The organism is Pedobacter frigoris (assembly GCF_032678645.1).
Classification (GTDB): Bacteria; Bacteroidota; Bacteroidia; order Sphingobacteriales; family Sphingobacteriaceae; genus Pedobacter; species Pedobacter frigoris_A.
Genome location: NZ_JAVTSP010000002.1, coordinates 1 through 461,373 on the forward strand (window position 1 = coordinate 1; position 461,373 = coordinate 461,373).

Annotated in this window: 402 protein-coding genes, 6 tRNA genes and 1 pseudogene (1 of these 409 only partly in view); 233 read left to right on the forward strand and 176 right to left on the reverse strand. The window is 40.4% G+C overall.

What is annotated here, in order from left to right; all coding sequences use genetic code 11:
• Positions 1–1,076: 1,076 nt before the first annotated feature.
• The 4 genes from R2Q78_RS06405 to R2Q78_RS06420 are packed head-to-tail and all read left to right on the forward strand — an operon-like array spanning position 1,077 to position 8,012.
• On the forward strand, positions 1,077–2,474 hold the full coding sequence (locus tag R2Q78_RS06405; protein ID WP_316790016.1) for a sugar porter family MFS transporter: 1,398 nt from the start codon (positions 1,077–1,079) through the stop codon (positions 2,472–2,474).
• A 21-nt stretch (positions 2,475–2,495) separates the two neighbouring features.
• Entirely contained in the window at positions 2,496–3,368 is an 873-nt protein-coding gene (locus R2Q78_RS06410; protein WP_316790019.1) for a phytanoyl-CoA dioxygenase family protein, read from the forward strand.
• Positions 3,369–3,408: 40 nt separating this feature from the next.
• Entirely contained in the window at positions 3,409–5,355 is a 1,947-nt protein-coding gene (locus tag R2Q78_RS06415) for a right-handed parallel beta-helix repeat-containing protein (RefSeq protein WP_316790022.1), read from the forward strand.
• Between the two features lie 2 nt (positions 5,356–5,357).
• Positions 5,358–8,012, forward strand: a complete 2,655-nt coding sequence (locus R2Q78_RS06420; RefSeq protein WP_316790023.1) for a glycoside hydrolase family 38 C-terminal domain-containing protein — start codon at positions 5,358–5,360, stop codon at positions 8,010–8,012.
• 65 nt (positions 8,013–8,077) lie between these two features.
• Here R2Q78_RS06420 and R2Q78_RS06425 read toward each other — a convergent pair whose 3' ends face one another.
• The 3 genes from R2Q78_RS06425 to R2Q78_RS06435 form a co-directional block, all read right to left on the reverse strand.
• The gene (locus tag R2Q78_RS06425; RefSeq protein ID WP_316790025.1) at positions 8,078–10,354 is read right to left on the reverse strand and encodes a hypothetical protein; all 2,277 of its coding nucleotides are present in this window, start codon (positions 10,352–10,354) and stop codon (positions 8,078–8,080) included.
• 201 nt (positions 10,355–10,555) lie between these two features.
• The gene (locus tag R2Q78_RS06430; RefSeq protein WP_316790029.1) at positions 10,556–12,415 is read right to left on the reverse strand and encodes a RagB/SusD family nutrient uptake outer membrane protein; all 1,860 of its coding nucleotides are present in this window, start codon (positions 12,413–12,415) and stop codon (positions 10,556–10,558) included.
• A gap of 25 nt (positions 12,416–12,440) precedes the next feature.
• Positions 12,441–15,557, reverse strand: a complete 3,117-nt coding sequence (locus R2Q78_RS06435) for a SusC/RagA family TonB-linked outer membrane protein (RefSeq protein WP_316790031.1) — start codon at positions 15,555–15,557, stop codon at positions 12,441–12,443.
• Positions 15,558–15,776: 219 nt separating this feature from the next.
• On the opposite strand from R2Q78_RS06435, the gene R2Q78_RS06440 reads away from it, so the two are divergent.
• Together R2Q78_RS06440 and R2Q78_RS06445 are read left to right on the forward strand one after the other, a co-directional pair.
• The gene (locus tag R2Q78_RS06440; protein ID WP_316790033.1) at positions 15,777–16,340 is read left to right on the forward strand and encodes a thiamine pyrophosphokinase; all 564 of its coding nucleotides are present in this window, start codon (positions 15,777–15,779) and stop codon (positions 16,338–16,340) included.
• Positions 16,337–16,831, forward strand: coding sequence for a GNAT family N-acetyltransferase (locus R2Q78_RS06445; protein WP_316790035.1), 495 nt, complete (start codon positions 16,337–16,339; stop codon positions 16,829–16,831). Before R2Q78_RS06440 ends, R2Q78_RS06445 begins: the two co-directional genes overlap by 4 nt.
• 2 nt (positions 16,832–16,833) lie before the next feature.
• Here the strand turns inward: R2Q78_RS06445 and R2Q78_RS06450 are convergent, their stop codons facing one another.
• Both R2Q78_RS06450 and R2Q78_RS06455 read right to left on the reverse strand, forming a co-directional pair.
• Positions 16,834–17,784, reverse strand: coding sequence for a M20/M25/M40 family metallo-hydrolase (locus tag R2Q78_RS06450; protein ID WP_316790036.1), 951 nt, complete (start codon positions 17,782–17,784; stop codon positions 16,834–16,836).
• 5 nt (positions 17,785–17,789) lie between these two features.
• Positions 17,790–18,875 carry a DUF4407 domain-containing protein gene (locus R2Q78_RS06455; RefSeq protein ID WP_316790037.1) on the reverse strand — a complete coding sequence of 362 codons (1,086 nt, stop codon included), beginning with the start codon at positions 18,873–18,875 and terminating at the stop codon, positions 17,790–17,792.
• Positions 18,876–19,032: 157 nt separating this feature from the next.
• Here R2Q78_RS06455 and R2Q78_RS06460 point away from each other — a divergent pair, with 157 nt between their 5' ends.
• Complete coding sequence (locus tag R2Q78_RS06460) at positions 19,033–19,350, forward strand: rhodanese-like domain-containing protein (RefSeq protein ID WP_316791562.1); 318 nt, start codon at positions 19,033–19,035, stop codon at positions 19,348–19,350.
• 2 nt (positions 19,351–19,352) lie between these two features.
• On the forward strand, positions 19,353–19,541 hold the full coding sequence (locus tag R2Q78_RS06465) for a DUF6358 family protein (RefSeq protein ID WP_316790040.1): 189 nt from the start codon (positions 19,353–19,355) through the stop codon (positions 19,539–19,541).
• Here the strand turns inward: R2Q78_RS06465 and R2Q78_RS06470 are convergent.
• Complete coding sequence (locus R2Q78_RS06470; RefSeq protein WP_316790042.1) at positions 19,528–20,565, reverse strand: dipeptide epimerase; 1,038 nt, start codon at positions 20,563–20,565, stop codon at positions 19,528–19,530. The two genes, R2Q78_RS06465 and R2Q78_RS06470, sit on opposite strands and share 14 nt — an antisense overlap.
• Positions 20,566–20,644: 79 nt before the next feature.
• Here R2Q78_RS06470 and R2Q78_RS06475 point away from each other — a divergent pair, with 79 nt between their 5' ends.
• A complete protein-coding gene (locus R2Q78_RS06475) occupies positions 20,645–21,613 on the forward strand; it encodes a hypothetical protein (RefSeq protein WP_316790044.1) in 969 nt (322 codons plus the stop codon).
• Here the strand turns inward: R2Q78_RS06475 and R2Q78_RS06480 are convergent.
• The 3 genes from R2Q78_RS06480 to R2Q78_RS06490 are packed head-to-tail and all read right to left on the reverse strand — an operon-like array spanning position 21,610 to position 24,702.
• Positions 21,610–22,227 (reverse strand): rhomboid family intramembrane serine protease, encoded by a 618-nt coding sequence (locus tag R2Q78_RS06480; RefSeq protein ID WP_316790046.1) that lies wholly within the window; start codon positions 22,225–22,227, stop codon positions 21,610–21,612. The two genes, R2Q78_RS06475 and R2Q78_RS06480, sit on opposite strands and share 4 nt — an antisense overlap.
• A gap of 2 nt (positions 22,228–22,229) precedes the next feature.
• The gene (locus R2Q78_RS06485) at positions 22,230–23,972 is read right to left on the reverse strand and encodes a M14 family metallopeptidase (protein ID WP_316790048.1); all 1,743 of its coding nucleotides are present in this window, start codon (positions 23,970–23,972) and stop codon (positions 22,230–22,232) included.
• 16 nt (positions 23,973–23,988) lie between these two features.
• Positions 23,989–24,702: an outer membrane beta-barrel protein gene (locus tag R2Q78_RS06490; protein WP_316790050.1), complete on the reverse strand. Its 714-nt coding sequence runs from the start codon at positions 24,700–24,702 to the stop codon at positions 23,989–23,991.
• Between the two features lie 67 nt (positions 24,703–24,769).
• On the opposite strand from R2Q78_RS06490, the gene pepT reads away from it, so the two are divergent.
• Positions 24,770–26,023 (forward strand): peptidase T, encoded by a 1,254-nt coding sequence (pepT, locus tag R2Q78_RS06495; RefSeq protein WP_316790052.1) that lies wholly within the window; start codon positions 24,770–24,772, stop codon positions 26,021–26,023.
• Positions 26,024–26,050: 27 nt separating this feature from the next.
• On the opposite strand, the gene R2Q78_RS06500 is transcribed toward pepT, so the two are convergent.
• The 17 genes from R2Q78_RS06500 to metG all read right to left on the reverse strand — a co-directional run bounded on the left by R2Q78_RS06500 (position 26,051) and on the right by metG (position 48,101).
• Positions 26,051–26,740, reverse strand: coding sequence for a class I SAM-dependent methyltransferase (locus R2Q78_RS06500; RefSeq protein WP_316790054.1), 690 nt, complete (start codon positions 26,738–26,740; stop codon positions 26,051–26,053).
• Between the two features lie 139 nt (positions 26,741–26,879).
• Entirely contained in the window at positions 26,880–28,280 is a 1,401-nt protein-coding gene (locus tag R2Q78_RS06505; protein WP_316790056.1) for an MBL fold metallo-hydrolase, read from the reverse strand.
• A gap of 6 nt (positions 28,281–28,286) precedes the next feature.
• Positions 28,287–28,493: a YtxH domain-containing protein gene (locus R2Q78_RS06510; protein ID WP_316790057.1), complete on the reverse strand. Its 207-nt coding sequence runs from the start codon at positions 28,491–28,493 to the stop codon at positions 28,287–28,289.
• Between the two features lie 55 nt (positions 28,494–28,548).
• Positions 28,549–31,041, reverse strand: a complete 2,493-nt coding sequence (locus R2Q78_RS06515; protein WP_316790059.1) for an outer membrane beta-barrel protein — start codon at positions 31,039–31,041, stop codon at positions 28,549–28,551.
• 9 nt (positions 31,042–31,050) lie between these two features.
• Entirely contained in the window at positions 31,051–32,175 is a 1,125-nt protein-coding gene (locus R2Q78_RS06520; protein ID WP_316790061.1) for a PepSY-associated TM helix domain-containing protein, read from the reverse strand.
• A gap of 24 nt (positions 32,176–32,199) precedes the next feature.
• Complete coding sequence (locus tag R2Q78_RS06525) at positions 32,200–33,402, reverse strand: DUF4374 domain-containing protein (protein ID WP_316790062.1); 1,203 nt, start codon at positions 33,400–33,402, stop codon at positions 32,200–32,202.
• Positions 33,403–33,435: 33 nt separating this feature from the next.
• Positions 33,436–35,796 carry a TonB-dependent receptor gene (locus tag R2Q78_RS06530; RefSeq protein ID WP_316790063.1) on the reverse strand — a complete coding sequence of 787 codons (2,361 nt, stop codon included), beginning with the start codon at positions 35,794–35,796 and terminating at the stop codon, positions 33,436–33,438.
• A gap of 97 nt (positions 35,797–35,893) precedes the next feature.
• Entirely contained in the window at positions 35,894–37,114 is a 1,221-nt protein-coding gene (locus R2Q78_RS06535) for a hypothetical protein (protein ID WP_316790064.1), read from the reverse strand.
• The gene (locus R2Q78_RS06540) at positions 37,098–37,751 is read right to left on the reverse strand and encodes a hypothetical protein (protein ID WP_316790066.1); all 654 of its coding nucleotides are present in this window, start codon (positions 37,749–37,751) and stop codon (positions 37,098–37,100) included. The genes R2Q78_RS06535 and R2Q78_RS06540 overlap by 17 nt, the downstream gene beginning before the upstream one ends.
• 154 nt (positions 37,752–37,905) lie before the next feature.
• Positions 37,906–38,451 (reverse strand): RNA polymerase sigma-70 factor, encoded by a 546-nt coding sequence (locus tag R2Q78_RS06545; protein WP_316790067.1) that lies wholly within the window; start codon positions 38,449–38,451, stop codon positions 37,906–37,908.
• Between the two features lie 460 nt (positions 38,452–38,911).
• Positions 38,912–39,535, reverse strand: coding sequence for a Crp/Fnr family transcriptional regulator (locus tag R2Q78_RS06550; RefSeq protein ID WP_316790069.1), 624 nt, complete (start codon positions 39,533–39,535; stop codon positions 38,912–38,914).
• A gap of 41 nt (positions 39,536–39,576) precedes the next feature.
• A complete protein-coding gene (locus tag R2Q78_RS06555; RefSeq protein ID WP_316790070.1) occupies positions 39,577–40,542 on the reverse strand; it encodes an NAD(P)-dependent alcohol dehydrogenase in 966 nt (321 codons plus the stop codon).
• A gap of 13 nt (positions 40,543–40,555) precedes the next feature.
• Positions 40,556–42,961, reverse strand: a complete 2,406-nt coding sequence (locus R2Q78_RS06560; RefSeq protein ID WP_316790072.1) for a TonB-dependent receptor — start codon at positions 42,959–42,961, stop codon at positions 40,556–40,558.
• Positions 42,962–43,163: 202 nt separating this feature from the next.
• Positions 43,164–44,048, reverse strand: coding sequence for a hypothetical protein (locus tag R2Q78_RS06565; RefSeq protein WP_316790074.1), 885 nt, complete (start codon positions 44,046–44,048; stop codon positions 43,164–43,166).
• 381 nt (positions 44,049–44,429) lie between these two features.
• On the reverse strand, positions 44,430–45,551 hold the full coding sequence (locus R2Q78_RS06570; RefSeq protein ID WP_316790076.1) for a Fic family protein: 1,122 nt from the start codon (positions 45,549–45,551) through the stop codon (positions 44,430–44,432).
• A 298-nt stretch (positions 45,552–45,849) separates the two neighbouring features.
• Positions 45,850–45,921: transfer RNA gene (locus R2Q78_RS06575), tRNA-Arg, on the reverse strand.
• A gap of 71 nt (positions 45,922–45,992) precedes the next feature.
• Positions 45,993–48,101: a methionine--tRNA ligase gene (metG, locus tag R2Q78_RS06580; RefSeq protein WP_316790078.1), complete on the reverse strand. Its 2,109-nt coding sequence runs from the start codon at positions 48,099–48,101 to the stop codon at positions 45,993–45,995.
• 40 nt (positions 48,102–48,141) lie between these two features.
• On the opposite strand from metG, the gene R2Q78_RS06585 reads away from it, so the two are divergent.
• Positions 48,142–49,014: an LD-carboxypeptidase gene (locus R2Q78_RS06585; protein WP_316790080.1), complete on the forward strand. Its 873-nt coding sequence runs from the start codon at positions 48,142–48,144 to the stop codon at positions 49,012–49,014.
• Positions 49,015–49,030: 16 nt separating this feature from the next.
• A complete protein-coding gene (locus R2Q78_RS06590) occupies positions 49,031–49,957 on the forward strand; it encodes a hypothetical protein (RefSeq protein ID WP_316790083.1) in 927 nt (308 codons plus the stop codon).
• A gap of 63 nt (positions 49,958–50,020) precedes the next feature.
• Here the strand turns inward: R2Q78_RS06590 and R2Q78_RS06595 are convergent, their stop codons facing one another.
• The 3 genes from R2Q78_RS06595 to R2Q78_RS06605 all read right to left on the reverse strand — a co-directional run bounded on the left by R2Q78_RS06595 (position 50,021) and on the right by R2Q78_RS06605 (position 57,457).
• Positions 50,021–51,526 carry a SusD/RagB family nutrient-binding outer membrane lipoprotein gene (locus tag R2Q78_RS06595; protein ID WP_316790085.1) on the reverse strand — a complete coding sequence of 502 codons (1,506 nt, stop codon included), beginning with the start codon at positions 51,524–51,526 and terminating at the stop codon, positions 50,021–50,023.
• 11 nt (positions 51,527–51,537) lie between these two features.
• A complete protein-coding gene (locus R2Q78_RS06600) occupies positions 51,538–54,657 on the reverse strand; it encodes a SusC/RagA family TonB-linked outer membrane protein (RefSeq protein WP_316790087.1) in 3,120 nt (1,039 codons plus the stop codon).
• 322 nt (positions 54,658–54,979) lie between these two features.
• Positions 54,980–57,457: a M14 family metallopeptidase gene (locus R2Q78_RS06605; RefSeq protein WP_316790089.1), complete on the reverse strand. Its 2,478-nt coding sequence runs from the start codon at positions 57,455–57,457 to the stop codon at positions 54,980–54,982.
• A 91-nt stretch (positions 57,458–57,548) separates the two neighbouring features.
• Here R2Q78_RS06605 and R2Q78_RS06610 point away from each other — a divergent pair, with 91 nt between their 5' ends.
• Positions 57,549–58,850, forward strand: a complete 1,302-nt coding sequence (locus tag R2Q78_RS06610; RefSeq protein WP_316790091.1) for a UDP-N-acetylmuramoyl-tripeptide--D-alanyl-D-alanine ligase — start codon at positions 57,549–57,551, stop codon at positions 58,848–58,850.
• Here R2Q78_RS06610 and R2Q78_RS06615 read toward each other — a convergent pair.
• The 3 genes from R2Q78_RS06615 to R2Q78_RS06625 are packed head-to-tail and all read right to left on the reverse strand — an operon-like array spanning position 58,833 to position 61,910.
• Positions 58,833–59,309: a gliding motility lipoprotein GldH gene (locus tag R2Q78_RS06615; RefSeq protein WP_316790094.1), complete on the reverse strand. Its 477-nt coding sequence runs from the start codon at positions 59,307–59,309 to the stop codon at positions 58,833–58,835. The two genes, R2Q78_RS06610 and R2Q78_RS06615, sit on opposite strands and share 18 nt — an antisense overlap.
• Positions 59,296–60,759 carry a regulatory iron-sulfur-containing complex subunit RicT gene (ricT, locus tag R2Q78_RS06620; RefSeq protein WP_316790096.1) on the reverse strand — a complete coding sequence of 488 codons (1,464 nt, stop codon included), beginning with the start codon at positions 60,757–60,759 and terminating at the stop codon, positions 59,296–59,298. Before ricT ends, R2Q78_RS06615 begins: the two co-directional genes overlap by 14 nt.
• Before the next feature lie 2 nt (positions 60,760–60,761).
• Entirely contained in the window at positions 60,762–61,910 is a 1,149-nt protein-coding gene (locus R2Q78_RS06625; RefSeq protein WP_316790098.1) for a hypothetical protein, read from the reverse strand.
• A 339-nt stretch (positions 61,911–62,249) separates the two neighbouring features.
• Here R2Q78_RS06625 and ruvX point away from each other — a divergent pair, with 339 nt between their 5' ends.
• The 9 genes from ruvX (at position 62,250) to R2Q78_RS06670 (ending at position 70,209) form a co-directional block, all read left to right on the forward strand.
• Positions 62,250–62,669, forward strand: coding sequence for a Holliday junction resolvase RuvX (gene ruvX, locus R2Q78_RS06630; protein WP_316790100.1), 420 nt, complete (start codon positions 62,250–62,252; stop codon positions 62,667–62,669).
• Between the two features lie 4 nt (positions 62,670–62,673).
• On the forward strand, positions 62,674–63,309 hold the full coding sequence (locus tag R2Q78_RS06635; RefSeq protein WP_316790102.1) for an O-methyltransferase: 636 nt from the start codon (positions 62,674–62,676) through the stop codon (positions 63,307–63,309).
• Positions 63,310–63,312: 3 nt separating this feature from the next.
• A complete protein-coding gene (locus R2Q78_RS06640) occupies positions 63,313–63,993 on the forward strand; it encodes a glucosaminidase domain-containing protein (protein ID WP_316790104.1) in 681 nt (226 codons plus the stop codon).
• Positions 63,993–64,904, forward strand: coding sequence for a glucosaminidase domain-containing protein (locus R2Q78_RS06645; protein ID WP_316790106.1), 912 nt, complete (start codon positions 63,993–63,995; stop codon positions 64,902–64,904). The genes R2Q78_RS06640 and R2Q78_RS06645 overlap by 1 nt, the downstream gene beginning before the upstream one ends.
• 92 nt (positions 64,905–64,996) lie before the next feature.
• Positions 64,997–65,707 (forward strand): hypothetical protein, encoded by a 711-nt coding sequence (locus R2Q78_RS06650; protein WP_316790108.1) that lies wholly within the window; start codon positions 64,997–64,999, stop codon positions 65,705–65,707.
• Positions 65,704–66,039, forward strand: a complete 336-nt coding sequence (locus R2Q78_RS06655; RefSeq protein WP_316790110.1) for a hypothetical protein — start codon at positions 65,704–65,706, stop codon at positions 66,037–66,039. The genes R2Q78_RS06650 and R2Q78_RS06655 overlap by 4 nt, the downstream gene beginning before the upstream one ends.
• 72 nt (positions 66,040–66,111) lie before the next feature.
• Positions 66,112–67,140 carry a DUF3078 domain-containing protein gene (locus tag R2Q78_RS06660; protein WP_316790112.1) on the forward strand — a complete coding sequence of 343 codons (1,029 nt, stop codon included), beginning with the start codon at positions 66,112–66,114 and terminating at the stop codon, positions 67,138–67,140.
• A gap of 115 nt (positions 67,141–67,255) precedes the next feature.
• Positions 67,256–68,596, forward strand: coding sequence for a signal recognition particle protein (gene ffh, locus R2Q78_RS06665; protein WP_316790114.1), 1,341 nt, complete (start codon positions 67,256–67,258; stop codon positions 68,594–68,596).
• 74 nt (positions 68,597–68,670) lie between these two features.
• Positions 68,671–70,209 carry a YifB family Mg chelatase-like AAA ATPase gene (locus R2Q78_RS06670; protein WP_316790116.1) on the forward strand — a complete coding sequence of 513 codons (1,539 nt, stop codon included), beginning with the start codon at positions 68,671–68,673 and terminating at the stop codon, positions 70,207–70,209.
• A 3-nt stretch (positions 70,210–70,212) separates the two neighbouring features.
• Here R2Q78_RS06670 and R2Q78_RS06675 read toward each other — a convergent pair whose 3' ends face one another.
• The 5 genes from R2Q78_RS06675 to htpG all read right to left on the reverse strand — a co-directional run bounded on the left by R2Q78_RS06675 (position 70,213) and on the right by htpG (position 75,110).
• Positions 70,213–70,476, reverse strand: a complete 264-nt coding sequence (locus R2Q78_RS06675) for a hypothetical protein (protein ID WP_316790118.1) — start codon at positions 70,474–70,476, stop codon at positions 70,213–70,215.
• Positions 70,477–70,513: 37 nt separating this feature from the next.
• Positions 70,514–71,746, reverse strand: a complete 1,233-nt coding sequence (locus R2Q78_RS06680; protein ID WP_316790119.1) for a hypothetical protein — start codon at positions 71,744–71,746, stop codon at positions 70,514–70,516.
• The gene (locus tag R2Q78_RS06685; RefSeq protein ID WP_316790120.1) at positions 71,733–72,302 is read right to left on the reverse strand and encodes an RNA polymerase sigma factor; all 570 of its coding nucleotides are present in this window, start codon (positions 72,300–72,302) and stop codon (positions 71,733–71,735) included. The genes R2Q78_RS06680 and R2Q78_RS06685 overlap by 14 nt, the downstream gene beginning before the upstream one ends.
• A 58-nt stretch (positions 72,303–72,360) precedes the next feature.
• Positions 72,361–73,047 carry a DUF4397 domain-containing protein gene (locus tag R2Q78_RS06690; RefSeq protein WP_316790121.1) on the reverse strand — a complete coding sequence of 229 codons (687 nt, stop codon included), beginning with the start codon at positions 73,045–73,047 and terminating at the stop codon, positions 72,361–72,363.
• Between the two features lie 173 nt (positions 73,048–73,220).
• On the reverse strand, positions 73,221–75,110 hold the full coding sequence (htpG, locus tag R2Q78_RS06695) for a molecular chaperone HtpG (RefSeq protein WP_410478480.1): 1,890 nt from the start codon (positions 75,108–75,110) through the stop codon (positions 73,221–73,223).
• 141 nt (positions 75,111–75,251) lie between these two features.
• On the opposite strand from htpG, the gene R2Q78_RS06700 reads away from it, so the two are divergent.
• From R2Q78_RS06700 to def, 5 genes are all read left to right on the forward strand, one after another.
• Positions 75,252–76,232, forward strand: a complete 981-nt coding sequence (locus R2Q78_RS06700) for a DUF2157 domain-containing protein (RefSeq protein ID WP_316790122.1) — start codon at positions 75,252–75,254, stop codon at positions 76,230–76,232.
• Complete coding sequence (locus R2Q78_RS06705; protein WP_316790124.1) at positions 76,229–77,395, forward strand: hypothetical protein; 1,167 nt, start codon at positions 76,229–76,231, stop codon at positions 77,393–77,395. Before R2Q78_RS06700 ends, R2Q78_RS06705 begins: the two co-directional genes overlap by 4 nt.
• 33 nt (positions 77,396–77,428) lie before the next feature.
• Positions 77,429–77,884, forward strand: a complete 456-nt coding sequence (locus tag R2Q78_RS06710) for a hypothetical protein (protein ID WP_316790126.1) — start codon at positions 77,429–77,431, stop codon at positions 77,882–77,884.
• Positions 77,885–77,919: 35 nt separating this feature from the next.
• A complete protein-coding gene (locus R2Q78_RS06715; RefSeq protein ID WP_316790128.1) occupies positions 77,920–79,149 on the forward strand; it encodes a pitrilysin family protein in 1,230 nt (409 codons plus the stop codon).
• An 85-nt stretch (positions 79,150–79,234) separates the two neighbouring features.
• Entirely contained in the window at positions 79,235–79,789 is a 555-nt protein-coding gene (gene def, locus R2Q78_RS06720; protein WP_316790130.1) for a peptide deformylase, read from the forward strand.
• On the opposite strand, the gene R2Q78_RS06725 is transcribed toward def, so the two are convergent.
• From R2Q78_RS06725 to R2Q78_RS06735, 3 genes are read right to left on the reverse strand one after another with little or no spacing between them, the layout of a single operon-like run.
• The gene (locus R2Q78_RS06725) at positions 79,786–80,427 is read right to left on the reverse strand and encodes a hypothetical protein (RefSeq protein ID WP_316790131.1); all 642 of its coding nucleotides are present in this window, start codon (positions 80,425–80,427) and stop codon (positions 79,786–79,788) included. The genes def and R2Q78_RS06725 overlap by 4 nt on opposite strands.
• A 55-nt stretch (positions 80,428–80,482) precedes the next feature.
• Positions 80,483–80,728 carry a NifU family protein gene (locus R2Q78_RS06730; protein WP_136836724.1) on the reverse strand — a complete coding sequence of 82 codons (246 nt, stop codon included), beginning with the start codon at positions 80,726–80,728 and terminating at the stop codon, positions 80,483–80,485.
• A 34-nt stretch (positions 80,729–80,762) separates the two neighbouring features.
• Positions 80,763–81,839 (reverse strand): Mrp/NBP35 family ATP-binding protein, encoded by a 1,077-nt coding sequence (locus R2Q78_RS06735; RefSeq protein ID WP_316790134.1) that lies wholly within the window; start codon positions 81,837–81,839, stop codon positions 80,763–80,765.
• Between the two features lie 117 nt (positions 81,840–81,956).
• Here R2Q78_RS06735 and R2Q78_RS06740 point away from each other — a divergent pair, with 117 nt between their 5' ends.
• The 3 genes from R2Q78_RS06740 to R2Q78_RS06750 are packed head-to-tail and all read left to right on the forward strand — an operon-like array spanning position 81,957 to position 85,420.
• Positions 81,957–84,143: a biosynthetic peptidoglycan transglycosylase gene (locus tag R2Q78_RS06740; protein ID WP_316790136.1), complete on the forward strand. Its 2,187-nt coding sequence runs from the start codon at positions 81,957–81,959 to the stop codon at positions 84,141–84,143.
• A 9-nt stretch (positions 84,144–84,152) separates the two neighbouring features.
• Positions 84,153–84,710: a hypoxanthine phosphoribosyltransferase gene (hpt, locus tag R2Q78_RS06745; RefSeq protein WP_316790139.1), complete on the forward strand. Its 558-nt coding sequence runs from the start codon at positions 84,153–84,155 to the stop codon at positions 84,708–84,710.
• A 50-nt stretch (positions 84,711–84,760) separates the two neighbouring features.
• Entirely contained in the window at positions 84,761–85,420 is a 660-nt protein-coding gene (locus R2Q78_RS06750) for a phosphatidylserine decarboxylase family protein (RefSeq protein WP_316790140.1), read from the forward strand.
• Positions 85,421–85,486: 66 nt separating this feature from the next.
• Here the strand turns inward: R2Q78_RS06750 and R2Q78_RS06755 are convergent, their stop codons facing one another.
• The 5 genes from R2Q78_RS06755 to R2Q78_RS06775 form a co-directional block, all read right to left on the reverse strand.
• Entirely contained in the window at positions 85,487–86,587 is a 1,101-nt protein-coding gene (locus R2Q78_RS06755; protein WP_316790142.1) for a mechanosensitive ion channel family protein, read from the reverse strand.
• A 2-nt stretch (positions 86,588–86,589) separates the two neighbouring features.
• Positions 86,590–87,816: a Glu/Leu/Phe/Val dehydrogenase dimerization domain-containing protein gene (locus R2Q78_RS06760; protein ID WP_316790144.1), complete on the reverse strand. Its 1,227-nt coding sequence runs from the start codon at positions 87,814–87,816 to the stop codon at positions 86,590–86,592.
• Between the two features lie 269 nt (positions 87,817–88,085).
• The gene (rplS, locus tag R2Q78_RS06765) at positions 88,086–88,433 is read right to left on the reverse strand and encodes a 50S ribosomal protein L19 (RefSeq protein ID WP_131593363.1); all 348 of its coding nucleotides are present in this window, start codon (positions 88,431–88,433) and stop codon (positions 88,086–88,088) included.
• Between the two features lie 130 nt (positions 88,434–88,563).
• Entirely contained in the window at positions 88,564–88,821 is a 258-nt protein-coding gene (locus tag R2Q78_RS06770; RefSeq protein ID WP_316790150.1) for a hypothetical protein, read from the reverse strand.
• 37 nt (positions 88,822–88,858) lie between these two features.
• A complete protein-coding gene (locus R2Q78_RS06775; protein ID WP_316790152.1) occupies positions 88,859–89,182 on the reverse strand; it encodes a hypothetical protein in 324 nt (107 codons plus the stop codon).
• Between the two features lie 126 nt (positions 89,183–89,308).
• Here R2Q78_RS06775 and R2Q78_RS06780 point away from each other — a divergent pair, with 126 nt between their 5' ends.
• A complete protein-coding gene (locus R2Q78_RS06780) occupies positions 89,309–89,662 on the forward strand; it encodes a hypothetical protein (RefSeq protein ID WP_316790154.1) in 354 nt (117 codons plus the stop codon).
• 1 nt (position 89,663) lies between these two features.
• On the opposite strand, the gene trmD is transcribed toward R2Q78_RS06780, so the two are convergent.
• The 3 genes from trmD to R2Q78_RS06795 all read right to left on the reverse strand — a co-directional run bounded on the left by trmD (position 89,664) and on the right by R2Q78_RS06795 (position 91,551).
• A complete protein-coding gene (gene trmD, locus R2Q78_RS06785) occupies positions 89,664–90,341 on the reverse strand; it encodes a tRNA (guanosine(37)-N1)-methyltransferase TrmD (protein WP_316790155.1) in 678 nt (225 codons plus the stop codon).
• A gap of 15 nt (positions 90,342–90,356) precedes the next feature.
• Positions 90,357–90,884, reverse strand: coding sequence for a ribosome maturation factor RimM (gene rimM / locus R2Q78_RS06790; protein ID WP_316790157.1), 528 nt, complete (start codon positions 90,882–90,884; stop codon positions 90,357–90,359).
• An 88-nt stretch (positions 90,885–90,972) separates the two neighbouring features.
• On the reverse strand, positions 90,973–91,551 hold the full coding sequence (locus R2Q78_RS06795) for a 30S ribosomal protein S16 (protein ID WP_316790158.1): 579 nt from the start codon (positions 91,549–91,551) through the stop codon (positions 90,973–90,975).
• Positions 91,552–91,759: 208 nt separating this feature from the next.
• Between R2Q78_RS06795 and R2Q78_RS06800 the strand changes: the two genes are divergently transcribed.
• A complete protein-coding gene (locus tag R2Q78_RS06800) occupies positions 91,760–92,080 on the forward strand; it encodes a YbjQ family protein (RefSeq protein WP_173089651.1) in 321 nt (106 codons plus the stop codon).
• A 29-nt stretch (positions 92,081–92,109) separates the two neighbouring features.
• Here the strand turns inward: R2Q78_RS06800 and pfkA are convergent, their stop codons facing one another.
• From pfkA to R2Q78_RS06815, 3 genes are all read right to left on the reverse strand, one after another.
• Positions 92,110–93,093, reverse strand: coding sequence for a 6-phosphofructokinase (gene pfkA / locus R2Q78_RS06805; protein WP_316790162.1), 984 nt, complete (start codon positions 93,091–93,093; stop codon positions 92,110–92,112).
• Positions 93,094–93,263: 170 nt separating this feature from the next.
• Positions 93,264–93,710 (reverse strand): protein-disulfide reductase DsbD N-terminal domain-containing protein, encoded by a 447-nt coding sequence (locus R2Q78_RS06810; RefSeq protein ID WP_316790165.1) that lies wholly within the window; start codon positions 93,708–93,710, stop codon positions 93,264–93,266.
• Entirely contained in the window at positions 93,707–94,486 is a 780-nt protein-coding gene (locus R2Q78_RS06815) for a biotin--[acetyl-CoA-carboxylase] ligase (RefSeq protein ID WP_316790166.1), read from the reverse strand. Before R2Q78_RS06815 ends, R2Q78_RS06810 begins: the two co-directional genes overlap by 4 nt.
• 41 nt (positions 94,487–94,527) lie before the next feature.
• On the opposite strand from R2Q78_RS06815, the gene rsfS reads away from it, so the two are divergent.
• The 4 genes from rsfS to R2Q78_RS06835 all read left to right on the forward strand — a co-directional run bounded on the left by rsfS (position 94,528) and on the right by R2Q78_RS06835 (position 98,872).
• Positions 94,528–94,902 carry a ribosome silencing factor gene (gene rsfS / locus R2Q78_RS06820; RefSeq protein ID WP_316790168.1) on the forward strand — a complete coding sequence of 125 codons (375 nt, stop codon included), beginning with the start codon at positions 94,528–94,530 and terminating at the stop codon, positions 94,900–94,902.
• Positions 94,903–94,932: 30 nt separating this feature from the next.
• On the forward strand, positions 94,933–97,023 hold the full coding sequence (gene ftsH / locus R2Q78_RS06825) for an ATP-dependent zinc metalloprotease FtsH (protein WP_316790170.1): 2,091 nt from the start codon (positions 94,933–94,935) through the stop codon (positions 97,021–97,023).
• A 56-nt stretch (positions 97,024–97,079) separates the two neighbouring features.
• Entirely contained in the window at positions 97,080–97,724 is a 645-nt protein-coding gene (locus R2Q78_RS06830) for a lactate utilization protein C (protein ID WP_316790172.1), read from the forward strand.
• Between the two features lie 65 nt (positions 97,725–97,789).
• A complete protein-coding gene (locus R2Q78_RS06835; protein ID WP_316790174.1) occupies positions 97,790–98,872 on the forward strand; it encodes a ketoacyl-ACP synthase III in 1,083 nt (360 codons plus the stop codon).
• Positions 98,873–98,874: 2 nt separating this feature from the next.
• On the opposite strand, the gene R2Q78_RS06840 is transcribed toward R2Q78_RS06835, so the two are convergent.
• The 5 genes from R2Q78_RS06840 to R2Q78_RS06860 form a co-directional block, all read right to left on the reverse strand.
• Positions 98,875–100,371 (reverse strand): tetratricopeptide repeat protein, encoded by a 1,497-nt coding sequence (locus R2Q78_RS06840; RefSeq protein WP_316790175.1) that lies wholly within the window; start codon positions 100,369–100,371, stop codon positions 98,875–98,877.
• A 154-nt stretch (positions 100,372–100,525) separates the two neighbouring features.
• On the reverse strand, positions 100,526–101,269 hold the full coding sequence (locus tag R2Q78_RS06845) for a zinc ribbon domain-containing protein (protein WP_316790176.1): 744 nt from the start codon (positions 101,267–101,269) through the stop codon (positions 100,526–100,528).
• Positions 101,269–102,366, reverse strand: a complete 1,098-nt coding sequence (locus R2Q78_RS06850) for a Nif3-like dinuclear metal center hexameric protein (RefSeq protein ID WP_316790177.1) — start codon at positions 102,364–102,366, stop codon at positions 101,269–101,271. Before R2Q78_RS06850 ends, R2Q78_RS06845 begins: the two co-directional genes overlap by 1 nt.
• 20 nt (positions 102,367–102,386) lie before the next feature.
• Positions 102,387–102,746: a TM2 domain-containing protein gene (locus R2Q78_RS06855; protein ID WP_136836746.1), complete on the reverse strand. Its 360-nt coding sequence runs from the start codon at positions 102,744–102,746 to the stop codon at positions 102,387–102,389.
• Entirely contained in the window at positions 102,739–103,083 is a 345-nt protein-coding gene (locus R2Q78_RS06860) for a DUF2752 domain-containing protein (protein WP_316790180.1), read from the reverse strand. The genes R2Q78_RS06855 and R2Q78_RS06860 overlap by 8 nt, the downstream gene beginning before the upstream one ends.
• 68 nt (positions 103,084–103,151) lie before the next feature.
• Between R2Q78_RS06860 and mfd the strand changes: the two genes are divergently transcribed.
• Positions 103,152–106,508 (forward strand): transcription-repair coupling factor, encoded by a 3,357-nt coding sequence (mfd, locus tag R2Q78_RS06865; RefSeq protein WP_316790182.1) that lies wholly within the window; start codon positions 103,152–103,154, stop codon positions 106,506–106,508.
• Positions 106,505–106,720, forward strand: coding sequence for a DUF3820 family protein (locus R2Q78_RS06870; protein ID WP_316790185.1), 216 nt, complete (start codon positions 106,505–106,507; stop codon positions 106,718–106,720). Before mfd ends, R2Q78_RS06870 begins: the two co-directional genes overlap by 4 nt.
• A 59-nt stretch (positions 106,721–106,779) precedes the next feature.
• Here the strand turns inward: R2Q78_RS06870 and ccsB are convergent, their stop codons facing one another.
• From ccsB to R2Q78_RS06885, 3 genes are all read right to left on the reverse strand, one after another.
• Entirely contained in the window at positions 106,780–110,100 is a 3,321-nt protein-coding gene (gene ccsB / locus R2Q78_RS06875) for a c-type cytochrome biogenesis protein CcsB (RefSeq protein ID WP_316790188.1), read from the reverse strand.
• Positions 110,101–110,326: 226 nt separating this feature from the next.
• Complete coding sequence (locus R2Q78_RS06880) at positions 110,327–111,136, reverse strand: phosphatidate cytidylyltransferase (RefSeq protein WP_316790189.1); 810 nt, start codon at positions 111,134–111,136, stop codon at positions 110,327–110,329.
• Positions 111,133–112,026 carry a CPBP family intramembrane glutamic endopeptidase gene (locus tag R2Q78_RS06885; RefSeq protein ID WP_316790191.1) on the reverse strand — a complete coding sequence of 298 codons (894 nt, stop codon included), beginning with the start codon at positions 112,024–112,026 and terminating at the stop codon, positions 111,133–111,135. The genes R2Q78_RS06880 and R2Q78_RS06885 overlap by 4 nt, the downstream gene beginning before the upstream one ends.
• 52 nt (positions 112,027–112,078) lie before the next feature.
• Between R2Q78_RS06885 and dusB the strand changes: the two genes are divergently transcribed.
• Complete coding sequence (dusB, locus tag R2Q78_RS06890) at positions 112,079–113,086, forward strand: tRNA dihydrouridine synthase DusB (protein ID WP_316790193.1); 1,008 nt, start codon at positions 112,079–112,081, stop codon at positions 113,084–113,086.
• 33 nt (positions 113,087–113,119) lie between these two features.
• Positions 113,120–113,506 carry a Co2+/Mg2+ efflux protein ApaG gene (gene apaG, locus R2Q78_RS06895; protein WP_316790195.1) on the forward strand — a complete coding sequence of 129 codons (387 nt, stop codon included), beginning with the start codon at positions 113,120–113,122 and terminating at the stop codon, positions 113,504–113,506.
• Between the two features lie 8 nt (positions 113,507–113,514).
• On the opposite strand, the gene R2Q78_RS06900 is transcribed toward apaG, so the two are convergent.
• A complete protein-coding gene (locus tag R2Q78_RS06900; protein ID WP_316790197.1) occupies positions 113,515–114,210 on the reverse strand; it encodes a zinc metallopeptidase in 696 nt (231 codons plus the stop codon).
• Between the two features lie 228 nt (positions 114,211–114,438).
• Here R2Q78_RS06900 and R2Q78_RS06905 point away from each other — a divergent pair, with 228 nt between their 5' ends.
• On the forward strand, positions 114,439–115,740 hold the full coding sequence (locus R2Q78_RS06905) for a DNA recombination protein RmuC (RefSeq protein WP_316790199.1): 1,302 nt from the start codon (positions 114,439–114,441) through the stop codon (positions 115,738–115,740).
• A 138-nt stretch (positions 115,741–115,878) separates the two neighbouring features.
• Here the strand turns inward: R2Q78_RS06905 and thiL are convergent, their stop codons facing one another.
• Complete coding sequence (thiL, locus tag R2Q78_RS06910) at positions 115,879–116,919, reverse strand: thiamine-phosphate kinase (RefSeq protein WP_316790200.1); 1,041 nt, start codon at positions 116,917–116,919, stop codon at positions 115,879–115,881.
• A gap of 159 nt (positions 116,920–117,078) precedes the next feature.
• Positions 117,079–118,080: pseudogene (nadA, locus tag R2Q78_RS06915) on the reverse strand (quinolinate synthase NadA); the annotation flags it as partial.
• Between the two features lie 488 nt (positions 118,081–118,568).
• On the opposite strand from nadA, the gene nadB reads away from it, so the two are divergent.
• Positions 118,569–120,155 carry an L-aspartate oxidase gene (nadB, locus tag R2Q78_RS06920; RefSeq protein ID WP_316790201.1) on the forward strand — a complete coding sequence of 529 codons (1,587 nt, stop codon included), beginning with the start codon at positions 118,569–118,571 and terminating at the stop codon, positions 120,153–120,155.
• A gap of 4 nt (positions 120,156–120,159) precedes the next feature.
• Positions 120,160–120,669 (forward strand): gamma carbonic anhydrase family protein, encoded by a 510-nt coding sequence (locus tag R2Q78_RS06925; RefSeq protein ID WP_316790203.1) that lies wholly within the window; start codon positions 120,160–120,162, stop codon positions 120,667–120,669.
• Here R2Q78_RS06925 and R2Q78_RS06930 read toward each other — a convergent pair whose 3' ends face one another.
• The 3 genes from R2Q78_RS06930 to R2Q78_RS06940 all read right to left on the reverse strand — a co-directional run bounded on the left by R2Q78_RS06930 (position 120,670) and on the right by R2Q78_RS06940 (position 126,253).
• A complete protein-coding gene (locus R2Q78_RS06930; protein ID WP_316790206.1) occupies positions 120,670–122,298 on the reverse strand; it encodes an Ig-like domain-containing protein in 1,629 nt (542 codons plus the stop codon). It abuts the gene before it with no gap.
• Positions 122,299–122,441: 143 nt separating this feature from the next.
• The gene (gene mnmG / locus R2Q78_RS06935) at positions 122,442–124,304 is read right to left on the reverse strand and encodes a tRNA uridine-5-carboxymethylaminomethyl(34) synthesis enzyme MnmG (protein WP_316790208.1); all 1,863 of its coding nucleotides are present in this window, start codon (positions 124,302–124,304) and stop codon (positions 122,442–122,444) included.
• A gap of 89 nt (positions 124,305–124,393) precedes the next feature.
• Positions 124,394–126,253: an ABC-F family ATP-binding cassette domain-containing protein gene (locus tag R2Q78_RS06940; RefSeq protein WP_316790209.1), complete on the reverse strand. Its 1,860-nt coding sequence runs from the start codon at positions 126,251–126,253 to the stop codon at positions 124,394–124,396.
• Between the two features lie 234 nt (positions 126,254–126,487).
• Between R2Q78_RS06940 and R2Q78_RS06945 the strand changes: the two genes are divergently transcribed.
• Positions 126,488–128,449: an endonuclease/exonuclease/phosphatase family protein gene (locus R2Q78_RS06945; protein ID WP_316790211.1), complete on the forward strand. Its 1,962-nt coding sequence runs from the start codon at positions 126,488–126,490 to the stop codon at positions 128,447–128,449.
• A gap of 33 nt (positions 128,450–128,482) precedes the next feature.
• Here the strand turns inward: R2Q78_RS06945 and ybeY are convergent, their stop codons facing one another.
• Entirely contained in the window at positions 128,483–128,920 is a 438-nt protein-coding gene (ybeY, locus tag R2Q78_RS06950; protein WP_316790213.1) for an rRNA maturation RNase YbeY, read from the reverse strand.
• Between the two features lie 10 nt (positions 128,921–128,930).
• Positions 128,931–132,242: a hypothetical protein gene (locus R2Q78_RS06955; RefSeq protein ID WP_316790215.1), complete on the reverse strand. Its 3,312-nt coding sequence runs from the start codon at positions 132,240–132,242 to the stop codon at positions 128,931–128,933.
• Positions 132,243–132,333: 91 nt separating this feature from the next.
• Between R2Q78_RS06955 and R2Q78_RS06960 the strand changes: the two genes are divergently transcribed.
• A complete protein-coding gene (locus R2Q78_RS06960; RefSeq protein ID WP_316790217.1) occupies positions 132,334–133,134 on the forward strand; it encodes a glycerophosphodiester phosphodiesterase in 801 nt (266 codons plus the stop codon).
• Positions 133,135–133,426: 292 nt separating this feature from the next.
• Here the strand turns inward: R2Q78_RS06960 and R2Q78_RS06965 are convergent, their stop codons facing one another.
• The 3 genes from R2Q78_RS06965 to R2Q78_RS06975 form a co-directional block, all read right to left on the reverse strand.
• A complete protein-coding gene (locus R2Q78_RS06965) occupies positions 133,427–133,618 on the reverse strand; it encodes a cold-shock protein (RefSeq protein WP_090993574.1) in 192 nt (63 codons plus the stop codon).
• Positions 133,619–133,715: 97 nt separating this feature from the next.
• Positions 133,716–134,684 carry a hypothetical protein gene (locus R2Q78_RS06970; protein ID WP_316790218.1) on the reverse strand — a complete coding sequence of 323 codons (969 nt, stop codon included), beginning with the start codon at positions 134,682–134,684 and terminating at the stop codon, positions 133,716–133,718.
• Between the two features lie 61 nt (positions 134,685–134,745).
• Positions 134,746–135,987, reverse strand: coding sequence for an aspartyl protease family protein (locus tag R2Q78_RS06975; protein ID WP_316790220.1), 1,242 nt, complete (start codon positions 135,985–135,987; stop codon positions 134,746–134,748).
• A gap of 41 nt (positions 135,988–136,028) precedes the next feature.
• Here R2Q78_RS06975 and R2Q78_RS06980 point away from each other — a divergent pair, with 41 nt between their 5' ends.
• Complete coding sequence (locus R2Q78_RS06980; RefSeq protein WP_316790221.1) at positions 136,029–137,360, forward strand: D-alanyl-D-alanine carboxypeptidase/D-alanyl-D-alanine-endopeptidase; 1,332 nt, start codon at positions 136,029–136,031, stop codon at positions 137,358–137,360.
• On the opposite strand, the gene R2Q78_RS06985 is transcribed toward R2Q78_RS06980, so the two are convergent.
• The 4 genes from R2Q78_RS06985 to R2Q78_RS07000 all read right to left on the reverse strand — a co-directional run bounded on the left by R2Q78_RS06985 (position 137,361) and on the right by R2Q78_RS07000 (position 141,328).
• The gene (locus R2Q78_RS06985; RefSeq protein ID WP_316790222.1) at positions 137,361–138,059 is read right to left on the reverse strand and encodes a M15 family metallopeptidase; all 699 of its coding nucleotides are present in this window, start codon (positions 138,057–138,059) and stop codon (positions 137,361–137,363) included.
• 7 nt (positions 138,060–138,066) lie between these two features.
• A complete protein-coding gene (locus tag R2Q78_RS06990; protein ID WP_316790224.1) occupies positions 138,067–139,293 on the reverse strand; it encodes an alanine dehydrogenase in 1,227 nt (408 codons plus the stop codon).
• A gap of 62 nt (positions 139,294–139,355) precedes the next feature.
• On the reverse strand, positions 139,356–139,772 hold the full coding sequence (gene tsaE / locus R2Q78_RS06995) for a tRNA (adenosine(37)-N6)-threonylcarbamoyltransferase complex ATPase subunit type 1 TsaE (RefSeq protein ID WP_316790226.1): 417 nt from the start codon (positions 139,770–139,772) through the stop codon (positions 139,356–139,358).
• A 2-nt stretch (positions 139,773–139,774) separates the two neighbouring features.
• On the reverse strand, positions 139,775–141,328 hold the full coding sequence (locus R2Q78_RS07000; RefSeq protein WP_316790228.1) for a bifunctional response regulator/alkaline phosphatase family protein: 1,554 nt from the start codon (positions 141,326–141,328) through the stop codon (positions 139,775–139,777).
• Between the two features lie 105 nt (positions 141,329–141,433).
• On the opposite strand from R2Q78_RS07000, the gene R2Q78_RS07005 reads away from it, so the two are divergent.
• From R2Q78_RS07005 to R2Q78_RS07040, 8 genes are all read left to right on the forward strand, one after another.
• Entirely contained in the window at positions 141,434–142,657 is a 1,224-nt protein-coding gene (locus tag R2Q78_RS07005) for an HD domain-containing protein (RefSeq protein ID WP_316790230.1), read from the forward strand.
• 118 nt (positions 142,658–142,775) lie between these two features.
• Positions 142,776–143,855: a UDP-3-O-(3-hydroxymyristoyl)glucosamine N-acyltransferase gene (gene lpxD, locus R2Q78_RS07010; RefSeq protein WP_316790232.1), complete on the forward strand. Its 1,080-nt coding sequence runs from the start codon at positions 142,776–142,778 to the stop codon at positions 143,853–143,855.
• A complete protein-coding gene (locus R2Q78_RS07015; RefSeq protein ID WP_316790234.1) occupies positions 143,845–145,257 on the forward strand; it encodes a bifunctional UDP-3-O-[3-hydroxymyristoyl] N-acetylglucosamine deacetylase/3-hydroxyacyl-ACP dehydratase in 1,413 nt (470 codons plus the stop codon). Before lpxD ends, R2Q78_RS07015 begins: the two co-directional genes overlap by 11 nt.
• Positions 145,254–146,039 carry an acyl-ACP--UDP-N-acetylglucosamine O-acyltransferase gene (gene lpxA / locus R2Q78_RS07020; RefSeq protein ID WP_048908154.1) on the forward strand — a complete coding sequence of 262 codons (786 nt, stop codon included), beginning with the start codon at positions 145,254–145,256 and terminating at the stop codon, positions 146,037–146,039. Before R2Q78_RS07015 ends, lpxA begins: the two co-directional genes overlap by 4 nt.
• A gap of 6 nt (positions 146,040–146,045) precedes the next feature.
• Positions 146,046–146,660, forward strand: coding sequence for an ABC transporter ATP-binding protein (locus R2Q78_RS07025; protein WP_316790240.1), 615 nt, complete (start codon positions 146,046–146,048; stop codon positions 146,658–146,660).
• A 157-nt stretch (positions 146,661–146,817) separates the two neighbouring features.
• Entirely contained in the window at positions 146,818–147,378 is a 561-nt protein-coding gene (gene efp / locus R2Q78_RS07030; protein WP_136836778.1) for an elongation factor P, read from the forward strand.
• 109 nt (positions 147,379–147,487) lie between these two features.
• The gene (locus R2Q78_RS07035) at positions 147,488–148,048 is read left to right on the forward strand and encodes a 5-formyltetrahydrofolate cyclo-ligase (RefSeq protein WP_316790243.1); all 561 of its coding nucleotides are present in this window, start codon (positions 147,488–147,490) and stop codon (positions 148,046–148,048) included.
• A gap of 82 nt (positions 148,049–148,130) precedes the next feature.
• A complete protein-coding gene (locus tag R2Q78_RS07040) occupies positions 148,131–149,924 on the forward strand; it encodes an OmpA family protein (RefSeq protein ID WP_316790245.1) in 1,794 nt (597 codons plus the stop codon).
• Positions 149,925–149,969: 45 nt separating this feature from the next.
• Here R2Q78_RS07040 and R2Q78_RS07045 read toward each other — a convergent pair whose 3' ends face one another.
• From R2Q78_RS07045 to R2Q78_RS07060, 4 genes are read right to left on the reverse strand one after another with little or no spacing between them, the layout of a single operon-like run.
• Complete coding sequence (locus R2Q78_RS07045) at positions 149,970–150,938, reverse strand: formimidoylglutamase (protein WP_316790246.1); 969 nt, start codon at positions 150,936–150,938, stop codon at positions 149,970–149,972.
• On the reverse strand, positions 150,925–152,181 hold the full coding sequence (gene hutI / locus R2Q78_RS07050; protein WP_316790247.1) for an imidazolonepropionase: 1,257 nt from the start codon (positions 152,179–152,181) through the stop codon (positions 150,925–150,927). Before hutI ends, R2Q78_RS07045 begins: the two co-directional genes overlap by 14 nt.
• Positions 152,181–152,954, reverse strand: a complete 774-nt coding sequence (locus R2Q78_RS07055; RefSeq protein WP_316790249.1) for an exodeoxyribonuclease III — start codon at positions 152,952–152,954, stop codon at positions 152,181–152,183. Before R2Q78_RS07055 ends, hutI begins: the two co-directional genes overlap by 1 nt.
• A 5-nt stretch (positions 152,955–152,959) precedes the next feature.
• Positions 152,960–153,658, reverse strand: coding sequence for a peptidylprolyl isomerase (locus R2Q78_RS07060; protein ID WP_316790251.1), 699 nt, complete (start codon positions 153,656–153,658; stop codon positions 152,960–152,962).
• A gap of 132 nt (positions 153,659–153,790) precedes the next feature.
• On the opposite strand from R2Q78_RS07060, the gene R2Q78_RS07065 reads away from it, so the two are divergent.
• From R2Q78_RS07065 to ygiD, 5 genes are all read left to right on the forward strand, one after another.
• Entirely contained in the window at positions 153,791–154,189 is a 399-nt protein-coding gene (locus tag R2Q78_RS07065; protein WP_316790253.1) for an HYC_CC_PP family protein, read from the forward strand.
• 88 nt (positions 154,190–154,277) lie between these two features.
• A complete protein-coding gene (locus R2Q78_RS07070; RefSeq protein ID WP_316790256.1) occupies positions 154,278–154,814 on the forward strand; it encodes a heavy-metal-associated domain-containing protein in 537 nt (178 codons plus the stop codon).
• Positions 154,815–154,841: 27 nt separating this feature from the next.
• The gene (locus tag R2Q78_RS07075; RefSeq protein WP_316790258.1) at positions 154,842–155,630 is read left to right on the forward strand and encodes a hypothetical protein; all 789 of its coding nucleotides are present in this window, start codon (positions 154,842–154,844) and stop codon (positions 155,628–155,630) included.
• Positions 155,631–155,706: 76 nt separating this feature from the next.
• The gene (locus tag R2Q78_RS07080; protein ID WP_316790261.1) at positions 155,707–156,300 is read left to right on the forward strand and encodes a YceI family protein; all 594 of its coding nucleotides are present in this window, start codon (positions 155,707–155,709) and stop codon (positions 156,298–156,300) included.
• 50 nt (positions 156,301–156,350) lie between these two features.
• Positions 156,351–157,178: a 4,5-DOPA dioxygenase extradiol gene (gene ygiD, locus R2Q78_RS07085; RefSeq protein ID WP_316790263.1), complete on the forward strand. Its 828-nt coding sequence runs from the start codon at positions 156,351–156,353 to the stop codon at positions 157,176–157,178.
• Here the strand turns inward: ygiD and R2Q78_RS07090 are convergent, their stop codons facing one another.
• On the reverse strand, positions 157,179–158,579 hold the full coding sequence (locus R2Q78_RS07090; protein ID WP_316790264.1) for an aldehyde dehydrogenase family protein: 1,401 nt from the start codon (positions 158,577–158,579) through the stop codon (positions 157,179–157,181). It abuts the gene before it with no gap.
• A gap of 118 nt (positions 158,580–158,697) precedes the next feature.
• Between R2Q78_RS07090 and R2Q78_RS07095 the strand changes: the two genes are divergently transcribed.
• The 5 genes from R2Q78_RS07095 to R2Q78_RS07115 all read left to right on the forward strand — a co-directional run bounded on the left by R2Q78_RS07095 (position 158,698) and on the right by R2Q78_RS07115 (position 163,665).
• The gene (locus R2Q78_RS07095) at positions 158,698–159,882 is read left to right on the forward strand and encodes a hypothetical protein (protein WP_316790266.1); all 1,185 of its coding nucleotides are present in this window, start codon (positions 158,698–158,700) and stop codon (positions 159,880–159,882) included.
• Between the two features lie 27 nt (positions 159,883–159,909).
• The gene (locus tag R2Q78_RS07100) at positions 159,910–162,261 is read left to right on the forward strand and encodes a S9 family peptidase (protein ID WP_316790268.1); all 2,352 of its coding nucleotides are present in this window, start codon (positions 159,910–159,912) and stop codon (positions 162,259–162,261) included.
• Between the two features lie 204 nt (positions 162,262–162,465).
• A complete protein-coding gene (locus R2Q78_RS07105; protein WP_316790269.1) occupies positions 162,466–163,098 on the forward strand; it encodes a peroxiredoxin in 633 nt (210 codons plus the stop codon).
• A 10-nt stretch (positions 163,099–163,108) separates the two neighbouring features.
• Positions 163,109–163,417: a thioredoxin family protein gene (locus tag R2Q78_RS07110; RefSeq protein ID WP_316790271.1), complete on the forward strand. Its 309-nt coding sequence runs from the start codon at positions 163,109–163,111 to the stop codon at positions 163,415–163,417.
• Entirely contained in the window at positions 163,417–163,665 is a 249-nt protein-coding gene (locus R2Q78_RS07115; protein ID WP_316790273.1) for a DUF6952 family protein, read from the forward strand. The genes R2Q78_RS07110 and R2Q78_RS07115 overlap by 1 nt, the downstream gene beginning before the upstream one ends.
• Positions 163,666–163,754: 89 nt before the next feature.
• On the opposite strand, the gene R2Q78_RS07120 is transcribed toward R2Q78_RS07115, so the two are convergent.
• The 6 genes from R2Q78_RS07120 to R2Q78_RS07145 form a co-directional block, all read right to left on the reverse strand.
• Positions 163,755–166,343, reverse strand: coding sequence for a phosphoenolpyruvate carboxylase (locus R2Q78_RS07120; protein ID WP_316790275.1), 2,589 nt, complete (start codon positions 166,341–166,343; stop codon positions 163,755–163,757).
• A gap of 239 nt (positions 166,344–166,582) precedes the next feature.
• Positions 166,583–168,130, reverse strand: a complete 1,548-nt coding sequence (locus tag R2Q78_RS07125; protein WP_316790277.1) for a DHA2 family efflux MFS transporter permease subunit — start codon at positions 168,128–168,130, stop codon at positions 166,583–166,585.
• A 3-nt stretch (positions 168,131–168,133) separates the two neighbouring features.
• Positions 168,134–169,177, reverse strand: a complete 1,044-nt coding sequence (locus tag R2Q78_RS07130; protein ID WP_316790280.1) for an HlyD family secretion protein — start codon at positions 169,175–169,177, stop codon at positions 168,134–168,136.
• Positions 169,178–169,197: 20 nt separating this feature from the next.
• Positions 169,198–170,514: a TolC family protein gene (locus R2Q78_RS07135; protein WP_316790282.1), complete on the reverse strand. Its 1,317-nt coding sequence runs from the start codon at positions 170,512–170,514 to the stop codon at positions 169,198–169,200.
• Positions 170,511–171,131 (reverse strand): TetR/AcrR family transcriptional regulator, encoded by a 621-nt coding sequence (locus tag R2Q78_RS07140; RefSeq protein ID WP_316790284.1) that lies wholly within the window; start codon positions 171,129–171,131, stop codon positions 170,511–170,513. Before R2Q78_RS07140 ends, R2Q78_RS07135 begins: the two co-directional genes overlap by 4 nt.
• Positions 171,132–171,396: 265 nt before the next feature.
• A complete protein-coding gene (locus R2Q78_RS07145) occupies positions 171,397–171,750 on the reverse strand; it encodes a DUF6249 domain-containing protein (RefSeq protein ID WP_316790286.1) in 354 nt (117 codons plus the stop codon).
• A gap of 212 nt (positions 171,751–171,962) precedes the next feature.
• On the opposite strand from R2Q78_RS07145, the gene R2Q78_RS07150 reads away from it, so the two are divergent.
• From R2Q78_RS07150 to R2Q78_RS07165, 4 genes are all read left to right on the forward strand, one after another.
• The gene (locus R2Q78_RS07150; RefSeq protein ID WP_316790289.1) at positions 171,963–172,454 is read left to right on the forward strand and encodes a Crp/Fnr family transcriptional regulator; all 492 of its coding nucleotides are present in this window, start codon (positions 171,963–171,965) and stop codon (positions 172,452–172,454) included.
• A gap of 74 nt (positions 172,455–172,528) precedes the next feature.
• Entirely contained in the window at positions 172,529–172,852 is a 324-nt protein-coding gene (locus R2Q78_RS07155; RefSeq protein ID WP_136836801.1) for a DMT family transporter, read from the forward strand.
• Positions 172,853–172,895: 43 nt separating this feature from the next.
• The gene (locus tag R2Q78_RS07160) at positions 172,896–173,495 is read left to right on the forward strand and encodes a sigma-70 family RNA polymerase sigma factor (RefSeq protein ID WP_316790292.1); all 600 of its coding nucleotides are present in this window, start codon (positions 172,896–172,898) and stop codon (positions 173,493–173,495) included.
• Positions 173,492–173,869: a hypothetical protein gene (locus R2Q78_RS07165; RefSeq protein ID WP_316790293.1), complete on the forward strand. Its 378-nt coding sequence runs from the start codon at positions 173,492–173,494 to the stop codon at positions 173,867–173,869. Before R2Q78_RS07160 ends, R2Q78_RS07165 begins: the two co-directional genes overlap by 4 nt.
• On the opposite strand, the gene R2Q78_RS07170 is transcribed toward R2Q78_RS07165, so the two are convergent.
• Both R2Q78_RS07170 and R2Q78_RS07175 read right to left on the reverse strand, forming a co-directional pair.
• Positions 173,852–174,403 carry a DUF2911 domain-containing protein gene (locus R2Q78_RS07170; RefSeq protein ID WP_316790295.1) on the reverse strand — a complete coding sequence of 184 codons (552 nt, stop codon included), beginning with the start codon at positions 174,401–174,403 and terminating at the stop codon, positions 173,852–173,854. The two genes, R2Q78_RS07165 and R2Q78_RS07170, sit on opposite strands and share 18 nt — an antisense overlap.
• Before the next feature lie 35 nt (positions 174,404–174,438).
• A complete protein-coding gene (locus tag R2Q78_RS07175) occupies positions 174,439–174,621 on the reverse strand; it encodes a hypothetical protein (RefSeq protein ID WP_316790296.1) in 183 nt (60 codons plus the stop codon).
• Positions 174,622–175,109: 488 nt separating this feature from the next.
• Here R2Q78_RS07175 and R2Q78_RS07180 point away from each other — a divergent pair, with 488 nt between their 5' ends.
• The gene (locus R2Q78_RS07180; RefSeq protein ID WP_316790297.1) at positions 175,110–176,306 is read left to right on the forward strand and encodes a FecR family protein; all 1,197 of its coding nucleotides are present in this window, start codon (positions 175,110–175,112) and stop codon (positions 176,304–176,306) included.
• 20 nt (positions 176,307–176,326) lie between these two features.
• Here R2Q78_RS07180 and R2Q78_RS07185 read toward each other — a convergent pair whose 3' ends face one another.
• Genes R2Q78_RS07185 through R2Q78_RS07195 form a run of 3 tightly spaced genes read right to left on the reverse strand, consistent with a single transcriptional unit; the run spans position 176,327 to position 178,453 of the window.
• The gene (locus R2Q78_RS07185) at positions 176,327–176,752 is read right to left on the reverse strand and encodes a hotdog fold thioesterase (RefSeq protein WP_316790299.1); all 426 of its coding nucleotides are present in this window, start codon (positions 176,750–176,752) and stop codon (positions 176,327–176,329) included.
• On the reverse strand, positions 176,749–177,252 hold the full coding sequence (locus R2Q78_RS07190; RefSeq protein ID WP_316790301.1) for a DinB family protein: 504 nt from the start codon (positions 177,250–177,252) through the stop codon (positions 176,749–176,751). Before R2Q78_RS07190 ends, R2Q78_RS07185 begins: the two co-directional genes overlap by 4 nt.
• A complete protein-coding gene (locus R2Q78_RS07195) occupies positions 177,230–178,453 on the reverse strand; it encodes a HAMP domain-containing sensor histidine kinase (protein WP_316790304.1) in 1,224 nt (407 codons plus the stop codon). The genes R2Q78_RS07190 and R2Q78_RS07195 overlap by 23 nt, the downstream gene beginning before the upstream one ends.
• A 46-nt stretch (positions 178,454–178,499) precedes the next feature.
• Between R2Q78_RS07195 and gltX the strand changes: the two genes are divergently transcribed.
• The 8 genes from gltX to R2Q78_RS07235 all read left to right on the forward strand — a co-directional run bounded on the left by gltX (position 178,500) and on the right by R2Q78_RS07235 (position 187,928).
• A complete protein-coding gene (gene gltX, locus R2Q78_RS07200) occupies positions 178,500–180,008 on the forward strand; it encodes a glutamate--tRNA ligase (protein WP_316790306.1) in 1,509 nt (502 codons plus the stop codon).
• A gap of 75 nt (positions 180,009–180,083) precedes the next feature.
• Positions 180,084–180,923: a neutral zinc metallopeptidase gene (locus R2Q78_RS07205; protein WP_316790308.1), complete on the forward strand. Its 840-nt coding sequence runs from the start codon at positions 180,084–180,086 to the stop codon at positions 180,921–180,923.
• 141 nt (positions 180,924–181,064) lie between these two features.
• Positions 181,065–182,189, forward strand: a complete 1,125-nt coding sequence (locus R2Q78_RS07210) for a hybrid sensor histidine kinase/response regulator (protein ID WP_316790310.1) — start codon at positions 181,065–181,067, stop codon at positions 182,187–182,189.
• A 14-nt stretch (positions 182,190–182,203) separates the two neighbouring features.
• Positions 182,204–185,788 (forward strand): response regulator, encoded by a 3,585-nt coding sequence (locus R2Q78_RS07215; RefSeq protein WP_316790312.1) that lies wholly within the window; start codon positions 182,204–182,206, stop codon positions 185,786–185,788.
• Positions 185,789–185,791: 3 nt separating this feature from the next.
• On the forward strand, positions 185,792–186,157 hold the full coding sequence (locus R2Q78_RS07220; RefSeq protein WP_316790314.1) for a response regulator: 366 nt from the start codon (positions 185,792–185,794) through the stop codon (positions 186,155–186,157).
• Positions 186,158–186,159: 2 nt separating this feature from the next.
• Positions 186,160–186,984 (forward strand): protein-glutamate O-methyltransferase CheR, encoded by an 825-nt coding sequence (locus R2Q78_RS07225; RefSeq protein ID WP_316790317.1) that lies wholly within the window; start codon positions 186,160–186,162, stop codon positions 186,982–186,984.
• Positions 186,981–187,544, forward strand: coding sequence for a chemotaxis protein CheB (locus R2Q78_RS07230; protein WP_316790318.1), 564 nt, complete (start codon positions 186,981–186,983; stop codon positions 187,542–187,544). Before R2Q78_RS07225 ends, R2Q78_RS07230 begins: the two co-directional genes overlap by 4 nt.
• 15 nt (positions 187,545–187,559) lie before the next feature.
• Positions 187,560–187,928: a response regulator gene (locus R2Q78_RS07235; protein WP_316790320.1), complete on the forward strand. Its 369-nt coding sequence runs from the start codon at positions 187,560–187,562 to the stop codon at positions 187,926–187,928.
• Positions 187,929–187,988: 60 nt separating this feature from the next.
• On the opposite strand, the gene R2Q78_RS07240 is transcribed toward R2Q78_RS07235, so the two are convergent.
• Positions 187,989–189,671: a dipeptidyl-peptidase 3 family protein gene (locus R2Q78_RS07240; protein ID WP_316790322.1), complete on the reverse strand. Its 1,683-nt coding sequence runs from the start codon at positions 189,669–189,671 to the stop codon at positions 187,989–187,991.
• A 120-nt stretch (positions 189,672–189,791) separates the two neighbouring features.
• On the opposite strand from R2Q78_RS07240, the gene R2Q78_RS07245 reads away from it, so the two are divergent.
• Positions 189,792–190,622 (forward strand): N-acetylmuramoyl-L-alanine amidase, encoded by an 831-nt coding sequence (locus R2Q78_RS07245; RefSeq protein ID WP_410478484.1) that lies wholly within the window; start codon positions 189,792–189,794, stop codon positions 190,620–190,622.
• A gap of 25 nt (positions 190,623–190,647) precedes the next feature.
• Here the strand turns inward: R2Q78_RS07245 and R2Q78_RS07250 are convergent, their stop codons facing one another.
• The gene (locus tag R2Q78_RS07250; protein ID WP_316790326.1) at positions 190,648–192,309 is read right to left on the reverse strand and encodes a glutamine--tRNA ligase/YqeY domain fusion protein; all 1,662 of its coding nucleotides are present in this window, start codon (positions 192,307–192,309) and stop codon (positions 190,648–190,650) included.
• 80 nt (positions 192,310–192,389) lie between these two features.
• Here R2Q78_RS07250 and R2Q78_RS07255 point away from each other — a divergent pair, with 80 nt between their 5' ends.
• From R2Q78_RS07255 to R2Q78_RS07295, 9 genes are all read left to right on the forward strand, one after another.
• Positions 192,390–192,809, forward strand: coding sequence for a cobalamin B12-binding domain-containing protein (locus R2Q78_RS07255; RefSeq protein WP_316790328.1), 420 nt, complete (start codon positions 192,390–192,392; stop codon positions 192,807–192,809).
• A gap of 2 nt (positions 192,810–192,811) precedes the next feature.
• On the forward strand, positions 192,812–193,594 hold the full coding sequence (locus tag R2Q78_RS07260) for an enoyl-CoA hydratase/isomerase family protein (RefSeq protein WP_316790330.1): 783 nt from the start codon (positions 192,812–192,814) through the stop codon (positions 193,592–193,594).
• A 184-nt stretch (positions 193,595–193,778) separates the two neighbouring features.
• Positions 193,779–195,179: a sigma-54 dependent transcriptional regulator gene (locus R2Q78_RS07265; RefSeq protein WP_316790332.1), complete on the forward strand. Its 1,401-nt coding sequence runs from the start codon at positions 193,779–193,781 to the stop codon at positions 195,177–195,179.
• 69 nt (positions 195,180–195,248) lie between these two features.
• Complete coding sequence (locus tag R2Q78_RS07270) at positions 195,249–196,814, forward strand: sensor histidine kinase (protein WP_316790334.1); 1,566 nt, start codon at positions 195,249–195,251, stop codon at positions 196,812–196,814.
• A 7-nt stretch (positions 196,815–196,821) separates the two neighbouring features.
• Positions 196,822–198,279 carry an ATP-binding protein gene (locus R2Q78_RS07275; RefSeq protein WP_316790335.1) on the forward strand — a complete coding sequence of 486 codons (1,458 nt, stop codon included), beginning with the start codon at positions 196,822–196,824 and terminating at the stop codon, positions 198,277–198,279.
• 12 nt (positions 198,280–198,291) lie between these two features.
• A complete protein-coding gene (locus R2Q78_RS07280; protein ID WP_316790337.1) occupies positions 198,292–199,344 on the forward strand; it encodes an AI-2E family transporter in 1,053 nt (350 codons plus the stop codon).
• A 52-nt stretch (positions 199,345–199,396) separates the two neighbouring features.
• Positions 199,397–199,663 carry a YtxH domain-containing protein gene (locus R2Q78_RS07285; RefSeq protein ID WP_316790339.1) on the forward strand — a complete coding sequence of 89 codons (267 nt, stop codon included), beginning with the start codon at positions 199,397–199,399 and terminating at the stop codon, positions 199,661–199,663.
• Between the two features lie 23 nt (positions 199,664–199,686).
• Positions 199,687–200,076: a phage holin family protein gene (locus tag R2Q78_RS07290; protein ID WP_316790340.1), complete on the forward strand. Its 390-nt coding sequence runs from the start codon at positions 199,687–199,689 to the stop codon at positions 200,074–200,076.
• Positions 200,048–200,494 carry a hypothetical protein gene (locus tag R2Q78_RS07295; protein WP_316790342.1) on the forward strand — a complete coding sequence of 149 codons (447 nt, stop codon included), beginning with the start codon at positions 200,048–200,050 and terminating at the stop codon, positions 200,492–200,494. Before R2Q78_RS07290 ends, R2Q78_RS07295 begins: the two co-directional genes overlap by 29 nt.
• Positions 200,495–200,540: 46 nt before the next feature.
• Here the strand turns inward: R2Q78_RS07295 and aspS are convergent, their stop codons facing one another.
• Positions 200,541–202,286, reverse strand: a complete 1,746-nt coding sequence (gene aspS / locus R2Q78_RS07300; protein WP_316790346.1) for an aspartate--tRNA ligase — start codon at positions 202,284–202,286, stop codon at positions 200,541–200,543.
• Between the two features lie 147 nt (positions 202,287–202,433).
• On the opposite strand from aspS, the gene R2Q78_RS07305 reads away from it, so the two are divergent.
• The 7 genes from R2Q78_RS07305 to R2Q78_RS07335 all read left to right on the forward strand — a co-directional run bounded on the left by R2Q78_RS07305 (position 202,434) and on the right by R2Q78_RS07335 (position 208,578).
• Positions 202,434–202,988, forward strand: a complete 555-nt coding sequence (locus tag R2Q78_RS07305; RefSeq protein ID WP_316790348.1) for a sigma-70 family RNA polymerase sigma factor — start codon at positions 202,434–202,436, stop codon at positions 202,986–202,988.
• Positions 202,985–203,521: a hypothetical protein gene (locus R2Q78_RS07310; RefSeq protein ID WP_316790350.1), complete on the forward strand. Its 537-nt coding sequence runs from the start codon at positions 202,985–202,987 to the stop codon at positions 203,519–203,521. The genes R2Q78_RS07305 and R2Q78_RS07310 overlap by 4 nt, the downstream gene beginning before the upstream one ends.
• On the forward strand, positions 203,518–204,780 hold the full coding sequence (locus tag R2Q78_RS07315) for a hypothetical protein (RefSeq protein ID WP_316790352.1): 1,263 nt from the start codon (positions 203,518–203,520) through the stop codon (positions 204,778–204,780). The genes R2Q78_RS07310 and R2Q78_RS07315 overlap by 4 nt, the downstream gene beginning before the upstream one ends.
• Before the next feature lie 83 nt (positions 204,781–204,863).
• Entirely contained in the window at positions 204,864–205,655 is a 792-nt protein-coding gene (locus R2Q78_RS07320) for a TerC family protein (protein WP_316790354.1), read from the forward strand.
• 9 nt (positions 205,656–205,664) lie between these two features.
• Positions 205,665–206,720: a nucleoid-associated protein gene (locus tag R2Q78_RS07325; RefSeq protein ID WP_316790356.1), complete on the forward strand. Its 1,056-nt coding sequence runs from the start codon at positions 205,665–205,667 to the stop codon at positions 206,718–206,720.
• Between the two features lie 77 nt (positions 206,721–206,797).
• The gene (locus R2Q78_RS07330) at positions 206,798–208,324 is read left to right on the forward strand and encodes an MFS transporter (RefSeq protein WP_316790358.1); all 1,527 of its coding nucleotides are present in this window, start codon (positions 206,798–206,800) and stop codon (positions 208,322–208,324) included.
• Positions 208,325–208,338: 14 nt separating this feature from the next.
• Positions 208,339–208,578 carry a DUF6814 family protein gene (locus R2Q78_RS07335; RefSeq protein WP_316790360.1) on the forward strand — a complete coding sequence of 80 codons (240 nt, stop codon included), beginning with the start codon at positions 208,339–208,341 and terminating at the stop codon, positions 208,576–208,578.
• A gap of 56 nt (positions 208,579–208,634) precedes the next feature.
• On the opposite strand, the gene R2Q78_RS07340 is transcribed toward R2Q78_RS07335, so the two are convergent.
• On the reverse strand, positions 208,635–209,819 hold the full coding sequence (locus R2Q78_RS07340) for a class I SAM-dependent rRNA methyltransferase (RefSeq protein ID WP_316790362.1): 1,185 nt from the start codon (positions 209,817–209,819) through the stop codon (positions 208,635–208,637).
• 67 nt (positions 209,820–209,886) lie between these two features.
• On the opposite strand from R2Q78_RS07340, the gene R2Q78_RS07345 reads away from it, so the two are divergent.
• The 3 genes from R2Q78_RS07345 to R2Q78_RS07355 all read left to right on the forward strand — a co-directional run bounded on the left by R2Q78_RS07345 (position 209,887) and on the right by R2Q78_RS07355 (position 211,433).
• Positions 209,887–210,222 carry a tRNA-binding protein gene (locus tag R2Q78_RS07345; RefSeq protein WP_316790364.1) on the forward strand — a complete coding sequence of 112 codons (336 nt, stop codon included), beginning with the start codon at positions 209,887–209,889 and terminating at the stop codon, positions 210,220–210,222.
• A 16-nt stretch (positions 210,223–210,238) separates the two neighbouring features.
• On the forward strand, positions 210,239–210,712 hold the full coding sequence (locus tag R2Q78_RS07350) for a nucleoside deaminase (RefSeq protein ID WP_316790365.1): 474 nt from the start codon (positions 210,239–210,241) through the stop codon (positions 210,710–210,712).
• Positions 210,713–210,827: 115 nt separating this feature from the next.
• Entirely contained in the window at positions 210,828–211,433 is a 606-nt protein-coding gene (locus tag R2Q78_RS07355; protein WP_316790367.1) for a superoxide dismutase, read from the forward strand.
• 106 nt (positions 211,434–211,539) lie between these two features.
• Here R2Q78_RS07355 and R2Q78_RS07360 read toward each other — a convergent pair whose 3' ends face one another.
• The 4 genes from R2Q78_RS07360 to R2Q78_RS07375 all read right to left on the reverse strand — a co-directional run bounded on the left by R2Q78_RS07360 (position 211,540) and on the right by R2Q78_RS07375 (position 218,627).
• Complete coding sequence (locus tag R2Q78_RS07360) at positions 211,540–212,238, reverse strand: DUF4998 domain-containing protein (protein WP_316790369.1); 699 nt, start codon at positions 212,236–212,238, stop codon at positions 211,540–211,542.
• A gap of 13 nt (positions 212,239–212,251) precedes the next feature.
• Positions 212,252–213,448 carry a DUF5000 domain-containing lipoprotein gene (locus tag R2Q78_RS07365; RefSeq protein ID WP_316790371.1) on the reverse strand — a complete coding sequence of 399 codons (1,197 nt, stop codon included), beginning with the start codon at positions 213,446–213,448 and terminating at the stop codon, positions 212,252–212,254.
• A gap of 13 nt (positions 213,449–213,461) precedes the next feature.
• On the reverse strand, positions 213,462–215,357 hold the full coding sequence (locus tag R2Q78_RS07370; protein WP_316790373.1) for a RagB/SusD family nutrient uptake outer membrane protein: 1,896 nt from the start codon (positions 215,355–215,357) through the stop codon (positions 213,462–213,464).
• A gap of 96 nt (positions 215,358–215,453) precedes the next feature.
• Positions 215,454–218,627, reverse strand: coding sequence for a TonB-dependent receptor (locus tag R2Q78_RS07375; RefSeq protein ID WP_316790375.1), 3,174 nt, complete (start codon positions 218,625–218,627; stop codon positions 215,454–215,456).
• Positions 218,628–218,862: 235 nt separating this feature from the next.
• On the opposite strand from R2Q78_RS07375, the gene R2Q78_RS07380 reads away from it, so the two are divergent.
• Entirely contained in the window at positions 218,863–219,726 is an 864-nt protein-coding gene (locus R2Q78_RS07380; protein WP_316790376.1) for an AraC family transcriptional regulator, read from the forward strand.
• Between the two features lie 110 nt (positions 219,727–219,836).
• On the opposite strand, the gene R2Q78_RS07385 is transcribed toward R2Q78_RS07380, so the two are convergent.
• The 7 genes from R2Q78_RS07385 to R2Q78_RS07415 form a co-directional block, all read right to left on the reverse strand.
• Positions 219,837–220,583 (reverse strand): porin family protein, encoded by a 747-nt coding sequence (locus R2Q78_RS07385; protein ID WP_316790378.1) that lies wholly within the window; start codon positions 220,581–220,583, stop codon positions 219,837–219,839.
• 96 nt (positions 220,584–220,679) lie between these two features.
• Positions 220,680–222,332 (reverse strand): sodium:solute symporter family protein, encoded by a 1,653-nt coding sequence (locus R2Q78_RS07390; protein ID WP_316790380.1) that lies wholly within the window; start codon positions 222,330–222,332, stop codon positions 220,680–220,682.
• A 23-nt stretch (positions 222,333–222,355) separates the two neighbouring features.
• Entirely contained in the window at positions 222,356–223,231 is an 876-nt protein-coding gene (locus tag R2Q78_RS07395; protein WP_316790383.1) for an SMP-30/gluconolactonase/LRE family protein, read from the reverse strand.
• Positions 223,232–223,378: 147 nt separating this feature from the next.
• Entirely contained in the window at positions 223,379–226,297 is a 2,919-nt protein-coding gene (locus R2Q78_RS07400; protein ID WP_316790385.1) for a glycoside hydrolase family 2 protein, read from the reverse strand.
• 23 nt (positions 226,298–226,320) lie between these two features.
• Positions 226,321–227,010, reverse strand: coding sequence for an RraA family protein (locus R2Q78_RS07405; protein ID WP_316790387.1), 690 nt, complete (start codon positions 227,008–227,010; stop codon positions 226,321–226,323).
• A 145-nt stretch (positions 227,011–227,155) separates the two neighbouring features.
• Entirely contained in the window at positions 227,156–228,088 is a 933-nt protein-coding gene (locus R2Q78_RS07410; protein ID WP_316790389.1) for a hydrogen peroxide-inducible genes activator, read from the reverse strand.
• A 105-nt stretch (positions 228,089–228,193) separates the two neighbouring features.
• Positions 228,194–229,123: a GDP-L-fucose synthase gene (locus tag R2Q78_RS07415; protein ID WP_316790391.1), complete on the reverse strand. Its 930-nt coding sequence runs from the start codon at positions 229,121–229,123 to the stop codon at positions 228,194–228,196.
• Between the two features lie 150 nt (positions 229,124–229,273).
• On the opposite strand from R2Q78_RS07415, the gene trmB reads away from it, so the two are divergent.
• From trmB to R2Q78_RS07435, 4 genes are read left to right on the forward strand one after another with little or no spacing between them, the layout of a single operon-like run.
• Complete coding sequence (gene trmB, locus R2Q78_RS07420; protein ID WP_316790393.1) at positions 229,274–229,924, forward strand: tRNA (guanosine(46)-N7)-methyltransferase TrmB; 651 nt, start codon at positions 229,274–229,276, stop codon at positions 229,922–229,924.
• On the forward strand, positions 229,924–230,250 hold the full coding sequence (locus R2Q78_RS07425) for an MGMT family protein (protein WP_316790395.1): 327 nt from the start codon (positions 229,924–229,926) through the stop codon (positions 230,248–230,250). The genes trmB and R2Q78_RS07425 overlap by 1 nt, the downstream gene beginning before the upstream one ends.
• A 19-nt stretch (positions 230,251–230,269) precedes the next feature.
• Entirely contained in the window at positions 230,270–230,611 is a 342-nt protein-coding gene (locus R2Q78_RS07430) for a carboxymuconolactone decarboxylase family protein (protein WP_316790397.1), read from the forward strand.
• A gap of 6 nt (positions 230,612–230,617) precedes the next feature.
• Positions 230,618–231,178, forward strand: coding sequence for a DNA-3-methyladenine glycosylase I (locus R2Q78_RS07435; protein ID WP_316790398.1), 561 nt, complete (start codon positions 230,618–230,620; stop codon positions 231,176–231,178).
• Positions 231,179–231,180: 2 nt separating this feature from the next.
• Here R2Q78_RS07435 and R2Q78_RS07440 read toward each other — a convergent pair whose 3' ends face one another.
• Positions 231,181–231,867 (reverse strand): hypothetical protein, encoded by a 687-nt coding sequence (locus tag R2Q78_RS07440; protein WP_316790400.1) that lies wholly within the window; start codon positions 231,865–231,867, stop codon positions 231,181–231,183.
• 122 nt (positions 231,868–231,989) lie between these two features.
• Here R2Q78_RS07440 and polA point away from each other — a divergent pair, with 122 nt between their 5' ends.
• Positions 231,990–234,800, forward strand: coding sequence for a DNA polymerase I (gene polA, locus R2Q78_RS07445; protein ID WP_316790402.1), 2,811 nt, complete (start codon positions 231,990–231,992; stop codon positions 234,798–234,800).
• Between the two features lie 17 nt (positions 234,801–234,817).
• On the opposite strand, the gene R2Q78_RS07450 is transcribed toward polA, so the two are convergent.
• From R2Q78_RS07450 to R2Q78_RS07465, 4 genes are all read right to left on the reverse strand, one after another.
• Entirely contained in the window at positions 234,818–235,495 is a 678-nt protein-coding gene (locus tag R2Q78_RS07450; protein WP_316790405.1) for a metal-dependent hydrolase, read from the reverse strand.
• Between the two features lie 9 nt (positions 235,496–235,504).
• Entirely contained in the window at positions 235,505–235,810 is a 306-nt protein-coding gene (locus R2Q78_RS07455) for a YbaB/EbfC family nucleoid-associated protein (protein ID WP_316790406.1), read from the reverse strand.
• Between the two features lie 57 nt (positions 235,811–235,867).
• Positions 235,868–238,249 carry a glycoside hydrolase family 95 protein gene (locus R2Q78_RS07460; RefSeq protein WP_316790409.1) on the reverse strand — a complete coding sequence of 794 codons (2,382 nt, stop codon included), beginning with the start codon at positions 238,247–238,249 and terminating at the stop codon, positions 235,868–235,870.
• Between the two features lie 282 nt (positions 238,250–238,531).
• Complete coding sequence (locus R2Q78_RS07465) at positions 238,532–240,898, reverse strand: glycosyl hydrolase family 95 catalytic domain-containing protein (RefSeq protein ID WP_316790411.1); 2,367 nt, start codon at positions 240,896–240,898, stop codon at positions 238,532–238,534.
• A gap of 260 nt (positions 240,899–241,158) precedes the next feature.
• Between R2Q78_RS07465 and R2Q78_RS07470 the strand changes: the two genes are divergently transcribed.
• Both R2Q78_RS07470 and R2Q78_RS07475 read left to right on the forward strand, forming a co-directional pair.
• Positions 241,159–242,508 carry an alpha-L-fucosidase gene (locus tag R2Q78_RS07470; protein WP_316790413.1) on the forward strand — a complete coding sequence of 450 codons (1,350 nt, stop codon included), beginning with the start codon at positions 241,159–241,161 and terminating at the stop codon, positions 242,506–242,508.
• A 10-nt stretch (positions 242,509–242,518) separates the two neighbouring features.
• Positions 242,519–243,289, forward strand: a complete 771-nt coding sequence (locus R2Q78_RS07475; protein WP_316790414.1) for a phosphatidylinositol-specific phospholipase C/glycerophosphodiester phosphodiesterase family protein — start codon at positions 242,519–242,521, stop codon at positions 243,287–243,289.
• Positions 243,290–243,491: 202 nt separating this feature from the next.
• On the opposite strand, the gene R2Q78_RS07480 is transcribed toward R2Q78_RS07475, so the two are convergent.
• The gene (locus R2Q78_RS07480; protein ID WP_316790415.1) at positions 243,492–243,941 is read right to left on the reverse strand and encodes an SRPBCC family protein; all 450 of its coding nucleotides are present in this window, start codon (positions 243,939–243,941) and stop codon (positions 243,492–243,494) included.
• A 211-nt stretch (positions 243,942–244,152) separates the two neighbouring features.
• Between R2Q78_RS07480 and R2Q78_RS07485 the strand changes: the two genes are divergently transcribed.
• The 3 genes from R2Q78_RS07485 to R2Q78_RS07495 are packed head-to-tail and all read left to right on the forward strand — an operon-like array spanning position 244,153 to position 247,822.
• Positions 244,153–245,319: a TlpA disulfide reductase family protein gene (locus R2Q78_RS07485; RefSeq protein ID WP_316790417.1), complete on the forward strand. Its 1,167-nt coding sequence runs from the start codon at positions 244,153–244,155 to the stop codon at positions 245,317–245,319.
• Positions 245,320–245,375: 56 nt separating this feature from the next.
• Complete coding sequence (locus tag R2Q78_RS07490; RefSeq protein WP_316790419.1) at positions 245,376–247,082, forward strand: sensor histidine kinase; 1,707 nt, start codon at positions 245,376–245,378, stop codon at positions 247,080–247,082.
• Complete coding sequence (locus R2Q78_RS07495; RefSeq protein ID WP_316790422.1) at positions 247,079–247,822, forward strand: LytTR family DNA-binding domain-containing protein; 744 nt, start codon at positions 247,079–247,081, stop codon at positions 247,820–247,822. Before R2Q78_RS07490 ends, R2Q78_RS07495 begins: the two co-directional genes overlap by 4 nt.
• Here the strand turns inward: R2Q78_RS07495 and R2Q78_RS07500 are convergent.
• On the reverse strand, positions 247,817–249,133 hold the full coding sequence (locus R2Q78_RS07500) for a paraquat-inducible protein A (RefSeq protein WP_316790424.1): 1,317 nt from the start codon (positions 249,131–249,133) through the stop codon (positions 247,817–247,819). The genes R2Q78_RS07495 and R2Q78_RS07500 overlap by 6 nt on opposite strands.
• On the reverse strand, positions 249,120–250,439 hold the full coding sequence (locus R2Q78_RS07505; RefSeq protein WP_316790425.1) for a paraquat-inducible protein A: 1,320 nt from the start codon (positions 250,437–250,439) through the stop codon (positions 249,120–249,122). The genes R2Q78_RS07500 and R2Q78_RS07505 overlap by 14 nt, the downstream gene beginning before the upstream one ends.
• Positions 250,440–250,542: 103 nt before the next feature.
• On the opposite strand from R2Q78_RS07505, the gene R2Q78_RS07510 reads away from it, so the two are divergent.
• Positions 250,543–252,408: a PAS domain S-box protein gene (locus R2Q78_RS07510; protein ID WP_316790427.1), complete on the forward strand. Its 1,866-nt coding sequence runs from the start codon at positions 250,543–250,545 to the stop codon at positions 252,406–252,408.
• A 12-nt stretch (positions 252,409–252,420) separates the two neighbouring features.
• Here R2Q78_RS07510 and R2Q78_RS07515 read toward each other — a convergent pair whose 3' ends face one another.
• Positions 252,421–253,569, reverse strand: coding sequence for a M28 family metallopeptidase (locus R2Q78_RS07515; protein WP_316790428.1), 1,149 nt, complete (start codon positions 253,567–253,569; stop codon positions 252,421–252,423).
• 111 nt (positions 253,570–253,680) lie between these two features.
• Between R2Q78_RS07515 and R2Q78_RS07520 the strand changes: the two genes are divergently transcribed.
• The 14 genes from R2Q78_RS07520 to R2Q78_RS07585 all read left to right on the forward strand — a co-directional run bounded on the left by R2Q78_RS07520 (position 253,681) and on the right by R2Q78_RS07585 (position 271,193).
• Positions 253,681–254,883, forward strand: coding sequence for an FAD-dependent oxidoreductase (locus tag R2Q78_RS07520; RefSeq protein ID WP_316790430.1), 1,203 nt, complete (start codon positions 253,681–253,683; stop codon positions 254,881–254,883).
• 341 nt (positions 254,884–255,224) lie between these two features.
• Positions 255,225–255,929 (forward strand): GNAT family N-acetyltransferase, encoded by a 705-nt coding sequence (locus R2Q78_RS07525; RefSeq protein ID WP_316790431.1) that lies wholly within the window; start codon positions 255,225–255,227, stop codon positions 255,927–255,929.
• A gap of 13 nt (positions 255,930–255,942) precedes the next feature.
• Positions 255,943–257,139 (forward strand): argininosuccinate synthase, encoded by a 1,197-nt coding sequence (gene argG / locus R2Q78_RS07530; RefSeq protein ID WP_316790433.1) that lies wholly within the window; start codon positions 255,943–255,945, stop codon positions 257,137–257,139.
• Entirely contained in the window at positions 257,126–258,100 is a 975-nt protein-coding gene (gene argC / locus R2Q78_RS07535; RefSeq protein ID WP_316790434.1) for an N-acetyl-gamma-glutamyl-phosphate reductase, read from the forward strand. The genes argG and argC overlap by 14 nt, the downstream gene beginning before the upstream one ends.
• 65 nt (positions 258,101–258,165) lie before the next feature.
• Entirely contained in the window at positions 258,166–259,299 is a 1,134-nt protein-coding gene (locus tag R2Q78_RS07540) for an aspartate aminotransferase family protein (protein ID WP_316790436.1), read from the forward strand.
• Positions 259,296–260,258, forward strand: a complete 963-nt coding sequence (locus R2Q78_RS07545; protein WP_316790437.1) for an acetylornithine carbamoyltransferase — start codon at positions 259,296–259,298, stop codon at positions 260,256–260,258. The genes R2Q78_RS07540 and R2Q78_RS07545 overlap by 4 nt, the downstream gene beginning before the upstream one ends.
• The gene (gene argB / locus R2Q78_RS07550; protein ID WP_316790439.1) at positions 260,255–261,043 is read left to right on the forward strand and encodes an acetylglutamate kinase; all 789 of its coding nucleotides are present in this window, start codon (positions 260,255–260,257) and stop codon (positions 261,041–261,043) included. Before R2Q78_RS07545 ends, argB begins: the two co-directional genes overlap by 4 nt.
• A gap of 2 nt (positions 261,044–261,045) precedes the next feature.
• On the forward strand, positions 261,046–261,864 hold the full coding sequence (gene proC / locus R2Q78_RS07555; protein ID WP_316790441.1) for a pyrroline-5-carboxylate reductase: 819 nt from the start codon (positions 261,046–261,048) through the stop codon (positions 261,862–261,864).
• 5 nt (positions 261,865–261,869) lie between these two features.
• The gene (locus tag R2Q78_RS07560; RefSeq protein WP_316790443.1) at positions 261,870–262,937 is read left to right on the forward strand and encodes a M20 family metallo-hydrolase; all 1,068 of its coding nucleotides are present in this window, start codon (positions 261,870–261,872) and stop codon (positions 262,935–262,937) included.
• Positions 262,938–263,046: 109 nt separating this feature from the next.
• Positions 263,047–263,640, forward strand: coding sequence for an RNA polymerase sigma-70 factor (locus R2Q78_RS07565; protein ID WP_316790445.1), 594 nt, complete (start codon positions 263,047–263,049; stop codon positions 263,638–263,640).
• Positions 263,641–263,705: 65 nt separating this feature from the next.
• Complete coding sequence (locus R2Q78_RS07570; RefSeq protein WP_316790447.1) at positions 263,706–264,878, forward strand: FecR family protein; 1,173 nt, start codon at positions 263,706–263,708, stop codon at positions 264,876–264,878.
• A gap of 191 nt (positions 264,879–265,069) precedes the next feature.
• Positions 265,070–268,522 (forward strand): SusC/RagA family TonB-linked outer membrane protein, encoded by a 3,453-nt coding sequence (locus R2Q78_RS07575; protein WP_316790449.1) that lies wholly within the window; start codon positions 265,070–265,072, stop codon positions 268,520–268,522.
• 12 nt (positions 268,523–268,534) lie between these two features.
• Positions 268,535–269,983 (forward strand): RagB/SusD family nutrient uptake outer membrane protein, encoded by a 1,449-nt coding sequence (locus tag R2Q78_RS07580; RefSeq protein WP_316790452.1) that lies wholly within the window; start codon positions 268,535–268,537, stop codon positions 269,981–269,983.
• A 25-nt stretch (positions 269,984–270,008) separates the two neighbouring features.
• Entirely contained in the window at positions 270,009–271,193 is a 1,185-nt protein-coding gene (locus R2Q78_RS07585) for a thioredoxin family protein (RefSeq protein WP_316790454.1), read from the forward strand.
• 66 nt (positions 271,194–271,259) lie between these two features.
• Here the strand turns inward: R2Q78_RS07585 and R2Q78_RS07590 are convergent, their stop codons facing one another.
• Positions 271,260–274,160 carry a S9 family peptidase gene (locus R2Q78_RS07590; protein ID WP_316790456.1) on the reverse strand — a complete coding sequence of 967 codons (2,901 nt, stop codon included), beginning with the start codon at positions 274,158–274,160 and terminating at the stop codon, positions 271,260–271,262.
• Between the two features lie 194 nt (positions 274,161–274,354).
• On the opposite strand from R2Q78_RS07590, the gene argH reads away from it, so the two are divergent.
• Positions 274,355–275,686 carry an argininosuccinate lyase gene (gene argH, locus R2Q78_RS07595; RefSeq protein WP_316790458.1) on the forward strand — a complete coding sequence of 444 codons (1,332 nt, stop codon included), beginning with the start codon at positions 274,355–274,357 and terminating at the stop codon, positions 275,684–275,686.
• Positions 275,687–275,704: 18 nt separating this feature from the next.
• Positions 275,705–276,958 carry a pyridoxal phosphate-dependent aminotransferase gene (locus R2Q78_RS07600; RefSeq protein WP_316790460.1) on the forward strand — a complete coding sequence of 418 codons (1,254 nt, stop codon included), beginning with the start codon at positions 275,705–275,707 and terminating at the stop codon, positions 276,956–276,958.
• 36 nt (positions 276,959–276,994) lie between these two features.
• Here R2Q78_RS07600 and R2Q78_RS07605 read toward each other — a convergent pair whose 3' ends face one another.
• Positions 276,995–278,575 (reverse strand): peptide chain release factor 3, encoded by a 1,581-nt coding sequence (locus R2Q78_RS07605; protein WP_316790463.1) that lies wholly within the window; start codon positions 278,573–278,575, stop codon positions 276,995–276,997.
• 109 nt (positions 278,576–278,684) lie between these two features.
• Positions 278,685–279,998 (reverse strand): DUF6600 domain-containing protein, encoded by a 1,314-nt coding sequence (locus tag R2Q78_RS07610; protein WP_316790465.1) that lies wholly within the window; start codon positions 279,996–279,998, stop codon positions 278,685–278,687.
• Between the two features lie 297 nt (positions 279,999–280,295).
• Here R2Q78_RS07610 and R2Q78_RS07615 point away from each other — a divergent pair, with 297 nt between their 5' ends.
• Positions 280,296–281,006: an SAM-dependent methyltransferase gene (locus R2Q78_RS07615; RefSeq protein WP_316790467.1), complete on the forward strand. Its 711-nt coding sequence runs from the start codon at positions 280,296–280,298 to the stop codon at positions 281,004–281,006.
• Here the strand turns inward: R2Q78_RS07615 and nadD are convergent.
• From nadD to R2Q78_RS07630, 3 genes are read right to left on the reverse strand one after another with little or no spacing between them, the layout of a single operon-like run.
• Positions 281,003–281,575, reverse strand: a complete 573-nt coding sequence (gene nadD, locus R2Q78_RS07620) for a nicotinate (nicotinamide) nucleotide adenylyltransferase (protein WP_316790469.1) — start codon at positions 281,573–281,575, stop codon at positions 281,003–281,005. The genes R2Q78_RS07615 and nadD overlap by 4 nt on opposite strands.
• A gap of 12 nt (positions 281,576–281,587) precedes the next feature.
• Complete coding sequence (gene gmk / locus R2Q78_RS07625; RefSeq protein WP_316790471.1) at positions 281,588–282,157, reverse strand: guanylate kinase; 570 nt, start codon at positions 282,155–282,157, stop codon at positions 281,588–281,590.
• A gap of 29 nt (positions 282,158–282,186) precedes the next feature.
• Positions 282,187–283,050: a YicC/YloC family endoribonuclease gene (locus tag R2Q78_RS07630; protein ID WP_316791566.1), complete on the reverse strand. Its 864-nt coding sequence runs from the start codon at positions 283,048–283,050 to the stop codon at positions 282,187–282,189.
• Positions 283,051–283,163: 113 nt separating this feature from the next.
• On the opposite strand from R2Q78_RS07630, the gene R2Q78_RS07635 reads away from it, so the two are divergent.
• A complete protein-coding gene (locus R2Q78_RS07635) occupies positions 283,164–283,874 on the forward strand; it encodes a hypothetical protein (RefSeq protein ID WP_316790473.1) in 711 nt (236 codons plus the stop codon).
• Between the two features lie 6 nt (positions 283,875–283,880).
• Here R2Q78_RS07635 and rnc read toward each other — a convergent pair whose 3' ends face one another.
• From rnc to R2Q78_RS07650, 3 genes are read right to left on the reverse strand one after another with little or no spacing between them, the layout of a single operon-like run.
• Positions 283,881–284,609, reverse strand: a complete 729-nt coding sequence (gene rnc, locus R2Q78_RS07640; protein WP_316790476.1) for a ribonuclease III — start codon at positions 284,607–284,609, stop codon at positions 283,881–283,883.
• Between the two features lie 50 nt (positions 284,610–284,659).
• The gene (gene fabF, locus R2Q78_RS07645; protein WP_316790478.1) at positions 284,660–285,913 is read right to left on the reverse strand and encodes a beta-ketoacyl-ACP synthase II; all 1,254 of its coding nucleotides are present in this window, start codon (positions 285,911–285,913) and stop codon (positions 284,660–284,662) included.
• 28 nt (positions 285,914–285,941) lie between these two features.
• Entirely contained in the window at positions 285,942–286,178 is a 237-nt protein-coding gene (locus R2Q78_RS07650; protein WP_008508386.1) for an acyl carrier protein, read from the reverse strand.
• 159 nt (positions 286,179–286,337) lie between these two features.
• Here R2Q78_RS07650 and R2Q78_RS07655 point away from each other — a divergent pair, with 159 nt between their 5' ends.
• The 3 genes from R2Q78_RS07655 to R2Q78_RS07665 all read left to right on the forward strand — a co-directional run bounded on the left by R2Q78_RS07655 (position 286,338) and on the right by R2Q78_RS07665 (position 288,461).
• A complete protein-coding gene (locus tag R2Q78_RS07655) occupies positions 286,338–286,757 on the forward strand; it encodes an IPExxxVDY family protein (RefSeq protein WP_136836881.1) in 420 nt (139 codons plus the stop codon).
• 138 nt (positions 286,758–286,895) lie between these two features.
• Positions 286,896–288,326 carry a pyruvate kinase gene (gene pyk, locus R2Q78_RS07660; RefSeq protein WP_316790480.1) on the forward strand — a complete coding sequence of 477 codons (1,431 nt, stop codon included), beginning with the start codon at positions 286,896–286,898 and terminating at the stop codon, positions 288,324–288,326.
• A 47-nt stretch (positions 288,327–288,373) separates the two neighbouring features.
• Positions 288,374–288,461: transfer RNA gene (locus R2Q78_RS07665), tRNA-Ser, on the forward strand.
• A gap of 677 nt (positions 288,462–289,138) precedes the next feature.
• Here the strand turns inward: R2Q78_RS07665 and R2Q78_RS07670 are convergent.
• From R2Q78_RS07670 to R2Q78_RS07685, 4 genes are all read right to left on the reverse strand, one after another.
• Complete coding sequence (locus R2Q78_RS07670) at positions 289,139–291,403, reverse strand: excinuclease ABC subunit UvrA (RefSeq protein ID WP_316790481.1); 2,265 nt, start codon at positions 291,401–291,403, stop codon at positions 289,139–289,141.
• A 105-nt stretch (positions 291,404–291,508) separates the two neighbouring features.
• Positions 291,509–292,408, reverse strand: a complete 900-nt coding sequence (locus R2Q78_RS07675; RefSeq protein WP_316790483.1) for a hypothetical protein — start codon at positions 292,406–292,408, stop codon at positions 291,509–291,511.
• 149 nt (positions 292,409–292,557) lie between these two features.
• Complete coding sequence (locus tag R2Q78_RS07680; protein ID WP_316790485.1) at positions 292,558–293,004, reverse strand: DUF1810 domain-containing protein; 447 nt, start codon at positions 293,002–293,004, stop codon at positions 292,558–292,560.
• A 5-nt stretch (positions 293,005–293,009) separates the two neighbouring features.
• Positions 293,010–293,480 (reverse strand): STAS/SEC14 domain-containing protein, encoded by a 471-nt coding sequence (locus R2Q78_RS07685; protein ID WP_316790486.1) that lies wholly within the window; start codon positions 293,478–293,480, stop codon positions 293,010–293,012.
• A 146-nt stretch (positions 293,481–293,626) separates the two neighbouring features.
• Between R2Q78_RS07685 and R2Q78_RS07690 the strand changes: the two genes are divergently transcribed.
• Both R2Q78_RS07690 and R2Q78_RS07695 read left to right on the forward strand, forming a co-directional pair.
• Complete coding sequence (locus R2Q78_RS07690) at positions 293,627–294,478, forward strand: bifunctional helix-turn-helix domain-containing protein/methylated-DNA--[protein]-cysteine S-methyltransferase (RefSeq protein WP_316790488.1); 852 nt, start codon at positions 293,627–293,629, stop codon at positions 294,476–294,478.
• Positions 294,459–295,034 carry an alpha-ketoglutarate-dependent dioxygenase AlkB family protein gene (locus tag R2Q78_RS07695; RefSeq protein ID WP_316790491.1) on the forward strand — a complete coding sequence of 192 codons (576 nt, stop codon included), beginning with the start codon at positions 294,459–294,461 and terminating at the stop codon, positions 295,032–295,034. The genes R2Q78_RS07690 and R2Q78_RS07695 overlap by 20 nt, the downstream gene beginning before the upstream one ends.
• Positions 295,035–295,074: 40 nt before the next feature.
• Here the strand turns inward: R2Q78_RS07695 and R2Q78_RS07700 are convergent, their stop codons facing one another.
• Entirely contained in the window at positions 295,075–295,698 is a 624-nt protein-coding gene (locus R2Q78_RS07700; RefSeq protein WP_316790493.1) for a hypothetical protein, read from the reverse strand.
• 183 nt (positions 295,699–295,881) lie between these two features.
• Between R2Q78_RS07700 and R2Q78_RS07705 the strand changes: the two genes are divergently transcribed.
• The gene (locus R2Q78_RS07705; protein ID WP_316790495.1) at positions 295,882–296,577 is read left to right on the forward strand and encodes a LytTR family DNA-binding domain-containing protein; all 696 of its coding nucleotides are present in this window, start codon (positions 295,882–295,884) and stop codon (positions 296,575–296,577) included.
• Here the strand turns inward: R2Q78_RS07705 and R2Q78_RS07710 are convergent.
• Both R2Q78_RS07710 and glpK read right to left on the reverse strand, forming a co-directional pair.
• Positions 296,574–297,305: an MIP/aquaporin family protein gene (locus tag R2Q78_RS07710; RefSeq protein WP_316790497.1), complete on the reverse strand. Its 732-nt coding sequence runs from the start codon at positions 297,303–297,305 to the stop codon at positions 296,574–296,576. The two genes, R2Q78_RS07705 and R2Q78_RS07710, sit on opposite strands and share 4 nt — an antisense overlap.
• 26 nt (positions 297,306–297,331) lie before the next feature.
• A complete protein-coding gene (gene glpK, locus R2Q78_RS07715) occupies positions 297,332–298,822 on the reverse strand; it encodes a glycerol kinase GlpK (RefSeq protein WP_316790499.1) in 1,491 nt (496 codons plus the stop codon).
• A 308-nt stretch (positions 298,823–299,130) separates the two neighbouring features.
• Between glpK and R2Q78_RS07720 the strand changes: the two genes are divergently transcribed.
• The 4 genes from R2Q78_RS07720 (at position 299,131) to R2Q78_RS07735 (ending at position 302,788) form a co-directional block, all read left to right on the forward strand.
• Entirely contained in the window at positions 299,131–299,745 is a 615-nt protein-coding gene (locus R2Q78_RS07720; protein WP_316790501.1) for a porin family protein, read from the forward strand.
• Between the two features lie 247 nt (positions 299,746–299,992).
• On the forward strand, positions 299,993–300,637 hold the full coding sequence (locus R2Q78_RS07725) for a porin family protein (protein ID WP_316790503.1): 645 nt from the start codon (positions 299,993–299,995) through the stop codon (positions 300,635–300,637).
• A gap of 98 nt (positions 300,638–300,735) precedes the next feature.
• A complete protein-coding gene (locus R2Q78_RS07730) occupies positions 300,736–300,912 on the forward strand; it encodes a hypothetical protein (protein ID WP_316790504.1) in 177 nt (58 codons plus the stop codon).
• Positions 300,913–301,072: 160 nt separating this feature from the next.
• Positions 301,073–302,788 (forward strand): glycoside hydrolase family 3 protein, encoded by a 1,716-nt coding sequence (locus R2Q78_RS07735; RefSeq protein WP_316790506.1) that lies wholly within the window; start codon positions 301,073–301,075, stop codon positions 302,786–302,788.
• Here R2Q78_RS07735 and R2Q78_RS07740 read toward each other — a convergent pair.
• Positions 302,782–303,279, reverse strand: coding sequence for a thioredoxin family protein (locus R2Q78_RS07740; protein WP_316790507.1), 498 nt, complete (start codon positions 303,277–303,279; stop codon positions 302,782–302,784). The two genes, R2Q78_RS07735 and R2Q78_RS07740, sit on opposite strands and share 7 nt — an antisense overlap.
• Positions 303,280–303,331: 52 nt before the next feature.
• Here R2Q78_RS07740 and R2Q78_RS07745 point away from each other — a divergent pair, with 52 nt between their 5' ends.
• From R2Q78_RS07745 to R2Q78_RS07770, 6 genes are all read left to right on the forward strand, one after another.
• Positions 303,332–303,985: a TatD family hydrolase gene (locus tag R2Q78_RS07745; RefSeq protein WP_316790509.1), complete on the forward strand. Its 654-nt coding sequence runs from the start codon at positions 303,332–303,334 to the stop codon at positions 303,983–303,985.
• Complete coding sequence (locus R2Q78_RS07750; protein ID WP_316790511.1) at positions 303,978–304,772, forward strand: tRNA threonylcarbamoyladenosine dehydratase; 795 nt, start codon at positions 303,978–303,980, stop codon at positions 304,770–304,772. The genes R2Q78_RS07745 and R2Q78_RS07750 overlap by 8 nt, the downstream gene beginning before the upstream one ends.
• Before the next feature lie 49 nt (positions 304,773–304,821).
• Entirely contained in the window at positions 304,822–308,049 is a 3,228-nt protein-coding gene (locus R2Q78_RS07755; RefSeq protein WP_316790514.1) for a UvrD-helicase domain-containing protein, read from the forward strand.
• A 2-nt stretch (positions 308,050–308,051) separates the two neighbouring features.
• Positions 308,052–310,973, forward strand: a complete 2,922-nt coding sequence (locus R2Q78_RS07760) for a PD-(D/E)XK nuclease family protein (RefSeq protein ID WP_316790515.1) — start codon at positions 308,052–308,054, stop codon at positions 310,971–310,973.
• A gap of 188 nt (positions 310,974–311,161) precedes the next feature.
• Positions 311,162–312,148, forward strand: a complete 987-nt coding sequence (locus R2Q78_RS07765; protein ID WP_316790517.1) for a pyruvate dehydrogenase complex E1 component subunit beta — start codon at positions 311,162–311,164, stop codon at positions 312,146–312,148.
• A gap of 121 nt (positions 312,149–312,269) precedes the next feature.
• Positions 312,270–314,588, forward strand: coding sequence for a Tex family protein (locus R2Q78_RS07770; RefSeq protein WP_316790519.1), 2,319 nt, complete (start codon positions 312,270–312,272; stop codon positions 314,586–314,588).
• 34 nt (positions 314,589–314,622) lie between these two features.
• On the opposite strand, the gene R2Q78_RS07775 is transcribed toward R2Q78_RS07770, so the two are convergent.
• The 3 genes from R2Q78_RS07775 to R2Q78_RS07785 all read right to left on the reverse strand — a co-directional run bounded on the left by R2Q78_RS07775 (position 314,623) and on the right by R2Q78_RS07785 (position 317,481).
• Positions 314,623–315,840, reverse strand: a complete 1,218-nt coding sequence (locus R2Q78_RS07775; protein WP_316790521.1) for an RtcB family protein — start codon at positions 315,838–315,840, stop codon at positions 314,623–314,625.
• A 63-nt stretch (positions 315,841–315,903) separates the two neighbouring features.
• Positions 315,904–316,998, reverse strand: coding sequence for a slipin family protein (locus tag R2Q78_RS07780; protein ID WP_316790522.1), 1,095 nt, complete (start codon positions 316,996–316,998; stop codon positions 315,904–315,906).
• A 421-nt stretch (positions 316,999–317,419) separates the two neighbouring features.
• Positions 317,420–317,481, reverse strand: a tRNA-Ser gene (locus R2Q78_RS07785).
• A gap of 439 nt (positions 317,482–317,920) precedes the next feature.
• Between R2Q78_RS07785 and R2Q78_RS07790 the strand changes: the two genes are divergently transcribed.
• Positions 317,921–318,937, forward strand: a complete 1,017-nt coding sequence (locus tag R2Q78_RS07790) for a WYL domain-containing protein (RefSeq protein WP_316790524.1) — start codon at positions 317,921–317,923, stop codon at positions 318,935–318,937.
• Between the two features lie 84 nt (positions 318,938–319,021).
• Here R2Q78_RS07790 and R2Q78_RS07795 read toward each other — a convergent pair whose 3' ends face one another.
• Positions 319,022–319,495, reverse strand: a complete 474-nt coding sequence (locus R2Q78_RS07795; protein WP_136836899.1) for an Lrp/AsnC ligand binding domain-containing protein — start codon at positions 319,493–319,495, stop codon at positions 319,022–319,024.
• 154 nt (positions 319,496–319,649) lie between these two features.
• Here R2Q78_RS07795 and R2Q78_RS07800 point away from each other — a divergent pair.
• A tRNA-Asp gene (locus R2Q78_RS07800) sits at positions 319,650–319,757 on the forward strand.
• A 66-nt stretch (positions 319,758–319,823) separates the two neighbouring features.
• A tRNA-Asp gene (locus R2Q78_RS07805) sits at positions 319,824–319,968 on the forward strand.
• 67 nt (positions 319,969–320,035) lie between these two features.
• On the opposite strand, the gene R2Q78_RS07810 is transcribed toward R2Q78_RS07805, so the two are convergent.
• Positions 320,036–321,343 (reverse strand): amidohydrolase family protein, encoded by a 1,308-nt coding sequence (locus tag R2Q78_RS07810; RefSeq protein WP_316790529.1) that lies wholly within the window; start codon positions 321,341–321,343, stop codon positions 320,036–320,038.
• Complete coding sequence (locus R2Q78_RS07815; protein ID WP_316790531.1) at positions 321,336–324,071, reverse strand: amidohydrolase family protein; 2,736 nt, start codon at positions 324,069–324,071, stop codon at positions 321,336–321,338. The genes R2Q78_RS07810 and R2Q78_RS07815 overlap by 8 nt, the downstream gene beginning before the upstream one ends.
• A 97-nt stretch (positions 324,072–324,168) precedes the next feature.
• Between R2Q78_RS07815 and R2Q78_RS07820 the strand changes: the two genes are divergently transcribed.
• Positions 324,169–326,958 carry a hypothetical protein gene (locus tag R2Q78_RS07820; protein ID WP_316790533.1) on the forward strand — a complete coding sequence of 930 codons (2,790 nt, stop codon included), beginning with the start codon at positions 324,169–324,171 and terminating at the stop codon, positions 326,956–326,958.
• On the opposite strand, the gene R2Q78_RS07825 is transcribed toward R2Q78_RS07820, so the two are convergent.
• Both R2Q78_RS07825 and R2Q78_RS07830 read right to left on the reverse strand, forming a co-directional pair.
• Positions 326,959–328,548 carry a TPM domain-containing protein gene (locus tag R2Q78_RS07825; protein WP_316790535.1) on the reverse strand — a complete coding sequence of 530 codons (1,590 nt, stop codon included), beginning with the start codon at positions 328,546–328,548 and terminating at the stop codon, positions 326,959–326,961.
• A 39-nt stretch (positions 328,549–328,587) separates the two neighbouring features.
• Positions 328,588–330,975 carry an ATP-binding protein gene (locus R2Q78_RS07830; protein WP_316790537.1) on the reverse strand — a complete coding sequence of 796 codons (2,388 nt, stop codon included), beginning with the start codon at positions 330,973–330,975 and terminating at the stop codon, positions 328,588–328,590.
• A 526-nt stretch (positions 330,976–331,501) separates the two neighbouring features.
• Here R2Q78_RS07830 and R2Q78_RS07835 point away from each other — a divergent pair.
• A complete protein-coding gene (locus tag R2Q78_RS07835; RefSeq protein WP_316790538.1) occupies positions 331,502–332,398 on the forward strand; it encodes an NAD(P)/FAD-dependent oxidoreductase in 897 nt (298 codons plus the stop codon).
• 10 nt (positions 332,399–332,408) lie between these two features.
• Here the strand turns inward: R2Q78_RS07835 and R2Q78_RS07840 are convergent, their stop codons facing one another.
• On the reverse strand, positions 332,409–333,113 hold the full coding sequence (locus R2Q78_RS07840) for a hypothetical protein (RefSeq protein WP_316790540.1): 705 nt from the start codon (positions 333,111–333,113) through the stop codon (positions 332,409–332,411).
• Positions 333,114–333,195: 82 nt separating this feature from the next.
• On the opposite strand from R2Q78_RS07840, the gene R2Q78_RS07845 reads away from it, so the two are divergent.
• From R2Q78_RS07845 to R2Q78_RS07880, 8 genes are all read left to right on the forward strand, one after another.
• Positions 333,196–333,603 (forward strand): Dabb family protein, encoded by a 408-nt coding sequence (locus R2Q78_RS07845; protein WP_316790542.1) that lies wholly within the window; start codon positions 333,196–333,198, stop codon positions 333,601–333,603.
• Positions 333,604–333,687: 84 nt separating this feature from the next.
• Positions 333,688–334,113 carry a cytochrome B gene (locus R2Q78_RS07850; protein WP_316790545.1) on the forward strand — a complete coding sequence of 142 codons (426 nt, stop codon included), beginning with the start codon at positions 333,688–333,690 and terminating at the stop codon, positions 334,111–334,113.
• Positions 334,114–334,534: 421 nt separating this feature from the next.
• On the forward strand, positions 334,535–335,935 hold the full coding sequence (locus R2Q78_RS07855; RefSeq protein WP_316790547.1) for an anthranilate synthase component I family protein: 1,401 nt from the start codon (positions 334,535–334,537) through the stop codon (positions 335,933–335,935).
• 19 nt (positions 335,936–335,954) lie between these two features.
• Positions 335,955–336,527 carry an aminodeoxychorismate/anthranilate synthase component II gene (locus R2Q78_RS07860; RefSeq protein WP_316791568.1) on the forward strand — a complete coding sequence of 191 codons (573 nt, stop codon included), beginning with the start codon at positions 335,955–335,957 and terminating at the stop codon, positions 336,525–336,527.
• Position 336,528: 1 nt separating this feature from the next.
• On the forward strand, positions 336,529–337,320 hold the full coding sequence (gene trpC, locus R2Q78_RS07865) for an indole-3-glycerol phosphate synthase TrpC (RefSeq protein ID WP_316790550.1): 792 nt from the start codon (positions 336,529–336,531) through the stop codon (positions 337,318–337,320).
• A gap of 22 nt (positions 337,321–337,342) precedes the next feature.
• A complete protein-coding gene (gene hflX, locus R2Q78_RS07870) occupies positions 337,343–338,533 on the forward strand; it encodes a GTPase HflX (RefSeq protein ID WP_316790553.1) in 1,191 nt (396 codons plus the stop codon).
• A gap of 11 nt (positions 338,534–338,544) precedes the next feature.
• Complete coding sequence (rbfA, locus tag R2Q78_RS07875) at positions 338,545–338,919, forward strand: 30S ribosome-binding factor RbfA (protein ID WP_316790555.1); 375 nt, start codon at positions 338,545–338,547, stop codon at positions 338,917–338,919.
• Between the two features lie 17 nt (positions 338,920–338,936).
• Positions 338,937–339,590, forward strand: a complete 654-nt coding sequence (locus R2Q78_RS07880; protein ID WP_316790557.1) for an energy transducer TonB — start codon at positions 338,937–338,939, stop codon at positions 339,588–339,590.
• Here R2Q78_RS07880 and R2Q78_RS07885 read toward each other — a convergent pair.
• Positions 339,587–340,462, reverse strand: coding sequence for a diacylglycerol/lipid kinase family protein (locus R2Q78_RS07885; protein ID WP_316790559.1), 876 nt, complete (start codon positions 340,460–340,462; stop codon positions 339,587–339,589). The two genes, R2Q78_RS07880 and R2Q78_RS07885, sit on opposite strands and share 4 nt — an antisense overlap.
• 52 nt (positions 340,463–340,514) lie before the next feature.
• On the opposite strand from R2Q78_RS07885, the gene R2Q78_RS07890 reads away from it, so the two are divergent.
• Positions 340,515–341,501, forward strand: a complete 987-nt coding sequence (locus tag R2Q78_RS07890; RefSeq protein WP_316790563.1) for an App1 family protein — start codon at positions 340,515–340,517, stop codon at positions 341,499–341,501.
• A gap of 35 nt (positions 341,502–341,536) precedes the next feature.
• A complete protein-coding gene (gene aat, locus R2Q78_RS07895) occupies positions 341,537–342,169 on the forward strand; it encodes a leucyl/phenylalanyl-tRNA--protein transferase (protein ID WP_316790565.1) in 633 nt (210 codons plus the stop codon).
• Here aat and R2Q78_RS07900 read toward each other — a convergent pair.
• Positions 342,166–345,060: a DEAD/DEAH box helicase gene (locus R2Q78_RS07900; protein WP_316790567.1), complete on the reverse strand. Its 2,895-nt coding sequence runs from the start codon at positions 345,058–345,060 to the stop codon at positions 342,166–342,168. The two genes, aat and R2Q78_RS07900, sit on opposite strands and share 4 nt — an antisense overlap.
• Positions 345,061–345,310: 250 nt before the next feature.
• Here R2Q78_RS07900 and R2Q78_RS07905 point away from each other — a divergent pair, with 250 nt between their 5' ends.
• The 8 genes from R2Q78_RS07905 (at position 345,311) to R2Q78_RS07940 (ending at position 352,162) form a co-directional block, all read left to right on the forward strand.
• On the forward strand, positions 345,311–345,877 hold the full coding sequence (locus R2Q78_RS07905) for a GIN domain-containing protein (protein WP_316790569.1): 567 nt from the start codon (positions 345,311–345,313) through the stop codon (positions 345,875–345,877).
• 393 nt (positions 345,878–346,270) lie between these two features.
• Positions 346,271–347,674 carry a tetratricopeptide repeat protein gene (locus R2Q78_RS07910; RefSeq protein WP_316790571.1) on the forward strand — a complete coding sequence of 468 codons (1,404 nt, stop codon included), beginning with the start codon at positions 346,271–346,273 and terminating at the stop codon, positions 347,672–347,674.
• 69 nt (positions 347,675–347,743) lie between these two features.
• Positions 347,744–348,511 (forward strand): phosphosulfolactate synthase, encoded by a 768-nt coding sequence (locus R2Q78_RS07915; RefSeq protein ID WP_316790573.1) that lies wholly within the window; start codon positions 347,744–347,746, stop codon positions 348,509–348,511.
• 25 nt (positions 348,512–348,536) lie between these two features.
• A complete protein-coding gene (gene aroE / locus R2Q78_RS07920; RefSeq protein ID WP_316790575.1) occupies positions 348,537–349,280 on the forward strand; it encodes a shikimate dehydrogenase in 744 nt (247 codons plus the stop codon).
• Position 349,281: 1 nt separating this feature from the next.
• Positions 349,282–349,869, forward strand: coding sequence for a gliding motility lipoprotein GldD (locus tag R2Q78_RS07925; protein WP_316790577.1), 588 nt, complete (start codon positions 349,282–349,284; stop codon positions 349,867–349,869).
• Positions 349,870–349,892: 23 nt separating this feature from the next.
• Entirely contained in the window at positions 349,893–350,531 is a 639-nt protein-coding gene (locus R2Q78_RS07930; RefSeq protein WP_316790578.1) for an MBL fold metallo-hydrolase, read from the forward strand.
• 16 nt (positions 350,532–350,547) lie between these two features.
• Positions 350,548–351,780 carry an ABC transporter permease gene (locus tag R2Q78_RS07935; protein WP_316790580.1) on the forward strand — a complete coding sequence of 411 codons (1,233 nt, stop codon included), beginning with the start codon at positions 350,548–350,550 and terminating at the stop codon, positions 351,778–351,780.
• A 4-nt stretch (positions 351,781–351,784) separates the two neighbouring features.
• Positions 351,785–352,162, forward strand: a complete 378-nt coding sequence (locus R2Q78_RS07940; RefSeq protein ID WP_316790582.1) for a hypothetical protein — start codon at positions 351,785–351,787, stop codon at positions 352,160–352,162.
• Here the strand turns inward: R2Q78_RS07940 and R2Q78_RS07945 are convergent, their stop codons facing one another.
• On the reverse strand, positions 352,163–353,002 hold the full coding sequence (locus R2Q78_RS07945) for a 1,4-dihydroxy-6-naphthoate synthase (protein WP_316790583.1): 840 nt from the start codon (positions 353,000–353,002) through the stop codon (positions 352,163–352,165).
• Positions 353,003–353,036: 34 nt separating this feature from the next.
• Entirely contained in the window at positions 353,037–353,669 is a 633-nt protein-coding gene (mqnB, locus tag R2Q78_RS07950; protein WP_316790585.1) for a futalosine hydrolase, read from the reverse strand.
• Between the two features lie 68 nt (positions 353,670–353,737).
• Here mqnB and R2Q78_RS07955 point away from each other — a divergent pair, with 68 nt between their 5' ends.
• Genes R2Q78_RS07955 through R2Q78_RS07970 form a run of 4 tightly spaced genes read left to right on the forward strand, consistent with a single transcriptional unit; the run spans position 353,738 to position 359,445 of the window.
• Complete coding sequence (locus tag R2Q78_RS07955) at positions 353,738–354,148, forward strand: 6-pyruvoyl trahydropterin synthase family protein (protein WP_316790587.1); 411 nt, start codon at positions 353,738–353,740, stop codon at positions 354,146–354,148.
• 12 nt (positions 354,149–354,160) lie between these two features.
• Positions 354,161–354,790, forward strand: coding sequence for a GTP cyclohydrolase I FolE (folE, locus tag R2Q78_RS07960; protein ID WP_316790589.1), 630 nt, complete (start codon positions 354,161–354,163; stop codon positions 354,788–354,790).
• A gap of 23 nt (positions 354,791–354,813) precedes the next feature.
• Positions 354,814–355,698 carry an ACP S-malonyltransferase gene (fabD, locus tag R2Q78_RS07965; RefSeq protein ID WP_316790591.1) on the forward strand — a complete coding sequence of 295 codons (885 nt, stop codon included), beginning with the start codon at positions 354,814–354,816 and terminating at the stop codon, positions 355,696–355,698.
• 27 nt (positions 355,699–355,725) lie between these two features.
• Complete coding sequence (locus R2Q78_RS07970; RefSeq protein ID WP_316790592.1) at positions 355,726–359,445, forward strand: sensor histidine kinase; 3,720 nt, start codon at positions 355,726–355,728, stop codon at positions 359,443–359,445.
• Here the strand turns inward: R2Q78_RS07970 and R2Q78_RS07975 are convergent.
• The gene (locus R2Q78_RS07975) at positions 359,437–360,345 is read right to left on the reverse strand and encodes a hypothetical protein (protein ID WP_316790594.1); all 909 of its coding nucleotides are present in this window, start codon (positions 360,343–360,345) and stop codon (positions 359,437–359,439) included. The genes R2Q78_RS07970 and R2Q78_RS07975 overlap by 9 nt on opposite strands.
• Before the next feature lie 187 nt (positions 360,346–360,532).
• On the opposite strand from R2Q78_RS07975, the gene R2Q78_RS07980 reads away from it, so the two are divergent.
• A complete protein-coding gene (locus tag R2Q78_RS07980; RefSeq protein ID WP_316791570.1) occupies positions 360,533–362,083 on the forward strand; it encodes a glycoside hydrolase family 10 protein in 1,551 nt (516 codons plus the stop codon).
• A 215-nt stretch (positions 362,084–362,298) separates the two neighbouring features.
• On the opposite strand, the gene R2Q78_RS07985 is transcribed toward R2Q78_RS07980, so the two are convergent.
• The 3 genes from R2Q78_RS07985 to nagB all read right to left on the reverse strand — a co-directional run bounded on the left by R2Q78_RS07985 (position 362,299) and on the right by nagB (position 368,404).
• Positions 362,299–365,160, reverse strand: coding sequence for a M16 family metallopeptidase (locus R2Q78_RS07985; RefSeq protein WP_316790596.1), 2,862 nt, complete (start codon positions 365,158–365,160; stop codon positions 362,299–362,301).
• Positions 365,161–365,269: 109 nt separating this feature from the next.
• Positions 365,270–366,421, reverse strand: a complete 1,152-nt coding sequence (locus tag R2Q78_RS07990) for an acyltransferase family protein (RefSeq protein ID WP_316790598.1) — start codon at positions 366,419–366,421, stop codon at positions 365,270–365,272.
• 63 nt (positions 366,422–366,484) lie between these two features.
• A complete protein-coding gene (gene nagB, locus R2Q78_RS07995; protein ID WP_316790600.1) occupies positions 366,485–368,404 on the reverse strand; it encodes a glucosamine-6-phosphate deaminase in 1,920 nt (639 codons plus the stop codon).
• Positions 368,405–368,867: 463 nt separating this feature from the next.
• Between nagB and R2Q78_RS08000 the strand changes: the two genes are divergently transcribed.
• From R2Q78_RS08000 to R2Q78_RS08010, 3 genes are all read left to right on the forward strand, one after another.
• Positions 368,868–370,064 (forward strand): anhydro-N-acetylmuramic acid kinase, encoded by a 1,197-nt coding sequence (locus tag R2Q78_RS08000; protein WP_316790602.1) that lies wholly within the window; start codon positions 368,868–368,870, stop codon positions 370,062–370,064.
• Positions 370,065–370,155: 91 nt separating this feature from the next.
• Positions 370,156–370,371 carry a hypothetical protein gene (locus R2Q78_RS08005; protein WP_136836943.1) on the forward strand — a complete coding sequence of 72 codons (216 nt, stop codon included), beginning with the start codon at positions 370,156–370,158 and terminating at the stop codon, positions 370,369–370,371.
• 37 nt (positions 370,372–370,408) lie between these two features.
• Positions 370,409–372,115 (forward strand): S41 family peptidase, encoded by a 1,707-nt coding sequence (locus R2Q78_RS08010; protein WP_316790604.1) that lies wholly within the window; start codon positions 370,409–370,411, stop codon positions 372,113–372,115.
• Positions 372,116–372,117: 2 nt separating this feature from the next.
• Here R2Q78_RS08010 and R2Q78_RS08015 read toward each other — a convergent pair whose 3' ends face one another.
• On the reverse strand, positions 372,118–372,447 hold the full coding sequence (locus tag R2Q78_RS08015; protein ID WP_121270245.1) for a 2Fe-2S iron-sulfur cluster-binding protein: 330 nt from the start codon (positions 372,445–372,447) through the stop codon (positions 372,118–372,120).
• Positions 372,448–372,449: 2 nt separating this feature from the next.
• Positions 372,450–373,460 (reverse strand): NAD(P)/FAD-dependent oxidoreductase, encoded by a 1,011-nt coding sequence (locus R2Q78_RS08020; protein WP_136836945.1) that lies wholly within the window; start codon positions 373,458–373,460, stop codon positions 372,450–372,452.
• Positions 373,461–373,588: 128 nt separating this feature from the next.
• On the opposite strand from R2Q78_RS08020, the gene R2Q78_RS08025 reads away from it, so the two are divergent.
• The 3 genes from R2Q78_RS08025 (at position 373,589) to R2Q78_RS08035 (ending at position 375,682) form a co-directional block, all read left to right on the forward strand.
• Positions 373,589–374,338, forward strand: coding sequence for a UDP-2,3-diacylglucosamine diphosphatase (locus tag R2Q78_RS08025; RefSeq protein ID WP_316790612.1), 750 nt, complete (start codon positions 373,589–373,591; stop codon positions 374,336–374,338).
• Between the two features lie 99 nt (positions 374,339–374,437).
• On the forward strand, positions 374,438–375,511 hold the full coding sequence (gene prfA, locus R2Q78_RS08030) for a peptide chain release factor 1 (protein ID WP_316790613.1): 1,074 nt from the start codon (positions 374,438–374,440) through the stop codon (positions 375,509–375,511).
• 97 nt (positions 375,512–375,608) lie between these two features.
• Positions 375,609–375,682, forward strand: a tRNA-Asp gene (locus R2Q78_RS08035).
• Positions 375,683–375,783: 101 nt separating this feature from the next.
• Here R2Q78_RS08035 and R2Q78_RS08040 read toward each other — a convergent pair.
• On the reverse strand, positions 375,784–376,662 hold the full coding sequence (locus tag R2Q78_RS08040; protein ID WP_316790615.1) for a hypothetical protein: 879 nt from the start codon (positions 376,660–376,662) through the stop codon (positions 375,784–375,786).
• Between the two features lie 1,087 nt (positions 376,663–377,749).
• On the opposite strand from R2Q78_RS08040, the gene R2Q78_RS08045 reads away from it, so the two are divergent.
• From R2Q78_RS08045 to R2Q78_RS08100, 12 genes are read left to right on the forward strand one after another with little or no spacing between them, the layout of a single operon-like run.
• Positions 377,750–380,713, forward strand: coding sequence for a SusC/RagA family TonB-linked outer membrane protein (locus R2Q78_RS08045; RefSeq protein ID WP_316790617.1), 2,964 nt, complete (start codon positions 377,750–377,752; stop codon positions 380,711–380,713).
• Positions 380,714–380,729: 16 nt separating this feature from the next.
• A complete protein-coding gene (locus R2Q78_RS08050; RefSeq protein WP_316790619.1) occupies positions 380,730–382,271 on the forward strand; it encodes a RagB/SusD family nutrient uptake outer membrane protein in 1,542 nt (513 codons plus the stop codon).
• Between the two features lie 56 nt (positions 382,272–382,327).
• Entirely contained in the window at positions 382,328–383,002 is a 675-nt protein-coding gene (locus R2Q78_RS08055; protein WP_316790621.1) for a hypothetical protein, read from the forward strand.
• Positions 383,003–383,012: 10 nt separating this feature from the next.
• Positions 383,013–384,044 carry a DUF5007 domain-containing protein gene (locus tag R2Q78_RS08060; RefSeq protein WP_316790623.1) on the forward strand — a complete coding sequence of 344 codons (1,032 nt, stop codon included), beginning with the start codon at positions 383,013–383,015 and terminating at the stop codon, positions 384,042–384,044.
• Between the two features lie 35 nt (positions 384,045–384,079).
• Positions 384,080–387,229 carry a SusC/RagA family TonB-linked outer membrane protein gene (locus R2Q78_RS08065; RefSeq protein WP_316790625.1) on the forward strand — a complete coding sequence of 1,050 codons (3,150 nt, stop codon included), beginning with the start codon at positions 384,080–384,082 and terminating at the stop codon, positions 387,227–387,229.
• Between the two features lie 17 nt (positions 387,230–387,246).
• Entirely contained in the window at positions 387,247–388,755 is a 1,509-nt protein-coding gene (locus tag R2Q78_RS08070; protein WP_316790627.1) for a RagB/SusD family nutrient uptake outer membrane protein, read from the forward strand.
• Positions 388,756–388,780: 25 nt separating this feature from the next.
• Positions 388,781–389,497, forward strand: coding sequence for a fasciclin domain-containing protein (locus R2Q78_RS08075; protein ID WP_316790629.1), 717 nt, complete (start codon positions 388,781–388,783; stop codon positions 389,495–389,497).
• 36 nt (positions 389,498–389,533) lie between these two features.
• Entirely contained in the window at positions 389,534–391,147 is a 1,614-nt protein-coding gene (locus R2Q78_RS08080; RefSeq protein WP_316790631.1) for a DUF5008 domain-containing protein, read from the forward strand.
• 36 nt (positions 391,148–391,183) lie between these two features.
• On the forward strand, positions 391,184–392,893 hold the full coding sequence (locus R2Q78_RS08085; RefSeq protein WP_316790633.1) for a LamG-like jellyroll fold domain-containing protein: 1,710 nt from the start codon (positions 391,184–391,186) through the stop codon (positions 392,891–392,893).
• Between the two features lie 5 nt (positions 392,894–392,898).
• Positions 392,899–394,842 (forward strand): M60 family metallopeptidase, encoded by a 1,944-nt coding sequence (locus R2Q78_RS08090; RefSeq protein WP_316790634.1) that lies wholly within the window; start codon positions 392,899–392,901, stop codon positions 394,840–394,842.
• 22 nt (positions 394,843–394,864) lie between these two features.
• Positions 394,865–396,568, forward strand: a complete 1,704-nt coding sequence (locus tag R2Q78_RS08095; protein ID WP_316790636.1) for an alkaline phosphatase family protein — start codon at positions 394,865–394,867, stop codon at positions 396,566–396,568.
• Positions 396,569–396,593: 25 nt separating this feature from the next.
• Positions 396,594–397,475, forward strand: coding sequence for a discoidin domain-containing protein (locus tag R2Q78_RS08100; protein WP_316790637.1), 882 nt, complete (start codon positions 396,594–396,596; stop codon positions 397,473–397,475).
• A gap of 55 nt (positions 397,476–397,530) precedes the next feature.
• Here R2Q78_RS08100 and R2Q78_RS08105 read toward each other — a convergent pair whose 3' ends face one another.
• Complete coding sequence (locus tag R2Q78_RS08105) at positions 397,531–397,767, reverse strand: helix-turn-helix transcriptional regulator (RefSeq protein WP_316790638.1); 237 nt, start codon at positions 397,765–397,767, stop codon at positions 397,531–397,533.
• 181 nt (positions 397,768–397,948) lie between these two features.
• On the opposite strand from R2Q78_RS08105, the gene R2Q78_RS08110 reads away from it, so the two are divergent.
• Complete coding sequence (locus R2Q78_RS08110; protein ID WP_316790640.1) at positions 397,949–399,163, forward strand: glycoside hydrolase family 88 protein; 1,215 nt, start codon at positions 397,949–397,951, stop codon at positions 399,161–399,163.
• Positions 399,164–399,167: 4 nt separating this feature from the next.
• Positions 399,168–400,430, forward strand: a complete 1,263-nt coding sequence (locus R2Q78_RS08115; protein WP_316790641.1) for a DUF2264 domain-containing protein — start codon at positions 399,168–399,170, stop codon at positions 400,428–400,430.
• 82 nt (positions 400,431–400,512) lie between these two features.
• Here R2Q78_RS08115 and R2Q78_RS08120 read toward each other — a convergent pair whose 3' ends face one another.
• Positions 400,513–400,860 carry a hypothetical protein gene (locus R2Q78_RS08120; RefSeq protein WP_316790642.1) on the reverse strand — a complete coding sequence of 116 codons (348 nt, stop codon included), beginning with the start codon at positions 400,858–400,860 and terminating at the stop codon, positions 400,513–400,515.
• A gap of 127 nt (positions 400,861–400,987) precedes the next feature.
• On the opposite strand from R2Q78_RS08120, the gene R2Q78_RS08125 reads away from it, so the two are divergent.
• Entirely contained in the window at positions 400,988–401,521 is a 534-nt protein-coding gene (locus R2Q78_RS08125) for a biopolymer transporter ExbD (protein ID WP_316790644.1), read from the forward strand.
• A gap of 72 nt (positions 401,522–401,593) precedes the next feature.
• Here R2Q78_RS08125 and metK read toward each other — a convergent pair whose 3' ends face one another.
• Positions 401,594–402,844, reverse strand: coding sequence for a methionine adenosyltransferase (metK, locus tag R2Q78_RS08130; RefSeq protein WP_316790646.1), 1,251 nt, complete (start codon positions 402,842–402,844; stop codon positions 401,594–401,596).
• A gap of 231 nt (positions 402,845–403,075) precedes the next feature.
• On the opposite strand from metK, the gene R2Q78_RS08135 reads away from it, so the two are divergent.
• From R2Q78_RS08135 to R2Q78_RS08280, 30 genes are all read left to right on the forward strand, one after another.
• Complete coding sequence (locus tag R2Q78_RS08135; RefSeq protein WP_316790648.1) at positions 403,076–403,957, forward strand: diacylglycerol kinase family lipid kinase; 882 nt, start codon at positions 403,076–403,078, stop codon at positions 403,955–403,957.
• Positions 403,958–403,979: 22 nt separating this feature from the next.
• Positions 403,980–404,330: a translation initiation factor gene (locus R2Q78_RS08140; protein ID WP_316790649.1), complete on the forward strand. Its 351-nt coding sequence runs from the start codon at positions 403,980–403,982 to the stop codon at positions 404,328–404,330.
• A gap of 146 nt (positions 404,331–404,476) precedes the next feature.
• Entirely contained in the window at positions 404,477–406,081 is a 1,605-nt protein-coding gene (gene pckA, locus R2Q78_RS08145) for a phosphoenolpyruvate carboxykinase (ATP) (protein WP_316790651.1), read from the forward strand.
• Positions 406,082–406,368: 287 nt separating this feature from the next.
• Complete coding sequence (locus tag R2Q78_RS08150; protein ID WP_316790652.1) at positions 406,369–407,211, forward strand: MotA/TolQ/ExbB proton channel family protein; 843 nt, start codon at positions 406,369–406,371, stop codon at positions 407,209–407,211.
• 84 nt (positions 407,212–407,295) lie between these two features.
• Complete coding sequence (locus R2Q78_RS08155; protein WP_316790654.1) at positions 407,296–407,916, forward strand: biopolymer transporter ExbD; 621 nt, start codon at positions 407,296–407,298, stop codon at positions 407,914–407,916.
• 9 nt (positions 407,917–407,925) lie between these two features.
• Positions 407,926–408,459 (forward strand): biopolymer transporter ExbD, encoded by a 534-nt coding sequence (locus R2Q78_RS08160; RefSeq protein WP_316790656.1) that lies wholly within the window; start codon positions 407,926–407,928, stop codon positions 408,457–408,459.
• Positions 408,460–408,482: 23 nt separating this feature from the next.
• Positions 408,483–409,304 (forward strand): TonB family protein, encoded by an 822-nt coding sequence (locus tag R2Q78_RS08165; RefSeq protein WP_316790658.1) that lies wholly within the window; start codon positions 408,483–408,485, stop codon positions 409,302–409,304.
• A gap of 3 nt (positions 409,305–409,307) precedes the next feature.
• Positions 409,308–409,532 carry a hypothetical protein gene (locus tag R2Q78_RS08170; RefSeq protein ID WP_316790660.1) on the forward strand — a complete coding sequence of 75 codons (225 nt, stop codon included), beginning with the start codon at positions 409,308–409,310 and terminating at the stop codon, positions 409,530–409,532.
• Between the two features lies 1 nt (position 409,533).
• Positions 409,534–410,439: a substrate-binding domain-containing protein gene (locus R2Q78_RS08175; protein ID WP_316790662.1), complete on the forward strand. Its 906-nt coding sequence runs from the start codon at positions 409,534–409,536 to the stop codon at positions 410,437–410,439.
• 189 nt (positions 410,440–410,628) lie between these two features.
• Positions 410,629–412,359, forward strand: a complete 1,731-nt coding sequence (locus tag R2Q78_RS08180; protein ID WP_316790664.1) for a hypothetical protein — start codon at positions 410,629–410,631, stop codon at positions 412,357–412,359.
• 78 nt (positions 412,360–412,437) lie between these two features.
• Complete coding sequence (locus R2Q78_RS08185) at positions 412,438–412,809, forward strand: NADH-quinone oxidoreductase subunit A (protein ID WP_316790667.1); 372 nt, start codon at positions 412,438–412,440, stop codon at positions 412,807–412,809.
• A 106-nt stretch (positions 412,810–412,915) separates the two neighbouring features.
• Positions 412,916–413,458: an NADH-quinone oxidoreductase subunit B gene (locus tag R2Q78_RS08190; protein ID WP_136836990.1), complete on the forward strand. Its 543-nt coding sequence runs from the start codon at positions 412,916–412,918 to the stop codon at positions 413,456–413,458.
• Positions 413,458–413,961, forward strand: a complete 504-nt coding sequence (locus R2Q78_RS08195; protein ID WP_316790670.1) for an NADH-quinone oxidoreductase subunit C — start codon at positions 413,458–413,460, stop codon at positions 413,959–413,961. The genes R2Q78_RS08190 and R2Q78_RS08195 overlap by 1 nt, the downstream gene beginning before the upstream one ends.
• A gap of 6 nt (positions 413,962–413,967) precedes the next feature.
• Positions 413,968–415,179, forward strand: coding sequence for an NADH-quinone oxidoreductase subunit D (locus tag R2Q78_RS08200; protein ID WP_316790673.1), 1,212 nt, complete (start codon positions 413,968–413,970; stop codon positions 415,177–415,179).
• Positions 415,172–415,684 carry an NAD(P)H-dependent oxidoreductase subunit E gene (locus R2Q78_RS08205; protein ID WP_316790675.1) on the forward strand — a complete coding sequence of 171 codons (513 nt, stop codon included), beginning with the start codon at positions 415,172–415,174 and terminating at the stop codon, positions 415,682–415,684. Before R2Q78_RS08200 ends, R2Q78_RS08205 begins: the two co-directional genes overlap by 8 nt.
• Positions 415,684–417,051: an NADH-quinone oxidoreductase subunit NuoF gene (nuoF, locus tag R2Q78_RS08210; RefSeq protein ID WP_316790677.1), complete on the forward strand. Its 1,368-nt coding sequence runs from the start codon at positions 415,684–415,686 to the stop codon at positions 417,049–417,051. The genes R2Q78_RS08205 and nuoF overlap by 1 nt, the downstream gene beginning before the upstream one ends.
• A gap of 5 nt (positions 417,052–417,056) precedes the next feature.
• A complete protein-coding gene (locus R2Q78_RS08215) occupies positions 417,057–418,061 on the forward strand; it encodes a 2Fe-2S iron-sulfur cluster-binding protein (RefSeq protein WP_316790680.1) in 1,005 nt (334 codons plus the stop codon).
• Positions 418,061–419,098 carry an NADH-quinone oxidoreductase subunit NuoH gene (nuoH, locus tag R2Q78_RS08220; RefSeq protein ID WP_136836996.1) on the forward strand — a complete coding sequence of 346 codons (1,038 nt, stop codon included), beginning with the start codon at positions 418,061–418,063 and terminating at the stop codon, positions 419,096–419,098. Before R2Q78_RS08215 ends, nuoH begins: the two co-directional genes overlap by 1 nt.
• A 32-nt stretch (positions 419,099–419,130) precedes the next feature.
• The gene (locus R2Q78_RS08225; protein WP_316790683.1) at positions 419,131–419,631 is read left to right on the forward strand and encodes an NADH-quinone oxidoreductase subunit I; all 501 of its coding nucleotides are present in this window, start codon (positions 419,131–419,133) and stop codon (positions 419,629–419,631) included.
• Between the two features lie 21 nt (positions 419,632–419,652).
• Entirely contained in the window at positions 419,653–420,150 is a 498-nt protein-coding gene (locus tag R2Q78_RS08230; RefSeq protein WP_316790686.1) for an NADH-quinone oxidoreductase subunit J, read from the forward strand.
• Positions 420,151–420,158: 8 nt separating this feature from the next.
• On the forward strand, positions 420,159–420,479 hold the full coding sequence (nuoK, locus tag R2Q78_RS08235; RefSeq protein WP_394347590.1) for an NADH-quinone oxidoreductase subunit NuoK: 321 nt from the start codon (positions 420,159–420,161) through the stop codon (positions 420,477–420,479).
• 24 nt (positions 420,480–420,503) lie between these two features.
• On the forward strand, positions 420,504–422,396 hold the full coding sequence (gene nuoL, locus R2Q78_RS08240; protein ID WP_316791572.1) for an NADH-quinone oxidoreductase subunit L: 1,893 nt from the start codon (positions 420,504–420,506) through the stop codon (positions 422,394–422,396).
• Between the two features lie 21 nt (positions 422,397–422,417).
• Positions 422,418–423,884 (forward strand): NADH-quinone oxidoreductase subunit M, encoded by a 1,467-nt coding sequence (locus R2Q78_RS08245; RefSeq protein ID WP_316790688.1) that lies wholly within the window; start codon positions 422,418–422,420, stop codon positions 423,882–423,884.
• Between the two features lie 4 nt (positions 423,885–423,888).
• Positions 423,889–425,262 carry an NADH-quinone oxidoreductase subunit N gene (locus R2Q78_RS08250; protein WP_316790691.1) on the forward strand — a complete coding sequence of 458 codons (1,374 nt, stop codon included), beginning with the start codon at positions 423,889–423,891 and terminating at the stop codon, positions 425,260–425,262.
• A gap of 45 nt (positions 425,263–425,307) precedes the next feature.
• Complete coding sequence (locus tag R2Q78_RS08255; RefSeq protein WP_316790693.1) at positions 425,308–425,967, forward strand: DedA family protein; 660 nt, start codon at positions 425,308–425,310, stop codon at positions 425,965–425,967.
• 4 nt (positions 425,968–425,971) lie between these two features.
• Positions 425,972–426,523, forward strand: coding sequence for an inorganic diphosphatase (locus tag R2Q78_RS08260; RefSeq protein WP_316790696.1), 552 nt, complete (start codon positions 425,972–425,974; stop codon positions 426,521–426,523).
• A gap of 17 nt (positions 426,524–426,540) precedes the next feature.
• Complete coding sequence (locus R2Q78_RS08265) at positions 426,541–427,947, forward strand: hemolysin family protein (protein WP_316790698.1); 1,407 nt, start codon at positions 426,541–426,543, stop codon at positions 427,945–427,947.
• A gap of 11 nt (positions 427,948–427,958) precedes the next feature.
• Positions 427,959–428,663: a 16S rRNA (uracil(1498)-N(3))-methyltransferase gene (locus R2Q78_RS08270; RefSeq protein WP_316790700.1), complete on the forward strand. Its 705-nt coding sequence runs from the start codon at positions 427,959–427,961 to the stop codon at positions 428,661–428,663.
• Positions 428,660–429,316, forward strand: coding sequence for a DUF4159 domain-containing protein (locus tag R2Q78_RS08275; protein WP_316790702.1), 657 nt, complete (start codon positions 428,660–428,662; stop codon positions 429,314–429,316). The genes R2Q78_RS08270 and R2Q78_RS08275 overlap by 4 nt, the downstream gene beginning before the upstream one ends.
• Positions 429,317–429,318: 2 nt before the next feature.
• Positions 429,319–429,816, forward strand: a complete 498-nt coding sequence (locus R2Q78_RS08280) for an acetyl-CoA carboxylase biotin carboxyl carrier protein subunit (RefSeq protein ID WP_316790704.1) — start codon at positions 429,319–429,321, stop codon at positions 429,814–429,816.
• 51 nt (positions 429,817–429,867) lie between these two features.
• Here the strand turns inward: R2Q78_RS08280 and R2Q78_RS08285 are convergent, their stop codons facing one another.
• Positions 429,868–431,484, reverse strand: a complete 1,617-nt coding sequence (locus tag R2Q78_RS08285; protein WP_316790705.1) for an SUMF1/EgtB/PvdO family nonheme iron enzyme — start codon at positions 431,482–431,484, stop codon at positions 429,868–429,870.
• 254 nt (positions 431,485–431,738) lie between these two features.
• On the opposite strand from R2Q78_RS08285, the gene porV reads away from it, so the two are divergent.
• Positions 431,739–432,920 (forward strand): type IX secretion system outer membrane channel protein PorV, encoded by a 1,182-nt coding sequence (porV, locus tag R2Q78_RS08290; RefSeq protein WP_316790706.1) that lies wholly within the window; start codon positions 431,739–431,741, stop codon positions 432,918–432,920.
• 33 nt (positions 432,921–432,953) lie between these two features.
• Positions 432,954–433,433, forward strand: a complete 480-nt coding sequence (ispF, locus tag R2Q78_RS08295) for a 2-C-methyl-D-erythritol 2,4-cyclodiphosphate synthase (protein ID WP_316790708.1) — start codon at positions 432,954–432,956, stop codon at positions 433,431–433,433.
• 309 nt (positions 433,434–433,742) lie between these two features.
• On the opposite strand, the gene R2Q78_RS08300 is transcribed toward ispF, so the two are convergent.
• The 9 genes from R2Q78_RS08300 to R2Q78_RS08340 all read right to left on the reverse strand — a co-directional run bounded on the left by R2Q78_RS08300 (position 433,743) and on the right by R2Q78_RS08340 (position 441,259).
• Positions 433,743–434,621 (reverse strand): pirin family protein, encoded by an 879-nt coding sequence (locus tag R2Q78_RS08300; RefSeq protein WP_316790710.1) that lies wholly within the window; start codon positions 434,619–434,621, stop codon positions 433,743–433,745.
• Between the two features lie 43 nt (positions 434,622–434,664).
• Positions 434,665–435,195 carry a YceI family protein gene (locus R2Q78_RS08305; protein ID WP_316790711.1) on the reverse strand — a complete coding sequence of 177 codons (531 nt, stop codon included), beginning with the start codon at positions 435,193–435,195 and terminating at the stop codon, positions 434,665–434,667.
• 90 nt (positions 435,196–435,285) lie between these two features.
• Entirely contained in the window at positions 435,286–435,876 is a 591-nt protein-coding gene (locus tag R2Q78_RS08310) for a Crp/Fnr family transcriptional regulator (RefSeq protein ID WP_316790713.1), read from the reverse strand.
• An 18-nt stretch (positions 435,877–435,894) separates the two neighbouring features.
• Positions 435,895–436,053 (reverse strand): FeoB-associated Cys-rich membrane protein, encoded by a 159-nt coding sequence (locus tag R2Q78_RS08315; protein ID WP_316790715.1) that lies wholly within the window; start codon positions 436,051–436,053, stop codon positions 435,895–435,897.
• A gap of 49 nt (positions 436,054–436,102) precedes the next feature.
• The gene (locus tag R2Q78_RS08320) at positions 436,103–437,293 is read right to left on the reverse strand and encodes a hypothetical protein (RefSeq protein WP_316790716.1); all 1,191 of its coding nucleotides are present in this window, start codon (positions 437,291–437,293) and stop codon (positions 436,103–436,105) included.
• 2 nt (positions 437,294–437,295) lie between these two features.
• A complete protein-coding gene (locus tag R2Q78_RS08325; RefSeq protein ID WP_316790718.1) occupies positions 437,296–438,141 on the reverse strand; it encodes a glutamine amidotransferase-related protein in 846 nt (281 codons plus the stop codon).
• Positions 438,141–439,244, reverse strand: coding sequence for a carboxylate-amine ligase (locus tag R2Q78_RS08330; protein WP_316790720.1), 1,104 nt, complete (start codon positions 439,242–439,244; stop codon positions 438,141–438,143). Before R2Q78_RS08330 ends, R2Q78_RS08325 begins: the two co-directional genes overlap by 1 nt.
• A 3-nt stretch (positions 439,245–439,247) precedes the next feature.
• Entirely contained in the window at positions 439,248–440,288 is a 1,041-nt protein-coding gene (locus R2Q78_RS08335) for a hypothetical protein (RefSeq protein WP_316790722.1), read from the reverse strand.
• 266 nt (positions 440,289–440,554) lie between these two features.
• Positions 440,555–441,259 (reverse strand): esterase family protein, encoded by a 705-nt coding sequence (locus R2Q78_RS08340; RefSeq protein WP_316790724.1) that lies wholly within the window; start codon positions 441,257–441,259, stop codon positions 440,555–440,557.
• Between the two features lie 290 nt (positions 441,260–441,549).
• On the opposite strand from R2Q78_RS08340, the gene R2Q78_RS08345 reads away from it, so the two are divergent.
• A complete protein-coding gene (locus R2Q78_RS08345) occupies positions 441,550–442,359 on the forward strand; it encodes an alpha/beta hydrolase (RefSeq protein WP_316790726.1) in 810 nt (269 codons plus the stop codon).
• Here the strand turns inward: R2Q78_RS08345 and R2Q78_RS08350 are convergent.
• Entirely contained in the window at positions 442,356–442,532 is a 177-nt protein-coding gene (locus tag R2Q78_RS08350) for a hypothetical protein (RefSeq protein ID WP_316790728.1), read from the reverse strand. The genes R2Q78_RS08345 and R2Q78_RS08350 overlap by 4 nt on opposite strands.
• Positions 442,533–442,907: 375 nt before the next feature.
• Here R2Q78_RS08350 and typA point away from each other — a divergent pair, with 375 nt between their 5' ends.
• Positions 442,908–444,707: a translational GTPase TypA gene (gene typA, locus R2Q78_RS08355; RefSeq protein WP_316790729.1), complete on the forward strand. Its 1,800-nt coding sequence runs from the start codon at positions 442,908–442,910 to the stop codon at positions 444,705–444,707.
• A gap of 112 nt (positions 444,708–444,819) precedes the next feature.
• Complete coding sequence (locus tag R2Q78_RS08360) at positions 444,820–445,536, forward strand: 3-ketoacyl-ACP reductase (RefSeq protein ID WP_316790731.1); 717 nt, start codon at positions 444,820–444,822, stop codon at positions 445,534–445,536.
• A gap of 11 nt (positions 445,537–445,547) precedes the next feature.
• On the opposite strand, the gene R2Q78_RS08365 is transcribed toward R2Q78_RS08360, so the two are convergent.
• The 11 genes from R2Q78_RS08365 to upp all read right to left on the reverse strand — a co-directional run bounded on the left by R2Q78_RS08365 (position 445,548) and on the right by upp (position 454,729).
• Positions 445,548–446,297, reverse strand: a complete 750-nt coding sequence (locus R2Q78_RS08365) for a glycosyltransferase family 2 protein (RefSeq protein WP_316790733.1) — start codon at positions 446,295–446,297, stop codon at positions 445,548–445,550.
• An 18-nt stretch (positions 446,298–446,315) separates the two neighbouring features.
• The gene (locus R2Q78_RS08370) at positions 446,316–447,587 is read right to left on the reverse strand and encodes a glycosyltransferase (RefSeq protein WP_316790735.1); all 1,272 of its coding nucleotides are present in this window, start codon (positions 447,585–447,587) and stop codon (positions 446,316–446,318) included.
• Between the two features lie 40 nt (positions 447,588–447,627).
• The gene (locus R2Q78_RS08375; protein ID WP_316790737.1) at positions 447,628–448,536 is read right to left on the reverse strand and encodes a glycosyltransferase; all 909 of its coding nucleotides are present in this window, start codon (positions 448,534–448,536) and stop codon (positions 447,628–447,630) included.
• A 2-nt stretch (positions 448,537–448,538) separates the two neighbouring features.
• Positions 448,539–449,306: a class I SAM-dependent methyltransferase gene (locus R2Q78_RS08380; RefSeq protein ID WP_316790739.1), complete on the reverse strand. Its 768-nt coding sequence runs from the start codon at positions 449,304–449,306 to the stop codon at positions 448,539–448,541.
• Between the two features lie 20 nt (positions 449,307–449,326).
• The gene (locus R2Q78_RS08385; RefSeq protein WP_316790741.1) at positions 449,327–449,971 is read right to left on the reverse strand and encodes an FkbM family methyltransferase; all 645 of its coding nucleotides are present in this window, start codon (positions 449,969–449,971) and stop codon (positions 449,327–449,329) included.
• Positions 449,972–449,980: 9 nt separating this feature from the next.
• Positions 449,981–450,607, reverse strand: a complete 627-nt coding sequence (locus R2Q78_RS08390) for a hypothetical protein (protein WP_316790743.1) — start codon at positions 450,605–450,607, stop codon at positions 449,981–449,983.
• A gap of 81 nt (positions 450,608–450,688) precedes the next feature.
• Positions 450,689–452,023 carry a flippase gene (locus R2Q78_RS08395; RefSeq protein WP_316790745.1) on the reverse strand — a complete coding sequence of 445 codons (1,335 nt, stop codon included), beginning with the start codon at positions 452,021–452,023 and terminating at the stop codon, positions 450,689–450,691.
• Between the two features lie 18 nt (positions 452,024–452,041).
• Positions 452,042–452,554, reverse strand: a complete 513-nt coding sequence (locus tag R2Q78_RS08400; RefSeq protein ID WP_316790747.1) for a DinB family protein — start codon at positions 452,552–452,554, stop codon at positions 452,042–452,044.
• 4 nt (positions 452,555–452,558) lie between these two features.
• Positions 452,559–453,275 carry a DUF4476 domain-containing protein gene (locus R2Q78_RS08405; RefSeq protein WP_316790749.1) on the reverse strand — a complete coding sequence of 239 codons (717 nt, stop codon included), beginning with the start codon at positions 453,273–453,275 and terminating at the stop codon, positions 452,559–452,561.
• 60 nt (positions 453,276–453,335) lie between these two features.
• On the reverse strand, positions 453,336–454,025 hold the full coding sequence (locus R2Q78_RS08410; RefSeq protein WP_316790751.1) for a YjjG family noncanonical pyrimidine nucleotidase: 690 nt from the start codon (positions 454,023–454,025) through the stop codon (positions 453,336–453,338).
• 59 nt (positions 454,026–454,084) lie between these two features.
• Positions 454,085–454,729 (reverse strand): uracil phosphoribosyltransferase, encoded by a 645-nt coding sequence (gene upp / locus R2Q78_RS08415; RefSeq protein ID WP_316790753.1) that lies wholly within the window; start codon positions 454,727–454,729, stop codon positions 454,085–454,087.
• A 64-nt stretch (positions 454,730–454,793) separates the two neighbouring features.
• Between upp and uvrB the strand changes: the two genes are divergently transcribed.
• The 6 genes from uvrB to R2Q78_RS08445 form a co-directional block, all read left to right on the forward strand.
• Positions 454,794–456,833 carry an excinuclease ABC subunit UvrB gene (gene uvrB / locus R2Q78_RS08420; RefSeq protein ID WP_316790754.1) on the forward strand — a complete coding sequence of 680 codons (2,040 nt, stop codon included), beginning with the start codon at positions 454,794–454,796 and terminating at the stop codon, positions 456,831–456,833.
• Between the two features lie 17 nt (positions 456,834–456,850).
• On the forward strand, positions 456,851–457,051 hold the full coding sequence (locus R2Q78_RS08425; protein WP_136837032.1) for a YwbE family protein: 201 nt from the start codon (positions 456,851–456,853) through the stop codon (positions 457,049–457,051).
• Positions 457,052–457,145: 94 nt separating this feature from the next.
• On the forward strand, positions 457,146–457,397 hold the full coding sequence (locus R2Q78_RS08430) for a DUF4834 family protein (protein WP_316790758.1): 252 nt from the start codon (positions 457,146–457,148) through the stop codon (positions 457,395–457,397).
• 77 nt (positions 457,398–457,474) lie between these two features.
• A complete protein-coding gene (locus R2Q78_RS08435) occupies positions 457,475–459,955 on the forward strand; it encodes a YfhO family protein (RefSeq protein ID WP_316790760.1) in 2,481 nt (826 codons plus the stop codon).
• A gap of 118 nt (positions 459,956–460,073) precedes the next feature.
• Positions 460,074–461,060, forward strand: coding sequence for a TonB family protein (locus tag R2Q78_RS08440; RefSeq protein WP_316790762.1), 987 nt, complete (start codon positions 460,074–460,076; stop codon positions 461,058–461,060).
• Between the two features lie 158 nt (positions 461,061–461,218).
• Positions 461,219–461,373: the start of a UDP-2,3-diacylglucosamine diphosphatase gene (locus R2Q78_RS08445; protein ID WP_316791574.1), read on the forward strand. Its footprint extends 697 nt past the window's final position; only the first 155 of its 852 coding nucleotides appear in the window; the start codon lies at positions 461,219–461,221; its stop codon lies off the right edge, out of view.

A 461,373-nucleotide genomic window follows, 5' to 3' on the forward strand; every position in this document is an offset into this window, starting at 1 on the left:
CTAAACTCCGTTTGGTAACTCCCGTTCTGTTTGGGATTGCAAAGGTAGAAATCTTTTTATTATTGTCAAGCTTTTTTTAAAACTTTTTTTCTTTTTATTTTTCCAAGCTTTTCAAAGCTACATCCACCCAAGCAGACCAAAAACCAAAAGAGACATTTCCTATCTCACAACCTTTCAAATCATCATCCTCTCTAATCCTTTTCAACTTTCTCTCTTCCTCCGAAGCGGGGTGCAAAAGTAGGAAAAAACACCCTCTCTCCAAACAATTCCCAGTATTTATTCGCATAAATTTGTTAATCACCTGTAAAACAAGGAGAAAAATTACTCTATCGGTTTAAGAATCCATTCCTGTAGGTATTGGCCATAATCAAATCGCCACCATCACAACCTATTCAGCATGTCAATTGCAGACATAGGCATTTTCGAAAATGCAAACCACTTATTACCCAAATCCTTTAAAGATGCCCCGATATGATAAACCAGTACCATCAATGATCAAAAACCGATCATGCGCACCTCGTCATCTCGAGGGAAGCATAGCGACGAGAGATCTCTTGTTCAAGCATGGTTCAAGAGATTAGCTAAGTGAGCTCGCCGAAGGGCTCGGCTCCTCAAAACTCGGAATGACGACGTGGATGTTCAGGATGACAAAGTATCTGGCATAAGGCTCAGATAGGACTTAAAAGGGATTGATAAGGGATTTGTAAGGTTAAAGAGTACCTACCCTTACAAGCCGCTTTTAAGCCCCTTATAAAGGGCTTATCAGCTAGGTAGTCGCGTTTAAGAATTTGTCTCGTACTAATATAGCTTAACACCGTGTCTCTTCCCGACTTGTCTTCGCTTTGCGCTTGTATCATCCAGGGTACTGCTCCGTATCATCTAGGGTGTTGCCTCGTTCGTGATCGAACCAACACCCCAGAAGAACCCTAGTTGCACCGGAGCAGAAGCGACCACAAGGCGAACTGATCACAGTGTCTTACCCTATTAGGCTATGAGAAAATACCATCACTATTTGTTAAGAAACCATTATTTGCTTTAATCCGATTTGATGACCTTAGAAAACTAAATATATGCTGATGAAAACAGGTTTAATGGAGTCTAAAGGCAAATCAGTGATGCCGACAACAAAATTTAATGCTTCTTATATTTTCCTGGTAAGTCTTGTATCTGCTTTGGGTGGCTTATTATTTGGATTCGATACGGCAATAATTTCTGGTGCCATCAATTTTATTGGACCCTATTTCAAATTGAGCCAATACACATTAGGCTGGGCAGTTAGCTGCATATTAATTGGTTGTGTAATCGGAGCGGCTATTGCTGGAAAGCTATGTGATGTATGGGGTAGAAAGAAAACATTACTCCTCTGCGGTTTTTTATTCGCAGTTACTGGTATTGGGACAGCCCTAGCTCATTCATTAATAACATTTGTTTTTTTCAGAATAGCTGGAGGCCTGGCTGTGGGAACTGCTGCTATGGCAGCGCCTATGTATATTGCTGAAACGGTACCTGGTGCCTTACGTGGGCGAATGGTATCACTTTATCAGCTTGCAATTGTTCTAGGGATATTACTCGCCTATTTATCTAACTACCTGTTAGCCGATGCCGGCGAAAATAACTGGCGTTGGATGTTTGCTTCGCAGGCCATACCCTCAGTATTGTTCTTTGCTTTTATGTTTATGGTACCCGAATCCCCTAGATGGCTAGTGAAGAAGCATCGAAAAAAAGAGGCAGAGATTGTGCTGACAAAAATCGGAGGAGTCGTTTATGGCAGTATGGAGCTGGCAGCAATTGAAAGGAATTTTCAAGATGAACATAGAGAGAAATTTTCAGATTTATGGCTTCCTGCTTTTCGCCCTCTTTTATGGATGGGGATTATAATTGCCGTTTTCCAACAGATAACAGGCATTAATGCTATTTTATACTATGCCCCTGAAATAATTAAAAAAACAGGTGTCAATAATGAAAATGCGCTGCTTCAAACCATCGGCATAGGAGTAATCATGTTCCTTTTCACGTTTGTATCTATTTGGCTGGTAGACAAGGCAGGCAGAAAAATCTTGTTGCTTACGGGTTGCTTAATCATGACGGTTTCACTTATTGGCGTAGCTGCTTGTTTTTATTTCCAATATTTTGACAACTACCTGGTCTTGTTATTTTTAATGTGCTACATCGCTGGGTTTTCTGCGAGCTTAGGATCGGTAACATGGGTAATCCTCTCTGAAATATTCCCAAACCGTATCAGAGGACTGGCGCTTTCGGTAAGCACCTTACTGCTATGGGTAGCAGATTTTGCCGCCAGCTTTGCATTTCCTATACTGAATGAACAATTTGGTGTGACAGTAACGCTTCTGCTTTTTTCGGTTTTGTGCTTTATCTACTACGTCTATCTCAGATTGAAAATTCCGGAAACTAAAGGTAAATCACTAGAAGAATTAGAGAGGATGCTTGTAAAGCTTCCTAAAAATAACATATAATTTATTTCTAAAAGTAATCTTATGAACAACCCAAATCAATACGTTTTTAATGGGAGTATAACTCCCGAAAATGTTCAGTTTTATGAGGACTATGGATACCTGATTGCTCCCCACATTGTATCAGTTGATGAAATTGAAGAATTAAAAAAGGATACTGTAAAAATATTCAGAGGCAAATACGGCGCCATGGAAGGACTGATTCCGGTTACTGCAGAAGAAAATGATGCCGATGTATTAAAAAAATACGTGGCTATTCATTTCCCTCATAAAATATCTCCTGTTATTAAAAAAAATCTTTCACAAGAAGGAATTGTAAGCGTGTTAGAAAATATAGTAAGTCCCAATGTAAAATGTATGCAAAGCATGCTTTTTGTTAAAGGGCCAGGTAAAGCGGGACAAGCCTGGCATCAGGATGAGTTTTACATTCCTACACGTGATAAGTCACTAATAGGTGTATGGATTGCAATTGATGATGCATCGATTGAAAATGGATGTTTATGGATTATACCAGGCAGTCATAAATCTGGCTACATGATGCCTAGGGTAGATAACTTCAGCGATGAATACGCGGACATTGACACTATTGATGTAACTAGTTATAAAGAAGAAATTATTCCGGTTGAAGTAAAGAGTGGGACTGTTGTGTTCTTTCATGGCTATTTGTTGCACAGTTCTAAGCGCAATAAGACATCCGATAATTTCCGCATGGCATTGGTAAACCATTACATGAGCGCCGAAAGTATGTTGCCATGGGATCAGGATGGAAAGCTTCCTCCAACAGAAGATATGAGAGATATTTTGATGGTGGCAGGTACAGATCCTTATGCCTATAAACCGATAACGGATCTGAATAAACCGTATTTACGCCCCGAAGTACTCATCATAAAAAAATAGGAAAATACAGATAGACTCAATAAACTATTCCAAATAAAAGATGACTAATAAGAGAATAATACCGCTTATATTTTTTGTTGCAATCAGCCTGAATGCTTTTGCGCAAAAAACAACCGCCGGAAAAACCGGCTCAAAAGGCAGGGAGTATCACGTTTCAGTAAATGGCAGTGATACCGATCTGGGAACTATAGAAAACCCTTTTAAAACCATAACAGCAGCAGCTGGCATGGCCATGCCGGGCGATGTGATTACTGTTCATGCCGGTGTATACCGCGAACAGATTACACCTCCGCGCGGAGGAAATTCTGACAATGAACGTATTGTTTACCAGGCTGCAAAAGGAGATAAAGTAGAAATCAAAGGCTCGGAAATAATTAAAGGCTGGCAAAAAGAAAAGAACGACACATGGGTTGTGAAAGTTCCCAATACGCTTTTTGGCAAATTCAACCCGTTTAACGACCTGATTCGTGGCGATTGGTATTGGCCGCCAAAAGGAAGTAAATTTCATACCGGAGCGGTATACCTTAACGGAGATTGGTTGATGGAAGCGCTGACAAAGGAAAATGTAATGAATGTTGCCAAAGAAAAAAACACACTTTGGTGGGCAGAGGTTGATTCCACTACGACCAGGATATGGGCTCAGTTTAAAAATGCAGACCCAAATAAAGAGACCGTAGAAATTAATGTACGTCAAAAAGTGTTTTATCCTGAAAAACCTTTTACAAATTTCATAACCGTTCGCGGTTTTATTATGGAGCATGCAGCTACCAATTGGGCACCGCCAACAGCCGAACAAATGGGCTTAATTGGCACCAATTGGAGCAGGGGCTGGATTATTGAAAATAATACCATTCAATATTCAAAATGTGTCGGTATCGCCCTTGGCAAGTATGGTGATGCTTACGACAATAAAGATACGGAGTCGGCCGAAGGCTATGTAGGTACGATCAACAGGGCCTTGAAGTTTGGATGGAATAAAGGAACCATTGGTGGCCATTTGGTGCGCAACAATACAATTGCTTATTGTGAGCAAACCGGCATTGTGGGCAGTATGGGCTGCGCATTTAGTATTGTAGAGGGGAATACGATTCATGATATCCATGTAAGGAAATTATTTAGCGGAGCCGAAATGGCTGGGATTAAATTTCATGGAGCAGTAGATGTGCAGATTCGTAACAATCAAATTTACCGTACCAATATGGGAGTTTGGCTGGATTGGATGGCCCAGGGCGTTCAGGTGAAAAATAATTTGATGCATGAAAATGGATTAGACATCTTTTTAGAAGTAAACCATGGTCCCATGCTGGTGAGCAATAATATACTACTGTCTAAAACAAATTTGCTCATGAATTCTAGCGGTGCGGCATTTGTCCACAATATTTTTGCGGGCAAAATGGATGTGGTATCGTACGATAGCCGTTTAACACCTCACCAAAAACCACATGCTACTGATGTTATCGCACTGCATGACAACCCTGCAGGTGATATTCAGTTCGTCAATAATTTATTTGTAAATGGTGGTGATGCAGGCCAATATAAAAAGAATATCCTGCCGGTAACTTTTGATGGCAATGTATATGCAAAAGGAGCGAAAAGGGCAATTTCGGGTAATAAACAAAGAAGTTTTGGAGAAATAAGTGCTGAAGCCAAAGAAAAGGTCAAAAATGTCGCGGATAAGGATGCTGAAGAAAAGAATTTTATAGCGGATGATAATTTTGATGCCGCCGCCGGGTTAGTAAAAGAAGGGGATAAAATGTATCTGGAAATTACGTGGGATAAAAATTGGCTGACGCAGCAAAAAAGAAAACTGGCAACAACAGCTTCAATAAAAAAGGCAATCGTTCCTGATTTACCTTTTGAAAATGTGGATGGTTCTGCGCTAAAAATTGATACAGATTATTTGGGCAATAAACGCAATATACTGAACCCCTCACCTGGTGCATTTGAAATTTTAAAAAGTGGAAAACAAAAGATAAGAGTATGGTAAAGATGAAAACAAAATTGATCCTGCTGGCATATTTATCTACTTTATGGAGTGTAAAGGTTGGGGCTCAGGACACGCCTAAGTCTCCCATACCGGTACCGGCTACGCCTTCCAGCTTGCTACCCGGCAAAAAGGCCCCGGCCGTAACAGATATCTGGGTGGTATTTAAAACCCATTGTGATATCGGCTATACCATGTCGGCAGAAGCTGTATTAACAAAGTACAGGGTAGATATGATGGACAATGCGATACGCCTAATCGACGCCGATCGGAAAAAACCAATTGATGAACGATTTAAATGGACCATTGCTGGCTGGCCCATGTGGGGAGATATATTAGGGCCTTTGCAGACCCCTGATCGTAAAGCGAAAGTGGAACTGGCTTTGAGAGAAGGATCAATTAATGTGCATGGCCTGCCATGTACGATTCATACTGATGCTTTTGAAGCAGAAGACTATGTAAGAAGCTTGGTCTTTTCTTCTAATGTAGCCCGCAAGTATGGTCATCCTTTGCCTATCGCCGCAAAAATGACCGATGTACCTGCGCATAGCTGGATGTTGCCTTCTTTACTTTCTAAAGCCGGTATAAAATTTTTACAGATCGGTGCTAATTATTCCGACCGCCCGGTGTTGCTCCCAAAATTGTTCTGGTGGATAGGCTCTGACGGTTCGCGGATACTTTGTAATTATACGCCTCACTATGGCTCGGATGTGAAGCCTCCAAAGGACTGGCCTTCCAAAAACTATTTATCTGTTGTCATGACACATGACAACGAGGGACCGCCATCTCCTAAGGAAATTGAGGATGTGAAAAAACAGGCAGCTGAGATGAAAGGTGTAAAATTGCATTTATCGACTTTAGATGAATATGCACTGGCATTGTTGAAAGAAAATCCTGCTATTCCTGTTGTGCGTGGTGATATGGTTGATCCCTGGATACATGGTGTAATGGCAATGCCAGCCGAAACAAAAACAGCCCGCAACATCCGTCCATTACAAACAGCTCTTGATGTTTTTAATACCAGTTTGCAGGCATGGGGTATCGGCACTGATCCATTAGCTGATCAGTTAGCCGTTGCTTACGAAAATAGTATGCTGTACGGAGAACACACGTGGGGCGCCATGACTCCCGGCTGGGGTTTCTTCTCCATGGATGGAAAGAACAGGGGGACGGAAAGATATTTGTATAACAATGATTTTATTAAAGCCAGGGCGAATGGATATTATAAAAAATTTGAATCAAGCTTTGATGAGCATCGACGCTATATCAATATTACGGATAGTATTGTTTCTACCGGTTTAAATAAACGGTTGGCTTTATTGTCGCAATCGGTAAAAGCAAACACAGGTGACATTATTGTCTATAACACCCTGCCATGGACGAGAAGTGGGGTAGTAGAAGTTGACGGAGAAAAGATCTGGGCTGAGAATATTCCTGCAAGTGGTTATAAGACCATCAAAAAAGGAAAACCCGACCCTGGTGTAGCTGAAACAGAAACCACAACACTCCAGACAAATTATTTTAAGGTCCGGTTCGACACAAAAAGAGGAGGAATTGTTTCGCTTATTGAAAAGGCCAGCGGTAAAGAGATGGTTGCGCAAAACGGGCAGTATGTGCTTGGTCAGTATTTACACGAAGTATTTAGTTATGCGCAAACAATAGATTATTACAATCGGTATTGTACAATGACCAATGCTTCTAATGCAACGATTAAGCCCAATATGCCAAAAGATATCAACTATTCGGCAACCACACCTACAAACTGGAAAATAAAAATAGTGCATTCTCCCGTTGCAGATGTGGTAACCCTGGTCACAAATGAAGCTGCCACAATTGCCCGCTCAATTGCCATAAGATTTACTTTTCCTGCCGCGCAACCCTATGTCGATATTGAATGGAATATTGACGGCAAAATTCCGAACACCATACCTGAAGGAGGCTGGTTATGTTTCCCGTTTAAAGTGAACAATGCAAAATATACAGTTGGCCGTTTAGGCGGGGCAATGGATTTATCGAAAGATCAGTTGGTTGGCGGCAACAGGCATATCTACGGTGTAAATACAGGTACTGCATTGGTTTCGCCTGATCAATCAGGGGTAGGTATTTGTGCGGTAGATGCACCTTTAATGAGTTTTGGTGAGCCGGGTCTCTGGAAGTATAGTTATGACTTCCTGCCAAAAAATGCTGCGGTGTTTGTAAACTTGTACAATAACATGTGGAATACCAATTTCCCTTATTGGACAGAAGGTTCCTGGTCTGAACGTGTACGGATCTGGGGAATCAATCGAAACGAACAGGCCGCCGAAAATATCGCAGTCAAGTCATGGGAAGCACGGATGCCTTTACTGGCAACGACAGCAAGCGGAAAGGGTAAGTTATTGCCATCGGAGAAATCTGGCATTTCTGTTTCCCGTAAGGGGGTTCTGGTAACTGCATTTGGCGCAGATCCTAATGGAAATAAGGGAACATTGCTACGGGTTTGGGAACAAGCCGGCATCAGTTCAACGGTCACTGTGCAATTGCCTCCTGCCTTGAAATTTACTTATGCCATCCCGGTCAACCTTAGGGGTGAAGTAATCGGGAAGAAGGTATTGATTAAACACAACAGCCTCTCGCTATCCCTGCAAAAAAACGGGCCTGTTAGTTTTATGCTGAACTAATTGAACCCTTTAAATAAAAAAGCCTGTCCGAAAAATGAAGTGACAGGCTTTTTTTACGTCATTTATTAATATCCCACAGCTCTTTTTAACTTCACAAATAGTTTTTTGTTCGAACCATCTCTGTTTGTTTTGTATAAATTCCAGTTATTGACATTGACACTTTCCAGATGAAATGATTGCGCAGGGTCTGACAATTGTTCTTTTACCCATTTTGGAAAGGCATTGGCTGCTCTTGCATCTTCCCATGTTCTTATTGCTTTAAAGATCGCATCTTTCTGAGGACAGCTTTCCACATCCTTTTGATTCAGCGTTAGGCTATATGTGGTACCAACTCCTACTGAAATGGCTTGAACGTGTTCATAGTCTTCCACTTTAGAATTGGCTTTGATGGGAAAATTGCCACCCATACCTACAGGGAAAAAATTCGCGTAGGTTACATCTCTGAGGTCTTTCCCCTGACTGGTAGTACTTCCCCATTCTCTTGTATCCACATCATATAGATTTTTTCCTCCTCCAACATTCCAGATACTTTGATAATGCCATGAACCCTCAGATAAAGTCGCACCTGTGAAACGTATATATGGAACACCCAATTGCTTCGCTTTTTCAAACATTTTGCCGAAGAAAAGCTTGGTGGAATAATACCCATGCCCATTATTAAACAAAAACTCCTGTCCATCGAAATCATAGTAGGCAAGACCATTGATTTTACAAACCTCAGCAAAGTGCTCGGCTATTTTATCCTGCAATTGCATATTCGGGATAAGCCCGTCGTAACCATAGTTAACGGTTACCTGAAGTTTATAAATGGTATCTCTGTTCGCATGATTTGACGGGGTGGTCTTCCAGTATCCTCGCTTTACATTCAAAAGACGATATGGTTTTTCTTTCGAAACACCCATATAATGGATCAGTTCCTTCCCAATTTTGATCATATTTAAGTTGGCACAATGACCTTCCCAGCTGGCTACCTCATCAAGATGTGTCGGGTCATCAACAAGAATAACCGTGTCCGTTGCACTAATACTTTTTACCAGCAATCGCTTTTGCTGATAGCACAAACTATCGCTCGGCATTGGGCTGGCATCCATCGTACCCGGCGCCAAAGCATTGGTAATAGGTGTTCTGCCTATAGTAATGCCCTTTTTAGCTGCCAGATCTGAAAATTCCTTATGTGAAAGATTTCCAGTTGTTAGTTTTATCGGCTTTTTCTCAAAATTCTTTCCGTCAATATAGCCGCTATTGCCACGATTGGCTCTTAAAAAACCCTGATCGTATAAACTTATCGTTTTAAAGCCCAGTCTTGATACATAGGATATTATGCTGTCATTTAAATTACCCGCTGTAAGGGCATCAGGAACGAAAGCAGCAGGATCTTTTACCCATTTCCCGTTGATGGTTGGATGAGGGAGCTTTTCGGCCAGAACAATTTTTTGCATTACATTCAATAAAGCTGTGCTATCCGGACTTCCCCATAAGGCTACAGACGATCCGATATAATCTACCGGCAGCGGCTGCACCTGCAAATGGTTTGGTTTATTGGCCTCCATAAGGGGCATTAATGAAAAATAGATTTCTCTTTCAAAAGACCTATCCCTGGACTGATACGCAATAGATATCTGGCCTTTTTTGTCTACCTGGGCTGCATTACCATACATAATTCTGTACCATGGTTCTTTGTGCGCATAAAAAGCAACATCACTGATGCCATTTCCACCCAGGGTAAAAATTTGTCCTTCGTGAAGCTCTTTTGGTAAGGGAAAACGCTTGGCATCGGGCGTATGGATCATGTATTGAAAAGGAGCCGCATCGCCAATGGTTTCGGCCAACCCGCTTATGGTCTTGTCGTTCAGGGCAAGCATGCCAATTGCATAGTTAATTGTTTTGCTGGTATCGCGGGCAACGCCTATGATCTCACCCAATAGGTTGGTAATATTGGTATGGTAGTTCCCCCACTGGATAACGTCAATTCCATTACGCGGCGAAAGCGATTGCAAGGTCAGTTTAAAATACTTTTTATTGGGAACGATACTGATTTTCGCAACTGAACCATTCGGATATTTGAGTGCCATGGTCTGGTTGGTCTGGCTATAGGTCGCACTGGTTGGCTGGTAGTAAACATTCTTTTTACTATCGTATAAACTCATCACCGGCGAGGGCTTATCTGCCGGACTAAATTCTCGGTTGGGCTTAACCGTAATGTTTTTCATACTGGTGATGAAGCCTTTCGTGCTGATCTGGATTTTAAAATAATCGGTGCTGAAATTGTACTGTGCAAAGACCGATGCTGGAATTGCAGTAACAAAAAGGGCGATTACGATGTTAATGAAGTTTAGTTTCATAATGGATTGGCTTTTCAGTTGTGTGTTTTTATCTGAAGTTTATTCCTTATTTAATTTTCTTTATGGATACCTGATACTAAGGTATCAATTCAGTGCATTCTAAAAAAAGAGGGCGTCCAAAAAGGTACGTTCGGGATCCTGAATTTATTTCAGGATCCCGAACGTACCTTTTTGGACAGCCATTAAATCTTCTTCTATAGTTTATTGCAACGGATCAAAAGAACCTCCCCATTCTTTGTTTTGTGGCAATTGAGTAGGTATAATAGAAATCTGCGCCGGATTTAAAGAGTTAAACCAATGATTAAGACTCAGATTATATGCCTGATTAGCTGCCGGTGTTTTATCAAGATTTTCCACAACCACTGCAGAAAATTTAGACCTTACAGAAGCGGTCATGATGTTATCTGTGTTCCCAGGCAGGGCTTCACCTTTATTTAACATTAAGAATAATCCTCTTCTGGTAGTTTGGGCATTCAAAATATCGTAACGTCTCCATCTTCTTAAATCACTAAACCTAAATCCTTCAAAAGCAAGTTCCACCTGACGTTCGTTCATAATTGCCGCACGCAGATCGGGCTGTGAAGTTGCGGTAATACCATATTTTCCGGATGCCCCGGCAGCAATACCTGCACGTTGGCGTATGGAAGATAATGCGGCTATCGCCTCATTGCCATTACCTGTTTCATTTGCCGCTTCGGCAAGGTTTAAAAGCAATTCTGCGTAACGCATCGGCGAGAACCAGCTTTTAGCACCTGCAGCTACACCAACCAGGGCCGCTCTGTCTATAAGGGTATCTAAGCCTTTACGCTGGAAAAATCCTGTAACACCGTTTTCATCGCCATTTTGGACAAGCGGAGAAATACCCTGAAATACAGTACTGTTTTTCTCCGGAAGAACGGCACTAGGTGTTGCGGCTGCTTTCCATGTCCAGGCTTGCCAGTAAGTACGGGATCTTGGAGCGGTCATTCCGATCGTATTTACATCAGGTGTTGGGTACACAGTACCGCCGCACCAGATGGTTGCGTAAAAACGGTCATCACGATTGGTGTAAAAATCTGTTAAAAACTGTTGGTTGTAAGCTGCATTAGACAATTGGTTCTTATCAAATTGCATCGGACTGCCATCACGTTTTGGATAAGCGACCAACAATGGCAATATCGGCTGATCGGTATTGGTGTTTCCGTTTGTAAAGGGAAGGGGTCTTATGGAGTTAAAGTTCATGTAACTGTCAGGGTAGTAGTACTGCCTGGTCATGATGTGCTCTTTGTTCCTCGAATACCAGATTAACTTGTAATTTGAAAACAGTCCAAAACCCGCAGCATCTGCAGCTTGTACAGCAGCTTTGGCAGCATTATAGGCATTTGTCCACCTGGTCTGATCATTTGTAGGATTAAACAACGGACTTGCGTACCATAAAAGCACCCTTGCTTTAAAACCCAATGCCGCAGCGCGGTTAATTCTTCCGTAATCATTGCCCGTGTAATTTGGCGGTAAAGCCGGAGCAGCTTCGTCCAGGTCTTTTATAATTTGCGCAACACATTCAGAGGTTTTACTACGAGCTACTTTCAGCGAACTCAGATCGTTACCATTTTGTGTCTTCAGGATCAATGGCACACCGCCAACTGAACTTACCATTCCCCAGTACGTCCAGGCACGCCAAAATTTGGCCTCAGCAATTAACCTGTTTTTGGTTCCCGAACTGATTACCGATTCCGACACATTTGCCAATTGATCCATAAAATAATTGGTTTTGTCGATCATGGTATAGTTCAGGTTGGTGAAATTTACCGCCACATCGACTATGCCGCGCTGGAAGCTTCCTAAGTTCCCTCCGGAGGCATTAATGCCTTCGTCAGCATTCGCACCGCTTCCAAGCGGCCATCCCGGCATACTACCCCCATATACATCGTTTAAATAAGCCTTAATCAAGACAGAATCTGTCCATACGTTTTGTGGATTTATGGCTCCCGTGTTCTGGTAATCCAATCCTTTTTTACAAGACGACCCCAATAAAATCAGGACGATGTAAAGAATAAATTTATTTCTATTTAAATGTTTCATGTTGATTTCCTTTTAATGTTAAAATTTAGAAAGTTACACTAAGACCAGCATTGTATGATTTAACAATCGGGAAAGATGTACCACCACCCATTTCAGGGTCATAGAATTTCTTATCAAATTTACTGATCACAAAAAGGTTGGATCCTGATAAGTAAAAGCGAATGTTATTTACATACTTTTTATAAAATTTCTGTGGAACATTATAAGCAACGTTCAAGAACTTCAGACGTACAAAACTTGCATCTGCCAGCCAGAAATCACTTCCGCTTGTATTGACTGATCTCACCGCGTCATTTGCGCTGTAACGATACGGCAACCAAGAACCAGTAGGATTTTCCGGAGTCCAAGATTGATCATACCAAGGGCGCCACATCCTGTTCCATTCTACACCTCCGGACAAATCGTTGAAAGATTTTTTGTAGCCAAATGAACCGTTGAAATTAGCATTAATGCTGATGCCTTTCCATTCTGCACTTAAATTCAAGCCGATTGATTTAGCGTTATTGCTGTTGTTTAATACTTGTATGTCATTGTTGTCGATTTTATTATCGCCATTAAAGTCTTTATAAGCAAACTGACCAGGTTTAGGTGCTATGCCATTGAAATTATAGCCAGGATGATCCGCGAGTAAAGCATCAACATCTGCTTGTGATCTAAGCAATTTATCAACCGTGTAACCTGTAATATAATTGGCAGAACGACCAGATTTAAGTCGATCCTGATAATCGTAAGTGATATTTTGATCCCATACTTTGTAACGTGAATCGCCATAAGTGAAAGTAGCACCTACATTATAATTGAATGCGCCAACGCTATTGTTATAGTTCAAAGCCAGATCAATGCCATTTGCTTCCATTTTGCCATAATTTACGGCTGGTAGTGAACGACTAAAAGTTGGAGGAGTGGTTCCTATCCTTTGGCCTAAGACATCAGAAGTAAGGTTGTTCCAATATTCTGCTGTGGCACTAAAATGTTTTAAGAAACTGATATCGATACCAATGTTCCTGTTGCTATATTTTTCCCAGGTAATATTTGGATTTGGAAATGTACCGTACTGTATCCCTGGATTGAGCGAAGGAGATTCGCCAAAAAATGCGCTAGAACCTGCACGGTAACTATCTTCGTATTGCCAGCGGGCAACATTATCATTACCGATTACACCAAAAGAAGCTCTTAATTTTAAAGATTCGATTCCTTTTACATTTCTAAAGAAATTTTCTTTAGAAACTATCCAGGCTGCAGAAGCTGCAGGGAAGAATCCCCAGCGTTTATCTGGTGCAAAAATTACCGAACCATCATAACGAGAGGTAAAAGTGGCGATATATTTACCGTCATAGTCGTATGCAAGTTGTCCGATGAATGATTTACGGCCTGTTGTAACCTCAAAACCATAGGTATTGCTGACACTCTTGGTCGCCGTACCATTTATAACACCAGCCCCGCCGGTAGATGCCCACCATTGGTCGGTTGTATAAATAGGGAAACCATTGATGGCGGCATCAATACCATCACCAGAACGTTCCTGACGCTCATATATAAGAGCCGCATTTACGTGATGTTTGGCAAAAGTCCTATCAAAATTTACCTGAAAGTTCAATTGATCCTCCTGGTTCCATGCTGATAATTTTTCTATATAATTCGAATGCTGAGAAAGAGTTTTAGATACAGTAGGGCCATCTAAATCCCAAATAGCAGGCTCAATCTGCTTCAATTCATAATAGGTAAAAGGATGTGAGTATATTTTTTGATTGGTATTGGTATAGCTTTTAATATAACCAACTTTAGCACTTAATCCTTGTAAAAAAGGAGCTTTATACGTTGCGTTTAAGTTGATAACAGATCTAATGGATTCTCTGTTGCTATAACCAGCCATTCCATTTGCTTCAGCTGGTTTATTGGTAATCCAAAAATAATACGCCGGTAACCCTGCATTGTTAAACGACGGCATATAAGGTTGCCATACCAGAAGTTTAGGAAACATATCTCCCGACCAATCGCCCTGAGGCTCGCTAAATTTATTATTGTTTAAGCTAAAGCCTGCAAAAACCTCTACATCTTCAGTAAGTTTAGCTGTCACATTTGTCCTCACATTGTACTTCTTTTCATTGGTATTCTTGATGAAAGTTTCCTGATTTACAAAAGAACCTCCAACAAAATATTGAAGTCTATCTGTACCTCCCGATGCACTTACATTGTGCGTAGTTATAGAAGGGTCTACATAAACGTCTTTTAGGGCATTAAAACCATAGCCCTTGCCGCCACCAAAATCGGTGTCTTTAAAGTACGCTTTTGCGCCTTCAGTCCACAGATTGTCTGCTGCGCCGGTAATTCTATGATAAATATCCCCCCACTCCATAATATTTGTGAGTTCCATGTTCCTTCCACGAACATCTTTACCAGTATTTACAGAGTAGTTTACAGAAGCTTTTCCTGCTTTGCCACGTTTAGTTGTAACCAACATAACACCACCAGCGGCACGTGCGCCATAAGCAGCAGTTGTTGCTGCGTCTTTCAAGATGGTGATTTCATCAATTTCATTAGGACTTAAATTGTTGAATTCTCCAGCATCAGACGTAACTTTTCCGTCAATTACATATAAAGTAGCCGCACCGTTCACTGGATTTGCTGTTCTAATACGAATCCCAGGCTGTGCTCCAGGGATACCGCTAGGCGTGGAAACATATAATCCGGGCATTCTTCCAGCCAATAAGTTACCCACTGATGTCGTGGGTATTTCAGTTTCCGTTTCCGTAAACTTAACGGTAGCTACCGATCCGCTCAAAAGCTCTTTCTTTTGAGTGGTATAACCCACAACCACAGTTTCATCCAGATCAATAGAGGTAGAGACCATTTCTACCGTCATTCCTTCTTTGGCCGCAATAGTTACCGGCTTGTAGCCGATTGTTGTAATCCTTAGCATTGCGCCGTTAGCTACCGTAATTGTAAACTTACCAGAGCCATCAGTTGTTGCTGTAGATTTAGGTGTTCCCGTAGTGGCGATCGTGGCTCCGGCCAATGGGACTTTTCCGTCTGACTCAACTACTGTTCCCGATATTCTTACCTGCGCAAAAACATAATGGGATTGTAATAACATGAAGACGATTCCGAGCACCCGCAAGTGCATTTGTAAAATTCCTTTCATAGTTTGTTAGTTTATGGTTATATTTGGAGGTATATTCTGTATATACCAATTAAGAATAAATTACCAGAAATCATTTTTCGCAAACCACCACAATCTTATCAAATACCGATGGTTTTTTGCCTGAGTTAAAATCGGCCTTCTTGGCATCTGCAAAGCCTTACCTACAGGAAAATTTTCTTAGCTGACTGATTATAATTCAGGTCTTTTATATTTGCAGGTATGTCGTCACATCATATTGTTAGAGAAAAACAGGAGCCAGCACTTTACATTCATCACCTGGGTGATTTCAATGAAGAATACCTGGGTCAGCTATTGGAATGGAGTCCTACGCTGATTGTCAATGCTGCTGTCTATGAAAAAGTAGTTAGCCTTGGCCTTAAGGTGGATGCCGTGGTTACCACTGCAGATGAGGACTTCTTCCAGGAGAACATCAGGATCATTAAAACCGGGAAAGACGAACTGGATGCGGTACTAGATTTTCTGATCAGCGAAAAATACCCTGCGGTAAATGTTATTGATCTGAAAAGCAATTTACGGGAAATGGGGGATTATGTAGCGACAATCAATATCGTAGTATTTACGGAAACGGAAAAAGCATATGCCATAAAACCCGGATTTAAAATATGGAAGCCCGAGGGCAGTATCTTCAACATTGAGGTAGTTTCTTATTTTGAAACGAGCAACCTGATGCAGAATGAGCACGGGGAGTTTGTAGTAGTTAGTGATGGGTTTGTGGAATTTACCTTTACAACACCTTATTTATTTATAAGTGAAAAGTTATGATCGTCCTAAGGAGAGCCAAAGAAACAGATATTGCGAGTATACAGGATTTAGCCAACCGCACCTGGAGGGTTGCCTATGCTGAATATTTGTCTGTCGAACAGATTGAATACATGCTGGAGAAAATGTATAACACCGGAGAGTTGCTATCCCAATTGCAGCAGGGTCATACTTTTTTAGTAGCACAGGAGGGGGAGGATGATCTTGGCTTTGCCGGATTTTCTTTAATTGATCCTGAAAACAACATTTATAAACTGCATAAACTTTACGTACTTCCGGAGACCCACGGAAAGGGTGTCGGTAAGGTACTCATGAATGAGGTCATCAACTTAATAAAAGACAAAGGCGCAAGAGCGCTGCAGCTCAATGTAAACAGAAATAATAAAGCCGCTGATTTTTATAAAAAGGCCGGCTTTGAAATAAAAGAAACCGTCGACCTTCATATCGGCGACGGTTTCTATATGAATGATTACGTAATGGAGAAATCCCTGTAATCTTATTCTACAAGTCTTGGAATCCTGGTGGGAGCATCTGTACCCTTCACGATAGAGATGGCACTTTTTGCAATAGCTTTAATGGTGGATAGAATATTGTCAGTATCCAGCGTGCTATACTCATCTTTAATCGTATGGTAGAATTTATCTGTATCTATCTGGTCTGTACTTATGGTATGCGCAGGAACTCCCAGTGCAGCTAAAGTTGCATTGTCACTTCTGTAGAAAAGGTTTTGTCTTGGGTATGGATCTGGATGAAAGGTGAACTCGGTACCGGCAAGGTTCTTTTGGAGTATTTTACCAAAATCAGATTTATCAAAGCCTGTAATGAAGGCCGTGTTCTTGCCAAACTTACTTTCTTTACCAATCATCTCAATATTGAACATCGCTACTACATCATCCGGATTTAGCTGTTTTGAAAAGTGCCTGCTTCCAAAGCCACCGATTTCTTCTGCGGTAAAGGCAACGAATATCAGCGTACGTTCATTGTTTTTTAGCTTCTTATAATATTTAGCAAGGGCGATCATGGCTGTAATGCCAGATGCGTCATCATCAGCACCATTGGCTATGCTGTCCTGCCCATCACCTTTTACAATTCCAAGATGATCGTAGTGCCCGGAAAAAACCACCAGCTCAGTCGCCTTTGATTTTCCGGGGATCATTCCCACCACGTTAAACAGTGGTCTTTTGTCTGTTGAATCTTTAAAGAATGTCTGCCTGTAACCATCCGCTCCTTTCAGGGGCTGTAGCCCTATTTCTTTAAACTGCGCTTCTATGAAGGTCGCCGCCCTATCAATCCCGGGGGTAAAAGTTCCTCGGCCTTCCATCTCGTCACTGCTCAGTGTTTTGATCAGGTTGTCAACATATGCTTTGGTAATGATCTTGTTGATGTCCTGAGCAAATGTTTGCTGTGTAATGAGTAATGCAAGTAAGGTATAAAAGATCCTTTTCATAAATATTAACTGTTTCTTATCTGATTTTTTCTTTTTTCTATTGCTGTTGACACCCGCGTATCGTGTACTTCATCAATTACCGTGACCTCGAAGTCCCTGTCCTTATCGGATTCATGAACTTGTGCGGTCTCAATGTTTTCTATAGACTTGTCATATGGCCCCCGGCTGCTCATCAGCTTGACAAATACAGGGAGACATTCAAAGAAAACAAAAAGTAATCCAATAAACGTAATGGCGAGCGAAGTATTTAAATCGCGTTTCCCATCGGAGGTAAAGCTCAATTGTCCAAGTGCCCAGTTCCTGTCGGCAAAGCCGGCAATACTGGTCAGACTATCCAGCTCTTTAGTAGTATATAGCTTCTCGGACATGAGGCCGTCAAACTGCTTCCTGCCGTCGACAAAACTTTCCAGCTTTCTGATTTGGGCAGAAAGGGTATCCAGTTGCTGCTGTCGTTGTTGTAGTTCCACTTCCTTCCTTTTCGCGTAAGGCCCGTAGCCCATAATACCAGAGGTTTCCGTGGTTTTATTTCCAAAGATCTCAAAGTTCAGTTTCTGACGATCGGCCTTAATGCCGGCATCCATAGAATCCCGCTGCGCTTTTGTTTCATTCAGTTTGCCGATCTCAATTTTGTATTTATTATCAAAAGCAGCATTCAGGGTATCGATTTTTGAACGCTGGTTGTTGAGGTAACTTACTTTCAGCCGCTCTTTAATCTCTTTATCAAATATCTTCAGTTCAAGCGGACGGGATATGACAATGCCTATCATGATGGCCAGCAAAATGCGCGGCGTTGCCTGCCACACCTGCTTGGTTGTTGATGCACTTTTATTGATGCTGGACACAATGTACCTGTCCATATTGAAAATCGCAAGACCCCAAATCAGACCAAATAACACCGCAAAAATAACAGCTGTTGCATCTCCCTTAAATACAAAGTACATGGCATATCCGCCTGAGAGCGCAGCAAACAATCCAGTGAAAAATATGGTAGCCCCGATGCCAATATATTTATTGTGCTCTGTGGGATGTTTTTCCAGCGTAGAGATATGCGCACCGGAACAAAACCAAAAGAAACGTGATATAGCGTTCATGATATGATCAAAGTTAATAAAGAATACTATTTAAACGCCCGAGGTATTAAGTTGTTACAGTAAAAAGCTTAAAATGATTGCTTTAAGATAAGGCTGCGGCGGTAAAATTGCTTTTATAGGCAAATTTATCTAAGTTTGAAAAAACTTATAGGACATGATTAAGGAAATAACTGTTGAAGAGCTGAAGGAAAAAATAGACAATAATGAAGATTTTCAGCTGATTGATGTGAGAGAAACATTTGAGTATGAAACTTCAAATCTTGATGGTCTGAATATCCCTTTAGGCGGCATTTTAATTGAAGCAGATCAGATTGCCACAGATAAGCCGGTGATCATTCATTGCAGAAGCGGCAAGAGAAGTGCTGCTGCAGTAATGCAATTGGAACAACAATTGGGATTGACCAATCTATACAACCTTAAAGGCGGGATTCTGGCATGGCAGGAAGCTTTTGATCCAAATATGCCAGTTTACTAAGCATGGGAAAAAAGATAGCACTAAATATTTTTTATAACCTGGGTATTATCGTATCTATCTACGGGTCGGTATGGGCATATAATAATGCCAATTACCCGGTGATCGCACTTTTCGTGGCTACCGCAGCCTTTTTTGTTTATCAGAAAATACAGCTCACCAGAGAAGTACGCAACTCACTCAAGAAGAAGTAAACAGCGTAGCTGGTATTTCTTGTAAACCTAATCCGGGCAGGTCATTCAACTGATACCTGCCCGCATTTATTTCCGGGGCTTTAAAAGGATTGTTTTTGGTAAGCGATGGCCCGTCCAGATCCGACCAGTTACAGAGGGGCGCCAATGCAATTCCCGCCAATGTCGCGCAGGAGGTCTCACTCATACAGCCAATCAGAACCTTCATACCGGATGCGCGTGCTTTGAGAATCATCTGATGCGCTTCGTACATTCCCCCGCTTTTCATCAGCTTAACATTAATGCCATGATAAGCTCCTTTTATGGCATCAATATCTGCAAGCCTTTGTACCGCTTCATCTGCCAATATCGGAATAGGGCTTCTGCCGGTTAGCCAGGCATTTCCTTCAATATCGTTTTTATCCATAGGCTGTTCAATCAATAAAGCTCCCTGATCATGCAGCCAGTAAATCATGTCAATTGCCTGAGCCTTGTCTGCCCAGCCCTGATTGGCATCGATATATAAAGGCAGGTTACTTACGCTCCTGATGGTATTGATCAGTTCTTTATCGTTATCTCTCCCAAGTTTTATTTTGAGCACTTTAAATCCCGAAGCATCAGCCACTTTTTCGCGGATTACTTCCGGTGTATCAATTCCGATGGTATAGGAGGTCAGTGGCATTTTTAGCGGATCCGCGCCATAAATCTGGTAGCAGGGCGTACGGGTGATCTTTCCTTTGATGTCATTTAAAGCGATATCTATGGCTGCTTTTATGGCGGGCTGACCTTTATCTATATCATCCAGGTAAGCAATGATGTCTTCAAAATCAAAAGGATAAATGAACCGTTTCCAGTCTACTTTATTCAAAAAAGCAATAGCCGTTTCTACGGTTTCTCCCATATAAGGCACCATGGAAGCTTCGCCATAGCCATCTATGTTTTCGTAGGTCAACCTGATCAGCATGACCGGTGTACTTGTTCTTGAAAATTTTGCAATGGCAAAAGGATGTTTCAGTTCCAGCTGATATGGGATGTAGGCTAACTGCATTGTAGATGTGCTTTGCTAATGTAAAATAATAGGCGTTGAAGCGAATGTAAAAATAATATGCCTAATATTGTGCCACAGTATGAATAGCACGATATACCAACCCTTTAAAAACTTTGATTTCAAGTACAAAAACTGCTTTTTAAGCGGAGATACCTTTAATACACCTGTCGTAGAAACTACAATATTGCCGCAATGGCTGTTAAAGGTTGCCAATTTTACGGGAGATGAACAGATTAAGTTGCTGGATGAAAGTGTACGTTCTTACAATGCACTGAAAGTGCCCTGCAATACAGAGATACTTACGCATTTTATTGAACCATTGGAAGAGAAGATCGCAGGTGCTTTTGCGGGAGGGTATGCGGAAGTTTCAAAACTGGATCAGAAAGACCTGTTCAACTGGATCGGTAAATTTATGTACAGCCTGATCTATATAGAAATGAATGCCGCAGTTCGCCTTCAGCAGCTGAGTGCCGACGGGGTTAATATGTCGCAGGGCTTAATGCATAAGTTTGGCAACCTGCACACCATGATCCAGGGTATTTATCTGGATGTTGTGTTTGAAGATTTTACCCCCTGGTCGATTGTTGTTGTCCCATTGAAGGAAAAAGATACTCCTTTTAGTTTCAGGGATGAGATCAACACGATGACTTTTTCTATGAAATTAAATGACTTCGGAATCATTGCCTGCCTGCAGGACAATGGTACAAATAAAAAATACCATGGAGAACTCATCAGTCAGATTGAAGGGACGGAATTATCGGCTGAACAATTTGAAGAATTGTGTGCCCGGTTTTATTATTCTGCCTATTTGTTTAACCGCTTGCCTGAATATGCCATCCTTCCGGTAGAGGGTTCTATATATATAGATGCTATGCCGCTTAGGGGCACGTTAAATAAACCGCTGTTCGACCATTGGCAACATAAGACTTACGCTCAGGTGCTGCAAGACTTCTGGAAACCATGGGGACATACGTTATTTGAGATCATCAAAGATCCCACAAAACCAATGAGCTATTTCGAACCGGCATCTTTGCCTGAAACCAATTAACCGATTTTTGCCATTAGCTGGGCCAGGAAATTAGGTATCACTCCTGGAACAATCAATACTGTCACAATTAATCCGGTTAACGCACCAAAAAAGTGCGCATCATGATTGACGTTGTCTCCAGATTGTTTTGAGGCATACACGCAGTAGATCAGGTAAAGGGGGCCAAATACAATTGCCCAGATCGGAATAGGTAATGGCATAATCCTCATAATCGAGAATGGCATCAACAAAATAAAGCTAAACAATACGGCGCTTATCGCTCCGGATGCACCGAGGCTATTGTACCACAGATCATTTTTGTGCTTTATTACAGAAGGGATATCACTCAAGATCAACCCAAAGAAATAAATTACTCCGAATTGCCAGGAGCCTATCATTGATTCCAAAGCAAAGGCAAAGAAATAAAAAGTAAACATATTAAAAATCAGGTGCATCCAATCTGCATGGATCAGTCCGCTTGTGATCAGTGTATATATTTTATGCTTGCGGTAAACACTATAGGGATGCAGCATAAACTTACCATACAATCCATGGTCATTAAAAGCATAAATACTGGTCACGATTGTAAATACAAATATCAGGGAGGCAACGGGCGTGTTAATTAAATATTCCATGCTTATTTAAGCGTTAATTTAGTATCGGTTAGTAATCTGGCAACAGGGTATCTCAAATGCGTCTTTTCGTAATAATCAGAATTTTTATAGACAAATTCAAGCTGGGCATCAGCATTTTTACCCAATTCAGGGTTTTTGGCTTTTGCCTCTTCTAGTTTTTCTCTAAGTCCCGGAGTTTTTTTCAATAACTCTGCTGCCGTATCTTCAAATACATAGGAAGAGAAATGCTCCTTCATTCCCAGAATTCCATCAAAGAAATTCCAGTTAAAAAATGAATCCATTGCCTGAGGTTCCAATGTTTCCACAATGTAGCGATTTACTGGCTGGTTTACATACACCAGATAATCTCCTTCATAAAACTGCAGGCTTTGTTTCACCGGATTTAGCTTTACTGCGGAGTGCAGGTAATGTCCCTCGAAAGGCTTGCTCATCGTTTTGTAATCGGCGATATAATAAGATTCTACATCGATCACTGCGTCCTTCTGCAATTGTGACACTTTGACATTGTTTAATTTTAGAAGCCCGATGACTTTATCCCATGCTTTCGGAATGATGTAGGCAATGGGTTTGTCTACTGTTATAGTAGGCTCAAATTTATTCCACTGCTTAATAAACTTGGTATAAGGTGCATTTCTGTCATAGTATAACCGATCAAGGCCGCTGACTTCGCTGGGCTTATATTTTGCCGCGTAACCTTTGAATTCCAGTTCATCAGAAATCTTATCGTTTAATTTCCACTCTAAGGCAAACTTCTGCTGTTTGGCAGTTTCTTCATCGGCCTTACGTTTGTTTTCGCCTATTAATTTAGCATCACGTACCACAACGTCAATATAGATCTGCAACAATTTGTAGGTGGCGTCCACCCTTTTATCGTAGTCTTTTAACATATGGGTTTCGGGCATGAAGCCGATCGTATTGTGCAATGTGGTATAACCCGTCGAATAACGCGGAGACTCCAGAAACCCGGTAATGCCGGCATCGGGCGTTTCCTCTACAGAGTTTACATAAGGAATCATCTCATAGCCGCTCTTTTTCATCTGGTCATATAAGGATGGTATCATCTTGCTGGTCATGTAGTTAGACAATATCGGATTCAGTTTGTCTTTCTGGGTAGGGATCAGCGTCATTACATATTGGTAGTCTGCTCCGTTACTAGTGTGGGTATCTACAAAAATCTCAGGCTGCCAGGTATTAAAGATTTCCTGAAACGTCCTCGAATTCCTGCTGTCTGTTTTGATAAAGTCTCTGTTAAGGTCGTAATTTTTGCTGTTTCCTCTAAAACCATAGGCAACAGGCCCGTTCTGATTGGCCCTTGAAGTGCCTGTTCTGTTGAAACTCCCGTCTATATTATAAACGGGGATGATGCAGATCACTACATCTTTGGACAAACGATCTGACTTTAACAGATCTCTTGCCAGCATCATGCTCGCATCTATGCCTTCCGGCTCACCGGGATGAATACCATTATTGATCAGCAAAACCCTTTTGTTGGCCTTTCTTATGACCAATGGATCAAAAGTTTTGTCCTTCGACAGCACCAGGACATGTAACGGTTTCCCAAAATCTGTACTTCCGTAACTTAGCAATTTAGCCTGTGGATAGGTTGCCGCGAGTGCCTGATAATGTTTGATCGCCTGCTCATAGGTAGCAGTTTCTTTTTTACCGCTTAACTCATATGGTGTTTGTTGTGCTGAAGTATTCATGGTAATGAAGAAAAATAATAAGAGTAGATAGCTATATTTCATGATTCGAGATTGGAAATCAATATAGTGATTTGGAAGACAGACCGATAAAACCAAAATTGTACCTTAAGCCAATGGAGAAGTAGGTATAAATATCCGGGTTGCCATTTTTAAAGATAATGGGCGAATCGTCGTATCCATCCAGACCTTCACCAAGGGTAACATTTGTCTGGTAGTTTACATTTATACCAAACCTTGGTCTTTGTGCAAAATCAGTAAAGTAAAAATTAATCCCCACATTTAAAGGCACCATCAGGTCATTGGAGGAGTTCTTTCCGGGAAACGCATAGGGATTTCCGGAGTTGACAGTACTGGGCTTTACTTCTACACGATTTACTTTATTGTGCACTATTCCTGCACCGGCTCCTATGTAGAACCACTTTACCGCCTTTGCAAGGCTACTCCTGTCGTAATCGATTAAAGCCCCCAGGTATATTTTCCCATTGATACTTGCGGCCTTATATTTATTGATAAACTCTCTTTCATGGGGATCAGTCTGAACGTCACCTCCCCTGATCTGACCCATTTGTAATTCTCCCCCCAGGCTTAAGAATGGGGTAAAGAAATAATCAGCCGTTCCATAGCCTGCAAAATCATATCCATGCTTTTTCACATCGGTAAAGGATTGCGTTGGTCCATATCCGGCACCGAGGCTCAGCTTGTAGAAATTAGACTGTGCGGTTGCATTTAAACAAAGTAATAAGGAGAGAAATGAAATAAAGGTAATTTTCATTGGTATAAATTAGCTGGAGTGGTCTAAATGATAATCTTATATATAACTTTGTTTTTTTAATATGAGTATGCTAAATTATCAAAATAAAAACAAAACACTTCAAAGCCGTTTTACAAAGTATGTGCAGATAGATACACAATCTGATCCGCTATCGAAAACGATACCATCAACGGCCAAGCAAAAGGATCTTGGAAAAGTATTGGTGGCAGAGCTTTTGGAAATAGGAATTGCTGATGCACATCTTGATGAGTATGGGTATGTATATGCTACTATTCCTTCAAATACAGATAAACAAGTACCTGTGATCTGCTTTTGCTCACATATGGATACTTCGCCTGACTGCAGTGGCAAGGATGTAAAGCCAATTATACATACAAATTATCAGGGACAGGATCTTGTACTACCGGATGATCATGCTATTGTTTTAAAAATGTCTGAACATCCTGATCTTAAAGATCAGATCGGAAATGACATCATCACGGCAAGTGGAACAACTTTGCTTGGTGCGGATAATAAAGCCGGTGTTGCGGAGATCATAGAGGCAGCAGCTTTCCTCGTACAGAATCCGGAAATTAAGCATGGAACAATTAAAATCCTTTTTACCCCCGATGAAGAAATTGGCCGCGGGGTAGACAAAGCTGACCTTAAAAAACTAGGCGCTGATTTCGGCTATACCATAGACGGTGAAACCCTAGGTTCTATAGAAGACGAAACTTTCTCCGCCGATGGCGCCGTTCTTACGATCAATGGTGTAAGCGCTCATCCGGGATTTGCCAAAGGCAAAATGGAAAGTGCCATCAAAATATTATCAGATGTAATTGCAGCATTACCTGCCGACTGTCTTTCCCCGGAATCAACAGAATTAAAAGAAGGTTTTATTCATCCGGTAAGTATCAGCGGGAGTGTAGAACAGGCAGAGGCACGTTTTATCCTTCGCGCGTTTAATGATGAAGAGCTTCAGGCCAATGGAGAGCTGCTGGACGCTACCGTTCAAAATATCATTGAGGATTTCCCTAATTCTACTTACGAATTAAAGATTACTGAACAATACCGCAATATGAAAAAGGTACTGGATCAGTATCCTGATATTGTTGCAAATGGCATAGAGGCTATAAAAAGAGCGGGAATTACTCCAAAGCAGCAAAGTATCAGAGGAGGTACTGATGGCTCACGTCTTTCTTTTATGGGCCTTCCTTGTCCGAATATCTTTGCCGGAGAACACGCTTTTCATGGTAAACAGGAATGGGCCTCTGTTCAGGATATGGAAAAAGCAGTCCAGACCATCGTAAACATTGCTGTAGTCTGGGAAGAGAAAGCATAGAGAATATGATTAAGGTATCTGGTGGGGCTAAGCAATTTGTGTAAGCCTCGCCAGGTATTGATCATTCTCATCTTCAAAAATGATTTCTGTATGCCATCCTTGCTGTTTGGCGATATCTATCAAAGTTTTCTGGTCTACATAGATCCACTTGAACCAGTTCCCTTTCACGCTTTTGTATTCATACCTGAAGCTTACTTCCCCGTAATAACCGTTTAATGGGAAGGCTACTTCCTGGTAGAGGTAAGAAAGATCTGAACTGTCAAACACGAGTTGGCCACCGGGATTTAACAACCCTTTTACATGCTTCAAGAAAGATTTCAGTCCGGGAATCGAACCGGTAAGACCAATGCCGTTCATCATGAACAATAAGGTGTCGTAAGTAGCGGCTTTATAGGTAAGGATATTTCCTTCAATTGCTTGTTTCAGTCCGCGCTGCTTCATAATGGTTACCGCAGCAGCAGAGATGTCCATGCCGGTGACATCAAATCCACGGTTTTGCAAGATCAATGCATGACTGCCTACTCCTGCGCCGACATCCAGTATTTTTCCTTTGCAAAGTTCGAGGGCTTTCAGTTCCATTTCGGGCATTTCATCTTCATCCCTAAAGTAGATATCAACAGGCATCTCCTCTGGTTCATCGTAAGAATTATGTACCCATAGGGTCTCAGCGGGTGGTTTTGTATATTGATCCTTTAAAGCTTCACCGAAAACATCCATGCCGCAAACTTAAAAAAAATTCTAAAACTGTCGCCATGTCGTCATGCTGAAATAAACCACGTAGTGCTCTTGAATACTAAAATCAATAGACACTAATGAAAAATTCAGCCTGACGAAAGCGCTAAACATTACAAAAGTGTTACAGTAGCTCAAATTCCTGGTGATATTGTGGAATCTCTACATGTCTAAATCCGTGATCTGATAAGCGCTGCGCAAAATTTTGCTGAACATCATACTCCCCATGAACTAAAAATAGTTGTTTTACTTTGGGAGCATCCTGACCGTCAAGAAATTGCAACAGATCCTCATAATCTCCATGTGCGCTCATTGATTTGATCGCACGTACTTCTGCCGCTACATCATACTCCTGTCCAAATAACCAAACCCTCTTTTGTCCAGCGATCAATCTGCCGGCCAGGGAACCGGGACTTGCATAGCCTACCATTAAAATGGTATTCTTCCGGTCGCTGATATTGTTTCGGATGTGATGCCTCACTCTTCCGCCTTCGGCCATACCAGATGAAGAGATAATAACACAAGGCTGCTGGTCGCTATTCAATGCTTTGGACTCCTCTACACTTTCAATAAACCTCAACCCTTTAAAACCAAAGATGTCACGGTCGGTTTTCATCACTTCCTTTACACCGTTGTTATAAACCTCAGGATGATCCTTCAGTACCTCTGTCGCTTCCAGAGAAAGTGGACTATCTACATAGTAGGGAATGGCAGGAAGTTTTCCTTTTAGTTCCAGTCCGTTCAATGCATACAGCAACTCCTGTGTACGGCCAACGCTAAATGCAGGAATGATGACTTTCCCTTTTTTTTCTAAACAGGTATGCGATATGACCTGTAGTAACATTTCTTCTATGGGATCAAGGTCAGCATGCAAAGAATCACCATACGTAGATTCCATAATGATATAATCAGCCTGAGGGAAAGTTTGCGGACTTTTCAACAGCAAATCGCCATATCTTCCTACATCACCACTAAAAGTAATGCGGGTCTCCTTTCCGTCTTCATTTATTTTCAGATGAACAGCGGCACTGCCGACAATATGCCCGGCATCTGTAAAGCGTAAGCTTACATTCGGATCAATATTAAAATCCTGCTCATAAGGAATGGTTTTAAACTGGCTAAGGGTTTGAGTTACGTCTTCGTCTGTGTATAGCGGCATCTCCTGATCTTCAACCCGCTTGATTTTTCGGTTTGCATATTCTGCATCCTGCATTTGAATCTTAGCCGAATCCATCAAAAGGATTTTCGCCAGATCTTTTGTAGCCGGAGTACAATATATATCCCCTCTAAAACCTTCTGAAACAAGGCGGGGCAACAATCCGCAATGATCTATGTGGGCATGTGACAGCACAAGATAGTTGACCCTTGAGGGTTCAAACCCAAAATGCTCATTTAAATTGTCTGTCACATCCCCCATTCCCTGAAACAAGCCACAATCCAATAAGATTTGAGTGTCGTTATTTAGCGTAATCAGGTGTTTACTGCCGGTTACAGCGCGCGCTGCACCATGAAAAGCAATCTTCATTCAGTATTAGACCCTTGCTTTAGCTATCGTGTCTTTTACCCTGTCGGTAACATCCGCAAGCTTATCTTTAGAAGAATCTATCAGATCACAGAACCAATCAGCTACCTTATCTTTCATATCTCCGCTTTTATCTGATGACAATATCAATGCTACTGCTGCGCCAAGAGCTGCTCCTGCCAATACACCTGCTATAATTTTCGTTTCTTTCTTCATGATCTTTTTGTTTTATGAAAGATAAACAAAAATGAGGCCTAAATGGTTTTTTGTTTTATCCTCCTCCTTTGACCCTGTCCTGTATGTCCTCACTCCCCATTTTCCTTTCTTTTTTTACCAGATTTTGATTTCCGAAGCGATAAGAGAACGAAAGGATTGCCCTTCTGCTGTCCAGACGGATATGACTGTTCATGTCTATATTACCATAAAGCGTGCTTTCTTTAAACTGCTTGCTCTGAAAGATATCATTGACCATCAGCTTGATACTGCCTTTGTCTTTCATTACCAGTTTTTGTATCCCAGCGGAGATCATGTAATTGCCTTTATATTTAGATATTCCGTATACGGAACCTCCGTTGTAAAGAGCATTTAGTTCCATGGTGTATCCTTTACCTGCTTTAAAATTATTTTGAGAATTGACACTAAAGCTGGTTGCTTTGCTATTGAAATCACCATTTTCTCCGGTGCCTTTATATTCATTGCGGAAAACATTTGCAAAATGTGTCCCTGTCCACCATTCAAAGATAGAAGTGGAAGCCGTAAAGCTAAGGCCATAGTTGACCAGTCGGTTCAGGTTACGGGGCATTTCAAAAGTAGTATTCAAATCGTCAATCTGACCGCTCATCCAGGTCATGACATCAGAGGTCTGGTTGTAAGTAAGGGCCGTTGTATATTTACTTTTGAAACTATGGCTCAACTGAAAGGTATTGATCAGTTCTGGTTTTAAGAAAGGGTTTCCCTGATAGAAGAGCAAAGGATCGCGAAATACCCTAAAAGGGTTGAGGTCGCCATAATCAGGGCGTTCTATTCTGCGGCTGTACGCTGCCTGGAGCTGATGATTTTCTCCCAGTGGTTTATTCAAAAACAAGCTGGGAAACAATTGAAAATAACTGCGTTTGATCAGCGAATCGGTAGTGATCTGGTGCCCGGTGGTATGCGTATATTCTCCTCTCAGACCTGCCTGCAGACTAAATCCTTTAAATTCCTTATTGAAATTTACATAGCCTGCATGGATCTGTTCTTTGTATCGGAAGTGGTTACTGCCGTTGGAATCATATTCCCAGTTCCCGTTATTTAACAGGTCGTATCTTAAGTTATTGTCCGAAGAAGTAAAACTACTCTTTAATCCGGTTTCAAATTTCAGCGTCTTTCCAATAGGATCTGTATAATCCACCTTTGCCAGATATACATCAGTTACTGCCGGTACATAGCCTCTCCGGTTGATGCTCGTTCCAGCCTGCCCCCCAGAAGAAGCAAGTGTTGCTGTATTCAGGTTTAGTCTTGAAGTAAAGCTATTGCTGGCAAAATCAGCATCTGCAGAAAGTTCACGACCTTCTTTCTCAAATTTATGCAGGCAATTGACATTATAGGTCAGGTTCTCCCAGTTTTGTTTGTCGTAATTGGTTGTGGCCATATTGCTCAGCAACATTCCAGTATGATCTACCAAAAGGTTGCTCGTTTTACTGTCATGGGTATATTTTCCGATATTTCCGTTGACCAGGAAACCAATAGAATTGTGGTCATTGAATTCGTAGTCCAGCCCAACCCTGAAGTTATTGGTATGTAGCGGCTCGTTTGTTTTGGTATGCTGGTTAGAAGTCCTGTCGGCCATACCCATAGCGATTCCATTGTCATAAAAGCGCCTTATAAAATCGAGGTATTCCGTTTCTCCACGATACCCATAGTCATAACTGCCGTATAGGTTAAGCTTATTGCTGCGGTAATTGAGGTTGAGACCACTTCCATAACGGGCATTTCTACCTGCACCCCCATTTACAGAAACAGTTCCGTTAAAGCCCGTCGCGATATTTTTCTTCATCAGTATATTGATGATCCCCGCATTACCGGCCGCATCATATTTAGCAGAAGGATTACTCATAATCTCTATTTTTGAAATGGAGGCAGAGTTGGTTCCTTTCAGCAAAGTGCTCAATTCTTTAGGTGAGAGGTACGTTTGTTTCCCATTGATCATCACCATCACTCCCGGTCTTCCTTTTAATGAGATTGCACCATCCTGGTCTACTTTTACTCCAGGGGCTTTTTCCAGCAATTCCAATGCGGTATTTCCTTCCGCCAGTATGCTGTTTTCTACATTGATGATGGTTCTGTCTATGCTTTGCTCGATCAGCCTTTTTTCAGCTTTAATGGTCACAGAACTCAAAGTCTTCATGTCCTCTAAAAGCGTGAGTAATCCAAGATCTATCGCTGAATTTTGAGGTGATACGGTAAATGACTTTGATTGGAAGGCAACAAAGCCCATTGTTGTAATTTTTACCTGGTAACTTCCGTGGGGAACCGCATTAAATTTAAATGTACCCAGTGTATCTGTCATCGTTCCTTTAAATACTTCTCCATTCTGTTTTTGCAATGAAACAGAAGCATAAGGCAGGGAGCCTCCATCGGGTGCTACTACCTTTCCGTTTAATTTTCCATGGCTTTGTGCCCATGCAGAAGAAACAGATATCATAAAAAAGAGACCCAGTAATGAATAAGGCAAAGAGATTCCTGCAACAGGAACTTTCCCTGTTGTTTGAATGGTATTTTTCATAGATAGATATTAAACGGTAATTGATTTTTTCTTTTTTCTCCAGGCTTTTCTCTTTTTGCCCCACCAAATGTAAAAGCCTGTAATTGGCAAGCTGGCACAGATCAGGCTGACCAGAAAGTATGGGATTTTGGTATACATACCGGCAAAGTCACCTACGTGTAGGCCATAATTTGAGCGGTTGATCCATTCTGCGACATGCTCATCACGCAACCGGTTATCAGATCCTGGAAGTACTTCCAGCGTATACTGATCCAGATAAACGTCGCGCCAGGTTCCACGGTACATATCTGTACATACATAGAAGGGCTCCGAAGGCTTTTCAGGCCAGGTAACGATCACCTCCTGCGGATTGTGTTCCGCGAGTTCGTAGACTCCCTTATGGTAAGCCTTGTCCATCTGTATCAGGAGGTTAGTTTTGATATTCGTTGTAGTGTCCGACAAAGCCTTGATCCGCGGTTTTTCCGGGCCAGCACCTGCCAGCCAGTTTACACCGTTATTGAACCAGGCAAAGCTCATCATCAGCGCTGTTGCCGCAATAAGTAAAGCGAGCAGGAGTGAATAAAACCCAAGTACATTGTGCAGGTCGTAGTTAATGCGTTTGAATTTTGCCTTCCACCTGATGGTAAAACTCTGCTCCCGGGTCTTTTTAGTCCATCTTTTAGGCCACCATAAGATCAGACCACTGATGGTAATCACAAAGAAGATCAGTGTGGTCCATCCGGTTACCGCATGCCCGATCTCCCTGGGGAACCAGAAGTAATAATGCCCGTCTTTTACAAATTGAAACAAGTCATCTGTAGGAGCAGTGGCTACCACTTCCGCTGTATAAGGATTGACAAATATGGTAGAATCCATCTCGTGGATCCTGAAATGTGCGGTTCTGTTTTCTCCTTTATACCACACCGACTCGATCTCCCGCCCAGGATAGGCCTTCTCTACAGATTTATACAATACCGAAGGCGGAAGGATCTTGCCTCCGGTACTGTTTTCGGCATGAAGCCAGGTTGAGCTCAGACTTTTGATTTCGTGTTCAAATACCAGGATACATCCGGTAATGCCTAAAACAACAACTCCTATTCCGGATATAATTCCGAACCATAAGTGAAACCAGGCATTGATCTTTTTGAAAGTCATCTAATCCGTCTGAATATATTTTTACTATTTAAGTTTTTCGATGCGAAGGATATAATCTATACCACCAACAAACTCAACTCCTTTGGTTAATTTATCCGTAGCAGGATCGTACTGCCAGATATAATCTCTATCAGCAGCATTCACAGCGATGAAAGCTTTGCCATCTTCTACAATAACTCCGTTTACCATACGCTCACCTTTATCTGCCGGAAGGTCAAGTTTTTTAATGAATGTTCCGTTTCTGGCATCCACTACGCAGAAATAGTGGTCTGTATCTATAGATGTTCCGGCTATACGTGAACGTATAATTGCTTTGCCATTCCCGATGTACCACATTGCCGGTGCTTTTTCATTGTTTGATGCGGCGGAGAAGTTAAAGTAGTAAGTAGGGTCTATTTCAGTTGTTCCGGCTTTGATCCTGTACATCGCTGAAGGCCTGTTGTAATCATAGATATTTACCGGGTCACTGATGAAATAAAGATCGTTGTTCTCGTCCACAAAAGAAGATGGCGCATATACATTAGGTCCGCCAAGACCTGTTGAACGGCTCTCTTCCAAAGATTTCTCTACGCCCATAGTCGCGTAATCAATCACCGCTACAAATGATTTTGCATAGACCGGCATGTTCGGATATTGTGTCCAGTCTGTTGAAGTGAAGGTATATGCTAAAAATAATTTATTGGAGCGGTATTCCGCAAAGCCGATGTTATAAGCACCAAAGCCATTCGCAATTGGGTTTAGGTTAAGCTTCCCTGTTTTAATGGTCATTTTATCTACCTTGATGATCGCATATCTGGCTTCGCCTTTACCATCACCAAAAATTACAAGCGTGTTGTTATCCACCCAGGTGTATGAACTCCAGTTCAGATATGAAAAAGGAATTTCTTTATCAATCAACAGGACGCCATTTTCTACATGATATTTTCCCAGACGGCCACTTCCAGCATTGGCATGGTAGTAAAAGCCATCTCTTTGGATCACATCCTGGGCATATACTTTTCCTGTCATTTCAGCGCCATTACCTTTCAGACTGATGGTGCCGCCTGTCAGTGACGAAATGCTGGAAATATAATATGCAGTGTTTGGCCAGCTGCCTACACAAAGGATTGCTGAATATTTTGTTCCTTCTTCTACGTTTCCTATGTTTCTCTTTTCACATCCGCTAATGGACAACAGCACAAAGGCGATCATCAATATGCTGGCGGGTAAATTAAATAGTCTTTTCATCTTGTATATTTTGTATTTAATCTTTTCTATTAATTATTGAATGAAGTATCTGAATTTAACCGAGAATGCTCTTCCTGGCTTTTGAAGTTTAAAGTTGTCATAAGCGAGGTGGTCTGTTAAATTCCTGCATTCCGCAGAAATGTTGTATCTGCCTTTTTTCATGGAATAACTCAAAGCAGCATTGTGGATAAACTGTGTAGGGATGTCAGATTTTCCATTAGGATTTCCTTTACTCTCCCAGGTCAGGTAAAACCAGTTGATGTATTGTGTAAACCAGTTGAACTGCAGGCGGGTATCTTTTCCAAGCAAATTGTCTTTACCTATTGTAAAATCCGCATTTCCAAACAACCATGGTTGATTAGGGATTTTATTATTGTAAGTACCCTCAACATAATAAGAATCGGTTTGTCCGGCTTTAGTGGTGTTAATGGCATTTTGATATGTCATGTTTAAGGTAACTGAAAGCAACTGGTCATAGCTATATCTCAGCTCCGACTCAAAACCTGTAATACGAACGCTTGACTGGTTTTCATTTTTCAGCACATTTGAACGCAGGTCAGGTACAGGAAATATAAAGTCCTTTGCATTGCGGTAAAAACCTGAGGCTTCAATAAAGAATGAATTCTTGTTGATGTTGAAACTATAGAAAGCACCCAGATTGATATTGTCACTGCTTTCAGGTTTTAGGTCTGGATTGCCCTGAAGATTCAGTCCATCTCCAAACATTTCTTCAGCTTCCTGCAAACGGTAAGCATGCTCATAAGAAGCTTTAATGCCTAAACCAGGAGTTAGTTTATACCTGGAAGCAATCCCGTAACCCATATTGCTTGCGGTTGTGTCCTGCGCTGTCAGGATGCGGTTGATGTATTTAGCCCGGTCCAGTCCCAGATTATAATACTTGGCGAAAAATGTGTTTACCAGTTTTCCCTCCAGAAAGTCCTGCTGATATGCCAAACCTAAAATCTGTTTATTGATTTTACCTGGTAAGCTGTCGCGTTCTACCTGTAAAGCATTATAATTTTTATTCTTCAGGTGATCCAGGGTATAGTTCAGGTTCAGGGAGTGGTTCGGATTGATCACATAACTCAAATTAGCCATTGCATAAGTTCTTGGTCTTTTTATAACCCCGATGGTTTTTATGCCATTACCCATTTCCGTATATCCGCTTTCATTCCATGTACCCCCCCAGTTGTATTTGCCAAAAAGCGTATCTGTAGTTCTGTAGCTGTCTGCAGAGCGTGCTGCAAATGCGCTAAGACTCAACCCTTCGGTAAACAAATTATCTTTTTTATACCGGATCGTAGCACTTTTAGCATAGCTGGTTCTTGTGACATTCCCATATACTGTTTTTTGATCAAAGCCTGTTTGCAAATCCTGATGCGCTTCATTATAGCCTGCACCAATAAATAAAACATCTGCCCATCTTTTGTTGGTGATACCAGCTTCCAGCTGACCAAGAACAGAAAAATAATTATCGTGGAAACGTCTGGCGTCTGCAACAGCATATTCTGCTCCGTTCAAATCAGAGATGTAATTGCCTTCTCTGGTACCGCCAGTGATCACATCCACCCCTTTCATTTTATAATTGTTGTCGGATGAGTTTAAAAACCCACTTGCCTTTACAATAATGCCTGTTTTTTGATCTGTGTACTGACCTGTTAAAGCAGACCTGTTGGTATTAAAAGAGCCATAACTGTGACTTACATCCAGGTAGTTGTTTACCTTCTGACTGGTCACCACGTTTACTGCACCACCCATTGCATCTGCGCCAAGTGTTACAGGAACTACACCCTTATATACTTCAAGACGGTCGGCAAGGTTTACTGGAATATTGTTTAATGACATTGCGCTACCCATTACTTCCATGGGAATTCCGTCGATAAAGAATTTCACCTGTTTACCCGATAAACCATTGATCGAAAACTTGAAGTCAGAACCAAGACCGCCCTGCTCACGGATCCTAACACCGGTACTTCTGTTCAGGATTTGGTTCAAATCAGCAGTTGTATTGGCAAATTTCTTAGCATCAATGGCATTTACTGTAAAGCCAGATTCTTTAGCCTCCTGCACTTTCGTCTTCCTGTTGATGTTCACATCATGCAGCTGATTAGGATCCTTGGTTAAGGTCACATTGATCACCTGATTTTCATTCTCTTTTACCGTTACCTTGATGATAGACTTGATATAGCCCAGGTAAGAAACCACCATATTATATGATCCGGGTTTTATTCCCTTTAGCTCATAATGACCATTATCATCTGTAGAGACACCAATTTTTGTTCCTCTTAACAAAACAGTAGCTCCTGAAATGTTTTCGCTGCCATCTTTAACATGGCCTGAGAGTGTTTGAGTCGTTTGAGCAAAAGCGCCAAATGATATTGCGCTGAATAGCATTAAAAGTAAAGTTTTCCCGTATGACATTTTCTTTAGATTGTACATTTATACTAGTAGGTAGCATAAAGGCACAGTTCCCGAAGGTGGAAAATGAAAATTAATTTAATTTGTCAATTCGCATGATGAAATCTGTATTTCCCGCCAGTTCAAGACCTCTTTTTAAAGCGCCTGTTTTGGTGTTATAAATCCAGATGTAATTCCCTTCAGCAGTAGAGTTTACAGAAATGTAGGCCAGGTCTTTATTCACCAGTACACATTCTCTTCTTGTTCCTTTGTCTAGCGGAAGGTTCAGTCTTTTTATTACGTTTTTGGTCACTACATCTATGAGATAAAATTCAAAGTGAGCCGTACTATAATGATCCCCCAATCCTTTATACAGATCTTTTCGTTCTGCCCGGACAATGGCTTTGCCATTTCCCAGAGACCACATGCCATAAGCATGGTTGTGTACTGCACCTGAAAAGTCAAAGAAATAATTCGGGTCAGTTGTTGATGCACCATCCTTGATCCTCATGATTGCAGTAGGTCGGTCTGGTCTGTTTCCTAAGGCAATACCCGGACAGGTCATGAAGTAATAGTCCTTCTTTTCGTCATTAAAAGAATAAGATTGTACGGTATTTACACCTCCCGGATATGTAGAGCGGATATCCTTAGCCGTTTTTACAGCAATCATCTGCGGAAAGCTTAAAGCGGCAACATAAGTCGTGTCGCTGGTTGTATAGTCAGATGCACTAAGTTGCTGGTGATAGGTATAGCCTACCAGAAGTGTTTTGGCCTTCAATTCCACAAAACCCACCGATATGTTGTCAAACTTTCCTGAAGGTCCAGGTATGTCCATATTACCGGCAGCAATCTGCTCCATGTTTTCGGTATTTAATAACACATATTTTACCTGTTTAAAATCAGGAGTACTCAATCCCGTCAGCAATAATGTGTCATCTCCCAGCCAAAGGTAATTTTCAATAGAGAAATTTTTCAAAGGCATGGCGGCAATTTCATTCAGACTCCTTCCTTCAAGCCTGTGTTTGGCAAAAGAAGCTTCCTTTCTATCCAGGTGATAATAATACCCATTCCTGACCAGTACACTCCTGTCGATTTCCTTTACATTCAACTCCGCGCCTTCCAATTCGGGAAGTATTTTGCCGCTGTCGAGGTTATTTGTTTCCAGAAGGTATTCTTTTCCATCTTTCCCAAGAATGTAGATGGCGTATTTTTTATCTGTTTTGTCACCAAAGGCCACAGGGGTCTGCTTACATGCGGAAAAGCATGAAGTCAATACAAATAGCAAAATTACAATGCTCCTAAATATTGAACTCATTGATGATTTGCTTTTGTAATACTGGAGGAAGGTCCATCAGGTTCTTTTCGCTTACAATGATGATTTTGTCCCTGCCATCTTTTCCTTTTAGAATGATATAGGTTTGTCCACCTTTAAACGTTACTTTCTCTTTACTTCCTTCAAATAATAGTTCAATATCTTGTTTTGGACAGATGAGCATGCTTCCGGCAAGGTCTACCACGCCAGTGAGGTTGTCAATTCTGGCAGAAGTATTAGTTCCGATTGAAATGTCATATATACTCGACTCCAAATGTTTTACGTTTACGGAAGAAGTGTTGTTTACAGAAACCAATTGCCTTGTAGGGGCAGGCTCCTCATGAACGAGCTGATAACCGGCCACTGCCACGATCCCTGCTACCAAAGAAGCTGCAATCGCTCCCGACCAGAATGAACTGTTGAACAAAGTCCTTTTAGGAGGCGCTGTTTGCTGGTCCGTGATTTCAGGGTTAATGTGCGCCCACATTTCGGCTTTGTGATCTGCCTTCTGCTCCCCCAGGGGAAGTTGCAGCGCTTCATCACTATCGCCGGAAAACAGCCATTCTTCAATAAGACTGGCCTCTTCAGCAGTACATTCGTTCCTGTGATATTTCTCTATTAGGTCCTTATCGATTTTCATTTTTTATTCTATGCCGTTCGTCATCCTGAATTATGAAGATAAAAATCAATGAGTACTACTGAATAATTCAGGATGACGATGAACAAACACAATTACAAACTTATATAAAATATAAGTAGCATAACAGTGGATTTTCCGTAAGCCTAAATGAAAATTAATTGGAGTAGCCAGATAAATTTAAGCGCAGCACACTCAGTGCCTTGGTAATGTGGTATTCTACCGCCCGCTCTGAAATGAGTAGCGATGAGGCAATTTCTTTGTTACTAAGCCCTTGTTCACGGCTCATTTTGTAAACCCTTTTGCACTGACACGGTAAGGTGTCGACAAGAATATTTACTTTTTCCTTTAGATTGTTGAATAAAACACGCTCTTCAGTACAGTTTGACGACATAGCGCAGCCTTCAAATTTTGAGCAGATGTGTTTTTGCTGACTTACTTTATTACGGATATATTCAAAAGTCTTGAACTTTGCTGAACGGATCAGATAATTATTTACGTTTTCCAGTTCCAGTTCATGCCGGCGTTCCCAAAGAGATTTAAAAATATCCTGAACCATTTCCCTGGCCGGTTCTATTTCGCGGATATTATTGTAGCACACGGCATAAACTTTTTCCCAATACATATTGTATATCGTCTCGAAGGTATTTTTATCGATACGTATACTACTGCTAACTGCTGATATGTTGGTGTTTTCTCCCAAGGCTATTTTAAATCCGCAGCAAATATATATTATTTAGACTAATTATAAACGATGCACTGAAAAATTAAGCACCCTTCAGATTTTCATCTAAAGGGTGCTTAATAAATATCCATATCTGAAATAGGGTAGTTCACCTCTTTATTATAAGTAACCTACTCCAGGGCAAGGCAGCTAACTGGTCATTAGCGGTAAAATTTCCTGTCACATCATAACGAATCGTTCGCGATGAACTATCCGGTTTTTTGTCAGAATCCTTTTTACAAGAACCAAGAATAGTAAGCGCTGCAATGAATGTGATGGTTAACTTCTTCATAGTAAGATCTTTTAATTGTTATCCTCTGGTTTTTGTATTGATAATAGCTATACATATCATCCATAGACAAACATAAAAGAGAAAAAGACCAAACTTCTTGACTTCAGTTAAGAAATGATTTTGGCAATCAAATGATACTTGGCCAGGCTATGCCTTTGGTGATGCCGATGAACGCAACCGGCCTCTTATCCTGCTTAAAGATTCTGGTTTGACACCTAAATAACTTGCAATATGATAAAGCGGGACAAATTGAAAAAGTTCAGGCTTGGTTTTTATCAGATTTTCATACCGCTCCTCAGGGCTGGAAGAAAGGAAGTTGTTCACTTCTGTTTTGTAATTTGAATATTGTTTTTCGATTTCCATCCTGCACATCGACTCTAATCGGGGGAACCTTAGAAACATCTCCTTTTCAACTTCGAAGGTGAAAATTGAAATGATACATTCAGATACACACTCCCAGCTCACAGCACTTGGAAGCCGATGGGCATTATTTACATCAACAGTAAGGCTATCACCAGCGGTATAAAATTCCACAGTCTTTTCTTCACCATCTTTCAGATAATATTCCCTGATGCATCCTTTAAACAAATGGTATGAGGCTTTGAGGAACTGACCCTCTCTTAAAATAAATTCGCCTTTTTTAACTTTTTTAACGAGAATTTTGTCTGCAAAAAAATCCTTTTCTTCTTGCGTATTGTAATCATTGCTAATTAAAGACTTTCTGAATGCTAATACCTCCTGGTCAAGATCTGTTGTACTACCAAATTTCATCTATTAAAATTAAGATAATTTTGATATAACTCCAATAAAGTTTAGTCGAAAGTAATTACAACATTTCCTTTTTTCTGCCCGCTTTGCACATAATGATACGCTTCTGCGATATCCTCAAATCTATATCTTCGATCTATCAAAGGAACAAATTCTCCGCTCAAAACAAGTTTATTGATAAACAACATGCTACGTTTTGCTGAGTAGGGCACCGGAAACTTCACTTTTTTCCCCAACATAAAGGGAGAGATTAATGCAAGGAAAGGATTTTGCCAATTTTCCCCTAGTTCAGACGATATATATATTCCGTTTGACTTCAGCAGTGGCTTGCATTTTCCAAAACTACTTTTCCCAACTGCATCAAGAACATAATCGAATTGTTCATTAATTGTCGTAAAATCTTCTTTCCGATAATCAATTACCTTTTCTGCACCTTGTGAATTTAATACCTCTACAAATTCCGTTTCACAGGTTACGGTTACGCTTACGTTAAAATGCCTTAAAAATTGTACGGCCGCATTGCCAATAGCTCCAGTTCCCCCATTGATAAGCACTCGATCTCCAGCATTCAACTTAAGATCTTTTAAGAAATAAAAAGCATAGTGAGCTCCCTCCAGGCTGGATGCTGCTTGTTCGAAGGTCACATTTTCGGGTTTTTTAAGTATTGCCTTTTTTGTCGACACCGCTACATATTCAGCATGTGAACTTAAGCCCTGGTCAAAAAAGCCATAGACCTGATCGCAAATTTCAAATTGGTCTACATTGCTACCCTTGTCTACAACTATTCCCGCAAAATCAGTTCCAGTTACCGGGCGAACAGGTTTAAACAAGCCAATAAAAAGCCGTATCGCCCAAGGCTTTCCTGTAAGTACTCCACAATCTGTTCGGTTTACCGTAGTGGCCTTTACCTTCACTAAGATTTCGTCGTCACCCAGCCTTGGCAAAGGTACCCTGGCAATTTCTAATTGATCGGGAGAACAGTAATCATGCCTTATTGCAGCTTTCATCATATCCATAAATTAGTTAAAAATAAACCCTGTACATCAAATTAGGAAACACTCCCCCCTGTTTCATGTAGCCAACAGAGCCCGGTTCTCCCGGATCGTAAAATTCTGTAAGTCGGCCTCTATTATTTGTAAGATTTTCTATATTAAGAAAAATTTCGTGGGTTGCTCTTGGTTTGTTGATCTTATAACTAAAGGACATCGTAATTTGGTATATATCCTGGATGTCATTTTCATAAGCCTTAGTATAATCATAAAATCTATTGTTTACAGGGTCTACAGCCAAATTCCCATCTGTACCCCTTAACAACGGAATTATTTTTTTTCCTCCTCCAAAAAATGCCCTGCTATTGAAGCTGATTGTTTTATTTTGCGCCTTACCAAGTTTTGGGAAATCTTTACCAAAAAGAACATTTACAAGATAGTTTCCATTGAATCGCGTATTGCGCTCGATTCCATCAAGGGCCTTGTAGGTCGAATTATATACCGAAGCATTCAAAAGATAATAGAAATTTTTGCTAAAGAAGCGTTCAACAGTCAATTCAACTCCGTAGTTTTTACCGCTTCCTTTGTTTACCAGGTCAAGGTATTGAAAATCGAGTCCCTCATTAATAGTAGCGAATATATTCTCTTTAGAATTCGCTACGGGCAAGTCATACAGATCTTGATAATACGCTTCCAACTTAACCATCATATTCTTACTAAAACGGTTCTCGTATCCCAGCACGAAATGATGCGCCTTTAATAAATCAAGGTCTTTATTAGGCTCTATATTGCTTCCGTCCGGCAATTTCACCTGGGTGTAATAATGGTGAATACTCTCCATTGTGCTGTGTTTCCCATAGCCTGCACTTAGCGCACTAGTCTTATTGAGTTCCCAATTTAACGAAAACCTTGGTTCGATTGTACTTTTGTTGTTCAGCAAAACATTCATGTTTTGCACACCAAATACAGTAGTCAGCTTTTCATTAAATCTATACCTGAAACTGATGAAATTTCTAATTGTACTGATATTTTCATTGAAATCAACCAATGTCGATCTAACTTTCGTGCTATCTTTGAACATACTTTGATTAAAATTGTAATCGAGCAGCGCATATTTAGCCCCCACCTGCAGTTTAAGCTTCGAATTGAGTTTGTTGTTGTAAGTGATTTCGCCCCTGTATGTCGATCTGATCAATCTGCCATTAAAATTTAGTTGATTACTTTCTGATGTGTCGGCTTTTAAATTCTCGAAAACATCATCATCAATACCTTCGCTCGAGAAAGACAGCCCGGTATTTATATGGCTATTTTTATTGATCGTGAAGGTATGGTTCATGCCTAAATTCGCAAGGTGCGAGCCTTTATTATAGTCTTCACCTATTTTGTTGGGCACAAACCTTCTTCCGGGTGTTTGCCACAAGGCGGGCGATACGTCTTTAAACAGAAAATTACTAAGACCTGCCAGGCCAAAAAAAGAAAACAGTCCAGCCTGTTTAGTAGGCAATACAACTTTAAAAGCAGCATCTTGAAAATTTAATGCCCCGTTTATGCCTTCTACCAGTCCGAGATTGTTTATCAACGAGACAGTAGAGTAGCGATAATTCACTAAAAAGGAACCTTTATAACCTTTTTTAAATGGCCCTTCGAAGGTAAGCTCCGTACCTAATACACCCAGACCGAATGTTGATTCGAATTTTTCGTTATTTCCTTGCCTTAATTTAACATCATACACTCCAGACAATACATCTCCATATTCTGCTGAAAAGGCCCCGGTATAAAAGTCTGAAGTTGCCAACAAGTTATTATTTAACGCACTGATAGAACCACCTACGGCACTTTGATCAGAAAAATGATTGGGATTTGTAATTTGCATACCCTCTAACCGCCATTGAATATATTTGGGAGAGTTACCTCGCACAATAATATCATTGCTCCCGTCCTGAGAACTGGTAACCCCGGCAAAATTAGACAAGATCCTCGATGGGTCATTAAAACCCCCGGCATATCTATTCGTCTGCTCCGGAGAAATCGACCGACCACTTACCAGGGTCATATCATTTAAGGGCTGACCTTTATTTTTATCGAACGTTACAACTACACTCTCCAGGTGAGCAACGGCTTCCTGCATGTTTATATTTAATACGGTCTCCTTACCCGAATTGACAACAATATTCGGAAGGATTATCTTTTCGTAGCCCACATTAGATATCTGTAATGTAACTCTACCGATCTGCATGTGATCAAATCTAAAATTGCCTTCTTTATCTGTTATTGTCGCTTTTAGAGGGCTACTCCCTGCTATTGCAACTGTCGCGCCCGCAATTGGAGACTTGCTGTCCTGATCTGTTATTACTCCCCTTATCGTTTGACTGAAACTTTGGGAAAAGGAATTTGAATAGAAAAACAGTAAAAATAAAACGGTTATTCCTGCTTGCTTCATGAATTTGCTTATTAAAAAGTTGAAGTACAAAACAACTCTTTGTTTTAAACAAACTCCTTGACTTGAGTTAGGAAATAGTCAATTTCTCTAAAAACTGCCAATTTTAGCGAAATACCCAGGCAGGCACACCAACTATGCGGAATATGAAAAGGTAATCCGCATGGAGTTAACCCTTGGATGCAAAACACCAACTCATATTCAGTTAATCAGGTTTATTGAAATTTTTAAATTCAAACTCAATACCTGAAAATGATGAGTTAATGGATCTGGCGTCAAAGGATTTCTTGATAATTAGTTTGATTTTCTCCTTATTCTCTTTAAAAAGCAGATCCATATCCACATCTCCACCCACCACACTAAACTTATCTCCAGGGATATTAAGGCCTTTACTTAATTCCACAGATTTCTTACCGCCATTAGATATAAGATCATTTAAGTAAGCTTTTAAATAAGTAAGAACTTTTTTAGGATTTTGATCTGTTGATATCCCAATAATATGCTTTTGACCGTAGCCGATTCTAGATAAATAAGATCCTTTGGCTTTTATTTCATCAATTTTCACATTAGGACTTAATTGAAAATGATCATCTGTTATCTGATTTAAAGCAAGGTAATAATAAACTGAATTTAGAACTAACGTAATATTTGTCTCATTTGAATTAACAATATCTTTCGGTGCATAAATCTGAAAGCTAATCTCTGGTAAAAAAGACTTGTTCGTATTTCTTACTAAAGCATTAACCGTATTTCTAAATTCACTTAAAACAGAATTATTTAAAACAGTTTCTGTGATTACCAAACCCTTTGAATCGGTTAAGAAAACCTTTGTATTGGCCAAACTTACCCCAACAAATGGATTGAAGGTCTGATCATCAAAACTTTTACTTTCGGTCACAAAACCCAAATAATTAATGTCTGATTGGTCATTAATAATGAAACTATTCGTGTTTTTAATATCAGAAAAAATAACATCTTTAAATGCCTCTGATGTGTCAAGTCCTTCAACAACAGGACTAATGAGAGTATCTGATTTTTTGCATGACAAGACAAATAACAACGGAATAAATAATAAGGAAATTTTACGCATAAATAAGATCGAAATTTAAGATGTCAATTATTGACTGAGCCAGCTATTTGACGGGCGCAATATAGTCAAGTTTTCTTATTAATGGGTTTACAAATCCGTTAAAGGCCTTTCGAACTTATACTGATTTTATTCTTTTATGTAAGAGCATTAATAAATATATAATAAGAGACCTCAGAAAGCCTAAATATACTGGACTTATTGAAACACGTTGATTGAAGCACTAGCAACGCCATTTGAAGTTAGTATTCCTGTTATGACTTGCCGATTTTCCGATCTCAATATTTTATTTAAAAGCCAGTATTCATTTGCTGGCTTTTTCATTTCTTTCCAGCTCTTTCGCGAGCCGATATGAACTGATAAGCACCGATAATGAACCGATAACTAGCCTTCTAAAATGGAAATCAAATCTCCATTGATATAAAAGACTTCTTTTCCTTCTTTTGCAGGCTGCAGAATACCTGCATCAACAAGTTCGGCAAAATATTTAGTAAGGGTAGTCCTGGAAGTAATCCCAAGCAAGTTGCCAATAAACTTAGGCTTAACGTAAGGCTGACTGAAGATCGCCTCGTTAACCTCTTTATTGTACCATCTTATTCGCCCCCTCGCGTGTTCTAGGGTAGCGTCCATTTGGTCTAGAATACTAACAATTAATTGGCTTGTTAATAGCGACGTCTTCTCTATAGCCTCTAACATGTAAAGTACCCAAGGTTTCCAAGATCCTCTTTGAGTTACAATACTCAAATTGTAGTAATATTCGTCCTTATTTGCAATGATGTATTTCGACAAGTATAAAACTGGTTGATCCAATAACCCCTTATGCACTAGATACAACAGATTTAATATACGTCCAGTTCTTCCATTTCCGTCACGAAAAGGATGTATAGCCTCAAATTGATAGTGAGCTATACACATTTTAATCAGGGGGTCAGAAGAATGTTTTTGATCATCATTTAAATACTCTAATAGGTTTTCCATTAATTGTTCAAGAACTCCGGCACCTCTTGGCGGAGTATAAATTATCTCACCTGCACGAAATTCGCTTTGTCCGCGATTGATTACTGTTAATGATTGAGGAGCACGTAAACCGTCTGTAGAATTTTTAATTTTTCTGAAGATTCCAGTAATACACTCCAAGTCTATCGTCGCTTTATCACGAAGCAAATCGTATCCTTGCCATAGTGCCTCTCGATATCTTAGCACCTCTTTCGTACCAACATTAGCAGCACTTTCTTTCACTGAATCAGATACCGCCTTATACAGTTCATCTTCAGTCGTAAAGATATTCTCTATCGCCGTTGATGCTTTCGCCTCTTGCAAAGCTATCGTATTTATCAGCATATAAGGATTTGGCAATCTTTTTATTGTGCTATTCGCCGCAGCAAGTGCCCGAGATGTTGTTACGAGCTTTTTTAGAATTTCTATATCTTCAACTTCGTTAGACGGAGGAAGCAAAGGAAGATCGTTAAAGGGCTTAGTTCTATCGTATGCCATACACGTGTTCATGCTATCATTCCAAACTGGACATGTATACAAATTAAAGCATAAATATGGACATATCACCCAGACGTGTTCATTTTTTTATAAATATTGAACACGTTACACATATGTGTTCAGTTTTAATGTGCAAAATCACTATATGTCCAGATTTTAAAATGCACATTCAAAAACTTTAGTTCAATCCACCACTAAATAAAGAAGCCTCCAGATCTTCATCTAAAGGCTTTCTCTTAAAATCATTTTATCCGATTTAAAATGTTTCGAATAACTTTCCCCTCGTTGTTCCCATGTGGGGGAGATTCTGTGGTCTCGACGGGAATCGAACCCATATCTAAAGTTTAGGAAACTTCTATTCTATCCGTTGAACTACGAAACCAGGGTCTTACCATATAAGACGGTCGCAAATATAATACTTTCCAGTAATTATTCCCCTCTCATACCAAATATCTATTTGATCACACTGCCATTCTGATGACTTTGTACCGGGGCTACAAAAGCCAGCTTACCATCTGCATCCTCAGACATCAGAATCATTCCCTGCGACAAAATACCTTTGATTTCCCTTGGCGCAAGGTTAACAATCAAACTCACCTGCTGACCAATAATAGCCTCGGGCTTATAATATTCTGCGATACCAGATACAACAGTTCTCTGATCAATACCCGTATCTAGAGTCAGCTTAAGCAATTTCTTAGTTTTCTCTACCTTTTCAGCAGCTACGATTGTCGCTACGCGAATATCAATAGCACCAAATTGTTCAAACTGTATGTTATCCTTTGCGGGAGCAGCAGCAGCAGTAGCAGAAATGTTATCCGCTTTACTTTGGTTTAGTTTATCTATCTGTGCCTGAACAGCCTCATCTTCTATCTTTTCGAAAAGCAACACCGGCTCATTCAACTGATGCCCTCTATGCAGCAGGTTCATTTTTCCAGCATCTTCCCATAAATAACCTCCGTAGTTGAGCATCTTCATCAGCTTATCTGCTGTAAAAGGAAGGAAAGGCTCTATCAAGATCTCTATCGTTGCAGCTATTTGTAAACTAATATTTAAGATGGTACGAACACGGTCTTCATCTGTTTTAATCACTTTCCAGGGCTCGGTATCAGCCAGGTATTTATTACCCAGACGGGCAACATTCATCACCTCTGCAAGCGCTTCTCTAAAACGGTAGTTCTCTATAGAGGCGCTAACCTTTGCCGGAAACGCTGCAAGATCATCGATTACCTGCTGGTCTTCAGCTGTAACATTCATGCACATCGGTACCTTTCCACCAAAATATTTATGCGTAAGCACGACAACACGATTGATAAAATTACCCAGTACCGCTACCAGTTCATTGTTGTTCCTTGCCTGAAAATCTTTCCAGGTAAAGTCATTGTCCTTAGTCTCGGGAGCTGTTGCTGTCAAGACATAACGCAGCACATCCTGCTTGTCTCTAAATTCAACCAGGTACTCATTAAGCCATACGGCCCAGTTTTTTGAAGTGGAGATTTTCTGCCCTTCCAGGTTTAAAAACTCATTTGCCGGCACATTATCTGCAAGAATATAATCGCCATGAGCCATCAACATCGCAGGGAAAATAATGCAATGGAAAACAATATTATCTTTTCCTATAAAATGAACCAGTTTCGTATCCTCATCTTTCCAGTATTCTTCCCAGTTTCCCTTCTCAACTTCACCCTGATTGATGTAATATTCCTCAGCTTTTGGATTCCAAACATCTAATCGGGCATATTCAAAAAGCTCTTTAGTTGCCGAGATATAACCAATTGGCGCATCAAACCATACGTATAACACTTTTCCATCCGCACCTTTAACCGGCACCTTAACTCCCCAGTCCAGATCGCGTGTCATTGCCCTTGGCTGCAAACCTGCGTTTAACCAGCTCTGACACTGCCCGTAGACATTGGGTTTCCATTCCTTATGTTGTTCAATGTAAGTTCTTAAACGTTCCTCATATTGATCCAGGGGCAAAAACCAGTTCTTTGTTTCTTTCCTCACCGGAGGCTCGCCAGACAGGGTAGACTTAGGATTGATCAGATCAGTCGCATTTAATGTACTTCCGCAGCTTTCACACTGATCTCCATAAGCGTTCTCATTACCACATTTTGGACACGTTCCAGTAATATACCTGTCTGCCAAAAAGGTTTGTGCCTTCTCATCGTAATATTGCTCAGTTACCTCTTCCGTAAAAACACCCTTTTTATAAAGATTTTCAAAGAAATCAGAAGCAGTTTGATGATGAGTTAATGAAGACGTTCTATGATAAATGTCAAAAGAAACACCAAATTCCTTAAAAGAATCACCAATGATTTTATGGTATTTATCTACTACCACTTGTGGGGTTACACCTTCTTTTTTAGCTTTCAGGGTAATCGGCACCCCATTCTCATCAGATCCGCAAATAAACTTCACATCTCTTTTGTTAGAGCGCAAATACCTCACATAAGTATCAGCAGGAAGGTAAACTCCAGCCAAATGTCCAATATGCACAGGTCCATTTGTATACGGCAATGCAGCCGTTACGGTATATCTTTTTATTTTACTGTTATCCAAAACTATTTTTATTATTTTGTCAAAGATAAGTGTTTTACCGATGATTAAACAGCCGCCATATTTAAAAAAAGGAGATAAAATTGCAATCGTCTGCCCAGCCAGCAGACTGCCAAAGAATATAGACAAAGCAATTTCTGTCTTTAAAGAATGGGGACTTGAAGTTGTCCTGGGCAAAACAGTAACCGCAGAATATAACCAGTTTGCTGGTGACGATGCTTTAAGAACCGATGACCTTCAACAATATCTTGATGACCCTGAAATTAAAGCCATCATTGCAGGTCGTGGTGGTTATGGCATGATCAGAATTATTGACAACCTTGATTTCTCCACATTTAAAAAGAATCCCAAATGGATTGTTGGCTTTAGTGACATCACAGTGCTCTTATCTCACATTTATACCAACTTTGGCATTCAATCCATACACGCACAGATGCCTTATACATTTGACGAGGCAACACCCGAATCATTGGCATCGCTAAAAGCTGCCTTATTTGGGGAAGAAATCAAGTATGATTACCAAACCCACCCCAAAAATCGTCAGGGCAAAATGGAAGGAATTCTGGCAGGAGGCAATCTGACTTTACTGGTGATGATGGTCGGTTCCAACTCAGACATTGATTATACAGACAAAATCCTTTTCATAGAAGATGTAGGTGAACGCCCCGCATCAATAGACCGCATGATGCGCATGCTCAAGCGCTCTGGAAAACTGGCAAAACTGAAAGGCTTAATAGTCGGAGCATTCAATGAACTGCCTGATGAGAAAATTCCTTTCGGACAATCTCCTGAAGAGATCATCTGGGAAACCGTAAAAGAATATGATTATCCTGTATGCTTTAATTTCCCGGTGGGCCATATCAATGACAACAGAACGATGTTAGTTGGTAAAACCTTAAAATTTCAATTTAAATAACCCTACATAATAAATAATGAAAAAGCTCTCTTTTCTGCTGATTATAAATATACTTAGCATCAGCAGTCATGCACAGACCTTCAAAAGCTTTTTGGACAAGCTGGGTAATCGGACAGATTCTGTTCATGCCGTCTTTTACATTCTGCAAAAAATACAACCTGATTCACTATGGAATGTTCAGCAATTTGACTTAAACGATTCACTGGTAATGATTGGAACTTACAAAGACGCTGCGGCTCAGGTTCGCCATGGCCGGTTTGCTTACTTCAGCATACAAAAATACATAAATCCAGAAAAACCTCCTGTTAATACCATTCGGGAATTGGTTTATTTCGACAACAACCTTAAAACGGGGCGCTGGAGCGAATTTGGATATGATGGAAGGCTAGCTGTAGTATCGCATTATTCTAATGATAAACGAAATGGCAAGATCGAGTACTACTTTTTAGATACTCCTGCAGTAAGCATCAAAGGTCAATATATAAACGGATCAAAAGAAGGAAAATGGTATTCATATAATAAGCGGGGAGACACAATTACCATAGAATCCTATAAAAATGATGAAGTGATTGGCCGCTATTTTTCATCGTATTATACATGTTCAGAACCACCTAAGCAATTTTCCGCTCTAGTTGAAAAAAGTGTGATCAATCTCCTAATCGATGGCGTATGGAAAACTACTGTTATTTGCAAAATAAATACAGAAGGCAAGGTCACCTCAGCGGCAATTTCAAGCTCCTCTACTGAACTAGGGTATAAAAAATTGTCTCGTGATGAGGAAGAAAAATTAGAGGCAATTATGTTAAGATCACCTGATTGGAAACCTGCCTATGATAGGAAATTAAAAAAGAATATCGAAGACACGGTATTTGTTCGTCTGACCTCAATAAAAGGTGAGCTGACCTTTTCATACTATAATAGCCCTGCCTTAAATAATCTGTAATAATTTCCAACAAAAAGGCCCGGAATTTACATTCCGGGCCTTTTTGTTGTTTATAAGATAATCTTATTTATCCCACCATACTGGAACAGACATTGCACCAACAGCATTCACAGGAATATCTGAAGGAATATTAGATGCATTGTAAGATCTTTCTGATGAAGGATATGGAAGTCTCAATGGAACAAACGGCAAGTAAGGAGAGATATCTAATGTTCCTCCCGGATAAACTTCGTCGTTTATTGGCAGCACAGGATATCCTGTTCTTCTATAATCATTATACGACTCAAACTGCAGATAATTAGCGATATATTTTTGAGTCATGATGCGATTATACGCAGTAGCTGAAGGTGTAGCCAAAGTTAAAGCATTGGCAGTTAAATATGCCGCCGTCTCTGGAGTAATGGTTCCAACATTATCAACTTCGATACCATAGAACTTCATTGATGCCTTCAAACCGTCTGTATAAGCAGCAATTACCGCTGCATTTACAGTTTTGTTTGCTTTTAAGAATTCTGCTTCTGCTCTCAGGAAAGGAACTTCAGCATAAACCAAAAGGTTTAATTTAGCATTCTGAGCACTGTAGAACGATGCAATCGGCGAATAATTGGCGATGGCTGTAGGAGGAGCATCATTCGTTACACCTACATAAGTACCTGCGTTAGCTCCCGTAGCAACTTTATCTACCTGGAAAGGCAGACGAGGGTCATTGGTAGACTGAAGCAGGTTCAGATAGAAAATAGACGGTTTAGTTGTTAAACTCCATTTACCATCAATCGCATACTGATACCATGGGTTGTCAGAGTTTGCTGATGCATAGTAAGTCATTGTCGGAGCTTCAGCAGCAGTAATTGCACCTGCGTTTAATGCAGCAAGCGTCAAATCAGCCTGAGTAGTTGCACTATATCCCGGAGCATTTGATAACCTCATGTGGAATCTAGCTTTCAATGTACGGGCTAAGTGAACCCATTTGGTCATTACACCACCATAGATGAAATCATCTGTTCCTGGTTGTAATCCAGTTCCCTTAGCACCATCAACGATTGCCTGATCCAAAAGCGTCTGGATTTGTTTGTAAATATCTTCCTGACTATCATATTTTGGTTTTACAACCCCATCGAATCCTTTAAAAGCATCCGAAAAAGGTGCTGAACCAAACGCGTCTGTTACGTACGACATGTTCCAGGCCAATACGATCTTAGCGATAGCTGCATAAGAAGGATTACCATTGGTTTCTGCTTTTTTGATCAATTCTGTAGCAGTACTCATTACATCTGTGTAAGATGAATAGCGCCAGAAATTATCCACGTCATTTTCAGTCAGGTAATAATTTCCTTCGTGAGGTCCGGCAGTTGCATAAGCCGTATATTTTGTCCATAAACTCGACACGCGAACAGGATAACCTCCTGCGATCTCAAAACTAAATGTACCCAGAATTCCTGAAGTCATTAAGTTCTCCGTTACTTTAGTCGGCAAATTGGGATCCTGGTTTACATCCAGAAATTTCTTACAGCCGAACGATGTTGCAAGAAACAGGAATAAAACTGGAACTGCGATATATATTCTTTTCATGATTCTGTTCTTTAAAATTTAACATTAAGTCCAAAAGTTACACCTTTAGTACCCGGAGTTACCGCATGATAAAATCCTTGTGCGTTACCGTTTCCTAACAAACTTCCTTCCGGATCACCAAAACTGAAGTTAGATTTGATCCATAAGTTACGTCCGGTTACAGAGAAACTAACGGCCTCAAAAGGAGTTTTAGCGATAAGAGACTGAGGAAGTGCGTAGCTAAGTGTTACTTCTCTTAGTTTTGCAAAACCACCATCCTCAACTAAAGTTTCGTAAGAAGTAGTATACCAGGTCTGGAAGTAATCCTGATCCTGAAGCACTTTAGTAGTATTAGGAGCACCATCTGAAACTCTCACACCTTCCCATAATTTTGTTGTATTCCTTTGTTCAGTAACTTTTGCAGTACCATAGAATGTTGAATAGTACAAGTCAAAGTTCAGGATGTCTCCACCATGTCTGATATCAAGCAATCCTGATAATGAAAGACCTTTATAAGTAAAAGTACTTCTAAGGCCACCTGTCCAATCCGGAGTTACATTTCCAATCGGACCTAAATCATCAGCGATTGTAGGGAATCCGTCGTCATCAATTAACAATTGACCTGCATCATTTCTTGCAAATCTTGTTCCCCAGATTACACCATACCCAAAATCTTTATCTGCTCTGATTTGCGGGTTTTCAAATCCGGCTAGGAAAATGTTATCCACACCCTCAGCCAAAGATTTCAACTTATACTTGTTTTTAGCGAAATTGAAAGACACGTCCCATGCAAAATCCTGAGTTTTAATCGGTGTTGCAGATACAATCAGCTCGATACCTTTATTAGAGATTTCACCTGCATTTATCGTTCTTTGAACATAGCCGGAAGAAGACGCAATCTCTTGTTGAATAATCTGTTTACGGCTAACCTTATTGTAGAACGATCCGTCAATACTTAATCTATTTTTGAAAAATTTCAATTCCAAACCGACTTCTTGCTCTGTCACAATTTCTGGTTTGATAACATTACTTGCTAATGAATTACTGGTTAAGAAACCATTTGTTCCATTATAAGGAAATGCAATATTTCCCCTTGTACCATCGCTGGGATTAGCCAAACTGTATGTTTGTTGTGTATAGTACGGTTCAGCATCATTACCTGCAAGTGCCACACCTAACCTCAACTTACCGTAAGAGAAGTAATCACTTTTAGGAAGCAATTCTGAAAACACAAAACTTCCTGACACTGAAGGATAGAAGAAAGAATTCTCACCAACCGGCAATGTAGAAGACCAGTCATTTCTAGCCGTTGCATTAATGAATAAATAGTTTTTATAATCAAAAGATACCGATGCATATACACCTAAACTTCTTCTCTTTTCATCATTCTGCAAGGCTTCTGTTGTCTGGGCACTGGTGATGTCATAGAATCCAGGGATACTAAGATCCAATCCCCTAACAGTTCTTCTTGCAAATGTTCTTTGGTTAACGTTGAACCCGACAAATCCGGAAATGTTCATGTCTTCGTTCAGCTTTCTATCAGCATTCAACAATAAATCATTGTTGATCTGACGACGGTTGATCAAAGCATCAAACATCCTTCCTTTCGGTATACTAATCGTACCGATATTCACCTGCTCTTTCTGGTTGTCTGTATAGGTATCTAAACCAACACGATTGGTCAGTTTTAACCATGGTAGAAGGGTTAGCGTGGACTCGTTGGAAACAATAAACCTGTCAACCTTACTCGGCATAGCAATATTATCTAATAACCAGTAAGGGTTATTAAAGCCTGCAGCATTCGTCCATGACCTGTTTCCGGCTAACGCATACTGTTCTTTACTATCAAAACTGATTGGAGCAAAGTTCAATGAGTATAGATAAGAACGTTTGGTATTACCCTCTGGCATTCTGTTGTTGGCAGAATTTGTATAGTTTATAGACGTACTTGAGCTAAAATCCTTAGTCAGCTGACCGGTAAAATTAGCAGTTACGCTATTTCTTTTATATGTATTTGTTGGTACTACACCTTCCTGATTCAGATTGGAATAGGTAAGTATATATGAAGAGTTTTCAGTACCACCACTTAAAGAAACAGAGTTATTCCATACTTTACCTGTTCTGTAAAAAGATTCTCTTGGATCAAGAACTTTAGGCATACCAATCGCGTTGATTACAGCCTGACTTACACTGTCTTTGTGCGGGCCCCAGCTGGCAGAAGACTGAGGAGCTCCACCTGCAGCTTCAGAGTAACCGCCTTGTCCCGGAGGCAAACCATTTTTGTATAAGCCAAGAGATCCCTGTAAGTAAGAACTTTGATATCCCTTGGTAAATGCATCATCCAAAGCTAAGCTTGAAGAGAATGAAACTCTTGGAATTTTGCGCGTAGCATCTTTCTGGCCTCTTTTAGTAGTAATGATAATTACACCATTCGCACCTCTTGAACCATAAAGCGCTGATCCAGCAGCTCCCTTAAGGATATTCACCGTAGCAATAGTATTTGGATCAATATCTACAGCCCTGTTACCTCCTGCTCCATTAAACAACACGTCTTCCGTATTGGCGGAAATCGCTCTGTTCACAGAGTTGTCCATAGGAATACCATCAATAACGAACAATGGCTGATTTTCATTTGTTAGTGAAGTTGTTCCTCTCAAAACAATCCTAGAAGAAGATCCTGCCTGACCGCCAGAGTTATTGATCTGTGCACCCGCTACTTTACCAGCAAGGGCATTTACAATATTCACTTCTCTTGAATTCACGATGTCATCTGCTTTAACGGTCTGAGTAGAATAACCCAACGTTTTCTTCTCTCTGGAAATACCTAAAGCGGTAACAACAACCTCTGAAAGAGATTTGCTATCCGGATCCAAAGAAATATTGATCACATTAGAAGACCCTACAGTCACCGTTTGAGCAACATATCCCAAATAAGAAAAAGTCAATTGTGAACCTGATGGAACAGATAATACGAATTTTCCATCTGCACCTGTTTGGGTGCCATTTTTAGTACCCTGAACTAAAACACTTACGCCTGGAAGAGGAAGTCCGTCATCCTTGCCCGTAACTGTTCCCGTAACTGTTCGATCTTGTGCCATAGCGGTGCCCGCCATAAACAGCAAAATGAACAAACTTTGTACAAGTTTTTTCATAAAAAATAAAATTTAGGTTAGTTAATAATGATCAAATATAACGAATTTGATATGCTTGCATAAGTCTTTTTGGATTGTCGACTTTAAATGACAATTAAATGACAAAATAAAACAGTTCAATATGTAATAAAATCTTGATTTTACAGAATATTATTCCGTAAAAACCAAACGTCACCACCTTTTCATCCGAAAAGACTCGAAATCAATGATCAACACAAAATATTTAACATATTTTAACACTTCTTAGCACAAATATTAACCAAAAAAACATTTGGATTTCGATATTAATTAAGTAGCTGTCAACGTAAGGCCTTCAAAGCAGTTAATTTATTAAGAAAACAACGTTCGCAAACATTTGTTTTCCATTTTCCCAAAAAGATCTGAAAAGAATATTACTGCCAAGGTAAACTGCTGTCCCTTTGCCCACCGATTGCACCCCGAAAAGCATGCCGTTGTCCAGCTTTTTCAACACTGATTTACCAGCAATGCCAGCCATATAACTATTTGATTTCAAAACGCCTATATTCCATTCCTTCGGTAAAGGATCGTATATTTTATCATCGGTTTTAAGTGCGTAATAATATTTCCCCAAACCCGCAGCAAGGGGATGACTGACATCGAGATCTACCTTAAAAATAGCCCCGGGGATGGTGGTTGAAAGATCTTCCTGCCGGCGATCGCCATACCGGCGAAAATTATTAACCTTTAGTTCATTTTTCAATGAGTCTCTAACTTTGACGCTAAAAGGTTTTTTTTCCACAACTGAGGAGATTGCGTCTTCAAAAAGGATTATTTTGCCCCCAATGTTCACCCAACTGGCTAACTTTTCGTTGATATTATCAGCATAGCTTCCGTCAGGTAAAATCAACACATTTATTTTATTGATATCCAGGGTTGGGATGCTTTGCTCCCCAATCATCGTAACAGGATAATGCAGTTCCTGCTCAAAAAAATGCCAGATCTCTCCCACACTTTGAGAGGAAATGCCTGCTCCTGCCACAACAGCAACTTTCGGTATGGTTAAAACGGGATAAACCGCAGACCCAAAGTCTTTTCCACTTTCCACATAACCACTTGAAGCCGTATACACGGCGCATTGCAGGTTCTTTTGAATCCCCGCTATTTTTGCCGACAGGTTCTTTACTGCCTTTTCGTTCTCATTTCTATAGACCAGTAATGAGCCCGGAGAAAATATCACTCCATCCGACTTGAATTCTTCTTCCGCTGTCCTAACCCTTATCCCCGCTTTTTGCAAAGAAATGAGCACCTGAACATCTGATAAAGAGTTCCACGGAAAGATCCAGGCATAAGGTTTATCTACTGTCAAGGGCTTAAAAGTCTCTTTTACAGGGCCAGCATAACTGCCATTAACAACTTCTTTCACACCATATGCTTTTAATCCATATGCATATGGCAGTGCCCAGGCAGTGATATCATAGGTATTCGAATCATTGACTGTGGTCGATGGCTCAAACAAAACATTTGCCAGTACTGCTTTCGGCTGTTGCAGATTGACAACCAGGTCGTTCCTCTCCAGCTTAAAAGCTTCCATTTTCTTGTTTTCATAATTAAAACCCCTCAGTACTTTATCTCCTCCAAAAGAAAACTCGATCCCATTGTCCTTTAAGAGCCTGGCCAGCTTATCAATGCGGCTTATATTCTGTGCCTTCACTACATATGATTTATAAGCGCCGGGAGGATCTGCTATTGAGCGTTGAAAATATAGCCTGAATTCTTCAACCAGCTTACCCGCGTATTGAGAAATGGTTTCCAAAGTGGTGATCCCGCTTCCATAATGATGGTCAATGCGGTCCTTCAGCGTAAGCGTGTCTCCATCTATCGTCGCCACTGCGAGTCCGGCACCAATCCCTCCCTGCTCATAGGTCATGCCGATAGCCCCATTGTACAACGGATAGGTATCACCATATGAAGGGTACAGCAGATCAAATCTTTCTTTGGTAAAATATTGCCAGCCTTGTGCATCAAAATATTTAGCGTTACTCCTGCCTACAATAACCTGAAATTCACGCTGCCATTTTGTGATGTCCTCATGAATGGGTTCTGCTGCCGGGGCAAAGTAATAGGGTTCATTATAATTTTGTTCATGAAAATCTACATGAACCTCGGGCATCCATTGCTGATAAAGGCTCAACCTCTGTTTTGTCTCCACCTGGCTCTGCCATGCCCAGTCGCGGTTCAGGTCGAAATAATAATGGTTGTACCTGCCACTTGGCCAGGGCTCCTGATGTTCTCTTGCCATAGGATTAGGGTTGGGCTTATGGCCGCTGACTTCATTGAAAAAATTCACATAACGTTCTCGTCCATCCGGATTTAAACAGGGATCAATGATCACTACCGTATTCTTCAACCAATCCTGAACATTCTTTGTCTTTCTTTCAACCAGTGTAAACAGCATTTTCATCGCTGTTTCTGTACAACTGGCTTCATTACCATGTACATTATAACTAAGCCATACAATGGCCGGCTGATTTTTCAATACAGATGCCTGTCCTTTGCTCAAGCCCAGGTTATTCTTCCTGATCTCCTCCAGGTTGTCCATGTTTTCCTTCGAAGAGACCACGGCAACCAGCAACTCCCGCTGTTCATATGTCCTGCCATAACTCTGTATGCGAACACCATTATTTTTCCCCAAGTACTTAAAATAGGCCACGACATCATCATGTGCGGTAAACTTTGCCCCCAACTCATAACCCAAAAACTCATCAGGAGATTTCAATTGCGCACCCGCAACATTCAGCATCAGCATGTAAAACAGAAAAGAAAGCAAAAAGCGGCTCATAAATGGGAGTTTAAGTCTACAAAATACTAAAGATTATTTTTTGTTTCTCTTTCATAACGTAATTTTACCCTATCATTTATTCATTTTTAATATGACGGCTATCGATTCTCTGTATCAGCACTACTTAAAACACCGTATTATTTGTACAGATACGAGGAACATTACAGACAATTGTCTGTTCTTTGCCCTTAAGGGGGATAATTTCGATGCCAATACTTTTGCTGAAAAAGCACTGACCAGCGGAGCAGCCTATGCCATCATTGATAACCTGGCCTACAAAACCAGCAACCGATGTATCCTGGTGCCTGATGTATTGAGTACGCTGCAGGAGCTGGCTGCCTATCACCGCTCAAAATTGAACATCCCGGTAATCGGCCTCACAGGAAGCAACGGCAAAACCACGACAAAAGAGCTCATCAACGCGGTTCTTTCTGAAAAATATAAAGCCTTCTCAACTAAAGGAAACCTGAATAATCACATCGGAGTTCCGCTTTCATTACTTTCTCTAACTGAAGAGACTGAAATAGCAGTAATAGAAATGGGCGCCAACCACCAGAAAGAAATTGAATTCCTATGCAGTATGGCCCAGCCTACTCACGGACTCATCACCAATGTCGGTATGGCCCACCTGGATGGCTTTGGTGGATTTGAAGGGGTTAAAAAAGGAAAAGCGGAGCTGTATGCTTATCTCAAACAGCATCAAGGATATGCCTTCATTTACAGGAACAGCCCTTATTTATTGGAGATGAGCGTTGCTGCTGACCTTGACAAGGTCGTTTATTATGGAACAGCGGAAAGCGATTCGATATCAGGAAAATTAGCTAAAACCGACCCGTTTCTTGAAATTTCATGGAACAAAGACGGTTCAGAATACCAAACTACAACCAACCTAACCGGCTCCTATAATTTTGAGAATATAATGGCTGCCATAGCTATAGGGTCATTTTTTGATGTAAGCCCGGAGCAGATCAACAAAGGTCTATCAGGTTATCAACCGAAAAACAACCGCTCGCAGATCACCAAAACAGACAACAACACCGTGATATGTGACTTTTATAATGCCAATCCCAGCAGCATGTCTGCCGCACTCAAAAACATTTCATTGCTGAATGCACCAAAGAAAACAGTGATTATTGGCGATATGTTTGAGCTTGGCAATGAGTCTGCCGAACAGCATAAAATCATTGCCGACGAAGCCACGCAGTTGAATGTAGACACCCTTATCCTGATTGGAAAAGAGTTTTACACGCTAAAAGACAAGCTAAACGCAAACTTTTTTAGTACACCTGCAGAAGCGGCAGATTTTCTGAAAGCAAATGCGATCAAAGACAATCTGGTTCTTTTAAAAGGCTCCAGAGGAATGGCACTTGAACAGTTACTTCCCTTGCTCTGATACCTTTATACCGACGTCACTGATTTCTTTTAAAGGATTATCCCTCATGTTTTGCTCTATTTCCAGCTCATATTTTCCCGGGGCGGCAAACTTATAGTTGGTCAGCAAGGGAAGTGTATAGGTAAACAGATTACCCGAACCGGAGCCGTTCCACTGCCCGTCAGGTTGCGCCAGCCGGTATTCATACCGCTTGGTTTGTTTAGCAGATGCACCACCTTTTATATGAAGCAGGATAAAAATATTCGAATACCTGTAATCTGCTGTATGACGAAGTTTAAAATAAATATTCAGGGGTTTGCTGCTGTCTTTGACATCAACAATAGCCTTCACCTTATTCTCATAACTCCAGTTTCTTGCCGAAAGGCTCATGTTAGTGTCAACATAATTATTGGCATCACAACCACTGATGACAAACGTCAGGACAGCAGAAAAAAACAATAAAAAGTTATATCTCGTCATTTTTAGGCTTATCCTTTGGCTTTTTTCTTCGGTTATTCCTGTTTTTATTTTTACTTGCAGCAGGTTGTCCTGTTGGATTAGCGGCTCCCTCTGCAGCAACAGCCGGAACTCCTCCATTTTCTTTTTTAACGGCATCAGGTCTGGCCTGTTTGTTTTGCGGTCCCTGTTGTTTTGCCTGCTGAGGAGGTTTTGGCCCTTGTGGCCCCTGCTTTTGAGGCGGTCCCTGCTTTGCCGGTTGTCCGGGTTTGGCAGACTGCTGGGGCTTACCTTGTTTATCTCCTTTATTTGGATTATTCCGGTTTTCGTTACCCTTATTCCTGTTGTTATTTCTATTGTTTTTATTCCTTGGCTTATCATCCAGCCTGGTTAAACTGTCCTGGCCAACCACATTTTCATAATCAGGCGTCTTTTCTACAACGGCTACAGGAGTAAGTTCTAATGCCTCTTCCTTTAAGTTGACAGGTTTCTGACCACGTTTGTTCATGGCCATGATCTCTTTTACACGGTCAACTTTCAACGGGATCCAGTCCTCTGTATTCGGATAAGCAAACCACATCACTTTTTTAAAGATGTCTGTCTTTTGATGACGTGCCACCCCTATTTCTGTCTGCAGACTTTCTATACGGTCAGGAATATCTTTCAGGGCATCCAGGTAAGTGTCCAACTCATAATTTAAGCAGCACTTCAGTTTGCCGCACTGACCCGCTAGTTTCAGCGTATTCAGCGAAAGATTCTGATACCTTGCAGCAGCCGTAGAAACCGTTTTAAAATTGGTAAGCCATGTAGAGCAGCACAATTCACGACCGCATGAGCCAATCCCGCCTAACCTACCTGCTTCCTGACGCATCCCGATCTGGCGCATTTCAATCCTGATGCGGAAAGTTTCTGCCATCTTTTTGATCAGTTCACGAAAATCAACCCTGCCTTCTGCAGTATAAAAAAACGTTGCCTTTGTTTTATCACCCTGATAATCCACATCGCTGATTTTCATAGACAAACGCAGGTCCAGTGCCAATGTACGGGCCTTATGCATGGTTTCCCATTCTAAGCCTTTAGCAATTTTCCACTTTTCTACATCAGCTTCAGTAGCTTTACGGTATACCTTTCTGGTCACCTGATCTGCCGTAGTTTTACGGCGTTTCATTTGTATCCTAACCAGTTCCCCTGTTAGAGAAACATGGCCGATGTCGTATCCTCCGGTAGGCCCCTCTACGGCGATCAATTCACCTATTTCCAGATAAATATTGTCGCTGTTCAGGAAAAATTCCTTTCTTGCTCCTTTGAATTTAACTTCAATTACCTGAAAAGGTGTATAATTAGATGGTGTATCTAAATTAGATAACCAATCGTAAACTTCCATTTTTCCGCAGCCACCAGTAAGGCATGAGCCATTACTTTTGCATCCTGCGGGGGCGCAACCGCCTCCTGTAGAACAACTTCCACATCCCATAATTAATTGTATATATATTGAGTCCCCGAAGGGAGCGTTTTAAACTTAATTATTTTTACTAGCTGTAAAGATACATCTAAAAACAGAATTTTAGGGTTCGCATTTCTTTCGATGTGATAATGAGCCTTTTCCAATTCTGAAATGATGGCATCAGCCATGTTTAAATCCAGTACATGCTTCGATAATTTCTTTGCCGTATCCAAAGCCGCACCCGGCAATTTCACCAGTTCTTCAGCTCCGCTGAGCAGCAAACTGCATTCACGAAGGAAGCTGATTCCATATTTCAGGAAGTTCTTCTGGTTTTCTCTTCCCCATCCGGAGATTTGCTCTACAAAGACCGTCAGGTCCAGTACCCTGTTGCCATAGCCCATCCTTAACCATTCTGCAAACTTATCTGCATTTTCATTTTGCGTGTTTGCGGTCAGCTGTTTTGCTTCTATCAGGTTGCCATCGGCCAAAAAGCTATATTCTGTAGCCTGATTTTCCGACAGGCCAAACTCATCCATCAGGTAACTTTCCACCGTTGCATGTGAAAGCTTGGGGATTTTAACAATCTGGGTCCGCGACAATAAAGTAGATAGTATCTGCTCCTGGTTGTTGGCTACAAGGATAAAAAGTGTATTTGCAGGCGGTTCTTCTATGATTTTCAATAAAGAATTGCCTTCCTTATCCAGGTATTCCGGCAACCACATGATCAGTACTTTGGTCTCTCCTTCGAAGGCTTTATAACTTAATTTTTTGATGATATCATGACATTCGGCGATGTTGATGTTTGCCTGTTTATTCTCTGCGCTCAACTTAGAACGCCAGATATCCATGTCAAAATACGGATCTTCAAGCAACATACTTCTCCATTCTTCCAGCACGTCGACCGCAGTCTTTACATCCTTGGAAGCAAAAAATGGATAAGAAAAATGCAGGTCGGGATGGATGTATCTTTCGTATTTACGGCAGGAAGAACATTCACCGCAGCTGTCATCATTCTGTTTATCAAGACAGTTGATGTATTGAGCATAAGCGATTGCAAGAGGGAGCGCACCGCTGCCATCGCACGACAAAAACAACTGGGCATGACTGATCCTGTTCTCCGCAACGGTTTGTACCAGCTGCTGCTTTATACTATCTTGTCCGATGATATTCTTAAACTGCATTTGGTGCAAAATAGTAAAATTTTAAGACTTGTCGGTCGCCCTTATTATTCTGCCGCCTGTTGACATCACATTGCGTGTATACTCCATTCTAATCTAAAGCTACTATTGTGCAAATTCTGTGCGGATGCTAAACGGGTTTGGAGCGGGTTTTAGCCGTACCAAACCCGCTCCAAACCCGTAGCAAATCCGCTTGAAACCCGTAGCTAACTACAACGGATCACAAGAGGGCCTGCTTCTGCCATCAGTCTCTAGTCCCGTATCAGTCCAATACTAGACTACTTCCGAAACCTTTCTTATCTTTGCGCCTTATCATCGGCTTTCTTTAGCCTTTACCAATTTATGAGCAGGATTTTAGCTTTTGATTACGGCACCAAGAGAATCGGAATTGCCGTTACAGACCCAATGCAGATCATCGCGACGGGATTGGACACCATTCATCCGAAGGACATCATGGAGTTTTTAAAAAAGTACCTCGCAAATGAAGAGGTGGAAGCTTTTGTTTTTGGTGATCCGAAACAAATGGACGGCTCGCCCTCTGATTCTGCCCAGCATGTAAAAGGTTTTGCCAGAACATTAAAAAAAAAATATCCGCATATTCCCCAGCACTGGATTGATGAGCGCTTTACCTCGAAACTCGCACATCAGACCATCATGCAAAGCGGGTTAAAAAAACAGGACCGCCAGAACAAGGAAAGAGTAGATACCATATCGGCAACCATAATACTGCAATATTTTATGGAGGAGCACCGTTTAACTTAAAATTATGAGCCTTATCAACGACGATTTACAACAATTACTGCTGAGTTATTGCGAACCGGAAAGTGAGTTATTGCAAAATATAGACAGGGAAACTAATCTTAAGGTACTGATGCCGAGAATGCTTTCCGGACATTATCAGGGCCGTGTGCTGAGCATGCTCAGTAAAATGATCAGTCCGCAGAGGATTCTTGAAATAGGAACTTTTACCGGATATGCGACCATTTGCCTGGCCGAAGGTCTAGCAGAAAATGGATTGCTGTATACCCTTGATATCAACGAGGAGCTGGAAGAAATGGTACGGAGCAATTTTGCGCAATCTGACTATAATGAGCAGATCCGGTACATCTTAGGCGATGCCAATCAAACGCTCAATTCCCTGGACGAAACTTTTGACCTGGTGTTTATAGATGCCGACAAGAAAAACAACGGCACTTATTACGATATGGTTTTTGATCGCGTGAGAAAAGGCGGACTCATCATTGTGGATAATGTGCTATGGAGTGGAAAAGTACTCAACAACAATCCCGACAAAGACACCCGGAATATCACTACATTTAATGATAAAATAGCGGCAGATGATCGTGTGGAAAAATTGATCCTGCCGGTTAGAGATGGTTTATTTATCATCAGAAAAAAATAAAGCATGGTAAAAACGATACTGTCTGCCTGGCTCGGTATAATGTTGCTTTCTTTTGGCACCAAAGCACAAACGACAACAGACTACATTAGTGAATATGCCAGCTATGCACAAACGCTGATGCATGAGTATAAAATACCTGCCAGCGTAATCCTGGCGGTTGCCATTCACGAATCGGCCTCCGGAACGAGTAAGATCGCCCGTTATCTGAACAACCATTTCGGCATTAAAGGCCCCAACAGCAATACAGAAATCCGGTCTTCTTACCGGGATTATCCTACCGTTAACGAGTCTTACGATCACTTTCTGGATTTTCTTAAAAGCCGGGCATCATTCAGTCCGCTTTTTGAAAAATACGATCAGTATGATTATAAAAACTGGGCCAGGGGCATACAGCGCGGCGGGTATGCACACAGCAGAACCTGGGCTTCGCAAATTATCGCGATCATCAAAAGAAATGAGCTTTTCCAGTACGATGAACGGCCTGATGATTATATAGAGACTGTGATACCGGCGGTGAAGTCAACGAAAAAGACGGCATCCTCAAAAAGAAAAACATATACCGTAAAAAGTGGCGACAACCTGAGTACCATTGCCAAAAACAAAGGAACAACTGCTGCTGCTTTAATGAAGAAAAACGGGCTGAAAAGCGCTGCGCTGAAGCCCGGTCAAAAAATAAAAATCTAATGAACAAGAAATTACTTAGCCTTGCAATTATAGCCATACTTTTCTCTGCCTGTAAAACCAAAAAGTACAGCAGAAATAACAAGCAGATAGAAAAAGCAGCCAACAAAGTCAATCCTGATTTTAAATCGCAGACTACGCTGAGCTATATTGCCTCTTTTAAGGATGTAGCGATAGAGGAAATGAACAGGTACGGCATCCCGGCGAGTATTACGCTTGCCCAGGGAATCATTGAATCGGGCAGCGGCAACAGCAGTCTGGCTAGGTATGCAAACAATCATTTTGGCATTAAATGTACCTCCGACTGGAAAGGAAAGGGATATTACAAAGATGACGACAAAGCAGACGATTGTTTCCGGGTATATAAAGATGCGAGAGAATCTTACAAAGACCACTCTGAATTTTTAAAGCGCAAGCGCTATAGCGCATTGTTTGAGCTGGATAAAAATGATTATAAGAACTGGGCTCTTGGATTAAAACAGGCCGGATATGCTACCAATCCCAAATACCCGGACCTGCTGATCAACGTGATCGACAAATATGAGCTTTATCAATATGATCAGGGTGAGTCTGAAAATGAGAAACTGAAGCGTGAAGACAGAGTCTTTACAGAGATCAATGCAAACATTCCTAAGGAACAAAAGAAATTTACACCGGTAGCAACCCCTCCTTCCAAGCAAGTAGTAAAAACTCCGGATACGTTGAGAATCCCGGCACCGGACTTGAATAAAACGCCTGTTGCTGATTCTTCGGCTACGCCTATATTTAAACCGAGTTCTTATACAGTGAAGCAGGGAGACACGCTTTACAACATCTCCAAAAGGTTCAACATTTCTGTCGACGAGCTCAAGTCACTAAATAACATTACGGATACTGGCATCAAAATTGGTCAAAAACTCATCTTAGTTAAATAATGTTAATGTATATTAACCACGTATAGTTATCTTGTAGTTTTGTATCTCCAATGAGATTTTTTAGCCTTGTAATACTCCTTTACTGCTTTTCTTTGAATCTGTTCGCTCAAAGCGGAACAGTACAGGGTTTTGTGGTGGATAAAGATTCCAAGCTGCGCCTTGCTAAAGTTTACATGTACAATGCCAGCAAAGACGAGGGAATATACAACACGCCCAAAGGTGAGTTTGCGTTGAAAGCATCCGTAGGGGATACGCTTTTTGCAATTCTACAGGGATATGCAGTAGATACCCTGGTTTATAAAGGCCAGAAGTCTGTTTATTTTCAATTGAAATCCCTGGGCATCAACCTCCGTGAGGTTTCCATCACCGGAAAAAAAATGACGCCTAAAGAGCAGTTCGACAAGACCTTTAAAGAATATAAATATGCACTGGATAAGGGTAAGGCCAAGGATTTGCTGAATCTCGGTCTGGGAGGAGCCGGTCTGGGGATAGATGCCATATACAACTTACTGAGCAGGGAAGGGAAAAACGCCCGGCGTCTGCAAAAGATCCTGGAGCGCGATTATCGTGAAGCGATTATAGACTATCGTTTCAAACCGGACTACGTGAAAAAAGTTCTACAGATCGGTGATTATGAGGCGGAAGATTTCATGAGCCAGTATCGTCCTTCCTACGAATTTACTTTGTCGGCTTCCGACTATGCCTTTGTCGTATTTCTTAAAAATAGCTATGCGAGCTATAAGCGGAACCCTGAAGCTTTCAGGCTGCCTCCACTGCCCAAGATAAATATTGAAACCTTTTGAGGCCTTTGTTTCTGATATTCCCTAAGCTCCCTGCAAGCGGGATGGCAATATTTCCTTTTATATTGATAAAGGAACGTCGTTTTAAGTTGGATCCGATATTGGTAAATCATGAGCGTATTCATTTCAGACAGCAACTGGAACTGCTTATTCTGCCTTTTTTTCTGCTTTACTTTGTACACTACCTAATCAACCTGCTGCGGTACAAAAATCACTACCTCGCCTATTTTAACATCTGCTTTGAAAGGGAGGCCTATATCCATGACCGAAATCTTGCTTATCTGACTGAAAGAAAGCTGTTTTCCTGGGTTCGTTTTCTTGGGAAAAAAGACTAATTGCCTGTTGCTTTTGTAATTAGTTTACCAATAAACTTTTAATAAGTCACATTTTTGTTTTTCTTTGTAATAATGAAGAGTTTTAATATCTGCCTCTTATTACTGTTTATCTCCTCATCAAGCCTGTTTGCTCAGGAAATTGATACGGTTCCCATCAACACAAAAGGACTGGAGATCAAGCTGAAACGTAGTCCCCTACCGGCAAGGACAGGAGCACTCGTGTTTAAACCGGTGCAAATTGCACCTGTTGTGGTTTCCGAGAAAGTGAATTACTGGAAAACATCGACCTCGATTGGGATTGATGTGAATCAGGGTGCATTTTCAAACAACTGGAAAGGTGGTGGAGTGAATTCCATGGCTGTTGGTGGACTGGTAAACTATAAAGCTGCCTATAGTAAAGACAGTTATAGCTATACCACAGAGTTAAGGATGGAATACGGTAAGATCAAAAACAAAGATCAGTTGCAAAAGAAAACCAAGGACAGGATTTTCTGGGATAATAAGGCCAACCTCCAACTTTCTAAAAGCTGGTTCTTCTTCGGATCTGTGACTTTTGAAACTCAGTTCGACAATGGTTTTGCCTACTACCGGGATAAAGACAACAATGAACAGAAACAACTGATCTCGAAGTTTTTCTCGCCCGGCTATATCACAGAATCTATAGGTTTTGAATACAAACCGGTGAGTTATTTTTCGACGCGTTTAGGTACGGGAACAGCGAAACAAACGTTCATATCCAGTATGGATGACCTCATCGACGCTGAACTCGCAAGAAACCCGACCAGTAAGAAAGCCGACTACTACGGTGTCCCTTCAACCAAAAAATTTAGAAATGAGCTGGCCTTCCAGGTGACCAGTACTTTTGGTGAGAAACAGATTTTCACGAATGTGTTCCTCTATGCCAGGTACAATATGTTTATTCCTTACGACAGGAAATTGGAACACATAGACCACCGCCTTGATGTGACATTAAAATCACGCATAAACAAGTTTATGAACGTGACAATCAATGGAGTAGGGTTGTTTGACAAAGATTCCGACAAGGAAGTACAGGCAAGCCAGAATCTTTCATTAGGATTTGGCTTTACCTTCCCAAGATAAAGCAATATTTAATAGCGGCCGATTTGGCTGATTACTATAAAATATTAGCTTTGCTTTCCCTCAAAATTAATAACTTTGGGGCTCACAAAAATTTGAACACTAAGCATTAAAGAAAATGTTTGAGAATTTACAGGATAAGTTAGACCGTGCATTTAAAGTTTTAAAAGGACAAGGAAGCATTACAGAGATCAACGTGGCCGAAACCATGAAAGAAATCCGTAAGGCTTTACTGGATGCCGACGTAAATTATAAAACAGCAAAAAGTTTTACAGATGAGGTTAAGGAAAAGGCTTTAGGTTTAAATGTACTTACGGCGGTTTCTCCGGGTCAGTTGCTGACCAAGGTGATGAACGATGAGCTTACTGCCCTGATGGGTGGCGAGGTTACGGAGCTTGACCTTAAAAATAATCCTACTATCATATTAATCGCTGGTCTGAACGGTGCGGGTAAAACCACATTTACCGGAAAGCTGGCCAACTTCCTGAAAAGTAAAGGTAAAAAACCTTTGCTGATTGCGGGTGACGTGTACCGTCCGGCGGCGGTAGACCAATTGCAGATCTTAGGAGAGCAGATTGGCATACCTGTATATACCAACAGAGACTCAAAAGATCCGGTAGGCATTGCCATGGAAGGTATTGCTGAGGGTAAAAAACAAAACAATAATGTAATCATTATAGATACGGCAGGTCGTCTGGCTATTGATGAGCAGATGATGAACGAGATCGCTGCCGTAAAAGACAACACTAAACCGCACGAAATCCTGTTTGTTGTTGATGCCATGACCGGGCAGGATGCGGTTAACACAGCAAAAGCATTTAACGACAGGCTGGACTTTACCGGGGTTGTATTGACCAAATTAGATGGTGATACACGTGGTGGTGCGGCTTTGTCTATCAAATCTGTTGTAAACAAGCCGATCAAATTCATTGGTACCGGTGAGAAGATGGATGCCCTGGATGTGTTCTATCCTGAAAGGATGGCTTCACGTATTTTGGGGATGGGTGACGTGGTTTCCCTTGTTGAGCGTGCACAACAGCAGTTCGACGAGAAAGAAGCTGCAGAACTTCAGAAAAAAATCCGCAAGAACAAATTTGACTTCAATGACTTCTATAACCAGATTCAGCAGATCAAGAAAATGGGTAACATGAAGGATCTGATGGGTATGATTCCCGGTGTCGGTAAAATGATGAAAAACGTGGACATTGAGGATGATGCTTTTAAAAGTGTGGAGGCGGTAATCCAGTCGATGACTAAGTTTGAGCGTGAGAACCCGGATAGCATTCAGCAAAGCAGACGTTTGCGTATTGCCAAAGGATCGGGAACTTCTATAGAAGAGGTGACCAAACTGATCAAGCAATTTGAAGACATGCGCAAGGTGATGAAACAATTCTCGAATCCTGCAGCTGCAGCTAAGATGATGAGAAACATGCCTAAAATGCCTCAGGGAAGAATGTAATAAATAAACATTTACTTTTTCAACCACTCTCGTTTTTATCTGCAGAATTTAGCGTGTACCATCACTCTTAATTTATGTTGATTAAAACGTATGGAAGTGCTGTTTTCGGAGTAAATGCACTCACCATAACTATTGAAGTAAGCATCAGCGCAGGAACGAGATACCATATTGTTGGCCTGCCTGATAATGCGATTAAAGAAAGTTTGAGGAGGATAGAAAGTGCGATCCAGTCTGCCGGGCTAAAAATGCCTAGGCAAAAGATTGTCATCAATCTCGCCCCCGCAGATATCCGGAAAGAAGGTTCTTCTTATGATCTCCCTATTGCTATTGGCATTTTGGCGGCTTCAGGGCAACTGGAAGCCGACAAGATCGGAGACTTCTTCATCATGGGCGAACTGTCCTTAGACGGTGGTTTGCAACCCATCAAAGGCGCCCTGCCTATTTCCATACAGGCCAGACAAGCGGGTTTTAAGGGGTTCATTCTGCCAAGGGATAATTCAAGGGAAGCTGCGATTGTAAATGACCTTACTATTTATGGAATGCGTAACCTCAGCGACGTGATTGGCTTTTTCAATGGCACTGAACAACCGGTTCCCGTGATCGTAAATACAAGAGACGAATTCTTCAATAAAGTCAGCAGCTATGCGCATGATTTCTCTGATGTAAAAGGTCAGGAGAACATAAAGCGCGCGCTGGAAATAGCCGCAGCAGGCGGGCATAATTTAATATTGATCGGTCCGCCGGGAGCAGGAAAAACCATGCTGGCGAAAAGACTACCTACTATTCTGCCTCCTTTGAGTCTTCAGGAAGCATTGGAGACCACCAAAATACATTCGGTAGCAGGAAAGCTAAATGCTGCGGATTCATTGATGACAGAAAGGCCATACAGGAGTCCTCACCATACGATTTCAGACATCGCTCTTGTCGGTGGAGGTGCCAATCCGCAGCCCGGAGAAATCTCTCTTGCGCACAATGGTATCCTCTTTCTGGATGAGCTCCCTGAATTTAAACGCAGTGTACTGGAAGTAATGAGGCAGCCGCTGGAGGATAGAAATGTGGTGATCTCCCGCTCGAAGATCAGTGTAGAGTACCCCGCGAGTTTTATGCTTATCGCATCGATGAACCCATGTCCATGCGGATTTTTTAATCATCCGGAAAAAGAGTGTACCTGTGCGCCGGGGGTGGTTCAAAAATACCTCAGCAAAATTTCTGGGCCACTGTTAGACCGGATAGACCTGCATGTTGAGGTAACCCCCGTAGATTTTGACGAGCTTACTTCTGCAATTGAGACAGAGAAAAGCAGTTTCATCAGGGAAAGGGTGATCAGCGCCAGGCAAGTTCAGACAGAAAGGTTTCATGCGGACCAATCTATACATTACAATGCGCAGATGAGTCCAAATATGGTGCGCAACATTTGTAAGATTGAAGAATCCGGACAGGTGTTGATTAAGAATGCGATGGAAAAGCTGGGATTATCTGCCAGGGCATATGACCGGATTCTGAAAGTATCGAGAACCATTGCCGACCTCGCTGGAAGTAAAAATATCGCTTTGGAGCATCTGGCTGAAGCAATACATTACCGGAGTCTCGACCGCAGCAGCTGGTCTGGCTAAAGTTTAATCCTCGTACAGGTCATCCTCCTCCTCTTCTTCCTCTTCAGGGACATAGGTTAGGATGGCTGCGCCTATGCTATTGATTTCATCGTCGGTTTCAAATATTGGAGTTGCTGTTTCTGCATCCAGTTTTAACCATTGGGTATCTGTGTCTTTTTGAATGTGAACGTATTCTTTTCCTTCTTTGAAAATCACATAAGTATCATTTCCTTCGGGAAAGACTGCATAGTCAATATTTCCTATAGTAATGTCGAATGGTTGTTGCATTGTAGTATCTATTTATTTCGGTCTGCAATTTGCAGATTTAAAAATCAAATTTCAACCTTACGCCAGTACCAAGCATTCTTAAATTTTCTTTTGTCACCTCTTTCATCGGCAATTTCATGAAAGGCTCAATGGAGACTGAGTTATTTTTGGAGATTTTTTGCTTGTATCCTATAGAGAAATTATAAAAGCCAAGGTATCTTCCGTTCTTAATTTCAGCTTCGACAGGGGCTTCTTCCACTACTTTTTCGCTTACGGCATACGCTTCAGAACGGGCAGAGCCATCAGCGGCAACATATGAATTCTGAACAATTTTGTCTTCGAGATAAGTATTGTTTCTTTTTTGATCCAATACAGCAAAGGCAGAAACACCAACATTCGCATATACATTCTTGCTCAGGTGGTATTTAATTTCCAATGGGATATCGATACCGATTAGTTTGGCTTCGGTAGACTGTATGTCTTTTGTTTTGGCTATGCCCATTGATACCGGACCAGATATGTCTTTTGATGCTGCCATCTCATTATAGGCAATACCAGAACTCAGAGATATCTTATCTGAAAGCGCATAAGCCATGCTTACACCATATCCCATATGGAGCTTTTTGGTGTTACCAAAAGATGGAGCCACCATAACTCCCATCTCCCATTTTGCATTTCTTTTGCTCAGATCTTTTGGACTATTGTTAGCCGAAGCAATTGCTCCCTGCTTTAAAAAGGGGTCAGCTGAATTATTTTTAGGTTTTACTTGAGTATCGTCCTTTATTGGCCCGGCAGCTACAGGGTCATTGTTTACAGGCTGGTTCACAGGTTTATTAACCGCAAGGGCAGATGCAGGGTCAACGTTAGAGATAGATATAGGGTATGCAGCGGCTGAATTATTTTCCGCTTTAGTTATTGAAACCCGGCTCACTTTTGCAGGCCCGCTAACAATGATGTCTGCTTGCTGTGCTTTCGTTCCTTTAGTCTCGATAGGATTTTCAATTCTTTTTACTGCTGGAGGTATTTTTACAATAGCTGTTGTACCATTCTTTTTCCCCTGTTCATGGTCAGGATTTTTATTTACAAACAAAAACAGTCCGGCGCAGATCAGCAATACTGCAGCAGCACCACTTAAGCTCCAGAGCCACAGTAACGGTCTTTTCCGATCTTCTTCCTTATTAAATTTCTCCCATGCACCGGTAACATAAGCCTCCTCATGTCCGGCAAGACTTTGCCTGATGTGAGCAATCAGCTCATCCTCAGATGGGTCCATATGTTCAGTTGGCTGCATATGTGTTGGTTAAAGTTTTTGAATACAATTCTCTTAATTTATTTTTTGCCCTTGTCAGGTATACCCTGCTTGAGCTTTCTGGTATATTCAACATTTTTGATATCTCATCATGAGAAAATCCCTCGATTTCATACATGTTGAATATTAATTTATGTGTTTCAGGCAATGCCTCCAATAATCTTAAAATATCCTGTACATTGAGTTGGGAAATGGCATTTACATTGGTTAAAGGTTGCTGATCCTCTGAAATATCGTCTACAGAGGTATACACCTTTCTTGTCCTTAAAAAATCTATAGCAGTGCGCGATGAAATTCTTGCAATCCAGCCTTTGAAAGCCCTTTGCAGTTCAGTATTATCCTTTGGAGCATTAAACTGGGCAATGCCCTTAAATATCTTGATAAAGCTGTCATTTACCAGCTCTTCGGAGTCATTCCGGTCATTTACATAACGCAAAATTACGCCCATTAAATAGCCATAAAATGATTTATAGACCATTTCTTTACTCTTATTCTCATTTCTTAAACATCCCGCTATAGCGTCATCAAGTTTAATCATTCCTTCTTACTGCAAGAATAAAGGCCGGTTCATCCAAACAGAACCGGCCCGGGTTGTGCTACAGTTTGTGCTCTGAAACAACAACGCCAATTTTAGTATCATCCGTTGCAGCAACTAAGCCTTTTACCCAGATGGTATAAATTTTACCTGATTCTATTTTAACGTCCGCAATTGATGTTGCCAGTGCACCTCCGGTTGTATTTTTAACATTGAAAGTCACTTTGTCTGCTGCATCAATTGTTTCAAAGGTACTATACTCTTTAAATAACTTGTTAGTAAATAGGTCAGTATCTTTTCCTGCAATACTTAAGTTCAGTGCCGGGGCATCCGGGCTCAAGTTGATAAAACGTACTCTGGCTTTACTTGCGGCAGGTTTTGTAAGGTCATCTTTTACCAATAGGAATTTCACGGCATCAAATTTATCTGCAACAAAAAGAGAATATCCTGTTTGAGGCTCAAATGACAGTTTTTCAGTTAATACACTGGCATCATTGCCTTTTTTCTTGATGGTTACCTGTCTCTCTCCTGAGTATACGTTCAGGTATTCTATTTTATTACCAAATGCAAAATCAGCTTGATTGGCCTTGTTGGTACCAACATAAAAATCCAGTTTTTCAGTTGTTGGTGAAGCATGGTAAACACTTACTCCTGAGATCGGTTGAGGCGTATAATTATCGTCATCTTTTGAACATGATGCAAGTGCCATTGATAGCGTAACGGCGGCAATTAAAGTCTTAATTTTCATGATAATCTTATTTGTACTTTTTTTAAAGGTTATGAAACAATAGGTTAATGGCCATTAACTCTTTTTTCCTTTAAACGACATAAGATTTGAAAACGCTACAACCAAATGCAAATAAAACGGAAAGGGGGCTGATCGTTATACGATCAGCCCCCTTTCCGTGATTTAAGATCTACTTAGATCAACTCAACGCTTCTGCTGACAAATGCGGTAAGTTCCGCTCCTGTCAGCATGCCTTGAGCAAGCAAAGCAAGATCAACTGCTTGTTTTGCCAATAAGGCCTGATCCTCCGATTTATCTGAGGCCAGGATCTTTCCAATCAGCTTATGATTTCCGTTGATCGCTACTTTATAGCTATCGGGCATATTGCCATAAAAGCCCATGCCTCCGCCCATTGCGGCCATGTCTTTCATGCGGCGCATAAACTCATCCATGGTCACAGTAACAGGCAGTTCTTCAGGGTTCAGTCCAACGATCTCTACGCTGTAACCTGGCTTAGTAATCGCTTTTTCAAAGATTTCCTTCACCTGCTTAGACTGATCTTCAGAAAGCACAGATTCATGGTTTTCATCTTTATCGATCAGTTGACTTGCCACGCTTGAATCCACTCGTTTTAACGAGGTTTTTTCCAGTTTTTGCTCCAGCTGACTTACGAAATGATTGTCAATCGGAGAATTCATTAACAATACGTCGTAATCTTTCTTATTGGCCGACTGTATAAAGCTGTCTTGTTTCGCAGGATCATTGGCATAAATATATACCAGCTGTCCATTTTTATCCGTTTGAATATCTTTTACCTTGTCGCGGTATTCGTCCAGCGTATAATGCTCCTCTTTAGTATTGGTAAGCAGGGCGAAATCTTTAGCTTTGTCATAGAATTTCTCTTCACTCACCATTCCATATTTTACAAACAGACCGATGTCAGCCCATTTGTCTTCATAGCTTTTACGGTCTTTGTTAAATAATTCCTGCAATTTATCTGCAACCTTCTTGGTGATGTAGCTGTTGATTTTTTTCACGTTGCTATCAGCCTGAAGGAAACTTCTCGAAACGTTCAACGGGATATCCGGTGAGTCAATCACACCGTGCAATAACATTAAAAACTCCGGCACGATGTCCTTTACCTCATCTGTAATGAAGACCTGGCGTGAGAACAATTTGATTTTGTTACGCTGGAATTCATAATCGTTTTTAAGCTTAGGGAAATATAAAACCCCGGTCAGGTTAAATGGATAATCTACATTCAGATGGATCCAGAATAAAGGATCTTCTGAAAAAGGATATAATTGCTTATAGAATGAAAGATAATCTTCATCTGACAAATCTGCAGGCGCTTTTGTCCAGATGGGGTTGGTGGTATTGATGATGTTATCAACCTCAACGCTTTTGGTTTTAGGTTTTCCTTCTTCATCCTCCCCATCAGGCTCCTGCTCAGTTTTGGTTCCAAACTTAATTGGCACCGGTAAAAATTTACCATATTTATCCAGAATTTCTTCCAGTTTATTTTTTTCCAGGAATTCCTCAGACTCCCCATTGATGTGTAAAATAATATCCGTTCCGCGTGTGGTTTTGTTGCCGGCAGTAATTTCAAATGAAGTACTTCCGTCACATACCCAACGTGCCGGTTCTGCACCATCCTGGTAAGATAATGTCTGGATCTCTACAAGATCAGCCACCATAAAGGCCGAATAAAAGCCCAAACCGAACTTTCCGATGATTTCATTGGCATCTTTGGCATCTTTGAATTTCTCTACAAATTCGCTTGCTCCTGAGAAGGCGACCTGATTGATGTATTTTTTAATCTCCTCTGCAGTCATGCCCAAACCATTGTCGCTAATGGTAATCGTTTTGGCTTCTTTGTCAACCGCAACTTCAACTAATGGATTGCCCAACTCTCCGCTGTATTGTCCAAGTGCCGCAAGGCGTTTAATTTTTTGTACCGCATCAACGGCATTGGAAACGAGCTCTCTTAAAAAGATCTCATTGTCTGAATACAGGAATTTCTTGATGATTGGGAAAATGTTCTCCGTGTGAATGGATATGGTTCCTTTTTCTTCTATGCTCATATGTTAACTCATTTTTAAGTACATAGCCAAGCTATCAATGCCCATTCCAAATTGTTTTTGTTGTCAAATTGACAGACATGCAGATTTCTCCGTCTTCTTTTGTATACTTGAGTTATCCTATGATTAAAACGCAATCCAACTATGAATACGCAATACAGCAAAAGGCTGCTGGATGAAGGCCTCATCACTCCGGAATCTTACGAAAAGATAAGGCAAAAACAGGCAAACCTTTTGTTTTCCGTACACTGGGAGATAAAGACGGTTTTGTACCTTGGTGTAATGCTGCTCAGCACTGGCCTTGGAATTCTGATTTATAAGAACATAGATACCATTGGGCACCAGGTTATCCTGTTGATGATCGCAGCGATTTCTGCCGGATGTTTTTTTTATTGTTTTAAACACAAAAAGCCTTTCAGCAAAGCGCAGGTAAAATCTCCGGGATCGCTTTTTGATTATATTCTGTTATTGGGTTGCCTGAGCTTTTTAAGCTTCCTTGGATATCTACAAGCCCAGTACGGTGTCTTCGGACAGAATTATGGTCTGGCGACTTTTATTCCTATGCTGGTGCTGTTTTATGTCGCTTATGATTACGACCATCTGGGGATTTTGAGTCTGGCGATTACCAACCTTGCTTTGTGGCTGGGCGTGACCGTAACCCCTTTTTACCTGCTTTATAAAAATGATTTCGATAGTGAAAGGCTTATCTATACTTATTTTGGTATCGGTCTCCTGCTAATTGCCGCAGCTCATTTTTCTGAAAAATTTGCCGTTAAAAGACACTTTAGATTTACTTATTTACATTTTGGAGTACATATGGCCTTTATCTCATTGTTATCCGGCTACTTCTACAAATACGAACAGCCCTTTTCAATAGGTTGGCTTTTCACGCTGTTCATCCTTGCCTTTTACTGCTATACAGATGCAATGAAGCATAAATCTTTTTACTTTATCCTCCTGATTGTACTCTATAGCTATATCGCACTGAGTGCGCTGGTGGTACGTGGTTTAATAACCCTGGATAATGAGGGTGCCCTTTATATTACCTTCCTCTATTTTATTGTTTCAGCGATCGGAATGGTGCTGGTATTGATCAACCTCAACAAAAAACTCAAGGCAAAATGATCGCTTATCGTAAAAACTGGCTATATAACTTACTGGTTCAGGAGCAGGTTGAAAAAGAGTACAGATCGGGTAATTTAACTGATGGGGAGCTGAAAAATGTTATGGAAAGGTATCCGGTTGGGTTTTATAGCCCCAATGTTTTTATCCGTGTAGGGCTGTTTCTCTTAACATGTATTATCATTTCTTTTGCATTTGGATTAGTTACCCTGATCCTCATAGATACCAAGCTAATTGTAAAGCCCGGATATTTCCTATTTCTAGGTATCATGGCTTACATTGCACTTGAGTTTGTCATTAAAAACATGAACCACTTTAGATCAGGTGTAGACGATGCCCTGATCTGGATATCTTCAGGATTGATCTTATCTGCCTTTTATCTGTATACAGATGCAGGCAATATGGCGCAGCAGGACCTGGCCATAGCGGGGTTTATGGTTCTTCTTGGTTGCTATTTCAGTCTCCGTTTTGCAGATGTATTAATGACTGCGGCTACATTTCTGTCGTTCATTGCCTTTATATTTATCCTGTGGAACCAGGTTCCGGGATGGGGACTGGCCACAATGCCTTTTTTAATGATGGCGATAACCGCGGGAAGCTATCTGTTGTGTCGCTTGGGCAGGCATAAAGCAGTAACCGTTCATTATTCCAATTGTCTGATGGCGCTGCAGGTACTAAGTTTACTCGTGTTGTACCTGGCGGGAAATTACTTTGTAGTGCAAACACTTGGCAGTGATGTTGCCTCTGAAAAAACGCCAGGGGTTCCTTTCGCTCCTTTCTTCTGGACATGGACCATTGTTATGCCTTTTGTATACATCGGCGCAGGGATTAAAAAGAAGGATGTAATACTACTCAGAACTGGATTGCTTCTGGTGGCCGCAGCAGCATTCACCTTCCGAAACTACTATCACCTAATGCCAATAGAAGCCACGCTGACCCTTGTTGGTGCGGCCTTATTATTGGCTGCTTATGGCATTATGAAGTATTTAAAGACGCCAAAGCATGGTTTTACCTATGAAATCGTTGACGAAGAGAATATAATGGATAAACTGAAAATAGAATCGCTGATTGTCTCTGAAACATTTTCCGGAACAACAGCGCCAGCCGAGGGGACTCGTTTTGGTGGCGGCGATTTTGGCGGCGGTGGTGCCAGCAGCAATTTTTAAATACACATATACACGCTAATTTTATTTTTTTATATGAATGACTCTAAAATAAAAACACTGCAGATTATACACATTGCCTTCTGCATCGCAGTTTTCAACTTCGGCCTTGTTACTTTTTTCCTCGTCAAAGACAGTATGTACCTAAATCTTAAATTAGAGCAGCCAACGCCTTTTTTTCCGCTATTCCCTGTAATTGCTGTGCTCGCCGTCTTTATTGCATCCTTTTTATTTAAAAAGCAGCTTAGCAAGCTAACGGACAGCCCTTCGGTGGATGAAAAAATAACAAAGTACCAAACAGCATTTTTAATCCGTTCGGCCATTTTAGAAGGCGCCGCACTGATGAATACTGTAGCATTTTTAACGACTTCCAATAGCGCATTTTTACTCGCCACGGCAATCCCCTTTTTATTTCTTTTAATAAGCAGGCCGGCAAAACAGCAAATCATCGATGAATTAAACCTGAGCTATCCAGATACTGAAAAATTATAACCGCATGATATTTTTCTGTGTACCTTTGCCCGCTAATGGAATATAACGTTCATACTTTATCAAACGGCATCCGGTTACTTCATGTGCCTTCAGCATCTGCAATATCTCATGCTTGCATCATCGTGAACAGTGGTTCGAGAGATGAAAAGGAGGATCAGGCTGGTCTGGCACATTTTATAGAACACCTGATTTTTAAGCGTACAGAGAAGCGGAACACCAACCAAATCTTAAACAGGCTTGAAAGTGTGGGTGCAGACCTTAATGCCTACACCACCAAAGAGTATACCTGTATTCATGCTTCCTTTCTCAATCCTTACCTGGACCGTACATTAGAGTTGTTCAACGACATCGTTTTTCATTCTATTTTTCCGGAAGATGAAATGGATAAAGAAAAAAGTGTGGTTCTGGATGAAATTGCATCTTATCTCGATCAACCGGAGGAGGCAATCTATGATGACTTTGAAGACCTGGTATTTGAAGGGCATTCCCTTGGAAGAAATATCCTGGGAACTACAGAAAGTGTGCCTGGGATTACAAAAAAAGACATCCGACAATTCATAAAAGACAATTATCATACAGACCGCATTGTTATTGCTGTACTGGGGAACTATGCCCTGAATAAGGTTGTAAAAATAGGAACAAAACACTATTCGGATATCCCAGCCAACCTGTATACTCCTTCAAGAATAGCACCCGAAAAGGCTCCGGTAGTCATAAAGATATTAAATAAGCCCATCCAGCAAGCTCATGCTGTTTTGGGAATGCAGGCATATTCGCTTCATCATCCTTACAAAACCGGGTTGTTACTTTTAAATAATCTGCTTGGCGGCACAGGTATGAGTTCCATCCTGAACCTGCAGATCAGGGAAAAATATGGTATCGCTTATACAATAGAATCCGGATACAGTCCTTTAAGCGATACCGGGATTTTTACACTGTACTTTGGGACGGACAAAGAAAAGATAGATAAAGCATGGTCTTTAATTTTTAAGGAGTTCAAAAAAATCAAAGATCACCCGCTGACTGAAGTGCAACTACAAAAAGCAAAAAATAAGTTTATCGGACAAATTGCCCTGGGCGAAGAAAACCGGATCGGTTTAATTATATCCATGGCAAAGAGTCTGATTGACTACGACAGGATTGACGACTTACAAACTGTTTTCAGTAAAATACAGCAGGTAAGCACTGCTGATATTGCCAATATTGCGAACGAAATGTTAGATGAAAGCAATTTGAGCACCCTAACTTTTTATCCTTTAGGGTAATATTCGTACTTTTGTCCCATGAAACATCATGAGCGGAATAGCATTCATGATTCTTCAGCAACTATTAACAGCATAATTAATTCTGATGAAATTACCAATTGTAGCTTACGGGGACCCGGTTTTGAAGAAAGTATGTACTCCTATTGAAAAGGATTACCCTGACTTACAAGTGCTGATCGCTAATATGTTTGAAACCATGTACCATGCCAGTGGCGTTGGTTTGGCGGCACCTCAAATTGGTCTTCCTATCAGATTATTTATCGTTGACACGGGTGCAGACGATAAAAATCGCTTTAAAAAGGTATTTATCAACGCAGAGATCCTGGAAGAAACGGGAGAATTATGGGCTTTTAATGAAGGTTGCCTCAGCATTCCTGACATCCGTGAAGATGTAATGCGTAAGCCAAATGTGCTGATCAGGTATTACGATGAAAACTGGGAGCTTCATGAAGAAGAAGTAACAGGAATGCCCGCACGTGTGATTCAGCATGAATATGATCACATACAAGGTACGTTATTCACAGACAAACTGAGCCCGCTTCGTAAAACAATGCTGAAAAGCAAGTTGACAGCAATCTCTAAAGGAAATATAAAAGCGGATTATAAGATGCGTTTTCCTAACCAGAGCAGGAAACGTTAATTCTCTGCACTACGGCTCTGATCACCTTTGAAAATATTCTGCATCAGTTTACCCCAGGCAAAAGGGTTTAACAATGGATTGGTCTGCACCATATTCTTGTTCAGCGCCTTATCGTGGTTAAACCTGAAGTTTGTCCCTGAGATCTCTCCTGCATCTCTTGGCAGGGCCTGAATCATCCCTGTGAGGCTCTGTCTGGAAAGGTTTTTTGCAGCGATGGAATAATCATCATCTGCAACTTTCATTGCCATAAAAGCCCTTGTAAATTCTTCTACGGTAGCCCAGGGATACACCCTTACCATAGGCAGGTTTACAATCTCTGATTTCATCTTAATCATAGTCGTAAACTTAGACTCATTGATTGCCGAAGGAATCACAAACACATAGTCCCTATAACCTACAGCAGTGTATAGAATGCTATCTCCTGCATGCGCCGTAAAAGAGAAGAACCCTTTATAATTCGCCGCATACTTCTGATCGTTGTTGTTGAGATTGGTCACAGTTACATAAGGCACAACGTTGCCGCTATCCACATCGGTGATGATTCCCGAAAACTGGATCAATTTCTTCTCTCTGTTTACCTGCTGTGCAAATAATGAAGAAAAGAAAAGAAGCAATATAATGGTTAGCGTATACTTCATTATACAATAATAGCGCTATTTATAACAATTGGCTTGTTAAATTGTGTTAAAAAGCCTATACCGGCTCGGCAAGGTTAACCGCAACAACTGAAGTGATTTCAGGAACAGCTTTCATGATGGCCTGTTCAATACCGGCTTTCATGGTCATAAAGCTCATTTTGCAAGACCCACAATTGCCTAATAATTTTAATTTAACCACTTTGTCTTCCGTAATCTCTTCTATTGCAACGTCGCCACCATCTGCGATTAAATAAGGGCGAATGGTTTCTAATGCTTGCTCAACTTGTTCTGTTAAATTCATTGGTTATATTTTAAAGTATAAAAATAGTAAAAATTTATGACTTAGCAGTTTGCGCGTTACTAATCGCGATCTGCTGTGCTACTTTTCCTGCAATTTGGGTGAAGGCTGCAGATATGATATTGTTTGTATTTAAGGCAATTGGTTCTCCTTTATCTCCCGCCTCTGAAATTCCCTGAACAATTGGGATCTCCCCTAAAAACGGCACATCAAACGAGCTTGCAAGTGCTTTACCTCCGTCCTTTCCAAACAAATAATATTTATTGTCAGGCAACTCTTCCGGCGTAAAGTAAGCCATATTTTCGATGACCCCTAAAACCGGAATATTGATTCCTGGCATTTTAAACATAGCAAGACCCTTTCTAGTATCCGCCAAAGCAACCTGTTGTGGTGTAGTAACAATCACAGCGCCGGTGATGGGAAATCCTTGAGTGATGGTAATATGGATATCTCCTGTTCCCGGAGGAAGGTCTACGATAAGGTAGTCCAATTCACCCCAGTCTGCGTCATTAAATAGTTGCTTTACTGCATTCGATGCCATTGGCCCGCGCCATGGCACAGGTTGGTCAGGATCAGCAAAGAAACCTAGAGAAAGCAATTTTATACCATACTTTTCTATTGGCAAAATCAATGTTTTTCCCTCTTCTGTTTCCCTGGCACTTGGTTTTGCACCTACCAGATCAAACATAGTTGGTACAGAAGGGCCATAAATATCTGCGTCTATAAGTCCTACTTTAGCACCCCCGGCAGCCAGTGAAACAGCAAGATTGCTGGCGACAGTAGACTTGCCAACACCTCCCTTTCCAGAAGATACTAAGATGATATTTCTGATGTCTTTCAGCTGATTGGTATCCATTGGTTTTGTAACTCTTGCCGTAATATTGATCGTTATTTCCGCATCCTGACTCACAAAATGCTTTATCGCATTCAGGCAAGCATTTTTCAACATGTCCTTCATAGGGCATGCAGGGGTAGTTAATTCTAAGGTAAAGCTGATCTGCTGATCGGCTATTTTTAAATCCTTAATCATATTTAAAGTCACCAGATCTTTTTTAAGATCAGGGTCTTCAACATTTCTAAGGGCAGCGAGAACTTGTTCCGGACTAATAATCATTGCCCAAAATTAACAAAACAAGGCCACAATTAATTGACTTTAGGGTTTTTAAGTGTAATTTTAACACGAAATAAACATTTGCTTTTTACGTTTAGCATTAAATATCTAATTTACAGCATGCATCTTCCAAAAGTTAACATCCCTAAAAAATACCTAAAGATTGGAGCGTGGGTTTTAGGGGGCTTTTTTCTGCTTTGTATTGTCCTGGGATCTATCGCTTATACCAAGAGGGAAGCGCTATTGAAAAAAATGATGGCAAAGGCGATTGACAAGGCCGATAAGAGCTATGGTTTAGAGGTAAAAATAGGCGAAGCCAGTTTTAGCGGTCTAAGCACGGTACACATGAAAAACATTTCTGTGGTACCAAAAGACAGGGATACGCTAACCACAATATCTGATATGATTGTCGGCGTAAAGCTGTTTCCTCTTATTTTTGGTGATGTAAAACTTGCCCAGTTGATCCTCAATGACGGAAAAGTAAATGTAGTGTTCAGGGATTCTTTGAGTAACCTGGATTTTATACTTAAACGTAAAAAGAAAGACAATCAGGAAAAGAAAGACAAAGTAGACCTCGCTGATCTTGCACACAATCTGTTGAACCAGGTACTTTATAAAATCCCGGATGACATGGAGGTTAAAAACCTCATGCTAGCCATAAATGATAACGATACGGCTCATTTATCTTTTCTAACAACGACAGCAACCATTGACGGAGGAGATCTGCAGTCTACAATTAAGGTAAATGATACCGCAGCTACATGGCATGTCAATGGCACTGTAAAGCCCGGTAAAAAGCAACTGGATGTTGTGTTATTTGCCGACAATAAAAAGGTTGAGCTAGATTACCTGAACAATAAACTTCACGCAAAATTCAGTTTTGATACCGTTAGAACGGAAATGAAAAATGCAGATTATAGTGGTGATGATTTTAAGATAGAAGGTTCCTGGTCTGTGAAAAATCTGCTTATTAATCACCCTAAAATTGCATCAAACGACATTATTGTGCCTGATGCAAAGATTGATGCGAATATGCTTATAGGACCAAATTATGTCGCATTGGATAGCAGTTCAACTGTATTTTTAAAAAACGCGCAGATTCATCCTTACCTGAAATATACCCTGTCTCCGAATAAAATATATGAAGTTAAGCTGCTTGCACCGGAACAAGATGCACAGGAAGTACTGAATTCCTTTCCTCAGGGTCTATTTGAATCTCTGGAAGGACTTAAAGTAAGTGGAAAAGTTAGATATGACCTTGCCTTTTACCTTGATTCATCACAACCAGATAGCGTTAAGTTTACTTCGGGCCTTACCCCTGCAAATTTTAAGATCCTGAAATGGGGAAAGACAAACCTTCAAAAGATCAACAAGGAATTTGTTTATACTCCGTATGAAAAAGGGAAGCCCGTAAGAAATATTGTCATAGGCCCTTCTAATCCGAACTATACTCCATTATCAGAGGTTTCAAGTAACTTTAAAAATGCCATACTGACGTCCGAAGATCCGTCCTTTTTCTCTCACAAAGGATTTGTGCAGGAGTCCATAAGAAAATCTTTTGCAGTGAACTTTAAAGAGAAGCGTTTTGTACGGGGAGGAAGTACGATCTCTATGCAACTGGTGAAGAATGTCTTCCTGAGCCGACAAAAAACACTTGCCCGTAAAGCGGAAGAGATTTTAATTGTGTGGCTGATAGAGAACAATCACCTGATCAGCAAGAACAGAATGCTGGAAGTGTATTTTAACATCATAGAAATGGGACAGAATGTATACGGAATCGGAGAAGCTACCCGCTACTATTTTGGAAAAAACCCTTATGAATTAAATATTGGAGAAGGCATATTCCTGGCCAACATTGTCCCGAGACCAAAAATTGCGTTATATAAGTTCAGGGGCGACGGAGGCCTTAAAGATTACCTGTACCCTTATTTCAAATACATCGGCAACATCATGGCTAAAAGAGGCCTAACTGGTTCAGATACGAGTGGTTATGGATTTTATAATGTTCATTTACGAGAGGGTCTAAGACAATACTTATTACCTGATTCTACCTCGATTGATACAAATGCTTTTGACAGCGAAGACCCAATGCCTGTTATTGAAACTCAGGATCAGTCTAAAACATTATTTGACCGTCTGTTTGGGGGTGGATCTAAAAAGGATACGCTTTCCAAATCTCCTGTAAAGGTGGACACGGTGAAAAAGACAAGGAAGGAACTTAGGGAAGAGAAAAGAGAACAGCGCAGGAAAGAAAAAGAGCAGGAAAAGTTGCTGGAAGCTCAGAAAAAGGAATCAGCCCAACCCTAATAACGATATATGCACAACATACAGGTAGCCGACAAAGCATTCGAATTGCTTCTTGAAAATGACAACATAGCCAAACGCACGCGCCTGATTGGCATTCAAATCAATTTGGATTATGAAAATCGTTGCCCCATATTTATTGGTGTCTTAAATGGCAGTTTTTTATTCATGGCCGATCTGTTGAAAGAAATCAATATCTCTTGTGAAATTGGGTTCGTCAAAGTTTCATCCTACGAAGGCACAGAGAGCAGCAGAACCATAAAACAAACTTTTGGGTTGCCAGAGGACTTGCATAATCGTGATGTTATTATCGTTGAAGATATCGTTGACACGGGCTTTACGCTCAAATATATCCTTGGCGAGGTCTATAAACAAAATCCCGCATCAGTTAAAGTGTGCTCTCTTTTACTAAAGCCAACGGCACTGCAAACACCAATTGACGAGCTGGAATATGTTGGTTTTGAGATCGCTAACGAATTTGTTGTAGGCTATGGCCTAGACTATGATGGCCTGGGCAGAAACCTGATCGACATCTACAGAGCCAAAACTGTTGGGCCCAACATACCTTAATCCGATATTTTTTTCACAATTTTGCACAAACAAATTATACAATAAAAACAATGACGATACACAAAGAAGGTTATACCACCATCGCATTATCCTTGCTTTTCATATTCTTATTAAATGCAATCATTGAATATAGATTCGCAGACATTTTATGGCTAAAGTGGTTTGTATATATATTTTCCCTTGCTTTATTCATTATCGTACTGCAGTTTTTCAGGAATCCAAGCCGTTCGTTTACCAATGGAGAAAACCTGGTAATCTGTCCTGCCGATGGAAAAGTTGTTGTAATAGAAGAGACAGAAGAAGGAGAATACTTTAAAGACAAAAGACTCCAGGTATCTATATTTATGTCGCCTGTCAACGTCCATATTAACAGAAATCCGATATCTGGAATTGTTAAATTCTTCAAATACCACCCGGGAAAATACCTGGCTGCATGGAATCCTAAATCATCAACTGAAAATGAGCGTACAACAGTGGTTGTTGAACATAAAAACGGCACTCCCGTGTTGTTCAGACAAATTGCGGGCGCGCTTGCAAGACGAATTGTTTGGTATGTGAAAGAAGGAGATGTTGTTGAGCAGGCAAAAGAGTTTGGCTTTATTAAATTTGGTTCAAGAGTAGATATCTTCTTACCGGTAGGTACAAAAATAAACCTTGAACTCAACCAGGTAGTAAAAGGTGGAATCACAGTACTTGCCGAACTCGCATAAAGAATTAAGAAATATTATATAAAAGACCCGCAAATTGTGCGGGTCTTTTTTTTGCTTTGATGTTGGCTAATGCACTGATCGTTGTGTTGGATAAGCAAATCCAGACCTGTATTGCTCTACAATCTCTATGAGCTTAAAATTGATCTCCTCCTTGATTTTGACATACTTTCTGTGCTCCATGTTCACTACAAGATAGATCACTTGTATATTAAGCGCTGAATCGCCAAAATTATCAAATGTGGCATACCCGTCCTTCGTCTCTGGATGTTTGTTTAAAAAGTCTTCAATAGCAGCTAGAATCAACTTTATATCTTCCGACTTTGTTTCATAAGTTAACCCGATAAAGAAATTTACCCTCCTATAATTTCTTAAGGTAACATTCTCCAGCACACCATCAATCATTGCCCTGTTTGGAATTACAATCGTTGTTTTATCCGGACTCACCAACCAGGTGCTCCTGAAGCCCACTTTCTCAATCGTTCCCTCTATTCCATCTACTTTCACCACATCTCCTACAGTAAATGGCTTATCCAGAAATATTGTAAAAGAACCAATAAGGTTCTCCAGGCTCTCTTTCGCGGCCAGAGCAATAGCAATACCTCCAATACCCAGTCCTGTGATTAGTGTAAGTACATTGATTTCAAATACAAACCCCAGCAATACAAAAAAACCAAGAAAGCAAATCAGTGTCTTTGTAAGTTCCTTTAAAAATGGAACCAGCTGATCATCTGCCCTGTTATTTGTTATTGCCGCCTTGTGTTTCAGAACAAAAGCGATAAAATCTATGATTCGTAAAATGATCCAGAAAATGGATAATATGATCAGAAATAAGAAAACTTTATCTAAGCAATCGCCTATAGTAATTTCCACTTTCGATTTCGAGCGGTGCCAAAGCACTATATTGAGCGGGTGACTTAAATTGTTAATGGCCAGATAAATTGTACAGAAAGTAATGAAAGATTCTATAGGCTTCAGCAGCAGAGCCACAAAAGTATCTACTTTAACTTCCTCCGCAAACTTTCTAAATATTTTAAACAAGGCCAAACTAACTAATCTGGATACCAGTCTTTTAAAAAACAATCCCAGCAATATTACCACTACAAAAACGCAGTACTGTTTAACCGTATTACCCCAAAAAATTTGTTTAAAAAACTGCTCGTCCATCATAATTATACCAATTGTTTAAGTGCTATTTCAAATGCTGTTTTAGATAATTGAGTTTTCTCAGAAGACTCATTATGAATTGATTTCATTGCGTTATAAATTACCTGGGAAGCATCTGTAAATATAGCATCATCACTCATCTCTACATTTCTTTGCATCAAATAAGCAAAAACTCTTGCCATTCCACAGTTTGAAATGAAGTCCGGAATGACTGCTACGTGATTATCTGCATGCTCCATGATACTGCCAAAAAAGATCTCTTTATCAGCGAACGGTACATTTGCCCCGCAAGCGATTACTTCCAATCCACCTTCAATCAGTTGGTCCACCTCAATTTGTTTTACCAATCGTGATGCTGCTGCCGGAACAAATATCTCTGCACCGACATTCCAAATTTCTTTATTTGCCTGTTCAAAAGGAATTAAATTCGGGGAAACAAGTGTGTTCCCCGCTCTATTATTAAATAGATCGATGATTTCCTGAGTACTAAATCCTTCTTTATTAATCAATGCGCCGACACGGTCAATGATACCAACCACTTTTACGCCATTTTGTGCCAGATAATAACCGGCGGCGGCAGCCACATTACCCCAGCCCTGAATGATGGCTCTCTTTCCTGTCAGCTCACCTCCCCAGATCTTATAAAAATGTGCGATTGATTCTGCAACACCATATCCGGTAATCATATCCGCAACCTTATACTTTCTTTTAATATCAGGGGTATAGCTCAAATCTTCCAAGACCTTTGAAACTCCATAACGTAATTGTCCAATCTGATGTATACGCTCGTTTTCCCTTGCCTGATAATGACCGTTGATCACACCTTCCTGAGGATGCCACAAGCCGTAATTCTCCGTAATGGGAATCACTTCATGGATTTCATCAATATTCAAATCCCCTCCTGTACCGTAATAGCTTTTTAGTATAGGCATTACAGCCTTATACCACCGGTCAAGTACCTGTTTCTTTCTTGGATCAGCGGGATCAAAATTTATCCCTGACTTTGCACCACCTATCGGCGGACCAGACACGGTAAATTTCACCTCCATGGTTTTTGCCAGGGATTCAACTTCTCTCTTATCAAGGCCTTTCCGCATGCGGGTTCCTCCGCCTGCGGCGCCTCCGCGTAAGGAGTTGATCACTACCCAACCCTCAGCTTCAGACTCTTTATCCTTCCATTCGAATACAATCTCAGGCCTTTTCTCCTCGAATTTTTTTAACAGTTCTTTCATTTATTATTCTATTGTTTTTAAGACAATTTTCACCGGTATACACACATCAAGGCGGTATAATACCTGGTGATTTCGTCTAAATAAGTTAGTTGGCACAAACTTATGTAAATCCAAGGAGCATTCATGAACACAGCTCAAATAATTGTGAAAAGCTACAGAATATATAAAAATCAGCACTACGCGAATGCGGTCTTATGCGTTGAGGTAAAAGCGAACAAAAAAACCTCCCCGATAACATCGGGAAGGCTAATATAGTTTTCCTAAAGAGATTAAACTCTTTTAGATTTGATACGAGCTGCTTTACCAGTTAATTCACGTAGATAGAACAATTTCGATCTGCGCACCTTACCGTGGCTATTAACTTCAATTTTAGCGATGTTTGGAGAGTTGATCGGGAAAATACGTTCAACACCAACACCATTAGACATTTTACGAACAGTAAACGTTTCATTAGCACCAACGCTATTACGTTGCAATACTACACCTTGGTAAATTTGAATACGTTCTTTATTACCTTCGCGAATTTTATAGTGAACACTCACTGTATCTCCTGATTTGAACGCAGGAAACTCATTTTTTGCGATTACCTGCTCTTCAACAAATTTTACTAAATCCATGATTTTAAGCTATTAAGCCGATTTTTTGTTGTTTAAAATCGGACTGCAATATTAGGAATTTTATTTCAGAAATAAAAGTGATTTTTATTTTTTTCCACATTCTTTAATATTTCCACAAAAAATCGTCGCATCATTTCTCTGTATCACCGTCGCGCAGCGGCTCTCTGATCAAAACATCCAGATTTTTGCAATCCACAGAATAGTTCGCCAACTCGCCTATATTTAAGCCGAAAATGCATTCCAGCTTTCTTACCTGACCATAAGGTATATCTGCTTTGTCATTCAATGACAGTTTTCTATAATTATGAAAAGTATTAGAAGCGACCTTCAATCTCTTCGGAATAATTTTTAAAGCTGCCTTATAAGAAACATGGTTTAGTTTTCTCATTTCCTCATCTATTTTGTATTTCCTTTGATTTTCCATACTATCTATCCATCGCACCGCCAGAAAAACGACCCTGTTCCTTATTTAGTAAGTCTTTCAATGCCTTTGACCTTACCATTTTATTTAGCAACTCGCCAGGCTTTAGATCAAATAGTTTTTCAAACATAACCACCTTTTCATGAGGGATATCCTGACGGTCAGCCAGCAGAATATTACGATAATTGTGAAAGGTATTCAGAGAAATTCTCATATACTTAGGAATAAGTCTAACAGCCGATCTGTAATCAGAAATAGGCAGTTTAAGCAGGTACTCATTGATCTTGTACTTCCTCGATGCATTGTCGCTTACAGCTAGTTTGTTCATGCTCTATATTGGTTAAATACTAAAATTTATGTATTTTTATCAAAATTATGTATCGGAACACGTAATTTTTTAAGACAAAAATACTTAAAATTTTAAGCGCAGACCAAACTTATAACTAATTTTTTTATGTTTTTAAAAAATGTAGTCGACGGAATTCTTAAAGAAAAGAACAGACCAATGAGTTGGCTTGCAGATGAGATGGACAAAACCTTTGATGGGTTAAAACTTGGTTTGGTGAGGGGTTCGATAAAATACAACGATCTGATTGCCATGGCAATGATACTAAAGGTCTCTCCTTCAGTATTTTTTGAATCAGAACCCGCACCTTATAAAAACCAGAAGGGAAATGAGACACTAGCGGACACAAAAGAAGAATATAATGACCTTAAAAGCAGTTTAAAAAACTGTAAAGAAATGCTTTCAGCATTGAAAGATCAGCTGAAGGACAAGGAAAAAATCATCTCGCTTTTAAGCAAATAACTCAATCTTCCAATAAGTCAGGTCTACGCGCTTGAGTACGTATTAACGCCTGTTCATGACGCCATTCATTAATTTTTGCCTCATGACCGCTCAACAAAACATCCGGGACTTTGTACCCATTCCAGTCTGCAGGACGTGTATAAACTGGCGCATCCAGCAATTCACCCTGAAAACTATCTGATAAGGCAGATGTTTCATCATTCAATACGCCAGGTATCAATCTTGTAATTGCATCCACCAATACCGCCGCAGGAAGCTCTCCACCGGACAGAACATAATCGCCTATAGAGATCTCCCTGGTCACATAAATATCTCTTATACGCTGATCTATCCCTTTATAGTGACCACAAAGAATCATGATATTCTCTTTACCAGATAATTCGTTAGCTATTGTCTGGTTGAACGTCTCACCATCAGGACTCATAAAAATGATTTCATCGTAATTACGCTCTGCCTTCAAGGCTTCTATGCACTTAGAAAAAGGCGCGATAGACATTACCATACCACTACCGCCACCATACGGATAATCGTCTACACTCTTTTGCTTATTCGTCGCGTAGTCCCTTAGGTTGTGCACGACAATTTCAGCAATACCTTTTTTTTGGGCTCTCTGTAAAATAGAATGAGCAAAAGGGCTTTCTAATAGCCCTGGTAAAACAGTGATGATATCAAAACGCATAAAGCAAAGTTAAAATTAATTAGCAAGGTATATATCCAGCAATCCTTCAGGAAGATCTACAGTAAGGATTTGTTCCTCGTCATCTATTTCGACAATGAAGTCTTCATTTAACGGAAACATAATCTCTGTGTCGTTATATAGGACTGTAGCCACAAACTGCTGAGGATATTCATGAACTTCCAGGATCTCTCCCAATTCTCCCAGCGTTTCGTCAACTGCCATAAATCCTTTTAAATCTGTATAGAAAAAGTCATCTTCATCACGCACAGGCTTTTTGCTCAACGGCAGGTATATCTTCTTTTTTACCAGGGCCTGTGCTTTATCAATATGATCTACGTCATCAAAATAGAAATTTCCGGTATTGTTGTTTTGCAACTTACACGCCGAAACAAAGAACGGCACAAGTTTTCCATTGATATCAGCAAACACCACATCCAACTCCAGTAATTCCGGTTCCTCATATTCAAAGAAGACTTGTAGCTCCCCTTTCAAACCTTTCGTTTTTGTAATGTATCCTATATAAAATGCCTCTTCTATTGTCATGAATTTGATGTATCTCGTTTAATAAAAAAAATAGCGAAGGATCATTTCAATGAAAGATCTTTCGCTATTTCTTAGAATAACAAAAAGTTTATGCTTTTTCTTCTTCGTTGCTTTCTTCAGCAGCAGGAGTTTCTTCAGTTACAGTTTCAGCTACAGGAGCTTCTTCTGTTACTTCTGCTACACCTTCTTCCTCAACTACCTCTTCTACCGGTGCATTTTTAATTGCAAGGGCAGCAGCGCGATCAGCATTTTTCTTAGCTTCAGCAGCTAAAGCAGCTTTTTTAACTTCATCTTTAGATTTAGTCAAGCCGTCTTTTTTACCTTCAATTTTACCGTCTTTAGCGCTCAACCACTCAGCAAATTTAGTTTCTGCCTGTTCTGCTGTTAACGCTCCTTTTTTAACACCACCTTCTAAGTGTTTTTTGTATAAAACACCTTTGTAAGAAAGAATAGCGCGACAAGTATCCGTAGGCTCAGCACCTTTGTTTACCCAGTCTAAAGTTTTATCGAAGTTGATTTCAATAGTAGCAGGATTGGTATTTGGGTTATAAGAACCTAAACGCTCAATAAATTTACCATCTCTTGGTGAACGGGAATCCGCTACCACTACGTGGAAAAAAGGTTTCCCTTTTTTACCGAATCTTTGCAATCTGATTTTAGTTGCCATTTCTTTTTTTAATTTATGTATTCAACATAGTTCCCGGAGCTTCGTGCTTGCGGGGCTGCAAAAATAAGTAAAATACTAATGATTAGCAAGATGCAATATTTTTAATTTCAACATGACCAATTTGTGCCGCTAGAGACTAAAAAACAGATTTGCAGTTTAGCTGTAACATTTATTCATCAATCGCATCAAAATACAAAACCCGATTAAGATGTTAATTACAACAACAAATTCAGTAGAAGGCAAAAAAGTAGTTAAATACATTGGCCTTGTAAGTGGCGAAACCATCATAGGCGCCAATATTTTTAAAGATCTTTTTGCCGGCATACGAGATATCGTTGGCGGACGTTCCGGATCTTATGAACAGGTATTGAGAGAAGGAAAAAATACCGCAATCAATGAAATGCAGCAATATGCCGCCGCAATGGGGGCGAATGCAATCATCGGAGTAGACCTGGATTATGAAACTGTAGGAAGCGGAGGCAGCATGCTGATGGTCGCCGCAACAGGAACTGCAGTTATTATAGAATAAAAAAAGCCAGGATTAAATCCTGGCTTTTTTTACAATGAAAGTATTTCTACCAGTTTTAACCAAACCGGACTTATTTCTTTAGCGTCAATGTGCTTAATGGCATGATCAAAAGGCGTAAAAACAAGTTCCTTATTTACAAGTCCCACCATCACGCCTGTTTTTCCCGCAAGCAGGCCTTCAACAGCGACAACACCTAGTCTACTCGCCAACACCCTGTCCATGCAACTGGGCTTTCCTCCACGCTGAATATGGCCAAGTACCGATACCCTGATGTCATAATTAGGAAATTTATTTTTCAAAACCTCTCCCACGTTAAATGCTCCCCCAACTTCATCTCCTTCGGCTACTATAATTATTTTCGAAGCTTTATCCTTACGTCCGGCTTCAAGCCTAGTGACCAGACCATCCACACCCATATTTGCTTCAGGAATCATAATTGCCTCTGCACCCACGCCAATACCGCTCCTTAATGCAATGAGACCAGAATCCCTGCCCATAACCTCAACAATAAATAGCCTGTCATGAGATTCCGCAGTATCCCGTATTTTATCAACTGCGTTGATTACAGTATTGATTGCAGTATCGTATCCTATTGTAAAATCTGTTCCTTCAAGATCATTATCAATGGTACCCGGCAATCCGATGACAGGGATATCAAATTCATTTGTAAACAAATTAGCTCCTGTAAAGGTCCCGTCTCCACCGATTACGATTAAGGCATCAATACCTTGTTTTTTTAATTGCTCGTAGGCCTGAATTCTTCCTTCTTTTGTTCGGAAACCATCACTCCTTGCTGTCTTTAAAATTGTTCCGCCACGCTGAATGATATTAGCAACAGACTTCCTGTCCATTTCAATAAAATCACCATGGATCAGTCCTTCATATCCTCTTAAAATACCAGTAACCTGCAAATCATAGTAAATTGCCGCCCGAACTACCGCTCTGATAGCAGCATTCATTCCGGGAGCATCGCCTCCAGATGTTAATACACCTATGTTTTTAATCTTGTTCATTATCTTTTCTTACAGGCGAATCAGACAATTTCTGCCTGACAGCCAATATGCTTATATAAATTTTAGTTAAACGATTAAGCCAGATCACAATCCCCGCAGCCCAATATTACATAATATGGATGAGAATTTGGCTATAATGTTTATGATCTCCTGATTATCTCTGTATTAAACTACTTCACGGGTATATTAAAATTCACATCCTCTGCCGGAAGACATTGTGTGTCGTCACACACCATAAAAGTAACCTTTCCCTTAACCGCTGTGGCTGCTTTATTCAGCTTTATCTTCTGTTGGAATACAACCTGATTTTCAAAATAACCGATGTTCATTTTGTAATTCTTATCAAAATACGTGACGGGCTTAGGCTCAGTTGTTTTTCCGTTTAACGTAAAATCCTTAGAGGGGGAAAATGCAAAAACTGTCGGATTCGGGCCGCCAGGGGCCAAATGCTGCGAATAAATGTGCCAACCCTGATCTATCGTTGCTCTAATCTGCACAACCGCCTCAGTTTTACTGATTCGTTTTGCTTTGTAAGCCCAGGTCACCGGTTTAAGTATCTGCGCAGATGCGGCAAATCCAACGATGATCAGTGCAAATAAAATGCTTAATTTTTTCATTGTGTGTTGTTTAAAAATTCTATTTCTTTAAAGTTATAGCTTTTATTCTTTCCTTCAGCCTCAATGATCAATTGTCCCGTCTCTGTTACATCCACGATCCTGCCCATGAAGGCAATTCCCGCCTCGCGATAAGCCGCGTCTTCATTAAATCTATACATCCCCTTCAAGTATTCCGTTAGCAAGGCATTATAATTACCGGACTTCAGTTTGAGGTACTCTGCTTCTATGCTGCTGCAAATCTCTCCCATCAACTCCGTCAGATTAACATCCGCTTGTAAAATTTTTCGCAAAGAAGTTGCCCTTTTTACCTGCTCTGGATTAAAATCCTCTTGATTGACATTGATGCCTATGCCAACAATGCTGCTTTTATAGCAGTTTCCTGAAAGCGTGTTTTCAATCAATATCCCCCCCAGTTTTCTGTCCTCAAAATAAATATCATTGGGCCACTTCACCTTAATTCCCTGTAGCACAATTTGCTGTAAAGCTTTGCGAATGCCTGTACTAACCGCTATATTTAACATAAATTGTTTATTTATGGGGAGAAATACCGGTTTAAAAAAAACACTGAATGTGAGATTCAGACCCGCGGTTGCATGCCAGATGTTTTCCTGTTGTCCTCTGCCTGCAAACTGGTTATCTGCCATAATAACAGTTCCTTCGGGTAGTGGCTCGGATTTTGACACCATCTCCTTCAAAAAGTTATTAGTAGAATCAACCGCTGATAATCTGATAAGATTTTGACCAACAAATAATGTTGAAAAAGTGTTATTTTGCAAGTGTTGATTGTATATTTGTTTATCAAAATTAAAACATTTTAATGGTAAAAAAGAAAATTGTAAACCTTTCTACATACCTCTCAGAAATAGCCGTACATGGCATACAGGAAAAAAAAGGGAACGATATTGTACGCTTAGACTTAAGAGAACTCAACAGTTCCGTTTCTGATTTTTTCATCATTTGTAGTGCGAACTCTGCAACGCAGGTAAAAGCAATTGCAGATAGCGTAGAGGAAGAAATCTATAAGAAAACACAAACCAATCCATGGCGTAAAGAAGGACAGGAAGCCGCAGACTGGATCATTCTTGATTATTTTGATATAGTTGTCCATATATTTAAAACTGAAAAACGCGAATTCTACGGAATTGAAGACCTATGGGGCGATGCCCAGGCTACATCCTACAGAAGCGCGTAATCATTTTCACCTACATTTTTTGATTTAACGATGAAAGAGACCCCAAATACAAAACCAAAGCTGATTAAAAGAATTCCGAATGTCCCCAAGAAACCTCAAAAAGGTTCTAAATTCAATATCTTTTGGGTATACGCCGCTATTATTTTAGGTTTAATACTGCTTCAATTCATGTTTAGCAGTGACAACAGCAAGCCTATTCCTTACCGTGATTTCGAATCTAAAATGCTCTTAACAGGTGATGTTAAAAAACTTGTGGCATTTAAATATGAAGACCTGATTAAAGTTGAAGTCTATATTAAAGATGATAAATTAAAAGAAGCTGCCTATAAACAGTATCAAAACAAAAGTAATTTCGGCTCAAGTAATGGCCCTATTGGTTATTTTACTGCAGGGTCATTTGACGCATTGAATACTTTATTAAAGGATTCTCAAAAAGACATCCCTCCCACACAGCAGGTATTGCCGATTATAGAAACCAGACAAAGCTCGGTGCAGTCCTGGTTCTTAACGATTATACTTCCGGTATTACTATTCATTGCATTCTGGATATTCATCATGCGTCGTATGGGCGGTGGAGCTGGTGGTGGTGGTGGACAGATCTTCAACATTGGCAAGTCCAAGGCGACCCTTTTCGATAAAGAAAGCCAGGTTAATGTGACTTTTAATGATGTTGCAGGTCTTGAAGAAGCCAAACAAGAGGTTATGGAGATCGTCGATTTCCTTAAAAACCCTAAAAAATACACCAACCTTGGAGGTAAAATTCCAAAAGGAGCATTACTTGTTGGTTCTCCTGGTACTGGTAAAACTTTATTAGCCAAAGCCGTTGCCGGCGAGGCGCAAGTACCTTTCTTCTCGCTGTCAGGATCTGATTTCGTAGAGATGTTTGTTGGTGTGGGCGCATCCCGTGTACGTGATTTATTCAAACAGGCAAAAGATAAAGCTCCATGTATCATCTTTATTGATGAGGTTGATGCAATCGGCCGTGCGCGTGGAAAGAACAGCATGATGGGAGGCAATGATGAACGCGAAAACACCCTGAACCAGTTATTGGTTGAAATGGATGGTTTTGGTACAGATTCAGGTATTATCATACTGGCAGCAACCAACCGTCCGGATGTGTTAGATACAGCATTATTGAGACCAGGAAGATTCGACAGACAAATTTCTATTGACAAACCGGATCTTGTAGGTCGTGAACAGATCTTTAAGGTTCACCTTAAACCAATCAAAACCTCATCAGAGGTTGACGCTAAAAAATTATCTGCTCAAACCCCTGGATTTGCAGGTGCTGAAATTGCCAACGTTTGTAACGAAGCCGCGCTAATTGCAGCAAGACGCAACAAAGAAAGCGTAGACATGCAGGACTTCCAGGATGCAGTAGACCGCGTTATTGGTGGTTTAGAGAAGAAAAACAAAATCATCTCTCCTGAAGAGAAAAGAATAGTTGCTTATCATGAAGCAGGTCACGCAATTGCCGGATGGTTCCTTGAGCATGCTGATCCATTGGTTAAAGTGTCGATCGTGCCTCGTGGAGTTGCAGCGCTTGGTTATGCTCAATACTTACCTAAAGAGCAGTTTTTATATACTACTGAGCAGCTGACTGACGGCATGTGTATGACCATGGGTGGACGTGTTGCTGAAGACATTGTATTTGGCAAAATTTCTACAGGTGCACAAAACGATCTTGAGCGAATTACCAAGCTTTCTTATGCGATGGTGACCATTTATGGTATGAACAGTACTATCGGAAATGTTTCATTCCATGATCCTCAAAATGAGTACAATTTCAATAAGCCTTATTCTGAGAAGACATCAGAAATGATCGACAATGAAGTACGTACGCTGATAGCTGATGTATACACCAGAACCAAATCACTACTTACAGAAAAAAGAGACGGCCTAGAGAAGCTTGCTCAAAAACTAATAGAAAAAGAAATTCTGTTTCAGGCAGATCTTGAAGAAATCCTGGGCAAGCGTCCGTTTGATAACCGTACCACTTACGATGAATTTGTGAATGGAACTGGTGATCAAAAACCAGCTGCAGAAGGGTTATTACATGAAGGCGTTGGTGAAACGACAGATCCTTCTACTTCAATCACACCGACCAATACAGAATCTTAATAAACATTTATGGGGCTGTCGCCTGACAAATCAGGCGACAGCAAATCCATTCTCCTATGCAAGAAAATATCTCCTCAAAAGAGTTAATGTTAAAGAAGATAAGGAAAGCCCTTCTTGAAAAAAGAGACAATCCTTATCCAAATCTCGAAGATACCCCACTCTATTCTCCAACAGAAGAAATTCCAGAAGTCCTGTTTGCCGAACAGCTAACTGCTGTTTCGGGTAATTTCATTTATTGTGAAAACGGAATAGAGTTTATCGAGAATATCCTTCAGCTTGCCGATCGTTTCAAGTGGAGAAAAATCTATTGCTGGGAGCCAGAACTACAGGAGCTTCTTGCAGAATATGAATTCCCATTCTATAAAACAGATAAAGACTTTGAACAGGCGGAAGTAGGAATTACCCTATGCGAAGCCCTAGTTGCCCGCAACGGGTCCGTAATGGTCTCCAATCAAAATGCCGCCGGACGTAGATTAAGCATTTTTCCTCATCATCACATTGTGATTGCGAGAACGGGACAAATGGTAATGGATCTTAAAGACGCCTTTAAGTTAATCAAAGACAAATACGGCAGCCAGATTCCTTCAATGATCAGCACCATCACCGGACCGAGCAGAACTGCTGATATTGAAAAAACTTTAGTGCTTGGAGCACACGGACCAAAGGAATTATTCGTATTTTTAGTAGAAGATTTCTCCTAAGATTTTTATTTACCATAAAAATATCCTAGTTTTATACTGTAGACTAAAACAGTCTACGGTTCAAAATGGGCAATAAAACAATTCTACACTCTGTTATCACGGGCACAGGAAGCTATATTCCTGAAAACATCATCTCTGGTGATTTATTCCTCAACTCTACATTTTACGACAATGGCCTTCCTTTAAACAAAGACATGGCCGATGTAATCAGCAAATTTACCGAGATCACTGAGATCGAAGAACGCAGGTATGTAGATTCAGATATGGTAAATAGTGATATAGCTACAATTGCTGCTCAAAAAGCCATTGAAGATGCAGATGTGGATAAAGAAACGCTCGACCACATCATCTGCTGTCACAATTTCGGAGATGTCAAATATGGCAGCAACAGGATGGATATTTTACCTGCACTCGCCGCCAAAGTAAAACAAGCCCTGGGTATTGAAAATCCGGATTGCGTTGCTTACGATATCATTTTTGGTTGTCCAGGATGGGTACAAGGAGCAATACAGGCCAATTACCTCATTCAAAGTGGTGATGCAAAGAAAGTAATGGTGATCGGGGCGGAAACCCTCTCCAGGATCATCGATCCTCATGATCGTGACAGTATGATATTCTCTGATGGGGCTGCAGCCGTTATTTTTGAAGCCAGGGAATCGGAAGAGCATCTTGGTATTATAGCGCATAAAACCCAGACTTTCGCGGTCAACTATGGTTCTCTTCTGGTGATGGGAAAAAGCAACAACCCTGCTGAAACAAATGGCAATGCATACCTCAAGATGAATGGAAGAAAGCTTTACGAATTTGCCGTTACCAATGTACCACAGGTAGTAAAAAAAGCAATAGATAAAGCTGGGATCAGCATCACAGATATCAAAACAGTATTCATCCATCAGGCCAACGGAAAGATGGACAATGCCATCATGAAACGCCTTTTTAAACTTTATGATTTGGATGCCGTGCCTGAAAATCTCGTGCCGATGACCATTTCATGGCTAGGAAACAGTTCCGTGGCGACCATACCGACGCTGCTGGATCTTGTACTAAAAGGTCAGGTAGATGGATTTAAGGTGAACAAGGGTGAATATGCTGTCTTTGCGTCCGTAGGTGCGGGAATGCACATCAATGCATTCGTTTATAGGTTCTGATTCTATTTAATTCTATTCAGACCCGCTTTTGCCTGGGTTTCAATGCTGCTTTCATAATCATGGTTTTTCATTTGGATAGCAACATTATAGGCTTGCCTTGCTTTTGCATAATTCTTCTTGTTTTCATAGATCTTTCCGATCTGCAAGGCAGCGTTGGCAGCAAAGTAATACCTTAGCCCCTTACCCGAATTAATGGCATTTTGATAATCGGATAAAGCTGCGTCTTCTTTATTCAGTTCATCATTTATCCTTCCTCTTCTGTAGTAAAACTCTGTACGGTCTCTTCCTGCACTAAAGCTCTCCTGCTTGACGTCTGAGAGCAGATCAAGAGCCTTAGCATGATAACCTCCATCAAATAATAACCTTGCTTTTAAAAGGCTTTTATTAGGAACAGATTCATTTGCTTCATTGAGCGCCTGTTTATCTTTTTCCTGATAAGCATACCCATTGCTTTTAACTTTCGCCATAAAACCAGAATAAGCACCAGTATCGCCCTTCAATAAAGAAATCCACCCCAAGTGCAGATTAGCATCTTTAATGTAATTAACGCCTTTATTCGTCTGCAAAAATCTCCCAAAGTCAGCAGAAGATGAATAATCCAGTTTATTAAGCTTTGCTGCCCCCTCCAGAAAATCGAGGTATGGAAATGCCTGATAAACTGATCCGGTGGGTCTCCTTTCCAGAATAGATATTGCTTCATCATTATGCCCATTTTTAGATGAGACTAATGCCTGAAGATATGTTTTCAATAAACTTGAATCTGAAATCCTGGCAGTATATTTCATTGTTTTGGAATAGGCCATTGGACTATGGGCAATGTCATTCAATACAAAGGCGTAGTAAAATATCACCTCTTCATAAAAAGGCTCAAATTTAGATGACGGAAGTCCTTCTGCAAGCTTGTCAAGCATGGCTATTCCGCTTTGAAGATTCCCTTTTATTCCAAAGGTAGCCAATGTGCTTTTTAAAATCCCATCAGGCAAATTTCCCAGAAAAGCATTGATGAGCCCCAATCCTTTCGCATTCAATTGAAAAGCAGGAAATTTCTTTTGGTTATCGAGCAATAAGCCATTGGCCTTCTTTATCTCTCTGGCAGCCGTAAAGTACTCCCCGTACCGGCCCCTGATCAGTGCCCACTGTAAATTGATCTCAGCCTGTGCATATAAATAATATGGCGAATTCCTATCCGCCTCTTCTATCAGATCCAGCCGTTTTGATTTGGATTTTTCCAACTGGTCAAACTCCTGCTTGCTCTCACTCGTTAGCAAATAGAAGTAATCTGCATAATTTTCAAGTAATGGGACAATAGCATTATTTGGATTGGCCTTTTTTTCCGCAGCGATGAGCTGCCTGGCAGCACCGATTTTCAGTTCAAATATGTTCTGATAAGCTTTTAAACAATTGGCATTGAAATCAAAATTAGCAAAAAGAGGGAGCGGAAAAACCAAAAAAAAGGCAATCAGAAAATATACTGGTCTCAACGGCGAACTATTACCCATAAATCAAATTATTCGTCAATAAATAAATCATAACGCACACTCTTTTGTATATGTTTTAAGGATTTAATAAAATATTCCTTATTCACTCCTGCAAAATTAAACATAAAAAAAGGCCAGAAACAAGTTCTGACCTTCTATTAATCTTTATGCCTGACTAAGCTGGCTGTTCTTCCTGAGTTAATGCCTCATCAACAAGGATTCTTCCACAGTGCTCACATACAATGATTTTTTTACGCTGACGGATATCCAATTGACGCTGAGGAGGAATTTGGTTGAAACATCCAGAACAAGAATCACGGTCGATAGTTACAACCGCCAATCCGTTATTTGCATTTCCTCTTAATCTCTTATAAGCCACCAAAAGTCTGTCCTCAATTTGAGTCTCTGCCTTTTCTGCTTTTTTATTTAAAGATTGCTCTTCTTTTTCAGTTTCTGCAGTAATCGTTTGAAGTTCACCTTTCTTAATGTCAAGATCTTTTCTTCTTGATTCCAGATCAGCTAATGCTTTTTCGTAGATTTCAGTTTTCTGAGTAATATCAAAACCAAACTCTCTGATCTTTTTCTCACATACTTGAATTTCAAGAGTTTGGATTTCAACCTCTTTAGTTAAAGCATCATATTCACGATTATTTTTTACATCTTTTAATTGAGTCTCGTATTTCTTGATCAAGTTCTGAGCCTCTTTGATCATATTTTTACGTGTTACAATGGCATCTTCGGTATCATCCAATTCGCCTTTGAATTTTTGTATACGTGTTTCAAGACCTGCAACCTCATCCTCTAAGTCAGCTACTTCCATTGGCAATTCACCACGAATCTGACGTATCTTATCAATCTTAGTATGCAGGGTTTGTAATTCGTATAAAGCTTTTAGCTTTTGCTCTACAGTTTGTTCCATTAAATGAAATAATTTATGGGGTTTGTGTTATGCTCCGTTAAACGGATTGCAAAGTTAGGAAATTTTTCTTGAATAATATCTATCAACAAATCAGATGTAAATTGTTCACTTTCAAAGTGTCCGATATCAGCGATCACTATTTTTTCATCCGCATCAAAAAACTCGTGGTATTTGAAATCTGCCGTCACAAAAGCATCGGCTCCCGCAGCTATCGCTTCTTTCAGTAAAAAGCTTCCTGATCCACCACAAACTGCTACTTTTTTTATCTTTCTTGGTAATAACTTCGTATGACGGATCACGCTGGTATCCATACGGTCTTTTACCAGCCTCAAAAAATCCCGGCCATCCATTTCCTCTTCCAACCAGCCAATCATTCCGGCACCTACGGTCTCGAGTTTATTTTCAATCGGATAAATATCATAAGCCACCTCTTCATAAGGATGATGCTCAAATAATGCCAACAATACTTTTCGTTCATCCTGGGCCAGAAAAATCGTCTCTATCCGCAGCTCTTGCTCATGATGTTGTACGCCTTGTTCCCCAACAAACGGGTCGGTACCTTCGCCGGCTTTAAACGTTCCGGTTCCTTCGCCATTGAAACTGCAGTCACTGTAATTTCCTATACTGCCTGCACCTGCTTCAAACAACGCGCCTCTTACAACTGGAGCCAAAGCTGTCGGACAAAATGTCACCAACTTTTTCATCAACCCTTTTTTAGGGCTTAAGATTTTTGTTCCCAGCAATCCAAGACGGTCGCAAATCACACCATTAACGCCGTTCTTTACGTGGTCAAGATTGGTATGGATGGCATATAACGCGATATTGTTTTTTATCGCCTTTAGCACCACCCGTTCCACATAGGTCTTTCCGGTGATCCTTTTAAGTCCTTTAAAAACAATCGGATGATGCGTAATGATCAGATTACATCCATGCGTGATGGCTTCGTCTACAATCGCTTCCGTACAATCCAGTGCAACCAGCGCCCCCTCAATTTCCTGGTTGACATTCCCGATGATCAATCCGGAATTGTCGTAATCTTCCTGGTAATTTGAAGGCGCGTAATCTTCAAGGTGCTTAATCAGTGATGATAATCTCATGCCATAAAAATAAGAAAATCCTATTGGATATTACCCATTTTTACCATCTGCAAACTTTCAAAGACCATACGCTGATTGTATTCAAAAGCCAGTGTCTTATGGTTTACCAGGTCTATTATTGTACCGATAAAACATAGTCCAATAGTAAAGAAATACAAAACCCCCATCCCGATCTGGTTTACCAGAAACCTCGGTAATCCTGGAACAAAAAACCCTAATATACAGTACAATACCATATCATCTGGATTTCTTCTTTTGCTTCCGTAGATCATCAAAAACCCTCTCAGCTGTTGTTCACTAAATCCGGTAGTTGCACTTTGCAAGTACGAATATTCCTGGGGTGTGATACCCGGCAATGTCATAAACGGTGAATCAAACATATCTTTCCTCCTTATAATTTACTTTATTTCCTTTATTCAATTTTATCAAAATCACTATCCTGTACAAAATGATCAGCAGTGCAGGCAGCCCAAACCAGTGATGTGCAAAGCTCTCTCGAAAATTGCCGTGCAGCAACTGGGTGATTGCCCTTCCTATTCCACAACCAGGACACCATTCAAAGCCCATATTTGCCAGCGGACAAAGCGTAAAATGATGCTCATGTCCATGAACCTCCGGATCGGCAACAGCAAGGCATATCAACGCTGTTATCCAAAAAACGAGCTCCAAAGGCATGCGGTTCAGTATCATCATCGACCAGTGCTTCTTCCTGTTCATTTTATTTTAGATTGATTAATACACCGTTTGTTACATTTAAAGCTCATCATAAATATTACATTTGTATTGTGAACATCCGCGACCTGATCAATCAATACAAAACAGATGAGCGCATTGTAGCATTGGCCAAAGCATTAAATGCAGCCAAAGGTAACAAACTTCAGCTAAAAGGCTTGGTTGGTTCCGCCGATGCAACAATTGCAATAGCTACGTATTTCCTGCTCCATAAGCCCATTTTATTCGTCATGCCCGACAGGGAAGAGGCTTCTTATTTCCTTGCCGACCTGGAAAGCATCCTCGACAAGGAGGTCTTGTTATTCCCTTCTTCATTTCGTAAAGCTTTTGAATTTACCCAGGTAGATACAGCAAATGTCCTGGCAAGGGCAGAGGTGCTGAACGAACTCAACCATCATTCTGAATATGGAAAGATCGTTGTAACTTATCCTGAAGCACTTGCTGAAAAGGTGATCAACCGTGAAATGCTCGAAAAAAACACCCTTGAGATCAGCATAGGGGCAAAGCTTGGCATCGACTTCATCAATGAATTCCTGATCGACTATGATTTTGACCGTACCGATTTTGTTTACGAACCCGGACAATTCTCCATCAGGGGCGGTATTGTAGATATTTTTTCTTTCTCACACGACCTGCCATATCGCATCGAATTCTTTGGTGATGAAGTGGAGAGCATCCGCACTTTCGAAATAGAAAGCCAGCTTTCTGTAGATGATGTAAAAACACTGACGATCATTCCCAATGTACAGTCAAAATACCTGACAGAGAATAACATCAGCCTGCTTGATTACATTGAAAAAGATACACAGCTCTGGTTCAAGGATGTTGAATTTACCCTCGATATCGTTAAACGCGGTTATAAAAAAGCTGTTGAGCTCTGGAAAGCACTCCCTGTAAAGGAAAAACAGGAAAACCCGGACTGGATAGACCCGAAATTTGCCTTTACAGATGAGAAATTGATGGCAGATACCTTCCAGGATTTTACACTCACAGAGTTCGGAAAGCAGTTTTTTTATAAAACTGATCATGTTTTCATTTTTGAAACCCGCCCGCAACCCTCATTCAATAAAGATTTTACCCTGCTGATCCACAACTTAAAAGAGAATGAAAAGCAGGGCATCCACAATTTCATTTTCAGCTCATCTACCAAACAAACTGAAAGGCTATATGCAATTCTCGATGACATAGATAAATCAGCCAAATTTATCCCGATCAACATACCTCTGAGGGAAGGCTTCGTAGATGCAGCTCAAAACGTAGCGTTCTATACCGATCATCAGATCTTCGACCGTTTCTACAAATACAAACTAAAAAGGGGATATCAGCGCAGTCAGGCCATCACCCTGAAAGAACTGAGAGACCTGAAACCTGGCGACTTCGTAACCCATATAGACCATGGAATAGGAAAATATGCCGGACTCGAAAAAGTAGAGGTAAATGGCAAAACCCAGGAAATGATCCGTCTGGTATATGCCGATAATGACCTGCTGTATGTGAACATCAATTCCCTGAACCGCATTGCAAAATATAGCGGAAAGGATGGCACAGCGCCTAAAATGAATAAATTAGGCACCGAAGCATGGGACAAACTCAAGAAAACCACTAAAAAAAAAGTTAAGGACATAGCCCGCGACCTCATCAAGCTTTATGCCCTGAGGAAAGCTCAGGTGGGTACTGCTTTTGACCCGGATGGCTATCTCGAAACAGAACTGGAAGCTTCCTTTATTTATGAAGATACGCCGGATCAGGAAAAAGCCACCAGTGATGTAAAAAGGGACATGGAAGCGCCGCACCCTATGGACCGGCTCGTATGTGGAGATGTGGGCTTCGGTAAAACAGAGATTGCCATCCGCGCTGCTTTCAAGGCCGTAGCCAATGGCAAACAGGCAGCAGTCCTGGTGCCAACAACCATCCTTGCCCTTCAGCATTTTAAAACATTTTCAGGCCGTTTAAAAGGCTTTCCATGTAATGTTGACTACATCAACCGCTTCAAGACCAATAAGCAGATTAAAGACACCTTAGCCGCTGTAGCAGACGGCAAGGTAGACATCATTATAGGCACACACCGCTTACTCAGCAAAGACGTAAAGTTCAAGGATCTCGGAATCATGATCATTGATGAGGAGCAGAAGTTTGGGGTAACTTCTAAAGAAAAGCTAAGAGCCTTGAGGGTGAATGTAGATACGCTTACACTCACAGCTACACCTATTCCGCGTACCCTTCATTTCTCCTTAATGGGCGCCCGGGATTTGTCAATCATGAGTACTCCGCCACCAAACAGGCAGGCTGTTAATACAGAACTTCATGTGTTCAATGATAAACTGATCCAGGAATCTGTTCAATATGAACTGGACAGAGGCGGACAGGTTTTCTTCATCCACAACCGGGTAAATGATCTCCCTCAGTTAGGCGGCCTGATCCAAAAGCTGGTTCCAAAAGCTCGCATTGGTATTGCCCACGGGCAACTGGACGGCGATCAGCTGGAAGACGTAATGCTTGATTTCATCAATGGCGAAAAAGATGTGTTAGTGGCCACGACAATTATCGAGGCCGGACTGGATATTCCAAATGCCAATACCATCATCATCAACCATGCCCATATGTTTGGGTTAAGCGATCTCCACCAAATGCGCGGCAGGGTAGGTCGCTCTAATAAAAAAGCATTTTGTTACCTCCTTAGCCCGCCATTGAGTACGCTTACCTCAGAGGCACGCAAACGCCTTAGCGCTATTGAAGAGTTTTCAGACCTTGGAAGCGGTTTTAATATCGCCATGAGGGATTTGGATATCCGGGGCAGCGGAAACCTCTTAGGCGCAGAGCAAAGTGGCTTTATTGCCGAAATAGGGTTTGAGATGTACCATAAGATCCTGGACGAAGCCATTCAGGAGTTAAAAGACGATGAGTTTAAGGACTTATTTAAGAATGAGCCACTGCGCCCTTTTGTCAGCTTTACACAAATAGATACCGATCTGGAGCTATACATACCGGATGATTATGTAACCAACATCACCGAACGGTATAACCTGTATACCGAGCTCTCTAAAATCGAAAATGAAACGGAATTAAAGGTATTCGAGAAGTCTATGAAAGACCGCTTTGGACCGGTGCCTAAGCCAGTAAAAACCATGCTCAATGTGTTGCGTTTACAGTGGGTAGCTAAAAAGCTGGCTTTTGAAAAAATAACCTTCAAAAAAGGTACTTTGAGAGGTTATTTCATCACAGACAAACAATCAGCGTTTTTCGATTCGGTAATGTTCAATAAAATATTGCACTTTGCGCAGGTTCATCCCAGACTTTGCAACTTAAAAGAAGTAAAAGACAGCTTACGGATTGCTTTTGATAACCTCAATTCAATCGACGAAGCAGTAGAAATGCTGGAGATGGTGGTCAATCAAAATCAAAACTCATGAACCCTCAACTATTAAAAGATCTGGTAACGATGCAAATGCCCTTCGGGAAATACAAAGGCCGCATTCTGTGTGACCTCCCTGAATCTTACCTGGTCTGGTTCCATCAGGAAGGCTGGCCTCCTGGCAAACTTGGGGAAATGATTGCCACGCTTTATGAAATTAAGCTCAATGGTCTTGAGTACTTGCTGCAGCCCTTAAAGAAATCGAAATAACCATTTCGTCATCCTAAGTTCCTGGCCAGCATCTTTTATATTCTTGCCGTCATCCTGAATTAAGCCTTCCTCTTCGCATACCTGCGGTACGAGATCACACCAAGCACCGTTACGACAACAACCGTGATGTACACCCATGATGGCACAGGTACCGGATCCCCTGCCGCATAGGAATGCAGCCCGGTCAGGTAATAGTTGACCCCAAAGTACGTCATGATGATGGTAGAAAAACTGATTAGCGAAAGTAAATTAAACAGGTATTTGCTCTTTAGTCCGGGGATCAGCCTTACGTGCAGCACAAAAGCATAAATGATCACGGAGATAAAGGCCCAGGTTTCCTTAGGGTCCCAGCTCCAATACCTGCCCCAGCTTTCATTTGCCCAGATGCCGCCCAGAAACGTGCCGACAGTCAGCAAAAATAACCCTACCGTAAGCGACATTTCGTTTACAATACTCAGTTCCGTAACAGATGCTTTTACCTTTGCGCTGATCTTGTCATTGTCAATGATATACAACACCAATACTACTGTTCCCAATAAGGCACTAAGTCCGAAAAATCCATAACTGGAGGTGATGATCGCTACGTGAATCATTAGCCAATAGGATTTCAATACCGGTACCAGCGGTGTAATTTGTGGATTCATCTGAGATCCCCCATGTGCAAAACCCATCAGGATCACAGCAATCAGACACCCCGCGGCAGGGATAAAGGCATTGGCATTTCTATACATCAGCAAGCCCGATAAAACGCCAATCCAACTAATAAACAAAACAGCCTCATAACCATTGCTCCAGGGCTCATGACCGGAAATATACCACCTTACCCCAAGCCCGACAGCCTGAAGGAAAACTGCAATGGCGATCAGCCCCAGTACAAATGTCACCAGTCTATCCAGCACCTTGCCGTTTTTAAATAATTTGATAAACGCAAGAGATAAGATCATGATGCCTAAAAGCGCATAGGCAATCATCAGGTTTAAAAATAGATTCCAGGAGTTGTACCTGATCTCCCAGGCGATCTTAGCTGGCGATGGAACCACTTGTTTGCCATGCTTCAATTGTAATGATTTTAAATATTCCAGTTTGGATACAGTCGCAGCCCAGTTTCCATTCTGCTGTGCCGCTACAACGCTGCTAAAATAAAGTCCGACAGGGCTTGATATGGCGTCAGTTCCATTTGGGTCAAAAGGCATTGCAATCCAGGTGTTGTTTGCATCTCCGACGACTGGAAGCACCCTTAAGTACTGCCCTTCCAGCAGTTGCTGCATGGCGTAGAGCTTATCGTTCAGTTCCAGGACTTCCTTATCGTAGGTGCCCTGATCTGCAGGTTTTTTCGCAAATGCTTTGAGATAATCGTCTTTTAAAATGAATTCTGCCGACCCGTCTATGCTCAACTTTAATAGGTTGACCATTGAAGTATAGCCATTTGCATCGGCTTGCACTCGTTTTAACAATTCAGGCCCACCTTTACCGCCAACCTTGATCAGCGGAACGTTTACCCAACTAAAAGGCGAAGTAGCTGCCGAAAGGAAGAACTGGTTTGCAGTGAGGTTATAAAACTTATCCTTACGAAACAGCTTTCTCAGCACTTCCAGCGCCATGGTATTTACAGGTTCAATTCGCCCGTCGATATTTTGAACGAGAAGACTTCCGAATTGATCTGCATGATCTTTATCGATGGTTACTGAAGATGCAAATGTCGCTCCGTCAACCGTCCTGGTTTGCAGGACTTTTCTTACATCAGCCTTGTGGTCATGCTCCGGTGCTGCTGCAGGCTCATGATCATGATTGTGTTCCTCTCCGGGCTGATGTACATGCTGACTACCATCCGTTCCGTGCATGTCTATTTTCTGACTGTATGCGGCACCAAAAGGCATAAACAACAGCAGCAACAATACCTTAGCTGATTTAGAAGATTTGGCGATTGCTTTTAGTTGCTCGTTGAGCTTGGAGAAATGAGTACCCTTCCAAAATAGTGTGACAAACATTGCTGTAAATAATAGCGTATAACCCAGATAGGTAATATTGGTTCCCCATGCATCGTGATTTACAGAAAGTATTGTTCCCAGTTCATCCGGATCAAAACTCGCCTGAAAGAAGCGATATCCGGCATGGTCCAGCACATGGTTCATGAATATTTTATAAGGTCTTTCCGGCCCATCATTTTGAATGATCACATCTGATGAATAAGCAGACGGACTGCTGCTACCCGGATACTTTTCCATTTTGAAGTCTACCAGCTTCAGTGAAAAAGGCGCAGGATAAATTTTGGAACCATAAGCCATAGAAATCCTCAGTCCGCCGATTTCGCTTTGGTGCTGGAAATTGGTCATTCCCTTTCCGCCATAAAAAGAAACGGTATCTATTGCTGTAGGCGTGGTCACCTCTACCATCACCAGGTCGGGATCATGTTCATGGATTTTCTTATCGCCTTCAAAATGCATGATGTGCCCTGGAGCAGCTGGTTCTGGCACTACAAATGCCAGGTTTCCATAAGTGTACAGGCTCCTTAAATTAAAAGGCTGAGGCTGATCATTTCCTGCAACTGTTTTACGTTCCTGCGTGGCCATGATCATGTAATTGCCTTCATAGGGCGATGAGATCTGAAAGCTGCCTGAAGTATCATCTATATTGATGGCTCCCTCGGTTTGTTTGTTATAGCTAAATAAAAGGTTTTGTATGAGCTTGACACTTCCTGCCGGGATATATTTATTCACCCTGGCGCCATTCTCCAGGACCACCAAATGAAGTATCTTTTCCCCACCGGCGGTTTTTATCAATGAATCCTGTGCCCTGGAATAAAAGTCTACAACTTTAAATTGCACCCGTTCACCCTGAAAGTCATACTTTTCTGATAACGTTCTTTTAAAGGGTTTAAGATAGCCCGGTATCTGGTTTGAGATCAACGTAACAGGCAGATCATCATAGGCTAGGGCCTGTTCTCCTTTGCCAATCTGCACTTTAAAAAATGTTGCGTCTGATATGATCTGGTTTGTGGACTCTCCCTCCCTGATGGGCATAGAGCCCTCAAAGCTCACATACCTGGTGATACAGCCACCTATAAATATGATGATAAAAGCAAGGTGAAAAACAAGTAAAGGCAATTTTTTGAGCTGGTAAAGTCTGTACCGGCCAATGTTGCCTATGAAATTGATTACCAAGATCAGCATGATCAGCTCAAACCACCAGCAGTTATAGATCAACGCTTTCGCAACGGGTGTACCATAGTCGTTTTCGACAAAGGTGCCCATGGCCATTGAGAATGCGAATAAAAGTAACATGGTCCCCATTAAGCGGGTAGAAAACAGGATTGAGCCTAACTTTTTGATCATAGCCGGCAAAGTTACATTCGCAACGATTCCAAAGAACATATTGCTCATACTAACTTTGTTACTTTCCAAAGAAATGACACAGCAATAACATCTGGCAGGAAAAATAAGCGATCTGGCCTTTACTTTCACTCGCTTCAATTAGACCCTTGCGTCGTATCCCCTTAAGGGTTGCTGCGATTGGAAACGAACCAACCCTTAAGCAAATGTGCAGAAACCCTTAAGCAGAGGCGAACGGAAAGCAAGCATAAATCCTAAACAGCCTCAAATAAAGCTCTTATTTTAATAAAAGATAGAGATAAGTATAAACGACCGGAGCGGCTATTAAAAGTCCGTCAAAACGATCTAAAAAGCCTCCGTGGCCAGGAAGAAAAGTGCCTGAGTCTTTTACATCTAAACTTCTTTTCAGCATCGATTCTACGAGGTCTCCCAAAGTACCAAACCCGACGATCAAAATAGCCATTCCACCAAATATAAGCGGATGGATTTCAGTGAAAAACAAAGAAATCAGGAAAGACACCAGTAAAGTGGTAAAGATTCCGCCGAAGAAACCTTCCCATGATTTTTTGGGTGAGTGGCGCTCGAACAAACGTCTTTTTCCGAATTTCACACCAAAGAGATATTGACCTGTATCGCTTGCCCAAAGCATTAACAGGAAGGACAGCGGCAGATGAAAGTTGTATTCGGCGGCTTGTTGTATGAAGCCAAGTGAATAAAAAAAGCAAAATGGAACAGTGACATACACAAATCCCACAAATGTGTAGGCAATATTGGAGAACGGTATTTTTTCTTTTTTATAGAGTTCACTGACGAATACTGAAAATATCAATGGGACGATCAGCAGCATAAACTTGTTTTCGAACTGCAGCAAATGATAGCCAGCAGTCAGTAAAAAGATAAGTCCGGCGGCAAATAATGCAATATTCCTATGTGGCCGAATACCAGCCGTTTTGATGATCCCAAAGAATTCAAATAAAGCAACCAGACTTAAGATCAAATAGAAAAAAGTAAAAGTATAAGCTCCCAAAAGAATGGAGCCCAACATTACTATAGTAAAAAAGAAAGCGGTTATAGCCCTTGTCTTCATTTTGTAGTTTGCTTTTTAAAATATTGAAATGCCAGAATGCTCAGTACAAAGCTGATCAGATAGCCATACCAGGCAAAATGCATTCCCTCTGCTTCAGACAAAGGTAGGTTGTTTTTTTTCATATACCATGCCGCACATACCGCATATGCGTTGTTTAAGAAATGGCCGAAAATAGCATACCACAAACTTCCGCTCCAGAAATAAATATATCCAAATGCTGCCCCCATTAAAAATCGGGGTAAGAAACCAAAAAACTGTACATGTATTGCGCTGAATATAAAAGCTGAGAACCAAATGGCCACATGAGGATTGTTAAATATTTTAGTAAGTGAACGCTGTATGGCTCCCCTGAACATCAGTTCTTCTGCCACAGCTGGAACAATAGCGATCATGACAATATTTATCACTAAATCCATGATTCCTTTCATGTCCAGCAACAGCAGGGTAATCGCCGCTGTCTCGTCTTCCTTCTGTCTCATCCAGTCTTCCATCCACTTTAAATAACCTGGAAATGTCATTTTTTGATTAATAGCCACCGTCCATTCCAGGAAAGGCATGGATACGATAATGATCAGCAGGACCATCGCAAGCCAGGAAACTTTCGGTGTATCAAAACCGTAAAATGTCTTAATGCTTCCTTTCTCTGTATAAGCCAAAAACAAGGCGGGTATCATAAATATCCCTATTGATGTAGCAATAAGCATGATTCTCATACTGCCTATATAATGCTGATTATCCGAATTCGTCAGGGCTTCCAAACCATATATCCCAATTACTAAAACTGCAGCTATAATGGAAACAAGCAGCAAGCTACCCATCACATAGACTACTAACCTGAGCAGCTGTACCCAGCCACTATTTTCTTCACGTTCCTGAGGGATGAAATCCATTTTTAATTAATTTGTACCTTTGTACTTTGAAATTTGGTTTGAAGATAGAAAAATGTCTGTAAAGATAGGAAATATAGATTTGGGTGAGTTCCCTTTGTTGCTTGCCCCAATGGAAGATGTGAGCGATCCCCCCTTCCGTTTTGTGTGCAAGCAAAGTGGGGTAGACATGATGTATACTGAGTTTATTTCATCAGAAGGACTGATCCGGGATGCTGCGAAAAGCAGGGCAAAACTGGATATATTTGAATATGAACGTCCTATCGGCATCCAGATCTTTGGCAGTGAGATAGATCACATGCGTGAAGCGACTGAAATTGCTACACAGGCTGGTCCTGATCTGATGGACATCAATTACGGTTGCCCGGTTAAACAGGTTGCCTGTAAAGGTGCGGGTTCTGCTTTATTACAGGATATCGACAAGATGGTAAAAATGACGGAAGCCGTGGTAAAAGCCACGCATCTTCCCGTGACCGTTAAAACACGTCTGGGCTGGGATGACAATACCAAAAACGTAGAAGAAGTAGCTGAAAGACTGCAGGATATAGGAATACAGGCCTTAACCATTCATGGCAGAACTAGGGCTCAATTGTATAAAGGCGAGGCTGACTGGACCCTGATCAGGGAAATTAAAAGAAATCCACGTATTAAAATCCCAATTTTTGGAAATGGCGATGTAGACAGTATCCAAAAAGCGGCTGACTGGAGGTTAGAATACGAAATAGATGGTATTATGATCGGCAGGGCTGCAATTGGATATCCATGGATTTTCAGGGAAATCAGGCACTTTTTCAATACAGGAAAAACGCTTGCCGGACCCACCATTCAGGAACGGGTATCGGTATGCCGTACTCATTTTGAGAAATCAATTGCCTGGAAAGGACCAAGGGTAGGTATTTTTGAAATGAGAAGACATTATGCCAATTATTTTAAAGGACTGCCTGACTTTAAACCTTACAGAATGCTGCTGGTCAAAGAAGAGAACATCGATACTATCCATAGTATTCTGGACGAAGTGGCAGACAAATACCGCAACATTGAGCCAGTTGGCGAAATGGCTTGATTTTTGAAAAAACTTTTCTAAATTGGCATTGTAATGGTAACAGCAATCACAAACGGAATAAAAATATCAGTTGAAACAGCTTATCAGGATGATTTTTCAAATCATGATCAGCAGCAATTTACATTTGCGTACCGCATCAATATAGAAAACTTGTCTGATCATGTAATCCAACTGAAAAGACGCCAATGGTTTATATTTGATTCTAATGGTACGCAACGTGAAGTAGAAGGAGAGGGTGTAGTTGGTGTTCAGCCTGTTATAGAGCCAGGATCTTATCATTCTTACGTGTCTGCATGCAATTTATCTACTGACATGGGCAGCATGAGCGGCAATTATTTAATGCAGCGCATGGTAGACAATACCGAATTCATCGTTGAAATTCCAGAATTTGAACTGATCGTTCCTTACCGGTTAAACTAAAATTATTCCTATCCTCTTTGTCTTCCGAATAATATAGAAAGGTAATAAATGAGATTGGTCATCGCACCAAGAGCAGCTACCACATAGGTCATCGCAGCCCACCAGAGGGCATCTTTGGCTTGTGCATGTTCTTCTGTGGTATAAAGTATTCCTTTATTGGCTTTAAGCCATTGTAATGCTCTTTTACTGGCATCAAATTCAACCGGCAGTGTGATGATACTGAAAATGGTAATCAGTGCAAGTCCAGCTACCCCTATAGCCAATACTATAGGATTAAAGGTAAAAGCAATCAGCAAAACACCTATAATCAATACCCATTGTAATAGATTGGATGATATACTTACTACCGGCACCATGCTACTCCTTAGATTTAACCAGGCATAGGAACGGGCCTGCTGAAGGGCATGTCCACATTCATGCGCAGCTACTGCTGCAGCGGCAACACTTCTTCCATAATAGACATCCGTACTTAAATTTACTGTTTTATCAGCAGGATTATAATGATCTGATAATTGCCCGTCGGTGCTCATTACCCTCACATCATATATCCCATTGTCCCGAAGCATTTTCTCCGCCACTTCTTTTCCTGAAAATCCCGAGTTCAATTGCATATGTGCATATTTTGAAAATTTACTTCTAAACCGCCATTGCACAAACATGCTTAACATTAGAACCGGGATGATTAAAATCAAATAAAGTTCCATTTTCGTAGTGTATGTTTTTCATCAATACTCATCGTCATTGTCTTTAACGATTAGATTTTATAAGAATCAAAAAGCGTTCCCGTTTTTCATTAATAAATCATAAAGATTTAAATTATATCTAAGAAGAAAATCATATAACTATTATAGTTACAGTATACTTGTTTGGAGAAAGCAAGACTATGGCTTGTAATATTATGTAAAATGTCTATTTTTGATAAAAATATTAGTATGGAAGCTATAATAATAGGTCTATTGATCATAATTTTAGTAGTGATAATTATTTTCTTTTTCAGGAAGCCGGTTAGCAATTCTGTGGAGCTTTTACAACTTAAAGATGTGGAGCATCAAAAATCTATGGATTACCTGAGAGAAGAAAAACTGAAGCTGGAAGATGAATTGAATGATCTTAGAATAAATTATATCAATGAACACAGTAAAGCCATAAAGGCGGAAGAGACACTATTGGCACAGCGTGAAAAACAAATGGAACAGGATAAATATATTGCTGAATTACAGCAAAAATTTAAAATGGAATTTGAAAACATCGCAAGTAAAGTACTGGATGAAAAAACCCTGAAATTTACTGAACAAAATAAAGCCAATCTGGATGTCATACTGAATCCGCTTAAGGAAAATATCAAAGCTTTTGAAGAGAAAGTAGAAAAAGTATATAAGTCTGAATCTGATGAAAGAAATATACTGAAAGGAGTTATTTCACAATTAATGGATCAAAGTAAACAGATCCAGGAGGATGCAAATAACCTGACTAAAGCACTTAAAGGTGACAGTAAAAAACAGGGCAATTGGGGTGAGGTGATATTAGAAAGAATACTGGAAAGATCGGGTCTTATTAAAGACCGGGAATATAGGATACAGACCAGTTTAAATGCTGCCGAAGGCAATAGGGTACAGCCTGATGTAATCATAGACCTGCCCGATGATAAACATGTGATCATTGATGCTAAAGTATCTCTGGTGGCTTATGAACGGCTGGTTACCGCAGATCAGGATGAAGAACGGGAACTCTATTTAAAACAACACATCATCTCTATCAAAACACATATACAGGGTCTTTCAAGTAAGAATTATCATGATTTATATCAGATAAATTCACCTGATTTTGTATTGCTCTTTATTCCTATCGAGTCTTCATTTGGAATAGCTGTTCAGCAGGATGCTGAATTATTTAACTATGCCTGGGACAGGAAAGTAGTTATCGTAAGTCCATCTACTTTACTGGCTACATTAAGAACTATTGCCAGCATCTGGAAGCAGGAAAGACAGAACAGAAATGTACTGGAAATAGCACGGTTAAGTGGCAGTATGTATGATAAATTTGTTGGCTTTTTAAGTGATATGGAAAGTATCGGTAAAAATATAAAACAAAGCCAGGATGCTTACGACAGGGCCTTAAATAAACTTTCTACAGGAAGCGGAAATCTTTCCAATACTTCAGAAAAGATCAGGAAATTAGGTGCCAAAACGACCAAACAGATTGACACCAAATTTCTTGATACAGAGGAATTGTAATCTTAATTATCGACGTCATATTAACACACTCGTCATCGTTATTCGTCATCTCGAACATAGTGATAGATCTTTTAAACTATGTCTGAACAAGAGATCTCTCGTTATACTCGAGATGACGGCTATAGTAATGCTTAAAAATTACCCCTTAAAAGCATTCCAGCCCTGAGCTTTTAACTCATGTACCACATCCGATTTAGAAACCATTTTACAACCTGAATTCTTATCTGTAATGTGTCCGATAATGCTGATATCTACATCATTCTTCAGCTTAGTATAGTCAGCTTGTTTGATCGTAAATAAAAGCTCATAATCTTCACCACCACTCAAAGCACATATTGTAGGATCAAGTCCCAATTCTCTGGCTGTTTCGTAAGTGGTTGGATCAATAGGAATTTTCTCTTCGTAAAGTGTACAGCCTTTTTCAGATTGTGTGCAGATGTGCAATATTTCTGAAGCCAATCCGTCAGAAACATCAATCATAGCAGTTGGCTTAATGTCCATTTGTGCCAATAAATCTACAATATCCCTTCTTCCTTCAGGTTTTAGCTGACGTTCTATAATATAATCTTTTCCTTCCAGGTCAGGCTGGATATTTGGATTTTCTAAAAATACAAGTTTCTCTCTTTCAAGAATTTGAAGTCCAACATAAGCACCTCCTAAATCTCCGGATACACAGATCAGATCGCCTTCTTCAGCACCATTTCTGTAGCAGATATCTTTTTTTTCAGCATACCCAATACTGGTTACACTAATTACAAGTCCCTGTTTACTGGTGGACGTATCACCTCCAATCAAATCAATATTGAATTTATTACATGCGAGTTCTACACCTTTATAAATTTCTTCAACAGCTTCAAGCGGAAATTTGCTCGACAAGCCGATAGAAACGGTAATCTGAGTAGCAATACCATTCATTGCATAAATATCGCTTAGATTCACTTGTACGGCCTTATAGCCTAAATGAACAAGCGGAACATAAGCCAAATCAAAATGTATTCCTTCCAGTAAAAGATCTGTAGAAATCAGTACTTCTTTATCGTTAAAATTCAATACTGCAGCATCATCGCCAATTCCTTTTATACTACTTTCATGTCTGATTTTAAAGTTATCAGTCAGGTGTTTAATCAGGCCAAATTCCCCTAATTCTGAAATGTCAGTACGTTCTTTATTTTCAAACATAATTTTCTTTTTTTCTAATACTCCAGACAACAATTTTTATCCTTTGTTATTTTCTACTACACGTCATCTCACTCCTCGCCATGTCGTTTCTCGTCATCTCGACGATAGGAGATATCTCTCACTATGTTCGAGATGACGATGGCTTATAAAACTTAAATTTTATAAGCCCAAACTTGCTGAAATCTCCAGCATTCTTTCTATCGGTTTTCTTGCTTCTACAATGATATCTGCAGGTACAGTAACTTCAGGGAGACCATTTTTAATGCACAGATAAAGCTTTTCTAAAGTATTTCTCTTCATATATGGACAATCATTACATGCACAACTGTTGTTTGGAGGTGCAGGAATAAAGGTTTTATCAGGACAAGCTTTTTCCATTTGATGAATAATCCCGCTTTCTGTAGCAACAATGAATTCCTTAGCATCACTGTTGATGGTATATTTCAACAATCCTGTAGTAGATCCTATGTAATCTGCCATTTTTAACACAGCTTCTTCACATTCCGGGTGTGCAATGAATTTAGCATTTGGGTGACGCTCTTTTAATTTGGTTATTTTTTCCCTTGAGAAAATTTCATGCACCATACAAGCCCCATTCCACAATACCAGGTCTCTGCCAGTTTTTTTAGCTACCCAGGCCCCCAGATTTTTATCTGGTCCAAAGATGATTTTAGTATCTTTTGGCAAACTTTCCACAATCTGAACCGCATTTGTAGAAGTACAGACAATATCGCTCAAAGCCTTTAATTCCGCTGTACAGTTTACGTAGGTGATGACAATATGATCAGGATATTTTTCCTTAAATTTCTTAAACAGGTGTGGTGGACAACTATCCGCCAGTGAACAACCTGCTTTTAAATCCGGTAATAAAACCTTTTTTTGTGGAGAAAGTATCTTAGCTGTTTCAGCCATAAAATGGACTCCTGCAAACACAATCACGTCGGCTTCTGTTTTTGCAGCCTCCTGTGACAGACCCAAACTATCACCAATATAATCTGCTATATCCTGAATATCAGGTTCTTGGTAATAGTGAGCAAGTATAATTGCATTCTTTTCCTTTTTTAACTTTTCAATTTCTTCAAAAAGATCAAGCGTTGGATCGATCTTTTCATCTACAAAACCTTTTCTGTTTAATTCCTCTAAGGTATCCATTTTTGTGTTTCTATTTTTTTGAAGCTGCCGTAAAGGTAAGCGCTTTCAACACTTCAATAAATTATAATTATTTAATATAAATAGATTTCTATTGTTTATTAGTGTGTTGGTATTGTTTAAAAATACTTTTTTTTAATGCTTTTATATGAGTTATTAATAATTTACTAACATTAAGATTACATTTTTATTTAAAATATCAGCTGATTTACAACTACATATTAAATGCTTCAAAAACTTATCAATACCAATATGTGTATTGTTAGTGTGTGTGTAAAAAGTTAATAACCGATGCAAAGTTGCTTAAAAATAACTTAAAATATTGTGTCAAATTGCCATTTTACCTTAGCTTTAAACATTCAAAATTATTTGTTCTATTTATATCGACAAGAAGTTAACAATTATACCAACGTTGTTAACAACACTACGGATTTAGTGAATTTTGATGTTTTAGAAGGGTTTTTATAATTTTCATAACAGTTGAGTATCAATAAGAAATAATGAAGAAAGTAGACTTTTTGGTGATAGGATCGGGGATAGCAGGGTTGAGTTTTGCGCTGAAGGCAGCTAAGCATGGCAAGGTGCTCATCGTGACCAAATCTAACGAAGACGAATCTAACACTAAATATGCCCAGGGCGGGGTAGCAGTTGTTGTGGATAAGGATGATTCCTTTGAAAAACATATTGAAGATACACTCATCGCAGGCGACGGATTATGTGATCCTGAAATTGTGGAAATCGTTGTAAAAGAGGGACCTCAGCGTATAGAAGAGATCATTGATTATGGCATCAATTTCGATAAAAATCAGACCGGAGTGTACGATCTGGCTAAGGAGGGCGGACATTCTGAACATCGTGTATTACATTATAAAGATGTAACAGGATACGAAATTGAAAGCGTTTTATTGAAGCAGATTCATCAGAATGAGAACATAGAGATATTAACACATTACTTCTGTCTGGAGTTGATTACTCAACATCATCTTGGTAAACATGTTGATAAGAGTACTGAAGATATCAACTGTTACGGTATATATGCCTTTAACACAGAGCTTAACGATGTGGAAAAGATATTGGCAAATGTGACTATACTTGCTTCTGGCGGGGCCGGACATATTTATTCCAGTACAACTAATCCAGTTATTGCTACGGGCGATGGAATGGCTATGGTATATCGGGCCAAAGGAAAATTGAGAAATATGGAGTTCATTCAGTTCCATCCAACGGCTTTATATCACCCCGGTGAGTATCCTGCTTTTTTAATATCGGAGGCTGTCAGAGGTTTTGGAGGTGTGTTGAGGAGAAAGAATGGCGATGAATTCATGTATGAATATGATAAACGTGGTTCGCTTGCCCCCCGGGATATAGTAGCCAGGGCTATTGATTCAGAGATGAAGAAATCAGGAGAAGATTTCGTTTACCTGGATATCAGAAATAGAAAAAAGGCCGATATTTTATCACATTTTCCTAATATATATGCTAAATGTCTTTCAATAGGAATTGACATGACGAAGGATTTGATACCAGTAACTCCAGCAGCACATTATATGTGTGGTGGAATTATGGTGGACGAATTTGGTAGATCATCCATTAAGAACTTATATGCTTGTGGTGAATGCTCTTCCACAGGGCTTCACGGGGCAAACCGCTTGGCTTCCAATTCATTACTTGAAGCACCTGTTTTTGCACACAGAATTTACCTGGATGCAATAGAGCGGTTTAAGAATAATGTAATTCCTGATGATATTCCCGAATGGAATGATCATGGCGTAACTCAGTCAAATGAAGATATTCTGGTGACTCACAATCTCCGTGAAACTCAGAAATTGATGAGCGATTATGTGGGAATAGTTCGCTCTGATTTTAGATTAGAGCGGGCAATGCGACGTTTGTATTTGTTGCACCAGGAAACGGAAGATTTTTATAAAGCCAACAAGGTCTCTGTAAAGCTTTGTGAGTTGAGAAATGTCATACAGGTAGCCTACATAGTCATTAAATCAGCTATGGCCAGAAAAGAGAGTAGGGGATTGCATTATACAACAGATTATCCTGCTCATGCAGAACAATTAACAGACACTATATTTTAGAGCTATGCCAGTTATTTTACCAGTGAAAGATGTACATCCAAAATGGGATGATAATTGTTTTATAGCTCCAAATGCGACAATTGTGGGTGATGTGACAATGGGCAAAAACTGCTCTGTTTGGTTCAATGCAGTAATCCGAGGAGATGTAAATAGCATCACGATAGGGGATGACAGTAATATTCAGGATGGCGCCGTTATACACGCTACCTATTTGAAGGCGGCTACTGTGATTGGAAACAGGGTTTCTGTAGGGCATAACGCGATAGTACACGGTTGTACCCTAAAAGATCATATTTTAGTCGGCATGGGTGCCATTATCATGGATAATGCTGTTGTGGAGGATTATACGATTATAGCTGCAGGGTCAGTTGTATTGGAAAATACACATTGTGAGAGCGGATACATCTATGCAGGAACTCCCGCTAAAAAAATAAAGCCCATTACTGAAGAGCAAAGGGCTTTATTGAATAAGTTGCCGGATAATTATATCATGTATGCTGACTGGTTCAGGTAATTACTGTTTTGGAATTGTAATGGTTTCATTTCTTTCCCAGTTCGACCTAATAGACAGCTCTTTAGGTTCATTCCAGATTTTTTCTGGCTGGAGTTTTAATCCTATATTTCCTGTATCCCATTTGGCATTTTTATTGGTGTCATAAGTAATCCTGATGAAATACTTTCCGGCTTTATAGTTGTTGAAATTCACTGCTGTATCTTGTCTTACAACGATGGTATTTACCACAATCTTAGTTGCATCAACAATTTCAACTATATAACTTTTATCCTTTTCAGGAACTATTATTTTAACCTTCAATGTGCCATAATCTTCTTTACTTCCGAGCTCAAATACGGTGTTAAACTCTTTATTTTTTGCGTTGAATATCGCTGTAAAGGCTCCCGCGCCAAATTTCATATCATAAGATTTTTTGGCTTTCCAGGGATATTTTATCGTATAGGAGAGGAAGTCGGCACTGTCTTTTAACAGGGTGAAGCCCGTCTTGGGAATAGAGTCTTCCAATAAAGTGATTTTGCTTGCATTGATGCTGTCTATCGGAAAATTGAATGTAAGTTTCAATGGTTTATTGGGGTTAATAGCTTTACCCTCAATGTTGTTTGTTGCGGCCAAAACCCTTGCATATGTCTCTTTTTTACCCCTTGTAAAAGAAGCAGTATCTAGCATTTTTCCTCCATCGCTGATGACAATTTTAGTGGAATCAAAGCTAAGGTCAGTCAGCCATACCTTTAGAGAATCATTGTTTTTACTGAACTTATACCTCTTTGAAACATCAATTGTTTTAGGATCTATGACTGTAACCTCAGGTTTTCTTAGCCGTTGATTGAATGAAAATGTGATACTTCCATCATTATTTAATCGCTTGTCTAAGATCCTGAAATCTGAAGCATCTTCTTTGAATATTTTCATGTTCATACTATCGAGGTTTTTCGTAAGTACGATCGAATCTTTTAGAAAACCGACCTCGTCAGTAGCTTGCTGATAGATTTTATCTCCGCCTTTTTCTTTGATTACATAGAGCCTGTATGTATCTTTTCTAAGGTTATTTAGGCTGTAATTGCCACTGCTATCCGTCAGCGTATAGATGGATGGCCTTGATTTTCCAAAAAGGGTATCTCTGTTTATAGGTAATATAAATGCCAGTGCGTCTAGTTCGGGTTCTCCGGTGAGGGAATTGGTGATGCGTCCTTTTATACTCAGGGAATCCAGTTGTGGGCCTGTGGCAAAAACATATGTAAAGTTTTTCACAGCATTGCCTTCGTTTACATCAGCTATTGCTTTTCCAAAATTTAAGGTATAAGTGGTATTCTTTTCAAGGGTATCAGGAAACGATATTTCAAGTTTTTTTCCTTTGGGTTTTAAAATAGGAGGTTTTGCCATTTCAGGTGAAACGGAAAATTCTTTAAACTCATTTTGTAATTTAAAATATTCATCGAATTCTATGACCACTTTTTTCGCGGTAAAATTCGTAGTCAGATTTTCTGGTTCCATCTTTAAAATCTTAGGCGGCTCTGTATCTCTTGGGCCACCTTGAGGAGTTTGAATACTTGCACATCCCTGAAATAGCAAAATGACAAATAGGAGCGTAGTGAAAAAAGCCAGAATTGATGTGTTGCTGTTTTTAGCCATTTATATGCGTTCTGTTAAATTTTTTTATCTTTATAACGAATAACATTAAAAATATTTAAAAGTGTCTTAAATCGCGTTTAAACACGCTGATTTTATTTATGTGACTTTCTAATCCAAGATATTTAAAATCAGCGGTTTACATGTTATTTACTAATGTGTACCATCAAAACTGATATATCAGAAGGTGAAACGCCCGAAATCCTGGAGGCCTGACCTAAAGTTCTTGGTTTTATCTTTAATAATTTTTCTCTTGCCTCTTTAGAAAGGGAAACGAGTTGAGAATAGTCAAAATTTGGATTGATGTCTTTATCTTCCATTTTCTGCATCTTGTTCACTATTTCCTGTTCTTTTTCAAAATAACTTTCGTATTTGATTTTTATTTCAGCTTGTTCAATAGTTTCTTTATCAAATTTATCTAAAAATTCATTAAAACTGTTGCTAACTGTACGCATGTCATTTATTCCTACCTGAGGCCTGCTCAATAAACTGAAAAGTTTAACACTTTGTGTAAGCGGGCTTGTTCCCAGTTCTTCTAACAAAGAGTTTGCTTCGGATTTATCTATTCCCTGTTTTTTAGCGAATTCAACTATCTGATCAGAGTTTTCAACTTTATCTTTTACAATTTGTAAACGTTCGTCATTGATCAGTCCCAGTTGATGACCAATAGGGGATAAGCGAATATCTGCGTTGTCCTGTCTAAGTAGCAAACGATGTTCAGCTCTTGAAGTGAACATTCGATAAGGTTCTTCAGTACCTTTTGTAACGAGATCATCTATAAGTACACCTATGTAAGATTCTGATCTTTTCATGATCAGCTCATGTTGGTCCGTCACTTTTTGATGTGCATTGATTCCTGCTATAAATCCCTGACTAGCAGCCTCTTCGTAACCGGTAGTCCCATTGATCTGGCCAGCAAAGAAAAGATTGCTAATTAGCTTTGTTTCAAGGGTTAAGGACAATTGGGTAGGTGGAAAATAGTCATATTCAATAGCATATCCCGGTCTGAACATTTTCGCGTTTTCGAACCCAGGTATCTGCGTAAGGGCTTTATATTGTACATCTTCTGGTAAGGACGTAGAAAAGCCGTTTACATAGATCTCACAGGTATTCCAGCCTTCCGGTTCTACGAAGATCTGATGTCTTTCACGTTCAGCAAAGCGGTTGATTTTATCTTCTATGGACGGACAATATCTTGGGCCCAGACCTTTGATACGTCCGGTAAACATAGGGGATTTTTCGAATCCTTCTTTAAGTGTTTCATGAACGGTTGAATTGGTGTAAGTGATCCAGCAGCATCTTTGTTCTTTTGGAAGATCTACATTAGTATAAGAAAATCTGCCTGGGTTTTCATCACCCCATTGTTCTTCCATTAAACTATAGTTTAGTGATCTGCCATCAACGCGGGGTGGGGTACCAGTTTTCATTCTCCCGGCGTCAAAGCCCAATTCCGTGAGCTGTTCCGTCAGTCCTGTTGCTGCCTTTTCCCCGGTACGTCCACCACCAAATTTTTTCTCTCCGATATGGATAAGGCCATTCAAAAATGTTCCGTTGGTGAGCACAACAGACTTTCCTTTGATCTCAATTCCAAGTGAGGTTTTAACGCCAATCACAGTGTTGTTTTTGATCAAAAGGCTACTTACCATTTCCTGCCAGAAGTCTACATTTGGAGTTCTTTCTAAAGCGAGTCTCCATTCTTCAGCAAATCTTTTGCGGTCATTCTGACTTCTCGGGCTCCACATTGCCGGACCTTTTGAAAGATTAAGCATCCTAAATTGCAAAGTAGTTTTGTCGGAGATGATTCCCGAGTATCCGCCCATTGCATCAATTTCTCTTACGATCTGCCCTTTGGCAACACCCCCCATTGCGGGGTTGCAACTCATCTGGGCAAGGGTCTCCATGTTCATCGTGATGAGCAAAACTGAAGAACCTAAATTGGCCGCCGCTGCCGCTGCTTCGCATCCGGCATGTCCGGCACCAACTACAATTACGTCGTATTCTTTAAACATTTTGTCTGTATTTTAAATGTTGTTCCACGTGAAACAAATGCTGGAACCCGTTCTGTTTTTCCAAAAGTTTCACGTGGAACATTATAATTTTACTCTGATAATTCTAACCAGCGTTCCATTGTCGAGTCCATTTCCTTGTTCAATTCTTCAATTGATTTAGTGATCGCTTGTATATCTATATAGTTTGCACTATCAATGGTTAGCAATGATTGTGTTAGTTTTTCTACTTCTGATTCGATCTCCGGCATTCTCGCTTCAAGAGTTTCCAATTCTTTTTGCTCCTTGTAGCTAAGCTTTTTTGCTGTTGAGATCACAGGAGCAGGAGTGGTGTTCTCTTTCTTTTTCTGCTCTGGTTTTTCTTTTGCAGCGTCAAGACTTAATCGGTATTCTGAATAATTTCCATTGTAAATTGTCACCTCCCCATTGCCTTCCATAATGAATAGTTGTTCACTCATTTTGTCTAGCAGGTATCTGTCGTGTGAAACAAGGATCAGCACCCCTGGGAAGTTTTCAAGGAATTCTTCCAAAACGTTTAGCGTGTCAATATCGAGATCATTTGTTGGCTCATCCAATATTAAGAAATTTGGGTTTTGCATTAAAACCTTCATCAGGTGTAACCGTTTCTTTTCTCCTCCGCTCAATTTCTCTACCATGCCATGTTGCTTCTTGGGAGGGAAGAGAAATAAGGTTAGTAGTTGGGATGCAGAAATAGTTTGACCATCCGCCATCTTTATATATTCGGCATCTGATTTCACAATATCGATTACTCTTTCTTTTTCATTGAAAGCTAAGCCGCCTTGTTTGTAGTAGCCGTATACTGTAGTTTCTCCTGTACTGACGTTTCCTTGTTCAGGTTTTAAAAAGCCTGTAATGATATTGAGTAAAGTAGATTTGCCTGTTCCATTTTTACCTGCCAAACCAATTCTGTCAGCTTTTTTAAAAGTATAACTAAAATCAGTTATGATTTTTTTGTCGTCAAATGACTGTCCGATGTGGTCGAGCTCAAGAATTTTATTTCCCTGCCTCGACATTTTCACTTTTAATGTAATGCTTTGGTTGTCAGTTCTTTGTTTGGTTTTGCTGTCCAAGTCGTAAAAAGCGTCAATTCTCGCTTGAGATTTGGTTCCGCGTGCCTGAGGCATACGTCTCATCCACTCTAATTCTTTCTTCAAAAGATTTTTGTTCTTCTGGAAAGTGCTTTCATCTGAGGCCTCTCTTTCTGATTTCTTTTCGAGGAAATAGGCGTAGTTGCCGTTATAGTTATAAATCTTCCCGCGATCCAGTTCCACGATTGTATTACATACATTGTCCAGGAAGTACCTGTCGTGCGTAACCAAAAGAATCGTCTTATTTCCTGAAGTCAATAATTTCTCTAGCCATTCAATCGTATCAATATCCAAATGATTGGTTGGCTCGTCCAGGACATAAATCTCCGGATCTTCTATTAAAAGTTTTGCTAAAGCAATACGTTTCTTTTGTCCGCCCGATAGGGTGGCAATCTTTTGCTGAAGGTGATGAATGCCCATTCTGCTGAGAATGGTTTTAATTTCATGTTCATATTCCCATGCGTTGTGCTCGCTTAACTCTTCGTATAAACGGTTTAATGTTTTTTCATCCGGGTTAGGATCCTCTATTAATTCCTCATATTCTTTGATCAGCTGTTGCTGCTTATTTTCAAGAGAAAAGATAAAGTCACTGATTGAATAGCCATCAGGAAATGAAGGTTCCTGATCCAGAAACCCGATTTTCACAGATTTATTCTTTACGATTTTGCCTTCTAAGGGCGAAAATCTTTCGGCAAGTAATTTTAATAAGGTGCTCTTCCCGGCTCCATTTATACCTACCAGCGCTACGCGCTGACCAGTTTGTATGCCCAGGGTCAAGTTTTTAAAAAGCCATTCATCGTGGTAAGCATGGCCTAAGTTTTCGGCTGCAATTAGTGTGCTCAAAGTCTGTGTTTAACGATATTATATATAAGAAATTACCTGCAAAAGTACGGAATTAATAAAATATAATTTTACCTTCAATGAAGTGTATTTACACTAAACTTAGTGTAGTTCTAGTTAACCTTCGTTGCTTTCTTTATGAATCACCTGAAATTTATAACTTTTCTGTTCATAATAACCTCATTTACAGCAGTTAATGCTCGAGGTCAATCGAATATTCCTGCAACAAAGGGAAATATGGCACTTCATCTGGATGGGGCCGATAATAACCCATGTATCGGAATGAGTATACTTAAACCTGGCTGGACAGTTGAAGCATGGATAAAAGGAAATGATAATCAGTGGAAAGCCATGGAAGTTATCATTGGTGCCGGCGAATACGGAGAGCTTAATGAGGTAGATACTGTGACTATCGGTCTTAAGAATGGCCGGTTATTCAGTGCAAAAGCTAATATCTACAGTTCAAAAGTAATGGATGACAAATGGCATCATGTCGCTTTGACTAATGACGGAAAGCATAGCAGACTATACCTGGATGGAGATCTCGTCGCGACTTCGACAACTTCTTTTTCCATTCTTCCGGGAACTATAGGCGCGTACAATAAAAGCGCTAATACTTTTGGAGGATTGATAGACGAGGTTAGGATCTGGGAAAAGACTTTGCCTGGAGATCTCCTGAAAAAATGGGCTTACAGGCCATTAAACTCAAATCATCCCGATTATAAAAGTCTAAAAGGATATTACAATTTCGATGCGATGAGCGATGATGTATGTCTAAATCTTGTCGGCAAAGGGCATCAGGCGTATCATATGAGGAATACGAGGCTTGATTATAAAGGAAAATTGCCTTTGGCTAAATTGGCGGTTAACGACAACAGCTTATTTAAGTCCGCTGTAAGTAAAGATCAGATATTTAATGCCGTGACTATTCAGAGCGAATGGGATGCAGATCAGGGAAGCGAAAACAACCAGATTTTGAAGCTAAGAATTGCAGTCAATGAAACTGATCAGGCCATTAAACTGACAGCTTTAAAATTGGATTTGTCTGGGACTACTTCTCTCCATGATGTTAAAGGAATTCATGTTTATAATGCCGGGAGCGCTGCCAGAGATGATTCTAGAATACCTTTATTTGAGGGTAACATTATTCCCCGGAAAAATATTATTTTGAAGTCCGAGGGAGCAAAGTCAATTACGCTGAAGAAAGGTATAAATTACCTGCTTGTAACTTTCGATGTTGCTAAAGATGCAATTCCTGGGAATGTCCTGCATGCGAAAATCTCCTCGTTTTCTTTGAATGGAATCAGCCATATCCCGGAAGAAAGCAAGGATTATCAGCCTAAAAAGATTACCGTAAATTCCACCGCGAGTCCCGGCTTCCTTAAAGTTCTTCAATGGAATATCTGGCATGGCGGTGTGCACATGGGAAATAATGGGAGAAATCGTATTAAAGAACTGATCAGAAGCACAAATGCAGATCTGATTACTATGCAGGAAGCCTATGGCTCACAGCAAATGCTGGCAGATTCTTTGGGATTTTTCATGCAAACGCCAACACCTTCCGCTAATTTAGCTCTATTTAGCAGGTATCCGATAGAGAAGCTTCCTTCAAACGACAACTTCAAGGCAAATACAGCTCTTCTGCGGCTTCCAAACAAAAAAGCAGTGTTGGTGTCCGATTGGTGGCTGAGATACGCTTACAGGCCCTCGTATACCGTTGAATATCTAAATAAAGGCCATGATCCAAATAGATGGGTCGAAGAAGACAAACTACTTGGCTATAAAGACGCAATGGCTAACCTGGAGAAAGACATTGAGCCCATATTAAAGAATGAAAATACAGCGGTTATTGTAGGTGGAGATTTTAATTCCGGGAGTCATCTGGACTGGACTATAAAAGCCGCTCCTCTGCACAATGGCTATGGCCCGGTAGCAATGCCAATATCACAATTGATGAGCGAAAGGGGATATACTGACAGTTTCAGGTATTTAAATCCGGATGAGCTCAAGAATCAGGGAGGGACTTTCGCTACGATATTTGGCCACCTTCAAACCTCCAGGATCGATTATATCTACTATAAGGGGAATGGGATTAAGGTGTTATCGTCTAAAATCATTAGATCAGCGCCTGAAATAGACGATGTCTGGCCATCTGATCATGCTGCTGTGCTAACTGTTTTTGATACTTCCCCGAAGTAAAATTGAATCTCTCTTTCTGCTCTTGGCCAGGATTTATTCCGGGCCTTCAACCAAAAGCAGAGCAAGATACTGATCTTCTTTTTCCGTCATCTGTGTTTTTGCTGCTTTACCTTTGTCTTTGTAACCCAAAAGGTGAAGTGTGCCATGGATCATGACACGATGCAGTTCCGTTTCAGGAGTATGCTTGTATGTAGATGCATTTTCTTTAATTCGCTCAATACTGATAAATATATCGCCTGTAATCGTTTTAAGCTCCTCAGAGTTGTCGAAAGTAATCACATCGGTGTAAGTGTCATGATCCAGGTATTCCTGGTTTATACGCAGTAAATACTCGTCAGAGCAAAGAATAAAATTTAATTCATCTAACTTATAACCCTCGGCTGTGATGGTGTCTTTTATCCATTTTTTAAGGACGGTCTTTTTCTTAAGGGTATATTTTACGTCTTCTGTGAAAAAATTAACTACTGGCATGCCTTTGAATTTATTGGGCCGAATTTAGTAATTTAAAGTATTCTGCAATCTTATTTTTATAGTAGTAGTTCAGGTTTGGAGGAAGTTTCTGAAGCCATTCAGTCTCTGATTGCTGCATCTTTTTAAACTTGTCCATCATTTGTTTATAGGAAGGAGGGAAGTCCTTTGCAGCTTTACTTTCTCTTTTTGAATCCTGGTCCTGTTCTCGTTCTGCCTTTTCAGCATCCAGGAGTTTGGTCAGTAATTCTTTCTGACGGTTCATGGTTTCCTGCTGGATCCTTTTATTAACCAGATCATTCTCGGTAGCCTTCATGTCTTCAATCGCCTTATTCAGATCTCCTAGTTTACCTTTACCATCTTTATTGTCTTCCCTGTTGATTTTCTGCAGCGCCTCTCTGATCATTTGTTGCTGCTGCGCCATTTTACCAAATTCCTGGCTCATTTGTCCTTTAGGTACTTTGCCCTGATTTCCACTCTTCTGCATTTGCTGGCGTGCTTTCTGCATGTTATCATTCAACTGTTGCTGCATTTGCTGCAATTGTTTCATGCTCTGCTTTTTGCTCTTTCCCCCTGACGAAGGGTTCTTTGCCATGTTTTGCAGTTGGTCCAGCGCTTCGTTTAACATCAAGGAAAGGTTATTGATCGATGTCATCGCGTATTGCTGGTTTCTGTTTGCAGCAGAAGTCATTCGTTCGCCCAGATTTTCCAATGCTTTATCCATATTGAAATTAATCTTCTGCATTTCTTCATTCACCGTAGTTTCAATCTGTGGAACTCGTTTACTCAAAGAAAACAAACTGTCGGCGATGGTCTTCATGTTGTCCTTAATGCTACGTTGTTTCTGAACGTTTGCAGTGTATAAAGGATCGCTGCTGCTCATATTTTTCAGGTTTAGCATTACCTTTTCCTGATCAAAAGAGGTGTTCAGCAGGTTTTCCAGCAGCTGGCGCAATTCACGTGCATTGAGGTTATTTTCCATTTCTTCCGATTGCTGCTGCATTTCCTTCATTTCCTGGGCGAGTTTCTCCATCTCCTCTCCAGCCTTTTGCTGGTCCTTAGCGGCCTCTTTTTTGTTGTTTTGCTTCAGGTTGTTTTCACTCGACTTTTGCTGCTCTTTGATATTTTCCGCTTGTTTTTCCGGGTTTTTAAAAGAATTTGGCCTTTCCAGGTCTTTGTTTTTTTCATCCAATTTTTCCAGATCCTTTTTCAGATCTTCAAAATCTTCGGATATTTTTTGCTGCTCTTCCTTTTGTTTAGTGGCAGAGGCATCTTTATCTGCTGTTTTTGCTGCCTGTTCCTTTTGCTGCTTAGCCAGCTCTTCCAGTTTATCTATATTTTTTTGAAGATTTTGTTCAAACTCAAGCTGTTTATACAGCTCTAGTATCCGGTCCAGTTCGTTTTTGAGCGACTTATTATCCATCTGCATTTTAGAAAGCTCATTCTGGGTCTGATCCTTATTGTTTTCATCCATCAGATTTTGAAGCTTTTCAAGCAATTCTTTTGTTTTTTCGTCCAGAACATTGTTGAACAGGTCGTCTATCTGCTTTTGTTTCTCGGCCAGTTCATCTTTTATTGCATTATTCTCTTCTTTTTCAAAAGTATTTTTCTTGTTCAACTCCTTGATTTCTTTTACGGCTTCTTCAAGCTGTTTTTGTTTCTCCAGCAATTGCTCTACCTGTTTTTTATCATCAAACGAAAGCTGTTTTTTGTCCAAAAGGGTCTCTCCAAGCTTTTTGCTTTCCTTCTCTACGGTCGAAGCCAATCTGATGGCTTTTTCCATTTTCTGCTTTAATACTGCACTTCCCTGATCCAGTTTTTCCGTGATTTGCCTTTCGGTTGGAACCTCCATTGTTTTGATGTCAGATTTGGTGGTTTTCGGGCCGTTTACGGCATCATTGTCGGCAACCTCAAAGTAGTACTCCAACACCTGCCCGGGTCTAATTGAGGCCTCGTTTAGGTTCCAAAAATAGAAGAAGGTGTTTTCCTGGCTGTTCTTTTTAACAGAGATAGATTTGGCAACGGTGCTTTTTAAGCTGCCGTTCTCCCTGATGTTGTAGCGGAGTTTCAGTGAAGAGAAGCCGTGATCATCAGCAATTGTACCTGAGAAGTAAAGCGCTTTACTGCTTAGAGAGTCGGGAGCTTCCATAACTGAAATAGTTGGGAAGGCATCCTTTATCACCGTTATTTGGTGTTTAAGAGAATCTTTGCTATTGATAAACCTATTTCTCGGAATGATCATATAATCTGCATTTCCCAATATCCTGCTGCTGAAAGAGAAGCTGTTTTCCGCCGCAGAAAGAAGATAAAGTTTACTGGCCAAAATAAAACTAAGCTCAGTGCTATTCTCGGTATTTAAGGTCCAGGTTATGGATGTACCTTCCGGAATCAGTAAATCTCCGGCATTTTGAATGGTTTCATTTTGTTTGTTTAGATATGCCGGATAATTTAACCTGGCTGAGATGTTGACTACAGCGGGTCTGGGTTTTACTTCAATCAGATAGGATGTAGAATTGAATCCTCCGGCTGAGAACTGTATTTTTTTATTCTTTTGGAGGTTTTTAAAAGTATATCTAAACTTTGTTGTGTTCTCCTTCTCCAGCTTATAAGAGTTTGCCCCATCCGAAATGTACACATCCTGAGGGATTTCATCTCCTTTGAGTTTCAGATTTATGGTTACATCGTCGCCCTGTGAGTAAATCAGTTTGCTGTTCAAAAGCTCGAAATCAAAAGGGGCTTTTGGCAGGATTTCTTTGTTATACTGGACGAAACTATTGGTTCCTTCTCTTAGGATCGAGGGGGCAATTATAGCGATAAGTATGATCACTGAAAAAGGGAAAAGCAGGTATTTTATATACTTTTTGTTCTCATTTAAACGAATAGCACTGGTAAAAGGAATTGGCTTTAGCTCCGTTATTTTCTGATCAATCCCGGCAAGGATAAGCAAGCTGTTTTCCGGATTTTGATCTGCCAGGGTCTTTAGCTGGAGAGTATTGATTAATTTGTCTTTGACATTAAAAAAATGGCCTCCAATCAGGTTCGCGGCCTGTTCTATGCTCAGGTTTTTGCCCAGATGAAAATAAGACAGCGCGGGTTTGATGATCCAGAAATAAATGGTAAGCAGTGCCGTAAGTACAAAAGAGAAAAAAAGGACGGTTTTAACACCTACGCTGGGGTTGGTATAGTAAACCAGCAGGAATAATAAAAGGTATAAGGCAAGCAATAAGGCAGCAGAATATATGCTTCCACGCAAAAGTTTATTGAGGTAAAACTTTTGTATAAACTCATTAATCTTTGAAATTAAAAGGTCGTAATTGCTATTCATTAAAATTCTGAATGAGAAATAAAGTTAAAAAATAACTTGAAGAAAACATTTATATATTCTCTAACGCCTATTTTAGTAAAAAGTATTTATCATGAAAGCTTCAATTTTAGCCATTACTTTAATGTCATTGTTTACAAAAGATATCGCAAAGGAGTCCCCAGACATGCCCGCTGGTTCATGGAATAATAACCAGGTCATTGCACACCGGGGAGCCTGGAAAAAGAACAAACTTCCTGAGAACTCAATAGCATCATTGAATGAAGCCATACGTATTGGCTGCTATGGATCTGAGTTTGATGTTCATATGACCCTTGATAGCGTTCTTGTTGTCAATCATGACGCTGATTTTCAGGGGTTGCATATTTCGAAGGTAACTTATCAGGAACTGCTTACAAAGAAGCTATCCAACGGTGAGCGCATTCCCACTTTGGAGAGTTATCTGAAAGCAGGGATTACACAGAAGAGAACCAAATTGATCCTGGAAATAAAACCCTCAAATGTGAGTCAGGAGTGGGATATGGAGTTGACTTCGCGGTCAGTAGCAATGGTTAAAAAGCTCAAGGCTGAAGCCTGGGTGGATTACATCAGTTTTGGATATGACATTTTGCAGAAAGTACTTGCAATAAACCCAAAGGCAAAAGTGGCTTATTTAAAGGGTGATGTTCCTCTTGAAAAACTGAAACAGGATGGGTTTTATGGGGCAGATTACCATTTTAGTGTATACCAAAAAGGGGAATGGTTTTTAAAGGCAAAAGAACTTGGCCTGACTATTAATGCTTGGACGGTAAATGAAGTTACCGATATGGAGTGGCTTTTGAAAAGCAAAATCGAATTCATTACCACTAACGAGCCAGAAGTCCTATTGGAACTCATCCGGGAGAAAAAGAAATAGCTGTAATTATTTTCTCCGGCAAGCCCTGCTGTTCAGGTGCGAACGAGCTCGGCCTTGGGTTGTGGTGCGAGCAGCTTTATAGCAGTATACCTGCAGAGTGAGTCCACGTATTTACAGGGAAAAGGTGGACTCACCCTGGACTCATGGTGCACTCATGGTGGACTCATGGTGGACTCACCTAAGAGCAGGTGCAAACAAGCTCCAACCGAGAGCGCTTTAAAGAATAACTAAAGTTTATGCAAAAAAAAGGGACTACCGAAGTAGTCCCTTGTACAATTTATGTCTTTATAATCTAGATTACTTTAACATTAACCGCGTTCAAGCCTTTTTTTCCGCTCTCAACATCGTATTCAACTTTGTCATTCTCACGGATTTCATCGATAAGGCCTGTTGAATGTACAAAGATTTCGCTATCTCCGTTTGCAGGGATAATGAATCCGAAACCTTTAGTTACATTAAAAAATTTTACTGTTCCTTCTTGCATTGTATTATTTATTAAAAAATTAAGTGTGCAATGTACATATTATTTTTTATTAAAAGACAAATGCTTCATTTTTTGATAAATATAAAAGCAAACGCCATTAGTTATTCGCTTTTTTGCCCACAACAACCAAGTTTATTTCGCTCGAATGAGGCATTCCAAGGGTTGTTCCCGGTATGATTTTTATGAGGTTGCGGAGGTAAATATCTATGATTGATTTTACTATTTTTCTCCGTGATTCTTCCAGTTCGGGTAATGAATTATAGAAGGACACCAGGTGAATATTTCCTTGCCCATCTACTATCACCTTCATGTCATAGGCAAAGTCCTGGTAGGCATTTTTTATCTCTATGCGGTACTTTGGAAACAGGTAATCAAACGCTTCAGTTCTGCCACTGAATTCGTCTATAGTACTTTTCTTTTCTACCTTCAGAAGAGGGCTGGTTGAGATGAATTGAGCAGGTTGCCTTCCGGCAAATGTTTTGCTGGTATCGGTAGGAGCCTGATTTGATTTTTCGGTCAGCATACGGATAAATGCGGTATCTGCTCCATTCGGCTTTTGAAGCTCCGAGGCTGTTGTTTTCAGTACATTTTTAATATACGAGTCTGCATAAAAAATCATATTTACATCCGACTTTACGCCACTGGCAATTTCTTTCCTGTCTACCTGAAGACGCTGGAAAACCAGGCTGTCTTTTGTGACTTTTTTGATTCGGAAGTACTCTTTCGCAAAATTGTATACATCTCCGTGATCATACATGAGAAAGAAAGGTAACATTCTCTTTTTTACAGGACTATAAGCCATTACAGTATCATTGGACTGGAATTCGATGATCCATGAAGGTTCTTGTTGAAACCCTATTTTATCAAATGACAGTCCATTGCTAAAGCGGCGTCTTACTTCCGTATACCTGATGCCGATAATGTGATCAAAGGTTAGCCGCTCTTTGGGTGTTTCTTCTTCGAATTTTTCTTTTGTATTCGCTTTTTTTTCTTTATGATCAGATAGGCAGGAACTTAGTAAAGAGATGAAGCTTATGTAGAGTAATGAATGAAATATTTTTGTCATGTTGTACGGCTGTCTACGGACGGAGTTTGGGCGACCATAATTGAAGGGTAAAACTAAAAATTTATATTCGTTTCTTCAATTTTATCAATTTAATGAGGAGTTCTCCTTTTCTGTTTATCGCCAGATACAGGGTTTTTCCGTTTTCCATTCTCAGAAATTTTGAAACATCGTTTAGCGTCATGGTTCCCACTGTCGTGAAATTTATGGATAGGATCTCATCGTCTACTAAGAGACCGGCTTCAACAGCGGGGGATTCTGGTTCGATTCTGCTGATGAAAAATCTTTTGGTGAGGGCATCATCTACGAATACTTCCAGGCCCGACATATCGTGTTCGAAAGGCCTCTTGAAAGTATAATTTCGCTTCAGGTACATGAAATTGTTGTTGTAATCGAAGGTAATGTTGAAACGGGTGAGGATTTCGGCGCCAAGATTTCCATTTCGGTTTAGAAACAAAGCTTTCGTGGCCGCATTGTCATAGTCTGGATATGAAGAAATAACATCATTCAAAACGAAACTACCTATTCTCAAAGACGGTATCCTTGCAACACTCCCGCTTATTGGGCCGCTGAGGCCTATTCCCAGATTTGCTTTTATAGATACAGGTGGGATTGGAAAGGGTTTTTCGTCGAGAGTCTCCAAAGATATTGCGTGACTTGCACCATTGTCTATCACTACCTTAAGTGATTTGGTGCCGAGTCCGGGTATGTCCATATCAACAGACATGTAAGGCTTGTTATTAAATATTTCTATCGGAATGGCTTCTCCCTCAATTCGTCTTTTGGTTTCTGGCCTGTGAAATTTAAGCCTGCGACCGGTATAATTCAGCTCTACCACGAAGCTATTGAAGAAGTAATAGCCTAATAGTCCATGAATCGGAACTCCCACATAGCTGGATAGTGCGAATACATCCTCTTTCAGGATGGCTGTTGGGATATTTTCGATTTCAGCTTTACCTATTTTGGCATAGATCTCATTGGAAATAAAAGCGTCTATATCAAGGCCTTTACCTAAGCCGTTTATCTTCACCGGACGTAATTTCTTTAGATTTAAGTCTTTGACTATAGATGTATCGGTGATGATTAATGGGCCTACACCCGTGTCGAGGATGAAATTAAAAGGTCCGTTTCCATTGATATATAAGGGTACAATAACGAGGTTTCGAACAAGATTAAAGTTTATAGTTTGGTTTTTTCTGTCTCCGGAAAATTCAAATTGCTGAGCATTGACGTGATTTACGGCCAAAGACAGGGTGATAGCTGAAATGAAAAGGATCTTAAATAAAAAGAAACTAACAGCACGCATAGGGGATTCATTTAAACTAATTTAATAAATTAGTTGTCAGTATGTATAAAGCGGCTACAAAAAATAAATTAAAAGAGGTATTAATTCTCGTTTCTGTATGGGGTTTTATATTGGGCTGTTCTACGGATCGTAAAATTTCGCGAAAGATGGGGCTGTTTTTGAAACAGTCTGAAGTGCTTAAAAAACACCATGTAGGGTTTGCGGTGTACGATTTGAATGGACGAAAGACGATTTATGAAAAAAATGCAGATCAATATTTTATACCTGCTTCTAATACCAAATTGCTCACTTTTTATACAAGTTTAAAAATGCTACAGGATTCTGTTGCAGGAATCAGGTATATAGTTCGTCATGACTCATTGATATTTTGGGGGACGGGAGATCCTTCGTTTTTACAATCCAGGTTAAAGTCAGAAAAAGTGGTGCAATTTTTAAAAGGATCGGATAAAAAGCTGTTTTTTTCGACAGGACGGTATACCGGGGCTCGCTATGGGAAAGGCTGGGCATGGGATGATTATAATGATTATTACCAGTCAGAACTGACAGAACTGCCCATAATGGACAACCTGATCACGCTAGGGAATGAGCAAGGTGTTTTGACGGTAAAGCCAGAGATATTTAAGGATGCGGTGATGCCGGATACACTGCGGAAAGATTCCATTTTTAAGGTGCTCAGGATGCAGAATGAAAATCGTTTCGGGTATCCGGTGAAAGCAGTTCCCCGGAATTATGCACAACAGGTGCCCTATAAAACATCAATTTACCTTACCAAAGCATTGCTGGAAAACCTTCTAGGAAAGCCCGTTGGGTTGTTGTCTATGAAAATTCCCGACAGCAGCAAGGTCATTTACAGTGAGAAGCGAGATTCGATCCTGAAGGAAATGCTGATTCCCAGTGATAATTTTATTGCAGAGCAATTGTTGCTGCTGTGTGCTGATCAGACTGGTCTGCAGATGAATACAGATACGGTAATCGCGCATGCAAAAAGAACATTTTTGCGGAATCTCCCGGATGCGCCGGTATGGGTAGATGGTTCCGGATTGTCAAGATATAACCTGGTTACGCCCAGAGATCTGGTGGTCTTGCTGACAGAGATTTACAGAGCAGCAGGAGATTCAGGTAAGTTATATGGTATGCTTCCGGCAGGAGGAAAGTCCGGGACATTAAAAAATGCATATGCAAAAACAGATCATCCTTTCGTGTTTGGTAAAACAGGTACTTTATCCAACAATTATTGTCAGAGTGGCTATGTCCTGACCAGGAAGAACCGGACTTACGTCTTTTCTTTTATGAACAATAATTTTGTGGCTGCTACGGCAGATGTCAGGAAGGAGATTGAAAAGGTGATTACTTATCTCCATGAGCATTATTGATTATAGCCTTTCAAAGGGAATATCCATTAACGGATATTTTTCCCAGCCTATGAAATCGAAATGCCACCATTCATGAGCGATGACCCTGAAGCCATGTTTTTGCATGATTGAGATCAGCATTTCGCGGTTTTTAATGACATTAGGCGGCAATTGTGAATAGCTAGCCGCTGCGGCAGCCTGAAAGCTATCATAAGGAGTGGGCATTTGAATTTCTTTTCCTGTCTTTAAGTTGATCAATGTGAGGTCGACAGCACAGCCGCGGTTGTGTTTAGATCCTTTTTTCGGATCAGCGACGAAACGCTTGTCGCTCGCTTTTTCATAAAAGGCAATGGTCACGGCGTATGGTCGGTAGGCGTCAAAGATCTTTAACCCATATCCTTTTTTGTTTAATTCGGACTGGATTATTTTTAACTGGTCTGCAACAGGTTTTCTGGCAAATGCACGCGCTTGTTTATACATGACTTCCTTCATAAAATTGTTTTTGGAAGCATATCTTATATCGAGTGCGATATTGGGGATGACTTTCTTGAGTTCAACAAGTCTGTAATTCGGAACTGATTGGTATGAAGCAGAATATTCCTGATATGAGCTGATGATTTTCAGCCCATATGGATTATTGGGGTTTTGCTGAGCAAGGCAAATAAAGCCGTTGAGCAAAAAGAAAAAAGGGAAAGCTATAAAATGAGTGAAGCTTTTCATGGGGCCGTTACTGATTGGCTGCAACCAAAAGTTCAATGTCTTTGAAAGGCAGGTTGAACATGCTGGCCAGATCTTTATTTGTAAGGTGTCCCTGATAAATATAAAGAGCCTCCCTGATTCCGGGCTTATTCCATACTACATTCATCAGGCCTCCCATATCGCCAATGTCTACAAGGATTGGTGAAAAGATATTGGTAAGCGCATAAGAAGCAGTTCTGGGCACTCTTGAAGCGATATTTGGCACACAATAGTGGATGACATCATATTTCCTAAACACAGGGTCTTTATGGTTGGTCACTTTGGAGGTTTCAAAGCAGCCGCCCTGATCGATGCTGACATCTATAACTACGGAGTTTGGTTTCATTCTGCTGACTGTCTCTTCCATGATGATGCAAGGGCTGCGTCCATGTGAAGCTCTAATGGCTCCGATTACGACATCACAGGTAACAATTGCTTTTTCGAGTACAATAGGTTGCATTACCGACGTGAACACTCTGCTTCCAAGGTTGTTTTGCAGGCGTCTGAGGCGATAAATAGAGCTGTCGAACACTTTTACTTCTGCCCCCAGAGATAAGGCCGTTCTGGCTGCGTATTCACCAACAGTGCCCGCACCAAGGATAACAATTTCGGTAGGTGGTACCCCTGTAAATCCACCAAGCATGAGGCCTTTTCCCCCGGTTACATTGCTGAGGTATTCTGCGGCAATAAAGATTGACGTAGCTCCGACAATTTCGCTCATTGCCCGGACTACACTCAGGATGTTGCCCTCATCACGAAGATTTTCAAAACAGAGGGCATTTATTTTTTTATTTAACAGGGCTTTAAGATAGCTTTCTTTCAATCCGCCCATTTGAAGAGCTGATATGAGGGTTTGACCTTTGTGCATAAGGCCTACTTCTTCTATAGTCGGGGGTGCAATTTTTACGAGAATATCAGCATCAAAAACATCCTTTTTGTTAAAAGAAATGATGGCTCCCTGTTCACTGTAGTCATTGTCAGAGAAATTGGCGCCCACTCCGGCCCCGCTTTCAATAATGACTTTATGTCCGTTGTGTACCAGCAATGCAACCGATAAGGGAGTTAGTGCGATTCTATTTTCCTGGAAGGAAATCTCTTTCGGAATGCCAATATACAGGCTATTGTTTCTTTGTTGTGTTTCTGACATTGCCTCCTTAGGCTGTACCAAACCTTTTTGGGCAATAGCGGCCATACCTTCGCGTAATCCTGTAGCCATTTGTTTAAATGATTTTTGCTTGAAATTAAGAAAAATTACGATAAACAGTCAAAAAAAAGACCTTATATTTTTGAAACTGAGAGCATTCGTTCGTTTTCGTTTACGGTAAAAATTTCAACCTTGATGTAGTTCTCCGGCAATAATTCCTGAATTTTCTCCGGCCATTCTATGAAACAGGTATGACCAGAATAGAAATATTCTTCATAACCGATATCATAAGCTTCCTGTATAGATTTGATGCGGTAAAAATCAAAATGATAGATAACCTTTTCGCCTGCTAAATATTCATTTACAATGGAAAAGGTAGGGCTGGATACGGTATCCTGAACACCCAGGGCCCTGGCAATCGCTTTGATAAAGGTGGTTTTCCCGGCGCCCATATCGCCTTCAAATATGAAAAAATTATTATCCCCGGCGAAGCTAAGCAGAGATCGGGCCGCTTCGTCGAGGTCTGATAAACGATTTACTTTTATTTTCATGTCTATCTGGAACTGTATGTCGCTATTGGAATGATCATTTCTTCCAGGGAAATGCCCCCGTGCTGAAAAGTTTCATTATAGTAGTTTACAAATTGGTTATAGTTATTCTGGTACACAAAGTAGCGGTCCTCTTTTGCAAAGATATAGTTTGAACTGATGTTGATCTTCGGCAATTGTGCCTCATGAGGGTTTTTAATCAGAAATACTTCTTTCGCATTGAAATTCAAATTCCTGCCCTGCTTATACCGAAGATTGGTGTTCGTATTCCTGTCGCCGATGACTTTGCTAGGATGTTTTACCCTAATGGTGCCATGGTCTGTTGTGATCACCAGTTTCACGTTTTTCTGTGCGATTTTTTTCAGTAGTTCCATTAAAGGGGAATGCTCAAACCAGGACAGTGTGAGTGACCGGTATGCGGCATCGTCATTTGCCAGCTCGCGGATCATCTGCATGTCCGTACGAGCATGAGAAAGCATATCGACAAAGTTGTATACGATTGCGTTAAACTCATTTTGAAGGAGGTTGTTTACCTGTTCATTGAGGGCCTTTCCATCATCGTAAGTCAGTATTTTATTGTAGCTGAATTTACAATCTTTGCGCAGACTTCTTTTGATCTGATCAGCAAGAAATGCCTCCTCATGCATGTTTTTTCCTCCTTCATCGTCATCATTTTGCCAAAGTCCGGGAAATCTCCTTTCCATTTCAAGAGGCATTAAACCTGAAAAGATGGAATTACGGGCATATTGTGTTGCGGTAGGCAGGATGCTGGAATAGGTATCTTCTTCATCCATGCGGAAATGCTCGGTAATCAATGGATTGATGATCCTCCATTGATCGTAGCGCAGGTTGTCGATGAGAATAAAAAAAACAGGAACATTACTGTTGATCAGGGGAAATACTTTCTTTTTCAATAGTTCATTAGAAAGCAGGGGTGCTTTTCCTTTGCCATTCACCCAGCCCAGGTAATGATCTTCTATGAACTTTGAAAACTGCATATTGGCCTCCGACTTTTGCATGGTCAGAATTTCATGCATTTGCGGGTCGTCGAGCTTTTCAAGTTCTAATTCCCAAAATACCAGTTTCTTGTATACATCAACCCATTCTTCATAGCTTAAGCGGTCATTTAAGGTCATGCCCAGTCTTCTGAAATCCTGCTGATAAGCCATAGATGTTTTTTCACTAACCAGGCGCTTATTGTCGCGTATTTTCTTGATAGTTAAGAGTACTTGCTTAGGGTTGACCGGCTTGATGAGGTAGTCGTCTATTTTAGAACCGATGGCATCTTCCATCAGGTTTTCTTCTTCGCTTTTTGTAATTAAAACAACAGGGACGTCACTTCTTATGTTTTTAATGGCAGTCAATGTTTCCAGTCCGCTCATTCCAGGCATATTCTCGTCAAGGAACACAAGGTCAAAGTGTTCTTTGCCAAAGGCTTCCAAGGCATCGTTACCATTGGTATAGGTAGTTACGTGGTAGCCCTTTTCATTGAGTAGTAATATGTGTGGTTTTAATAAGTTGATCTCATCATCGGCCCATAAAATCTTGGTTTCCTGCATTCTGATTTTTATAAAATGTAAAATAATTTGTCAAAAAAAGGATCTCTCTTTCTAACTATGGATAAAAATAGCAATTTTTGTACCGTATATATTTATTTTTAAGGATTGAACAAAAAGAAAATCATCAATGATCCTGTATATGGCTTCATTAATATTCCATCAGCGATCATATTTGATCTCATCTCGCACCCCTATTTTCAACGGCTAAGGTATATCAAGCAATTGGGAATGACGCACCTCGTATATCCGGGAGCACTTCATACCCGTTTTCATCATGCATTAGGTGCGATGCACCTGATGGGGCTTGCTATAGAAGTGCTAAGGGGGAAAGGGCATAAAATTACAAACGAAGAAGAAGAAGCTGCCACAATTGCCATATTATTGCATGACATCGGCCATGGTCCTTTTTCTCATGCACTGGAGCATTCTCTGGTCAATGGAATCAGGCATGAAGATATTTCTATGTTTATCATGGAAAAGCTAAATAAGGAGTTTGACGGGCGGCTCACACCCGCTATTGATATTTTTAAGGGGAAATACCATAAGCGGTTTTTGGCACAATTGGTTTCAGGACAACTGGATCTTGACAGGATGGACTACCTGAACAGAGATAGTTTTTTTACCGGAGTAAGTGAAGGTGTGATTAGCTTTGACAGGATCATTAAGATGTTTAATGTGTTGGACGACGACCTGGTTATCGAAGAAAAAGGCATTTATTCCATTGAAAACTTTTTAATTGCCAGAAGGTTGATGTACTGGCAGGTTTATTTGCACAAAACCGTTGTTTCAGGAGAGCAGGTTTTGGTGAAAATATTGAAAAGGGCAAAGGAGCTTTCAGCAAAAGGGGCAAGTTTATTTGCCACTCCGGCATTGGAACATTTTCTAACGAACGACATTTCAGAACAGGAATTCTTTTCATCTGAGGAGCACCTTGCGATGTTTGCACTGCTTGATGACCAGGATATTTTTGCTGCAATAAAGGTTTGGAAGACGCATCCGGACAGGATTTTGTCGCAGCTGTGTACCATGTTGACCAACAGGAATTTATATAAAGTAGAAATGAGTAATGAAGCTCCAGACTCAGGGAGGATTGAAATCCTTACAAGAAACGTAATGGACTCATTGAAACTGACCGAGAAGGAAGCGGCCTATTTTGTTTTTACAGATGTAGTGAGAAATCGGGCGTATGATGCCGGGAACAGTAATATAAACGTTCTTTTAAAAAACAATACTACTATAGATATTGTAAAAGCCTCAGATTTATCTAACTTAGAATCTTTAGACAAGACAGTGAAAAAACACATATTATGCTATCCCAGAATTATTTAGCATAATTTAACAAAATAATTAATTTTTAATCCCGTTTTTAGTTTCTTACATCCAAGGGTGTATTAATAACCTAAATAGGTTTATTTGTTCATATCAATTTAACATATAACTTTGTAAAATGCAATTTACTGCCAAGCAGATAAGCGAATTTATAAATGGCACCATTGAGGGCGATGCAGATGCGAAGGTTGAAGAACTCTCCAAAATAGAGAGTGGCCAAGCTGGTTCTTTATGCTTTTTATCAAATCCAAAATATGAAAATTACTTATACTCAACGAATGCTTCAGTTGTAATCGTTGGTCAGGATTTTGTGCCGTCAGAGCCGGTAAAGAGTACGCTTATAAAGGTAGCAGATCCATATAGTGCTTTTTCCGTTTTGCTGGAGAAGTACAATGAGGTTAACCAATTGAATACCCAATCAGGAATAGAGCAGCCTTGTTTTATTCACCCTTCTGCAAAGCTGGGATCAAATGTTTTTGTAGCGGCGTTTTCTTATATCGCTGAAAATGTTGTGATTGGGGACAATACCAAGGTGATGGCACAGGTGTATATTGGTCCGGATTCAAGGATCGGGGATAATTGTGTTTTTTTTCCAGGAGTAAAAATTTATAATAAATCTATTATTGGCGACCGGGTGATGATCCATTCGAACACAGTAATCGGCAGCGATGGTTTTGGATTTGCACCTCAGAAAGACGGGACTTATTCTAAAATAGCGCAGATCGGAAACGTGGTTATAGAAGATGATGTGGAGATTGGTTCAAATACTTCGATTGACAGAGCCACTATGGGTTCGACTTTCATTAGAAAAGGGGTAAAGCTGGACAACCTGATCCAGATTGCACACAATGTGGATGTGGGTGAACATAGTGTGGTTGCGGCTCAGACTGGTATATCCGGAAGCACAAAGCTTGGCGAGAAATCAGTTGTTGGAGGCCAGGTCGGTATTGCCGGACACCTTTCGCTGGCAAAGGGAACACAGATCGGTGCCCAGGCGGGGATTAATTTCAATACATCAGAAGAGAATAAGCAATGGCACGGAAGTCCGGCGCAGCCTCTGAGGGATTGGATGCGGGCATCTGTTATTTTTAAACAATTGCCTGCTGTGGAAAAGAGAATTGCATTTTTAGAGTCGTCTATAAAGCAATTAAAGGCATTAATTGATCAAAACAGTACAATAAATAATAATGAACGTTAAGCAAAAAACTATAAAAAACGAAGTTTCTGTAAAAGGGGTTGGCCTTCATACAGGAGCAAATGTTACGCTCACTTTTTGTCCGGCGCCAGAAAATCACGGCTTTAAATTTCAAAGGATAGATTTGCCGGGCAGTCCGATTGTTGATGCTGATTGCGACAATGTTACTGATACTGCCAGGGGAACTACAATTTCACAAAACGGCGCTAGCATAAGTACCGTGGAGCATGTGATGGCATCTTTGGTGGGAATGGATCTGGACAACGTACTGTTGAAGCTAGATGGCCCTGAAACCCCTATTATGGATGGCAGTGCTATACTGTTCATTGAAGCACTTGAATCTGTAGGGGTACAGCAACAGGAAATTGATAGAGAATATTTTCAAATACCTCATAACATCACCTACGCGGAACCAGACAGGAAAGTAGAAATTGTAGCCATGCCTTTGGATGACTACCGTTTTACTTGCATGATAGATTATAATTCGCCGGTATTGGGAAGCCAGCATGCTGGAATTTCAAGCATTGCGGAGTTTAAAAAGGAAATAGCTTCATGCAGGACATTTTGTTTTTTACATGAATTGGAATACCAGCTTCAGAACAACCTCATTAAAGGAGGTGACCTGAATAATGCAATCGTAATTGTAGATAAAGAAGTAACCAAGGAAGAACTGGATCATCTGGCTTCTATTTTTAACAGAAGCGCGATGGAGGTTGCCCCTCAGGGGATTCTGAACAACATGGAGCTCAGGTACCAAAATGAGCCAGCAAGACATAAATTGTTAGATATGATTGGCGATCTGGCACTTGTAGGGGTTCACCTTAAAGGCCACATCATGGCTGCAAGACCTGGTCATGCGGCAAACGTTGCTTTTGCTAAAAAGATAAAGGCGGCAATTAAAAAAGAGAAGAATAAAAAAATACAGCACGTTTATGACCCTACTGTAAAACCGCTTTACGATGTGGTTCAAATCATGGATATTTTGCCTCACAGACAACCATTTCTATTTATTGATAAGATTCTTGAATTGTCAAAAACGCATGTGGTTGGTGTGAAAAATGTGACCATGAACGAAGAGTTCTTTAAAGGGCACTTCCCGGGGGCCCCGGTTTTTCCTGGAGTAATCCAGATTGAAGCAATGGCCCAAACTGGAGGAGTGCTGGTTTTAAGTACCGTGGCTGATCCAAGAAATTACCTGACATACTTTCTGAAAATCGACAACGTTCGTTTCAGGGCACAGGTTTTGCCGGGAGATACAATTGTTTTCAGGTGTGATTTAATGGAACCAATCAGAAGAGGTATTGCCCAAATGAAAGGTGTTGGAATGGTCTCAGGGAAAGTTGTTGTGGAAGCGGAGATGATGGCACAAATTGTAAAAGTAAAAGATAGCGAAGCAACAGCATGATACAGCCCTTAGCATATATACATCCTCAGGCAAAAATAGCCGATAATGTAGTAATAGAACCATTTGCCGTGATTCACAAAGATGTGGAAATTGGTGAAGGGACCTGGATAGGGTCTAACGTGGTGATTATGGATGGCGCCAGAATTGGTAAAAACTGTCGTGTTTTTCCAGGATCAGTGATTTCAGGAGTGCCCCAGGATTTAAAATTTGCAGGAGAGGTGACCACTGCTGAGATTGGTGACAATACAACGATAAGAGAGTGCGTTACGATCAACAGGGGAACAAAAGATAAATGGAAAACTGTGATTGGGAGCAACTGTCTGATTCAGGCATACTCTCACATTGCACATGACTGTGAAGTCGGAGATTACTGCATCTTTTCTAACAGCACAACGCTGGCAGGGCACATTACCATTGGTAATTATGTGGTTTTGGCAGGGCTTGTAGCAATACATCAATTCGTGAAAGTAGGTGCACATGCTTTTGTAACCGGTGGTTCCCTGGTTCGTAAGGATGTTCCGCCATATGTAAAAGCTGCAAGAGAGCCGCTTTCCTACGCTGGAATCAATTCTGTAGGATTGAGAAGGAGAGGCTTTTCATCAGAAAAAATAAATGAAATCCAGGAAATATACAGGGTCCTTTTTGTAAAACACAATAATGTAACCAAGGCTCTGGATATGATCGAAGCAGAATTTAAACCTACTGAGATCCGTGACGAGATCGTAGATTTTATCAGAAACTCTAACCGGGGTGTAATGAAAGGTTTCGGTTCAGGAAGCTAAACGCTGATGACGATTACTTTAACGAATATTGGGCGGAGATTTAACCAGGAATGGATATTCAGAGGAATAGACTACCAGTTTGAATCGGGCGGCAAGTATGCAATACTTGGTCCTAATGGTTCGGGAAAGTCGACCCTGCTGAGTGTTGTGTTGGGTAATTTATCATCTTCAGAAGGAAAAGTGGTTTATGATCATGGAAAACCAGTTTCGGTGGAGGATATTTATCAATACCTTAGCTTTGCAGCCCCTTATGTTGATCTGATTGAAGAATTCACACTTCAGGAGACGATTGATTTCCATTTTCAATTTAAAGGGCTGTATGACGGGATCAGTAAATCTGATGTGATGGACTTATTGGGTCTGGTTAAGTCTCAGGATAAGGCTTTAAAATACTTTTCCTCCGGAATGAAGCAGCGTACCAAGCTTGCTTTGGCATGTTGTACCGATAGTCCCCTGCTGTTACTTGACGAACCAACTTCGAATCTGGATGTGCAGGGGTTGAGCTGGTACCATGAACTGATGAGGGAATTCAGCAAGAATAAACTGGTAATTGTTGGTTCCAATCAAGAAGTTGAGTATTCCTTTTGTAACCATTTCGTTCGGATAATGGATTATAAATAACTTAAAATTATATTTGCAATATAGCTTAAGCGCCTTATTTGGGGTGTTAAAAGGCATTAAAAAAATATTTTCAAATTACTATTGTATAATTAAAAAATAGTCTTTACCTTTGCGGCACGAAAAAAGGCCGAAAGTTTAGGCACAATTTCAAAGAAAAATGGCAAAAGCATCAGAAGTAAAAAATGGTAATATCCTTCGTTTCAACGGAGAATTGGTACAAGTAGAGGAGTTTCTACACCGTACGCCGGGTAACTTGCGTGCTTTCTACCAAGCCAGGATGAGAAATGTTAAGACCGGTAAATTGGTTGAATACAGATTTCGTGTAGATGAAGATGTAGAGATTTGTCGTGTTGAGACCAACGATTACCAGTATTTGTATGAAGATGGCGACGCACTTGTAGTAATGGATAATACTACTTACGAACAGTTTAACATACCTAAATTATTATTTGGTAAAAGTGTTCGGTTTTTAAAGGAAGGAATGAATGTGATCATCGCTTTTGAAAGTGATGAACCAATTATGGCACAAACGCCTTCACATGTTGAATTAGAAATAACCTATTCGGAGCCTGCAGTAAAAGGCGATACTTCTACAAACGCATTGAAATATGCAACTGTAGAGACAGGAGTAGAGATAAAAGTTCCAATGTTTATCAATCAGGGCGATAAAGTTAAGGTTGATACGCGTACAGGTGACTATATAGAAAGAGTAAAATAAGAATTTTCATAGTTTAGTTTTAGGTTTAGGTTGATTGTGGCTTCGGAGTGGTTCCCGAAGCCATCTTTTTTTACACTAAATTGGGAGATTTGCCTAAGTTTGTGTCCCGATGAATAAAGCAGAAATTCGAAAACAGGCGCTCTTGCAGCGTAAAAGTATGTCGCCAGAAGAGGCATCTGTCTTTAATTTAAAGCTATTGGAGCATTTTAAGAAACTTGGTTTCTCGTCTGTTAAAACCTTACACATTTTTCTTCCTATTGCCGAAAAAAACGAGCCAGATACCTTTTTGTTAATCGATTGGCTAAACCGGGCTCATCCTGAAATTAAAATTATCGTTCCGAGGGCAGATTTTGATACTTTTCTTATGTCCAATTATGTTTACGAAGGAAAAGAAAGACTGGAAAAAAACAGGCATAATATTCTTGAGCCTCAAAAAACAAATCTTCACGAAGGAGCGGTTGATATGGTGATTATTCCTTTACTTGGTTTTGATCTTAAGGGATACAGGGCAGGGTATGGTAAAGGTTTTTATGACCGGTTCCTGAATGGGATTTCTACGGTTAAGGTTGGGCTTAATTTCTTCGCCCCGGTAGACGTTATTGATGATGTTCATGAAAATGACATCATCCTTGATCTGTGCATTACACCAGATAAAATCTATTTTTTCTAATTATTTCATAAAAATAGGGTAACAAAAATCCATGTTGCCTGATATCTCTCCAAACAGTTTCACATAAATGAAAGGAGTGATTATGAAAAAGTTAATATTTACATGGATAATGATGTTGGTGGCCACTTTTAGCTGGGCACAGAAGCCTTCGGATACTTTATCCGGAGAAAGGAACGGCAAATTGCAGGTTACTGCATTTGGCGGATTAAGCATGCCGATGGGTAATTACAAAGGAGATATCGGCAGGGCCAAAAACGGATATCATGCCGGGATGGCCATAGATAAATATTTTAAAGGTAACAAGTGGGGAATTGGAATTGATGCAAGGTTTCTGAACCATGACATCAGGAAATTTGACAGTGTCTTTTTTAGCAATGGATACATTGCAACAAATTATGTAAATCACCCGTCATTTCAGCACATTGGAGTAAGCATTGGCCCTTCTTATAAAGCCGGTTTAGGTAAATTAGATCTGGAAGTATTTTTACGCGGAGGAGTATTGTTTCAGGGTTTTCCAAAATATACGCAGTCTGTCTACATTAACCAGGCTGTAGGGCCTGCATTAAATCTGTTTGATAACTATTATACCAATAATCCAAAACGAATTACAAAGGCATGGATGGGCCTTGGCGGCTTTAGATTGTCGTATAATATAGATGAGAATTGGGCTGTTTTTCTTCAAGGAGACTATCTCAGAACTTTTGGGAAAGACTTTGGAGGAGACTCAAGCGAATTTCATGTTAACGGTTACAAGCAGAAAAAAGCAATTACTTCAGCCGATGTTTTTACTATAAAAGATAACAAAATTACGAACTTAAGTGATTTTTATGAGGAAGTTCCTGTGAGTCAGAAAACTTTTGTTCAGGCTGTTAATGTAGCTGCGGGAATCAGATTTACTTTTGGAAGCAAAAAAAGACAAGCACCAGAGAAAGCAGCACCGGTTAAACAAGCTGTGGCATCTCTGGTTTCAGCCAAAGACATCCTGGTTGTTGTGAAAGATAAACAAACTGGATTGGCCTTAAGTGGTGTTACGGTAACCATCAGCCGGAATGGAAGAGATGAAGTATCTGTCAGCAATTCAAATGGTGAAGCCGAGCGGATAAAATCGGCACAAAGAGGAAGCTATCAGATTACGGCGGTAAAAAATGGAATTGCCGCGATTCCGGTATCCATCAACGACATTGATTTTGACAAATCCGGAGCTTTGATTTACAAAGAAATTTATCATGATGATCCACGATTTACATTGATTGGAGAAACCATTAGCGCTAATAATAATGCAAAACTTCCAGGGATCAGTACCGTGCTAACCAACACCGGAACAGATAAAAATATGAGTCAGATTTCTGATGGTGAAGCGAAATTTGTTTATCAGCTGGATCAGCAATCTGATTACAATGTCGTTGCGAACCAGGCCGGTAAGTTTTCACAAACAGAAGGTGTGAGCACAAAAGGGCTTGACAGAAGTAAAACTCTGTATGTGACATTGAAGCTAGGGATTAGTAACCTGGATGCAGGAGCAATCTTTGTACTTAAAAACATTCATTATGATTTTGATAAATCAGCAATAAGGCCAGATGCAGCCAGAATACTGGATAATCTTTTGAACATCATGATTCAAAATCCAACCCTAAGGATAGAATTGTCCTCACACACAGATAGTAGAGGAAAAGATCAGTATAATATGACGTTGTCTCAAAACAGGGCTCAGGCTGCGGTTAATTACCTCGTGAGTAAAGGAGTAGAGCGAAGCAGGATGGAAGCAAAAGGATATGGGGAAACCAGGTTGCTAAATAATTGCGGAAATGGCGTACAATGTTCTGAAGAAGATCATCAGATGAACAGAAGGACGGAGATTAAGGTGTTAAAATATTAGGATTAGGTTATGGTTAATGCCCCGGACATAAGCCCCGGGGCATTTTTATTTCTGATTTTTTAAAAAGTCTGTAACCAGGTAGGCGATAACCTTAGCCGTCTGTTGAGAGGTTCTGCCATCAGACATGGCGACGGCTCCTTCACAAATGTGCAAATAAGCATACTTTTTGGTTGAAGTCAAGAGGATATCGCGGATCAGATTTAAATTGAATCCAGAAGGAGAGGTTGCACTGGAAAGTACATTTTCTATACTGTCCAGGTCGATTTCCAGTCCCGGGGACTCTAAATTTTCTGTCAGTTCTTTCCAGTATTGGATTTTGAAGTTGGGATTGGTCAATACTTCTTCAAAGAAGATCGTATAAATATCAGGATTGCTGTCGATTTCCCGGAGAATCGCCTCGTTATTGTAATTTTGGTGCAGACCAAAAACGCCATATTTACCCAAATAATTGTCTTTAAATGCATAACTAAACCCATTGCCGCTGTGTCGGCCAGTAGTAGGTCTCAAATCTGCATGAGCATCTATATTGATGACATGAATCGCCTTTTGTTTGGCAAGCGAAGTTCCTTTTATGATGGGGTAGGCATTGTTATGGCCACCTCCGATTACTACAGGAGTTTTTCCGGCAGCTACAATTCGCTCAATTACTTCATATACGACGGTATCGATCTGTTCCACCTTTTGTTGAAGCGCGCCAATTCCAGGTTCCTCCGGGTCATTAAAAATAAAATGCCCCAGGACCAGCAATTCAGAGCCCTGTAAGAAACGATTGCTCTGTATGTTTAAGATGGCCTTCAATGCGGGGAGCCATGCGCTTGAGGCTCCTGCAACGCCGTAATTGGCACGCACACCGATATCCTCCGGTATTCCAACCAGTACGAAAGCGGCGCTTGATGTTTCCAATTCCTCCAGGCTTAAAATGAACTGGACACACTCGCCGAGTTTGGTTTCTCCATCGCGAGGATTTACAAGGGTTTGTATATCCTCCGGGCTGTAAATTTTAAGGCCTTCCATTGTAGACTTTTCCATTTAAGACCACCATTGCTACCTGCGACTGACCAAAGCTATATGGCAGATAAGCCAGCGATGGCATTGGTCTGGTAATCATCAGATTTGCTTTCTTTCCGATTGCGATGCTTCCTGCCTGGTCGCTTATCTGCATTGCGGCAGCACCATTGATGGTTGCAGCGTTAATGGCTTCTTCGGGCAGCATCCTTAGCTTGATGCAGCTAAGGGAGACTACAAAATTCATGTTTCCTGAAGGAGTAGATCCGGGGTTAAAATCTGTGGCCACGGCTACCGGGATACCCGCATTGATGAGTCCTCTGGCATTGGCAAAAGGGATGTTCAGGTAAAAGGAGCAGGACGGTAATAAAGTCGCTATAGTGTTGCTCCCGGATAAACTTTCGATTGCCGCATCATCCGTAACCTCAAGGTGATCGACAGAAACCGCATGATGTTTTACGCCTGTTTCAACAGCGCCGGAAACAGACAGCTGATTGGCATGGATCTTAGGCGGCAAACCGTACCTTGCTCCAGCATCCAAAAGCCTGGAGGTTTCTTCAACCGAGAAGAATCCTTGTTCGCAAAAGACGTCCATGTAATCTGCCAGACCCTCTTCGGCTATTTGTGGGAGCATTTTATCGATGATTAGCCTGATGTATGCTTCATGGTCATTTTTATATTCCTGAGGGAAAGCATGAGCAGCTAAAAATGAGGCTTTTACAGGTATTGGGAATGTCTCTCTGAGTCTTCTGATGACGCGGAGCATCTTTATTTCACTGTCTAAAGAAAGGCCGTATCCGCTTTTTATCTCCACGGCACCTGTGCCCTGTAGTATCATGTCCTGAAGTCTCGCAGAGGCACTTTCAAACAATTGATCTTCGGTTGCCATTTGAAGTTTCCTTGCAGAATTCAGGATACCGCCCCCGGCTGCTGCGATGTCCTCATAGCTTTTTCCCTGGATCTTCATGACAAATTCTTCTTCCCTTGGTGCAGCAAAAACAATGTGTGTATGCGAATCGCACCAGGAAGGTAATACATAACCGCCGTTGGCAGAAACTGTTGGTATGGTATCCGACAGTTCTGAAGGAATGTTTTCCATTGCTCCAAAATCGGCAATTAACCCATCCTTACATAGCAGCCATGCATTTTTGATCGCTGGAAGGTCTGCCATAGCGGCACCTTTTAGCAAAAGCGTTTCTTTGGGGTGAATACCAGCTAGTGAAGCAATATTTATGATTAGAAGTGCAGACATTATTGAGGATTTAATTCTAATAAAACAGGACAATGGTCAGAATGTACGGCATCAGGTAAGATCTTAACATGTTTAAGCCTTTGCAGCATTGGTTGGCTGGCAAGATGATAATCGATTCGCCAGCCCAGGTTCTTGGCTCTTGAATTTGCCCTGAAGCTCCACCAGGTATAATGGTGAGGATCTTTGTTAAAATGCCTGAAAGTATCAATAAAGCCGTTTCCTAAAAACAGTTCCATCCACTCCCTTTCTTCAGGAAGGAAGCCGGAAGAATTGGCATTGGATTTCGGATTGTGAATGTCAATCGCTGTATGGCAGATGTTGTAATCACCTGAAATGATCAGGTTGGGGTATTCCAAACGGAGGCCACCTATATAGGTGTCAAAAAAACGCATGAATTCATACTTTTTAACTTGTCTCTCGTCGCCACTTGAACCGGACGGCATATAGAGGCTCATCAAAGAAAAAGTGTCAAAATCGGCCCTTAAAATACGCCCTTCTTTATCTATCCATTCCTCTCCGCAACCATATTCTACATGATTGGGTTTGATTTTGCTTAAAATGGCGACCCCGCTATAGCCTTTTTTTTCAGCAGGAAACCAATAGTGGTGATATCCTAGCTGTTCGATTAATGCAATAATTTCCGGAATCTGGGAAGGGAGGGCCTTTACTTCCTGTAAACAAATCATATCGGCGTCTGTCGACTGAAGCCAGCCGAAGAAGTTTTTGGTAGAAGCAGAGCGGATGCCGTTAACGTTATAAGAAATGATCTTCATGTCTATTATTTTTTAATCTTTTTATTGAGTTCTTTTTCCAGCTTTTTTGCCTCTCTTCGTTTCAAAACAGAAACTTGCATGCTGATATCGGCAACAGGACGGTCTTTTGAATCTCTTTCCAGAACTGCAATAGCATCTACCATTTCCAGTCCTTTCACTACCTCACCAAATACCGTATAATTTCTGTCGAGATGAGGAGTTCCACCCTGTGTTTTATAAATTTCCCTTTCCCATTGCGGGATTTTGAATTGCAGACGGTTTTTTTCAACTGCATCAAGCTGTTCATCTGTGAATTTTTTGCCCTGAACGATATAGAACTGACTTCCGCTGGATGCTTTTTCAGGATTGTTGTCCCTTGCTGCACCTAAGGCACCTTTTTTATGAAACAAGCTATCCCTGAATTCGGCAGGTACAGTGTATCCTACCGTCCCGTTGCCAAGTTCTTCCCCTGGCCTCGCGTTTTTAGAATCGGGATCTCCACCCTGAATCATGAAATCCTTAATGATCCTATGAAACAAAGTGCCATCGAAAACATGATCTTTTGTCAGCTTTATAAAATTATCCCGGTGTTTTGGTGTTTCATTGTAAAGCTTAATGATGCATTCACCTTTAGCTGTTTTGATCCTTATATATTGATTTTTAGGCTTAGCGGAAAATGCTGAAATGAAACAGCAACACAAGATTAGGGTAAAGAACTTATTCATTTTTACTGATTATTTCGCGCTAAGTTAAGTTAAATATGTTTTTGTTGGCAAGCGGAAGCCTATCAATTATTTTACTTAGCATCAACATGCAAAAGATATTTTATGGGAATTATTTTTCATATTTGCTTAGAAATGAAACTGCAACAAAAAATAGCCATGTGCTTATGTGCCTTTTACCTGATTACTGCAATCGGAATAGGCTTGAACATGCATTTTTGTAGCGGTAAACTTTCTTCTGTCCGTGTATCAAAGCCGGCAAAATGCGGGGCTTGTAAGGGGGAAGAGAAAGCCAGTAAGGCTCATGACTGCTGTAAAGACTCGTCCATAGACGTAAAAGTAAAAGATAGTCATGAAGCGGGATTTAAAGTAAAGCTTCCGCAAGACTTTAGTTTAGAGCTGTTTTTAGGTCATTTAATCAGGAAATCTTTTTCGGAAATTGTTTCTCATATCTATAATAAAGTTGAGAACAAAGCTCCGCCACTCTCCGCAGTACTCTCACTCCACATTTACAATTGCATTTTTAGGAATTAGGCCGGAATAAATTTAACAACCTTTATAGATAGGGTTATCTATAGTGGTTTTTATTTCAAAAATTTATTCATAATTAAAAGCAATTCAAATGAAAACGATCCAATATTTAAGTATATTTTTTATTCTATTTATCTCAGTTAACGCTTCGGCACAGCAAATTTCCACGGCAGAATTACAAGTTACAGGGCTTACCTGCTCTATGTGTTCGCAAGCAACAGAAAAAGCGCTTAGAACCCTGGACTTTGTGGAGGGGGTTAAGCCAGATCTGAACAAGAACATATTTGTGCTGGACTTCAAGGAAAACAAAGGAGTTAACATAGACCAGATCAAGAAGAAAGTGCAGGATGCCGGTTTCTCTGTTGGAAATTTAACTGCAGTTTTTAATTTCAACAACGTTAAAATAGACGATAACGGGCAAACTGTAATAGGTGCAAACGTATACAAGTTTCTTAACGCAAAGAACAAAACACTGAATGGGCCGGTAAAGGCAAGTGTTGTAGATAAAGACTTTATCTCGGGATCGTCATTTAAGAAGAAAGCAGCTCAGTATAAAATGGATACTTACGCTGCAGGTGCTGGGACGGTAAATGGTAAGAAGACAAGAATTTATCATTTAACGATCTAAGCAACTTTTATGAGATTTTTTAATTTAATGGCAGTACTCATATTGTTTATGAGTACTGCCAGATCTCAGGAACTGTATATTTTTACAGAGCCTGCGAGTAATATGCCGTCAAAATCAATTGGGGTCAGGATCACCAATGAAGGCCTCTTTAAGCCTGAGTTTGCCAATAGGCTTATACCTGAAGTTATGATCGGGTTCAACAAAAACCTGATGGTCCATGCACAAGGGTTTATGTCTGATATGGATGGTAAATATAGGGTAGAAGGCGGAAGTTTCTATGCGAAATACCGGTTTCTATCTCTCGATGAGGCGCAGAGCCATTTTAGAGCTGCGGCTTTTGCGCGCGTAAGTACAAGTAAACGACCGACGTATACTGAGGATATCAACCTGGAGGGAGACAATAGCGGATTTCAGGCAGGAGTGATATTTACGCAGCTATTACATAAGCTGGCCCTTTCTGGAACTTTAAGCTATAATAAATCATTTGAGTCTGCGGAAAAGCAATTGGCAGGGATGCCCCAACCGGATCAAATGTTAGGGTACAGCTTGTCTTCGGGATACCTTTTGCTGCCCTTTGTATACAAGGACTATAATCAACCCAATTTTAATCTGTACTTCGAAGTATTGGGAAAAACAAATCCCGATAATGGGAGATCTTATGTGGATCTGGCTCCTGCTGTTCAGGTGATCCTCAACAGCCGCACCAGGATAGATCTCGGGTATCGCTTTGAGCTTGCAGGCAACTTGCCTGGAAGATACAATAGGGGAATGTACCTGGCGAGGGTAGAATTCAATTTTTTCAGTGTATTGAAGTAAAATCATTTCTTATCATAGGTCAACAATTCGCAGTTTGATTGGTTATAGCTTTGTACAATCATTAACTCAAAAAATTATGAAGAAATTATTCTTATTCCTGATTGCGGTGTCAATCAGTGCTGCGACATTCGCACAAACAAAATGGAATGTAGATCCAATGCACTCTTTTGTGAATTTTTCTGTAAAACATATGGGAATCTCATTTGTTGACGGGTCTTTTAAGAAGTTTGATGGTTCGCTTGTTGCTGCTAAGCCAGACCTTACTGATGCAAAAATCGATTTTACGGTTGACGTGAACAGTATCAGTACCAGCGTAGAGATGAGGGACAATCACCTTAAGACAGATGATTTCTTTAATGCAGAAAAATTTCCGACAATGAAGTTCGAAAGTACATCATTTAAAAAAAGACCAACTAAAACGCCGAAGCAGAACACCAATAGTTATATTTTAAGCGGAAAACTAACCATTCGTGATGTAACCAAAGATGTAGTGTTTGCGGTAACTTATGGTGGTACGGCCAAAGATCAACAGGGAAATACCAAAGCTGGTTTTACTGCATTAACAAGTATCAATCGGTTGGATTATAACATTAAATATGATCCTACAGGTACTGGTGTAGCAAAAGACATTCAAATTACTTTAAACCTGGAGTTTACTCAGGCGAAGTAATCATAACGATCAGGCCGCCTGAAAACGGCCTGATTTAATGTAAGTTTACGATGGCCAACCTTTCACAATTTAACAATTTTACCAGAAGCCTGCCTTTGCAGGACACTTTGATGCCTGTTTTGTTTATTGGCCATGGGTCTCCTATGAATGGAATTGAAGACAATGAATTCAGTTTAAAGTGGGCTGCTGTGGCGAAAGATATTCCAACGCCCGCTGCGGTACTCGTAGTTTCCGCACATTGGTTTACAAAAGGGACTTACGTTACAGCTATGGATTTTCCACAAACCATTCATGATTTTGGAGGATTCCCACAGCAGCTTTTTGATGTAGTTTACCCTGCTCCCGGAAATGCGGAGCTGGCCATGGAAACAGCTGGATTGGTACAAAGTACGACGGTCGGACTGGATCATGACTGGGGTTTAGACCATGGGGCCTGGACAGTTGTGAAACACATGTACCCAAATGCGGACATCCCTGTTTTGCAATTGAGTATTGATTACACTAAAGATGCGCGGTATCATTACGAATTGGCTAAAGAAATTTATCAATTGCGCAAAAAAGGCGTTCTGATTCTTGGAAGCGGGAATATGGTTCATAACCTGAGGATGATCAGCTGGCCTATGATCGATGGGGGCGGTTACGACTGGGCACTTCAGATCAGTGATAAGTTTAAAACGTTGATTATGAATAATGATCATAAACCTTTAATGGATTATCAAAGTCTAGGAAAGGAAGCGATGCTGGCGATCCCTACGCCTGAACATTATCTGCCCCTGATGTATACCCTTGGTTTAAAAAATGAAAAGGAAGAAGTTTCCCTATTCAATGATAAAGCTGTCGGAGGATCACTGACAATGACATCAGTAAGGATTGGCTAGTTACATCAACCGCTTCAGCCATCTCAATACCCAGCTTTTCTTTTCATATGGGGGATAGATCAGGTTGGTGACATCAAATCCCGACTGAAATACAACCGCCCTTTCGTGAGAGAAAGTCTTGAAGCCAAACTGCCCGTGGCAGCTTCCAACGCCACTCCCGTTTACCCCGCCAAAAGGAAGTTTTGGATTGGATATGTGGATGAGCACATCATTAACACAGGTTCCCCCTGCGCTGGTTTGTTTGATGATGTGCCGGATATTCTGACTATTTTCACTGAAAATATAGAGCGCCAGAGGTTTGCTTTTTTCATTGATCATGGCAATAGCATCGTCCAGCTGTTTGAAAGGAATTATAGGCAAAACAGGGCCAAATATCTCTTCTTTCATAATTTCTGCATCAGAAGAGAGGTTTGTAATCACAGTAGGATAAATGGTTCTTTCTGACGGCTCGGTGATGCCACCATAAATGATTTCAGCTCCTTTGGCCGATGCATCGTTAATTAAACCCGAAAGACGATTAAAATGACGGTCATTTATGATTTTAGCATATATCGTCGTATCAGGTTTCTGAGTGCCGTTAAAAAACATTCTTTCCACCGCTTCTTTATATTGTTGTATAAAAGGTCGCTGTAAGTCCTCAGGAATAAGTATATAGTCAGGAGCTATACAGGTTTGTCCTGCATTCATTAGTTTGCCCCAGGCTATTTTTTCTGCTGCTTTTTTTAAGTTGGCAGAGGAATCCAGAACAACCGGAGATTTTCCGCCCAGTTCAAGCGTAACTGAAGTTAAGTTTTTTGCCGCGGCTTCCATCACCACTTTTCCAATGGCAGTGCTGCCGGTAAAAAATATATGATCAAACGGAAGGGTCAGCAATGCGGTTGAAACGGATGCATCGCCCTCAAAACAGCTAATTTCATTGTCCTCAAAACAATCCTCTACAATTTTTAATATAATGGCGCTGGTTTCCGGACTTAATTCAGAAGGTTTGAGCATGGCGCAATTTCCTGCTGCAATGGCAGATATAAGTGGGCTCATCATTAGCTGGAATGGGTAATTCCAGGGTGAAATGATGAGACAGACCCCTTTAGGCTCATAATATATCTTGTTTTTTGCAAGAAGGTTGGTGATGGTTTTTCCTACAGACTTTGGCTTCATCCAGCCGTTTAGGTTTTTTATTGCGAAATCAATTTCACCGTAAATAAAAATGAGCTCTGTTACAGCCGCTTCAAAGGTGCATTTTCTCAAATCATTTTGTAATGCTTCATAAATGGCGTCTTCATGTTTTTCAATGCTATCCTTCAATTTTTTTAATTTATTGATTCTTTGCGTTGCATTGCTTGCTCTAAGCGTATATTTATACGCTTGCTGGGCTTTAAAAACAGAATTGATCGTATGCATCATATTTTGAAGCCTTTGCGGCATTTTTGTTAAAATAGGTTAAATAAATTATCCTTTAATGCTTTTACATCCAAAATAGATTCATTTAAAGGATATTGCATAAGTTAAATAAAAATACAAAATGAAAAGGGGATTTTTTATTGTTTTGGTACTTACAGTGTTTAGCTATGTTTCGCAGGCACAAACAACCAAAACTGGGGTTGTCGTAATTGGAAATGGAAACAGTGCTGTTGGGGCGGGAATCCAATCGGCAGTGTCGGGTGTAAAAACAACAGTGATATTGAGCACACAGGATTTTCAGCTTTCCGCGTCGGGCAACAGTCAGGCCTCCGGAATTGAAGGGGAAATATTGAAAAGGATTAAGGGCAATACAGGACAGGTACTGGTCGACTATTCTAAAGTAAGCACTGTAGTTCGTTCATGGACAGACACTTTAAAGAACCTGACTATCATCAGAGGAGCAGGCCTGCTCAAATTAAAAAGATCGGGTAGTGGCTGGAATATTGAACTGACAGGGGGTAAAATCATTAAAGCCGGTGTATTGGTCGACGCAGATAAAACCGGAGCAGTAAGCAGCGCGTTGCAGATACCTAAAGTACCACTGCAATGGAAAGCATTTAATTATGACGATTACTTGTACAGGACCAGTGTTGCGTCGGGTTATGTTATAAGTGGCGGATCTGCAAATTTTCTCTTGATGGACAAATTGCAGTTACCCGGACAGGACAACTTAATTGTTTTAAACCCTGAGCAAGAAAGTTTTGTTGCAGGCCAGGCTGCCGGAGCTACGGCAGCCTATGCCGTGTTTTTTAAGACAAAAACATCCTTGGCTAACCTAAAACTCATCCAGGGGGAGTTACTCAATTATAAACTATCATTGGTGCCATTTGCAGATGTTAATCATGCGGATAGTAACTGGAAAGACATACAGGTAATTGGTCTTTCGGGTTTCCTGAGAGCAGAAATATCAAGTGGGACAGCCTATTTCAGACCAGACCAGGAAGTTCTCTCTGTGGAGATCAAAGAGCCGGTAAAATCCTATTATTACAAAGCTCAGATTTGGTTTGATGACCATAAAGAGGAAAAAATGACGATTAACAATACCTTGAAAATGATATCATATGTTGCCGGACTATCATTAGAAAATACCATTAAGGAGGTAAAAAAGAATTGGAAGAAAGGTTATAACTTTAGCACTGAATATGACGGCGACCGTGTGATTACCAGACGTGAGTTTGCTGTATTGAGCCGGTATCTGAAACCTTTTAACGTCAACTTAGATAAAACCGGCAAAGTTGTACGGTAAAAAATAATTTGAAACAAATTTATACAGATGAAAAAAATTGTTCTCCTGCTGCTATGGCCTGTATGTCTTGCTCATGCCCAGCAAGTAGCCCCGCTTAGCGTAGAAAAAATTATGCGTGACCAAAAGTGGATAGGTGTTTCTCCTTCTAATTATCGCTGGTCGGAAGATAGTAAGACCTTGTTCTTTAACTGGAACCCGGAAAGTAAGGAGAAAGATGAGCTTTATAAGGTCAGTACCGGAAACCTTAAGCCGCAGAAATCTGACGAAAAAGTAATGGAAAAAGCTTTAAGTCCTGGATATACCTACAACAATGATGCTTCGATGGCTTTAGCTGAAAAGGGCGGAGATATTTATCTGTATACATTAAAAAGCGGAAAAGAGCAAAGGCTTACTTATACCACAGACAGAGAGAGCAATGCAAAATTCCTTACCAATGGGAATATTGCCTATCAACAGGGAGATAATCTTTTCGCCCTGAACCTGAAAACCAGTGAGACAGAACAGCTTACCAACTTTACAAGGGGAAAGAAGCCTGGGAAAGCTGAACGCGCGAAAAGCACAGATCAGAATACCTGGTTAAAGAATGACCAGGAGCAACTTTTTGACATCATTAAAAAAAGAAATAAACAGAACGCAGAGCGGAAGGATAGGCCAGGAAAAGATGAAAAAGGGATTGATCCGATTTATACAGAAGACAAATTCCTTACCGGCTTAGAGTTGAGTCCTGACGGAAAGTATGTTTCCTATAGGCTGATGGTCCCTTCAGCAGGAGGTCAAGGGACGATAGTTCCCAATTACGTAACCTCTTCCGGTTATACCGAAGATATGAATACCCGGGCCAAAGTGGGAGAACCATCTTCTCTGTCTGAAAATTATATTTATGATCGTTCAAGAGATACGGTATATAAGTTCAATACGGGACAAATCCCTGGGATCAAAGATTTACCAGATTATGTGAAGGACTATCCTAAGCAACTGGAAGAAAGACGGAAAAAGAACGAAGACCGTAATGTGAGTCTGAGCAATCCAAATTGGAACGAATCAGGAACTATGGCTTTTGTTGTGGCAGAATCCCGGGATAATAAAGATCTGTGGATTTTAAAGCTGGATGCTGCTACGGGGAATTTGAGCCTGATAGACCGGCAAAGAGATGAGGCCTGGATAAGCGGCCCTGGCATCGGCGCGTCAAATATGGGATGGATTAATGACAATCAGATCTATTATCAAAGTGAGGCAAGCGGGTATTCGCATTTGTACACGGCAAATGTGGCTAATGGCCAGAAGAAACAACTGACATCCGGCAAATGGGAAGTACAAGAGCTACAGCTTTCAAAGGATAAGAAGACGTTTTATATTACTGCAAACAAGGATCATCCGGGAATTACCCATTTTTATAAACTAAGTGTGAATGGCGGTGAACTCCAGCAAGTCACCACAATGAAGGGAGGTAACGTAGTTACGCTTTCTCCGGACGAGCAGTGGATTGCGATTAGCTATTCTTACATGAACCAGCCCTGGGAACTATATGTTCAGCAGAATAAACCAGGTGCTAAGGCCGTGAAGGTCACCAATTCTACAACTGCGGAATTCAATTCCTATAAATGGAGAACGCCGGATCTGGTGTCCTTTAAAAACCGATATGGTGCGGATGTAAATGCAAGGGTATATCCAGCAGCTAATCCACATCCAAACCACCCGGCAGTAGTGTTTGTACATGGCGCAGGTTATCTGCAAAATGTTCACTATTGGTGGAGCCAATATTCCAGGGAATATATGTTTAACAACATGCTGGCCGATAATGGCTATACGGTGATTGATATTGATTACACTGCAAGTTCTGGATATGGAAGGGACCACCGTACTGGTATTTACAGGCATATGGGAGGAAAGGATCTGACAGATCAGGTAGACGGTGTAAAGATGTTGGTTGAAAAATATGGTGTGGATCCTAAACATGTGGGATTATACGGCGGTTCTTACGGCGGCTTCATCACGCTGATGGCTTTATTTACCGAGCAAGAAGTTTTTAAAAGTGGGGCGGCCCTTAGATCTGTGACTGACTGGGCGCATTACAACCATGGCTATACTTCAAATATTCTAAATGAGCCGACTACTGATTCACTGGCCTATAAGAAAAGCTCTCCTATTTATTTCGCTGATGGATTGAAAGGTAATTTGCTGATGTGTCATGGAATGGTTGATGTAAATGTACATTTTCAGGATATTGTGCGTTTGTCACAGCGATTGATAGAATTGAAAAAGGACAACTGGGAATTGGCCGTTTATCCTGTTGAAGATCATGGTTTTGTAGAGCCTTCAAGCTGGACTGACGAGTATAAACGGATTTTTAAACTGTTTGAAACAACGCTAAAACAGTGATCGTTAATTGACTGATAAACAAGGTTGCAGATCGCGGTATGCGGACCTGCAGCCCGATAGATGAAAACTCTTCTTGGATTAAACATTATAGATAAAAGCTATTCCTGTATCGACATTAAGTATGCCGGAATAGGTAAGCTCCGTTGCTTTTAAACTTTGCTTGCCGTACCTTTGCGCCAGAAAAAAACAACAAATAATATAATTATGGCAATAGTAGGTAAAAAGTTCCCAAGTGTTAGTATCGATGCAATGTCAGAAATGGGTGATGATTTAAAAATCAACGTATTTGAAGAAGCAGTAAGTAAACAAAGCAAAGTTTTATTGTTCTGGTATCCAAAAGATTTCACTTTTGTATGCCCTACAGAATTACATGCTTTCCAAGCAGCATTGCCTGATTTTGAAAAAAGAAATACAATTGTAATTGGTGCTTCATGCGATACAAATGAAGTTCACTTTGCATGGTTAAATACGCCAAAAGACAATGGTGGTATTGAAGGTGTGACTTATCCTATTTTGGCAGATACACACAGACATTTGTCTAACATCTTAGGTATTGTAGAGCAGGACGTAGCGTACGATGAGGAAGGTAATGAATCATTCTCAGGATCAAATGTTACTTACAGGGCTACTTACTTAATTGATGAGACAGGTAAAGTATTCCATGAAAGTGTAAACGATATGCCGGTAGGTAGAAACGTTAAAGAATATTTGCGTTTAATAGATGCTTATGCTCACGTTCAGAAACATGGCGAAGTTTGCCCTGCTAACTGGGAAGAAGGTAAAGAAGCAATGAGTGCAAACAGAACAGGCGTTGCAGAATACTTAAGCGCTAATTAATCACAAAAACATGGTTTTAGAATTAACAGAAGATAATCTTCAACAATATGTTGCTGAAAACAACAAGGTGATGGTGCAGTATGCAGCATCCTGGTGCGGAAACTGCAGAATAATGAAACCTAAATTCAAGAAACTTGCGGCTGAAAATGAAGATGTCACATTCTTAATTGTGGATGCAGAGAAACTTCCGGATTCGCGCAAGCTGGCAAATGTTGATAATTTACCAACCTTTGCGGCTTTTGAAGGAGGAGCGTTGGTTCACCAGGTTCAGACCAATAAGGCAGAGATTTTAATTGAGTTATTTGATAAAATAAAATAATGAAGATTCCAGTTATCAGACAGCTATTTCAAAATAGCACACCAGAAGATCTTGAAGCAACATTAACTGTTTTAGAGGCCTTCTGTGAGTTCAGAGGTGTAAGTGAAGCGGAAATTGATGTGGCAGGAGAACTGATCACTAACATCTGCGGAGCATTAGAGGTTCATGCCGATGTTAATTCAGGCATAACCGAAAAAGATGCACTAAATGCATTCTCTCAAAAGGTAATGGGTTCAATCGATAGATAGCCTTGATCCTGATGAAATAAAAAGGCGACCACATGTGGTCGCCTTTTTTATAGGATTATATTTCTGAGCTCAGAGATGACGATTGGAGGTTATGCCAGGTTCCTTCCGGCATTTACCACCCCATATACGGTTCTTATTGCCAGTTTCTCATAAGATTGCTTTTCGACTTCAGACAATTCATGCTGAAGCTGTTCCAGGGCGTAGTGCTGGATCAATACAAGCGGCAGCACAATCTTCTCTCTCACCGCAATAGAGCGCTTCTCAACAGGATAATTCTCCATCAGGGTCTCATGGCCTGAGAGCTTTAATAACATAGCCTTAGAAAGCTCGAATTCATCGTGTAGCATTTTCCAGAAATCTCCGTATTCTTTATCGTTGGCAAAGTGAGCGGTTACAGAGAAATCAGATTTACTCATAGACATCATACAGTTGTCAATGATGGTTTTAAAATATCCGGATTCCTGATAGGTTTTTACAATATCATCCCAGTTACCTGCATCTTCCTGAGTTTTCAGGGCAGTGCCCATGCCATAAAAGCCAGGGATATTCTGTTTCAACTGGCTCCATGCAGTCACAAAACTGATTGCTCTCAGGTCTTCCAGTTTCAACTTCTCTCCTGAATTCCTTTTTACTGGCCTGCTGCTAATGGTGATCTTGGACAGTAGGGACAGTGGTGAGAATTTTTCCAGGTAACTTAAGAATAATGGGTGTTTTCGCAGGCTTACAAAAGCATCATAGCTTTGCGCAGCCATTACATCCAGTAGATTTTTGTGCACCGGGTCCAGTAGAATATTGTGTTTCTCTTTCATTCCGGCAGAAATACCCGCATTGATCAATTGTTCTATATTGAATTCAGCACTGTCAATTGAGCCATACTGGGAGCTGATGGTCTGCCCCTGAATAGTGAGCTGAATATTTTTATTTGCGATTTCTTTACCCATGGAAGCATAGAAACGATGTGTTTTACCCCCTCCACGTGAAGGCGGACCTCCACGGCCGTCAAAAAATGCCAGCTGGATGTTGTGCTTATTGGCAGTCTCTGTAAGCGCTACTTTCGCATTAAAAATAGACCAGTTGGCCATCAGGTATCCACCGTCTTTAGTGCTGTCTGAGAAGCCCAGCATAATGTCCTGCTTATTTCCCCTGCTTTCCAGGTGTTTTTTGTAAAATGGATGAGCATAAAGCGTTTCCATTATTTTTGCAGCATCAGCAAGGTCATGAACGGTTTCAAATAAAGGAACAAAGTCCATCGTCAGGTTGTGCTCTTCCCAGCCGTTCCATAAAAACAGTTCCATCAATTGCAGGATATCGCTCGCTTGCTGACAGTTGCTGATGATAAAACGGTGGCAGGCCAGCTCTCCATTGCTTTCCTGTATTTGTTTCACCTCAGCAATGGTCTGCAAGGTGTCGTCTATTAAAGAATCCCGGTCCTCGGTATAGATAACTTTAGCGCTTTTGAATGAAAGTGCTGCAATTTTTTCTTCTTCAGATAAGTCATCGTAGTTTTCCGGAAATAAAGAGATGATGGGCTTGCTTTTTCTACAATAAGCATGAACATCTCTCAGTACCCGGCTATCCTGTCTGATGTCCAGGGAGGCAAAATGACTGCCGTATAGCTCAACTTTCCGGATCAGGTCTGAAGCAAGATCCGCAAACAAGCCATCATGATGATCTATCAAAGTTGTTTTAATCTCTGTTAGCTTCTCAATCAGATCACCAGAGATGTTTTCCATCTCAATATTCGGATCAAAAGCATTCTTGTATAAAACGTCCTGAACAATAGCAATCGGTTCTTCAACACCCCTGAAGGTGATACGGCGTTTCAGGTTCCTGAAATCCCTGTAATAGCATCTATATAAGATCTGGCGCAGCATTTTAGATACCTGTATGGTTGAGTCTGCATGCACATTTGGATTGCCATCCCTGTCTCCGCCCGGCCAAAAACCAAGTTCAATAATCTTTTTAGATTCTATGTTGTAATCATTAAGGCTCTTATCAATTTCAGATTGAATATTTGCTGCCGCGAAGTAAAACACATTTTCAAGATACCAGGCCAGACTTAAAGCCTCATCTACCGGAGTAGGGGATTTTTTATTGAAAAAAGGTGTTTTTCCCAGTTGCTGCAATAGCAGGTGTATGGTTGAAATGTCGTTGATCTTAATGGCGCTGGTCAGGTCAGTAATGATCGACAAAACACTTCCCGGATAAAACTGGGTTGGGTGTGCTGTCAGTACCAGACGCAGCGAAAAATCTTCGATTAGCTTCTCTATTTTTTCAGTAATGACTTTGCTGTCGCTACCTTTTTTCAAGTACCCAAGCAGCGCATTGTGCTCATCATCTGCATTTAGTTTGTTGAATGAGGCATCTTCTACGGCGTCAAAAAGTACCACCTGACGTTCGATGTACTGGATAAACCGAAACAACAGATCAATTACATCCTTGTTGGCGTTGGTCTGCGTGTATTTCTTAAAAAAAGTATTGATGATATGTGAGGGTGTCTCGTGTTTATTTACACCATCTTCACAATATTTTATAAACAATGGCAATAATGTGCCTGTGTCTTTGATCTTGTAGAACGGAAGAGTAAGGAAAAGGCTATTATAGAGTTCGAACCTGGAAACTACTTCATTGTTAAATACGGATTCTCTCTGCCCTTTTACGCGTTGTTTCTGCATCATTTTTTAAGGAAAATTTTGAGCGCTTAAGCTACCAAAAATCATCCAAAAAAAAGACCAATGAACCTATTAATTTAATTTTGATTTTTTCATAAAAATCAATAACTTAGTTCCATAGAGGTTAAACAAATCCTTTTAAACTTATGTGCCGAATCTATTGCAGAAACGCAATAATGAGGTAAATTAATTGTTAATTTTTTGGGGTAAAACAGCCGTTAAGATTTTCTTAACGGCTGTTTTGTTTAATGTAAGTCTGCAGGAACTTCTACATTCTTTTTAAATTTCTGAAGGTAAAGTAGTGGTATAGAACACAACAATACCAATCCCGCTACCCAATAAGCATCGCTATAAGTAAGCAATAGACTTTGTTTGGTTACGGCCCCTTCTATCGCTTTTGCTGCAAGCGTTTTGGCTTCAAGGTAGTTGTATCCCTTAGCCATAAAGTTATGTATAAAGCCATTGAACCGCTCAGTAAACGCCGGGTTATACTCGTTTACATTGACCAGTAAATTGCTGCGGTGGAAGCCCTGACGAACGTGGATTAATGTGGTAAGGGCAGCAATTCCAAATGAACCACCTAATTGCCTCATCATGTTATTTAACCCCGAACCCTGACCAATTTCCGGCCCTTTCAGGTCTTGTATCGCCAGGGTGGTCAGCGGAACGAATAGCAGCGCCATACCAATACCTCTGATGATCAGGGGAAGGAAAAAGTCACTCGTGCCCGACTGTAATGTAGACTTGCTCAGCATGCTGCAGAATACAAAGAAAAGGAACATACCTATTGTGGCCATAAACTGTGCTGGGATGTTTTTCTTTAGCATAATGCCAATAAAAGGCATCATTACGATGGTGAACAGTCCCCCCGGAAATAACAATTCTCCTGTTTGCAGGGGCGAAAAACCCAGCAAATTCTGACAGAAAATCGGGAATACGAATACCGAGCCATACAATCCAAAACCCAATACAAAGGAGGTAAACATCCCGACCGAAAAACTACGGTGGCGCATGATCTTGAAATTCACGATTGGATGGTCTGTAGTGGTTTCCCTCCAGATAAACAACAGTAGCCCTAATACAGATGTAACCGCCAGCGCCGTGATGTATGGAGTTGCAAACCAGTCTTCACTTTCACCTTTTTCCAGTACGGTTTGTAAACTGCCCACAGCCAAAGCCAGCAATATAATTCCCCACCAGTCGACCGGCATTCCCTTACCATCTTTGGGCGTTTCCCTGACGAATGTATACGTACAGTAGGCTGCCAGAATACCGACAGGAATATTCACGTAAAAAATCCATGGCCAGGTACTTACCTCAAGCAGGTACCCGCCAATAGTAGGGCCTACGGTGGGACCTACAACAGCGCCAAGGCCAAACAATGCGGTCGCAATACCAACATCTTCTCTCGGCCATGTTTCAATGAGAATCGCCTGTGCGGTAGAGATTAGACCACCGCCTGCCAGACCCTGTAAAATACGGAATGCGATTAATTCTTCCAGATTTGTTGCATTTCCACATAGGAACGATGCAATGGTGAATAAAATAATGGAAAACAGGAAGTAATTTTTTCGGCCAAAGCGACTGCCAAGCCATCCCGACATGGGGAGGACTATTACGTTGGCAACAGCGTAGCCAGTAGATAGCCAGGCTACATCCTCAAGGGTGGCGCCCAGGTTACCCTGTATCTGTGGGATAGCTACGTTTACAATGGTAGTATCAATCAGCTCCAGAAGCGAAGCTGTGATCACTGTAAATGTAATTACCCACTTTTTTAAACCTTTCTCGGCCATTTTTTAATCTTTTATAGAAACAGAAACTTTAACGCTCATGCCTGGACGAAGCTTAGCCAGAACATCTTTTGGTGCTTTGGTGATCTTTATTTTTACAGGTACTCTCTGTACCACCTTAACGAAGTTCCCCGTAGCATTATCCGGAGGCAAAAGAGAACCTTTGGCTCCTGTAATAGGCGCAAAGTTGTATACTTCGCCCTGAATATCTTCATGAGGATAAGCATCAACTTCTACCTTAACTTTCAATCCGGGAGTAATGTCTTCAAGCTGGGTTTCTTTGAAGTTAGCGGTTACATAAATACTGTTTTCATTTACAATAGAAAATAACGACTGTCCGGCCTGTACCAGTTGTCCTTTCTGAACATTCTTTTTAGAAACAATACCCGTTGCCGGCGCCTTAATCTCGGTATATGACAATTGCAATTTAGCAAAATCTACATCCGATTGGCGCTGTGTAACCCCATTGCTGCTCACCGCAAGTTGAGACTGTGTTGTGCTTACCTGTTTAACTGCAGCTGTATACTGATCTTTAGCGGCGGTAAAAGCAGCTTCTGCACTCTCTTTTTGTGCTTTTGCCTGGTCAAATTGTTGCTGAGTAATAGATCCATCTTTTACAAGGTTTGCATAACGTGCATAATCTTTATTCGCCAGATCGAGTTTTACCCTTGCGGCTTCAATATTTGCTTTGGCAGTACTTGTATTTGCTGCGGTTGCTGCAATTTGTGATTGAGATACGCCTACGCCTGCATTTGCTCCCTGCTGACCAGCCTGGGCCTGTTCAAGCTTTACTTTGTAATCGCTGTCATCCAGTTTTACCAGAACATCACCCTCATGTACCAGGGTATTCTCTTCAAAGCTGATCTGATTTACATAGCCACCTACACGTGCAACTACAGGACTGATGTCGCCATCAATCTGGGCATCATCTGTATCCACGTGTTTGCTGTAATAAATGTATTCTTTAGTGCCAAATATGGCTCCAACTATGATTAAAACGGCTAATATAATTGGTATAACTTTATTCTTTTTTTTCTTTTCAGTTGTCATCGCAGTAATTTGTTATGGTATTATTGAGTAATTTTTCCAGTTGATTTTAGTAATGTATAATAAGCAAGTCCGGCATCTGCTTTCGCAATTTCCAGATTGATCTTGGCCTGGTAAAGCAAAGTTTCTGCATCAATTCTATCAATCGCTGAAGCTACATTGTTCTTATATTTTGAAGCCAGGAGCTTGTCGTTTTCAGTAGCCTGAGCTATAGATGTTTCCAGTACCTGAATCTTGTTTACAGCAAGCTGATAGCTCTGGTAATCTTTATTGATCTCTGTTTTCAAATGATCGGAAAGAATATCTTTCTGGATTACGATATTTTTTTGTTGGATCCTTGCCTCATTGACCTTGTTTTTGTTTGTCCATAAATTGCCGATGTTCCATGAGATATTGGCGCCAAGGGTAACCGGCATGATAAACTGATCTGTTGGAGGGATAAATTTGCCGCTCGGATTGATGTAGTAAAGATTGGCACCTACACCTACGGTGGGCAATGTATTGGCTTTTATCGATTTGATGTTTACATCTGCCACCTTATTCTGCAGATCCAGTTGTCTGAGCTCCTGTCTGTTGGACATTGCCATATCAATATAATTGCTCAGGGCGCCTGCTTGTTTCAATGTGTTGTCAGGTTCTGTGATCTCTATTTGTGTGTTTTCGTTCAAACCCAGCAGAATGTCAAGATTATAATTGATGATTTTCCTGTTGTTTTCAATCTCCATGTCGGTAAGCGACACGTTTGCCTGTTGTAATTGAAACCTTAAAACATCATTTTTAGTCACCACACCCTGTTCAAAAAAGCGTTGTGCCTGTTTTAATTGACTGGCAATAGATTCAAGGTTTTGAGCAATCACCTTTTTACTTTGTAATACTTTAAACAGGGAGTAATAAGTACTGATTACCGCATAGCTGATTTCCTCTTTGTCTTTATCAGCATCCAGACGAGCTACTTCAGTAAGTAAGCGTGTTGATTCTTCAGCATATTTCAATTTTCCGCCTCCGTAGATCAACTCTTCTACCGCAGCCGTACCTACAAAAGCATCGGCACGCTTAGGCAGGTGAATAGGATTTCCTCCGCCTATACTCAATGTATTGGTAGGGATTTCCGCGTGATTGTATAAAAAAGACGCTTTTGCTGTTGGAAGTGCATTGTCTTTCACTGTAGCCAGATTGGCAACTGCCGCATCAATTTTATTCTGAGAAAGTTTAAGATTCTTACTGTTCTCTATTCCAAGAGAGATGGCTTCCGGTAGGCTTAGCTTTCTTTGGTCCTGAGCATAGAGCATCCCCGGAAACAGAAATGCTAAAAAGCTTAATTTAATGATGTTACGTGTCATTTTTGGGGTGTTAAATAAATGATAATTAGGTCTTGCAGGTGATTGATGAGGCGTTCGGTGATGATCTTTCTGTCTGCTTTTTTTTCGATATCGAGTCCTGTGCCCGATGTAATCTTTGATGGAGAGATGGCTACGTTACTGATAGTGCCGGTTATTGTAGCAATCAGCATCCTGACATCTACTTGTCTGAAGCTGCCATCCTCTATGCCATTGGTAATGATGCGTTCTATCAGCAGCATGTTTTCTGCCATGGCATTTTTGATCGTATAAAACATTTCAGGACGCTGGGGAAGAGAAAGTTCCCTGTGCATCATTTTATGGAATGAACGGTTGCAAAGTATTCGTTTTGCATAGCCCTCAACTACCTTTAGCAGTTTTTCCATTCCAGTTAGCTGATCATTATTGATCCTATCCAGTTCATCTTTAAATGCCTGAATGCGGAGTGTCATGATTTCCATGAAAACTCCCTCTTTAGAACCAAAATAGTAATTGATCATGGCCATATTGGCCCCTGCTTCCTTCGCGATCTGTCGTGTAGAAGCTCCCTCATATCCCAATTCCGAGAACAACTTTTCAGCTGCTTCCAGGATATTTGCCCGCTTATCGATTTTTTCCATTTGATTATTTGATGGCACAAAATTAATCAATCGATTGATTAATTTATTAAAATAATGTTAAGTCTTTAGGAATTGACCTGAGATTGACAAAAGTGTCAAACAAGGGAAAGAAACTGGGAATAGGAGGGGAGGGATGTGGCTTTTACAGAATTGGGAGTTACAAATTAAGCGCTCAGTACACCTGAACGCTTAATTTGTAACTCCCAATCACGGTTGTATGGTCTTAATTGGATAACACGTTATCCGGGCGAGGGCTTTATTACTCTTAATCTTTTTGCTGATCAAGCCATTTCTTTTCAACAGCATAAGAGATGATCAAGCCTAAGCCTCCGAAAACGCAAATGAATCCGAAATAGATGGCGACAGCATCCTGTTTCTCGAGGGTCAGGCTCCAAACTGTAAATAACGCAAAGATTAACCCCAATCCCAGTCCAACCAGCAATAGTCCGAATTTTAAGCTGATAAAGGGGGTCGGTGCTGCTGGTCTGGCCTTTTGCATGCCCGGATCCATTCCGCGTTCTATCATCGCCATTTTTTCTTTGTTTGTCATGTATCTTAAGCCAAAAACCAATGCCGTTGTGCAAATAAAAAGTACGACTGATACGATTACTCCTTCCATATTGTTAAATCTTAAATGATAAATAGTCTATTATAGAAACTTGTTCTGTGTACTATGACCACATCAAAAGCGATCAGGTTACATTTTTCAAAAAATATTTGAAAGTCTTCTTTTATCTTTAACTAAATATTAAAAATTTGGAGCAGCTCCTGAAGAAAATAACCAGTGTTTACCCCCTCAAAAACGATAGCCTAAATCAGCTTATAGCAGAGATGAAACCTATTGAGCTTCCTAAACATAAGATTTTAGTGGAGGCAGGTCAGGTTGGGAGGTCTGTTTATTTTATAGAAAAAGGCATTGCCAGGGCTTATTGCGAAGGAAAAGAAAATCAGATTACTTTTTGGTTTGGCCTCGAAGGTGATTTTGTGTTTTCCTATAATAGCTATATCAATGGCCGGCCGGGCTATGAAAGCATTGAGTTGCTGGAAAACAGTTTGCTTTACGAAATCAAGGATAATGTGTTGCAAGCCCTGTTCAGAGAAAATATTGAGCTGGCCAATTGGGGACGAAAACTAGCCGAACTGGAACTCATAAAGCTGGAAGAACGTTATATTGCCCGATTGTTTAAGTCAGCTTCTGAATGCTACCGGGAACTGCTGAATTCTTCTCCCTTATTGATCCGTCGCATCCAGCTGGGCTATATTGCCTCTTATCTGGGAGTGACTCAGGTAACGCTGAGTCGCATCCGCTCAGAAATCCGATAAGCAGATTCATTTTTTAACATTTGTAAAAAAATTCGGGTGTTGATCTGCTTAATTTTGCCGGAAATATTAGAATTATGAGCTGGATTATATTAATTATTGCCGGAATGTTTGAAGTGGGTTTTACTACTTGTTTGAAGTTGTCTAACAACTTCACCAACTTAAAATGGACACTTGGTTTTGCTGCATGTATTACCCTGAGTTTTTATTTTTTGAATAAAGCGACCCAAAGCTTACCTATGGGCACGGCATATGCGGTTTGGACGGGAATCGGCGCTGTTGGTACAGTGATCGTCGGGATTTTATATTTTGATGAGCCTGCCAATTTCTGGAGGATTTTCTTTATCGCAACGCTTATCGGGTCAATCCTCGGACTTAAATTCTTTGCAGGAAGCCATTAAGGTCAGACTTTTATATTCATACTTTTTGTAACCTGCGGCATGCATGGAGCGTCATACCTCAAATATGCAGCAGCAAACAGATGAAGACTTGATAGCCGAAGTGCTGACGGGCAATACCACGGTGTATTCCGAACTGGTAAAGCGCCATCAGCGTTTCGTGTTTACACTAGCCATTCGGTTTGTAAAGAATAGAGAGGATGCAGAAGAAATTGCCCAGGATTGCTTTATAAAAGCCTATCGCGGATTGGGGACGTATAAACAAACCTCCAGGTTTTCTACTTGGCTGTATACAATAACCTATACTACAGCGATGTCTTTTTTGCGTAAGAACAGGATGCAGACCCAATCGATTGACGATGAAGAAAATGCTTTGCAGCTGGAGAACCATGTATCAGAATTTAATACTAATTTGGTAGAACAGAAGTCTGGCCATGTATTTTTGAATATGGCCATAGATATGCTTTCAGCAGAAGATGCCGTAATCATTACGCTGTTTTATAAGGGGGAGCAGAGCCTTGAAGAAATTGGGACGGCGCTGGGTATGACGAGCAATACAGTTAAGGTGAAACTGCACAGGGCAAGGATTAAATTGAAAGAGAAGCTGCAGCTTTTATTAAAGGACGAAGTAAAGGAGTTGATATGAAACTAACAGATGAAAGACTTGATGAATTGTTAAAAGGGATGGAGCTTGATGCGCCCTCTATGTCATTTACAAGAAATGTGATGGAGCAGGCAAAACTTGAAATGCCGCCTGTATCGCTTAAAACAAAAGTAGACAAAAGGATTATTTACAGTATTGCGGCAATTTTTGTGTGCGCTATCACTGCGGCTATTGTTTATATGTTCGCCAACAGTAACCTGGAGCATAACATGCCAGCAATGCAACTGAAATTTAGTTTTGCCATGGAAAAATCGACATATTCATTGCTCCTGAAAGCATTCTTGTTTGCCGATCTTATTATTGCTTTGTTTTATTTTGATAAATTCCTGAGAAGAAATTTAAATTCCTATAGGTAATTCCACCTGTGTGGAATCCCATGCGATAATTAACCGGGCGCCTTTTTCGGCGGGAACAAATGTAATGGCAAGTACTTCCTGTGGTTTTGCCAGTGCTTTAACCGGAACTTCAACCCTCATCACATCTTTCTGTTGATTGTAAGTAAATGCGCCCCATTTATCAAGTTGTTTATTGAAGATAAGCACCCATTTGTCTTTATTTGGGATCGCGAACAGGCTATACGTTCCGGCTTTAATTTTTTTGCCTTCGATAGTCGCCGGCTTATAAAACTTTATTTCTGTAGATTCATTAGCGCCTAGTCTCCAAATTTTGCCATATTGCTCCAACACACCAAAAATTTCGCGGCCTTTTTTTGATGGCCTTGAATAAATGACTTTAATTAAAGGAGCGGAATCATCTTTCGCTTTGGCGACATTTAACGGATAATATACAATATCTGCTGGACTACTGTCAAGAGCAGGGAATTTTACCTCCTGAGCATTGGCCCCAAGAGCTAAAACAGTAAACAATGCAATTAACCTGAATGCCTTCATGATAACGATGATGTTTAAAACTTGTGGCTATATGACTAGTATTCCCGGCCTTTAACGATCCCGTTAAGGAAAATAGCAGAGAAAATGAATCCAAGGATACCACCAAAAACCCACCAGAAAAAGTTTCCTGAAATGCTTACTGCAGTTAAAATCCCAAAAAACAGGCCTAATACGTAATAAACCCAGTCAAAACTGTTGTTTTCTTCTTGTTTTGTCATTGTAAAAATTCTTAATGCGCCAAAGATATTGATTTATTTTATTTGAATGTAATTTATCACCATGTGCTGCAAAATAAATTACTAATGTTGGCAGTGTAAGCAGCTATGAGCTGCTGTTATAACAACTTTTGTATGCTAATCTCTAAGTCTTAGGAAGAGAACTTCCCTTGGACAGTATCGTAACAGAAGGGGGAATGATACGTACCTGCTTCGGAAAAGGGTACCTTTTATCCGAAGCAGGTACGAAACAGATACGAAGCTTTTACGAAAAAGTATGGTAGAAACAGGCCTCTATAGCCCTCTTTGATTTATTGAAGGGCAATCCGTGTAAGAATATGATTTAGTGATGATTAAAGTTCAGGATTTGGTAATTAGAGTCCCACTTTTTTTAATATTATTGTGATACATTTGTTGCGCTCTAAATTGAAGGTATCCAGGATTTTTACATCTGTACTTTAAGATGGATAGAATCTAAAAAAAATAAGTTAGTGAACGAGATTAGATTACATCCAAGATTATTGGTAATAGAAGCCATAACCATGATGCGCAATCATGGTGTAATGGGGTTGCCCCTGTACAAAGACACACGATTTGTAGAACAGGTTAGTTACGAAGAGTTGATTGCATTCTTAGACCATAGAGAAAATGGACAGAATGCTTATTATCATAAACTGAATTTCGATCTGGAAACAGCCTTGATTTCTATTAGAATTGTGCGTTATCGTCGCATAGAAAAATTCAAAAGGATCGGTGCAGTTGCCGCTTTGGTGTTATTAATAGGCATCGGATGGTTGTTTTTTCAAAATAGGTTGTCCTTACAGGATGAATTATCACCTGCTTTGGCTTTAAACGCTAACAAAGAGCTGATCCTGACTTTAGCAGATGGAGAGCAGATTGCGCTTAATGATCAAAATAAAGGAATTGCGGTTAAAGATCATAAACTGGTTTATGAAGACGGTACTGAGATCGAGGGTGCGGTTTTTGGAGACGACCGAACGGAGCTGACTTTGAGTACCCCGCGAGGTAAAACATACCGGGTTACATTGGCCGACGGCACCAGAGTTTGGCTAAATGCCATGTCCGCTATTCATTTTCCTGCTGAATTTGAAGAGGATGAAAGAAATGTAAAGCTGAAAGGTGAAGGGTATTTTGAAGTAGCTAAGATGCGCTCTTCCTCCGGGACAGATGACCACATCCAAAAGATGATTCCTTTTTTTGTGGAGAGTAAAAATCAGAGAATAGAAGTATTGGGTACGCATTTTAATGTAAGCTCGTACGAAGATGAAAAAACGAAAACAACATTACTTGAAGGAAGCGTAAAGGTTCTGCTTTCGAGTGCGAAAGACCTGCCTGGCCGTACCGTGACCCTTAAACCCGGTCAGCAATCCATATTGAATGGTAAAATGCCGATAACCATAAGTACTGTTGACCCTGAAGATGCAGTAAGTTGGATGAAGGGGGAGATGGTCTTTCGTAATGAGCGCTTAAAAGACATCCTGCTCGCTCTCGGCCATTGGTATGACATAGAGGTAATTTATCAGGACAAAGCTGCTGAAGAGCTAATTTTTGGGGGAGCGATAACCAGGGAAGATAATATCGCAGACGCGCTGAAAGTATTTGAGCTTACCGGGGATGTACGATTTAAAGTGAACGGTAAGAAGGTCATTGTGAGTATGGTTGATTAGAGGAACAAGTCGAGCTTAAATTAAGCAGGCTTGTTAATAATGGCAACAGTAAGCCTGCTGACACAGTTCATTTTTCCCTTATCATTGTAGATTTTGATTTCCCAGATGTGGGTTTTTGCACCAATATGCAGCGGCTTACAAATGCCTGTAACCAATCCGCTTTTTACAGGGCGTAAGTGGTTTGCGTTGACTTCTAAGCCTACAGCCAGGTATTTTTCCGGGTCTATGCACATATAAGATGCAACACTGCCCAATGTTTCGGCTAAAACAACTGAAGCTCCCCCGTGCAGAATACCCGCTGGTTGATGTGTCCGTTCGTCTACCGGCATGGTGGCCGTAAGACTGTCTTCTCCTACTTCTGTGAATTTGATGTCTAAAAATGCACCCATGTGGTTTTTAGGGCGATCATTTAACTTTTCAGGTGTAAATTCGGCAAACCAGATCATAAATATCTTTCTTTAATAATTTGGGTATGATGAATGATATGTCCTGCAATTACAAATAATAAAGCCCTCACTGTAATTTGACGTTCCGAGGCGGTGCCGCTGCGGTTGAGTTCTTCCTCACCAAGAGATTTGAAAAGATAAAGATTGGCTTGGCGAAGCAATCCGAATTCGTTAGAAAAACTAAGGAGGCTTCTGTCAGAGAAGTGAGCATTGGCTACATAATCATCCTCTTCAAATCCAGGTAAAGCATGTTGTTCTGCCCTTGCAAAACATGTGAGGCGGTAAACAAGAATGCGCTCAGTATCTATAATATGGCCTATTAATTCTTTAATGGTCCATTTTCCTGGTGCATATGCATAGTCAGCTTTTTCAACTAGGTTATTGATGAAATCTGAAAACTCTGCTGCCTGGCGCTCAAGGATTTCCATAATATCTCCGTCAACCAGTTTGATGTAAGTCTCGCCCCATGCGGGGTACTCATGTGTTTGAGGTCGGTTCATATGTAATGCTGCTTTTTAAAATGATCCGGAAGGTCGTACCTTTTCCAAGTTCAGACTCCTTTACAAAAATTTGTCCGCTATGGTAATTTTCAATAATACGCTTAGTCAATGATAATCCAAGCCCCCATCCGCGCTTACGTGTAGTATATCCGGGTTGAAATACGGCATCAAATTTAGACCGGTTTATTCCTTTTCCTGTATCTGTTACATCAATAAATACTTCTTCCTTGGCGAGGTTTTCAATGATGTTTATGGTGATCTTTCCTTCATTTTCTATTGCATTTGCCGCATTTTTCAGCAGGTTTTCAGTTACCCAGTCGAATAGCGGGACGTTTAGCATCGCACGTACCTGCTCATCGCCAATAATTGAAAAAATGATCTTATCTGAGGTTCTTAGTTTGAAATATTCCACAAAATTGTAGATCACAGTATAAACTACGTGATCCTCAACTATTGGTTTTGAACCGATCTTGGAGAAACGGTCTGTGATCACTTCCAGTCGTTTGATATCATTTTCCATTTCAGCAATGAGGGGGTCTTCTTCCGCATTGAAGCGAGATTTAATGAGCTCTACCCAGGCCATGAGTGAAGATATCGGTGTGCCCAGCTGATGGGCAGTTTCTTTGGCCATACCGACCCATACCTGATCTTGTTCGGCTTTTCTGGCTGAGCTGAATGCTACGTATGCAGTGAGCAGGAATAGGGCAATAACGCCAAGTTGTATATATGGGAAATAACGGAGCTGTGTAAGTGTAGCGGAGTCTTTATGGTAGATATATAATCGTGAACCATCTCCTTCCACTCCTGTGATGGGCGTTGGGGGATGCTGCTCTTTCATTTTTCTTAACTCTCTTTGAAAATAGGGTAGATCATAATTAATGCCTTCTTTTTTTTGAAGGTCGTAGAGAGTTTTTGTCGAATCCAGGTTTCGATAGGTTTGTATTTCGTCTTTTGCATTGGTAACGATAATGGGCAATTTTGTATTTGCCCTGATCAGGTCGATCAATCCGGTGTAGCGGTCGTCATCATACATCACTATCGTTTGTTCAGTTACTTTTACAAATAACTGAAATTGAAGCGCTTCTTCACGTTCCATTTTTTTTACAAAGAAATCACTGTAAAATACGGAAGCGGCGCCAATAATAATGGCAAAGAATAGTAAGAAGAACTTCCAGCGTCGCTTTTTCTCGTAAGGATTCATAGATTATGAAGGCAAATTACAAAAATATATCTTTGCTGCTATTAATATGGAAAAGAAAGTAAGAGTAAGATTTGCCCCCAGCCCAACGGGAGGGCTGCATTTAGGTGGTGTGCGTACCGCTTTGTTTAATTATTTATTTGCCAAAAAGCACAATGGAACGTTTGTATTGCGTGTAGAGGACACAGATCAGACGCGTTTTGTGGAGGGGGCAGAGGAATATATTGCTTCTTGTCTTGAATGGTGTGGAATGACACCGGATGAAAGTCCGCAAAAAGAAGGGGCGTTTGGTCCTTATCGTCAGAGTGAGCGAAAAGCAACCTATAAACAATATGCAGATCAACTGATTGCTGATGGTTATGCTTATTATGCGTTTGATACGCCTGAAGAACTGGAGGCCAAACGCAAGGAGGTGCCGAACTTTACATACGGACAAAATACCAGGTCTGAAATGCGCAATTCACTTACTTTGACTGAAGAAGAAGTCGCTGCCCTTATCGCCGGTAATACACCGTATGTAGTTCGGATAAAAATGCCGAAAGACGAACTCGTTTCTTTTACAGATCTGATCAGAGGGCATGTAAGTTTTGATACCAACCTGGTAGACGATAAAGTTTTGTTAAAAGCCGATGGGATGCCTACTTATCATCTCGCGGTGGTTGCTGATGACAGGGCAATGGAGATTAGCCATATTTTTAGAGGAGAAGAGTGGTTGCCATCTGCACCGATACATATTTTACTTTGGAGGTACCTGGGCTGGGCAGACGAAATGCCTGCGTGGGTACACCTGCCATTGATTTTGAAACCGGATGGTAATGGAAAGCTGAGCAAACGTGATGGAGATAGACTGGGTTTTCCTGTGTATGCGCAAAATTGGACAGACCCTAAAACCGGAGATCTGACCAAGGGCTTTAAAGAACTTGGTTTTATGCCCGAGGCTTTCGTGAACCTGCTTGCAATGCTGGGCTGGAATGACGGCACTGATCAGGAGCTGTTTTCAATGAATGAACTAATTGAGAAATTCTCAGTAGAGCGGATCAGTAAAGCGGGAGCGAAATTTGATTTCGAAAAAGCAAAATGGTACAATCACGAGTGGATAAAAAATACGCCCGCAAATGAATTGCTACCGGGGGTAAAAGCTGCGTTTGCAGAACAAAGTATTGTCCTTAATAATGATGCCTACCTGACCAAAATAATTGACCTGATAAAAGATCGTTGTAACCTGCTTACAGATTTTGTAGCTCAGGCATCATACTTTTTTACTGGTCCGGAAGCATACGATTTACCGGCTGTACAACCAAAATGGACAGTAGAAAAAGCCGCATTTTTTGAAGCCTATGCTCAGCTGTTAACTGAAGGATTATCGTCGGTACAATTGGAAGAAAAGTTTAAAGATCTGGCTGCAACGCATAATTTTAAACCGGGAGAGCTGATGTTGCCTTTTAGAATTATGCTTGTTGGAGGTAAATTTGGGCCAGGGGTATTTGATATCGCGGTAGCCCTCGGCGCTTCTGAAACGGAGCAAAGAATTAAAACGGCGATAGAGGCTTTTGGGTAATGCCGCCTGATTTTGTTTAATTTGGTATAACAATTGCCGCAAAGGTTTTGTTAAACCAAATTAAACAAATTTATTATGCAGTGGTTCGGTAAAGGAAGCGGTAATATTGACGACCGGAGGGGGATGAGCGGAGGCGCAAAACTAGGAGGTGGCGTTGGTATTATCATAATTGTATTAGGCTTATTTTTTGGTAAAGATCTAAGTGGATTAGTTAGTCAGTTGCCAGTTGGGGATGTTTCGCAAACCGAAGGTAAAACCGGGGACCCAACAGATGCAGAAGGTAAATTTGTGGATGGGGTGTTGGAATCGACAAACCAGGTATGGGAGCAGCAATTTCAACAAATGGGCCGAGAATACGAAAAGCCGAAAATGGTATTATTTACCAATATGGTTCAATCTGCCTGCGGAAATGCAAGCTCTGCAGTCGGGCCATTCTACTGTCCAGGTGATCACCAGGTATATATAGATCTTTCATTCTACACCGACCTAAAGGACAGGTTTGGGGCAGCAGGGGACTTTGCGCAGGCCTATGTCATTGCACATGAAGTTGGGCATCACATACAAAACTTATTGGGTATATCAGATAAACTACAGCAGGCTAGAGGGCAGGTGAGCGAAAAGGAATACAATCGCTTATCCGTGAAACTAGAGTTGCAGGCAGATTTTTTTGCAGGCCTATGGGCGCACCACGCACAGAATTTAAAAGACTTTAAACTGGAAGAAGGAGATATTGAAGAGGCTTTAAATGCTGCAAATGCCATTGGGGACGATAAACTGCAGAAGCAGGCTCAGGGAGAAGTTGTACCTGACGCATTTACACATGGTACTTCTGCGCAGCGCATGTATTGGTTTAAAAAGGGATTCGAAACGGGAGATATTAACCAGGGCGATACTTTTAACTCAAACCAATTATAGTTAATCTTATAGTTAGCGCTGTTGCCGGCGTTTTTGCAATTTTTTTAATACGATATGCACATAAGCCTTTGATATTATTCAGAGTTGTATAACTTTATGGCGAAACTACTAGACAAATAGTAAGCCTGTTTATTTTTAATAATGATACTAATTGTAGATGATACCCCCGAGAACCTTATTTCCTTAAAGCGGGTTCTTGAGCGGCACAATTTTGAAGTAGATACAGCATCCTCCGGAGAAGAAGCATTAAAAAAGGTGCTTAAAAATGAATATGTCCTGATTATTCTGGACGTTCAGATGCCTGGCATGGACGGGTTTGAAGTCGCTGAAGCCATTTCTGGCTACAGTAAGGCTAAAGAAACAGCAATTATATTTCTGTCGGCAGTAAATAAGGAGTTAAAATTTATAACAAAAGGATACTCATCAGGAGGGCTCGATTACATCACGAAGCCTGTTGATATGGATATTCTTTTGCTTAAGGTAAAGACTTTTTACCGCATCTATGAGCAGAGCCGTAAGTTAATTGAGATTCAAAAAGCCTTGCTGGATGAGATTGAATTCAGGAAACAGGCCGAACGGAAGAAGGATGAGTTTATCAGTATTGCCAGTCATGAGTTGAAAACACCGCTGACAAGTGTAAAAGGATATATGCAATTGTTGGGAAGAAGTGTGGAAAAGGGAGATATCCCTACCGTTAAAAAGCATTTGGGTAAAGCACAGGTACAACTTGAGAAGCTTAATGAATTGATTGCTGACCTTCTGGACATATCGAAAATCGAAAGTGGTAAATTAAAGTTCAATAAAAAATCTTTTTCCATTGATTGTTTGTTAGATAGTGTGGTAGACATTATTCATCAGTCGAACCCTGAATTTAAAATCATCAGAAATGGTAAAATCGAACGGGAAATATTTGCAGATGAAATGCGGATTGAACAAGTCATCATTAACTTTTTGACGAATGCTATAAAATATTCTCCCGGCACGAATGAGATTCAAATCAATGCCAGCCTTGAGGGAGACAGTGTTTATTTGGGTGTGAGGGATTTCGGCATTGGTATAGAGCCAAAGCTTCATAAAAGTGTGTTTGATAAGTTTTATAGAGTTGAAGAAACGTCTATACATTTCCAGGGCCTTGGAATTGGGCTATACATTTCAGCAGAGATTATCAGAAGACACAAAGGAGAAGTTGGTGTAAAAAGTAAGTTGGGCGAAGGCTCGGAGTTTTATTTCATTTTGCCCCTTAATTCGGGTACAGAGACAGACTAGAAATATCATTTTATATGAAGGAAATATCATTAAGAAATAATTTACGTATCGGATTAGGAATCTCATTACTGATACTTTTTATTACTTCACTGGCATCATATTTAAGTATAAAAAACCTGATTGCCAGCTCAGACATGGTAGCGCATAGCAATCAGGTTATGAACAACCTGGATGGCGTGATTTCGACGTTAAAGGATGCTGAAACGGGTCAGAGAGGTTATTTGCTTAGCGGAGAAGCAGTGTTTTTAGAACCCTACCAGGGAGCAAAAGAAAAGGCTTTGGATATGCTGGGGAATGTGGCGATTGAAACGCAGGACAATCCTTTTCAACAGCAGGATGTTAAAAAACTGCAGGCGATTATCGAGGAAAGATTAAATATCCTGGAAAATACAGTTACTATAAAACGAAGAGGGGGCAATGTAAGCGTAGCTGAATTGCTGAAAGGCAAGGTTTACATGGATAAGGCAAGGGCGCTCATCAAAAAAATGCAGACCGAGGAACGGCGGTTGTTAGAGGAGCGGACAGCCAGCATGAATAAGTTTGCAGGTTATACACCCATTTTGATACTCATCGCTGCGGCGCTTGCGATCCTGATCACCTATTTTTTTTATAGGAGAGTGTCTTTAGACTTTAGTAAACGATTGGCGCTTCAGCGCGAACTTCAGGAGAAGAATGAAGAGATTGATAATAGAATTGAGGTGATCCAGGGCATTGCCGCACAGATTTCTAGTGGTGATTATCAGATCAGGCTGGATGATGAAATGAAAGACGGCCTGGGAAGCCTTGCCGGTTCATTGAATGCTATGGCTGAATCTCTTCAATATTCATTCTCGTTGCTGGCAGATAAGGAATGGCTTCAGTCTGGAATTGCAAACCTGAATGATAAAATGGTTGGAGAGAAAAGTGTAGATGCACTTGCGACCGACATTCTCGAAAATATAATAGAACATACCCATAGCATTGTCGCAGCATTTTATCTGCTTGGTGAAGATAAAAAGCTTTACCTGGAAGGCGGATATTCATTGGCGCCAGATTTTAAGAAACATGTTTTAAACATAGGAGATGGTATAGCGGGGCAGGTGATTAAATCTGGAAAGCAAATTCTAATAAATGACATTCCTGATGGAGAAATGACGATTAGTTATGCAGTAGGAAATACAAAACCAAGAAATATTGCTGCTATTCCTATCTTCAGGAGTAATGAAATTGTCGGGGTCATGGAATTTGGATCCCTAACTCCTTATACACCTTTGCAGCTGGAATTCTTCCATAGCATTTCCAATAACATTGGTATCGCGATACATGTTGCTCAGAATCGCAGGAGACTACAGGAGTTATTAGAAGAAACGCAGGCGCAGGCAGAAGAGCTACAGGCTCAGCATAGTGAGCTGGAAGGATTGAATGCAGAGCTGGAAGCACAGACCCAGAAAATACAAACTTCTGAAGAAGAGTTGAGGGTGCAGCAGGAAGAACTGCTGCAAAGCAACCAGGAGCTTGAAGAAAGGACCAGTCTGCTCGAGGAAAAGAATCAACTGATACAAGAGCGGAATCTCGATATTCAGCAAAAGGCGGAGCAATTGGAGCAAAGCACTAAGTATAAATCAGAGTTTCTTGCAAATATGTCGCATGAACTGCGCACTCCGCTGAATTCTATTTTATTGCTTTCGAAGCTAATGTCGGATAATAAAGAGCTGGACAAAGAATACATCGAATATGCAGAGGTGATCCAGAGTTCCGGACAGGGATTGCTAGGCCTGATTGATGAAATACTCGATCTTTCCAAAATTGAGGCAGGGAAAATGAAACTGGAGTTTGCTGATGTGAATATTAATGAGATCGCCACAGATATGCGCTCATTATTTGCTCCTTTGGCTAATAATAAGGCGCTCCAGCTGATTATTGATGTAGAGGAGCATATGGTGCCTATCAATACCGATAAAATGAGATTGGAGCAGATACTCAAAAATCTATTGTCCAATGCCATTAAGTTTACAGATCAAGGCAAGGTTTCATTGACTGTAAAAAGGGACGAAGCGAAGAAATCGATTCTGTTTAAGGTAACTGATACAGGTATTGGAATTCCTGCGGATAAGCAGGGATTGATATTTGAGGCTTTTCAACAGGCAGATGGATCTACCCGCCGTAAATTCGGTGGAACAGGGTTAGGACTTTCCATCAGCAGGGAGCTGGCTAAACTACTTGGAGGCGAAATTGAACTGACCAGTAAGGAGAATGTGGGAAGTGAATTTACTTTCTCAGTTCCTGTAGACAGAAAAGTTGTAGCAGAACAACTGCCCTTGCAGGATGCGGTCATGACATCAGTTTCCTTTGAACAAACAAAGGAAAGTCTGCCGGAGAGGTTCACGGTGGACCGGATTCCTCAGGATATAGAGGATGACAGAGATAACATTCAGCCGGAAGATAAGGTAATTCTGATCGTGGAAGATGACACCGGTTTTGCTAAGACGCTACTTAGTTTTACAAGGAAAAGAAATTATAAAGGTATTGTCGCAGTAAGAGGGGATGTTGGAATAGAGATGGCAAACCAATATAAGCCTTTGGCGATATTGCTGGATATCCAGCTTCCTGTAAAGGATGGCTGGCAGGTAATGGAAGAATTAAAGTCTAACCCGGAAACAAGACCTATTCCTGTGCATATTATGTCGTCTCTGGAAGTCAAAAAGGAAAGTCTTTTAATGGGAGCTGTTGATTTTATCAATAAGCCTGTTGCACTGGAACATATGCAGCAGATTTTCCAGAAATTGGAACATGCATTGAGCAGGCACCCTAAAAAGGTGTTAATAGTTGAAGAGAATAAACAACATGCAGAAGCATTGAGCTATTTTTTAAGTAACTATAACATCAATACAGAGGTGGTGAACAATGTAAATCAGAGTATTGGTGCCCTGCATAAGAAGGAAGTAGATTGTGTAATCTTAGATATGGGAATACCTGATAAGAATGCCTATGAAACATTGGAGACCATAAAGAAAAGTGACGGTCTGGAGCATCTTCCTATTATTATTTTTACCGGGAAAAATCTTTCTAAAGGAGAAGAAAGCAGGATTAAGCAGTATGCAGACTCTATTGTCGTTAAAACTGCTCATTCCTATCAAAGGATACTGGATGAGGCAGGATTGTTTTTACACCTTGTAGAAGCGAAGGAGACAGACAAGAAGAAACCCGCGTCTGAAAAGCTTGGGGGACTTTATGAGGTGCTGAACAATAAAACGGTATTGATAGCCGATGATGACGTAAGAAACATATTTTCTTTAACCAAAGCTCTGGAACAGCATAAGATGAAAGTGCTGGCTGCTACGGACGGAAAAGAAGCCCTTCAGATACTTCGTGAGAATCCTTTGGTTGATATTGTGCTAATGGATATGATGATGCCGGAGATGGACGGATATGAGAGCACAAAGGAGATTAGAAAGATACCTGCATACAAACAATTGCCGGTTTTGGCTGTTACTGCCAAAGCAATGATGGGCGATAGGGAGAAATGTATTGCCGCAGGGGCATCTGATTACATTTCAAAACCGGTAGATATTGATCAGCTGATATCATTATTGCGTGTTTGGCTTTATGACAAGGTTTAGTATATGACGAGTAAAGTATTAATTATTGATGACGACAACAGGAATATTTTTGCCCTGAAGGCTGTTTTAAAGTCAAAGGGGTATCAATGCTTGTCTGCAACAAGTGCAGAGGATGGAATTGACCTGCTGAAGCAAGATAAGAATGTGGCAGTTGTATTGATGGATATGATGATGCCGGAGATGGATGGTTACCAGGCAATGGCTCAAATGAGCCTGATTCCGGAACTAAAGCACATTCCGGTGATTGCAGTAACAGCACAGGCGATGGTAGGGGATAGAGAAAGATGCCTGAACGCGGGAGCCTCAGGTTATGTGTCTAAGCCAATCAATGTCGATGAATTAACAGGGTTGTTGAAAAAGTATGTTTAAAATTGGAATTATCTGTAATTAGTGATGAACAGGTAGAGATACTTCTTTCAGATCTCCTGGAGCAGTATGGGTATGATTTTACAGGGTATTCAAGGGCGTCTTTGAAAAGACGCATTTCAAGGTTGTACGGTTTGGACAAGGCAGTTAGCTTTGCTGAATTCAGGTACCGCGTAAACAATGATCATATCTATTTTAAAAGATTTGTAGAGCAAATTACAGTTAATGTTACTGAGATGTTCAGAGATCCTTCTTTTTTTAAGACATTAAGAGACGTGGTACTTCCAAAACTTGGCACTTATCCCTTCATCAGGATTTGGCTGGCGGGATGTTCCACAGGAGAAGAAGCGTATTCTATTTCAATTATTTTAAAAGAGCTAAATCTGCTGCATAAGTCTCTGATTTATGCGACAGATCTGAATCCGACCGTATTGGAAAAGGCAGCTCAAAGCATGTTTGCAATGAGCCAAATGAAACAATATTCAGAGAATTACATATTGTCAGGAGGCACGAAGGATTTTTCCAGCTATTATACGGCTAACTATTCCCTGGCAAAATTTGATGATGAATTGAAAAGTAAGATTATATTTTCAACTCATAACCTGGTTTCCGATCATTCCTTTAATGAATTTCAACTTATTTTATGCCGGAATGTATTGATTTATTTTGACAGGGATCTTCAGCACAAGGTCCTTGGTCTTTTTGATGAGAGTTTGGAAGAATTAGGATATCTGGCTCTGGGAACAAAAGAGACTATAAATTTTTCGCAAATCACTAATCGATATAAGCGGTTACAAACAGAGAAAATTTGGCGGAAGGTGGAGATATGAAAAAGTGTGAAGCATTTATAATCGGGGGATCTGCAGGAAGCTTAGAAGTTCTTTTGAGGCTACTTCCAAAGATTGATGCGGAAATACCATTTCCTATAATTATAGTCATTCACAGAAAACATGGTTCGGATTCATTACTCGCCGATTTGCTGTCCAGTCGGACAAAGTTAATCGTAAAAGAGGTAGATGAAAAAGAAAGCATCGTTGCCGGCACGGTCTACATTGCTCCATCGGACTATCATCTGCTTATAGAACGGGACAAGACCTTCTCCTTAGATTATTCAGAAAAAATAAATTATTCACGCCCGGCTATTGATGTGACTTTCCAGACCGCGGCAGAAGTTTATAAAAGTAAATTATATTGTTTATTGCTTTCGGGTTCAAATTCTGATGGTGTGAACGGTTTAAAGAGTGTTCAATTGTGGGGAGGTAAAACCTTAATTCAGGATCCTAAATCGGCACAAGTCGCCTACATGCCAGCTCAGGCTAATCTGCATGTAAAAATAGATCATATATTAGGCATAGAAGATATGGGAGATTTTATAAATTTGCTGGCCTAATTAATATCTGACTGAATGGATAAGAATAAAAGAGTATTTGTATTTGATGATAATCCCGATATTTTGGAGTTGTGCACAATCATATTAGAGGATGCCGGTTATGATATCAAGACTTCATCCACGTCTAATGATATTATAGATCAGGTTTTATCTTTTACACCCGACATTATTTTTATGGACAATTGGTTGCCTGATGTGGGGGGGATTGATGCGACTAAGGAGCTTAAAAGGCATGAGACTTTAAAAAACATCCCTGTTATCTATTTTTCGGCCAATAATGATGTTAAAGCCCTTGCAGAAGAGGCCGGAGCTGACGATTATCTATCCAAGCCTTTTGATATTCAGGAACTTGAGGATATCGTAAGTAAATACGTCTTACTCTAATATTTAAACACAAAAAAGCCGATGTAATTCCTACACCGGCTTTTTTGTGTTTAATGGCAGTTATTTTACGCCAAGGACATCAACTCCCTGTTCGAAAATAACGTCTACAGGAATGCCCTTTTTAGTTAATTTGTCGAGGTCTGACTGTAGCTCTGCCGAAATTACAGCATTTTCTTTCTGTGTTTTCTCAACAGCCGCCTTGTCGCCATTTCCCTGCAAAGTGAGGATAAGCCGGCTTAATTTGTTCATGGAATCTTCAAACTTAAGGAAGTCGACTTTATAAGTTCCATTGTCATTTCTGATGAATGCTCCGTTTTCTTTAAAGAAATTGAAGCATTGCATGTTCGCTTTACCATGCGCACTTGCAGCACCAAACCTTACAGATCTTAAAATTCCAGCCATGTATGTGGTATAAAATTGCTTAATGTCACCTTCAAGTTCTCCTTTTTTAAGCAGGCCTGTAACCATATACAATCCCAGAACATCGGCTTTTCCCTCTTCCAGCCATGAATATTGTTCCTGGAGCGCCTCTTTTACAAAGCCTTTACTAGTTATAGTATTTTTTATTCCGAGTCCGTGCGCTACCTCGTGAAACATAACGTTTGCAAAGAAGGCATCGAAATTAATGTATTGTTGTTGTTCTTTGTCTATCAGTTCATTGGCAATAGGAACAAGGATCTTATCAAATTTAGCCTTCATTGCATTTTTCAATTGAGACCGCCTCGTGCCTTTCTTCTGCTGAATGATTTCGTCGTTAGGAAGGTTTACTGCAATTGTTTTGGATCCTGCATTACAATCGCCCGCATAATAAACCACATCATATGCATTGAGTTCAGAATCTGTGCCCGGTTTTTCTTTTTTATATTTAGCTTCAACAGGCAGGCCTTGTTGTAGTTCAGGGAGCATACTTACATATTTAGCCAGACGTTTGCTCCATACTTTGTCTTTTACCAATACATAAGCTTCATACGAGGCGCGGGCATTAAATAATTTGTCTTCATAGTTCTCGATAGGACCGATGATGATATCCAGATTGTTGGTTTTCATATCTAACCAGGCATAGTCGCTTGCTGTGTAATTGTCGGACACAAGCGCATCTGCACGAAGATTGAGGTATTTTTTAAAGCCTTCGTCCTCTGCCAGTAAAGCTGCTTGTTTTAACAGGCTTGATGCCTTTTGCAATTCTGTAGCAAACAATATGTGATAGGGTATGGAACTTAGTTTTCCTGTACTATCTTTTTTAATCACTGAGTATAGACCATACTTGTCTTTTACATCAGAATTTTTGAGCTCATCTTTGGTCATTCCTGCCGGATAGAATGTTGCGGCATCCGGTTTTGGTCCTATTCCAGAAATGAAGGGCTTATCCCCATTTAATCTGTCCCATGGGCCATAATTGATCCATACGAAGGATTTTGTCTTTTCGTCTTTAATGGAATTGAGCAGACTGTCTCTTTGCGGGTAAGCCTGTTTCCAGAATAGTTCGTCCATTATTTTTGCGGCCTGAATTAACAGAGGCAATATCTTGCGTTCATTGACTGTCAGGTCGTTTATATTTGTGGTTAGTTTTACCGTTTCGTAAATAGCAAGGCGTTCATCCACATATTTTTGAAGACTGTCTTCAGCCAAAGATGTTTTTTTGTTTTGGTTATTGCTATTGCCCTGGGGGTTGGTACAGGAAGCGATTCCGGCAATAATTGAGCATCCAGCAATAAAAAGATTTGCTTTGCTAATGTGTTTCATATGTAAGTTAATTTTATAGGTTATGTAACGTGTATTGAAAATACAAGATTCACATATCGATTTAATTGCGACTAAAATAGTAAAAAATAGTAATTTCACATCTTCTATCTACTCATTATGATGTATCGCAATAAAATTCATATAAATAGCTTTTTTGCATTTATGCTGCTGTGCATGGCTTCCTGTTCGACTGGAAAGTATGCGGCGACCAATAAAATTTATAAAAGCCAGGCTAAGGAATATTCAGAAATTATCAAGTCTATGCCTCCGGTAAATCAGGCAATAACCACATTGCCGCCAGATCAGCAAATGTGGGTAGGATCTATGAATTTTGGTATTCGTAAACCAAATTATGTTGTCCTTCATCATACTGCGCAAACGTCTTCAGATCTTACAATAAAGGTATTTACGCGTAAAAAAGAAGGCGTCAGTTCACACTACCTTATTGGCAGGGACGGAAAGGTAGTTCAATTGGTGAATGATTACCTGAGAGCTAATCATGCAGGAGTAAGTAAATGGGGCAACGAGACAGATTTGAATTCAGCTTCAATTGGGATTGAAATTGATAATACCGGCAGCGAGCCCTTTTCTGATGTACAAATAAATGCATTGATCAGCGTGCTTACCGATCTCAAAAAAAGATATAATATTCCGGTAGCTAACTTTATTGGTCATGCTGATGTGGCGCCGGGCCGCAAAAATGACCCGAAGAACTTTCCCTGGAAAAAGCTTGCAGAAAAAGGCTTTGGACTATGGTATGATAGTGTGTTAAAGATGCCTCCGGTTGATTTTGATGCGGTATCCGCATTACGCATTATTGGGTATGACGTTAAGAATCTAAAAGCAGCGATAGAGGCATTTAAGATTCATTTTGTTCAAACTGACATTAGTCAGGAGCTGACTCCTGCAGACAAATTGATTTTATACAACCTTTATAAGAAGTATATGTAATAAAAAAGGGGCTTAAGCCCCTTTTTTATTTATTGGTTTTTGCCCAGGCATCTTTCAGCCCAACAGTACGGTTAAAGATCAGATTTCCAGGAGTAGAATCTTTGTCTACACAATAATATCCTTTTCTGATGAACTGGTATCTTGAGTCCTTGTCTGCATTTTCAAGATAAGGTTCGATATAAGCATGTTTTATGATCTCCATGCTATTTGGATTGATGTAGTCCTTAAAATCGCCTTCTTCAGCATCAGGTGATTCTACCGTGAAAAGACGGTCATAAATTCTGATTTCTGCATTTTTAGCATGTTTGCTGCTTACCCAGTGGATCGTGCCTTTTACATTAATTCCACTAGTATCCTCGCCGCTTTTTGATTCTGGGATATAAGAACAATATATTTCAGTAATGTTCCCTTGTTCATCTTTTTTGAAATCCTCACATTTAACAATGTAAGCGTGCTTTAGTCTCACCATTGCACCTGGAGCCAGTCTAAACCATTTTTTTGCCGGCTCTTCCATAAAGTCTTCACGTTCAATCCACAATTCATTGCTGAAAGGTATTTCTCTTGTTCCGCCTTTATCTTCCGCTTCTGGATTATTCTCTCCTAACAAAACTTCATCTTTTCCTGTAGGGTAGTTGGAAATGATTAGTTTTATCGGGTCTAATACAGCCATTACTCTATTGGCTGTTTTATTGAGATGTTCACGTACACAGAACTCGAGAAGGCTGAGCTCAATGATATTTTCTCTTTTGGCAATACCTATTCTTTCACAGAATTCACGGATGCTTTCTGGAGTATATCCACGTCTGCGGAGTCCGCTGATGGTGGGCATGCGGGGATCGTCCCAGCCGCTTACGATGCCTTCGTTTACCAGTTGAAGTAACTTACGTTTACTCATAACTGTATACGATAAGTTTAAACGTGCAAATTCATATTGTTTGGAAGGGAATATTTCGAGTTTTTCAATCAGCCAGTCATAAAGTTCACGGTGAGCTACATACTCCAGAGTACAAATGGAATGTGTAATGGTCTCTATGCTGTCACTCTGTCCGTGTGCGAAGTCATACATCGGATAAATACACCATTTATTTCCTGTACGGTGATGTGCTGCATGTTTGATCCTATAAATGATAGGGTCTCTCATTAGCATGTTTGTACTTTGCATATCAATCTTTGCGCGCAATGTACATGCTCCATCTTCGAATTCTCCGTTTTTCATGCGACTGAAAAGGTCGAGATTCTCATCGACACTTCGGCTTCTGTATGGGCTGTCTTTACCGGGCTCAGTAGGTGTGCCTTTTAACGCAGCAATTTCGTCGGCCGTACTGTGGTCTACATATGCCAAATCTTTTTTGATCAGCGTTACAGCGTACTCGTATAATGTATCAAAATAGTCGGAGGTATAAAGTTCATTTTTCCATTGAAATCCAAGCCACTTGATGTCGTTTTGCTGACTGTCAACATATTCTGTTTTTTCAGTTACGGGATTTGTATCGTCAAACCTGAGGTTTGTATACCCTCCGTACTTCTGTGTTAGTCCAAAATTCAAGCATATTGCTTTAGCGTGACCTATGTGCAGGTATCCATTGGGTTCCGGTGGAAAACGAGTAATTAATGTTTCGTATTTTCCGCTATTTAAATCGTTCTCAATGATCTCTTCAATAAAGTTCAATGATCTTTCCTCACTCATAAAAACTGTAAATTTAGTGTCCAAAGTTAACATAAAACCGCTAATTTACTTACATTTACCGCATACTATTAGTATAAATTATGAGCAACACATTAAACAGGCCAATACGTGTTTTGGTGGCGAAGGTTGGGTTGGATGGACATGATCGGGGTGCAAAAGTAATCGCCACATCACTAAGAGATGCAGGCATGGAAGTAATTTATACGGGTTTGCGGCAGACACCTGAAATGGTTGTAAACACTGCTTTGCAGGAAGATGTGGATGCAATAGGCATTTCAATTTTGTCCGGTGCCCATATGACTGTTTTTCCTAAGATCATTGATGTGATGAAACAAAAAGGTTTAAATGATGTATTGCTGACCGGAGGAGGGATTATTCCTGAAACTGATATGAAAAAACTAAAAGAGATAGGGGTAGGCGAATTATTTGCTCCGGGAACCACTATGGTTACCATCGTTGATTATATTAAAAATTGGGTTGCTGAACATAGAAATTTCTAACCATGGTTTATCAAAATATTTTATCGGAAGTAAAAGAAAGGATTCTTTACATTACCATAAATCGCGAAAATAAATTAAATGCACTAAATAAAGCAACCTTGGCAGAACTCGCTCATGCAATCGCTTTTGCGAGCAGTAATGAAGAGGTTAGAGGGGTTCTTTTAACCGGTGCGGGAGAAAAGGCTTTCGTTGCAGGTGCGGACATTTCTGAATTTTCGGATTATAATATTGAGCAGGGAATGCTGCTGGCAAGAGAAGGCCAGGCTAATGTTTTTGATGCTATTGAGAACTGCCCTAAGCCGGTCGTTGCTGCGGTAAATGGATTTGCACTTGGCGGTGGGCTTGAGCTTGCAATGGCATGCCATATGCGTATTGCAAGTGAAAATGCTAAACTTGGGTTGCCGGAAGTTACATTAGGTCTGATACCCGGATATGGTGGCACTCAGCGTTTGACACAGCTTATAGGGAAAGGAAAAGCGATAGAGATGATTGTAACTGCTGATATGATATCCGCGGAGCAGGCGGAAAAAATTGGCCTGGTAAATTATGTTGTTCCCCAGTCGGAATTAATTGGAAAGGCTGAAGAATTACTGAATAAAATTAAACTTAGGGCACCCCTTGCGGTAGCCAGTGCTATAAAAGCCATTAACGCTTCGTTAACAGAAGGGTTAAATGGGTTCAATGTTGAAATTGAGGAATTTGGCAGGTGTTTTGGAACGGCTGACTTTAAAGAAGGGACAGTAGCTTTTTTAGAAAAAAGAAAAGCCAGCTTCGTCGGAAAATAGCTTTTTAAGCTATTTATAAAGCGCTTTTACGCTTGTTAAGAATGGTTTAATTCTCAAATAATTGGAATTCAACAAGGTGTGATAGGTTGTGGAGTGTTTTTCATAAAAGTGTAGAAAATATTTCCCATTATAAAAAAACTAGCTATATTTATTTCACGAATTCGCTCTAACCATAAATCGTGATATGAGAAAAATATTGATTGTTGATGATGAAGTAAACATAGGTTTATTGTTATCTAGATTTTTAACCAGAAATTCATTTAGTGTCTCAACCGCTACAAGTGGTGTGGCGGCTATGGAATATTTGGCGAAAGAAATGTATGATCTTGTTTTGTGTGATTACAGACTGGAAGATACAGATGGAAAGGAAATGCTCATTAAGATCAAAGAAAGTTATCCAAGTACCGGTGTGATCATCATTACTGGTTATTCAGATATAAAATTGGCTGTGGAGCTGATTAAATTAGGCGCTTATGATTATATCACAAAGCCCTTGTATCCTGATGAGATATTAAATACGATCAATAAAGCCATAGAGACTCAAATTGCATTGAATGTTGATCAGAATGAAGCCTCTGTAGAGACACCAAAGCAAAAAATTGTAAAACAGGCGTATAACTCTTCTGAGAACTTTGTAGCAGGCCAGAGTGCAGCTTCCAAAGAACTGTTAAAGCAAATACAATTGGTGGCACCTACGTCGTACAGTGTTATTTTAACAGGCGAAAGCGGTACGGGAAAAGAGTCTGTTGCTAAGGCAATTCACTTAAACAGTCCCCGAAAAGATCGTCCTTTTGTGGCAATGGACTGTGGGTCTCTGACAAAAGAGTTGGCTGGAAGCGAATTTTTTGGTCACGAAAAAGGATCATTCACCGGGGCTCTTTATACTAAGATCGGTCATTTTGAGATGGCGAACGGCGGAACCCTGTTTCTGGATGAGGTAGGTAATCTTTCCTATGAAATACAGGCAGCTCTTTTAAGGACTGTTCAGGAGAGAAAAATCAAAAGAATTGGCAGTACCAAAGAAATAGATCTGGATGTGAGGATTATCGTTGCTACCAATGAGAATCTTGCTAATGCCATTCAGAAAGGTAGATTCAGAGAAGATCTTTACCATAGGTTTAATGAGTTTTCGATAAGTCTGCCTCCTTTAAGCCAACGGGGCAGTGATATTATGGTCTTTGCCAATACCTTTTTAGGTGTGGCAAATCAGGAATTGGGAAGAAATGTACAAAGCTTTTCAGAAGAGGTAGAAGATTGTTTTTTGACCTATAATTGGCCGGGAAATGTAAGAGAGTTGAAGAATGTGGTAAGGCGAGCGACTTTGCTTACGGAGTCTCAGGAGATTCAATTAAAGGCTTTGCCTCTTGAAATTTCTACCTATGCAAAAGCTTCTGCGATAGAAAACTCCATTTCTTCACGTATTGATAGGCCTAGAGATTTGAAGAATGCTGCTTTGGAAGCAGAATATGATGCTATCCTAAAAGTTCTGAGAGAAGTTAATTTTAATAAAACCAAGGCTGCTAAAATCCTGAATATCGATCGAAAAACATTATATAATAAAATGAAAGCTATTAATTTGGAGTAAGTGTTATTTGCTGCCGCTCTTCTTTTTGTAAGTTGCCTGATTCTGGCATTCTGCCTTACCAGGACAATAATGTCAGTCCGTCGCTTAAAAAATGCAATGGAGGACCTGCAAAATAAGAACAAGTCCTTAATTTTAAGAGACGAGCATTTTGCATTAATAGAATTAATTTCACATCTCGGTAGCTGGGAAATATTCATTGGCCAAAAGACCGTGAGCTGGTCTGATGAACTGTATAGGATATATGGGATTGAAGATTTAACTGTGGTTCCGGATGAGGCTTTAAATGAGCGGATTATTGCACCTGAGTACCGGCAGAAAGTGATTAAAGAGCTAAATTTTGCGGTCAGCAATAAGACGACTTTCGCTGTAGAGTATCAAATTATCCAGCCTTCCGGAATGCGAAAATATGTATTGGGACAAGGAAGGTATATTGAAAAGGAGAATAAGCTTATTGGTACTGTACAAGACATAACAGAACTAAAGCAGGCTGTATTGAAACTCAAAATCAATGAGTCGTTGCTGCGTGAGGCTGAAATGGTTTCCCATAGCGGCAGTTGGGAATGGCTTGAAAATAAGGAATTCTTACTGTGGTCTGATGAAATGTATAACATCCATGGATTTTTACCCCATTCTGTTTTCGTAAATGACATATTTTATCAAACTCTTATTCACGAAGATGATTTGAGTCGTGTCTTAGCTGAATTTAAACAAGCGAGAGCAACTAAATCTGCATTTAAATTAAATTATCGAATAGTAAGGCCCTCTGGCGAAATAAGACATGTATTGTCTGCGGCGGAGTATAAGCGGATTGGGTTAAATGAAAATTACGCTTATGTTGGTAATACGCAGGATGTTACCGAATTAAGAGAGGCTCAGGTCCTGCTGGAAGAGAAGATGCTGGCACTTAACCGGTCCAACGAAGATCTGGAACAATTTGCTTATGTTGCTTCACACGATTTGCAAGAGCCGCTTAGAAAAATACAAGCGTTTGGAGAGCGGCTAAAGAATGAGTTTTCCAAAGAACTGGGGATGGATGCGATCGATTATATTGATCGAATGCGCAAAGCCGCAGAAAGGATGCGGGCACTAATTGAAGATTTACTCTCATTTTCCAAAGCAACAAGGGATAAGAGGAATTTTGTGAAGATTGAGCTCAGAGCGGTTGTCGAAAAGACGCTTAAGGAACTGGATTTTATCATAGAATCAAAGGATGCTAAAATTGATTTGTTGCTTGAAGAAGAAGTATTCGGTATTGAAAGTCAGCTCATACAGCTATTCCAGAATCTAATCGCTAATTCTTTGAAATTTACAGCGCCAGGCATCTCTCCTAAAATAAAAATTACCGGGGCTTATCTGCCTGGGAGTGAAATTAATTGGGTGGAGTGCAATCAAAATCAAACTTATTGTGTTGTTGAAGTAACAGATAATGGCATCGGATTCGATGATGAAGACGCCGGTGAAATATTCGATATTTTTCATCGTCTGCATTCGAGGTCTGCCTATGAAGGAACAGGAATAGGGTTGGCGATTTGTAAAAAAATTGCAGATAACCATTCTGGATTTATTTTCGCAAAAGGAATGCGGAATGAAGGGGCAACTTTTAAGGTAATATTGCCAGTAAAACAAACGAATTAATTAAAGCATGAAGCAAGTAAGAGTACTTTTAATCGATGACGACGAGGATGATTATATCCTGACAAAGGGCATATTTAATCATATTTCAGAAAGGTATACCCTTGCATGGGTTGATAACTATGATAAAGGGATCAGCGCACTTAATAAAAAGCAGTTTGATGTCTATCTTGTAGATTACAGGCTTGGAAAAGGGACAGGTATAGACTTGCTTGAAGAAGCTATTAATTCCGGGTGTGAGCAGCCGATCATTATGCTTACTGGTAAGGGCGACATTACAATAGATGAACAAGCAATGAACATTGGCGCTGCAGACTATTTGGTAAAAGATGAAATCGAGCCATCTTTGCTTGATCGCAGTATCAGATACTCTATAAAACAGGCTGGAATTTTGAAGGCATTGAAAGATAGTGAACGGAAGTACAGAGCTATTTTTGAGCAGGCAAATGACCCGATATTGGTGTCTGATGGTCTAGGAACAATACGTGATGTTAATAGCAGCGGGCTCAAATTTTTTGGCTATGAGCGTGAGGAATTTATAAACTTGAAAGACTCCGTAATTTTCAAGAATTCAATGGAAAGAGAGCGGTTTACGGAAATGCTTGAGGCCAACGGTTCCCTAAGTGATTTCGAATGTGAATTGGTTTCAAAGGAAGGAACAGTCTATTATTGCAGCCTGTCTTCTTTTATACAAATGGATTTAGTTAATGTATCTGAAGTTTATCATACTATAATCCGGGATTTGAGCTATCGGAGGCATATAGAAGAAAAATCTGTGAGCTTGGGCAAAATGTACATTTCTGAGCATATTGCAAAAGGACTGGGAGAAGAAATACGTGATCCGCTTTCTACAATTAACCTCGCTTTGGATGAACTTGCGGCTGAAAGTGCCATTGCAAATAACGAGTCGGTTCAAGCTTATCTTGAAATTATAAAAGGAAATTGTGATCGTGTTACTCAATTGATACAAAATTTCATCTCCAGTACAGAAACAAAGAATTTAAATCTTCAGCGCCATCAAATAAAAGAAGTTATAGAAGAATCAGTCGCAGATCTCGAGGATTTGATCTTTGGACATAATATAGAGTTGACAACAGCACTTTCGCATTTGGACACGAAGGTGTTACTGGATAAGCCTAAGATCAAAGAAGCATTGAAAAGTATTATAAAAAATGCGGTTGAGGCTATGCAGACTTACCCAAAGAAAATACATATTACCTGTAGTGTTAATGAAGATATGTATGAAATTGGTGTAGAAGATAATGGTGTAGGAGTTGATCCGCAAAATCAACATAAGATATTCGAACCCTTTTTTACGACTAAAAAACGAGCGAATGGTTTGGGTTTAACGCATGCACAACGTGTCCTGACAACGCATAATGGCAGCTTAGAATTGAAGAGCATTCCAGAGGGCAGTTTGTTCCTCATACACATACCTATATATCACGAAGGCGCCCTGTGGTTTTAAAAAACTATCCCAATGTCACTATTCACATATAAACAAAGGAATAATATTAATTTGCTGATTATAATCGCATTAGGTTGTTTAATCGCATATTCATTACTCGGTATTTTCAGTTCAATACTCAGTACACTTGTGTTGTATACGATACTTCGTCCTGCTTATCTTTATATGACGGATGTGAAAAAGATCAACAAGAGGTTCTCTGCGGTATTACTGCTTTTCGTTTCCATCGTCGTTATTATCTTGCCATTTTACGCTTTAAGTAGTATGGTGATCAATAAAATAGCAGAATTACAGAGTGACCCTTTGTACTTTAAAAACATGCTTTTTAAACTCAAGCACTTAATCCCAATGGGCGGCGATTTGCAAAATATTGTAGAGGACGGACTAAAAAAAGCAGGTGTATGGGCTACGGAGCTTTTCCCTTCGTTGATTTCCGGTGCGTTTAATATTGTCTTAGGGCTACTGATCATGTACTTTTTACTATACTTTATGCTGGTAGAGATGGATAGGTTCGAAGCGGCGCTAGTGAAATATGCGCCGTTCAGATCACAAAATGCAGTACGATTTGCAGAAGAGATGAGAAATACTACATATGCCAATGTTGTTGGTCAGGGGTTTATCGCTCTGGTTCAGGGTTCTCTGCTGGGCTTGTCTTTTTATGTGCTGGGGTATACAGATCCGGTTTTTTGGGGAGTTATTACAACTTTTATATGTTTTGTGCCAGTGTTAGGCCCCCCGGTTATTTTTGCGCCTGCCGCATTGATGCAAATAGCAAACGGTAATAATTTTGAAGGTTGGGCAATGTTGATTTTTGGCTTCGTGGTGATCATTAATATAGATAATGTGCTCCGGTTTATGATTGCAAAACGGGTTGGAAATATTCATCCTATTATAACGGTAATTGGCGTAGTTATTGGTATACCTTTATTTGGAATTTTAGGGTTGGTATTTGGCCCATTGTTATTGTCCTATTTCGTATTATTGATTAAAATATACGAAACAAGCGCTATGGCCTCGGAAAGATTGGAGAGAATTAAAACAATTTCAGATCATGATGAGTTATAATGAAACAGATTGCTGATAAAAACTAATTATTAAAATATAAAATTTAAATGTCATGAACGATAATTCAAAAGTATTAGTAGGTCTTCTGGCCGGTTTAGCTGCAGGTGCAGCATTAGGTTTGTTATTCGCTCCTGATAAAGGAAGTGAAACCAGGGATAAGCTAAGCCAGTCGTTGAAAGATCTTGGTGATTCAATTAAGGACAAAGCAGCAGATGAAATAAATAATCTTGCTAGTTTAAGAGATAAGGTTGTTGATTCTGTAAAGAGCAAACTCCGCCAAACAGAAGAGGAGTTTGTAGATGATGTTGAACACGCTTAATCACTTGTCTAAATCATAAAATAATGCAGGAAGAGAATAAAGAAAAGGGTATTGAAGACCTATATGAAGATGCGAAGGCTTATTTAGATACGAGGGTTGAATACACCCGTCTTTATCTGGTTGAAAAAGTATCTAAAATATTTGCCGATATTGTTACCAATGCAGCAGTAGCAATCTGCTTTATTCTGGCATTTCTCTTTGGTACATTTACCTTAGCGCTTTTTTTATCCGATGTATTAGGAAGCTACACAAGAGGGTTTGGATGCGTAGCGGTTCTTTATATTCTTTTGGCTCTTATTGTATATTATACGAAAGAAAAGTACATAGAGAAAGCGATAATTAACTTCACTATCAAGAACTATTTTAACAAACTGGCAGATAAGGATGATGAAGAGCAAAAGATACAACATTAGAAATCTTGAAGAACTGCATGCAATGGTATGCAGCTTAAAGGCTGAGAATGAGCTACAGGGAGAAGCTTTAGCTAAAGATACTAAAGCGTATCTTAAGCAGTTTACATTTGGAAGCCTTATTAAAAAGTACGCCACTCCTTCTGCTTTTCTAAAAATAGATGATAAATTGAATATTAGTAGCAGTGTGATGTCCCTGGTGCTTCCATTGTTGATGAATAGCACGCTTTTTAGAGGTTCAGGGATCATAACTAAGGCATTGGTAGGCTTAGCCTCTGGAAAAGTTGGTAAGGCTCTTGATGCTGAGCATTTATCAGCTATTTTTAATTCGGTTAAGTCCTGGTTTGGAAAGAAGAAAAAGCATGAAAAAGGTGAAGGGTATGTGGATTATGGAATTCCTCCCGACAGTGAAACCTATTAAAATAAAAAGGCCGTCTGATCAGACGGCCTTTTTATTTAGGCTTTATTTAAACCGTTGTTTTTATTTTCAACTCTAATAGCTGTTTGTCGTCAATAGTTGAAGGACTATCAATCATCACATCACGTCCTGAATTGTTTTTCGGGAATGCAATTACATCACGAATACTGTCCAGACCGGCAAATATTGAACACAGCCTATCAAATCCGAATGCGATACCGCCATGTGGAGGAGCACCAAATTCAAAGGCGTCCATTAAGAATCCAAACTGTTTTTGAGCTTCTTCAGGAGAGAATCCAAGATGTTTGAACATCAGTGCCTGTAAGGTCCTGTCATGGATACGGATTGAACCACCGCCTATTTCAGTACCGTTTACAACCATGTCATAAGCATTAGCTCTTACTTCACCTGGTTTTGTATCCAGCAGGGCAATGTCTTCTGGTTTAGGAGAAGTAAAAGGATGGTGCATTGCATGGTAGCGTTCTGTCTCTTCATCCCATTCTAGTAACGGGAAATCAAGTACCCAAAGAGCACTGAAAGTGTTTTTATCACGTAGTCCTAAGCGGGAGCCCATCTCTAAACGAAGTTCGCTTAATTGTTTGCGTACCTTATCCTGCAGACCCGCCATGATGAGTACTAAATCTCCAGGAGCTGTACTAAACGCATCAGACCATTTCTTTAATTCATCTTCATTGTAGAATTTATCTACAGATGATTTTAAAGAACCATCTTCGTTATGTCTTAAGTAAATCAAGCCTGTTGCCCCAATCTGAGGGCGCTTAATAAAGTCGGTCAGCTCATCAACCTGTTTACGGGTATAGTTTGCACATCCTTTTGCATTGATCCCAATCACCAGTTCTGCATTGTCAAAAACTGGAAAATCTTTACCCTTAACGATGTCATTGAGCTCCACAAATTGCATTTCAAAACGAGTATCAGGTTTATCTGATCCATACAAGCGCATTGCATCAGCATATTGCATTCTTGGAACTTCAGGCAGATCGATTCCCCTGATGTCCTTAAATAAAGTGCGGATTAATCCTTCAAAGGTATTTAATATGTCTTCCTGCTCGATGAATGACATTTCACAATCTATCTGAGTAAACTCAGGTTGCCTGTCGGCACGCAAATCTTCATCCCTAAAACATTTAACGATCTGAAAATACCTGTCGAATCCCGAAACCATCAACAGCTGTTTAAAGGTTTGAGGTGATTGTGGAAGGGCATAAAATTCACCGGCATTCATCCTGCTTGGTACAACAAAGTCACGTGCGCCTTCTGGTGTAGATTTGATTAATACAGGTGTTTCTACTTCTATAAAGTCCAGCCCATCCAGGTATCTGCGTACAGCCTGTGCCATTCTATGGCGTAAAACCATATTGTTGCGTACAGGATTTCTACGTAGATCGAGGTAGCGGTATTTCATGCGGAGATCATCCCCGCCATCAGTTTCATCATCTATTAAAAATGGCGGAAGCTTTGCTGCGTTTAATACTTCAAGAGCCGTGATCTTTAATTCAACTTCCCCGGTAGGCATTTTCAAGTTTTTGTTAGAGCGTTCTACTACAAGACCAGAAGCTTTAATTACGAATTCCCTACCCAGATTACGCGCTGCTTCACATAATTCACGGTTATCATCCATATTGAAAACCAATTGAGTAATTCCATATCTGTCGCGGATGTCAATAAATGTCATCCCTCCTAAATCTCTTGATTTTTGTACCCAACCGCATAGGATTACGTTTTCTCCCAGGTTCTTAATGGTTAAAGCGCCGCAAGTAGTTGTTCTTAGCATTATTAAAATAATTAAGCGGCAAAAATATTGATTTTGAACCACATATTTCAACCTGAGGTGATTTTACTTGGTATAATCAAAAATTATTAAATAGATGATGCAACGTTTCATTTATTACATTGTCATATATAGAGAATAAGAAGAACATTGGAAGCCGTATACATAGACAAACACATCAGCCTTGTAGATGAATGCCGAAAGGGCAATCGCAAGGCACAATTTGAGATATACAAATTGTATGATAAAGCGATGTATAATGCCGCTCTACGGATTGTGGGTGATGAGGCAGAGGCAGAGGATATACTGCAGGAAGCATTTTTAGATGCCTTTACAAGGATAGATAGTTTTAGGGCTGAAACCACTTTCGGCCTATGGCTTAAACAGATTGTAATTAACAAATCAATTAACTACCTCAGGAAACGTAAGGCCGAATTTGTGGGTCTTGATGATATTGATGTTGCCGAAGAAAGTGTTGAGCATGATAAAGAAGACCTGGAATTTAAAGTAAAGGAGGTTAGGGAAGCTATGACAAAGCTACCTGATGGATACAGAGTGGTACTGACCTTGTATTTATTTGAGGGGTATGATCACGAGGAAATAGCGCATATCTTAAAAATATCGGAAAATACTTCTCGGTCGCAATACCTGAGGGCAAAAATTAAACTGAATAGCTTACTAGAAAAAGAAAGGAGCATGAGATGAGCAAAAAAATAGAAGAGTACATTAAGGATAATAAAAAGGCATTCGATATTGGGATACCTTCTAAAGACCTTTGGAATAAGATCGAGGCGGCGCTGGATGAAAGAAGGCCGGAAAAGAAAAAAAAGCACTTGGGGTTGCTGTTTTGCTTAGGTGTAGCGGCATCCCTGATATTGGTAATGACTTTTATTTTCATGTCTACTTATCGTAATTATAAAAAAGAAGTTGAGATAGCAGATGTTAATCTGGGTTATGCAAAAAAAGAAATGAAGTTTGCCAGCCTTATAGAAGAGAAAAAGGACAGTTTGCAGATTTATGCTAAGGATAATCCTGATCTCTATAATAAGTTTAGCAATGATTTACTGGAGCTGAATAAGGACTATATTAAGTTAAAAAAAGAATTGCAACATAGTCCGGATCAAAAACTTGTTGTCAGGGCGATGGTGAGAAACCTTGAAATACAATTGCAGATCATCAACCAGCAATTATCGGTGATCAGTCAGGTGAATGAGTATAAAAAAGAAAATCAGATATGAAAAAGTTGTTGAAAATGATGTTCGTTGCGATGCTGATGGTTAATCTGGCAAATGCACAATCGGTTACCGCATTGAGTTTTCCTGCGCAGGATCAGGTAGCGGTAGTCAGTCATCAGACAATTGATCTGCAAAATCCGACACCTATTTTAATGCAAATTGAAGAGGGGGATCCAATAAAGTCAAAAAAAATAAGTAAGGTTTTCCCTGTGAGTAACGCAGACCGGGTTGTTTTGAACAATCAATATGGTACAATGGAAATTAAAACCTGGGCTAAGAAAGAAGTGAAAATTGACGTAGACATAAAGGTTTATGGCAGTAATGCTTCTGAAGCGCAAGAGTTGATGGATTTGGTTGCTATTGATGTGGTTAAGCGAAATGGTGAGGTGATTCTGGATACAAAACTGACAAATGGTAAGGGAAGAAATGGCAAAAAATGGAGGACGGAAGTGAAGATTAATTACCTTGTTTACATGCCTGAAGGTAATAATCTTGATTTAAGCCATGAATACGGAAATGTAACTTTGGGTGATCTGTCAGGGGCTCTTGATGCCACGATCCAGTATGGAAATTTCACTGCCGGAAATCTAAAGAGCGCAAAAAATAACATTTCGGTAAATTATGGAAGGTCAACTATAGCCAGTATTAACAAGGCAGAAATTGTGCAGCAATATGGTGCAGGAATATCCATAGGAATGGTGGAAACTTTAGATCTGGATGCTTCTTACGCAGCAGTTCAGATTAGCAATATCACAGGAAAAGGCACCATTGTACAACAATATGGCTCGGGGCTTACCATTGGTACTGTTCAGCATCTGGATTTAGATGCCTCATATGCAGCTGTAAATATAGGCGCGATTACAGGGGTTGCCAAAATAGTCCAGCAATACAGCAATTTAAATATTAATACGGCAAACACGATTAATGCCGATGCTCAGTATGCGAACATTACAATCGGGAGTTTGAAGGGGAATGGCACCTTTTCAATGCAATATAATGCTTTAACTGTAGGTGATGTGACCAGTGGATGTAAGTTGCTCGACGTTGATGGGGCTTATCTTAAAACAGCATTAAAGTTCAGTGAAGGATATAATGGAATACTGGATGTTGAGACTTCCAATACATCATTCAAATCCGGAAGTAGAGTACTGGTGAAATCAAACGGAGATGCACAGAGCAAAGTTTATTCAGGTAAAATAGGTTCCGGTGGAAATTCCAGGTTAAAAATTTCCTCTTCTTACGGTTCGATCGCAATTAATTAAGAATTTAAACCAAATGCAGCCGAAGCTTGTTGATGAATTCAGCAAGCTTTTTTTATATCTTAGCGGCAACATAATTTTACCATATGGAATTCTTAAGCAGTCCCGAAGCCTGGATATCACTCTTAACCTTAACCGTTCTCGAGATCGTCTTAGGTATAGACAATATTATTTTTATTTCAATTCTTTCAGGTAAGCTTCCTGAACATCAGCAGAAAAAAGGTCGTCAAGTTGGATTGGCCCTGGCTATGATCACCAGGATTCTATTGCTGCTTTCGCTGACTTGGGTAATGACATTAACAACGCCTTTATTCAATATCGGTTCGTGGTTCGGAGTGAGCAGTCCGGAATGGCTGGACAAGCTGGCCATCTCAGGAAGGGATCTGATTCTGATCATCGGAGGGTTGTTCCTTATCTATAAAAGCACTCATGAAATACATGATAAACTGGAGAGTGAAGAAGAAAAAGAGCAAAAAGGCAAGGTGTATTCTTTTGCCGGAGTAATTGTTCAGATCCTGCTGCTGGATATTGTTTTCTCACTGGATTCCGTTATTACGGCTGTAGGTATGGCTGAACATGTTGAAATCATGATTGCCGCAGTAGTTATCGCTGTAATCATTATGATGGTTTCTGCAAGTGCAATTAGTAATTTTGTAAATAACCACCCAACAGTAAAAATGCTTGCATTGTCATTTTTGCTGCTGATAGGTGTTTCTTTATTGGCGGAGGGTCTTGATCAGCATATTCCTAAAGGATACATCTACTTTGCTATGGCATTCTCGATCCTGGTTGAGATGCTGAATTTAAAGATGAAAAAAAATGCAAAAAAACCACTTGAGCTGAGAAATACTCCGCGCGAAGAGCAAACTGAAAAATAGTTCCTTTAAATGATTTCTTTTTTTGAAGCCTCCCTGGCAGAGCTTTCCATACACAGAATTGGAAATAAATCCCAGGATGAATTTTATGTGTTGTCCGAGCAATCGGTAGCCATCCAGGACAATATGCTTAGCAGTTTATTGCAGCAGTATTTTCTTGGACCTTATGAGAAAGTAAATGAAGTCTACCGGTTTTTTCATCCAAACTCAGACTTAAACCTGAATGAAGTATATCATTTTGTTGCCGAGATATTCGCCAATGGGGAGAAATTTCATGAAAATAGCAAGGAATTGGCAAAATACCTGTACGATGTTTCAGGTCATCCAAAAATAAAATCAGGGGAACTCTATCTTGCCTATTTCGAAAACGTACAGATTGAAGGAGAACTTCATGATGCCATAGGGATTTTTAAGTCTGAGACTAAAGAAACTTATCTAAAAGTATATCCTGAAAAGAGTGGGTTTGCTTTAAGTTATGAGGAAGATGCGATTAACATTAATAAGCTGGATAAAGGCTGCCTGATCTTTAATACAGACAAAAAAGAAGGATTTCGTGTTGCTGTTATTGATCACACCAATAGAAGTGCAGAAGCTGTTTACTGGAAAGACGAGTTCCTGAAACTGAAGATTAGGAATGACAATTTCAATCAGACCAACAATGTACTAGGTGTTTATAAGAACTTTGTGACGGAGAAGCTTGATCAGGATTTTGAAATATCTAAGGCTGATAAAATTGATTTGTTGAATAAGTCGATGAAGTATTTCAAGGAAAAGGAGAGTTTTGACCTCGATGAATTCTCAAATGAGGTCATTGGAAATGCGGAAGGTATAGAGTCGTTTAAAAATTATAAAAAGAGTTATGAGCAAGAGTTCGATGCTCCCATTCCGGATAGTTTTGACATTTCAGGCGCAGCAGTAAAAAAACAGGCGCGTGTTTTTAAAAGTGTGCTTAAGCTTGATAAAAACTTTCATATCTATATTCATGGTGATAAGGAGTTGATAGAGAAAGGCTTTGATGATGATAAGTTCATGAATTATTACAAAGTTTATTTCAAAGAAGAAGAGTAACTTTTAAGAAATTCCATAGCTCAGAATTGAGAATAAATTGTAGCTTTAAAAGTAAGCCAAATATTCCAATTCTATATATGAGCCAGGAACCACAAAAAAGCAGTATTTTTAAAGTAATAGGGGCCTCTTCACTGGGGACCCTGATCGAATGGTATGACTTCTATATTTTCGGAAGTTTAGCGACCATTATTGGGGCTCAGCTTTTTCCTGCTGATGCAGGTGCTTCTGCCTTAATTAATACGCTGGCTATATTCGCCGCTGGATTTATCGTTCGACCTTTTGGAGCGCTTGTTTTTGGAAGATTAGGTGATCTTATTGGCCGGAAGTATACTTTTCTTTTGACATTGGTTTTAATGGGAGGCTCTACTTTTCTCATAGGCCTTATTCCTTCATATTCCAGTATTGGTTATGCTGCACCCATATTGGTGCTGATCCTCAGATTGGTACAAGGACTCGCGCTCGGAGGTGAATATGGCGGTGCCGCTACTTATGTAGCAGAACACGCACCTTCTAACAAGAGAGGATTCTTTACCAGCTGGATACAGACCACCGCAACAGGAGGGTTATTCCTATCCCTTGGTATCATTGTACTTACAAAAAATATAATGGGAGCAGATGATTTCGCAGACTGGGGTTGGAGAATTCCTTTTCTGCTATCTATACTCCTTGTAGGAGTCTCTATTTATATCAGGATGAAAATGCATGAATCTCCAATGTTTACTAAATTGAAGAAGGAAGGTAATATTTCTAAAAATCCTTTAAAAGAAAGCTTCAGCCATAAGGCGAATTTTAAAATGGTATTGCTTGCTTTATTTGGGGCTACGATGGGGCAGGGCGTAATTTGGTATACTGGTCAGTTTTATGCCCAGTCGTTTATAGAAAATACTTGCAAGGTCGACTTTAACGAATCCAGGTATATACTCCTTTGGGGTATTGCTTTTGCTACACCTTTCTTTGTCATATTTGGTTCCTGGAGTGATAAAATTGGCAGGAAATGGATAATGCTTACCGGGATGCTGTTAGGGATTGTTTTTTACAGGCCAATTTATCAGGTTTTTCTGGATGATACAGATGTGAGCCACGTGTCGACTGAACAGGTTCTGAAAAGCGAGCCACCAGTGATCGAACGGGTACCGGCAGGTGCTGCAACTGATGTTTTGTACACAACATCCACACGAATTACACTGAAAAGCGGGATGTCGTACACAAAAGTTCAAACGGCGACCAAATACGAAAATGGTTCACCAGATACGCTGATAACGACCTATAAAGACAAGGTATTGGCTACGCCGGTTTTCTGGAAGTTCGTGGCCCTTATTTTTTTCCAGATCCTGCTGGTGACAATGGTTTACGGACCTATCGCAGCATTTCTGGTAGAGCTATTTCCAACAAAAATCAGATATACGTCCATGTCTCTACCTTACCATGTCGGTAATGGGGTTTTTGGGGGATTGGTGCCTTTTATTGCTACTTTGATTGCAAGTTTTTCAGGATCTACACCACTATCCGGACTTTGGTATCCAATAGGGATTGCCACATTGAGCTTCATCATAGGAGCAGTTTATTTGTCGAACAAAAAGCCTGATCACGGAGAGGCGGAATAATTTAGAAGATTATTATGAACGTACTAAAGAAAGCACTTGGATTACTTTGGATTATACTAGGTCCTGCATCTATCATATTTATGTTTATACAGGCATTTGAAAAGATTGGCTTGGCTCCAGAAGGAGTAGCTAAAACCAATACGGCTCTGCAATGGGGGATTATTCTATTTATTTTCATCCCCATCAGTACCGGTTTGGTCGTATTCGGATATTATGCCTTTAAAGGGGAATACGATAAGCTGCCTGAAGACTAAAGGATTAGATTCGTCATCTCACTGGTAGTAGAGATGACGAAGCATAGAATGGTAGGTTATATAACTCTTAAAAGTAGGCCTTTTAGGTACTCTCCTTCCGGAAAAGAAATACGGATAGGATGATCTTCAGGCTGACAGAATTGTTTGATGATCTGCACTTCTCTACCTGCGTCCAAAGCGGCCCAGGCAATGATTTGCTTAAAAGTTTCCAGGTCTACCGCTCCTGAACAGGAGAATGTCGCTAAAATACCGCCACTTTCCAACAGCAGCATCCCAAGTCTGTTTAAGTCTTTATAGGCACGGGCAGCTCTATCTAAGGCAGATCTTGACGGAGCGTATTTCGGCGGGTCTAATACAATCACATCAAACTTTTTACCTTCTTCTTTAAAGGCCCTCAGTTGTTTGTTTACATCTGATTGTATGCTATTCTGTTTGTCTTTAGAAAAGCCATTTAATTCCAGATTGTGCACTAGGGTTTCAATGGCGAGCGCTGAGCTGTCTACGCTGGTGACATGGGCAGCGCCTTTGTTCAGGCTGTTTAATGAAAATCCTCCACTATAGCAGAAACAATCCAATACCGTTTTGTCTTTGGTATATTCTGCAAGGATGAGCCTGTTTTCACGTTGATCACAATAAAAGCCGGATTTTTGTCCATCTGCGATATTGATATGGTAAGTAATCCCGTTTTCTTTTACTTCAATAAATTCAGGAGGGGCTTCTCCCCATAAAAGGCCTTGAACGGGTTCCAGGTTTTCATGTTTCCGGGCGCCCGCGTCACTCTTGTCAAAGATGCCTTTGGGGTTCAATAGATCCCTAAGAATTGTGATGATGTCCTCTTGTACGGCTTCTATTCCTGCACTCAAGACTTGCAGGGATAAAAAATCAGCATACTTGTCGACGATTAAGCCAGGTAAAAAGTCAGCTTCACTAAATACCAGTCTGCAGGTGTTTGTATTTTCATCCAGGACATGTGAACGGGAGGCGATAGCTTTGCTAAGTTTTTCCTGATACCATTGTTTGTCGATGGTAATGTTTTCATCCCATTCCAGCAAACGAAGTGCAACTCTCGACTGATCGTTGTAATAAGCATAGGCGAGAAATTCTTTATCTGCGGACTTCACTGCTACAATCTCGCCATTTTCGGGCTTCCCTTTAATCTTATCTATCGCACCTGAAAAGATCCATGGGTGGCGCAGGACTGCCGCTTTTTCTTTGCCTTTTTTAAGTATTACATCAATCATGCTGCAAAAGTAGCAGAAAATATAATGGCGGGCATACACGCCAGGTATAAAATTGTAATTTTACCATATGGAAGAGATAGCCTGGAATGATTTTGAAAAGGTTGAATTGCGTGCAGGGACAATAATAGAAGTATTTGACTACCCGGAAGCAAGAAAACCTGCATATAAAGTGAAAGTTGATTTTGGGGATTTGGGTGTAAAAATGAGCAGTGCTCAAATTACAAAACACTATACCAAAGAAGAGCTGACTGGCCGACAAATTATTGGCGTGGTTAATTTTCCGAAAAAGCAAATCGGGAAGTTTATGTCAGAGTTTCTGGTTACTGGCTTTGCTGATGAAAATGGAGATATTGTCTTGTCAGCATTAAATGGCAAAGTACCAAATGGAAGTAAAATGATATAAATACTATCTTTGAGGCATGAGCTTTTATAATTTTTCAGAAGAAGAGAATCCTGCAGCAGAAGATGAGCATTACATGCGTTTGGCATTGCAGGAAGCGCAGAAAGCATACAAGGCAGAAGAGATACCTATTGGAGCTATTGTTGTTTGTAAAGGGCGTATAGTCGGGCGTGGTTATAATTTGACGGAGCAGCTGAATGATGTTACTGCTCATGCTGAAATGCAGGCATTTACGGCTGCAGCGCAGACGCTCGGGGGGAAATACCTAAAAGAATGTACTCTATATGTTACCATAGAGCCTTGTGTAATGTGCGCCGGCGCCAGTTACTGGACACAAATCGGGAAGATCGTGTATGGTGCTGCAGAACCTAAAAGAGGTTTTACAACTAAAGGAGGACAATTACTTCATCCAAAGACAATTTTAAAAGGTGGTGTACTTGCAGATGAATGCGGGGCATTAATGACTCGTTTTTTTGTCAGCAAAAGAGGCTAAACTTTACAAAGTAAAGAACAAAACTTAACCCCTGAATGTTATATTTGCCTTATAGAAGCGAGTGCAGGCTATTTGTACCGTAAGAAATAAATTTTTTAAACTTAAATCATATAATATGGCTTTTGAATTACCTGCGTTACCATACGCAACAGATGCATTAGAACCGCATATCGATAAACAAACTATGGAAATTCACCATGGTAAACATCATCAGGCTTACGTAACCAACTTAAATAAAGCGTTAGAAGGCAAAGCTGAGGCAAGCCAAAGCATTGAAGAAATTGTAAAAAACATCTCTAAATTTCCTCCCGCTGTAAGAAATAACGGTGGCGGTCATTATAACCACTCTTTATTTTGGGAAGTTATAGGTCCAAACAAAGGAGGAGAACCTAAAGGTGAACTTGCAGAAGCAATCAATAAGGCTTTTGGTTCATTTGCAGATTTCAAAACTAAATTTGCTGAGGCAGGAGCAACCCGTTTTGGTTCTGGATGGGCTTGGTTAAGTGTTGGTGCTGATAAAAAATTAGTTGTTTCTTCAACTCCAAATCAGGATAATCCTTTGATGGATATTGCTGAAGTAAAGGGAACTCCAATTTTAGGCATGGACGTATGGGAACACGCTTATTATTTGAAATATCAAAACAGACGCCCTGATTATATTTCTGCTTTCTGGAATGTAGTAAACTGGGATGCTGTAGCTGAGCGTTTCAAAAAAGCTTAACGCTGAATATAAGAATACTTAAAAAAGGCCCTGGATATTTAATCCAGGGCCTTTTGTTTAGCTAATAATAATCCAATTACTTTTTATTTCTGGATTGTGATCAAAATTATCTTCTAAAGGTTTCTATTTTGTTTACATAAAAGATATCAATCGCGTCTTTTGGTTTATAAGCCGTACGGTAGGTAACATCAGTGCCGGTTTTATACTCTTCTATAATAGTTGATGTCCCCTTTGTTCCTGTTACATTTACAGTCTTGACCTCATTAGCAAGATTCGTGTAAGTCACTAAAGTAGAGATGGCGCTGTCATCGATGTCTTGCCAATCGATGGTTAGCCTTTTAAGTGTCGCATTATAGAGGGTAGTGCTTGGATTGAATACCCTGTTTACGATACCAGCAGCATACACATCTCCGTAGATAACACCACTTATATTTATAGGAACAGAAATATTTCCTTTGGCATCAAAAGTCCGGATTTCAAAGTTTATTCCTCCTTCATCCAGGTTGTCTACCAACACTTCAACAAGGTCGACTCCCTGGCTTCGTTTGATTTCCTTTTCGATCATGTTCTGTTTACCATTCCAGTATATTCTATACTTCACAATTTTCGGATCAGAGGTAAACAAACCTCTTACAATTGCTCTTTTGTTGCCCGGCAACACTTTAGCAGAATCCAATATTCCGGGATAAGAAATTTCTTTATCTCCTTGGAATTCCTTTCGATAGTCGTCTGTTTTTGAACAGCTACTCCCAAATATTAGTATACAAACCAATAATGAGAGAGAAGTTAATATATTCGTTTTCATATTCAGATATTTTTTATTTACTACCATAAATTTCTATTTGCGATGCCATTATTGCGAATGTGTTTTCCCAATTACGTAAAGATTTGATTCTTAGGTATCTGTATGCCGGTAATCCTGGTTCAAACTCTGTTTGCCAGCCTGCGAGTGCGGAAGCCAAATCCTCTGCAGTTTCCGTTCCTGAAGGTGATCCCGAAGGCTTTACAACAGACGTAGTGGCAATTTTTGTCCAACTGCTATAGCTTCCATCAGAAGAGGGGCTATTGCTGGCCCAAATTTCGAAATCACGAAGGTTAGCTCTAACATAATACCTATTTGCGCTTTCGGTACGTGGAAAAAATACAAAACGACTTAGAGCTTTAGTGACCCCGAGGTCAATAGTTATGGTTTGGGGTGTAGTAACTCCTTCTAATGTAAAGGCCCTTGGCCAGGAAGCAGTATTGTAATTTCCGTCCCAGAGATAACTCAGGAATGTCCCATAAGCCATAGTCGCATCACCAGGTAAATTATAGGCTGCAAATTTAGATTTGTCGAGCATCCCTTCACTATAAGGCGTAATGTCTGTGTATAAGGTATCTGTATGGTTTGCAAAACGATCCATTACCACGAATCCGTATTTGGTAGAAACTGGCTCTTGCCCTCTTATGGTAGTATTTCCGGCTTGAATCTGTGTATAGATTTTATCCAATGATTTAATAGTTCCATCAGCAGCTTTAATTAAAGGGACTATAATTACAGCTCCTTTGTCTTCATTGGTGAATTTGATATTCGGCCCACCAAAACCCGCGATGATTTTAAGACTCTCGTAAACCCTCTGTATTGCCGATTTTAGCGGCTTGATCTTCACCACTACGGGATCAGAAGCAACTTCGCTTTTTGTAACTGCATAAATGGTAACTTCACGTTCTTCAGTTGAGTTGATGCCGTCAATCAACAATTGGTTGCTATAGTAAGAGCTTACTATTTCTCGTTTTACTCCTGGTCTTATTTCATACATAGCTTTTACATATGATAAGCCTTCAGTTGATGGCAATGCATAAGTTAATAACGCACCGCCGCTTTTGTTTTCTACAGCAACGTTGGTCACCATACCTGGTTTTTCCTTACTGGTTTCAATAGGGCCATTAAGAACATCTCTTTTACAACTGAAAATTGCGATCAATGCAAATAAGAACATGCCGTACTTGCATCTGGTGTTTAATAGTGTTTTCATTTTCCTTAAAGTTTTACCATCCTGGATTTTGTACCAGGTTTTCGTTTACTAATAAATTATTTTCTGTTATAGGCCACAGGTAATCTCTTGGAGCGACGAATCTTTGGTTATAGAAGGTTATCTGTCTGTAATATAGTAAAATAGAAGATTGTGAAACATCCCAGCCCTGCGCATTTCCATTTAATTCCAAACCAGCAGTCTTCCATCTTCTTAAGTCCCAGAACCGGCTTCCTTCCAATGCAAGCTCTATACCTCTTTCCTGGCGAATAATGCTGCGCATGCCATCTTGGGTTGTATATTTAGTCGGATTATTCGAGAAATTTGTCCACGAGTCTTGTATGGTTCTCAAGCCCGATCTTTTTCTGATTCTGTTTAAATATTCGTATACATCTGCAGATGGACCTGAAGCCTCATTTGATGCTTCTGCATATAACAAGTATAAATCGGCAAGACGGAAGTTAGGCCATGGATATCTTTCTGTAGCGACAGCGTTACTAGCGCTCCAAACCCATTTCCAGCTAACTAACTTTTTAGCATAGTAACCGGAAGGTGGTTGCGGAGTACCAGTACTAGCCCCACCTAATCTTGCCTGCATGTTAAAAGTACTTTCGTCACTTCTGTTAGGAGCTGATTCTGCGAACCACATACCTCCATCGAAACATAGTGTTGCATAAAAGCGGTTTTCCCTGTCAAAATTTAATCGGGATGATGTGTATCCCTGCAGATTATTAAACCTTTCAGCTTTTACACCAACCCTTGTTTCAGATCTGTTCGCAAAATTAAGCGTTTTATCCTCGTTGGTTGGTACACCATTGGTGGTGTAAAACATATCCGCCATTTTCATAGTTGCACCTACATCAGCAATAGCTCCGTTACTTGATCCGTAAGAGCCATTGAAGTGTCCTACTGTTACAAACTGCAAGCCCGTGGTGTTGGTGTTGGGATTACCCCAGATGAGCTCAGAATTCTGCCATTTTTGGCTCACTGCATTACGCAGGTTCATCTGATATTTTGTGGTGTCACTAAGCTTGAAAGAAGAAGGTGGGAATTCGTACAATTTGATGCCAGCTAAGTCGCATGCATCGATAGCTTCTTTGCAAGCTTTGGCAGCTCTTTCCCATTTCTTGTCATCTTTCGTTGTACTCACCAATTGTACACCTTGTTTGTCTTTAAAGTTTGTATAATCTAAATTCCCATTGAATAATGGACTGGCCACTAATACCAGGGTCCTTGCTTTCATTGCAAGCGCTGCGGGTTTGGTAATCCTGCCCAACTCGTTGGTTGTGTTTTGTATGATATCAGGCAAATTAGCAGCAGCGAGGTCAAAGTGTTTTACAATAAAATTTGCCACACTGTCTACAGGCATGCGCCTTACCTTTAAGTTTTCAATAGGCTCATCAACTCCTGCACTCTCCTCAATTGTCGGAATAGGGCCATAAGCTCTAAATAAAATATAGTGGTAGTAGGCTTTGAGAAACTCTCCTTCCGAAATCCATCTATTGCGTTCGTCAAGTCCGATATCTGGTACTTTGGTCATGTCTTTCATGTTTGTTATGAAGATATTGCAGTCCCTGATGGCTTTGAACATCGATTTTGCAGTGGATATGCCGTTGCCGCCGTCCCAATAATTGTAATATGGTGCTACGACATTCTGGTTTCCTTTAGGAATATTCGAAGCAGTGCCATCTGATCTGCTAATGAGCGGCGTACACATCTCATCTCCTCCAAGGAAAGCAGGGTTTGAACTGGTATTTCCGTCGTCAGGCAAATAGGAATAGCAGGTAAATAGATATTTCTCTGCTTCTGATCTCAGCGCAAATGCATTTTCTATTCGAGGTAAGTTATCTGGCACAACATCAAGAAAACTCTTTTTACAGGCCAAGCCAAATAACGTTAAGAACAAAATCATCCCGGATAATTTTATATGGACGTTATTTTTACTGGTTTTTTTTGTGTTTATATATTTCTTCATCTTAATCAAATTGAATGTTAAACCTAGATTTGGTTATAAGCCTACTGTTATACCAAAGTTGTAAACTCGTTGCAATGGATAACCGAGTCCATTGCCTCCCATTTCTACGTCCCAAGTTTTGAAACTGCTCATCGTAAAAATATTTAGAGCGCTCACATACACTCTGGCTTTTCCTAACCCGATTTTTCTAGCTAGTTTGTCCGACAAGTTATATCCCAGATCCAATTGCTTTAATCTTAGGAAATCCCCTCTTCTTAACCACCAGCTGGACGCCTGCGTATTATTATTGATAGCAGTACTGCTCAATCTTGGCCAAAATGCATAAGCATCTCTGTTGTCTTCACTCCAATGGTCCTGGGCAATAATATCCAGGAGTCCTGACTCAGCACCTGCTGCTGAAGCAACAAATGGTGAAATTCCGCCGTTAGATCCAGAATTGATGAAGAAAGACGAACGTGTTGCTCCCTGAAAAAAGAAACTAAAATCGAATTGTTTAATCCCAAATGAGCCTCCAAAGCCATAAATGATTTCCGGAGCTGAAGGTAAGCCAATTGGTACTATATCAAGGTTACTGATTATTCCATCATTATTGATGTCACGGTACTTGATATCACCAGCACCATATACGCCAAAGTTTTGTCTTGGAGAGTTTCTTACCTCTGTTTCATCAGTAAATAAACGTTCTGCTACCAAACCGTACAATTGATTGATCGGCTTTCCGGTTCTGTCTAAATGCTGAAGGGAACCCGGGTAATTGGGCTGTTCATTAAATATGACATTGCTGGTAGCATAGGTAAAGGTAGAATACAGTTTTGCCCAATAATTTTTATTGAAATTCTTGTTATAGTTAAATGAGAAATCAATACCCTCGCTGCTGGCCTTAGCGATATTCGCAGATGGTGTTACCTGCAAACCAGATGTGCTTGGGATATTAGTTCTGACTTGTAAAATACTTGAGGTATTTCTTCTGTAAGCCTCTACTACAAAATTGAAATCGTTAAATAAAGACAACTCTAAACCTATATTGGATTGTTCTGAACGCTCCCAGGATATTTGATTATTGGCATATCGGGAAGTACTGATTCCATTTCTGAAATAACCATAATTCTCACCAAACGTGGCGGCATAAGTCCCGGAATTCAAATTCACCTCTGAAAGGTAAAAAAAGCGGTCCGCGTCACTGCCTATCTGGTCGTTACCAATGGTTCCATAACTTCCCCTAAGCTTTAGGTTGGTGATGACCTTGCTTAACGGTTCCATGAATTTTTCTCTGGTTATGATCCATCCGGCACTGATTGCCGGAAAGAAGCCATATCTCTCTCCTGCAGCAAAACGTTCAGAGCCATTGTATCCAAAACTAAAATCAATTAGGTACTTATTTTGGTATGCGTAATTTGCTTGTCCCAAGAAGTTAAGATTCCTTTTTGGCAAAGACAGCTGTAAACTAGAGGCATTGCCATTGGCTGAGGAACGGATAGTAGTGATACCGCGGATACCCACAGTATGGTCATCACTAAAAGTGCGCATATAGTTAACGACCGCTTCCCCATAGATAACAGTGCTTACATTTTTAGCTCCTGGACTATAACTTAGGTATTCAGTTGGCGCGGTGCCAATTTGAGGTTGGCCGGGAGTTGTTTCGTTTAGTAGCGTCAATACATTCGTCCCGCCTACATTTCTCGCCTGATAATAAAAAGGATTGTAGCTTCGCGATAATGTAAAATCAGCGTCACGTTGTGTAAAAGCCATTGCCCTGAATGATAATCCCTGGGTAATTTCGTCAAGATTTTGGTCAATTGTAATTTGAGGGATCAACTGAGCCCTGTCATATTGCTGAAAGCCAGATACAGAAGAAGCGAATGGATTACTATATAAGGCATTCGTTGAGCCAGGAATTAATGTGCTTCCGAACAAGGTATGTTGTGCATAAGGCCTATAGCTTTGAGGATAGAATGCCGGGAATGCAACCGGGTTACTTGAAGAGGCAAGCGAGAATATCCTCGATCCACCGCCAACAGGTGAGTTGATATTGTCAAATGTACCGCGCATACTTACCAGGGCTTTTGTAGTCTTGGTAAAATTGATGGTAATGTTAGATAACAGGGAATAGGTACGAGCCCTGACATTGCTGTTGAAATTGCTGTTCGTCGGCTGCTTTAACAAGCCGTTATTGTCATCATAGGTTAGACTCACATAAAAATTGGCCTTGTCATTTCCTCCGCTAACATCAAGATTTGCCGCAAGATTGTGTGTGTAATCCTTAATCAATACATCAATCCAGTCATTGTTGGGATAAAGAAAAGGGTCCATTCCAGCGGCCGTGTTGTCAATCTTATTGTTGGAATAAGGCTCATTTTGCCTGGTGTTACCGGTATTTTGAAAATCCCTTGTAGTAACAGCTTCGTTGGCTAAACGCATGTAAGTGATGTTATCAGCCAGCTTATACATTTTTGTATTACCTGAGATTCTGTTTTCCACCCTTAAATTGATCATTGTTTTGCCTGATATTCCTTTCTTCGTTGTAACAAGCATTACTCCGTTTGCACCTCTGGAACCATATAATGCAGTAGCAGCAGCGTCCTTAAGCACAGAAAAATTATCAATATTGTCAGGCTGCAATCTTGCTAAGTCTGTAGGTGTACTTTCAATACCGTCAATATAAATCAGGGGATCCTGTTTACCGGTACCAAAAGAGCCTACACCCCTCACAAAGAAGTTTGCATTGTCTTGTCCGGGTTCACCACTTCGCTGGTAGGCAATAACACCCGGAATCCGGCCCGCAAGTGTTGTGGTCAGGTTACTGGTTGGTCCCTTTAGGTCTTTGGCACTGATTGTAGTAACAGACCCGGTCAACGAAGTCTTTTTCGCACTACCATAAGCTACAACCACAACCTCTTCCATTGTGTTTTTCTCATCAGCTTCCATAACGATATCCAGCGTGCTCGCTTCTTTTACGGCAACTTCCTGAGGCTTGTAGCCTACAATAGTGAATCTCAACCTGGCAGTTGATGGATTGGTGACTTCGAGGGTGAAAGTTCCATTGGCATTTGTTACAGTGCCCTGGTTTTGCTGACCAATTATGGTTACAGAGACACCCTCGAGGAGCTCTTGGTCATTGCTCTTGACCGTTCCCTTAATTGTCCTCTTTGTTTGTGCAAAGGAAGTAATGGAAAACAGCATCATTAAAAATAGTAATACTCTCATCATACGGTTTGGTTTTTAAATTAAATTTTAGGATTGTTTGAACGTGAAGAAGATCACGCTAGTCTGTAATTATAGTTTGCATTGGTGGTAACTGTAAGTGGTTTGGTTCAGCAACTAAATTACGCGACTGTTTAGAGTAGCTATACAACTATAATTGTAAAGTCTTAAACTTTTTTACCTTAAAATTTGGTTTTTCACCAGAATTTGAATAATTTAATTTCTAATTAACAATAAATTCATGAAACCAGAATTGATTAGTGTTTCTCCAGCAGGGAGTAAATCGGTTAAAATTAAACAGTTAAATACATCGCGACTCATTGCATCTTTTCACTTTCACGATTTATGTGAACTGGTATGGATTGAAAAAAGTCATGGTAAACGCATTGTGGGTGACCATATTGGTAATTTTGAAGACAACGACCTCGTATTAATGGCTCCTAACCTGCCTCATATCTGGCAAAACGACAAAAGTTATAAAAACAATGAAGAGAATACAGTTAAGTCTATTGTAGTGTATTTTCCCAGTGATCTGTTTATTGCGCTTACTGACGATCAGAGTGTGCTTTCACAGGCTCAGGATTTAATTGATCGGGCGGTAAGGGGACTGACTTTTGGTACAAATACTACTAACGCGGTGAAGCAAGTGTTGCTAAAATTGCCTGATCAAAATGGATTTGACAGGGTAGCATCTATCATCACGATTATACAACTGCTTGCTGTTGCGAAAGACTATGAATTTCTTGCCAGTATTTCGTTTAAAAATGATTATGATTTGAAAGACAGTAACCGAATTAATAAGGTTTATCAATTTCTAATGGAAAACTTTCAACGGGACATTCATTTAAAGGAAGTAGCAGATCTGTGTAATATGACCACCAATTCATTTTGCCGGTTTTTTAAGGGACGGGCGCAGAAATCTCTTAATCAATTCTTAAATGAAATCCGTATCGGACATGCTTGCAAGCTGCTAAGAAATGCGGATTTTTCTATATCAGATGTTTGTTACGCCAGTGGTTATAATAACCTTACCAACTTTAACAAGTTTTTTAAGGAGATTAAAGGAATGAAGCCCTCGGAATATCGGGTACGGCTAAAATCCTAAATATTAATGTAAAAGAACGTTTAGGAAATCGTCATTTTATGTCTAACTGTGTCGCAGTATAACTTTTTTTCCTAAACGCTCAATATCAAATTAATTTATGGGATTGAGTCCTAGAATCTGACACCCAACCCAATGGATAAAGTCAGCATTCTGGTGTTCAGATTGTTCCCATTGTCTGCCTCTGTCATGTTAAAAACAGGGAGGAGAGTATAGCTCGTTCTGAAATCTGCAAATACGGCAGTTCTTTTTTTATTGTGCTCCCCAACTTTGATTCCCGCCAGCAGGCTATTGTTAAAGTGGTTAACGTGATCTAAAGTAGATTTTTCATTATTGTTCCTTCGTCCTCCTCCATCAGGGGATTTTTCATACCTAAGTTTGGTGATATAATTGATTGCGACACCTGGCGCAATTCCTGCGTATGCAGCAAACCATACATTTGACGAAGGCTCATTAAAATCATAGTTTACAGTTAATGGGAATTCGATATAATCTATATTGTAATTGAAATCATTGTAGGCTTGCTGTTCATTACCGTCCTCGTCTATAATCACTACATCATAGTTCTCCTCACGGTATGCCATACCCCGCGAGTTGAAAAGTAGCTCAGCGCCAATGGTAACACGTTTAGCGACGGCCGCATCAGCAGTAAGTCCGCCAAATCCCGATATCCTGACAAAACGGGAGAACTCATTAAAACGGTTTCTTTGAACTGGACCAAAGGGATCGACTGTTTTTGTAAATAGTGATCCGTTGATTCCGGCCTTAATGCCGAACCTCACCTTTTTTTCAAAAGGCTGCTGAGCATGACTATACAGCCCGCAAAAGAGCAGTATGCCTAAAATAGATTTGAGTTTCATAAAGTTTACATTTGTGTGTTCACTAATTTATGAAATATTATCAAGTATTCTCAATTCTACTACTCTGGAGTTTCCGGCACCATAGACTTTTTTATTTTAATAGAAAACGACATTAAAGATTAAGGTGATCACCAATACTATAACACCAAGATAAAGCGGATTAGTATACCAGTTTTTATGAGTTACATCCTGTTTTGGGGTAAGACTGTAAACCAGCCCCACAAGTTCACTTTCCTTTTTCGGTGATGTATATAGACTAATCACCGCCGTGACAATAAAACATACAATGAAAGATATTGCAGCAATAGTAAACGCTTGCCCTGTTGCAGAATAAAAATCAAATAAGTGTGTTATCCATCCACCTTTTTTCTCGGCCACCGATAATCCATGGGTAATTGCTGCAGCCAGGGTTCCTGAAGCCAGGCCCCAGAATGCGCCATGCCCTGTCGTACGCTTCCAAAACATACCAAGAAAAAAGGTGGCAAACAGTGGTGCGTTTACGAAACTGAACACCAGTTGGAGTAAATCCATGATGCTGTTAAATCCTTGTGCCACATAGGCTGTCGCGATGGAAATGAGAATGCCCGCAACAGTTGTAGTCTTCGCAACCAATAGGTAATGTTTGTCAGTAGCGTTTTTCTTAATGTGTGTTTGATAGATATCATAAGTAAACACAGTATTAAAGGCGGTTACATTTCCTGCCATGCCACTCATAAACGATGCAATTAGTGCCGTAATGCCCAGACCAAGCAGACCGCTGGGATACAGTTTTTGTAGCAGGAGGGGCAAAACCATATTGTAATCCTTGTCTCCATTCATATTCAGGGGCAAGTCAAACCCTGTAAATTTGCTTTGCAGCGCCAATAGAATTATACCCGGTAAAATCACTATAGCTGGCATCAGGATTTTCGGGAAAGCAGCCAAAATCGGAGTACGCTGTGCCTCATTTAAGTTGCGGGTGGCCATCGCTCTTTGTACGACCAAAAAATCGGTACACCAATAACCAAAGGCCAGTACAAAGCCCAGACCGAAAACCATACTAAAGGCATCTACTCCCATCGGATTATTTGCCGGATTGCTTAATCCTTTCCAGACATGTAGCTTTGAGTCATCTACATGCCTGATGATTCCCTCAATCCCGCCAATCTTGTCCATTCCTATATAAACAAGAGGAGCTATACCTATTATGATCAGGAAAAATTGTAATACTTCATTATAAATTGCCCCGGTAAGGCCGCCGGAAAAGGTATAAATCAATACAACACCTGCCGCAACCCATATTGAAACATCAAAATTCCACCCAAGAATGGTTTCCATTAGCATAGCTAATGCATATAGCGATACGCCTGAAGAAAACACAGTCATTGCGGCGAAAGTTAAGGCATTGAAAGTTCTTGTTTTCTCATCAAACCTCAATTTCAGATATTCTGGGACACTTCTGGCCTTGCTCCCATAATAAAAAGGCATCATGTAAATACCTAAGAAGATCATCGCTAATGCTGCGCCAAGCCAGTAAAAGTGAGTCGTATATAGACCGTATTTAGCGCCATTGGCCGCCATTCCTAAGACTTCCTGAGCTCCCAGATTGGCCGATATAAAAGCCAGACAGGTGATCCAAAGTGGGATATTATGGCTACTTAATAAAAAATCACTACCGGTTTTTACTTTTTTGCGTAACACCAGGCCGATTCCCATGACAAATACAAAGTATATTGCTATAATGAGATAATCTACTGTTTTAAGTTCCATACGTTTTTATTTGGTTTGTTTTATCATTTTGTAAAAGGCGAAGCGGAGTAACCGGCAACGTCAAGTGTTGCCATGAAGAGTGAGCCGCTATCAGGATAGGTTTCTAGTTGTTCTTGGTTCAGGCCGTCTCTTGCTGTAGTAACGAGTAATTGGTTGCCATTGATTCCTCCAAATGAGCAGGAAGTAACATGAGGAGCATTTACTTTGACTTTTCCAATCAGCTGGCCGGTATCTGGATTATATCGGTTTACACAACCACCGCCCCACATGGCTACCCAAAGCATGCCATCTTTGTCAATACACATTCCATCGGGAAGGGTATTTCTATCTTCAATTGTAATTATTGTGCGTGCATTTGTAATATTCCCAGTCTTCAAATTAAAATCATAGCCTGTAATTTTATAGCAAAATGAATCTATGTAATAAAATGTCTTTTGATCCGCTGACCAGCATAACCCATTAGAAACACTGGTGTTGGTGATTTTTTTTGTCATTTGGCCATTATAACAATATAAATTGCCGGCATTTAACTTTGCTTCTTTGTGCATTGTCCCGAACCAAAGCCTGCCCATCGCATCACAGGCGCCGTCATTACTCCGATTCCCAGTTTGATCAGATCCGAATGATAGAATTGTTTTTGTTTCGCCTGTTTTGAAATCTAATTCTGCAATTTCATCTTCGAGTGCTACAATTAGTAAATCTGAATCAGTTGGCGCTACCATTCCCGGCATTTTTTGTAAAGAGACCGTTCTTATGGTTCCATCTGCTGGGTCTGCCGTTCCTACAGATTTGCCTGTTATATCTACAAATAAAAATTTTTTCCAAGGAGAATGCCATTTGGCCCCCTCGCCTAAACTCAAGTTAGTCTTTGCCAGTATTTCTGCCTTCCAGGTTTGCATATCAGGTTAATTGTATAGTCCTCAGAAGAGGTTTAAGAAGCTCCGCTGAGGAGCTTCTTAAACCTGATAAACTTATTCCAGTCCTGATTAACCTGGAGATTTTGCTCCGGGATGACTGATGAATATTTTTGTTTTTACCTGATTGCATTATTGTGAGGTAAGTTGAAGCGTTATCGCATTTTCAATTGTACTTCCTACTTTTAATGGTTGATCGATTAATGCGGCGTGGCTTCTAAAAAATCTTTCCGCTCCTGCATTGGAATATCCGGCTACCAATGCTTTAGTGACTTGTTTTTCCTGCCAAACCCTGAAGTGTTGTTTGTTATCAGAAGTGGCCTTAAACTCTGAATTGCCATTGGTTAGGGTGGCCAGTTCAAAGTTCATTTTGGTTGAACGGAAATCGTTGGTGCCAATATCATTGCGGTCAAGGCTCCATGGAGTAACCGGTAACTTAGATGGTCCCGCTGGTCCGGATGGTTCATTGGCTGATTTTGCCTCTGCAACACCACGCAAGCGGCCTATATGGTCTTCAGGATAATAATTCCATTGCCCTTTTCTTATCCAGCTTAATTTGTTGAACGTCTCCGGCAGGTCGAATACCAATCCCCACTGTCTTGGGTTGATATCTTTTTTCAAAGTGTATTTGTAACCTATTGACAAATTTCCATCATCACCAAAGTTGTAAGTCATCTTGCCAGAGGCTTCATCATAGCTCTCTTCAATACTTATTGAAAATTCATTGCTTTGAAGATTTAGTGTAACCTTGTTTACAATCCTGTTTTTACACACATCTGTAAAGGGGTCAAAATGCTGACTTTCACCCGTCATTTGTGTTCCACGTCCCTCGCCGGTAAGTGGAAGTACCATCAGCCTGGCTGTATTTGATAATATCTTTTTGCCGTTTCTGCTGATCTGAAGGAATTCTCCGGTGGTGGTATTGAACTGCAACTGAATTTCACCATTGCCAGCAGTTAAAATATCGTTCTTTTGATCGTATTTCCACCGGGCTTTAGAAGATGCGGTAACAGCTGTATGTGAAAGCTGAGGGACTACCTTGAATTGATAGGTATCAATTAATACGCCCCTGGCATCGAATACATTTAGGGTCAGGTCATCAGTGTTGGCCGGTTTATCGTTAAGGTCTATATGAAATTTACCTTGTTTTCCAGCTTCGAGTTGTTCCCTGATGACACCTGTTGCCTTACCAATTTTCCATTCTATTCTGCACTCAGCCAGGTTGGTAAACAGCATACGGTTCTCTACATTAAACGGAATTTGTCCATTTTCCCAGTTGCCCTGAATGTTTATTTTAACCGGTGAATAGATCTTCTTCATATGCCAGTATTCTGGTTTTGGACGTCGCCATCCATCCAATGGTCCCCACGTACCGTAACCGACGGTTTGGCCGTTTGGCAGGAAGAATGTATCATCGATTCCAGCCCAGATTGCTCCTCCTAAAACAGCATCTGTACGGTACATTTTTTCCCACATCGCTTCAAACCCCACTCCCCACACGTCACGCAGACCCGGGTCTGTCACCAGTTCCAAACGGTTATATGCATTAAGGTGAACATACTCATCAAATACTATAGGCCTTTTGTAATTGCGATACTGAGCTGGCCCACCTGGTCCGGGATAGTGATGGTTGGTAATCTCCAGGTCTCCTTCATCAGCATCTGGTCCATATTGACTAAAATTTCTAGGGCGTGTAGGGTCGAATTGTTTTACCAATTTGGCTGTTTCTTTAAAGTATTCTTTATACTTCCCGGACTCGTTACCAATAGACCAAATTAAAACGGAAGGATTAGATCTGAAGTAGTTTACCATATCCAAAGTCTGATCTACCAGAAGTTTTTGGTAAAGGTCGGTTCCAGAGCTTACCGGAGTGTTTTCTGCCCAGCAAAAAGGCGCTTCAACCTCTAAAAACATTCCCAGGCGATTGCATGCGTCTATTAGCTCTTCTGCAGGGGGGTAATGAGATGTGCGAATGTAGTTTACATTGCCTTCACGGAATAGCTTTACGTCTCTTTCCCACATGTTGTCATTTACCGATCTTCCACGCAGGGGCATTGTTTCGTGGTGACAAACACCACGCAGTTTAATGGGTTTGTTGTTAACGTATACGCGGTTTCCTCTTACCTCAATCTGACGGAAGCCTACTTGTTTGGTAATGACATCAGCAATAACGTTACCTTTTAGTATAGAAACCTTTACTGTATAAAGGTTCGGATGCTCGGGATCCCATTTCATTGGCTTATTTACTTCAAAACTGATGTTTTGTTGTAAAAGTCCATTAGGGTTAATGTCCTTATCCACCTTCACCGTTTTTTCTGATATTTTTGTAGTCCCTTCTGCATTAAGAAGTTCAACTTTTAAGGCCAAAGAAGTAGCGGTGCTATTTTGCTCATTTGCTATAATTACATCTGTACTAAGGGTGGCATTTTCGTAATTCTTGTCAAATGCAGATTTTACATCTGCATAGGCAAAATTGATTTCAGGCAGGGCTATCAGATAAACCTTGCGTGAAATTCCACCTAATGGATGTACCGCATATTGTGAGGCACTAGCTAATGAATCAGCTTTGCTTTCCGATTTTACCTTTAACAGCAATTGATTCGTGCCGTTGGTTTTACATCCGGAAGTAATGTCGACTTCAAAAGGGGTGAATCCGCCAAGGTGTGTGGCTATTTTTTTATCGTTCAGCCAAATTTCTGTGTCACTAAAAACAGCATCGAAACGTAACTTTATCCTTTTATTTTTCCAGTCTGCCGGAACTTCAAAGCGTTTAAAGTATCCCGCCGCATTTCCTTTTTTTACGTTGAAGCCCTGCATAACCCATTCACCAGGTACTTGTATGCTCTTATCGCAGGCAGCAGAACTAATATCTTCTGAAAATTGCCAGGTTCCATCTAAGGATATTTTATGAGTTTGTGCAGAGGCCGCCGGAGAAATGCGGTTGATCGTTATATTTCCTTCGGCTGTTCGATACGCTACTTTTTGTATCTGCCCTTTCACAGATAGTGCTACCAGTAGCAGACAGGTGGTTATTTTATAGAAATTTTTCATTTGTGTGTTGTGTTTTTGAATAACTACATGATACCGTATTGGTCAAAAGCGTCTTTTGCACTCATTCCCTCAAGAATTTTTACTTGTACCATTTTTTCTCCACGGGCTTTTTCTATTGCCTTGGTCATTACTTCTACCTCTACCTCTTGCGGTACCACACACACACCATCAATATCACCAACGATAATATCGCCGGGGTTAATTTTTACACCCTCCATTTCAATTGGAATTCTGAAATCAATCACTTTACCACGAGGGGCCTGATCCTGGGCATAATTTCCATAAGAAAAAGAAGGAAAGTTTAACTTTAGAATACCACGTGTATCTCGTGAGTACCCGTTTACGACGGCGCCTGCAGCACCTAGTATTTGAGCCCTTGTACTCATCAGTTCTCCCCAAAGTGCATATGACGGGGATGCCCCAGTACAGATATAGACTTCGTTTTTCTTCAGATCATCCAGGGCTTCCAGCATCAGACCAAAAGGCTTCTGCAGAATAGGATTGTTGCTGGGATAATTCTGACATTCAAGGGTGTCGGCTTCCAATACTGTCATTGCACGGCCAACTACAAACATGTCGGGGTGAAGTGGTTGTAATTTTGGAGGTAAAAACTGGTGCAATAATCCCATTTTGTCCATAATATCACCTATTACGGCAGTATATAGTTCATTGCGTACTATTTCAAAAAGCTCATCGTCGTTATGCCAATTCATAATTTTTGGGTATATCATCTGTGAAGAATCAAAATTCAAAAATTATACGCCATAAAGCCGCATCGAAGTTACCCTTCTTTAAAAGTATTTTACCCTTTTTTGCTTATTTTTAGTAACAAAAATGATAATATAGTTGATTTTATGTTTAGATGCCGACTACATCTTTTTTCTTTTTCTGCTTCATCGTTTTTGGAATGATGGCAAGAATTTCTTCTTTAAGGGCATTTAGCATTCTTTTTTTAATGAAATTTTTATGTGTAGCCAGGCTGATTTCACGAACAGGCTCAGGAGATTTAAAGCTCCTTACTTTGGTCAGTTGCTTATTTGTCAGTTCCGCAAGTGCAAGCTCAGGTAGTAATGTTGCGCCATTATTAATGTCAACCATACGGATGAGTGTTTCTACGCTCCCAGTATTATAAGTAAGTCCCTGAAGACGGTTGTTTTTCGTGGATCTGCAGATATTTAATACCTGTGTACGCATACAATGCCCTTCGTTCAACAGCCAGATGTTTTCATCCTCGAGGTCATCAGCATCTATAGCTTTCTTTTTAAATAGTTTGCTGTTTTTGCTAATGTAGGTGACAAAATTCTCATAGTACAGAGGCATCTCCTCTATTGAGGAATCTGCTAAAGGAGTAGCAAGGATACCGCAATCCAAAACACCCGTTTTTAGGTGGTGTATGATTTCTTCTGTTGTATATTCCCATATCAGGAGTTTTAGTTCAGGGTATTTTTCCATCATTGCTGATATAACCCTTGGAAGCAGGTAAGGAGCTACAGTTGGGATGATGCCGACTTTGAGCTCGCCGACTACATCCTGCTGCTGACTGTTGATAATCTCTTTGATCTTCTGGCTTTCTTGTAAAACCAGTCTTGCCTGCTCTATGATCTGTGCGCCTATTTCTGTTGGAACAATAGGTTGTTTACTTCGGTCAAAAATTTTGACGTTAAGCATTTCTTCCAGCTTTTGTACCTGCATGCTGAGTGTGGGTTGTGTGACAAAACATTTTTCGGCGGCTCCAACAAAGCTTCGATAGGTGTCTACAGCAACAATATATTCCAGTTGTACAAGCGTCATATAGCTAAATTTTATTTTCTTTAGCAAAGATATCAATTTAGCTTATAATGATAAATAAGAATTTCTCTTATTTAGGAGTCAAAAGATGACGTGTCGGGAGGCGGACTAAATATGCTTTTCTAAGAAATCGCGATAAGCTAATTTAATTCCTTCTTCCAATTCAATCTGATGTTTCCAGCCTAAATTATGGAGATTAGATACATCCATCAGTTTGCGGGGAGTTCCATCAGGTTTCGAACTGTCGAAAGTAAGTTCGCCATCAAATCCAGTGATCTTTTTGATGAGTAAAGCAAGGTCTTTAATGCTCAGGTCTTTTCCTGTTCCAACATTTAAAAACCCCGGCTCATTATATTCCTGCATTAAGAAATAACAGGCGTCAGCAAGATCATCGGCAAAAAGAAATTCACGCATAGGAGATCCGGAACCCCAGATCACAACTTCAGTTGCACCATTTACTTTAGCTTCGTGAAACTTACGGATCAGAGCAGGCAGTACATGCGAATTCTGAGGGTGGTAATTGTCGTTGTAGCCGTAGAGGTTGGTAGGCATCACAGAAATGAAGTTACATCCATATTGCGCTCGGTAAGCGTCGGCCATTTTAATGCCGGCAATCTTTGCGATAGCATAAGGTTCATTAGTTTCCTCAAGGAGGCCTGTAAGCAGGTAGTCCTCTTTCAGTGGCTGAGGGGCCATTTTAGGATAGATGCAACTTGAACCCAGAAACATTAATTTTTTAACGTCTGTTTTATAGGCATTATGTATCACATTGTTTTGGATAGATAGGTTCTCATAAAGAAAATCTGCCCTGTATGTATTGTTGGCTACAATTCCTCCAACTTTGGCTGCTGCTAAAAATACGTATGCAGGTTTTTCTGCTGCAAAGAAATCTGTTACATCCTGCTGGTTACGCAGGTCGAGTTCCGATGAAGTTTTGACTAACAAATTGTTATATCCTTCTTTGATGAGTTTACGGTAAATTGCTGATCCAACCATACCGCGGTGACCTGCTACGAATATTTTTGCGCTCTTTTCCACTTGGTTTTTTTATAGGTGCAAAAGTATGAAATCCTTTTGTTATTTGATGTGTTTCTGTTATCCCGACCAGAGGAGAGATGAGGTTGTATAAGAAGGATGATGTAGCGTAAGAAGTTTTGTATAGATTTGTGATTAAAAATCAAATAAGCAGTGGGTAAAGACAAATTAAGAAAATTTGCAGAGATAGATACCTTTCCAAATGTTTATCAGCTTGATGAAGGGAAAGTATTAAAAGGAAAATGGGCAGCAGATCATTTTAAGAATGCCAATCCGGTGGTACTTGAGCTGGCTTGTGGTAAAGGAGAGTATTCCGTAGGTCTTGCAAAGCTTTTTCCGGAGAGAAATTTTATCGGTGTAGACCTTAAAGGCAATCGGATCTGGCGGGGAGCCCGTACCGGGATGGATGAGGGCATCCATAATCTGGCTTTTTTACGGATTCAGATAGAGGATATCATGGATTATTTTGAAGCCGGGGAGATCGATGAAATATGGATTACCTTTCCAGACCCTCAGCCGCAGGATAGCAGAGAAAAAAAGAGACTTACCTTTCCCGCATTTCTCGATCGGTATAAAGTAATGCTGAAAAAGGGAGGTAAAGTAAACCTGAAAACAGACAATGATGGGCTACATGCTTATACTGTAGAAAAGGTCGCCGAACTGGGATTGATCACTCATAAAAAGACCGAGGAACTTTACAAATCTGAATATGCCGATGCGGTACTTTCCATCAAGACACACTACGAAAGAATTTATCTTAAACACGATAAAAATATAAATTACATACAATTCTCTTTTGAATAATGGAACAATCATTCTATGATCAGGTATTTGAACTGGTGAAACTGATCCCAAAAGGAAGGGTGACTTCTTATGGAGCGATAGCCAAAAGTCTTGGCTCTGGAGGATCAGCAAGAATGGTCGGCTATGCAATGAGCAATGCTCACCTGGCAGCATCACCGATACCCGCACATAGAGTGGTAAACAGTACAGGGTTATTGACCGGTAAATTTCATTTTTCAGAGCCAAACCTCATGCAGGAACTACTTGAAAAGGAGGGTATTGTTGTCAAAAATGATAAGGTCCAGAATTTTAAAAAACATTTCTGGGATCCGTTGGTAGAATTGTAGCCAAATAATAGGAAATAATATGGGAAAATTAGTAGAAGAATTTAATGGCTATCGGACTAAAATGAACGATAGGATCATGGAAACTGCAAATACCAATATCAAACGGTTTTTTGCACTCGATACGACTACCTATGCTGACGGTGCACTGAATGTAAAGACCAAGGAGATGCTGGGGCTGGTTGCTTCTATGGTATTGAGGTGTGACGACTGTATCAAGTACCACCTTGAAAAATGCCATAATGAAGGCGTAAGTAACGAAGAGATCAACGAGGTTTTTATGATTGCTAACCTGGTTGGTGGTTCAATCGTGATCCCTCACTACCGTCGTGCAGTTGAATATTGGGATGAACTTAGTCTTTGATGAATTATGGAAAGCTTAATCCGATGTGACTGGTGTGGTTCAGACCCCTTGTATGTAAAATATCATGATGAAGAGTGGGGTAGGCCCGTTTATGATGATAAGATTCTGTTTGAGTTTTTGATTTTAGAAGGTGCACAGGCTGGCTTAAGCTGGATCACCATTCTTAAAAGAAGAGAAGGCTACAGAAATGCTTTTGCCGGATTCGACGCCAAGAAGGTTGCTGCATTTGATGAAAAGGATGTAGAGCGGCTGATGAATGATCCGGGAATCATTAGAAACCGGTTGAAGGTTTTGGCAGCAATCAACAATGCAAAACTCTTTATAAAGATCCAGGAGGAATTCGGATCTTTCTCTGATTACATGTGGGGCTATCTGCCCGATAAAAAACCGATTCAAAATCAGGTAGTCACTATGAAAGACGTACCTGCGCGGACTGACTTATCCGATGCAATTAGCAAGGATATGAAGAAGCGCGGCTTTAAATTCTTTGGAACCACAATTTGTTATGCACATATGCAGGCTACAGGAATGGTGAATGACCATAAACTGAGCTGCCTTAGCAGATAACATTACTTTTTCATTGAATTATAGGCGGCTACAAAAGCCCGGAGTAATTTAGCGTCAAAAGCTTCAGTGGCATTGATGCGCTCTGCAAGATCTTCGTCGTTATTTAATTTTTGCAAAAGGACGGTTTTAATGAGCTGGGTCTTTGCTGCTGTGGCAGCACCCTCAACTGGCAGTTCCTGCATGGGGCCGGTTCCTGGTTTTTCAAGAAAATATGTAACCGGCAATACATTTTTGCCCTGTGTTTCTTCACTGCTGCGTCTGCCGCCACCAAAAGTAATTCCGCCTCCCACACCGCCAAAACCTCCTGTTCCACCTCCTATACTGATATTGGGTCTTACTTTAGCTCTTTTTACTTGTGGCTCTTCTGCAGTTGTGTTGCCGCCAATGGCATATAAATTAACCACACCCTGCTCCACTAGTTTGAAGAAACGATGCTCCATTTTCTTTTTTACCACGATCGGCTTGCTGACATACGTCTCGCCATTCCACACGAATTCTTTAATGTCCTTGGCATTATACTGGGCCAGAGATTCATCATCGTTTTTAAGAATGACACTTGAAAAGTTTGTGCCTTTGATCGTGCCCCTTACAAAATTACCGGGACTGATCATCACTACATCCTGTGCATTCGCCCAAATGCTGCTTAATGTGAGTACAAATAGAATAAGAAGTGTCTTTGTAGATTTCATAATGACCAAATAACGGAAATTATTAGAGTATTAGTACCTTTATCCAAACAACAATAGTTAAACAGATGAAACCATCATCTTGATGATAGCTTCATCACCGAAGAAAAACAGACAATAAACAGATGAAAAAACTTTTCCTTCTTGACGGCATGGCGCTGATTTACAGAGCACATTTTGCATTGAGCAAAAATCCCCGTTTTACATCTACTGGTATCAATACCTCAGCGGTAATGGGTTTTGCCAATACTTTGTTGGAAGTATTAAAAAAGGAAAAGCCTACACATATCGCAGTTGTTTTTGATACCGAGGCTCCTACAGAAAGACATACTGATTTTGAAGCATACAAAGCGCACAGACAGGCCATGCCTGAAGATCTGGCTACGGCTTTGCCTTATGTATGTAAGCTGATTGAAGGCTTTGGCATCCCCGTGATTACTAAAGATGGTTATGAAGCTGATGATATCATCGGTACGCTTGCCAAGGAAGGGGAGCGACAGGGGTTTCAGGTATACTGCATGACTCCTGATAAGGACTTTGCACAATTGGTGTCAGAAAATATCTTTATCTACAAGCCTGCCAGGATGGGCAATGATATGGAGGTGTTGGGGGTGCCAGAAATACTGGCCAAATGGGAAATAGAAAATGTAGAGCAGGTAATTGATATTCTTGGGCTTTGGGGCGATGCCGTAGACAATATTCCGGGTATTCCGGGTGTGGGTGAGAAAACGGCAAAGACGTTGATCAAACAATATGGTTCTGTAGAAAATATCATTGCCAATGCACATGAGCTGAAAGGTAAATTGCGTGAAAACGTAGAAATGTATGCCGAGCAGGGAATGATCTCTAAAAAGCTGGCGACTATACTTTTAAATGTGCCGGTTGAATTTGATGAAAAATCTTTGGAGCTGGAAGAGCCGAGCAGAGAATTACTGGAACCTCTTTTTGCCGAACTCGAATTCAGAACCATTGGAAAACGTGTATTTGGCGAGAGTTTTAGTGTAAATGATGCAAAAGGCGGTGCCGGAATGCAGACAGATCTTTTTGGTAATACGGTAGAACAGCCTGAAAGTAAATCAAAAGTGTTTGTGGCTACACCTGAAATGTTTGACCAGCCTGCTGCAAAAACCATTGAAAATACACCTCACGACTATAAGTTAATTGACACCCCTGAACTGCGTAACGAGCTGATCAGTCTGTTACTTCAACAGGAAAGTATATCTTTTGATACTGAAACTACCGGAACGGATGCTAACCTTGCAGATCTTGTTGGTTTATCTTTCAGTTTTAAACCAGGTGAAGCCTATTATATTCCAGTTCCTGAAAACCGCGAAGCAGCACAATTGATCGTAGACGAATTTAAGGTGGTCTGGGAAAATGAAAATATCGCAAAGGTTGGTCAGAACATCAAGTATGACATGCTGATCCTGATGTGGTACGGCGTTTCTATTAAAGGAAAACTCTTTGATACCATGCTGGCGCATTACCTGATTGATCCGGATACAAGACACAATATGGATGTATTGTCGGAGAATTACCTGAACTATTCTCCGATTTCTATAACTACTCTGATAGGTGCTAAAGGAAAAAATCAAGGTACAATGCGTGATGTACCGGTTGAGAAGGTGGTAGACTATGCTGCTGAAGATGCTGATGTGACTTTGCAATTGGCAAATGCCTTCAGACCAATGCTTACATCGTTAAATGCCGAGCAACTGGCTACTGAAGTAGAAAACCCTTTGATCTATGTGCTGGCTGATATTGAAAAGGAAGGTGTAAGGATAGACATGGACACGCTGATCAATTATTCAAAAGAACTGGAGCTGGATATTAGAAGATTCGAACAGAATGTCTATGACAAATGCGGGATCAAGTTTAACCTGGCCTCACCAAAACAACTGGGAGAGGTTTTGTTTGATAAATTACAGCTGGACCCTAAGGCTAAGAAAACCAAAACCGGACAATACCAGACAGGAGAAGATGTATTGCTGGCACTGGCGAGTAAAAGTGATATCGTGAAAGATATACTTGATTTCCGTCAGCTGCAAAAACTAAAATCTACCTATGTGGATGCGCTGCCATTACTGGTTAACCCTAAGACGGGAAGGGTGCATACCAGTTATAATCAGGCTGTAGCGGCAACCGGAAGATTAAGTTCTAATAATCCGAATTTACAGAACATTCCGATTCGTACTGAACGCGGCAGAGAGGTGAGGAAAGCTTTTATACCAAGAGATGAAAACCACGTTCTGTTGTCTGCGGATTATTCACAGATTGAGTTGAGGATCATTGCTGATATCAGTAAAGAAGAAAATATGCTGGATGCCTTCAATAAAGGCATAGATATTCATACAGCTACAGCGGCAAAGGTATATGGTATCTCTATTGAAGAAGTAGACAGCACCCAGCGTAGAAATGCAAAAGCAGTTAACTTCGGGATTATCTATGGTCAATCTGCATTTGGGTTATCTCAGAACCTGGGAATACCACGTAAGGAAGCTGCTGAAATCATTGAACAATATTTTACGCAATATCCGGGAATTAAGAAATACATGTCTGACACCATGAACTTTGCCAGGGAGAATGGATTTGTAGAGACAATCTTAGGTAGAAGAAGATATCTGAGAGACATCAATTCCGCAAATCAGACAGTAAGAGGATTTGCAGAGCGAAATGCGATCAATGCGCCTATACAAGGCTCTGCTGCAGATATGATCAAGGTAGCAATGATCAATATCCACAAAGACATTAAAGATCGGGGATTACAGTCTAAAATGACCATGCAGGTACATGATGAGTTGGTGTTTGATGTGTTAAAGACCGAAGTAGAGGAGATGAAAGAGATCATTGCACATCGCATGAAGACAGCAATCAAAACTACGGTGCCTATTGAAGTAGAGATTGGAGAAGGACAAACCTGGCTGGCCGCGCATTAACGCAGCCAGCTAAAGCTTTATAACTCAATTGTCTCTCCGATTCCGGGAAGAAACAAGGTTTTATTTTCTCTTTTAAATTTCGCTACTGCATCTGCTGTATCTATCTGAATAGGTGGAAATGTATTGTAATGCACACCGATAACCTTGTTACACTCCAGGTATTTTGTGGCAATAAGGGCATCATCTACATCCATGGTATAGTGCCCGCCTATAGGAAGAATGGCATAATCCAGTTTGTGAAGGTCTGCCAAAAGCTTCATTTCTGTGGTTAATGCAGTATCTCCGGCGTAATAAATAGATTTTCCTTCAAGTTCCAGTACAAATCCTGCGGGGTTTCCTCCATAGCTTTCATCAGGATTAGAGCTGCTGTGTGCAGCCCATACTGTACGTAATGTTCCGAAGTCAAACTTGGCTTTGCCAAAGTTGATGTCAGTCACATTTTTAACTCCTTGTTTTTTGATCCAGGAAGCAACTTCTACCATCGCAATTACCTGTGCACCTGTCTGATTTGCAATCTGCACCAAGTCTGCAACGTGATCTCCATGTCCATGACTTACAAGGATATAATCAGCTTCTATAGCCTTTATATCTACATCTTTCGCCAGTGGATTGTGTGAAATAAAAGGATCAAAAAGAAATTTTTTGCCATCTGCCTCTATAGAAAAGCAGGATTGGCCATAATAGGTGAATTTCATAACTTGTAATTATCCGCCAAACATACCACCAAGACCACCGAGCATGTCTTTTGTTGCCGACTGCATTTCTGCAGCGCTTACCTGATCGGCCTGCGTGAGCGCCTTATTAATCGCTGTCAATAAAAGCTCTTCTAATTCTTCTTTATCTGCCTGTTTGTAAAACTCTTCATCAATCTCCACTGATGTGATTGCTTTATTTGCTGTCGCGGTGATCTTAATAGCTCCGCCTTCCACTTCGCCAAATACGGAAACAGTATCCAGGCGTTTTTTTATTTCATCAGCCTTTTGCTGGGCTGCCATTAATTTATCGAACATATGCTTCGTGTTTATTTTAAAAACGAAATTAAGGCAAATTGGTTTAAAGTAAATGTATTATTTGAAAGACTGTGCGAAATTTAAGGTTTTGCCTGCCGGCACATTAAAATCCAAAATTTGATCGCCGTACTTTATTTTGCATTTGCCTCCTGTCTTATTTTTGATAAAACCAGAGACTATTTTGCCATTTTGCCATTGCAGATCAATAACAAAATTTCCGCGCGCAACCAAACCTTTTATGTGACCATCTTTCCATGCTTTTGGAACAGCCGGCAATAATTCAATAAAATCTTCATGACTCTGCAGCAGCATTTCTGCCATTCCGGCTATGACACCAAAATTTCCATCGATTTGAAACGGAGGACAGGCATCAAACATATTGTAATAAGTGCCTCCTCCTGAATCATATTTTGTATCCACGTCCCCAGTCGGCCGCAAATGATTATTTAAGATGCTCAATGCCCTGTCACCATCGTGTAGACGTGCCCATAATGCAATCTTCCAGGCAAAAGTCCAGCCCACACCACCATCACCTCTGGCTTCCAATGATTTTTTGACAGCGTCGGCCAATTCAGGTGTTTTGTAAACAGTAATTTCATTGCCCGGGTATAGTGCAAAGAGATGTGATAAGTGCCTGTGTTTAGGTTCCGCTTCCTTAAACTCCTCCGCCCACTCCATCAGCCGGCCATCACTTCCAATTTTAGACATCGCAAGGTTGTTTTTCGCATCTGTGAGATGATTTATAAATGCTTTATCCTTAATGTTTAAAATATCAGACGACTGCAAAGTATTGCCAAAGAGATTAAAGATCACCTGCTGGTCGTGCGCAGGGCCCATACTGATCTGAGCTGTAGATCCATCTGGAGCTTTAAAGGAATTTTCCGGAGATGGGGAGGGACCGGAAACCAGTTTTCCAGTTTTTGGGTCTTTTACCAACCAGTCTAAATAAAATTGACTCGCATCCTTCAGCAAAGGATAGATTTTTGCCAGGTAGGCTTTGTCTTTGGTAAATGCATAATGCTCCCATAAGTGCTGCGCTATCCATGCGCCTGCGCCAATGTGCATACCCCAACTGGCGCTTTCGCCAGGCGAGGTGTACCCCCAGACATTGGTAATGGGATGCAGGGCCCAGCCTTTCATCTGGTATTGAGTTGCTGCTGTTTTTTTGCCAGGTACGGAAAGCGAAGAAATCAAATCTATAAGTGGAACATGGGATTCTGAAAGATTGGTTACTTCAGCCGGCCAGTAATTCATCTGCACATTAATATCCGTGTGGTAATCGCCATTCCAAGGCGTCTGTATTTTGTTTGCCCAAATGCCCTGCAGATTAGCAGGCAGACCGCCAGTCCTTGAGGAAGACAACAATAAGTACCTGCCAAACTGAAAATATAGAGGATAGATGGCTTGTTCATTTTTAGTTAAGAAATTTTTCGCCATCAATTCATTCGTCGGCAAGTCATTTGCGCTGGATGCCAGGTTAAAATCAACTCGCCCCATAAAACCTGAAAAGTCTTTAATATGGGATTTCTTTAGGTCGATATATTTTTTTGCAGTTGCCTTTTTAGTTATTGATGCCAATTCTTGTTCGTAACCGGTATTTATGTAGTCCGGATAATGCTGACGGTAATTGGTTTTGGCGGTAATGATAAGGGTTACCGAATTTGCATTTTCTATTTGAAGCTGGTTCCCGTTTTTAAGCAACTTGCCTCCGTTCAACTGTGGGGTTACATAGGTTTTATACTTCATTCCCTCGCCGCCTTTCCCGTTGTCTAGTGTTCCGTACATCAGCAAGCTATTACCCTCTATAGCGGTTGTGAACCGTTCCGGACGATCTAATGTTAACTTGAAGCTGATGGAATTAGATTTATTTGCCGTTAAATGTATAATGATCGCTTTATCCGGATGGCTGGCGAAAACTTCACGGGTAAAGTCAATACCATTCTGGTTAAACCTGGTAGTTGTGATTCCATTAATCAAATCCAGCTCCCTGTAATAGTTTTTATAGCTATCCGATTTGCCAAAGTTGAGACGGAGATCGCCGAGGGTTTGAAAACAACCAAAAGGGACATTGGCACCATTACCATGACCAGACCCTTTACCCTTTGCAATTTGTGTCTTATTGGTCAGTGCCGTTGCTTCTTTATACTTTCCCTGAAATAGCAAGGATCTTATTTCTGACAGGTATTTAGAAGCTTCCGGATTATCATTGTCATCCTGACTGCCGCTCCAAAGAGATAGTTCGTTTAATTGAATGCGGTCCTGGTTAACGTCTCCAAAAACCATAGCACCCAGGTTGCCATTCCCGATAGGAATAGCTTTTAGCCACTCCATATCGTTTACCCAGCCATTGGGATTGTCCTTTATCTGGGAATTGGCGGGAGCTTTAAACCATATCTTATTTTGATAATTGCTTTGAGCTTTTAGATAAGTAAAAGGCATCAGAGTAAAAATCAAGCAGTAACCAAGGCATTTAAGTTTCATTTGCGATTGAAGATCATGTGAGTTCACGACAATAATAATCAATAGTGTAAATCTTTAAAATGGACTAAAACACTTTTGATGTGGACTATAATGGCGTTGATGACATGAATGAATACTCTAGTTACTGAGCTTTCAATTCATAGCGCCAGCGGAAACTTACTGTTTTCGATCGCTGGTAAAAAGCTATCCGACCCAACCAGTCATTTACAATCAGGTGGTATTGGATGTGATCACGCCATACTACAGGATCTTCAAACTATCATGGGAACTACTTCCATATTTCACCGGAATTAATATATAAGTACTTCCGGGTTTGGTCATAAAGCAGTACCTGTCTCCAACTTTGCTGGACGCGATCAACTTACCATTCTCTGTAATCTGGATCACATTCCCTTTCCAGGGATTATCCAGGTAGCATCTGGTACCTTTCTCACTGAATACTTTCAGACCGGAAACCATTTTTCCATCATAATTAGCAGAAACCAGAAATGCTCCCTTTGTCCTCAAGCGCGTAAATTTGGCTGCCGATTTCGGCCAGTTGGGAAATAAATACAAAGTGCTGTCAAGTGTTTGCAACATCATCGAGTTAATGGTTTCGATAAGTGCCGTTTTTTCGGCGCCATGATGTCCATCATTAATCAGGAAATTTGGTTTGGCACGGGAAACCAGCGTTCTCAAATTCTGAATAATCACATCAGGATTAAAGCCCACTCTTGCAGCCATTATAAATCCACTCAATCCCAGTGAGTTCATAGATCCCGAAAAGCCTTTTTGAGAAACTTCATAGTAATCTACAGTATTTCTCGCAATCTGTAAGGTGTCTGGGTTTGAAAGCAAATCTAACACTTCACAAGGGTACACAGGATGCATCTGTATCATATGGTTTGGATAATCCCAGCCGGCCTCATTCTTAGCAAAGACGGGCAATCCTTTGTTCGGGTTTTTAGTGGGCATTACCACCTTATATTTGGGGAGGTGTGAAAGTATATCATTCCACAATGCTCTGCGCTCAGCATCCACATTCAGTAACTTGCTATACTTTAGAAGCAAACTAAAGGTTTGTTCGACAAACCCCAGATCGGAGGGTGGATTCAAATCCCATGAGTCCTCATGTGCACCAGTAGTAATAGAATAACGGTAAGTATTACCATAAGCCTCCTTTTTCATATAGTCTTCGTAGAAATCACCACATTCCCGGATAAAAGGATAAGCACGATTCCTAAGGAAATCCTTGTCGCCGGTATATTCATAATACCAGCTGAAAAGCGGAACATTGAAAGGCGCATTCATGGTTTGCTTCCAATAGTAATTATAAGGGACGCCAATGCCAAGTCCACCTACCAAGAAAACCGCTCCCCTGAATGATTTGCCTGCCAGGGATGGATGCACACTGCCCATATCTGTTTGTGCTCGCCTTTTTCCATCCGGAACAATGGATTCGATGAAATTATAGAAGGGCTTGGCGATCTCTGGCCTGTTTGCAGAAAAGACACTATAGAAACCGGCCTGGCTGTTATAATTCAAATGGATATCGCCATGGTACATCATTGAATCAGACATGTTCCACACCCCATACATCCCACCACAAGCTGGCGAGTGCTCATTATAGGCGGAAGCCAAAAAATAAATGGATGATAAATAATGCCTGTCGAGCAGTTCATCATTGGTTTCTACATAGGATCTGCTCCACATGTCTTTCCACCAGGCAGCTTTGGCTTTTCTCAATCTGGCAACACCACTCACGTCCGCAGATCTTAGAAGGGTATAAGCCGCCGGTAATTTTGCATTATTGGTTTTCCCACCGCCTGAAATATTAGTCAATACATATATAGTTTTAGCATTTGTAAGTACAAAGGAAGAATTAACCTGTGATTTTGAAACAGCTATCAAGGTAGCTGCTGCACCTATGATTCTGGTCGAGATCCCAGCTTTGGAGATCCACCTTGCGCCGGCTGTTTTGGTTTGACGGGTAACTTGTGCTACCTGATTATTGACTTCAGAGGTGGTTGTATAGGGAGCATTGGCACTATCTGCAAATGTTTCCACTGATATGTTTATAGGCGTGTTAGCGGTGGTTGTAAGTTCGGTAACCATCACATTATCATTAACGGCAATCCAGCTTTTCATCTTTACCGGTTGCGCAGTAGCTGTATTCATCCGCAATTCGTTTCCAAGCTGGTCCATCTGGTAATTAAAACCCCGGGTAACTGGAGATTTTACTATGATTTGGACACCGCCGACTGGTAATGCTGCCGGTCCTGTTCCTGCCCAGTCACTCCATCCGTCAGTTACAAAGTCCACCTTTGATATGCGAAAAGTCTGGCTGTTCTCTGACGTGTGGCAAACCACTCCAACATCACCATTTCCCATATAAGGCCCGATTGGGGCATGATTTGACTTGACACTGCTGTAACCAAAAGGTGTATCCCATGTTGCTGTCAGCAAATTCTTTTTCTTTTGAAGGAACAGCGAATCTACTTTAGAGTCATCGATTTTTACAGATTTTTTGCTTTTTAAAACAGCTATCTTATCTCGGCCTGTCTTTAACTCCTGAGAATTAGCTAAAAAGCTCCAGAAAATAAAACAGAAAATAATATTATTCTTCATAAACTCGTTTTTGTGGACGCATAGGAGAAAGGGTTTAATGATCTATTTACTCCGAACTATATTGGTGCTAAAAACAAACATAACACAAAATTTTATCAAAAAATGTAAGCTTCGGAGCGGTACATTTCAAATGCTAAAATTGCTTAATGTTTTGCTTGAAAGAAATAGTTTTTTTATGCCTGACTACCTTATTTTTAATTACTTTTTGCCGCAACGGACTGGTATGCCGACCTTTAGAATAACCCTTATACACGATACAAATGAGACATTTAATATTGACTGCCATCTTATTCTGCCTGAGCGGGACGCTAACGGGACAAGTTACCCTTATAAACCCTCAGACAGATCAAAAGCTGCTCAAGGATTTTCAAAATAGAAAACTTGGGTTGTTTGTACATTGGATGGCCTGCCATACACCCGAGACCGGTGATTCCTGGTCCATAGGCAATGGTACCTCAAAACAGGTCGCAGATTCCATCACATTGGCCTGGAACCCCGTTAACTTTAATCCAAAGGAAATTGTCGATTTTGCCGTTAAGGCGGGATGTAAGTACATTGTTGTGATCTCAAAGCACCATGACGGATTTGCCATCTGGAATAGTCAATTTAGCAATTGGGATCTGGAACGGATTAAATTTAAACGCGATATTTTAAAAGAGCTGGAATCTGAAGCGCATAAAAGAGGTTTGTTGTTTGGGATCTATTATTCAATTGCTGATATTCATTACGCAGGTTGGAAATCGATGCCGGCAGCACCAAACCCTCCGGCCACACCAAAAGGCGGAAAAGAAGCTTTTGTGCAGTTTGTACATAACCAGGTAAAAGAACTGATTAAAAACTATAAACCTGATATCCTGTGGTTCGACGGACATTGGTTAGATCCGCTATGGGGACCAAAGGAAGGAAAAGAACTTTATAACCTGGTGAAAAGTCTAAAGCCCTCAACTTTGAGCACCCGTCTTTCCGTTACCAGGGCGGCTGGAGGAGTGAGAGGAACCGAAACATTCATTGCAGATGGTTCTTCCGGAGATTTTTTCTCCTATGAAGCGAAGACTCAGAATGCGCCGGCTTTTCCCTGGGAAGCCTGTACCAGCGTGAGTTACCCAGTGTATGCCTATGAACCTAAGGCAAAAATGCATACAAAAGAAGAGCTGGTGAATACGTTTAGCAAAGTGCTCTGCGGGAATGGAAATTTTCTTCTGAACATAGGACCAGAGCGCACAGGCGAACTGCCCAAACAGCTTACTGACCGGTTTCTTGAATTTTCCGACTGGGTGAATCAGTATAAAGATGCGGTTTACAATACTTCCGCAGGGCCGTTTAAGCAGGGGGCATGGGGAGGAAGTACCTATAAAGATAACAAGATATATCTGCATTTGCGTAATCCTGCAGCATCCATTAAAATAACCAGCCAACAGCTAAAAGGATATAAACCGGAATCTGTGGTGGATTTAAAGACAGGTAAACCGTTGAAATTGGAAAAGCTGGACGATGGCTATTTGATCAATACCTCTTCGGTTGGAGAGAGTGGCCTTATTCCGGTTATAGCGATAAAACTTAACAGAAAATATATCTTTACGAAGTGGGAAGATCAGTTAGCGGCTATTTAAAATTAAACAAATGAGGATTCTATTTATTTGCTTAGCTATATGGAATACTTCTCTTGTCTTTGCTCAGAAATATGAGGTGAATAAGAATGCACATTCACACAATGATTACATGCAGTCTGCACCCTTCTTTAATGCTTATAACAACCGCTTTGCTTCTATTGAAATAGATGTATTTCTGGTGGGTAAACAGTTGTATGTGGCACACAGTAAAAAGGAGATAGACAGTGCAAAAACAATAGAGAAACTATACCTGGAGCCGTTATTGGCAGAAATTAAGAAAAATGGCGATAAGCCATATAAAGGAGGAGGAAAGCTGCAGTTGATGATTGATTTGAAAACTGCTGGTATGCCTGCGTTAAAGGTATTGGAAGCAAAACTAAAGCCAATCAGAAAATACTTTGATACCAAAAATAATCCCGATGCAGTGCGCCTGGTCTTTAGTGGTTCGCTTCCAACACCACAACAGTTTAAAGATTTTGATGAGATATTCTTTTTTGATGGCAAATCAGGGGTTAATTATACTGCCGATCAGCTGGAACGCATCGCTTTTTTCAGCACGTCCTTTGCACAGTTTTCCAAATGGGATGGCAATGGCAGCATGTTGGCTGCGGAGCAGGCAAAGGCAGTCAAGTTTGTTGACTCTGTTCATAGGGTTGGAAAGCCGGTTCGGTTTTGGGGCAATCCCGATACTAAAGCCTGCTGGAAACTATTTATGAAAATTGGAGTAGATTATCTGAACACAGATTCACCCCAGAAGATGGCTAGGTTTTTAAAAAGATAACCTGAGAAAGCTGTTGCCCTGTATCTGCTATGCGGTCGTATCTTTCAGGGTCTTGGCAGGGTGTTGATTAGGAGTTGACAGGGGGTTGGTTCGGTTATGACCGGAGAAACGCCCTGACAGCACCGTAGTTGTTCTGTATCAATAATGACCGCAGGGCGAATGGATAGCAATTAAAGATCACGCGAGGCGCTATGAGTTGCATCTAAGCGTCTGGTATTTCAGGTTCCACCAATTTAATCAGTTTCTCAAGAGACTCCTGCCAGCCCAAATAACACATTTCTGCTGGTATCATAGGAGGTATACCCTCTTGTAGTACTTTCAATTCCGTACCTACAGATGTTTTTTGAAACCATACAGAAGTCGTCATCACCCCTGGTAGATTCGGATCATCAAATTTGTCTGTATACTTTAGAAGCTCACTAGGTTTTACCTCTACATATTCCCCGCCGAATGAATGTCCGTTACCGGTTGTGAAATTGTGGAAAGACATTCTGAAAGTCCCGCCAACCTTGACGTCCATTTCATGTACGGTACAAAGAAAACCATGAGGAGGCAACCATGAAGCGATCGCTGTAGCTTCGGTAAAGGCACGATATACCTTTTCAGGTGAAGCTTTAATAACTCTGTGCAATGAAACTTTATTCTCTGACATAAAAATAATTTTTTGGTTATTGATTTTGTTGTTATACAAATATGCACGTAAAGGCAGATAATAAACAGGGGGTTATGCGACAATTTACAGTCTGGTTTGCGACAGATGAAATGAGAAAAGCTACCATATTCAAAGAAATAGATGCTGAATTCAGTTATTGATGATAAAGCAATGGTCTTCTTCTTCACTTTTGATCAAAAAACAAACAGAAATGAAGAAAACACTTATATTTTTTTCCATGATCCTATCGGCTTATTGCTGCTCAGGGCAATCCATTGATACCGCGGCTCTCGGGATCCTTCAGAAATCCCATGACAGACTGGCCAGGATAAAATCGCTTAATTATCGGATGACTAAACTCGATACCATGATCAGGGGTGGATGGCCCAGAGTGGTTAGGTCGGAGGTAAACGGGACCATAAGCAAAAACAGAGACTGGCTTATCTATTTTGAGGACCTTTCGGTATGGCTTGTGCGTAATGATACCTTATACAAAAAGAAGTCTCCGCAAGCAACTGCCACTTATACTACCGAGTGGAACAGCCATGATCTCGCCACTTTTAACCCCTATAACATCCTGGGTAAGGAACGACCTCTTCTGAATAAGTACGATGACTCGATCAGGTTTGTCTCCGGGTCTGAAAAGGAAAAGTTTTATGTTATAGATATAGTCCGGAAAAAGATTGATTACGGAACGATTGATATTATCAGCAAGCGATACTACAACCGGTATTGGATCGACAAGAAAAACCTCTTGCCGGTAAGAAGAATGATGTATTCTAAATGGCTGGAAAGTGGAAAAGAGGCAATCGATATCTATGATTTTTCTTTGTCCATCCCTACATCCGATACGGAGGCTTCTGTCACTTCAGCATTTCTATCCGGGCCGGTAAAAAAGGAATTGGATAAAAACAACTATGAAACTTTGAGGATAGGAAGCTTTGCTCCTAAGTTTTCTGCAGTCAATGTAAGGAACGGAAGGCCGGTGTCGCAAGAATTGCTCAAGGGCAAGGTTGTACTGCTGGATTTCTGGTACCTCTCCTGCATGCCATGCAAGGTTCTGATCCCCAAGATCCAGCGGCTGCAGGAGAAATTTAAAAATGAAGATGTCGCCATCGTTGGGATCAATGTGCGTGATACTTCTGCCAAAGAGATCAGGGAATTCTTAAAGGAAAGGAAAATCTTATTTTCGCAATACTATATGGCGGAATCGATGAAGACTGATTACAAGCTATATGCTTTTCCTACTACAATGATTATTGGAAGGGATGGGCAGGTGAAACTGGTAGAAATTGGGGAAGGTGAGGACACGGAGCAAAAGCTAGAACAGGCAATCAGAAAAGAACTGAAATTACAACCTAATTTTAGTGGACGATGAAATATGGGTTTCACATATATTTTTCGATCTTGCCGGCCTTTTCCCGCAATTGTAAAATGTCAAAAAGTAGCATCCTCCTTGTATTGATCTTTATGGCCTGCCAAAGCGTTTCTGGCAGACAAAAGCCAATGGATCATCATATTGGTGCAGGTTTTTCTGACGTCACGTTAAAGAAACGGGTGGCAGGAAAGATCTGCGATAGCTGTAGGGTAGATTTCGCAGTTGATGCCGAACCTGATTTTAGTTATGTAATGACAGGATCAGGGCATACGCCGGAACGGTTTTGTTGTGGGCGAAATGATAACGATCCTGCTTACGGAACATATAGCAGTGCTAAACACCTAATATCAACCGGGCTGATTGGGATAACCTTCCTGCCAAATTTTTTGATGGAAAAAGGAAAGCGGGTTCGATATTTTCGTTCTTATGGAGGAGGGGATTACCGTAAGCTTGAATTTTCTGCAAAACAGAATGGCAAGACGATTAAATCCTGGATTCCGATTCTTGAGCTTGGGGAAGATAAAAATTACTCAATAGGTATGCCCAGCTTCCATGCAGGCACCTTTAACCTTCGCATTAACGACACCGTGGAGGTTACGGTAAGGGCCATTGAAACTAAAAAAATAGTGAAGACCATTACCGTTATCCGTGTAGAAGACAAGGCCAATAATTTCGCGTTTTATGAATTGCCGATGGAGAGTGATGATTTTAGCATCAATTTACAAAACATTCTAAATCTGACTTCGGGTATACCTAAAGTGGAGCAGGGACGTAAATCCAATCTTTTTAAGAAGGACTACGGTACCATCGGCATGTTAAGATTTATTGAACTGGGGAATGACGAACTTCAGTACGCTTTTGAAAAAGAACCTGGTCGATGGAAGTCGATAAAGGGATTGAATGCGGAGAACTCGGCTTATATTGTTCTTGGAAGTGAGATGCCTGCTGGAAAGGCGCAGGATCTCTATCTTAGGTATAGTAGTCAACCTGAGACGATCCATAAGATCACCATCCTCGTTCAGCCTAAGCCATTTCAAGTTTCCTGGGGAAAGGTAGCATTGATTAGTCTACTCTTGTTGATCGCCGGGGGGATATGGTTTTACCTCCTGGACAGGAGGAATAAGAGGAAGCTCGCGAAGATGAAACGTAAGAGCGAGGATACGGAGGCGAGGCTTTTATTGCTGAGCGGACAGCTAAACCCCCATTTTCTCTTCAATTCACTGAATGCGATTCAGGGTGTGTTCAATAGTCGTGACCCTGAGCGAGCAAACGCATACATTGGAAATGTCGCCGGATTTATGCGCAATATAATGAACAACGGTAGGAAAGAATTTATATCCCTGCAGGAAGAATTGCAAATTGAAGAGGATTACCTAATGTTGGAACGGGAAAGAATGCTCTTTTCTTATTTAATAGATGTCTCCGCGGAAATTCAGACCTCAATGATCGATTTTCCGCCCTTACTATTGCAGCCTGTGCTGGAGAACAGTATCCGGCACGCCTTTAACAGGGATATTGTTTCGCCGATGATTCACATCAGGATCTTTAGCGATGGCGGCACACTGTATGTTGATATTGCTGACAATGGAAACACCGGTTGGGACAGTGCCGCGGTAATTGAAGGCCATGGCTTATCTTTAATCAGAAAACGTATGGCTGTATATAACGATAAACTTGAGGCCATGTCCATTGATATGCAGATAAACTATGAGGAAGGAACCGGAACAATGACTAGATTTACGCTTCAAAACTGGCTCTCATGAATAATCTGTCCTGTTTTATCCTGGATGACGAACCAAATGCTGTCGAAACGCTATCCCAGTTGTTGGGCAACTATTGTCCCCATCTGACAATTGCCGGTAGTGCGAATTCAGTAAAACATGCGATGGAATTTCTGAAGGATCATGTTGTTGACATTCTTTTCCTGGACATCAAGATGCAGCAGGAAACCGGATTTGACCTGCTGGAACAGTTGCCGGAGCATAAAGCACATGTTATATTCGTTACTGCACACGACGAATACGGGATACAGGCCATCAAATTTTCTGCGACAGACTATCTGCTAAAGCCAGTGATACCGAGGGACCTGATCGCTGCGGTACACAAAGTTGGTCAGCAGAAAAGTTCGCAGGCCGAGCAACTTGCGATGCTGTTGCAGTCTTATAGGCGCCAGGGGGACAATACACAGAAAAGAATAGCCCTGCCTGATCAGCATGAGATCAGGTATGTGCTGATAGAAAATATCATTTGCTGCGGGGCTGACAATACCTACACCAGTTTTTACATCAAAGGGGAGAAGAACCCGATTGTGGTTTCGAAACCTATTTCTGACTATGAGCAGATCCTCAGCATTTACGGCTTTATCCGGATCCACCAGTCATGGCTGATCAACAGAAACCATATCGACTCTTTTAAAAAGGCGGATGGTGGCTATTTGATTATGGTCAATAAAATGAGTGTACCTGTAAGCAGGCAGCGAAAGCATCTCCTGAGAGAGCTATGACGATTTGTTTGTTTTTTTAATTGTTGTGATGCGCTTCAAGATCAGGGATAATATTGATGCATAAACTACATAGGCCACAAAAATAAAGTATCCGGATTGCAAAGTAGTATTGTTTTGGGTCACTGTGGACAATAACTCCTCCTGTATGTTTAAATTCGAAAGCTGGCTTTTTAGGATTCCGTTTAACCCGATATACGTCATTCCAACACCGACAACCATTACATCAGCCATATCCCATTTTCCTAAATCAAAGGCTAAAAACCGAACCAGCTTGTTTTCAGCATATTTATCTCTTCCCCAGATCAGTATCCCTTTACCGATCATTCGCAGTAGCGGCAGGATCACCACGAACAGGAATATAAGGATACCAACCAATACCGCATCCGGTTTAGGCTCATGGATCAGGGCCAGAATAATGCCATTTATGCTCTTACTCTGAAAAAATAAAACCTGATTGGTAAAAGATAACTTTTCACTGAGCAGTGTAAAGTTAAGCGATTCAATGCGGGCATCTACCTCTATAACCGTCGCGGTAATCCCGACTAGTAAAAGCACTAGTGCAAACAACAGCGACAAGATATAGAGTGTGGTATGCAGCTTCGTGTGGTTCCTCATCAGCCACCACAGACAAAGCGCCAGAAATGCAGAGCCCACCATTGCAATGGTGTAATTGTTAGTTTGTGTACGGATAGCGGTCAGCTGTGCTTTTACGGTCTGCTCAAATGCAGCAGCATTATTCACCTTGTATTTGCGATAAATGTTCCTCGTCACCGTTACACTGGCCGGTTCAGTGTTGTCATAAGTTTGTTTTTCCAGCTGGTCAATTTTACTGCTTATTATACCTTTTAACCTTTTCTGACTTGCAGGCCTGTTGACGCGGTTGACAATGGTGCTGGCAAATGCAGGTACCTGGGCATGGATCTCGTCCGGATCTACGAGCGCATTGAATGCCAGTTTTTTGAGTTTGCCGCCCAGGCTCTTTTGAGGCTTGTTGATCTCTGCAACAGCGGTATTGACAAGCCGGTGCAATTGTTTTTCAACCTTCTCCCGGAGCGCCTGCTTCTGTTCTGTAGTCATGTTAAAATCGTTGATTTTTCCATCTACGATTGAAGCGATCTTTTCCCTCCACTGATCTACGGAGAAAATACCAAAGGTGATGCTATTGGCTACACTGTAATCTTCTTTTAGCCTTTCCCGCTGACTGGAAAGCTGAGATATACGGAAGCCCAAATAAGCTTCTCCGCAGAGCAGCAGACCGATTCCTATGATCAGGAGGATGCCGGCAATACCCGTTTTTCTAGTCGCAGTCATGTGGAGAAATGAATTTTAGTATGGTCGACAAAATAAGCCCGTACAATACGAAACTGATAAAGATGATGAAGCCTGGCTGCAGTGCAGTATTATTGGTGGTAATGACGGTTAAGTCGGCGCTCTTGATGTTCAGGCTTCTCAACTGACTTTCCAGCAAGCCATTCAAGCCAATGTAAACCATCAATATCGCGATAACGATCACATCTGCCATACTCCATTTTCCTGACTGGAAAGCAAAATATTTGATGACCCTGTTCTCGGCAATCCTTTTACCGCTCAGCAGGTGGATACCTGTTGCGCTGAGTTTCATTACAGGGAACAAGATGCTAAAAATCAGGATCAATACCCCGACGAGTACCGAGTCTATAGCTGTTTGTCCTAACAATACACTCACGACATCAAGGATACTCTTGCTTTGGAAAAAGAGTACCTGGTTTTTGAAGGTGACGTGCTCGCCGAGGAGCATAAAATCCAGGGTCTGGATCCGGGCATCCACTTCAATCATTGAGGCGGTCAGACCTACAGCCAGCAGTATAAAAGCAAACATCAGGGACATGATAAAAAGTGTGGCGTGCAGGTCAACCCGTTTTCTGAAAATCCACCAGAGTGATAACACAATAGCAATACAGCCCAGCATGGCAAATGAATAGCTGTAAGTCGCGGTCTTGATGCGGCCGAGTGTTGAGATCAGCACCTTGTTCAATTGGTCAGTTGACGATACACGGTATTTTTCAAACACCTTATCGGTTGCTTTTTTTGTTGCCGCCACCGTGCTGTCCAGGTATTCAGCGCGCTGCAGTGAGTCGAATTTGGACATGGCCATCCTGCTCAGGTGGTTTTTATTTCCCCGGTTGTCCACCTTTGCCAGGATTTTTTCGGCGAATTCAGGCGCCTGAGCCCTGATCTTATCCGTGTTGACGAAAGTTTTAATGGCGAATTTCTTGATTTTTCCACCCAGGGTCTTTTTCGGTTTGTTTACCAGCGCTTCGGCCTTGTCAATTAGTGCGATTACCGTTTGTTCCACCTCCTTTCGGAGTTCTTTCTTTTGTTTTGGGCTTAGGCTAAAATCCCGGATCTGGTGCTCGACAATTCCGGAAACCTTGTCCCGCCACTGTTCTACCGAGAACAATCCAAACGTGATGTTATTGATGTTGGAGTATTCCGTCTTGATTTCTTCCTGTTGCTCTGAAAGCCCATGCAGCCGGAAAGCAAAATACCCTTCCGCACACAATAAAATTGTGAGGCCGAAAATCAGCAGGAGTCTTGAGACAAGCGTTTTCTTCCTTGAGGTAGTGGTTTCGTGCATCGGCGACAGCGGTTCTTAGTTTATCAAGTGATGAACAAACCCCGGTTCGAATTGTTTTTTCATTAAAATCATTTATCTTGTAGGGCATATCAATATGCTGCCCATGTCAGTTCCTAAATCAGCTCAGTCTTCCACAAATCTAAGCAGTGGGTTTTATCAGTTCCTGACTAAAACCAATGATCTGGCCATTATCATAGACCATAATCTGACCATACTGTATAAAAATCCGAAGGCAGCAGTACGAATCAGCGAAAACAAACTCCAAGCGGTAATTTCCTCCGACCACAAAAAGGAATTCGGGCTTTTACTGAATAAAATGATTGTCAAGGACATCGAAACGTGTCAGATCAGGATGCAGTTTACAGATGGCGTATGGTACGAATGCCAGCTGACCAATCTACTGGATGACGAAGAGGTAAAAGGTATTGTATGTATCCTGAAGGAAGATGTCAACAATAACCACCTAGGTGATGAACAACCCGGAACAGAGCATTTCTACCGTACCATCACAGACAATATTCCCGCAATCATTGCATACTGGACCGCAGATCTACGGTGCATGTTTGCCAATAAAGCCTATCTTTCATTTTTTGGTAAAACTGAGACTGAAGTCTACAATTCAAGAATTGATCAACTGTTTACCAGAACACAAATATCAAAACACGAACAATATATGGAGCAGGCCTTGCAGGGTCATGCCCAGAGATTTGAACGGATACTGGAAAGAGAAGGGAAAGAAGACAGCATCATCCTCACCGAATATGTGCCAGATGTGGAAGATGGACATATTATGGGATTTTATACGCTGATCCACGACATTACCGATCTTAAACTGACCGAGCATGAATTGGCATTGAAGAACGAAAGAGAACTATTTAACAGCAAAATCAGCCAGGTGTTTGCTAAAGGAGGAGATTTAAATACCATCCTTTCCGGAGTGCTGAAAAAGCTCGTTGCATATGGTAATTTCTTGGTGGCAGAAGTCTGGATGGTCGGTACCGATACCCAATTTCTATCCCTTGCCGCACATTTTGCACTGACAGATACTGCCGAAAGTTTTTACCACAACAATGAAGGATTTAAAATAAAAAAAGACGGATCAGGGTTTATACGAAGCATTTGGAAAACAGGAAGGGCTAAGCACCTGATCAACCTGGGGCAGCATGAAAGCTTTTTGCGAAAAGATACAGCTCAGGCCGCCGGATTAAAGTCGGCCTACGGGGTGCCAATGATAGACAATGCAGGCCATGTTTTAGGCGTGGTGATGATGGGTATGGATACCAATACCCCACCTGACCAGCGCTTTATACAGCTTGTAGGAAACATCAGCACACATTTGGCAGCAGAAATCATCAGGAAAAAACTTGAACTTGAATTAGAGCAGATATTTAATTATGCTCCCGATGTTATCGCCATTGCAGGCACAGATGGATTTTATAAAAAAGTAAACCCTGCGATGACAATACTGCTTGGTTATTCCGAATCTGAGCTCTTGAGCAAGCCTTTTACCTCATTCATACATGCAGACGATCTGGAGCATACTATTGATGGATTTCAAGATGTAACGGAGGGGAGGGCCGTGCATTATTTTGAAAACAGGCTGATCAAAAAAGATGGAAAACAAATCTGGCTTGCCTGGGATGTTACATCAGCTACCGAAAATGGATTGATATTCTGTGTCGCCAAAGACATAACAGAAAGGAAAATTTATGAGCAGGAGCTGATTACATTAAATCAAAAGCTTGAGCAGCAAAATAAACAACTCCGGGACATTTCCTGGATCCAGTCACATGAGGTAAGAGCGCCAACAGCAAGAATTCTTGGCATCATCAATATTATTGAATCAGATAAGACCTCTTTAAATGATGAACTCAAAGAGCTGCTGACCTTCTTAAAGAGTTCGGCCCTTGAACTGGATGAAGTTATCGCAAAAATCACAGCGTTATCAAGCGCCAAACAACAAAGCTAGCTGGACTGCGGGTTACTCCATCAATGATTTATTAAAAGCTACAAATAATCTGAACAAGTCTTTAAACTCAGTGAGCGGAAGGGTGCTGGCTTTGTCATTGATGTCATGATAGGCATCAATACCTCCCTGGGTATAAATGAAAAATGCCGGAACACCTTTTTCTGCAAAGAAAAAATGGTCGCTATTTGCCGCTTTGCCTCTTGAATTGATTTTGCTCAGGTATTGGTTATCATCGTTGATGCGGTTTAATAAGGCAAATTCCCGCGGGTGACTGGTTGCATTAACCACGGTAATACCGCTTTCTCCCGTTCCAACCATATCCACATTAATGAGGAAACGGATGCTTCCCAGCGGAACGAGGGGGTGCTCTGTAAAGTACTTAGAGCCTACCAATCCTGGTTCTTCTGCCGCAAAGCAAATGAAACCCATGGTGTAGGGCTGAGGATTGGCTGCGTAATATTTGGCCAGACTCAGAAGAAAACTCACACCACTGGCATTGTCATTAGCCCCCGGAAACCAGGTTTCATTTCCCATTCCTCCTAAATGATCATAGTGGGCAGTAATGATCACTATGGAATCAGGCTTTTTTGTTCCTCTGACAACTCCGCAAAGATTAGCAGCCTTAAACTCCGGAATAAATAAATTTTCTATGTCGATGCTATAATTTAAAGGAACGCTGTTGATCGCTTTTTTTGCTATCTGAATGCCTGTGTAATCTGCCTTTTCCTGTGAGGCAGTCCAAGTTAGTTTGTCTTTGAGTTCAAAGAGGACTTTATTTTCCGGGTCCATGAAAGTGACACTGTCGACCTTTTGCAGTTTTCCTATGGCAGTTTCCCCGATGCTTTCCGCAAGGACAATAAAGTCCTGGCCGGGTTTAAGGGCTTTGCCATTAACCATGACATGCATTTTTCCAGGAAAGGTATTGATGGGAACTGTAAATGGCTGCCGGAAATCTTTTCCGTCCATAGGTTTTAGCCCATAGGATTTGAATTCTGAAGCTATGAAGTCGGCTGCTTTGTCCAATCCATTCCTGGTATATCCTCGTCCCCACATGTCCTTAGCGCTCAGTCGTTCTATGGTTTTGTGCGCCGCGGGCAGATTCTGCGATAAAGCCTGCCGCGCAAATAGCAGGCACAAAATGGCCAGGTATTTCTTCATCATCAGCTTAAGTTTAATTTGTGTGTGAAAGTAAATATAACTAATCCCCGTTAAATGCGCTTGTAGTCAAACACATCTGTTGAATATTTGTTATGACAGGATTAAACATAAATTATGGATCTTCGCTCTAATGAGCCGTTTTGGCTGGTAAAAAATGGTATAATTCATGCCTATCCTTCTTTAAGAGAAAATACAGCATGTGAAGTTCTGGTAGTGGGTAGTGGAATTACAGGTTCACTGATGGCCCATGCCTGCATGGAGAAGGGTTATGATACGCTATTGATTGATAAGCGTGAGGTTGGAAATGGAAGCACATCTGCAACAACATCTATGCTGCAATACGAAATTGATGTGCCTTTATATGAGTTGAAAGAAATGATTGGAGAACAGGGGGCGGTGGCCAGTTACCTTGCCTGTAAAGATTCAATTTATAAACTGGAGGAGCTGGTTCGGCAAATTGGCTCCTGTTGTGAATTTGAAAAGAAACAATCGCTTTATTTTGCTGGCAGGGCAAAGGATCTAAAATGGCTTAAAAAAGAATACGAAGCAAGAGTTGGTGCAGGGATAAAAGTGAAGTGGCTGGAGAAACAGAAGATTTACGAGTCTTATGGAATTGTAGCTGAAGGAGGGATACTTTCTGAAGATGGGGCCAGTGTGGATGCATTTTGCCTGGCGCATGACTTGTTGCATTATAATAGCAAAAGAGGGTTACGGGTCTTTGATAAGACCGGGCTGAAAAAAGTAAAGTATGAGAAAGAAGGCATAAATGTGCTGTTGGAAACAGGCGCTGAAATCAAGGCTAAAAAAATCATTTACTGTACTGGGTATGAAACTCAGGCGATGCTTCCAGAGAAAGTTGTGAAGCTGAAAAGTACATATGCCATGATCAGCGAGAAAAATAACCATTACCCGGAGATTTGCAAAAACACCTTATTCTGGAATACTGATGCACCTTACCTGTATATGAGGACGACCGCAGATGGAAGGCTACTGGTAGGTGGAGAGGATGAGGATTTTAAAAATGCAATGCGCAGGGACTTGCTGATAGGACGGAAGCGCGATAAACTGCTGAAAACGCTCAAGAAATACTTGCCGGATACCGAGTTTATTGATGATTTCTGCTGGGCAGGTACTTTTGGAGAAACAAAAGACGGTCTGCCTTATATCGGAGCGCATCCTAAATTTCCCGATAGTTATTTTGTATTGGGCTTTGGTGGCAATGGAATTACATTTTCTGTTTCTGGCATGGATATTATCATGGAAATGATGGAAGGGAAGCCGAATTTGCTTGCCCATTATTTCAGATTTGGCCGTTAAACGGATGTTAAAAATTTATAGCGAAAATGTAAAAAAATTAAAAACGTATTGCACAACTCAATTTTTATTTAAACCTTTGCGCCACAACTCATTTAAATAATTATTATACACAGAAAATGATCAAACACGCAGTGCATAAACTTTCTATTGTTGAAGCAAAGAATATTGCTTCAAGAAGTCTGTTTATTGAACGTTTACAACCCGTGTTTTTTGTGACTACGAACCGGCAAACCTATACGCCGCGGATCTGAGTAAATTCCTTTTACCAGGTCATTTACGAAGAGGATTGCCTCTCAAAAAACAATTAATCAGAACATTTATATTTTTTCGTTATCATATTAATGAATATAAACGATTTTATAGTGCAAGTTGCACTTCCTGAACATCGTGTCTTTGCAGAAGAAATTTGTGAGGAGATGGCAGAGTCTGCCAAAGCACGAGGTACGGGTATCGCAAAACGATCTCCTGATTACGTAGCCGGTAAAATGGCTGATGGTAAAGCAGTGATCGCATTTCATAAAGATGGCTCATGGGCAGGGTTTTGTTATATCGAAACCTGGAGTCATGGACAGTTTGTTGCCAATTCAGGTCTTGTTGTGAGTCCGAAATACCGTAAGGTAGGACTGGCAAATGCCATTAAGCATAAGATTTTTGCACTCTCAAGACAGAAATATCCTAAGGCGAAGATCTTTGGCTTGACCACCGGTCTGGCCGTGATGAAGATCAACTCTGATCTGGGTTATGAGCCTGTTACCTATTCTGAACTTACCCAGGATGAAGAATTCTGGAAGGGTTGTCAGAGTTGTGTGAACTTTGAGATCCTGAAGATGAAGGAGCGTAAAAACTGTATGTGTACAGCTATGCTCTATGATCCTGTGGAGCAAAAGCACGAAGTGGCCAAGAAATTTGCAGAAGAACTTCAGCAAAAACCTAAGTTGTATGAGCGTTTCATGCGCATCAAACAGAGGCTGGTAGTGAAGACTAAGCCACAGAGTAAGAAAGGATTGAAATCCTTGTTTTTATTGTTTACCATTTTATTTAAATAGCTGTTATATTAAGATGAAGAAGAAAGTTGTTTTAGCTTTTAGCGGAGGTTTAGATACCTCATTTTGTTGTATTTACCTTGCTCAGGACCGTGATTTAGAGGTGCATTCTGTAATTGTAAATACCGGTGGTTTTTCTGATGAGGAATTACAGGAAATAGAAAAACGTGCGTACGCCCTGGGTGTAGCTTCTCATGCTGTAGTAGATGAAACCACAAATTATTATGATAGCTGTATTAAATATCTGGTATATGGTAACGTGCTGAAAAATGCTACTTATCCGCTTTCTGTGAGTGCAGAACGTGTAAGCCAGGCGACAGCGATTGCCAATTATGTGAAAAAAATCGGAGCGGATTATGTAGCTCATGGAAGTACAGGTGCGGGTAATGATCAGGTTCGTTTTGACATGATCTTTAACATCATCATTCCTGAAGTAGAGATCATCACGCCGATCAGAGATTTGAAATTGTCCCGCGAGGCAGAAATAGAATATTTAGCCGCTCATGGTGTAGAATATAGTGCTGAAAAAGCAAGATATTCTATCAATAAAGGCTTATGGGGGACATCGGTAGGGGGTAAAGAAACCCTTACTTCTAACGAAACCTTGCCGGAAGAGGCATGGCCTACCCAGGTTTCTGAAACTGCAGCACGTAAACTGGAGCTTACTTTTGAAAAAGGTGAATTGGTAGCCATCGATGGTGAGCGATCAGAGCCGGTAAGGGCAATTCAGAAACTTCAGGCTATTGCACAACCTTATGGTATTGGAAGAGATATCCATGTCGGAGATACCATTATCGGGATCAAAGGTCGTGTTGGATTTGAGGCTGCTGCACCAATTGTGATCATCAAAGCACACCATACACTTGAAAAACACACGTTGACCAAATGGCAGCTTTCATGGAAAGAGCAATTGTCTTCTTTCTATGGCAACTGGCTGCATGAAGGTCAGTTCCATGATCCGATCATGCGTAACATAGAGGCGTTTTTAGCTGATACACAGAAAACCGTAACCGGAAAAGTATTTGTAGAGTTATTACCGTATCGTTTCAACATCATCGGTATAGAATCTGCACATGACCTGATGAGCAACAAGTTTGGCAGTTACGGAGAGATGAACAATGCATGGAGCGGTGAGGATGTAAAGGGTTTCTCTAAGATTTTTGGCAACCAGGTGATGATCTGGCATAAAGTGAACAGTGATGAAAAAAATTAAAGCAGGTATAGTCGGCGGTGCCGGATATACCGGCGGAGAAATGCTTCGTTTGCTGGTAAATCACCCATCGGTTGATATTGTATTTGTAAACAGTAACAGCAATGCCGGGAATTTGATTTCCGATGTGCATACTGACTTGTTTGGGGATACAGATCTGCGTTTTACAGGCGAGCTTTCTTCTGATATTGACGTCTTGTTCTTATGCGTAGGACATGGCGATGCAAAGAAATTTCTGGATGCAAATCTTGTCGCTGATGGCATAAAGATCATTGATCTGAGTCAGGATTTCAGACTGAAAGCAAATGCGGGAACAGAATGGGTGTATGGATTGCCTGAACTGAACAGAGACCGAATTAAACAGTCGGATTTTATTGCTAATCCCGGGTGTTTTGCAACTTGTATTCAGCTCGGATTACTTCCTTTGGCGGCTAAAGGACTGATAAAAGGTGAAGTGCATATTAATGCGACAACCGGATCTACTGGTGCTGGACAGAGTTTGTCGACCACCTCACATTTCAGCTGGAGAAATAATAATCTTTCGGTTTACAAAGCATTTGAACATCAGCATTTAAATGAAATCGGGGAGAGCTTGTCACAACTGACACCTGGATTTGATCAGGTGTTGAATTTTATTCCTCAGAGAGGTGATTTTACAAGAGGTATTTTAGCGGCGATGTACCTGGAAAGCGATCTGAGTGCAGAAGAAGCACAGAGACTTTATGAAAGTTATTATGCTGACCATGTTTTTACTCATGTAAGCAAAAAAAATATTGACTTAAAACAAGTGGTGAATACCAATAAGGGATTGGTGCATGTGGAGAAACATGGAGGTAAGCTGTTTGTGGTAAGTATTATAGATAATTTGTTGAAAGGTGCCAGTGGACAGGCAGTGCAGAACATGAACCTCATGTTTGGATTGCCTGAAAGCGAAGGGCTACGGCTTAAGGCAGCGGCTTTTTAAGCTGCTGCGCTATTTTCCTTTCATCAACGATTATCAATTATTTACACAATAAAAGTTAGTATATCATGAACTTATTCGACGTATACCCATTAAATAATATAGAAATAACAAAAGCATCTGGCAGTAATGTCTGGGATGCTGAAGGACAACAATACCTGGATCTTTACGGTGGTCATGCCGTAATTTCCATAGGCCATACCCACCCTCATTACGTAGCCCGTTTGACGGAGCAGCTAAATAAGGTTGGTTTTTACTCCAATTCTGTTAAAATTCCTTTGCAGGTCCAACTGGCAGAGAAACTTGGACAAGTGTCTGGAAAAGCTGACTATCAGTTGTTTTTGTGTAATTCTGGTGCAGAGGCAAATGAAAATGCGCTAAAACTTGCTTCGTTTTATAATGGCAGAAAAAAAGTGATCGCTTTTAAAGGTGCCTTTCATGGCAGAACTTCTTTGGCAGTTTCTGCAACTGACAACCCAAAAATTATTGCTCCTGTAAACGAAACAGACAATATCATTTTTCTTCCACATAATGATGAAGCGTCGCTAACGCAGGCTTTTGAATCGTACGGTAATGAAATAACTGCGGTAATTATTGAAGGTATACAGGGTGTGGGTGGCATCAAGGAGGCTTCTGTAAGCTTTCTTAAATTGATCCGTTCGTTGTGCGATCAGTACAATGCGGTATATATCGCTGACAGTGTACAGTGTGGTTATGGCAGAACGGGTAAATTCTATTCTCATGACTATGCAGGTGTGGATGCTGATGTATACACGATGGCTAAGGGAATGGGCAATGGTTTCCCTGTAGCAGGGATTTCAATAGCGCCTAAGTTTAAACCTTGGCATGGTATGCTCGGGACTACTTTTGGTGGAAATCATCTGGCTTGTGCAGCTGCGCTTGCTGTCCTGGAAATCATTGAACAGGACAACCTGATGAAAAATGCAGAAGAAGTTGGGACTTACCTCATTACTGAACTTAAAAAAATAGCAGCAGTAAAAGAAGTACGCGGACGTGGTCTGATGATTGGGATAGATCTTCCCGAGGACATGTCGAACGTAAAGAAAGACCTGCTTTTCAAATATAAAATCTTTACAGGAGAGGCAAAGCCTAATGTCATCAGACTTTTGCCTGCTTTAAATTTAACGAAAGATCATGCAGATCAGTTTTTAAATGAATTTAAAAAAGCTTTAAAAGGATGAACCAGTTTACTTCAGTAAATGATGTACAAGACATCAGCCAATTGATTAAAGACGCATTGGCGTTAAAGGAAAGCCCTTATGCGCATCAACACTTAGGGAAGAATAAAACCCTGGGGCTGGTGTTTTTAAATCCAAGCTTGAGAACACGCTTAAGTACTCAAAAAGCTGCGCTTAACCTGGGGATGAATGTGATGGTAATGAACATGGATAAGGAAGGCTGGGCATTGGAAACCCAGGACGGTGTGGTCATGAATGGAACAACCGTAGAGCATATTCGTGAGGCTGCGGCTGTTATGGGGCAGTATTGCGATATTCTGGGACTGCGTTCTTTTCCGAAGCTTGTGAACCGGGAAGAGGATTACAATGAGGATTTCTTCAGCAAATTCATAAAATATTGCAATGTACCCGTGGTGAGTTTAGAAAGCGCAACCCGACATCCTTTGCAAAGTCTGGCTGATCTGATCACCATCAAAGAAACCTGGAAAGGAGCTGCTAAGCCGAAAGTTGTACTTGCCTGGGCCCCGCACATTAAGGCATTGCCGCAGGCCGTTCCCAATTCATTCGCAGAGTGGATGAGCAAGGCGCAATCTTTAGGCATGCTCGATTTCACTATCGCACAACCTAAAGGTTATGAGTTGAGTGAGGAATTTACTCCGGGAGCTCATATTACACATGACCTTGATGAAGCCCTGTCCGGAGCGGATTATATTTATGTAAAAAATTGGTCGAGCTACAAAGAGTATGGAAAAGTATTGACTTATCCTGAAGGTTGGATGCTGAATAATGAGAAACTGAAGGGAACAAATGATGCTAAGGTAATGCACTGCCTTCCGGTACGCAGGGACCTGGAACTGTCTTCTGAAATATTGGACGGACCAAATTCGCTTGTGATACATGAAGCAGGAAACAGGCTATGGGCAGCGCAAGCCGTGCTAAAACAAATGCTGGAGCAGCTATGAACAAACTTAGTATCATCAAAATCGGCGGCAACGTCATAGATAACTCAGAAAAACTGCATCAGTTTTTACTTGATTTTACTGCGCTTCCAGGTGATAAGATCTTGATTCATGGGGGCGGTAAGATCGCTACTGAGCTTGGGACTTCATTGGGCATTGAAGCTAAAATGGTGGACGGCAGACGGATTACCGATATAGAAACATTGCGGATCGTAACCATGGTTTATGCAGGGCTCATCAATAAGAATATGGTGGCTCAGTTGCAGGATAAAGGTTGTAATGCCATCGGCCTGACAGGTGCTGATGGGAATATCATAAAGGCTGTAAAGCGTCCTGTGAAAGAGATTGATTATGGTTTTGTTGGTGATCTCAATGAGACTTCTGTGTCTTCAGAGATGATCGACAACCTTTTGAAAGCAGGACTAGTACCTGTTTTGTGTGCCATTACCCACGATGGGGAGGGGCAGCTTTTGAATACAAATGCAGATACTATTGCCTCTGCGGTAGCTGTGGCGATGTCTGATCAATATGAGACTTCATTGATCTATTGCTTTGAAAAAAAGGGAGTAATGCGTGACATCGATGATGACAATTCGCTTGTAGCTGAAATAAAAATGTCTGAGTTTGAGGGTTTAAAGAATGAAGGTGTTGTTTCCGGAGGAATGATCCCTAAATTGCACAATGCTTTTGAGGCAATAAAAAGTGGAGTTACAGCAGTATATATAGGAAAGGCAGATGAACTGTCATTAATAGATCAACATAATTTTGGAACGAGATTAATCAAATAAACATGAACCAGTTTAAAGGCAGTATTGCCATCTTAGGAAGCGGAAACATAGGTGTATCTTTAGCTAAAGGCCTGATTAAGGCCGACTACGCACAACCCAGTCAGATCACACTTACCCGTCGTAATATATCGAACCTAAGTGTGCTGGCTGAACAGGGTTTTGTGGTTAGTGCAGACAATTCTGCCGTTACTGCAAATGCTGATATCGTGGTACTGGCGGTGCTTCCTCAGCAATTGAACCAGTTGCTGGAGCAAATACGTCCTTCGGTTGATGCAAAAAAGCAGGTATTTATTTCGGTTGCCTCCGGTGTTAGCTGTGCGGATATCAGAAGTAAGCTTGGAGAAGACGTTCAGGTGATCAGGGCGATGCCTAACACTGCGATTGCCATCGGACAATCCATGACCTGTGTGGCTACCGATAGTGCTACAAAGGATAACGTGGAGGAGGTGATCAGAATGTTTGAGACTGTAGGTTCTGTGGTAAAGATCAATGAGGACCTGATGACCTCTGCAACGGCATTATGTGCATGTGGTATCGCTTTTTTCTTAAGGGCAATTAGAGCGGCTTCCCAGGGTGGGGTAGAAATTGGATTTCATGCCGATGAAGCCTTGAAAATGGCTGTTCAGACTGCAAAAGGAGCTGCAGATCTCTTGTTGCAAATGCAATCGCATCCTGAACAGGAGATCGATAAAGTAACATCACCTAAGGGTTGTACGATTGCCGGGCTGAATGAAATGGAGCACAATGGCTTTAGTTCTTCACTGATCAAAGGCATTAAACTTTCGGCAGTAAAAGCCGGGGCATTATATACAAAAGAATAATATTTATGATAGAACAACTGCAAAAGGATAGTTTAGAATTGTTGAAACAATTGATTGCAATCCAGTCATTCAGTAAAGAAGAAGATAGGACCGCAGATAAAATTGAACAATTTTTGCAGCAAAGAAATATAAAAACACACCGTAAGCTTAACAATATCTGGGCTTACAACAAACATTTTGATGCCGCTAAGCCAACATTGCTTTTAAATTCTCATCATGATACCGTAAAACCAAATTCGGGATACACACGCGATCCTTATGACGCTGCTGTAGAAGATGGTAAATTATATGGATTGGGAAGTAATGATGCGGGAGGATGTCTCGTGTCGCTTATAGCGACGTTTCTGTACTTCTATAGTCAGGAGGACTTGAGTTATAACATTTGCCTCGCTACTACAGCTGAGGAAGAAATTTCGGGAAATGACGGATTGGAATGTGTACTGCCGGATCTGGGAGAGCTGGAATTTGCCATTGTTGGAGAGCCCACTCAAATGAATCTCGCGATTGCAGAGAGAGGTTTGCTTGTATTGGATTGTACTTCAACCGGAAAAGCGGGACATGCCGCTAGGGAGGAAGGTGATAATGCAATTTATAAGGCGCTTAAAGATATAGAATGGTTTAGGAATTATCGTTTTTCAAAGGTTTCAGATGTCTTCGGTCCTTTAAAGATGACCGTTACCATCATCAATGCAGGTTCTCAGCATAATGTAGTCCCAGCCACCTGTACATTTACAGTAGACGTACGTGTTACAGATGCTTATACCAACGAGGAGGTGCTAAAGATTATTCGTACAAATGTAGATTGCGACGTAAAACCCCGGTCAATCAGGTTGAAACCCTCTTCTATCGATAAAGAACACCCGCTGGTACAGGCTGGAGTTAAACTGGGTAGAACTACTTATGGATCTCCGACTACCTCTGATCAGGCTTTGCTGAGCATCCCTTCAGTGAAAGTAGGTCCAGGTGATTCTGCGAGGTCTCATATGGCTGATGAATATGTATTTGTAAATGAGATTGCGGAAGGTATAGAATTATACATCGCAATGCTAAAGCCAGTAATAGAAGGTAAATAGTGTCGGGGCTAGTATTGTAATTAAAGCTGATGCTAATGGTTTGAAAATAATTATTTAACATTGGAAACTATTTCCAGGTTAAAAATCTGAGGGGGAAATAGACTGGCGAATGGCAATACAGCAATTATATAATGAGAAATTACTGCTAAAGCAGATCTCTGAAGGAGATGAGCAGGCTTTTGGTGTGTTTTTCTACCATTATCTACCCGTATTGAAGCAGTTTTCATTAAAATTTACAAAATCTGAGCATGCTGCCGAGGAGATCATTCAAGATACTTTTCTGCGGATCTGGCTAAACAGGGAAAAGCTGGAAGGGATAGAAAATGCTAAGGCATATTTGTATAAATATGCATCTAATGAATGCCTGAACTACCTTAGGAAGGAATTGAAAAAGGCCAAGGCGATTGATCAGTTCGCAACAGATTATCCGGAGCAAAGTAATGTGACTATAGAGACCTTAAATCTGAATGAGATCAATGTGATGATCGGAAAAGCCGTGGAAAGCCTGCCTGATCAGAGAAGAAGAATCTTTCAGATGAGCAGAACAGAGGGCATGACCATTCCTGATATTGCTGAAAGCCTGCGGTTATCTCCAAATACAGTAAAAAATGCTTTAGTGATTTCATTAAAATCCGTTAGGGAACACCTGAATAAACATGGAGTAACGCTCTCTGTACTGGCTTACATAGCCTTATTGAAATAAATCATAAATATTTTGAATGAGCGATAGTCCTAAATTGCTTTTGGGGTTTCTTAGTATTGAATCTTATGAAGAACAGAGCTGTTTATTTATTACAACAATTTGAATTGCGAAAGCTTACGCCTTCGGAAACTGATGAGCTTTTAGCCCTGACTACAACTGACGAGGATGGTGTAACTGCTGCTATTGCGGAGATGATGGATGGAGAAGTTACATTAGAGTCCATTGATATTCAGGAATGGGGTCCAATGCTCAACAGTATTGTTGCTGTAGATAAATCCGTGGCTAAGAAAATGAAGAAGATTTTTTTGTTCCGCTGGGCTGCCGCGGCGATTTTTCTGGTTGCCTTGTCTTTAGCGTTGCTTTTTAATCACAATGCTGAGCCGGAGAAAAAGCACGTCCGGTTTGCAAATGATGTAAAGCCAGGAGGTGATAAAGCTGTACTTACACTGGCAGACGGATCGAAAATATCTCTTACGGACGTTAAAACTGGGGCGATTGCCAGTGAGCAGGGCATTGAGATCATTAAAACTAAAGACGGGCAGTTGATTTATAACATTGCTGGGAATTCAAAAGTTGCCCCAGGAACAGTGAATGTCATAACAACTCCTAGAGGAGGGCAGTATCAGCTTATTATGCCTGATGGAACTAAGGTCTGGCTGAATGCAGAAAGCGCTATTGGGTTTTCCCCTGCTATTGCCAGCACACGTTTAAGAGAAGTTGAACTTAGCGGAGAAGCTTATTTTGAAGTAGCAAAGACGCACAGGCCTTTTGTGGTAAAAACGAGCCGACAAACTGTGAAGGTTTTGGGGACCCATTTTAATATCAATAGCTATAAAGATGAGCCAGTGGATCAGACCACCTTATATGAAGGGTCTGTACTTGTTACAGCCAGTAATAAGATGGTTTCGGAACAGCAATTGGATAAAGTATATTTAGTTCCCGGGCAACAATCTGTTGTACGTAATTATGCGCTTATCGTATCGCCCGCGAACATGGAGGAGGCATTGGCTTGGAAGAATGGCAATTTTGTATTTGCAAATGAAAGGATTGAAAGCATCATGCGAAAGATTGCCAGATGGTATGATGTGGAAGTTATATATGAGGGGAAAATAACTGAAAATGACTTTGTAGGAAGTATTTCCCGTTTTAAAAAGGTTTCAGAAGTGTTAAATCTATTGGAGCTTACACAAGGTGTTCACTTTAAAATCGAAGGAAGGAGGATTACTGTTATGCCATAATGATACCTAAACAGTAATCTGAAAAAAGACAAGCCCCGACGGCCATCGGAGCTTGAACATAGTTTGGATTGCTAAAATAATTTGCAGAAAAGAATCTATTATAATAACCAAACCTAACAAATATAATGATATTTTATGATCTATTTGGGGCGGGGCTACGTGCTTGCAGTTCCAAACAAATATTGCGTATAATGAAGCTGACCTTTTTATTAATCACCACTTTATTGGTTCAGATCAGTGCCGCAAGCTTAGCCCAGAAAATTACAATTAACCAGCGGAATATCGCTTTGGATAAGGTTCTGGCGGAGTTGCGAGATCAGAGCGGGTACGACTTTTTGTACACAACCCAAACTCTTAAGGGTACGAAACCTGTTTCTTTAACGTTACAGGGAGCTACCTTGCAGGAAGCATTGGATGCCTGTTTTAAGAACCAGCCGATTACCTATGTGATACAACAAAATACGGTGGTTATACAGCGAAAAACAGAGTTTTTTAAAAATACGTTTATCCCTCCGGTTGATGTAAAAGGAAAGGTGTTGGATGAAAACGGACTTCCTTTAATTGGCGCTACCGTAAAAGTAAAAGGTACTGATAAGGCAACAATCACCAATTCAGATGGGGAATTTGAATTGAAAGGGGTAGATGATCGCGCATTACTGGTGATTTCCTTTATGGGATACAAACAGAAGGAGACTGAAGTAAGTCAGGGCATGCCATCAACAATAAAAATGGAGTTGAATAGCAGTGATCTGGAAGAGGTAGCGGTAATGGTTTCAACTGGATATCAGAAGATCCCAAAAGAACGTGCCACAGGCTCTTTTTCTACTATAACGGCTAAAGATATGGAGGGTAAGCTGCAAACCAGTATTGTTAGTCGCCTGGAAGGACTTGTAGCAGGATTAACTTCTTATAAAGACGCAGTAAATATAAGGGGTGTCTCTACCTTGTTGGGTGGTACAGCGCCTTTGTATGTGGTTGACGGAGCCCCTTTTGAAGGTGCGATTACAGCAATCAATCCTGCCGATGTAGAATCTATAACGGTATTAAAAGACGCAACTGCAGCCTCAATTTATGGGGCAAGATCTGCAAATGGAGTTATTGTCATCACAACTAAAAGTGGTAAGGCGGGCCCGATGAGGATTAACTACGATGGAAGCCTGAAGCTGACACCATTGCCAGACCGTGACTACGCCAATAAGATGAGTAGTGCTGAGTTTGTCGACTTTCAGAGAGAAATGTTCAACTACAGATCCGGAGCATATGCAGCTATAGATCCCAGGAAGTCTATGAATGACGTATACCGTTTGTTATACGAACAAAAGCAGGGCAACCTCACAGAGGCACAACTGCAGACTGCATTGGATGTTTACCGAAATAATGACCGCTATGATCAGGTCATTGATGAATTCCTTAACAAGACTGCTTTGACAAGCCAGCATAATCTTTCTTTTTCGGGAGGAAGTTCTATCTATAAATATAACCTTTCGGGTAATTATTTGGGTACAAATCCTTATGAGCGGGTACAAAGTACGCGTCAGTTGGGTTTTAACCTGAAAAACACCTTTGACCTTACTAAGTGGATGAGAATTGATCTAGGAATACTAGGAACCAACAACAAATCTGATTATGACAACGGTATTTCGGGAATGGCTTTATTAAATACTGGCAGAGCCTCTTATTACATGTTAAGGGATCCTCAGGGAAATCCTGTGAACTGGCTGAATACTAAATCTCAATTTGAAATTGACCGTTTGAATGGGCTGGGATTGATGGACGAGAATTATGCGCCGGTAAATGAGTTAAACAAGCAGCACCTCACTTCCAATAGCAATTATTTGAATATTAATTTCGGGGGAAGCTTCAAAATCTATGACGGACTGAGCCTGGACCTTAGATTTCAGAAGGAGAGGACAGAGAGTTACTCAAAACAATTGTATGATAAAAATGCCTATGCCGTAAAGACACAGATCAACGATGCTACATTTATAAATAAATTGGACGGTGTTATTACCCGGCATATTCCTGTCGGCGGCCAGGTAAATGAAACCAGATCAGACAGGAATTCCCATACGCTGAGGGCACAATTAAATTACAGCAAGCTGTTTGGCGACAGGCACCAGGTTGATGTGATTGCCGGAGCAGAACAACGAAAAGTACTAAGATCAGGAACTAACGTTTACAAATATGGATATGATGATTTTAGCCTTAACTATAAACCGATCAATGAGGATCTGCTTTCTGTTTATATCAAGAATACAGAATCAATCTACGACCAATTTATGCTGAGCAGGGCAGAGTCAGGGTTTACCTACGGTGATGATCGTTACGTATCTTTCTATGGGAATGCATCTTATACTTTTGATAGAAGACTAACGGCGACCGGAAGTATCCGGATGGACCAGTCTAACTTGTTCGGGACCGATCCGAAGTATCAGTATAAGCCGCTTTGGTCGGCCGGACTTCAATATGTCTTGTCGGAAAATAAAATAGAGTGGCTGGATCGCTTGTCCGTGAGAAGTACTTATGGTATCAACGGGAATATTCCAAAATCAGGAGGTCCATACATGATCACACAATCCGACGGTAATAACTATTACACCAAAGAAACACAGGACTACGTTTCTTCTCCACCCAATTCTGGCTTAAGATGGGAAAAAACAAAAGTGACGAATCTGGCAATAGATTTTAGCGTACTGAAAAGAAGACTTTCAGGAACTATAGAATTCTATAATAAATCGACCGAAGACCTACTGGGAACACTTTTATCCGATCCGACAATCGGATGGAGTTCTATTCTGGTAAACTACGGAAGTATGAGGAACAGGGGGATTGAAGTTGCACTGAATAGTGATAACATAAGAACAGGTAATTTTAGGTGGAATACTATTTTGAATTTTGCTTATAACAAAAATGAACTGACAAGACTTGAGAATGGAGACAACACACTGTTTACCTATGTAAGTTCTGGTCAGAACAGGGTAGGAAAGCCGATGAATTCGATTTATAGCATCCGTTATGGTGGTCTGGATAATTTAGGCCGACCAATTGGGTTAAAAGCTGATGGCACAGAAGTAAAAGCTACAGACAAACTGGCGATTTCAGATTTGATCTATGAAGGAACAGCTACGCCTCCTTATTCTGCCTCTTTGCAGAACAATTTTAGTTACAAAGGTTTTGACCTCTATTTTATGTTTATTTATTACGGCGGACACGTGATGAGAGATGTAATGGCTCCATATCTTACGAAATATCCAGAATTGAACTATACGACCAATATGGATAAACAGGCCTTGAATTACTGGAAGAAAGCAGGAGATGAACTTATCCCGGGTATTGCACCAGGCTTTTATGATGGTGTAGGATCGACGGTGACACAGTTGTGGGAGGCAGGAAACCAGCACATCAGAAAGGCAGATTACATCAAATTAAGGGATGTAAATTTAGGCTACAGCCTCAGCAATGACTTTTTAAAAAGGAACTATATCCAACGTGTGCGCTTTATGCTTCAGGTTCAGAACGCATGGAGATGGTCTGCCAACAAGCAGCAGCTGGATCCGGAGGTTTGGAATGGAACCTCGCTTACTCCAACAAGAGGTAATTTGATTCCTCCTACCTATACATTCGGTCTATCCGTTAATTTTTAAATGATCTGAGTAATGAAAAAAATATTGATTTTAACTTTTGCATTGTGTACAATCCTGATGTCGGGTTGTAAAAAATATCTGGATGTAAAGCCCAAAGGATATACTATACCTGAGTTTTATGATGACTATGTGAGGCTTTTAAATAACCAGGCTTTATTCAGGGTTTCATCGGCTTATCCAAACTATCTTACTGATGATGTGCGCGGAGGAGATGATAATGATCAAAACAAAGGAGCGGTTTATACCCGTTACAGTCTTTTTAAGAGAAATCTATTTGAGTTTAAAAATGGTTCTGTATTTGATCAGGGAGAAAGCGATCCTTTTTGGGAGCCTTCATACAGCCATATCTATGTTTACAATACCATCATCAATAATATAGAGAAGGTGCCGAATGGCTCTGAGAGGGAAAAGAAGCAACTGAAAGCAGAAGCGTTGGTTGGACGTGCATTTGAATACCTGACACTTGTAAATGCCTATGCCAGGCACTATGACCCTGCTACTGCTGCGACGGATCTTGGAGTGCCATTGGTTTTGTCCGAAGACATCAATAAGTCCTATAAGCGTAATACAGTTTCAGAGGTCTATACCCAGATAAAAAAAGACCTGGAAGAAGCACTGCCAAATTTGGCAACAACAGTTCCACAGCGTTTTCACCCAATGAAAAGTGTAGCATATGCTTTCCTAAGCAGAATGTATCTTTATATGGGGAATTATAGCGAGGCTCTTGTTAACGTAAAAGAAGCATTGAAGCTGGATAGTTACCTGGAAGATTATAATATCTACACTACGAAAAAGGGTACCTTTGGAAGGGTATGTACGAAGGCCAATGAGAATATTTCTTTTCCTGATGCTCAGAATAATAAGGAGGCAATTTGGATAAGGTTGGGAGCAGCGAGTTCAGGTCAGATTTTTGCGGAAGTATACGCTAGTGATGATTTGCTGAAAACATACCGTGACAATTTACCGACCGGAGCAGTGGATCAGCGGTTAGCATTATTTTATTGCGATGGTAAGGCACAATTTGGATCCAATGTGGTCTTGTTTCCAGGTAAAGTACTCTGGGCGGCCTATACAGAATTCAATACCGGTTTCAGTACTCCAGAACTTTATCTGATTGCGGCGGAATGCGAGGCCCGTGTAGGAACTAAAGAAAAATCTGTTGAATACCTGAATACGCTGCGCAGTAAAAGGATTGTAGGAAATTCAACGGTTTCTGCATCGACAAATGACGAAGCACTGAAAATGGCATTGGATGAACGCAGACGGGAAATGCCGTATCTTGGTACTACAAGGCTAGTGGATTTGAAACGTCTGAATAAAGACCCTCGGTTTGCTAAAACAATCACACATACCCATGGAGCACTTAGCTTTACGCTGCCAGCAAATGACAGCAGATATATATTACCCGTACCTCCTAAAGTCCTGGCTTTAAATCCCGATATTGCTGTTTATGAACGTTAATCAAAATGACCCTATATATAATCCTATGAAATATTTAATTCTGTTTCTTTTTTTAATTACTTCTTTCGGGGCAAGTGCTCAGAAAGAGATTAAATTTAACCAGGTAACCGGTTGGGCTGCAATGAGCCAAAAAGCCGCTGCTGAGCAAAAACTCATCTTCGTTGACTGCTACACTTCCTGGTGTGCGCCATGTAAATGGATGGATAAAAATGTGTTTATTGAGCCCTCTGTGGCTGATTTCTACAATGAAAACTTTATCAATGCAAAGATTGATATGGAAAAAGGTGAAGGAATCGAACTGCGCAAAAAGTACAATGTACAATCGTTTCCTACTTTTCTTTTTGTAAACGATAAAGGAGAGGTTATACATAGAACCGGTTCTAAAATGTCAGTCGCTGAATTTCTTGAAGAGGGAAAAATGGCCGCCGATCCGAAAAGAAACTTTGCTTTTCTCAACAAGAGATATGAAAGTGGGCAAAAGGATTTGCCATTTCTGCTGAATTACTATATGGCTTTGCAAAAATCCGACAGAATGAAAGCTGATAAGATAGGAAGGGACATTACTTCGGTAATCTCTGACGAAGAGCTGGGCTCTGCTTTTGGCTGGAAGGTAATAAATGCACTCGCTCGTACTGAAAAAGACCGTGCAGGAGCATATTTTATGGCTAATCCATCGAAGTTTAATTCCCTCAGTACCCAACAAGAAAGAGATCGGCTCACAGATCGCCTGATCACAAGTACGATGTATGGTTATATGAATGCGAAAGACGAAGCCTCTTTCATGAAAGCACTTTCTCATTTTAAGAACTCAAACCAAATTGAGCGAAAGAAACAGGGAATGATGCTGGAAGCAGATTTTTACCTGGAACAGGGAAAGGTTAATGAGTACAAAAACATCACCGATCTGGGGCTGAAGACATATTTAAAGGACGCAGCAGAGAACCTGAGTTTTCTGGCAAGAAGGGCAGATTACAAAGGGGCATCAAGTCCCGTAATTCTTAATCAGGCTTACCTAATGGCTAAAAGAGCAGTTGAACTGGAGCCAGACGAATATTCTATTCAAAGTACTTTTGCGAAAGTATGCCTGTCCCTGAAAAAGAAGGATGAAGCCTTGCAGGCGGCAAAAAAATCAAGGTCGCTTGCAGACGCTGAGACTTCAAAAATTCAGAAACTGGCTCAGGATTTACTGGACAAGATCGAATTGTTGTAGGATAAGCCTGTTCTAAAAATGAATAAAGCCGGTAGCATTACTAATGCTACCGGCTTTATATTTATGTTATTCTTCTGTTTCAAAAGCCCTTTCATCCAGGTGTTTTTCCATATCTAATCGGTTTACACCTTTAGCCCACCAGTCTGGGGCCGGTTTATCTTTTAGCATGTAATCGAAATATTCCATCATCCTTACAGCGTAATCTTTCCGGTTTGGTAATTTGGCAATGCCATGGTTTTCTCCTCTGTAGGTGATCATGACAACAGGCTTGTTGAGTCTCCTCAAACCGTTGTAATATTCTATACCCTGGGTGTAATCAACAGCGCCATCTTTATCATTGTGCAGCAAAAGTAATGGTGTCTGTACTTTTTTAATGTGATAAACCGGTGAATTGCGTGCAAAGGCATCCCAGTTGTCCCAGTATCCCGGAGTTAGTCTGCCCTGACTGGATTCAAAAATGGCCTGATTGGTGCCGCCACTGTTCCAATAGATCAGACTGTACATACTGATCATGTTGGTAAGAGGGGCTCCGGCTGCTGCGGCTTTAAATATGTTGGTTTGTGTGATCAGGAATGAGGTTTGATATCCACCCCATGAGTGACCATGAATCGCAACCCGCTTTTCATCAACTATTCCTGTCGCTATAGCCGCTTTTACAGCAGGGACTACACAGGCTACAGATGACATTCCAGGATCATTCAGTTTGTATTTAATATCAGGCATCAGTACAGCGTAACCATTGCTGTTGTACATTGCCTTATTGAATCCTCCACCAGGGAATCCAGGCATTGTATAGGCATTTAGCTCATCAGTAAGACGTTCATATATGTAAGTGATGGTCGGGTAGCTTTTTCCTTCCTGATAGTTTGCAGGAAGATACAGTGCAGCCTGAAGAGAATCTCCGTTTGCACTTACGTAGTTGATTAATTTTACACCGGATGACCAGGCATATTTTTCCTGATCAGGAGTATTGTTGGTGATTTGTTTTGCAGCCGAGATTGTGGTTGAACTGGTAACGTAGACCTCAGGTGACTTTTGATTGTTTTGCTTTACATAAGCAAATACTTTTGCATCAGCCGCTTTCGAAAAACCTACATAGCTATTGTCGTCTAAAAACAATGGTTTTAAATTGGTTTTGCCCGCTTCCAGAATTGCGATACCGCTTTTTTTGTTTTCTGTATTGAATATTCCGAAATACTGGTCCTTACTTAGATCTGTTCCCTTCTCATCGGGATAGATCCTGTATTTACTCTGGACAGCAATTTTTTTAGATTTCCAGTTGTCACTAACAGCCGTCACGTTCTTCCCGTCTGCGCTGATTCTCCATAAGTCGTAATTGTCCCTTATGAAGACATATTTAGAGTCTGCAGACCATCCAAAATTAGGAGTAGCAGGCTTTGATACATTGTGGTCATCCAGCTGATCAATAAAAGAAGATTTGATTTTTCCTGTCAGGTTATATTGTTGTTGAGTCGCAAGGTTCATGCTATAGAATACACCGTCGTTATAATAACTGGCCCAGGTTCCGGATGGAGAAACATTTAATCCCCCTCTTCCCGAAGAATAGTATTTTTCAAAAATACGCTTCTTAATTCCTGTTTTAAGATCAATCAGGTAGATGTCGGTATAGCTTTGACCATCCAGATTGCTCATTAGCTCATAACTAGAATTGTCATAACCGATGGCGTATAACTGTTTTGGAGCAACCATCACCGATCTCATGTTACTGTCTGCCAGCTGACTGAATTTTTTATCTGCGATGCGGTAAGCACTCAGGAAGCTATAATTTTTATCACGCATCTCCTGGGTTTGCTGAGCAGATTGCAAACGCTTATCCTGCCAGTTCCAGATGATCATGTCTGGTTTTTCAATATCTGTTTTATTTACAGGAGGAGTAGACGGTTTTATATCAGTCTTGGTTTTTGCCACTGTATCTGCTTTTGCAGGGGTGCCCTTAGCTTTACTCGGGTCTGTTTTTACCTTTGCAACACTATCAGCCTTTTTCTCTTCTTTTTTTTCAAGACTACTGATACCAAAGAAAAGGGTAGACTGGTCATCTGACCAAAAAGGGTTGCTATTTGAACTTACGCCCATATTTTTAGGGAAAGTAGTCTGATCAATTCCTGAGTAAGAGACTTTATTAGGCTTGTTTTCCGTAAGCTTATTGACGCCTATTACTGTAAATACATCTTCCTTATACTTCTCGTTTTTGTTAGACTTTAACAGTGCAAATGCATCCCCTTTCTCATTCCAGTTGATGCCTTTATAACTGGCTTTATCATTTTCAACAGCTGTTGTTAAACCGGTTTTCATATCCCTGATGAAGATCCCATTTCCGTTTTGCCCATTCGCATCAATGATGTAAGCGAGTTTTGTGCCTGCCTTATTGAATGAGAATTCAGAAACGTTTCCGATGTTGTAGCTCGCTTTTGTCGCCAGTTGATACAACAGTATATCTGTGCCTTTTGGAGCATCTTTATCGCGGGAAGCGTTTTCCGGTCCGGCAAACTGGATGACGATCCAATCAGGTGATTCTCCTGAAAAGCTGAAATTTCTTACTTTTTCAAAAGTTGTCTTTTCATTTCCAGGCAGAGAAACCAACATCAGCTTGTCGTAAGTCGGACGCATTGTTTTCCTGGCAGCCTTTGCTTCTGCATCTTTTGGAGAAACCTTAAAAGCCGCAAACTTGGTATCTTTTGTAAAGCTAACACCAGTTGGCGTGGCCCCGATTGGATATTTAAAGCTAGTGGTATCCATAGTTTTACGGATAATCAACTGGAGATCACCTTCCGTTGGTCCATCTGCCCAGGCCATCCATTGACCGTTGGGCGACATAGAATTTGTATTGCTTCTGATGTAATTCCATTTCGATAAATCTTTCCAGCTTAATGCCGGCTTTTGTTGTGCATGGAGGTTTACCGCGAATGGCAATAGCAGTAACAGCAGTGCTGACTTATACTTAATCATGTTGTTTGAATTAATTTTTGCTAAAATATCACATTGCCTTTAAAGTTTCACTCTATAACAAGAATATTATGCAACAATATTGCGTTTGAGTCCCTCGGCTGTGTTTTGATCTTCCTTGCCCGATACTATTACTAATTATTGTATTTTTGCTGAAATACTTTTACCTCATTTCATGAGGATTATACTTGAAATAAATGAAGATCTGGCAAAAAAACGTAAACGTAAATAAGGATATAGAGACTTTCACTGTTGGTAAGGACAGGGAACTGGATTTACAGATGGCGGCTTTCGATGTATTGGGCTCGCTGGCTCATGTAGAGATGCTGGAAAGCATAGGATTACTCGAGGCATCTGAGCTGAAAGATATCCAAAAGGAACTTAAGAATATTTATGCTGAAATAGAGGCAGGTGATTTTACTATTGAGGATACGGTAGAGGATGTACATTCGCAGGTAGAATGGTTGCTGACTCAAAGGATTGGTGATGCCGGTAAAAAGATTCATAGCGGAAGATCACGTAATGACCAGGTGCTGGTTGATCTAAAACTGTTCTTCAGGAACTGTATAGAAGAAATGGTGGGCAATACCTCCGTTTTGTTTGAACAGCTGATTGCATTGAGTAATACGCACAAGGACAAATTGCTTCCAGGTTATACACACCTTCAGATTGCTATGCCATCATCTTTTGGTTTATGGTTTGGCGCTTATGCAGAGAGCCTGGTTGATGATATGGAGATGATGCTGGCGGCATGGAAGGTCTGCAATAAAAATCCATTAGGCTCTGCTGCGGGATATGGCTCTTCATTTCCACTTAACAGAACCATGACGACTGAGCTTTTAGGCTTTGAAAGATTAAACTACAATGTGGTTTATGCCCAAATGGGTAGAGGCAAAACGGAGCGTATTTTGGCACAAGCTATGTCGTCTGTTGCAGCCTCGCTTGCTAAAATGGCAATGGACGTGTGCCTGTTTATCAACCAGAATTTTGGTTTTATCAGCTTTCCTGATGAGTTGACTACGGGTTCCAGCATTATGCCACATAAAAAGAACCCGGATGTATTTGAGCTGATCCGTTCACGCTGTAACAAGATCCAGGCATTGCCGAATGAAATCGCGATGATGATCACTAATCTGCCTTCAGGTTACCATAGAGATTTGCAATTGCTGAAAGAAAACCTTTTTCCTGCGATCACTTCTTTGAACGAATGTCTTGAAATGACAACCTTTATGCTGCAAAATATCAGTATCAAGGATAATATTCTGGCAGATAAAAAATACGCCTATCTTTTTAGCGTTGAAGTAGTAAATGAGCTTGCGCTTAAAGGAACACCTTTCAGGGAAGCCTACAAAATTGTAGGAGAATCCATTGAAAACGGAACATTTGAACCGGGTAAGGAAGTGCATCATACGCATGAAGGTAGTATAGGTAACCTTTGCAATACTGAAATAGAAGGTATGATGAACGAAATACTTTCTCAGTTTAACTTTGAAAAAACAAAAAATGCCATCTTAAAATTGCTGGCCTAATCTCTTTATAGCAACAAAATGAATGTATCAGTATTAGCAAGCACGCTTATCGGCTCGGAAATCATTAAAATAGGTAATGAAGTTAATGATATGAAACGAAAGGGTGCACAAATTGCAAACCTGACCATCGGAGATTTTGATCCTTCAATTTTCCCAATCCCTGAGGCACTTAAAGCAGAAATAGTTGAGGCTTATCATCAAAACCAAACCAATTACCCTCCTGCTGACGGGATATTGGCCTTGAGAGAGACGATAGTTGATGTTTTAAAGGAAAGGTATTCATTGGGTTACAGTATTTCAGATATTTTGGTGGCTGGAGGTTCCCGTCCACTAATTTATGCTACTTACCTGGCTTTAATTGATCCTGGAGATAAGGTCGTTTATCCGGCTCCTTCCTGGAACAACAATCATTACTGCCATCTTTCCTCTGCCAAAGGCATTGCTGTGGAAACGACAGTAGAAAACAATTTTATGCCTACGGCAGCACAATTGAGGCCTCATTTAAAGGGAGCAACGCTGCTTGCACTGTGCTCTCCATTGAACCCGACAGGAACAATGTTTACTCAGGAGCAGCTGGTGGAAATATGTGACCTGGTCATCGAGGAAAATGAGTCGAGGGATGTAGACGAAAAGCCATTGTATATCCTTTATGATCAGATATATTCCTTGCTGACATTTGGAAAAGAACATGTAAACCCTGTAAGCCTTCGTCCGGAATTGAAGGACTATGTGATCTATATAGATGGAATTTCAAAATGCCTGGCCTCAACAGGTGTGCGGGTAGGATGGGCTTTCGGGCCTGAAGGTATCATTAATAAAATGAAGGCCTTGCTGGGACATATCGGAGCCTGGGCGCCAAAGGCCGAACAGGTTGCTGTAGCTAAATATTTTAAAAATTCTGAGCTGGTAGACCAGTTCCTGGATTCTTTTAAAACGCAGGTACAGTTAAGCCTTGATGAATTGTATAACGGATTTCAGCAGCTCAAGAAAGATGGGTTCCATGTTGATGCTGTAATACCAATGGGAGCGATCTACCTTACACTCAAGATAGATTATATCGGAAAAACTACACCGGCAGGAGATGTGCTTAAAAACAGTGCGGATGTAAACTTCTATTTAATCAAAGAAGCTCAGACGGCATTGGTGCCATTTTCGGCATTCGGAAATAAAGAGTCGATGGCATGGTTCAGAGCTTCAGTCGGTGGCTGTTCACTTCAGGATATCAAGGAAATGATCCCAAGGATTGCTGCGGCATTAGCTAAACTATCATAAAAGAAAAGCGGATCAATTTGATCCGCTTTTCTTTTATCACTTGAATTCTGAAGTTTTATGGAATTCAATATCTGGATAATCTCTCATTGTCATATTGATCATGAATTCATTATCGGCCAGGTACACAGGATTCCCGTCCTTATCTTCGCCTATGTGCTGCTGCTTACGCTTTAAGAACTCTTCCAATTTTTTCGAATCCTTAGACGTTACCCAGTTAGAGCGCGTATAGCTCAACATCCTGAAATGGGCTTTTGCGCCATATTCATGCTCCAGACGGAATGCGATTACCTCGAATTGCAAATCACCCACTGCACCGATCACCTTTCGGTTACCCGGCTGCATCACAAACAATTGTGCCACTCCTTCCTCTGTGAGTTGCTGCAGGCCTTTTTCCAGCTGTTTGGTCTTCAGTGGATCTCTGTTCTCTACCTCTTTAAATATCTCAGGAGAAAAGCTTGGAATGCCTTTAAACTGTAATTTCTCTCCTTCAGTAAGCGTGTCGCCGATTTTAAATGTACCGCTATCATAAAGCCCTACAACATCCCCTGGCCAGGCCTCTTCTACAATGCTTTTCTCATTGGCCATAAAGTCCATCGGGTTCGAAAATTTAATTTTCTTATTGTTACGTGTATGGAAGTAGAATTTATTGCGTTCAAATTTCCCCGAACAGATCCTTAAAAACGCAATTCTGTCGCGGTGATTAGGGTCAAGGTTGGCATGGATTTTAAATACAAAGCCAGTAAAGTTTTTTTCTGTCGCCAGCACCTCACGCTCTTCCGCATCCCTGCTTTTCGGACTAGGAGCTATATTTACGAAGGTGTCCAGCAATTCTTTGATCCCGAAGTTATTGATCGCACTGCCGAAAAATACTGGTGCAAGCAATCCTTCCAGATACATCTCTTTATCTACCGCACCATACACACCTTCCACGAGTTCAAGGTCACTTTTTAGACCGTTCAGTTCTTTTTCTTTTAAGAACTTACTCAGGTTCTCATCATTCAGGTCATTGACTTCAATAACTGGATCACTGATCTTCGTTTTGTCTGCTTCGAATAGATTCAGGTGCTTGTTGTAGATGCTATAAACACCTTTAAAAGTGTGTCCCTGACCGATTGGCCATGAAAGTGGGCAAAGACTGATATTCAGCTTGGTCTCAATTTCATCAAGCAGATCAAATGCATCTTTACCTTCACGATCCATTTTATTGATGAAAATGATTACGGGAGTGTTTCGCATGCGGCAGACAGCCATCAGTTTCTCGGTTTGTTCTTCGACTCCTTTTACACAGTCTACGACAAGAATTACACTGTCGACAGCAGAAAGAGTTCTGTAAGTATCCTCAGCAAAGTCCTTGTGTCCGGGTGTATCTAATATATTAATGCGTTTTCCGCTATATTCAAATCCCATTACGGAAGTAGCAACAGAAATACCGCGTTGCTTTTCAATCTCCATAAAATCGGAGGTACTGCTCTGGTTGGCTTTGTTGCGCTTTACCGCGCCAGCAGTATTGATAGCGCCACCAAAAAGCAGGAACTTTTCCGTTAGGGTAGTCTTTCCGGCATCGGGGTGACTAATGATAGCAAATGTTTTTCGTTTTTCTATTTCCGGGTGAATCATAAACAATTAAGCCTGTGCTTGATAAAAGGCTGCAAAGATAAATAAAAAACCGGCTGTTATAGCCGGTTTTCATTTATTGTATCCAATTAAGTATTGAAAGATGGTGACGTTATCCTCGTCCCGATCTCGTAGGTCTTGAAGAAGAACTCTCTCTTCCGCCACCCTGGTTGCCTCTGCTTTCAGCACCGCTGCTTCTCGAAGGTCTGCTTTGTTCCACACGCTGAGGCTGAGACTGTTGCTGTTGCACTGGTCTTTCCTGACGTTGTGGAGCTTGTTGCCTTGGAGCCTCTTGTCTTACCTGAGGTTGCACTTGTCTCGGTTGTTCCTGCCTTGTCTCAGGTTGTGCCTGCCTTACTTCCGGCTGTACTTGTCTTTGCGGACGGCCATTGTTTTGCTGATCAACCGGACGGTTTTCACGCTGTGAAGGAATTGACTGGTTCTGCTGCGGACGATCTCCCCTTGTCTCTCTTGTTGTTTCTCTATCTCTTGAAGGAAGTGTGCCTTGAGTCCTGTCAGGTCTTCCATTGCTGGTGTTTCCTCTAAAATCACCATTATTTGTACCCTGATCTCCTCTTGAAGATCTGTCAGAAGGATTTCTTACCGAACCAGAATTGCCCCCATCACGTTCAGGTCTGGCACTGGCATAGCCCTCACCACGGACTACATTTTTCGGAGCAGCCGCTCTGTCACTATTTCCTCTGCTTGATCTCGGTGGAGAATAGATGTCCAGTTTATTTCCGCTGATTCCGCTTCTGCTTGGTCTGCTCACTCTGTTTACATCATAAACCTGTACCGCCTGTCTCGTATCGCGTCTGATGTCGTCTACTCTAGGGCCGGTATAATAGTTACGTCTGTCTCTTGAATAAACATTGTTGATGATGGTTGTATTGTGAATAATGGTCACATTTCTACGTGAATAATAACGCGGGAAACTATTGTAATAAATATTTCTCTGCGGAACGAACACCCACCAAAGATCCGGAATGTTAAAGTTGACATTAATATGCATACCAGGACCCATAGGTGCCCAGCCATAATAACCACCTCCGGTTCTCCAGCTTACCCATGCCGGTCCCCATACAGTATCTGGAATCCATACCCATTGATTGTACCTGTTGTACACCCATCTTCCATAGTGGAATGGTGCCCAACCCCAGTCGTAGTTTGATACCCATGTATTTCCATACTCTGTCATCGCCCAGCGGCCATTGGTATAATAAGGTCTAAAATCTCCCTGATCAGCATCCGGCCTCCATACGTATCCGTACTGAGGATCCTGAATCCATGTTCCATAAGGGGATAACTCGTCATAAAATGACTGTAAGGAAATATCCTCGTCTTGTGCCATAACCTTTTGAGTGGTCCCGGTTAGAAGGAGCATGAGCCCCAGCACAATAGCCGGTAATTTGATCATGTGTTTCATTTTGTGTGTGTGTTTAATTTACCTAACGCTCTTTATATATCAATTTGAGTTCCAATTCCACTCAAAAGTTTAATGTGTCTAAGAAATATTACATTATGATTATAAGCTATAACGTAATTATATTGGTTTAAGTGCTGAAATGGCAGATATATAATCTGTCTCAGCTTTAAACAATTTACAAATAATATTTCAGCATATTACTTGTTAATCAGTAATAAGATGCTGAAATGATAATAATTCCATAAGCGAGGTACATTCTGATAAATTATTTCTTCTTTTGTACACAAATCAAAATTTATGGAAAAAGGCACTTTATTTCTCATTCCGGTTCCTCTGGCGGATAATGCATCTCAAAAATCTTTTACGGCATTTCTTGGTGATACCATCAATTCTTTGAGTACTTACATTGTAGAGAATGAGAAAACTGCCCGTAAATTTTTAAAAGAAGCCGGGATAAAAATTCCACAAAGCGAGTTGGTGATCCATGATTATGGTAAACATAAGCGCAATGATTCTATGGTTCCTTACTTTAAAGAACTGATGACGGGGAAAGATGTAGGGCTGATGAGTGAAGCAGGATGTCCTGGGGTCGCAGATCCCGGCGCAGAGGTCGTTTTGGAAGCACATAAGCGTGGTATCAAGGTAGTACCTTTGGTAGGACCGAGTTCGATTCTACTGGCGCTTATGGCATCAGGTTTTAATGGACAGAGTTTTACATTTCACGGGTATTTACCTATCGATAAGGTGGAGAGAGGGAAGAGAATTAAAGAATTAGAGCAACTGGCGCAGACAAAGAAACAAACTCAGCTGTTTATTGAAACTCCTTTTAGAAATAACCATTTATTTGAAGACATCCTTAAAAATACTGCTGGTCAGACGTTACTTTGTGTAGCCTGTAACTTAACCGGGGAAGATGAATTTGTAAAAACCATGTCGATCGGACAATGGCGTCAGGAGAGAATAGACCTGCATAAAAAGCCAACTATTTTCCTGTTGTATAGAAACTAACGGTACATGTTTTTACTGTCAATAAACGAAAGCACATTGTCAGGAACAAAATATTGAACGTTTTTGCCTTCCTTTATAGACTTACGGACAAACGTTGACGAAATATCCATTTGTGGGGTTTCAGTGATGATGACTGAAGGGTGGTCTTTCCACTCAGAAAGGTCAACTCCGGGTCTTGGGTATACATAGAGTTGATAATTGTTTAACAGGACCTCGTAATTCTTCCACTTTTTAAATGAAGAGAGGTTATCTGCACCCATAATCAATACAAATTCTTTACCGGGATACTTTTCCTGCAGATAGGCAAGCGTATCTATTGTGTAAGAAGGTTGTGGTAGTCCAAATTCGATGTCGCTAACTTTAATGTGACCAGCATTTTCGGTAGCCAGTCTGGCCATTTCGAGCCTGTCGTACATATTGGTAAGGTTACTCTTATTTTTTAGCGGGTTGTGAGGCGAAACAACCAGCCAAACTTCTTTTAATCCAGTAAAGCTGGCCATGTAATTCGCTATGATTAAATGACCGGTATGGATTGGATTAAAAGAACCAAAGAATAACCCTGTTTTCATATCTGCGATGACTTAGCTCCCAATAAAATCTCCCACAAGTTTTTCAGCCTCTGCACATGCAGTATCGAGATCGAAATTTTTAAGGATTACATCAAATTTACTTGCGTAATTTAGCTCTTTTTCAGCCTTAACGAAACGCTCAGCAAGCTTCTCCTGACTATCTGTGCCACGACCTGTCAAACGCTCTTTTAGCACCTCCAAAGATGGCGGCTGAACAAAAATTGCCAGGGCATCATCTTCATACTTGCGTTTCAGACGTAGTCCGCCTTCCACGTCGATGTCAAAAATTACGTGCTGATCATTGTTCCAGATGCGCTCTATCTCAGATCTTAAAGTACCGTAGAAAGTTCCGTTATACACCTCTTCAAATTCAACGAATTCCTGATGGGCCACTTTATGTAAAAATGCCTCTTTAGAAATGAAGTAATAGTCTTTTTCATTTTGCTCGTCGCCGCGCGATTCGCGGGTTGTAGCGGATATAGAAAAGCTAAGTGATGGGAATTTTTTAAGCAGGTGTTTTACGATGGTGGTTTTTCCCGCTCCGGAAGGTGCCGAAAATATGATGAGTTTACCTTGTTTCATTTGTATGTTCTTGTTGTTCAGCCCGGGGCTTACAAAACATTTAATAATTGTTCTTTAATTTTTTCAAGCTCTTCTTTCATGCCTACAACCAATTGCTGCATTTGCGCATCATTTGCTTTTGCTCCCATTGTATTGATCTCACGACCGATTTCCTGAGAAATGAAACCTAGCTTTTTGCCATTGGCATCTTTATTTTTTAAGGTTTCGATAAAATAATCACAATGGCTTCTTAGGCGGATTTTCTCCTCTGTAATGTCTAGTTTATCAATGTAATAAATCAGTTCTTGCTCTAAACGGTTTTGATCTACGTTTATCTTTCCGGCATTTTCTTCCAGAAACAACAGCAATCTGTTCTTAATCAATGGAATCCTTAATGGCTCTAAAACCTCTATTTCAGAGAAGAACTGAAGAATGTTTTTTATCCTCAACTCTAAGTCGGCTTTTAAAACCTGTCCTTCTGTAATTCTAAACTGATTAAAGCTGTCCAATGCCTTATTGAAAGTTTGATTTAGAATTTCCCAGTCTTTTTCATCAACATCTTCATCGGTATAGCTGATGACATCAGGGAAATTAAGCACAGCCTGTAAGAGATTATTAGAATTTGCACCCAGATTGATATTAATTTCTTCAAGTTGTTTGTAATACTTACTCAAAAGAGCAGCATTGATGGTTGCCCCTTTTAAGTTTTCCTCACTGCGTTCAATATTGATGGAAACATTTACTTTACCGCGTTCGATTTCTTTACTGCAAATGTTGCGCAATAATAATTCCTTGTCTGAAAAGGCACGGGGAAGTTTCAAATTAAGTTCCAGGAACTTACTATTTAAAGATTTAATCTCTACCGCAAACTTTACATTTTCGTGATCAGCAGAGGCCAGGCCGAATCCTGTCATTGATTTTATCATGTGCAAAGATATAATTTATTGCCTTTTCAAACTCATTTAACTTTTTTTAACTTAGGTGAATGGCAAACATTGGTTAAGTTTACAAAAATATTCGGTAGATCATGAGGCCCAATTGTTTATATATTTCCCTAATTATACTGCTTTTTCTTTCTTCAGTCAGCGTTTCTTTTGGCCAGACCTATTTGATTGGCGGTGTGCTTAAAGAGAAGGATGCAAATGTAAGAATAGCTGAAGCGCAAATCATTAACCAGAGAACCGGTCTTTCTGTAAGCAGTAGCGGCCTTGGACTTTTTCAAATCAAGGCAGCCATTGGAGATACGCTTTTAATTATTAAAAGAGAATATTCCGATTTTACAGCAGCTGTGACCACAACAAAGGACATGATCATTTACCTGAGCAGGGATAGAAACCTTAAGGAGGTGAAGATTTACGGACAGTCTAAAAAGGCCGAGTTAGATGATATAAAGAGAGAATACAGAAATAAAGGCTCTTTTTACCAGGGGAAACCTCCCTTTTTGGCATTTATTTTCAAACCTCTGACAGCTGTTTACGAACTGTTTGGACGTACGCCAAGAAATGCAAGGAGATTCGGACGTTATTATGAGAACGAAATGCAGCAAACGCTGATCGATCGCTTTTTTAATGAAGATATCATTCAGCGCAATACCGATCTGAGAGAGAAGGATCTGGAAGATTTTATGTTGAATTACAGGCCTGAATACGAGAATGCAAAAAAATGGGCCGATTACGACGCCTTAAAATACATTAAGGATTCTTATAAAAAGTATACCGATACGTTGAGGAAAAAATAGAGGATGCTAGATAGAAAGCATTTCACAAGCTTTCTCTGCAGCTAGTTTTTCTGCATTCTTCTTGTTGTAGTCGCGGCCTATCCCACAGCTTTCACCTTCTATTACAGCTTGTATCGTAAAGAGTTTAGTGCTTTCACCCTCGCCATTTTGTACCATGTCAAAAGAAATATCCTTACCATGACGCTGGCACCATTCAATCAATTTACTCTTAAAGTTGGTCTCAGTCAGCTCCAGTGTATGGATATCTATATAAGGCTTTACAATTCTTTTTAATAAGAAGTCTTTGGTAAAATTATACCCTTTGTCGAGGTATATGGCGCCAATAAGTGCTTCAAATGCATCACCAAGCATAGAATGGTGCTTAGTTTGTACGTTTACAGTTTTTTGATCGAATACGATCAGCTGATCAAAACCCATTTTTCGGGCCAGTTGATTCAAATTGGCCCTGTTTACAATTTTAGAACGCATTTCCGTTAGAAAGCCTTCTTCCTTATAAGGATAGCTTTTGAACAGCAATTCGGCGATTACTGAGCCCAGGATCGCATCTCCCAGAAATTCTAAACGTTCATTGCTGCTTCGGCTACCATTTTTGAGGATTTTTGCTACAGACCTATGCCTGAACGCCATTTTGTATAAAACGGTATTTCCCGGCACAAAGCCTAAAATATTGTTCAACTTTTTTATAAAGTCTTTATCTGATGACAGGTAAAGCTTATATAGGTCAAGTATTGACATTAATTGTAGCAAAAATTAAAGGGAGGCCGACATAGCCTCCGCAAAGCATTTTATTCTTCGTATTTTTTGAATATCACAGATGCATTATGACCACCAAAGCCGAATGTATTGCTTAGTGCTGCACGGATATTGCGCTTTTCTGCCTTATTGAAAGTGAAGTTTAATTTCGGATCAAAGTCAGGATCATCAGTAAAATGATTAATTGTAGGAGGTACAATATCATTTTTAACAGCCAGGATAGATGCGATTGCCTCAATAGCACCCGCAGCTCCCAATAGGTGACCTGTCATCGATTTTGTGGAACTAATATTCAGTTTGTAAGCATCTTCGCCGAAAAGATCAACGATGGCCTTACTTTCAGAAACATCACCAAGCGGGGTAGAAGTACCGTGAACATTGATGTAATCAATATCTGCAGTAGTTAATCCGGCATCATTAAGGGCGTTTGTCATCACCATTCTGGCACCTAATCCCTGAGGATGCGGAGCAGTAATATGATTGGCATCTGCACTCATTCCGCCGCCTACCAATTCGGCATAAATCTTGGCCCCACGCTTTTTGGCGTGCTCCAGTTCTTCCAAAATGATTGTCCCTGCGCCTTCTCCTGCTACAAAACCATCACGGTCTTTGTCGAAAGGTCTGGATGCAGTTTTAGGATCATCATTACGGGTTGACAGGGCATGCATTGCGTTGAATCCACCAATGCCAGCTTCATTAATAATGGCTTCAGAACCGCCGCTGATGATCACATCGCACATATTCAAACGAATATAGTTGTACGCATCGATCATTGCATTAGTAGAAGAAGCACAAGCAGAAACTGTAGCAAAGTTTGGTCCCCGAAGCCCATATTTTATAGAAATATGACCGGGAACAATGTCAATGATTACTTTTGGAATAAAGAAAGGATTTATGCGTGGAGTTCCATCGCCTAAAAAGAAGCCCTTCATTTCATCCTGAAACGTTTTAAAACCGCCAATACCTGAACCCCAGATAACGCCTACACGGTTGGTGTCCATTTGAGAAAAATCAAAGTTACCATCCTTTACGGCTTCGTCTGTGGATACCAGAGCATATTGAACAAATGGATCTAATTTGCGTGCCTCTTTTTTATCCAGAAAATCTTCCGGATTGAAATTTTTAAGCTCACATGCAAATTTGGTTTTGAATTTTGAGGTATCAAAACCGGTAATAGGGCCGGCGCCGCTCACACCGTTCAACAAACCATCCCAGAACTCAGGAATGGTATTGCCGATAGGAGTGAGCGCACCTAACCCTGTAACTACTACTCTTTTTAATTCCATTTATACGGATTATACGGAGACCGTATTTTTACTTAACGTTTTTCTCTAAGTAAGCAATTGCTTGACCAACTGTACCAATGGTCTCAGCCTGATCATCAGGGATTGCTACATTGAATTCTTTTTCAAACTCCATAATAAGTTCTACTGTATCTAAAGAATCCGCACCCAAGTCGTTAGTGAAAGAAGCTTCCGGGGTAACTTCGCTTTCGTCCACACCTAATTTTTCAACGATAATAGCCTTAACTCTTGAAGCAATATCAGACATAATGATTATAATTTAATGGTTAAATAATTCAGTGCAAAGAAAAATAAATTCTGACACTTTTCAAATGTTTTTATTTCTCTACCAATTTTAATGTTTTTATTTGGAACATTAAAGTAAAATTAGTTTTATAATTTCGTATTCCCGTAAAATTATTCTGTTTTGAACAAAACTTACTTAAAACTATCATTAGACCTGGATTTTGTGTTAATTGCGGTGACAGCATCTTTGAAAGATTACATGCTTTGTCATAAAATCAATACCAGCCTTAATTTTAATTTTGAAAAGATTGATGATCACGAAGTTTACTTTAATATTGATGAAGAGCCACTTGCCTTTTCCAGGTATTATTTCTTTGTCGAGCAAGGGGAAGTCGAATATTATATTCTCAGCAACAGGAATGCCGAAGGGTTTTTAATTCCAGAAATGAATAAGGTTGATTTTTTCATGATCATTCACCAGTACATTGATAAAGAAGATCTCAATTTTATCCTAACCGGATTGAATAAACTATCTGATATACAGGTAGCTGCACAGATTGATCCTTATAAATTGAAATCAAATCAAAATTTGGTAATGTAAATTTTATATAGAAGGTGTATTAAATACACTATATTTGAATTTACAAGACTAGATAAATAACATTAATAATCCGATTGGCATCGGTTTTTTGTGTAAAAAACTTTCATTTTGCCGATCAGTAATAAATTTAAGTAACTAATGAAACCATTTCATTCCAGAACAAAAATCGTGGCCACTTTGGGTCCTGCGTCCGCTAAACCTGAAGTTTTATATAGCATGTTCAATGCGGGATTAGACGTTTGCCGTCTGAATTTCTCACATGGTTCTCAGGCGGATCATCAGGAAGTATTGGATACTATTCGCAGTATCAATGAAAAATACAGCTACAACGTGGGTATTCTAGCCGATTTGCAAGGTCCTAAAATAAGGATTGGTATGGTTAAGGATGGTGGTATACAATTGGTTAACGGAGCGAGAACTGTTATTACTACTCAGAAATGTGTGGGTGATGAAGAACGCATCTATATCACATATGAGGCTTTTCCAAAGGACGTAAAACCTAATGAAATCATTCTTTTGGATGATGGTAAGCTGCAAATGCGTGTCATCGAAACCAACCTTGTAGATGAGGTGGTTTGCGAGGTAGTTCACGGTGGTATTCTTACCTCCAGAAAAGGTGTAAACCTTCCTAATACTAAAGTTTCCATCCCTTCACTAACTCCTGAGGATCGTGAAAACTTAGAATTCGTTCTGAAAAATGATGTAGAATGGATCGGTTTATCTTTCGTGCGTAATGCAGAAGACATCATCGAATTAAAGGATATTATCAAAGCAAGAGGTAAATCAGCACGTGTAATCGCTAAGATTGAAAAACCTGAAGCCATCGCAAATATTGATGAGATCATCGCCGTGTCAGACGGTATCATGGTTGCCCGTGGAGATCTTGGAGTGGAGATGCCAATGGAAGAAGTTCCTTTGCTACAAAAGATGATCGTTCAGAAATGCCGTGCCGCATCTAAGCCGGTAATCGTTGCTACTCAGATGCTGGAAAGTATGATTACTACGCCAAGACCAACACGTGCAGAAGTAAATGACGTGGCAAACTCGGTACTTGACGGAGCAGATGCAGTAATGTTAAGCGGGGAGACCTCAGTAGGAGAGTTTCCGCTAATCGTTATTGAGACCATGCAAAAGATCATTCAAAATATCGAAACCAACAATTATCCATTCCATCCGGAGAAATTCCTTAAGCCAAAAGCCAGTACTTTTCTAAGTGATGCGGTTTGTGATTCAGCATGTTTCTTATCAAAACAAACCAATGCAGTGGGTATCGTTTCTATGACTTTGAGTGGATATACTGCCTTTGAAATTTCAAGTCACAGGCCAAAAGCACATACTTATATCTTTACCAGCAACAAAAGTTTGCTGAACAGTTTAAGCTTATTGTGGGGAGTTCAGGGTTTCTATTACGATAAATTTGAAAGTACTGATGAGACCATTTTGGATGTAAATGAATTGCTGAAATCAAAAAAACTGATTAAAAGTGGAGATGTAATCATCAATACTGCGGCCATTCCAATGGAGCAAAAAGGTAAAACCAACATGCTAAAAATCACAGTTATTGATTAATATTCCTTAGCATTCGAAAATTTTTCTACTTTTGCAATCCGCAAAAAGGAGAGGTGTCCGAGTGGTTGAAGGAGCACGCCTGGAAAGTGTGTATACCTCAAAAGGGTATCGCGGGTTCGAATCCCGCCCTCTCCGCAAATTAAATTAAAGCCCGGCATTGCCGGGCTTTAATTTTTTATGGCCTTCATGTCATCTCGAGCATAGCGAGAGATTTGTTGCTAAGCAATACTGCGCTTTGCCGCAATGGTTATGGTGCAAGTTGAATTTTGTAGTTTTACATTTGCTTTTAATGCTCAAAGAACCATCGCCAATATATCAACAGATGCATTACTGGCATTGCTTTCCAATCAATTCCGCCTGCAATGACGAAATGTATTCCAACTTAATTGCGTCCGCAGTGTGGACGCAATTGGAGACACACGATAGAATTGCCTGAATAGCTCTATTTGCCTTCCTGTTCTTCCGGGAAAATTCGTTGACCAATGTGCCAATAAATGAGTACACGTTTGGTATCGACTGCACGTATCGCTTCGTCACGTGCGGAATGAATAATGGTTTAATATCCGATAGGACAGCAGGGTTTAGCATCATAGTTTTCAATGGTTTTAAATGAATAATCTGGGCAAATCTCATTACGTTTATTTGTAAAAACCACCTATGCAAAACAAATTTATTTTGTTTAAAATATTGGTATACAGTTTATTGTTTTGGATTCTTGAACAGGTTTTGGACGATCATCATGTTATTCTAAATAACGACCGCATTACGGAATTGGTAGTTTTTATCAATTTACAGGCGGTTAGATATGAGGCTCACCGCCCTGTTTTTGAATTCAAATGTTTTCTTAAGTATTGGGCAGTGAACGATGTTTTATCTGCCAGTAATCTTTCAACTGTGCCTTCGAAAATCAATTCACCCCCATATTTTCCCGCCTCCGGACCTATATCGATAATCCAGTCGGCCTGTGAAATGATATCCAGGTTGTGTTCAATAACAATCAATGTATTTCCCTGGTTCACGATCTGGTTGAGTATGGCCATCAATTTTTCGGTATCAGCTGGATGCAGACCAGTGCTGGGCTCGTCCAGCACCAGTATGTTTCCTTTTGTATAGAGTTCTTTGGTTAGTTTTAAACGCTGCCTTTCGCCTCCGGAAAAAGTGCTAAGGCGTTGTCCGATTGTCAGGTAATCCAGGCCTAAAGCCATCAGCAAATTGAAATGCGTGGCAAATGGATGGTCTTTAAAAAAGCTTTTGGCTTCCTCAACGGTCATGCTCATCACTTCTGCAATATTCCTGGTGTTGTATTTATATCCTAAAACCTTAGGATCAAAGCCACTTCCGTTACAAACTTCGCAGGGTTCTTCGGTGTCTTCCATAAATGCCAGGTCAATTTTTTCAACGCCCAGTCCTTTGCAGTTTGGACAGGCACCTTCGCTGTTGCGGCTGAAAAGCTTATTGCTCACTTTGTTTGCCCTGGCAAACAGGTCCCTGATCTCGTCGGAAATGCCCAGATAAGTAGATAGGTTGGCCCTGGAACTTCCGGTGATGGCCGATTGATCTATAATCGTGGCTTCAGGAAACTGGAGGGGAAATACCTTGCTCATTAAAGTGCTTTTCCCTGAGCCAGCCACACCGGTAATTACCGTTAAGAGGTTTACCGGGATGTCAACGCTGATATTTTTGAGGTTAAACAGGTTTGCATTTTTTATGGTAATTTTGGCTGTCTCTTGTCTCGGATTACTGTTGTGCGACCTTGTTTTTGAGAAATACTGGCCGGTTTTTCCTGATGATGAGCTGAGGCCTTTAAACGTGCCTTCGTAAACGATTTCGCCACCACGGGCTCCTGATAAAGGCCCCATATCTACCACATGCCCGGCAATTTTTATCAGATCGGGATCATGCTCTACAATCAGTACGGTGTTCCCTTTTTCTTTGATCTGTGTAATGATCCGTGCAATATTGTCTAAGTCTTTGGCGTGAAGCCCAATACTGGGTTCATCAAATATATACAAGAGGTCCTCCAGGCTGTTGCCTAAATGCTTTACCATCTTGATACGCTGGGATTCGCCTCCTGACAGTGTGTTGGTTGCTCTGTCTAGTGTCAGGTACTGCAGTCCGATGGTAACAACATTTTCCAGTTTTTTACTGAGCTCGCTTAGCACGGTTTCAAATGATTTTGAATGCAGCTTACCTATAAATACTAGCAATTCATCAATGGGAAGGGCTGCACAATCTGCAATGTCTTTACCCTGGATTTTACAGGATAAAATTTTGTTGTTCAGCCTTTTGCCATGACAATCCGGGCATGGGGCAGTGGAGATGATTTTTTGCAGATCCTTTTTTCTCAGGCTGTGCTCTTTAGAATCTTTTCTGATAAAATCTTTCTCCATTCGGGGTAAAATGCCAATATAGTGCATGGTTTTTCCCCAGTCTTTTGCCGGGTTTGGCGGTTTATGCTCGTCAGAATGAAGCAACAGATCCCACTCTTTACTGGTATAGTCTTTTATTTTTTTATTGGCATCAAAGTATCCCGATTTTACATACCTGAGCCAGCGGTACCCGCCCGGCTGAAAAGTAGGGAACAGTACGGCGCCTTCATTTAGGGATTTGTCTTTATCGATCAGCCGGTCTACATTTATGCTTTGCTGGTATCCAAGGCCCTGGCAGGCAGGACACATGCCCTGGGGGTGATTAAATGAGAAAACGTTAGAGTAGCCCACAAAAGGTTTTCCAATTCTGGAAAACAATAGCCGTAAAGAAGCATAAATATCGGTCGCTGTTCCTACGGTGGAACGCGCATTGCCACCCAGGCGTTTTTGGTTTATGATAACCGGAACATTTAAATGCTCTATTTTATCCACATCGGCAACTCCGAAATGCATGAGCCGGTTGCGTACGAAGCTATTTTGTGTTTCGTTGATCTGGCGTTGTGCTTCGGCACCTATGGTTTCAAAAACCAGTGATGATTTACCGGAGCCGGAAACCCCGGTAAATACGGTGATCTGATTTTTAGGAATTTCCAGTGAAATGTTTTTCAGGTTATTTTGGCGGGCACCGAATATCTTTATTGTCTTCATAGCATACTGGGAAAATGGGCGTCAAGTAATTTTCTCGTGGTATTGATCTGTTGATGTTGAAATAACGTTTTGCAGTCCCGAAAGTTTTTCTCGCTCGAGCCGCACTTATTTTTTTTGCCTTAGAAAACCAGAAGACAGGCCCAGCCTCAGATAAGCATACTTATCCTGGTAATAAATATTATAAGGATCTTCTCCGTAGTATCCAGTAGCAGCCATCAAAAAAACATTGTTCATAAAGGGCAAGGCGTAGTGAAAGGAAATCTCCGCATTTAGTCTTTTCTTAAGCGCGCCTAAATGATATCCTGACATGGGATTGATGGCGTAACTGCTTTCTGAGTTCAGACGCCAGTTTTCCTTGCCATCACTGTACTTTCTTAACGAAAAATTGTAAAGCAGCCTGGTAAATCCATAGCTGTGCTCCAACGCGCGTTCATAGCTGAACCACTTGTGCCATTCCAGTCCCGTACTATGACTTAGGATAAATAAATTTTTCGTTGTGCCTCCCGGAATGGTCTTGGAAAAATGATATTTTAAGGTGAGGTAATTGGTGCTGAAGTTGCCATTGTAAGTATTTGTGGTTCCATCCGGATTTATCGCATCTCCGTCCTGTCCATTGGAGTGATGCGTATAACCCAAGGTCATGAATCTGAACTGGCCGGAAGTGCGAGCGAGTCTGACATAAAAAACACCACCTAATTTGAAGCTCGGTGTTCTGACTCCTGCAGAACGCTCATTTCTGACCCTTACCGTAAAATCCGGAATGACACTGAACGCTACAGGGAATTTATCAGTACCCAGAATCATGTAGTTGGTCGTCAGTTTGCCGTTGATCAGATATTTTGAAGGCGCGCCGATCTCTCCGCCCGGAGAAGTGTACGAAAGTTCTGCATTTTCTTTATACCATTGGACGTAATCTGCATTCAATAGTTTTGTATTTTGGCCATACAGCTGCGGGATCAGAAGTACGCTATAGATAAGGGAAGCGAAAACGTATGAAAATCTCATCAAAGGGGTTTAAGACTATAAACGTAAAATCAAGCTCCCCGGTTTAAGTTCCAGCAGGCTTTACTCAGGTGAACGCCCGTGAGATTTTTTGTAAAATCGATAGAAAACAGGCTTCTGCCATAGGTCAGGAAAACCTTCGGCTAATCGTGCTAACTGCCGTAGGCTTGTAGTCCGAGTATACGCTGCGTCCTCTGGTCTTTTTCTCCATCAAAAAACTGATTGATCACTTTCTGGAAAACCGGGTCAGCACCCGGAACTGCTGCAAATAAAGTCATACAGGATCGCAGTTTCAAATCGTCGGGACTGCCAAACATATCTCGTACGGTTAGGTCTGTATGGTTGAGGACCTCTTTGCTAATCGTAATTAATCTGGGACCAAGCACAGGATGAGCATAGTACTTTGTCGCTTCATCCAAATCTTTTATTCCATAATGTTTAGCAGATTCAGAAAATCCAAGCCCCTGTATTTGTGGGAATATATACCACATCCAATGCGTTTTCTTCTTGCCATAGCTGACTTCAGTCAGCGCAGTCTCATAGTCCGTCTCCTGAGCCATGACAAACCTGCCCAGCCCGTGTACATCCGTAGTGTCCATTGCTCTCAAGATTTAATGTTTAGCCAGTCTATGGCAGCCTGAAGGTCATTTAACTCGAATCCTTTTGCTTCGGCAGGACTGACATAACTGAAAATATCCGTGAATTTTTCAACTGCTTTCTGATCGGTTACGATAGCCATCTTTTTCCAGTCTGTGAAATGTTTGATACCGGCTATCAGGTCTTGTATCCAGGCTCCTGCGGTAAAATTCTGGACATCAGTTTCCAGTACCAGCAGGTAATAAATTTCCTTGTAGCGTTCGCTCAGGGATTCCAGTCCGGGCAATAACATATTTTTAAGGTCATCTTTAGTGACCTCACCACTTGCGCGAACTCCAAATACATGTACGGGTAGGTTTTGAATAACAGTCAGCATAATTTCTAGGTATTTCTGTTTAATAACAGGTCTTGGGTGAAATGGTTTTAAAGGTAAGAGGTCTTCTTTATAGCTTAAATTCTTTGCTCTTATAATCTTCAATGACCTTGTTGAGAAAAACTTCGCCCTTTATGCGCAGTTCTTCACAATACAAGTCTGATCCGGAATGAAAATCGTATTTTTAAAACCGCAAGTTTCGGATTTTATGGCGACCAATTCTGCCCGATCTTTGTTGTAAATAAATGATCATGAAAGTTCAGGAAAAAATAAATTATCATCGCATTGCTGAAGCCATCGGTTATATCAGGCAGAACTTTAAACAGCAGCCTAATCTGGATGAGGTCGCAGAGAAAGTTCACTTAAGTCCATTCCATTTTCAAAAGATGTTTACTGAATGGGCTGGTACAACACCAAAAAAGTTTCTTCAATATACGAGTCTTGAGTATGCAAAAAGACTCTTAAAAGAGCAGCAGGCAACTCTTTTCGAAACCGCATACGAGACGGGCTTGTCGGGTACCAGTCGGTTGCATGATCTGTTTGTAAACATAGAAGGAATGACTCCTGCTGAATATAAAAACGGAGGAAAGGATCTTCTGATTAACTATAGTTTTGCAGAAAGTCCCTTTGGTAATCTGATTATTGCAAGTACACCAAAAGGGGTATGCCATATTGCTTTTGAGGAAGACGAAACGACTGCATTAGATAACCTGATCAGAAAATTCCCTAATGCCTCTTTTCATCGACGATTGGATTTAATGCAACAGAACGCGCTTTTTGTGTTTCAAAATGACTGGAGCAAGTTGCCCGAGATAAAACTACACCTAAAAGGGACTGAGTTTCAGTTAAAAGTATGGGAAGCTCTTTTGAAAATCCCAATGGGCAAACTTAGTACTTATGGTGAGATTGCAAAATATATAGAAACACCGAAAGCATCACGGGCTGTTGGTACCGCAATAGGAAGTAACCCCGTGGCTTTTCTAATCCCATGTCATCGTGTGATACAATCTACAGGAGATCTTGGTGGATACATGTGGGGAGTGACCCGAAAAACAGCAATCATAGGATGGGAAGGAGGGAAGTGTGAATCTTTTGCCTTATGATGGTACGGTAAATTATTATGGCCGTATAATGCATGCCGCTACGGCTGACAGGTATCTGGAGATCCTGCTTGCAGAGATCGAATGGAGAAATGATGAAGCTGTTATTTTCGGGAAGCATATTTTTACCAAACGTAAAGTAGCCTGGTATGGAGATCTGGATTTTGAATACACTTACTCTAATCGTACAAAACGTGCATTGCCATGGACAAACACGCTTCTGGAATTAAAAGATATCGCCGAAAAGGCAACGGGAGAGACTTATAATTCTTGTCTGCTTAACCTTTATCACAATGGAGATGAAGGAATGGCCTGGCATAGTGATGGGGAAAAGGACCTGAAAAAGAATGCTGCAATAGGCTCTATGAGTTTTGGTGCCGAACGCAAATTTTTGTTTAAGCATAAAGAGAGTAAGGTAAAGGTTTCAATGGTGCTGTCACATGGTAGCCTGCTTGTCATGAAAGACACCACTCAGACGCATTGGTTGCATAGATTGCCTCCTACCAAAACCGTATCTACACCAAGAGTAAACCTGACATTTAGAACGATTGTAAAATAAAAGAGAGGCTATTGAGCCTCTCTTTAGAAAAATATGAAAATTATTTACTGATTTCGGTCGAAGCTACTGCTTTCCAGCTTCCGAATGCTTTCTTGGCTAGAATTTTGGCCTGTCCGGTTGTAATATTTCCGGCAATGGTCAGGTATGACTTCGAAGGAACAGACATCGCATCATAAAGCGTCTTTACATCATTCAAAGTCAAGGCTGCCAGCGTTTCTTCTGTAAATGTTTCCGGATAGAAGCGATCCCTTGCTTTTACGCTACGGATCAGTTCAGTCTTGTGCTTGTCAAAAAGCTCCGGTTCCATCATAGGTTCCTGTACAGAAACAGATAAAGCCTGCAAAGCCATTTCAAAATCTGAAGTCACGGCATTGATATTGCCTCCTTTTTCAGTAAAGCTAACCTGGTTTGCTTGTGATGCAGCAGTGCTGTTTAGCATTGCAGTTAATATCTCTTTAGCACCTGTTTTGTTAATTTGATCTATAAGATCAGCCTCATAAGTAAAACTGGAAAAGACTTTTGCGGCCCCGTTGTTTTCGGCTACGACTACTGTCAGTCCATTTTTTAATTTAAAGCTCACAGGATCTTTCATGTGTCCTGATTGCGCATTTACAAATTGAGAGAAGAGGATCGTTAATGTTAGTGTTAAAAGGATTTTGTTCATTTTTTATAGGGTTTTAACTTTAATAACATCGCCAAAACTACGCGCTATCTGAACCTAATGGAATGAGTAATAGGCAGAAAGGCATAACTTCCCGACGAATAACGGAAATTTCCTGTTCATTTTGTTCATTTTTAAAATTATTCGTTATTATCTCTATTTTTATTTACTTACACCCTGATCCAAATGAACTGTTTAGTTGTAGATGATGATATTCTTGCCAGGACCTTTTTAAGGCAGTTGATTGGTACAGATCCTTCTCTTGTATTGATTGGGGAATGCGATGATGCAATTCAGGCATATAGAGAGATAATTACAAACCAGATAGATATATTATTTCTGGATATAGAGATGCCGGGCATGACAGGGATTGAGCTGGTGAAAAGCCTGGAAGGAAAAAGGCCAATGATCATTTTTACAACTTCAACCGTCAATTATGCGGCAGAAGCATTCGATCTAAATGTTGTCGACTTTCTGATAAAGCCCATTGTTCCTGTACGTTTTTTACAGTCAGTGGAGAAAGCGAGGGAGATATTGAAAACCAAGAACCTGTCTGTAAGCAATAAGGAAGATGAGTTTGTATTCATCAGAGATTCTAATGTGGTCAGGAGAATTAAAGTTGGTGAAATCTTATATATTGAGGCAATGGGTGACTATGTTAAGATATATATTGAAGGGCATGTGTATAGCATTCATTCGTCTTTAAAATCGGTCGAACAAAAGCTTTCACAGGTTGTGTTCTTAAGAGTGCATCGCTCCTTCATCATTAATGTAAGCAAAATAGATACATTGGAAGGCGGAACGTTAATCATCAACAAGATGCTTGTCCCTGTTTCAGATGCTTATCGTTCCGCCTTAAATAAGCGAATGCAAATTCTTTAAATCTTAATGTAAGAATGCAATAGCGCAGCAAGCGCACAACCGATTAGCGGCCCTGCTACCGGAATCCAGGCATATCCCCAGTTGTTACCACCTTTGCCGGCTATTGGCAATATGGCATGCATAATTCTTGGGCCAAGATCCCTTGCCGGATTAATGGCATAGCCAGTAGTTCCTCCTAATGATAAGCCGATTACCCATACTAAAAAGGTTACGGGTAAGGCACCGATAGAGCCAAGACCGATTGGTGTTTTCTCTGTGCCCATTGCGGCATCAGTGAAATGAAAGATCACAAAGATCAGTACAAAAGTGCCAAGAATCTCGCTGAATAAGTTTGAAATTGTATTTGACATGGCTGGAGCGGTACAAAAAGTAGCCTGTTTTGCTCCCTGATCTGCCGTCCCTTTATAAAAGTCCTTATAAAGAAGCCACACAAGTAGTGAACCTGCCATAGCGCCAATGAATTGCCCTGCAATGTATCCTGGCGCCAATGCCCAACTGAATTTTCCGGCCAAAGCAAGCCCAATTGTAACGGCAGGGTTCAAGTGAGCCCCGCTATACGGTCCGGCAATGACAACGCCTACAAATACGGCAAATGCCCAGGCTGTAGTAATTACCATCCACCCACCGTTATTGCCTTTAGTTCCATTTAAAACTACATTGGCAACAACCCCGTTGCCTAAAAGTATCATAAACATGGTGCCGAGTATTTCGGCTGAAAATGCTGACATCTTATTCTCTTTTATATTGTAAATAATTAATTTTCTACATTAGCCTTGGCTGCTTTTACCGCTCTGTTCCAGCCTTTGATTCTTTCTTCGATATCATCTGCTTTCCCGGGTTTGAAACTGGTGTCTATCTTCCATTGGCCACTAATGTCATCCATATTGCTCCAGTATCCTACTGCTAATCCAGCGAGATAAGCCGCGCCTAAGGCGGTAACTTCTGTGACCTGCGGACGGATTACAGTGGTATCCAGGATGTCGGCCTGAAACTGCATGAGCATATCATTAGCTGTTGCGCCCCCATCTACACGTAGTTCTTTAATGTTCAGGCCTGAATCTGCCTCCATGGCTTTCAGGACTTCCATCGTTTGAAAAGCAATACTTTCTACTGCTGCCCTGGCCAGGTGCGCCTTTGTCGTGCCTCTTGTAATGCCTGTAATGGTTCCCCTTGCATCCTGATTCCAGTGTGGAGCCCCTAAGCCGGCGAAAGCTGGTACCAGGTAAACCCCGCCTGTGTCTTGCACCTGTAACGCAAGCGCCTCCACTTCGGCAGAAGTATTGATGATCCCCAGACCATCCCTCAGCCAGTGTACTACTGCGCCCCCGATGAAGATACTTCCTTCAAGCGCATATTGTACTTTGCCGTTTATTTTCCATGCAATTGTGGTCACAAGATTGTTTTGTGATACAATTGGTTTATCGCCAATATTCATCAACATGAAACACCCGGTGCCATAAGTGTTTTTTACCATCCCTTTTTCGGTACACATCTGTCCAAACAAGGCAGCCTGCTGATCACCTGCAATTCCTGCTATCGGAATTTTTGCGGCAAATACATTTCCTGTTGTTTCTCCGTATACTTCACTCGATGATTTCACTTCAGGGAGGATATTTCTTGGGATGTCAAAAAGCTGTAGCAGTTCTTCATCCCAATCCAGCGTATGGATATTGTAAATCATGGTTCTAGATGCATTGCTCACATCTGTAACGTGCACCCTGCCATCTGTAAGTTTCCAGATGAGCCAGGAGTCTATAGTTCCAAATGCAATATCTCCGGCAGCAACTTTTTCTCTAGCTCCTGACACATTATCAAGGATCCATTTGATCTTTGTCGCAGAAAAATAGGCATCCAGTACAAGGCCGGTTTTTTCCTGTATCTCTTTTGCTTTTCCCTGTGCTTTGAGTTCATCGCAAAATCCGGATGTGCGCCTGTCTTGCCATACTATCGCGTTATATAAAGGTTCTCCTGTTTTCTTATCCCATAACACAGTAGTTTCACGCTGATTTGTAATGCCAATAGCCGCGATATCTGTTGGTGTCAACCCTCCTTTTACTATTGCTTCGGCAGCTACACTTACCTGTGTAGACCATATTTCAGCAGCATTGTGTTCTACCCATCCCGGTTTTGGATAAATTTGTTCAAATTCTTTCTGCGCTATTGAAACAATACTGCCTTCCTTATTAAATACAATTGCCCTTGAACTCGTGGTTCCCTGATCAAAGGATAAAATATATTTGCTCATACCTATATTTGGAATAATGTGTAATTAAACGTAAGTATAAACAATCATTTTCGAAAGTAAAAGGAAACAATGTGAAATATTTAGCTGCTGGGCTAAAAATGTTTTGACACTTCATGATATAGCATATTGTATCAAATTCGATACAATATGTTGTTCCTAACTGTATCTGAAACTGATGGCCTTATTTCAATTTAAAGTGTTGGTTTGTAAGTCCTAAATAAACTTTACTGATGTTTTAGAAAGGTTTTTTAATGTGAGGGTTAATGTTTGGCACATTTCTTTCACCATGGAGTAAAAAACTATAACACATGAAAAAGATTATTATTTTGGCCTTAGGCCTTTTCGCAGCAGGTGCAGCAAATGCACAAAGTCCAATTAGATTGGGCGTTAAAGCAGGTGTAAATCTACCGAACATCATCAAGGATGATGGCAACAACGATTTTAAAACTAAAGTGAACACGGGATTTAATGCTGGTGTTACACTAGATATTAACCTGATTAAAGGATTAGCCTTTACTCCGGAACTTTTATACGCAACAAAAGGGTATAAAGCAGAGACTGCTTTTGGTGATTTTACTCAAACTACCCATTTTATTGATTTGCCAATTCTTGCAAGCATTAACCTTGGAGGAAGCGGGCTGAACCTAGTAGCCGGCCCACAAGTTTCATTTCTAGTATCAACAAAGAATAAATTCGAGAATGGATTTGGAACTGTAGAGCAGGAAATCATTGAGGATAAATCAGAGAGATTCAAAAAGAGTCTTGTAGGTGGATTAATTGGATTCAGATACGATATCAACGACAAGTTTGATATACATGGTCGTTATGCACTTGATTTCCAAAAAAACAACGAGGATGGTACAAAGGAAACTCCTGAATTTAAAAACCAGGTATTTTCTTTAGGTCTTGGTGTTAAGTTCTAAGATATAATCCTAAATTTTAATTGAGAAGCCGCCTAATCAGCGGCTTTTTGTTTTTGTCTTTCATTTAAGACACTTGTCGCTTTCTATATGACTCTGGTTTATCAGGTAGCTTGTTGTTAGTGTAAATCTTATTTAACTAACTGTTTTTTAGTGATTTGTGTTTTTGTTTTACCTTTATTGTGGCGGTGATTTTCAGATGTTTGGCATGGTTATTACACTACAGTCATCAAATTAAAAACAGATAAAGATGAAAAAATTATTCATTATAGGATTAGGATTAACTGTAAGCAGTTTAGCCTTTCAAGCAAAAGCGCAGACATCACAAGCAGCTGCAAATGATAAGATGAGATTCGGTATTCGTGCAGGTGCTAATCTAATGAAAATGGGTAAATTCCAATTTGCTGACCAGTATTATTCGACAGACTCTGAAGTAGGTTTTCAGGCAGGGGTATATGCAGATCTTCCTATGGGTGGGGGCTTCGCATTTCTTCCTGAGGTTTCATTTGTTCAAAAAGGTGCTAAGCTGGAAGCCACAGTAGGGGGTAATACTGGTAAATTTGATGCAACAGTTTCTTATCTGGACATTCCGGTACTGATTGGTTATAAAGCCACGCCGGAATTGACCGTTTTTGCCGGGCCACAGGTTTCATTCCTGCTTTCTCAAAAGTCAACAATAGGAGTTAATAATGATCCTCAGACGGAAACCACGAGCACCGAGAATTTCAGTAAGTCCTTGGCCGGTGGTGCAATAGGTCTTGGATACAGCATTACGCCTAATATCAATATCAACGGAAGATATAGCATGGATTTCCAAAAAGTGCTGAAAGATAATATGAATCAGGATAAACTTAAAAACAGCGGATTCGCATTGTCCCTTGGATATACATTTTAATAAAAACTGTATTGGAGGAAACAAAAATATCTCTGGTTCGTTATTACTTGGAAAACAAGTATTAATCTAATCGTTTTTTAAAATAAAATCATCTGATTATGAAAAATCAACAAGACGTAAAGCATACCGGTAATGAGCAGGGAAAGTCTACTTCTGACCGTATGCATCATAATGTGAAAGAAGATAAGAAACAACAAGGCATAACAAATGGAGGCGGTCAGAGATCTGATCAGACATCCAATAAAGATAATGAGCGGAAACGTGAAAAAAATTGATCCCTTATTGTATACATGAGGATAATATTCCTATTAATCCTGAAAGTGGCCCCAAAAGGGTCACTTTTTTAATGCATTATAAATCTGGACCTCCCCCATGCGCATTACTTTTATCACCATTGATTTTCATTAACTTTGGATTTTAACCAATACATTTAGAATGACCATTAAGCATTATTTAGCAGTTGCCCTGTTTTTTTACACAGCCATATTTACCGGAACCCATGTACAAGCACAGCAAAAGGGATATTTGCAAATATTAGAAGAGCAGAACGAATGGGTAGATTCAGTTTTCAACAAATTGAGCAGGCGTCAGAAAATAGCGCAGATGTTTTTTGTCAGGGCACATACGAATATGGGTAAGGCGTATGAAGATTCTATCGGAGTGGTCATTAAAAAGGAAAGGATCGGAGGTCTCGTGTTTTTTCAGGGTGGCCCGGGTAGACAAGCTGTGCTAACTAACACTTATCAATCTTTAGCGAGAGTTCCCTTACTGATCGCTTCTGACGGAGAGTGGGGATTGGGGATGCGTTTGGACAGCACCATTTCTTATCCTTATCAAATGGCGCTTGGTGCCATTCAAGATAAAGAGTTACTGTATAAAATGGGTTTGGAAGTCGCTAAAGATTATAAACGCATCGGTATGCATATGAACCTTGCACCTGATGTTGATGTAAATAATAACGCACAGAATCCGGTAATTAATTTCAGGTCATTCGGTGAAAATAAGTACAATGTAACGGATAAAGCGGGAGCTTATATGAAGGGGATGCAGGATGGCGGACTACTGGTTAGTCTTAAACATTTTCCCGGTCATGGGGATACTGATGTAGATTCTCATTATGATCTTCCTCAATTGAAATTTACTAAAGCACGTCTTGACAGCCTGGAAATTTATCCCTTTAGAGAACTCATTAAACAAGGTGCAGCTGGAGTGATGATTGCACATATGAATATACCAGCCCTGGATAATACGCCAAATATGCCTTCTACATTATCTAAACCAATTGTGACTGGGATTCTAAAAGAAGAGTTAGGATTTAAAGGGCTGATCATTTCAGACGCAATGGGAATGAAGGGAGTAGTTAAGTACTTCAAGGACGGAGAAGCAGATGTAATGGGTATCATTGCAGGAAATGACATACTCGAGCTTTCTGAGAACAGCGACAGAGCTATCAAGTTAGTTCGCCGGGCAGTAAGACAGGATAGGATCAGCATGGAGAGAATTGATGAAAGTGTGAAAAAAATCCTCGCAGCGAAATATTGGGCCGGTTTAAACCGTAAAGACACTGTTGATGAAAACAATGTACTTCAGGGAGTAACAAGGCCTGAAAGCCTGGCTTTACTTGGGCAATTGGCTGATGCGTCGATGACGATGCTGAGCGGTAAATCCGCTGTCCAAAATCTATCTGCAGATAAGCGTACCGTAATCATCAGCATTGGTACTCCTAACGTAACTGCATTTCAGCGCGAACTTGGCGCCTATTATAAAAATGCCATTTTCTATACATTGGATAAAAACGCTACAGCCAATGAAATTGCAAAGGTTTTAAGGGAGCTTAAAGCATTTGATCAGATCATCATTGGTATTCATGATACCCGTACCCGTCCGGGCAATGGCATGGTTTTAAGCGCCGATCTGAAAATGTTTATCAAGGATATGTCGTTGAGCAATGCTGCTTTTGCACTATTTGCAAACCCTTATAACCTATCGGCATTGCCTGGATTGGAAAATAGCAAAGCTTTGCTGGTGGCTTATCAGAAGGAAGATTTTATGCAACAGGCAGCTGCATCTGTGTTTAAGAACCAATTGATCCCTACAGGTAAACTGCCTGTTACTGTGAATGGGTTTTTTAAATATGGCGACGGTCAGTAGGCATTGTTCTCTGGTTTAATCGCCGCTACTGTCCAGCCTTTGAGGAAGTCCATTACTTTTTTTACACTATGGCCTTTGCCTTCTTCAAGATAGGCAGAATTTTGGATGTGGATTGCCTTGCCATTCCCATCCAGAATTACAAATACAGGAAAGCCAAACCGTCCAGGGTAGCCTAAGCTAGCCAAAACAGCAGCATTTTTATTCTCCTGACTGTAGTTTACCAGTACAGTTTCGTAATTCGAGTTGAGATAAGTCTTTAGTTCCGGAGTTTCTTCTACCAGTTTATGAAATGCAATGCACCAGCCGCACCAGTTGCCACCAACCTGTAAAAACACATGCTTACCTTCCTTTTTTGCTTTAGCAATAGCAGCATCGATATCTGCACGGGCATTTGCCTGAGGATTGTAAAGGTTAACTGCTTGTTTTTTTTCCTGAGCAAATCCTGCTGTAGAGAGGAATATTGCTGTAAATAATATGAGAATCCTTTTCATCTGTATATATTTAATTTTAATGGTGAATTTATAAATTACTTGTCAACTATCTATGCAATTTTTTAATATCCATACACATCATTCCCTGAAGAGCGAAAATGTACTGAGCATTCAAAGCTTTTCACTCACCAATGATTCGCTGGTGTTGCCTCCGGATGACGCGGTATCTGTGGGTCTGCATCCCTGGTATGCTAATATGGAGCGATTTGATGCAGATTTTGAAAGATTGAGTGAGGCAACGCAACGACCAAATGTAAAGATGATCGGCGAGTGTGGCCTGGACAGGTTGAAGGGAGAACCGCTGCCGGATCAGATCCTAATGCTTGAAAAGCAGATTGTTTTGGCTGAACGTGTAAGAAAACCCTTGATCTTACATTGTGTAAGGGCTTTCCCGGAGTTGATGGCTGTTAAAGATAAAATGAAAGTTAACGTTCCGATGATCATACACGGGTTTAATAAGCATGAAGAACTTGGCAGACAGCTATTGGACAAGGGCTTTGTATTGTCTTTTGGGGCGGCTATTTTAAAAGCGGATTCAGGTGCATCGAAATTGATTCAAAGTACTGATAATTTTTTCCTGGAGACAGATGATTCGGATGTTACGATTGAAGAAATCTATGAAGCAGCTGCCAATTTGAAAAAATGTTACGTGGGAGATCTTAAAGCACGTATTTTTGCCGACTGGAAAAAATTAGCATATGTCTGACGTTAGTTGGCTTTCTCGTTCTGCGCTACTCGTAGGCGATGAAGGTATCGCAAAGCTGCAAAGCAAACATGTTTTGGTTATTGGATTGGGTGGAGTAGGTTCTTTTGCTGCCGAGTTCATTTGTCGATCCGGCATAGGGGAAATGACCATTGTTGATGGTGACGTTGTTGATCCTAGTAATCGGAACAGGCAATTGCCGGCGCTGGCAACGAATCATGGCGTAGCCAAGTCGTCAATTATGGAGGAGCGTTTGCTGTCCATCAATCCCGATTTGAAACTCCACGTAGTCAGCGCTTTTCTTACACCTGAGAAGTGCCGTGAATTGCTGGAGAATAAATATGATTATGTGATGGATTGCATTGATAGTGTAATGCCTAAGATCACGTTGTTAAATACGGCGCTTGAAAAAAACCTGCCGATCGTAAGCTCCATGGGCGCAGGGGGTAAGATGGATCCTACAAAGTTACAAGTGACCTATCTGCCGGATACCTATCAGTGTGTATTTGCAAGTTATATTCGCAAGCGTCTGCGCAAAGCGCCGAATACAGAAAAGGTTAAAGCTGTATTCTCAACAGAAGAAACGAACAGGGATTCGCTAATCCTGACTGACGGGAGTAATTTTAAGCGTTCGGCTTACGGTACTGTTTCTTATCTGCCTGCGGCTTTTGGCGGTGTCTGCGCTTCTGTCGTGGTTCGTGATTTACTAGGGCACCCGATAGAAATGGCAGAACGCCCATTGCGGATCAGAAGGAAGGTTGCCGTAAAAAAAAAGAAATCCAAACCCTGATTTTTCAACGTTTTTAGCAATTGGCCTATTATTGTTTTAACTTTAGCTAATGGCCATTAAACCACTCAAAATTCTTCAGGCATCAGCCGGATCAGGAAAAACATTTAGCCTTACTGCGCATTACCTGACACTATTATTGTCAGGCGAAACAAAATACAGGGAGATTCTTGCCGTGACTTTTACCAATAAAGCCACAGAAGAAATGAAGACCAGGATCATGGAGGTTTTGAAAGGCTTTGCCCAGGGAGACCCGTCCAAAAAGATCAATGATTATCGGCAAATTGTCCTGAGGTCACATCCGGATCTGGATCCCGAACTGTTAAAAAGTAAATCAGACAGGATCTACAGAAAAATATTACACGATTACAGCCGGTTCTCGGTAAGTACTATAGATGGATTTGTACAAAAAGTAATACGAGGTTTTGCTTTTGAACTTGGTCTGGATACAGGCTACGGTCTGGAGATGAACTACGATAAAGTAAAAAATGAACTCGCTGAACGTCTTGACAAAGCCCTCGATAAAAATCCTGTCTTGTTACAATGGATTATTGATCTGGCACTCGACAGGATTAACAACAACCTAAGCTGGAACTATAAGCGGGAGTTGATAGAGCTGACCAATGAAATTTTTAAGGAACGTTACCAGCCCTTTGAAAACGCGATAAAAGGTTTGGGTGATGCAGCTGATCTGGATACGCTTTTTAAAGATTATAATAAAGTTACACGTCTGGGAATTGAGACCTTTGAACATTCAATTACCTCGCTTGCAGCCGAAGCTATGGAGCTATTTCATGTGGAAGGTTTAGCTGTAGACGATCTGAAGGGTAAGTCGCGTTCTCCTTTGATGGGGTTGAGTAAAATTATAGAATGTGACTTGAGTAAGGTAAGTAGCCTGGAAAAGCTCGTAGATGAGCCAGAACAATGGTTTCAGAAAGGTGTAGATACTTCGGCCTATTTTGAGTTGAACCCTATTGTTTCCAAATTAGTGACGACTTATAAGACAGGTTTGTCCGGTTACTTGTTGGCGATTGCTTTCAATAAAAACCTGTATTACCTGCGGTTAATGCAGGAGATGGCCGTGTTATTAAAGGAGTACAGGAATGAAAGCCCAAATTTACTGATCAGCGATGCGCAGACCTTACTCAAGGGAATTACCGATGATGCGGATGATAATCCTTCCTTCATCTGGGAGAAAATGGGCAACAGGTTCCGGAATTTCCTGTTCGATGAGTTTCAGGATACCTCCTCGAACCAGTGGGGGAGTTTTAAGTCATTGTTGGCCAATGCATTGGCTTCTCCAGGAGGCAAGCTGACCGACCATTTGATCGTTGGTGATACCAAGCAGTCTATTTACAGGTGGCGCAATGGAGACTGGAATATCCTGCACCAGCAGGCAAAACAAGACGTGAAGATTCACAATGTGGTAGAAGAAAGCCTGGAAGAGAACTATCGCAGTACCAAACATATCATTGAGTTTAATAATAACCTCTTTAAAAAGTTGCCGCAGTTAATACAGGCTCATTTAAATGGGACCATTGCAGAGCAGAACCAGCCGGAGGTTTTAAGCTGGTGGAATGAGCGGCATTTTGACCGGATTGTAACTGATGTATATGCGGAGGCAGAACAAAAGACCACACCGTTTACATTGGAGGGCGGGACGATAAATTTTAATGTCTTAAAAAATGACCCCGAAGGGAATGCCCTCACAAAAGTTAGTTTCAGGACGCAGGCCCTTGAGAACATGGTCGTCGAATTGAAGGAAATGTTCAATGTCAGGAATTTCAAACCTAAGGATATATGTGTATTGGTCAGGTCAAATTCTGAGGCAATTGCTGCGGTAGAAACTTTGATGCAGAATGGCATAGATGTCATTTCGGGCGAAGCTTTATTACTTACCAATAATACCGCGGTAAAACTCATCATCAATACCCTGCAGGTGATGGTAGGATTGGCTGAAAATACCGCCTTGTATAAAGCAAACTGTATTAGTTTATATGCCCAGTCGAGACAACGTACTATTGAGCCCGCCGATTTTTTCTCTCTTAAATTTAAAACACTCGATCAGTTATTCAATCTCTTGCCTTCAGATTTGTGCGAAAATTGGCAAAGCTGGATGCAGCAACCGCTTTCGGCACTACTGGAAAAGATCATTACTGCCTATGGTTTAAATGAAGAGTATAACAACTCACACCTGCCGTACCTGCTTGCTTTGCGTGATCTGGCGGGAAGTTTTGCTTTGCATGGCGAAAGAGGCATTGCAGCCTTCCTGAACTATTGGGAAGAGGAAGGACTGAGAAAAACACTTCCATCTTCGGACAATACAGATGCAGTTCAGGTAATCACTATTCATAAATCAAAAGGACTCGCTTTTAAGGCGGTCATGGTTCCATTTTGTAACTGGGATATCAATGGGAAAACCAATGGGATTTTTTGGGTGCCTGCAGCTGATACTCCTTATCACCATTTGCATAGCATTCCACTAAAGTATAGTAAGGATCTTGGCAGTTCAAGTGTAGCAAAACCCTATTTTGAAGAATTGCTGTATAACAATATGGATGCGCTGAATATGTTGTACGTGGCAACCACACGTGCGAAAGAATACTTATACATCAGTACCATGGGTAAGAAAACCGCTACAATTACAAATATTGGGGATCTGCTCTCCAAAGTTTTTGAAGGTCAGCTTTCTGAAGAAGGTAATTACCAGGTTGATGATGTGGTTCCGGTTCAGCTTGAAAAACAATCACCCCTGAATGAGATTGAACTGGATAATTACCCGGTTTCTAATCGCTTGAGTCAGGTATTTGATGCAAGTTTAAAACGCAGGGAGATTGATCTTCTCACCGGGGAAAGTCCTGGGCGGACCGGTACGATCCTTCATGAGGTTTTGGCAATAGCCAATGATGAAAAACAGGTAGAAGAAGTGTTGCAAAACCTGCTGCTGGAAGGAGTCTTCAAAGCCGCCGAACTCCCTTTCCTAAAAGCTCAGGCGGTTTCGGTTCTGCAGCATAGCGGATTACAGGAGATACTGAAAAGAAGCGAGCAAAGCTTAAATGAGCGGAGTATTATAGATGCCGAAGGAAAAACATACAGACCTGATAAAGTACTTGTCAACGGAGATGAGGTTACTGTGATAGATTATAAATTCACGCAGCAGGAAAGTAATAGCCATATTGCACAGGTGGATCATTACAAGAGTCTGCTTCTTGCTATGGGCTATAAAAAAGTATATACCTATTTGTTTTATGCGTCCAGCGGACAGTTAAAATTAGTGTAGAGATGAATGAGGAGCAAGAAATAAAACCATTTTTAAAAGAAGTTGCCGAAGATCTGGTTGCCAGATTAGGAGATGCTCTTCAGCATACCGCAATTGTATTCAATAACAAAAGACCGGTGGCTTACCTGCAGCATTACCTGGCTAAGGAGATTGGAAAACCATTTTGGAGTCCTTCTTTCTTTACCATCCAGGAGTTTTTTGCACTATCTTCCGAACGGAAGGTTGCAGACTCATTTACCCAATTCTTTACATTACACCAAAAATACAATGAGATCGCCCTGCAAGATGGGGAAGCCGCAGTAGAGCCGGCTAAGTTTTATCCGATAGCAAGGGTGATATTGAGTGATTTTGCACAGATTGACAATGATCTGGTCAATGCCGAAAAGATCTTTGAGCAACTGGAAGAATTTGCAACTATAGATTACCAGTTTGATTACCTGAGTGAAGAGCAGCAGGAGTTTCTGAAAGGATTCTGGAGTTCTTATTCTGAAGGTAAGCATAAAAAGCAGCAAGAGCAGTTTATAAAGATGTGGCAGCGGATGCCAAAACTTTATAACGCTTATCACCAGGGCTTAAAAGAAAAAGGCCTGACAACCATGGGGCAGATCTACCGTCAGCTTGCCGAGGGAAAAGCGGAATTGCCGGGCTTTATGGATCCTTTTCTCAAGAGTAAGCTAGTGTTTGTCGGTTTTAATGCATTGAGCAGAGCAGAAGCAGTTATATTTAAACGCTGGCAGGAGCAAGGTAAAACCTTGTTTTATTTTGATACTGATGCTTATTATCTAAAGGATAACATTCAGGAAGCAGGTCTTTTTTTAAGACGGAATTTTGAAGCCACAGGATTGATCAATGTTTTAAATAACGACAGGGAGTTGATCAGGGCAAACCAGAAAGTCATTGATGTCTATAAAACGCAGGGGCAGGTCGCCCAGGCAAAAATATTAAATACCGCACTACAAAAGGATTACCCATTACTCAAAGAAAGTGATAATGCCGGGAAAATTGCGCTTATCCTTGCAGATGAAAGTTTGCTAATGCCTGTTTTGCAGACCATACCAACACATTACCAGACAGATGGTGGTAATTTGCCAATCAATATTAATGTTACCATGGGCTATCCGCTGGTTGCCTCATCGATATTCGGGCTGGCTGATTTATGGCTGAGCGTACAGGCCCAGCTCATTCAGGGCGAAAAGGAAACGGTCTACCATAGGGAAGTGGAGGCTTTTTTGTCTCATCCGCTTACAGGTATCGATGAAAAGCTACGCAGCAAAATCCAGCAAAAGTTACTTGCTGAACAACTTGCAGAGGTTCCACTCGTCAGACTTCAAAGTCAGAAAGGTTTGTTGGCTATGTTCTTTACTAAAATCGAAAATGGGACAGCTGCAACAAATACTTTACAGGAGATACTAAAAAGGGTTTTCGAACAGCAGTTAGCTGATAAAAGTCTTAGACAAACTGAAGCAGATCTTTTTATAGCCGCGATTAAGGAACTCAATCGCCTGCATGATGCCTTATCTGATTACTTGCCGCGGTTGACCACCTCTAAAGAGCTGTTGTTTGTATTGTCCCTGATTCAAAAGGCTGTACAGGGTATTTCTGTTCCGCTCACCGGAGAGCCTCTTCAGGGGATTCAGGTGATGGGGCTGCTCGAGAGCAGAAGCCTTGATTTTGAACAGATTTATATATTGGGAGTAAACGAAGGGCTTTTGCCTCAGACCAGTGTTTCTCCAAGCTTCATTCCCGATAGTATCCGCAGAGCATACGGTTTGCCAGTACTGGAAAATCAGGATGCCATCTCTGCTTACATGTTTTATCGTCTGCTTCAGCGTTCTAAGAAAGTAAGCATGGTATATAATGCACAGGCAGACGATACCAATACCGGTGAGCCAACCCGGTTTCTGAAGCAGCTGGAATATGAAAGCGGTTATGAGTTTAATTATCTGGAACATAAGCAGAGGATCAGTATTGAGAAAAAGCAACCCGTAGTAATTCCTAAGGATGATAAGGTAATGGCAGTATTGAATAAGTATTTAAATGGAGAGATTGGACTGTCTGCCTCGGCATTGACGACCTATATCAATTGTCCATTGCAGTTTTTTTACCGTTACATAGCTAAAATCGAGGAGCCGAAAGAGATCTCTGAAAACCTGGAAGCCAATTATATCGGTTCAATGTTACATTTTGTACTGGAAACTTTTTACCAGGATTTAAGAAGTACGGATATCAATGTCACGAAGGAGAGGATTGCTGAATACCGTAAAAAAGTGCCTGAATTAGCTGTTAGGGCATTTGCACAGGTAATGTTTGAAAATGAAAATCACCAGGTCCTGCACAATGGTATGCAAAAGGTTGTACTGGCAATAGTTGAGGAGTATGCAAACCTGATATTGGATTATGATGAAAATGAGGCTCCTTTTGAAATCCTTTCCCTGGAGCAGAAAGATCAGGTGTCTTTCGAATTTAAATTAAATGGAGTGGATAAGAAGGTTATGCTTCATGGAATCATAGACCGTATAGATCGTAAGAATGGTGTCACAAGGATCGTTGACTATAAAACAGGCAGTGACATCTTGCGGTATAGTAATCTAGAAGATGTTTTTGATACCAATGGGAATAAACAAAATAAAGCATTGGTGCAAACGCTGTTTTATACCTATGTCTTTGAAAAGGCGAACGGCCATCAGCTGGTTGAGCCTAACTTATATAGCATCAGGAATATGCGAAAGGAAGGAACCTTTTTCATAGAAGGGAGGGATAAAGTGAAGTTAAATGGGGCTTACCTGGAGACCATAAAGGAAGAATTTGTTGGTTTTATGCAGGCAAAACTTGCCGAATTATTCGACGAACAGGTGCCTTTTGTCCGGAGTGAGAATGAAGCTGCTTTTTCCTTCTCTCCATATTTAACTTTGTGTGGATTGTAAATCGCCAAATTATTTTGGCCGATTGCAGGGTTCCAAAGTGTATTTGTAACACTACTTAATAATTAAATTACATTAGCTACATTTCCTGGTGATTAGAAATTGTTTTTCAAAGGCTTCGGAGAGATCGATAAACTTGCATTTGAATGCAATTTTCTCTAAGTTTGCTCCCGTTAATATTTGAATATACAATGAGAGAGATTCAATTTAGAGAAGCTTTGCGTGAAGCTTTAAGCGAAGAAATGCGCAAGAATGAAAACGTCTTTTTAATGGGCGAGGAAGTTGCGCAATACAATGGTGCTTATAAAGTTAGCCAGGGTATGCTTGATGAGTTTGGAGACAAACGTGTAATTGACACACCTATCGCTGAGCTTGGTTTTGCCGGTATCGGTATTGGAGCCGCTATGAACGGATTGATTCCGGTTATAGAATTTATGACCTTCAACTTCTCTTTGGTTGCTATTGATCAAATCATTAACGGAGCAGCAAAAATGCTTTCTATGAGCGGAGGACAGTTTTCTGTACCAATCGTATTCCGTGGACCAACTGGTAATGCTGGTCAGTTGGGAGCTCAGCACTCTCAGAATTTTGAGAACTGGTATGCCAACTGTCCTGGATTAAAAGTAGTAATTCCTTCTACACCTTATGAGGCTAAAGGTTTGCTTAAGCAAGCGATCCTTGATCCGGATCCGGTGATCTTTATGGAGTCTGAGGTAATGTATGGTGATAAAGGAGAGGTACCTGAAGAAGAATATTACCTGCCTATTGGTAAAGCCAATGTGGTAAAAGAAGGTACTGATGTAACCATCGTTACTTTTGGTAAAATGCTTACCCGTGTAGTAAATCCTGCAGTAGAAGAATTGACTAAAGACGGTGTTAGTGTTGAAGTTATTGATTTACGTACTGTGCGTCCTATCGATTATGCAACTATCATCGAGTCAGTTAAGAAAACAAACCGTCTGGTAGTCGTAGAAGAAGCATGGCCTTTGGCTTCAATTTCTTCTGAAATTGCATTTAATGTTCAAAAGAATGCTTTTGACTACTTAGATGCCCCGGTATTGCGCATCACTTGTGCAGATGTACCGCTTCCATATGCTCCTACCCTGATCGCAGCGAGTTTGCCTAATGCAGAGAAAGTAATTAAAGCGGTAAAAGAAGTACTTTACGTAGCTAAATAAAAGGAATAAAAAGACAATAAAATCATAATGAAAATATAATCCCGCTGGTTAATACCCTGCGGGATTTTTTATTTAATTTTGCCCGAATTGTACTTGAAATATCAATCAAATAGAGATTAAAATGAGTAATCACTCGACAATAATTGCTGCTGAACTGGCAGTAGCAGAAAAGCAGGTCATCGCTACTATTGAGTTATTGGATGAAGGGGCAACGGTTCCCTTTATTTCACGTTACCGGAAAGAAATGACCGGCAGTCTGGATGAAGTACAAGTTGCAGCTATCCGCGATCGTTTCCAACAGCTTAGAGAGCTGGATAAACGTAGAGAAGCTATTTTAAAAGCATTGGGTGCATTGGAAAAACTGACCCCAGAACTGGAGGCCCAAATCAATGCAGCAACAAATATTGCAACCATAGAAGATATTTATCTGCCTTATAAACCAAAACGTAAAACCAGAGCTTCTGAGGCTCGTAAGAAAGGCTTGGAGCCCTTAGCTCTTGCCTTACTGGAACAGTCTAAACTTGACCCTGAAACCGAAGCAGATAAATTTTTGAACACGGAGCTGGGGGTGAATTCTACTGATGAGGCTTTGTCTGGTGCAAGGGATATCATTGCTGAGATTGTAAATGAAAATGTTGAGGCAAGGACATCTATGCGTAAATATTTTCAACAGAATGCAGCTTTTAAATCCACTGTTGTAAAAGGCAAGGAAGAGGAAGGGATTAAGTATAAAGATTATTTCGAGTGGAGCGAGCCATTAAAATCAAGTCCTTCTCATCGTGTACTTGCCATTAGAAGAGGAGAAAATGAAGGTGTTCTGAAACTGGAAACCATGCCGGCTGAAGAGGGAGCAATTGAGTTGTTGGAAAGACAGTTCGTCACCGCTAACAATGCAAGCGCTAAACAAGTAAAACTGGCTGTACAGGATAGCTACAAGCGTTTGCTTGGCCCTGCCATGGAAAATGAGATCAGGGGATTCTCTAAAGAAAAGGCGGATGAAGAAGCAATCAGGGTATTCGCAGAAAATGCCAGACAATTGCTATTGGCAGCTCCAATGGGCGAAAAAAATGTACTTGCAATTGATCCGGGATTCCGGACGGGATGTAAGGTGGTTTGCCTGGACAGACAAGGAAAGCTACTGGAAAATACAGCCATCTATCCTCATAATGGGCAGCGGGGAGTTGTAGAGGCTGCTGCTGTAATTAAACAGCTTTGTAATAAACATGAAGTAGAAGCTATTGCAATCGGAAATGGAACTGCAGGTCGTGAAACAGAGGTCTTTGTTAGAGGTCTGGGACTGGATGGTGTATTGATTGTCATGGTCAATGAAAATGGTGCTTCCATTTATTCAGCGTCAGAAGTAGCCAGAGAAGAGTTTCCTACCCATGATATTACAGTAAGGGGAGCGGTGTCTATTGGAAGAAGGTTGATGGATCCATTGGCCGAACTGGTTAAGATTGACCCTAAATCTATTGGCGTGGGACAATATCAGCATGATGTAGACCAGAACAAACTTCAGCAATCATTGGATGATACTGTAATGAGTTGTGTAAATGCTGTAGGGGTGGAGCTGAATACGGCATCTAAACAGGTACTGGCTTACGTATCGGGTCTTGGACCACAATTGGCACAGAATATTGTGAATTACCGTAATGAACATGGCGCTTTTAAAAATAGAGAAAGCCTGAAAAAAGTTCCCCGTTTGGGAGATAAGGCTTTTGAGCAGGCTGCCGGATTTTTAAGGATAAGAAATGCAGAACATGCACTTGACACCAGTGCTGTACACCCTGAGCGTTATGCCTTGGTCAATAAAATGGCAAGAGACCTGAATTGTAGCGTGGCTCAACTGATGAAGGATGCGGAATTGAGGAAACAGATCAAGTTGCAGCAATATGTAAGTGATGAGATCGGGTTGCCGACTCTAAATGACATCATGAATGAGCTCGCCAAGCCAGGCAGGGATCCGCGTGAACAGTTTGAGGTATTCAGCTTTACAGATGGTGTCAATGAAATTGCTGATCTTAAGATTGGCATGAAGCTTCCGGGTATAGTGACCAACATTACCAATTTTGGGGCTTTTGTAGATATAGGCGTTCATCAGGACGGACTGGTACATACCAGTCAGCTATCCGATAAGTTTGTTGCCAATGCAAATGAGGTCGTTAAAGTACATCAGAAGGTAGAGGTCACTGTGGTAGAAGTCGATATAGCGAGAAAACGTATTTCCCTTTCTATGAAGGATGGATCACAAAAGCCTAAGCAAGATAATAAAAACAGGAATGATAAGCAGAGTAAGCCATTTAGAGCGGTTGCCAAACCTGATCAGCATCGAAAACCTTCAAAGCCTCAGTCAAATCAGAAAGGTGGGCAAAAGGAAAAACCGCTGCCTGATGGTGATTTACAGATGAAACTGGAAGCATTGAAAAATATGTTTAAATAGGGAAAAGAGGAGCTGTAAAGGCTCCTCTTTTTTATTAATCCTCGCGACTGCCATCATCGGCCATCCTTACAATTTTAGGCGTAAAGCTCGCAACAATGTCGACTAGGTCTTTTTGTGCGTCCATGACCATATTGATATCTTTATAGGCCATGGGGGCTTCATCTAGCCCCGCTCCGATAAGGATTACGTCGTGGTCTGCCAGTACTTTCAGCATTTCATCTCTGGAAATGTTCTTCACTGCTTTAGAACGACTCATTTGACGTCCTGCTCCATGGGCTGCTGAGTTGATTGAGTTTGTTTCTCCTTTTCCTCTTACCAGAAACCCGGGAGCTGTCATGGAGCCTGGTATAATTCCCATTATGCCCTTCGCTGCTGGCGTAGCCCCTTTTCGATGAACAATTACTTCCTCACCATTAAGGGTCTCTTTCCAGGCAAAATTATGATGGTTCTCTACCTTGGCCAGAACATTTCCTCCTATTGCTTTTGTGAGCTTATCATGAATTACTTCATGGCAGGCAGAAGCATAATCTCCGGCAAGGGTCATCGCCAGCCAGTATTCCTGTCCTGCTTCAGAATTCATGTCCAGATAAGCAAGGTTTGCGGCCTCTTGAGGTAACTTGCAAATCTCTTTCGCGAGTTTGGTGTAATAACCGGCTATTGTAGCCCCGAACCCTCTGGAACCGGAATGTGTCAACAATGCGAGGTACTTCCCTTTGTCAATGCCAAGTGCTTCATCTTTTTTCTCAAATTCAATGATTCCCCATTCCACGAAATGGTTACCTCCGCCCGAGCTTCCCAGTTGGCTATAGGCCTTGTCTTTTAACTGCTTTAATAGCGTTGTAGCATTAAAATCAGCGATGTCCATAATGGCATGGTCTGATTTTTCTTTCCCATGGAAGCCATGGCCTGCGCCAAACTTAGTGTGTGCAATCAATTCCCTTTTATACTTCGCCTCATTTCCGTAAAAATCGCTTTCAGGAATATCGAAGATGGAAAGAGCCATTCTGCAACCAATATCGACACCCACTCCGTATGGGATAATGGCATTACGGGTAGCTAGTACCCCGCCAATCGGCAGGCCATAACCCTGATGCGCATCGGGCATCAAAGCCCCTGCAACCGTCACAGGGAGCTTCATGGCGATGTCCATTTGTTTTCTGGCACCTTCTTCAATATAGGTTTCACCATATCTGGCATATTCATCTGGATGCACTTTCAAAGGAATTTCATTCTCGCTAATGTTTCTTTTCATTTTTTCTTTTTTTAACCCTGCATAGCATACTATGCAGGGGCGTCATTGCTTTGCAAAACCTATTTATTTTACAAAAATTTGTTTCAACTGATCTACAATTTGTCCGCTGCCAGACAGGCTGATGTTGTTGATCTTTTCTGCAATTTTCTCTACATACTCCATTTCTTTTAATTTGTAGAGCATTGCGTTTTCTTCCATCAGTTTTGCTGTATTTAACAAGCTTCTTGTGGATGCAGTTTCTTCCCTCCTGGTGATCAGGTTGGCTTGCGCCCTTTTTTCGGCAACGAGCACCTGGTTCATGATGTCCCTGATGTCGCCAGGTAACACGATGTCCTTCACACCACAATTCAGCAGTTCAATTCCCAGTAGCCTCACTTTTGCCGCTGCAATTGTCATGATGCTTTCAGAGATTTTTTCTTTGTTTTCCATCAATTCATCGAAGGTCATTTTTCCAATAAATTCTCTCAGGCTCAATTGGATGATCACATACATTTGCTTGTCAAACTCTTTGTTCTCCAATAATGCTTTTGTGGCATCTGTTACTTTATATTGTACACTGAAGTTAATTCTCAGCTGGGCTTTGTCTTTAGTCAGGATTTCCTGTCCAACAATTTCCATGGTCAACTGCCTCAAGTCGGTTTTTAATACCTGGATTGTAGCGCTGTTTTTCCAGAAGATATAATTTCCAGGTTCCAGGCCTTTCTCAAATACACCATCTACGATCATTAGTCCGGTTTCATAAGTTTCAACTTTAAAAGCCCTGATGTATGCCAGCATTTGAGATTTTTCCAGCGTATTCTTGTCAATGTTCTCTGTGATCTCATATTTATTCAGGTCGGCAGTTAAAAAGGTATACTTATTTAAGCCTTTCCAGAACGCATATTTTCCTGCAGTCAATACCTGTTTAAAATTGCTGTTTTGGTAAACCAATACAAGTTCTGCATCTTTTACTTCTACTACGGTTACCAGGTTTTCAAAATCTTTATTTAATAGTAAAACGTCTAATTCCACTGAAGCAATGAAGGTTTTCGACATGTCGTACACTTCTATTGTTTCGTTGAAGCCCAGCCAGTGGTTTCCATAGGTTAATACGTTTTTTAATTCCCCTCTTTTGTAAACCAATCCAACAGAATTGGTGTTAATTGTTACTCTTTTCATCTCTGTTTGGTTTTTTTGTTTATAATTATGCCACGTCTATCGTGGACTTTGTTTGTTCGCTTGCTAAGGCAATCAGAAAAACTTCCATTTGCATCATGCGGAAGAAATTTCTTCCCCTGAGCCGACTGTCGCAGTTTCATCCTGAGCATTTGGGCCTTGGATACTATTGTGGTGGAGAGCGTTGGAGCGTTAACACACCATAACTATTCAATGACTTTCGCCTGTTCATGGATAAAGTATCCGCAATCTTAATCAGGTTTGTCTATTTCCTGCATAGCACATTGCAAATTGTCAATGCTGCTTTTGCGCTATCGACCGGAAGTTTTTCCTTGTACCTTTTTGGAGTGGGAAATTTGAAGTATCCCTTCTTTTGCTGTGGATTTTGAGCCCATTGCTTCGCTACCAATTGCGTTTCCTGTTTTGGTCGGAAAGCAGGATTCGAACCTGCACTTGGTTTGTTACTCTAACCACTGAGTTATCCCGGTTCTATCCGGGAGCGGGAGTCGAACCCGCGACACACAAACGTGAGACAATCTTTCCATTTTAAACATCAGAATATTACTGCTCATCAGCTCAATACTATGGGGCCATACAGAAACCCTCAACTGTGGATGTTTATCCTTTCAAACTGTCATCCCCTTGCGGGGATATCTTAAAAGTACTTTTGTACTGTTTATTTCTTCAAAGAACACTTGTCGTTGCCGACGTTACAAAGATGCATGCGCCGTTGCGCGGTATACTTGCGTAGTAAAATAATTTTATTCGGATTATATTTATTGTCTTGATTATCAGAAGTATAAATTTTTATATTCTGGTTTTTAACGTAAATTTCAACTCAATTGCGCATTTCTATTGCGTAATCATTTTGATTTTATAGCTTTATGTTCTGATTTTTAAGATTGATTTTTAGTGATTATGCTGTATGTCCGTAAATAAACTTGCCCTTATCCGTTACAAAACTATTGATGAATGCTTAAAAAACAGGTTCAGAAAATGGACCCTGGATGACATAATTGAACGTGTGGCGCAGATGATTTATGAATATGAAGGAATTACTTCAGGAGTAAGTAAGCGCACAATACAGGCCGATATTCAATTGATGCGCAGTGATAAACTGGGCTACAATGCCCCGATTGCAGTAACCGATAGAAAATTTTACAGCTATAGCGATCCTTCTTACAGTATTACCAAAGTGCCGATCAATAGCGGAGATGTAGAGAAAATGAAAGAGATTGTGGGTATTCTTAAACAGTTTAATGGCTTTAGTTACTTTGATGAAATGAGTGAGATGATTACCAAACTAGAGAACAATCTGTACAAATCGACTCATCCCAATAAGAACTACATACAGTTTGAGGGGAACAAGCAATTGCGCGGATTGGAACATATCAATCCCTTGTATCAGGCAATTCTCCAGAAAAAGGCCCTGCTTATAGAGTACCGGTCATTTAAGGCCCAGCAGCCTAGCCGAAACGTTTATTATCCTTATTTGCTGAAGGAATACCGGAACCGCTGGTTTTTGCTTGTTAAAGCGAGAGGAGGGAAGGCTTTGGTGACCATGGCGCTGGATCGGATTTTAGATTTTCAGGAGCTCAGCAAAGAACCTTTTGTGGAATATACCGGTGTAGATTTCGACCGTTATTTCGATGATTTGTTGGGTGTAACCAAATCAGAGAAAGACAGGGGGCAAAAAGTAGTCCTGAAAGTGGACAGAATAACTGCGCCCTATGTATTGACAAAACCGCTTCACCATAGTCAACAGCTTTTAAGTGAAGATGGGGAAGGGGTGGTCATCAGAATAGATGTAGTGTTAAATTTTGAACTTGAACGAGAAATCCTGGGCTTTGGTGAATGTATGAAAGTGCTTTCTCCTAGACTTCTTGCCTCGAGGATAAAAAAAAGGCTCGTACAGTCTGCCGAACAATATGAAGAGAAATAATAACCTTATTCTCGTACATCAATCAGCTCCTAGTTTATCCACCCTGCTTAAAATAAAAATTACCTTCGAAGAGAACGGTTGTTTTTATAACTCAATCTGTCTTCTGATGCTCTCTTCCAATGAAATCAGAGTTTCTGTTCTTTGTATTCCGGGAACAGCCTGAATCTCTTCATTCAATACATGTCGCAGGTGACTGGTATCTCTACAAATGATCTTGGCAAACATGCTGTAAGCACCTGTGGTATAATGAAGCTCTACTACCTCTTTGATTTTACTCAACTGTGCTACTGCATCTTTATATTGTATTCCTTTTTCCAGATAAATACCAAGAAATGCGGTTACATCGTAGCCTGCTTTTTGAGGGTCGATGATCAGATGGGAACCCTTAATAATGCCCATTTCCTGCAATTTCTTCATGCGTACGTGAATTGTTCCACCTGAAACAATCAGATCTTTTGCAATTTCTGTGTAGGGTTTCGTGGCATCTTGCATCAATTGCTTTAAGATGTCAATATCAAGGTTATCAATTTCTAAATTTTGGCTTTCTTTTTTAAGCATGATTTTGATATTTGTTAACGATAATCAAATTTAATTATAAATATTATAAAAATAAAATTAAATGTTTAAAATATTTGCAACATATTGAGGTTGTCATTACATTTGTATCAAGCAAGTAACAAAAAATATAGTTCTTTAACATTTGCTTATACTCTGTAGGGTGGTGAAATTGGCAGACGCACCTCCTTGTCTCGGTGGTGGAGAATATGGAAAACCCGTAAGGGCTAACTACTCCTTGAAGGTTCGACTCCTTCCCCTACAGCTATTTATCAGTAAGTTAATCAACCTAAACCAAACTTACTGATAAAAAAGATAGTACTTTAAATAATGTTGGGTGGTGAAATTGGCAGACACGCCTTCTTGTCTCGGTGGTGGGGATAAATGGATAAACGCAGTTTATGGGTTGACCACAAATTAATTTTTGAACTGTAGCTAACTACCCCTTGAAGGTTCGACTCCTTCCCCAACAGCCAGTTTTTTTATGAATAATAAGTTAGTTGAAAACGAGTGACCTTGGATGGGGCCACTCTTTTTTTTGTCCTATTTTTTGCCTGCTTCATATTTTTCACTGAATTTTCTATCCAGTTGCTTATGCAGATTGTCCAGATTGATGTCGCGACCCTGGATAAAAGCTTTTTCCACTTTGTTTGTCTTCATATCCAATGCATCTCCGGCTGAAATAAAGAAAGTCGCATCCTTTCCGATCTCAAGACTGCCAGCCGTTTTGTCAATGCCCAGAACTTTAGCGGTGTTTAAAGTGATCGTCTGAAGTGCTTTCTCTTTATCTAGTCCCCACGCGGCCACAGTTCCAGCCATAAAAGGAAGATTTCTTTGCTGCCAGTAACCATCGATACTAACGACCACCGTGATGCCTGCATTTGCTAGTATGCCAGCATTTTTATAAGGCATGTTTACATCATCATCTGAAGAGTTTGGCAGGGCGTGAGGTTGTTTTGCAATGACAGGAATGTTGTTCTCCTTTAAAAAAGGAATAATTAAATAAGCTTCATCCCCGCCAACAATAACCGGAGATACTCCGTGCTTTTTAGCAAAGTTGACTGCCGCAATAATGTCCTTTTGCGCATTTACTGTAATGAACAATTTTTGCTTTCCATCGAACAAATGCTTCATTGCAGCGAGTCTGGCATTTACAACCGCGGGTTTCTCTGTTTCTGCATAGGCCTTTGCTTCTGTAAAAAGCTGTTCGAGTTCATTGATCTGAGCCTGTGTCCTTTCCTGCAAAGCATCCGCAGAAAAAGGGTTTCTGCCACCTGATCCTCTGAATTTAGGCGTCGCAGGCCAATTTAAATGTTGGGCATCATCGGTTCTGATGGCGGCGTCCTCCCAGTTCCACGCATCCAGTTGCACCACAGAAGAGCTTCCCGACATGGTTCCGCCTTGCGGTGTAACCTGGGCCATTAAAATGCCATTACTTCTTAGCGTTGGGGGAACCTTTGAGTCTGTATTATAGGCGATAATAGATCTGATGTGGGTATTGATACTCCCAATCTCTGCGAAATCTAAAGTTGCTTTTACTGATTCAAATTCTGAAAGACCAAGGTTGGTGATGGGGGCAATGAACCCAGGGTAAATATGTTTGTTGTTACCGTCAATCACTGTAGCATCAGTCAGACTTAAGCGTACTAACGTCGCATCTCCAACTCCTATGATCTTCCCCTGATCAAAGATCAGGTATCCGTTTTCTATCGTTTTGCCATTGCCAAGGTGTAGTTTGGCACCCATAATGGCGGTCTTTTTACTTTGAGGTTTTGCAGGTGAGATGTTAGCTTGTGCAAAACAGCTTAATCCAAATGCAGAAGCCAGAAATGTCAATATATACTTATTCATGTGAGTGTGCTCCTTCCAATTCTGTAAGTTCCTGTGAGTAATCCTCCATAGTCTCACAATGGTATAATTTAGGCGTTTCTGCTTGTGGTCGTTGCGTTTTTCCGCCTTTATTTTTACTGTCTAACATCTTTTTGATCAATCTTGCTCGTTCTGTATTTTGTGCCTGCCTAACTTGTGCATCACGATTGATGTCCCAATAAGGTATGCCGTCAACAAAAGTTTGCTCCGCTTTGGCATAGATAGAGAGAGGGTGGTCTGACCATAGCACCACATCCGCGTCCTTTCCTGGTTTAAGGCTGCCGACTTTATCATCTATGTGCAGCATTTTGGCAGGGTTAAGGGTGACAAATTTCAAAGCATCTTCTTCCGGTACTCCACCATATAAGACTGCTTTTCCGGCTTCCTGATTTAATCTGCGTGCCATCTCCGCGTCATCGGAGTTAAATGCCGTGGTGATTCCGATATTGTGCATGATCTTTCCGTTATATGGAATGGCTTCAGCTACTTCTATTTTATATGCCCACCAGTCGGAGAATGTTGAAGCATTGATGCCCCTTGCCTTCATCTTATCTGCCACCTTATAGCCTTCTAAGATGTGCGTGAAAGTGTTGATCTTAAATCCAAGGCTGTCCGCAACATGCATCAGCATATTAATTTCGGATTGTACATAAGAGTGGCAGGTAATGAATCTTTTGTTATCCAGAATTTCAACAATGGCATCCAGTTCCAGGTCACGCCTTACTATATTTCCTTTTTTTGCAAGGGCAATTTTATATTCTTTTGCTCGTGTAAATTCGTCAATGAAAGCTTGTTCTACACCCATTCTGGTAACAGGAAATCTTGCTCCAGTACCAAAATTACTTTGCTTTACGTTCTCTCCCAATGCAAATTTGATAAAGGTATCCCCACCGGTAAATTTCATTTCTTCGGGTAGTTTTCCCCAACGTAATTTGATCATCTGTGCCTGTCCCCCTACAGGATTAGCCGATCCATGGAGGATTTGAGAAGTTGTTACACCACCAGCCAGCTGTCTGTAAATATTTACATCTTCAGAGTTGATAATGTCAGCTATACGAACCTCCGCAGAAGAAGATTGTGCTCCTTCATTAATTCCACCGGTTCCTGCAATGTGAGAATGTTCGTCTATCAATCCGGCGGTGATGTGTTTGCCGGTAGCGTCAATTGTCCTTGCATTTCCGGCATTGAGGTTTTTACCTATAGCCTTAATTTTTCCGTTCTCCAGAAGTACATCGGTATTTTGTAATATACCATCTTTTTCGTTGGTCCATACCGTGCCGTTTTTTAGTAAAATAGTTTCTTGTTTCGGCAAAGAGGCATTGCCAAAGGCCGTGAACGGATAAATTAACGAGCCTTTTACAGCACTTTCTTTTATCGCATCTGCTTTTTTAGCCAGTGGTTTGTTTATACTATCTTTTAGTTCTTTGGTGTTGTTTTTATTTGCGATGAAACGCTTGCCCTGTACCCAGTTCTCTTCAATAATGGTGTTCCTTTTAAACAGGCTATCGGATGTAATGATGAAATTGGCTAGTTTACCCTTTTCGAGCGTGCCGACTTTATCTGATATACCGATCATAGCGGCAGGGATCTCGGTCACCGCCAAAAAGGCCTGTTTTTCAGAGAGACCATTTTCGAGTGCAATCCGGATATTGGTCCAGAAGTCTTTTGGACTATCCAGTCCAAATGTCGTAAGCGCAAATCTGATTCCTGCTTTTTCTAGTGCAGCGGCATTGCCGGGCGACATTTCCCAGGCTTTCATTTGTGCGAGGGTTACATTTCTAGCTTCTACGCTGTCTTCCACGTCATAAGCCTTAACAAAATTCAATGGAATGATCAAACTTGCTCCTGTTGCCTTAACGGCGTCTATTCTCTGGTATTCATCGCCATTTGATTTGATGATGTATTGCTTGCCAAATTCCTTTCCAATTTTATCTACCCTCAGGATGTTCAGCCATCCGTCCGCTTCAAAAATCTGCGGCAGGTTTTGCTGTTTGTTAAATTCTTCCAGGGAAATATTATACTCTTCTTTTTGCTTACCATACCACTGTGCATCGTAATAAGTCTGGCGCAGCAATGCAATTGAACCCATCAATGATGTTGGGTAATCGTTTTGTGAAGTACCTTTATTAAAAGAGTAATTAGCGGCGGATCGTGGGTTTAACATGGTATTGTTTTCGCGTTCATCGCTCAGTGTTACGGCTGTTGATGTTCCCCTTGCAATACCATCACGATTGATGGCATTCACACTTCCAAAACCTGCTTTTCTTAAATCGTCTGCACGCTTGCTATCGGCTGCAAATAATGTATTGGACATGGTTTCTGGTCTTATGGCTTCATTCCAGCCATACGCCCCTTTTTTAGTCGACGTAAATATCGACTGTCTTGCTCCTGCAATTGCACGAGTTGCCTCGGCCAGTCCATAAGAAGTGAAAGGGTCAATCAATGAAGGGTAAATGAACTTCCCTTTTAAGTCTATAGTTACATAGCCTTTGGGAATCGTGATTCCACTGCCTATTGCCTGAATTGTCTGGCCTTTAACCAGCAATGTGCCTTTTACAGCGGGTTGATTGGCGTTCATTACTATATTGGCATTGGTAAAGGCAAATTGCCCCTGTCGAATGTCATATGAGCCATTGACCGGGTAAGTCTGCTGCGCGAATGACAACATCGCCGAAAAAAACAGCAACAGGCTGAGTAATATTTTCTTCATAATTTTAAGTAAGTCTCTAATTTATTAAAAAGTCAGTATTATTTATTGATATATTTAATCCGTAACTCAACAGGGGATCAGCCTCAGCTCTTACTTTATGAAAAAGATAGTCTTAGTTCTGTTTTTTGGCGTATTTACAGTAGGTTTTGCTTTTGCACAAGGCATTTCTACCTCGAAAGGTATTCAAAAAATTACAGAAGCGATAAATTCGAGAAATGATAGTTTGTCAATCGAAAAACTCTATATCCATACAGACAAATCTAATTATGCCGCTGGAGATACTTTGTGGTTTAAGGCCTACCTGCTTAAGGCATCACTTTTAAATTATTCAGATAGAAGCGGGTTATTATATATAGAGATCAGAAGTGATAGCACGGATTATTTACAACGTATTATGGTTCCGGTTTTCAATGGGATATCCTATGGGTCTCTCGTATTAAACGAAGATCTTCCCAGGGGCAATTATACTTTGAGGGGATACACCAGCTGGATGTTGAATTTTGGAGAGAACTATCAGTTTAAAAAAGAACTGTATGTAAGCAATGGACCGGATACAGAATGGCTGATAAGATATCATGCTAAAGTTAAACAAGAATCAGGGAAAGACAATGTTCAGTTGAACTTAAGGATAAATGAGTTTGATAAAGCTCCCGTGGGTTTGAGAGAAATGCAGGTAAGTATTACCAATGGAAAGAAAACCTGGTTCAAAAGTAAAACAGAAACTTCGTTGGAAGGGAATCTTGACCTTAGTTTTGATATACCCGATAAAATTCCACCGAAAGAATTGGCATTGACCATCCAGGATTTGCGCAAGAGCCAGGGGCTAAGAAGTGTAAAGGTTCCCCTGACGCTTAACAGGCCGGAATATATAGACCTGCAGTTTATGCCGGAAGGCGGAGTTCTGGTTGCCAGTCAATCTTCAAAAATTGCTTTCAAAGCTTTAAATGAAGATGGATATGGTGTAAATGTCCGGGGCAAGATATACAACAGTAAGCAGGAAGAAGTAGGGGTTTTTGCTTCTTCACATAAAGGGATGGGAGCTTTCAATTTGAATCCTCAGGCAGGTGAAGCATATTCTGCAAAACTTGAATTTGCGGATGGCAGCTATAAAACTTATTCCTTTCCGGTGGTCGTGCCAAGTGGTATCGCATTGAGTGTCGACAATTTTTTTGACCGCGATTCCTGTGAACTCACTTTAACTCCATCTGAAGACCTGAAAGTCGGAGGGAAGGAATATTATATCATGGGATTATCCGGAAGTATGGTTTGCTGGGCTGCGACAATCAATTTTAAAAAGGGACAAATAAAGACCCGGTTGAACAAGACTATTTTTCCTGGTGGAATTGTACGTTTCGTGCTTACAGATCAAAATATAAAGCCGTTGGCTGAACGGATGATTTACAACCATGTGAATGGCAACCTGAATATTAGTGTTCAAACCGATAAATCAGCATATGTACAGAGGGACAGTATCTCGCTAAAAATTAAAGCGACGGACAAGAATGGCAACCCTGTCTCGGGAAGTTTTTCGATCGCTGTAACTGATGACGCGCAGGTTAAAAAAGACAGTATCGCTAATGACAATATCCTAAGCCGGATGTTTTTATCCTCAGTGCTGAAAGGACATGTTGAAGATCCTGGCTATTATTATAACGGGGTGATAAATGAAGAAAAGTGGAGAAATATGGAATACCTGCTGCTTACTCAAGGCTGGGTGGGGTATGACTGGCAAGAAACTTTGAAGCCGATAAAGCCGATGATCTATGCGTCGGAACAGGAATTTCTTGTAAAAGGGAAGGTGACAAATGCCTTCAATAAGCCGGTGGCTAAATCAGGAATCACACTGCTATCTAAAAAGCCTTTACTTATCATGGATACATTGACGAATGATAAAGGAGACTTTGAGTTCAAAGGGCTTTTTCCTGTTGATACTGCGGCATTCTTCATCAGCGCAAGAAATAAAAATGGCAAGAAATTCAATGTTGGGATTGATATGTATGAATTCAAACCCCCGGTGTTTCCTTCGGTCGCCAGCAGGACTAAACCCTGGTTTGTTAATATAGATACGTTGAACTATGCCGTCCTGAATCAGCAGCTTTCTTTACAAAAAACCTACCGTACCGTTACTGGTAAGAATATGCTTAAAGAAGTTAAAATCATAGCAAAGAAACTGGTGAAGGGTTCAAAAAATCTGAATGGGCCCGGAGGAGCCGATTTGATTATAGATGAGCAAGATATATCGAAAGCAGGTAAAGTAACATTAGGAGATCTCTTAACTAAAAAGCTAAAGGGCTTTCATGAAACAATAAACCGTTCTGGAAAGCCTGTATATAAAGTCAACGGCGAGGCAGTATACCTCATCATGGATGGAATGGATACCAAATTCTTTTTAGCCGAAGGCACAGCTTATGGTGAATATTTAAAGGAATTGTTTGAGTATTATGATGCAGATGAAATTAAAGGCATAGAGGTCATGATCAAAGGGAAAAATATCATGAGTTATGGCTCAAGATTTTTAAATCCGATGTCAGAAAGGCCATGGGATTTCGTGTTTATTGAAGTGACCACCAGGGCAGGGAATGGTCCTCTCTTAAAAAAGGCTATTGGAAATTATGTATACAAGCCAATTCCGTTTACTATTCCCAGAAAGTTTTATGCACCGAGATACCTGCCTGAAAGTATTGCCGATATGTCTGATATCCGTGCTACTGTGCATTGGGATCCCGATATAGTTACTAATAAAGACGGCAATGCTACGATCAAATTCTTTGCAGCCGATAACCCCGGTAATTATACCTTCGTAATTGAAGGGGCTGATTTACAAGGCTCTTTAGGATTCAAAACGAACAAGATCATTATAAAAAAACAAGCTATACAGGTTAAATAACTACCAGCTGCTGCCTGCACCGCCACCTCCTGAAGAACCTCCGCTACTACTGGATGAACTGGAGCTTGAAGACGAACTACTACTACTGCTGCTGGATGAAGATGAAGACGACGAACTGCTGCTCGGTGTAGAGATCTGTGGAATTACATATTCTTTATATTCTTCATGCCTGCAATTTGCGCAAATGTAGTAGGTGCGCCCAAGGCCTTCCCGCGACGTTGTTGCCCTTGATATGGTTTTGTTTCTTGAAAAAGCAACAGTAATGAAATGACATTTTGGGCATTCTGTCGCTTTAGATTTTAAATCCGGGTAGTTCAATATCAATTGCTGATCACAGGTCTTGCAAATCCATACATCGTAGTCTATGGAGCTGATCTCTTCTTCTTTAGCCTGGCCGGTTGAGAGGCTTTTATTGTCCTTGTCCTCGTCCAGTAGTACCATTGGAGTGTGACAGTGATCACAATCGATTCCCGTATATCTCAATTCCTCCAACCGGGCTTCATGGTTTCGCCATAACAATTTTAAAAAAGGATAGGGAAAAAATCTGGTCGTCCACTGTAAAGGGGAAAAAGCATTTCGCCAATCCAGATATTGTTCATGCCGGGTTTTATCTTTCAGGGTATTTGAAAGATACCGCTTAAGTATGAAAAATTGAAGGTGGATGTAAATCAGTAAAAATAGATAAAGCGCCAGCAGCCACCAGAGATTGTACCATAAATTCGGATATTTCAGATTAAAATACGCAGTTAAACCAACTGGCGCTGTAAACAATAAAAAAATCGCCGATATTCTTAAAAGCGTGTTTTTAGTAATGCTTCTTCCTGTAGCCACAACAAAGGCAAAATAAATAGCAATAATTATAAGAGATAGCCAGTTGACCACAGGGTAGCTTCTGCTTTTTTCCATAGACGCTAGTCCCTGAATCGTTTCAGGATTATAATGCGCTGACGGAAGGTCTATTACATTTGGAGCAACGGCCGAGTCAGCTACTGCGGCAGAATCATATACTATCGCAGGTACAGAATCGGCAGCCGGCATTGTCGCATTTGGATCTGATGTTGCGAATGTTTGGTCCGTTCCTCCTTTCAAATGTGCAATCACTGCATCAACTCCGTGTTTTACAGCATTGTTGTAATCATTTTGCCTGGCATAGGGAATCATATGTTCTTGCTGGATCTTGTAACAAGTTACATCCGGCAATACGCCTTCAAGCCCATAGCCGGTTTCAAATTCTATCCTCTTCTGGTCTTCGACAATCAAAATCAGGAGGCCGTTGTTTGTTTCCTTGCTGCCTATTTTCCAGGTGTTGAAAAGTTCATGGGCGATCTCTTTTGGTACCAGATCTCCGATGCTTTTTACAAAGACCACGTCAATATGTGCAAGCCCGGATTGGTCCAGGGGACTCAGTTTGGCATTCAGTTCCGATACTGTTTCTTCGGTTAAGACTTTGTCAGGGTTGCTAACGTAGCTTTCATTGAGTGATTTTGGATCCGGTATATTTACCAGCAGCTGGTCTCTGGTAGGAGATTGTTTGCAGGTTATAAAAAAAAGAGCAAACAAAGAAAGCAGGAGAAGCGGTGACTTTTTCATAGATAGCTACAAGTTACCACTTGTGAGTCAAAATACAATCTATTTTTTAATACTATGTGCCGGAAGATTCAGGTAGTGTAGTACTTTTCTATACAGTTCATCAGGCAGGAAAGGTTTTACCACTATGTTATCAATACCAGATTGTTTTACCTGCTCCTCTATCTCATTCGGCAAATTGGCTGTTAATGCAATAATAGGCAGGGTCACCCCATTTTCCCGCATTTTTGACGAGGCCTCATATCCATCCATTACCGGCATGTGCAAATCCATCAATACAAGATTATGCTTTTCTACATCCAGCATATTTAATGCCTCAAGCCCATTGATGGCGATATCTACATGGGCTCCCCAGCGTTTCAGGAAGTTTTGCGCAACCAGAACATTCATTTCATTGTCCTCGACAAGCAAAATGTTAACCCCTGCAAACGGCTTATCTGCTTCATTAGGGGTTTTATTGTCTTTAATTTGTTGTTCGGTAGTTTTGATGCTCTTTTCAAACGTCTGGATGAAATAGAAGGTAGAGCCCTCGCCCTCCTTACTATTTAAGTGAAGTGAGGAGTGTTGCAGCTCTAAAAGTTTTTTACAAATAGCCAGGCCAAGGCCGGTACCTCCAAAACCTCTTGATGTGGAAGAATCAGCCTGTGTAAACCTTTCAAAGATCAATTTTTGTTTTTCTATGGAGATCCCGATCCCGGTGTCTTTAACCTGGATCTTCAGAGTGATTTTGTTTTCAGTTTGGTCTTTGACGCTAATGTTCACTTCTACATATCCTTCCTTAGTAAATTTTATTGCATTATGTACCAGGTTGGTGATGATCTGTGAAATGCGGGTAGGGTCGCCCAAAAGCTTGTTTTTGAGTGAAGAGTCAATTTTTAGATTTAAATCAATGTTCTTATCATGCGCGGCACTGTGAAGTCCGCTGACAATATTTCTCGCAATGGAAGCGATGTCCATTTCTATGTGCTCAAAAGTTATCTTGCCAGCCTCAATCTTGTTGTAATCGAGGATGTCATTTACAATAGCTAAAAGATTGTTTGCTGAAAAGAGCATCACATCAAGTTCTTTTCGCTGATCTTCCCTGGGATTGTTTTTTAACAATAGATGGCTCATCCCGATCACTGCATTTAAAGGAGTTCTGATTTCATGGCTCATGGTACTCAAAAATTCGCTTTTTGCGATGAGTCCAAGTTCGGCTTCATGTCTGGCTTTTTTTAATGCAAATGATACGCGGTGGGAGAGTACCAGAGACTGCAGAAAGAAGAAGCTTACGTAACAGGCAAAACTTAGCAGTTGCAGTTGAGGAATGATGGACCAATAATGAAGTAATGTAACGGTAAAAATAAACATAAGTGCAATTGTACTTGCCAATGCATAAACCGCCCCCGGTCTGTTTTTTTTATAAGCTTTTATGTAAACATAAGGCACATATATAATGCAAAATATTGTAACAATTAAAAAAGGGTTGACTAGCTGTGTAAAATATAAAGGCGGAAGGATAAGGGAGGTTAAACCGAATGTAAAACATATAAGGCTTAGTGTCGTTACCATTTTATGGTGCACATCCTCCGGGTAGAGATAGCGTGTGTACAGGCCGAAAAGACCAATGCCCCCAAAAAGGCTTAGGTATTCAAGCCTCGCGGTAATGTACCAGCTGGTGTTTGGAATGATAGTGTGAAGGACGTAATTGTCTACACCCATGATCCTGTAACTATAGACTATAGAATATAATGCAAATAATAATGTTGCCTTATCCCTGTTTCCCAATAGATAAAGACCAAGGAAGAAGAGCCCGCCCATAAATAAACAACCTGTAAGCAAAAGGTCAATGGCTTCAGTACGTCGTCTTTCCAGTCCGATTTTAGTTTTTTCACCAATAATCAATGGTTTTTTTACTCCGGCTTTGCTGTGGACAAAGTTCGCGACCTGAAGCACGAAGTTTAAAGTGTCCTTTCCGGGATCTAGGTTTAAAAATTTAATTTCCCAATGGGGTACAAATCCCTCTGCTGTGGTTGTCACTTTCCCATCTGAAAGGGCCATTTTTCCGTTGATGTACAACACATATGCACAGTAAACATCAGGCATTTCCAGGCGAAGTGGGGGAGCATCCTTGCTAAGTAAGATCTGGAGTTTGTATGTGGCATAGCCATAAGAAGGATAGGTTTTTCCTTTTATTTTAGACTCTGTCCAGCGGAAAGGAAAATCAACCAGTTCGGCATTTCCTATTGTTGTGTCCATTGGATTAATCAGCTGGTTCCAATAGAATTCCCACTGTCCGTTAAGCGCTATATTGCTGGTAAATGATTGCCCACGAAGATCTATAACCCCTTTTTTTGCAATAGGGGGATGATTTTTGTCTGCAAATCCATACTGTATAAAGCAACAAAGCAGCAACAGTACACTATATAAGTACCTTTTGATGCTCATCATAAAATAGTCAAGTGCCTGGTAAACAACAGCTGTTTGGTTAATAATGTTTAATTTTTAGTGCTAAGATAATGGAATTTTGAGAAGTTAATATTACCGAGACTAGATGTTGCTTGCTTAAATGTGAAAAAACTTAATTTAAGTGGACTGTTAATGATCTTGAATTACAGGGGACTTAAATGAAGCTACAAACTACTTGCTTCGGGACTGATAGGGGCCAGCTTCGGGGCAGCTTCGCAAAAGGGTACCTGTTTTCCGAAGAAATCCCCTATCAGTTACGTAACAGTCCCCTATCAGTCGACTAGTTGGCCATACGCAGTCTCCATGTTTTTCGAAATTGTCCCATTAAATAAACGGCGCTCCGGATAAGTCGGTCATTCCTTTGTAAGTAATTCTGCATCTTAGTTGCATTTATATGTTTCTGTTTATATTCGCAACTTGATTGCATTTACTTATGGGGCCATTATGTTTTTTCAAATCATACTTGGGATGAATAAAATCTGGTAGCTTTATCACAATTGAAATACAGATGAAAAACGATGTTATTATTATAGGAGGAAGTTATGCAGGTCTTTCTGCTGCCATGTCACTGGGCAGAGCTATTAGGAATGTGGTGATTATTGAGAATGGAAAGCCCTGCAATGCACAGACGCCTTATTCTCATAATTTTTTAACCCGGGATGGAAGTAAACCGGCGGAAATTGCAGCATTGGGCAAAGAGCAGGTGATGAAATATCCTACTGTGCGGTTTGTAACCGGGAAGGCTGTGGCCCTGAATGGAGAAGACCTCAATTTTCAGGTTGTACTGGAAGATGGGCAGGTGTTTTTTAGCAAAAAAATATTATTTGCAACAGGTTTGAAAGACTTGATCCCCGATATAAAAGGTTTTGCAGCGTGCTGGGGCATCTCAGTAATCCACTGTCCTTATTGTCACGGTTATGAATACAAAGGACAGGATACCGGTGTTTTAATGAATGGAGCAGGGGTATTTGAAGTGGCTCGTATGATTAGAAACTGGACAGACAGGCTGAGTGTTTTTACCAACGGCCCCGCTACTCTGGAAATAGATCAACTGAAGAAGTTGTCAGAAATGAATATTCAGGTAGAAGAACGTGAAATAGATAGATTTGATCACCAGAATGGCATATTAGAAAATATTGTGTTTAAAGATGGTTCAGGAACCCGGCTCGATGCACTCTATGCAAGACCTCCCTTCGAACAGCATTGCAGTATTCTAAAGGATTTGGGCTGCAAGATTGCCGGGACTGGACATGTTGAGGTAGATGAATTTCAAAAAAGTAGTATTCCCGGAATTTACGCAGCTGGAGACAGTACGACCTTGATGCGCTCAGTTGCAGCTGCGGTTTATACTGGCAATAAGGCCGGGGCAATGATAAATCATGAATTGGTGGCAGAGGGTCAATAGTGAATATTCTCTATTTGATCCTGCTCCAGATTTCATAGATTTTGTCGCCCTTGCTGCTGAGTCCGCTATGGTGCCAGTCTCCATTTTCAAGTTTGCCGTCGAAGCTCAATGATGCACCTACACGTGTATTGTCTCTGGAGAAAAACTCAATATTTTCAGTGTACTTGCCATCTTTAAAAGTGTAAGTACCACCGCCTGTACCTGAAAATTGCTTTTTAGCCGGATCAATAGCTACCCACTGAAATTTTGTTCCGGTTAGCAGTTTATAAGTCTGACGTGTTCCTGTTTGATGTATCGGAGTTATTTTTCCATCTTGCATCCGCCCTGTTATTCGCCATACGCCGGCTAATGGTGCTGTCCCATTATCGACGCGTTCAAATTCTGCATTTCCTTCTTCTACCTGCAGAGATAGCTGGTCTGAAGAAATAGAGAAAGGTATGCTGAGCGTAGTGCCAATCTTGGTTGAGTCGTTACTATTGAATAAGGATTCAGCTTTCAGGGTTTTATCGTTGATACTATATTTTCCTCCTTCACTCATCAGAAACTTGTTGCCTTCATGTACAGTATGGAAATAGAACCCGTCCTGAAAAAACAGGTGATGAGATTTATCCCCTTCAGATAAATGCCAGGCGCCTGAGATAGATTGCGCATTTAAAGTTAAGATGGTTGAAATTAAGGTGAGAACGGTCAGGATGATTTGTTTTACAAATTTCATAATCAATAGTTTAAATGGATATCCTAGTCAGATAGATTAAAGATATAAAAAAGCAATATCTTTATTGTCTTATCGGTAGATTATGAACAAATCAAATAGAAGAAAGTTTATAGGAACTGCTGCGGCTTTGGGTGTTACAACAGTTGCCGCGGCGATGCCCTCAATTCATATGGAAAAGAAATATCCGCTTGCACATCATGTGTTTTTCTGGCTTAAGAATCCTGATTCAAAAGAAGACAGGGACAAATTAATTGCCGGGATCAAAACATTAAAAAAAATTGAAACGGTTCATGGACTGCATGTAGGTGTTGTCGCGGAAACGGAAAAACGGGATGTCATAGACATGAGCTGGAGCGTTTCTGAACTTATTTTTTTCAGTGACCTCGACGGACAGGCAACTTATCAGACACATCCTTTACATCTGGAATTTGTAAAGAATTGTAGCCATCTCTGGAGCAAAGTCGTGGTTTATGATGCCATGGAAGTTTAGTTTATAATGATTCTAAAAATCATTTACCATTTTCCTTTTTTACTAAAGAGAAAGTAAATAGTTAAGTTTGAAAGAAAAACTCTTATGTATCAGATTTTAAAAAGTGCGCATTCAGGTTGGCGCTACCTGGTTTTAATTTTATTGGTAATCGCGCTAATTCAGGCAATTTCCGGTTGGCTTGGTAAAAAACCATATACTGAGGGTAATAGAAAGATCAACCTGTTTACTTTGATCTTTACACACATTCAGGTATTGATGGGCCTGGTATTGTATTTCGTCAGTCCGGTAGTGAAGGGTCTGGGATACTGGAAAATGGAGCACATCAGTATGATGATTCTGGCTGCAATATTGGTAACGATAGGTAATGCAAAATCCAAAAGAGGAGCCGATGACGTAAGTAAACATAAAACGATTGCCCTGTATTTTGGTTTAGCCCTGCTGGTGATTGTGGCGGCAATTATTCGAATGGTAATGGCTGATCCTTCAAGGTCATTCTTTGGCATTTCATAAAATTCACAAAATTAATTTTGCTTTGTAAGATTTATTTATATTTTTGTGACATATGATTAACAATATACATACTTGGCAATGGCGTAGCACTTCTGAAAAGAGTCTAGTCGCAGTCTTGTGTACCTTATAGTTTATCAACCTAAACCAAACCACATTAAAGCCCGACGTAGACCACACGTTGGGCTTTTTGTTGTTTAAGGTTTTTTTTGGCCCTAACTTCACGTCATCCTGGATTTATTTCAGGATTCCGGAATAGGGAGGGCAACATGAACGTATGGGATCCTGAAATAAATTACCTTCGGTGAGCTCGCTGAAGAGCTCGGTTTGCTTCGCAGCTTCTTTGAGGTCAGGATTTCGGAATAGAAAGATACAAATGCGGATCCTGAAATAAATTCAGGACGAGCAATAAATATATATACTGATGAAATATATAATTAATACAACTTACAAAAAGAGACTTGCGGATACCACAACTCCGGTAAGTATTTATTTGCGGTTGAGAGACGTGTTTCCAAATACAATTTTGCTGGAAAGTTCTGATTACCATAGCAGGGAAAATTCAGTGAGTTATGTATGCGCAGAACCTATTGCAGGAATTACTTTGCAAAATGGGGTACTCTCAACTTATTATCCTGATGGAAAGAAGGAACAGAAAACAGATTTTGTGCTTACTGATGAGATAGAAGCATTTAAGGCATCCTTTCAACCAACCGAGGTTGAGGATAAACGCTACATTTCAAATGGATTGTTTGGCTATTTTACCTGGAATGCCGTTCAGCATTTTGAAGATATTGTGTTCTCATCAACGGCTCCTAAAGATGAAGAGATCCCTTTGATGCAATACCATATCTACAGGTATATCATTGCGATAGATCACTTTAGAAATGAGGTTGCGCTGTTCAAGAACACCTTTAATGGCGATGAAACGGAGGATCTGGAAAAATTAGAGTACATCATTCAGAATAAAAACTTTCCGGAATATAGCTTTAGCTCGACGGGTGAAGAAGAATCTAACCTCACGAATGAAGAGTTCATGGACATGGTGGTTAAGCTTAAAAAGCACATCTTAAGGGGAGATGTTTTTCAAATCGTTCCTTCAAGAGCCTATAAACAAACTTTTCTGGGAGATGAATTCAATGTATACCGTTGTTTAAGGTCTATCAACCCATCTCCTTACCTGTTTTATTTTGATTACGGAAGCTTTAAGCTTTTTGGCTCTTCTCCTGAGGCTCAGATTACCATAAAAAACAAAGAGGCCAGTATTTTTCCAATCGCCGGGACATTTAAGCGGACTGGAAATGATGAGGAAGATGCAGAACAGGCCCGTAAACTCGAGCAGGATCCTAAAGAAAGCGCAGAGCATGTTATGCTGGTAGACCTGGCACGTAATGACCTGAGCAGACATTGCAACCAGGTTCAGGTAAAGTCGTTCAAAGAAGTTCAGTATTATTCACACCTGATTCACCTGGTTTCTAAAGTGAGTGGAAAGCTTCAGGAAGGTGTTTCTGCATTTAAAATTGTAGCGGATACTTATCCGGCCGGAACTTTAAGCGGGGCACCTAAGTACCGGGCAATGCAGCTGATCGACGAGAATGAAGGCCTTGGCAGAAATTTTTATGCGGGGGCACTCGGTTACATGGGCTTTAACGATGAATTTAACCACTGTATCATGATCCGTACTTTTATGAGTAAGAATAATGCTTTGCATTATAGGGCAGGAGCGGGTATTGTGGCCGATTCTGTTCCGGAAAATGAAATGAACGAGGTAAATAATAAAATTGCGGCATTGCGCAGGGCAATTGAAATGGCTACACAGATTTAACATGAATAACGAAAAGAAGATGGAAAAGAAAGTTTTGGTTATAGACAATTACGATTCGTTTACCTATAACCTGGTACATCTGGTAAATGAATTGGGCAGAGATGTTGAAGTGTGGCGTAATGATAAGTTTGAACTGGCCGACGTGGATCAGTTTGATCAGATTTTACTTTCGCCGGGTCCTGGAATACCTGAAGAAGCTGGCTTATTGCTCGATGTTATAAAAACCTATGCTGCAACCAAAAGTATATTTGGTGTATGCCTGGGGCAACAGGCCATAGCGGAGGCATTCGGCGGTAAATTGCTGAACCTGGGAAGGCCAATGCACGGTATTGCCACACCTATAAATGTGCTGGATAAAGAAGAGCTTTTGTTTAAAGATTGTCCGGAGGTCATTAATGTGGGCCGTTACCATTCCTGGGTGGTAGATCATGAAGGTTTGCCGGCTTGCTTTACTGTTACCGCAACAGATAATGCAGAGGAAATTATGGCGCTGAGACATAATGAGTTAAATGTCCGTGGCGTTCAGTTCCATCCGGAGAGTGTACTGACCGATTATGGAAAACAAATGATGAAAAACTGGCTGGAGCATTAATATGAATATTTTAGATAGAATTGTACTTCGCAAAAAAGAAGAGGTCGCTTTGGCTAAGCAGGCTGTTTCTGTAAAAGAGCTGGAAACCGGGTTACATTTTAACAGAAATCCTTATTCTTTTAAGGAATTTTTGCTGGACGAACAACGGACAGGAATCATTGCAGAGTTTAAAAGGCGCTCCCCGTCGAAGGGAATCATTAATGATCAGGTATCAGTGAGAGATGTGACTACAGCATATGCAGCTGCAGGGGCTTCGGCCTTATCAGTGCTAACTGATACGGACTTTTTCGGCGGACATACGCGAGATTTGCTCGAGGCCCGTGCTGCCAATCAAATCCCGGTGCTGAGAAAGGATTTTATGATTGATGAATATCAGATTCTTGAAGCTAAGGCACTGGGGGCAGACATTATTTTGCTGATTGCCGCCATATTGACACCTGCAGAGATTAAGCAATTGGCTGCGGTATCAAAGAGCTTAGGGCTGAATGTGCTTTTAGAGGTTCATAACCAGGAAGAATTGGAACGAAGCATTTGTAATGACCTGGATGCTATCGGCGTAAATAACCGCAATCTTGCTGATTTTACAGTCAATATCCAGACCTCTTTTGATCTTGTGGACCAAATCCCTTCGGAATTTATGAAGATATCTGAAAGTGCAATTAGCGATACCGATACGATTAAACAATTGAAGCAGGTTGGATTCAATGGCTTTCTCATTGGAGAAAACTTTATGAAGACTCCTGATCCCGGACAGGCGATCAGCGCTTTTGTCAGTGAATTGAAGTCGGTATAACTTTTGTATCTTTGTACTTTACATGGGAAAACAGAAATATTACGATACGGCGCTTAAGCAGGAACGTGCAGTACTTGTTGGTGTAATCAGACCCGGAGAAAGGCCTGAAGAAACCAGAGAGTATCTGGATGAGCTGGCTTTTTTAGTAGATACTGCAGGTGGCCTGGTGGAGCATGAGTTTACACAAAAGATGCTCAAACCAGATCGTGCAACCTTTGTGGGTACAGGAAAGCTGGAGGAAATACAGGCTTACGTGAAGTCTGAAGAAATAGATATGGTGGTGTTTGACGATGAGTTGTCGCCATCTCAATTGAGAAATATTGAACGGGAGCTTCAGGTAAAAATCCTCGACCGGAGCAATCTGATCCTTGATATTTTTGCAGGAAGAGCGCAAACAGCTCAGGCAAAAACGCAGGTGGAACTGGCGCAGCTGCAGTATTTGTTGCCCCGCCTTACGCGTTTATGGACTCACTTGGAGCGCCAGAAAGGTGGTATTGGGATGAGAGGACCCGGTGAGACACAAATAGAGAGCGATAGGAGGATGATCCTTGAAAAGATCGCATTGCTGAAAAGCAGGTTAAAACTGATCGATAAGCAGAACGAAACACAACGTAAGAACCGCGGCCAACTGATCCGTGTTGCCCTTGTAGGGTATACCAACGTTGGTAAATCGACCATCATGAACATGCTTTCTAAATCCGAGGTATTTGCGGAGAATAAGCTGTTTGCTACACTGGACACCACAGTTAGGAAAGTGGTGATTGAAAATCTGCCGTTTTTACTTTCAGATACAGTTGGGTTTATCAGAAAACTTCCGCATCATTTGGTAGAGTGCTTTAAATCGACTCTGGATGAGGTGCGGGAAGCGGATGTTTTAATTCATGTTGTGGATGTTTCACATCAGAATTTTGAAGATCAGATCAATGTGGTCAATGAAACATTAAAGGATTTGGGAGCGAGGGACAAAGAAACCATTGTGGTATTCAATAAAATTGATGCCTATGTAGCTCCTAAACCAGATCATGAGGAAGAAGAGCCTGTGCAGCTTACCCTGGAAGATTTCAAGCGCAGCTGGATGGCAAGTAACAATGCACCGGCAATATTTATATCAGCCCTGCACAAAGAGAATTTAGAAGAATTTAAACAATTATTGTATGATAAGGTTATTGCTTTGCATACCGAGCGTTACCCTTACGATAAATTGTTATATTAATTGAAGAAAATATGGAAAGTAAACGTCAGCAGAAATTTGCAGGAGTAATACAGGAAGAATTAGCAGCGATTTTTCAACGTGAGGGTTCTGCCTATCTTCCCAATACATTGGTTACAATTACCAAGGTCCGTGTTTCTTCAGACCTTGCAGTAGCCAAGGTATATCTTAGCTTTTTAAACACCAATAATACATCGTTGTCTGTTGCGGAAGTAAATTCCCACGCCAGTGAAATTCGTTACAAGTTGGGTGCCCGTATCCGTCATCAGGCTAGAGTAGTACCTACGTTGACCTTCTTTTTGGACGATACCAACGAGTATGTTGAGCATATGGATAAGATTTTTGATAAAATATCAAAAGAGCGTAAGGATACGGACGAAGACGTTTAATTTTTGTAAATTAGTATATGAGAAAGATTCTTTTAGTATTATTTCTTTTATACGGATTCACCGTTCAGGCCCAGCCCAAACTTAAAGGTAGTCTCGAGAGCTTTGTAGCGAACAACAAGGTATATCCTCAGTACTCGCTTCAGAATTGCATTCAGGGTACAGTAACCATTAGTTTTAAGTTGAATAAAGAAGGAGAGGTTTACTATTCCAAAATCAGAAATGGGATAGGTACGGACCTGGATGATGAGGCATTAAGACTAATCAGGATGAGCAGCGGAAAATGGATTATGCCAGCCGGGCACGACACTACGGTTTCAATCATTGCTCCTATTAAATTTAGCATAACTTCTGAAGATTGCGGAAACAGGAGCCGTGAGCAAATAGCCCAGGCCATACAAGCTTACAGATCTAATGAAGGTATGACTAGTGCTGTACTTAATTTCTACAAAAATAAAGAGCAGGGAAAAGCCTTTTCACCGGATGAAGAGGCCAAGATTAAAGCTTTAAAAGGCACGCTTGGCTATGACAATGCGTATTTCAATCAGCGCATCGCTGATGGCATGAAAAAGCTGAAACAGAAAGACAAACAAGGAGCCTGTGAGGACTTTTTGTTCGTAAAACATATGGGCTCTGATCTTGCAGATGAAGCGTTAGCCAAATATTGTAATTAAACTATAATAGAGATGGCCGCAGGTATGATCTCGGCCTCTACCTGATTCACCTTACCGACATATTCCCCGTCTACCTGAAAATGAGCTTTGTGTTTGGTTTTGATTTTCAGACTGGTAGTTTGAAACAGCTCAATGTTTTTAGGGTTGAGCGCCATATTTGTAAACCTTAGTTTGAGTATTTCCATTACAGAATACTCCTTTACCAGTACAATTTCAAAAACATCATCATCCAGTTTACCTTCAGGATTGATCTTGACACCTGTTCCGTACATGGTAGCATTTGCAATAACCACCATTGCGGCCTCAGAGCTGATGGTCTTTCCTTTAATATTGAACTCAACGTGCATCTTTCTATGGTTCCAAAGTGCGCTCCAGGCAGCTTTGGTATACCCCCACATGCCTCTATGCTGGAGAGAGCTAAATTTTTTAACGATGTAAGCGTTGAAGCCGATGTCGGCAAGATGGATACAGAGTTCCTTATTTACAGTGACTGCATGGATTTTTTTAGGGCTTCCGTTTACGGCTACGTTAAGTGCTTCATTCGCCTCCGTGGGAATACCCAATTCCTTTGCCATACCGTTGGCTGATCCTGCCGGAATAATGGCAATGGGAGTGGTGGTGCCAATCAGGCATTCCGCGACAAGTTTCAAAGTGCCATCACCACCGACAGCTACTACACGGTCGGCTTTTGCATCATCTATAACTTGTTTTATCTTTTTTAAAGAACAGCTTTTAGTAAGCATATAAATTTCAGCGACATGATTTAAAGGCTCAAAATATTTAACAATGAGCTCCTCAAAATCAATTCCTCCGTTTCCTGAACCTGGGTTTACTATAAATAATAATTTCATCTTCGAGGCCTGCTCTTCCATATATTTGTTTAATACCACAAACAACTTTTGTGTAACTCTGTTTTAATTACTAATGAACAAATCTGTAAGCGTAAAAATATATCATGGCTATGGGCATACCCATAACTTAGTTGTATATGGTCACGTTTTCCGGTTTAAAGCCAAAACAAGGCAGAAGTTCAGCAACAACCTTATTGTAAACATTGTACACCTTTTAAAGCTGTTCATTTTAAAACCTTATCCTTATGTCAAGGTAAGACTTACCTTTAATGGGCAAGAAGTATACCAGAAGACAGAATATGATGGCTTCTTTAAATTTGAGTGGGCTGCAACTGAAAACGTGAGTGCCGGCTGGCATGGCGTTAAGGTAGAGGCTCTGGACGATAAGGGAAAAGTGCTGTCGGTTGGACAGGGGCAAATATTCGTCCCACATATCACGCAATATGCTTTTATATCTGATATAGACGACACGATTATGGTTTCTCATTCAGCAACCATAGGCAGGAGGTTAAGAGAACTGTTCATTAAAAACCCACGGACAAGGAAGACTTTTAAAGATGCTTATACCCATTATAATTTGCTGGCATTGTCACATACAGAAACAGATCAGCCCAATCCTTTTTTTTATGTGTCGAGCAGTGAATGGAATTTGTACGATTACCTGGTAGAGACTTTCAGGTATAATAAATTACCTGAGGGTGCTTTTTTATTGAACCAGATCAAGCGCTGGAAGGATCTGATCAGGACAGGTAAAACAGGGCATGAAGGTAAATTGATGCGGGTAATGCGGATATTGGATGCTTTTCCCAATCAGAAGTTCGTGTTTTTTGGAGACAATTCCCAAAAAGATCCTGCTATATACACGGCGATTGCAGAGAAATACCCTAAAAATATAGAGGCTGTATACATCAGGAATGTGAGAAAGGAAATGGAGGAAACTGCAAATGAATTCCTGGTTAGAATAAAAGCCAAGAACATACATACCTGCCTTTTTAATACTAGCTCTGAAGCCATAGCGCACTCTAAGCAAATAGGATTGATTGGTGATTTAAAAACATAACAGGGAACAAATTACAGGATTGTTTATAATTGTAAATGGTTTTTAGATTACCCGAAGATGAAGTCGTTTTTCCAAATCCGCAACTTGCTGATCCTGATGGTCTTCTTGCTATTGGGGGAGATTTAAAGATAGATCGTCTGCTTCTGGCTTATGAAAACGGCATTTTCCCATGGTTTAGCGAGGGCGATCCGATTTGTTGGTATGCCCCTCACGAGCGTTGCGTCATCTTTCCCGAGCGGGTTAAAATTAGCAAAAGCATGAGAAAGCTATTGGGTGATGGTTTGCTGGAGGTGACCTTTAACAAGGCTTTCGCTGCGGTAATTGTTAATTGCGCAAAAGTCGAACGAAAAGATCAGCCCGGTACCTGGATCACCGATCAAATGCAGGACGCATACATTCATCTGTTTGAAAAAGGTCATGCCGGGAGTGTAGAGGTGTGGCAGGAAGGTAATCTGGTTGGTGGCTTATATGGTGTACTGATGGGAGATGTTTTTTGCGGAGAAAGCATGTTTAGTCTCGTAAGTAATGCCTCGAAAGTCGCTTTGATAGCACTTTGTAAGACGGAAAGATATAAACTGATAGACTGCCAGCTTCCAAATGACCATTTGATGAGCATGGGCGCAGAAATGATCAGCATGGCTGAGTATCAGGATTTTCTGAATGTTTAATTGAGGATTTCCTGGATGTCCTCTTTGCTCAGGGACTTGAAGAAGCTCTCTTCTGTCGTTATGAGTGAACTTGCCAGCCTTTTTTTACGGTTTTGAAGCGCTAGAATTTTTTCTTCTACCGTATCTTTTGCAATGAATTTGTAGATAAATACTTTCTTTTCCTGTCCGATTCTATGAGTACGGTCAATAGCCTGTTGTTCTACCGCAGGATTCCACCATGGGTCGAGGATAAACACATAATCTGCCTGAGTTAGGTTTAGCCCAACTCCTCCAGCTTTAATCGATATCAAGAAAACCTTTAGTTCAGTGTTTTGCTGGAATTCGGCTACGATTTCACCGCGGTTTTTTGTGCCGCCATCCAGGTATGCATAAGGAATGTCTTCCTTTTCGAAGTGGGATTTAAAAATATTCAGGTGTTTTACGAACTGCGAAAATATCAGCACTTTATGTCCGCCTTTAAGTACGTTGTCCAGTGTGTGAACTACATTCTCAAATTTTCCCGAATCAGAAGCATAGCTTTCATCAATCATCACCGGATGATTGGCAAGTTGCCTCAATGCTGTCAGTCCTTGTAAAAGCTGAACCTGTTTTTTAGCATAGGTGCCATCGTCCATACTGCTCAACAGGTCATTACGATAGGCTGATTTGGTTTTCTCGTAATAAGCTGCCTGATCCTCACTCATGTTGCAGTAAAATATCTGTTCAGTTTTAGACGGCAATTCAGCAGCAACCTGTTCCTTAGTCCTGCGCAATACAAAAGGCTTAATGATGGCCTGAAGCTTGCGTGCTTTGTCTTCGTCTTTTCTTTTCTCTATTGCCTGTACATATTCCTCATTAAAAAATGCCTGTGTGCCCAGTAAGCCAGGGTTGAGGAAAGTCAACTGAGTCCATAAATCGCTCACCGAGTTTTCTACCGGGGTACCGCTGAGTATCAGTTTGTGTTTAGATTTAAGGGCTTTGACCGCTTTAAATGACTTAGAAGATGGGTTTTTTATGTTTTGACTCTCATCGAGTATGATATAGCTGAAATAAAAGTTTTTGAGCAGCTCAATATCGACCCGTGTAATTCCGTAGGTAGTGATGATGATGTCGTATTTTGCAAATAAGCTGATATCCTTATCCCTGGATGTGCCTGTATGGGCATGAATCTTAAGCTTTGGAGTGAATTTTTTTGCTTCGTTCAACCAGTTGTAGATCAGTGACGTCGGCATCACAATCAGTGAAGTAGTGTGGGTATTATTTTGTTCAGCCTCTTCCTTGATCTTCTGGAGCATGGCCAACGTTTGTATGGTTTTACCCAAACCCATATCGTCGGCCAGACAGCCGCCGAAATTATAATCGCGCAGGAAACTAAACCAATTGTATCCGGCTTTCTGGTAACTTCTCAGGTCACCTTTAAAGTTAACTGGCATTTGCACATCGGCTATATTTTCGAAATCGTTTAGCCTTTCCAGTTTGCGGTTGAGGGTTACATTGGCAATGCCGTCTTCTGCCAGTTCATTTATTAATCCGATATGGTGTTTCTTCAGGCGCAGTGATTTTCCTCCATCCGAAAGACTAAAAAGGCTTCCGTATTGGGTAAACCATTTCTCCGGAATAATTGCTATTGATCCGTCAGGGAGTGTAAACTCTCTCCTTTTATGAAGAATGTGCTGCTTTAACGCAATGAATGGTATTGGATGGATGCCAAAGTAAACGATGGCATTGATGTCAAACCAATCATTGTCTTCTTTGACTTCAAAATCGATCTTATTGGCTGCAAACAAAAACTTTTTACTGCCTGTATGCTGCTCCACTTCAAAACCAGCGGTTGTGAGTGTGTCTATATGTTCATTGACCCAGTTGATGATTGCATAAGACTGGTCTTCATCTTCATTTCCGGAAACCTCAAGGTTGTGAAAGAGTACGCTTGTTTTCTTCAATCCCATTTTAACCAGGAGATCGAACTTTTGCTTTTCAAATTCCGTATTTCTTTTGATGCGGGTGAAAATATAATTGTCCTGCTCTTTTTTCAGGCGAACAGTTACTTTCTTTTCGCTACCCATCGCAAAGGCGTAGGCGCCATACTTGAAATACAATTGCAATTGAGAGATGCCATTTTCAACATAAATTACCTTTATTACCGGGGCCGGTTCATGTTTCTCTGTTTTAATCTCAAAGCCTTCCGCATATACATGGTATTTTTCAATGAGTGGGGCAACAAATTTCTCAAAATAAGTAGCCTCTGTAGCTTTAGGGATCGTGATGTAGCGTTTATTGAGAAATGGCAATAACTTCTTGCCTTCAATGTCCTGTTCAAAGAAATACACCATATCGTTCAGCAGCAGCCAGGCGGGTTGATTGCTGACCACCTGAGCGTCCTTAAACATAAACTCTATGCGCAGACCCTGATATTTTATAGTTGGGAAATACCTTGTTTCCAGTTCATTGCGACGAAAATGGAATAAAACTGTTGCAGGTTCTGTCGCAATTTCTATGGTTCTCTCTGCAGGCCATCCGTCTTTATCCATCAGATAGAGGGCGCCATGGCCCTTCAGCACTTCCAATACCTCAGAGAGTTTCTTCTCAATTTTTGGCCTTACACTTTCATAAAACTTTTCATTGAAGAACTTGCTGAAAAACTCTGCAGGCCGGATCGCTTTTTTATGGTACTTCTTGATGATATAGTCCTGTTCCGTTTCATCAAGGATCTTAATGAGTTTAAGATCTGTTTCATTGAGATGGCTGGAGAATTCTTTTGCAGTATGAGAAAATAAACGCTGATAGGTCAAAGAAAAATCTCCCTGCGGATTTAGCTGAACAATATGAGGCTCAATCAGGTAACCAAAGTACGCGTGTTTGCATAGTGAGTACACAATTTTGCAGGGTTTGGTAGTATCTACGCGTAACATTGGCTAAAAGTTAAACAATCGGACTATAAGCATTTAAAAATCTTTAAACATACGTCAATTTGCGTGGCTTTCAAAAGCATTCTTCAATTATGACCAAATTTTTATGGCGCGTTTGTCGAAAAAAAAAGGTGGTTGGTCGTGTATGATGTGATTCTGGTATAAAAGGGAGTAAAAGCCTGCAACGTTTTTAAAATAGCGGCGTCTTATTACCAAACACAAACAAAATATAAAAACCTTAAAAAACAATAATATGAAGACTTTAACAAAAACATTATTAAGTGCAATGCTGATGCTATTTGTACTTGCCACAACAGCCATGACTACATTGGCTTCCAGCTTTAGTTTTAACAAAATCAAAATTACCGGTAAGGTAAAGATTGAGCTGGTTCAGGCTGACAGAGAAAAGATTGAAGTTTACGGAGATTATTCTTCGAGAAATACATCTATTAAAAGACAGGGGTATACACTTATTGTAAAATCTTCTGAATATGAGCCGGTAACTATTCGTATTTCAGTGGCTGATCTTCAAAGAATTGATGCTTCGGGAGATGTAGTCGTGGAGACCATTGGTCAGTTCAATTTGAAATACCTCCAGATCTTTTTAAAAGATAATGCGAAGGCAAAAGTGAAAGCAACGACAGAGAGCATGTATACGTTTATTAAAGACCATTCAGATTTAAAGTTGAGCGGTGCAACTTTAGACCATACATTGGTTAGGGATTCTATTTCAAAATTGACGGTCGAGCATTTTGTAGCGATAAAAACAACAAATAATAGCATTGACGAAGCAATGGCTTTTAGTCTCAATGCGAAATAATATAGGGATAGGTGAGAGAGATCAGCCGCAACGGGTAACCCGTTGCGGCTTTGTTTTTATATGCGCTTTCCAGGGCTTCAGCGTCACTTTCTCTTCCTTCCCCTGCTCTCTTTTCTTCGCCAAAGCGGGAACTATTTGAATCTGGCAGGTTTCTTGACGTGAATATTACGGGGATTCAGTTTAAGTTCCGTTATTTTGTACATACTTTCAGATCATAGCACCTGTACCTAACATGGACATCTTTAATGCAGGTTTGCTTACTAACATTATTATCAGTTGTTTATGGGCGGAGGTGTGTGTATGTTGAAAATTAATTGGTGAGTTGTACTATTAATTGTTGTAAACTTATAATGTATTTTTAACACAGGGATCTGTTCTTTAATTATTCGATACATGGAAGAGGAATATTATTTTGATTTTAGTGATGATGCGCAGCGTTCAGTAGAGCGTTACGAAGAGATGATACGCAATCAGGATCAATACTTTTTTGATGCCCAGGCCTTCGAAAACATTATTGATTATTATATAGAGAAGAGCGATCCGGTGAAGGCCCTGCAGGTGATAGAGTATGCCCTCAATCAGCACCCTTATGCTGCTGTATTTTTAGTAAAGCAGGCGCAGTTGTTTTTTGTCACTGATCAGGTAGAACGTGCTTTTTTGTCATTGCAAAAAGCAGAGATGCTGGAAGCTTCAGAAGCAGAAATCTATATCCTCAGGGGCAATATCTACAATAGTCTTGAACGCTATTCCGAAGCGCTTGATAATTTCCAGAAAGCATTGGAATTCGCGGAAACAACAGATGAGATCCTGCTTCAGATTGCGTATGTATATCAAAACATGCTGGATTACGAAAGCGCCATTGTATATATCAAGCAGAGCCTTGAACAAAATATGGAAAATAAGGATGGGTTATATGAACTTGCGTTCTGTTATGATATCCTTGATAAGCAGGAAGAGAGCATCAAGTTTTATCAGGAATACATAGACAACGATCCTTATTCCTATGCAGCATGGTATAATCTGGCCAATTCATATCATAAACTCGATCTGTTTGAAAAAGCTATAGACGCCTATGATTATGCGATTCTGATCAAGGACAATTTTGCATCTGCCTATTACAATAAGGGAAATGCACTGGTGCAGCTGGATCGGTTTGCAGAGGCCATTGAAGTCTATAAGCAGACGTTTGAATATGAGAAACCCAATGCCGATACCTATTGTGCGATAGGAGAATGTTATGAGAAGCTGGAAAGGATGGATGAGGCACGTTCTTACTATAAGAAATCTGTCAAGATGGATAGTAAAATGGCCGATGCCTGGTTTGGTATAGGCGTTACCTTAAACTTTGAGGAACGTTATTTTGAATCACTGCATTTCTATAAAAAAGCTATTGACCTGGATGCTGAAAATCCTGATTTCTGGTTTGCCATGGCTGACGCCTATTATAAGCTCGGACAAATAGAGCAATCAGTAGCAGCCTATTATAAAGTTTTGGAATACAATCCTGTGGACGTTGAAGCCTGGCTGGACTTTTCTACTGTACTTTATGAGCAAGGTAAGCTGGTGGAGGCCTCTGAGACTATCGCAGATGCGATAAAGAACAACCCGGATGCTGCTGAACTGTATTATCGTATGGTTGCCTATCTTTTTGCCCTTGGTGAGAAAAATGATGCATTGCTTTATCTGGAGACGGCCCTGGCTACAGATCCGGATAAACACTATATTTTATTCGAATATTTACCTCAGTTACAGGAAAACGGTTCGATACTTGAAGTTATAAACCGTTATATAAAATAAAAAACAGACAGTTTTTATTAGCGATTGCTGATGAAAGCTGTCTGTTTTTTTTTCACCTTTGTGTCCAATATGAATTACCCACTGAATAATATACCAGAACGACCTGTAAAACCGCGTGATAAGGGGATTACAATGGTTATGGATAAAGGATTAAGCTTAAGACAAACAGAAGATTTTATAGATATTGCCGGAGTACATAGTGATATTGTCAAATTGGGATGGGCAACCTCCTTTGTTACGCCTAATCTTAAAGAGAAACTGGCTATTTACAAATCTGCAGGAATTCCAACCTATTTCGGAGGCACATTATTTGAAGCTTTTGTGATACGTAATCAATTTGATGACTATCGCAGGGTGTTGGATCAGTTCAATATGGAGTATGTTGAAGTTTCAGACGGTTCCATTACAATAGAACATGATTTGAAATGTGAATTCATACAGAAGTTGTCAAAGCAAGTTACTGTAATTTCAGAAGTCGGTTCAAAAGATGCTGCCAAAATATTTGCTCCTTATAAATGGATCAAATTGATGCAGGCTGAAATTGAAGCTGGGTCCTGGAAAGTAATAGCGGAGGCTAGAGAAGGGGGTAATGTAGGTATTTACAGGGGCTCTGGAGAAGTTAGAGAAGGGTTAGTAGATGAGATCCTGACTCAAATTCCTGAAGAAACCATTATTTGGGAGGCACCTCAAAAGGAACAGCAGGTTTGGTTTATTAAATTGCTGGGTTCAAACGTAAATCTTGGAAATATTGCTCCTGCGGAGGTTATTCCTTTGGAGACCATCCGTTTGGGATTACGGGGTGATACATTTGATCACTTCCTGGGCCTGGAGAAATAATACCCTAAACCCTCTTTCAAGCAAAATGAGAAAATTTGGTTTAATTGGCTATCCTTTATCGCATTCCTTTTCTAAAAAATTCTTCACCGAAAAGTTTAAAGAGGAGCGGATCACTGATTGTGAATACGAACTTTACCCAATAGAAAATATTGAGTTGTTTGTTAAGTTGTGGTCCGATAATCCGGAGCTTTGGGGAGTCAATGTCACTATACCGTATAAGGTACAAATACTCCCGTTTTTAGATGAAATAGACGAAGCCTCAACAGAAATTGGTGCGGTTAACTGTATTTTAATAGGCCGGAAGAATGGGGAGCAGTGTATTAAGGGCTACAATACGGATGCTTATGGTTTCGAGGAGTCGTTAAAGCCATTGCTGGAACCACATCATCGTAAAGCATTGATATTTGGTGATGGCGGGGCGGCAAAAGCTGTAAAATATGTACTGAACAAGCTTAATATCCCTTTTCTGGTGGTAACCAGGAAAGCAACTGAAGGCAGTATTTTATATGAAGCTGTAGATGAAAAATTACTGGACGAACATACGCTCCTGATCAATACCACTCCTTTGGGCATGTCGCCCGATACTGATACTTGTCCGCCTATTCCCTACGCCTGTTTAACAGACAAGCACGCGGCTTACGACCTGGTCTATAACCCCGAAGAAACACTTTTCCTGAAGCAGGTGAGAAAAAAGGGCGGAAAAACAAAGAACGGTCTTGAGATGTTGCATCTGCAGGCACTACGTTCCTGGGAGATCTGGAATTCTTAACATGGGAAGGAACTGGGTTCTTTTTTTATTTGCAGGCTTACTGGTGTTTTCGGCCTGCAGCAATAGCAATAGTTATGCGCCTAAACCAAGAGGGTATTTTAAGATTGACTTCCCGGAGAAAGCGTACCAGCTTTATAGCAAAGACTGCCCTTTCTCTTTTGAATACCCTAAGTATGCGGTTTTACAGGCCGATAACAGTGCCGATACGCAGCCCTGCTGGTATAACCTGTCTTTTCCGCAGTTTAACGGCCGTTTGCACCTGACTTATTACGATGTGTCTTCGAAAAAGGAATATGAGAATTTGGTTGAAGACGCCCGGACATTTGCATTCAAACATACTGTGAAGGCAAATGCGATTGATCAGAAACGAATCAATTACCCAAACAAGAAGGTATACGGTATTTACTATTCTATTGAAGGAAATACTGCATCATCAGTCCAGTTTTTCCTGACTGACAGTGTCAGTCATTACTTTAGAGGAGCGTTATATTTTAATGAAAGACCGCAGTATGATTCTATACAACCTGTGGTTGCTTTTATTAAAAAGGATATTGACAGAATGATTAGTACATTTAAGTGGAAAAACTAGTACTACAATAAGAGCCTATTGATATGATCAGCATTCAGAAATTTACTTTTAATCCCGTGAGGGAAAATACTTATGTTTTATTTGATGAAACGAAAGAATGTGTCATCATTGATCCGGGTATGTATGATGGTGAAGAGCAGAACATAATTTCTGGTTTCATCATGGAGAATAAGCTTAAGCCAACGCTCTTGCTGAACACGCATTGTCACTATGATCATGTATTTGGAAATAAGTTTGTTTACGATAACTGGAGTTTGAAACCACAATTTCACAAAGGTGAGTTGTATGTCCTGCAGGCCATACCAGGTTATGTGCCTCAAATGGGACTGAGGTATGAGCTGTCTCCTGAGCCAGAAGTATTTCTTGGTGAAACAGGATCAGTTCAATTTGGAAATAGTACATTGGATCTGATTTTTGCCCCGGGCCATTCGCCGGCTCACTTGTGCTTTTATGCCAGGGAGGACAATTTTTTAATAGGGGGCGATGTTTTGTTTTACAATAGTATCGGCCGTACTGATTTGCCTGGGGGCAACCATGCTCAGCTGATTAATAATATAAAAAATAATCTGTTTACATTACCGGATGATTGTACGGTTTATCCCGGACACGGGCCTGCCACAACAATAGGCTTTGAAAAACAACATAATCCATTTTTACAATAGGGTTTTAATATAGAAATTGAATACAGCACTCTACATAGCTAAAAGGTATCTTTTTGCAAAGAAATCTACCAATGCGATCAACATCATTTCTGCCATTTCGGTGGTGGGTGTGTTTGTAGGCAGTGCGGCGTTGATTATCATATTGTCTGTTTTTAATGGATTTGAAGATGTGGTGCTGAAGATGTTCAATACCATTACACCGCAGGTTGTTATTGCTCCGGCACAGGGAAAAACATTTGATCCAAATACAGCTTATTTCAGAAGCTTAAAAACGAATACCGGCATTTACTCTTATACTGAAGTATTGTCAGAAAATGCTTTGCTGCGCTACAATGATAAGCAGTCTGTAGGCCTTATTAAAGGCGTTAGCGAAGATTATTTAAAAAACAAAAGTCTTGACAGTATCACGATTGATGGAAGCTTTGTGCTGGAAAACAAGTATGGCAGCAATGCTATTATAGGGTCGGCCATACAGACCTACCTCATGGTAAATACTACCGATCCATTTAACCAGTTGCAGATTTTTTCACCGAAGAAGGGGGCTAAAACCGGCTCTGTAAATCCTGCGGATGATTTTACAATTCTTTCAATTCCTGTATCTGGTGTTTTTGAGGTACAGCAAGATTTTGATAACATTGCTATTGTTCCCTTGAAATTTGCAAGAACATTGTTAGATGAGCCGGAGAAGATATCTTCTATCGAAATTAATCTTAAGCCAGGTATTAATGTCGATAAATTTAAAGAAGAGATTGAGCAGGATTTAGGTGGTAAATTTGAAGTAAAGGACCGGATACAACAAAATAAGGTGCTGTATAATATATTGGGGAGTGAAAAGTGGGCAGTATATATTATCCTCACATTTGTTTTAATTATAGCTATCTTTAATATTATAGGGTCACTAACCATGTTAGTTATAGATAAAGTCAAGGACATTGCTGTTTTGAGCAGTCTGGGAGCGGGTAAAAAGTTAATAAAGAGAATATTCTTATTTGAAGGAATGATGATCACCATGACAGGATGTATATTCGGTCTGTTAGTCGGATTTATTTTTTGTCTGCTGCAGCAAAAATTCGGACTGATTAAGATGTCTCAGGACGACCTGGTAATCACAAATGCTTACCCGGTAGGCTTTAAATGGAAAGATTTTGTGCTGGTATTTTTAACAGTAAGCATATTCTCTTTTGTGGCATCAGCTTTGTCATCTAATTTAAGCGTAAAGAAGATTAATAATTTAAATCAAGATCTTTAACCATATGAATCTACATACTAAATACATTGTTCTATTTTTTGCACTTGCAGCATTTATTACCGCTTGTAACCAGAAATCGGAGCAGGAAAATAAAAACACTACGAGAGTTATAAAAGGTTTGTATAGCTATGGTCCCGAGATCAAATCATTTACCGATTGTGAAGAAGGGAGAGAGTATTGGGTGGCTGATAGTGCCAAAACATTAGAACTTGCCTATAGTAATTTTAACTTTGAAAAGCCTTATGAACCGGTTTATATCGAAGTAGAATGCCACCTGATCAAATCGGATAGTTTAATTGTTTCCGCCGACTTTGATTCTACGATGGTGGTTACCAAACTGCTTAAAATAACCAAAGAGATACCTGACGGCCCTTGTAACTAATTAAGGCATCAAATAAAGACTGCTGTCCAAGGGCTTTATAACACCTTTCTCCTGTGCCATTTTAAACATCACATCTATTGCCTTTCTGCCCTCAATTCCCAGGTCTACAGAATATTGATTTACATAGAGGTCTATATGTTTGTACATGACTTCCTCGCTCATTTCCTGTGCATGGGACTTGATGAATGAAATGCCGGACTTTGGATTGGCAAACGCATATTCTACAGATTTTCTGATTAATCTGTTTACCTTTTCCTGAACGTCCCTTTCGAGTTTTCTGTTGACTACGATGCCTCCCAAGGGGATTGCGCAGCCGGTAAGCTCTTCCCAGTAATTGCCAAGATCTATAATTTTTGTCAGGCCTTTTTCTGCATAAGTAAAGCGGTTCTCATGAATGATCAGTCCGGCATCAATCTTATCGCTTAATAGTGAAGGTTCTATGTCGGAGAAAACCATTTCCTGTTTATTCGCCAAATGGGGAAAAGCAATCCCAAGAAGAAAATTCGCTGTGGTGTATTTTCCAGGAATTCCGATTTTTAAGTCAGCACTGAGGTTTTCCGGTGTCAGATCTTTGCGCTTGCTGATCAGCATTGGACCTACTCCAAATCCTAAGGCACTTCCTGCATCTAACAAAGCATATTTATCATACAGATGAGCAAAGGCATGAAAGCTTAATTTGGTAATGTCGAGCTCCCCGCGAAAAGCCTTTTGATTTAGCGTTTCAACATCATCAAAAGATACCTCGAAATCTAATCCTTCTGTATCGATTTTATGGTGTATGAGCGCATCAAAAATAAATGTATCGTTGGGGCAAGGTGAAAATCCTAAGCTAAGTTTCATGGAGCTAAGGTAGCTACAACCTGAACACGTTTAGTTATGTATTTGTCAAAAATCCAATTGCCCAGTTGTTCAGGTTTTTTATGGCAAGGCCGATATTCCAGTTTTCCCTGTTGCGGGGTTCAACATAATTGGAAATGCTTCGGATCTGGAGGCAGGGCGTTGATGTCTGCTCACAGCAATATAAAACAGCTGCACCTTCCATACTTTCTGTTGTAGGGTTAAGTCTGTCTGTAATGCTTTTGATGCTTTCTTCGCTTCCATTTACACGATTTACGGTAATCCCGTTCACTTTTTTCAGCTGTGTAATATGGTCATTTAAGAGGTTGTTATAGGCTGAGTATTTTGACTTTCCAAATCCAAGCTCATCGATACTGATAAAATGAGTTTTGTCGTCGGCGCCAAGTTCTGCAAATTCATCAGTCGTAATGTTGACTACTGTTCCCAGCGATAAAGACCTGTCGAAACTTCCAGCAATCCCGAGATTTAAAACAAGGTTATATTTCGGAGACAAATGTTTACCAAGGGCAAATGCAGTAGCTGTCATTCCTACTCCCGTAATTAAAATGTCAAATTCAGGAGATTGTATGAATTCCTTTTCATGCAAATTAAAATTTGCGATTAAAATGGCGATTTCAGGTATGGTCGCAGCAACTATAAGGGGCTTCATAGATCACTAAGTTAGCTATTTTCTGCGTATATTTGGGGCGATATAACAAACTTTATAACCTTATATAAATGATATATATAACAAGAAAAGCATCATTTAACGCAGCGCACAAACTTTCCAGGCCTGACTGGACTGCCGAAGAAAACGAAGCAGTTTATGGGAAGTGCGCCAATCCAAACTGGCATGGACATAACTATCAGTTGTATGTTACCGTTAAGGGTGAGGTGAATCCTGAGACTGGATTTTTGGTTGATCTGAAGTGGTTGAAAGACATTATAAATGTTTCAGTAGTAGATAAAATCGACCATAGGAATTTAAATCTTGACGTTGATTTCATGAAAGATAAATTGGCCTCTACTGAAAACCTGGCAATAGCAATTTGGGATGAACTGTATTCATTGATTGCTGAATCAGGTGCACATCTACATAGCATTAAAATTTACGAAACCGAGAATAATTTTGTTGAGTATTTCGGTTAATAAAGCACAAATATGAACAATCATAACCATTTCGATGAAGAAGAAGACGGTTACATTAAAATAGACCGTTACAATGAAGGAAAAATAGCTTCAGTAGCTCATCATTATAAAGATATTTTAGGGCAGCTTGGAGAAGATCCTGAAAGAGAGGGATTGGTGAAAACTCCTGAACGCGTAGCCAAAGCTTTGCAGTATTTAACGCATGGATATGACCTGAATCCGGCTGAAATACTACGCAGTGCGATGTTTAAGGAAGATTATAGCCAAATGGTCGTAGTAAAAGACATAGAAGTTTTTTCTATGTGCGAGCACCACATGCTTCCATTTTTTGGTAAAGCACATGTTGCTTACATCCCAAATGGACATATTGTTGGATTAAGCAAAATACCACGTATCGTTGATGCATTTGCACGCAGGTTACAGGTACAGGAGCGCCTGACCAATGAGATCAGAGATTGTATCCAGGAAACATTACAGCCGGCAGGCGTTGCAGTTGTTATTGAGTGCAAACACTTATGTATGGCCATGCGTGGCATACAGAAACAAAATTCTGTGACTACTACATCTGCTTTTACGGGAGAATTTGCAAAAGACAAAACGAGGGCTGAGTTCTTGAGACTAATTACAGCCAATTTACACTAATCAAACCAAACAATAAATCATTTATGAAAGCATACGTATTTCCAGGACAAGGAGCTCAATTCTCTGGAATGGGCAAAGAATTATATGAAAATGAACAGGCTAAAGCACTTTTTGAAAAAGCCAATGAGATCATTGGTTTTCGCATCAGCGACATCATGTTCTCGGGAAGCGATGAAGAGCTTAAAGAAACAAAAGTAACTCAGCCTGCTATATTTCTTCACTCTGTTATACTGGCAAAGACGCTGGGTGCCGATTTTCAGCCGGATATGGTAGCTGGACATTCGCTTGGTGAATTTTCTGCTTTGGTTGCTGCCAATGCATTGTCTTTTGAGGACGGATTGAAACTGGTAATCACACGTGCCAATGCGATGCAAAAAGCTTGTGAGGCACAACCATCGACAATGGCCGCGATTCTTGGGCTGGCCAATGAAGTAGTGGAGGAAATCTGCAATGGTATTGATGAAGTTGTTGTGGCAGCTAATTATAACTGTCCTGGACAAATTGTGATCTCTGGAAGTATCGAAGGCGTTGATATCGCCTGCCAGCAGTTGACGGCAGCCGGAGCAAAGCGTGCATTAAAGTTAAATGTAGGCGGTGCTTTCCATTCGCCGCTGATGGAGCCGGCACGCTTAGAATTGCAGGAAGCGATTGAAAATGTATCCATTATGCCTCCTGTTTGTCCTATTTATCAGAATGTTGATCCTGTAGCGAATACTGATCCCCAAAAGATAAAAGAAAATTTAATTACCCAATTAACGGGGGCGGTTAAGTGGACACAGACCGTTGAGCAAATGATTGCCGACGGAGCAGATCAGTTTGTTGAAGTTGGCCCGGGAAATGTACTACAAGGCCTGGTGAAAAAAGTAAGCAGAGAAGTACAGACAAGCTCAGCTACAACGACTGCATAATACTTCGGTTACATAAAATAGTTTAGCGTGAGCATAGGAGGTAAAATAAGATTTCTTTTATTGATATTGGGTGCTTGCTGTATAGTGACAGCACTATCGCTAAAGCATTCGATCACAAAAAAGGAATTACTTAGCCACGAAGCGCGTAAGCTTCAAAAAAGCCTCAATGCAAATGAAAGACTAGTACATGATTTTTTAGCCAGTTCAAAACAGATTGAACTGGCTAAAAAATTTCAACTTAATGAAGAATATGGACTGAACTTCATTAATAATTATAGCTCAAAAGGTATTGACATTCTTACCTATAGGAATGGACAACTTAAATTCTGGAGCTCCATTAAGACCATTCCCCCAGATCCTGAGGTCTTTAAGGATGGCTCCTCATTCTCGAAAATAGTTAATGGGTATTATGAAGTCATCAAAAAAACTTCAGGTGATTATACCATTTTGTTCCTGATAGCGGTTAAAGACCAGTATAGCATCGATAATCAATACCTCGACAGTGGTATATCCAGTACATTGATAGATGTAAATTCATTGTCTCTGGCCACATTTGCAGACAAGGAAGTTTTTGGTATCAGTAATATTGAAGGGACGTTGTTATTTGAAGTGAAATTGAGACCGGGATATTCCACCAGTATCTATGCGACTGTAGAAGTATGGCTCTGGGTGATCGGTCTTTTTAGTTTTTGCCTCTTCTTCAATTCTGTTTGTGCCTGGCTTGCCAAGAAAGGACATCTGGTGCTCGCAACTATTCTTATCTCACTTTTCTTTGTTACCATAAGGATTACAGATCTGGAATATGGCTGGTTCAATCAGCAATTCAACCTCCTGATATTTAGCCCTAAAATATATGCGGAGAGTTTTTTAATGCCTTCATTAGGGGATTTTCTGCTCAATGTAATAGCTGTTACCTGGATCGTACTTTTTGTATATACCTACAACGACAAGTATAAACTGCCATTGTGGTTGACTAAAAGTAAGGCTGTTGGCTACATTTTACACTTTTTACTGCTGGTTATTTTTGGTGCAATTGCATTTTTATTTGATCGTGTCTTTTTAGGTCTCATCATTAACTCCAAAATCAACTTTGACATCACCAATATTGTTAATCTGGGCTGGATCACCTGGGTGAGCATCATTATACTATGCCTGGTTTGGTTCAATATCTATATTGTAGCAAATATTTTTATGCAGCAGACACTGCAGTTAAATGTAACCAATAGAGAAAGATCTATTTTATTTTTAGGCACGTTCTGCGCCTACTTTCTGCTGAGGTTAGAAGATGGGTTCAGCATATTTTTTATAGCCTATGCGCTGTTCATTTTCATCATGGCCTGGAACTTCTATGTCCGGGAGAATAGGTTCTCAATAGGCATATTTGCTTCCTTATTCTTTTGCCTCGCTTTCATTTCTTCCGTTAAGTACTTGAGGTTTATAGATGAAAAGGAAAGGAGCAATAGACAGAGCATTGCACAGAAACTGGTTGCTACCGATGATTTTACGGTCATCAGCGTCATCGAAAACCTGGAAACCGGGATAGCTTCCAACAATTTTGTGCAAAACTACTTTAAGCAGCCGGCTTTAAACAGTGCTGCTGAACTTCAGAAGAACATCGATAAAAAATACCTTGGCAAATACCTGCCGCGTTTTGAATATAATATTTTTGAATACAATAGTTTAGATTCCTCCATTACCGGGACTGAAAATGTGCCTTTAAGCTATTTTAAAGGGCTGGTGCAATCGGGCTCTGTAAAGGCTCCGGAATCAAATTATTTCTACAGACTGAATGATACCTTTGGTTACCAGAATTATTTTGGCATCATTCCCATTTTTGAGAATGGCAGGATTCTCGGTACACTAGTGATAGAATTGAAATCGCAGCCTTATAATTATAAAGGCTTGGTTCCTGAGATACTGGTAGACCGTACAATCAAAAATGATGATGATTACAGCAATTATTCCATCGCTTTTTATAAAGACGGAAGCCTTGAAAATCAAGCGGGGAAATATACCTACAGATTGTCTATTGGTGATTTTGTAAAGGAGCATCCGCAAACTCATTTCTTTGAAGATGACCAGGATTATACCCATCTTGTTTATTCTCCTGGTTCATCAAAAGTTATAGTTGTTAGCAAGGAAAATGTTTCTTATGTCATCAAATTGGCTACTTTATCTTTCTTTTTCCTGGTATTTATATTGTTCTCTATTACGCTTTACACCTTAATATGGTTATTGAAAAACCTGGATGAAAGTTGGGGCGGCTGGTTTAACATCAACCGTTCGTTGATGATCAATGCCAATAAGATCCTGTACAAAACCAGGATACAATTCTCTATCGTTCTTTCGGTGGTAGCTACTTTGTTGATTGTCGGGTGGACAACCTATTTTTACATCCGTGACGGTTACCGCAAGCAACAGCAGGATTTTATTAAAGAAAAGCTTCGTAAGGTGCAGCAATCTTACGAGAAACAGATTTTTATTTCGGGAGTGCCGGCTCAGACAAATGAGGCAATTAATGATTTTGAGCAGTTTGCAGATATCAACGCCTCTTACCTGAATTTATTTGATCAAAATGGGAAGCTGTTGTTTACTTCTCTTCCAAAGATGTACGATCTTGGTATTATGGGGCGGAGGATGGATTCGAAAGCGTACATCAATTTGAATCAACTTCAGAAATCTGAATATATCAACGACAAAGAAAAGATTGGTACATTTATCTATTCGGCAGCATATGCCCCGATTAGAAATGCACAAAATCAAACAGTGGCTTATATTGGTATTCCGTATTATGCCAATGAGACCGATTACCAAAGTAAAATAGGGGTGTTTATCAATACATTGATCAATATCTATGCGCTTGTGTTTGTAGCCATAGGAATTCTCGCAGTGTTCCTGGCCAATCAGATTACAAGTCCGCTTACTTTTATCCAGGACAGTATTAAAAAGACCAAATGGGGGCAAAAGAACCAACCCATTGTATGGTCCAGGCATGACGAAATAGGCTCTTTAATTAAGGAATACAACAAGATGATCGGAGCACTGGAGGAGAGTGCGGTAAAACTGGCCAGATCGGAACGGGAAAGTGCATGGAGGGAAATGGCTAAACAGGTGGCACATGAGATCAAAAATCCATTAACGCCATTGAAGCTCGGTGTGCAATTGCTGGAGAAATCCTGGAAGGAGAAAGATCCCAACTTTGAAAAGAAATTTGAACGTTTCAATAAGTCATTTATTGAGCAGATTGACAGCCTTTCTACTATCGCATCTGAGTTCTCTAATTTTGCCAAAATGCCGGATACCAAGCTGGAAAAGCTGGAGCTTTTGCCGATCATAGAACAGGCAAAGGATATTTTTACCAATACAGAGGATGTGGAGATCTTTGTGATCAATAATACACGTGCTCATATTTATGTACTGGGCGATAAGGACCAGTTACTGCGGACTTTCAATAACTTGTTTAAAAATGCCATAGAAGCTGCTGATGCCAATAAAAAATGCATCATTAAGATCGCTCTTGTAAATGATTACAATAAAGTTTACATCGAGGTCATGGACAATGGAAGGGGTATTGATGTTTCTTTACAGGATAAAATATTTGTACCGAATTTTACCACCAAATCTTCCGGAACCGGACTGGGGCTGGCATTTGTTAAGCAGGCTGTAGAAAATGCCGGGGGAAATATAGATTTTAAATCTGTAGCAGATATAGGGACTACTTTCTATCTCAGTTTCCCTTTATCTTAATTCAATAGATGAGCGGCCCATAGTATAACCGTCGGCATACAATATAATGGAATATGTACCTTTAATGAAGCTATTTGGGTTAATCCAGTCCATCGTATAAGAAGTGTTGTCGTCGTTGTAAGATATTGATGTCGAATAACTGTATTGCATTTCCTGCCCATCTGCCTCAAACATGTTATTTTCATTAGCAATCAGGTTGCCAGCCGGATCAAATACCCGCAGATAAATCTTGTGGTAGTCTTTTTTTGCAAGTTGATTAGGTACAATATCGAATGATACACTCAGTTTTTTTGCAGTAGAGGCTTTAGTTACCTCAATGTTCTTCCCGCTGCTTTTTACCCTATAGGCAGTAACATGTACATTTGAAGCCTTTAATGACGCACTGGTTTTTACTTTGGCATCCAGTTCCTGATTTCTTCTTTCCAGCTCCTGGGCCCTCCTGGCTGCTGAGCTTTCAGACGCTTTCAGGCTATCCATTTCAGATTTTAAAAGGGAGTTTTCTCTTTCAAGACGTTGGATGTCATCGTTATAGGTTTTTACAAATACCCTTAGCTCTTTAACCTGTTCTTGTGCTTTTTCCAGTTCCACCTGTGTTAAAAGACCTTTTTGAAGTGCAAGCTTTAATTCCGCGATCTTCAATCTGGCCATTTCCTGTTCTTTGATCAGTTTTTCGCTTAAAGAAATGTTCAGGGTGTTCACTTTATCCAGTTCTACTTCAATTTTCTCGACCTCTAGCTTTAGACGGTCTTTTTCTGTATTTACGCTTGTAAGTCTCTGACTATCACGGTCATCTTTGATATATAGATATGCATTTGTGCCTAGTAATGCAACAATCACCACAACAAGAAAATAGATTTTATTGCGGTCCCCCTTGTTCACTATATCTTTATGGTCTGACATTAATTTTTAATTCTTTAAGATTTAGTTAAGGGGGCGAACATAAATAAAAATCTAACAAATGGTAAAAAAAACATTCATTTTGTATGAGACTATGAAAAAATTCGTTTACTTGCTTAAGTCAGCCGCTGAAATGTATTCTGAAAACAACAAATGAAACAATTTTTTTTACAACTCTACATTACAAATGATGCTTAAACTTACTCTTTATGCGCTTTTATCTATTCTTATATTACCAATCCCCCTAGCGGCTCAGAACACATCAAAAATTGCTCCAAAAAGAGAGTTTAGAGGAGTTTGGGTTGCTACGGTCTCTAATATTGACTGGCCTTCCAAGCCGGGACTGAGTGTAGATAAACAAAAACAAGAGCTTATAGGCCTTTTGGAACAGCACAAAGCCAATGGCATGAATGCCATTGTACTGCAAGTTAGGCCTGCTGCTGATGCATTTTACACTAAATCCAGAGAACCATGGAGCCAATGGCTGATGGGTAAGCAGGGAATAGCTCCGAGTCCGGGATATGACCCCCTGGCTTTTGCCATTAAGGAAGCTCATTTCAGGGGTATGGAGTTGCATGCCTGGTTCAATCCGTATCGTGCTACCATGAGCCCTAATGCGCTCATCCATGAAGACCATATGACGAGGAAGCGCCCTGATTTATTCTTTACTTATGCAGGTAAAAAGCAATTTGATCCGGGAATACCCGAGGTAAGGGAATACATTGTACAGGTGATTCTGGATGTGGTAAAAGGCTATGATATCGATGGTATCCATTTCGATGATTATTTTTACCCGTATCCGGTTGCGGGACAAAGAATCAATGACGGAGCTACATTTAGTAAATATCCCAATGGCTTTACGAATGTCAACGATTGGAGAAGAAATAATGTGGACCTGCTGATTAAGCAGCTTGATGATAGCATTCACCACTATAAGAAGTACATTAAATTTGGTATTAGTCCCTTTGGAATCTGGAGAAACAGCAATGAAGATCCACAGGGATCAGCAACTAACGGTTTATCTAATTATGCCGAACTTTTTGCTGATTCAAGAAAATGGGTAAAAGAAGGTTGGGTAGATTACATTAACCCACAGATTTATTTCAGTTTTACCCGTAAAGCAGCGCCGTTTGGTACATTGGTCGACTGGTGGAGCAATAACACCTATGGCAGACATTTGTACATTGGACAGGCTGCTTATTTAATGAATCAGAAAATGGAAGCTGCCTGGCGTGAGCCGGATCAGATTCCGGAACAGGTAAGGTATATCAGAAACAACAACAGGGTTCAGGGAAGTGTTTACTTTAGCTCGAAGTCTTTTTCTACGGTAGCAAGGGCAACGGGAGACTCCCTGCGCAACGATCTTTATAAGTACCCTGCATTGCCGCCCCAGATGCCCTGGCTCGATGACATCGTGCCTAATAAACCCCAGCAGCTTACTGCTGATGCGATGGACGATGGTGTTCACCTGAAATGGATGAAGCCTCTGAAGGCAGAGGACGATGAGACGGCTTCAGGATATGTAATCTATCGTTTTGAAGAGGGCGAGCCTATAGATATCCTGAATGCTAAAAATATCCTGAAGATCAGCTTTGAAGATTTTACCTCTTATATCGATACAGGTGTAGAGAAAGGGAAAAGATATAATTACCTGGTTACAGCTTTGGACAGACTAAAAAATGAAAGTGAGCCTAGTGGCCCGGTTGGTATCCTGGCAAAACAAGATCCAATGCCCCAATAAATTGTTAGTAATGTAAAGGACTGTTTTATAAGCCTTCATTATTGTAAATTACCGCTATTGTAAACTGTCGTCATCTCGAACATCGAGAGAACTTGTCACGATTCATCGGGAGATCTCTTGAATTGAATCTAAACAAGAGATTTCCCGGTTCCTCGAAATGACGACAGCTTCAAATTGTTAATCAACGTACCTTTTCAGACAGCCTCTTTAAATTGTTATTTCTGAGGCATCAATACCAAACGGATATAATTCTCATCCGTTAAATATTTCTGTGCCGCTGCTTTTGTGCTCTCTACAGAAACAGCATCTAAAGTCTTTTTATAATTCAGGATCTGCTCAAAAGACTCACCGTTTTTTAAGCGGCTGCTGATGTAGCTTAACCAAAACCCATTGTTGCGAAGGCTAAGTTCTACCTGACGTTGTTCTTCAGATTTAAACTTACTGATGTCATCAGCAGTAGCACCGCTTGTTCTGATTTTGCTGATCTCATCCAAAGATGCTGCAACCAGTTTTTCTACATTGGCTGTCGCACAGCTGAACGATATGTTGAAGTAATAATGCGCATCAGGATATTTCTGCACACTTAAGCTTACCCCCGGGCTATACACACCACTTTCTTTTTCGCGTAAACGCTCTAGAATTTTAATCTCAAGAGCAGCTTTTAAAGCTTCAAGCTGTGTATTGTTTAGTTCGTTAAATTCATAGTCTCCGTGAATGTAAAGCTCTACAGAAGCTTTATCCTCCAGGCCTTTGTAAACAGTTTTGCTGATCTTTCCTTTTGGAGACCTTACACCATTGTCTGCATAATTCTGTTTTTTGTTTAAAGCAGGCAAACTGGCGATATAGGTTTCAATAAGGGGTTTTAGGCTGTTGATGTCGAAATTACCTACGATCACAAAGGTTTGTTCACTCGCGTCAGCGAAACGGTCTTTATAGAAAGCAAAAGCCTCATCTAAAGAAACCTTACTTAGGTCCTCAAGCGTCATTGGCATAGCGCGTTTGTGATAAGAAGACAATACAGCTTGTACCGTATCTGAAAAAACACTGGTAGGGTTGGCGTTTTTATTTGCCAGAACTACCTTGTAATCATCAATGTTCTTATTGAATATTTCTGCGTCTTTGCGGGGATCTGTTGCATAGGCATAAACCATCTGAAATGCGGTTTCCAAATCTTTAGGAGAAGCACTGCCACTAAATCCCTGATAAAGGTCATCTATATAGGCACCACCTCTTCCCGTATTGCCGGCAAGTAATTTATTCAATTGGGTCGGATTAAATGCACCTACGCCACTTTCAGGGATTAAGCTAACCATTTGCACAGACTGAAAATTCTGATCAGTTGCCAGCGAAGTTCCGCCCTTTGAAAAGGAACTGAAAATGATCTGGTCATTTTTAAAATCAGTAGGCTTCAATAGCACTTTGATGCCATTGCTTAGCGTAAGCTCTGTTACGCCAATTGCATCAGGCTTAGTTTCGCTAACGATTTTTCCTGCCACTGGCTTTTTTTCCAGTAGTGGTTTGTTTACTGAATTGTCTACATAAGCAGCTACTCCACTTCCAGCGTTTTTAACGGCAGCAAGCATTTGTGCTTCTGTAGGTAGTGTTGCTTTGTCCTTTTCTGGAGCTTGTATGATGATGATCTGGTTGTCTTTCGTGATCAAAGTCTTGGCCAGTGCATTGACTTCCGCAAGGGTAATGCTTCCCACGGCTTTCTGCGTTTCCCCATAAACGAAATCGATTGAAGGGATAGGGCTGCTGGTCAGGAAATTATTCAGGTACTGTTGTACAAAAGAAGAAGATGGAGTTTTGTCTTTTTCTTTGAACTGTTTTTCTGATCCTGCAATGATGTTTTTCTTAGCCACATCTAACTCCGACTGTACAAAGCCATACTTGCTCATTCTTTCATTTTCAGCAAGAGCAGCAGAGAATGCCTGCTCTAAAGTGGCTGCAGATTTAGCCGCGACTGTAGTTTGCAGTGCATTGATACCCGATACCAATCCACCCTGGTATGGTCCATAGTTACTTTGAGCAAAGATGAACGGGGCATTTCCTTTTTGCAGAATTTCTTGCAACCTTGCTCCAAGCATGCTGTTGACCATGCTGTACATCAGTTTCTTTTTGTAATCAGCGGTAGTTTTCGAAACGTTGCCGCGTTGTTTATACATGATCTGAGCAACATTGTACGACTGTTCCGGATCCGTAATGATCTTAATCAGAGGCTCTTTATTATCAGGCAAATCATATTTCAAGCGGGGCTTAGGACTTGCAGGGTTTGTTAGGCCTGAAAAGTTAGTTTTAATCAATTGTTCAACTTCGTTCACGTCAAAATCACCCACAGCGATTACCGCCTGAAGATTTGGTCTGTACCAGTCTTTGTAAAAATTCCTGATTTTATCATGAGTAAAGGTTTGCAGGATATCGATCTTGCCGATGGGGATGCGATTTTCATAGCGGGAACCTTTCAACAATAGCGGAAGCAATTGTTTACTCATGCGTTCCTGAGCATTTTTACCTCTCTGACGATCTTCTTCTATAATAACTCCACGCTCTTTATCTATTTCTTCTCCGTCCATGAGTACCTTTCCGGCCCAGTTGGCCAGTATCTTAAAGCCATTTTTGAAAACCACCGTGCTATCCGTAGGAATAGGCAGCTGGTATACCGTCTGGTCAAATCCAGTGTACGCATTCAGGTCGGCGCCAAAGCGTACACCTGCTTTTTGCAGGTAGTTGATCATTTCATTCTTTGGGAAGTCTTTAGTCCCGTTAAAAGCCATGTGCTCTGTAAAGTGGGCCAGCCCTTGCTGGTTGTCTTCTTCCATTAAAGAACCTATTCTTGTAGCAAGATATAGTTCAGCCCTGTTTTTAGGCTCAGTATTCTTTCTGATGTAATAAGTAAGACCATTCGGAAGTTTCCCGATTTTCACATTTGGATCATTCGGGATCAGCGTGCCTTCTGTTTTACCGGTTGCCTGTACAGGCTTTTTTGCGGCAACGGGCTTCTTTTGTGCGTAAGAGGGAGCGTTCACAGCCATTAATGCCGTAATCCCTAGTACAAGGATTTTGTTTCTGTTGTTCATAAATAAAGTTAGTTAGAGGTAAAACTAGTCAACGTGTTACTAGCTGCGGTAATTTTTTAACATTATTTAACTTTTTATCAAGCAATGTCATCCTGTTACCGGCTTAAAATTAAACTTTTATAATTATTTTTTTCTTGTACATCACCCAGAGAATGACCAGCCAGAACAGTACAAAACAGATGGCCCAGGTCAATGAGGCATTGATGGGAGAGAAATGAGCTGAAATCCCGGAATAAAGCCATGATTGCAGGTCTGTTTTACTGCCATCCTGCTGAGTTATGCTAAATAACCGCAGCGTGCGGGGAATGAGTCCGGATAGGAAAAATACCGTAATTGCGTTTACCCCATAGACCACAAAGGGCTTTGTAAAGCGGTTGTATTGCTGTATGTCGATGATCCAGTAACAAAGCGCTAAAACTACGGTGGCCAGTCCACCGGTATACAGGACAAACGAACTCGTCCATAATGCTTTGTTGATCGGGAATTGTAAATCCCACAACAGACCTAAAATAATAGCCATACATCCGGTACAAAACAGCCATACCACCTTTGTTGCCGCATCAATGTCTTTTCGTTTCAGATAAATGCCCGCCAGCACGCCAAATAGCCCCGTCGCTATAGCAGGAAGTGTACTCAATATGCCTTCAGGATCCCATTTTTTTGAGGATTTCCACAGATGAGCTTCGGTTAAAACACTGCGGTCGAGCCAGGCGCCCAGGTTGGTTTCCTTTTCAAGATTAGGATAGCCTACGCCCGGAACAGGTACGAAAGTCATGAGTATCCAATAAACAGCCAGCAGTATTAATAAGATTCTGAAGATGTTCTTCTGGCTGTTTTTAAGGAATATAACCGTAGCAATCAGAAAGACAACTGCGATTCTCTGCAATACGCCCGGGATTCGCACATTTTGAAAAGCTTCAAGCGGTTCTGTAAATACCTTTGGATAAAGAGATAGAAATAAGCCAAGACCGAAAAGGATAAGTGCCCGTTTAACGGCTTTTAGAATAGTTTTTGAATGTGTTGAAGGGTCACTTTTTTTGCTGCCCATTGCATATGCAATAGAAACTCCTACGATAAAAAGAAAGAAAGGGAAAATTAAATCAGTAGGCGTACAGCCATTCCATTCGGCATGCTCCAGCGGAGCGTATATATGTCCCCAGTCGCCGGGGTTGTTGACCAATATCATTGCGGCTACCGTAATTCCTCTGAAGAAATCTAAGGAAAGTAACCTTGAGGGAGGATTTGACGATAATTGAGTCATGAACTATAAAAATTAATTTAGATATGATCGCTACCACCTGAGCGATAGCGATCATAAATATAATTAAAATTTATAGCGAACGAAGGCTTCCATTGCTTCGTAATCTGCCAATCCTAAATTGTCATAGGACTGAGCAGTTTCTCTGTTTCTGTCTTCTGCTCTTTTCCAGAACTCCCTTGCATCATCACCAGGGAACACAGCTCTGTCTTTTTGCGACTGGTGTTTGAAAATTGCAAATTTCTTTCTTTCCACTTCTTGTGGGCTCAAAGGAACTGCCATTTCAATTTCGTGCGTTTCAAACTCTTGCCAAGCACCTCTGTACATCCACAACCAGCAATCCTTAACCCATTCTTCGGTTTTTGATAAGCGTCTTAGTGCCTCCAGAATGATGTTAAAGCATACGATGTGTGTTCCGTGCGGATCTTCGAAATCGCCCGCCGCAAATACCTGATGAGGTTTCACTTTTTGAAGTAATTCCATGGTAAGCACAACATCTGCATCAGTAACCGGATTTTTCTGGCTTTTGCCACTTTCGTAGAAAGGAAGTGCCATGAAATGAATATGATCATCTTCCAGACCGCAATAACGCGCACCTGCAATCGCTTCTCCTTTTCTGATCAAACCTTTTACTGCCTGAATTTCAGGAGTATCAACCTGGTTAGGTTGCTTCTGATCTATGAAAGTACGCATGCTTTGATAAAGCGTTCTAAGCTCGTCCTGGTTCTGGCCCATTTTCTCAGAAAAATCGATGCCAAATTCTACGAAACGAAGTGCATCATCATCCCAAACGGCGGTGTTTCCTGAAGTTTGGTAAGCTACATGTACATCATGTTTTTGATCAACCAGACGGATAAAAGTACCGCCCATTGAAATCACATCATCATCAGGGTGTGGAGAGAATATAATAGAGCGTTTTTTAGCAGGCTCTGCTCTTTCCGGTCTTTCTGAATCATCAGCATTGGGTTTACCACCCGGCCAGCCGGTGATGGTATGCTGTAGTTTATTAAAGATGTCGATATTTATGTTGTAAACAGGGCCTTTTTCAATAGCCAGCTGAGCCATGCCATTGTTGTTGAAGTCATCTTCAGTAAGCTTCAAAACAGGTTTGCCTAAGTAGTTTGCCAACCAGATTACCGCTTTTCTTGTCAGTTTTTCATCCCAGATACAGTCTTTAACCAACCAAGGTGTATCAAAACGGGTCAGTTGAGAAGCTGCATCCTGATCCAATATGAATTCTACGTTGTCTGACAATTGCAGGTATGTAGCAGGTACTTCACCTGAGATTTCCCCTTCAACAGCCTTTTTAATGATCGAAGCTTTTTTCCTGTTCCATGCCATCAATATGATCTCACGGGCTTTGAAAATAGTTCCGATACCCATAGTGATTGCTTTTGTTGGCACAAAAGATTTACCACCGAAGTCTCTTGCCGCATCACGTCTGGTCAGGTCATCAAGCGTAACTAAACGGGTACCCGAATTAGGGGCAGAACCCGGCTCATTGAAACCAATGTGACCAGTACGTCCGATACCAAGGATCTGAATGTCAAGTCCGCCTAAATCGCCGATCTTTTTTTCATAAGCAAGGCAAAAAGCAGGAATATCTTCTAGGGCTAGCGTGCCATCCGGAATATTTACATTGTTTTTGTCAATGTCGATGTGAGCGAATAAGTGCTCATTCATGAATGAAACATAACTCTGAGCAGCATCAGGCTGCATTGGATAATATTCATCCAGATTGAAAGTGATTACGTTTTTAAAACTCAATCCCTCTTCTTTATGCATTCTTACCAATTCTGCATACACTGCAATAGGTGTAGCTCCAGTAGCTAAACCCAAAACAGCCTGAGTATTGTTCTTTTGTTTCTCTTTAATGAGATTCCCAATACGTTTTGCAACGCTAAGCGACGCGGCTTTAGGGTTTTCAAAGACAGAAACGGGTAATTTTTCAAAACGCGTTTCTTCCAGAAGATTTAATCTTGCCATTTTTTGTTCTTAAAGTTTGTACGGAGCAGTAAATATAGCCAACCTGTCGAGTATATCAAACTTTTTACGTGATACTTAAGCCTATATTTTCGGCTTTTTTTTGATGCTGAATTGTGCAAACGATTGAACAGGGGCATGAGGTCATATTATGGTTTGGGGTGTTCTTCTAAATATTTTAAAATAATTAGGGTGACTTAAGGCAATGACCGCAGTCGACTAAATAACAATCTATATATGCTCTTCAGTATTTTGATCTCGTTTTTAACTTACTTAAATATTGCTTTAATTTTGGAGTTTTCCTGTAAAAGCAAGACAATAGCAAGAGAGGAGCAAGAGAAAAGCAAGACAAAAGCAAGAGAGAATTTGAGCTGAACTCTACTAATCTGGCTATTTATGCGTTGTCCTGCCAGGCAAAATTTGGCTAGAATAGCTATCTTGCGATTGTAGTAATTGCAACGAAATTATGAATTCGAACTGGAGCCGGATCTTTGAGATTGTCAATAAGCCTGAACGTTTGATCATTGGTCTGATGTCGGGAACCTCTATGGATGGGTTGGATATTGCTGTGTGTCTGATTAAGGGGCATGGAGTGGATACATCAGTGAAAGTGTTGAATTTTAAAACAGTTGGTTATACTGCTGAATTTAAGGCTGAGATCAAGTCTGTTTTTTCCAGAAGAGATACGGATTTGCAAATGGTCTGCCTGATGAACGAAAAAATAGGGATTGTTCATGCCAACATGATACTGGAAGCCATTAAATCCTGGGGAATGAATCCCCTGGATATTGATGTAGTAGCCAGCCATGGCCAAACAATCTTTCATGCACCCAAATCGCTTCATGGTTTAGCGGAATATCCAAATGCAACCCTTCAGATCGGAGACGGTGACCACATTGCAGTGAAAACGGGGATCGTGACGATCAGTGATTTTCGTCAAAAGCACATCGCGGCGGGGGGAGAGGGAGCTCCGTTGGCGGTTTATGGCGATTATCTGGTGTTCTCTAAAAAGGGAGAAGACAGAGTCATGCTGAATATAGGAGGAATTGCAAATTTTACTTATTTACCTGGCGACCATGATGCGGCTAAGGTATTTTCAACAGATGTAGGGCCTGGAAATACGTTGATGGATCAGTTTGTACAACAGAATTACGAAGGTTTGTATTTCGATGAAAATGCGGCAATCGCAAGTTCAGGTGTGGTGGATGGGAATCTGCTCAGGGAATTGATGAATGCGCCGTTTTTAAGGGCCGGGTTTCCAAAAACCACGGGGCCGGAATTGTTCAATTTGGCCTATCTGGAAAAGGCAATGAAGTCTTCTGGAACTTCAGATTTGAAAAAAGAAGATGTTATGGCTACGCTATGCAGTTTTACAGCAAGAGTAATTGCTGATGCGATCATTGCGTGTTTTGGCGACAAGATGCCCTGTGTTTATATGAGTGGTGGTGGCATGCGTAATCCTTTGCTGGTAAAACAGCTTAAATTAATTCTTCCCGAAGCGCAATTTTATACTACGGACCATTTAGAAATTAATCCCGATGCCAAAGAAGCTGTTCTTTTTGCGCTGCTGGCCAATGAAACACTGGTAGGTGAGCCCATTGATTTTGGTAAAAGAAAGGGCGTTCCCTCCGTCTTTATGGGTAAAATAAGTCTGCCGGCCTAAAGAATCTGTAGTTTTTTAAAGAATAAGCAGGTAGCAAGCTTTTTTCATTAGCTCTCATAAATTTTCCTATTTTTGCCTCAAAGTATTTATTATGGCAAGTTTTACACTTACTCCTGAAACCTGGAAAAAGGTTAAGATCAAATTTTTAAGAAAATATCGTGATTTGGCTCAGGTAAATCTTTCTTTTACACCCGGGCAGGAGGATCAGCTGGTTCAGCAATTGATGGATTTGGTGAAAAGAGATAGGGATTATGTTGAATTTACTATAAAAAAGGCACTAGCTGACCCTGAGGGGAACAGGTTATAATTTTTTTGTGTATTTTTATGTCTAAACGGATTCGTGCATGATGAAAAAATACAAACTCGCCGCCGCATTTGCGCTTATCGCTTTTGCTTCTTTAACGTGGTCATTCAAGGAAGACCTGTTTCTGGTATCAAAGAACCTGGATATTTTTGCTTCCTTATATAAGGAGATCAACGTCAATTATGTTGATGAAACCAATCCTTCAGATTTAATGCGTACCGGCATAGATGCGATGCTTGACGGGCTTGATCCTTATACGGAATATGTTCCGGAATCGGAGATTGAGGATTATAAACTAAAGTATGTGAGTACACAATATGGAGGTATTGGTGCCAGTACATTGTTTATAGAAGGAAAGTTATTTGTTAATGAAGTGAGTCAGGGTTACCCGGCAGATAAAGAAGGAGTGAAGCCAGGGGATCAGATTGTGAAAATCAATACGAATGAAGTTAAGGGCAAAGACCGCAACCAGATCAGTCAGCTTCTGCGTGGTCCGAAAGGCTCATCAGTTGACCTGCTGGTCATCAGGGATGGGGCTGTCATCAGTAAGAAGCTAACCAGAGAAGAGATTAAACAGCCTAACGTGTCTTATTCAGGTATGACTGATAATAACATTGGTTACATACGCCTGGATAAGTTTCTTGAAAATTCTGCTCAGGAAGTAAGAGATGCTGCGATTGCTTTGAATAAGCAACAACCTAAGGGAATGATCCTTGATTTGAGGTATAATGGAGGCGGGATTTTGCAGGAGGCAGTAAAGATTGTAAACCTGTTTATCAATAAAGACATTACCGTTGTAACTCAGAAAGGGAGAAATCCTCAGAAAACAGTTACTTATAAGACCTATAGTGAACCGTTATTGGCGCAGATGCCTTTGGTGGTTTTGGTAGGGGGATCTTCAGCTTCAGCTTCAGAAATCGTAGCAGGCGCTTTGCAGGATCTGGACAGGGCAATTATAGTAGGGCAGCGTAGTTATGGCAAAGGCCTGGTGCAGCAGACATTTAATTTGCCATACAATAGCCTTGTTAAGGTTACGGTAGCAAAATATTTTACACCTTCAGGAAGATGTATCCAGGCATTGGATTATGCGCATAAGGATGCAAATGGGCAGACACTGAAGTTTGCCGATTCCGTGGCGACGAAATTCAATACAAAGGCGGGTAGAAGTGTATACGATGGCAATGGTGTGTATCCGGATGTCGTAGTCGCCAATTCAAAACCAAGTCCGGTGACGATATCTATCGTAAGTAAGAACTTGTTCTTTGACTATGCCAATGATTTTAAAAAGAAAAATAAGGCCATAGCTCCTGCTGAGAGTTTTCAGTTGAGTGATGCCGATTATAATCAGTTTGTATCTTCACTGGCTGGAAAGGATTATTCTTATACCTCACGTACGGAAAGATTATTGTCGGATCTTCGCACAGAGGCTGAAAAAGAAAATAAACTGGCTGCGGTTAAGGCTGATTTGGATGATTTGAAGGGTAAGATGCTTGGGGCAAAGAAAACGGATCTGATAACCTATAAGCCTGAGATTAAGAAAGTATTGGAGACGCAGATCGTAAGCCGTTATTATTACGATAAAGGTAGAGTGATACAAGCATTTCAGTACGATAAAGAATTAGCTGCTGCTAAATCTTTATTGGGTAATTCTACTAAAATGCTTGCTATTTTGAAAGGTGAGGGTGAATATAAAATTATAGGCAACCCCACCAAGACAGTTACTGCAGCCGCAGCAGTTGAAAACTAAAGTTATTCTGCGTGATGAAGCTTAACCACCAGGCCGTCCATGGCCGGGTTTAGTTGCAGTTGACACGCCAGCCTTGAATTTGGTAACAAATCCGGCAGGGTATCAAGCATTGCATATTCATCGTCGGTCATTTCATTGAGTTTTTCTTCGCCTTCGAGTACGTCTACGCAGCAGGTTGCACAAAGGGCCATCCCACCACAAGTTGCAAGTATGTCATACTCACAAGCTTTAAGGTATTCCATTAGGCTGAGGCCCATGTCAACGGGCGCTTCAAGAGTCGTACGGCTGCCGTCCGGATTTTGGACGTGCAGGGTAATGTTATTTTCTTCCATGTTTAAAATTCTGATACACCGTTTACAGTAGTGTATTTCATGGTGTATTTAATTCCCGGATTCATGTATTGGTATGCACTATGGCTCATTAAAGCTGCTTCGTGGAAACCACAAAGTATCAGTTTTAATTTGTTTGTGTAGGTATTGATATCACCAATTGCATAGATACCCGGGATATTGGTTGAATAATCGTCTGTGTTTACTTCAATTGCACTTTTGCTGATGTTTAAGTTCCATTGCTCAATAGGTCCTAATTTAGGGCTTAAGCCAAACAAAGGAATCAAATGATCAGCAGCAACATTGGTAGCTTCTAATGTTTTATTGTGAACGATTTCTACATTTTCAAGTTTTCCTGAACCAGATACAGAATTTAAGTTGCTGTTTAAGATCAGATTGATTTTGCCGCTTTCAGCTAATGCCATTACTTTGTTTACAGAATCAGGCGCACCACGGAAGCTTTCGCTGCGGTGTACGAGGGTTAATTCCTCTACAATATCAGCAAGGAAGATGGTCCAGTCCAGGGCAGAGTCGCCGCCACCTGCGATTACCATCTTTTGTCCGCGGTATTGCTCGGGATCAAGGATCATATAATTTACCCCTCTGCCATTTTCGAATTGCTCAAGACCGGCAACCGCTGGTTTGCGAGGTTCGAAACAGCCTAGTCCGCCTGCGATTACAACTACTTTGGATTCTATAATTGTACCCATATTTGTGGTCAGTACAAAATCCCCTTCACCACGTTTTTCTAAACCTTCTATACGTTCACCTAATGTAAAACCAGGATGAAAAGGTTTCCCTTGTTCCATCAGGTTGTCGATTAGTTCCTGAGCCAATACTGTAGGGTAGCCTGGGATGTCGTAGATTGGTTTTTTAGGATATATTTCAGACAATTGTCCACCTACCTGAGGTAGATAATCAATTAAATGACAACGCATTTTCAACAATCCAGCTTCAAAAATTGCAAATAAACCTACGGGTCCGGCGCCAATAATGGCTATATCAGTAGAAATCATGTGTTTAAAATTTGTGCGAATTTACGAACTTTTGTTATTAATAACGATTCTATTTGTTAATATTCTACATAATCTGTAGAACTTATGAAATGAAACGTGGCTGATATTTTGTTTATCTTTGTTTATTGATGACTAAGAACATATATTTCGCCTCAGATTTTCATTTAGGTTCTCCCGATTTCCTGGAAAGCCGAAAACGTGAAGACCGCATCGTTAGATGGTTAACTTCCATTGAATCAAACTGTAGTGAGCTGTTTTTGATGGGGGATGTATTTGATTTTTGGTTTGAATACAAGACAGTAGTTCCCAAGGGGTTTATTCGCTTGCAGGGCAAACTTGCAGCTATGGCAGATGCCGGAATTAAGATTTACTTTTTTAAAGGCAACCATGATATGTGGGTAAATGATTACTTCACCAAGGAAATTGGGGTAGAAATTGTAAGTGATGAATTGGTTATTGAGCGTGCCGGTAAAAGGTTCTTTTTACATCATGGTGACGGATTGGGGCCAGGCGATCAAAAATATAAGTTGCTGAGGAAGATTTTTAGAAACCCTGTTTGTCAATGGTTGTTTTCGCTTATCCCCCCAAGAATAGGTCTTGGAATAGCAAATGGCTGGTCTGGACATAGCAGGGCGGCAAGCAATAAAGAAGAGGTGTTTTTAGGTGAAGAAAATGAGTGGCTGGCGATTTATGCAAGAGAGCAATTGTTAAAACAACATTATGATTACTTTGTATTCGGACACAGGCATTTACCGCTGGAGATAAATCTGACTGCAGATAGTAAATATGTAAATATAGGAGAGTGGATTAATTTTAACTCTTATGCTGTATTTGATGGTAATGAATTAAGTCTTAAGTATTTTGAGAAGGTTAATTAAAAAAGCTGTAATTTTGCTGCCCGAATAAAAAATCACGCATTAGGTGGTCAATTGTAACCAGATTGACGCTTAATGATCATATAAGTTTCTGAAAAAGATATGTTAGAAAAATTAGAGGCAATTAAACTGCGTTGGGAAGATGTTGAGGAGCAGTTAAGTAATCCTGACACGATGCAGGATATGAAGCGTTTTGCGGCTTTGAATAAAGAGTATAAAGATCTGGGTAAGATTGTAGATGAATATAAGATCTACAAGAATGTAATGAGCAATATTGAAGCCAATAAAGAGATCTTGAGCACGGAGAAAGATGCAGAGATGCGCGATATGGCTAAAGAGGAGCTTGATCTGTTATTGGTTCAGCAGGAGGAGATGGAAGAGAAGGTTAGACTGATGCTGATTCCGGTAGATCCTGAAGATGCGAAAAACGCCGTATTCGAGATCAGAGGCGGTACAGGCGGAGATGAAGCTGCATTATTTGCGGGGGATTTATACAGAATGTATAGCCGTTTCTTTGAACAAAAAGGCTGGAAGGTAGAAACTGTTGATGTAACTGAAGGCACAGCGGGTGGGTACAAAGAGGTTATTTTAAAGGTCAGCGGCGAAGATGTCTACGGACAGTTAAAATATGAATCTGGTGTACATCGCGTACAGCGTGTTCCGGATACTGAAACCCAGGGCCGCGTTCATACTTCAGCAGCCTCGGTTGCTGTTTTGCCAGAAGCCGAGGAAATTGATCTTTATATTAATCCAGCTGATATTGACCTGCAGACCTCACGTTCTGGTGGTGCTGGGGGACAAAATGTAAATAAGGTGGAAACTAAGGTGCAGTTGACACACAGACCTTCAGGAATTGTGGTGGTTTGTCAGCAGGAGCGGTCTCAATTGGGTAACCGGGTTATTGCTATGGAGATGCTTCGGAGTAAATTGTATGATATAGAATTGCAGAAGAAAAATGGGGATATAGCTGCCAGGAGAAAGACGATGGTGTCTACAGGAGACCGTTCAGCTAAGATCAGAACCTATAATTATCCTCAGGGTAGGGTTACAGATCACCGTATCGGATTGACGCTTTATAACCTAAACGGAATCATGGATGGCGGTGTTCAGGAGCTGATTGATGCATTGCAGTTTGCGGAGAATGCAGAGAAATTAAAAGAAGGTTCTGGAAATTAAGGACTTGCAATTATTTTAAAATAAATGTTGCAAAGTTGAATTAAGTACCTATATTTGCAATCCCGAAACGAAACAACGATACAAACAACGGGAAAACGGACCGGTAGTTCAGCTGGTTAGAATGCCGCCCTGTCACGGCGGAGGTCGCGGGTTCGAGTCCCGTCCGGTCCGCTCAAAGGGTGTAAAAACCGATAAAAAGCCTGCAAATCATATGATAGCAGGCTTTTTTTGTTTCCCTTAGAAGCATACATTTATATTTGGCAACGTACAGGTCAATTCGCTAAAATGTACGTTCCCTTAAAATAGGTTGGCAATGAAAGGTCTAAATTTTCCGAATTCAACGGAATAACGTAATTATCACCTCCATTGCCATTTATGAAAATCCGTCTGCGTTCAGTGTCCACATTTATGTTTGTACTGTTTGCCATTCTTCCAGGCAATTCAATTCTATAGGCAACAGATCTAACTTTTTCTTTAGCGGAGACCATCAGAAAGTGAGTGGGGATCGACCATTCAGCGATATAAGAACCATCTCTATCGAATCTGGATCTAATTACAACACCCTTCGCGTTGTAGACAGAAAAAATAGTATCTGACTTTGTTGCTAATTCTCTTATTGCTATAAATTTCATTTTTTTTGAGAGTGCTGTGTTCCTTATACCTATGACGGAATCAGCTTCATCGCCATTGGACAATTTATCATTAGTTACAGTGTCGGGGTCCCAATTTACGAACCAATTTGGGTTGCCTTTATCATAGATAGGATAGGAAATTTTAAAAGCATCTTTTTCTACAATTTTATGCTGTTGTAATGTCAATGTGATTCCTCCAAAAAGCATCTTCTGCAATGCAGCATAAGTTCCAGACTTTATGATAAGATAAATATTTGCACTGTCATTTGCTATAGAATAATATGTGCTTGTATTTGAATTAAAAGCCATGAAGCCATCTTTCCAGTCATCTAACTTTCCATCAATCAACACGTTTTTTGGTGCTCTTAACGATTGAGTCTGCAGTTTAGGTAATTTTTGTGCAGGCACTTGTTGAGAAAAGGCAAATATCAGTAGCGCAGTAGATAACGAACAAAGTTGGAAATGTTTAAACATAGGGTGTTGATATCTATAATGGTCTATCTTCTTTCTGGGCTTCATTACGCTATATATTTGGTTATAAGTTAAATATATACGTTTTATAACATAACATGAAATCGTTTATAACTACCGGATCTAATAATATGCATTTGAAGATTACATACACAGATTTTATGATTATTAAATAATTATGACAACGTTTACATAATTATTCATTTATATTGGATGCGATAATATTTTATTAACTAGCCTAATTTTCGAAGCTATATTTGAATTATTTGATTATTCAGTCTAAGAGTAAAGGAAAAAAGTTGCATTATAAAAATTATTATGCTTTATTTGGTGAAAACGTTTTCATATTTAAAGTAACTAGCAGAATGTTTATAAATTACTTGAATGTGATTTGCAGTTGTATCATTTGCTTCTCGAATTTAAAACATGAACTAAGCCAAATAAAGGCTGAAATTTTAACAAAATAGTATGCAATTTAAACCTTGTTATATGAGGTTTAAGACGTTTTTATGTGAATGCAAACGATTGTGTTGTTTTTTTTAATCGGCATTAAAATTCTAAAAATATTAATGTCCTATTTTTCCTTTCCCTATCTTCCTAGAGAAAGATAGCCAACAATTTTATAATTATTAAGAAATTATTAATGCTAATTGATTAATAATGCCAGTTGGTTTGTGAGCATTATCTGTAGAGACTGCTTTCAACAAAAAAAAATAAGATTATTTGCATATCAACCGTTTGCGTTGATCTTAGGTGTAATATGTTTGACTTAATGTTATACTTTCGATTTCATTATACAGAAGCGTCTATTTAAGCTGAGTTTCTGTGATTTAAGAACCAAACAACCTAACCCAAAATTATGAACCAACTTTTTACTCTCATTCCTTTTAACGCAAGCCTACACTTATCCCTAACGTCATAGGGACATCAATTTATTATTAGACTTATAGTCGATAACTTTTGCTTATAGGTCTTTCAAGCTATTTAACGATAAATTCCGCGAATTCGTATGCGATAATAGATTTTACTGCTATTTCAGTTGGCATACCTATCGTTTCGAATTAACGATTTAGTAGAAATTAAGAAATTATTTAACAAGAGCTTCATCAAAACAATTTAATCAATACGAATGAAAATGATCCGAATTATTACAGTTGGTATTTATGTTGGATTGCTATCGATCTTTGGTCTTACCAAAGTACAGGCAAAAACGATAAGTACTGCTAATTTGAATTACAGTATACTTTTAAGACAAGATACTGACGATACTTCCAAAACCACATTGGATACAATAGTGATGAAAGATCGGCGTACATTAGTAAAGGGTATTAGAGATTCCTTGCACGTAAAAGTGGCGGCATTGAGTCCTAATATTTCGGTTCAGCAGATGTTGAAAGGAAATATAGCCGGTCTTTATGTTCAGGAAACAAGCGGTGAGTCCGGATCTGGACAGAGCATGATAATAAGAGGCTTATCCGCTCCGGTTTTTAACAAGAATGAAATTTATAACCAGCAACCAACTGTGTATGTAAATGGTGTTCCCATGATCAAAGAAAACTCATTTGTATTTGACATTCAAAAATACGATTTCAATAGGATTGGTCCTGCGACTAATTTACTGGCAGGGATCGATATCAGTAATATCAATTCAATTGAAGTTATTAAAGATCCTGCTGAACTCGCAAAATTAGGGCCGAATGCGGCAAATGGTGCAATTTGGATCACTACTAAAGCGGCTAAGTCAGGATACAGAGATTTAAGTGTGAACAGCTACTTCGGAATGGTGCAGGAAAGTAATATCTCTCAAATAAATGCAGAATATGAAAATACATTCCGTAAGCCATTTTATCAGAAATATGCAACGCAATCTGATTATTTAAATTATGTTGGATACTTAAGGGATTCAACAAATTTGGATTATTACGGGCCAGCAAGATGGAGCGATTTGTACTACAAAAACAGAGCTATACATTCCGTCGACCTGGGATTAACAGGCGGATCTGAACGCGCAAATTTCAGGTTTTTTGGATCGGCAACAACAAACGCCGGAAATGCGGATGATACTGATTTAAATAGATATCATGCTTCATTTCAGATAAATATGGCTCCTTTTAGCTGGATAACCATATCAAGTATGGCAAATGTAGGACGAATGGATAGGGATAGGAACAGAAATCTGAGAGACCGTTTTGCCGAGACCAGATACATACCTGATCTTTACAATCCACTGTCACCTAATAAAAATACTTATCAACTGTTTTTAGATGAATACGACAAGGCAATTGATGATAATAGAACAACCCAAGCACAAGGATATTTGTCTTTAAAGTTCAATTTAAAGCCATTTAACTTCGTTTCAACCTTAAATTTCGATTATAATGAAGGTGTAAGAGATGTTTTTTATCCGACAACTCTCATGGGCGGCAACAATTATGTTTCAAACTACTTTGGGTACAACCAACGATTAATGGTTAATAACGCCCTGAATTACACTAAAGACTTAGGTACAGCCCATAAATTCTACTTCGAAGTTGGCCAATCTATTCAGGACGACATATACAAGTATAATTATGCAAATGCATACAATGGACCGAATGATTTTATAAAAATCAACGTTGTAAACGGAACTGTGGGTGCGGATGACTATTTGACTCCAAATACATATTTAGTGTACCGTTATACTGATCGTATACAAACACGACTGATCTCATTCTATGCATCAGCTAAATACAACTATAAAGATTTACTTACCGTTAATGCACTTGTTAGGGATGATGCTTCTTCTACTTCACAACCGGGAAGCCGTTGGTTTGTTGCGCCTGCAGCAAATGCAAGCTGGAATATGAAGAATCAATTTCTAAAGAGCAATAAGGTAATAAATAAATTAAATTTTGATTTGTCGTGGTCAAGAATTGGAAAGCCTTTCAGTGATGACAGATATGCAGCTGGCCCTCAATATAGAGTTTCTGCAGGATGGGCTCTTGAACCAACAATCCCTGGTTATAACGGAGTTGCTACGATTTCCAGACCTTATACTTCAGGATGGGTGGGGTATGATATAAGATCACCATATACAGACCAATTAAATATTGGTTTGGATGCGTCGTTCCTCGACAATCGTATAGGTGCGTCCGCAACTTTTTACATCAAGGATGATAATAGAATGATATTAAATACTCCAATACCTGCAGAAACTGGATATGCAAGTCAGTTCAGCAGTGGTCTTGATGTAAGGAATACCGGTATTGATTTAGGTTTGGATGCAAATATTGTTAAAGGAGACAAGTTTAATTGGCAAACTGGTTTGAATGTTAATTTGAACAGAAATAAATTAAAAGCTCTTCCTGGTGGATTAAATGAACTAATCGTTGCCGACAGGAAATTAAAAATTGGAGAATCGATAGATAAATTCTGGTTATATCAAAATAATGGAATATACAATTCAGATAACGAGGTCGAGGTTAATCCTGCAGATAATAAAAAGTTAACTTTTGAAGGGACTACATTAAAGGCCGGAGATCCCAGATGGAAAGATATCAATGGAGATTACGTAATAGATAATGATGATAAGGTGCTTACAGGAAATTCTATGCCAAAAATCTCAGGTGGTTGGTCGAACGATCTTAAGTATGGCAATTTCAATTTAAATATCAATGTAGTTTTTGCCTTAGGACATAAAGCTTTAAATCAATCAGTTTCTCAACAATACGACTTTATAAACAGAGAGTCGGCAAATGATATTAATTCCGTTAGAGAAATCTTCTCCTGGCAAGAAAATGCGGATCTTTCTAAGTACGCAATATATAACCCGTGGAGTAGTGTAGTGCCTTACAGATTGGAGCAAGATATCTTCCTGGAGAATGCTTCGTATGCTAAGCTCCGTACAGTTTCAATAGGATACGATTTATCAAGTTTGAATTTCTTTAAATCTAAAACCAATATAAAAAGAGCGTATTTATACCTGACAGGAAATAACCTTTTAACATTTACCTCTTTTTCTGGTAGTGACCCTGAATTGGTTGAATATAATGGAATCTATACTGGTTACGGTTTGGCAATTCCGAGAACATACACATTAGGAATTAAAGTTGATTTATAGTATAAAATTATTTAATATGATATCTTTTATAAATAAAAATATTCAATTTAGAAAAACGCTCGTTGTGTTACTGTTTGCATCGATTGCACTTAACGTTTCCTGCAAAAAGGCACTGGAAGTTGAATCGAGCAGACTTGCAACTGAAGACGGGCATTGGATGTCATTGCAAGATACAAGATCTGCTTTGATGGGCACTTACTCACTTATGAGAAGTGCAATGGCCGAAAATAACGCACATTGGATATGGGGAGAATTAAGAAATGGCGATTTCAATTCTATTAACAGATCCGATCTAAAGGTCGTTATTAACGGAGACCTTAAAGCCTCATTCCCTTTACTTCAGAAGATTACTTCCTGGAGAGGTTTTTATGCCGTGATCAACAGTGCAAGTTTGTTGATCGAACGTGCTCCTGAGGTGCTTAAAGCTGATGTGCGGTATACAGAGCCTAATTATAAGGTAGATGTAGCCCAGGCAAGGGCATTGCGTGCATTCGCTTATTTTTACATGGTTCGTATATGGGGTGATGTACCTTTGATTACTTCTTCCCACGATGGAAGTTTTCAAATGAAGGCAAAGACAGAGCAGTCGAAAGTTTTAGCATATGCTGAATCTGAATTGATGGCCGCTGCTAAAGACTTACCTTACATTTATGGTGAAGAAAATAATGAGATCCTTCCCGGCTCGTATTATGGATATGGCGTTGATCGTTGGAGAGGCGCATTATTTACTAAAATATCTGCATATGCAATATTAGCACACATCGCTGCATGGCAGTCTCATTACATAGATGTAGCGGTGTACACAGATTTTATTATGACCAATTATAGCAAAGCAGGGATAGGTTATTCTTCTACTTTGCAATTAACTGCTGCTGACGGGATTTTTAATGGTCAGTCAAACAGTCAAATCATAAGCTTTAGTTTTAATGACGTTTATGGTGAATCTACAGCGAATGGTCACATAGAAGAATTGGTATTGGCCGCACCATTGATTTCTAGACAGATACCTGATTTGTACATCTCTAAAGATACTATTGCTTCAGTTTTTACTGAGTTGGCCGATCAGCGTTTTGGATTAGATACAATTTCTGGTCTTCCTCGTACAAATTATTTTGTTAATTATAGCGGAGAGACCCCGATTTTCAGTAAAATAAAAGTGCTTAGGGGTGGATCAACAGATGGAAAATTTGCCATTTATAGTTCAAACTTATTATTTACCCGTTTGGAAGAACTGGTGTTACTTAGAGCTGAGGCATTGGCTGTTCTTAATCAGCGATTTGATGCTATCACATTGTTAAACATCATTAAGAGAAGCAGGGGCCTCGGCACCATCACAGACGAACCAGGTCTGGATCTTGTTAAGGAAATTTTCAGCGAGCGCAGGAGAGAACTAATGGGTGAGGGTTGGAGATGGTATGATCAGATCCGCTATAATAAAATACAAAACAACAATCCTAAATTCATGAACCTGATCAATCAAAAAGGGATTTACTGGCCAATTGCTAAGGAGGTTTTAAATTCAAATAACAAGTTAGAACAAAATAACTATTGGAAATAATGGCAAAATGTAAAGAAATATTGGGGTCAGCTTATGATTCCATTAATAGCAATCAAATGAAAAGTAGGTTATCTATCAACCTTTCATTTTTACTAATCACAATAATGGCTGTTTCCTTGTTTTCTTGCAAAAAGAACGATTCGGCATATTATAATTATGAAAATACACTTAAGGAGTTCAATGGCAATGCGTTCGAATATCTGCAATCACAACCAGGAGTCTATGATTCTCTGTTAGTTGCGCTGAACAGGTTGCCGGCATTGAAAGATTCGTTGCAGAATGAGAAAGTAACCTTGTTTGCTGTTACGAATAAGAGTTTTCAAATTTCAGTGGAAAGTTTAAATACTATCAGAAAGCGAACTAATAAGACACCGCTTTACTTGAAAACTGTAAGTGTTGAAGAATTGGATACGATGGTTAGCCGATATATTGTACGCGGCACTTATACGACCGCAGATTTCCAAAATTTTGCAGATGGTTTATTAATTAAGAGTATTAATCATAACTATAATATGCACGTGCTCTATAAAAAAGCCGATGCTGCTGGATTTACCGGTGGTGGGCCAGGTATCATTACTTTTAGCGATCCTAAAAATTCAATCTTCGTAAGGTACTGGCAAAGTACTCCAACAAATGCGGTAAATATTAAAACCAATAATGCAATTATTAATGTGGTCGCTCCAGGTCATGATTTTGGATTTGGTGATTTTGTAACAAGAACTAATAATTAAGGCTATAAAAATGAACAATAAATACTCTATAACATCCTTTAGCGTTTTCTTGATCGGTCTGGTGTTATTAAGCACTTTGGGCTGTAAAAAAAATCTCCCGGAGGATCGGGAATCAATAGCGTTGGATACCCGTTTTACACAAACCGTTTACACCCCGGTTTTAGGTAGAAATACACTGTTTTCTGATAATTTCTTTCTCGGAACTTCATCCCAACCGTTAACTTTCAAAATAATTAACATGAGAACGAGAGACGGGGTTGAAGCTTCTGTGCTCACAAAGAAAACGCCCGTTCAAGTATGGACCCAACCCTATCTTGGTGATGAGAAATCGATTGCTGAGATTGAAGCTAAAAGAAAAATCGAGAATCGCCCTTTGTTCGAGATCAGAGAACATTCAGGACAATTCCTAATGTGGTCGGCTGCACGCTCTCCTGACGTTAAAACACAACCTGATTCAGGATATGTATTTGATGTAGAAATGTCGAATTCCGGCGGAAGGAGATATTTTAGAGACTTCAAATTGATGCCACTGAAGGAGCGGGCATTCGAACCGTCGGTATTGAATTCAATTACAGGATTAGCTCAGTATGTGGGATTAACCCCTTCTGGAGTTAATAATTTGAGGGGAGCACGCAACGGTCAATTTATTTCTTATAATGATATTGGAGTGCTCTTCAAAAAGAATGAAGGCGCGGGAAATTCCTTGACTTTCAAATTCGTGGATTCCTTGTTTAATCCAATTAACCCAAGTTCGTTTAATCTCACTAACTGGAATCAACTGTTACACGGTTTCAACATGATTAAAACTAATGAATCTGTGAAATATGATGTTGCATATCCAATTCCTTTAATTGCATATAGGACAAAATATACAAATACAAATGGTGATAAAGCCCATACTGTTTTTAGATATGATCGCCAAGGATTTGGAAATATAAGGGAAGAGGCTTATATCAGTATGGACTTCGCTATTTATGAGCCTGGTAATTGGGAAATTATCATTTGGTTCACAGGCCAAAGTCCAAAGTTTACAAACGATTAATAATATAGGATTTCTAAAATTATATAAGATCTAATATGAGATATGCTGTTATAATACTTTCTTTGTTTATGTTGCTTGGTTTCAATATCGAAACAGAGGCTCAACAAAAGAAAGTCGTAGTTAAAGGAACTATTACAGATAGGCTTGATAAAAAGCCGATTCCAGGTGTAGTAATATCATCGGGTAAGCCATTAGTGTCACTGGGGCAGACTGATGAAAAAGGTATGTTTACGGTAAGCGTAGACGACGGTGCTGATTTGGTTTTTAAATACATCAGCTATAAGACAGTGATCCGAAAGGTTAATGGTGCTTCAACGATTAACATCAGCATGGAAGAGGCGGTTAATACGCTGAAGGAAACTACCATCATGGGATATGGCAAAAAAACCAAAGAAGTTAGTACCGGATCCAGTGTGGTGATTACCAGAAGAGAAATCGAAAACGTACCGGTTGCCAACGTAATGGAATTACTTCAGGGTAAAGTAGCAGGTATGAACGTACAAAACAATAATGGAACACCAGGTATGCGAGGTTCGATCAATATCCGTGGTATTTCTAATGTAAACGTTTCTACTGGCGGAGGCCAGGCTTTTTTAACACCGACTTCTCCTTTATATGTTCTTGATGGTGTTCCTATGGATGATAATTCAGATTATGGCTTTCAATCTGCTGCGCCAGGAGTTAGTCCCATCTCCTTGATTCCTGTTGAAGATATTCAACAAATAGAGGTACTGAAAGACGCTCAGGCAACCTCTTTGTATGGATCAAGAGGTGCATATGGTGTTATTCTAATTACCACAAGGCGTGGTAATTCAAAAGTTCCCATTATAAGTTATATTGGTAATTATACGCTTGATGTTCCTCCCGCTTTAAGATCTGTTATTGGAGGAAAGGGTGAAAGATTAATGCGTATCGACCAAATTCTTAGAAATGATACAAATTATTATCATGGATTAAACATGGTTAATAGTACAGCATTTCTTGCTGACAGTTTGAATGCATTTTATAACAATTCTACCGATTGGCAGGATAAATACTATAGAACTACTTTCAATCAAACTCACAACGTAGATGTTTCTGGAGGGGATAATTTCTTTAACTATAAAGTGAATACAGGCTACTATGGGAAAAAGGGTATTGTAGAAAATACTGACTTTACACGTTATAACTTGAACCTGAGCGCTGTTTATCAGCCAAATACACGGTTTAAATTGGCTGCGACGCTAAATAATGTACTGTCTAATAGCAGCTCCGGCGGCGGTAATAGTTTGTCTCAAAATGGATTGGCAACTACAGGAGCTGCATCATCATTGCTTCCTCCGCCATCTTTATTTACTGCCACAAGTGACTTACTAAATACATTAAATGTTGTTGACAATAGTAAAGTAATCGATATAACATCTAATATAGATGTAGAATATGAGTTACTAAAAGATTTGCGTGCCTCTACCACTTTTAGCTATAAATATACTACTCAGGCGAAAGACAGATTTAATCCGGGAGCTTTGAGTGATGGGTTTAATTCGGTTTATAATTATTTTGATCGCAAAAATACATTGTATAACAGAACCAGACTTTCTTATACTAAGCAAATCGCTGAGAAACATACTTTCAATGTTGCAATGTTCAGTGAGCTCAATGTGACTGATTTTAGAGCGGATGCAGTCCTCCAAAACAGTACTCCAAATGACCAGATAAAAGGTCCATTAGGGTCTGACTGGTATAATTCACGCGGAGGAACTTTAAGGAATTTAAGTCAGCTAAGAACGGCTTCGCTTGCAGGATCCTTCTCTTATAATTATGAGCAAAAATATGTATTGGATTTATCTTATCGTATAGACGGATCTTCTACCAATGGCCCTGATGCAGGATATTCTAAGAGTCCCTCAGTAGCTGTAAGATGGAATTTTCACAAAGAAGGTTTTATGAAATCCACTGAAAACTGGTTGGACTTCTCATCTATTCGACTTAGTTACGGTAAAAATATCGTTCCAACAGGTACTGTATACGATGTTTATGGAAGATACAATGCTGCTGGAAATTATAATCAGAAGCCTACCGTTAATCTTGATCTTGGAGTAGTCCCTAATACGACATTAACACCTACTACAACCACACAATATAATGCTGCGTTTGAGGCTGGATTCCTGAATGGCAGATTTGGAATAGTCTTCGAAACATATTATAAGCAGGTTGACAACATGCTTCGTGAGAAAAATATTTCCAATATCAATGCCTTTTCAAAAGTGCAGACTAATGAAATGAGTTTGGTAGATTATGGCTATGAACTTTCGTTAAATACCCGTGTTTACTCGCCTAAAAAAGCCGGTGATTTTTCATGGACAGTAGGTGTAAATGGAGCACTAAACAAAGACGTGATGGTTCATCTACCAGATAATGTTAGCCAGTTGCTGGTTCCCGACCCTGGTACAGGTCAAAATATCCTATACAGGTTGGGAAGGAATAGCCTTTCAAATGTATTGTTGAATACCAAAGGCATATATTCTACGAATGCAGATGTACCTGTAGATCCTCTTACTGGTTTAAGATACAGAACTGGTGGAACAGCAGGTAGTCAGACCTATTTCCAGGCTGGCGATCCAAGGTGGACTGATTTGAATGGTGATTATATACTAGATGTAAACGATTATGTTGCTGCAGGTAACTCACAACCTCTAATCACTGGTGGACTAAGTTCTTACATGCAATATAAAGGATTTACATTTTCTGTGTCAGGATCATTTACCCTAATCAGAGATGTTTTGAACAATGCTATGGCTTCGAGATTTCAGAACTTTCAAAACCCTCTGGCTATGAACGCACTGGTTCCGATAGAACAGTATGAGTATTGGAAGGCCTCCGGAGATCAATCTACTTATCCTTATCCTTATGATTACACCCGTTATAATAGATACAGCCCTTTTAGGTATGATCAAACACTTTTCCAGGAAGATGGTTCTTATTTTAAAATAAACTCCGCGACGCTGAGGTATAATATTGACCGTAAATTTACTCAAAGATGGGGTATGGATGCAGTGGCAATTTATGCAACCGCTTATAACGTCTATACATTTTCGAACTATTCAGGGCCAAATCCGGAGAACGTCTCTGATTTAGGAAGAGACAATTCAGGAGGCTATCCAAATGCCCGAACTTACACATTAGGCCTTAATATCAAATTTTAACTATTAAAACTAGATTTATGAAACGTTTTACATATACATTTTTAATTCTGGCCGCCGGCACACTACTGTTTTCAGGCTGTAAGAAATTTTTAAATGTAACTCCGATAGATAATCTCTCAGGAAATAATTACTGGCAAAACCAAAAGGACGTAGAGGCTTTTACAGCTGGGATTTATAATCAATTTAGAGAAAATACTTTGTCGTCTGCATATTTCGCTACGACAGGAGATTTAAGGTGTAGTCCGGCTATCGAAACTGCTGGTTTGGGAAGAAGCTATATTACTAAAATTACCAATAATGACCTGAGAAGTTTATTGCTAACCGACGATTATTACGGGCAAATATTTAATTACGCTGGAATAACCAAATGGAATAACTGGTATAAGATGGTTCAATCTGCTAATATTTTATATGTTCAGACAGATAAGGTAGAATCCCTTTCTGCAGCTGACAGAAAAAAATATCGTGCTGAAGCGGTTTTTTTACGCAACCTGGCTTATTTTTTTATGGTTCGTCAATTCGGAGATATACCCTATTATACAAAAGCTTACAATCAGGATCCTCTGCCAAGAATGAATATGGTACAGGTATTGAAAAATTGTATCGCTGATATGGCGGCGGTAAAGGAAGATTTGCCATGGACATATGATGATCCCTCTATTGTTGGTATCAGGGCCATGCGTGGCAGTGCTATAGTTTTAATGATGCACATGAACATGTGGGCTGCGGGATTTGATGAAGCAAATAAGAGCATTTATTATACGGACGTAGATAAATTAGGCGCAGAGATCATGGCGAATAATAACTACGCATTACTTGATATTAGAAAAACTAAGGAGATTTTTAAAGGACGGACCAAAGAAAGTTTATTTGAAGTATTAAGAAGCTTAAATTATGGTGAATATTCGACTGGAGCGTACCTGTATAACACGTTTACGGATATGGTACTTAGATATCCACATAAGCCTGTACCTTCAATCACAAAGAGTTACATCTACTATAATTCTAAATTCATTAATAAATTATATCCAAGCGGAACGCCGGACAAAAGAGCCGAATATTGGTTCGATCCGCTGACGCTTTATTCGACAGATGGAAAGTGGGAACTCCTTAAGTTTGTAAATATCTTCGCAGCAGAAGGTGAGGATGTACTCCCGGATGATGATCTGATTGTCTTCAGGTTGGCAGATGCAATTTTACTTCGTGCTGAAGCTCAGGCTGAGTTAGGTGATGATGGGGGCGCCCGGACTACAGTTAATAAGATCCGCGCCAGAGCCGAAGCTAATCCAATTACTGAATCAGGTAAAGATTTAAAAGATGCGATTTGGTATGAACGCTGCCGAGAACTAATGGGAGAAGGCCATTACTATTATGATCTTGTTCGTACAAAGAAAGTGTTGGATAAAGAATACTGCTATCATCCTATATCGATTGAGGATTTTAAAGCTGGTGCGTGGGCCTGGCCAATAGATAAAAGCGCTTTGCAAGACAATCCTTACATGCAGTTGAATGATTTTTGGAAATAATATTAAAGAAATTAATAAAGAATTTATGTTGAAGAAATTTAAATCGGTCATAGCTTTATTTGCAGTATTATCCTGCTTATTGATCGCATGTAAAAAAAATTATTTTGAGGATACCGGTGTCCATAATGCAAAATACAATGGATCTATTCTGCAGTATCTTAAATCAAAGCCTGTATTGTTTGATAGTTTAGTCATGGCTATCGATGCGGCGGGAATGAATGATGTCTTTGAAAAGGAAAATGTGACTTTTTTCGCTCCAGCTAATTCTTGTATCTACAAGGCAGTTAAGTGGTTAAATGAGGATTTGAGAACTAGTGGTAAAGATACAGTTTCTCAACTCAGTCAGATAAAACCTGAAGTTTGGAAGGCCATGCTTTCTCAATATGTGTTTAAAGGATCATATCTTTTAAAAGATGTCCCTCAAATTGACACATTAGCATTGAATGCGTTTTCAGGTCAGGGTTATACTTCTTATGGTGGACGGTCAATGAACCTGGGTGTTTTCTATAATGATGCAAACGGTATAAAATATGTTGGCTACAGACAACTGATCTTGTCTTTCATACCAGATTTTTCTAATCCAAAAACTGGATTGATTAATACTCCGGTAGCAACATCGGATATTCAGCCAACAAATGGAGTATTGCACGTACTCAGGTATCAAAACCATTCTTTTGGCTTTGAAAGCAGGAGATTTATTACGTCAGCTATATCGGCGGGAATTGGAAAAGCGGGGCAATAACGAGTGAACTAACAGAAATACTTTTAGATAGAAATTATGATATTAACAGATATAAAAAATACAAAAGTAAACCTGCTAAAGTCGGTGATGCTTTTGTTGATCCTGGTGAGCTTTTCCTGCAAAAAAAAGGATGTAATTCAAGAGGATCCTTATAAGGGTGGAAAAGAATCGCTTGGAGTTAAATTCATTGGAGATGAACCTGATCCAAATCAGGGCGCCCCGGGCGATGAGGTTACTTTTAAAGTAAACGGGCTCGCTAAGTACAAGGATAAATTTGAGTTCTTAATTAATGAAACCAAGGCAGATGTAATTTCTTTTTCCGATAGTACATTGACGGTGAAAATACCTGCAAGTGCAAGTACAGGTGGAACCACGTTGCTGTTGGAAGGCCAGTCTTTTTTTGGTCCCAAATTTACTGTTCAGGGAAAGGTTTCAATAGACGCCGCATTTAAGGCTGTTAATGGTGCCAATAGTACTATCAGTGATATATTGGCCATACCCAACGGTTATTTATTGGTTGGTACATTTACAAATTTTGAGAGCCAGGCACCGGCAATTCCAGTAAACAGAATCGTATCAATGAACAATGATGGTTCTTTTCAATCACTTCTTTCAAAAGACGGAGCTAATGCATCAATACTTTCTATTAATACGATGTCAAATGGAAAGTATGCAATAACGGGAGCCTTTAATAACTTCAATAAGCGAGCTGGTATGAATGCAGTTACTATACTAAACTCCAATGGTTCACTGGATACTACAATTGTTCAGGTCATTAACCCTAATTCTGAACATCCTCAACTTGGATACGATACTGTAGCAGCATTCAACGGAGGAGTTGTAGGTAGCGTTACCAAAAGTTTTGTGAGGGATAATAAAATTACTGTACTTGGCAATTTTCAATATTTTGCAAGGTACTACTATCCCAGATCTACAAGAGATTTTAAAGTTACGGATTTAACGAGAATGCCTCAAATTGCAAGATTGAAGGAAAATGGAGAGATGGATTCGACATTTAACTACGATGTTACAACCAAGCAGGGATATGCAGGTACAAACGGTCCTATCAATGATGCATTTATGCAGGCAGACGGGAAAATAGTGGCTGTAGGTACTTTTTCAACATTTAATGGTATTCAGTCAAACAATATTGTACGTCTGAATAGTGATGGGAGCCTAGATCCGACGTTTGCAACAGGTACAGGAGCCGATGGCCCGATTACAAGCATCACTTACAATGCGGTTGCAGGAAGAATTATGCTGGCCGGGAATTTCAAAAACTTTAATGGCAAGGCATACAACGGCATTGTAATGTTAAATGCAAATGGTAGCGTAGATGAAACCTTCAAGTTCGGACTGTTAGCAGGTGGTATTCCAAATTATGCGGCTCAGCTTAACAACGGAAAAATTATTGTTTCGGGTGGTTTTAACAATTACAATGGAGTCATCAGGCAAGGATTTATGATCCTTAATCAGGATGGATCTTTAGCTGTAGGTTATAACAATACAGGCGCTTTTGAGGGCAGAATTGCAAAAATGGTACAAACAACATCTGCTTTAGGATATCCAGCTGTTTTACTGGTTGGTGATTTTACAAAATTTGACAACAAAAAGGTAGGAAATATCGTACGTGTTGAGATTAAACCATAATATTAAATTTTCTAAAGAGAACTAAATATGAAGAATATGAATACATATAAATTAGTTGTTGTTTTAATTGCAACACTTTTTGTATCGATGATTTCTGCTTGTAATAAGGATTTTCCCAACAGGCTTAAAACTTCATCCGAAAATGATACACTCGGAATCAATGCAAAAGGACGTAAAGTCTTATACATTATCGTTGATGGGGTTAGAGGAAAAGCGTTAAAAGAAATTAACCCTCCTAATATTGCAAAAATGACAAAAAATGCCATTTATGCTTATGATGGATTGGTAGATTTTGATAAAAATGCAATTACGAATGCTGGTGGATGGGCTAATATGGTTACCGGTGTGATGAACGCAAAACACGGTGTCGTGTCAGAAGATTTCAGTGGAAATAAATTGTCGGCTTACCCTAGTTTATTCACTCAACTTAAGGCCATTAATCCTCAACTTAGAACGGTATCGATTGCTTCATCTGGTGTTTTTAACACGAATCTTGCTGCTGACGCGACTGCTAAGCTAGCTTATGAGAACAACGATGTTTCTGTAAAAAATGCAGTTAAGGATGAACTAAAAAATGCAGATGCTACGCTGGTATTGGCTCAGTTTCACGGTGCTGAAATCGCCGGTCGTGCAGATAGCTATGAAAATGAGTCTGCTTCCTACACGAATGCGATTCTTCAAATTGATACTTATATTGGTGAAATCCTGGATGCCATGAGCAAAAGGAAAACCTTTGCTGACGAAAACTGGTTAGTGGTTTTAGCATCAAACAAGGGTGGCAGTATAGTGGCCGATCCTAACAGTACCGACTTTACCTCTTATGCTGACGCTACGAGAAATAATTTTATAGTTTTTTACAATCCGAGATTTAATACACTTTTTGTTCCAAAACCTGATTCTGAAAAAATCCCTTACACCAATAATAGCGTACGTTTTGATTTTACCACGTCTACGAGACCTACTGCGGTAATTCAGGATGTTAATGCGTATAATTTTGGTTCGTTGGGTAATTATACCATAGAATTGCTGATAAAAAGTAAGGGTGTTAATCCCTACTATCCAACGTTTCTTTCGAAAAGGGCCGCGGGCTTTTCAGGAACAGGATGGAACCTGTTTTTAGAATATGGAAATATCTGGGGTATCAATTCATCTTTAGGTTCACAGGCGAAAGGTAGGGTCATCAGTGATGATATATGGCATAAATTATCTATTGTATTTGATGGTAAAAACGCTAAACTCCGTGTATATACTGATGGACAATTTGATCAGGAAGTGACCATGAACAACACCAACGTGAATAATACTGCTCCTCTAAAATTGGGATATTTGCCTTCCGATGGTAATCAAAGTGCTAGCATTTTAATGAATAGCCTGCAGATTTATAATGTAGCACTGACTGCCCAAGAAATAGCTAATAATAGCTGTAAAACCACCATTACAGAATCTAATCCAAATTATAAAAACCTGATTGGTTACTGGCTGATGAATGAGGGCAAGGGATCAACGTTCAAAGAACTGACCGGTAAAGGGAAAGATTTCTTAATGGGAGGTACACCTACCTGGGAAAGCTTCGATGATGTGGGTTCCAGGCTTTGTCCTGACATCAGCAATTCATTCTATGCAAAAGTACCCAACAGTGTAGATATCCCTTTTGAAATTTACCAATGGTTGGGAATTTCCATAAAACCTAAATGGGATTTAGATGGGAAATCCTGGAATCCAATTTATTCAGATATTAAACCATAATTAATATGAAAAACACTATTTTTTCAATCAGAATATTAGTAGCCTTCCTGTTGCTTAGCCTGGCTTCATGCAAAAAGTATGGCTATGAATTTGAAGATGGCTTTAACAAACCCAGTACTGATGAAAGTGAGCAAACGCTCGATACCTCGATGACTACTGTTGACCGGTCATTATATGCAAGAGCACGTATATTTCCCGGCTTAGTAGAGGCTTCTGAGCCCAGGTTAAAAGATGTTAAATTTACCCTTGACCTTAATTTTTCGGCCTCCAATTCATATTTGCTGAGAATTTCTGTAGCTCCAGAGCCTCAGTTTAGTACAGGATTTTATGCACCTGCCGGTGAATTAATTAAAATTGTTGTTCCTGCCGGAGTAAATGGACTAAGTGTTCAGGTTGGCGGACATACAGATAATCTTACGGGCCAGTTAAACCTGAAAAGAGATCCTTTAATTTATACCGTAAAGCAGTTGTATCCCGGCAATAACTATGTAAGGAATCCATATGGCGGTACAATCTATATCCATGCAGCTTTTGGTATTCCTCAGCCTGTCGAATTTACGATTACAGGGGCTGTGAAATCACCTGACTTTGTATTGGGCAAAAGTACAGATAGTGAATGGGTTGCAGAGGTAAAAGCCTCTACTGTTCCTTGGTTGGAATTGCGTTCGAACCGTGTAATTTTCCTGATTCCACGAGATTTTCTCATTAGAAATTTCAATTCTTCGAAACCTTTAACTAACCCTACTGCATTAATGACTGCATGGAATGCTGTGTTTGAAGAAGATTATAATAAATGGATGGGACTTTCAGATAATGCATTAGATAAGAGAGACAGGAGTCCTCAGGCTGCATGGAGAGAAATTTTGGATATTCAACCATCAGTAGGTTATGGACACAGTGGTACCCCTGGATTTCCGCCGATAGTTGCTACGATGGATGACGAATGGTTCAATAGTGTTGTGAGTTTAGATCAATTACTTCATGGAGCAAACTGGGGTACTTATCATGAATTTGGCCACAACTGTCAGCAGGGATCTATATGGAGCTGGAAAACTCTGGGAGAAACTACTAACAACCTTTTCAATTATAAAGTAGCAAATAGAAATGGTGCAAGTTTTGCCATTCAACATGGTGATGAATGGGTGCAGCCAGCGCTTAATTTTGCAGCGACAAACACTTCTCTGACCATCTTTGATTCACCTAGCGGTCCTATGGAGGATCCTTTTAAAAGAATGATTCCGTTCTTACAGATATTTGGAATTTATGGATATGATGCGATGCCTTATCTGTATACGGCAGCAAGACATGCTGAAAGGTTCTCTAATACAGAGCTTGACAAGCATGATTTCGTTTATGAGAGATTCTCCGAATATGCAAGAACAGACTTAAAGCCGTTTTTTGAAGCCTGGGGAATAGAAATTACACCTCAGTCTAAAACCAAAATAGCTGCAAAGTTCCCCTTGCTAACTAAACAAGTGTGGACCTATAACCCAATGACTAAAACCGGGGGAACTGCGGATATTGTTTATAAAGTAACTGTATCAGCGAATTCTGAAGAAACGGGAGGAGAAGGACCTGTTAGTGGTTACGCTAACGCAATGATAGACGGTGATAACAACACTTTCTGGCACTCAAAATGGTCAGCGAATCCTGTAGGTAACTTCCCTTACACAATTCTTTTAAATATGGGAACCCCTGCTGTTGCGAAAGGGATTTATATTGTTCCGAGAAACTCAAGTGCGCAGAGACCTAAAAACATTGAAATCTATTCAAGTACAGATAATGTAAACTGGACACTTAGAGGAACAACCCAAGTTACAAATGCTTTTGCGAGGTTTAACTATAATTTTTCTTCAACGATAACTGCTCAGTATTATAAGTTGATTCTGAAGGACAATCACAGTGGAACCAATACAGCAGCAATTGCTGAACTTAATATTATTAGATAATTAAAAAATTAAATCATTAAAGATGATCTATAGCAATAAAAAAATCACGTTGTTTTGCACTGTGATGTTCATAGCTGCGACAGTACTTACTGCTTGTAAAAAATATGAAAATCCAGCTCAGATATTTGAAGAATATGGTTCGAGTGCAAGCGGTAAGTCTTTACGAAAGGTTCTTATTATCAATATTGATGGTGCCGTAGGGACAGATGTGAAGACCATTAACCCGCCGAACATAGCAGCTTTGATTAAAAACGGGAAATTTACTTTTACCCAGTTAAAAGACGCCCAATCATCAAAGGCTGGCTCAATAGCAAGTATGCTTACCGGAGTATCCTCTGCCAAGCATAAAATTTTGAATGATAGTTACATGCCAGCTAATTCCAGTACTGATGATCATAGTGAAATCATCAACTATCCTTCCTTGTTTTCTCGTATGTTGGATGTAAGACCGGAATTTAAAACGGTTACAATAACAACAGATGCCGCACTGAATAAATATTTAATCCATTCAGATCATAGAATATTAACGGGAACTGATGCGCTTGTTAAGGATTCAGCAGTGAATGTTCTTCAGAATAATGCCAATGCCAAAGTTATTTTTACTGACTTTTCGAGTGTAAAGACTGCTGGAAGTGGCTCCGGATTTTCGCCAACTTCCCCAGCGTACAAATCAGCAATTGAAACAGTTGACGGATATATAGGAGATATGATTGCCGCATTGAAAAAGCGTAAAGACTATGCTTCTGAAGATTGGTTGGTAATTGTTACCACAAACCGGGGTGGTGACGAGTTAAACTCTAAGCAGGGATTTGTCATTTGTTACAATCCAAATTTGAAAAGCCAGGGCATCTCCAAAGAAGGTTTTAATACCATGAACTTTAAAGGAACATCTGTTAACGCAGTTATAAATGGAGATAATAATTTTTATAATGCCGGCACAAACAAAGATTTCACTGTGCAACTGCAGGCAAAGTTCAATAAAAGCTCATACTGGCCAGGATTTCTTTCAAAAAGTACAGATGTAAGTGTTCACGTTACCACCGGATGGACTATGCTCTTCAATGGGGGGACTTGGGAAGTATTATTGGGAGGAAAAAATAATGGCGGGTCAACAGTAAGTTTGGGGAGTGGATCAACCACTATCAGCGATGCAAAATGGCACACTTTGACACTTACGGTAAAAACAGTCGGAGCTGTGAGGACAGCGACGATGTATACAGATGGTAACCTGACTATTAGCAAAGATATTACCGGCGTAAAAGATTTAACTACAACGGAGCCGTTTAAAATTGGTTATAGAAATCAAGATAATAGCGGAGGCGATTTGGATTTTTACGCTGCAGATTTGCAATATTTTAATGTTGGTTTAGATGCCGCTGCTGTAAAAGCAAACGTTGCATTGAAGGATATTACAAAACATCCAAATTATGCTAATTTAATCGGGTACTGGCCTTTGGATGAAGGAGGAGGATCTATTATAAGTAATCAGGCTCCTACGGGGTATGATTTTATAATGAGGGGAAGTGGTGTTTGGCAGTCGCTCGGTAATGATATTCCTGTAAGCAGAACTCCTCAGGTAATAAGCGATGGTACCGTCTCAATAGTAAGTACAGGACCTGATGTAACTGCATTGACTTTTTATTGGCTTAGAATGCCGGTAAAATCTGATTGGGGTTTAGACGGCGTCCCTTGGATATCCAATTTTGAACTTGAATTTATAAAATAGCAGATCATCCATTTAAAATAATAAAATGAACAAAATTAAAAGAGGCTGCGTCTATCTACTTTTGATTGCAGCCACGGCAACAGTTGCCTCGTGTAAGAAAAACAGCACAAAGCCAGATGTAGAAGTTGAACCAGAAAAACCTGTTGTAATAGAAGATACAAATTATATCAACGTAGCGGCCACTGTGGAGGTTTCTCCATTACTCGAGGGTGCGAAGTTTGTTTGGAAAAATGAGGCAAAAAAAGGAGTTGTACTTAAATTTAAGTATAATGAAGATGGTATTAATAAAGAGGTTACCGTAGAAAATAACGCAGATGTAAATGGGACGGTAACGATTCCTATTTTCGGACTCACAAACTTTACAGTTACTGTAGCCAATACAGGCAGTAAAGTAGTGTCTACTAGATTGATGGGCATATTGCCTCAATTGAAACCTGAATCTAAATTGAGTAAGACAGGCTGGAGTGCTAGTGCTTCCAGTGAAATTAACGATCCGGATGAAGAGTTGAATGGTGCTGAAAATATCGTTGATGATGTTGCCGTTAAAAGTGTAACAAGTCCTTCTTCTCCTTCCTTCTGGCAGTCGGATTATTATCTGGATCCAATATTTCCTTATCCGCACTGGCTCGTGGTTGATATGAAAAAAGCAATTAAACTAACCAAAATTGGACTTAATGCCCATACAGATGGCAATCAGGGATTCACAGAGTTTAAGATTGAAGGCAGTATTGATGGAATCGCTTTTACAGATATAGGTGAAGGTCAAAAGACATTTAATCCTAAGACTACTGCGGAGCAAACGTTTAAAGTAATTCCGGCCACCGCCATAAGATATGTGAAAATAACATTGCTTTTAGGAACTCCTTATCCTTGTTTGGCGAACTTTGAAGCTTATGCGAGACAATAATTATCCTGGATCTTATTGAAGTGAATAAAGGGGGACAATTGATCCCCCTTTATTGTTAGATATCCATTGCATTAACAAACACCCTGGGTGTTTCACCAAATTGCTTCTTAAATTCCCTGCTGAAATATTTGGGGTCATTGAATCCTACTAAATATGAAACCTCAGATATGGTGTAGGTCTTCAGTTCCAGCAATTGAGCAGCTTTTTTTAGCCGGATAGATTTGAATTTACAGTGCTTGCTCATAAATGAAGAAATGAATTCTTTTATTTCTTCGTTGTCTTCTTGATTCAAACAATTTTCAACCTTGCACAACAAAAAGGCTGTATAAAGACTAAAAGTTAAGAGCCAGACAGGTGCTCTTTAAAAGTATCAAACAAAATACGCAACCGTTTGCGTTTGTTTTTTATTTCAATACTATGAAAACGTTTTCATAGATTAGAGTTTTACAAGTATAAACACATACCCAAGAACCATGAAAAAAGTAATGTTTGTTTCCTGTTTGTTATTGATCTCGGGAGGATTAATTGCACAGAGTGGAGGAAGCAAGAAAAATGTAGCTAATAAAAAGCAGCAAATGAAGCAGATGATTGATGAACAATTCAAATTTGCTGTTCAGCAATATAAAGTTTTGGCCAAAAATACACCTGCTAATGTGATGCCTAAGACCTATCATGCAAAAAATAATAAATCAGAAACCAGTGATACCAAATGGTGGTGCAGCGGTTTTTATCCAGGGTCACTTTTATACATCTATGAGTATACAAAAGATGCGGCTACTTTAAAAGAAGCAGAAGCTAGATTGGGAATTCTGGAAAAAGAAAAGCACTATACAGGTAACCATGACCTTGGTTTTATGATGTTTTGCAGTTTTGGTAATGCTTACCGCATCACTAAAAATCCGGCTTATAAAACAACTATTGATACTTCAGCTGCTTCATTGAGCACACGTTACCGCCCTGCAGCAAAGGTGATCCAGTCATGGAACTCCAGCAGCAAATTGGTTGGACCTGTAATCATCGACAATATGATGAACCTGGAGTTATTAAATTGGGTAAGTGCTAACGGTGGAGATAAGAAATATGCAGCGATTTCAAAAAGCCACGCTGATAAAACCATCCTTAACCATTTCAGACCAGATTATAGTTCATATCATGTGGTAGATTATGATATGAAGACTGGTGAAGTGGTAAAAAAAGTAACCTGGCAGGGTGCGGCAGATTCTTCTGCATGGAGTCGTGGTCAGGGCTGGGGTTTGTATGGTTATACCATGATGTACCGTTTTACAAAAGATAAGCGATATTTAGATCAGGCAAGAAATATTGCCAAGTTCTTATTGAACAATCCGAATATGCCGGCTGATATGGTGCCTTACTGGGATTTTGATGCACCGGGCATCCCAAATGCAGATAGGGACGCTTCTGCGGCTGCTTTGATGGCTTCTGCCTTACTGGAGCTTGGACAGTATACTAAAAATGCAGAACGTAATACTTATGTAAGTGCTGCGGAAAAAATGCTGACTTCATTATCTAGCAATGCTTACAGGGCTAAACTAGGTGAAAACGGAGGCTTCTTGCTGATGCACAGTACAGGTGCATTGCCATTTAAATCGGAAGTGGATGTACCCCTGACTTATGCCGATTATTATTATTTGGAAGCAATGCTTCGTTACAAAAACTGGTATTTATAAGAATATGGAAAGAAGGAAATTTTTAGGTGCCTTATCATTAGCAGGAGTTGCTACAGCAATCAGTCCTAAAGAGCTTTTGGCAAATCAGGTTAAGTCGAAAGACGTATTATCTGGTATAGCAAAAAATCAGCGGGAATATTGGTATCAGCTTTTGTATAAAATGGCTAATCCTGTAGTCTCAAATCTGGCCAATGGCACTTTGAAGAAGAATATGCCGCTTGAGAAATCACCTACATTCGATAGCAGATCTCCTACGGTAACTTATCTGGAGGCTGTTGGCCGTACCTATGCAGGTATAGCTCCATGGCTTGCATTACCTGATGACACAACAAAAGAAGGCGTATTGAGAAAAAAGCTGAGAGAAAATGCTTTACTAGGGTTGAAAAAATGCTTTGAGCCGGGAAGTCCTGATCTGTTGACTTTTGGAAAGGATTATCAGCCCATTGTGGATGCGGCCTACCTGGCGCAAACCTTTTTAAGGGCACCAAAAGCTTTGTGGGAACCACTAGATGCAGATACCAAAAAAAGGATAGTAGACTCCTTTAAGTCGTTGAGAAACAGAAAGCCATTTCAGAGTAACTGGTTGTTGTTTGGTTCTATTACAGAGGCTTTCTTATTATCAATTGGTGAGCAATACGATACTGCCAGATTGGAAGAAGGTGTTAAGAAACTAAATAACTGGTACAAAGGCGACGGACAGTATGGCGATGGACCTAATCTGGCATTTGATTATTACAATTCATTTGTGATCCATCCGATGATGGTGGATACACTGGCTGTGCTGGTAGAAAAAAATATGGCTGAAAAGAAGGCTTATGACTTGGCTTTGAAACGTATGCAGCGTTATGCGGTAGGACAGGAGCGCATGATTTCTCCGGAAGGTACATTCCCGCCAATTGGTCGGTCTATCACCTATAGAACTGGTGCCCTACAGGCATTGGCTCAGATTGCACTGATGGAAAAACTCCCTGAAACGATAAAACCAGCTCAGGTTCGTTGTGCATTGACTAAAGTTTACCGGAATATATATGATGTGCCGGGAACTTTCGATAAAAATGACTGGCTGCAGTTAGGTTTCTGTGGGCATCAGCCTGAAATAGCAGATTATTACACTTCCACGGGAAGTTTATATATGGCGACACTTTCATTTTTACCGCTTGGATTGCCAGCTTCAAATGCATTCTGGACAGCACCAGATGAAGATTGGACTGCAAAAAAAGCATGGGGCGGAAAAGTGTTTGCTAAAGATTATCATGTAGATTATTAAGTGTGTTTTCTACTGATTGTATTTAAATCAAAAAGGGCCCCGATGTGAATCGCAGCCCTTTTTCTTTATTGGTGGGTTGAAATTAGCTGAAAAGTTCCTGCAGATCGCGGTCTGCGGTCGGTATTTTCTTTAAGAAATCATCAAAACCGGCATTTTCCTGTGAACTGTACATTCCGTACGCGTCCAGGATATAACCAATCTGGCCATCTTTGTCTTCCAATATATAAAGTACCGAATTATCTCCCGGATCTGAGTCGCCCTCAAAACGATAGGTTTTAATGATGCTGAGGTCCTCAGGGTTATAAATTTTGTTGACACCGACACCCTGCATTTTGCCATGGTCGGTCATTTTGATTTCGTTGTCTAAGCCTTTGAGCCTCAGTTTTTCTAATATCTGGCTCAGTGTATTCATTTCTACCGGATGTTCCATAACAGTTGTATTTTTTATTAATAAACAATAGGGTTTTGAAATGGTTTTGTTTTTCTGTCCAGGAATATTGGCGAGATGGGTTATGCATTTTGAGATTTATTGTCATCATCATTAAAACTTAAAAACTATGGCAACTTTAAACGTTCCTCAAAATGGCCAGGCCACAAAAGGAAAAAACAGAACCCGCAAACCAGCTCCTTCCGTAGACTTGACTGCAATGGTCGATCTGGCTTTTCTGCTGATCACATTTTTTATGCTCACTACTTCATTGTCCAAATTTCATGTAGTAGATGTTGCAAAGCCGGTGGATATGCCTGAGACGGATTATGCCGCATCACGTACATTGACACTACTCCTGGGTAAGAGCAATCAGGTAGTCTGGTATAAAGGTGCGGCTGAAAAGGCAGTGCCGGCAAAAAGCGATTTCCGGACGATCGGCGCGGTATTGAAAAAGAATCAGAAGGCGATTGCAGCTATGTATAGTAATGATCCAAAGAAGTACATGATTGTGATTATCAAACCCACCGACAGATCGGTTTATAAAAATCTTGTAGACGCATTGGACGAGATGAGAATTGCCAATATTCAGTCATATGTGATCGATGATCGCAAGCTACTGAATGAAGATGGGGATTACTTAAAAAGATTGGGTGCTATATAATTCTTATTTTGAATATAAAAAAAGCCTCCCTGATTTTTTTGGGGAGGCTTTTTTTATATTGTTATTTACAGTTTACAAAGCAAAAGCAGCTTTTACCTGATCTACGAAATCTAATTTTTCCCAGGTAAATAGCTCAACTGTTACTGTTTTCTCTTCACCATTCGGGCTTTTGAAAGTTTTGGTAACTGTTTCTGCTTTGCGTCCCATATGGCCATAAGCAGCTGTTTCACTATAGATAGGGTTTCTTAGTTTCAAACGCTGTTCGATAAAGTAAGGGCGCATATCGAAGATCCCTTCTACGATTTTAGCGATCTCGCCATCTGTTTTGTTTACTTTACTTGTTCCGTAAGTATTGATATAGATACCCATTGGTTTTGCAACGCCGATAGCATAACTCACCTGTACCAGAATTTCTTCTGCTACACCTGCTGCTACCAGGTTTTTAGCAATGTGACGGGTTGCATAGGCAGCACTTCTGTCTACTTTACTTGGATCTTTTCCTGAGAATGCACCACCACCATGCGCACCTTTACCACCATAAGTATCAACGATGATCTTGCGACCAGTTAACCCTGTATCGCCATGAGGTCCGCCGATCACAAACTTACCTGTTGGGTTGATGTGGTACTGAATCTTATCGTTGAAAAGGTGAGCGTACTGAGGGTTTTTAGCGATGATTCTTGGAATAAGGATGTCTACAAGATCTTCTTTGATCTTGGCTAACATTGTTGCTTCTTCATCAAAATCGTCATGTTGAGTAGAAATCACGATGGCATCAATACGTACAGGTTTGTTGTTGTCATCATATTCAAGTGTAACCTGAGATTTTGCATCAGGACGTAAATAGGTGATTTCCTTATTCTCACGTCTTAATTCTGCAAGCTCCTGTAATAATTTATGAGAAAGATTAAGGGCCAAAGGCATGTAATCTTCTGTTTCGTTGGTTGCGTAACCAAACATCATTCCCTGGTCACCAGCACCTTGTTCTTCTTTACTGCTGCGGTCTACACCCTGATTGATGTCCTGAGATTGTTCGTGAATAGCAGATAAGATGCCACATGAATTGGCTTCAAACATGTATTCACTTTTGGTATAACCAATCTTTCTGATCACATCGCGTGCAATTTGTTGAACGTCAAGATAAGTTTGAGATTTTACCTCACCTGCCAGGATAACCTGCCCTGTGGTAACCAGTGTTTCACAGGCTACTTTAGACTCAGGGTCAAAAGCCAGGAAGTTATCAATAAGTGCATCAGAGATTTGATCGGCGATTTTATCTGGATGACCCTCAGAAACTGATTCGGATGTAAATAAATACGACATTCTAAATAATTAAGATTTTAATTAAACAATTACCTAAATGGAATCAGATCCTGCTTTACAGGCGGTAAAATGAAGTGTATGATAGGTTAGCACTTTTTTTTACGTGGTTGCAATCCCGCTATTTTTTAGATAACATCGCAAATCAGTCCACTTTGATGCCGCAAAATTACACTATATATTTAAATAGTCAAAAAATATCAATTATTTTGTACCGTCATTAATCTCAAGCTTTTGTCAAAATCTAACATTTTATTTATTATCAATCCCATTTCAGGTGGTAAGGATAAATTAAAGATCCCTGCATTGATTGATGCAAAACTTGACCGTTCGAAATTTAATCCGAATTTCAGCTTTACGGAATATATCGGCCATGCTTCAGAAATAGCAGAAGAAGCTGCCAATAAGAACTTTGATGTAATTGTAGCTGTTGGCGGAGACGGTACCATTAATGAAGTAGCTACAAAAGTAATGCAGCATGGTAAAGTTTTGGGTATTATACCCTTTGGTTCCGGAAATGGTCTGGCCAGGTTTTTGAAAATTCCACTGAAACCTGCGGATGCGATACAGTTGATCAACAAATTTAATGTTGATGTAATTGATACAGGTAGATTTAACGATAAGTGTTTCTTTAATATGGCCGGTATGGGCTTTGATGCACACATCAGTTCAGTATTTGCCGGAAATAAATCAAGGGGCCTTACTGGTTATTTAAAATTAGGCTTTAGAGAAGTGCTGAGTTATAAGCCGCAGACCTATTATCTTTATATAGACGGCATAAAATATGAGCGGAAAGCTGTGGTAATTAGTATAGCCAATTCCTCTCAATATGGAAACAACGCTCATATAGCTCCGGGAGCATCTATTAAAGACGGCCTGCTCGACATCTGTGTAATTAAGGAATTTCCAATGTACAAGCTTCCGGTATTGGCATATGAGATGCTGAATGCCAAAACAGATCAATCCGACATGGTAGAAATCATTAAAGGGAAACACATCAGGATCGTGCGGAGTCAGGGTGATGCAATCCATATTGATGGAGAACCTTTTTTTATGGGTGAGGAAATAGAAGTTACCGTGGCGCCGTTATCATTAAATATCATTACACCCAGTTAATACATATTATTATTACCTTATTATGAAACCTAAAAAAAACAGTCTTAGTGATTTGGGTGGGATTATGTACTCTACAGATCCCTCTTTTGTATACGAGGAAGAAAATTTAGTGCAGGAATCCATCCCTAATAATCAGCAGGATCTTAGGGTAATGCTGGATAGGAAAAACAGGGGAGGGAAGGCTGTGACGCTGATAACCGGCTTTTCGGGAAGTGATGAAGAGCTGGAGAAATTGGCAAAGACACTGAAAACTAAATGCGGTGTAGGTGGTTCATCTAAAGATGGAGAGATTTTGATACAGGGAGATTTTAGAGATAAGGTGTTGCTGCTGCTTCAAAAAGAAGGCTTTAAAGTAAAAAAATCCGGAGGATAAAACAAGGCGGTTATTTGCTTTTAATTTATTGTTAATCAGTATTTTAGTTATTAGTGTATAAGGGACAATAAGTAAATTTTTTCCTTTAAAATGGTGTTTTTTACCTTTTTATCTACATAACTTTGCCTGACTAACTTATTATTTATATGAGCAAAGCATTGATGCCAGTGCCTGATTTGACGTACCTGAATCTGGATTCTGAGAAGGCCTTATATCAGCTAAATGTAGCACAATTGGTCGAAGAAGCGCTGTCGAACGGTGAGGGAACCCTTGCGGACACCGGAGCGCTGGCAGTAGATACCGGGAAATTCACCGGTCGTTCCCCAAAAGACAGGTTTATTGTATGCGATGAAATAACGCAGGATACTGTTTGGTGGGGAGATATCAATATCAAGATTGATCCTGAGAAGTTTGATTCCTTACTACTGAAAATTACAAATCACCTTAATCAGAAAAAGTATTATGTAAGAGATGCTTATGCATGCGCAGATGAGGCTTACAAGACTACAATCAGAGTAGTGACTGAAACTGCTTATCAGAATCTGTTTGCAAATAATCTTTTTTTGAGGCCGGATGAGACGGAGGTTACTGATAGTCCGGAATGGACTATCATTGCTTGTCCTTCCTTTTTTGCTGATCCTGAACTGGATGGCACCAGACAAGGTAACTTCTCGATTTTGAACTTTTCAAGAAAGATGATCCTTATTGGAGGTTCGGGATATACCGGCGAAATCAAGAAAGGAATATTTTCAGTGTTGAACTTCATTCTGCCGCAGCAAAGAAATACATTGTCTATGCACTGTTCTGCCAATGTTGGCAAAGATGGAGATACCGCAATCTTTTTTGGACTTTCAGGAACTGGTAAGACTACATTGTCTGCGGATCCGCAAAGGGGATTAATCGGAGATGATGAGCATGGATGGGGAACGGGGACAGTCTTTAATTTTGAGGGTGGTTGCTATGCAAAATGCGTGGATCTCACTGCTGAAAAGGAGCCACAGATTTTTAATGCTATAAAACCAGGCGCGTTGTTGGAAAATATCAATTATTTTCCCGCAACAAAGACGGTGGATTTCTCCAATATTGAAAAAACTGAGAATACCCGGGTGGCTTATCCAATCAACTACATTGATAATGCCGTTATCCCTTCGATAGCTCCGGATCCTAAGAATATCTTCTTCCTGACAGCTGATGCGTTTGGTGTTTTGCCTCCAATTTCTAAATTAAATGCAGGTCAGGCGATGTTTCATTTTATTTCGGGGTATACCGCTAAGGTGGCCGGAACAGAAGCGGGTGTAACGGAGCCTCAAGTCACCTTTTCTGCGTGTTTTGGCAAAGCATTCCTGCCTCTTCATCCGACGAGGTATGCCGAATTGCTGGGTAAAAAGATGCAGGAACATGATGTTAATGTGTGGCTGGTCAATACCGGCTGGAGTGGTGGAGCTTATGGAGTGGGGCAAAGAATGAAGCTGTCTTATACCAGAGCGATGATTACAGCAGCTCTAAGAGGCGAACTGGAGGACGTGGAATTTATAGCAGATCCTATTTTTGGTTTAAAGATGCCTGTAAGCTGTCCGAACGTCCCGTCAGAAATTTTAAATCCAAGAAATACCTGGAACGACCATCAAAAATACGACAGTAAAGCCAGTGAGCTTTCGTTAGCTTTCGTTAACAATTTTAAGCAGTTTGAGGAGTTCGCTAGTGAAGAAATGCTTGCATCTCTTCCAAAAGTGGTTGAAAACACCCCTTAAAAGCTTTTTTTTACTGAAAAATTTGCATTTCAGTTTTTTTTTAGTTTTAATTGCGAAAGATTGTCTCGACACCGTGGCAATCTTTTTTAATTATACGGTAATACGAACAGGGGAAATAAACTCAGCGAAACGAATTAGCAAGCTAATGATTATTTAATGTTGGAATTAAAATCAAAGTTATAAATTTGTTACTGCAACAAATGTTTGTAATCGTCGTTGTGTGTATTACGGAATATTTAATATAATTTTAAAAAACAAAGTACTAAAAACTAAAAAACTAAAAAAAAATGGCAAACGCACCAAAACCAACAACAGTTAAAAAAGAGAGCTCTTCTTCAGCTTCAAACTTATTCGCTACGCTTACTATTCCAATTTGTTTAATTATCGGATTCTGTGTTTACAAGTTTATTTTCGGGGATAGAGGTAACTTCATCGGCGGAGCTGATCCAGATTTGCACGAAACACTACCATTACAAGGAAACTATATGGGTATGGCTTACAAAGGCGGTGTGATCGTACCAGTACTATTGGGTATGTTTTTAATGGTAATTGTGTTCTCTATTGAGCGTTTTATCGTAATCAGTAAAGCAACTGGAAAAGCAGGATTAGATTCATTCGTTAAAAAAATCCAAGGTTTCTTAAATTCAAATAACATCGAAGCTGCTATGGCAGAGTGTGATAAACAAGAAGGTTCTGTTGCCAACGTAATCAAATCAGGATTGAAAAAATATCGTGAAATGGAGACTGAAGCAAACATGGATACAGATCAAAAATGTTTAGCTATCCAGAAAGATATCGAAGAGGCTACAACTTTAGAGATGCCTATGTTAGAGCAAAACTTAACAGTAATTGCTACTTTGGTATCAGTAGGTACATTAACAGGTCTATTAGGAACGGTAACAGGTATGATCAAGGCCTTCGGTGGTTTGGCTAACTCTGGTGCTCCGGATCAGGCTGCGTTGGCAACTGGTATCTCTGAGGCCCTAATCAATACAGCTACAGGTATCGGTACATCTACGTTCGCGATCATCATGTATAACATTCTTACTTCTAAAATTGATAAGTTGACTTATGCAATTGATGAAGCAGGTTTCAGCATCATTCAGACTTACGCTAGTACGCATAAATAAAATAATGTATTTTTTTTTACCGGCTTTATGGAAAACCGGAAGAATTAACATCATTAGTAAAAAGAATAAATAATTTTTAAAATTATGCCAAGAGCAAAGGTCCAAAGAAAGAGTACTTCGATTGATATGACGGCTATGTGCGACGTATCCTTCCTGCTACTTACTTTCTTTATATTAACAGCAACAGCGCGTCAGCCTGATCCTTTGAATATCAGCATTCCTGCATCCACTTACAAGATCAAGGTTCCGGATAAGGATCTGGCGATTTTGTCTATCGGACAAGGAAAGGTTTTCTATGAGATTGTAGGGAATGACATCAAAGCTGCCACCCTTGATAAAATAGGGGAGCAATACAAAATAAAATTTACACCTGAAGAAAGAAAACGCTTTAGTGTTTTAGGATCATTTGGTGTTCCTGTACAGAATCTTAAGCAGTTCATTATGATGGATGGTGAGCAGCGCGATAAGTTCGCCAAACAGTTACAGGGAATTCCTGCAGATACTACAGGTAATAGCGAGTTAGATCAATGGATTCTACAAAACCGTAAGGCCGTAGCTGAGTTGCATAACAATGAGCCTTTACGTATCAGTATTAAAGGTGATGCAAATGAAGAATACCCAACGGTTAAAAAAATCATGGATGTTCTTCAGAATCAGAAAATGAACAAGTTTAGTTTAATTACATCAGCCGAAGGCGGTAAATAAGATAAAATTATGGCAGAATTAGATACCTCCAGCGGGGGAGGGAAAAAAGGCGGTAAGGTAAGAACCAAGAAAGCAAACACCAAGGTCGATTTAACGGCGATGGTGGATCTGGCCTTCTTGCTGATCACTTTCTTTATGCTAACTACCTCCCTGTCGAAGCCGATCGCAATGGACATTGCAAAGCCGGATGATGAGGAAAACGACGTAAAAAATGAGCTTCGTGCATCAGAGAGTATGACTATTTTATTGGGTAAAAACAATAAAGTAGCCTGGTACATGGGGGAAGCGAAGAATGCGCAACCTACTGTAGAAAGCTTTTCAGAAATTGGAAAGTCTATTTTGAAAAATAAGACTGACTTGTATAATTCGAGAAAGAGACTACTGATTGTGGTGATTAAACCTACAGAAGCTGCAACATATAAGAACTTCGTAGACATTATGGATGAATTGAATATCGCCGGTATCAAGACTGCGCCCGCCATTGATGATAAATACATCACTGATGGTGAGAAGGATCTTATGAGAGCGGCAGGGATATTATAAAAAATAGTATAAAATATTAAGCTATGTTAGGTTCTAAAATAGATTTATTAAAAAGGGATTGGCTTGATGTTGTATTTGCAAACAAGAACAAAAGCTACGGAGCTTATGAGCTGCGTCAGAAGAGTGCTTCAAATACAGCCAGATCATTGCTGATAGCTTCAACAGCTTTTGTGTTGTTGTTTCTATCCCCGAAAATTGTTGAGTTGTTTAAAGGTGCCGCGCCTGTGGAAGAAGAGGTAAAGCAAGTGGAGGTTGTTATGCAGCCACCGCCACCGGTGAATCCTGAAACGCCGCCACCGCCGCCGGTGCAGCCACCGCCGCCAAAACAGGATCAGGTGAAATTTCCTCCTCCGGTAGTAAAACCGGATGAGTTGGTAAGGGAAGAAGAGCCTGTAACCATTGAGGACTTAAAGAAAGCCGATCCGGGTCAGAAGACTATTGCAGGTGATCCTGATGCAGATGTAGTAATCACTACAGCAGCAGGTGATGGTCCTAAGCAGGCAGCAGTGGTTGAAGATACAAAAGTGTATGACTTTACAAGTCTGGAGAAAAATCCAGAGTACCCAGGTGGTATAGAAAAGTTTTATGCATATGTTCAGAAAACTGTAAAATATCCTCAGATGGCTCAGGATGCTAATATTCAGGGTAAAGTGTTGTTGTCTTTCGTAGTAGAGAAAGATGGTTCATTGACTGATATTAAGGTAGACAGAAAGCTTGGTGGAGGAACAGATGAAGAAGCAATGCGGGTACTAAGGAACAGTATTAAATGGATTCCTGGTATTCAAAATGGTAAAAAGGTTCGTGTGAAATATAACATTCCTATCAGCTTTACCTTATCACAATAAAATATGTTTGATTTGAAAACATTTAAGCAGAAATCGCCTCAACAGCGATTTCTGCTTATTTTAGGCCTGGTCATGTTCGCTTTTTACCTGGTATTAGGGGTCACTTTAATTGCCTGGAAAGACATGCCGGTAACATTGGAAAGAAATTATCGCATCGCACTCGGCGTTTTATTAATTGTTTATGCCGCAATCCGGTTTGCGAGAGTAACTAAGCAAAAAGCCGATTAAAATGAAGAATTTAAGTTTTATATTTCTTGTTCTGTTGTTTGCGTCATGTAAAGACGGAAGCAAAAAGAGTAATGTGATCCAGACACGTACTTCAGGTACTGCTAAAATAATTGTAGATGAGTCTTTTTCGTCAATTATTGCAGATCAGATAGAAGTCTTTACTTCTGATTATCCTGATGCGCATTTTACAGTGGTAACAGGCAATGAGAATAAGATCGTTCCCGACTTCCTGCGAGATTCAATGGGTGTTATAATTTTATCCAGGGTGTTGAAGCCGGATGAAGAAAAGGTGTATCGTAAGAGAGGGATCGTACCTAAAACTTCCAGGTTTGCTATTGATGGGATTGCATTGATTACGAATAAGGAGAACTTAGATTCAAATATCACCGCTGACCAGGTGGTTAGTATTTTTAAAGGTACTTCGACAGACAGTCGTAGTCTTGTTTTTGACAATGCTTACTCAAGTACCATTCGTTATTTTAAAGATCTGGCTCAGACTAATGAATTGCCAAAAAAGGGTGTTTATACTTTAGAGCGCAGTAATGACGTTATAAAATATGTTGCAGAAAATAAGAATTTTATTGGCGTAGTTGGTGTTAATTGGTTAATTTCCCGAAATGTCAAAATGTCTGATTATATTGCAAAAGTAAAAATGCTTGGGGTAAGGAACCTGGAGGGTAAAACTAAGGACGCTACTTTCTATAAACCGACGCAAAAGAACTTAATGGATGGGATTTATCCATTTTTGAGGAATGTTTATATCATCAACTGCGAAGGCAGAGATGGTTTAGGCACGGGTTTTGCAAATTGGTTAATGGGGCAACGCGGTCAGCTGATCGTACTTAGGTCTGGATTAGGACCTCACAAACTAATGCCAAGGGAATTTAACTTGAAGAATTCAAAGTAAATTTTATATTTGGGAAATGAAACCATCAGGTATGTTTCTAACGTACATCATATCTGTAAGTTCATGTTAAAAAAAAGTAAAGAACCATGTAAGCTGCGAGCAGCTATATAACAATTAAATTAAATTACAAGAACCAATGAAGTCTGCTTAGTAAGCTTCATTACAATTAAAATTAAAACAGAAGAACCAATGAAAATGACAAAGAAAGCAATAACCTTAAGTTTAGGTTTAGTAGTGATGGGTTCTGCCTCTTTTGCTCAGAGTTTAGATGATGCGAAGAAGGCTATAGATGCCGAACAGTACCAAAAAGCGACAACAATGCTTAAATCATTAGTACAGTCTCAGTCTAAAAAAGGAGATAATTACTTTTATTTGGGTGACGTTTATTTAAGAAGAGATTATATTGACTCCGCAAGGGCTGCATTTAATCAAGGTATCGCTGCTGATGCAAAATATGCTTTGAATTATGTTGGTTTAGGCCAGGCTGATTTAATGAGCAATAATGCTGTTTCAGCAAAGACCAACTTTACTAAAGCGCTTGAGATGGCTTCACGTAAAGACCATACTCCAAATTTATATGTTGGAAAGGCTTACTTAGCTATTGATAAACCTGATTTTGAATCAGCATTACCTAATTTGCAGAAAGCAGATGAGATTGACGCTCAGGATAAAGATCCGGAGACATTCCTGGCATTGGGAGACTATTATGCATTGCAGAGAAAGAACTCTGAGGCTTTATCAAGCTATATGAGAGCTTTAAGTATCAATCAGGGTCTGTACAGAGCGACAGTACAAATCGGAAAGATGTATAAGGAATCAAGAGCATTTCCTGATTCGGAAACAGAGTTGAAAGCAGTAGTTACGGCTGATCCTAATTATGGACCTGCTTACCGCGAGTTGGCTGAGCTATACAGACAGTGGGCTGATTTTGAGCCTGCAAATGCAGTAGCAAAAAATGCTGACGCCATTACAAATTACAAGAAATATCTTGACTTGACTGATAAATCTTATGAATCAAGACTAAGGTATGCACAGATCTTGTTTTATGCTAAAGATTTCAAGACTTTGGAAGAAGAAACAAGTGCAATTGCTACGATGAATCCTAATGATCCTAAAAACGTGGTTGTTTTGAGGTTAAGAGGTTACTCGGCTTATGAGAATGGTAACTTTCCTCAGGCACTTCAGTTCATGAATGATTTCTTTGCTAAAGTAAAAGATACTGCACGTATTATTTCGGAAGATTATTTATACCTGGGTCAGGCACAGTTAAAAAATCAGCAAGATAGCTTAGGTATCATCAATGTTACTAAAGCGCTTCAAAAGGATTCAACCAAAGCAATCATTTTAGCGGATTTGGCTAAGTCTTACTACGATGCTAAGAATTATGAAAAGGCAGTTGCAACTTATGAAATTGCCAACCGTTTCAATCCAAATGGTAAAGGATCTTTATATAATCTTTATTACCAGGGCGTTGCTGCTTATGTGTATTTTGCAAAGGGTTATCAGGCGAAGACCAATCCTTCAAAGGATGTATTGAAGCAAGGAGACGTAGCTTTGACAAATTTATTAAAGGCATCTCCATCTACCATAGATGCATTATTGTACAGAGCAAGGATTGCTGATTATATAGACGATGAAACTGATCCAACTGGTTTAAAATTGCCTTTTTATCAACAATATCTGGATTCAGCAGAAGTTCGCCTTGCAAAAGGTGTACAACCGCCACCTTCGGCTAAAAGTATGATAGAAGCCTATAATAATATTGCTTCTTTTGCTGCGAGAAAAGACGATAAAGCAAAAGCAAAATTATATTGGGATAAAACATTAGCACTTGACCCGGCGAACTTGGATGCTGCGAATGGCATTAAGGAATTGACTGCTCCTGCACCTAAGCCTAAGGCACAACCTAAGAAAAAATAATAAATTTCTAATAAAAGAAAAAGGCAGGGTTGTTATCCTGCCTTTTTCTTTTAATTTTGTCCCATAATTATCAAACTAATGGAAACACAAAGTGCACCTGTAGATTTTCTACCTATTATATTTCAAGTAGTTGTAGCCTTAGGCTTTGTTGTAGGAACCTTAATTATTACTCACTATTTAGGTCCGAGAAGAAAGACTGCAGATAAACTGTCGACTTTTGAAGCTGGTGTTAAAGTAGTGGGGAATGCCCGTCAGCCATTTTCTATTAAATATTTTCTGGTAGCGATACTATTCGTGCTATTTGATGTAGAGGTGATTTTCATGTATCCCTGGGCGGTCAATTTCAGAGAGTTGGGAATGTCCGGAATGATAGAAATGTTTGTCTTTATGGGCACGTTATTATTGGGCTTTATTTATGTAATAAAGAAGAAAGCGCTGGACTGGAACTAGGCTATTTAGATCGTTTCTAAATGCGGTCTCTCGGAGCGATTTGCTTTAAAAAATTGTAGATTTGTGGTTCATTCTTTACAGGAATGAGCCTTTTTCGTTTTGTATCATGAGTAACATCAATATAGTAGACGCGCCCCCAGGCATAGAAGGATCTGGTTTTTTTGCAACCTCCTTAGATAAGGTTATTGGTTTGGCAAGATCCCACTCGTTATGGCCTTTACCATTTGCAACTTCTTGTTGTGGAATTGAATTTATGGCAACCATGGGTTCTCACTACGATTTCGGTCGTTTTGGATCTGAGCGTTTAAGTTTTTCTCCCCGTCAGGCAGATTTATTAATGGTAATGGGTACTATCGCAAAAAAGATGGCCCCGGTTTTAAAACAGGTTTACTTGCAAATGGCAGAACCCCGCTGGGTGATGGCAGTTGGTGCCTGTGCATCAAGCGGAGGTATTTTTGATACTTATTCTGTTTTGCAGGGTATTGATGAAATTATTCCAGTGGATGTTTATGTGCCTGGATGTCCTCCAAGACCGGAAGCTATTTTAGATGGCTTTGGTAAAATACAAGAGCTGGTTAGAAATGAGTCGGGAAGAAGAAGAGATTCTGACCAGTATAAAGAAATGTTGGCTTCATACGGAATATTGTAATGGCAGAAGTAACAAATGAACAACTAACCCAATTGCTGACAGAAAAGTTTGGCGGTAAGATTATGGGGGTTAATGAACCCTATGGTTTGCTTACGTTTGAAACTACAAAAGATGTTATTATTGATGTTCTTGGTTTTTTAAAGCAAAACGGTTTAGCAGATTTTAATTTTCTAACAGACATTACAGCAGTTCATTATCCTGAAAAGAAGCATGGTATTGCAGTAGTTTATCATTTGCATAGCATGGTAAGCAGAGTTAGAGTTCGTGTAAAGGTGTTTATTGATGAGCACCATCCTGATATTCCAACAGCAACTGTTTTATGGAATTCCGCAAACTGGATGGAGAGAGAGACTTACGATTTATTTGGGGTAAAGTTTGAAGGACATCCGGACCTGAGAAGAATCCTGAATATGGATGAATTGGGTGTGCACCCAATGCTGAAGCAATATCCTTTGGAAGATCCAAATAGAGTAGATAAAAAAGACGAATACTTTGGTAGATAATAACCCATGAACAATCAGCCAGTATATACAGATAATGATCCGCAGAATGAGTTGGTAACCTTAAACTTAGGTCCGACACACCCTGCTACACATGGTGTTTTTCAGAATGTAATCCAGTTGGACGGAGAGCGCATCGTTAGCGGTGTATCTACTATCGGATATATTCACCGTGCTTTTGAGAAAATCGCTGAACACAGGCCATTTTATCAGATTACGCCTTTAACAGACAGATTGAATTACTGCTCGTCGCCTATCAATAACATGGGATGGCACATGACAGTCGAAAAATTATTAAATATAAAAACTCCAAAGAGAGTTGATTACCTGAGGGTAGTTGTCATGGAGCTTTCACGTATTGCAGATCATATCATCTGTAATACAATTATTGCCCAGGATACCGGAGCAACTACAACCTTCCTTTACTTATTTCAATTCAGAGAACACATCTATGAGATCTTTGAAGAAGTATGTGGTGCAAGGCTTACCACTAATATTGGTAGAATAGGTGGTTTTGAAAGAGATTTCAATGATATCGCCTTTGCTAAGATTAATAAATTCCTAAAAGAGTTTCCTGTTGCCTTAAGAGAGTTTGAAAGCTTATTGAACAGGAACCGTATATTCATCGACCGTACGGCTAAGGTTGCGACAGTTTCAGCGGAACAGGCATTAGATTACGGTTGGACAGGGCCTTTACTTCGTTCAGCTGGTGTAGATTATGATGTGCGTGTAAGTGATCCATATTCTTCATATGAAGATTTTGACTTTGAAGTTCCGGTTGGTACGAGCGGCGACATTTATGACCGCTATCTGGTAAGAAATGAGGAAATGTGGCAGAGTCTGAGATTGATTGAACAGGCTTTAGAGAAGATTAAAAGTGAACCTGCAGGTATTTTCCACGCGGATGTTCCTGAATTCTATTTGCCGGCTAAAGAAGAAGTGTATAACAATATGGAGGCTTTGATCTATCACTTTAAAATTGTGATGGGAGAAATAGATGCTCCTAAAGCTGAAGTTTATCATTCTGTAGAGGGTGGAAACGGAGAGCTTGGTTTTTATCTGATCAATGACGGAGGGCGTACCCCTTATCGTTTGCATTTCAGAAGACCTAGTTTTATTAATTATCAAATGTTTGCTCCTATGAGTAAAGGTATGCTATTGTCAGATGCCATTATCAATATGAGTAGCATGAATATTATTGCAGGAGAATTAGATGCTTAAAGTAGAAGAACAACAACCTGTAGAGTTTTCGCCAGCTTTAATAGAAAAGTTCGGAGAAATTATTGGCAGATACCCTCAAGGTAAACAAAAGTCTGCTTTATTGCCCATGCTGCACGAAGTTCAGGCAGAGCTGGGATGGTTAAGTACAGATGCAATGGATAAAGTTGCTGCACGTCTGGATATTCAGCCTATAGAGGTTTATGAAGTAGCATCATTTTATTCGATGTACTTTTTGAAACCTCAGGGTAAGTATATGTTGGAAGTATGCAGAACAGGACCTTGCTGCCTTGTTGGCGCCGAAAAGCTAATGAACCATATTGAAGACAGGCTGGGTGTAAAGGAAGGAGAGGTGACAGCAGACGGCTTATTTAGCTGGAGAGGTGTGGAGTGTCTGGCTGCCTGCGGATATGGTCCTGTATTGCAGATTGGCCCTGAATATACATTTTACGAAAACCTTGATGAACAAAAGGTTGACGCATTGATAGAAGATTTACGCAAGAAATAATGGCTCGTAAACTATTATTAGAACACATAAACGTACCTGGCATCAATACACTTGATGTTTATCGCCAGAAAGGTGGATATCGTGCTGTAGAAAAGGCTTTAAAAACCCTTACTCCTGATGAAGTGGTGGAAGAGGTGAAAAAGTCGGGGCTACGTGGCCGCGGTGGTGCGGGATTCCCGACAGGGATGAAATGGAGCTTTTTAGCAAAACCAGAGGGTGTTGCCCGTTACCTGGTGTGTAATGCTGATGAATCTGAACCCGGTACTTTTAAAGACCGTTATCTGATGACCCACATTCCTCATGCGTTAATTGAAGGAATGATTGTTTCAAGTTTCGCATTAGGCGCTAATACTTCTTACATCTATGTAAGGGGAGAGATGATGCCTCAGATCAGGATACTGGAAAAGGCGATTGCAGAAGCTAAGAATGCCGGATTTTTAGGTAAAAATATATTAGGTTCAGGGTATGATCTGGAGCTTTATGTTCAGCCAGGAGGCGGTGCTTATATCTGCGGGGAAGAAACAGCCTTATTGGAATCTTTGGAAGGAAAAAGAGGAAATCCAAGGATTAAACCTCCGTTCCCTGCTATCGCTGGATTATACGGTTGCCCGACTGTGGTAAATAACGTTGAATCTATCGCAGCTGTTGTCCCTATCGTTAACGATGGTGGAGATGAGTATGCCAAGATTGGAATTGGGCGTAGTACAGGTACCAAGCTGATCTCTGCTTCAGGTAATTTAGTAAGGCCGGGAGTATACGAAATTGAACTGGGATTGCCGGTTGAAGAATTCATCTATTCTGATGAGTGGTGTGGCGGTATTGCAAATGGAAAAAGATTGAAAGCTACTGTTGCCGGAGGATCTTCAGTTCCTATTTTGCCTGCTAACCTGACTTTAAAACTTGCGAACGGAGAGCCAAGGCTGATGAGTTATGAGTCTTTGTCGGAAGGTGGTTTTGCTACAGGTACGATGATGGGTTCAGGCGGCTTTATTGCGTTTGACGAAGATCAGTGTATCGTAAGGAATACCTGGAATTTTTCACGCTTCTATCATCATGAGAGTTGCGGACAATGTTCGCCTTGCAGAGAGGGTACAGGATGGATGGAGAAGGTGTTACACAGAATTGAATACGGACATGGAAAGATGAGTGATATTGATCTTTTGGTGGACGTTTCGAAGAAAATAGAAGGAAATACAATTTGTCCGTTAGGTGATGCGGCGGCCTGGCCGGTTGCAAGTGCCATCAGACATTTCAGAGATGAATTTGAGTGGCATGTAAATGAGCCGGTTAAATCTCTAGATACAAATTATGGTTTGGCTAATTATGCTGAACCGATTGCTAAAGCAGAAGTTACGACAGGAAATTAACAATCATGAGTGATACAGTTAAGGTAACCATAGACGGAATAACAGTAGAAGTAGCACCTGGTACAACTATCTTGAATGCTGCAAGGCAGATAGGTGGTGATATTGTACCCCCTGCAATGTGCTATTATTCAAAATTAGAAGGTAGCGGCGGAAAATGCCGTACATGCATTGTTAAGGTAAGTAAGGGTTCTGAAAAAGACCCTCGTCCGATGCCTAAATTAGTAGCGTCATGCCGTACTACGGTAATGGATGGAATGGAAGTGCAGAATATCACTTCACCAGAGGTAATTGAAGCGAGAAGCGGGGTTGTAGAAATGCTGTTGATCAACCACCCATTAGATTGCCCGGTTTGTGATCAGGCAGGAGAGTGTGATCTTCAGAATCTGGGCTATGAGCACGGGTTGCAAAAGACCAGGTATGAGTTTGAGCGCAGAACTTTTGAGCGCATCGACATTGGGGACAAGATCCAATTGCACATGAACAGGTGTATTTTATGCTATCGTTGTGTATTTACTGCCGATCAGATCACAAATAAACGTGTTCATGGTATATTAAACAGGGGAGATCATTCAGAGATTTCTACTTATATCCAAACAGCTGTTGACAACGATTTTTCAGGTAATGTTATTGATGTTTGCCCGGTTGGGGCCTTAACAGATAAAACATTCCGGTTTAAAAACAGGGTTTGGTTTACTAAGCCAATTGATGCGCATAGAGACTGCCCTACCTGCAGTGGTAAGGTAACTTTGTGGTATAAAGGCGAAGATGTTTTGCGTGTAACTGCCCGTAAAGACATTTATGGTGAAGTAGAAGAATTCATTTGCAATACCTGTCGTTTTGATAAGAAAAAAACAGCTGACTGGGTAATCGAACATCCTACTCATATTAGTGATGCTTCAGTAATTGCTTCAAATCATTACGAGACTTTAAAACCATTGCCGGTAATTCAGGATAATCCACAATTACAGCAAGCAAATAAGGTTGAACTAGAAAAAACCACTAAATTCTAATGGACTTAGCTTTTGTTATAGAAAAATTTGTGCTGGTAACCATCATTTTTGCTATCAGTTTATTGATAGCGATGTATTCTACCTATGCAGAGAGAAAGGTCGCTGCCTTTTTACAGGACAGACTTGGACCGGACAGAGCAGGGCCTTTTGGTATTCTTCAACCACTTGCTGATGGGGTAAAGATGTTTATGAAGGAGGAGATTGTTCCTTCCAATGCCAGTAAATGGTTATTTATGGTTGGGCCCGGTTTGGCGATGCTAACCGCCTGTATTGGTACAGCCGTAATTCCCTGGGGAAGTGATATCACAATTGGCGACAGGGTAATTCCTTTGCAGGTTACAGACATTAATGTCGGTATTTTATACATTTTTGGAGTGGTTTCCCTAGGCGTATATGGTGTTATGATTGGTGGCTGGGCTTCCAACAACAAATATTCTTTGTTGAGTGCAATTCGTGCGGCTTCTCAGAATATCAGTTACGAGATTGCAATGGGGTTATCTATTATTGCTTTGTTGCTGGTAACTAATACGATGAGCCTGAAGGAAATTGTAGATCAGCAGCACGGGTGGCGCTGGAATGTATTATATCAGCCTCTTGGTTTTCTGATTTTCCTAATTTGTTCCTTTGCTGAGACGAATAGAGCACCGTTTGATTTACCCGAGTGTGAGACCGAGTTGATCGGTGGATACCATACTGAGTATTCATCTATGAAGCTGGGCTTTTATCTATTTGCGGAATACATCAATATGTTTGTTTCTTCTGCGGTAATGGCGACATTATACTTTGGGGGATACAATTATCCGGGAATGGATACTATGGCTGTATGGCTTGGGCCGACATGGGCTCCGCTTTTTGGAACATTCATTTTCTTTGTTAAAATATTTGCATTTATATTTTTCTTCATGTGGGTACGCTGGACAATTCCTCGTTTCCGTTATGACCAGTTGATGCATTTGGGCTGGAAAGGTTTGATTCCTTTGGCTATAGCGAATATCATTATCACAGGCATTGTGATTGCAATAATTGAGAAGTTTTAACTGCCGCTTTGCGGATAATATAAGGAGGTTTAATGGAACCATTAACCAGTAAAAAGAAAGTATTAGAACAAAAGCCACTGACGTTTGGAGAACGCATGTATCTGCCTGCGATAGTAAAGGGTTTGTCTGTTACAATAAGCCACTTATTTAAAAAAGAGGCTACAATCAGGTATCCTGAAGTAGAAAGAGAGTTTTCTGTAAATTTCAGGGGAATGCATTCTTTGAAAAGAGATGAGGAAGGAAGAGAACGTTGTACTGCCTGCGGACTTTGTGCATTATCATGTCCTGCTGAGGCAATCACAATGATTGCTGCTGAGCGCAAGCCGGAAGAGAAAGCACTGTACCGTGAGGAGAAATATGCGTCTGTATATGAGATCAATATGTTGCGTTGCATTTTCTGCGGTTTATGTGAAGAAGCTTGCCCTAAAGAAGCCATTTATCTTGACGGCCCAATAGTTCCCGCTGATTACCTGCGTAAGGACTTCATTTACGGTAAAGACAAGCTGGTAGAACAGCCATTAGATAATAAATAGATAATAAATTAAACATAGATAATGGGTACATCAGTATTCTATTTTGTAGCAACATTAAGCGTGATCTTTTCACTGATGGTTATTTTTTCGAAGAACCCGGTGCATAGCGTCCTTTACCTGATTGTTACATTTTTTACGTTCACAGTTCATTATATTCTTTTGAATGCCCAGTTCCTGGCTGTCGTAAACTTTATTGTTTACATGGGTGCAATTATGGTTTTGTTCCTCTTTGTGCTCATGCTGTTGAACTTAAACAAGGATAATGAGCCTTTGAAATCCAATATGGTGAAGATAGTAGGTGTGATTGCCGGATGTTGTCTGGTAGTGACGCTGGTAGGATCTTTAAAAGCAACGGCAATTTCAGATCCTGTTATTTTAAGAAATCCAAATCTGGGTCTATTGAAAAATCTTGGAAAGGAATTATTCGGCCCTTATATGCTGCCATTTGAACTGTCATCAATACTATTGCTTGCTGCAATGGTAGGTGCTGTATTGTTAACTAAAAAAGAAAAAGTATAGTGGAAAACATGACTCAACAATTACAGGGTGTTCCGCTTAACCATTACATTTGGCTAAGTGCTATTATTTTCACCATTGGTGTTATAGGTGTATTGACACGTAGAAATGCGATCGTTATCTTCATGTCTGTCGAACTCATGCTAAATGCCGTTAACTTATTGTTGACTGCATTCTCAGTACACAGCAATGACCCTTCCGGACAAGTATTTGTATTTTTTATTATGGCTTTGGCTGCTGCAGAAGTTGCAGTTGGCTTAAGTATAATTGTAATGGTCTACCGGAATACGCAATCAGTAGATATTAATGTGTTGAATCGCCTTAAGTGGTAATTATTAAGAATAAGTTATAAGATGATAATAGATTTAGTTTGGCTGGTTCCGTTAATTCCACTAATTGGTTTTATAATCAATGGATTGGGAAGAAACACATTATCTAAAAACCTTATCGGTTTTATTGGAAGCAGTGTGATATTCATTTCGTTTGCAATAAGCATCGGTATTTTTACTGCGCTGGCATCAAGCCCTGTGAAATCTCATGAGGTATTCCTGTTTGATTGGATTAGTGCTGGTTCACTACATATTCCTTTGTCATTTCTGGTAGATCCCTTGAGTTCAATTATGCTGCTTATCGTAACAGGAGTAGGATTTTTGATCCATATCTATTCAATAGGATATATGCATGATGATGAAGGTTTTGGTAAGTTTTTTAGTTACCTGAACCTGTTTATCTTCTTCATGTTGCTGCTTGTGCTTGGTTCGAACTATATCGTGATGTTTATTGGCTGGGAAGGCGTTGGTCTTTGCTCATACCTATTGATCGGATTCTGGTATACAAATAGTAGTTATGCATCTGCAGCTAAGAAAGCTTTTGTGATGAACAGAATAGGGGATCTGGGATTCCTTCTTGGGGTATTCTTCATTTTCACAACTTTCGGTAGTGTTGAGTTCTCAAAAATATTTCCTCAGGCAGCAGCTATGTTGCCGGGTGATGGCACAATTGCTTTAATCGCTTTATTGTTATTTATTGGTGCATGTGGTAAATCGGCGCAGTTGCCTTTATTTACCTGGCTTCCTGATGCGATGGCTGGCCCGACTCCGGTTTCGGCCCTGATCCACGCTGCGACGATGGTGACAGCCGGTATCTACATGATTGCCAGGTCTAATTTGATCTTTGACCTTGCACCAATGATTCAGCATATTATCGCTATTGTAGGTTTAGCCACAGCAATTGTAGCTGCTATCATTGCATTGACCCAAACAGACATTAAAAAGGTATTGGCTTATTCTACGGTATCTCAATTGGGATATATGTTCTTAGGCTTAGGTGTTGGAGCATACAACGGTGCATTTTTTCATGTAATCACTCATGCGTTCTTTAAAGCATTATTGTTCTTATGTGCTGGATCAGTCATTCATGCATTACACCACGAACAAGACATGAGACATATGGGTGGATTACGTAAAAAACTGCCTGTAACGTTCCTGACGATGTTAATTGGTACAATTGCAATCGCAGGTTTGCCGCCATTCTCAGGTTTCTTCTCTAAAGATGAAATCCTGGCACATGTCTATATGTATGATAAGGTCATGTGGGGAATTGCGGTATTTGGTGCATTCCTTACAGCATTCTACATGTTCAGGATGTTATTCCTGACTTTTTATGGCAAATACAGGGGTACTCATCATGCTGAAGAAAAGATTCATGAGTCTCCAAAGACGATGACGCTGCCTTTGATTGTTCTTGCTGTTCTTTCTGCTATTGGCGGTGTTATAGGTATACCGGAAACGCTTGGGGGAAATCACTGGCTTTCTCATTGGCTATCGCCCGTAATAAAACACGCAGCTGAAGCACCAGACCACGCAACTGAATATGCTTTAATGGCTGTTTCTGTAGTTGGCGTGTTGATTTCTATTGCTTTTGCTTATGCCAAATATATTAAGAAAGATCATATCCCTGCTCCTGATGAAGCTGAGAGATCTTTCCTGGCCAATCTATCTTACAATAAGTTTTATTTTGATGAAATTTATGATACACTTTTTAGAAAGCCACTTGATGCGATTTCAGGTTTCTTCTATAAAGTAGTGGATAATAAAATTGTGGATGGAATAGTGAACGGCCTTGGATGGGGTACTTCAGAAGCGAGTAAAGGCTTGCGCCTGGTGCAGTCCGGCAATGTCGGGTTTTATATTTTTATGATGGTGGTAGGAATCATCTCATTGTTATTGTATACTTATTTATCTCTATAAAAGATCGTTCAAGAAAAGATAATGGAACAACTTTTACTACTTCTTATATTCTTACCACTCGTTGGTGCACTGATTACCGCGTTTTCCGGCAATGCCGCTAAGCATGTAGCTTTAGTTTCATCTATCGTGTCTCTGGCATTGACTTTGGCCCTGGTATGTAATTTTTCTCCAAATGCTAGTACTCAATTTGTGGTTAATTTTCCATGGATTCAGGATTTAGGAATCAATTTCCATGTTGGTATTGATGGGATAAGTATCATTACAGTATTGCTGACGAATGTGTTGATGCCTTTAATTATACTTGCCGGTTATCAGCATAATTATAAAAATCCGAATGGTTTTTTTGCATTGGTTTTGTTCATGCAAAGTGGACTTTTACTGGTATTCACAGCACTCGATGCCTTCTTATTTTATATTGGATGGGAGGCCGCTTTGATCCCGATTTACTTTATCTGTGCGATATGGGGAGGTAAAGATCGTATTAAAGTAAATATGAAGTTCTTTGTGTATACTATCGCAGGATCATTGTTCATGTTGCTAGGTATCATTTATTTATATCTTCAAAATCCAGCACATAATTTTGATATACAGGCCTTTTATAGCCTGAATCTGGATTCAGTTCAGCAATGCTGGATCTTCTGGGCTTTCTTTATTGCTTTTGCGATTAAGATGCCAATTTTCCCTTTCCATACGTGGCAACCAAATACTTATACTGAAGCCCCTGCCGTGGGAACGATGCTTTTGTCGGGTATTATGCTAAAGATGGGTATTTATGGAGTGATCAGATGGCTGTTGCCAATTGTCCCTTCCGGAGTTCAGGATTGGGGAAATCTGGCAATCATTCTTTCAGTAATTGGTATTCTCTATGCTTCAATCATTGCTTTTACTCAAAAAGATGCAAAAAGATTAGTCGCATATTCATCTATTGCTCACGTTGGTTTGATCAGTGCCGGTATTTTTGCTTTAAATGTGCAAGGGATGCAAGGCGCGATGGTACAGATGCTCAGTCATGGTATCAACGTGGTAGGTTTATTCTTCGTGTTGGACATCATTTCCAGCAGAGTTAAAACCAACCGGATCAGCGAACTCGGAGGTATAGCCAAACAAGCGCCGATATTGGCTATTGTTTCACTAATCATTGTTTTTGGAACTGTAGCTTTGCCTGGAACAAATGGTTTTATTGGAGAGTTTCTTTTGCTAATGGGCGTTTATCAATACAATGTATGGGTTGCAGTATTTGCTGGTCTGACAATAATATTCGGAGCTGTATATATGCTTAGAATGTATCAGAATGTGATGCTGGGAAAAACCAACGAACTTACAATAGGCTTTACAGATATCAAAGGTTCAGAAAAAGTCGTATTGTATACCATCTGCGTATTGATCATTGTGTTGGGCGTATACCCAAAACCAATTCTTCAGTTGTCAGAAGCTTCAGTACAGCATTTAATAGAACAAGTAACACAAAAATTAACTTCGGTAAACTAAACAAATGAATATCATTATAACCATTGCTGTTACAGCGTTAGTAGTGCTTTATGCAGGTTTGTTTAAGGCTAAAAAGGCATTGTTGCCAATCACACTGATTGGTTTGCTTACCTCTCTGGCGTTTGTTGTTACTTCGTGGAATACAAACAAAACCTATTACAGCATGATGCAAATGGATAATTTTGCGTTGGCTTTTGCCGGAATTACTATAGTTGGGACGATTTTTATATTTCTGCTTACTCAAAATTATTTTGCAGAGAACAGTGAGAATATAGCGGAGTATTTTACGCTGATCTTGTTTGCTCTGGCGGGTATAGAGATCATGGTTTCCTATAAAAATATGTCCATGTTGTTCATTGGACTGGAGATCATGTCTGTAAGCTTGTATATTCTTGCAGGTATACGTAAGGGTAATTTTGCATCTAATGAAGCATCTTTAAAGTATTTCTTGATGGGAGCTTTCTCTACAGGATTTTTACTGTTTGGGATTACCTTAATTTATGGGGCTACAGGATCTTTTGATCTAGATGTGATTAACCAATATCTAGTTGGTAATTTTAAAACGATCTCACCTATGTTTTATCCTGGTGTGATTTTATTACTGATCGGTCTTAGCTTTAAGATTGGTGCTGCGCCTTTTCACTTCTGGACTCCAGATGTATATGAAGGAGCGCCGACGTTGATTACGTCATTCATGTCGACAGTCGTGAAAACGGCTGGATTTGCGGCATTCCTTAGGTTGTTTGCAGATACATTTGCGCCATTGCATGATTTCTGGCTTCCACCATTAATGGTGATTGTATGTTTGACTTTATTTATTGGTAATGTGACAGCCCTGTTTCAGAAGAATTTCAAGAGAATGCTTGCCTATTCAAGTATCTCACATGCCGGATATCTGCTATTCTCGTTAGTTACACTTACAGGCAATTCGGCCAATAATGTATTGGTTTATGCTGCGGCATATACATTCGCAAGTATTATTGCCTTTGCTGTTTTAATTTTGGTAAAACAAAAAACCGGCAATGACCATTTTGACAGCTTTAATGGCCTGGCAAAAAAGAATCCATTAACTGCGTTGATCCTTACTGTAGCTATGCTTTCGTTAGCAGGGATACCGCTTACAGCTGGATTTATAGGTAAATACCTGATGTTCCTTAATGTAATGGGAGAGTATCAGGTTTATCTGGTAGCATTTGCGATTTTGAATGCACTCGTGGGCTTCTATTATTACTTCAAAGTAATTGTGGCCATGTATTTTAAAGAAGGCAATGAAATCGAGCTGGATACACCTGTTCAATATAAAGTTGTATTGGTGTTATCCGTGATAATTACCCTGTTTTTAGGAGTTTATCCAGCTGTAATTTTAAATTTGATATAAGCTTATCTCTAGATAATTATTAGTAGTTTTACGAGTAATTGAACTATGCAAGATTTCTGGAACTCACTACAGCATTTTATCGACCCCGAAAAATTACTTAAAGAAGGTGGTTTTTATGTTGTAATGTTTGTGATTTTTGCGGAGACCGGCTTGTTTTTCGGATTTTTTCTACCGGGCGATTACCTTTTATTTTTAGCGGGCATGTTTGTGGCAACAGGCAAATTGGATGTGAACATCTATGTGTTGATATTGGGTTTGTGTGTTTCTGCGATTTCAGGTAATTTTACTGGCTATTGGTTTGGACGAAAGACCGGGCCTGTACTGTATGATAGGAAGGACTCTTTCTTCTTCAAAAAGCGTTATTTGAAAGCCGCTGAAGAATATTACAACAAACAAGGTGCATTTGCATTGATTATGGGTAGGTTTGTTCCGATAGTAAGAACTTTTGCACCGATTTTTGCTGGTGTAGTTAAATTAGATTTTAAGAGATTTGCATTATATAACATTGCGGGTGCAATATTATGGATAGCTTCATTAACTTTGCTCGGTTATTTTCTGGGTAAAAGATTTGAAAAGGAAATTAACGATTATTTATTATACATAATTATAGGATTTATTGCTGTAACATCTATCCCTTTATTATATGCATTTTTAAAGAAGAGAGTAGTTAAAAGCAATAACGAAGAGACAACAAATATTGAATAAAAGAATGAGTAAATACGATCATCACCCATGGCACAGCGTTTCACCTGGCGACAACTTACCTGAAATTGTTAATGCTATTATAGAAATCCCTAAAGGTTCAAAAGCGAAATACGAAATTGATAAAGACTCTAACTTAATTAAGCTGGACAGGGTGCTTTTTTCTTCAGTGATGTATCCTGCTAACTACGGATTTATTCCCCAGACTTATTGCGATGATAATGATCCATTGGATATTCTGGTTTTATGCTCTGTGGATGTTTACCCACTTTCAATTATTGAAGCAAAAGTAATTGGTGTGATGCATATGGTAGACAATGGTGAGCAGGATGACAAGATTATTGCTGTTGCAAAAAATGATATGTCTGTAAATTATATTAATGATTTAGCAGAATTGCCGCCGCATACGATGAAAGAGATTGTTAAATTCTTTCAGGATTATAAAGCGCTGGAAGAAAAGAAAGTGACGATAGAGCACTTGTTAGGCGTACGTTATGCGCATAAGGTAATCCAGGAAAGTATTGCCCTTTATGACAAAAAATTTAGAAATAATACTTAATGATTTACCCCGTCAGTATGTCTGCTATCACATTTCTTAGTGCATTTTTTCCTGCTTCCGTATTAACCACGGTAGTAGTTGCCCCCGATGCAGACGGAGAGGCGGTAGGCTGGCGCTTGTTATTTGCATTATTTCTTGTATTCCTAAACGGTTTTTTTGTTGCTGCAGAATTTGCCATCGTTAAGGTTCGCGCTTCACAAATAGAAATTAAAGCTAAAACTGGTAGTAGGGTAGGTAAAATGGCTAAAAATATTGTCCATAACCTGGACGGATATTTGGCAGCTACACAGCTTGGGATTACATTGGCCTCTCTCGGATTGGGTTGGGTTGGTGAAGGCGTAATGCATACTATCTTTAAAAATTTGTTTGTTAGTTTTGATTTAAACATCAGTGATGCGGTTATTCATTCTGCGTCCACTATTGTTGCCTTTTCTATCATCACAATTATGCATATCGTATTTGGAGAATTGGCACCAAAGTCCCTGGCTATACAGCGTCCTGTAGCTACTACTTTGTTTATTTCTATTCCCCTGCAAATTTTTTACGTAGTACTAAAGCCCTTCATATGGGCCTTAAATAGTTTAGCTGCTGTGATTTTAAAACCTTTTGGGATCAATACGGCAGGTGGTCATGAATCTTTGCACAGCAATGAAGAGCTACAATACTTGCTGGACCAGGGTAAAGAGAGCGGTGCTTTAGAAGATAATGAACATGAACTCATTAAAAATGTTTTTGATTTTAATGAGCGGGTAGTTAAAAACATTATGGTTCCCCGGACTAAAATTTCCGGTATTGAATTGAGTACATCAAAAGCGGAAGTAGTCGAGAAGATCATTGCCGAGGGATATTCCCGCATGCCTGTCTACGACGACGTGATAGATAAAATCATCGGAATCATACACGCAAAGGATGTACTGCCATTGTTGGCGAGCAACAAAGAGTGGTCATTGAGCGACATTATCCGTAAGCCCTATTTCGTTCCTGAAACAAAAAAGATTAATGATCTTTTAAGTGAGCTTCAGCAAAAGCGCATCCAGATTGCTATTGTAATTGATGAGTTTGGTGGAACTGCAGGAATGGTAACATTAGAAGATATCGTAGAAGAGATTGTTGGTGAAATTCAGGATGAATATGATGAAGAAAAGCCGACTGTTGAAAAGATTTCTGATACAGAGTTTGTGATCAATGCTTATGCTACGGTTTATGATGTAAATGAGCATCTGCCCCATGATTTGCCAGAAGACGAGGATTTTGATACTGTAGGGGGATTGGTTTCTCATGCTTTTGGTAAAATTCCGGAAGTAGGTGATAGTGAAGAGTGCTATGGCTATCTGTTTACCATCCTTAAGAAAACAGAACAAAACATAGAAACCATAAAGCTTGAGTTGGTTATCAATAAAAGTGATATGGTTGATAATCATTAATCTTTTTTCTCATGCATGTCTTTTATACACCCGACATCAGTGCTAATGAGTATGTCTTAAATGAGGATGAAAGCAAGCATTGCCTTAAAGTATTACGGTTGGGTATTGGAGCACGGGTTAATTTAATAGATGGTCGTGGGGGCATGTATCTTGCCGAGATTATTCAAGAATCCAAGAAAAATGTAACCCTTAGGGTGATTGAAACCACACTTGAATACAATAAACGTAATCATCATCTTCATATTGCAGTCGCACCCACTAAAAATATCGACCGTTTGGAATGGTTTCTGGAAAAGGCAACTGAAATAGGTATAGAAGAAATAACCCCATTGATATGCGACCGTTCGGAGCGTAGAGTTGTAAAAGAAGACAGATTGAACAAAGTGATTACCTCTGCTGTTAAACAATCGCTTCAAGCTTACCATCCGGTATTAAATCCACAAATTAACTTTGCTGATTTCCTGAGGATCAAAAATGATTCCATCAAAATGATTGCCCATTGCATAGACGGCGAACCAAGGGAATACATAAATGAACTTATAAAGCCTGGTCAAAATTATACTTTGCTTATTGGTCCTGAAGGTGATTTTACACCGTCGGAAATAGAATTAGCTTTGGAGAATGGGTATAAACCATTAACTTTAGGTAATACACGACTACGTACAGAGACGGCTGCACTGGCGGCTTGTTTTGAAGTGAATTATTTAAATAGATGAGATTTAAAACATACCTGCTGGCCGGATTGGTGTTGCTGAACTGCAGCTTTTCTGTGCCGACTTATAAAATGGCTAAACTTAAATATAATGGGGGTGGGGATTGGTATGCAAACAGAACAGCTTTGCCAAACCTCATTGATTTTTGTAATAAAAATCTTAAAACCAATTTTGCTAGCCAGGAAGGAACTGTCGAGGTAGGCAGTCCTGAATTATTCAATTATCCTTTTGTCTACCTGACGGGACATGGAAATGTTGTATTCAGCAGTGCAGAAGCCAGTAATTTGAGGAAGTATCTGATAGGCGGTGGTTTTTTGCATATCGACGATAATTACGGCCTGGATAAATTCATCCGAAAAGAGATGAAAAAGGTATTCCCTGAGTTGACCTTCGTGGAATTGCCTGCAAATCATGCTTTATACAACCAAAAATTTAAGTTTCCCGGCGGACTGCCAAAAATCCACGAACACGATGGTAAACGGCCTCAAGGTTTCGCATTGATGTGGGAAGGAAGGATGGTTTGTTATTATACGTTTGAATGCGATCTGGGTAACGGATGGGAAGATCAGGGGACTTATCCTGACGACACCCAGCAAAAGAGATTAGACGCGCTTAAAATGGGCGCAAATCTCGTTCAGTATGCTTTAACACAATAGTTATGAAAGTAAAAGTAAATGACAAGTATAATTTTGATGTCGATATCAACAATGACAACATAAACGTTGATGACCAGAAGCTATCCATAGATTCAAAGAAACTGGCGGACGGGCATTCGCATTTTATCTATAATAACAAGTCATACAGGATAGAACTTGTATCTGAAAATAAGGAAGATAAAACTGCTCAGGTTAAGGTGAATGGCCAGCTATATCAGGTAAGCATTGAAGACCAGTATGATCAATTGCTTAAGCAACTGGGACTGGATAATTTACAGTCTAATAAAGTGAAAGAAATTAAGGCTCCAATGCCGGGTCTGGTGCTCAATGTAATCGTAGCAGAAGAACAGGCAGTACTAAAGGGCGACAGTTTATTGGTGTTGGAGGCAATGAAGATGGAGAATGTAATCAAATCACCAACAGATGGCGTCGTAAAGAAAGTCCTGATTCAAAAAGGTGACAAGGTAGAAAAGAACGAAATATTGATACAATTTAGCTAAATAAAAAAGGAGCAGTAATTACTGCTCCTTTTTTATAGCTATAAAAGCCGATTATCTTTTGCGGCCATTAAAAGCCTTTTGGTTTTTTGGTTTAAATTGAGGCTTGCCAAAGGATCTGATTTCAGAAGCACCAAGCATAGTCATCGCGCATCTAAAGCCTAAGCTGGCTGTAGACTCATCTTGTTGCATAAAGCGGCGTGCTGCAGGATTTAGCCAGATTGCCTGATCATCCCATGAACCACCTTTGTAAACCCTGGATTTGTCAGTAATTAATGTGGTTTCTCCATATAAATCACTTGCTTTATCGCGGTATCCTCTTTGGTCCGCGTAGGTATTTTGAGTGAGTGGTTTGCCAAGAGAATCTACACCAGACTGCGCTGTTGCAGCCGAAGAAGCTTGTTTTTCAGCCCAGGTTTGTTTTCTTGCCGAAATAGCAGGTACCATTACCGGTCTGTTGTGTTTGTCAATTTCCAGTTTTCCAGTAGCAGGATCAGCTATTTTTTTGTCCTGATAGAAGTTGCCGCGATAAGGATTGAAAGCGTCTGCAGCCTCAAATGTTTTCGAACGATAAACGTCAGCTACCCACTCGTTCACATTTCCCGCCATGTTATACAGTCCAAAATCGTTTGGCAAATAAGATCTAACGGGTACTGTCAATCCACCCTTATCGTTAAGAGACCCCCCAACGCCCATATAATCTCCTTTGGTCCTTTTAAAGTTCGCTAAAATCAGACCTCTGGTTTTTTTCTTTGCTGAGCTTAAGCCCAATCCGTTCCATGGATAGATTTTATTCTCGCTGATATTCTCATATTGGGTATTTCCGATTAAGCCAAGTGCTGCATATTCCCATTCCGCTTCCGTAGGGAGACGATAAGGTTGTTTTAATATTCCATCTTCCAGCCTGACGTTTCTTGTGGCAGCAGTTGAGTTAGATCCTGGAGTAGCAGTGGCAGCTGCACCGGGATTCAAATCTTTCATTGCCCTCTTTCCTTTGTCATCGTACTGATTATTCTGATAAAGAATGCTGTTAAACGGCTCTTTGGTTTTATTGGCTGTAGCAGCAGCACCAGTAGCAGTACCTCCGTTCAAATCTTTGAAGCTGGTCATATAGCCTTGTTCGCGGAGCAGGAGCTCATTTACCCTGTCTGTTCTCCATTCGCAATACCTTGAAGCCTGCTCCCAGCTTACTCCTACCACCGGATAGTCCTGATAGGCCGGGTGCCTTAAATAATTGTCTACATAAGGTTCATTATAAGACAAAGGGCTCCTCCACACTAAAGTATCAGGAAGCTCAGTGTAATAGTACTCATAGTCTGTCGGATAATTGGTTCTGATCCAGTTTAAATACTCCAGCCAGTTGGTATTTGACACCTCTGTTTCATCCATATAAAATGAAGACACAGTGGTTTCTCTTTTATGATTATAATTGCTTAGTTCTTCTCCCGGGACGCTAATGGCACTTCCGCTCATTACAAAAACGCCACCTTCGATTTCCACCAAACCCGGACCCGGTCCCCGCTTGAATTTGTTATTTACCTGAAAACCTCCATATTCTTTTTTGTTGTATGCCAAACCAGTCTTATCGGATGTGCCTGATTTGGATTTACAAGAAACAAGTGAAGCTACAGCCACAAGAGATGCAAGTGAATATAAGTACGTTTTTTTCATTGGACTATGTAAATAGTTACTCTAACTGTTAAAACTACATAAAAAAACAGGTATGCTCCAAAAAAAACTTTGTTATTAAATCAAATTTAATGTTGTCAAAATAAATCCACATTTGAACGAACAGCAGAATTTTTAGTTGATCCGTGCGTTTTGATCAGGAAGTTATGCATAAAATCATCGAAAGGAATCGAATTCTTTGAAATTAATGAACACTATGCTAACTTGCGTTCAATAGGAGTTAATATTTTCAAGAAATGAATTTAAGGTACTTAGTAAAAACTGTATTAGGCATTTTTTCTTTAGTAACAGTTTCTGCTGAGCTATCTGCCCAGATAGTAGCTCCTGGTACCCAGGCAAATGGCAGCAGGCCCAACAATATCGTTACCGCAGTTCCTTTCCTATTGATTACACCAGATGCAAGAGCGGGAAGCATGGGTGATGCAGGGGTAGCAGTTCAGCCCGATGCGAATGCAATGAGTATTAATCCCTCTAAAATCGCTTTTCTGGATAAGCCTTATGGCTTTGCAGCATCCTACAGTCCCTGGTTGAAAAGCCTTGTTCCGGACATCAATCTGGCATACCTGAGTGGCTTTTATAAGTTGGATGAAAAAAATACGATTGGGGGTTCTCTTCGTTATTTTTCTTTGGGCGAAATTCAATTCGTCGACATCAACCAGCAGGATCAGGGTATATATAGTCCGAATGAGATTGCGTTAGATGTAACTTATGCCCGTAAATTTGATGAGTCATTCTCATTGGGGACAGCAGTGAGGTATATTTATTCTAACCTGGCTTCCGGGCAGTTTTCTGCAGGACAGGAAACGAAGGCCGGAACAGCTTTAGCGGTTGATATTTCCGGTTATTTTAAAAAGCCGACCACCATGTTTGGCACTAAGGCTATAGTTTCTGCGGGGCTCAATATTTCCAATATAGGTACAAAGATCAGCTATGTTGGGGGAGGAGAAAACAGAGGTTTCCTGCCCACTAACTTTAAGATTGGCGGAGCATCAACATTTATCATCGACGATTATAATCAATTTACTTTCGCACTTGATTTTAATAAACTACTGGTGCCTACACAACCGATCTATGATACCGACGGAAATATAATAGCAGGGGAAGATCCCAATCGTTCAGTTCCATCTGGTATATTCGGCTCATTCTCTGATGCTCCAGGCGGCTTCAAGGAAGAGGTACGCGAAGTGAATGTAGCCGCAGGAATGGAATATTGGTACAACCAGCAATTTGCTTTTAGAGCAGGGTATTTCTACGAAGCACCATCCAAAGGCGACAGGCGGTACTTTACTGTAGGAGCTGGGTTGAAATACAATGTCTTCAATATAGATTTTGCCTATTTACTGGCAAACGCACAAAAGAGCCCTTTGGCAAATACGCTGAGGTTTACGCTACTCTTTAATTTTGGCGACGCCAAATAACAATTCAGCAATAATTACAAAATATAGAATAGAATGAAGATTAAAGTGGGTTTTGGGTTTGATGTACATCAACTTAAGGATAATCATCCTTTCATAGTCGGAGGTGTTGATTTGCAACATCATAAAGGAGCGTTTGGACATTCTGATGCTGATGTGCTCTTGCATGCCATTTGCGATGCTCTGCTAGGCGCTGCCAACTTGCGTGATATTGGCTTTCATTTTAAGAATACTGATCCAAGATGGAAAGGAATCAGTAGTATCATCTTGTTGCAGGAAAGCGTAAAGCTCCTGAAAGAAAAGGGATTTGAAATAGGCAATATAGATGCGATGCTTTGCCTTGAAGCACCAAAGATTAATCCTCATATCCCTGCAATGCAGCAAAATATTGCTGATGCTATTGGTATCTCTATCGAAGATATTTCCATAAAAGCGACCACCAATGAGCAAATGGGTTTTATAGGGCGAGAAGAAGGTGTGGTTGCATATGCCGTTTGTCTTATTGAAAAAAGATAATTTAGCACAAAAAATTACCTTCTCTTCACCGGCTGCATAATTTTAGTTTTTCTGCTGAAAAACTAAAAAGACGCTATGCCGCTTCAGAAAAAGTAATTTTTTGTGCTTAGCAGGATGCTTAATATAGTGCTGCATTACAAAATGCCATTCATACTTTATGAATACAGTTGGAGGTATCTTTAGTAGACATCTTGCCTTTTTACGTTTGCTATTTGCACTTTCCCGGAGAAAAATTACCTTCTCAGAGAAGACCTCAGCGCTGGTGATGCGAAGCTTCAGCAGATGCAGTCTTCGAAGAGAACGGTCATTTTACCCCTCTTCGAGATACCCAAATTTCCCCTGATTATAATCACTGATCGCTTCCTGAATTTCCTCAGCTGTATTCATTAAAAACGGGCCGTACTGTGCGATAGGTTCATCTATAGGCTCTCCACTCAATACCAGTACTACCGCATTTTCCAGCGCTTCGATTTCAATCTCAGAACCCTCGTTTTTAAAATGTACAAACTGGTCAGTTTTCGCGGTCTCAGTACCATTTATTAAAATGCTGCCCTCTACGATCACAAAACCGGTGTTGTAGTTTGCAGGGAAGCTAAATGAGGCTTTTCCGCCTTTATTTAACCTGGCATTGTACAAGTGCAAAGGAGAAAAAGTAGAAGCCGAACCTTTAAGCCCTTTATACTCCCCTGCAATAACCTCGATTGTACCAGCGCCATGCTCCAGTTCAAACTTAGCCATTGTAGAATGTTTCACATCCTGATACTTAGGCGTACTCATTTTGTACTTCGCGGGCAGGTTTACCCAAAGCTGTACCATTTGAAAAGCACCGCCTTTTTTACTGAATTCCTCTTCATGGTATTCTTTGTGTAAAATACCCCCTGCCGCAGTCATCCATTGAACATCTCCCGGATAAATCACCCCACTATTTCCTGCACTGTCGTGATGTGCAACTGCCCCGTGATAGGCTATCGTTACGGTTTCAAAGCCACGGTGCGGATGTACACCAACACCTCTCGGCTCATTGCGTGCCGAGAACTCTATTTTTGCATTGTAATCCAACATGAAGAATGGGCTCATTTTTATTCTGTACCCGCTTGGGAAGAAATTATGAACCCTAAATCCATCGCCGACCATATGAGGTGCCGGCGCATTTAATACGGCCGACACATTTTTAATATTTGCTTCCATTTTGTCTCCTTTCTATTTTGACTGGATGCTCATTTATAAATTCTTAGGCTTGTTTTACGAACTGTAATTCGCCCACTATTTTAACTTCCTCGCTTACCATTACACCACCAGTTTCCAGCGCTGCATTCCAGGTCAAGCCAAAATCAGTTCTGTTGATTTTTCCTGCCAATGTAAACCCAGCCTTGGTATTTCCCCATGGATCAGTTGCGATACCGCCAAACTCCACGTTCAATTTTACTGGTTTAGTTACGTCTTTAATGGTCAAATCACCTTTCAGGATATAATCATCGCCGTCTTGTGTTAACGAAGTAGAAGTGAATTTGATAGCAGGATATTTTTCAGCGTCAAAGAAATCTCCGCTTTTCAAGTGGTTATCCCTGTCTTTATTACCTGTATCAATCGATTCTGTTTCAGCTTCAAAAGAAACTTTTGCATTCTCGAAATCATCAGCTTCCGATTCCAATGAAGCATTGAAAGCTGTAAGGCTACCTGTTACAGTAGTGATCATTAAGTGTTTTACTTTAAACTGAAGTTCACTGTGGGTTGGGTCTAATGCCCATTTTGTAGTTGCCATAATATTGTTTTTTGAGTTGATTCTTTTAATTAACAACACAAAATTACGGCCTGGGTTTTAAGCTGGCATTGACCTATGATAAGAAACGCATCAAGGCTTAAAATGCTTATGTGCTAAGTCTTTACGTACCCTGCTCAGCGATTCAGGAGTAATGCCCAGATAAGAGGCAATCATCCACTGGGGGACTCTTAAAGTAAGGTTAGGGTATAGTTTAATAAAATTCAGGTAGCGTTCCTCAGCTGTAGCGCTCAGCAGCATATTGATCCGTTTCTGCATGAACCTAATAGAATTATTCAGCATGGTATTGTTGAGGTCGTTCATGCAGGGTACATGTTTGGACGTCTCATTCATAAAATCCTTATGTACGATAACCGCTTTAGTAGGCTCTATTGCATCAATAAAGAAATCAGAAGGTTCATTGAACAGCATCCCATTACGTTCGGTCAGCCACCACTGTTCCGGGGCAAACTGTATGATGTGTGTTTTTCCTTTACTATCTATGGAATAACTGCGCAGCAAGCCGCTCAACACAAAAAAACCATAAGAAGAAACGTCGCCCTTCATCAGGATCATTTCATTTTTATCAAAGCTTTTTACTTTAAGCTTGTCGGAAATCAGGCTAAACTGCTCATCAGTCAGATCAACTCTTTGTTGTAAATAGGCTTTGAAAGGCTCGAGCATAATGGTTATAGATAAAATCTATTTCTTGTCTGGGGTTATATTGGAAAAATCTACACCGCACTTACAGTTGCTCGCACAGCCTCCTTTTTTGGGAGAAACCGAGCGATAGACAATGCGGCCCACATAGAATACTGCGGCTGCAAAAAGTAAGATGACCAATATAGTTTGAATATCCATAGTACAAATTTAATATGCCCCGGGGTAATCGGGGTCTGTTAATTGTAAATTATTTACCTTCTACAAGTCCAATTGTACCGCCCACCCAGTCGAAATCTTTGTTGTAGCGCACACCAATCATTTTTCCCCGGCTTAATCGGGCCAGGTTAATACACAACTGAGGTTCCCCTCCGTCGGGCCATAAGTACATCAGTCTGATTTCCGCTTTTACTCCTCCATCAGGTGCTTTTACTACAGGTTCATACACCACTTTTTTCTGCAAAATCCAATTTTCAGGATCTTTAATGGCCTCGATATCTGAAAGACTAACGTCTATAATGACTCCCATCCCAGCAAAAGAAAATAAGGGTTTTAATACATAGTTTTCCAAATCAGCCGGTACAGTGTCAAGATCTTTCAGGAAATACGTCTCCGGCACAAATTCACTCTTCAGAAAAGGCATGGTATATTTACTGATGCGGTAAAACCAGTTGGGGTGTGTTACCCATTCTATATCCAGTTCTTCACGGGGATCAAAACTTTCCTTAAAAATGTCAGTCTTATCGGCAATTTCATCAAAAATCAATCGGTTATATAACCTCTTCAATTTAACCTTTTCACCGCCTTCTCTATAATATAATGAATTGCCTTCCTTAAATATATCAGTTAGTGCCAGAATCTTTATTCCTAAATACCTTTGTGTAATAAAGAAATCTATGGCTGTTTTTTGCTCCAGGGCATCAATATCCATGAGTGCCACTTCATGTGGCTCGCAATCTCCCAGTATCACTTTTTTCAGCAAGGTGATATAGCTCTCCTCATTAAAACCATTGAGAAAAGGAGTTAGCCCACTATCTAAGCCATAAGCATCTTTATAAACCCGACCTAAGACCGCCTGAAATCCGTATAACGAAGGAAATCCCTGCATTTCGATCAGTTTGGGTACCAAATCTCCCTTTTCATCTTTGCAGATTCCGAAATCGAAGGTAAGAAAATGTGGCTGTTCATTTTCATTGGGTACATTCCATTGCGCAGGAATAGAGCCATCGGTCAATGATTTAAAGTCAGGCTGTTGAATCAGCTTTATGATCTCCGCGCCAGCCTCCGTCAATTTAGATACCAGATCTGCCGGGAGAAAGATGGGGGTTTCTGCTACCCTAAATGGAATATCAGGAAATCCTTCCCCCAGCGCATTCAGAAAACCTTTGTATTTCTCTTCCGAAAAACTGCTGTTAAATTGTTCCCTGTATTTGCTGATCATAATTATGCTTCTTGCAAGGCATTTACAGCCTCATTTAAAAAGTTTGGTAAAATAATACTTTGGGTAAGCTTGATCTTATTTGGATTGTCCAGGCTCAAAAGCATATCGTTGTACTTATGCGCTCCATGATTTTCCACAATAGCGTTTTTCTTATCATCTCTCAGTAGGTACATTTTCATGCCTACAGGATCTGCTTCCGGGTGGAACTGAGTGCCTACAATCTCTTTTGTAAACCGTACCGACATCACACAACGTTCAAGATCTACATGAGGACGCTCTTTTTCGAGCGCCAATACCGTTGCATCTGAATTTGAGAAAGCCAAATCTTCAGGATTGATCACCTGCCAGTCGCGGCTGTCTACAGTATAGAAAGGATTTGGCAGACCATTGAAAATCAGATCTTCCTCGCCTTCTTCGGTTAAAAAAACAGGGAATATGCCAAAAGCAGTAGAGCGCCTGCGAATGACCTTTCCCAAATTGTATTTCCTGCATGCCATCTGGAAGGAGTGGCAGATCAAAAACACATGTTTTTTTTGATCATTCTTCAAATTATGCGCTTCAATACCATCAAGCAAATTGAAAAAGTCATTTTCCCATTTTTGTCCCTCACCATCATACGGACTTCCCGGTCCGCCACTCGAGATGTAGATATCAAAAGCCAAAGAAGGAATCTCTCCCTTTTGCCTCAGATCAAATACCTCAAACGACATGTCGATGCCCATATTCTCTTGACAATGCTCTTTATAGCGCAATAAGATCTCCTGTATCCCACGCATCCCCTGGTTTGGAGCGCCGTTATTCATATCAATAACGGCAACCTTCACCTTATTTTTTTCAGTTGAACTCACTATTTTGCTCCTATTAACGTTTGAGTAGTAATGTAATCTACTACGGCCTCAAAGTTACCACTTTGTTCGTAAACAGCCAATTGCCTGTCGGCACCCGTTCCGTTTTCCAATATCTTGTGCACATAATTGATCTCATTTCTGCAACCCAGATCGTCCACCACATCATCGATAAAATCAAGTAATTCCAGTACCAGGTTCCGGCAGTTTACTTCCATTTCCTTTCCAAAATCAATCAGGTTTCCATCAATGCCATAACGTGCAGCACGCCATTTATTTTCATTGATCAATGCTCTTGAATAACTGATGAAATTCAGGTTTTGCAGCCTTAATTTGTACAATTTGGCACATAATGCCTGGAACAGTGCCACAAAGGCCATGGTCTCATCAATCAGCATCGGACAGTCGCAGATCCTGAATTCAATCGTTTCAAAGAAGGGGTGTACCCTGATGTCCCACCAGATCTTCTTCGCATTGTCGATGCTATTGGTCTTAATCAGCAATTTCACATAATTGTCATAATCCTCAATGCTGTTAAAAATGTCCGGAATTCCGGTTCTCGGGAACTTATCAAAGACCTTAGTCCTGAAAGACTTATATCCAGTATTTCTGCTTTCCCAGAAGGGAGAGTTTGTAGACAAGGCAAACACATGCGGCAAAAAATACCTGACCTGATTGGCAATGTGTATCGCCAGTTCGCGCGATTGAAAGCCCACATGTACATGCAGGCCGAAAATAAGGTTTGACCGTGCCGCTTCCTGCAATTCATTCACAATTTCGCTGTAACGCGGATGCTCCGTGATCAGCTGTTTCTCCCAGTGAGAAAAAGGATGCGTACCCGCGGCGCCAATGCGCAGTCCTTGTTCACCTGCAAGCTGCGATACCGTATACCTCAACTGGGAGATTTCTGCGCGCGCCTGATCTGTATTCTTACAAATTCCCGTTCCTACTTCCACAACGGCCTGGTGCATCTCTGCCTTCACCTGATCCTTGTGGATCTTTTGTGCGGCCTCTACTATTTTTTGGTCATGCGATGTGAGTTCCCTGGTTACAGGGTCTACAACCATGTATTCTTCCTCAACACCGAGCGTAAAATCATTCATCATAACTTATTTCTTTTTAGCGGGAGCTTTCTTTACAGTCGTCGATTTTGCAGCAGCCTTTGCCGAAGCTGGCTTTTTAGCAGCAGTTTTTCCTACCAGAGGCAAGCCAGACGAAGAAGTTTTTACATACTCACCCCAGGTCAAATTATCCTGTCCGTCTACCTGTGCTTTTGCCCTTTCAATGGCATACAGCGCAGCATGTTCTACCACCCAGTCAAAATTTTCCTGACCTACACTGGTTACCTCCGCATCCGGCGCAGGGTTGCAGAAATCGATCGCATAAGGAATGCCATCTCGTACCGCAAATTCTACGGTATTGAAATCATAGCCCAGATATTTGTTCAGTTTCAATACATAGTCATGAATCGTAGCCAGCAGTTTTTCACTTGAAGGAGGAGTGTCCACCTGGTAGCGTAAATGGAAAGGATTACGAGGTTCATACTGCATGATCTTTACGTACTTTCCACCGATGCAATAGCACCTGAAATACTCATCAAAGATGATCTCTTCCTGAAGCATCATTACCGTTTGTTTGGTCTGACTGTGTTTGTCAAAGAAATCCTCCTTGTCATGCAGCTTATAAACCTCTTTCCATCCACCGCCATCAAAAGGCTTCATGTAAGCCGGAAAACCGGTGTATTCAAAAATACCGTCCCAGTCCAGCGGAAAAGCAAGATTACTGAAAGATGCATCAGTAGTGTCGTCAGGCTGCTCATAAGAGGGGATCAATGCGGTTTTTGGTACAGGCACCCCAATTTTTATGGCCAGTGCATTGTTGAAGAATTTCTCGTCGGCACTCCACCAAAAGGGGTTGTTGATCACTGCAGTCCCGGTGATTGCTGCATTTTTTAATGCCGAACGGTAAAAAGGCACATCCTGAGAAATGCGGTCTATGATCACCGCGTAGTCTAAAGGCTCTGCCTGAAATATTCTGTCGATATTTACAAATTCGGCTTTGAACTCTTTTCCTGCGATTTCATTTACACGCTTTACAAAAGCTTCCGGAAATGACCTTTCCCTGCCAAATAAGATTCCAATTTTTTTCATAGTTATTGTTGTTTTTTAGAGGTTGTTAGATAAGGACGTAGTTTAGTACATTACGTCATCCCGAGGAATCGAGGGATCTCTTGAACTAGAGATCTCTCACGATGTTCGAGATGACGGGGTTTTATAATGATGTTCTATTTTTATTAACTCTAATTCATTATTTTTTCAAAATTTCTCTTTTAATTGTTAAATCAATATTAGCATTGTCTTATGTTTTACACGGGCTGTTCTTTTGCAGGCCTGCTGACAGTTAGATAAAGCCCTTTTTACAGCTGTGATAAATACTCCGGGAGCATCTGTCGCCAGATAGGCCAGTCATGGTCCGCATTGTGTCTGATGTCCAGCCAATGATTGATCCCTTTCTGGTTCAGGATCTCTGAAAGACGCTCATTGTCCGGTTTACACATATCACGGTCCGATGTGCCAAGCACAATCCGCATCTGCCACAATTCCGGATTACTATCATTTGGCAAAAAATCAACAGGATTATTGAAATAAACATCGTCGTTATAAAAGCCGTCCAGTTGCCCTCTGATGTCAAACGCACCACTCATGCTATACATATGGCTAACGGTCCATGGATGCCTGAATGCGAAATTAGCCGCATGATATCCTCCGAAACTGCATCCCGCAGTGATGACCTTGCTGTGCCCTGTTTCATGTTTTGCCATCGGAACCACCTCTTCCAGCAGCAATTTATCATACCAAATGTGATTTCTTACCCGGTCGGCCGGATGAACACCTTTATTGTACCAGCTCATTTTATCAATGCCATCCACACAATAAACTTTTATCTTCCCCTCATCGATAAACCATTGGATAGACTCCATCATTTTGAAATCCTTATTTTCAAAATATCTGCCCATACTGGTTGGAAAAAGAAGCACAGGGTGTCCGCTGTGTCCAAAAGCCAGTAGTTCAAAATCGGCGTTTAGATTGGGGCTATACCATTTCTTGTATTCCTCTTTCATAATGTAAAATTTAGATGCTATAAGATAGGAAATAAACAATATTAAAAACAAAATAAAAAAGGCTTTTGTTGCTGTAAATCCGCATTTTAATCAGACCTGTGTAAGCTTTTGCTTTAAAGGTTAAAATGAGTCGGCTGATGCAAGGTTTGCGATTGTTAGAAATGGTTAAATGAGCGTCAAAATGATTCACAGATCAAATTATATTGACCTCTCTGTAAATATATTTTGCTGATAATAGTACCTTTGTGCCAAAATTGTGAGAAAGGGGATTGCCGATTATGTACACCACCATGCTGTCAGCTGAAATTATCAAAACTGAGAAAACCATAAAGTCTGTTTACCTGAAAAGGGAAGTGGAACTGGAGATTTTTACTCCGGACAATCTTTTGGGCAATGAAACGCTCAATCTTTTGTTACTGAATGATGGTCAGGATGCTGAAATGCTGGGTTTGCAAAATACCTTATCCACACTTTACAATCAAAACAGGATAGATGCCCTGGTAGTTGTGGCCATTAAGGCTTCAAAAGACAGGATTCAGGAATACGGCGTTGCCGGAGTTCCGGATTTTCTGGGCAGGGGCAGTAAAGCAGCGGCATACACAGATTTCATCATCAAAGAGCTGATTCCATTTGTTCAGGCAGAAGTGCAGTTTCCAATCAACGGAAAGCGTGCTTTCGCAGGTTTTTCTCTGGGCGGACTTACCGCATTTGATGTAGCCTGGAACAATGATAATTATTTTGATGCAGTAGGTGTATTTTCCGGTTCATTCTGGTGGAGGAAAAAAGACCTTAAAGATGGTTATACAGATGCCGACAGGATTTTACATCAGTTGATCATAGAGACCGAAGTAAAACCAGCCCTTAAATTTTGGTTGATGACCGGTACGGAAGACGAGCTGGCCGACAGAAACAAGAATTTCATCATAGATTCTATAGATGATACCATTGATGTCATCAAAGAATTGTTAAAAAAAGGCTATAAAAGACCAGATGATATCACTTATTACGAAATGGTAGGAGGTAAGCATGATGTGCCTACCTGGGGCAAGGCTATGCCAGCCTTTTTAACATGGGCATTCGGCAGAAAGCTGTTTAACTAGCTTTCCGTTTCGTCCGACTGGTCGCCGCTTCCTTCTTCTTCAGAATATTCCCTGGCATTTTCATCAGCCTGTTCATCGCCAGTATTTTCAGGTTCCAGGTTATTGTCCAGGCGGTCGTTCCATTCATCTAAGCCGGTTTTTTTAGGTGGATTTTGTGGGTCTTGCTCTTCCATTATCTTTTATTTAATTAATGAACAAAATTAAACGCATTGTGTTTTCAAATACAGGTATGATGCTTCAAAAATGAGAGTCCTTAGAAATGGTTACGTATAACCTTCAGGTAAAGATCATATAAACAACATAATTAACCTATCCTTGCCTTGTCCTTGAACTATCCTTGCTATATCCTGGGATAGTTCAAGGATAGTCCAACGATATAGAAAGGATATAGCAAGGATAGTCCAACCCTGTTTTTTATTTGTAGGTATACAGAAGATAATAGGTCATTATTTCAAAGCTGAGAACAGCAGATGTAAAATCCACACTAACTAATGTGCTGAAATCTCGATAATTAATCTTATCTTTGCGCCAAAAATTAGTAGCATTTTATGCAAAAAATAAGAAATATAGCTATCATAGCCCACGTTGACCACGGTAAAACTACACTGGTTGATAAGATCTTACACTCTTGTTCAATCTTCCGCGATAACGAACAATCGGGAGACTTAATACTTGACAACAATGATTTGGAGCGTGAGCGCGGTATTACCATCGTGTCAAAAAACGTTTCGGTTCAGTATAAGGACGTTAAAATCAACATTATTGATACCCCTGGTCACGCCGATTTCGGTGGTGAGGTAGAGCGTGTATTGAAAATGGCTGATGGTGTATTGTTATTGTGTGATGCTTTTGAAGGCGCCATGCCTCAAACACGTTTCGTAACTCAAAAAGCTTTGGCTTTAGGCTTAAAACCTATTGTTGTTGTAAATAAAGTTGATAAAGAAAATTGTCGCCCTGAAGAAGTTTACGAGCAGATCTTCGAATTGTTCTTCAACTTAGAAGCAACAGAAGAGCAACTTGATTTCCCTGTAATCTACGGTTCATCTAAACAAGGATGGATGAGTACTGACTGGAAAGTACCTACTACTGACATCTTCGCATTGTTAGATGCAGTAGTTGCAAATATCCCTCCGGCACCGGTTAATGATGGTACATTACAAATGCAGATCACTTCGTTAGATTATTCATCTTTCGTGGGTCGTATCGCAATTGGCCGTGTTCACCGTGGTAGCATCAAAGAAAACCAACCGGTTACTTTGATCAAACGTGATGGTAAAATGGTTAAATCAAGAGTAAAAGAATTATATACTTTTGAAGGTTTAGGTAAAATCCGCGCTACTGAAGTAAAATCTGGTGATATCTGCGCAGTTGTAGGTATCGATGGTTTTGATATCGGTGATACTATTGCAGATTTCGATGCTCCAGAGCAATTGCCTGTAATCAAAATTGATGAGCCAACGATGAACATGTTGTTCACGATCAATAACTCGCCATTTTTTGGTAAAGAAGGTAAATTTGTAACTTCTCAGCGATTGAAAGAACGTTTATACAAAGAAATTGAGAAAAACCTTGCCCTTAAAGTTGTAGAGACTGAGTCTCCAGATGCTTATCTGGTGTACGGAAGGGGTATTCTCCATTTATCTGTATTGATCGAGACTATGCGTCGCGAAGGATATGAAATTCAGGTTGGTCAGCCACAGGTAATCATCAAAGAAATTGATGGTAAAAAATGTGAGCCTATCGAAACCTTAATCGTTGATGTACCAGGCGAAGTTGCAGGTAAAGTAATTGAATTGGTGACACAACGTAAAGGTGAGTTATTGATCATGGAGCCTAAAGGCGATTTACAACACTTAGAATTTGATATTCCTGCACGTGGTATCATCGGGTTAAGAAATAACGTATTAACAGCTACAGGTGGTGAAGCCATCATGGCTCACCGTTTCAAGTCTTATGAGCCTTGGAAAGGTGTTATCCCTGGTAGATTGAATGGTGTATTGGTTTCTATGGAAAAAGGAAGTACTACAGCGTATTCAATTGATAAATTACAGGATCGTGGTCGTTTCTTTGTTGATCCGGGAGTAGATATCTACGAAGGACAAATTTTAGGAGAACACATTCGTGATAATGACTTGGTTGTTAATATTGTAAAAGGTAAAGCTTTAACTAACATGCGTGCTTCTGGTACAGATGATAGTCAGCGTATTGCTCCGGCAATTAAATTCTCTTTGGAAGAGGCTATGGAATACATCCAGGCTGATGAGTACATCGAGGTAACTCCGTTAAGCATGCGTTTACGTAAAATTCACTTAACTGAAGCTGCACGTAAAGTCAATAAATTGGTATAAATAGGAAATTTTCTATTGATAAGTCATAAAGCCTGTTTCGCAAGAAACAGGCTTTTGTTTTTTATTATTTTTGTGTTTTAATACAGGAAACCCCATTTTAATACAAGATACTATGGAATCATTAAAAGGTAAAAATGCAATCATCACTGGTGCCGGTAAAGGAATAGGACGTGCAATCGCTATTGCACTGGCTCAGGAAGGTGTAAATATAGGTTTGCTGGCCAGAACAGCATCAGATCTCGAAAGTGTAGCACAAGAACTTAAACCATATGGAGTAAGAACTGCGATTGCCACAGCGAATATCGCGTCAATTGACGAGGTGAATGCGGCAGTTACTGCATTGAAGTCGGCGTTAGGTGCTACAGATATACTGATCAATAATGCAGGAATAGGTTCATTTGGTTCTTTTATGGCTTTGGAACCTGATAAGTGGGAAGAGATTGTGAAGGTCAACCTGTTTGGGGCGTATTATGCAACGAGAGCAGTACTTCCTGAAATGATAGAACGAAAAACAGGGGATATTGTGAATATTTCCTCTACTGCAGGTAAAAACGGTGCTGCGGTTACGAGCGCATACAGTGCTTCAAAATTCGGATTGATTGGTATGTCAGAATCATTGATGCAGGAGGTTCGTAAACATAACATCCGTGTAAGTACAATGCTCCCAAGTACGGTAGCCACAGATATGGCAAAGGATCTCAACCTTACAGACGGGAATCCGGACCGTGTGATGCAGCCGGAAGATTTTGCTGAACTGATTGTGGCACAGTTGAAACTCAACAGAAGGGTGTTTGTGAAGGAAGCAGGGCTGTGGTCTACTAATCCTTAGGCAATTGCTTTTTAATCGTTGGTTTTGCGGTGACGGATAAAATAGGTAGCTAAGCTGGCCGCTATAACGATATGATTAATGAGGTTTGGGATCAGTCCATAATATTTGGTGAAGATCCTGAACCTTTCTTTCAAACTGGCGAGGTGTTTCTTTTTAGAAATACCACCCACCAGATATTTGGCTACGTAGATGTGCGTGTTTACAATGCTGGATGCATTTTTTGCTGCTTTGATGATCCAGTCTACATCTGAACTGTATTTGTATTTCAGGTCATAAGGCTGGGCCAGACTGCGTTTCACATAGATGGCCTGATGACTGATGCTCATGCCATATTTAAAACTTTTCCAGTCGAAATGCTCCGGCGCACGATGCCTGCGTTGTCCAAGGCTTTGCCACTGCTCATTGAACATTTCGGTTTCGCCGTAATAGATATCAGCAGATGCTTCAGACTCAAATACCTCTGCTACGGTTTCATAAGTATAGATTTCATCACCGGAATTCATAAACAGCACATAGTCTCCGGTAGCGAGTGCAAGTCCTTTATTCATCGCGTCGTAAATCCCCTTATCAGGCTCCGAGATGAATTGTGCCAGCTTCGATTGGTATTTGTAGATAATATCCTTAGTGCCGTCTGTTGAAGACCCGTCTATGAGGATGTACTCTATGTTCGGATAGGTTTGATTGAGGACAGAAAGCATGGTGCGCTCAATATCTTTTACATTATTATAAACGATCGTGATGACACTTAACTTTGGCTGCATGCGGCTTAAATACTAAAATTACTTGGGTTGGAGATCTAAAAGTGACTGATACAATAATAAGTGTTTTTCTGCAATAACTGATTCCGAAAATTGAGTTAATATTGTTCGTCTTGCTTCTTTTTGAATATCCGGTCCGTTATCCTCATGATATAGCCATTCAATTCCGGTTGCGAGGTCGTCCGAGGACTGGTATTCTGCCAAATATCCATTTTCAAGATGCCTGACCATGTCAGGAATACCTCCCGTTTTAAATGCGACTACAGGGGTTGCGCAAGAGAGACTTTCCATAACCGTATTCGGCAGATTGTCTTCCAGAGAAGGTGTGATGAATACATCTGCGGCTGAATAACATTTGGCAAGGTGTTCGTCATTGTTGATGGTGCCCAGAAATGTTGTTTTGAACGGAAATTCAGGCATGTCAGTAGTGTCTTTATTGCCGAATATGACCAGTTCAATATTTTCTTTTATAATGCCAGGCCTCGTAGAAAGATCATTCAATGCATCTATCAGGTATGAAGTCCCTTTGTGTTTGTCGTTTTTAGAGGGCATAAAACCACTCATCAATACAAATTTGTCGGGATTGATCTTTAAGATTTTTTTTGCCTCAGCTTTCACGTAGGGCTTAAATACATTGGTTTCAATGGTATTCGGGATCACAGTTATTTTTCTCGATCCCATCAGGGAACTTAACTTTACCGAATCTGCCATCCATCTGCTTGGCGCTACAATGTGACAGCTCATTTCTGAATAGGCTTTCTTTTTGCGCAGCCAGGTTTTGTGAGAAAAATCATCCTCGCCGCTCATTTTTAGCAGCGGACAGAAGCCACATTCCTTGAAGTAGTTTTCACAGGAATAGCGGACATGGCATCCTCCGGTAAAGGCATTGCTGTCGTGAAATGTCCAAACGATTGGTTTTTCCAGTTCATCCAGCTGAGCCAGAAATTTTGGGGAAAGGAAGCCATGATTTACCCAGTGCAGGTGGATGATATCCGCTTCCTTTACAGCTGGATGGTTGATCACAGACCGGCCAAACCATTGTAATGAGAAGGGCGTCTTTAACGCTTTAGAGACAGCTTTTGATAAATATCTTTCCGAAAGGATATTGAAAATAGCTTTGGCTTTCTGGAAAGGGCTTTTGCTGAAACTGCCTGCTTTGTCGCTTTCTTTGAACTGAAAGTAAACCATTACTTTGGATTCAGCCCCGCTACTGTTTAGTGCATCACTTAGCCTCATGCAGGCCCTTCCGGCACCTCCATTACCTTCGTATGTATTTAGGTGTACTACTTTCAACTGATCAAACTTACATTAATATAAATAATTCATCCTGGATTTATTTTTTTGACATCAGATGTTCATTGACATACCTTTTAAGCCTTTGCCATATAGAACCTTTTCTGTGCGCCAGGAAATGTTTAATCGCCTTATAGGCCTCCATGTTTTCCTTTATTTCTTCGGGAAAACTGGTAATCGGTTTGGGATTGATAATGACATTGTAAATGTCATTGATGCCGGAATGGACTCCTGTGCCATCATGACCTATATTGTTGACCAGAGATTGTGCAGGATTTAAGGTAAGTCCTTTTTTTAAGAAAATGGAGGCGTACCACCTGATTGCCCATGAATTATTTTTTCCTCTTTTAAACTCCTGAACCTGTTTCCAAAAATTCATGGTATGCTCTATCGAAAACTCAGCGATCTTTTGCTTGTCGAATTGTGCTTCAAGTTTATAAATGTCAGGCTCAAAATGATCCCAGGCCCTTTCCCATGTAGCCCAGCCCCAACTGCTGGCTGCCCTGTAAAAAAAGGTTTCAGGGAGTGTTGCATCCTTTAGGTTATACATGTACGCCCCGATATGCATTATCTTTTCTTCATTTCTGTACCGGTTCAGTGCATCGTTGAAATAAGTAAGTGTATAGGGGGATGTGATGAGGTCGTCTTCAAATACGATTACCTGCTTATAGGCAATAACTAATCTGTTTACTCCGGTAATGATGGAATTTGCCAGTCCTTTATTTTCCTTGCTTTCAATGATTTCAACGGATTTGAAACCCTCAGTTTTTTTTATGAGTTCTCTTACTTCAAGTACTGCATCTAAATCCTGGTCTGACTTAGGCCCGTCTGAAAAAATGAACAAGCGGCTTTCTGATGCCAGTTCATTTTGCATCAAAAACTTTATAGTGCGTTCTGTATGTTTCGGTCGGTTATAGACAAATAGCGCTATAGGTGCAAAGTTTTGCATATTTAGAATATTTGAAGGTCTTTTTCAGATCTCTTTGCCAGTACAGTATAAGCATTTGCAAACTGTTCCGTTTTGTTTTTCCCGAGTATTGATCCCAGAAACTTTTTAATCCGGTATTCCAGTTCAATCTTAAGGTTTTTGGTTATGGTTTTAGGCTTTTTTAGCACCTTAAACTCGCAAAATTTAACGGTCTCAATAGGTGTAAGTGAGGTCTTGTCTGCTTCAATGTTCAGTCCCTCGCTTTGCAATAGAAAACGGATGAGCGTAGGGGTGTACATATTGATATGACCATAGTCCAGGAAATGCTTCATTCTTTTGTCGACCCCGAATCTATAGTCCAGGGGAACTTCTATGGCAATATATTTGGCCACACGCTTCAATTCCCTAAGCAGTACGCGTTCATGTTCGACATGCTCAAGTACGTGTGCCAGAATGACGAGGTCAAAACTATTGTCGGCATATGGGATGTGGTAACCATCAAAACTTTTTACTTCTTTAAGCCTGGAAAGCTTTCTGTCTTTGATGAAAGAAACACCGCTTTCGGCAATTTCAAGCGCGTACAGTTCTTCGCCGAAACCTAACTCATCGAAATAGTGAAGAATGCTGCCGTCGCCTGCACCAACTTCAAGGACTTTGGCCGGTTGAATGGCACGGCATACTTCAATGAGATTTTCGGCTTTAGACTTGGCTCCCAACATACGCCATTCTGTCTCATTGCCAGTATAAAAATTGTTATATGCGTCGACGATATTGTGTGTTGCAGTTGCCATTTATAGGATATGATAGCTTGTTAAATATCAAGCGAATTGTTGGGTTTGTAAAAAATAGAAGTGCATTTGGAGACGATCGCACCGGGCGCCATACCAGTAAAAGGCAGGTGTTTGAATCCCTGAGCTTTGAAAAAAGCTTTGGCTTCCGCATACTCAGCTCTTTCAGAATCGTCCAGTACGACAATGCCATTCTCTGTGAGTGCGTTTATGGCCTGTTTACAGCAGTTGACACGGTCACGGCCATCTACAATGATGATGTGAAATTTCATTCCTGTGTTGACTGCACTTTCGCAATAAGCGCCTCCGGGCTGTAGGTCGCAGTGGATTACCTTAACATTGGGCAGGTTGATCTTTGCACTTTTTGAAAACCACTCCTGATCATGCTCTACAGAATAAACTGATTTAGCAAGTTCCGCATAAAATAGGGTAGAATTCCCGGAGCCGAATTCAAAGATGTCCAGTTGTTTACTGATCCGCTCTTTGATAAAATCTATAAAAGAATAAGTTACCCAGGCTATGGGTTTTCCGTCCTGGTCAATCGCTGATTTGGTTCTGAAAGCTTCAAACCAGCCTTTTTCAGCAAGGTAACCTTTAAAGCCTAAGGATAGAAGAACCTTTAGCTTACCGGGATTAAGTATAGATAAGGGAGATAAAGTATTTTTCATCTTTGAATACTAGTCTTTAATGCCGTCTATAATGAGTGAAGAGTATCCGATTGGTTCATGAAAGCGCTTGTCGTATCTTCTGGATCTGATGACATGGCCATGTGCGCTGTCCCAATCCTGATAATGAAATTTATGCTGCTCATCGTAATATTCCAGCAATACAGGTCTGAAGCCCGCTGCTTCAAAGGCACTGGAAAGCTTTTTGTAGTCGTAAAGTAGTTTGTGGTCATGCGCACCTGCACCGTAACCACCTGGTTTAACCATGTCAATGTAATCCGGATTGGGGTGAAAACCATCAGGAACTGCAATTCTGACTGTACCTCCCTTTTCCAGGTATTGGTAACAGTTTTTCAAAGCAACAATAGCATTCTCATAGCTAATATGTTCGAAAACATGCTCTGCTAAAAAGCGGCTTGCTTTTTTATTTCCGAATAGGTTTGCAAAAGAAGCTTTATCCAGCAGGTTCAGGCTTTCGATATTGGTTGGCAGCCAGTTTTCATAATTAGTAGTGTGTGCACCAATAATGATGTTAAAGGGACCATGGCCATTCTTTATAGTTGATTTGAGCCGGATGAGATCCAGTATATTTTTAGGTTTGTAAACAAGTTCTCTGATTACCTTTCTTAAGGATGCCATCTGTTATTCGGTATAAAATGTTCGTTGTGAGGATCAAAGTTAAAATGTTATCTGCAAAAATCTAATTTATCGGGATAATAATTAGCTGGTCTTGCCAGGTTTTTGACTAATTTTTTGAATTAAATGAACAAGAAATAAGGATTTGAGCATTAAAATACCCTGATGTCTGGTTTTGGGGATCAGCAGGACGTAGAACGCGGATGCAGCATATGCAACAAGCGTTGCAATGGAGGTGCCGATTCCGCCATATTGAGGAATTAACCAGATGTTGAGCAGGATATTGATTAGTGCGCCTATAGCGGTACTCTGAAGTGCAAGATGGGTGTAGCCCTCCGTAATCAAAAATCGTGAATTTGCCACGCCGAGGAAAACAAATATACCGGACCAGATGTGAATGGATAACATGGATCCTGCACCTTCGTATTTGTTTCCATAGATCAAATGAGTTATTTCTGTTCCAAACAGGCTGACAAAAATAGCTACAGGTAGACTGATGTACACCATGAGGTCGTAGAGATTCATCATGCGTTTATGATACCTTTCCATGTCGGTCTTGCGTGCGTTAATGATGGCCGGGAATACAGAGGTTATGATCGCCACAGGGATAAAAAACCATGCCTCACTCAGATTGGCGGCGGCGCTGTAAATGCCGATTGCTAAGCTGCCTGCACTTTTCAGCATTACCTGGTCAATCTTCATGTAGATGGAAACCATCACTGCAGAGAACATAAGCGGGTAGGATTGTTTCATCAGCGTTTTTGCCCTGTCAAGGTTAAAGGTCCAGGTCCTGAGTCTGTAGCCCTGCCTGTGGTAAATGATCACGAGTCCGCCAGCAAGTAATACCGCATCAAAAGTAATTGCAAATGCAAACCATATTAATGATGCATTAAGCCAAACGAGAATAGCTTTGAATGCGGTAGAACAAAGAATTACGATGTTTTGTACGTGAACCACATATTTAGATTGTACCTGAGACTGAAAATAGGCATCAATAATGTTGAAAGATCTGAAGAGGAAAGGTACCGCATAAAAAAATACGACCCAGGTGATTGCATTTCCAGGATTGTCCGAAAAATGATGAAAAAGCAGGTAAATGCCTATGCTTATCGGAATAAGGAGCAGATTAACTGCAATCCGTAAGCCCAAAGAGGTGCCGAGAATTTCGTCCTTTTTTGACGGTTCACTGATGATCTCCCGAATGATGAAAGTATCAAGACCCAGAGTTCCGATGGCAGCTATAATGGTTGTCAGGGCACTGGCAAAATTAAGATCTCCAAATGATTTGGGTTGGAGATGCCTTGCAACAAGGATATTAATGAGCAGTGCAAGAACCTTCCCAAACATCAGCCAGCCAGTATTTTTCAGGTACTTCTGGAAAGCTTCTTGGTCAAAACCTTTAATATGTAGGATCTTCATTGACGCAAAGATGTGAATTTAAAAACTCTTGTCAATCCGCATCAGCTGCTTTAAATGATGATTCAGGTGAATTTCCATAAACCTTAACCATTGAAAGGCATTTAAATACCCCATTCGGGGATGTCTTGTCTTGATGTTTTTATTCGCTTTGCTTATTTTTGGATGGGCTTCGTCCAGTTCCTTCCGAAACTGTTTAATCAAGATTAGGGCCTCGTTTTTGTCGATTTTCCTCAAACGCTCCGCCAGTCTTTTAGGAGCTTTATACTTTTTGCCTGGCGGTAAACTGCCAAAGAATAAGATCATTTTAACAATAAATGCCGTTGGCTTAACTTCCCCTTTTCCCTCAATGCACTCCTCTATGGTTTGTAAAGCGAGTATGCTTGCATCGAAGATGTGGAAGTAGACCTCGCTATAAGACCAGCCTCCGATCGAAGGAGTCTTTTGAAAGACCTCTTCCCCGATGTCCTGTAGCCTGGACTCATAGGAGTCAATGGTATGTTTAATTCTTCTGTATTCTTTGGCAGCACTCATTGCCCTAGTTATTGGCAGCTCTTTTACTCACGTAATCCATCAGCTGGTTCTTATTGGTAGAAAAATCGAATAACGGGTATATTTTAAAGAAGTTTTGTTTGTCTACCACGCTATCGTAACCAAGCTTTGCTACTTCCAGCTTTTTCCCGTCAAAATCCATAGTCTTTACCAATGCTGCCAGTTGATTTGTGGTAATTCGGTTACCAGAGATGCTTGTTCTGATCATTTTGGCCTTATCCGCGTCGAAACTCTCACGTTTTACAACGGCTAATAAGTCATTAAAAGAAGCATCAGACATCGCATAGTCAGCGGCTGGTCGAGTTGGCCTATTGCCATTGGTTGGTCTGCCCATCTGCATACTGCTTCCATCCCAATTGTCCAGTGAATATTGATTGTTGCTAAACAGCGGCAAGGTTTTTAATACCCGGAAACCCGCTTTTTTGTCGTAAGAGACAACAGTACGGCTATTAGATTCCAGGTTCAGTGATGTTTTTACGACCTGTCTGTTGTTTTGCATAATGGTAATAATTGGCGCCGTGGCTTCTACATCATAAAAGCGGAAGCGACCCCGGGCTGACCCAGCCATTTCGTCGTTCACATACACAGTATACATACCGGGTTCACGAAGTTCAATAAAAAGTTCTTTGGCGTTTGAAGGGCGTTGAGCGAAAGCGTTGGCTGTAAGCAGAAGTACTGCAGCCAGGAAGGTTAATTTTTTCATGGTTGTTTCGTTTGTGTGTATAGCGACTCTATCTAAGGCTATACCAGAATTTCTTGGGTATTAAAAATGTTGCAGCAATTCTTCCAGATGGTTGATCTGCCATTCTACGTCTGCGGGTATTTCTTTATTTAAAGGGTTAAAGAAAATGGCCTTCATGCCATAGTTTTGGGCGCCTCTGATGTCTGCTTCTATGCTGTCACCGATCATGATACTTTCATGTTTTAAGGCCGCAGCTTTATCAAGGGCGTATTCAAAAATGGCCTTATCTGGTTTATTTACACCCACATCTTCAGAAATGATGACATTCTGGAAATAGGGATTGAGACCGGACACTTCCATTTTGGTTAAAGTTGATTCCTTAAACCCATTGGAGATGATGTGCAATGTATATTTCTTTTGCAGATAGCTGAGCACGTCTTTTGATCCGGCAAAAAGATTTGTTTTTCTGGGTGTAAGGCTGACATAGTCGTCTTCAAATCTAGACGGTATGCTATCCGGATGTATGCCCAACTGAATAAAGGTTCTGCTAAACCGTTCGGATCTCAACACATCTTTGGTGATTTTACCTACATGATATTCGGCCCAAAGCAGATGATTGTTTTCGGTATAGGTAGCAATAAATTCTTCGGCGGAGCTGAGACCCAGTTTATGCAGTTCGTATTGCGTATAAAGTTCCAGCAGGGTTTCCTGTGCATTTCTGTCAAAGTCCCAGATGGTATGATCTAAATCAAAAAAAATGTGTTTAATCATTATTGCCGTTTTGCGTGCCTTAGTACAAAGTTGCAATAAGTATTTCGATTAGGAGGAAATTATTGTTTAACTCCGTAAGAAAGATCTCCGGCGTCTCCCAGTCCCGGTACAATATAGGCCTTGCTGGTCATCTCCTCATCAATGGCACCCAACCACAGCCTGGCTTTGGGCAGGTTGGCCCTTACATGCCTGACACCTTCAGAACTGGCGATTACAGAAACGATATGAAGCTCTTTGATTTTGAATTTTCGGGTCAGTTCCTTACAACAGAGCACCATGCTTAGCCCGGTGGCGAGCATGGGGTCGCTCATGATCACAATCTTACCCGTAAGATCGGGCGATGATATGTTCTCCAGCTGAATTTCGAAACTACCGCTTTTATGATTTCGGCGGTAAGCCGTAATAAAAGCAGATTCGGCCTGATCGAAAACGTTGAGCATCCCATTGTGGAGGGGGAGACCAGCTCTTAAAATGGTTGCGAGAACAGGTTGTTGTTCAAGTTTCACCGTTGGAGAGACGCCCAGGGGAGTTTGGGTTTCGGTTTTCGTATATTCCAGGATCTTACTGATTTCAAAGGCAAAGTATTCGCCTATCCGTTCCATGTTCCTGCGAAAACGCATGGCATCCTTTTGGATGTTCTCATCCCGAAGTTCAGCAATGAAAACATTAGCTACAGAGTTTGTTTTACTGAGTTCGAATATCATTTTACAAGAATTTGATGAGGTAAGCCTGTATAAATTTACTAATTTTTATCTAAGTTTGATAGCTATGGAATTTAAAATCGTTTCTAACTATAAACCGACAGGGGATCAGCCCAATGCCATAAAACAGCTGGTAGAAGGGGTGAATAACGACGAACATTACCAGACACTTTTGGGAGTTACCGGATCAGGTAAAACATTTACCGTTGCCAATGTGATCCAGCAAACACAGAAGCCGACATTGATCCTTAGTCATAATAAAACACTTGCCGCACAGCTTTATGGAGAATTTAAACAATTCTTCCCTGAAAATGCGGTAAACTATTTTGTGTCTTACTATGATTATTACCAGCCCGAGGCTTTTATGCCAAGCACCAATACCTATATTGAAAAGGACTTGAGCATCAATGAGGAGATTGAAAAACTACGGCTGCGTACCACATCAGCTTTGATGTCCGGCCGCAGGGATGTGATTGTGGTATCTTCTATTTCCTGCATTTACGGTATGGGAAATCCCGAGGATTTCTCCAGGTCTGTATTCAGGTTCTCGGTAGGGACAAGGATCTCCAGAAATTCATTTTTACATAGCCTTGTAGAGATCTTATATGCGCGTACCACCAATGATTTTAAGCGCGGAACCTTTAGGGTAAAGGGCGATACAGTAGATATATTTCCAGCTTACCTGGACAATGCCTATCGCGTATCCTTTTTTGGAGATGATATCGAAGAATTGAGCATTATAGATCCCGTAACAGGGAAAACAATTGAGAAGATCCTGGATATGGCCATCTATCCGGCGAATTTATTCGTGACGCCAAAGGACAGGTTTAACTCATCCATCTGGGGAATTCAGGAAGAACTGGAGATCAGGAAGAATCAATTGATAGGCGACAGGCAATTGCTGGAGGCAAAACGACTGGAAGAAAGGGTGAATTTCGATATAGAAATGATGAAGGAGCTTGGCTACTGTTCAGGAATTGAGAATTATTCGCGGTTCTTTGACGGCCGGGCACCCGGAATGCGTCCATTCTGTCTGCTGGATTATTTTCCTGATGATTACCTGATGGTAATTGATGAGAGCCACGTTACCGTACCACAGATCAGGGCGATGTATGGCGGCGACAGGTCACGTAAAATGTCGCTGGTAGAATATGGTTTCAGACTGCCTTCGGCGCTGGATAACCGTCCGCTTAATTTTGATGAATTTGAACGTTTAGCGCCTCAGACCATTTATGTGAGTGCTACACCGGCTGACTATGAACTGCAAAAGTCAGAAGGTATTGTAATAGAACAGGTAATCAGGCCTACAGGTTTGCTCGATCCTTTGATCGAAGTAAGACCGGCGATCAACCAGGTGGATGACCTGCTGGATGAGATTGACAAAACCATTAAAATGGGCGACCGTGTATTGGTAACTACCTTAACCAAACGTATGGCGGAGGAATTGACCAAGTATATGGACCGGCTGAACATCAAATGCCGTTATATCCACTCTGAGGTTAAAACGCTGGAACGGGTTGAGATTTTAAGGGGCTTAAGGTTGGGTGAATTTGATGTTTTGATCGGCATTAACTTGCTTAGAGAAGGACTGGATCTACCGGAAGTCTCGCTGGTTGCGATTCTGGATGCAGATAAGGAAGGGTTTTTGCGTTCCGAAAGGTCGCTGATACAAACGATCGGAAGGGCTGCAAGGAACGACAGGGGAAGAGTGATCATGTATGCAGATAAAATCACTGATTCTATGGAGAAGACCATGGATGAGACCAACAGGAGGAGGGAAAAACAGATTGCGTATAATCTGGAGCATGGCATTACCCCGAAAACTGTAGGTAAGACCAGGGAAGAAATTATGGAACAGAGCTCGATGCTTGATTTCTCTGAAAATAATACACGTGCAAAAGCTTATGTGGAGGTAGATGAGGTAAGTATGGCTGCGGATCCAATTGTGCAATATATGACCAAGCCGGAAATGCAGAAATCTATAGATAAAACCCGCAAAGAAATGGCGAAAGCAGCAAAAGATATGGATTTTCTCCTGGCGGCCAGGTTGCGTGATGAGATGTTTGCGATGGAGAAAATGTTTGAAGAAAGATTCGGGAAAAAGTAATAATTGTATTTATAGCAATGGACGGAAAGAATAGAAAAGATATATATCCCGGTTTAGAAGTGGATATTATCCTTAAAAAGGATCAGCGCAGCGGGAAGCTGACCAGAGGTATTGTGGCAAATCTGCTGACATCTGCCGCATACCACTCAAGAGGGATTAAAGTGAGGTTGGAAGACGGACAAATCGGCAGAGTAGCGGCAATTACGGATGACAATTGAGCCGATGGTATTGTAATTGTTATGCAATAAACATAATGACGGTGTAATAAGAAATGAGCTTATTCGTCATAATTGTAAATATTAATATATAAGAATGGTACTATTAAAATTCTTCTTTATAACCTTACTGGTGCTTTATCTGATCAGAGTTATCTTCCGGTTGGTGTTCCCGATAGTTATAAAAAATATGTTCAGTAAAGTTCAGCAACAGGCTCAAAATCAATCACGTCAACAAAGTTCAAAGCCTGAGGGCTCGATATCTATAGATTATATGCCACCCAAGACCGAAAAGAAGGGAAATAGTGATAAATTAGGTGATTTTGTAGATTACGAGGAGGTGAAGTAACTTTTTTAAGAAAAGTTCGTAAATGATTCACAGTTTTATCTAAGTTTGGGGTTAGTTCGTATCTTAAACAAACCTTAATGAATAACTGGTTAAAAGCTAATGGCATACACCTGGCCATAATTGGATTTTTTGTAATCATCTGTTTCGTCTATTTCAGTCCTGTTTTGCAAGGCAAAGCCCCTGCACAAAGTGATGTGATCCAGGCCAAGGCTACGGCCAAGGAAATCATGGATTATAAGGAAAAAGATGGGAAAGGTCCTTTATGGACTAATCAGATGTTTGGCGGTATGCCCGCCTATCAAATTTGGGTTCAGCATCCTTATAACATTACAACCTACGTCATCTCTTCGGTAAAAGCAATTTTTCCTGATCCGGTTGACGTCGTTTTGATGTATCTCCTTGGCGCATACCTTTTATTTTGTGTATTAAAGATTAATCCATGGCTTGCCGCTGCAGGTGCTGTAGCATTCGCATTTACATCATATAATTTTATCATCATAGCTGCTGGTCATAGTAATAAAGCATTGGCAATAGCTTTTTGCGCTCCTATAATCGCCGGGGTAATCCTGACACTTAGAGGGAGATACTGGCTTGGCGGAAGCTTAACTGCGCTTTTCCTTGCTTTGGAGATCAGGTCAAACCACATCCAGATGACCTATTATCTGATGATCGCATTGTTGATTTATATCGGAATTGAAGTATATCACGCCGTAAAAGAAAAAAAACTTGCTGGTTTTGGTAAGGCTCTGACCTTTTTGGCGGCAGCAATGGCGCTTTCCTTTATGGTAAATGCCGGTAAATTATGGACTACCTATGAGTATGGAAAAGAGTCTAACCGCGGCAAATCTAACCTGACTACTGATGCAACAGAAGAAAAAAATGGATTATCTAAGGAATATGCGTATGGTTGGAGTCAGGGCATAGGAGAGAGTTTTACTTTCCTGATCCCAAATCTTTATGGTGGTGCAACGAGCATAGAGGCATTAGTAAAGCCAGAGAGTAATACTTATAAAACATTACAGGGAATTGTTGGGGGGGATCCAACCGGACATATTCAACAACTGGCAGGCCAGTTGGGTATGCAACAATACTGGGGTGAAAAACCAGGGACCTCAGGCCCGTATTATTTTGGCGCTATAGTATGTTTCCTGTTTGTATTCGGATTATTTATTGTTAGAAACAGATTGAAGTGGTGGATTTTAGGAACAACCATTTTATTTATGCTGCTTTCTTTTGGAAAGAATTTCCCGTTGGTGTCGGACTTGTTCTTCGAATATTTTCCAATGTACAACAAATTCAGGGCAGTTGAATCTATCCTGGCAATCGTTGGATTAATGGTTCCTTTACTCGCTTTCTTAGCGATCAAAGAAGCACAGGAAGGTGCTTATGATCAAAAAGAGCTTGTAAAAAAATTGACGATTTCTGCAGGTATTACTGGTGGTTTTGCTTTACTGGTGGCCATAATGCCAACAGCCTTCTTTAGTTTTACTACGGCCAATCACCAGCAAATGGTTCAGGCACTTACACAAATGCTTGAAAATAATGCCTCTGTTGCTCATAGTATAGCGGGAGCACTGATTTCCGATCGTGCTGATATTGCAAGGGCAGACGCGCTGCGGTCTGTTTTGTTTATCGCTATAGGTTATGGGCTGGTATGGGCAATCATCACTAAGAAAATGAATATACAGCTTGCTGTGATTTTATTAGGGCTTGCAGTACTGATAGACATGTGGCAGGTTGATCGTCGTTATCTGAACAATAGTAATTTTGCGAACAAAAGTGACTTAAAAAATCATTTTCAACCACGTGATGTAGATACGTTCATTACCTCAGATAAAGACCCTGATTTTCGGGTGTTGGATTTGTCGATTTCGACTTTCTCTGATGCACAGACATCTCAATTCCACAAAACAGTGGGTGGTTATCATGCGGCTAAATTGAAACGCTATCAGGAACTGATCGATAAGCAGTTTTCAAAAAGTATTAACCAGGATGTACTGGATATGCTGAATACGAAATATATCATTACTCAGGATCCGCAGAATGGTTCTTATAAAATGCAGCGCAATGAAACAGCTGCTGGTCATGCATGGATTGTACAAAACGTACAATTTGCTAAGGATGCCGATGAAGAAATGAAGGCAATCAATAGCTTTGATCCTAAAAAAGAAGCTATTGTTGACATTCGTTATAAAGATTTAATTGATGCTAAGCGTGTAGGCGCAGACCCTACGGCATCAATCAAACTGGATAGCTATCACCCAGATCACCTGGTTTATTCTTACAGTGCTCCGCGGGATATTATTGCTGTGTTCTCTGAAATCTATTATGATAAGGGCTGGAATATGTATGTGGACGGTAAACAAAAACCATATTTCAGGGCTGATTATGTGCTGCGTGCTGCGCAGCTTGAGGCTGGAAATCATAAAGTTGAATTTAAGTTTGAACCGGTATCTTACTATATGGGCGAAAAAATATCTTTAGTCGGATCTATATTGTTATTGGCAGGTCTTGGTTTTGCCTTTTACAGCGAAAATAAAAAGAAGAAAGTAGCTTAATAATACTTTTTTATAGAAACGGGTCGGCTGATGAATTTCAACCGACCCGTTTTGCATTATAGTCATTTCTTAATACAAAGTATTTCGAAATACATTGCGAAATTTTAAATTTGCACCTATGAAAAAAATAACGCTCCTTGTTGCTTTACTGCTTTTCGCAGGCTTAACAAACGCTCAAAAAAGAAAAAATATTTATTTGTTTAAGAATAACGGAAAGCCGGTGTCACTACAGGATAGCGCGGATTATATTCGTGTAATTGAAGAGCCGGACTCTGGCGCAGTTTATTTTAAGTTAATGGAGTATTACGTCAACGGCAAACCTAAAACTATAGGTAGTGTTTCAAAATTTGAACCAGCGCTCATTTACGAAGGTCAATTTGCAACCTATGATGATAAGGGCAATAAGCAGACAATTTTTAATTATGAAGCAAACAAGCCCGTTGGCAAAGGTTATTACTTTTTTTCGAATGGAAAACTGAATAAGGTCGTTGATTTCGATGGGGCAGCATCTAATTTCGCCGGATTCCAAGGCCAGTCGCGATTTAACCAGCCATCCAAATTGGATTATTATGTGGATTCTCTTGGACAGGTACTGGTTGAAAATGGAAACGGGCATTTTAAAATTACTGTAAAGGCAGGTTCTGAAAACTATTTGCAAGAGGGCGAATATGTGGGTGGTGAAAAGGATGGGCTATGGACAGAAAAAAATGCATCCGGGGATTTTATTTATAAAGAGAAGTACCTGAAAGGTAAATTGCTTTCAGGAGAAAGCTATAAGGATGGAAAAACTTATTTATATGCAGTGACCGACGAGTTTCCTACCTATCAGAATGGAATTCAGGCTTTTTATGCGTATTTGAGCAGGACTGTTCGTTATCCGCGTGATGCTCAGGATCAAAACATATCAGGCACTGTCCTGCTGAGCTTTGTCGTGGAGAAAGATGGTAAAGTCGCCGACGCAGAGGTGACGCGCGGGGTGTATCCTTCATTAGATGATGAAGCACTGCGTGTGATGAGGATTTCACCAAAATGGATTCCCGGTAAACAGCGCGGCGTACCTATGCGTGTGAAATATAATGTTCCTATAAAATTTTCTTTAAGGTAAGAAATACGATAACATCTTCTTAACGGCTTATTAATCTATGGGTTGCATATTTGTCGAATAAACTAATATCCCTATGCCGGAATTGTTTTTTATAGCATGCCTGATTGTGATCATTGCTTTCTTCTTCGGGCCATATGAACTGACAATGGATGAAGATGATGTCTAAGAGAGAAGTAGATATTGCAGTAATTTCTGATGTACACCTTGGTACTTATGGCTGTCACGCCAAAGAATTGTTGAAATACCTTAAAAGTATAAAACCTAAAATGCTGGTGCTGAACGGCGATATCATAGACGTATGGCAATTTAGCAA

Bases quoted from the DNA above. Each gene is read 5' to 3' on its own strand.
- proC (WP_316790441.1), top strand. From the start codon at position 261,046: ATGAACCAGTTTAAAGGCAGTATTGCCATCTTAGGAAGCGGAAACATA.
- R2Q78_RS07195 (WP_316790304.1), bottom strand. From the start codon at position 178,453: ATGAATCCTTACGAGAAAAAGCGACGCTGGAAGTTCTTCTTACTATTC.
- R2Q78_RS08025 (WP_316790612.1), top strand. From the start codon at position 373,589: ATGACTAAGAACATATATTTCGCCTCAGATTTTCATTTAGGTTCTCCC.
- dusB (WP_316790193.1), top strand. From the start codon at position 112,079: ATGTCTGTAAAGATAGGAAATATAGATTTGGGTGAGTTCCCTTTGTTG.
- polA (WP_316790402.1), top strand. From the start codon at position 231,990: ATGAAAAAACTTTTCCTTCTTGACGGCATGGCGCTGATTTACAGAGCA.
- R2Q78_RS07295 (WP_316790342.1), top strand. From the start codon at position 200,048: ATGATGAAGAGCAAAAGATACAACATTAGAAATCTTGAAGAACTGCAT.
- uvrB (WP_316790754.1), top strand. From the start codon at position 454,794: ATGGAATTTAAAATCGTTTCTAACTATAAACCGACAGGGGATCAGCCC.
- R2Q78_RS07880 (WP_316790557.1), top strand. From the start codon at position 338,937: ATGAGAAAGATTCTTTTAGTATTATTTCTTTTATACGGATTCACCGTT.
- R2Q78_RS07500 (WP_316790424.1), bottom strand. From the start codon at position 249,133: ATGACTGCGACTAGAAAAACGGGTATTGCCGGCATCCTCCTGATCATA.
- ruvX (WP_316790100.1), top strand. From the start codon at position 62,250: ATGAGCAGGATTTTAGCTTTTGATTACGGCACCAAGAGAATCGGAATT.
- R2Q78_RS06455 (WP_316790037.1), bottom strand. From the start codon at position 18,875: ATGAACGCTATATCACGTTTCTTTTGGTTTTGTTCCGGTGCGCATATC.
- R2Q78_RS08430 (WP_316790758.1), top strand. From the start codon at position 457,146: ATGGTACTATTAAAATTCTTCTTTATAACCTTACTGGTGCTTTATCTG.
- nadB (WP_316790201.1), top strand. From the start codon at position 118,569: ATGAAGAAAGTAGACTTTTTGGTGATAGGATCGGGGATAGCAGGGTTG.
- R2Q78_RS08000 (WP_316790602.1), top strand. From the start codon at position 368,868: ATGAATTCGAACTGGAGCCGGATCTTTGAGATTGTCAATAAGCCTGAA.
- R2Q78_RS07045 (WP_316790246.1), bottom strand. From the start codon at position 150,938: ATGGAAGGCCTTAAAATTTACAGCCCGGAGGATATACAAACCCTTGTA.
- R2Q78_RS08310 (WP_316790713.1), bottom strand. From the start codon at position 435,876: ATGCTCGAGCCTTTCAAAGCCTATTTACAACAAAGAGTTGATCTGACT.
- R2Q78_RS06715 (WP_316790128.1), top strand. From the start codon at position 77,920: ATGGAATATAACGTTCATACTTTATCAAACGGCATCCGGTTACTTCAT.
- metK (WP_316790646.1), bottom strand. From the start codon at position 402,844: ATGTCGTATTTATTTACATCCGAATCAGTTTCTGAGGGTCATCCAGAT.
- R2Q78_RS06490 (WP_316790050.1), bottom strand. From the start codon at position 24,702: ATGAAAATTACCTTTATTTCATTTCTCTCCTTATTACTTTGTTTAAAT.
- R2Q78_RS08045 (WP_316790617.1), top strand. From the start codon at position 377,750: ATGATCCGAATTATTACAGTTGGTATTTATGTTGGATTGCTATCGATC.
- R2Q78_RS06595 (WP_316790085.1), bottom strand. From the start codon at position 51,526: ATGAAAAGAATATATATCGCAGTTCCAGTTTTATTCCTGTTTCTTGCA.
- R2Q78_RS07825 (WP_316790535.1), bottom strand. From the start codon at position 328,548: ATGAAAAAGTCACCGCTTCTCCTGCTTTCTTTGTTTGCTCTTTTTTTT.
- R2Q78_RS07615 (WP_316790467.1), top strand. From the start codon at position 280,296: ATGGAAAAAGGCACTTTATTTCTCATTCCGGTTCCTCTGGCGGATAAT.
- R2Q78_RS07235 (WP_316790320.1), top strand. From the start codon at position 187,560: ATGGATAAGAATAAAAGAGTATTTGTATTTGATGATAATCCCGATATT.
- R2Q78_RS06685 (WP_316790120.1), bottom strand. From the start codon at position 72,302: ATGATTAAACTTGATGACGCTATAGCGGGATGTTTAAGAAATGAGAAT.
- R2Q78_RS07545 (WP_316790437.1), top strand. From the start codon at position 259,296: ATGAACCAGTTTACTTCAGTAAATGATGTACAAGACATCAGCCAATTG.
- ffh (WP_316790114.1), top strand. From the start codon at position 67,256: ATGTTTGAGAATTTACAGGATAAGTTAGACCGTGCATTTAAAGTTTTA.
- R2Q78_RS08110 (WP_316790640.1), top strand. From the start codon at position 397,949: ATGAAAAAAGTAATGTTTGTTTCCTGTTTGTTATTGATCTCGGGAGGA.
- R2Q78_RS07650 (WP_008508386.1), bottom strand. From the start codon at position 286,178: ATGTCTGATATTGCTTCAAGAGTTAAGGCTATTATCGTTGAAAAATTA.
- R2Q78_RS07690 (WP_316790488.1), top strand. From the start codon at position 293,627: ATGAAAGTTCAGGAAAAAATAAATTATCATCGCATTGCTGAAGCCATC.
- R2Q78_RS08440 (WP_316790762.1), top strand. From the start codon at position 460,074: ATGAAAAAAATAACGCTCCTTGTTGCTTTACTGCTTTTCGCAGGCTTA.
- R2Q78_RS07850 (WP_316790545.1), top strand. From the start codon at position 333,688: ATGTATCAGATTTTAAAAAGTGCGCATTCAGGTTGGCGCTACCTGGTT.
- R2Q78_RS08140 (WP_316790649.1), top strand. From the start codon at position 403,980: ATGAAACCTAAAAAAAACAGTCTTAGTGATTTGGGTGGGATTATGTAC.
- R2Q78_RS07510 (WP_316790427.1), top strand. From the start codon at position 250,543: ATGTCAGTTCCTAAATCAGCTCAGTCTTCCACAAATCTAAGCAGTGGG.
- R2Q78_RS06780 (WP_316790154.1), top strand. From the start codon at position 89,309: ATGTTTTTAAAAAATGTAGTCGACGGAATTCTTAAAGAAAAGAACAGA.
- R2Q78_RS07765 (WP_316790517.1), top strand. From the start codon at position 311,162: ATGAGAGAGATTCAATTTAGAGAAGCTTTGCGTGAAGCTTTAAGCGAA.
- R2Q78_RS08185 (WP_316790667.1), top strand. From the start codon at position 412,438: ATGGAAACACAAAGTGCACCTGTAGATTTTCTACCTATTATATTTCAA.
- R2Q78_RS07475 (WP_316790414.1), top strand. From the start codon at position 242,519: ATGAGGATTCTATTTATTTGCTTAGCTATATGGAATACTTCTCTTGTC.
- R2Q78_RS06565 (WP_316790074.1), bottom strand. From the start codon at position 44,048: ATGCGTAAAATTTCCTTATTATTTATTCCGTTGTTATTTGTCTTGTCA.
- R2Q78_RS07380 (WP_316790376.1), top strand. From the start codon at position 218,863: ATGAAACCAGAATTGATTAGTGTTTCTCCAGCAGGGAGTAAATCGGTT.
- R2Q78_RS07515 (WP_316790428.1), bottom strand. From the start codon at position 253,569: ATGATGAAGAAATACCTGGCCATTTTGTGCCTGCTATTTGCGCGGCAG.
- R2Q78_RS06430 (WP_316790029.1), bottom strand. From the start codon at position 12,415: ATGAAACATTTAAATAGAAATAAATTTATTCTTTACATCGTCCTGATT.
- R2Q78_RS08005 (WP_136836943.1), top strand. From the start codon at position 370,156: ATGGCAAGTTTTACACTTACTCCTGAAACCTGGAAAAAGGTTAAGATC.
- R2Q78_RS08200 (WP_316790673.1), top strand. From the start codon at position 413,968: ATGAACAATCAGCCAGTATATACAGATAATGATCCGCAGAATGAGTTG.
- R2Q78_RS07520 (WP_316790430.1), top strand. From the start codon at position 253,681: ATGGATCTTCGCTCTAATGAGCCGTTTTGGCTGGTAAAAAATGGTATA.
- R2Q78_RS06795 (WP_316790158.1), bottom strand. From the start codon at position 91,551: ATGGCAACTAAAATCAGATTGCAAAGATTCGGTAAAAAAGGGAAACCT.
- R2Q78_RS06860 (WP_316790180.1), bottom strand. From the start codon at position 103,083: ATGAACAGGAAGAAGCACTGGTCGATGATGATACTGAACCGCATGCCT.
- R2Q78_RS08390 (WP_316790743.1), bottom strand. From the start codon at position 450,607: ATGGCATCCTTAAGAAAGGTAATCAGAGAACTTGTTTACAAACCTAAA.
- R2Q78_RS06970 (WP_316790218.1), bottom strand. From the start codon at position 134,684: ATGACAAAAATATTTCATTCATTACTCTACATAAGCTTCATCTCTTTA.
- R2Q78_RS07040 (WP_316790245.1), top strand. From the start codon at position 148,131: ATGAAAAAGTTAATATTTACATGGATAATGATGTTGGTGGCCACTTTT.
- R2Q78_RS08345 (WP_316790726.1), top strand. From the start codon at position 441,550: ATGCTGTCAGCTGAAATTATCAAAACTGAGAAAACCATAAAGTCTGTT.
- nadD (WP_316790469.1), bottom strand. From the start codon at position 281,575: ATGAAAACAGGGTTATTCTTTGGTTCTTTTAATCCAATCCATACCGGT.
- R2Q78_RS06770 (WP_316790150.1), bottom strand. From the start codon at position 88,821: ATGAGAAAACTAAACCATGTTTCTTATAAGGCAGCTTTAAAAATTATT.
- R2Q78_RS07840 (WP_316790540.1), bottom strand. From the start codon at position 333,113: ATGAAATTTGTAAAACAAATCATCCTGACCGTTCTCACCTTAATTTCA.
- R2Q78_RS06670 (WP_316790116.1), top strand. From the start codon at position 68,671: ATGTTGATTAAAACGTATGGAAGTGCTGTTTTCGGAGTAAATGCACTC.
- R2Q78_RS08350 (WP_316790728.1), bottom strand. From the start codon at position 442,532: ATGGAAGAGCAAGACCCACAAAATCCACCTAAAAAAACCGGCTTAGAT.
- R2Q78_RS06850 (WP_316790177.1), bottom strand. From the start codon at position 102,366: ATGAGATTATCATCACTGATTAAGCACCTTGAAGATTACGCGCCTTCA.
- rsfS (WP_316790168.1), top strand. From the start codon at position 94,528: ATGGTAAAAAAGAAAATTGTAAACCTTTCTACATACCTCTCAGAAATA.
- R2Q78_RS07340 (WP_316790362.1), bottom strand. From the start codon at position 209,819: ATGATTGATGTAATACTTAAAAAAGGCAAAGAAAAAGCGGCAGTCCTG.
- R2Q78_RS08395 (WP_316790745.1), bottom strand. From the start codon at position 452,023: ATGAAGATCCTACATATTAAAGGTTTTGACCAAGAAGCTTTCCAGAAG.
- R2Q78_RS08410 (WP_316790751.1), bottom strand. From the start codon at position 454,025: ATGATTAAACACATTTTTTTTGATTTAGATCATACCATCTGGGACTTT.
- R2Q78_RS07355 (WP_316790367.1), top strand. From the start codon at position 210,828: ATGGCTTTTGAATTACCTGCGTTACCATACGCAACAGATGCATTAGAA.
- pyk (WP_316790480.1), top strand. From the start codon at position 286,896: ATGAAACCATTTCATTCCAGAACAAAAATCGTGGCCACTTTGGGTCCT.
- R2Q78_RS06985 (WP_316790222.1), bottom strand. From the start codon at position 138,059: ATGAAAAGCTTCACTCATTTTATAGCTTTCCCTTTTTTCTTTTTGCTC.
- R2Q78_RS06945 (WP_316790211.1), top strand. From the start codon at position 126,488: ATGGCACTTCATCTGGATGGGGCCGATAATAACCCATGTATCGGAATG.
- R2Q78_RS06705 (WP_316790124.1), top strand. From the start codon at position 76,229: ATGATCGCTTATCGTAAAAACTGGCTATATAACTTACTGGTTCAGGAG.
- R2Q78_RS08050 (WP_316790619.1), top strand. From the start codon at position 380,730: ATGATATCTTTTATAAATAAAAATATTCAATTTAGAAAAACGCTCGTT.
- R2Q78_RS08070 (WP_316790627.1), top strand. From the start codon at position 387,247: ATGAAACGTTTTACATATACATTTTTAATTCTGGCCGCCGGCACACTA.
- R2Q78_RS07610 (WP_316790465.1), bottom strand. From the start codon at position 279,998: ATGAAACACATGATCAAATTACCGGCTATTGTGCTGGGGCTCATGCTC.
- R2Q78_RS07350 (WP_316790365.1), top strand. From the start codon at position 210,239: ATGAGCTTTTATAATTTTTCAGAAGAAGAGAATCCTGCAGCAGAAGAT.
- R2Q78_RS07845 (WP_316790542.1), top strand. From the start codon at position 333,196: ATGAACAAATCAAATAGAAGAAAGTTTATAGGAACTGCTGCGGCTTTG.
- R2Q78_RS07605 (WP_316790463.1), bottom strand. From the start codon at position 278,575: ATGATTCACCCGGAAATAGAAAAACGAAAAACATTTGCTATCATTAGT.
- R2Q78_RS06450 (WP_316790036.1), bottom strand. From the start codon at position 17,784: ATGAAAAGGATCTTTTATACCTTACTTGCATTACTCATTACACAGCAA.
- hflX (WP_316790553.1), top strand. From the start codon at position 337,343: ATGGGAAAACAGAAATATTACGATACGGCGCTTAAGCAGGAACGTGCA.
- R2Q78_RS06465 (WP_316790040.1), top strand. From the start codon at position 19,353: ATGGGAAAAAAGATAGCACTAAATATTTTTTATAACCTGGGTATTATC.
- R2Q78_RS07120 (WP_316790275.1), bottom strand. From the start codon at position 166,343: ATGATGCAGAAACAACGCGTAAAAGGGCAGAGAGAATCCGTATTTAAC.
- R2Q78_RS07360 (WP_316790369.1), bottom strand. From the start codon at position 212,238: ATGAAAACGAATATATTAACTTCTCTCTCATTATTGGTTTGTATACTA.
- R2Q78_RS06870 (WP_316790185.1), top strand. From the start codon at position 106,505: ATGAACCCTCAACTATTAAAAGATCTGGTAACGATGCAAATGCCCTTC.
- pepT (WP_316790052.1), top strand. From the start codon at position 24,770: ATGCTAAATTATCAAAATAAAAACAAAACACTTCAAAGCCGTTTTACA.
- R2Q78_RS08400 (WP_316790747.1), bottom strand. From the start codon at position 452,554: ATGAGTGCTGCCAAAGAATACAGAAGAATTAAACATACCATTGACTCC.
- trpC (WP_316790550.1), top strand. From the start codon at position 336,529: ATGAATATTTTAGATAGAATTGTACTTCGCAAAAAAGAAGAGGTCGCT.
- R2Q78_RS07775 (WP_316790521.1), bottom strand. From the start codon at position 315,840: ATGAAAAGAAACATTAGCGAGAATGAAATTCCTTTGAAAGTGCATCCA.
- R2Q78_RS07170 (WP_316790295.1), bottom strand. From the start codon at position 174,403: ATGAAGGCATTCAGGTTAATTGCATTGTTTACTGTTTTAGCTCTTGGG.
- R2Q78_RS07985 (WP_316790596.1), bottom strand. From the start codon at position 365,160: ATGAACAACAGAAACAAAATCCTTGTACTAGGGATTACGGCATTAATG.
- pckA (WP_316790651.1), top strand. From the start codon at position 404,477: ATGAGCAAAGCATTGATGCCAGTGCCTGATTTGACGTACCTGAATCTG.
- R2Q78_RS06435 (WP_316790031.1), bottom strand. From the start codon at position 15,557: ATGAAAGGAATTTTACAAATGCACTTGCGGGTGCTCGGAATCGTCTTC.
- R2Q78_RS07590 (WP_316790456.1), bottom strand. From the start codon at position 274,160: ATGATTAAGTATAAGTCAGCACTGCTGTTACTGCTATTGCCATTCGCG.
- R2Q78_RS06475 (WP_316790044.1), top strand. From the start codon at position 20,645: ATGAATAGCACGATATACCAACCCTTTAAAAACTTTGATTTCAAGTAC.
- R2Q78_RS08080 (WP_316790631.1), top strand. From the start codon at position 389,534: ATGATATTAACAGATATAAAAAATACAAAAGTAAACCTGCTAAAGTCG.
- R2Q78_RS06810 (WP_316790165.1), bottom strand. From the start codon at position 93,710: ATGAAAAAATTAAGCATTTTATTTGCACTGATCATCGTTGGATTTGCC.
- R2Q78_RS07575 (WP_316790449.1), top strand. From the start codon at position 265,070: ATGAAGCTGACCTTTTTATTAATCACCACTTTATTGGTTCAGATCAGT.
- R2Q78_RS07315 (WP_316790352.1), top strand. From the start codon at position 203,518: ATGAAAAAGTTGTTGAAAATGATGTTCGTTGCGATGCTGATGGTTAAT.
- fabD (WP_316790591.1), top strand. From the start codon at position 354,814: ATGAAAGCATACGTATTTCCAGGACAAGGAGCTCAATTCTCTGGAATG.
- R2Q78_RS07790 (WP_316790524.1), top strand. From the start codon at position 317,921: ATGTCCGTAAATAAACTTGCCCTTATCCGTTACAAAACTATTGATGAA.
- R2Q78_RS07710 (WP_316790497.1), bottom strand. From the start codon at position 297,305: ATGTCAGCATTTTCAGCCGAAATACTCGGCACCATGTTTATGATACTT.
- R2Q78_RS06925 (WP_316790203.1), top strand. From the start codon at position 120,160: ATGCCAGTTATTTTACCAGTGAAAGATGTACATCCAAAATGGGATGAT.
- R2Q78_RS07760 (WP_316790515.1), top strand. From the start codon at position 308,052: ATGAATGAGGAGCAAGAAATAAAACCATTTTTAAAAGAAGTTGCCGAA.
- R2Q78_RS07375 (WP_316790375.1), bottom strand. From the start codon at position 218,627: ATGATGAGAGTATTACTATTTTTAATGATGCTGTTTTCCATTACTTCC.
- R2Q78_RS07090 (WP_316790264.1), bottom strand. From the start codon at position 158,579: ATGATGCATACGATCAATTCTGTTTTTAAAGCCCAGCAAGCGTATAAA.
- R2Q78_RS08090 (WP_316790634.1), top strand. From the start codon at position 392,899: ATGAAAAACACTATTTTTTCAATCAGAATATTAGTAGCCTTCCTGTTG.
- R2Q78_RS07490 (WP_316790419.1), top strand. From the start codon at position 245,376: ATGTCAAAAAGTAGCATCCTCCTTGTATTGATCTTTATGGCCTGCCAA.
- R2Q78_RS07580 (WP_316790452.1), top strand. From the start codon at position 268,535: ATGAAAAAAATATTGATTTTAACTTTTGCATTGTGTACAATCCTGATG.
- R2Q78_RS06440 (WP_316790033.1), top strand. From the start codon at position 15,777: ATGTCGTCACATCATATTGTTAGAGAAAAACAGGAGCCAGCACTTTAC.
- R2Q78_RS07440 (WP_316790400.1), bottom strand. From the start codon at position 231,867: ATGAAATCTACAAAGACACTTCTTATTCTATTTGTACTCACATTAAGC.
- R2Q78_RS07390 (WP_316790380.1), bottom strand. From the start codon at position 222,332: ATGGAACTTAAAACAGTAGATTATCTCATTATAGCAATATACTTTGTA.
- R2Q78_RS07000 (WP_316790228.1), bottom strand. From the start codon at position 141,328: ATGCAGGAAACCAAGATTTTATGGGCCGATGATGAGATCAACTTATTA.
- R2Q78_RS06725 (WP_316790131.1), bottom strand. From the start codon at position 80,427: ATGAAGTATACGCTAACCATTATATTGCTTCTTTTCTTTTCTTCATTA.
- R2Q78_RS06480 (WP_316790046.1), bottom strand. From the start codon at position 22,227: ATGGAATATTTAATTAACACGCCCGTTGCCTCCCTGATATTTGTATTT.
- R2Q78_RS07150 (WP_316790289.1), top strand. From the start codon at position 171,963: ATGAAACCTATTGAGCTTCCTAAACATAAGATTTTAGTGGAGGCAGGT.
- R2Q78_RS08225 (WP_316790683.1), top strand. From the start codon at position 419,131: ATGGAACCATTAACCAGTAAAAAGAAAGTATTAGAACAAAAGCCACTG.
- R2Q78_RS08360 (WP_316790731.1), top strand. From the start codon at position 444,820: ATGGAATCATTAAAAGGTAAAAATGCAATCATCACTGGTGCCGGTAAA.
- argC (WP_316790434.1), top strand. From the start codon at position 257,126: ATGAAAAAAATTAAAGCAGGTATAGTCGGCGGTGCCGGATATACCGGC.
- R2Q78_RS08380 (WP_316790739.1), bottom strand. From the start codon at position 449,306: ATGGCAACTGCAACACACAATATCGTCGACGCATATAACAATTTTTAT.
- R2Q78_RS06525 (WP_316790062.1), bottom strand. From the start codon at position 33,402: ATGAAAAGACTATTTAATTTACCCGCCAGCATATTGATGATCGCCTTT.
- R2Q78_RS06645 (WP_316790106.1), top strand. From the start codon at position 63,993: ATGAACAAGAAATTACTTAGCCTTGCAATTATAGCCATACTTTTCTCT.
- R2Q78_RS06570 (WP_316790076.1), bottom strand. From the start codon at position 45,551: ATGAACACGTGTATGGCATACGATAGAACTAAGCCCTTTAACGATCTT.
- R2Q78_RS07405 (WP_316790387.1), bottom strand. From the start codon at position 227,010: ATGAATTGGCATAACGACGATGAGCTTTTTGAAATAGTACGCAATGAA.
- R2Q78_RS06605 (WP_316790089.1), bottom strand. From the start codon at position 57,457: ATGAGCCGCTTTTTGCTTTCTTTTCTGTTTTACATGCTGATGCTGAAT.
- rimM (WP_316790157.1), bottom strand. From the start codon at position 90,884: ATGACAATAGAAGAGGCATTTTATATAGGATACATTACAAAAACGAAA.
- upp (WP_316790753.1), bottom strand. From the start codon at position 454,729: ATGATATTCGAACTCAGTAAAACAAACTCTGTAGCTAATGTTTTCATT.
- R2Q78_RS07400 (WP_316790385.1), bottom strand. From the start codon at position 226,297: ATGAAAAATTTCTATAAAATAACCACCTGTCTGCTACTGGTAGCACTA.
- R2Q78_RS08255 (WP_316790693.1), top strand. From the start codon at position 425,308: ATGCAAGATTTCTGGAACTCACTACAGCATTTTATCGACCCCGAAAAA.
- R2Q78_RS08195 (WP_316790670.1), top strand. From the start codon at position 413,458: ATGGCAGAAGTAACAAATGAACAACTAACCCAATTGCTGACAGAAAAG.
- R2Q78_RS07240 (WP_316790322.1), bottom strand. From the start codon at position 189,671: ATGAAACACATTAGCAAAGCAAATCTTTTTATTGCTGGATGCTCAATT.
- R2Q78_RS07290 (WP_316790340.1), top strand. From the start codon at position 199,687: ATGCAGGAAGAGAATAAAGAAAAGGGTATTGAAGACCTATATGAAGAT.
- R2Q78_RS07745 (WP_316790509.1), top strand. From the start codon at position 303,332: ATGCAATTTTTTAATATCCATACACATCATTCCCTGAAGAGCGAAAAT.
- R2Q78_RS08180 (WP_316790664.1), top strand. From the start codon at position 410,629: ATGAAAATGACAAAGAAAGCAATAACCTTAAGTTTAGGTTTAGTAGTG.
- R2Q78_RS07065 (WP_316790253.1), top strand. From the start codon at position 153,791: ATGAAACTGCAACAAAAAATAGCCATGTGCTTATGTGCCTTTTACCTG.
- R2Q78_RS08275 (WP_316790702.1), top strand. From the start codon at position 428,660: ATGAGATTTAAAACATACCTGCTGGCCGGATTGGTGTTGCTGAACTGC.
- R2Q78_RS07365 (WP_316790371.1), bottom strand. From the start codon at position 213,448: ATGAAAACACTATTAAACACCAGATGCAAGTACGGCATGTTCTTATTT.
- R2Q78_RS07425 (WP_316790395.1), top strand. From the start codon at position 229,924: ATGGAACAATCATTCTATGATCAGGTATTTGAACTGGTGAAACTGATC.
- gltX (WP_316790306.1), top strand. From the start codon at position 178,500: ATGGAAAAGAAAGTAAGAGTAAGATTTGCCCCCAGCCCAACGGGAGGG.
- R2Q78_RS06425 (WP_316790025.1), bottom strand. From the start codon at position 10,354: ATGAAACTAAACTTCATTAACATCGTAATCGCCCTTTTTGTTACTGCA.
- R2Q78_RS07035 (WP_316790243.1), top strand. From the start codon at position 147,488: ATGAATAAAGCAGAAATTCGAAAACAGGCGCTCTTGCAGCGTAAAAGT.
- ccsB (WP_316790188.1), bottom strand. From the start codon at position 110,100: ATGAGCAATATGTTCTTTGGAATCGTTGCGAATGTAACTTTGCCGGCT.
- R2Q78_RS06585 (WP_316790080.1), top strand. From the start codon at position 48,142: ATGATTAAACAGCCGCCATATTTAAAAAAAGGAGATAAAATTGCAATC.
- R2Q78_RS07395 (WP_316790383.1), bottom strand. From the start codon at position 223,231: ATGCAAACCTGGAAGGCAGAAATACTGGCAAAGACTAACTTGAGTTTA.
- R2Q78_RS06625 (WP_316790098.1), bottom strand. From the start codon at position 61,910: ATGCAGTTTAAGAATATCATCGGACAAGATAGTATAAAGCAGCAGCTG.
- R2Q78_RS08150 (WP_316790652.1), top strand. From the start codon at position 406,369: ATGGCAAACGCACCAAAACCAACAACAGTTAAAAAAGAGAGCTCTTCT.
- R2Q78_RS06445 (WP_316790035.1), top strand. From the start codon at position 16,337: ATGATCGTCCTAAGGAGAGCCAAAGAAACAGATATTGCGAGTATACAG.
- R2Q78_RS07705 (WP_316790495.1), top strand. From the start codon at position 295,882: ATGAACTGTTTAGTTGTAGATGATGATATTCTTGCCAGGACCTTTTTA.
- R2Q78_RS06845 (WP_316790176.1), bottom strand. From the start codon at position 101,269: ATGGAACAAACTGTAGAGCAAAAGCTAAAAGCTTTATACGAATTACAA.
- R2Q78_RS07205 (WP_316790308.1), top strand. From the start codon at position 180,084: ATGCAGTGGTTCGGTAAAGGAAGCGGTAATATTGACGACCGGAGGGGG.
- R2Q78_RS08385 (WP_316790741.1), bottom strand. From the start codon at position 449,971: ATGAAAAATACTTTATCTCCCTTATCTATACTTAATCCCGGTAAGCTA.
- R2Q78_RS07980 (WP_316791570.1), top strand. From the start codon at position 360,533: ATGCTTAAACTTACTCTTTATGCGCTTTTATCTATTCTTATATTACCA.
- R2Q78_RS07075 (WP_316790258.1), top strand. From the start codon at position 154,842: ATGGCAGTACTCATATTGTTTATGAGTACTGCCAGATCTCAGGAACTG.
- R2Q78_RS07370 (WP_316790373.1), bottom strand. From the start codon at position 215,357: ATGATTTTGTTCTTAACGTTATTTGGCTTGGCCTGTAAAAAGAGTTTT.
- ygiD (WP_316790263.1), top strand. From the start codon at position 156,351: ATGGCCAACCTTTCACAATTTAACAATTTTACCAGAAGCCTGCCTTTG.
- R2Q78_RS06980 (WP_316790221.1), top strand. From the start codon at position 136,029: ATGTATAAAGCGGCTACAAAAAATAAATTAAAAGAGGTATTAATTCTC.
- R2Q78_RS08260 (WP_316790696.1), top strand. From the start codon at position 425,972: ATGAGTAAATACGATCATCACCCATGGCACAGCGTTTCACCTGGCGAC.
- R2Q78_RS07245 (WP_410478484.1), top strand. From the start codon at position 189,792: ATGTATCGCAATAAAATTCATATAAATAGCTTTTTTGCATTTATGCTG.
- R2Q78_RS07720 (WP_316790501.1), top strand. From the start codon at position 299,131: ATGAAAAAGATTATTATTTTGGCCTTAGGCCTTTTCGCAGCAGGTGCA.
- R2Q78_RS06855 (WP_136836746.1), bottom strand. From the start codon at position 102,746: ATGTTTGATTCACCGTTTATGACATTGCCGGGTATCACACCCCAGGAA.
- nuoH (WP_136836996.1), top strand. From the start codon at position 418,061: ATGGACTTAGCTTTTGTTATAGAAAAATTTGTGCTGGTAACCATCATT.
- mqnB (WP_316790585.1), bottom strand. From the start codon at position 353,669: ATGAAGCCCCTTATAGTTGCTGCGACCATACCTGAAATCGCCATTTTA.
- R2Q78_RS06755 (WP_316790142.1), bottom strand. From the start codon at position 86,587: ATGATGGACGAGCAGTTTTTTAAACAAATTTTTTGGGGTAATACGGTT.
- R2Q78_RS07025 (WP_316790240.1), top strand. From the start codon at position 146,046: ATGACGATTACTTTAACGAATATTGGGCGGAGATTTAACCAGGAATGG.
- prfA (WP_316790613.1), top strand. From the start codon at position 374,438: ATGTTAGAAAAATTAGAGGCAATTAAACTGCGTTGGGAAGATGTTGAG.
- R2Q78_RS06510 (WP_316790057.1), bottom strand. From the start codon at position 28,493: ATGAAGAAAGAAACGAAAATTATAGCAGGTGTATTGGCAGGAGCAGCT.
- trmD (WP_316790155.1), bottom strand. From the start codon at position 90,341: ATGCGTTTTGATATCATCACTGTTTTACCAGGGCTATTAGAAAGCCCT.
- R2Q78_RS08175 (WP_316790662.1), top strand. From the start codon at position 409,534: ATGAAGAATTTAAGTTTTATATTTCTTGTTCTGTTGTTTGCGTCATGT.
- R2Q78_RS07930 (WP_316790578.1), top strand. From the start codon at position 349,893: ATGATCAGCATTCAGAAATTTACTTTTAATCCCGTGAGGGAAAATACT.
- R2Q78_RS06760 (WP_316790144.1), bottom strand. From the start codon at position 87,816: ATGAAAGAACTGTTAAAAAAATTCGAGGAGAAAAGGCCTGAGATTGTA.
- R2Q78_RS06930 (WP_316790206.1), bottom strand. From the start codon at position 122,298: ATGGCTAAAAACAGCAACACATCAATTCTGGCTTTTTTCACTACGCTC.
- R2Q78_RS07335 (WP_316790360.1), top strand. From the start codon at position 208,339: ATGAACGTACTAAAGAAAGCACTTGGATTACTTTGGATTATACTAGGT.
- R2Q78_RS07055 (WP_316790249.1), bottom strand. From the start codon at position 152,954: ATGAAGATCATTTCTTATAACGTTAACGGCATCCGCTCTGCTTCTACC.
- efp (WP_136836778.1), top strand. From the start codon at position 146,818: ATGGCAAAAGCATCAGAAGTAAAAAATGGTAATATCCTTCGTTTCAAC.
- R2Q78_RS07700 (WP_316790493.1), bottom strand. From the start codon at position 295,698: ATGAACAAAATCCTTTTAACACTAACATTAACGATCCTCTTCTCTCAA.
- R2Q78_RS07385 (WP_316790378.1), bottom strand. From the start codon at position 220,583: ATGAAACTCAAATCTATTTTAGGCATACTGCTCTTTTGCGGGCTGTAT.
- R2Q78_RS07165 (WP_316790293.1), top strand. From the start codon at position 173,492: ATGAAACTAACAGATGAAAGACTTGATGAATTGTTAAAAGGGATGGAG.
- fabF (WP_316790478.1), bottom strand. From the start codon at position 285,913: ATGGAATTAAAAAGAGTAGTAGTTACAGGGTTAGGTGCGCTCACTCCT.
- R2Q78_RS06750 (WP_316790140.1), top strand. From the start codon at position 84,761: ATGACGATACACAAAGAAGGTTATACCACCATCGCATTATCCTTGCTT.
- R2Q78_RS06590 (WP_316790083.1), top strand. From the start codon at position 49,031: ATGAAAAAGCTCTCTTTTCTGCTGATTATAAATATACTTAGCATCAGC.
- R2Q78_RS07280 (WP_316790337.1), top strand. From the start codon at position 198,292: ATGTCACTATTCACATATAAACAAAGGAATAATATTAATTTGCTGATT.
- R2Q78_RS08230 (WP_316790686.1), top strand. From the start codon at position 419,653: ATGGGTACATCAGTATTCTATTTTGTAGCAACATTAAGCGTGATCTTT.
- aspS (WP_316790346.1), bottom strand. From the start codon at position 202,286: ATGCTAAGAACAACTACTTGCGGCGCTTTAACCATTAAGAACCTGGGA.
- R2Q78_RS07750 (WP_316790511.1), top strand. From the start codon at position 303,978: ATGTCTGACGTTAGTTGGCTTTCTCGTTCTGCGCTACTCGTAGGCGAT.
- R2Q78_RS08020 (WP_136836945.1), bottom strand. From the start codon at position 373,460: ATGATTTCTACTGATATAGCCATTATTGGCGCCGGACCCGTAGGTTTA.
- R2Q78_RS07955 (WP_316790587.1), top strand. From the start codon at position 353,738: ATGATATATATAACAAGAAAAGCATCATTTAACGCAGCGCACAAACTT.
- R2Q78_RS06555 (WP_316790070.1), bottom strand. From the start codon at position 40,542: ATGATGAAAGCTGCAATAAGGCATGATTACTGTTCTCCCGATCAATTA.
- apaG (WP_316790195.1), top strand. From the start codon at position 113,120: ATGGTAACAGCAATCACAAACGGAATAAAAATATCAGTTGAAACAGCT.
- R2Q78_RS08205 (WP_316790675.1), top strand. From the start codon at position 415,172: ATGCTTAAAGTAGAAGAACAACAACCTGTAGAGTTTTCGCCAGCTTTA.
- R2Q78_RS06635 (WP_316790102.1), top strand. From the start codon at position 62,674: ATGAGCCTTATCAACGACGATTTACAACAATTACTGCTGAGTTATTGC.
- folE (WP_316790589.1), top strand. From the start codon at position 354,161: ATGAACAATCATAACCATTTCGATGAAGAAGAAGACGGTTACATTAAA.
- R2Q78_RS08065 (WP_316790625.1), top strand. From the start codon at position 384,080: ATGAGATATGCTGTTATAATACTTTCTTTGTTTATGTTGCTTGGTTTC.
- R2Q78_RS07450 (WP_316790405.1), bottom strand. From the start codon at position 235,495: ATGAAATTCACCTATTATGGCCAATCCTGCTTTTCTATAGAGGCAGAT.
- R2Q78_RS06415 (WP_316790022.1), top strand. From the start codon at position 3,409: ATGACTAATAAGAGAATAATACCGCTTATATTTTTTGTTGCAATCAGC.
- R2Q78_RS07345 (WP_316790364.1), top strand. From the start codon at position 209,887: ATGGAAGAGATAGCCTGGAATGATTTTGAAAAGGTTGAATTGCGTGCA.
- R2Q78_RS08085 (WP_316790633.1), top strand. From the start codon at position 391,184: ATGAATACATATAAATTAGTTGTTGTTTTAATTGCAACACTTTTTGTA.
- rnc (WP_316790476.1), bottom strand. From the start codon at position 284,609: ATGTCAATACTTGACCTATATAAGCTTTACCTGTCATCAGATAAAGAC.
- R2Q78_RS06960 (WP_316790217.1), top strand. From the start codon at position 132,334: ATGAAAGCTTCAATTTTAGCCATTACTTTAATGTCATTGTTTACAAAA.
- R2Q78_RS06775 (WP_316790152.1), bottom strand. From the start codon at position 89,182: ATGAACAAACTAGCTGTAAGCGACAATGCATCGAGGAAGTACAAGATC.
- R2Q78_RS07430 (WP_316790397.1), top strand. From the start codon at position 230,270: ATGGGAAAATTAGTAGAAGAATTTAATGGCTATCGGACTAAAATGAAC.
- gmk (WP_316790471.1), bottom strand. From the start codon at position 282,157: ATGAAACAAGGTAAACTCATCATATTTTCGGCACCTTCCGGAGCGGGA.
- R2Q78_RS07175 (WP_316790296.1), bottom strand. From the start codon at position 174,621: ATGACAAAACAAGAAGAAAACAACAGTTTTGACTGGGTTTATTACGTA.
- R2Q78_RS07585 (WP_316790454.1), top strand. From the start codon at position 270,009: ATGAAATATTTAATTCTGTTTCTTTTTTTAATTACTTCTTTCGGGGCA.
- R2Q78_RS06835 (WP_316790174.1), top strand. From the start codon at position 97,790: ATGGGCAATAAAACAATTCTACACTCTGTTATCACGGGCACAGGAAGC.
- R2Q78_RS07015 (WP_316790234.1), top strand. From the start codon at position 143,845: ATGAACGTTAAGCAAAAAACTATAAAAAACGAAGTTTCTGTAAAAGGG.
- R2Q78_RS06530 (WP_316790063.1), bottom strand. From the start codon at position 35,796: ATGCTATTCAGCGCAATATCATTTGGCGCTTTTGCTCAAACGACTCAA.
- R2Q78_RS08320 (WP_316790716.1), bottom strand. From the start codon at position 437,293: ATGATCAGCAAATACAGGGAACAATTTAACAGCAGTTTTTCGGAAGAG.
- R2Q78_RS07495 (WP_316790422.1), top strand. From the start codon at position 247,079: ATGAATAATCTGTCCTGTTTTATCCTGGATGACGAACCAAATGCTGTC.
- R2Q78_RS08125 (WP_316790644.1), top strand. From the start codon at position 400,988: ATGGCAACTTTAAACGTTCCTCAAAATGGCCAGGCCACAAAAGGAAAA.
- R2Q78_RS06420 (WP_316790023.1), top strand. From the start codon at position 5,358: ATGAAAACAAAATTGATCCTGCTGGCATATTTATCTACTTTATGGAGT.
- R2Q78_RS08095 (WP_316790636.1), top strand. From the start codon at position 394,865: ATGATCTATAGCAATAAAAAAATCACGTTGTTTTGCACTGTGATGTTC.
- R2Q78_RS07215 (WP_316790312.1), top strand. From the start codon at position 182,204: ATGAAGGAAATATCATTAAGAAATAATTTACGTATCGGATTAGGAATC.
- R2Q78_RS07915 (WP_316790573.1), top strand. From the start codon at position 347,744: ATGAATTACCCACTGAATAATATACCAGAACGACCTGTAAAACCGCGT.
- R2Q78_RS07570 (WP_316790447.1), top strand. From the start codon at position 263,706: ATGAAGAACAGAGCTGTTTATTTATTACAACAATTTGAATTGCGAAAG.
- R2Q78_RS06885 (WP_316790191.1), bottom strand. From the start codon at position 112,026: ATGGATTTCATCCCTCAGGAACGTGAAGAAAATAGTGGCTGGGTACAG.
- R2Q78_RS07060 (WP_316790251.1), bottom strand. From the start codon at position 153,658: ATGAATAAGTTCTTTACCCTAATCTTGTGTTGCTGTTTCATTTCAGCA.
- aroE (WP_316790575.1), top strand. From the start codon at position 348,537: ATGAGAAAATTTGGTTTAATTGGCTATCCTTTATCGCATTCCTTTTCT.
- R2Q78_RS07230 (WP_316790318.1), top strand. From the start codon at position 186,981: ATGAAAAAGTGTGAAGCATTTATAATCGGGGGATCTGCAGGAAGCTTA.
- R2Q78_RS06690 (WP_316790121.1), bottom strand. From the start codon at position 73,047: ATGAAAATTAAGACTTTAATTGCCGCCGTTACGCTATCAATGGCACTT.
- R2Q78_RS07990 (WP_316790598.1), bottom strand. From the start codon at position 366,421: ATGACTCAATTATCGTCAAATCCTCCCTCAAGGTTACTTTCCTTAGAT.
- R2Q78_RS08165 (WP_316790658.1), top strand. From the start codon at position 408,483: ATGTTAGGTTCTAAAATAGATTTATTAAAAAGGGATTGGCTTGATGTT.
- R2Q78_RS08010 (WP_316790604.1), top strand. From the start codon at position 370,409: ATGATGAAAAAATACAAACTCGCCGCCGCATTTGCGCTTATCGCTTTT.
- R2Q78_RS07270 (WP_316790334.1), top strand. From the start codon at position 195,249: ATGTCAGTCCGTCGCTTAAAAAATGCAATGGAGGACCTGCAAAATAAG.
- R2Q78_RS07505 (WP_316790425.1), bottom strand. From the start codon at position 250,439: ATGCACGAAACCACTACCTCAAGGAAGAAAACGCTTGTCTCAAGACTC.
- R2Q78_RS08425 (WP_136837032.1), top strand. From the start codon at position 456,851: ATGGACGGAAAGAATAGAAAAGATATATATCCCGGTTTAGAAGTGGAT.
- R2Q78_RS07820 (WP_316790533.1), top strand. From the start codon at position 324,169: ATGAAAAAGATAGTCTTAGTTCTGTTTTTTGGCGTATTTACAGTAGGT.
- R2Q78_RS07725 (WP_316790503.1), top strand. From the start codon at position 299,993: ATGAAAAAATTATTCATTATAGGATTAGGATTAACTGTAAGCAGTTTA.
- R2Q78_RS08335 (WP_316790722.1), bottom strand. From the start codon at position 440,288: ATGAAAAAAATTGGAATCTTATTTGGCAGGGAAAGGTCATTTCCGGAA.
- R2Q78_RS06880 (WP_316790189.1), bottom strand. From the start codon at position 111,136: ATGAAGACAAGGGCTATAACCGCTTTCTTTTTTACTATAGTAATGTTG.
- R2Q78_RS06975 (WP_316790220.1), bottom strand. From the start codon at position 135,987: ATGCGTGCTGTTAGTTTCTTTTTATTTAAGATCCTTTTCATTTCAGCT.
- ftsH (WP_316790170.1), top strand. From the start codon at position 94,933: ATGAAAGAGACCCCAAATACAAAACCAAAGCTGATTAAAAGAATTCCG.
- nagB (WP_316790600.1), bottom strand. From the start codon at position 368,404: ATGGCAAGATTAAATCTTCTGGAAGAAACGCGTTTTGAAAAATTACCC.
- R2Q78_RS06560 (WP_316790072.1), bottom strand. From the start codon at position 42,961: ATGAAGCAAGCAGGAATAACCGTTTTATTTTTACTGTTTTTCTATTCA.
- R2Q78_RS08330 (WP_316790720.1), bottom strand. From the start codon at position 439,244: ATGATGAATGATTTTACGCTCGGTGTTGAGGAAGAATACATGGTTGTA.
- aat (WP_316790565.1), top strand. From the start codon at position 341,537: ATGGTTTTTAGATTACCCGAAGATGAAGTCGTTTTTCCAAATCCGCAA.
- R2Q78_RS08375 (WP_316790737.1), bottom strand. From the start codon at position 448,536: ATGCAAAACTTTGCACCTATAGCGCTATTTGTCTATAACCGACCGAAA.
- R2Q78_RS08265 (WP_316790698.1), top strand. From the start codon at position 426,541: ATGTCTGCTATCACATTTCTTAGTGCATTTTTTCCTGCTTCCGTATTA.
- R2Q78_RS06680 (WP_316790119.1), bottom strand. From the start codon at position 71,746: ATGCAGCCAACTGAACATATGGACCCATCTGAGGATGAGCTGATTGCT.
- R2Q78_RS07220 (WP_316790314.1), top strand. From the start codon at position 185,792: ATGACGAGTAAAGTATTAATTATTGATGACGACAACAGGAATATTTTT.
- R2Q78_RS06800 (WP_173089651.1), top strand. From the start codon at position 91,760: ATGTTAATTACAACAACAAATTCAGTAGAAGGCAAAAAAGTAGTTAAA.
- glpK (WP_316790499.1), bottom strand. From the start codon at position 298,822: ATGAGCAAATATATTTTATCCTTTGATCAGGGAACCACGAGTTCAAGG.
- R2Q78_RS06515 (WP_316790059.1), bottom strand. From the start codon at position 31,041: ATGAAAAATACCATTCAAACAACAGGGAAAGTTCCTGTTGCAGGAATC.
- R2Q78_RS07410 (WP_316790389.1), bottom strand. From the start codon at position 228,088: ATGACGCTTGTACAACTGGAATATATTGTTGCTGTAGACACCTATCGA.
- R2Q78_RS07105 (WP_316790269.1), top strand. From the start codon at position 162,466: ATGGCAATAGTAGGTAAAAAGTTCCCAAGTGTTAGTATCGATGCAATG.
- hutI (WP_316790247.1), bottom strand. From the start codon at position 152,181: ATGTCTGCACTTCTAATCATAAATATTGCTTCACTAGCTGGTATTCAC.
- R2Q78_RS07810 (WP_316790529.1), bottom strand. From the start codon at position 321,343: ATGAATAAGTATATATTGACATTTCTGGCTTCTGCATTTGGATTAAGC.
- R2Q78_RS06990 (WP_316790224.1), bottom strand. From the start codon at position 139,293: ATGGCTACAGGATTACGCGAAGGTATGGCCGCTATTGCCCAAAAAGGT.
- R2Q78_RS07885 (WP_316790559.1), bottom strand. From the start codon at position 340,462: ATGGAAGAGCAGGCCTCGAAGATGAAATTATTATTTATAGTAAACCCA.
- R2Q78_RS06955 (WP_316790215.1), bottom strand. From the start codon at position 132,242: ATGAATAGCAATTACGACCTTTTAATTTCAAAGATTAATGAGTTTATA.
- R2Q78_RS07560 (WP_316790443.1), top strand. From the start codon at position 261,870: ATGATAGAACAACTGCAAAAGGATAGTTTAGAATTGTTGAAACAATTG.
- R2Q78_RS06740 (WP_316790136.1), top strand. From the start codon at position 81,957: ATGCATCTTCCAAAAGTTAACATCCCTAAAAAATACCTAAAGATTGGA.
- R2Q78_RS07100 (WP_316790268.1), top strand. From the start codon at position 159,910: ATGAAAAAAATTGTTCTCCTGCTGCTATGGCCTGTATGTCTTGCTCAT.
- thiL (WP_316790200.1), bottom strand. From the start codon at position 116,919: ATGTTTGAAAATAAAGAACGTACTGACATTTCAGAATTAGGGGAATTT.
- R2Q78_RS07185 (WP_316790299.1), bottom strand. From the start codon at position 176,752: ATGATCTGGTTTGCCGAATTTACACCTGAAAAGTTAAATGATCGCCCT.
- pfkA (WP_316790162.1), bottom strand. From the start codon at position 93,093: ATGAACAAGATTAAAAACATAGGTGTATTAACATCTGGAGGCGATGCT.
- R2Q78_RS08245 (WP_316790688.1), top strand. From the start codon at position 422,418: ATGGAACAACTTTTACTACTTCTTATATTCTTACCACTCGTTGGTGCA.
- argG (WP_316790433.1), top strand. From the start codon at position 255,943: ATGAAGAAGAAAGTTGTTTTAGCTTTTAGCGGAGGTTTAGATACCTCA.
- R2Q78_RS06640 (WP_316790104.1), top strand. From the start codon at position 63,313: ATGGTAAAAACGATACTGTCTGCCTGGCTCGGTATAATGTTGCTTTCT.
- R2Q78_RS07945 (WP_316790583.1), bottom strand. From the start codon at position 353,002: ATGAAACTTAGCTTAGGATTTTCACCTTGCCCCAACGATACATTTATT.
- R2Q78_RS07600 (WP_316790460.1), top strand. From the start codon at position 275,705: ATGAATGTATCAGTATTAGCAAGCACGCTTATCGGCTCGGAAATCATT.
- ispF (WP_316790708.1), top strand. From the start codon at position 432,954: ATGAAGATTAAAGTGGGTTTTGGGTTTGATGTACATCAACTTAAGGAT.
- tsaE (WP_316790226.1), bottom strand. From the start codon at position 139,772: ATGAAAATAAAAGTAAATCGTTTATCAGACCTCGACGAAGCGGCCCGA.
- R2Q78_RS07855 (WP_316790547.1), top strand. From the start codon at position 334,535: ATGAAATATATAATTAATACAACTTACAAAAAGAGACTTGCGGATACC.
- R2Q78_RS08435 (WP_316790760.1), top strand. From the start codon at position 457,475: ATGAATAACTGGTTAAAAGCTAATGGCATACACCTGGCCATAATTGGA.
- argB (WP_316790439.1), top strand. From the start codon at position 260,255: ATGAACAAACTTAGTATCATCAAAATCGGCGGCAACGTCATAGATAAC.
- R2Q78_RS07125 (WP_316790277.1), bottom strand. From the start codon at position 168,130: ATGGCCGAGAAAGGTTTAAAAAAGTGGGTAATTACATTTACAGTGATC.
- R2Q78_RS07670 (WP_316790481.1), bottom strand. From the start codon at position 291,403: ATGAAGACAATAAAGATATTCGGTGCCCGCCAAAATAACCTGAAAAAC.
- R2Q78_RS07210 (WP_316790310.1), top strand. From the start codon at position 181,065: ATGATACTAATTGTAGATGATACCCCCGAGAACCTTATTTCCTTAAAG.
- R2Q78_RS06500 (WP_316790054.1), bottom strand. From the start codon at position 26,740: ATGGATGTTTTCGGTGAAGCTTTAAAGGATCAATATACAAAACCACCC.
- R2Q78_RS07275 (WP_316790335.1), top strand. From the start codon at position 196,822: ATGAAGCAAGTAAGAGTACTTTTAATCGATGACGACGAGGATGATTAT.
- R2Q78_RS06730 (WP_136836724.1), bottom strand. From the start codon at position 80,728: ATGAATTTAACAGAACAAGTTGAGCAAGCATTAGAAACCATTCGCCCT.
- R2Q78_RS08120 (WP_316790642.1), bottom strand. From the start codon at position 400,860: ATGGAACATCCGGTAGAAATGAATACACTGAGCCAGATATTAGAAAAA.
- R2Q78_RS07155 (WP_136836801.1), top strand. From the start codon at position 172,529: ATGAGCTGGATTATATTAATTATTGCCGGAATGTTTGAAGTGGGTTTT.
- R2Q78_RS06520 (WP_316790061.1), bottom strand. From the start codon at position 32,175: ATGACTTTCAAAAAGATCAATGCCTGGTTTCACTTATGGTTCGGAATT.
- R2Q78_RS07330 (WP_316790358.1), top strand. From the start codon at position 206,798: ATGAGCCAGGAACCACAAAAAAGCAGTATTTTTAAAGTAATAGGGGCC.
- R2Q78_RS07250 (WP_316790326.1), bottom strand. From the start codon at position 192,309: ATGAGTGAGGAAAGATCATTGAACTTTATTGAAGAGATCATTGAGAAC.
- R2Q78_RS07435 (WP_316790398.1), top strand. From the start codon at position 230,618: ATGGAAAGCTTAATCCGATGTGACTGGTGTGGTTCAGACCCCTTGTAT.
- R2Q78_RS07740 (WP_316790507.1), bottom strand. From the start codon at position 303,279: ATGAAAAGGATTCTCATATTATTTACAGCAATATTCCTCTCTACAGCA.
- R2Q78_RS07735 (WP_316790506.1), top strand. From the start codon at position 301,073: ATGACCATTAAGCATTATTTAGCAGTTGCCCTGTTTTTTTACACAGCC.
- R2Q78_RS06700 (WP_316790122.1), top strand. From the start codon at position 75,252: ATGAATACGCAATACAGCAAAAGGCTGCTGGATGAAGGCCTCATCACT.
- R2Q78_RS08300 (WP_316790710.1), bottom strand. From the start codon at position 434,621: ATGGAAGCAAATATTAAAAATGTGTCGGCCGTATTAAATGCGCCGGCA.
- R2Q78_RS07325 (WP_316790356.1), top strand. From the start codon at position 205,665: ATGATTTCTTTTTTTGAAGCCTCCCTGGCAGAGCTTTCCATACACAGA.
- R2Q78_RS08040 (WP_316790615.1), bottom strand. From the start codon at position 376,662: ATGAAGCCCAGAAAGAAGATAGACCATTATAGATATCAACACCCTATG.
- R2Q78_RS07080 (WP_316790261.1), top strand. From the start codon at position 155,707: ATGAAGAAATTATTCTTATTCCTGATTGCGGTGTCAATCAGTGCTGCG.
- R2Q78_RS06615 (WP_316790094.1), bottom strand. From the start codon at position 59,309: ATGACGAGATATAACTTTTTATTGTTTTTTTCTGCTGTCCTGACGTTT.
- R2Q78_RS07730 (WP_316790504.1), top strand. From the start codon at position 300,736: ATGAAAAATCAACAAGACGTAAAGCATACCGGTAATGAGCAGGGAAAG.
- lpxD (WP_316790232.1), top strand. From the start codon at position 142,776: ATGCAATTTACTGCCAAGCAGATAAGCGAATTTATAAATGGCACCATT.
- R2Q78_RS08215 (WP_316790680.1), top strand. From the start codon at position 417,057: ATGAGTGATACAGTTAAGGTAACCATAGACGGAATAACAGTAGAAGTA.
- R2Q78_RS07480 (WP_316790415.1), bottom strand. From the start codon at position 243,941: ATGTCAGAGAATAAAGTTTCATTGCACAGAGTTATTAAAGCTTCACCT.
- R2Q78_RS06485 (WP_316790048.1), bottom strand. From the start codon at position 23,972: ATGAAATATAGCTATCTACTCTTATTATTTTTCTTCATTACCATGAAT.
- R2Q78_RS07565 (WP_316790445.1), top strand. From the start codon at position 263,047: ATGGCAATACAGCAATTATATAATGAGAAATTACTGCTAAAGCAGATC.
- R2Q78_RS06840 (WP_316790175.1), bottom strand. From the start codon at position 100,371: ATGGGTAATAGTTCGCCGTTGAGACCAGTATATTTTCTGATTGCCTTT.
- R2Q78_RS07755 (WP_316790514.1), top strand. From the start codon at position 304,822: ATGGCCATTAAACCACTCAAAATTCTTCAGGCATCAGCCGGATCAGGA.
- R2Q78_RS07675 (WP_316790483.1), bottom strand. From the start codon at position 292,408: ATGAGATTTTCATACGTTTTCGCTTCCCTTATCTATAGCGTACTTCTG.
- R2Q78_RS07160 (WP_316790292.1), top strand. From the start codon at position 172,896: ATGGAGCGTCATACCTCAAATATGCAGCAGCAAACAGATGAAGACTTG.
- R2Q78_RS06905 (WP_316790199.1), top strand. From the start codon at position 114,439: ATGGAAGCTATAATAATAGGTCTATTGATCATAATTTTAGTAGTGATA.
- hpt (WP_316790139.1), top strand. From the start codon at position 84,153: ATGCACAACATACAGGTAGCCGACAAAGCATTCGAATTGCTTCTTGAA.
- R2Q78_RS06550 (WP_316790069.1), bottom strand. From the start codon at position 39,535: ATGAAATTTGGTAGTACAACAGATCTTGACCAGGAGGTATTAGCATTC.
- R2Q78_RS08155 (WP_316790654.1), top strand. From the start codon at position 407,296: ATGCCAAGAGCAAAGGTCCAAAGAAAGAGTACTTCGATTGATATGACG.
- R2Q78_RS07780 (WP_316790522.1), bottom strand. From the start codon at position 316,998: ATGAAAAGAGTAACAATTAACACCAATTCTGTTGGATTGGTTTACAAA.
- R2Q78_RS08015 (WP_121270245.1), bottom strand. From the start codon at position 372,447: ATGGAAGAAAATAACATTACCCTGCACGTCCAAAATCCGGACGGCAGC.
- R2Q78_RS08270 (WP_316790700.1), top strand. From the start codon at position 427,959: ATGCATGTCTTTTATACACCCGACATCAGTGCTAATGAGTATGTCTTA.
- nuoF (WP_316790677.1), top strand. From the start codon at position 415,684: ATGGCTCGTAAACTATTATTAGAACACATAAACGTACCTGGCATCAAT.
- R2Q78_RS08100 (WP_316790637.1), top strand. From the start codon at position 396,594: ATGAACAAAATTAAAAGAGGCTGCGTCTATCTACTTTTGATTGCAGCC.
- R2Q78_RS08055 (WP_316790621.1), top strand. From the start codon at position 382,328: ATGAAAAGTAGGTTATCTATCAACCTTTCATTTTTACTAATCACAATA.
- R2Q78_RS08075 (WP_316790629.1), top strand. From the start codon at position 388,781: ATGTTGAAGAAATTTAAATCGGTCATAGCTTTATTTGCAGTATTATCC.
- R2Q78_RS07770 (WP_316790519.1), top strand. From the start codon at position 312,270: ATGAGTAATCACTCGACAATAATTGCTGCTGAACTGGCAGTAGCAGAA.
- R2Q78_RS07285 (WP_316790339.1), top strand. From the start codon at position 199,397: ATGAACGATAATTCAAAAGTATTAGTAGGTCTTCTGGCCGGTTTAGCT.
- R2Q78_RS07795 (WP_136836899.1), bottom strand. From the start codon at position 319,495: ATGCTTAAAAAAGAAAGCCAAAATTTAGAAATTGATAACCTTGATATT.
- R2Q78_RS07135 (WP_316790282.1), bottom strand. From the start codon at position 170,514: ATGACACGTAACATCATTAAATTAAGCTTTTTAGCATTTCTGTTTCCG.
- R2Q78_RS08160 (WP_316790656.1), top strand. From the start codon at position 407,926: ATGGCAGAATTAGATACCTCCAGCGGGGGAGGGAAAAAAGGCGGTAAG.
- R2Q78_RS07465 (WP_316790411.1), bottom strand. From the start codon at position 240,898: ATGAAGAATAATATTATTTTCTGTTTTATTTTCTGGAGCTTTTTAGCT.
- R2Q78_RS06965 (WP_090993574.1), bottom strand. From the start codon at position 133,618: ATGCAAGAAGGAACAGTAAAATTTTTTAATGTAACTAAAGGTTTCGGA.
- R2Q78_RS06600 (WP_316790087.1), bottom strand. From the start codon at position 54,657: ATGAAAAAACTTGTACAAAGTTTGTTCATTTTGCTGTTTATGGCGGGC.
- lpxA (WP_048908154.1), top strand. From the start codon at position 145,254: ATGATACAGCCCTTAGCATATATACATCCTCAGGCAAAAATAGCCGAT.
- R2Q78_RS07815 (WP_316790531.1), bottom strand. From the start codon at position 324,071: ATGAAGAAAATATTACTCAGCCTGTTGCTGTTTTTTTCGGCGATGTTG.
- R2Q78_RS08305 (WP_316790711.1), bottom strand. From the start codon at position 435,195: ATGGCAACTACAAAATGGGCATTAGACCCAACCCACAGTGAACTTCAG.
- R2Q78_RS07890 (WP_316790563.1), top strand. From the start codon at position 340,515: ATGAACAAATCTGTAAGCGTAAAAATATATCATGGCTATGGGCATACC.
- R2Q78_RS07145 (WP_316790286.1), bottom strand. From the start codon at position 171,750: ATGGAAGGAGTAATCGTATCAGTCGTACTTTTTATTTGCACAACGGCA.
- rbfA (WP_316790555.1), top strand. From the start codon at position 338,545: ATGGAAAGTAAACGTCAGCAGAAATTTGCAGGAGTAATACAGGAAGAA.
- R2Q78_RS08060 (WP_316790623.1), top strand. From the start codon at position 383,013: ATGAACAATAAATACTCTATAACATCCTTTAGCGTTTTCTTGATCGGT.
- R2Q78_RS07680 (WP_316790485.1), bottom strand. From the start codon at position 293,004: ATGGACACTACGGATGTACACGGGCTGGGCAGGTTTGTCATGGCTCAG.
- htpG (WP_410478480.1), bottom strand. From the start codon at position 75,110: ATGAGCATAGAAGAAAAAGGAACCATATCCATTCACACGGAGAACATT.
- R2Q78_RS07900 (WP_316790567.1), bottom strand. From the start codon at position 345,060: ATGTTACGCGTAGATACTACCAAACCCTGCAAAATTGTGTACTCACTA.
- R2Q78_RS06540 (WP_316790066.1), bottom strand. From the start codon at position 37,751: ATGAAAATCGATAAGGACCTAATAGAGAAATATCACAGGAACGAATGT.
- R2Q78_RS07860 (WP_316791568.1), top strand. From the start codon at position 335,955: ATGGAAAAGAAAGTTTTGGTTATAGACAATTACGATTCGTTTACCTAT.
- R2Q78_RS07310 (WP_316790350.1), top strand. From the start codon at position 202,985: ATGAGCAAAAAAATAGAAGAGTACATTAAGGATAATAAAAAGGCATTC.
- R2Q78_RS07485 (WP_316790417.1), top strand. From the start codon at position 244,153: ATGAAGAAAACACTTATATTTTTTTCCATGATCCTATCGGCTTATTGC.
- mnmG (WP_316790208.1), bottom strand. From the start codon at position 124,304: ATGTTTAAAGAATACGACGTAATTGTAGTTGGTGCCGGACATGCCGGA.
- R2Q78_RS07455 (WP_316790406.1), bottom strand. From the start codon at position 235,810: ATGTTCGATAAATTAATGGCAGCCCAGCAAAAGGCTGATGAAATAAAA.
- R2Q78_RS07070 (WP_316790256.1), top strand. From the start codon at position 154,278: ATGAAAACGATCCAATATTTAAGTATATTTTTTATTCTATTTATCTCA.
- R2Q78_RS06410 (WP_316790019.1), top strand. From the start codon at position 2,496: ATGAACAACCCAAATCAATACGTTTTTAATGGGAGTATAACTCCCGAA.
- R2Q78_RS06660 (WP_316790112.1), top strand. From the start codon at position 66,112: ATGAAGAGTTTTAATATCTGCCTCTTATTACTGTTTATCTCCTCATCA.
- R2Q78_RS08115 (WP_316790641.1), top strand. From the start codon at position 399,168: ATGGAAAGAAGGAAATTTTTAGGTGCCTTATCATTAGCAGGAGTTGCT.
- R2Q78_RS06830 (WP_316790172.1), top strand. From the start codon at position 97,080: ATGCAAGAAAATATCTCCTCAAAAGAGTTAATGTTAAAGAAGATAAGG.
- R2Q78_RS08285 (WP_316790705.1), bottom strand. From the start codon at position 431,484: ATGAAAAAAACGTACTTATATTCACTTGCATCTCTTGTGGCTGTAGCT.
- R2Q78_RS07905 (WP_316790569.1), top strand. From the start codon at position 345,311: ATGAAGACTTTAACAAAAACATTATTAAGTGCAATGCTGATGCTATTT.
- porV (WP_316790706.1), top strand. From the start codon at position 431,739: ATGAATTTAAGGTACTTAGTAAAAACTGTATTAGGCATTTTTTCTTTA.
- R2Q78_RS07630 (WP_316791566.1), bottom strand. From the start codon at position 283,050: ATGACAGGATTCGGCCTGGCCTCTGCTGATCACGAAAATGTAAAGTTT.
- R2Q78_RS08340 (WP_316790724.1), bottom strand. From the start codon at position 441,259: ATGAAAGAGGAATACAAGAAATGGTATAGCCCCAATCTAAACGCCGAT.
- R2Q78_RS08405 (WP_316790749.1), bottom strand. From the start codon at position 453,275: ATGAAAAAATTAACCTTCCTGGCTGCAGTACTTCTGCTTACAGCCAAC.
- R2Q78_RS08280 (WP_316790704.1), top strand. From the start codon at position 429,319: ATGAAAGTAAAAGTAAATGACAAGTATAATTTTGATGTCGATATCAAC.
- R2Q78_RS06505 (WP_316790056.1), bottom strand. From the start codon at position 28,280: ATGAAGATTGCTTTTCATGGTGCAGCGCGCGCTGTAACCGGCAGTAAA.
- R2Q78_RS07265 (WP_316790332.1), top strand. From the start codon at position 193,779: ATGAGAAAAATATTGATTGTTGATGATGAAGTAAACATAGGTTTATTG.
- ricT (WP_316790096.1), bottom strand. From the start codon at position 60,759: ATGGGATGTGGAAGTTGTTCTACAGGAGGCGGTTGCGCCCCCGCAGGA.
- R2Q78_RS07470 (WP_316790413.1), top strand. From the start codon at position 241,159: ATGAGACATTTAATATTGACTGCCATCTTATTCTGCCTGAGCGGGACG.
- R2Q78_RS06535 (WP_316790064.1), bottom strand. From the start codon at position 37,114: ATGAGTTCAATATTTAGGAGCATTGTAATTTTGCTATTTGTATTGACT.
- typA (WP_316790729.1), top strand. From the start codon at position 442,908: ATGCAAAAAATAAGAAATATAGCTATCATAGCCCACGTTGACCACGGT.
- R2Q78_RS07910 (WP_316790571.1), top strand. From the start codon at position 346,271: ATGGAAGAGGAATATTATTTTGATTTTAGTGATGATGCGCAGCGTTCA.
- R2Q78_RS07110 (WP_316790271.1), top strand. From the start codon at position 163,109: ATGGTTTTAGAATTAACAGAAGATAATCTTCAACAATATGTTGCTGAA.
- R2Q78_RS06710 (WP_316790126.1), top strand. From the start codon at position 77,429: ATGAATGACTCTAAAATAAAAACACTGCAGATTATACACATTGCCTTC.
- R2Q78_RS08365 (WP_316790733.1), bottom strand. From the start codon at position 446,297: ATGCAGCCAAAGTTAAGTGTCATCACGATCGTTTATAATAATGTAAAA.
- R2Q78_RS08250 (WP_316790691.1), top strand. From the start codon at position 423,889: ATGAATATCATTATAACCATTGCTGTTACAGCGTTAGTAGTGCTTTAT.
- R2Q78_RS07255 (WP_316790328.1), top strand. From the start codon at position 192,390: ATGAGCAACACATTAAACAGGCCAATACGTGTTTTGGTGGCGAAGGTT.
- R2Q78_RS07540 (WP_316790436.1), top strand. From the start codon at position 258,166: ATGAACTTATTCGACGTATACCCATTAAATAATATAGAAATAACAAAA.
- R2Q78_RS06405 (WP_316790016.1), top strand. From the start codon at position 1,077: ATGAAAACAGGTTTAATGGAGTCTAAAGGCAAATCAGTGATGCCGACA.
- R2Q78_RS08170 (WP_316790660.1), top strand. From the start codon at position 409,308: ATGTTTGATTTGAAAACATTTAAGCAGAAATCGCCTCAACAGCGATTT.
- ybeY (WP_316790213.1), bottom strand. From the start codon at position 128,920: ATGCCAGTAGTTAATTTTTTCACAGAAGACGTAAAATATACCCTTAAG.
- R2Q78_RS07260 (WP_316790330.1), top strand. From the start codon at position 192,812: ATGGTTTATCAAAATATTTTATCGGAAGTAAAAGAAAGGATTCTTTAC.
- R2Q78_RS07975 (WP_316790594.1), bottom strand. From the start codon at position 360,345: ATGTCAGACCATAAAGATATAGTGAACAAGGGGGACCGCAATAAAATC.
- R2Q78_RS08315 (WP_316790715.1), bottom strand. From the start codon at position 436,053: ATGGATATTCAAACTATATTGGTCATCTTACTTTTTGCAGCCGCAGTA.
- R2Q78_RS08190 (WP_136836990.1), top strand. From the start codon at position 412,916: ATGAGTAACATCAATATAGTAGACGCGCCCCCAGGCATAGAAGGATCT.
- R2Q78_RS07525 (WP_316790431.1), top strand. From the start codon at position 255,225: ATGAATATAAACGATTTTATAGTGCAAGTTGCACTTCCTGAACATCGT.
- R2Q78_RS07460 (WP_316790409.1), bottom strand. From the start codon at position 238,249: ATGCCTTTTACTTATCTAAAAGCTCAAAGCAATTATCAAAATAAGATA.
- def (WP_316790130.1), top strand. From the start codon at position 79,235: ATGAAATTACCAATTGTAGCTTACGGGGACCCGGTTTTGAAGAAAGTA.
- R2Q78_RS07130 (WP_316790280.1), bottom strand. From the start codon at position 169,177: ATGACAACTGAAAAGAAAAAAAAGAATAAAGTTATACCAATTATATTA.
- R2Q78_RS07940 (WP_316790582.1), top strand. From the start codon at position 351,785: ATGAATCTACATACTAAATACATTGTTCTATTTTTTGCACTTGCAGCA.
- R2Q78_RS07190 (WP_316790301.1), bottom strand. From the start codon at position 177,252: ATGAACCGACCTCAAACACATGAGTACCCCGCATGGGGCGAGACTTAC.
- R2Q78_RS06610 (WP_316790091.1), top strand. From the start codon at position 57,549: ATGACGGCTATCGATTCTCTGTATCAGCACTACTTAAAACACCGTATT.
- R2Q78_RS07925 (WP_316790577.1), top strand. From the start codon at position 349,282: ATGGGAAGGAACTGGGTTCTTTTTTTATTTGCAGGCTTACTGGTGTTT.
- R2Q78_RS07095 (WP_316790266.1), top strand. From the start codon at position 158,698: ATGAAAAGGGGATTTTTTATTGTTTTGGTACTTACAGTGTTTAGCTAT.
- rplS (WP_131593363.1), bottom strand. From the start codon at position 88,433: ATGGATTTAGTAAAATTTGTTGAAGAGCAGGTAATCGCAAAAAATGAG.
- R2Q78_RS07115 (WP_316790273.1), top strand. From the start codon at position 163,417: ATGAAGATTCCAGTTATCAGACAGCTATTTCAAAATAGCACACCAGAA.
- nuoK (WP_394347590.1), top strand. From the start codon at position 420,159: ATGACTCAACAATTACAGGGTGTTCCGCTTAACCATTACATTTGGCTA.
- R2Q78_RS06675 (WP_316790118.1), bottom strand. From the start codon at position 70,476: ATGCAACAACCATTCGACATTACTATAGGAAATATTGACTATGCAGTC.
- R2Q78_RS07635 (WP_316790473.1), top strand. From the start codon at position 283,164: ATGAGGCCCAATTGTTTATATATTTCCCTAATTATACTGCTTTTTCTT.
- argH (WP_316790458.1), top strand. From the start codon at position 274,355: ATGAAGATCTGGCAAAAAAACGTAAACGTAAATAAGGATATAGAGACT.
- R2Q78_RS06900 (WP_316790197.1), bottom strand. From the start codon at position 114,210: ATGGAACTTTATTTGATTTTAATCATCCCGGTTCTAATGTTAAGCATG.
- R2Q78_RS06470 (WP_316790042.1), bottom strand. From the start codon at position 20,565: ATGCAGTTAGCCTACATCCCATATCAGCTGGAACTGAAACATCCTTTT.
- R2Q78_RS07140 (WP_316790284.1), bottom strand. From the start codon at position 171,131: ATGGAAAAAATCGATAAGCGGGCAAATATCCTGGAAGCAGCTGAAAAG.
- R2Q78_RS07835 (WP_316790538.1), top strand. From the start codon at position 331,502: ATGAAAAACGATGTTATTATTATAGGAGGAAGTTATGCAGGTCTTTCT.
- R2Q78_RS07830 (WP_316790537.1), bottom strand. From the start codon at position 330,975: ATGATGAGCATCAAAAGGTACTTATATAGTGTACTGTTGCTGCTTTGT.
- R2Q78_RS07320 (WP_316790354.1), top strand. From the start codon at position 204,864: ATGGAATTCTTAAGCAGTCCCGAAGCCTGGATATCACTCTTAACCTTA.
- R2Q78_RS06735 (WP_316790134.1), bottom strand. From the start codon at position 81,839: ATGATTATTAGTCCGGAACAAGTTCTCGCTGCCCTTAGAAATGTTGAA.